This is a genomic window from Leptolyngbya sp. PCC 6406 (genome assembly GCF_000332095.2).
Classification (GTDB): Bacteria; Cyanobacteriota; Cyanobacteriia; order Phormidesmidales; family Phormidesmidaceae; genus PCC-6406.
This window is the reverse complement of sequence record NZ_KI913949.1, coordinates 1636511-2011655: the sequence shown is the minus strand read 5'-3', so window position 1 is coordinate 2011655 and position 375145 is coordinate 1636511. Positions and strand designations below refer to the sequence as shown.

The window sequence follows — 375145 nt, the reverse complement described above, 5'->3', positions numbered from 1 at the left end:
ACCCCCCTACTCCCCCACCCCCTCAGCCCACGCCTTAGCCCAGGCCAAATGCTTATGCACCTCTTCTATTGTGGCGGCTTCACTGTAGAGGCGCAGGACCGGTTCAGTGCCGCTGAAGCGGATCAGCAGCCAGCTTTCGTCCTCTAGGGAAAACTTGTAACCGTCGATGGTGAGGCAGTGGGTCACAGCTTTGCCTGCGATCGCAGTGGGGCAGTCATTTTCCAACGCGGCTACGAGGCGATCGCGCACCGCCATTGTGGGCAGGGGCAGGTCAATGCGGTCGTACTCCGAGTAATAGCCTGTGGTGGCCTGGAGTTTGCGGTAGCGATCGCTGAGATCTAGCCCTGATTTCACCACCGACTCCAGAACGTATAGAGCCGACAGCAGGGCGTCCCGCTCGGGGATATGGTGACCGTAGCCCACACCGCCGGACTCTTCGCCACCGATTAGGGCATGGGATGTCATCATGCGGTCGGCGATGTACTTGTAGCCGATGGCGGTTTCATGGAGGGGCAGGTTGTGGAGGGCGGCGATCTTAGGAATCAGGTTAGAGCCGCTAATGGTTTTGATCACCTCCCCAGACAGGCCGTGAACCTGGGTCAGGTGGTCGATCAGGATGGGAATCAACACCTGGGAACTGAGGAAGGTGCCTTGACTATCCACCGCCGCAATGCGATCGCTGTCGCCGTCAAAGACGAGACCCGTTACCAGCCCTCCCGGCACCGCAGGTTGGTAAGCCGCCACCGCCGTCAACATTCGCTTCAGGTATTGGGGCAGGGGCTCCGGGGCTCCCCCCTCAAACAGAGGGTCGGCCTCGGTGTTGAACTCATGGATGGCGGTGCCCAGCAGCCGTTCTAGCCCGGTGGCAGCGGCTCCATGCATGACATCGGCAAATACGGTGAGTTGACCACTTGCGATCGCGGTTTGAATCGACCCTAAATCTACCTTGCTCTGGAGTTCGGCACAGTAGCTGGGCCAGGGATCAAAGGATGCGATGCTCCCTGGTTGGGTCGCTGGAGCAAAGACCGTCTCCAACTGGGCCTCGACCTGCTGGGTCACCTCAGGGGGCACCGACCCCCCAAAGGCACTTTTGATCTTGAGGCCGTTGTAGGCGGCGGGGTTGTGGCTAGCGGTGATCACCACTGCCCCCAGGGCTCCCTGGGATTTTGCTGCCCAGCTAAAGGCGGGGGTGGGCGCAAAGCCCTTGCTGAGTTGGACATCAAATCCGGCGGCGGCGATCGCTTCGGCGGCGGTGCGGGCAAATTCCGGGGACAGAAAGCGGCGATCGTAGCCCACGATCACGGTGTTGCTGCCGGTGGTGGCCCCATAGGTCTGTTGCAAGACCTGGGCGGCGACAGTGGCCACCTGCTGCACCCGCGCAAAGGTAAAGTCAGCAGCCATCATGCCGCGCCAGCCATCGGTGCCAAACTTAATCGGCTTATCAATAAATGTGGAGGGAGAGGGTGCGATCGCCATAGCAGCAGTCCAGGGGTCCAGGATATAAATCGTTGCACCCCCCGAGTTTACCCACCTTCATCCCCCATTTACCCGTCTGAGGAACCCGGATCCTCATCAGTCCAACATTGTCCGGTCCCCTCTCCCCTTGGAAGAGGGCTAGGGAGAGGGGCCGAGGTGTGCCACGATAAAACGGTCAATGTATTCCGCCGCCCAGTACTAGGGCGTGGCCTTGGCCAACTCCGCCTGCACCGATCGCAACAGCGTTTGGGCGTCGTCGTAGGGTGTGGTTCCCGGTTCCACCCGCTTCAGCTCATTTACTGTAAGCTGAAGCTCCGCTGCATAGGCTTCGGAACTCAACCGCCGAGAACTTTCCCAGAGACGGATTTGGCGTTCCTCTGCCCGTAACCAGTAGTCCTGAGCCTCTTGTTCCTGCGCTAGTCGAATCCGAATAGTTGCCAAGTTACGCCCATATTCCGCTAACTTAGCCTGGGCTTCGCTATAGCCCGGATCCTCAATGGGAACCTCTTCTAGGCGACTAATCGCGGTTTCCCAAAGGCCGATAATTTCCACCCAGATCTCCGCCCTATGGGGTGCGTTCTGGGCTGTATTGGCCGCTTGCATCGCGAACTGTTTGGCCGCATTAATCAGGGTAATGGAGCGATTGTCCCCTGCCAAGAGACCAGAGACCTGCTCAAAGTCGCGCCGGTAGGCCGCCAGCCTGGTTTGGGCCTGTCGCCCCGCCAGGGTTTCCGGTGGAATTTCGTTGAGCTTATCCATGCCCCCCTGCCAAGCCATCACCGCCGTGGTTTTGGCCTCGGTAGTAGGAGCGGCCTGGTATTGGACCTTGGCGGCATCTACCTCCGTGGTGCCCTGATCTAGCAGGGTGAAAGCGTTCTCCTCTTGGAAAATCTTGGCCTCCATGCGCCCGATCGCTTCCCGAGCTACCGCAAACTCGTCGTAGGTGAAGCGCCAAGTGCAGCTAAACAGGGTGCAGTAGGCCCGAGGATAGTAGCCCAGAAACCATACGGGCAGACGATCCAGGTGCTTTTGGGCGTCGGTCACCTTTTCTGCTCCCAGTTGAATATCCTGGGTACTGGTGGCCTGGTTCACCAGTTGGTCCGACTGGGCCACCAGGGAAACCGTCTGGCGGTAGCTATGATCCATGCTGATGTAGCTGGGTAGCAGCAGGATGGGGGCCACCCGAGACACGGGCCAGCGGATCATGGGATAGGGCAGGTTCAGCACCCACAGTCCCCCAGCGGCGATGGAGACGGTGACGGCGGTGCCCAGGGTCACCGCACCGATACGCCCGAGCCCAATGCCCCGCCGACCCCGGTTGATCCGGGCGGCTCTCCTCAAGATACGGTCATTGAATTCTGGAAAAATGTCTTCGACGGCGGACCTCAGTTCTTCATAGGTGAGGGGCTCGCCCTCTTGGAGGCGAAAGCGATTCAATCGCCGCAGGACGAGATCGCGACGGACTTCCTCTAAAGCGCCCTGGGTCAGGCGGGTCACCTCAGCCGACAGTAGTTCGAAGGCACGGTTATTTAAGCGACGCATGGGTGGGGGTGGCCAGCCCTAGGGCTGGATAGATCTCAACAAGGCATCTTTCAGTATGCCCAAGGAAAGATACAGGGGCGACGCCCGCGATCGCAGGTCAGATAAAGTGCGATTACACCTGGAAATCCCCCCAATCCCTGACGGTTTCCCCCCTAGAGAGCCCTTCACAGAACAGGCAAGAGGAGTCAGGGAAGGGACAACCTTAAGAAATCTCATGCCCTGACACCACCTGGGGCTTCCTGAAAACCCCAGGTTTGGCACCCCCCCCAATCCCTGAACAATAGGCGGTAGCAGGACTGTTCTCTGGGCCTAAAATGAGGACAGCAGTCGTCAATAGACCATGGCAAATCCGGTCACCCTTGAGGATATTTATGCCCTATTCCGCGCTTCCCAGGCAGAGGCGGATCGTCGCTGGGCAGAATTAACCGCCGCTGCCGATCAGCGCTCTGCGGAGGCAGATCGCCGCTGGGCAGAATCAACCGCTGCGGCTAAGCAGCTTTCTGCGGAGGCGGATCGTCGTTCTGCGGAGGCAGATCGTCGCCTGGAGCGATTAGAAAAAATCACCGCCCACACCAGTCGAGAGGTGGCGGGGCTCACCAGTCGCTGGGGGCTATTTGTCGAAAACTTTGTAGAACCCGGTGTGGTGCAACTGTTTCGGGCACGCGGCATTGATGTGCAAGAGACGGCTCGCCGGATGAAGTCCCAGCGTCCGGGGGCTGAGATGGAAATCGACATCTTCGCGGTGAATGGAGCGGTGGCAGTGGCAATTGAGGTGAAGTCTCGGCTCTCTCAGCGGGATGTGGAGTACTTCTTGGAGAAAATGGGTCGCTTTCGACTGGCCTTTCCCCACTACAGCGACTATCAGATATACGGTGCTGTAGCTGGCATTGAGATTGATCCAGGGGTGGATCGCTATGCCTATCAGCGGGGTCTGTTTGTGATCAAGCAGAGTGGAGAGACGGTAGCTATCGCCAACGACACCACCTTTAGACCAGCGGTGTGGTGAGGGCAAGGGAGGGGAATGGTGGGTGGATGCCCGCGATCGCAGGTGAGATGCGATCGCAGGTCAGATAAAGTGCGATGGTCAGGGACCGGCCCAAAGGGGCCATTGCACCTGGAAATCCCCCCAATCCCCGACGGTTTCCCCATGGGGAGCCCCCGCCGCTCTGAAGGAAGGAGCCCAAGATGGGGTGCTCAAAGACTGGGTGAATACTGTCTGGCCATCATCACAATTTCTTGGGCAAAGCGATCGCGGACTTCCTCTGGCCCAATCACAATGCAATCTGCGCCATAGCGGCGGATCTCGCGGAAAAACCAAAACGTACTGTGGATGCGCCGCACCACTCGGCGACGTTCCTGCTCCGGCACCCATTCATTCACCACGTCGGCCTCAGTTTTAGAGCGATAGGCAAAGGCTAGGCGGTTGAGCAGATGGAACTCGACGGTGATATGCCCCAGTTCTAGCTGCCAATAGCCCTCGGCGGGGGCTATGACGGCTTCGTCGGGGATGCGGTCTAGGCGCAGGGTCCAGTTGTGCTGAAGGGCGGTCACGTCCTGGTTGCCTTCGGTCTGATCACACCAGCAGGTGAGGTACTGGCGATCTTCTAGGGGCTCAATGCGGGCATGGCGCACGGTGAAGCTCCAGATGCGATCGGCGGCATCTTGATAGGCCAGTCGAAAGGGGCGTTGGCGCAAAATACAGCGGTCTAACTCAACGCGCCAGGGGGCATTGGGGCGATCAACCCAGGTTTGAATGGCTTGGCGCAGCGGTTGGTTCAGTTCGCTGCGTTCTAGTAAGACCTGGGCCAGGGTCAGGGCTTCATGGAGTCGCCCTGCATCTTTGAGGTGATTCAGGGCACGGTTGAGGGTGTCGATGCGATCGCGGTTCCAGTCGTGGTTAATGGCGAGACGCAGGTGGCCTTTGGCGATCGCTTTGCAAAGTTTTGAAACGTTGGGCTTTTTGCCCCAGGTCTGGTCAAACTCCAGGGCAAGCTGCTCTAGCTGGGCCTTTTCGTGTTCTTCGATAGACAGGGTAATGGATCGCTGTTTACGGGTCATAGGGAATCACGTTCAAGTATACGGACACTTCGTCCGTATATCTATTGATCAATCCTATTGTCGCTGCCAAGATAGGGTTATGCAACAAGGCACGGATACTTTCCCTGAAGCACCATGTATTCCATTCAGCTAAAGCCTGTTTACGCTTGCCCCGCCGATGCCCCCGCAGGAATCAAGCTGCCTAACGGATGGAAACTCGCTTGGCATCAGGTTGAAACCTTAAAGGCATTGCGCAACCCAGAGATAGATGTGGTGTTCAACACGGCGATGACCGGGGATGGCAAGAGTCTTGCCGCTTATTTGGAGGTATTGCAGGGAAACTGTTTTGCGATGGCACTTTACCCCACCAATGCCCTCGCCAGCGATCAGGAAACCCAGGTGCGGGATTACATCCAGCAGTTTCAGCCGGCCAATGCCCCACGGGTCAATCGGTTGAGCGGGCCTGAGCTGGAGGTCTATGCAGAGAATGAAGGCTTGCGCAAGGGAAGTGCGATCGCATCCCGTTCGGGCCAATCTGAAATCCTGATCACCAACCCCGACATCTTCCATTACCTGCACCGAGGCGCTTACTTAACGGGCAAAGATACCCCCGATAAGCTCTGGAACCGCATCGACAAAGACTTTGACCTGTTCATCTTCGACGAATTTCACGTCTTTGCAGCCCCCCAGGTTGCCAGCGTTCTGAACACGATGCTGTTAATTCAGGCCACCAATCGACGCAAAAAATTCCTGTTTCTCTCAGCTACCCCTAGCGACACGCTACTGAAAAGACTTGATCAAGCGGGTTTCCGGTGCCAAGTCATTAACCCGATTGAGGCAGGCAAGTACCAGTTTCCAGACACCCAAGCCGCCGCCCATACCCTCAGTAACCAGCATTGGCGACAGGTCGCCCGCGCCATCAACCTGACCTTTATGCCCATGGAGCCCACATCCAAAGCATCGGAAACCTGGCTGAAGGACAATCAAGACCTCATCCTCAGCCAATTTCTGGAGCACCCCGGCAGCAAGGGAGCCATCATTCTCAACTCCATTGCAGCGGTGAAGCGACTAACCCCAGTATTTAGAGCGCTTTTTGCCCACCATGGCCTGACGGTGCGAGAAAACACCGGGCTATCGGGTGGACAAGAGAAGGCCGAATCCCTAGCGGCTGACCTGGTGATCGGCACCAGCACCATTGATGTCGGCGTCGATTTCAAAATCAACTTCCTGATTTTTGAATCATCCGATGCAGGTAACTTCATCCAGCGGTTAGGGCGCTTAGGTCGCCACGATGGCCATCGGAAAGACGACCAGGATATTCCATTTGATGGCTTTAGCGCCTATGCTCTGGTCCCCAACTTCTTTGTGGAGCGGCTATTTGCGGGAGATGAGGCGGTTCTGTCCGATGGGCAGGTGTGCGACAGAATCACCTTCCAAAACCTTATTCGTGAGAAATACCGCCAGATCAACAACTTTGAGGGCTACTACAAACGCTGGGGAGCCGTTCAATCTGTGTATCTAGCTCAACAGCTCAAGAACCCGAACCTTAAACAGCAGTATTCCGATGCCCTGAGACAGTTTCATGATGCCTGCGAGAAGGTGTTTGCCACCAACCTTCGGCAAGTAGGCGGACGCATTGGCGGCTGGGCCAAGGAATGGCAGCACCTATCCGGCAAAAAAGGTAACCCCATTGCCGACGACGCCACCAGCTTTCGCGGCTCTAGCCCGTTGCAGTGTGGACTCTACGATTTGACAGAGCCGAGGGAGTGCGATCGCTTCAAAACCTACGACCTTCCCGGCATCCTCAGCAACCTGGACATCGAAATGTGGAGCAAAGCCGCCTTCTTAGACACCCTCCAGGAAACCGTCGCCCGCACCGGGCAACCCATCCCCAAGGGCCGCTTTGAATACTGCCTGGGCTTTATAAAGCTACGGGGCTACCGAGAAGAACGGCTGAACTGGACCTTTACCTCCCCTGGCGATCTCCAACCCATCGCCGATGCCTGGAAGGTACAGGTGTTGGTGGGTCTACAAATCTGGCAACCCGATAACCCCTGGGCCGGATCCATCAACCGCCGCTTACAGCAGCAGGCCATAGTCTGCTACGTCCTGCGGAAGCCCGTGCGGGAAGTGCGGCTGCGGCTCCAACTCCCTATGCACTTTCAGATCTACCCCATCAGCGACCTGAACAGCGTCCATGATGCCAACGCGCCCTACTCAGTGGCGTTTGGCGAGTCAGCCCTGCTGCTCGACACCCTCGCCCACCGTTTCCGGCACGATGGAGGTGAAATATGGGTGGCCTAATCCCCGGTAGGGGCGGGGGTTCCCCGCCCAATGCAACATTTCACAACCCAATGGTAGGGGCGGGATTTTCCCGCCCAATGCAACATTTCACAACCCCACACCGGGTTTCCCTGGACAGCGCAACATTTTGCCTATTGTCCACATTTTGCACTGGGCGCGGAGACCACGCCCCTACCCTATTGTTTATATGCTGCACCGGGCGCGGAGGCCGCGCCCCTACGGCACCGATTCCGGCACGATGGAGGTGAAATATGGGTGGACTAATCCCCGGTAGGGGCGGGGTTTCCCCGCCCAATGCAACATTTCACAACCCAATGGTAGGGGCGGGGTTTCCCCGCCCAATGCAACATTTCACAACCCCACACCGGGTTTCCCTGGAAAGCGCAACATTTTGCACTGGGCGCGGAGACCGCGCCCCTACCCTATTGTTTATATGCTGCACCGGGCGCGGAGGCCGCGCCCCTACGAAGATGAAATACAATCCCGCGATTCATCATCGACGTTCCATTCGATTAAGAGACTATGACTATAGCCAATCTGGGACATATTTCATTACCCTCTGTGTCCAGGGCAGAGAATGTTTATTGGGTAAGATTAATGACAAATCCCTTCATCTCAATCAGCATGGTTTGATCGTTGAAAAAATTTGGCAAGAAATACCCAACCACTTTCCATGCATCTCTTTAGATGCGGCGATAGTCATGCCCAATCATTTCCATGGAATTTTAACCATCTTAGATAATTCGATTTCCGAGAGGAGCAATCATTTGTCAAAAACAAAAAACATAAGAGAAAAACGGCCAAGGCTAGGGCAAGTCGTCGCATACTTTAAATATCAGTCCACGAAAATTATCAATATAAATAGAGATATGATCGGTGTGAAATTGTGGCAACGGAGTTACTATGAGCATATTATTCGTAGTGAAGCTTCTCTAAATCGATTGCGTCAGTATATTTTGAGTAATCCTGAAAAATGGCAACTGGATCAGCTTCATCCCGAGAATCCATCAAAATGGTAAAAAATCCATCTATTAATACAACATCAAAAAACCTCTCATAACAGTCCAAATCTTGCGAAAAAAATTCACGGTGGGGCAGTACCACCAGATGATCGAGAGAGGTATCCTGACCGATTGCATTGAACTACTTCAGGGAGAAACCTTGTTTAGAGTTACACACCATGAATGAAGCAGAACTCCTAAGCCGCATTACGACCAGTCGCAAAATCTTCGGTGGCAAACCCATTGTTCGAGGCTATCGTCTCGCCGTCGAGCATGTCTTGGGCATGTTAGCCGCAGGGGATACTATGGACACCCTAAAAGAGGAATATCCCTTTCTAGAACCAGAGGATATTCAAGCTTGCTTGCTTTACGCCCAAAACCTAGTGCAAAACGTTCGGCCAGGGCTCAAAGTTGAAGAACTAGCCGACTCAATTCCTGAAATCCTTGAAAAAGCACCTTACCTCACACTATTAGTTCTGTTCGGCTCTCGCGCCAGAGGCGATGCCGACTCAGGTAGTGATTGGGATTTCGCCTTCTTGTGTGATGAAGAGCAGCGCAAGCAATACGAGAAAGGCGGCTGGGATTCATTTCGAATGTGGGGGATTTTGCAGAATGCGTATGATCTCCTAGATGATCAGATTGATGTCATTGAGATGAAAGAATGCTCAGAACTCATGGCTCACTATCTTGCAGAAGACGGCAAGGTTATCTATGAGCGGGATCCTGGTTCTTTTGAAGATTTTAGGCGTAGTCATTTCAAGTCTCCACAAGAAATGAAAATATTTGAGAAGGCTTTGAGTGAGGAAACCGAGCGTAAACTAGAGAGGCTAAGACAGTCATGAGCCTTAAAGTCGGCTCGATCAAAGCCAAATTAAAGTTAATTGCTGATTATTTGGAGGAGTTGAGGCCATTAGCCTTGCTCAGCAGAAATCAGATAATCAGTGATGTTTATAAGTATAGAACTGCTGAAAGGCTTCAAGAACTTATTATCCAAGCTTCACTAGACATTGGCCGACATTTTCTCAAGGAGCTTTATTCTCTGGATCCAAAAGAAAATGCCAGTGTGTTTTTGGAGCTAACAAGGATGGGTATTCTCCCACAAGCTTTAGGAGAAATTTTGGCAGAAGCTGCCAGTTTCAGAAATGTATTGGTTCATCTCTACGACAAAATAAATCCCAACAAAGTAGTTGACAATATTCAGCTAGTCCTGAGAGATTTTCCTGCCTTTTCGGATTGTATTCAGGCTTTTTTGGGTTCTTTAGAGGCAAATAAGAATAATGCAGAGTCCTCATAATGATGATTATGGCTTTCTAGATGAAGACTATGGATTTGACGAAGCAAGCGACAGAACAGTAGCTCCCGCGCAGCGGGAGCTACTGACCCTCAAACTCTTGCGGGAAGCCATTCAGGCTCAGAATCCTGATGATGTCGTAATGCAGGATTTTGCCGCGATCGCACTCCCCCATCTACTGAAATACACCGTTGGGGTAACCGCCAAGGGGGGCAAATTCTTTGCCGAGTATCTAGATCGGGTCGTGAATCCCCAACGCATCGCTGCCGGTAAGGAGCCGATTCGTCGCGACAATGCGGCGGATCAGTCCCTCAATACTCACTTGCTCAATGGGTTATTCCCAGCCAACCTGATTGAGCGACGGTTACAGCGACTTGATACCACGGTTAAGCGTCTGGTCAAAGAGCAAGAACGCCGTCTCCTGGTATCGGGCTTTATTCTGCACGACTTCGAGAAGTTCGACTATGACCTCATTCCTGAAATGCCGGAAGCCTTCAGGGAAATCCGGCGGGATCCAGAGCAGGACATTCGGAAACGCACGATCCCAGAGCATCGCGAAATCATCACGACACTGGTGAAGGCGTTGGGGCTAGATTCCTTCATCTGCCCTGACCAACCAGACGATTGGACACAATACCTGGATGACCTGCTGTTTCTGGCCTATAACGCCCAGCGACGGAATGATACCAACCTCAACTTATCTGAGGATGGACTGAATCCTGTGTTGCGCGATCGCACCCTGCGCTGCCTATCCGACCTCACCTGCCTCGCCGATCGCCTCGCGTCTATCATCAAGCACCCCCAAGACGCTGAGAATTCCGCCTTGAATGAGATCATTCACGGGGTCAGCGATGGCCAGTTGCGCTTTACCTACCACGCCATTGCCGAAAACCGAGGGGTGCTGACCAATGTGGTCAACAACGCCCTGATGGATGCCCACAGCAGCCTTAATACGCCAGAGCAAGAGCACTACACCCCACTGCTGTATCTGCCCACAGGTGTCATCTATCTGGCCCAACGGGAAGCCCCAGCGATTAGCCCCAATACCTTGCCCGATCGCGTTGTCGCCAGCATTAAGGCACTTTGTGCAAACCAGCTTTCCTCACGCAAGGTTGGATTCAGCCGTGGAAACGTCGGCATGAAGTATGCCGACTACTATGAGCTATTTTTCAATATTCAGGAACTTATGAAGTTTTCCGTCGATGGTGTCATTAGCAAAATCAAGACAAGTAAAGCAGCCGATAAAGCTCAAAAGCTAGTTCAATTCAAGGAGAAAGGGGAATTACCTGAGAGTCTTGATATCAATTTTCCGGAAGATATCCGAGTAGATCATCTCGCTGAATTAGGAGCCCTCATCGTCGGAAAATTCTGGCAGAAATACACAGATCAAGTTATTTCACTTTTGAAGAAACATAAAAAGTCTCAAGATATTACTGTCATCGAAAATCTTGACCTAACTAGATCTGCTGTAGAGTTTCTTGATTTAGTGGATTGTTTACCTGAAGTTCTCAATCTTAAAAATCTTAAGAATACAGGCGGAGTCTCGTATGAGTGGTACTATATCGCAAAACAGTATTTGGAAAGAAATCCAGGTTATGAAGATGTAAGGCCAATTTGTCAAGGGCTAGTAAATCATTGGCTAACACTTACAAAACCCATTGTGGACAAATACGAAATTCCCGATGCCTGGATGGATTTACGAGATTGGGTTGGTAAAGTTGCCATGCTGCCGGGAAAAACTCTACAACCATCAGTCGAAAAACAGGCTGAAATCTTCCTGAAAGAACTAAATCATTACAACGCCGCCAAAAAGTCAAAAAGAGGTGCAAAAAAAATATGCTCTATCTCCCATTCCCCCTACTCCGTTAGCGAACAGATGGAATCGGCGGTGCTGTTCACGCCCCAGGTCTACACCAACAAACAACACCTGGGCGGCTCCAACGCCAAACGCAATATCTCCAGCATTGCAGGCATTGAAATGATGCTGCGGCAGATTTTGATGAACCAGACCCAGGCCGTGGGCAAGCGCTTTGAGGATGGCAAATACCGCTACCTCTACTTCTATCCCACCTACTACTTCACCCCGGAAACCAACTCGTTTCTACATCGGGCCTATAACAACATCGCCCAAACCCGCTTTGACACCAGCATTCGTAACCACTTCATCAACAAGCAGCTAGAAGCTGACTTTGGCAGAGAAAAGTATCAAACTGTCGATGCCTTTTTGATGGCAGACGACCTGGCTCAGCGCAAGCAGTTGTCCGACGACGACCCGAATTTCAAGCGAGACAGAACCTTCAAACTGGCCTACCCCGACAACAAACCCCTCACCTTCTACTTCATGGCCCTGCCCCCAGGGCGCGACAGCACCGACACCGAATCTTGGGTGATGCCGACTTGGCTGGCCCTGGCCTTTCCCATGATTCTGGATGTCAAAACCGTGGTGTCGGAGTCGCCCATTCCGCCCTTTACCGATGGGGCTGAGTTTGAAGAAAGCGTCTTCCTCGACAGTGCTCCCCACGCTTTCCGTACCCTGGTCGGCCACGATCGCTTTCGACTCGATTTCATCCTCGAAGGCTGGACGGACGAGAGCGGACTCAAGCACCCCGCCCCCCTGAATACCCTGACTGCCGCCTACGCCATCCACATGGATGTCAACGCCAAGCAGGGCAAAGGCGGCTACGACGCTAATTGGGGCCGCTTTACAGAACTAGCCAAAGACATCGAAACCAGCCCTCTGTATGTCTTTTCCTACCTAGCGAAGTGGAGTCGAGGGCAGAAAGCCGATGCCCCGAGTCCTCAGAAAATCAGGCTCTACGCCCACCACTTTTACCCCTGCTTTGACCCCTATGCCACCTACACCTTTGATCAGGAGAACTGGAACGTGACCCCAGCATCAGCATTGAATCATCCCAAGAAATTAACGGAACTTTATCGCGAATTCTATCGGGCCAACAAGCGCTACAACGCTAAGGCCAACGCAGTTCTCAAGCCTATCGACATCGCCGCCGATACCATCCTCAAAGCTGAAACCAGCATGTTCCACGACGAAGCTCTGGTCACCGTGGTAGCCGCAGAGGTCTTTAAGCTCATGGATCGCGTCCACAACTCAACCGCTGAGGGGCGCTGGGTGATCCGCGATCGCGAAAAGGAACGCCAACTTGTCCTCGACTTTGCCCGTTACTTTGTGGTCGATGTATTTGAGCAAGCCTTTGCTGGCGATCGCGCCCGCCTAGCCGGTCGCCAACTGAATCTGATTCGCGACACCTGCGAATTTCTCTACCGTCTAGAGCAAGACAAAGAAAATCAGGTGATAAATGCTGAAAAGCAGCTCAAAGAGAACTCCCAAGAAAAACCCAAGGAGGAGGAAGAATGAAGGTCTTAGAGCCTGGAGGCTCCTACACATTCAGTAGAATTTTTGAACTCAAGTTAATCGCCGCAGAACTCGCTGAAGAATTTGGCTATACCTTCAGCCGTAAGCGATTAAATCTACCTCAATATTCAGGAGATCTCGATCGCATTACCGAATTAAAGGATCGTATTGAAGAGACATTACCCTACGTCAATCTATCCACGGAAACAGCTCGTCGAGAAATACTCGTCTCTCCAGTCATTCTAGACCTGATCCACTACACCCAAGCAGAGCTTCGGATTGAATATCCCATCAAGGTTACGGAACAGCTTCAAGGGTATTTAGACTATTTTCTACAACGGCAGAGCCAATTGCTCATTATTGAGGCCAAAAAAGGAGACTTGGATTTTGGCTTCACTCAATTAGTGGCTCAGCTCATTGCCCTAGATCAGTGGGAAATAGATAATCCCGCTGACCGTATTTTAGGTGCAGTGACAACTGGAAAAATCTGGGAGTTTGGCTTGCTCCACCGCAAGCGTAAACACATCGATCAAGGCTTTGACAGTTATCGTGTTCCCGACGACGTAGAACCCCTGATGCGAATTTTAGTTCAGGCGCTAACGGGTTAAATCTATGCCTGCATTCTGCATTTTATAGAGGCGAGATCCTCTCTTTCAACGCAGAACTTATCAGAGACCGTGCCCCCACAGAAAATCAATTCATTACCTTCGGAGAAAAACTATGGCCCTGCTCAAAACCGTCGATCCTAAATTCTTTCACACCGCGATTCCCTACAAACCCATGGGCAAATACGTCCATTTCCTGACCGTGCGGGTCACCGAGTCCTATCCGCTCTTTCAAACCGATGGCGAACTCAACAAAGCCCGCGTTCGAGCTGGTGTCGAAGATAGAACTACGATCAGCCGTCTCTCCATGTTCAAGCGCAAGCAGTCCACCCCAGAGCGCTTGGTGGGTCGCGAACTCCTCCGCACCTACGGCTTCGTCAAGCCAGAGGACTGTGAGTACAACGTCGCCTTTGGTATGGATAATCCCGACTGCATCATCTACGGCTTTGCCATCGGCGACTCCGGCTCAGAAAAATCCAAAGTTGTCGTGGATACCGCCTTCTCCATTACCGCCTTTGATGAATCCCACGAAACCTTCACCCTGAATGCCCCCTATGAAAGTGGCACGATGGCCTCCAAGGGGGAAGCGGGCTCCAAGCCAGGGGAAGTTACCAGCCGCATTAATCAACAAGATCACATCCGGCCCCAGGTCTTTTTCCCCAGCATTGTCACCCTCAAAGATCCTACAGAAGCCAGCTTTCTCTACGTCTTCAATAACATCCTCAGAACTCGCCACTACGGAGCCCAAACCACCCGCACCGGGCGCGTCCGCAATGAGCTCATCGGTGTCGTCTTTGCCGATGGCGAAATCGTCAGCAACCTGCGCTGGACCCAGGCCATCTATGACCAGATGCAGGCTAATAGCACCCTGAAAACTCCCGATCCCCTTGATGAGAATGATGTCGCTCAAGCCGCTCAGGCCGCTATTCAATCGCTCATGGGAGAGGAGTTCATTGTGCATACTGATTTCATTGGCGCAGATTTCCAGGCTTTGCTCACCGAAGTCAAATCCCTAACCGCCAGCGAAGACGGAATCCGCTCCATTCTCAACCAGGCTGATCAAGAAGCCAAAGCCTACGCTGACAAGCACATTGGTAGCAAGAAAAAGGCTGCTAAAGCTGGAGCCTAGAACCATGCCCCATATCTATCGCGGCACCCTAGAACTGCACGACAACCTCTACTACGCCACGCGGGAAATTGGGCGGCTCTACGAGACAGAGCCCGTACTGCATAACTACGCCCTCTGCTACGCCCTAGGGCTAGTCGATAGCGCCAAGTATGCCACCACCGTTGTGGACGAAAATAGCTATCGATACTTCTGTGCCGAACAAGTGCCCCTGTATGAGGCCCATCTCACGCCCCTGAATCAACAGGGCATCTACGTCACCCCCGCTAGAGCAATTCGCCACGCGGCGGTGCTCAATACCTGGAAATACGCCGACAACCGCTACCACGTTGAAATGCAGAAAACCCAGAAGAATATCCCCAGCTTTGGTCGCGCCAAAGAAATTGCCCCCGAAAGTCAGTTTGAGTTCTTCGTCATTGCCCAAAAACCCCTAACCTTTCCCCGCTGGATTCGACTGGGGAAATGGATGAGTAAGGCAGAGGTAAACGTGAAGGCGCTACCCACTCCTAAACACAACTCCGCCAAAGAGTTCACCTTTCCCCATCCACTCAACCCACTGGATGTCATGTTCACCAACCAAGTACTGAGTTACGACACCCTCAACATGCCCCCCGTCAGCCTCATCCGTAACGTGCGAATGATCGGCGAGTTCTACACCTTTGAAGGACTCAGCGAGGCGCTCAAGCTCCCAATTCACATGCAGTATCGATTCAGCAATTAGTCATAACAGCCCAAGAACCCATCTAGGGAAAAGTCATGAAAAACCCTATTCTTGACCAAGTCAAACAAATCATTCACCAGATAGAGCCCGAAGCCGAAATCATTCTTTATGGTTCCCGTGCTCGCGGTGATGCTACCCCAGAGTCTGACTGGGATTTCCTTGTTTTACTGGATGGCCCAGTAGATGCTAAACGAACAGATCACCTCCGCCATGCCCTTTACGAACTGGAGTGGGATATCGGTGAAGTCCTCACTTCGATTATACGTAATCGCATGGAATGGCAAACACCACGTTATCAAGCGAGCGCCTTTTACCAGTTCGTACAAAAAGACGGAATTATGCTGTGAGTCACGGTTCTAACGAATTAGCAACTTATCGCATTCAGCGTGCTCAGGCCACGTTAGTTGATGCCCAGGTATTAGCCCAAGCCGAGCGATGGAATGCCTGTATGAATCGGCTTTAATACAGTTGCTTCTATGCGGTATCCGCCTTGATTGCCAAAGACAACCTGTCAGCTTCCAAACATTCTGGTGTTCGAGGCATTTTCAACCGTGAATATGTCAGGCCGGGTCTGGTTTCTAAAGACTTGGCCCGCTTATACAACGACTTGTTTGAGCGTCGTCAGGAAGCTGACTATCTAGACTTCCTAGAGTTTGAGCGGGAGCAAGTTGAGCCTTTACTCCCAGCCGTCGAAGCCTTTATTTGTCACATTGCTGAGTTATTAGGCGATCGCCATGCCCCATAGCCTCGTCCTCAACCTCCTCCCCACCTCCCCCATCCCTCCCGGCTTCACCACCGGCAAACACCTTCACGCCCTCTTCCTCAGCCTCGTCACCACCGTCGATGCCGACATGGGCAACCAGCTCCACGCTAACCAGGGGAATAAGGCGTTTACGCTGAGTCCCCTTCAAATAGTTGATAGTTTTGAGTTCTCAGTTTTGAATTCAGCTCGCAGCCGTTCAATTCAAACTTCAAAACTAAACATTCAAAACTCAAAACTTCTCCAATGGACCTACCACAAGCCTATCCCCCCCCAAACCCCCTGCTGGTGGCGCATCTCCCTGCTCGACGATCGCCTCTTTGGTCACCTCTCCCAGCTCTGGCTCAACCTCAACCCCACTCAGCCCTGGCACCTCGGCCCCGCCGATCTGCACATCACCAGCATCCTCGGCACCCCCCAGAGCACCCAGCCCTGGGCCAACTTCTGCAATTACCCACAGCTCTACGACCAAGCCTCCGACACCGAGCGCAAACTCACCCTCCAGTTCTGCACCCCCACCGCCTTTCGCCAGGGCAAATACGACTCCCCCCTACCCACCCCCGATTGCGTCTTCGGTAGCCTGCTCCGCCGCTGGAACCACTACAGCGATCTGGAATTTCCCAGGGAAATTCTGGACGTTCTACAACCCAGCTACTTCAACATCCGCACCGAAGTCGTCACCGATCCTCGCCAGCAATTCCAACACACCGGAGCCAAAACTAGCCCCATCAACCAGTTCATGGGCTGCATCGGCACAGTCACCTATCAAATTCTCGGCTCCCTGGACACCGACACCATCAAGCAACTCAACGCACTAGCTGACTTTGCCCTCTACGCCGGAGTTGGACGTAAGACGCCGATGGGGATGGGGATGGTGAGGAGGGGATAGTTTTGAGTTTTGAATGTTTAGTTTTGAGTTTTGGACTACGAAGTGGTTTTGGTAGTTTTGACGATTGCAGTCAATATCCGAATAAGTTCATCTACTTGGGATATTTCTGACTGGAAATCGATAGATGCCAGATCTGATTCTTGCAGTAATCTCAACCAATATTTAGTTTCTCTGGCTTCCTTAGAAGCAACTGACATTTTGGACAAGAAATCCCTACGACTCTGGGCAGCAGTCGCTTCCTCGACATTTGCCCCAATGCTAGTTCCACTTCTTAATAGTTGCTTAGAAAGCACAAATTCTTTTTGAGATTGCAATTTTTTATAAAGACAAATAATTCTCAATGCAAACTCAAAACTCTTTTTCTGAATAACACTCTCAGCCATTCCAACCTATTCCCCCCACTGCAACCGCTCACAATTCAAAACCAAGAACTCAAAACTAAGCATTCCCATCCCCCAACTCAAAACTAAGAACTCAAAACTCAAAACTCAAAACTCAAAACTCAAAAACCCTCCCCCTGAACAAGTATGTCCAAAGATTACATCTCCATCGCCGCTCTCAACCAATACGCCTACTGCCCCCACCGCTGTTGGCGTATGTTCTGTGCGGGCGAGTTTAGTGATAACCAGTACACCCTTGAAGGCACGGGTCTGCACGATCGCGTTCACACTTTGGGCAGCAATCACCGGGATGATACTTGGCAGGTGCGGGCGATCTGGCTCCACAGCGATCGCTATGGTCTGATCGGCAAATCTGACCTGATCGAAGAAAGCGATGGCCAGCTCTACCCCGTCGAGTACAAGCGCGGTCACCGGGGGGAGTTCGACAATGATGAGCTGCAAGTTTGCGCCCAAGCCCTCTGCCTGGAGGACATGACGGGACGTACCGTGACCCAAGGCTTTATCTACTACGCCCAGTCCCACCAGCGTCAACCTGTGGAAATCACTCCTGAGCTGAGGGAAAGCGCGATCGCAACTCTTACCGCCGTCCGCACCCTGCTCCACACCGGACACATGCCCCCACCCATCTACACCCAACGCTGCCGAGGCTGTAGCCTCTACTCGCAATGCCTACCCCAGGCGGCGAAGAAGGTTGGACAGTATCGAGAAAGCGGGTGATGGGGTGATGGGGTGTTGGGGTGTTGGGGTGTTGGAGGAACTCCCCCCCTCCCCTACTCCATCACTCCCCTACTCCATCACTCCCCTACTCCATCACTCCCCCCCTCCCCTACTCCATCACTCCCCCCCTCCATCACTCCCCTACTCCCCCCCTCCATCACTCCCCTACTCCTCCCCTCCCTATCACCTAACAACCACCATGGGAACAATTTACATTTCAACCGACGATGCCTTCATCGGCAAAACCGACGAACGCCTCCGCGTGCGCGCCCAAAAAGAAACGCTGCTCGATGTCCCTTTGATCAAGGTCGATGGGGTGGTGGTACTCGGTCGGGCTACTGTCTCTCCCGCCGCCTTGATTGAACTGCTAGAGCGCAAAATTCCCCTCAGCTTTATGACTGGTACCGGGCGATTTTTAGGGCGGCTAGAGCCGGAGTTGAACAAAAATATTTTTGTGCGATCGGCCCAGTGGCAGGCCGCTGGGGAAACCGAGCGTTCTATCCACGCTGTACAGGGTTTCATTCGCGGCAAGCTGAAGAACTACCGCACCCTACTGATGCGATCGCAACGAGAGGGCATCACCGACCTAGAACCCGGCATTACCCGTCTAGAGCAGGCCATCCAACCCATCAATCAAACCGCCATCATCGATGCCCTACGCGGACTTGAAGGGGCAGGCAGCGCCGCCTACTTCGGTCACTTTGGTCGCCTGATCCGCAACGACGACTTTAGTTTCACCACCCGCTGCCGTCGTCCCCCCACCGACCCCGTCAATGCTCTGCTCAGTTTTGGCTATGCCCTGCTGCGCCACGATGTTCAGGGAGCCCTCAACATCGTCGGCTTTGATCCCTATCTGGGCTATCTCCACACCCAGCGCTATGGTCGCCCTTCCCTCGCCCTCGACTTGATGGAAGAATTCCGTCCCTTGGTGGTTGATGCCATGGTGCTAGCCGCCCTCAACCGCAAAGCGTTGAGTTTAGAAGATTTCACCCCAGAACCCATCAGCCACGCGGTATCCCTCACCGACGAAGGCCGTCGTAAGTTTCTCCGGCTCTATGAACAGAAAAAGCAATCCAAATTCAAGCATCCCGTCATGGGTCGCCAATGCACCTACCAGGAAGCCTTTGAAATCCAAACCCGACTCCTCGCCAAATACCTCATGGCCGAAACCGATCAATACCCCCCCCTCATCTTGAAGTGATGAATTTTAAGTTTTGAGTTTTTAATTCCTGTTTTCTGCTATCAGTTCAAAATCCAAAATCATCAATTCAAGATTTTCCAATTATCAATTCAAAACTCAAAATTAAGCATTCAAAACTTTCCACTCATGCATGCCGTCATCACCTACGACATCTCCGAAGACAAACGCCGCACCAAAATCCACACCATTCTTTCCTCCTATGGACAATGGATGCAGTACAGCGTTTTTGAGTGCAGTCTTTCTGCTGCTGAATACACTAAGTTACGCAATCGCCTTAACAAGCTGATTCAGCCGGAAACGGACAGTATCCGCTTCTATTTTCTCTGTGCCTGTTGCCAGGGCAAAATTGAGCGTATCGGTGGGGAGGCGGTTCGGGATGAGACGGTTTTCTTTGCCTAGCGCTGGCGCGGTAGGGGGGGTGTCAGGCTGGAGGCCCTGGGAAAATGCCCCAACCCCCTGTCCTCAAAGGATTTTGGGTGTTTGCCAGATTGGATTGTCCGCGCAAGGGTCAGATGGCTTGGGATGCTTGGCTTTCAGCCTTTTTCGGCCCATGTTCTATCTGGTGTCTGACAGGGTAGAATGGCACAAATGGCGCTATCCGCGCATTTGTACCTTGAAAACCAAATACACCAACCTTTTCCCAGGCCCGCCGCTCCAACCCCCCCCAAACCCTCTCAGGGATTGAAACAATCCGAGTGCTACCGACAAAGGCACCGCGCCCTTGGCTCCAACCCCCCCCAAACCCTCTCAGGGATTGAAACTGGTAAATTTGGTTATCGGTCATCCGTCCTCGTCAGCTCCAACCCCCCCCAAACCCTCTCAGGGATTGAAACAACAGTTGCGGACAGCATGGTGAAATACCCAGAAAGCTCCAACCCCCCCCAAACCCTCTCAGGGATTGAAACTTCACCGCTATGAGCCAGCGGATCATGGCGGTGACGCTCCAACCCCCCCCAAACCCTCTCAGGGATTGAAACAGCAAGGTTAGCTCCGGCACCTTCGACAAGGTAGGCTCCAACCCCCCCCAAACCCTCTCAGGGATTGAAACAAATCCATCGACGAAGCGGCCAACGGACTCAATAGGCTCCAACCCCCCCCAAACCCTCTCAGGGATTGAAACGAACGCTCCCCCCTAGTACGGGTAGACGGCTACTGCTCCAACCCCCCCCAAACCCTCTCAGGGATTGAAACTCTTCAAGTCCGTCTGGGGGTTTGTTGCTATCCTCGCTCCAACCCCCCCCAAACCCTCTCAGGGATTGAAACGATCAGTACGCCCAGCAGATCGGGAAGCTGGCACCGCTCCAACCCCCCCCAAACCCTCTCAGGGATTGAAACCTGCTGTGATTACTGCCACGGCGGCAAGTGCTGCTGCTCCAACCCCCCCCAAACCCTCTCAGGGATTGAAACTGGCAACATTGACTTTATCGATAGGTCGAGCGATGCTCCAACCCCCCCCAAACCCTCTCAGGGATTGAAACCTTGGGAAGGAACTTGGCTAACTCGGTGTAGCAAGCGGCTCCAACCCCCCCCAAACCCTCTCAGGGATTGAAACAGCCAAATAGCAAGAGCGGGAAAAATAGAGCCAAGCTCCAACCCCCCCCAAACCCTCTCAGGGATTGAAACTTCGCCATGCGGCTGGCGAAATCCCGCCAGCGCTCGGCTCCAACCCCCCCCAAACCCTCTCAGGGATTGAAACGGTATCGGCATAGAGCACCGTCACGCTGGCCGGAGCTCCAACCCCCCCCAAACCCTCTCAGGGATTGAAACTAACTCACTAGTTAAACTACCAGGAGAGACTATGCTCCAACCCCCCCCAAACCCTCTCAGGGATTGAAACGAACACTCCCCCCTAGTACGGGTAGACGGCTACTCGCTCCAACCCCCCCCAAACCCTCTCAGGGATTGAAACTTAAAGCTGCTAACCATCGCGGGTGTAGTTGCCTCGCTCCAACCCCCCCCAAACCCTCTCAGGGATTGAAACTCCGGTTTCGCGCTCGGTCTGCACCGGATTGACCCGCTCCAACCCCCCCCAAACCCTCTCAGGGATTGAAACAAGACCTCGGGGGTGTCGGCTCCCTTGGCATTGAGGCTCCAACCCCCCCCAAACCCTCTCAGGGATTGAAACGATCAGGCTATCCACTGCCGATTGCGCCGCCTCGGCTCCAACCCCCCCCAAACCCTCTCAGGGATTGAAACGCGCACCGCCGCTGCCAACGCCCAAGGGATCATGGCTCCAACCCCCCCCAAACCCTCTCAGGGATTGAAACGGCGGGATGGGAGCTTATTTGACCCCAATCTAGGCGCTCCAACCCCCCCCAAACCCTCTCAGGGATTGAAACGGATCGAGGCAGAAGAAATATGCTCACGCCTAATGGCTCCAACCCCCCCCAAACCCTCTCAGGGATTGAAACGGATCATACCCAGGGGGAGTCGGTTCAGTAATAGGCGCTCCAACCCCCCCCAAACCCTCTCAGGGATTGAAACAACACCCATGAATTATCTGTCTGATTCTGAGTGGTACGCTCCAACCCCCCCCAAACCCTCTCAGGGATTGAAATGGTGGGCCGCCCCGCTGATACCCGCCGATTTTTGGCTCCAACCCCCCCCAAACCCTCTCAGGGATTGAAACTAGCAGGCTTTGGAGGCTTTGGCGGGGATTGGGTACCGCTCCAACCCCCCCCAAACCCTCTCAGGGATTGAAACGAGAAGTATTACTTTCCCGCCGGTGACCCCTTCGGCTCCAACCCCCCCCAAACCCTCTCAGGGATTGAAACAGCTAGGAACCAAGGTTGCCAAGTTTTTTGAACGGCTCCAACCCCCCCCAAACCCTCTCAGGGATTGAAACCTCCCCCCTGGACCCCCCTCTTTCCCCTGTCCGGAGCTCCAACCCCCCCCAAACCCTCTCAGGGATTGAAACTGCGTAGGGGCGGGCAGCGATCAGGCGATCCGCTGGCTCCACCCCCCCCCAAACCCTCTCAGGGATTGAAACGGCATCTGCAAAGCAAAGCCACTGGCCAGCCGGAATAGGCTCCAACCCCCCCCAAACCCTCTCAGGGATTGAAACTTCGGAGCTGGAAGCATGAGCCCTGGACAGCTTGCCGCTCCAACCCCCCCCAAACCCTCTCAGGGATTGAAACAATCTGCATACAGGGCCTCTAGGTCGGTGAACAACTCAGCAAGCTCCAACCCCCCCAAAACCCTCTCAGGGATTGAAACAGTTTCCAGAGGCCCATTTCGTCGCCTGCATCACCAGCTCCAACCCCCCCAAAAACCTCTCAGGGATTGAAACTCAAACAGCACCAAAAGCAAATCGGGAGAAGCGTCTGCTCCAACCCCCCCAAAACCCTCTCAGGGATTGAAACATGACGGCACGGGGGGAAGTTCCAATAGAGAATGGCTCCAACCCCCCCAAAACCCTCTCAGGGATTGAAACAGCTTATTGAATTTCAGCAAGGAACCGGATATCGGCTCCAACCCCCCCAAAACCCTCTCAGGGATTGAAACAGCGAAAATGAATCGGTATCGCCCCAAAGGTTCTAAGGCTCCAACCCCCCCAAAACCCTCTCAGGGATTGAAACTGTAAATTCTTGGGCTCTGTCACTACTAGCCTGAAGCTCCAACCCCCCCAAAACCCTCTCAGGGATTGAAACCTATTGAGTATTTTGAGGACTTTGTAGATGCTGAGCTCCAACCCCCCCAAAACCCTCTCAGGGATTGAAACAATTGCTATGATGGCAGGGTACTAATTCCGTTGTGGGCTCCAACCCCCCCAAAACCCTCTCAGGGATTGAAACTACATTGTCCCTACAACTATGGGATTCTGGCGGTGCGCTCCAACCCCCCCAAAACCCTCTCAGGGATTGAAACCGGCGGGATTAGATGCTTGCTTTACGATGCTCTGGGCTCCAACCCCCCCAAAACCCTCTCAGGGATTGAAACACATCATGGTCGCTTTCACATAGAGCTGTAGCTGGCTCCAACCCCCCCAAAACCCTCTCAGGGATTGAAACGGGGAATTCTGCTTTGAAGTGTTGGGGTTTCCCTGGCTCCAACCCCCCCAAAACCCTCTCAGGGATTGAAACGCTGGCTCAGGCGGATCTGGATGCCCAGGGGCTGTCGGCTCCAACCCCCCCAAAACCCTCTCAGGGATTGAAACAATACGGGTGGCAGCAGCGCCGATAAGGTGCGGATGGCTCCAACCCCCCCAAAACCCTCTCAGGGATTGAAACACCTCGTTTAATGGCCGCAGCGGCGTGGTATCCCCGCTCCAACCCCCCCAAAACCCTCTCAGGGATTGAAACCGGCTCCAGATGTCTGCGCGGAACAAGGACACGGGGGGCTCCAACCCCCCCAAAACCCTCTCAGGGATTGAAACGCCTGACACCTGTGGGGACCAAGAGCCTATCTACGCTCCAACCCCCCCAAAACCCTCTCAGGGATTGAAACTCTCTTCCTGCCGATATTGAGCCCAGGCCGCAAGAGCTCCAACCCCCCCAAAACCCTCTCAGGGATTGAAACCAGCAGGGCACGGGCTTGGGATGCGGTGAGGGCGGCTCCAACCCCCCCAAAACCCTCTCAGGGATTGAAACGAGATCTCACGCCCTGACCCGTGGAATTTCTCCCCCGCTCCAACCCCCCCAAAACCCTCTCAGGGATTGAAACTCCACGACCAAGCGCCCCGACATGAAGGAGGTACAGGCTCCAACCCCCCCAAAACCCTCTCAGGGATTGAAACCGGGATCGGCGCGGGCGTGGCCACGGGCTATATCTGGCTCCAACCCCCCCAAAACCCTCTCAGGGATTGAAACCCGCCAAAGTCAGGGATTAGAGAATAATACTCAGTTGGCTCCAACCCCCCCAAAACCCTCTCAGGGATTGAAACGTATATGCCAGTTGGCACCATTTCAAAATGCAGCTGCTCCAACCCCCCCAAAACCCTCTCAGGGATTGAAACTACTCATCTAGCGGTTGGTCTGTTGTCTTTTTTAGGCTCCAACCCCCCCAAAACCCTCTCAGGGATTGAAACCTGGGGGGGGATTATTTGCGATCGCGCCCCAAATCGCTCCAACCCCCCCCAAACCCTCTCAGGGATTGAAACGTTCTGTACAAAACCCATCAAACCAATGCCAACCAAGCTCCAACCCCCCCCAAACCCTCTCAGGGATTGAAACGGCATCAGAGGGTAAATCCCTTGGGTCTACCGCGCTGCTCCAACCCCCCCCAAACCCTCTCAGGGATTGAAACCCCTCAAGGGCACCCTAGAGGCCCAAGGCTTCAAAGGCTCCAACCCCCCCCAAACCCTCTCAGGGATTGAAACCTGGGTCGATTGCAAAGCCGCCCGGTGCAAGTCCTGCTCCAACCCCCCCCAAACCCTCTCAGGGATTGAAACACAGGGCAGATTTCGTTTCGGCTGATGGACCATACGCTCCAACCCCCCCCAAACCCTCTCAGGGATTGAAACCGGTCTTTGTCCCGGCTCCGCTGCCATGGGGGCCGCTCCAACCCCCCCCAAACCCTCTCAGGGATTGAAACTTTGCGGTCGCCGTCGCTGCTGTAAGTCTGGGGGCGCTCCAACCCCCCCCCAACCCTCTCAGGGATTGAAACTAAAGGGTGGCCTAGGGACACTCCTAAAAACGATGGCTCCAACCCCCCCCAAACCCTCTCAGGGATTGAAACAGCGACCGGGCTATCTCATACACGTCTTTGCCCTCGCTCCAACCCCCCCCAAACCCTCTCAGGGATTGAAACAGGCTACCAGCCCAGAGGGCGCGGCGATCGTGATAGGCTCCAACCCCCCCCCAAACCCTCTCAGGGATTGAAACGGCAACTTCTCCGGCCCTCGCTCCTATCGCCTGGGCTCCAACCCCCCCCAAACCCTCTCAGGGATTGAAACAGAGAAGATACCGCCTGGATGCGGGCTGCAAGATGCTCCAACCCCCCCCAAACCCTCTCAGGGATTGAAACTTTACAGCTTGGTGGATCAGCTCCCAGCCGCTGGGCTCCAACCCCCCCCAAACCCTCTCAGGGATTGAAACCAGCGGCTCAGACCCAGTTTTTCGGCGGCGGCGGTTGGCTCCAACCCCCCCCAAACCCTCTCAGGGATTGAAACCGCGCTGGCACTCGCACCATGCGCGAGCTAGGCGAAGGCTCCAACCCCCCCCAAACCCTCTCAGGGATTGAAACCTGTTCCACAACGCGACTCGGAGCGTGACGGTGGCCGCTCCAACCCCCCCCAAACCCTCTCAGGGATTGAAATGCTTTGGGACTGGTATAAGTTGGAGGACGTAGGGCGATCGCGCCCCCTGGCCCAACCTCTACCCAGTCATGCAGACAACTCCCGCAACATCCCTAGAAAGCGTTTATCGCACCCTACAACCCGCCCCCTTAGAGACTGCTGAGGAGCTTCAGGCGTTTTATCAACCCGCCATCAACGAAACCCGAGGCGGTGACAAAATGCAGCGCCTGCGGCTGCGCCTAAACCGGGCCGCAGGAGATGGCATTCCCTTCAAAGCCTGCGTCATGGGTCATCGGGGGGTGGGCAAGTCTACAGAACTCTCTCGCCTCATGGGCCAAGTCAAAGACCAGTTCACCCCCATTCGGTTTAGTGCCACCACAGCACTCGATCCGGGCAACTTTCGGCCCTTAGATGTGGTGCTGTTGATGATGGCAGAAGTCGCCGAACACACCGCTAAACCCATCGCAGCAGGGGGCGCGGGCCACCCCCCCTCAGAGGCACGGCTGCGAGATATTTGGAACTGGTTTGCCTCAGAGGAAGTGACCCGTAAACAGGCCGAGGAGATGACCGCTACCCTAGAAGCTGGCGTCGGGGCAGAACGAGAATCCTTGTGGGCGCAAGTGATCGGCCTATTCGCCGCGTTAAGGGGGGAAATCAAGTACGCCTCTACCCGCGAAACATTAGTGGTGGAATATCGCATTACCCGCTTGACCTCGTTAATTGCGGTGGCCAATAAGCTGCTGGATGAGTGTAATCAGTTACTCCTAGCGGCCTGTGGGCGACAGTGGTTGTTTGTGGGGGAAGATTTTGACAAGGCGGGCATCACCACCGATCGCATCGAAGAGCTATTTATTACCTATGCCAATATCTTTCAAGACCTCCGCGCCCACCTGATTTTCAACTTACCCATTGGCCTCTATTACTCAGACAAAGCGGCTCGGCTTCCGTTTCCTAGCGATTGCAGCTTTGTGATTCCAGATACCCCCGTTTACCAGCAAGACCACAGGGCTAACGAACTGGGGCGAGAGGCGCTGACCAAAGTGCTGGGGGCTCGCATGACCTTAGATCTCTTTGAGCCAGAGCAAATGATCCGGCTGATTGTGGCATCGGGGGGCAACCTGCGAGATCTGTTCGCCCTGGTGAACTACGCCGCAGATACGGCCCTACTGCGAGAGGGAAGCCAGATCAACGCAGAAGACGCCAGCGCCGCCATTTTTAACCTCCGCAGCGACTACGAGCGGCGACTGGGCCAAAGTCCCTTTGACCAGGCAGATATCACCTACGACAATAAGGCCGAGCGCCTGGTAGAGGTCTATAACGGAGATACAGAGGCCAAAATTCCTGATGCGGTGATGTATGCCCTGCTCAATGCCAGGGTGGTGCAGGAATTTAACGGCAAGCGCTGGTTTGGCGTGCATCCCCTCGTGGTCGATATTTTGGCCGACCAAGACCGACTGCACCGCAATGGGGCTGGGGAGGTGGTCGGTGGCACCGTCTGAGGGGAGTCTACAACCGGGCACCATCGCAGATATCAGTCGCCGTCTGGCTCTGTGGGCACAGCGCGACTCGTCGGGCTTGGTGCGGGTGGAATATAGCTCTGAGTTTGCCCGTCAGCAGGTGATGCAGCGCTTACAAGCCCTGCTGACACCCCAAGGTATTCCGCTAAAAGAAATTGGGCTGCCCCCGTTTCAGGAGGCCGAAACGGTGGTGCAAACCCTGGTTACTCGCTTAGAGGAAATTGCTACCCAGCCCTCTACTGTCGTTTCTGTGACTGGGTTTGCCACGGCCTTTAGCCGCCAGTCTCCGGAAGCAGATGCCCTGCGGGTACTGAACTTTAACCGCGATCGCTATGTGACCCTGCCCCTGCGACAAATTTGGTGGATGACCCCCGCTTTTATGCAAAAGGCTATCCATGCCATGCCTGACCTCAACAGTTTTTTTCTGCAACGATTGCAGCTCACAGAGGTCATTCTGCCCGAGGCGACGACCCCACAACTCAGGGAGACCGATGGCTCGACGACCCATATTGATGATGCACGTCAGCGCGCCCATGGGCTGATTCGTCAGTTTGAAATTGCTAAAACCAGTAACGCCTCCCCAGCGGACTTGCTCAGTACGTACATTTTGCCTGCTCTAGAAGCGCTGGCTGAAGTTGGAGCCCAAAAGGAACTCCGAGACCTAACCCAGCAGTTTGAAGGTATCCTCAGCCAGATCAAAGTCGCAGATTCCGTCCAGTTGGCCAGTAGCCTCGCACGCTTAGCCAACCTCTACAATGCTCAGGGGCGCTACGGCGAGGCCGAACCTCTGTATCAAAAAGCCCTTACTTTATGCCAACGGCTGTTGGGGTCAGACCATCCCGACACCGCCAGCAGTCTGAACAATTTGGCCGGGTTGTACGAGTCCCAAGGGCGCTATGGGGAGGCGGAACCCCTCTACCTGCAAGCCTTGGAAATTCGGCGATCGCAGTTGGGGTCAGACCATCCCAACACCGCCACGAGTCTGAACAATTTGGCCGAGTTGTATCGTGCCCAAGGACGCTACGGGGAGGTGAAACCCCTCTTGCAAAAAGCCTTGGAAATTCGGCGATCGCAGTTGGGGACAGACCATCCCGATACCGCCCAAAGTCTAAACAATTTGGCCGGGTTGTACGAGTCCCAAGGTCACTACGGGGAGGCGGAACCCCTTTTCCAGCAAGCCTTGGAAATCACGCGATCGCAGTCCGGGTCAGACCATCCCAACACCGCCACCAGTCTAAATAATTTGGCCGGGTTGTACTACACCCAAGGGCGCTACGGGGAGGCAGAACCCCTCTACCTGCAAGCCTTGGAAATTCGGCGATCGCAGTTGGGGTCAGAGCATCCCGACACCGCCAGCAGTCTGAACAACTTGGCCGAGCTGTATCGTGCCCAAGAGCGCTACGGGGAGGCGGAACCCCTCTACCTGCAAGCCTGGGAAATTTTCATGCAAACCTTGGGGAAAAATCACCCCAATACCCAAATCGTTTTGAAGAACTTTGTTGTCTATCTCCGTCAGATCATGGCCGCAGGGCAAGTCGAGATGCTTTCTGATCATCCCATCACCCGAGAACTGTTAAAGCAACTTTCGTAGGCCAGGAGCCAGAAAAGCAGATATGCCGGGGCTCAACGGCTAACTGTGCCAGCATGGCCTCGGCTGCTCTCAAATCTTCTGCCGCATAGCACAACCATCGGGCAGCCTCAAGATCATGCTCAGACTTGCTCATAGAGCACAGTCCCTTCTGTAAGCGCCTGATGTAACACGGTGCCAACCACGTAGCCTCTACAGGCAATTTCCTCAGGGGTAGTCACAACAATATCTTTGCCGATGGGTAGATCGGCCAAACTGGGCCGCATTGCGATCGCGGATTCCCAAGGTGGTAAGATTCTCATCGTGAGACTGGCTATGATGAAGCTAAATTGAGCTTCCCACACCACTAAGGCATTGGGATTTCCTCGGGTATGGGGTTACCGCTACAGGGTAAAACAATCTTGGTCACTCGGGCGGCGGGGCAGTCGAGTCCATTTCGGTCCCTACTGCTGGCCCAGGGAGCCCAGGTTGTGGAGATGCCCGCCCTAGAAATTCAGCCCCCCTCTAGTTGGGAACCCCTGGATCGGGCGATCGCTGAATTGTCCACCTACGACTGGCTGATTTTGACCTCCGCCAATGCCGTTACCTATTTTCTGGATCGCTTGGCAGCGGTGGGCCATGCCAACGCAGTCACGGGCATCAAACTGGCGGTGGTGGGCAAAAAGACGGCCCAGGTTTTGGCCCAGCGGGGGCTAGAAGCCGACTACATTCCCCCGGACTTTGTGGCGGATGCCCTGGTGGCCCATTTCCCAGAATCTGTGGCCGGACAGCGGTTGCTCTTTCCTCGGGTGGAAAGTGGGGGACGGGCGGTGCTGGTGGAGGAAATGACCGCTGCGGGAGCCCAGGTGATGGAGGTGCCCGCCTACGAGTCGGGCTGTCCCCCGGTCCCGGATGCGGTTGCGATCGCGGCTTTAGCCGACCAGCACATTCATCTGATCACCTTCGCCAGTTCTAAAACGGTGTACCATACCTGCCACCTGCTGGCCCAGGGGCTAGGCGCAGATTGGCAGCGGCAGATTCAAGCCGTGGCCATCGCCTCCATTGGCCCCCAAACCTCCGATGCCTGCCGCACTTGCTTGGGCCGAGTGGACATTGAGGCCGAAACCTACACCCTAGAGGGACTGACGGAGGCCATCACCCAATGGGCCAGCGCATCATTGGCTTAACCGGGGGCATTGCTACGGGCAAGAGCACTGTTTCCCACTATTTGGAAACCCACCAGGGTCTGCCGATTTTGGATGCGGATCTGTACGCACGGGAGGCGGTAGCGGTGGGGGCTCCCATTCTGGCAGCAATTGCCCAGCGCTACGGTCCTGGGCTGCTCCACGCCGATGGCAGTCTGAATCGGCCCCAGTTGGGCCAGATCATTTTCAACGACCAAGGGGAGAAGGGTTGGGTGGAGCAGCAGATCCACCCCTTTGTCCGGCAGCGATTTGCCCAGGAAATGGCGACCTTAGGGGCAATGCCGACGGTGGTGCAGGCGATTCCCCTCCTATTTGAGGCCAATCTCACGGATCAGGTGACGGAGATCTGGGTGGTAACCTGCCCGGAGGCGGTGCAGATCCAGCGGTTGATGGTGCGGGATGGGCTGGATCGGGAATCTGCGATCGCGCGCATCCGCAATCAATGGCCCTTGGCGGAAAAGGCCGCTCGTGCCCATTACGTGATTGCCAATGACACCACCCTAGAGGCGCTGTATCCCCAGGTAGAGCGGGGGCTGTTGTAAAAGGTGCATCGCAACGACGATGCACCCTAGGGTGAACAGGTAGATTTATTCGGGATAGGCCACCCTACACTGTTTGAAATGCGCCGCCGAGGCCCGCACTCACTTCTTGAGGGGTAACTTTGCCATCGTGGTCCGCATCCAGGGCATCAAATACCGCATCGGTACCCAGCCACTCCTCGCGGGTGATGAAGCCATCGCCATCCAAGTCGTAGGCGTGGAACAGATCCGCCGCCGCATGGGTGACAAAATCCTTGCCCTCCAGACGCTTGCACAGGCGCTCCGCCAAGAGCTTTTCCAGGGTTTCCAGAGCCTTGCTAAAGCCCTTGATGCCCTCATCCAGCTTGGCCGAGGCCATGGCATCCTCCCCATGCATCCGCTCAAAGGTGGCCTGATCCATGGGGATGGGCTCAATATCCAGATTGACGGCCTTAGCGGCATCCAACTTGCGGGGCAGGGGTTCTTCGACGGATTCCAGTTGGGCCAGAAGCTTAGGGGAAATCGTCAGCAGATCACAGCCCGCCAACTCCCGAATTTCGCCAATGTTGCGGAAGCTGGCCCCCATCACCTCAGTGGCGTAGCCAAATTTCTTGTAGTAGTTGTAAATCTCCGTCACCGACAGCACCCCCGGATCCTCGGTGGGGGCATAGTCCCGTCCGGTTTCCTGCTTATACCAGTCGAGGATGCGGCCCACAAAGGGGGAAATGAGGGTCACCCCAGCTTCAGCACAGGCAATGGCCTGGTGCAGGCCAAACAGCAGAGTGAGGTTACAGTGGATGCCTTCCTTTTCCAACACTTCCGCAGCGCGGATACCTTCCCAGGTGGAGGCGATCTTGATCAAAACGCGATCGCGCCCCACCCCCGCCGCCTCATACTGGGCAATAATGTCACGGGCCGTCGCAATCGTCGCCTCTGTGTCGTAGGACAACCGCGCATCCACCTCCGTAGACACCCGCCCCGGCACAATCTTGAGAATCTTGAGCCCAAAGGCCACCGCCAGCCGGGTAAAGGCAATATTGGCCACATCCTTATCCGATACCCCAGACCCCGCATCCTGACGGGCTTTGATCAGGGTTTCATCCACAATGTCTTGGTACTGGGGCATCTGAGCCGCAGCGGTAATCAGGGACGGGTTCGTCGTCGCATCTTGGGGAGTGAAGGTTTCGATCGCCTGCAAATCCCCCGTATCGGCCACAACGACGGTCATCGTCCGGAGTTGGGTGAGTAAATTTTCTGCCATAGTGAGACCCTCCATGCAACTGCAACTGCTTCTGGGGTCATTGTAATAAGTCCTGTCAAAGACCTCCGAGGTTTTCAGGCCCAACATATGAAAAGACCTCCGAGGTTTTTTAAACCTCGGAGGTCTGGTCTAGTGGCCTGTCAAACCTAATTTTGTAGGTTGGGTGCAGCGCTAGCGGAACCCAACAGCGGTCGGCCATGTTGGGTTCCACTTCGTTTCACCCAACCTACGCAGACTCACAAAGGTAAAGTTGACAGACCACTAGGTCCGGTCTTCGTCTAAGCGGGTCTAGTAGTCGAAGTCGCCGCCGCCCATGCCGCCAGCGCCAGCGCCAGCGCCTTCCTTAGACTCAGGCTTGTCCACCACGATGCACTCAGTCGTGAGCACCATGCCCGCGATGGAGGAGGCGTTTTGCAGAGCAGAGCGGGTCACCTTAGCGGGATCCACGATACCAGCAGCAAACATATCGACGAATTCACCGTTGGCGGCGTTGTAGCCCACGTTGAACTCTTTCTCCTTCACCCGCTCAGCGATGACGGCTCCGTTTTGGCCTGCATTTTCAGCGATGCGCTTCAGGGGAGAGGTCAGGGCACGGCCCACGATTTGTGCGCCGATCAGCTCTTCACCGCTCAGGGTGCTGTTAGCCCAAGTTTCCAAGCCGGGAGCGAGGTGAGCCAGGGTGGTACCACCACCAGGGACGATACCCTCTTCCACCGCCGCCTTGGTGGCGTTGATGGCATCTTCCAGGCGCAGCTTACGGTCCTTCATTTCGGTTTCCGTCGCAGCACCGACCTTGATCACGGCCACACCGCCGGAGAGCTTAGCCAGACGCTCTTGGAGCTTCTCTTTGTCATAGGAGGACTCAGTTTCCTCGATTTGACGACGGATTTGCTCACAACGGGCCTTGACATCCTTCTCATTACCTTCCGCCACTAGAGTGGTGGAATCCTTGGTGATGGTGATGCGGCGGGCCTTGCCCAGCATTTCCAGCTTGGTGCTTTCCAGCTTGAGGCCGGTGTCTTCGCTGATCACTTGACCACCAGTCAGCACAGCCATGTCTTCTAGCATGGCCTTGCGGCGATCGCCAAAGCCGGGAGCTTTGACAGCAGCCACATTCAGCACACCCCGTAGGCGGTTCACCACCAGGGTAGCTAGGGCTTCCTTCTCGATGTCCTCAGCGATGATCACCAGGGGACGACCAGCGCGGGCTACTTGCTCCAGCACGGGAACGAGGTCTTGTACCAGGGTGATTTTCTTGTCGGTGAGCAGAATGAAGGGCTCATCCAACACCGCTTCCATACGCTCGGTGTCGGTGGCGAAGTAAGGGGAGGTATAGCCCTTATCGAAGCGCATCCCCTCGGTGATCTCCAGTTCGGTAGTCATGGACTTCCCTTCTTCCAGGGAGATGACACCTTCACGGCCCACCTTATCCATAGCTTCAGCAATCATCCGGCCCACTTCTTCGTCGTTTCCGGCGGAGATGGTACCCACCTGGGCGATGGCGCTGGAGTCTTCTACGGGGCGAGCCAGCTTAGCGATCTCTTCCACCAAGTATCCGGTGGCGCGGTCGATGCCGCGCTTCAGGGAGATGGCGTTAGCTCCGGCGGCGACATTGCGCAGCCCTTCTTTGACAATGGCGTGGGCCAGCACCGTAGCGGTGGTGGTGCCATCCCCAGCGGCGTCGTTGGTTTTGGAAGCGGCCTGACGAATCAGAGCAACGCCAGTGTTCTCGATGTTGTCTTCGAGTTCGATTTCTTTGGCGATGGTGACGCCATCATTGACGATTTGGGGTGCGCCGAATTTCTTCTCTAGCACCACGTTGCGGCCCTTAGGACCGAGGGTGACGCCGACGGCTTCCGCCAGCATGTCCATGCCGCGCTCTAGGGCGCGACGAGCATCTTCGTTGTAAACAATACGTTTAGCCATGGGTTAAATCGTCTCCAGATAGGTTGAAACTAGAAAAAGTAGCGATGTCGCGATAGGGCCGGGTTGTGAATGCTGGGGTGTCGAGGGTTGAGGGCCGATATGTTGCGGCCAGCCCTCAGATCAAAACTCGCTCTTCACAACTCCAAACGTCCCTAGTGTTCCGTCAGGAAAATTTTGACGGGTCGAAGACCCTCAAAATTCAACCCCAACTAAACTCCAGGATTTCGGTCACCCGTCAATCATTAATTGACTGAGCACTAGGCCAGGGCAGCTAGGATGTCTTTCTCCGACAGGAGCACGTACTCGTCGGTACCTAGCTTGATTTCGGTGCCCGCATACTTGGAATACAGCACCTTGTCGCCCACTTTGATTTCGGGGGCCTGACGGGTACCGTCATCGTTGCGCTTGCCAGGGCCAACAGCGGTGATTTCGCCCACTTGAGGCTTCTCACGGGCGGTATCGGGTAGCAAAATGCCCCCAGCGGTGGTCTCTTCTGATGCACTGACCTTGATCAATACGCGATCGCCCAGGGGAGTGACACCGGACGCGCTCAGGGTTACAGCAGCCATACTAAACAACTCTCCAAAAATTCCTTACACTGAGATCGTGATGTCAACGGCGAGCCGGAACCAGGCTTTTAGGAACTGTTCCGAACTTGCGTTAGCACTCTCACGTCCTGAGTGCTAATCTATGCGCTTAGTCCGGCGATAGCAACTCGCTGAACTGTACGGGTTCCCGAACTGATGCCCGACCTGATGTTGTCTGGATGCGGTTTCTAGCGGTTTCTAACCGCCGCTCCCCCAAGAATAGAAATCCGCCGAAATGCGTCTCCTTCAAGTCAGCCACAACAGGATTTGATCCCGCAGTCGAGTCATATCTCGGTTGAATTCTTGCTGCACAAACTGACCTAGGGCATCCAAGGCGGTGAAGCTACTGCCGGGTTGCCAAGGCACCGCTTGGGCTAGGGGTGTGGTGTGGGTACCAGGGAGGCGCTCAATCGTCGTCAACTGGGGAAATTTGTCCATCAACACCGTCCCCAGGACACGAGTTTCGTCAATGTCGTCACGGCTGAATTTAATCAGTAGGTTGCGGCGAACAGAATAGCGATCGCGCACCAGCGCCAAGGTCTCCGCCGGAGAAGGGGTAAACTCCATCTCTCTGAACTGGGGCGAGAAAGACGTGAACTGCTCTAGCAACGGAATCGAGCGGCGGGCAGAATAGTTGTTAAAGGCCATCAGCACGTTACCGGCTCGCTCTAGCCTCCCTAAACTGCTCAGGAGTAGATGAATCTTCCCCCCCATACTATGACCGAGTCCGTAGATGGGTAGCGATCGCGGCGAAAAGCCCCGATTCTGCAAATAATACAGCGCTTGCTCGAAGGTAATCGCCACCTCGTGCGCGATCGCACGATGGTCAAAGGTATTCACAAAGGGCGTCGCCACAATCAGATATCCCTGCCGACCCAGCGCCTCCAACAGCAGGCGATAGGTCAAGTGGGGAGCCGATGCCACAAATGCCCCCCCCAAGAAATGGACAATTGCCTTCGGCTGGGGCGGTACCCACAGCCAGTTTCCCGTTACCTCTCGCCAGTCCATCATCCCTCTGTATTAACACTCCTCCATCCTAAAGGAATTACAATAGCAGAACCATCTCTCGGCTAATTGAACGATGACGATTTCCGTCCAGACTCTCTTCAAAAAATATCGATATTTCTTAACTGCAAATGTCTTACTACTAATAATATTTTCAGGGATAGCGGCTTATATTCTATTCTCTAGAATTGTAGGAACTTCTGCCCATATCGCTGGGGCTAACTACATATTAAGAGCTTTCGAGCAGCCTTTCAGTGCTCGAAGTCCTCAGATTGGCATCTTCCCCGGCTTATCCATTCTGCTTTGGTCCGCCGCCTCATTTATATGCCTTTTTAGCTTCACCTTAATCAAGGTAAAAACGATCCATAAAAGATTAAGTGAGCGTTATTTTCTCCTCTATCCCGGTGTCTTGCTGGGTGCAGTACTACTAGATGAAGCGTTTAGATTTAAGCTCATGCTATCCATTTATCTGGGCATCCCCAAAATTTTAGTATACTCCACCTATGCCATCCTAGCCTTCCTATTCATTTATTACTTTCGTCGAGAGATCAAGCGAACACCCTATGCCATTCTATGTATCTCAGGTGTATTCTTTCTGATTTCAGGGCTAGCTGACTCCTATCCTATGACTGGTAGAGGACTACCCATTATGCTGGAAGATGCAACAAAAATTTTCGGATCATCTAACCTCGCCCTATATTTTTGTCACGTCTGTTACTACGAAGTTCAACAATATATTACTACCTCCAGCACTCCTTCGTGAAGCATTAAGATCCATGGACCAGGTATCTTGATTGGATGGATTTTGGATAGATCAAAATTCCTGTCCTATCTTCAAAAATCAAGAATAGAAATTGGTGCCTTCAGTTCCAAATACCAAATTCATCTCTAATAGAATGTGTCAGAAATCTGTAATTTACTAGCACCCTTTTAATGAGCCTTAATGGATTATTGACGGCCAGTTTTTTCTTGCTTGCTGAGCTGACATTGATGCCATTATCAATAGAATAAATTGCCCCTGGAAACGGGAGGGGTTCCATTGACATACCTTTTTCCATGAGTAACTTAGGGGCGGTACTATGGTGGAGGCAATAGGTATTAGCCATAACTTCTTCAGAAAAATAATTGAATTCAGTACTCTCAGGGATATCAAAGATTCCAAATCTAAAAATATTACAGGTTCCACACCATTTATAAAAATCTTTTCTTTTCAAGAAGACCTTATTTTCTCCCTCAACGTATAAATAACCTTTGTCGAAAAATAACCCTTGACCCTTAAAATTTTTCTTTGTATACTCTACTAATCTATTGCTCACTAAGTCATCCGCATCAACACTCATGACAAAACTTGGATTGAGATACTGAGCATAGAAAATGCCAATACGAGTCTTAATCTTGGAATCCTTGCATTTTTCCTGAAAGCTGTTTGGAATAGGAAGAGTAGATCTAATAAAGTCTATTTTAGGATTTTTTATTACTCCATCAGGAATCTCACTGCAAACCACTAAAACCTTAAAGTCCTGATCTGTTTGATTGCAGATTGAAGTCAATGTACGCTGTAGAAAAGCACAAGCTTGAGACCAGTTGTCAGTTGTATATTGACTTCTAAAAGGAATAATAAAAACAAACATAGATGGCCTCTATCTCCGAGTAGTACAGAAAACTCAAGCGCGTCTATAATGAGACGATGTGATATGCAGAAGCGAACGCTGAAATGCCCTGGATTCGCTGATTCAGTACCCATATATGGACACATCTCAGAAATCGTTGTTTCATAAAATCTCTTATATATCAAAGCTTTCAGGATTTTCCTGCATTACTAAGCCTCTATACTTGAGGTGTAAAACAAGTTCTAAAAACCTTTATTTCAGGGAATAGACTGCACCTCACCCAGAAAGGAAGTACCCTACAACTAAATTTCAATCTTTATGTCTCCTATTCGAGTTTTTAGTAAAGCTGGAAAAACACAAAACTTGGTGCAATGACATCATTCTTTAATTAATCAAATAACTCTGTCGCATCCAAATTTAGACAGGAGTTGATCTTCTCCGCCAATAATTTCACCTGTGGTTCGCGAATCATGCCAATATGAGTGCCCTCAAACTCGTGTATTTCCAGTCCTTTTTTCGCCACTTTATCCCAACCCAAGCTTAAACTTGGGAAAGCTGACACAGGTTTATCATGGGGAAAGAAAGCTCGCCAATTCTTAGGAGAACATGTTGCTGCATAGCTATTTAATAAAGGTAGGAAGTAGGCTATTTTACCATCATAGGGCTTAGGCTTGTAAATCGATAGCGCCTGATTCAAATCCTCAAAAAAACGATGCTTTATAAGGGCGTGTTTTCGATCTGAACTATGGCGAGGGAAGAGGGAAGAACCAGAAATTGTATTGATCTCTGAATCGGAGTTCGTCTGTACTGTAGACCCTAGTGATGGAACTGTTGCCTCGCTATCTCCCATAGCCAAATTGTTTTGCACGGGAAAGGGATGGGGATCTCTCTTTTTATTGAGAAGTGGTAAGTGCATTTTCTTGATTAAAACTTTAACAAAACGCTGACCATAACTATATAGATATTCTCGCTTTTCTTTCAAGCTCCTCCTTTGAAACTGTCGTATATGGTAAGCCACCTTCCAACGCAGGTTAAAGCAGGTGAAGACATAGTATAAGGCTTGACTAGGTTGATAAAGTAGAGGCCGATTACTTTGATAAAAGCGGAGGCGCTCAGCAAAGTAATTTGTCAATGGAGGATAAGGGGTATCTAAGAGGGCTAAAAATTCAACGTGATCTCCTCCTTGTTGAAGCTGTTGAGCCATCTCATAGGCGATAGTACCCCCTGAGCACTGGCCTCCCAGAAAATAAGGGCCTTGAGGCTGTACCAATTTAATCTCGTCAATGAAGCAGCTAGCTATTGCTTCAATAGATGGGGGCAAGTTCTGAATGCCATCTAGCCCAATACCCTGTAAAGCGTAGAAAGAATAATTAGTATCCAAATGCTTTTCCAAGGTAACTAGCCCAAGTACATCACCAAAACCGCCGTGAACCATGAAAAGAGAGGGGCCAGTACCATTCGATCTTAGTTTAATGAGAGATGGCCAGGATGTTTGGATAGTCTCTGTTTCCAGGATCTTTCTACCAAGTTTCTCTATGGTAGGAGATTCTAATAACACCGTCATGGGAAGCTTTTTTTGAAAAGCATCCTCGATCTCCACAAATAAACTGACAGCCAGCAATGAATCTCCTCCAATATCAAAGTAATCTTCATGAATGCCAACTTGCTCAAGACCAAGAACCTTTCCCCATATTTCCACTAGTGCGCTCTCAACCTGATTACGAGGTGGATCTTTTTGTTGGCGAGATTGTAGGCATAACCCTTTGCGATACTTCTCAACCGCAGCATGGATGGCTTCTAGTTGGGATAGACAATTAGCCACTCTATCGATAGCGCTAATCTTATCAATATGAGAGGATGGTGAGATTTTATCCATAGGATTAGATTCACTATCCTCTGCTTTTAGCGTGACAGAGGATTCTGATTGCGACTCTTTACTCGTCTTTATAATAGGTTGATCATCATCAGAAGTTAATTTTATCGATCTGGCATAGTCTGCGGGAAAGCTAAAAATTATTCCCTGGGATGTCGACAGAGAAAATTCCCCACCAATTTTGTTTAGAAAATCTATTAGAGGTTGATTTTTGGCAGAATAAATATAGGGTATATTAACTCTATCAAGGTTTTGTTCAAGGGCAATTCTTCCCAGTTCAGCTAGCATTCGATATTCAACACTTCGCCCAAGGACACGACAACTTAGCAGAAAGGTATCAACTTCCAAACTGCTATTCTGAATTCCATAAATCACAGTACCAACTAAGCCATAATCTCCAAAGCGATCTTTAACATCCACTGTCAAGAATTGATACCCTCCTTGGGCACAAAGCTGTTGAATTGTGGATTCGGAGCGTCGAATAGTTGTAGCGTTGAACTGGTTAGTGCGTTGCGTTAACTGAGCCACTCTAACAAGTTGATTAGGTTTCATTGGCAAGATCGAAACCTGGAGATCCAAACCATTTAGAAATTCTTCAAAATCCAAAGCTTGGCTACGAACACGCTCACGTTCTAGATTTTGTTTGTACATTAAGGTTCGCTGCAAATCAGCTCCTGTAGCCACCTTGGAATGATCAAAAGCCCAGACATGCTCTAAGAAATTGGGGATTTCATCAATTTTCTGAGGTAACTGTAGGGTTAATACTTCAGGACAGTTAGCCATTACCTCCGAGCATTCCACTGGATTATCATCGATAAAAATAAAACTATCGAGTCCTAAATTCAGTTCTTGCGCTAGAGATCTGATATTTTCTGATTTAGGTTGCCAGTTAATTCGCCAGGCTACGATATGCTCTCTTTGCAAAGGCATATCTGAGCGAACATCATAAACTCGAATAACATCTTCCTCTACATTTTTACTGCATAGGCTGATCAACATTCCTTGTTCTGTCTGTTTGACCATGAATTCTTGGAGAAATTGACGCGCTGGATCGATGACAATACCTTGAGGCCCATCTTCTCCACAAACTCCTTTCCATAGAGTTTGATCGCAGTCAAGCACAATTACCTTGTAGGGACTACAGGTTAGAGATTGATATTTGCGAATAATTGTGGTGCCTAAGGCAGAGAAATACTCTGGGGTAAAGGGGATGTGTCCTAATTCGTCTGTGCGGCGATTATAATAATTGACACATGGATACCAGTGATGAATGTTGGTGGCTGTGATGACATAGATACCATCAATAGACTTAATCCTTTCAATTGCCAAAAAGGATATATTATTTAGCAAATTTATACTTTCAGAATTTCTGGCTTCTCCAAAGGGAGTATGAGGGCAAAATATGACAATATGTGGAGCCTGACACCGGCTAGAAGACGAAACCAAGGCTGCTGACAAATCATCAATGTTGCGTTTAAGATCTTCCTCTATGATGTCAATGTCAGAATTCGAATGATCTCTGAGCCAATCTTCCAGACGAATTAAAATAACGTTGCAACCATGAGCATTTTTAGAGAATAAACTATTCGGATCGATTAGCTCCTGAAAAATCTGGTTGTACCCACTAAAACTGATCTTTAGAGATAGAGATAATTCCTCGATCCAAAAATTGAGAGAATTCCTGATCGGTTCAATAGTGAAAGTACTAGCGATTGCTAGTGCAGGTGTCGATTGGCTAGGCTTTGTAGTTTTAGTAAGTTGATCGGATTTCAAGCTTTGTTGATGAACCATTGTAAATTTGTCTGTGGGTAATAGTTGTTGTTTTTGAAGAGATCAACGACTTGGATACTGATTTCTTAGCTTAATCCGTTGGAAACTATGATTCTTCTGAGTAGAACGTATTAGAAGGTAAATCTTGACTATGCCATATTGCTTTTCGTTGTCTTTCAGAAAGAGGGTGGGTAAAATAGGGTAAGCCCTTCCGGAAAGATGAAGACTGACAGAGTTCAGGCCGTTTAGGTCGATGGGAGGTATAGCCGTAGAAAATAGCTGTCCTCGCAGCTTCAGGAATCTTTCCATGATGAAAAACCTGGCCGGTATCAACCAAAATCACTGTGCCCACTCTACCTATACATTGTCGCCATTGAGAAGCGGGAATAACTCTCTCCATATCCTCATTGGTGATAGTGTAATTTATATTCTTAAAGGTTTTGTAGGAGGGAGTAAGGGATTTAGGTATATATTCAAATGGCCCACAGTGATGATCCACATCACTCAAGTAAATAATAATCTTGACAACATTTCGATCCTCTCCATCCATATGCCAGTAACGAGTTCCGATTTGTTTTCCATCAACAATATCTCGGCGTATATTAACGCCATGGCAAACGCTAGGAACGCCGATATAATAATCTAGAATATCGAGAATTCGTTCTTCCAATCCCCAAAGAAAGATTTCCGGGTGTTCTTGGGAAATCTTTATGGGATCAATTGGCAAGGAGTGGCTAAAAGCTTCTTTTTTATTTTGTGAAGGTGGAGTAGTAACTCCGTTATTCTCTAGATCTTCCACTAGATAACTAGCAGCTTTTTTGAGCTGAGGTGTCAGAGGAATTGCCAAATCTTCCAAAGAGGTCATCACTACCCCTTCCTTCTTAAGTTGATCAACTATATTGAGATCAGCCTTGGAAAGCAGAGGTAGATTCTTACTATTTATGGCTAAATCGAAACGATACAAAATGTCATTAGACAATCCATACAACTTTTGCTTAATTTTGGCTAGCATCTTGACGCTTCTCCTGTTCAGTGATAATGGCTATAGCTATCCTGCATGAGTCTTCAGTAAGCCTCTTTCTCTGTGGGTTACGCTTCACTTCTCCCACGCTACGAAGGTCTTCGGAAATCAAATGGGATTGTTATGTCAGCGTTAATGGTGGCAGTATTTAACAAGGTTTTGTCTCGGATTTTAGTAGGGATTTTCCATCTACTGTGGAGCTAATTTTAGCCTTGAGGAGATGTTGAATAGTTAGGCCAATATCAATAATTTGAGCATTAGCGAACCTATGCCCTGCTTTGACCTTTGTCCCCTTAATCATCAAAAAGCCATCGGGACGATGGCCACCAGTCCGGTAATAAGTCAGTGGCCCAATACGTCCAAATTCCGGGCTATCTACGACATCACTGGGTTGATCTCTCCACAGCACCACTAAGTCGGCATCGGGTAGGGTACTGTCATTACTCAGACAATTTTCGTAACTTCGAGTTCTAACGACTTTCTGGACAATGGGTTGACCTGTGCGGCCATCTTTAAGCTGGTGCAGGTGATCTGTGATTTCCTTGCATAGAGCTTCATAGTCTTGGGGCTGAACGATTCCTTGGCTATCCCGATTTTTCAAGTTAATGCGAATATGTCCAGCGGCAAACGCTGGCAAGGCAAATGCCTTCATTTTGGGCCAAAGGTTCTTGTACCACAAGGCTGGCATCCAATTTAGAGCAATTCCCTGTTGGCGTAGAATATAGGGCGACGTTAGCTCAGGAGTCGTGTCTGACTTTAGGTAGTGATCAAACTTACTGGGGATCCAGGGCATCAGCCAACGTTTTAGGGGATTAGAGTCATATCGTTTTTGCCAGACTTCTCCTGACCAACTTTTACGGTGGGGTTTGAAGTTGATCGCTGGGGGTTGGCGATTGACATTGCCACGAGCAAGACCGTAACTACCAGGAAAGTTGTATCGGTACAAAAACTCGGGCAAGAAAGTCATACTGAACATATCTGTGACATTGTTACCCATGCCATGGACAGCAAATACAAGCAAGTGAGCAGATTCGGGAATAAGCGCTTCTAACTCACCAATGCCCTGATCGATTTGCTGAAAGGTGGCTAAAAGGGGATCTGCCTGCCCTTCTTGTCTTTGATGTAGAGGGTGGTCGGGTTGACTGAGATGCCAGAAGTCATGGCCAGCAGTATGGGTTTCTCCAAAGACAGCTATAAACAAATCCCAAGCTTCTTTCTGTAGCAGTTCTTTGCAGATTGCAATACGCTTAGTAATACTTTCCTGGAGAGCTTTTTGAGTGCGATCGCGATAGGACTGATCCCACCAGTTGCCATAATCTTGGTGCAGCAGTGGATTTTTACCGTAGCGTTGAATGATGTCTGGCAATAAATCTGCTGGTAATGAATGACTGGGCGTATGGGGAGCATGGCCCCCCCATCCTAAAATTTGAAGACCATTAAGGTTATCGGAAAGAGCAGATACTGGAATGTCAAAGGTGGCAACCCTATAGTCTTGACCTAGAGCATAGAAGGGGGAGAATTCCTTGAAGTTGTAAGCTCCGTGGATGGTGTCATGTTCGACACTATAATCCTGAGGAGAGTACTTTACTGGACTCCAATATCCTGTCTTATTGGGCAAGCAACCAGTACTAAACATGACCCATAAACGCTCGGTAGATGACGTTTCTGTGGGAATGTTATTATAATTTACTGTGTTACCAAGGCGACCATAGCTCCCTTGTTGTCTGATTCTATTGAGATTAGGCAAATGTCCAGCGTCCATCCACTCTTCTAAGAGTTGGGGATCGGCAGCATCTAGGCCAATCGCTAAAACCGGTTCACCCATGATTTAATACACCTATGTGCTAAGAAGTTTTAAAAAGCCAACTAGTATGATTTTTTGGTGGCTGATAATTGATGTTGCTTTGGCATGATTTTATTCCAAACAAAATAGAATGAACTTAAGAAGCTACTTGTGAAAAAGGCTCGCTCACAGGCGAGAACTAAGTCGAATTTAGTTTGTTTGCGATACTGTATCCAATGCCGGCAAAGACGCTTAAGGGATCCCATAGTAATCTTCGCAAAAACAATGGGTTTTTGCCAAAGGGAGGTATTCATCATCCGTAGGCTACAAATACAGAGACCACAGCCACGACTTAGAGCCATAAGATAATCTCGCTCTAGTCGCCAACTCGGGATGTGATGATGAACATGCATAGTGGGGTTGTACCAAATTTCCCAACCAGCTTGATGTAGATACAACAAAGGCTCATAGTCATCCCCTTGTACCATGGAGCCTTTGACTCTGCCGCTGAGGGTAGGGCAGGGAGGGACAGCGGCCAACCATGCTTGACGATGTACAACCCAGGCGGCTGAGGGGGGCAGGATAAGCTGAACGGGATCGTATTGATGGGGGCTATTGCCACGTTCACGAATAGCCAGAAAGGACTGAATCCGGCCAAAATTTTCTGGGGGTGACACTTCAAAGTCGCCGTGAATTTGTCCCCCAAATACGGCAATGTTTGTCGCTTGTTGGGCAAATTCGATGGCCTTTGCGACCCAGTGGGGGGCGGGAAGGACGTCGTCATCTAGGAATCCTACCCAGTTACTGGAGGCAACCTGGATCGCTTTTTGTCTTGCGAAGGCTGCGCCTTGCTGCTTTTCGATGATGTGGATAAGGTCGTAGGGGAGAGGGTGTTGGCTGTTATAGGTTTCCAGAACCTCAGCAATGTTGTCGGTGCTGTTGTTGTCTACCACAATGACTGTCCACTGTAGAGACTCGATATCTTGCTGCGATCGCAATCGATCCAGCACTTGAATAATGCGGCTAGCTCCATTGAAGGTGGGAATCGCTACTGTGAATTCCGTCATACTTACACCTGACCTTCGAGGTGGAGTGGTTGCGGCTTGGCCAAAGTATAGCCTTGAGCGTAGGGAATACCTATCTGTTGCACTTGATGCAGCATGGATAGGGTCTCTACTCCCTTAATGATTGGTTGAATGCTACGGGCCACCCCCCATTGGGTCATCCCTGTTAGCGTCTGGCTAACACCATGGGAAGGTTGAGCTTTCCTAGATTGGAGCAGTTGACCACTAAGTTTGTAGTAGTCGATGGGGAGCGTTGTTGGCAGTTGTCTCAAGTGGGCAGGCTGAAGACAATCGTCAATGACGATCTGGCACCCCAATTCTTTCAACTCATGGATACGTCGAATAGCCGCATGAGAATGGGTTACAAGCGCTGCTGCTGGAATTTCAAAACAAAGGGTCTTGGGCTGTAGACCTGAACGGGTCAGTTGGTCCGCAATAAAGGGGGCAAAGCGGGAATCACTGAGGCTGGCAGGCGTTAGGTTTAGGGAGTAAACCCTACTAGGATTGGCTAGGTTGTCTTCAGCCTTCCAGAGGCTAGCCGTAGATGCCCCTGCCTGGGTTGAAAAAAACTTCCGAATCACCCAATAATCCAGGGTGCGAGTTAAGCCCAACTCAGTCGCTGCCACCATGAAATACCTGGGTAGCAGCAGTTGAGACTCACCAGTATCAGTCGTGGCGACTACCCGCAGCAGGATCTCAGCCTGGGCTTGGGCGGGAGTTTCTCTGCCATCCACCGTCATGACTGATTGACTATAAAGCTGGAATTGATCCTGCTCAAACGCCTGGGTCAAGCGCGTCAACCAGAGATCTCGATTTGCCGATGGTGTAGCCGTAAAATGTTGCCAAGCATCCTGGGAGGCTTTCTTCAATAAAAAGAGGGGACTAGCCAAAGTGCTTGTCAAATACTGCTGTTTACAAGCCGCTACCAAAGGAGCGTCAGGGTGAGATCGCTGCTTGAGCCAATGTAGGGCGAGCCGCCGCAGATCATTGGCAATATAGGCGGGTACCAATAAGGGCTGTTGCCAATCTTTGACCCCCAGCATGCGGATATAAAAGCGACTGAGGCCAACACAGCGAAATAGTTTGACCAGATAGTCTTGCTTGAGACGCCCATTGGGAATTTGATGATGGACCACCATGGTAGGGTTGTACCAGATTCCCCATCCTGCTTTTTGGATATGGAGAATAGCCTCTAGGTCTTCACTGGCTAGTCCTGCATCCTTCCCTTTGTGATTGAGAAATAGACGCTTAGGTACATTATCCAGCCAAGCTTGCCGACGTACCACCAAGCCGGCTCCAGGGGGAAGGACTTTGGACTTGGGATCATAGTAGTGGGGCTCATTTCCCCGTTCCGTAATCGCCAGGAAGCATGAAAGTTCTCCAAACTCAGAGGGAACCTCGCCTTCAAACTCACCATGGATCTGGCTACCAAAGGCTCCTACCTCTGGGCGACCTTGGGCAAATTCGTAGGCTTGTTTTACCCAATCCAGATCGGGAATATTGTCATCATCTAGAAAGGCTACCAGCTCACCACGGGCCAATTCAACGGCTCGTTGGCGGGCAAAGGAGGCTCCCTGCTCAGATGCGAAGCAGTAGCGGAGGCTGGAGTGGGCAGGCCAATCCTGTTGGTAGGTGCGAACAACTGTGGCCGTTTCGTCTGTGCTGTTGTTATCGGCAACGATTACTTCCCAGATAATGTTGTCAAGGTCTATCTGCGATCGCAACTGGTCTAGGACTCTGGGTAATCGCTGGGCTCCATTATAGGTGGGGATAGCTACGGTAATGGCATGGGTCTGAGCTACATCCAGACTCGAAATAGCTGGATGAGTAAATAACAAATTTTCTGAGCTATTTTCATATTCCAGAATCACTGGTTCTGTGGCACTTAAAAAAGAGGATGAAGGCCCAGAATCTGTTGATTCACCAAGACGAGTATAAATACTCGATTCAATATCCAGCATGGTTTTTAACCGGTTATGGTGATAGATGCAAAGGCTTAAAGCCTATACGAAAATTGTCCCAACCCCTTGGTGTGCTGTAGCCAAGGAATTGGGATGAATGCTAAGGAGGGTGATCGAGAAAATTCAAGGAACGTGGTGGAGTTAGCTTGACTGTCTAAGACAGGCGAGATAACTGTCATCACGGTTCATCTATGTTCGGCTCCGAATTGATATCACTTTGGAAGTGAAAAAATTATGCAGTACGGTCAAATACCGTAATACTTGACCAGTAATCAGGACTAATTCTCTCCTTCAAAGGCGATACGATCTTCGACCATCTAATATGGCCTGAAATCTCTACAGCTGAAATACGGATGAAATTTGGGCTATTTGGAGTGGGAATGTAGAGAAATATTCCAGCACCTATGTAATTTCACCACAACTTTCCTATGGGCTTCAAGCTTATAGGTCACGCTTCATGGAATCTTCAGGGAATGTGAGGGCAGCTTCATGGCCCACACACAAAAGTTGTTTTGGTGGCTATTGCTACATTGACTGGTCACTTTCTGGATCATTCAGTACTTTCCCATTGGGTGCCGTTACGGCGCGACGGCGCGATCGCGCCGTAAAACTTCCCCCTGCCAAGTGCGATCGCGCTGGCGTTTCATGTCCTGAATGCCGTTGATTCCCTGGATTTTCGCCGCTTCAGCAACTGGATGCAGCCATTGCCAGATCTCCCCATCCCCCAGAGGCTGCACCAGCACCTCAAAAGGCACCCGCGACGGGCTAGTTTGACGAGACGAATAGCGCACAAAAAAGCGGTAGGTTCCTGTCACCGCATAGGCAGGCCCCCCCGCCAGAGTCAGCCGCCGCGTCCGATTGGGTTTAACCCGGTCTACCACCAGGGTCGGAGCTTCAAACCCGCCGCCAATCCCCTGCCACAGGGTTTGCTGATTGAACTGAGCTTGCCGCTCCACCGCAGCGACCACAATATCCTGGGGCGGGCCATTCCCCACTCCGCAGCCCGAGAGTCCCAGAAAAATCACCCCGAGGAGTATCCCCCGCAATAGCCAAGGCCATGCCGATTTTGTCCCCCAACGCTTCCTGAGCCCAAAGGTCTGTCTCTGGGCAGAAAACCGCCCTGCTGAGACATCAGCACTGGTGTTCCAGGTGTCCCAAACGGAAGCCTTCTGGACGCGCCAGGGTCTAATCATAGGACCGCAAACTCCGGGGATCCAAAGCATCCCGCAGCCCATCCCCCAGCAGATTAAAGGACAGAACTGTTAAGACAATCAGCAGCGCCGGGGGCCAAATCAGCCAGGGATGGAGCACCAAAATAGAGGCATCGGTGGCCAGAGATAGCATATTTCCCCAGGAGGGATCGGGTTGCTGAATCCCCAATCCGATCAGACTCAGAACCGCCTCCGCCAGAATAAATCCGGGTATGGCCAGGGTGGCGGAGATAATCACATAGCTGGCGGTCTGGGGCAAAATGTGGCGCAGGATAATGTAAAAGGCTTTGCCCCCCATGGCTTGAGATGCCTGCACATAGGTTTGGGACTTGAGGGACAATACCTGTCCCCGAATCACACGGGCTAGCCCAGTCCAGCGCACAAAGGAGGTGATCAAAATAATCAGCAGAAACCGCTGGGCACTGCTGAGGGTTGGGGGAAGCACCGCCGCTAGGGCCACTAACAGGTAAATGTCTGGGATCGTCATAATCACCTCCACTAACCGCATCAGGACGGCATCCACTACGCCCCCGAAATAGCCCGCCAATCCCCCCACTACCAGCCCCAGGGGAAAGGACAGCACGATGCCCACCAGACCAATGGAAAGGCTAATGCGCCCGCCATAGATCAAGCGACTAAATTGATCCCGAGCCTGCCCATCGGTGCCCAGAAGGTTAATGCGCCCTGGACCAAGGGTGCCAAACAGGTGACGGTTCCCAGCAAAGCCCGGAAACAGTTCTATTTCTTCAAAACCGGGCTGCTGGAGAGACAAGCGGGTGGGCAAGGGCAACTGGATCTGCAACCAGCGATACTCCGATCCCTTGACCCCCAGACGTAGTGGGGAGGGCTGGTCAAATTCTACGGTCACCTGCCTCGCTCCGGTTTCTAAGGAAACGGGGCCTTGGGTGGTGGGATAAACGTGGGGACCAATCCAGTTTCCCGTCACCTGGTTGCGCCAATAGATTTGGGTTGGTGGCAGCAGCGACGCATTTATATTGGAGGTGTAGGGATCATAGGGAGCGATCATCTCTGCGGCAATAACCGCCCCATAGAACACCAGTAGGATGATTGCTCCTAAGCGGGCCAGCGGGTTTTTCTGAAGCTTTTGCCACCAAATCATGCCAGGGTCTACGGTGAATTAGGGTATGAATTAGGTTGCCACAATGGTGTTTTCGTTTTCCACCATAAACACATTGGAATAGAGGTTGGCGATGATCTGCTTGCCCTCTTGGGTTAGGGAAAGATACCGCAACCCATCCTGGATGTAGGGATGAACCACATTCCAGTAGAACTTAGGGTAGTTGCGGCGGAGATCGTCGGGGTGCTGGTAGTTCAGGTACTTGTTCTGCCCTGTTTCTTCAAACTCGTAGAACAGCGCCCCAATCTTTTTCAGGTAGCGGGGATCGCTTAACTGCCCAATCAGATCCGCAGCCCGCACCAGTCCGGGGAAACGGCGGGTATCCTGGTGATCCTCTTCCTTAGGGACGGGGAAGCGGGTTAATTCCACATTGCGCTTGATGCATTCGGCGTCAATGATGCGGTTGCCCCCAAAGCGTTCTTCGATAAAGCGCTTACCCCGATCAACATGGTAAGGGGTGAGGGAGGCATCGGAGGAGCCGGGGCGTAGTTCTACCATCTCTTCCCCCTTGCCGGTGGCGTAGAGATGTTCACGATCGCGATCGTCGCGGCAGACCCCTTTCACGTAGCCAATGTCGTGGCAGACCAAGGCGATGATGAAGTGCAGCCAATCATCACAACTGACGCCCCCCTCTCGGATGTGTTTGCCGCGCAGCATTTCCTGCCCCACTAGGGCAACCAAGATGGTGTGCTCAACATTGTGATAAAGGGCATCGCTATTGGCAATATTCTCTAATGCCATGCTGCCTGCCCAGGCAATGATGTCTTCATAGTCGGGCTTCATGCCACCGTAGGTACGGTGGTAGCCTGCCCGTAGCTTATCTACAAAGTCGGCAATTAGAATCTCGGTCGCATTAAACATGCTCGATGCTCACCTAAACGCAGGGTCGAAGAACACTTCAGCGTCTTTCAGGAACCTTGACCGCTCTTGACTGCTACTGAGTATAGCGACAGTTCTCACCGTTGTTACGGCGGGTTCGAGAAGTCTATGGGCGGGAGGATGACTGGGAGAGCAGGGGTAAAATCGGGATTTCCCCCCATCCCTGGCTTTAGAATGCCCAAGTGATTGTCGCGATCGCTGTTGGGGCAGGTTTGGCTTTTCGGGATGAATGGCATCCACTCGCGCGCTCCCGTTCCTAAACCCGCAACTGCCGATGGCAATCCCACAACATCCTCTGTAAATATTCTAAATTGACTATTCTAGTTCTGGGCCAAGGGGCTTGGATTGTACAGCAGGAATGATGAAGCAGGAATGATGAAATTGTGACCCACCTACCGGAAATGGAGATTGCCCCAGATGCAGACCCCATGGAGACTACCCATGGGGTGCAGATTGGGCGTTGGGCCAGATCGCGAAATTTATGGGTGGGGCTGGGACTGGGATTTGCGATCGCACTGATCGGCACCCGCTTAGTCGGCACCGATTCGGCCTCCCCGGAGGCGTCACCAGCGGCTCCGGCCCAGGGTACGACCCAAGCGGTAACGGTTGCGGCGGTAACCGTCGGGCCAATTGCGGAAACCTTAACCGTGACGGGCTCCGTCCAGCCTGCGGATCTGCTCACGGTGACACCCCAAATTGGCGGCTTGCAAATTCGCCAAGTCTTGGTCGCAGTGGGGGATCAGGTAGGGGCAGGGCAACCCCTAGTGATCTTGGACGATTCAGATCTGGTTACCCAAATCCAGCAGGCCGAAGCCCAAATCGACGTGGCCCGCGCCCAGGTGCAGCAGCAACGCGCTAGCCTAGCCCAAGCCGAGGCCAGCCGCACAGAAGCGAATACCAACTTGCAGCGATACCAGTCTCTCCAAGCCCAGGGAGCCATCAGTGCGGAGGAACTGGATAGCCGCGCCACCCAAGCAGTGACGGCCCAGGAATCAGTGCGGGTAGCCCAGGCATCGGTGGTCAGTGCCGAGGCCACGGTTCGCAGCCGTGAGGCCGATGTGACACGACTGCGAACTCAACTGGACTACACCGTAGTCCGCGCCCCGACAGCGGGCGTCGTCGCGGAGCCGCCAGCAACGGTGGGGGATGTGTCCTCCACCGGAAGCGCAGTGGTGTCCTTGATTCGAGATAATCAGCTCGAATTGGCAGCAGAGGTGCCCCAAGCCCAACTTGATCGGGTGGCGGTGGGGGCTCCAGCAATAGTCACCTCCAGCACCGATCTCCAGGTACGAGCCACAGGGGCAGTTCAGGAAATCCGGCCCCTAGTCGATGCCACCACCCGCACCGCCCAGGTAATCATCCGCTTTCCCGCCAGTAATCGCCTCCGATCGGGCATGTTCCTCACCGCCGAGATTCAGGTGGGTAGCCGCACTGGACTCACGGTGCCCGCCGCCGCCCTCCTACCCCAGGCCGACGGTAGTCTACGGGTCTTTGTCGTGGGATCTGAGAATCAGACTATCGCCCGCACCGTTGAAACCGGAACTCGCCTCTCCAGCCCTGACGGTGAAGCAGCCCCCGTAGAAATCCGCAGTGGCCTCCAGGCCGGGGAACGGGTGGTAGTAGCCGGAGCCGGGTATATCCAGGAGGGCGATCGGGTTAACATTGCCGAGGATTTTTAAGAGGATCCGACTTCCTTCATGAATCCGACTTCCCTCATGGATTGTGACAATCGACCTAGAGAACGACGGGCGCAATGGGAGACTAGTACTGGGCGGCGGAAATACTCTGGCCGTTCCATCGTGGCACACTCGGCCCCTCACCCTAGCCCTCTCCCCTTGGGAGAGGGGACCGGAAAATGTTGGGCTGGTGCGACAATAGTGGGCTGATTTACGCCCTGCGGTACTAGGGAAATTATTGGGGGTGGCAAAGACGGGGATGGGGCAGTATTTTGCGACGGTGGCGCGGGGACTAGAGGCGATCGCGGCTCAGGAATTGGCAGAACTAGGGGCCGGATCGGTACAGCCCGGTTTTTGCGGGGTGGCTTTTGCGGGCGATCGAGCGCTGTTGTACCGAGTGAATTTGTGGGCGCGACTCCCCTTCCGCATCCTCATGACGGTGGCGGAGTTCCCCTGTCGAGATGCAGAAGACTTGTACGAGGGAGTGCAGGGGGTGGATTGGGGTGAGATGGTCCCGCCGGATCGCACCCTAGCGGTGACGGCGACGGGGAAAACGCAGGATCTCAACCACACCCACTTCACCGCTCTCCAGGTGAAGAATGCCATTGTGGATCAGCAGCGGCAACGCCAGGGGGAGCGGTCCAGCGTGGAGCTGGACAATCCAGATGTGCGGGTCAATCTCCACCTGCATCAGGACCATGCCACCCTCAGTTTGGACAGTTCCGGCAGTAGCCTCCATCGCCGGGGCTATCGGCCAGCGGTGGGATTGGCTCCCCTGAAGGAATCTTTGGCGGCAGCTCTGATTCGGCTGACGGGTTGGACGCCGGAGCAGGCGTTTTTTGATCCCCTCTGCGGTTCGGGAACGCTGCCGTTGGAGGCCAGTTTAATGGCGTTGAACCGGGCTCCAGGGCTGCATCGCGATCGCATGGGGTTTGAAACCTGGCCTGATTTTGACCCAGCCCTATGGCAGCGGCTCAGGCAGGAGGCAGAGGCAATGCAACTCACCACCCTAGCCACACCCATTGGGGGTTGCGATCGCGATCGCGACATTATCATCCAGGCTCGTAGTAATGCCCTTCGTTCTGGTGTCGCCGATCAGGTTCAGTTTCAGCAGCAGGATCTGTCCCAGGTCGAGGCTCCAGCGGCAACGGGTATTTTGATGTGCAATCCCCCCTATGGTGAGCGGTTGGGAAAAGGCAGTGATCTGGCGGCCTTCTATGCCTTGTTGGGAGATGTGCTCAAGCAGCGGTTCAAAGGCTGGACCGCCTTTGTCCTCAGTGGCAATAAGCAACTCGCTCAGGCTATTGGCCTGAAATCCTCCCAGCGCTGGCCTGTTTACAATGGCACCCTCCCCTGTCAGTTGATGAAATATGATTTGTATTGATCCCCCCTTTTGTATCCTCATTTTTGCCTGTGTTCCCTCTGCTCCAGGCTTCGCCCTTTCACCCTCGGGCTAACGAAACCCTCTTCTGCGACATCTTGGTGGTAGGGGATACCCTGGCGGCCTACACGGCGACCTTGGCCATTTTGCAACTGGGGGGGCGGGTCTGTTGGGTCAAGCCTAGTGCTGGAGCCCAGATCGAGTCTGAGAGCAGGCTGATGGGTCCAGAGACGATGGTTGCTGATGGACTGCCTTGGGACTGTGCCGTTTCTCGCAGTCAGCTCCAGTTTTGGCAGCAGCAGGCCCAGCGGCAGTCCCCTGGGCAGGGTAGTCACTCCCTTCGTCATAGGGAAAATAGCTCCGAAGGACTGGTGGTTGCCCATCCCAGTGGGGAACTGGCGGCAATGGATTCTAGGGGAGATGCGATGGCCAGAGGCCGGTCAAAGACCATCGCATCTCCCCTAGACCTGCAAGGGCTGATGTTCATTTCCCCGGCTGTGCCAGTGCGCGTGCTCTACAGTCAGACCGCTGGAAAACGACGGGTCTATCAAGTGGTCTTTCGGGAGCAGCGGCGGGGGATCCCTTTTCGAGTTCACAGTGGCGTTACCCTCGACGGAACGGCAGGGGCGGCGCTTTCAACGATTCTGACTACCGATGCCTCGATTCCAGAATCGACCCATGTAAACCTAACGCCAGACCACCGCCATCCCCATCGTCCCCGAGGGGCTCGGGGGACTTGTTTTGCTGACAGCGTGGGCATCTTGCGTGGAGAGGGACGCAGATCCCTCGCGGGGGCGGGCCTCACGCCGTTGCAGCGGCGACGCCAACAACCCTACCGACCGATGACCCTACCGCTGACGGCGATGATTCCGATCGGGGTGGAGGGTTGGCTACGGATGAGTCAGCCCGCTACCGATCCCCGGTGGGAAACGTTCTGGCAGCAGCCTACTGTCCAGTGGGGGCTAGGGGAATCGGCGGGTCATGCCGCAGTGGTGGCGACTCGGACGGGACAGGGATTCCACACCCTGAGTCAGGATCCTCGCCAGCGGGGTCAGATGCAGGTTCAATTGGCCCGAGCGGGCGTGCCCCTTTTTCCCTTTGACGATGTGGGCCATGATGACCCAGATTTTGAGGCGATTCAAGTTTTAGCGACGGTGGGCATTGTCTGCACCATGAGCGATCGCGATTTGCACTTTCGTCCCCGTACTCCAGTGACCTGCGCCGTTGTGGCCACGGCCCTAGGGCGGCTGTTCAATTGGAAAACGCCCCAGGATACTTCTCTAGCCGCCAAGGTTCTCGGGCAAGTTGCCCGGAGCCACTGGGCTTGGGGCTATTTAGCTGCCGCGATGGTCAGAGACCGACCCAAAGGGGCCATCGCAGCGGGTAGTCTTAAGCCTATGAATGCTGCCCCATTCCGGCCCAACCAAGTCCTTTCGCGGCGAGAACTGGCGACATGGGTGCGATCGCACCTGCCAGAGGGCGTACCCCTGCCCCCTATTGTGGAGGATGACGCCCCAGCGCGACGACGGCATTTGTCCCGCTTGCTTTACGGGCTTTGGCGATCCCACTGGGACATCCGATAAGGGACAGGCCATTGAATCACCCCCCGCCTCGGGAAACGGCCTATGATAAAGATATGTAAAGTATTGTTTCCCTAGTTTCCCTGTCCTATGACCGCCCAACTCTTTCCTGCCATCTCCCTAGACCAGCTTGAAAAACACCCCTGGCAATGGCGCGGCCATACCGTCTACTACACCACCCAAGGCAGCGGCCAACCCCTCGTCCTCATCCATGGATTTGGAGCCTCCATCGGTCACTGGCGCAAAAATATTCCAGTGCTCGCGGCAGCCGGATACCAAGTCCATGCCCTAGATTTACTGGGTTTTGGGGCATCAGATAAACCCCCGATAGCCTACTCCCTGGAACTCTGGACCGACCTTCTCCAAGACTATTGGCGCGCCCACATCGGTCAGCCCGCAGTCTTTATCGGCAACTCCATCGGCGGACTGCTGGCCCTGATGATGATGGCCCAAGCTCCCGAAATGGCCCAGGCTGGAGTCGTACTGAACTGCGCTGGGGGCCTCAACCATCGCCCCGACGAACTAGCGCCACCCCTACGGCTGGTGATGGGCACCTTTACCCGTTTGGTCAGTTCCCCACTCTTTGGCCCCTTCATTTTCAATCAGGTCCGCCAGAAGTTTCGCATTCGGGGCTCTCTGCGCCAGGTCTATCGCAACCGCACTGCCATCACCGACGAGCTGGTGGACATGCTCCACGGCCCCGCCTGTGACCCCGGTGCCCAGAAAGTGTTTGCCGCCATTGTCACCGCTCCCCCCGGCCCCCGCCCCCAGGATCTGCTGCCCCAGATCCACCAACCCCTCTTAGTTCTCTGGGGAGAAGATGACCCCTGGACCCCCATTCAAGGGGCCGAGATCTACCGCAGCCTCAGCCAAGATCCCCAAGCCCAGTCCGCCGTCACCTTTCAATCCATCCCCGACACAGGCCATTGTCCCCACGACGAGCGCCCCGAAGTGGTGAATACGGCGGTGTTGGAATGGCTTCAGAACGGGATGGTGGGAGTTAGGGGTTAGGGAGTGGGGGAATTTCACCCTATTCCTGGTCACCGCCTGCATTGGGCGCGGTTTCCGCGTCCCTGCCCCATCACGGGTCACCCGGCAATAAGGGCAACCACAAGGGATTGCCCCTGCGGGATCCATCTGTCTGTCAACCTCTGCATTGGGCGCGGAAAACGCGCCCCTACGGGAAATTTAATTCAAAACTCAAAACTTTCCGTCACCTGTCACCGCCTGCATTGGGCGCGGAAACCGCGCCCCTACCCTCACACCCCATCACCCTCACACCCCATCACCCTCACACCCCATCACTCCTCCCCTCCCCCTTTGCCCTGCGCTGATTACGCAAATCCTTAGCCTTCTGGCTCAGTTCCTGGAAATAGGAGGTTTCAGTAATCTCTGCCACCTGACGCTCCTTGCGAGACTGGTCGATTTCGATGGTCAGTTCCGCAACTTGGCGCTTGAGGCGCTGCTCCCGCTTATAAACCTGCTCAACCATGCCCTGGAAAACCCGCGCCAGTTGCCCCAATTCATCCAGGCGGGTTTTGACGGTATCGAGGGCGGCGACATCGTAGGAGCCCTCTTCAATGCGAGCGGCGGTGTCGGTAATGATCAGCACAGGGCGCACGATATATCGGGCTAGCACATAAACCAGCACCAGTAAGATACTGGCGGAGCCCAGTCCAATTAGAAAAATATCTCGGGCTAGGAGAACAGCGGGTTGGAAGGCTTCTTCCTGAGATAGTTCGGCAAAGAGACCGACATTATTCTGCGCAACCCACTTATAGACCCCAATGACCGGCACTTCGGCATAGTTGTCGTAGAGATCCATGCCGTTAATGCCCTGCATGGCTTGATCAATCCCAAAACTGGTCACTGTGGTGCTGTTTTCACGTTCTAGAGGCTGACCGGAGACAAAGATATTGCCCCGATTTAGGGGTTGAACGAGGTAGGTTTCACCCGTTTTCCCCAGTCCGGTGCGTTCCCGGATGAGTTGATTGATGGCGTCTAGATTTAGGGTGATGGCCAGAACCGCTTGCCGCTCTCCGGCCTCATTCAGAATTGGCGTGGCCAAGGTGATGGTGGGTTCTCCGGTAATCGGAGACAGATAGATGGTGGGCACAACCTCTGCTTGGTCGGGCTCGAAATAAGTTGTGTTGTTGCCTAGACCTTTGTAAACCCCTGTTTGATCGGCATCTGTGGAAAATACAACGATGCCCCCATTGGTGAGGATATCGATGCTCTGAATCGTGGGTTTGATGTCTAGAACGTTGGTGAAATATTGAGAAAGCGCCTGATTGGGGGTGGGCGGCTCTGCTTCTACCGCTGCCTCCCCTTCCCCCAGGGCTGTTGGTGTTTCTGGAACACCCTCTGGAGCGCCTTCGGCAGGTGAGGTGAGGAGGGGACCTTGGGGGGGGAGCAGTGGCGTCAGATTATCAATGACTACGGGGGATCGCGCTAGCACACTGACTTCTTGCCGCTGGTTAATGAACCATTGATTCAGCTCAAATTCCTTGAGGGCAACGGCAACATTAAGGCGATCAAAGACCGCATTTTGGAGAGACTCCCTAGCCCGTCCGTAGGCGCTATAGGACACCAGGCTAATGGTGATGAGGGACAGCAGGGAGAAGGAACTCACCAACTGGGTTAAGAGACTTTTGCGCAGAAGTTTCATTCAGGAGAACTCTGGGGCGGATCGCCGAGGGTTGGAGGCTGTGGGACTGTCGAGACTGCGGTTTTGCCGGGAAGCGGTCCAGAGGAGCCAAACCCACGCAAAAGCAGCGAGAGCAATACCGTCAAACCCAGTCCAATTGTAAAAACCCGTCGGGCAATCTGTTGGGCCGGTTGAAACACATCGGCCTGATCAATTTCGACTAACAATGCCAGATTGTGGCGGCTAGCCCAACGATAGACGCCTATGACGGGCACTTTATCATAATCTAAGTAAAGGTCGGCCCCACTACCGCCCGCGATCGCGGCTTCAATACCATAGCTGTCCACACCGTCGGGATAGGTGGCCTGAAAATCGAGATCGCCAGAGATGATTTGATTTTGTACCAGGGACGCCCGCCCTACAAGGTAGCTAGTCTGGGAAGGCCGTTCTGTGATGGCAACCCGACTAGCCTCAGCGGTGTCCTGAATCTGTTGATGGAGACTGGTGAGATCCAAATCTACTGCTAATACTCCCAGCCGCCGTCCCTCATCATCGATAACCGGGGTGGCGAAGGTGATTTGCAGGGTGTTCGTCAGAGGCGATACGTACAGGTTGGGCACCTGATTAGCCTGCTCTCGGGTGAAGTAGGTGGTGGTATTTTGCAGGGGCTGATACTGACCTTCTCGCGTTTGGTCCGTGGCAAAGACAACAATGCCCCCACTGGTTAAGAGAGAGACTGCCAGGGTCGAACTGCCAAAGCCTTCCAGGGCGTCTAAATAGGTGGACAAGGCCCCGTAGGCGGCCTGGGTTTCAGGGTCTTGACGGTTGGGCTGTCTTACCAACTGCTCAATCTGGGGGAGGATGTCGGGGGCTGTCGCTGCGTCCAGCACGCCCTGTCGCTGCTGCTCAAACCAGGCATCTAGGGCGAGGGCCTGTTCATCGGCAAGCGCTTCTAGCTCCTGCTGCACCGGCGGCACGAGGCGGCTACGCACCGCTATATAGCTGCCAAAGGCAGTGGTGCTAGCCACGGTTAACCCTAGCAGGGGAAAGTAGCGAATAATTTTTGCCGGGGTTCGGGGGGGTGGAGCATCGCGGGGCATGGCAGCGGTTGTGCCTAGCAGACGGCGTTTCCAGTAGGTTAAGGCTCCGCCAATTAAAGGAATGGCGGGCATTATCAGCAGCCATAGAGGAGAGGGAGCGGGGCCAGATTGAGCCGTGGTCTCAGCGGCGGTCAGAAACTGCATACTGGGGAGGGTTTCGGTGGCGATATCTTGCCAAGGGCTGGCCCACAAACCCCCCCAAGTTTGCCAGGTGGCAACCCCCGTAGGGGATTGGCGATAACGCTGCTGCACGACTCTAATCGCCGTTTCAGTCTCGGCTCCATAGACCCCATCATCGATGAGATCGCCATAGCCTAGCGCCGTCAGTAACCGTTGCAAACTGGCCACGGCAGATCCGCGATCGCCGCTTGCCAGGGGTGCAACAGAATCCTGATTAACCCCAAGTTCAGAGCGCTCAGCACTATCCAACTCGGGGGCTTGGGCCAGACTGATATCAGTCCCGGTTCCAGCAGCCAAGACCGCTAGCCCTAGGGCTACGATGGAATGCCGCCAGAAATAAGCCATAACCGCTGCCTCGGGATTGACTGCCTCGGGATCTACTAGCAGGATTTACCAGTCTGCAAAGATTTGCTCGATAGCCGCGATCGCAGTATCTGTCGCATCCTCAGGGGAAACGTTCTGGACCACCACACTACGCACCGCTTGACCCCAGATATTCTGAGCCTGTACCTCGCTATAGGCCGGATTGTACACGGTGGGCAAGGGGCGCGTCTGGGTAAACTGCTGCGCCGCCACTGAAGTATGGGGGTCGGTAGTGTCGGTCCAGAAGCTGCCCTGGAGCAATTCTGGCATGACTGGGAAAAATCGTCCCTGGGCTCCTTCAATATACTGGGCCAGGATCTCCGGCTGGATTAGGTAGGCCACAAAGGACTTAGCTGCCTCCATCTCGGGAGAATCAGCAAAAATAGCTACCTGTTTAGTAGAGGCGATGTACTGTAAGGGCTCTCCACTGGGGGTATTGGGCCAGGGAATCGTCATCATCTGCTCGTTGTAAGTTACCGGATCCTGGCGTTGGGAGCCCGGAATCGACATGGTTGGATTCGGCGTCATCAGCGTCAACCGACTCAGGAAGGTCACATTATTATCCGGATCCCCCCATTCCGTCGCATTGGGGGGCACATCCCCAGAAAAATAGTACTGAGTGTAGTCCGTCAGAGCTGCAACGATGCCAGCGCGTACTTCGGGCACCTCCAAAAGAAGATTTCCCTGGGGGTCAATCAAGACCACACCATAGGCTTCTAGAAACTGCTCAAAGGTATAGGTGGTATCCGTTGCCGCCACCGACATGGGCAACCCCAGCCCATGGAGCCCCTCATTTCCGGTTTTGGCACGCAGATCACCCTGGGCTGTGGCCCAAAACTGCCAAAAACTATCCCAGTCCTGGGGAATATCCGCCGCAGTTAACCCCACCTCTGCCAGTAGCGACTGCCAATAGTGAATATGAATCGTCTGCTGGGAAATGGGTACAGCGTAGTAGCTCCGCTCCCCTGCCTCATTGTTTTGATAAAAGACGCTCTCCAGAGCCTCCGGACTGTAGAGTGTCTTAACGGGCTCCAGCACATCTGTCACGTCCGCCAGCTTCCCCTGCCAAGCCAATTGGGGCAGCACGGAAAAATCTAGACTGTAGCCATAAATAATGTCAGGGGGGGTGCCCGCCGCGATCGCACGCTCACTCTGCTGGATCAGATCCTTTTCGCTATAGAACTGTAATTCTACTGGGGTACCAGTTTCTTCAGACCAGTCATTGACCGCTTGACGAATGGCCTCTGTTTCTTCAGGGTAATAGCCCTCGCTCCACCAAATTTCCAGCCCTTCGGAGCCGCCACCACCGCCAAGTTGAGGTCCACTCTCTCCACAGGCTGTCAGGATCCCGAGAGCTAAGACCCCTAATCCCAGGATCTTACCGCTACGGGAAAAAGATCCCCCTCTCCAGCCAGTTGCAACCCAAGTCATAGCCGAATTAATCCGTTTCCAAAAAGAACATTGCCGAAGAAGATACTGCAACCCGCCTGCATCATACCGTTATTAGTGTAAGCACTGGCTTTGCTCCGTGATCATTATCACTGCAAGATCGCCAACAACCAAGTTCCCCAAAACGGTGTTAAAGAATCCCGCTTCTAAGCTCAAAGGGGCAGGATAGGCCCAGGGGTTGTGCCCCTACCAAGTGCAGAAGCCCCACAGCCACAGGGGTAGGGTCAATAACAGTACAACAGAACTGATGCCCACACAGGTCACCGCCAACTCTCGATCCAGGTTGTAGGTTTCCGAAAGCACTAGGGTAGCAAAGGCAGAGGGCATACCCGCCTGAAGTACCATGACCAGCCGGGATGGCCCCGCCATCCCTAGGACCGTCAGCGCCACGCCGACAACCAGGGGAACCAGCACCATGCGAATGCCCACAGCACCTGATGCAGGTTTGAGATTGCCCCAAGACCGCAACTGTTGCAGGCGCATCCCCATTAGCACCAAGGACAGCATCACCATGGACCAAGCAAACCCATTCAGCGTAATGTCTAGCAGCTCGGGAAAGACCACCGGACGCAGGGCTAACCCCAGGATAAAGGCCAGGATAGTCGGGTTTTTGAACAGTTCCTTCAGGGTCGCTCGCCAACTTCTCGACGTTCCTCCTGGCTGCTCTCCAAACTGAGCCGCCAGGATCACCCCCACAATGTAGGCCCCGAGCAGCGTCCCCAATACATCGTAAAACAAGGCCCAGCCAAAGTAGTCGGGGCCTAATTGGGGCAGCAGCAGTACCACGGGGAAGCCGATATAGCCCGTGTTACCTAGCATCGCCGCCAGGGAGAAGGTTCCCTGGGCGGGGCGAGCCCAGTTTCCCAGTTGGGGCCTGAGCCAAAATCGACTGCACAGGAGAGCCAAGGCCATAGCGCCCCAAGCTACTAGGGGCGCTAAGAATACTCCGCCAGATAGGTTTGCCCGGTGGAGAAAGTTGACGATGCTGATGGGGACGCCAATTAAAAACAGGAACTTACCTAGCCAAGCGGGTAGATCCTGATGCAAAGCGCGTTTGCTAAGACGATGAATCCAAGGCTGGCTAAGGCCAAAACTCATCAAGGCTCCCACCAAAACCGCTGCACAGATGGGGACATACAGGCGAACTAAAAACCACATGGGTAGACCGGTCCTAAAGTGGCAGACGCACGACAGTCAATATTCCCAAGCTATCTCCGGTAATTACGGTTACCGATTTGACTGTCTAAGTTAGCAATGCTGGCAATATGGCAATCCCAGGGCTTGCCTCCTCGGCAGACAAGCTCTGCCATACCTCAATAGTCTTCTTGGGGTATGGTCGAGATTCAGAACAGTTCTGAGGGTTTTTCTGGAGAAATTTACCCTCGGATCCTAATACCCTGCGGTATAAATTCTGACCCTGGTTGACTGACAAACGTTAAGGCGCGGTTGGTTAAAGCCGCATAGTAAGGGACTCGCAGGAAAATAACGTACCCGCTCCGCCGATCGGGCTTGCTCCCTGGGGGAGCCATTCCATGTTGGCGCAGCCTGTCTGAAAGACATACGACTTTGCTCAGCCCTCGATCACTGAAGGTTGAGCGAAGTTGTTTGCGTAGCGTCTCCCGAAGGGAGAAAACCTGGCCACTGGGTACACTATATAACTCGCAGCTCCCTAAGCTTCGCTGCCCATCCGCCAGGGAATAAATTGCCCTGGCTCATCGCAGAAGTCCGTTAAAACGGACTCGCCCCCCTATCCCCAGCCCAGCTCCCAGTCCATTTTCAATGGACTTAACCTTGTAAGCCGGGAATTTTGAATTCCCGGCGGGCTGACAGCGCTGATACCGACTTGACATTTTGTAGCCCTCTACTCCTTGTCGCACTCAGGTTGATTTTCAGGGTTTCGTAGGGTGCATTCGCGGCACCAACATCCTCTGTAAATGCGGGATCACCTTGCTTAGCCGAAATGCACCGCTATTAAAACCCAGATGGTGCTAGAGGATGGAGAAACCGTTCATAACGCTTTTTGCGATCGCAACTTCTATCGCCGTCAACTCCGGGGAAAAGTCCCGTTCCTTGACCCAAGCTACGGGAACTACGGCCCCTCTTTCACAGGGCGAGGGGGTTCTGAACAGTCTGGCTTCCCTGCTCCCATTTTGTAGGTTATGGAAAGCTCTGGAATCCTTTAGAAAGCGTCTAGATCTAGGGCTTTGGAGCCGCCCCGCTCAATCTGCACCAGGATTACCCCGAGTTGCCGCCACACTAACAACGCCATGAAGGCTGTTAAGACTAGGGCTAAACCATAGGCAATATTGGCGGGGAAGCCGAAGAATTGAATTCCGGAGGCGAGAAACACACAAACCCCAGCGCAGATGGTGAAGTAGGGCAGTTTCAACGACAGGCTACGAATGGCTAGGAGGGATTGGCCATCCCGCCGGTCGGCCCAGTTGCGCGTGGACTGCTGTAGGGTGGCCCCAAAAGCAGAACCCGCCGCGATCGCAGCTAGGAAACCAGCCACCATGAGGACGTAGGGGGGTTGAGGGTACATAGGTGAAGAATTGTGAAATTGCCCCAATTATAGGGGCTGGCGGGGTGCGCTTCCCGAAGAGACGGGCTGGAAATTGGCTGCGATAGCAGCAACGGGAGGCACCCAGGCCGCAGCTTGGGCTAGGGACGAGGCCCACAGGGCTTCCCAGGCGGCTCCCAAGACCCGTGTGGGGGTTAGGTCTTCCTTCACCAACTCCCAGAGCTTTTGCACCTCTTCGGTTTGGAATTGATTGTCTTCGGTGAGGGCGAGGAGGAGCTTTTGACGCAGATATTTTCCCTCATCCGACACGAGATAGCTGAGCCCCAGTCCCGCCGTAGGTAGCAGGTCAAAGCTGTCATCACTGCGGGCGATCATGAGCAGGTTTTCCAGCCGCTGCCACTGGAACTTGCCGTCCTTGAAAAGTACCTCTAGTAGTCGTCGCCGCAGGGATGGCGTTTCCCCCATCAGCAGACGGCGGGCCACGTAGGGATAGGCGATGTCCACAATTTTGAAGTTGGGATTGAGGCTAAGGGCTAGTCCCTCCTGGGTGACCAGGGAGCGGATAATCAGGGCAAACTTGGCGGGCACCCGGAAGGGGTACTCGTACATCAGCTCCGAGAAGCGATCGGTGATGGTTTTGAAGTTAAAATCGCTGACCTTGGCTCCGAGGGCATCCCCCAGCACTGATTCCAGAGCGGGGATGATGGGAGTAATGTCAGTGTCAGGGGTGAGAAACCCCAGCTTGACAAAGTCTGCTGCTAGTTTGACGTAGTCCTGGTTGATTAGATGGACAACGGAATCCACCAGGGTTTCCTTTGTCTCCTGATCTAGCTTGTCCATCATGCCGAAGTCGATGTAGGCCATGCGCCCATCGGGTAGGGCGAAGAGATTACCGGGATGGGGGTCGGCATGGAAGAAGCCAAACTCTAGGAGCTGCCTTAGCCCCGCCGTGACTCCAATTTCAATCAGAGTGTCGGTGCTGAGTTCAGCCTGCTGTACACGCTCGGTATCAGTGAGTTTGAAGCCGTTGATCCACTCTAGGGTAAGCACTTTACCGCTGCTGTAGCGCCAGTAGATGCAGGGCACCTTGACTTTAGGATCGTCTTGAAAGTTGACGGCAAAGGCTTCGGCGTTGCGGCCTTCATTCAAGTAGTCAATTTCCTCAAACAGCTTAGTGCCAAACTCGTCCACAATCAGGGTCAAGTCATGACCAAGATTTAGGGGCAAAAAGTGCCGCAGCCAGCCAGCGGCCCAGCGCATCAGGTGCAGATCGCAGGTGAGCGTCGGTAAGAGGTTGGGGCGCTGTACCTTGACTGCCACTTCTTCGCCAGTGAAGAGGCGGGCGCGATAAACCTGCCCCAGGCTGGCGGCGGCGATGGGGTCAGGCGTGATATAGCTAAACAAGTCTTCAGGGGCGGCCCCCAGTTCTCGCTCGATGATGGCCCAGGCCGTGGCGTTATCGCAGGGGGGCAGTTGATCCTGAAGTTTGGCGAGTTCGTCGAGGAAATCGGGGCGAATTAGGTCAGGTCGGGTGGAGAGGGCCTGACCCACTTTAATAAAGGTGGGGCCGAGGCGGGTTAGTAATTGCCGGAGTTGGGTAGCCCGCTGGGGCTGGTTTCGGGCTTCTTGATGAAACCAGCGATCGCACAACAGCCCAAACACAAAACTGCCCAGCATCAGAATGACTTGGAGGGCACGGAGGAACACCCGCCAGGGGCGCTTGCGATAATAGCGGGCAATCGCTTGGGGATCGTAGCGCTTCATTTGCGAGAACTGAGACTGAACCACGGACGCCTCATCTCCTATGGGAGTGAACACACTGAAACCGCTGGGGAGCTTTCTAAGGTTCCCCCTGGGAAGCCTGAAACTAGTACTCTGCGGCGTCAATATCCTCACCGTTCTATCGTGGGAAACCTCGGCCCCCCAGCCCTCTTCCGAGGGGAGAGGGGACTAGAAATTGTTGGGCTGACGCGACAATAGTGGGCTGATTTACGCCCTGCGGTACTAGGGCTAAAAGAATCGTTTTAGGGGTGATGTCACAGCTTGTTTATTAGGCTGAAAGAGAAAAATCTGCTTCCCTAAATCTTTTGCAGTAGCTACACAATAGTATAGAAAAATACAGATGCCACCGTTGCTTTGTTAAGCAGTGTTGCACGAAATCCGCTCTCCGCAGCCATTGACGAGAGTCAATGGTTTTTTCGTGTTGCTGTCCCTGCATTGGGCGCGGAAACCGCCCCTACGGGATTAACTTCAATCTTGGATTACCCGGCACTGGGTAGGGCGGGTTTTGAGCCTCCCATTTGGGATTTCCCCGTAGACACGAGCCAAACCCGCCCCTACGGGATTTATCCCATCACCCCAATACCCCAATACCCCAATACCCCATCACCCCAATACCCCATCACCCCAATACCCCATCACCCCAATACCTCATCACCCCAATACCTCATCACCCCAATACCTCATCACCCCAATACCCCATCACCCCAATACCCCATCACCCCATCACCCTCCCCTTAGGTCTAAAAGACTGCCATGATAGGCGCATATTTTCTTGCATGGTTCTATGGCTCCCCCTGTTGACCCTCTGCCTAACCTTCGGGTGTCCTTGCCAAGCAACCACCCCAATTTGCTTCAGGGGCTGGAAGCATGGATGCAATTGGGGCTGATATCAGAGGCTCAACTGCGATCCCTCTGTGAGGAGCACTTGATCTGTGCGGTGCCTTTTCCAAGGATTAATGTTCCGGAACTCGGTGGTCTAGCACACCCTCCAGCGGGGCTGCGGCTGGATCCGACTGGGTACGATAGCGCTGTGATGTCTCCCTTTGCATCTGTGCCCAGGGTGGAGGAAGGGGAGTCCAGTTCCCAACCTGAGGTGCAGCCTTCTCCCCCGGTCCCCCCGGTCCCCCCGGTCCCCCCGGTCCCCCCAGTCCCCCCGGTTCCTCGCGTGGTCCGGGCCTTTATGGACGAGCTAACGGTCATCTGGCTGTTGTTACTGGGGGTTTTTCTTGTCGTCGTGTCGTCGGTGGTGCTGGCGGCAACCCAGTGGCAGCAGGTCTCGCCGGTGGGTCAGTACACCATTTTGCTGGTCTATACCCTGGCTTTTTGGCAAATGGGGCAGTGGACAGCTCGTCAGGATAACTTGCAGGCGACGAGCCGCATGTTACAGGTCACAACGTTGCTAATTATCCCGATTAACTTCTGGACCATTGCGGCCTTTGGCCTGGGGCAGCGGGGGGTGAGTGGTTTGGGGGTGGCCGCGATCGCGGCTCTGGTTCTGTCTGCCATGACTCGACAATTGCTGGGGTCGCGGCCTCGGTGGGTGTGGCTCAATGCCTTGGGGCTGAGTTGGTTGCATTGGGGTTGGGCTTTTCCAGGGGTGCCCTTGGTGGCCATTTATGGCGGTGTTCTGGGGACGGCGGTGATGAGCTGGCGCTTCACTGCGCCCCGTTCTCGTCGGGGACTGATTCTGCTGGTTTTTGCCAATCTGTTGCTGATGGGGCGGGGGTGGTTGACGGCGGGGGTACCGGGGACTGCCCTGGGTCTGGCGGTGGCTCTCTTGGGCTGGAGTTTGTGGGTACAGGCTCCGAAGGTGGCCCATTCTGAGGCTCAGCGGCGGGGTATTCAAGGGTTGGGGGCGACGGGATTGCTCTTGGGTTGGTTAGTAACGGTGGGAGCCCATCCCCTCCAGTCCATTGCTGTCGGTGGGTTAATCCTCGGGGTGTTGCTGGTCCAGGTGCGGCGCACGAGAAATTTGGGCCTCTGGGGACTGGCTTTAGCGATGGGGTTGCAGATCTATATCCAGCTTTGGCGCTGGGTGCCGGAGACAGTGCGATCGCAGTTTGTCTCCAGCTTGGAAACTCTGCTCCGGACATCGCTGTCGGGGGAACAACTGCTGGGACTGGCGCTGTTTCCCTATGTCATCGGGTTGGTGGTGGTGGCGGGAGGGCTGCGGCGGCGGGAGCACCTTCCCCTGGCCTATCTGACGGAGGTCGTGGCTCTGGGATTGGGGGGATTGGCGCTAGTCCCCGGTGTGGGCAATGTTGCAGTGCGATCGCTGTCGCTGATCCTGGGGGCAATTACGCTGATCAGCGGCTACCGCCTAGGCCGTCAACGTCCGGCTTGGCTGGCCTATCTGGCCCATGGGGTGACGGTGTTAGCTCTGCTTTCCATCGTGGATTGGGCCTTCCCCACCGCCTCGTTGGGCTTTTGGGGCCTGGTGTTCCTGGGGCTGACGGGGGTGGAGTGGGGGCTGGCCTGGGGGCTGCGGGCGGTGGGTGCGGGACTCTTGGGGTCGGGATCTCTATGGAAAACCATGGGCTGGCACTGGGGCTTGGTTCTCGCCAGCATTAGCTATGTCCTGTTTCAAGGTCACTTGTTTCAGCTTTCTCTAGGGGAGGGATGGGAGGCTTGGAATCAGGCGCTTCCCCCCACCCAGAGCTATTGGGCTTTGCCATGGCTGGCGGTGCCTGTTCTCCTCACGTTCCTCAACTATCAACATCCCCTGCCGGATCAACGTCCTCTGGCGGGGGGACTGGGGGCTGGAGCCAGTTGGCTGGGGGTAGGTCTGGGGATGATCTCTGCACCGACAGCCTTGGTGAGTCTGGGCACAGCGGCCCTCTGTACAGGGGTGATCAGCGGTCGGCTGCCCCAGCGGATATTAGCAATCATGGCGGTGGGCTGGGGGGTGATGGCGGGCCTCGTGGTGGTGGTGCATTACCAACCCTGGGGTCTATTGGATTCGACTGGGTCAGCCCTGATCCTGTGGGGACTGTGGGGACTGCGGGCAGTGGTGAGTCGCGGTGCTGGTCCCCTAGCCCAGCGCTATGTTGACGCTTTGAATGGTTGGGCGATCGCGGTAGCTTGGGTGATCTTGCTAGGGGCAACCCTGGTTCTACCTCAACATTTAGGGTCCTGGGGGGGGGTGGAACCGATGCTGCCGGAACAGGTGTTGCCTGCGCTGGGCTTGACGGTGGCGGCTATCGCTTTTCGTCTCTGGCAGCAACCGACAAACCTGGGTTATCTGGCCCTGGCTTGGGGCGCAGAACTCTTGTTGTTGTATGGCTTTGTCCTGCGGGGACAGTCCCTAATGGTTTTAGCGACCTGGCATACTGCCCTAGCCCTGGGCACCCAACTGGCGGGGGATGGGGCCTTGGCCCTGGCCCGTCGTCGCCGGCAACGGCCTCGGGTCCGACTCAGTTGGGCGGTGGTTCCCCTGGCTTTTGGGGCACTGGCTTTCGGGCTGGCCCATCTGGAATTCGCCGCTAGTACGGGGCTGTACACCCTGGCTACGGGGGTGGTGGGGATTGGCGTGGGGCGACGCCAGCGGGCCTGGGGTCTATTCACCGTTGGCGGTATTGGGCTGCTGAGTCTGGGAGCCTATGAGCTACTGGGTTACCAGATCCTCCAGGGCAGTGGGGGGGAATTGGGGGATGCTTTTGTTCTCTGTGGTCTGTTGGCTGCCGCGATCGCGGTAGGCGTTGGGTTAGGTCTAGGGGGACTGCGGCGCTGGTGGCGGTGGCCCCAGGAACGGGTGGCCTGGGTAGGCCATCTGCACTGGGGCTTGGCGGTGATTCAGACCATCGCGGCGGCGACAGCCGGTATGAGTCCGACCTTCCATGCCTGGGGGCTGGCCCTAGCCCTAGGGTTGGCAGGGTACGCTCTCTGGCAGGGGCGGCGGCAGCGAGGCTGGGTTTATTGGGGCGTAGCCGCTTTGATGGCGACGGTCCTCTATTGGCTACCCTGGGGAATTGTGGAGCCTTGGGCAGCGGCGATCGTGGCCGCGATCGCCGTTGTCCTCTATGAGTTGCCCTGGAATCGTTGGGGTTGGCCCCTGCGCCCCTGGCAGCGATCTCAACTCATTTTTCCCGGCGTGATTGCCTACATTAGCTTCTACAATCACCTCATCAGCTTCTACGATACTAGCCCCGCCAGCTATCTCCTCGTGGGGGGATTCTACGGTTGGATGGCGCTACGAGAACAGCAGGTCCGTCTCAGCTATGTGGGCATTGTCCTAGCAGATATTGCCCTTTTCCAGCTCAGCGACACCTGGTTTGCAGACTGGGTACTGCTGCCGATCACGCTCCTGAGTGTATCCCTGCTGTACATCGCCCAGGTCGATCCGGCATTGCAAGCCGGCGATCGCCGTCAACAACGGCACTGGATGCGATCGCTGGCGGTGGGGCTGGTCTGTCTCACCGCCCTAATCCAGGCGGGAAATCAGCTTGGCCCCGCCCTACTAGTAGCCCTCTTGGGGCTGGGCCTAGGGGCACTGGGGTTGGGGTTGCGAGTGCGGGCCTATCTCTATGCCGGCACGATCACCTTTGCCCTAGAGGTGATGAATCTGCTGTGGACCTTTATCAGCAATCAGGCATTATTGCTGTGGGGACTGGGAATTCTAGTGGGGTTGGCCTTAATCTGGCTAGCGGCCACCTTTGAATCTCGCCGCAGTCAAGCGATAGCCCTGATGGATGAGTGGCTAGGCCAGTTAGAAAGGTGGAACTAGGGGAGCACCACCCTGGACTCTTAGAGTGTTTCATAGGCGATACCCCTAATCTTGGCTAGACTTGGGGCAGGTTTTTGCCTCAATACCCCTGACGCCTCCGTGCTGGTGCCTCCATGACCCACTTCCGCTCTCCCTCTGCTCTTGGCTCCCTGGGTGGTGCGATGGCCCTAATGGGCCAGTCTGTGACCATCGCGACCACAGCCCTCACCTTTCTCTGGCCCGCTTACCCTGTTGCGGCCCAAACCGAGGCCACCTTTGAAGAAGGGCCAAAGGCGGTATTGGATGAGGCTTGGCAACTGGTTAATCGGGAATACGTAGATCCCACCTTTAATCAGGTGGACTGGGACGCGGCCCGACAGCGCTTGCTAGGAGGGGAATACAGCTCTCGGGATGCAGCCTATGCTGCCCTGCGCCAGGAGTTGAACCGCCTCAACGATCCCTATACTCGCTTTCTCGATCCTCAGGAATATTCGGACCTGACGGATCAAACCTCTGGGGAAGCCTCGGGGGTCGGGCTACAACTGCGCCGCGATAGCGAAAGCCAGACCGTTCTGGTGATGGAAATTCTGCCCGGATCTCCCGCTGAGCAAGCTGGGTTACAAGTCGGCGATCGCATCGTTCTCGTGGATAGTCAGGCCACTGATCGCCTCACCGCCGCCGGGGTTGCTCGACTGCTGCGGGGAGCTGAAAACAGCCAAGTCACCCTCACCTTTTCCCGCAATGGTGGCCAAAACCGCACGGTAATTCTGACACGGGTGCGCTTAGAACTGCCCACGGTCCACTACGCCCTACGACAAGTGGGAGATTACCGGATTGGGTACATCCGCCTTGATGAATTCAACGCCCACGCCGCCGAGCAAATGACCACCGCCATCAATACCCTCACCGATCTGGGAATTGATGGCTTTGTTCTAGACCTGAGGGGTAATCCAGGGGGACTGCTCTCCGCCAGTATTGAAATCAGCCGTATGTGGCTCCAGCGAGGACCAATTGTATTGACCCAGGGCCGTAGCGGCGCATCGGAACAGATTAGCGCTAACCGTACCGCCCTGACTCAGGCTCCCCTAGCCGTACTCGTGAATGCTCGTTCCGCCAGTTCCAGTGAGATTGTGACGGGAGCCCTCAAGGACAACGATCGGGCGGTGGTGGTGGGTACCACCACCTACGGCAAGGCTCTGGTGCAGTCTCTCTATGGTCTGGCGGATGGTTCTGGTCTGACGGTTACCGTAGCTCACTACTACACCCCCAACGGCACCGATATTAGTACCAGGGGGATCACCCCAGACATTGAGGTGGCCATGAGTGGTCGAGATCAACAGGTGCTCTTTGGAGATCCCCGACTCCTGGGCACGGAAGCCGATCCCCAATTTTGGCAAGCCGTTACCGCCCTAGAAACCACCATCATCGCCCAACGCCAGGGGGGCCAATCACCTCGCCAATTGGGTCGATCTTCGCCGGAAGATAGCGCCGAATAGGCTACCAGCCCCAGGTACCCATACTGCCTTTGAATGGTCCCACAATGTCGGAGGTAATCCAGCCGCCGTAGAAGTCTCCGGGTTGGGGCTGGACCTGCTCCTCATCTACGTAGCAGGCATCCATACGGCTGGGATAAACCGCCAGGTAATGGGCGATCTGGGAAAATTGTTCCGTGGGCGTGGGATAGGACCAAAACACATCCTCGGCAGTGCGATCGCCCACCGTCAGCGTGTAGTACTGAGCCATCCCCTTCCATTCGCAAAAAGTGGATCGCTGGGTCAGGGTCAAATACTGCGACGGCACCGCTTCTGGTGGCAGGTAATAGACCGGAGGATGGCTGGTTTCCAGCACCCGGTAAGTTTGGGTCGTGTCCGCAATCGTGACCCCATTAAACACCACCCGAATGCGGCGGGAAGAGGGCTCTAGTCGAGGGGGACGGGGGTAGTCCCAGACTGACTCCTGTCCGGGACCAGGAATGATAGGTTGAACCATGATGACGCCTACTGAATCATGCCTATACCGCAGCCGGTACAGAGGCAAAACGGATTTTGAGGTAATCGTCCTCCATCTTGGCACCGGAGGGACTGAGGGCAGCTAGGGCTTGGGGTAGCACTAGGTTGCGGCGATGGTTGCCGATGCGGATATTCAGTTCATCCGCCGTCTTGCTCAACTCCACCTTGTCCTTGGGAATACCGGGGAGGTAGATTTCTAGACTGTAGGCTCCCTCAACTTGCACCACCCGCAAGGTCGTCTCCTTGTAATAGACCTGGGTGGGATCTTCGTCGGCATAGAGCACCTCCTTCAGGCGCTCTAGGGCGGCAAGACCACACATCTCTTCGGAATACAGGGGCACCTCCTTGACGGGCAAGGGGCTGAAATTGTCGTGGATTTCCTGGCGATACTTTTGCTGCTGTTCCTTCCAGCGCAGAAAGAAGGGATCCTGCACTGAGTCAGGAATGATGCGGTTGGCAATCACCAGATCCGTCCCCACGTTGTAGAGGCTCAGGTAGGCATGGGCGCGCAGAGACTCCTTAATCACCATCTTTTCGGGGTTGGTCACCAACCGTACCGAGGTGATGCTAGGGTCGCTGAGTACTTTTTCCAGGGCCTCTAGCTGCTCGTAGAACTCGTAGGGCGCATCCATAACCTCAGTGGTGGGCAGGGAAAAGCCCGCAATGGGGCGAAACAGCGGTTCTACCAGGGGCCGCAGGGCGGCGGACACTGCTTGAAAGGGCTTGTAGAGACGGCGCATATACCAACCCGCCACCTCCGGCAGACTCAGCAGGCGCAGGGCCGTGCCCGTCGGGGCCGAGTCGATGATCAGTACGTCGAACTCTCCTTCGTCGTAGTGGCGCTTCATCCGCACCAGGCTGAAGATCTCATCCATACCAGGGAGGATCGCCAGTTCCTCTGCTTCAATGCCGTCTAAACCTCGGGCTTGGAGCACATCGGTGATGTAGCGCTTGACAGCTCCCCAATTTCCCTCCAGTTCCATCAGAGCATCTAGCTCTGCCCCCCAGAGGTTGGGGCGCACCAGACGGGGTTCGTGTTCTAGTTCTTGGTCAAAGCTGTCGGCCAGAGAATGGGCCGGATCGGTGCTGAGCACCAGAGTCTTGTAGCCGAGTTCGGCACAGCGCAAACCGGTGGCGGCGGCTACGGAGGTCTTGCCAACCCCCCCTTTCCCGGTCATCAAAATCACGCGCATGAAAACCTTTGCCTTTACTGAGTTGAAGAAACGTAACGTTGCTCCCACTGTATAAGGTTTACTGGGACTTCTGCACGGGAAGGGGCGTTCCGGCTTTGTTCTAGAGGCGGTTAGGGCGTGTGGAGAATTAACGAGGAAACCCTTGCAGGGTAGACATGACTACGCCCGCCCTACTGAATCAAGCTAGGGGCTGTCAACTTTACCTTTGGGAGTCTGCGTAGGTTGGGTGAAACGAAGTGGAACCCAACATGGCCCACCGCTGTTGGGTTCCACTTCGTTTCACCCAATCTACAAAATTAGGTTTGACAGGCCACTAGTAAATGACTCCACCTTCGACGGAGCGGACTTCTGCGCCATCAAAGGCGGCGGAGCGGCCAATCCAATCAAAGGCGCTGATGCGAAAGCCGACGAATCCCGTAGCTCGCTCGGGATTGATTTGCAGAATGAAGCCATAGGTGCGACGGCTATATTCCAAAAGATAATCGGTGCTGATGATGGCCCCTGTATCAAGGTTGATGGCGGTTTGAAACCCCACCCGCACCGGGCCATAGAGTTGTTGAATAATGCCGAAGGACAGGGTGTTTTGGTCAACGTTACGGTCGAAGACGAAGGGAGAAGTGCTGTCCCCCACAAAGGATTTGGAGTAGGTGATGTTCCACTGGGTGTAGTCAAAGAAATCTTCGGCAAAGTGGCCGAATTGACCCTGAAGACCGACGCTGGCACTGACGTTTTCTTGGCTATCGGCGTTGGTGTAGTAGGTGAAGGTGCCTCGGGTGCCCAGATTTAAATTGATGTAGGGGGTCAGGGGGCGGGGGCTGAACCGGAGTCCTTGATCGGCGGTGGCGGGGAGGGCTGTGCCCTGCCACAGGTTGATGGATCGGCTGAGGGCAAGGCTGCCCTGAAATCGGCCCAGACTGGCAAAGTTGTTGAGGGGGTTGAGGGCCAGGAGTTCGGGGCGATCGGTTATGGCGGTAATGTACTGAGCGCCCACCTGATAGCTGAGGTTAATGCCGGTATCGCCGAGGACGAAGTTGGGGGACCGGAGGACAAGGCCAACGCTGCTCTGAACGTCCTGAAAGCCGAGGGATCCATTGAAGAGGCGATCGCGGTAGCTGGCTTCAAAGTCGAGGGTATGGGAGGAGATCTGTTGCGCCACTCGAACACTGGCACGTAGGCGATTGTCAAAGTTCTCTAGATCTAGACCTGCGAGGTTGGCGGTGGCGGTGACGGCGGTTCTGGGGCCAAATTGTCCGGTCAGATCTGCGATCGCGCCAAAGTTAGCCAAGCTGCCCAGATCCGAATTGCTCAGAAACCGCCCGATCAAAAACTGGGGTGTAATCGTCAATTTCCAAGGGTCGGCGGTGGCAATGGAAAAGGACCGCTCCACAAACAGCCCATCTCGGTCCCTGCCATCAATGCCGATGCCCGTGGGCAGGGGATTCAGGTCTTCTTCATCCACTCCGCCGCGACTAAAGCGGATTCGAGAACGGAGGAGGGGCACCGTAAAGGCTTGGTCAAAGACGAGACGAGCATTTTCAATTTGCAACTCGTCTTCATTCTCATTGATCCGCACCAGGCGAGCAGAGTTGCCGCGAAATTCTAGCTCCGGGGGTGAAAAGGGATCGCTGGTGAGGCGAATTTCGTCTGCGGTCCAACCCGTAGCATCCAAGTCAATCCGATCTGCTTCAAATCGAAAGCGTTGAATATCTCCCTCTTCTTGAAGGGGGCCAGTAATTAAGGTACCCGTGGCCAAGCTGCTGCCCCCCAGGGAAGTGACATTGCGGACGGGGCCGGTATCGCGGAGACGTTGGGTAATGGGGCGATTTGCGGCCACCGAGGCATCCCCCGGCAGAATGTTGGCGAAATCCTCGCCCGCCGTGGGCAAGAAGATTTCCCCCCGAGCCTGGTAGAGACTCCCATCTCCCTGCAATAGGTTGTACTCCAGGCGTTCCCCTTCGATGCGCTGGTCTCCTCGCAGCAGAACCACATTGCCCTCCGCCAGAACAAAGCGATTGATCAGGTTGACCCACAGGCGATCGGCATAGAGAAGGCCATTGCCAACCCTGAGACGTACATTGCCCCGTGCGATGACCACCTCGCGTTCGGGGTCAAAGATTTGGGAGTCGGCAATTAAATCGAGGGGAATGGCGGGGCTACTGGTAGGAAGGGTAGGGGGGAGTAACTGACCTTCTCCAGTGACAGCGCCGTTGCTCCAATTGGGTTCTGGCGTTGCCCCTCGGGGGACACGGGGAATTGCGTACTCCGGTGATTGGCGTTCTGGGGCGGCTGGGGGTGAACTCTGGCTAAGGGCTTGAGAGGGGATTGCCTGGGCCTGACCGCTAGGGGCAAGGGGGAAGGGGGCTCGCCGGGGAGCTGGGGGAACACCCCGGCCAACCTGGAGGGATGTTCCTAGAGATTGGGCTGAATCTTCGGCCCGTTCGGGAAACAGGCGATCGCGTCCTGATTGGGACGACAGATCGATCACCTCCGGCTCGGGACTCGGGGGCGCAGTTCTGGCTACGCTGGGTGCAGTGGTCTGCCCAAACTCAGGGGACGGGGCGGGCAGCGGTTGCAGGGAGGTGTTGGGGGCAATTGCGGTTCTGCCTGGAACGAGATGCCCTGGAAAAGAGAGGAGAAAGTCTTCTTCCCTGAGGTCGGGGGCGATCTCAATAATGGGAGGAGGCTCTGGAGGAGGCAGAGGATAGGGCATGGGCAAAACCGCCACGACTCAAAATTAAAGCCCGACAAGCGGGCTTAAAACAGCGTTCTCAATGCAATAGCATTGGGACAGCTATGGAGATTGATAGGACCCTTCCTAACAATTACTCAAGATCTTGACGACCGGGATTCCGGGCGGGATCACCACTCAAAAACCCGAAGATGAACAGCCCAACGAAGAAGGCAACGACGAGATAAACGACAATCTTCAGCGTTAACATTGAAGACTCCCTAAATATACAGACGGCAATCAGTATTGCCTATGATATCGCCAAATGAACCGATGCTCGATGCTGTTATCTATTCCTTTGGAGTGACGGTGTTGGGGGCTGGGGGTTCCAGAGTGATGCTCGATAAGATCCGAGGGTATCCCGGCGGTCCTTTTTCTGAATGAGGGGAGATGATGGGAAAACCTGTGATGGTTCTTCCCCTATGGCTCTGCTCTTTTCCCAAACTGCCCCTCGGACTCAGGTTTTGGACTGGATTGAGGTGATTGAGTCTGCGATCGCGAAATTGCGATCGCAAACCGAACAATCGGTGCAAGCCACCTGGCACCAGTGTCTGGACCTCCAGGACTTGTCCTCCCAGCAGGTGATTGAGGTGGGGGACACTTGGGAGATTGCCAACCTTAACGAGCGCCACCATATTCCCTGGCCCCGAGGTCAGCGCCAGCTCTGGCTATACCAGCGGATTCAAGTGCCGCCATCTGTGCAGCACTATCCCATCCAGGGGCACTGGCTGCGATTGGGGCTGACGTGGTGGGCGGATTTGGCCGAGATATTTGTCAACGGGGAGCGGGTGCAAACCGGGGATTTATTTGAATGCTTCACCCGAATCCTGCTCAGTGATGATGTCCAGCCGGGGGATAGCTTTGATCTGGCGCTGCACCTGATCAGTCCCGGCCATGATGACGGAGCCCTAGTGCGATCGCAATTAGTCTACGAAGCCCCGGAATCCTTGGGGGTCGAGCCGGGATTTGTCGCCGATGAACTTGCAGTGCTGACCCGGTACTTAGAGAAATTGGCCCCCGAGCTTTTAGAGACAGTAGTCGCTGCGATGGTCGGGGACCGGTCCAAAGGGACCATCGCGCCTCTGGACTGGTCCCATCTGGGGAATCAGCCCGTCTTTCTAGCGGAACTGCAAGCCCTGCGCCAACGACTGCTGCCCCTGAGCGATTGGATCAAACAGCGGGAGTTGGTCTGTGTCGGCCACGCCCACCTGGATTTGGCTTGGCTCTGGCCCCTAGAGGAGACCTGGGATGCGGCCCAGCGCACCTTTACATCGGTGCTGGAATTACAGCAGTCCTTTCCGGAATTGACCTATACCCATTCCAGTCCAGCCCTGTTCCAGTGGTTAGAGGACAACGAGCCCGCCCTGTTCCAGGCGGCACAATCGGCGGTGCGGCAGGGATGGTGGGCCATTGACGCCGGGTTGTGGGTGGAGCCAGAGTTGAACACCCTGGGGGGAGAATCCCTGGCGCGGCAGATTCTCTACGGTCAGCGCTACTGCCAAACTCGGTTCGGGTCGGTAAGTTCGGTGGCTTGGCTACCGGATAGCTTCGGATTTTCTGGGCAGTTGCCCCAACTTTTCCGACAGGGAGAAATTCGCTACTTTGCCACCCAAAAGCTGCGGTGGAATGACACCACTATTTTTCCCCACCACCTGTTCTGGTGGCGGGGGTTAGATGGAACCGACATTCTCAGCCTGACGCTGCCCCCCATTGGCAGTGATATAGACCCGGTGGCCATGGCGGAACAGGGGGCGCTGTGGGAGCAGCATACCGGCTTGTCCCAGGCGCTGTGGCTGCCGGGAATGGGGGATCACGGTGGGGGGCCGACCCGCGACATGCTGGAAAAGGCCCGCCGCTGGAGCCGATCACCGTTTTTCCCCCGGCTCACCTTTGGCCAGGTGGCAACGTTTTTGCAGGGGATGGAACCGGGGCCAGAAGCGTCCTTAGCGTCCTTGGGCATGGGCTCCCCTAATTCCATGGGGACTGATCCGGGGGCTGGTAAGCCTGGGGAATCGCCAGCATTGGAGACCCCGGAGGCAACCTTGGAGACCCCAGAGGCAACCTTGGAGACTCCCGATACGAATAGGCTCCCGGTCTGGCGGGACGAACTCTATTTGGAACTACACCGGGGCTGCTATACCACCCATGCCGATCAGAAGTGGTACAACCGCCGCTGCGAAATTACGCTGGGGCAGGCGGAACTGTGGGCCGCGATCGCAACGTTAGTCGCCCACCATCCCTATCCCCAGGCAGAGCTGGAAACTGCTTGGAAGCAAGCCCTCTTTAACCAATTCCACGACATTCTGCCGGGAACCGCGATCGCGCCGGTTTTCGCCACCGCAAACCAAGGTTGGCAGCAGTCGCTAGAGATAGGGGAACAGGTCTGGCGAGGTGCGATCGCGGCACTGCTGTCCCATCTGACCCACCCCCCCGCCCCTCACCCCGAGGCGATTCCCATTGCCGTATTCAACAGCCTCAACTGGAACCGGAGTGAGGTGGTGGAACTGGGGCTGCCAGGAGACTGGGCCACAGGCCATTGGCAGGTGATGGATGGGGCGGGACAGATCCTACCCAGCCAACGCAGTCAGCGTCGCCACGTACTCCCGCCGGGATGTTTGGGAAATTGCGATCGCGTTGATGAAATCCTGTTGTTCCCCGCCACGAACCTTCCCTCCGTGGGTTATGGCTGGTATTGGCTGGTACCCCAGGATGGGCCTGTGACCGTTCCCCCCACCCCCGCCTCCTGGCAACTGGAGAACGAATTTCTGATTGCCGTCATAGATCCCCAGAGCGGGGATCTGGTCAAGCTGTGGGATCGGCGGGAGGCGCGAAATGCGATCGCGGCCTCCGCTAACCAGATCCAGGGATTTCAAGACGCTGGCCAGTATTGGGACGCCTGGAATATTGATCCCAACTACAAAGACCATCCCCTACCCCCCACCCTCCTCAAGGACATCGCCTGGATTGAATCTGGCCCCCTGCGGCAACGGCTGCGGGTGGTGCGCCAATTGGGCCAATCCACCTTTCAGCAAGACTATGTTCTAGATCAGGGCAGTCCCCTCCTCAAGGTAGAGACCGTGGCGGACTGGCGGGAAACCCAGGTGGTGGTGAAAGCGGCTTTTCCCCTGACGGTGACCGCCACCGAGGCCACCTACGAGATTCCCTTTGGGGCCATTGCCCGCCCCATCCAATCTCCCGATCCTCACCAGGGGGCAAAGTGGGAGGTGTCCGCCCTGCGCTGGGCCGACCTGAGCGATGGGGATTACGGCGTAGCAGTCCTGACGGATTACAAGCATGGGTTCGATGCCACCCCCCAGCAACTTCGCCTGACCCTGCTCAAAGCGCCCCTCTGGCCCGATCCAGAAACGGATCGGGGTTGCCATGGGTTTAGCTATGCCCTGTTTCCCCACCCAGGGGACTGGCGGCAGGGGCGGACGCCGCACCAGGCCATCGCCTTTAGCCAACCCCTCCAGGCGATACTGGTGCCGGAGCACGATTCATTCCCGGTGGGGCCATCCCAGAGCCAACCGTCCCCAGCCCCTCTGACCCAGAGTCACCCGTTCCCCGAATGCGAGTCCCGGATTGCGCCCCACCGCCACAGCTTTCTCTCCCTGGGCACCGAGGCGGTGGCCCTAGCGGCCTTGAAACAGGCGGAGGATGGAGAGGGCTGGATTCTGCGCTGCTGGGATCTCTACGGTCAGGGGGGCGAGTTACAGCCCGAGACGGCCTGGGGTATTGACCACTGGACCCGCACCAATCTGCTGGAAATTTCCCAAGACATGGCCCATCCCCACACCCTAGCCCCCTGGACCATTGCCACCTATCGATTGGGTTAATTGCCCATCGCGCTTTCATCAGGGTGATAGGGATACGGAATCATCCGGCACAGAACATCCGGCTTTTTTCCGTTCACCCTGGTTTATCGTCAATTAGCCCAGCCCCATTGAGGATTGGTTATGGTGGTGTTTGGTCGGTTCGTTATTCCTGGAGCCATCCTATGAGCGTCGTTCTACAGTGCGCCCTGAGTGATCCCTATCTGGATAGCCATCAGGCCACCAGCCAGCGGCAACTGGCCATTTCCATGCAAGCGATCGCGGCTCCGGCCCAGGGCCATGCCCCCCTAAATTTGGGGCTAATTTTGGACCATAGCGGCTCCATGAATGGCCCTCCGTTGACTACGGTAAAAGAGGCTGCCGGACGCATTGTGGACCAGTTGACCCCAGCGGATTCCTTATCGGTAGTGGTCTTTGACCACAAGGCTAAGGTGCTGGTACCGCTGCAAGGGGTGAGCGATCGCGACCAGATCAAGCGCCAAATCTCCACACTGCGGCCCAGTGGCGGCACCGCCATTGATGAGGGGATGAAGCTGGGGATTGAACAGGCTGCCCAGGGCCGTCAGGGCAAGGTCTCCCAACTGTTTCTGCTCACCGATGGGGAAAATGAGCACGGCAGCAACGAGCGCTGTCTGAAGCTGGCCCAGGTTGCCGCCGACTATACCCTGACCCTCAATACCCTGGGCTTTGGGGATCATTGGAACCAGGATGTGCTGGAGCAAATCGCCGATGCGGGTGGGGGCACCCTCTCCTATATCCCCTCCCCGGAGACGGCGGTGGCGGAATTCAACCGTCTTCTCACTCGCGCCCAGGCGGTGTCCCTGACCAATGCCTATCTATACCTCACCCTGATGCCGGGGGTGCGGCTGGCGGAACTCAAGCCCATGGCCCAGGTGGCTCCGGAGACGGTGGAATTGTCCCCCCAGTTGGAGGGAGATACCATCGTTGTACGCCTGGGGGATTTGATGGTGGATGCGCCTCGGGTCGTATTGACCAATCTCTACATCGGAGCCCAGGGGGAGGGGAATTTTCCCATCGCCCAAGTCCAGATCCGCTACGATTCTCCCGGTACTGGCGAGGTAGAGGTGGCTTCGGAGGCGGTGACGGTGAGCGCGATCGCGCAGACCGCTTACCAACCCCAGCTTGATCAGCGGGTGCAGCGCCATGTCCTGACCCTGGCCAAGTATCGCCAAACCCAGATCGCGGAGCAGAAGCTTCAGGCCGGGGATCGGGTTGGAGCCGCTACCCTACTACAATCGGCAGCAAAAACGGCACTGCAAATGGGGGACACAGGAGCGGCAACGGTGTTACAGGAAAACGCCACGCGCCTACAGGCGGGAGAGGATCTGTCAGAACGCGATCGCAAACGCACCCGCATTGTCTCCAAAACCACGCTGCAATAACCCCCCTCAAGCGATCGGGCAAGGCTGAATCCTGGAGGAATTAGTGGCTTAGAAATCGGAGCATTTTCATATTCATTCCCGTTGAGCCCGCCTTTTTAGGCGGCCCAACTCAAAAAAAGCAATCTATGCTACAGTTAGCGAACATAAGTGTTGAAAGAAAACCCAATTAAGGCTTGAGAGCTTCACTGAAAAGCCTGCATGACTTAGACGATTTAAGATTTATTAGACCCAATAGTTTTTTGCTGCATAGCTTTTGAGTTAATGCATAAAAACACTACCCTCCCGCCAAGCTATGCTCTGTGCGGTTTTCGTGGGCAAACAAATCCTGAAATTTCAGGATTTGTTTGCCCATGCTCAACAATCTTCTGAGATTTCAGGAATAATTTAAAACAACTACTTAATGAACATTGAAAAAGAAACGGCTCTAGTCTACTGCGAAAACCAGTTTGGTTTGGTAGACGGCAAAACTGCTGCGGCATTAGTCCGACATTCTCAAATTTATACCATTGTTGGGGTGATCGATAGTTCATTGGCCGGCAGAGATGCCGGAGAAGAATTAGGGGAAGGAAAGAGTAATATTCCCATATTCTCTGACTTGCATCATGCTCTAGAGCACCTGCCTGAGGTGCCAAACTGTTACATCTACGGCAAAGCCCCCTTAGATGCCTGTCTAGCCAATGCAGAAAGATTGCTGATCGTAGAAGCAATGAACTGTGGCATGGATATCATTAATGGCCTCCATCAATTCTTCTCCGACGATCAAGAATTTGTCAGTGTTGCTGCTAAGAATAATGTTCATATTAAAGATATTCGAAAGCCTCCCCAACTAAAGGATTTACATGTCTTTACTGGGCAAATATCTGATGTCAATGTCCCAGTCGTCGCCATATTAGGGACTGACTGTGCATGCGGAAAAATGACTACGGCAGTAGAGCTCAACAAAGCTCTCAATCATGTAGGCATCAAGTCTGTATTAGTCGCAACGGGTCAGACTAGTTTGCTCCAGGGAGCCCAGTATGGGGTCTCAATCGATGCTCTAATTTCCCAGTTCGTGATTGGTGAACTAGAGCACTCAGTAGTTAAAGCCTTTGAGCATGAAAGCCCTGACATCATTTTGGTTGAGGGACAAAGCGCGGTGAGTCATCCTGCCTTTATGAGTTCTCTCGGCATCTTGAAAGGGAGCATGCCTGATGGCATCATCCTGCAACATCCCCCTGGCAGAAGGTTTCGGTGTGACTTTCCACGCTTAGTTATGCCCACCGTTGAAAGCGAAATTAAACTGATCGAGACCATTTCTCAGGCGAGGGTAATGGCGATCACACTCAGCCATGAAAACTTAGCCGAGACAGAAATCCTGTCCCTTATAGCGGCATATGAGCAGCAGTTTCAGTTGCCGACCACTGATGTCTTGAGCTATGGATGCCAAAAACTCGTTCAAGCTTTAGGCAATCAATTCCCCAAGCTAAAGCAAAAAATCCAGCAGGCGAGCTTAGAACAAGTTCCTGTCTTGGCAATGAGGTAGACATTACTGTCTAACACGAAACCATGACATTGTTCATGCCAAGAATAGAAATTTCTCTGGCAAAAATACAGGACAATGCCCGAATACTGTCTGAACTCTATGGACAACAGGGTATTTCCTTGATGGGCGTTTCTAAGGCAGTGTTAGGAGAGCCCGCCATCGCTGCTGCGATGATTCAAGGCGGAGTTGAGTTTATTGCTGACTCTCGGCTTGAAAATATCCAAAGGATGAAAGCTGCGGGGGTGACAACTCAGTTTGTGCTGTTGCGCACGCCGTTAAGTCAGGCAGAAGCCATTGTTAAGGTGGTAGATATCAGTCTTAACTCTGAGATCGAAACCCTCAAAAATCTCTCCTACTATGCGCAAATCCACAACAAAAGTCATCAGATCATTGTCATGGTAGAGATGGGCGATCTGCGGGAAGGAATCCTTCTCGCAGATCTCTCTAGTTTTATCCATAAAGCTCTGTCTCTTCCTCATCTGAAGATTGCTGGCATTGGCTGCAATCTCGCTTGCTATGGCGGGGTCAGACCCGATGACAGAAATATGCGAGAACTCTCTGAGCGCGTTGATAAACTTGAGAAAGAATTTCGGATTAATTTGGGCGTGATTTCGGGCGGAAACTCAGCCAACTATGAGTGGTATAAAACCGCCCAAGGCGTTGGTAGAATCAACAATCTTCGCCTGGGTGAATCTATCCTTCTAGGCCGCGAAACTATAGGCCGCAAGATTATCCCAGGCTTGCATACTCGGGCTTTTCAACTTTTTGCTGAAGTCATTGAGGCCAAAATTAAGCCATCTTTGCCCTGGGGAGAGATTTGTCAAGATGCGTTTGGCCATGTTCCTGTCTTCCAGGACCGAGGTCTTCACCAGAGAGCAATTCTTGCCTTGGGACGACAGGATGTGTTGGTCTCTGGCTTGAAATCTGACAACACCTTAGAAATACTAGGTTCTAGTAGTGATCACACCATTGTCACCAGCAAAAATCATGGCCTAAAAGTTGGTGATGAAGTAAATTTTAATCTGGATTACGGTAGCCTACTGACGGCGATGACATCGCCGTTTATTAAAAAGGTAATTCAAACAGAGGTCATAGATTTTTATGGCGATATCGCAGCATAAGCACAAATAAATGGAATGACAGGCTCTCCTTTGTCATGTTGTTCGCGAAGCGACTCCGCAGGAGTAATGGAGCGAAGCGGAGTCGTAGACGCGAAGCGGATTCTCTGGGAGTAGCATCTCGGTGTAGCCAGACCAGGATCCCTCCCTGCGATCGCAATGACAGGCTTTCCTCTGTTTCTTCCGGGCATTACCCAACCTTTTGGGTTGGGTCGGTTGCTCCTCCTGAGCAACGAAGCTATAGGGTGGTTGCCCGGTGGGCGGGTGCCCGATATTGGGGGGATGGGGTGAGTAGAATGGGGGCAAGCGTGGATGGCAGTGGGGAACGTTATGGTTAGCACAGCCTCAGTATCGCAACCCATTGTCACGGATGAGTGGGTGCGGGCGACTTGGGCGGAGTATGGGGCGCTTTTGGAATCTGGGGTGCCGCAGGATGCCCGCTGCTATTTTGATGACGGTTGGATGAGGGTGGAGATGTCGCCCCTGGGTGCCTTACACGGACGGGAAAACTCGATTGTTTCGACGTTGGTGGTGCTGTATGCCACGCTGAAGGGTCTACGCATGGTGGAGCTGACTAACACCACGTTTCGCAAAACGGGTCTGCAAGATGCCCAGCCCGATATTGCTTTTTATGTGGGACAGGGATTTGGCCTGCCGCCGCGCGACAATCGACCAATTGATGTGTTGCAATATGGTCCGCCGCAACTGGTGATTGAAATTGCCTCGACGACGCTGAATGACGATTTGGGCAAAAAGAGATTGCTGTATGAGCGGCTGGGCAGTACCGAATACTGGGTGGTGGATGTGCAGGCGGCTCAGGTGATTGCCTTTGAGATTGCCGATCGCCGCAGTGGTCAAATTACTGAGTCTCAGGTGCTGCCGGGGTTGGCAATGGCGACCCTAGAGACGGCGCTGGAGCGCTCCCAGGGTGAGGATGATACCGCCATTACCCGTTGGCTGCTTGAGCTGTTTAGCCAAGACAGGCAGGGAGGCTAGATGGTCGCTACTCTGACCACGGTGAAGTGGAGCATTGACGATTATCATCCCATGGTTGATATGGGGACTTTGGGCGATCGCAAGGCGGAGATTTTGCGCGGAGAAATTTATGATCAACCCTAATTTGGAATGGCTGATATCAGAATTAAGGTGGCGAAGGATAAGGCAAAGCTGGTGAAGGCGCTGCGGGCGGGGGATGGATCGACTTTATGAACATTAGGTTATGAACTGCGAACCCTGCTCCAGTGCCTTGTCTATACTCGAAGGCAACCTGCTGTTGAGCGTTGCACCTTGAGCCTGAAAGCGCTACAGATTCGGGATGAGTATCGCAGCGATCGCGATCGCCTGATTCAAGATTTCTACATCCCTTGTCTGGAGCAGGCTACGACCTATGACCGGGCGGTGGGTTTCTTCTCCAGCTCATCCATGGCGGCGGTGGCCCAGGGGTTGACGGCCTTTATCCGCTCTGGGGGACGGATGCGGTTAATCACTTCGCCGCAATTGTCTGCATCGGATGTGCAAGCGATTGAGCAGGGGCTGAGCCAGCGGGAAGCGGTGATTGAAGCGGCGCTGTTGCGAGAGTTAGCGGTGGAGCTGCCCCAGGTGCTACAGGATCGGCTAGGGGCCTTGGCGTGGTTGCTGAGTCGGGGCTTACTAGAAATCAAGCTGGCGATTCCCAAAACGCTGGGCCAACAGGGGATCTATCACGAAAAGCTAGGGATTTTTGAGGATGGCGAGGGGCAGGTGGTGGCCTTTACTGGCTCTGCCAATGAAAGCGCCAGTGCCTTGGTGGATAACTTTGAGTGTTTGGATGTCTATTGCTCGTGGGATCAGCGGGTGAGTCAGCGGGCTTTACAAAAGGCCCAGCACTTTCAGACGTTGTGGCATGACCAGACCCCCCAGGTGGAGGTGATCACCTTTCCGGAAGCGGTGGCGCGATCGCTGATCCAGCGCTATGGCCCCGCGACTCCCCCCCACCGGGAACCCACGGCTGCCAGTCCCCCAGGGCATTATGAGGTGACCCAGCCCAATTTCCCTTCCGTCTCGAACGGGGTTCCCGTGCTGCCTGGGGAGATCAGCCTGCGCCCCTATCAGCAACAGGCGATCGCGAACTGGTTCAAGAACAAGGGACGGGGCACACTGAAGATGGCGACGGGCAGCGGCAAGACGATTACGGCGCTGGCGATCGCGGCAGAACTCTACCAAAAGTGCCAAGCCCAAAACAAATCCCTGCAAGCCCTGCTCATTGTCTGTCCCTATCGTCACTTGGTCACCCAGTGGGCCGCAGAAAGCCGCAAGTTTGGCCTACAGCCGATTTTGGCCTTTGACCGGGTGCAAACCTGGCAGCGTGACCTGCAATCTCAGTTATTAGCCCTGATGGGGGGGCGACAACCCTTTGTTACCGTCATTACGACCAACGCCACCCTGCGGCAAGACTCGCTTCAGTCTCAACTGTCGTTCCTGCCCCAGTTGGTGATGATCATTGGCGATGAAGCCCACAACCTGGGGGCCGAGAACCTAGCCAATTGCTTACCGGAAAGGATTAAACTGCGGCTGGCCCTATCGGCGACCCCAGAGCGCCATTTTGATCAGGCCGGTAGCGATCGCATTTTTGATTATTTTGGCCCCGTGCTAGAGCCCGAATTCACCTTAAAGGATGCCATCCAGGCGGGGGCGCTGGTGCAGTACACCTACACCCCAATCCTGATCGATCTGACCCCAGAGGAGGTGGAGCGCTACGCCGAACTCACCGCCGCCATTGGCCGCGCCCTGGGCATCGGTGGCAGGCAAGACAACACCGCCTTAGAGCGACTGTTGTTTGAGCGGGCTAGGCTCATTTGCACTGCCGAGAACAAGCTCACCCAGCTTAGGGCGTTAATGGCAAACCGACTCCACACCGACCACACCCTGTTCTATTGCGGCGATGGCTCCGTAGAAGATGACACCACCGCCGAAAGTCGCCGCCAGCTAGAGGCGGTGACGGAACTGCTCAACTACCGTCTGGGCTACAAGGTCGAACCCTATATCGCCGAGACCTCCCTGGGGGAACGGGATGATCTGCGCTATGCCTTTGAGAAAGGCCATCTCAAGGGACTGGTCGCGATTCGCTGCCTAGATGAAGGGGTCGATATCCCCGCCATCCGAACCGCTGTGATCCTGGCCAGCAGTAGCAACCCACGCCAATTTATTCAGCGGCGGGGGCGGATTCTGCGGCGATCGCCGGGTAAACACCAGGCGGAACTGTTTGACATGGTGGTGGTGCCCCCGGATTTGGGCGAGGACTATTGGCAGATAGAGCGCCGGGTCTTGCGGGGGGAGCTGACCCGATTTGTGGAATTTGCCGATCTGGCGCTGAATGCCGGGGCAGCGCGTAAAATTCTATATCCCCTGCAAGAACGGTATGACTTGTTAGATTTGTGATCAATCCCATGGCTTCTCCCTCCAACCCCAGCCAAGACGACATCGAAGCGCCCATCACCACGGCTCCCCCAGCGGTGGAGCGGATCATTCGGGAGGTGATTCGGCTAGAGAAAGCCAATTTGTCCAGCGATCGCCCCCGGATTCGAGCCGACGTGCTCAAAATTGTGAAGGATAGTGTCAAATGAAGCTGTTGTCGCTGAAGCTGTTTAACTTTCGGCAGTTTTGGGGCGAGGTTGCCCTAGAGCTGGCCCATCAAAATGGCCGCAGCGTCACAATTATCCATGGCAACAACGGGGCGGGCAAAACCACCCTGCTTAACGGGTTTACCTGGGTGCTCTATGACCAGCGCAGCCCCGCCTTTGCCCCTGGCCCCTTGATCAACAACCGCGCCGTGGCCGAAACCGCCCCCGGTAGCCAAGTGGAATGCTGGGCCGAGGTGCTGTTTGAGCACAACGGCAAAGAATACCAGGCGCGGCGGTCTTGTCTGGGCACCAAAACCGCCGAGGGTGAGTCATCGGAGAGCGCTAGCACCCTACAGCTCAAAATTAACGGCAAGCTCATTCCAGACAAGGACGAGGTGGAAGATGCCATTGGCAGTGTGCTGCCCATTAGCCTGCACCGCTACTTCTTCTTTGACGGGGAGCGCATTGAGCAAATTGTCAAAACCGAAAACCGGGCCGATATGGCCACCGCCATTAAAACCCTGTTGAGTGTGGAAATGCTGGAGCGGGGCATTAATCACCTCGACTATGCCCGCAAACAACTGGAAAAAGAACTCCGGGACATTGGCGACACCGAAACCAAGCGGCTGATGACGGAAAAAGCCAGCCTAGAAGCCGAAAAAGCGCAGAAAGAAACCCGCCGTGCAGCGATCGTCCAGGATTTGCTCGACCAGGAAGACCTGAAGCAACGGTACAACGCCCAGCTCATGGATCTAGCTAGCGTTAAGGAGATTCAGGAGCGGCGCAAGGCGCTGCAAGATGAAATGGAAAACCTAGAGCAGCAGCTTGGGCGCAGCGAAGATCGCTTGCGGCGCACGATTTCTTCGCGGGGCTATATGGTGTTTTTGGACGACACCATTACCCAGTTCAAGGAGCTGGCTGCGGATCTGCGGCGTAAGGGGGAGCTACCTGCGGGCATTAAGCGCCAGTTTGTGCAAGATTTGCTCGATCAAGAAACTTGTATTTGCGGTGCCCACCTCACGGCAGGCACGACCCACCGCCGGGAAGTTGAGACCTGGCTGGGGAAGGGGGGCTTGCAGGATGTGGAAGAAGCCGTGATCAAGATGAGTGGTGAGGTGGAAAGCTTGGAGCGGCAGATCCCGGAATTTTGGGCCGAAATTGACCAAGAGCAGGCCAGTATTGAGCGTCTGCGTCAGCGCATTGTCCGTCTGCAAAACCAAGTCAGTGATATTCGCGACCAGCTCAAGGGCAGCGAAGATGTGAATGTGCAGGGCATTGAGCAGCGGCTGGAGGCAACGGAGCAAGCCATCACCGACCGTCACCGGGAGGATGCGGTGCTGAAGGATGAAATTCAGCGGTTGGATGATGCGATCGCGGAGGTGGATAAGCAAATCAAAGCCCACAAGGCGAAGGATAAGGAACAGGCCCGTGTGAAGCGGCAAATCGAAGCGGCCCAGGATGCGGTGGCCCGACTGAATGAGGTCAAGCACCGGGTGGATCTCAAGTTTCGGGCGGTGCTGGAACTGAAGGTGCGGGAAATTTTTCGCCGAATTTCCTTTACGCCCTACCTGCCGAAGCTGACGGAGAACTATGAGCTGCGGCTGATCGACCCTAGCTTGGAGGGGGAGGCAACGGTGGCGACCTCCACGGGGCAAAACCAGATTCTGAGTCTGGCCTTTATTGGCAGCGTGATTGAGCGGGTGCGCTACTGGAGTAAGAAGCACTCGGCCATTGGGCTCGATGGGGGTGGCTTCCCGATTGTGATGGATTCGCCCTTTGGCAGTTTGGACTCGGTGAACCGCAGCAACATTGCTGAGGCGATTACCACCCTGGCGGATCAATTGGTGGTGCTGGTGAGCAAGACTCAATGGCTGAATGAGGTGGAGCGGGAGATGGAGCCATCGGTGGGGGCGGAGTATGTGCTGGTGTACTACACCGCTAAGGAGGATGCTGAGTTGGAAGCGATGGAGCGGCACGGGCGTAGCTATCCGCTGGTGAAGCGCAGCCCGAATAAATTTACTTGGACGGAGGTGGTGAAGGTGGAGATGTGATGGGGTATTGGGGTGAGTAGAATGGGGGCAAGCGTGGATGGCAGTTAAGCGTTAATTAGACGATGGTTGCGACAAAACTCTCGCTGGTGGATTATCTAAGCTTTGAGGATGGCCCGGAAGCTCTCTGCGAATTTGTGGACGGGGAAATTATTGAAATGCCGCCGGAGAGTGAAGGGAATGTGCTGGTTGCTGGATATTTAATGGCCCAGTTTTTGAAGGTGTTGCCCTTTAACCGAGTGCGGCGAAATGAGACCGAGATGATTGTGGCGGGTCGGGCACGGTTACCGGATTTAATGATTATTGGTGAAGACCTAGTAACAGCCCTGGCAGGTCGTCGTCGCAGCACGATTACAGAAGAGATGCCTGCGCCGCTGTTGGTAGTGGAGGTGGTGTCACCGGGCAAGGAGAACGAAGACCGCGATTATCGCTACAAACGCTCTGAGTATGCGGCGCGGGGGATTCCTGAATACTGGATTGTTGACCCGGCAAAGGCGGTGGTGACGGTGCTAAAGCTGGTGGATGGGTGGTATGAGGCTGAGGAGCTGGGGGTGGATGGGGTGTTGCAGTCGCCTCAGTTTGCAGGGGTAACGCTGTCGGTGGCTCAGGTTTTGTCGCCAAAGCGCTAAGGATAGGAATAAATGGCGTATTTGAAACCGAGTGCCTATGACTATGGATGGACGGAAGTTGTGGCGGTAGAGCAATACGTCTTACCCTTGGACTAAAGGCAATCAGGATGGTAAAGGTTATGGCCAAAACAGCTACATTGACGGCGGAACTCCTGCAAGACATGACGAATACGATTGTCGGAGAAGTCGATCCTGACACAGTGATTTTGTTTGGTTCTCAGGCGAGGGGAGAGGCCAATCAACAGTCTGATGTTGACCTACTCATTGTGGAGAACAAACCATTTGGCGTTAACCGGAGTCGTCGTAAGGAAGCCGCTAAGGTTTGGCGAGCCTTGGCTAGATTCAAATTGCCCATTGACATTCTGCTGTATAGCGCTGACGAGGTGGCTGAATGGAGCCAAACTAAAAATCATGTTATCGCTAGGGCCATCAGAGAGGGACAAGTGATTTATGAGAAATCTGGAAGCCGCTAGGATTTTGCTGGAAGCAGCTTTACGAGATCTGAGGGCGTTGTATGGAATGCTAGATCGAGACACCTTTGCCGATGAAATTTTCGGGTTCCATGTACAGCAGACAGCAGAAAAGGCTTTGAAGGCTTGGCTTAGCTATTTTGCAGTGGACTTTCCTTACACTCATGATTTGAGTCTACTATTACAAGAGTTGGAAGATTTAGAGTGTGATGTTTCCGAATTTTGGGAATTAGTGGAGTTTAATTTGTTTGCTGTGCAGTTGCGCTATGATGCTTTAGTGGCAGTAGATGAGCCGATAAATCGACAAGTGGCTATAGCCCAGGTACAATCTCTCTACACCACTGTCGAAAACGCCCTTACCCAATAACCTCACGTCCACTACTCTCCTCAAGCACAATGGCTGATATCAGAATTAAGGTGGCGAAGGATAAGGCGAAGCTGGTGAATGCGAAAGTTCAATCAAATTTTGAGGGGGAGTTACTATGACACCAAGAGATTTGATTTTGCAAGAATTGGAGCACTTGCCTAATTATCTTCTAGACCAGGTGCTAGTTTTTTTGAGATTTTTAAGGCTGGAGTATGGACAAGAAAGCTTAGAAACTGCTTTACTAAGCGAATCAACTTTGCAGAAAGATTGGTTGTTGCCGGAGGAGGATGAGGCTTGGCAAGATTTGTAAAGGGTGATGTGGTGGTAGTACCGTTTCCGTTTTCAGATTTGTCTCAGTCGAAGCGACGTCCGGCTTTGGTGATTGCAAATCTGCGAGGCGATGATGTGATTCTTTGTCAAATTACAAGCCAGGGTGTAAGGGATGAATATGCTGTTCTACTGACTGAGGCTGATTTTTTGACTGGAAGCTTGCAACGCGATAGCAATGTCCGCCCTAACAGAATTTTTACGGCTGACAAAAAGATTTTGCTTTACAAGGCAGGAAGCATTACATCTGACAAGGTAGGAGAAATAATTACTAAGCTTGTTGAAATATTGAATACCTAGCTTTTGCTTCTGCTCTTTACTGTACAGAAAAATGGCTGATATCAGAATTAAGGTGGCGAAGGATAAGGCGAAGCTGGTGAAGGCGCTGCGGGCGGGGGAGGGATCGACCGGGCCATTTCAGACTTATGTAGATTTGATGATATTCGCTGCATGCTTAGGGGTTAAGCGCGATAAGTATATTCCTATTGAAGAAGCATCTCGTAAAGATCCTGATCCGATACCTTGGGATCACTTCGCGTCTAGAAACAAAAGCCAGATATTAAACTTATTAGCCGTCAGTACGACTCAAAACCCTAAAGTCCTCGGGAATAGCGAAAGAAGTGAACTCGACTGTGTGGAAATATTTGAAGGCTATGCAAATGGTGGTTTATCTATTATTCAAGAAGCTATGCTAGGTTCCAGCAATTATACTAGCCAGCTACAGCTGTTATTACTCTCAGAGAGACAAAAGAGTGAATTCGTGAGCGACTTGTTTGACATTAGCCTGCTTGAGGACTAGTCCTCAAGGGCGGATCTCTGTCGCCTATTGTCGCGCAAGCGCGATGGTGGACAAATTTCTTCCTCAGAGTACTAGACATTTTCCGTGATATGTGTGCTATGTTAAATCTGTTAATCCGTCCTGCCCTGGCCAGTGGCCAGCGGCGCTTAGAGGGCGATACAACAGGAGAAAAGTTAATATGGCGCGCAAACCGGCTGATACGAACGGTCAATTTCAGCTAGAGTACCATTCTTGCAGGAATATAACTTGTCCTGAGGATGAGGTAAACGGACGAAGAGTGCTGTGCGGGCGAGTCCCAGCTACGTCTCTGCTAGAGTTGCCAACGGATGAAAACGTTAGAGATTATCTTCTGGGTGTTGAAGGTAAGAAGCGAAAACGCCCTACTGACGTTCACCGAAGAATTAAGGATACGTTAGAGAACTATCCTTATAATTTCCCAGTTCTCAACGGCGGAGTAGTCATAGTCGCACGCGGCTATGACGTTGATGAGAAAACTAAGAGACTTTCCTTAAAGGGGCCAAGCATCATCAATGGAGCCCAGACACAGGGAGTCTTGCGAGATTTTTACCGAGATCTGCAAGCTAACGAAGATGATCTGCCAGTCATCTATGTGACTTATGAGTTGATTGTCACTAACGACGAAGATCTCATCTCCGAAACATCTATCGCTCGCAACTCCCAAAATAGTGTTGAAGCCATCTCAATAGTAGGTAGTCTAGGCCAATTAGAAGAGCTAGAGAAGAAGATAACTGATGCTTTTCCTGGCCTGAAGCTTAAAAAATCGGAGACAGACGTTTCTGATGACTATTTACCAACAGAACGGTTGCTTCAAGTAATTACAGCCCTCGTTCCTGATTCTCTGTACTTACGCCAAGGAAAGGAATCAAGTAGTGCAAGCAAAGCATATGCTTTTAGCCAGAAGGCTAGGTGCTTAAAAGAATTTCGCGAAATTTATGAGATCGCGAACTCAAAAAAAGAGCTTGGCAGCAATAGCAAGTTAACGATTGATGATTACAAGGAGCTTTATCAATTTTATTTAGATATTGCTCCAGAAGCATACGATCTATATCTGCGCTGGAAATCTCATCAAGGATTCAAAGGTACTAGACTTAAAGGCAGAAAAGGAAAAGACAAAGACGCTTTTAAGCGTGACGAGAACGGCAATATCTTGGAGATTCCAGATGGTGTTGTTTTTCCAATTTTAGCTTCCTTTTCGGCGTTTGTTGCTAAGTCTGAAGAAGGATGGAAGATTGATTTTCCACCTTCTTTTCAAGAAAAGATCCTTATTGAGGCTGCTAAAAGAGCTTTCATGGAGATGGCTAGCTCAGATCCTCCAACTATGGGAAAAAGCAAGGCCTGCTATCTTTCCCTCCATGAGATCACCTCTCTATACAAGAGCTTAACTTCGTAGGCTCTTCATTGGCCAAAAAGAGTTCTGGGGGCTTTACTTTGAGCATATTTCCTCCAAGTGGCCAAAAAATGTAATCTGAACCCATTGCTCTCTTACTAACCCTTGGCACCTTTACTCTTGCACGAGTAGGGGTGCCTTTGCTTCGATATACCTACTGTATACCAATTGGATTATTTTTGCAAGCATTATTCTCTGTTCTATGAAGCACCAAGGAAAAGGTCATCATGTATCAAGCCATATATTCCCCTAAATAGAGTGTTACAAATTCTCGACAGGCTTCAGGGTCAAGCACTCTCAACGCTTCTGCTATGGCTTCTACCTTTTCTGCCGTTGGGTCTCTTTCTTCTCTAACCCAACGCGAAATATTATTGCGCTCAATGCCCATAACCTCAGCCAATCTATATTGGCTGATTCCATGCTTCTCTAGCGTTTGCCTTAGCGCTTGCCCTGCTTTTCCCATGTCTCTGATCGTCTCAGAGCTTTCCCACGAGGGAAACGGTGTCTTTTGGTTGACGGTCAACCATTTAGGCTCTAAATTGAGTTGTCAACCAAAAGACACCTATTGAGATGGAGGTCAAAGCGTCATGCAAACGCACAGCTTCATTGGGCAAAGCCCATCCTTGTCAATTTCTGTAACCCTTGACCCTGGGCTAATTCAGGGGCCAAGGCACGAGCTAATCAAGATTTACCTGGTCGGTTCTTTAGAAGGAATCAAGGCCGTTACGCACTCGCTACATCGCAAAAACTTTGCTGAGGTCAACGAATGGAGTAAGCCCCAGCCAACAAGCAACCCTGGGGAGTACATTAGTGTTCTTTTTCGGCATATTTTGCTCGATTAGCTTAAGAGTTCGTTGCAACACAACGAATTTCGCTGGCGTCGTTGAACAATGGTCTATTACAGCCAGCCCTGGTGAAGTGTGAGGATGATCAATGGTCATGATAGACGAGGCCCAAAAGCCTCAAGGTCAGCGTACCGTTCCTGAACTAATTGAAGACATCAAGACACTGAAGGCTGAGATTCAGGAGCTTTACTGCTTAGACTCAATTCCTTGGGTGGTTGGTTATTCAGGGGGCAAAGATAGTACCTGTGTTCTACAACTCATTTGGAATGCTGTAGCTGAGTTGCCAGAAGACAAGCGAACTAAGCCAATCCACGTTCTAACAACCGATACTTTGGTCGAAAACCCAATCGTGGCGGCCTGGATGCGCCAGTCTCTTGACCGAATGGGTTTAGTTGCCAAAGAGCAAAATCTGCCCTTTGTTCCGCGTCTTTTGCAGCCAGAGGTCAAAGACACCTTTTGGGTAAACCTGATTGGTAAAGGTTATCCAGCCCCAAGGCACATGTTCCGCTGGTGTACTGAACGACTCAAGATTTGGCCTTCTAATCGCTACATCCAAAACGTAGTTCGGGTCAAAGGCGAAGTAATTGTAGTTCTAGGCACCCGTAAAGCCGAGAGCGCCCGTCGAGCTGGTGTCATGAATGATCATGAGGTTGGCACAGTTAGCGATCGACTAAATAGATCTGAAAATCTCAAAAGTTCTCTTTTATACAGGGGACAGTTACCTAACTCCTTGGTTTATAGCCCATTAGCAAACTGGCGGGATGATGAGGTCTGGCTTTACCTAATGCAATTCCCTAATCCTTGGGGACATAGCAATAAGGACTTATTCACTCTGTATCGGGGAGCAACGGAAGATAACGAATGTCCATTTGTGATTGATACCTCTACCCCTAGTTGTGGGGATTCGCGCTTTGGCTGTTGGGTCTGTACCCTGGTCAGCGAAGATAAGTCGATGTCTGCAATGATCCAGAATGATGATGAGAAAGCCTGGATGCAGCCATTACTTGATCTGCGTAATGAACTGGATGTCTATGATGACCATGATCGACGTGATTTCCGACGTATGACGGGTAAAGTTCAGCTTTTTGAGCGCCGCAAAGACAATGAGACTCAAATTGTTCCAATTCCTGGCCCTTATACTCGCTATTGGCGTGAAGAATGGCTAAGACGGCTACTCCAAGCTCAGATAAATGCGAAAGAAAATGCTCCCGAAGAAATGCGAGATATTGAGCTAATTAGTCTCCAAGAACTTAGCGAAATTCGCCGTATTTGGCGCGAAGAGAAACATGAATTCGATGATTCTCTCCCCTCTATCTACCACGAAGTCACTAACCAAAAATTCCAAGACCCCCGCCCCCCCGCCGATACCACCATCCTCGGCCCCGACGAATGGGCCATCTTGTCCACCCTCTGCGACGAAGACCCCATGTATCTCGAACTCGTCACCAAACTCCTCGACACCGAGCGCAAATACTACACCATGAGCCGCCGCATGGGTGTCTACAAAGCCCTCGAATCCTGCTTCGAGACCAGCGCCCTACCCAAAACCGTCGCCATCCAACAAGCGGAAGCCATCCGCGACATGAAACAAGCCCAAGGGGTTGCCCCCAACCCCAAAAGCCAGCCAGCCGAAACGCAAAAACCCAAAAAAAACAAAGCCGACGAGCAAAACAACGGCAGCATCGATGTTGCCGCCTTTCAAACTGCCTGGAGCCGCCTCAAATTCGGCCAATCCCCGGCTGAAACTGAGTAAGATTAAACTGGGCAGCCCAACTCAATCGAGTATTGATGTTCTTGTCGCTCAACTCATCTTTCCCGCCGCCGCAAGGAGATGTATGGCGACCTTGGCCGATAATTATTCTGAGCTATCAATGGGATTGAATTAACGATGATGTCTCCCCGCGATCGCACCATTCTCAACGAGTTTTCAGATCAAGTGCGTCAAAAATTTCCAGACGCTCAAATCTGGGCCTTTGGTTCACGAGCCAGAGGCGATGCCAAACCTGACTCCGATTTCGATATTTGCGTTGTTGTAGAAACGCTAAATGATGCAACCTGGAATGTCATTAGTCATATCGCTTGGTCTGTCGGCTTTGAACACGAGGTTCTGATTACGACGATCAAATATTCCCGCCAGAAGTTTGAGCAGAGTCCTTGTTCTGCGAGTCCCCTTGTTCGAAATATCTTGAGAGAAGGAATTGCCGCATGAGCCAACCAGAGGATATTCAAATTCTGGTTGCAGACCGACTACAACAGTCACAGGATGCTGTGTCTGAGGGACGTTTACTTATGCAATCAAAATTCTACAAAGGTGCCATCAATCGATTTTATTACGCAATGTTTTATGCCGTTCTGGCGCTTTTGGTGGCGCGACAACTAGAAACATCGAAACACAAGGGTGTCATATCTTTATTTGACCGTGACTTTGTTAAACCCGGCATTTTCAACAAAGAAATGTCTGTCTGGCTACACAGTAGTTTCGAGCTACGGCTAACCGCAGACTATGCTGAACTGACCGATATTTCAGCGGCGCAAGCTGAAGAATGCTACAGCCAAGCAAGCGAATTCCTTCAGCGAGTGAGAGATTTTTTAACCAACTCAGAGCGATCGTGATTCTCCAAGAACTCATCCTACAAAATTTCGGCCCCTACCACGGAAGTCACCGCCTCGATCTGCGCCCCACCCCGGAACAGCCCATCATCCTCATTGGGGGCCTCAACGGTGGCGGCAAAACCACCCTGATGGATGCCCTCCGCCTGGTGCTGTATGGTCAGCGTGCCCCCATCGATCGCCGCCGTAATCTGGCCTACGCCGACTTCCTCGCCCAATGCGTCAACACCCAAGCCTCCCCCGAAGCCGAAGCCGCGATCGCCCTTGAATTCGAGCGGGTACTCCACATCAGCGGTATCGAAAAACTCGGCAAAATCCGCATCATCCGCACCTGGCGACGGGGCACCAAAGACACCCTCACCGTTGACCTCGACGGCTGGCCCAACGAAATCCTGACCCAAACCTGGGATGAACAGGTTGAAGACTGGCTCCCCGTCGGTTTATCGAACCTGTTTCTCTTTGATGGCGAACAAGTCAAAGCCCTCGCCGAACAAGAAACCCCACCCCCCAATGTCATCAGCGCCATTCGCGCCGTATTGGGGCTAGAACTGGTGGATCGCCTCGCCCATGACCTCACCATTCTCGTCAGTCGCAAAAAAGCCGAACTCGGCGACGAAGCTACTCAACAAGCCTTCCAAGCCCTCAGCCGCCAAATCGAACAAGTCGAAACCGAATTGCCAGCAGCAGCAGCCACCCTAGCAGACCGTGAAGCGGCATTCGCTGTCGCCGCAACCGAACTGCAAGTCGCCGAAGATAACTTCTTCGCCAGCGGGGGCCACATCACCGAACAGGCCGCATCGCTCAAGGCGCAGTTAAAGACCCAGCAAACCGAAATCAAAGTCCAAACCCAGGTGCTTCAAGACCTGGCTGCTTCGACCCTGCCCCTGGCCCTCGTCCAAGATCTGCTGACCCAGGCCGCTGAGCAGGGACAGCACGAACAGGCCCAGCAAAAAGCCGTCATTGCCCGCGATGCCCTCACCGAGCGGGATCAGCGCCTGCTCGCAGTCCTGAACCAGCTCCAGCTCAAACCCACCCAGAAGCAGACGATTCAAGCCTTTCTTGCCCAAGAGACGGCAGCCCTCAGCGCCAACGCCAGCGGCGAGGCATGGCTGCAAGCGTCTGATGATGCGTTAACCCAGCTCCATCACCTCCTGCACCACCAACTCGCCGCCGAACAGCAACTGGCTCAATCCCATCTCACCCAGATTCAAACGCTCACCACTGTCGTTGATGCCCTGGAGACCAAACTCGCCAAAGCCGCTTCCCCCGAAGACTACGATCGCCTCAAGTCCGACCGCGATCGCGCTTGCCTGCATCGCGACGAGTGCCAATTTACCTTAGAACTCCATCGCCGCCATTATGCTGAGTTGGAACGCGATCGCCAGACCCTCAGAAAAAAACTTGCGGACTATGGTTCCCAAGCGATCGATGCCAGTAAAGACAATGCCCTGCTAGCCACCGCTCCCCGCGTCCAGCAAACCCTCATCCATTTCCGCCAACGCCTGACTGAAAAGAAGTTGGGCCAATTGGAGCAAGCCATCACCCAGTACTTTTTACTGCTGCTCCACAAATCTGGCTTGGTGCATCGGGTCATGGTCGATGCTGTAACCTTCCGCCTTGACCTGTATGACACCGACGGCGATCCCCTGCCCATCCAACGCCTCTCTGCGGGCGAAAAACAGCTACTCGCGATCGCTTTCCTCTGGGGGCTGGCCAGGGTTTCGGGCCGACAACTGCCTGTGGCGATCGATACCCCCCTCGGTCGCCTCGACTCCGCCCACCGCCGCCACCTGGTCGATCGCTACTTTCCCCAGGCCAGCCACCAAGTTATTCTGCTCTCCACCGATACCGAAATTCGCGCCGAAGAGGTGGAGCGGTTGAGGGAGCAAGGGGCGATCGCCCGTGAATACTTGTTGGAATACGATCCTGCTCATAGACAAACCACCGTGAAAGAGGGCTATTTCTGTTGAAGCATCCCCTTCCCATTAACCTGCCCCAATCAACTCTGGCTGACTTTTGCCAGCGCCATCATATCCGCAGATTATCCCTCTTTCCCAAAGCTTTATGCAATGCAGGAGCCAGGATGATCTAGACCCAGGCTCAATAACCCTTAAATCCCACTACCACCCATGCAGTCCCCAGTCGATCGCATCAAATTCTCCCAAGCCGCCAAAGACCAGCTCATCAAGCTCAAGCGCGTCACCAAAATTCCCACCTGGAACGTGTTGTGCCGCTGGGCACTCTGCCGCTCCTTGGCCGAGCCCTCCATCCCCTCACCAGTGCCCATCCCCGCCGATAGCAATCTAGAAATGACTTGGCAAGTGTTTGGGGGGGCGATCGCTGATCAGTTGCTCATTGCCCTTAAGCAGCGCTGCCATCAAGACAATCTAGGCACAGACACAGAAACCCTTGCTACCCAGCTACGGTTGCACCTGCACCGGGGTATCGGATATCTAGCAGGCGATCTAAACCTAAAATCCATTGAAGATTTTTGCAAACTCGCATTGTCTAAGGACTAAAGAGTAACGGCTGTACGCTACCATCTGCCAAAATCTCTGGCAGCCACTCATCGCCCCGGTGTTCGGTGCCGTCCCACTTGTCCGGCCAAGTCTCAGCGGCAATCAGCTCCCGAATCCGGGTCAGTTCTTCGCCGTCGATCAGGCAAATCTCCGGCTGTCCAGCTAAAACAGCCCCGGTATTGACCTCCGATTCAATGCGCAGAATTTCCCCCAGCATCCACCGCCGCGTGTCTAAGGTCAGCGGTCCCAGGCGACCCTGCTTTGCAGCTAAAGATCCATCCTTTTTGACTTCTCCATGTTTTCGCAGCCGGTATTGGGGCTTCTTCACCTCGCGATACAGGGGGCGCAACTGGCGCAATGGCGCTAAATACGCCCATTTCGGATTTGCCAAGACCCGCTCCAGAGCCGCATCTTCCTGCACCAGCGGGCACCCAATACAGCCTGTCCGCGCATTCATCGGCTCCGTTTCCCCCAGGTCATCCTGCGGGTCATGGCCATAGACCTCGGCAACCTCAAAGGTGGGGAAACCCAGCTCAATATCCGCCTGCACCAGCCAGTCCCACACATGGCACACCCGCCAGTGCAGCAATGGGGCCAGGGTATCGGCCACGGCTGTCGAGGTAGTCTGCTGAAACCAGCCCTGGCCACACTCGCCCCCATCCTTTGTACAGCTCAGGGCAATGCGTTGGTCACGGGCGGCGCTTTCGCCAATGCGCACCCCCGTCAGCATCAAAAACTTTTCCCCCCGCTCTTGGCGCAGGGTTTCCAGTTCCCGTTCCATGCTCATTACTTTCAACTTGGGGGTACACCAGCGGAAGGTGTTGGATGGTGGCGGTACCCCCCGCCCCAGCATATAGACGAAGTAGCGATGGTCAAGCTTGGGCAGGACGACACGGGTGTCAAAGCCGCGCTCCTTGAGGTTGTCCAACAGTGCCATGGCGGCATTGTGCAGCGGCGGCAACTCCTGGCGGGTGTCGGCATAAAGTACAGTGACGCTCTCGGGTCGAGGTACCAGCCCCCGCTCGATCAAATCGGCAACTAATGTAACAGTGGCGGTCGAATCTTTGCCGCCCGAGAACGCGATCGCCCAATGCTTATACAAAGAACCATAGTGGCGCAACGACTCAGCCGATAGCTCAATGCTGCGGTCGAGGGAGAGGCGGTCATTCTCAAATAGGCTGAGCGTTCTCATTCAAGCCAAGCATCACAGCGGCAAACTCTGGGTAGCGCCATTCTAACGGCAAAGGAGTAGCCAAACGCTAGATATAGGACTTTCTTTAGATAACGACCTCCGTCCTTATCTGCTACTGGTGGGATTAGCCACTGAGGCCCAAGGGTGTTGGCGCGTCGGTGTCCCCTGTTCGGTAAATGTCCAGATAGCGCGCTTGTGCTGAGGGCCATAGCTGATGTGGATGGGGCGATCTACCCCATAAAAATAGAGCGAGTCGAAGGGCAAGCCCTGGGCTAAAATCCAGGCCACCAGTTCATCGCTGGGCAGATCGAGGATTCTGAAATCGCAGGCAGCCCCCAATCGATCGCAGTAGTACCGCCCATTCCGATTCACCTCATGGGCCATGTGTTGATCCAGGCTGGGGCTAGCGATACCATGCTTTTTTCCCGTCACCGGGTCTTTCTTCGCCAGCCACCGCTTCAGATCGGTGGAGCAAAAGCCGTAGGTGAGCTGAACGAGATCGCGCCCAAACTCATCAATTACTGGGTCAATGATGTGCCGACACAGCGCCTCAAGCGCTGGCAACGTCTCATCCAAGTTTTTGGGAAACGGGTCAATCTGGTCAGCAAACCGCTGGTAGGTCTGCGTACAAGTGCAGAACTCTGTCAGCGTCAAATACTTCCCCAGCCGTTGCACAGGCACTAGCAATGTCTCCTGGAGCGTGCCGCTACGGGGGGGTATCGTAGTCATCTTGCTACCAATTTCCTACCACTCAGACGGCTAACAGCGTCCAAAAGTAGCCAACCCAAGCCCCTTATTGACAATATATTAGGGTGATCAAAAGGTTGATGCGTCGGCTACAAGGCGCTTCCGCATTAGGCTTTAGAAGAATCGGGATGGCGGGATTCGAACCCACGGCCCCTTCGTCCCGAACGAAGTGCGCTACCAAGCTGCGCTACATCCCGTAGCTTGTCTAGTCTAATCTATCACAGCAGACCCCCATACCCCAATATCAGCCATCTGCCCACCGGGACCGCAATCTCTGTCGCTCAACCACAGCTAGAGTTGCTGGTGCACCCACTCACGGAAGTCGGATTCTGCGGCTACTTCATCCACCCATGCTATTTCCAAGAAGCGGTACAAATCAGCTTTTTCAAGGAAGGGAAAGGTGGGAGTGCGATCGCATTCCCTATAACCCTCCTCCGCCTGACACAGAATCTGCCACTCCCGCCCATTGAACCGCCATAATTCCGGCACCCCCATACAGGCATAAAGTGCATTTTTATTAATGTCTGTAGGGGTGAGATCCACCCAGGAAAGGGATTCACCATGAGGCTGCTCAATAGGTGGACATTCATATAGCGGTTCTCACTCGGGTTAAGTGCAGGCAAGGGGCTTAAGCCCCTTGTTCGCCAAAGTGTCATTAAGTTGAGGTGTACCTCATACATTAGGAAACCGCTATAAGCGACACGCTGGTTTTCTTAATCCCGCGTTTCTCGTAAAGCTGCGTCAATATAATCACGAAGCTCCATATCTGGATTTGTCCCGCCATGGGGAAACAAGCTATCGCCAAAGCGTCCGGAGTCAGTAAAGTCAATTCCCTGAGACGTAGATACCGTATCGACCCATCCTTCAAAGCGACATTGGCTAGGCAGGACACCCTGCCATTCTTCTGCTATTTGAGCGCTATTACAGGCTGCCAATATAAAATAACTTAAATTAGGGGCAACTTGTCTTCCTGCCGCTACTCCTGAACGAATACTTTCAGGGGCAATTAGCCGATCATCAGATGTCCAAATATAGCCTCTTCCATTTCCATGTCCACTCCAGTAAATTCCATAGGCTTGTGGATCAAATATTGCATTACCCAAGTCCTGTGCTGTTCCTTCCAAGTCATAAATGACAGTGAATCCTTGTTCAGCGGCATAAATAACATCGTCCTCAATGAATGGAGCTTCCTCTTCTCTCATTTCTTGATCACTGGTGCTACCGGGAGGGAAGCCAAAGAAAAAGTATAATGTCCTTCCGTTAGGTCTCGATGGCACCAGAGTGTATCTTGTGCCATCTATGACTAAGATATGGTTTCTGCCACTGACGTATTCGCTTCGATCTGGAATTCCGCCAGACTCACCAGACTCATTTGTTGTCGTCTCTCCGCCAAGTCGTTTTGGCATAACGTGGCTAGGTGGAGTAGAGGAGTGACTCTGGGGAAAAATGCTGATGTGGGCAGTACTGAAGTTGGCGGCGTGGGATGTGCGCTGTAGCGTTCTGCCCCCTGCCATACCTGGGACGCTAGCGTCAGGGATCATCGGGCGCTCGCCCCAGGGACGATGGGCGTCGGTGGGGAAGCCAGGGACTAGGGGGCGCGATAGGGATTGCCCATCACGGGGTTGGCAGTGCTCTGCCTGGAGAGCGCTGAGGGGTCGCGATAGGGTTGGGCTAGCCGGAGTTGAGTCTCGTGGGGCGGGGGAATAGCTAGACATAGCAGAGAATTACCCGAGCGACGGTTCGCACCCGTGGGTTAATGATGGCACCCCGTCCAGGGACCGTCCTGGGTAGAGCTGACCTCGCCTCAGTATTTTTTGGGGCTAAAAACTTAGGTAATACCAAATCTGGATAGGCTATCCCCTTTCTCAGTCAATTTGCCAGATCAACCGGGATAATAGGGCTGCACCCTTAATCAGTTCAGGATTCCCGTGGATTTTGCTTTCATCATTGACCCCATTGATCGTCTTGACCCCGGCCATGACACCAGCGTTGCGCTGATGGAGGCCGCCCAAGCCTTGGGCCATAGGGTTTGGATTACCCAGGCTGAAACCTTGGGGGTGGAGGAGGGCAAGGCCATGGGTTGGCTGCAACCGCTGGCACTGGAGCCCGTGACTCTGGGGGAAAATCGCTGGGTGGCGGTGGCGGAGTGGTATCGCTTGGGAGAGGCGGTGTATCAGCCCCTGGAGACGATGGACGCGATTTTCATGCGCACCGACCCCCCGGTGACGGTGCCCTACCTCTATACCACCTATGTGCTGGACTACGTGGATGCGGCTAAAACCTTGGTGGTGAACTCGCCCCAGGGTCTACGGACGGCCAATGAAAAAATGTATGCTCTCCAGTTTGCTGATGCCATTCCTGAAACCATTGTCAGCCGGGATAAGGGGGTGATTCGCTCGGTGGTGGAGCGGTGGGGGCAGGCGGTGTTGAAACCGCTGGGGGGCAAGGCGGGGGAGGGGATTCTGTTTCTCTCGGCGGGTGATCGCAATCTCAATTCCATGGTGGAGATCAGTACAGGCCGAGGCCGCGAACCGGTGATGATCCAAACTTACCTGCCGGAGGCTAAGGCGGGGGACAAGCGGGTGATTGTCTTGCATGGGGAACCTATTGGCGCGGTGAATCGAATCCCCACGGGTAATGAGTTTCGCGGCAATATGGCGGTGGGGGGCCGGGTAGAGGCGGCGGTCGTGACGGAGCGCGATCGCACTATTTGTAGCCAACTGGCCCCGGCCCTGCGACGAGATGGCCTGATCTTTGTGGGCATCGATATTATTGGCGGCTACTTAACGGAGGTGAACGTCACTAGTCCTACAGGCATTCGGGAAATTGACCGCCTAGACGGCGTTACCTTGGGCTTGCAAGTCATGCAATGGGTCTGTGATCATGCACCAAAAGGTTCTGGCTAAGAAATTACCCTGAGCTGCGACCCTCTAACCGCAGGGCGTAAATCAGCTCACTATTGTCGCACCAGCCCAACATTTTCCGGTCCCCTCGCCCCCTGGGAGAGGGCTAGGGCTTCGGCGTGAGCTCAATCGAACGGTGAGGGGCCGAGTGTGCCACGATAGAACGGCCAGGGTATTTCCGCCGCCCATTCCTAATCTGGCCTTGAGCCCATTTACAAGCCCTCCCGTTGTGAGTGAAATCACAGATTTTCTTGGCTTCAGTTACAGGGCAACCTCCGTACAATCACGCTGGCATCCCCTCAGTCATCACCGCAAGTCCTTTCCCCAAGGGGGATACTACAAGCATCGAGTTCCTGCCTTGCCCCATGGTTGCCCCCCTTTGCCTCATCCCCACCGCCGTTTCTGAACTCTTTGCCCGTATTAGTGCAACGGGACAGATCACCCTTGCCGATCGCTTTGGTCTGATGGCCGCCGCCTTTGACGAATCCCTTTCGGTAGAAGAACGGGAAGCGATCGATCGTATCCTGCAAGGGATTCGCCGCCGCCGCTACCAGGTCGTATCAGATATCTCTGCCCTGAGCTAAGCCTGCCTTGATATACGTTTACGGTTTTTGCCCAACCCCGGTCAGCCCCTGGGAACTCCCAGAGGGCATTGCCAACCCCACGACCCTGATAACGGTGGGGGCAGTGGCCGCGATCGCAGAATTGGATCTGGATGTTTCTGGCTTGAAAACCAACGATCAGCAGTTGATGACGGCGGTGCTCAGCCACGATCGTGTTCTTCAGGACCTCTTTGCCCAGACCGACGTGCTGCCACTGCGGTTTGGCACCCAATTTTCTGACCCAACGGCCCTGCGGTCCTATCTAGAGCAGAACGGAGCCCGCCACGGGATGCAACTGGCCCAACTACGGGGCAAAGCTGAATACCGAGTGGAGTTGACCCCCAAGTCTCTAAACCTGCCGCCCCTAGCGACCGAGCTTAAGGGACGGGAGTATTTTGCAGAAAAGAAGCGTCGTCTCCAGGTCCAAGGAGATTACCAGCGGCAGCAGGACCAGGAACTCGCTGCCCTGATTGACTACCTCCAGCGCCACGGCCAGGGCCTGCACCTTGGCACCGCCCAGGATGGCCTAGAGCGCCTGTACTTGCTGGGATCGCGCCAGAGCGAGGCCGTGGATGCAGACTTGGCTGAGGCCGGGATGCTGGCCCCCGGTTGGACTATTCACCGCAGCGTTCCCTTACCCCCCTACCATTTCATTCCCTAGGGTTCCTCGAACAAGAGATGGGCGGCCTCTTCTACCTGCTGCCGGGGGTGGGGGGTTTCTGGTAGGGTGGGCAGTCGCACAATGGTCTGATGGGGAAAGCTGTCTGGGGGCAATTCATAACCAGTGCTATAGCGGTTGTGGACAATGTAGCGCTGGACAACCCCCATCGTCTGTAACGTGGTGCTAAGGCGGGTGGCCTCCGCCAGAATGGCAGATTGAGGCTGCACCACGCCGATAAACTCGGTGTATTGGCCATCGGTGAGACGCTGTTGGGCTTGGAGCACCTGCTTGCGGAGTCCCCGCAGTCGCCCCATCAGCTCTACCCGGCCCACCACGTCCTGATATTTAATCCACAGTTTGAAAATCCAGCCTAGCCAGTCCCCTAGGGCGGTGGGCATGGCGAGAAATCCGAGGAGATGTCCTGTGGGGGCGGTATCCAGAACGATCAGGGTTTCTTTGTCCTGCTCTAGTAATTCCATTACTGTAATCAGGGCCAGCATTTCATCAATGCCCGGTAACGCCTGGGAGACAATCTGCCGCCAGCCCTCAGGACCATAGGCCACTTGCAAACCCCCCAGATCTTCATCGCCTCCCATCATGCTGGCCAGTTCCCAAAGGTAATCTTGGCGAAATTGCTCTAGCATTGCGATCGCATCTACCTCCTGGGCACTGAGGTTTGCCGTCAGGGCCAAGGGGGTATGGCCTAAGTTTTGCTCAAAGGCGTCTCCCAGGGAATGGGCCGGGTCGATGGAGATCACGCGCACGGTAGCTTCAGGGTGGCGGTGGGCCATGGCAGTTGCGATCGCGGCAGCCACCGTGGTTTTTCCCACCCCCCCCTTGCCCCCCACAATTACCAACCGTCTTCCCTCGGTGATAAAGTCACTGCAACCAGGGGGGATAGGGTGAAGGTGGGGGAGCGTAACGGCTATCGGGGCCAAGCTGTGCCAAGTGGCGGCTGGGGCGATCGCTCCCCACAGCTCCCGTAGAGCCTCGACGCCAATGGGTTCCTGCTGCCGCAGAGGCAACCCCAGGACCGGAGTCTGGGGGGCAATGCGGTCAAAGGCCGTCAGGTGATCCAATTGGGTGGGGCTACCCGTGAGACGGTTGATAAGGATGCCCCCCAGGGGAATAGCGAGATTTGCTAGGGCGGCGACAAAGCGCTCCGTTTCGCGCAGACTCAGGGATTCCGCCAATGCCACCACCCAGCAGGCGGTGCGGACAGGATCCTGAAGTTGAGATCGCCCCGAGGCCAAATCCGCCGTCATTTGGGTCAGAAAGCGATCCTCCTCATCTTTGCTGTAGCGGCCCGAGAGCGCCTGCACCATGTAGCGGTGCTTGTCCTGAAATAGAGTCAATGCCTGGAGAAAGGTATCCAAAAAATCCATCAGGCCAAACAGATTGAGGGTATGACCACTGGGAGCCATATCCACCACCACCCGATCCGCCTCCTTGGCCCGGAGAATACGCTGAATTTCCAGCAGGCTCATCAACTCATTCAACCCCGGCCAGTCCATGTCCCACACTGGAGACAGATCATCCCCCTCCACAAAGCTGCCCCGCTCTACCAGGGTTTCCAACACCGCCCCATAGTCGGCCTTAAACATCGCCAAGAGACGGTCCGCATCCAGAGCCCGGAGTTTCAAATTGGCCAAGCTGGGATGCGATCGCGCCTCGTCATCCACCGCCACCCCCAAGACATCCCCCAGGGAATGGGCGGGGTCCGTAGAGAGCAACAGTACCGTCTCCTGGGGATACTCAGCGGCTCGGGTTAGCGCGATCGCACAGGCACTCGTGGTTTTTCCTACCCCCCCCTTACCGCTAATCAAGGTCAGTTGGGTCAGATCGAATACAGCCATAGGCCCCCAGCGAACAACTAATAATGTAGTCAGCGCCCCCAGAGTACCCATTCTCCACAGTTCCAACGGGGGTGCTGAAGCTCCAGATCTCTGATATTCACCAGAGAACTATCCACCCCCCACCTCTGCTCTCCGCCCTATACTCTGAGATGACAGGACAAACTTAGCAACCATGGGGGAGGAATGCAGCGGATTACGATCATCGTCCACGGCATCGTCCAGGGTGTGGGCTATCGCTATCACACCCGCGTTAAAGCCATTCAATTGGGGTTAACGGGGTACGTGCTCAACTGCTGCCCCGAGGGCACCGTGAAAATCGTTGCCGAAGGTCATCCCGAAGCCCTCACCCAACTGCTGAACTGGGCTAAAGAAGGGCCAACCGCTGCCAAAGTCAGCCACACCGACGTGACCTACAGTGACGCCCAAGGAGAATTTCCCTCCTTCAACATTGAGCGTTAATGATTTGGCCTTGATTGATAGTCAGGAATAGAGATTAAATAACGTGGGATAGCCGTCCCGGCTGTCCATGGTCAGGCAAGATGCCTGACCCACAAGAATTGCATGTTAAAGGATCCGGGTTCCTAAGCATTCCCTGGCTCTATCGTTAGGACAATGCTCTAACTCAGAACTGCTGGGTCAACGCCTGCACTTGAGATTCCAAGCGTTGAAATGCGGTCAAAGCACGAAGAAGCTTGAAGTCTACCATCGAGTTTGCAATCCGAATCATGCGGTCGCTAGCCCGCCGGTTGAATTGTTTCAGTCGTCTCCCAGAAGCACCACTAGCCCGCTGGAGCAGGTCCTGGAGCTTGGCTTTTGGATCGGCCAAATTCTCAACCGTTTTCACCGTCGGCAAATCCAAGGGTACAGTCCCCCGAGGGTTATCTGCTGCCTGCCGAATAGCAGCCTCATCCAGTAGCAACCAAGCCTCAGTCATACGTACTGGAATCACCGGAACCAGTTTGGCTGAGAGCGATTCCCGTATATGCTCATTGACAGCATCCCAGGCAGTATGGATTTCTCCATCCCTTTGTTCCCAGCCCTGATTATCTGTATCTCGATGGACAAAGAGAACATCACAAGGGTAGAGGTGCAAGCTCGTTTTTACTTTGTCAGACAAAGATTTCGGCGGTTTTGGTAAACCTGCCAAGTCAGCCCAAGTTGATTGAATTTCATAATCTTCAAAGTGTTGCCGCAGCAACCAGTTTAGAATTGGTATCAATGCCTGGTCTGATGTTCCTTCTGCCAGGAGTGTATATTTTATTTCCCTCATTGGATCTGCTCAGATAAGCCTGGAATGAGTGGGGTTAAATCCTCTCTATCAATCACCCTTCTCTTAGATCTCTGGGTGAATTCTTGAGGAGGAGATGTCGAGACTGGGTTAAGATAAGCCAGCAGAATTCCTCGGGAGAGAGTATTTAAGCATTCAGGCGCGGAGGTTTTTTTCTCGCGCCAAGTATCTGACAAAAATGCGAAGTTGACTCGCTTAAACCGCTTGCCGTTCCGCAAGGTGTCTTTTAGCTCAGCAACAATCAGATCATCGTCAGGGATTTTCTGTACGACAGATGGAGAGTGAGTATTAATAATGACCTGACGTAAGGGGTTATCAGAGCCAACCTCTTCATCGGGATCGCAGGCAATATCTTGAAGTAACTGAAGAATCTTAGGAATACGTTCTGGATGAATGCCATTTTCTGGCTCTTCCAAACACAGAACCCCCTGATTTCGGGTATCAAGTTCTAGGACTGTTAACGCCAAGAACCGGAGGGTGCCATCGGATAGGGCTCTAGCCGGATAAGCGGTTCCCTCTCGATCGGATAGCATTAAGGTCAAAAGCTCTCGGCGATCATCCCGTTCTACCCAGACTTGACCTACATCTGAAATTAGCTCTGATAACCGATTGGCTACTTGGGCATATACCTGCGCAGCCCTCACTTCAGGAGAAGCATTGTTCCCGTTATGAATAGGGGTTCTAGCCAGGTGATAGAGAGTTGCAGCTAAATGGGAGCCATCTGCACTCAAGCTGGTGGGGGTATTGAAGACCTGATCTGGTTTCCGCAAGGCTGAGGGCTCTAGCTGCAACAGTCGCCATGATCTCATTTCTTGTCTAGCGACCAAGGCGGTTGGACTCTCAGCAGCATTCGTGGCCGAAAGCACCGTTCTGGGCAAGCTCGATGCCAATCGGGAAACGGGCTGTCCGCTGCTGCCCCCATCCTGATGTAGCCTAATAACTCGACCTGAATCCTTATCCTCAGTAGAGATAAAGTAGGGAGATCTCCGTTCTCCAGTGATGGCTGTTTTGCGCCAAGTTTTAACGGTGTGGGGAAACAGAAAATGCTTACTAGCTTCTCCTCGGTTAATGTGAATCAGTTCTTCTTTCTGAATTTCGAGGGCACCAAGAGGATGAGAATCTTCATCGGTGCGATAGGTTAAAATTAACGAATATTGCAAAGATGTGATACTTGCATCAGCCTTTTGCCCCAACTCATCAATGGCATCATGGGGCACAATCATTTCTGCCTCGAAGAAAATCTGAGGATCATGATCCTCACCTACTTGATGGAATAGGCTGCGGATATCGCCAGTTTTGCTCTGTTCGTCCCGTACAGAGAGGGCCGCTTCAATGAGTGGCATTTCTGCTAATGCACTGAGAAAACGAATCGCATCAAAGAGGTTTGACTTGCCCACACCATTGGCCCCGGCAATGCAGGTGAAAGGGCCAAAGCGGATATCAACATCGATTAAGTTTTTGAAGCCGGAGACTTTGAGGCGGGTCAACATGGGAGAAAAGTTTGGTGAAGAGGGCGCTATTGCTCCGTTGGCGGTGTGATTTGATTCACGTCTTCAAGGGGCAGGTTCAGCGTGTCAGCAATCTGGGCTGGAGTCATACCCAGAGCTAATAACTTAGGCACAGCAGCTAGACGAGCCTGTTCCGCCTGCTCTGCCCGTTCCCGCTCCTGCTCTGCCCGTACTCGCTCCTGTTCTGCCCGTTCCCGTTCCTGTTCTGCCCGCTCTTGGGCGCGAGCCGTCCGCTCCCGCTCTTCGTTGCGAGCGGCTACGGATTCAGCATAGGTCACTAGACGCTCCCCTGTACGGGGATCATAGAGGCGCAGCGGGCGGGAAATTTGACCATTGACGACCACGCTCAGGGCCGTTAAGTCCGATGGGGGCAGGCACAGATCTAGCCCCAGGGCAGCACTGGCTATGCGCCAACGACCATCGGGCAGTTCCTCTAGGGGCAAGGGCTGGTAGGTGCCGTTAACTAAGGTAAATCCCTTCAGTTGAGGGATGAGGTAGTCGCCAGTGGGATCGTACTGAAAATACTCCTGTATCCCTAAGTGGGCATAGAGTTGGGGCTTGGTGACCTCATCCTGTTTGCGAGTGGTGCGAGAGGTAATTTCCATGACAAAGGCGGGCACCTTACCCCCTTCTTCCCAGGTTTTGTAGATGCGGCGCTGCCGTTTTGTCACCCCGAAAATGACAAAAACATCGGGGGAGACCACGGCGCGGGGATTGCCTTCTTCGTAGTAGATGAAGAGATTGCCCGAAACATAGACTTGGCTGCGGCCTTGGAAGAAGAGGTTCAGGGCTTCGACGCAGTAGGTCAAGTAGTCACGGGTGGGGTCACTCTCGGTCATGGGCTGGCCATCGGACTCGGGGTAATGGACGAGGGTACCGGGGCGATAGGTCATCTTTCAGGTTCCTGAACCCATTGCGGTGATCTTAACCGTAACACCCGCTGTTAGTCGGGCTTGGCTTTCCAGTTCTGCTCTGGAAAGCCCTGATTAGGCAAGGATGGGGAGTGGTAGGGGCGAGCGGTGCTCGCCCTGCCAGGGAGTGGGGGAGTCAAGAGGTTAACGCTGCTCTTACTAGGCGGTACTGGGGGGCGATCGTGCTTTGCATTGAGGGCGATCGCTTCACTTTCTCAGTGCATAACCATCTTTGACTATCTGCTGTGCCGGAAGCAGGATGAACCAAATCGGAACAGTTATACTAGGTGGCAACTAAGGGCCACTGTCATCGTGTTTCGGCCACCTACGCTCATTCATGGATAGTTTATCTGAACTATTGAACTCTAAAGCCTTGTTCCCCAAGGGTTACGGCTTCCTGGAGACTACGTTTACTTAGTCCGAGTGGCCGAAACGATGATTAACGCCCAACTAAGCCAGTAGAGTAGAGGTCTGGAAATCCTTGTGTTGGCGGTTCAGTCTCACCTCCTGAAATCGTTTTAGCCCTCTAGTCAGTGCATTTTACACCTGTGTCAGGCACAGAATACTATCAAGGACTGAAATATGGCCTCTAATGCTTGGTTTTACGAACGCCCAATAAACGAAGCTCTGAATCTTCCGAGAGGAGCTTACTCCCTCAACAATGAGCAGTATGTTCCAGAAGTCACAGATGTAACTGAAGCCGCTCACGCATTGCAGAAGGCTCAACTGAGTGAGGATTTTCATAGCCAATCGCAAATAATGTATGTGGCACAAAAAGAGGGACTAGCGTTTTGTGACTGGCCTGAAATCAAGGTCTTATATTAAATGATATAGTTTCAACGAACATACATAAAAGCTAAGCTTGGGGCTCTCCTGGGATTGCGGGGATAGCGGAAGGAGCTAAACCTTGAAACCCAGGAAGCACAAGGACTTGAAAAAATAAAATGTATTATCAGATACAGTTTCAGTCGCGATCCCAAGAGAGCCCTCTTCCACTACTGTGCAAGAGGGCAATTGCCATCAAAACCTAATTTTAGGTGACTTTATCTAGTGTTGCGAGGACAGTCGTAGGGTGGTATTGCCCACCGCTCAAACTCGCTCCCCCACCTCCAACCACCTCCCCGAACACTCAACATTCTCACATCCCCAAAAGGCATACCGGCTTTGATGGTAGCCATGGCATAGCGTAAACGTCGTACATTCTCCGGCCCAGGGATGGTAGGCCATGCCCACCCTACAAAGAGCTTGTCCAACAAGGGTTATGGATTACTGAGGAGAAGGCTTGCTCAGTCAGAGTGGCCGAAACGATGATTAACGCCCCCGCCAATCACAAAAATTTATAGATGTTTAGTAGAGCAACGGCACCCGCAATTTTGGATGTAAGCCAAACTGCTTTGGAATCTCAGCTATGAATTACAGAGACCACATCACGATCGAACCCAATAAACGTGGTGGCAAGCCTTGCGTACGTGGCTTGCGAATTACAGTTTATGAAGTGCTTGAGTATTTGGCTTCCGAGATGACCGAAACAGAAATTCTCGACGATTTTCCTGATCTGACGCGGGAAGATTTCAAGGCATGTATCGCTTATGAAGCCGACCGTGAGTGAACGAATTTGCTTGTCTTTACTAATTTTTGACACTGTAAAAAATGTGATGGTTGAGTCGAGTCGGTGGCTCTCAGTCGGGGTTGAGTACGTTATTATAATTTAGCTTGATAGAAATGCTTGAAGGGTTTGTTGAGGGGGAGGGTGGTGTGGCTACGACCCTACTACGTTGGACGATCGCTGACTACCACCGCATGATTGCCGTGGGGTTGTTAGGCGATCGCCGTGTCGAGTTACTGAATGGATTGATCCTAGAAATGGCTCCTGAAGGCCCAGACCATGCTGATCTGTCCACGGATGCCGATGAATTGTTTGCGGCTCAAGCACGTGGCCGTTATCGGGTGCGCGTCGCCAAGCCCATCACCATCGCTGAGACAGGTAGTGAGCCCGAACCTGACATTGCCCTGGTGCGACGGCAAGCCTATCGCCAGGGGCATCCAACCCCCGCTGATGTGTTCTTGCTGATCGAGTTTGCCAACTCATCTTTAGAGAAAGACACCGAAGAGAAGCGGCAAGTCTACGCCGCCGCCGGAATTGCGGAATATTGGGTGGCGAATCTCAAGCAGGGCGAACTGATTGTCTATCGAGAGCCCCAGGGCAACGACTATCGGCTTGAGCAACGGTTGCGAGACGGATTCATTGCGCCGCTGGCGTTTCCCGATATCGAAATTGACGTTCGAGACCTTTTGTAGCCAGAGGTTGCTGAAAAATCTTCGTCGTTCTCAAACTTAATTGAACTGCCGCCGGGAATCATTGCGCTGCAGGCAGGCATGGCCCTATCCCACGCAAAATAGTGTTGTGGAGAATAACGCCGCTGTGGATTGAGATAGCCAAAGCAGCCCTGCGGCGTATCGTTACAAAACAAATCGCGGCAACCCCCACTCGCTAGCAGCAAGTCACCGTAGAATAATGCCAACTGTAGGCGATTATGCAGTGGATTGCGTCGATTTTCCCTACAATTGGCCTGTGAACTGCATTTTTGAGCCGCTGAGGAGTGCCCCATGAGCTATCGGATGGATCGACGTGCCTATGGCGAGACCTATGGCCCCACGGTAGGCGATCGCATCCGCCTTGCAGATACAGAGCTGATCATCGAAGTGGAGCAGGACTTCACCACCTACGGGGACGAGGTCAAGTTTGGCGGCGGCAAGGTGATTCGGGACGGCATGGGTCAGTCCCCCATTTCCAGGGCCGAGGGGGCGGTGGATACGGTAATCACCAATGCCCTGATTTTGGACTGGTGGGGCATCGTCAAGGCGGATGTAGGGATTAGGGATGGCCGTATTGTCAAAATTGGCAAGGCGGGCAACCCCTATATTCAAGACAACGTAGACATCATCATTGGCCCCAGCACCGAAGCGATCGCGGGGGAAGGCATGATCCTCACCGCCGGGGGGATCGATACCCACATTCACTTTATTTGTCCTCAGCAGATCGAAACCGCGATCGCATCTGGCGTTACCACCATGCTGGGGGGCGGCACTGGCCCCGCCACCGGCACCAACGCCACCACCTGCACCCCTGGTGCGTGGCACATTGCCCGCATGTTACAGGGGGCCGATGCCTTTCCGTTGAACTTTGGTTTTCTGGGCAAGGGAAATAGCGCCCTGCAACCGGGGCTGATTGAACAGGTCCAGGCTGGGGTAATGGGGCTGAAACTCCATGAAGACTGGGGCACCACCCCAGCGACGATCGACACCTGTCTCAGCGTCGCTGACGACTACGACATACAGGTAGCCATTCACACAGACACCTTGAACGAAGCCGGTTTTGTGGAAGACACCATTGCTGCCTTCAAGGGGCGGGCTATCCACACCTACCACACCGAAGGGGCCGGGGGCGGCCACGCGCCGGATATTATCAAGGTGTGTGGGTTAGCCAATGTCTTGCCTTCATCTACAAACCCGACTCGCCCCTATACAGTGAATACTCTGGAGGAACACCTAGACATGCTGATGGTGTGCCACCACCTCAGCCGTAGTATTCCTGAAGATGTAGCCTTTGCCGAGTCCCGGATTCGCCGAGAAACCATCGCCGCCGAGGATATCCTCCACGACCTAGGGGCCTTCAGCATGATCGCCTCGGACTCCCAGGCTATGGGTCGGGTGGGGGAGGTGATCCTCCGCACCTGGCAGACTGCCCACAAGATGAAGGTGCAGCGGGGGCCATTGCCACAGGACTCTGACCGTAATGACAACTTCCGGGCTAAGCGCTACGTGGCTAAATACACCATTAACCCAGCCCTGACCCACGGCTTTGCCGATCACATTGGTTCCGTAGAGGCGGGGAAGCTAGCGGATCTGTGTCTATGGAAGCCGGCCTTCTTTGGGGTGAAACCAGAAATTGTGATCAAGGGCGGGGCGATCGCCTGGGCGCAAATGGGCGACCCCAATGCCAGTATTCCTACCCCCCAACCCATTCACATGCGTCCCATGTTTGGCAGTTTTGGGGGTGCGATCGCGGCCACCAGCCTCACCTTTGTCTCCCAGGCCGCCGTGGACGCCGGTATTGCTGAGCAGATTGGTCTGCAAAAACCCGTGGCAGCAGTGAAAAACTGTCGCACCATCCGCAAGGCGGATATGAAGCTGAACGATTACCAGCCCCACATGGAGGTTAATCCCGAAACCTACGAGGTGCGCGCCGATGGTGACTTGCTCACCTGTGAGCCCGCCGATGTACTGCCCATGGCCCAGCGCTATTTTCTGTTTTGATATAGCGATCCTGCATGACCTTTGAGTAAGCATCTTGTTCCGTGGGTTAAGCTTCGCTTCACCCACGCTACGAAGGGGTATCAACGTAAGCCGAGACAATATTGCTTCCGAGGAATTTAGGAGTCAGGAGTCAGTACTCTCCTAGATTCTGGCTCCTAACTCCTAACTCCTCCCCACGAGATTTGTCCCGCTTTGAGTTGATACCCCTTAAGTCCATTAAAAATGGACTGGGAGCTGGGCTGGGGATAGGGGGGCGAGTCCGTTTTAACGGACTTCTGCTATGAGCCAGGGCAATTTATTCCCTGGCGGATGGGCAGCGAAGCTTAAGTCGAACTCAGGTTAATACTGGCTGGCAGAAATGGGTATTTCCCCCTGTTCCGCCCGCCCCTGTTCCGCCCGCTTTATGGCCTGCTTGTAGACCTCACAGATGTCCGTCACTTTGGCGGCAAACTCACAGTCGGGGGGCCAGTAGCGGCTCTAGTACCGCAGGGCGTAAATCAGCCCACTATGGTCGCACCAGCCCAACATTTTCCGGTCCCCTCTCCCCGTGGGCTACTGTGTATACATAAGTCTTCGGTTGAGTCTTGTTTAGGGTTTGATCCCCCCAACCCCCCTTTTCAAGGGGGGCAGTCCTATCCAGAATTGGAGTAGCCCCCTTGAAAAGGGGGCGGCGATCGCGGGGGATTCGCCAAAATGTGACTGCTCAGAGAGATGTGTGTACACAGTAACCCCGTGGGAGAGGGCTAGGGTGAGGGGCCGAGTGTTCCACGATGGAACGGCCAGGGTATTTACACCGCACAGTCCTAGTGTGGTTTCAGTTCGGCTTCGGCTAACAATCGCCCCACATGACGTGTACTGATCTGCTCAACAATGCCCTGCTTTACCATCTCGTCGGCCAATTCCCGAGGGCTCCAATGACTGATGGGTCGCCCATATTGCTCAGGAAGTGCACAGGCCAGGGCATGGAGTTGCGTAATTTGTTCCAAGCTAAAGGTGGCAGGAGCACCTGGTCGGGGCGCATCCCGTAGCCGCTCTACCACGGGGAGGCCCTGGGGACTGACCTGGAGCCAGCGATTACGCCACAGTCGGCTCATGCCTTTGCAGATGCCCAACTCCCGCGATATCTGGCCGTGGCTTTCGCCTCGGCTGGCTCGTAGAATGATGTTCGCTCGTAGTGCTATCTGCTGAGCGGTGCTCGGTCGTCTAACCAGTGTCTCCAGTTCTGCCAGCTCTGACGCTGTTAAGGTGATGGGGGCTGCGGCCAGTCTTGGCATGGGGGGGTATCCTTAATTACGCCCTACTCTTTAATGGTAGATCCTTTTCTGCCAACCGATACTAGTACTGGGTGGCAGAAATCCTGTGTCCATTTCTCCTAGACGGTGCATTGCACCCTACGAAACCTCTTTCCTGGTTCCCAGGCTCTGCCTGGGAATCCTCACCGAACTCCTTTCCTGGTTCCCAGGCTCTGCCTGGGAATCCTCACCGAGGCTCTGCCTCGTCGTTAGAAAACGGTAAGGCTATTTAATCGGCCCAGTACTCGTACCGCAGGGCATAAATCAGCCCACTATTGTTGCATCGGCCCAACATTTTCTGGTCCCCTCTCCCAGGGGAAGAGGCTAGGGAGAGGGGCCAAGGTGTGCCACGATAGAACGGTTAGATTACTTCCGCCGCCCAGTACTAAGACGTGTGGACAATTAACGAACATCCTTTAGTTATTTGACCGTATATCTGACCGCAGATTCCTTAGGACCGTCCGAGAGCAGGACAAGATACATGGCGCTGGGTGAGGAGCCATAGATACAACAGTCGTTGCTCTAGACCTCTACTCAGTTCCGCTACAAAGACGCCCTCATCTTGGTCGGTGTCTTCCGCAATCCAGAGACCTCGCAGAGTCACTTCAACCCAATCGAGATCGCAGGGCGTCAGACTGATTTCGCTAAAGCGATGCAGGCTTTGCAATCCCGGTAGATTAGCGGGGAGAGGGATGCTGGCTCCGCTGGGCTGCACCACCACAGGACAGCGGCTACGGGCGTAGAGCCCCACTCGATCGGCCAGCAGGGTTTCGAGGGGTTCGTGCAGGCATTCTAGGGAAAGCCCCGTATCGGTAAAGGTAACTTTCAACATGGACGGTACCTGAAAAAGAAAGTGGAATCAGCGCGCTAGAACATGGCAAAACTGGAATGCCCCAGGAACGCCCCAGCGGGACATTAGGGTGGGAGCCGGGGAAATAGGGTACAGATCCGGCCATCAACAACGGCGGGCCGAGTGCTCCTGGCCAATGTCGTGCAACAGGGGGCGCGCAACAGGGGCCGCACAACAGGGGCGAGTAGAAGCAAAACCCGGTGAACAGAGGACTACGGCAAGCCCCCCAATTTGCCAGGATTTCTGAACAACCCAAAGACAAACGCGGAACGATTTCGCCCCGCCGTCGCCGCAATATTGACTGCAAACCCGCAATCCTAGGGGCCAGCCCCAGAAGGGTATGCGTAGGGAAAAATAGGGAAGATTAACCCAGTTGCAACTGCAAATGGGTGAGCTGCCGGTGTCGATACCACCAATCAGGCCGATAGCAATCGCTACCCCTCAGGTGGCCTCCCATAAGCTGGGGTTTGAACCCACCGAGCACGTGCCCTAGGCTGCGATAGCCTAGGCCAGTTGTGAACCCTGCCCCGATCGGTGCCCCTAGGGGAAGATCGCCAGCGATCGCGCCTGTGAAGTGATTTTGGATGCTGGTGAACTGATCGGGCATGGTTTCAGTCTCCTTTGAGCCCCTTCTGAAGTTGGGCAGTGGCTCGGCACTGTTACATTCTCTCGACAGTATTACACTCGTAGTATGGGTCTGTCTAGACTATTGGCGGGCTTTATGATTTCTTGTAATACAAGTCTATTCCCTAATCCTGTTCACTCCTGGAGATGTTGATTCCGATGCCCACCCTGCCTCGTCTATCCACCACTGAAATGGAAGTCACCAGCATTCGCTTGGAGAAAGACCTCAAGGAACGCTTGAAGGCGATCGCGGGTAGTCGAGGGTATCAAGCATTGATTCGGGATGTGCTGTGGACCTATGTGGATCAGCAGGTAGGACAGTGTAGCGCCACTCTCAACCGCAACAACATCCGCGCCACGATTCCCGCAACAGCGGAACGGCTAGAATACTGCGCTCTGACCGGAACTGCGATCGCACCCCAAGCCCCCATGCTTTTGGGCCTAACGCCCCAAGGAGCCCTAGTTCCCCTCTGTTGCGACAGCTTAAAGACGGACTCTAATACCCTTCACGCTGTGGAAGAAGATCGCTGAGGGCGCAAAGGCGCTGTTAATTGTTCCCACGCCCTAGTCTGCGTAGGTTGGGTGAAATGAAATGGAACCCAACAGGAACCCAACAGACAGGTGGGTAGCATCCTGTTGTTGGGTTCCGCTAGCGCTGCACCCAACCTACAAATTGAGGCTTGACAGAGCACTAGCGCATCCGCTGGAGACTGGTGAACACCGCCGACCCGACGGTGCAGAGCAGCAAAATCCACAACACCAAACCGGGTAAAAAGGCGAGGAGGCTGAGTCCCCGGAGTGTCCAAACCAAGACGGTAATTGCTAAAAAGCCCAAAAATACTTGACTTGCAGGGGAAGGCCGTCTCCATGTCATCGTTGCAGTCTCTCCTTGAGAGTAGAGATCAAAAAGAGTTAGAGATCAAAAAGAGTAGAGATCAAATAACGTGGGATAGCCGTCCCGGCTGTCCACGGTCAGGCAAGATGCCTAGGCCACAAGAATTGAATTACTAAGGATCCGGGTGCCTTAGCGCCGCACGCCGCCCAGAATGCCGATGCCAATAGCGGCCAGAACCATGGCCCAGATCACAAAGCCGGGAATTTGGTTAATCCACCCCACCCCTCGAAGCAAGAGCAGGGCGGCGCTCAGCACCAGCATCACCCCCACAATGTTGAGCAGAATGGTCATGGCCAGGTTAGAATTTCCGCGCATGGGTCCAGCAGCACTGTCTAACGGGGGCGTCCCCATTCTGCCATGGAGCGGGATTTTCGCTACTTTTCCCAGATCAAGTCCCCCATAGCGCACGGGTTGCTTCGCCTCTCCCCATTTCTCCCTAAAAACATCATTTCTTTGCATAGATTGATACAGTCAGGCGATATATTCTGCGCCACCTTGGAAATACTAAGGATGGAGTGTCGGCGCGATGGTCAAAACCCCATCCTTGAGGTGGGTCGCGCCTTGCCCCTTCAGTATCTCCCCTCTGGAGGATATCCCCATGGTTAGTCAAGCCTTATCCCAAAGCGCGATCGCAAGTTGGCAGGGCAATAACCAATATCCCTCTACCCGAGATCGCGATGCCCTGAGTCGGGGGAAAATTCTGGTCACGGCCCAACCCCATGGGTTCACCGGAGGCCACGTCAGTGCCACCCTATCCCTCCGTATTTTCCCAGATGCCCTGTGGCCCCACCTCACCGACTACCCCCGCTGGGTAGACTACTTCCCTGAAATGACCCACAGCGAGGCGATTGCCCCCACCGACCAGGGCCAGCCCCGCATCTATCAGGTGGGGCGGAAATCCATCCTAGGGCTAGGGGCCGAGGTAGAGGTATACCTACGAGTCCAAACCCATCCCCCCCACCGCCTGCAATTTGTCATGGAACGGGGCACCCTAGCGGACTTTACCGCCAGTTTTGCCCTGGCTCCTTGGCGGTTGGGTACCCTGCTCACCTTCACTGTCCAAGCCACACCACTGATTCCCCTACCGGGCTTCTTTGTGGAGCAGAGTATGCGGCGAGAACTCCCCACCAGCCTCGCCCAAATGCGCCGAGTGATTGAAGCCATCGCCCATCCAGCGTGATCCCAGGCCGCTGCATAATCCCAGGAAGCACCCAGGACAGAGGCTTCCGTACTATCATGACAGGGGGAAATAAATTTTTGTAAATCTGTAAACGATTTTGGTTTCCGCTGTCAGCCCCCTCAAAGACGCCGCCCGCCCCGCACCCTGGTATCCCTTGGATATCCTCTGGCAGGGAGGTGAAACGGTAGTGCAGCGGGGACTTCCCCACGATCAACTCTCCCCCCCATGGCAGATGCTCCTGCTAGGAGACGGCTCCCCCACGCGGCACTTGCAACTACTGACCCGCGATCGCACCGAAGTAGACGTGATCGACATGTCCCTGATTGGCATGGATCTAGACAGCGCCCCCGATGTGATCCGCGTCGTCCCCGGCCCTCGGCTACGGCGTCAGGTGTGGCTCCGCACCGCCTCCGGCCAACGGCTAGCCTACGCCACCTCTTGGTGGGAAGCTAGCCACGTAGACGAATATCTGCAAAACCGCGCCCTCCCCATCTGGGCCAACCTAGCTCGACTGAGGACGGAACTGTATCGCGATGTTCAGGGCATCTACTACGGCCACTCCCCCGATCTAGAGCGAGCCTTTGGCCAGCGTGGTCCCTTCTGGGGTCGCCATTATCTGTTTTGGCATCACGGCAGCCCCCTGACCCTGATCTACGAAGTCTTTTCCCCCTACCTCACTCGCTACCTCGGCCCCATGGGCATCGCCCAGTAGAGTCACAACTAAGGGACTTACAGGAAAATAAACTACCCGCCGATCGGGCTTCGACTCCGCTCAGCCCTCGATCACTGAAGGTTGAGCGATGTCGTTCGCGTAGCGTCTCCCGAAGGGAGAAAACCTGGCCACTGGGTAAACTATTAACCCGCAGATCCCTAAAGTCACAACCAATCCGTCTCTGGAGACGGGGTTTGGGGCCAAGGGGTATCGGGTCGCTCCAGATAGGCAGAAGGGGGCGGTTGGGATTCCTCCACCCAAATTTGAGTGCGAATGGGGCCGTACTGGTGGCGCAGAGCAGCATCCACCCGTTCCCCCACCAGATGGGCCACCCCGAGAAACTCCGGATGGACGGCAAGGTGTAGCTCCACCCACACCTGACGCCCCACCAGCCCTCGGGAACGAATGCGGATACAACGGGTCACCCCCTCAACCTGGGTGGCAATGTGGGCTATGGCCTCCGGTGCGATCGCCATCGGTCGCAGCAGCATGGGGACATGGCTATTCAGCACCCGCCACAGACTGCGCACCGCCAGCACCGTGAGAATGGCCGCCAGCAGCGGATCAACCCAGGTCTGATCCTGCCAAATGGCCACAAGTCCTGCCAGAGTCACCCCCGATAGCCAGCCATCCGTCAGCAGGTGGCGGGCATTGAGGGCCAAGGACAGGCTCCCCAAACTGCGGCTGCGATAGTGGACATAGAGGGCCAGTCCCAGGGAACAAACCATGAGGCTCCCGATCAAATACAGCACCGGGCGATCCATCGTGACGGGAAAGGCTGGGCTGCGCTGATTGACAGCGGCCATGCCCTGCTGAAGGGCAGCTAAAAGCAGACTGATGCCCGTGAACCCCAGAAAGGCCACCATCAGTAGACTGCCCACCACCTCAGTGCGACCATGGCCCAGCACCTCTCGCCCCAAAGGCCGCTGAGGGGCAGCGACAGCCACTAGGCTGAGGCCAGTGCCAAAGGCATCAATGAGGGTATGCAGCGCTTCGGCAAGTAGAAGTAAAGATTGGCTGGTCCAGGCCGCGATCGCTTCTACCCCCACCACCAATAGTGTTACCCACAGAGTAGTGAGCAATAGACGATAGCTAATCCGACGATGGGGAATTCCCTCGACCATGGGCGGTGGAGATGGGGGAACACCTAATCCGAGCAACGACCACCCGAAACCTGGATTCCCCCTTCTGAAAGGGTGTCTACAGCACAACTAATGGCGTGACTGTAGCACGATCCGCCCAGGGTATCGTCCCTGGCAGTGCGGCATGGAGATTAAAGTCTCATTTGTAGGGGGTGATGGGGTGATGGGGTGTGAGGGTGTGAGGGTGTGAGGGTGATGGGGTGTGAGGGTGATGGGGTGTGAGGGTGTGAGGGTGTGAGGGTGATGGGGTGTGAGGGTAGGGGTGTGAGGGTAGGGGTGTGAGGGTAGGGGCGCGGTTTCCGCGCCCAATGTAGAATGTCGCCGTAGTTTTGAATTGAATTTCTCGTAGGGTGCATAACGCTAAGGCGTGGCTTCAACAACGCGAAGCAATGCACCGCAGAGATGCCGCGCCCAATGCAGGATGTCGCGGTAGGGGCGCGGTTTCCGCGCCCGATGCAGGGGGGTGACGGCGTTATTTAATTGCACCTCCCTAAGCGGCCTCTGCCTCTAAATCAGCGGGGTCGGGGCGTTGGGAGAGGGCTTTGGCAGAATTAGCGGCTTTGCCCGAGAGAATGCGATCGCGCGTTTCCGACACCTTCAGCGTGTCACACCCCGGAGGGGCGGGAAACACACAGGCCAACTTTGCCGCTAGATTAGGAGAGGCTTCAAAGAGCAGACTTGTAAAGTCATCCGTTTCATGGCGGCTGATCATTCGTGCCTGAAGTTCAAACAGTCGCAATGCCACCAAGGGATATACAGGCCGAGGAATGCCTAATAGCGCCCAGCCCTTCTTGTCCTTAGCACGGCGAAAGCGCACGCTCTCCCAGAGGGGAGAAGCAAAGGAAACCTCACCAGAGGGAATAAGGCTAGCCATGGCCATATCTCACCTAGAAATCACCGCAAAAACCAGTTCATCTTTATTGTAGTTTAGACGTACTGCTTCGCCCAGGGTAGAGCCAGATTCGTCCCTGAACCTTCTGCCCTCTTTCACCTGGGGACTGCAAAGATTTACAATGTGTTAAGCACTGGCGCTGTCGCCACGGCCACAGAAAGCTTGAAGTCATGTTCCGCGTGATTGAGATCCAGTCCGCAATGACTACAAGGGTAGGCCAGCCCATCCTGAGCCACCCCCCAAACGTGGTCACAAACGGTTATCCCACTGAAAGAGACACAGTTATGAAAAAAGACATCACGCGCTATCGCAACATTGGCATCTTCGCGCACGTGGACGCAGGCAAGACGACCACTACTGAGCGGATTCTAAAGCTCACGGGCAAAATTCATAAAATTGGTGAAGTCCATGACGGTGCCGCTACCACCGACTTCATGGAGCAGGAGCAAGAGCGCGGTATTACGATTCAGTCCGCTGCGACCTCTTGTTTTTGGAAAGAGCACCAGCTCAACATTATTGACACCCCCGGTCACGTGGACTTCACGATTGAGGTATACCGCTCTCTGAAGGTGCTGGATGGCGGTATTGGTGTGTTCTGCGGTTCCGGCGGTGTGGAGCCCCAGTCAGAAACCAACTGGCGCTATGCCAACGACTCCAAGGTGGCGCGGATCATCTATGTGAACAAGCTGGACCGCACTGGCGCGGATTTCTTCCGTGTGGTGAAGCAGGTGGAGGAAATCCTCGCTGCCCAACCCTTGGTGATGGTGCTCCCCATCGGCACGGAACTGGAGTTCAAGGGCGTGGTGGATCTGCTCACCCGCAAAGCCTGGATCTGGGATGAGTCTGGGGATCCCCTGAACTATGAGATCACCGATGTCCCCGCTAATATGAAGGATCAGGTGGAGGAGTACCGTGAAGCCCTAGTGGAACTAGCGGTGGAGCAGGACGATGAGGCGATGATGAAGTACCTGGATGGGGAAGAGATCTCCATTGAGGAAATTCAGCGCTGCATCCGCAAGGGCACTCGGGATCTGGTCTTCTTCCCCACTTACTGCGGCTCCTCCTTTAAAAACAAGGGGGTGCAGTTGGTGCTGGATGCGGTGGTCGATTATCTCCCCAACCCGACGGAGGTGAATCCCCAGCCAGAGGTGGATCTAGAGGGGAATGAGACGGGCAAGTTCGCCATTGTGGATCCTGAGAAGCCCCTGCGATCGCTGGCCTTCAAGATCATGGACGACCGCTTTGGAGCCCTCACCTTTACCCGTCTCTACTCCGGCACCCTGAATAAGGGGGACACGATATTGAATACCGCCACGGGTAAAACCGAGCGCATTGGCCGCATTGTGGAAATGCATGCCAACTCTCGGGAAGAGGTGGATTCTGCCCAAGCCGGAGACATCGTGGCCCTAGTGGGTCTGAAAAATGTCCAGACTGGGCATACCCTCTGTGATCCCAAGCAACCCGCGACCCTGGAACCCATGGTCTTTCCCGACCCGGTGATTTCCATCGCCGTCTTCCCCAAGAAAAAGGGGGAAAACGAGAAGATGGGGGCGGCTCTCACCAAGATGGTGCAGGAGGATCCTTCTTTCTATGTGGAAACGGACCAGGAGAGCGGCGAAACCATCATGAAGGGGATGGGGGAACTTCATCTAGACATCAAGGTGGATATTCTGCGTCGTACCTACGGTGTGGAAGTGGAAGTGGGCAAACCTCAGGTGGCCTACCGAGAATCCATTACCAAGGTGCTGCAAGACAGCTACACCCACAAGAAGCAGTCCGGGGGCTCAGGCCAATACGCCAAGATCGACTACATCATCGAACCCGGTGAGGTGGGCTCGAGCTTCCAGTTTGAGTCCAAGGTGACGGGGGGGAATGTGCCTCGGGAATTTTGGCCTGCGGTGCAGAAGGGCTTTGCCACCAGTGTAGATAAGGGTCCCTTGGCGAGTTTCCCGGTGGTGGACCTGAAGGTGACCCTCACCGATGGCGGCTATCACCCGGTGGACTCCTCTGCGATCGCGTTTGAGATTGCGGCTAAGGCGGCCTACCGTCAGTCCCTACCCAAGGCTGGCCCCCAACTGCTGGAGCCGATTATGAAGGTGGATGTCTTTACGCCTGAGGACTACATGGGGGATGTCATCGGCGACCTCAACCGTCGTCGCGGCATGATCCTAGGGCAAGAGGCTGGCCCCACGGGGGTCCGCATCAAGTCTGAAGTACCCCTGAGTGAGATGTTTGGCTACATCGGCGATCTGCGCACCATGTCCTCTGGACGGGGCCAGTTCTCCATGTCCTTCTCCCACTACGCTCCCTGTCCCAAGAATGTGGCGGAAGAGGTGATTGCAGAAACCAAAGAACGCTTGGCTGCTGCTGCTTCCTAGGCCACCTTCCCCTTTCGCTAAATAAAGAACAGCCCGATGGAAAAAGTTCCATCGGGCTGTTCTTTGTAGATTCTTTCTTTCCTTAAAGGGCAACAAACCCCTAGAGAGCTTGCTGACTAAGGGATAGGACGTTAAACCTACGCTGAATGCCAAATACCAAACTTTTCAATCTTGAAGAACTGCGATCGCGCCACGTTACTCCCCGGCACCCAGCAAGGATCAGCAAACTTTTCGACATGCTGTCCAGCCTGGTTAGCCACCTTCCATTCACGACCCACTAACGGTTCAATCTCACCCGTTGCTGATACCTCTGCTGCTGAAGTGTGGGCTAACAGTCGCGTTGTCTCGACGAGCGCGTGTTCCTCGTTGTCGATAAAAACCGCCCGTCCACCAAACAAATGATGATCCCCTATCCCTAGTGGGTTCACCTCACCACATTTGACATCACCCCAGCCATAGCCCCGCTCCCCCCCCATTTGTAAACGTTGACAGGCATCTTGCCACTGGAGGTCACAGCCTTCTTTCTCAAACACGTAGCCCACCAGATAAACCTGTTCGCCCTGGTCTAACGTGCGTGGTGAGAGAAACTCTACTTCATGGAGTAACCCTTCATCGACTGCTTGTTGGGGATAGGCCAGGGCAGTGCTGGTGTAGCTGCTGAGAAAACGCCGACGAAACTGACTTTCGTTATCCCAGGGAAAGGGAATTTCATAATCTGGATGATTATTTTGATTCTCTTCTGAGTGACTTTTTTTAGGCTTTGCGATCGCTGGATAGAAATAGGTGAACGCTAAGTGGCTATTTACCTGATCTCCAAAAGTCTTGTACTGCTTAGAATCGGTTGCCGATCCACTGGTTGCATCACGAGTAAGCCGCAGCGTGAGTGCGCCCCAAAATACTCGTCCAGTCACATAGGAGCGGGTGCGCTGCACGTTGCCCACTTTGCCGCAGCCAATGTGCATGGGAGATTTGAGCTTAAACACTACGCGATAAGCTGCCCAAGGCATTACTGTTTTTCCTCCGCTTGCCCATTCTCTGGCTCTGCATCTTTCCGCGCCTTTGCCCCATAGCGGGCATAAATTAGCATCTGCTCTAATGTTTCTTTCGTTAACAAAAGTCGCTCTAGATCTTGAGTTACATAATCGGTAATATGCTTCAGAGCAACATCAGGAGATAAATCGGTTTTGTTATCTTTCGCTGGTTTCTTCCAGCCAAATCCTAATTCTTCAAGCAGATCCAGCATCTGTTCAATAATTTTCTTACCCGATTCCTTTTCTTTTGCTAGCAAGTAAAGAAAGCAGGCATATACGCCATCTTCTTGCAGTACACCCAATGCTTTAGTAACCGTATTTTCTATGTCTTTCGGCTTGCTATCTTCCGTGTTAACAATTACTACTTGGGCATATTTCGCAGCGAGGCGATCGAGGTTTATCGGCGTATCATTCATGGGTTGTCTCCGTTGCTAGCAAACGTTACCTCTGCTGGCTCACCAACGACTGCCATTCGTCCAAACCCGCGTGTGCCCAGACCCCCTACACCTAGCCACTCGATCATACGAAATCCTGATTTCACTACATCCAATGAATCATTCCAGGAATCTTCCCCTGGTAATGTTTTCGTGATCTCAGGAAATGCGTGACGGTAATCATCTAGCACCACCTCTGCGATGAGAAATGTGGCACGAGGAATGGCTTCGTAGGTAAACAGTGCGCCATCTTCGGCTGCTCCAGTTTCAGGGTTGATCGCCACCGATGTCCGCACTTCCAGATTGCTGTTCACGATTTGGCTAAAGAGGGAATCTTGCACAAGAACAATTCTCTTGACAGCCTGATAGCGTGGTTCATTTTGCCAATCTGAGGGTGCCGTTATCGTTGCCTGCCCTGCAACACCCAACATCAACCAACCCAAATTAAGCGGATCAGTACGCTGCCAATTCAATACTGCTTGGTTAGTATTCCAAGAATTAGGCAGAGTGCTGACGGTAAAGCCTGCATCCTCTAACCGCTCCACCGTACTCACCCACACTGGCCCCACCATTGAATGCACGGGAAACAGCAACACATAGGCATCAAAGATATTTACTACACCAGAATAAGCAACTTCTTTCTTTTTGGGTTTTGATGGATCGTCACCACTCCCTGAATTCAAATAGCCAAAGGTGTAACAAACTGGATTCGTTTCAGGGTCAGTAATACCTTTTTGATCTTGCCCTGCGGCTTCTGGAGTTCCATACATTTGGGCGGCATAGGATCGTGCGGCTCCATGCAAACTAGTGCCGGGAATTTTGGGAATTTTGGTGCCCGGTTCGCGCACGATGCTGTTGTCTACCCGTCCCAGGCGATAGCCACCAGTGCCAATATGCACGGGGTCGAGGGTCATAAATAGGTAGCGTTGCCGTTTATAGGTTGCCATAGGTGTTTTCCTTACCGCTCTTTTAAAATTTCCATATACAAGTCTGCCAGATCAGCCAGTTCGCCCCGCACTCCAGCTTGAATAAGTTGCTGACGCTCCCCCTCAGAAAAATCTCGCCATTTCTTATTTTTCGGCCATGCGGCATTGGCGAGTGTGTCAGCGACGAATTGCTGAAATACTGGATCCATAAGGAATTCCTGCTCATTTTGCCCATGCCAGGTTTCGCGGATCGCCTCAATGGTGTGAATCACCTGATGGCGTTGGGAGGTTTCCAGAGTTTTTAGAATTCCCCAAAGTTTCTCAAAGCGATCGAGGTCTTCTAGATAAAAAGGACGGGTGTGACGGGAACGGCGACCGTTTTCGTCGTAGTAAATCTCAAAGCGACGGGCAGTGCTATCGAGAAATTCAAAGTCGAAGGTGGAGGGGGTAAAGTAAATCTGATCGCCCTCCTTCAAATCTGCGGCATGAACTAGCCAACAGGGGATTGTTTCGCCCGGTCGCTGACTTTTGATTGCCCTTTGCCGTCCATTGACTTGGTTATCATCACCATTCGTTTCTAGAAAGACATAGGGATACCAATTATCAGGTGTGTTGCCATCTCCCATTTTGGTGGGAACGTGCCAAGTAATAGTGCGATCGGGAAGTGACTCCTTTGGAGTATCGCCCTGAGTCAATGTCAGAGTAATAGTCTCATCGAATTGCTTTGTACCCTTAGCCAGTTCCTTCTTCTCATCGGATAGTTGTTCCTGAGTCTTTGACTGTACCTGCCAGAGTTGCTGATTATCGGGTGATTTGTAGCTCAACATCTGCCGCCCAGCATCCAGAGCCGATCGCAGAGGAGTACGACGCTGAAAATATACAACACCAAGGTGTAAGGGAAGGCGATTGCGAACTTTGCCCATCTCCTGCTCATACTTGGTTTGGATCGCCTTGACCCCTTCCAGCGATTTGTCTGCTGGAACCAATACCATGAAGGTACGTGGTTCAGCCAGGATGGGAATAGCGGTTGAGTAAGCAACATCTTGGTGATCTGTTTTAACAATGCGTCGATCTTTCAGTAAATTTTTATTTCGCTCACCTACTAATGCATCAGAACTACTTAATCTTGGCGATTTACTGGTTTTGACAAACTCTGCCTGCACATAATCTTCGACAAAGATTGCCGCCGTCGCCGGGTTAGTGAATATCTCTTTCTCAGCTTTAAGCTGACGGGCAACGTAGCCGAGATTATCCGTTGAAATCAAGTAGCCACCACTACCGTCATCTTGGATCGGATACCAGGCTACGCTGAGTATTGTCGCTCCTAGCTCCAGTTCATAGACATGAAAAGGAGCAAGATTCGGCACTGGGTCAAGATAGAGAAGCAAACGCTGACGAGAATCAGTTAGAGAGTGTTTGAAATCAGCTTTCACAGCCTGCCAAAATTGGCGGGTCGTTTCCCAAATTCGTCGAATTCGGCTAAAAGATGGATTCTTGACCACACCCCCTGAACCAGAACCAGGAGAATTTAGAACGAGAGATTGAACCAATTGACCACTCAACCAATCATTTAGATCAAACTGACCTGTAATGAGAGCAAGTCTTGCATTTGTATCTGCAACTTCGTCGATCCAGATTGTTTTTTCTGATTGCTGGGTAGCCCATGATTGACATCTACCCAGTCGGGCACTGTCCTGTTAAGGGGTGATCCATTCAAATCCTCTGGATAAGAGGATCTCAGAGATTTTCAGTGGGCGCTGAATGAATCCCATTGCCATTGCTGGTGTTCTGGCTTTGCCTAAACTCCAATGGGGCCGCACCCAGTTGTGAATCAGGCGCTGTACATTTAAAGCCCGCTGCAATCCTTCTAACTGCTTAGCGTAGTGGTTCTGACGTCTTCGATAGGCCGTTGCTCGACGCCTCAAGGCACTGTTAAAGGCTTCAAGGTGATTGGCATGAACCTCTGCTATGGAACTCATCGCTGTCCAGGGATGCTCCACTTGGAGCCACTCCACCCGGGCCTTGCCTTGAGAGCCTTTGATCTTGATGGCCACTTCTAAACCTTCACGCCAGACCTTCTGATAGGGATATGCCTCTGAGGTCAGGTGGCTCGGTAGATAGACGCTGGCCAGTTTCCACAATTCCTTGCCATAGCGCCGCTCGCCATCGGTAAACCATCGAATCCAAGCACTGGACACAGCCCACTGCCAGGCCCGCTCCACCCCCTGCTCAAACAACTGAGCCGCCTTGAGTCCCGCACTGGCTTCTAGCCAGTAACGACTCTCTCGCTCAATGAAGCTGATCGTCCAGCCTTCTGAGGCTTCGGGGGGAAGGTTCTCTCCCACCCGGGTATAGAGTTCATCGCCCTCTATGGTGACTTCTCCGCCCTCAGGTGCAGGGGGAGACCAGGCGGGCAGATGAGATGATAAGCGCTCTTCCCAAGCGCTAATACTGCTCGGGGATGTCCCCACGACCCTAGCGGCGGCTCTGATGCCAAGACCTTCGCCTCTGGCATTCAGGGCCATCTCTACCGTGGCTGCTGGCGTTCGTAGGCGGGCCATCGGGGTACCGCTACGTTCATTGAAGCGACGGCCACACGTCTTACAGAGGTAGCGTTGCACGACTTGATCGCTCTTCAAGGTTTTGCTACCGTTCTTGACGACCTCTTCACTCTGGCAATAAATACAGTGCATTGGGCTTAAGGCTTGCTGCATCTACAGTCTAGCTCTCACCCCCTAAGCTGACAGTGCCCAGTCGCCGTCTTTCACAAATCTCACAAACCTTGCCGAAAGAGAATCTGTCTGTTTTAGCTTGGGGACGCAGCCCACAAACTGTACAAATATCAGCTACGTTATTTTGCCAAAATTGCTTGACATCTTTACTCGATGGTGGTGATGTAATAGATTGTGCAAGGAGCCTGCCAACTGGTGGAATTTCATTGTGAGGTGGATTTCTTGTCTGCCAGTCTGGGTCTTGTCCCCACCACGCAGCCCTGTCTAGTTCAACGATCGGAGTAATCTCCCCTCCAAGAGCTAGGTTGCTGTCATTTCTCAATGTTCCTTGCTTAAACGCCTGTAAGATCAATGCGTGTAGTGTTTTGCCATTGTTGTCTGTAAAACTTAATAGATTTGGCAAATCGGGTACGACAAAAAGACTACCATTCTCGTCCCGATATACTTCATTGGCTAAAGGATACTCTTCCTCTAACAACCGACGTGCTTTATTGAGAGAATCGCCTAAAATGTCTTGCCTACTCAACAAGTCGGGAAGTCGCGTAACGCTGGTGATGTAGTTAAGCCCATTGGCTCGAATGCTCAGCAACCGCCAACGCAGATCGTGAGCAGGTGGAGTTTGCCCCGATAACAATACTCCAGCGATCGCAGCTTTGTAGAGTGCTCCTACCAGCGTTCCCCAATCCCACAAACTAATTTCATTGATAGGGTGCCGTGTATCTGCACCGACTTGGGTGAATAATTTACTAGCTGAGTCAATGAGATTTGTCCGATCGTTGACAGAGTAGTTTATAAGAGTTGTCCACGGTAAATTCCAAAGTTGAGTGGTCAGATTATTGGGAATATTTTTCTCAAACCCGAATGGAGAACTGGCCTGAATATCAGGATAGTTTTGCTTTCCACCAATGGGATCTTGTTTGTCAAAATGAGATGTATTGTGACAGCGGGAGAGAAATTGTAAAAGGGATGAAGCAGATTGATCATTCCATTTGTTCTCCCACTTATTCAACATGTCGTCTAAATTCTCCGTGACACTGAGAATTTGTAACGAGGTAGACAATGGGTTTGGGTTTGCTTGATTAGCAAGTTGTTGAAAGAGTTGATTGCGGGGCAGTGCTTGATCTTGAGGTGTTTTGTTAGCCGCCTGCACCCTAAGTTGCTCATCCGAACATTTGCGGTAGTCATGCAACCAACCAATGGCTTCAGCCAACAAGATTACCTTACGGTGATTAACCAGAACATCAAGCTGACTCACGCCTTTACCTCGCTACGCCACTGCTTCAACTGCTCTGCTGTTCGCTGTGCCCGATCGCTCAACTCACGCCAAGTATCGCTTGATGATCCCAAGAATGATTCACTCATTGCTCCTGCTCTCCTTCAAACTGCCTCAATTCCTGAGTCACCATCTCAAATATCTGCCGTGCCAGTGCTAGAGCTTCCTGAGCATCGCTGGCTTCTGGTAACCCTTCCAGTAGCGAACCGGGTAAGGCATCGGGGTAGCGGGTAGGGATATAAAAACGATCGAGAAGTTGAACGTATAGTGCGATCGCAGCCAGAGGATTTGGATCGAGCAAATTCACTAAATCTCCCAGTCGATGGGTACGTGGTGGAACTTGCCCCTGGATAATCAGCAATGCTTTGGTTGTTTTCTCAGCACATTGTTGAGCATGGAAGCAGACCTGGTTGTATAAACCATCCGCGATCGCCAACTCCGACATCCGCAAATCTTCACGGGCAAACGTCAACCAAGATTCATAAGCTTCGCTCATGTAAAATTCTCCCTTTGCCCACAATTTCGTCCCGCACAAATGCCCGCTCTTGGCACAACTGCTCAAACTCAGCAGGCGTGTAGACCAACACATCCAGTCCTACTTTCGGTTGCAGCAACTGCAAGACTTCTTTAGTGCGCTCCAAAAACCGTTGGTTAGTTTCTTTAACAATCACCAAGTCAATATCAGACCATTCATGAACGGTTCCGGTTGCCATTGAACCAAACACCCGAATCGATCGCGGGTCATAGATTTCTCGCAGCACTGACACATAGCGGTTAAGCTCTGCCTTAAGTAGTTGCTGTCGAGTGGTTACTGCATCTAATTCAGGCATTGTTTACACCTCCTTCAATTTGTTGCCTGTGACAAGACTCTGCTGTTGCCATTAGTGATTCAAATGATATAAACTCCCTTCTTCCAAATAACTTAGGTCTGTCATTTCTAGATTCCCACCATTTTTTAGCCTCTTGGTATAGTTTTTTGTTGTGTGTTCTACCTTGACCTTGCAGAAAAGTTTTGTATTGTTTTTCTTTTTTGAAACCACTGTCATCATTCAAGAATTCCGATTTTAGGCTACCACTATCATCTAAAAATTCTAGTTTTTGATCTGAGATCGAACTTTCCTCTAAACACGCCCAATTCGCCCGAATTCCAAGTTCTATTTTGCTGTTTAACTCTGCAATGCCAAAACCGCTGCTGGTCTTTGCTCCGAAGCCATAGACCGTGAGCATCGCTTGTAAACCTTCGGCAACCAGTTTCAAATCTTCAGCAACTTCACTGTGCTTGACTTCTCCAAACGGAACATACAGCAACACAAATTTTCCTGTAGCATCGATCGGGACGCACTCAATCAAAATCGGGTTTTTGCCAACACCCGTTTTGCGATCGTGCGGGTTAATCACTTCCAGCCGTTTTTTCTCATCAATATTTCTGAAGAAAGTTGGATAAAAATAGAGGCGGCCTGATTGCAACTTTTTATGATCTTCCTCTTCACGCTCATTGCCAAAGAGCCGAATAATTTGCTCATCGTTTTCTTTACGCCCTAATTGCCACAGTGCTGCTCTTAACGCCCCTTTCCAACTGGTAGATGCAACCATTGGGGTTTGAAACACCTTGTCTTTGCGGACAGGGTTATCGAGCACGTGAAAGGTGCGATCGTCTTTGCTCAAGTAGGGTTTTCGCAGCTTGAAGGGAACACTCAGCATGAAGCTGACATATGGCAGGCGATCGAGGTCAGAAAGCTTTGGAGTGAAATCAAAATCTTCAAGTTTTAGATCGCGATCGATTTTCTCATAATAGTTTCGCCACTCCTCGTAATACTGCTTTTTATCCTTGGCAAAAAAGGCTTTTTCAAGCCAATCGTTATGAGCTGCCATTGCCATAAAGTCATACTGCATCAGCCATTCTCCTGCAATTGCAACAAGCTACGCAGAAATGCCTGAACATCAGTTTGATTTGCGGTGACAGTATCTCTCTCCAAGTTCATTTCTCGCCAACCATGCAAGGTATAGTGGGCTTTCAGGTGTTGACAAATAGCATCTACAATCTTTTCTCTGCTCCAGCCATTTTTATAAACCTCTGCTTTTGTAGGAACCCAACCCCAAATGCGCATTAACTTGTCATCGTTATAGGAACGAGAAACTTTAATTTTGGCAGCTTGGCAATTGTCTTTCTCAATACCCATGATGAAGTGCCGTAGTTCTTGTTCTTCTTTCTCTTTGTTGTTACCGCTGTCTTTATCTTTTTTAGTAATGGGTTTATTGCTTTGATTTTGCTGCTGGGGCGTAATTTGCTGTGTTCTGAAAAGTTGCCTGAGGTCATACTTCAAATTGAATGTGTCTTCCTCCTTAAACGAAGAGTTTGGGTCTTTGGGCTGAATCTGTGCCAGGAAGATGTTTTGTGGCGAAGGAAGATCTGGATAAGTGTGACTTCCGACTGTGGTGATGAGCCAGTCATAGAGAGGTTGCGTATCAATGCGGATTCCTTCTACTTGAATCACACCAAAACCCATTTGAGGTCGGGCACCCAATGCGGACCAATCCGCGATGAATTGAATTAATCCACCGATAATATTTGGGTTGAAACCTGGATGGAGACTTTGAATCTTAAGAACAAACGTCCCCGTTTTTGGAGCATTTGGAGACTTGGCATCTGGGAAATACCAAGTTGGTGTTTTTTGGTTGCCCTGCTTATCTGTATAAGTGCGATTTGCCTTCATCGGATGTTGGACTGAAGCATCAGTTACTTGAATGTCCTGTATCTCCAGCCGAAAACGGTGTTTCCAGCCTGTCGCACCAAAAATCTGGGAGACATCGCATAATCCAGCATTGCGCAAATACTTTCGACGCTCAAATTCATCTTGTAACTGGCGATATATCTTGGCATCAAATTCATTGGGATTTAAGCCGCTGCGATGCTCAGATTTCTCAGCGGTTGGATCTTTCACGTGACCGCCAACCCCGCGCACCAGCACTTCCATCCACCAGCGCAGGCTACCGAGGATGCCGGTTTCGTGGATGTGATCGCACTTTCCGGTTTCCACTCCCCCCGTCCAGAGAGGAGTTAGGGTTTTGATTTTTACTTCCATAGCCGTTTCTATTTCCTCTTGTGGAAGTTCTGGAATTATGTTACGGGCGATCTCAATAATTCAAACAGGCCATCGTCAATTTCGTAGCCCAGCATCTGGGTCATGAATTTGAGGCGGGTGAACTGGGGGATGCCCTGGGCCTGGAGCCAAGGCGCGATCGCAAAAATTTTGCCCATGACAAAAATCTCCAATGCCTCCGGGTTGTAGCGGATGCCGTCCTTGGTGCTGAATTGGTGGGGTACTAGCATGGCAGCATAGCGACCTAGTTCCCCTGTCTCCCAGTCCAGCACCAGGGGTAACCAGGGAAAGCGTTGATCCAGACGGAGGAACCAGAGCCGCACCTCGGGGATCTCCGACAGCTCCCGAGGATCCGTCGGATCCCGAGGCAGATCAATGGCAAAGCTCAGCTTCACCTCCGGATCCAAGATTTTCCCTGTTGCCACCAGATCCTCAATCACGGCACTCGCAGCGGCGATATCAAGGCTGGCCAAGAGGGGAGGAGTGACTGCAATACTAGGGGCCATAGGGAAATATTTATCGGTAAAACCATTGCCTTCATTGTGCCAGGGACCGTAGCGTCTCCAGTCCCCATGCCATGATAGAACCGATGCAGGCATAGCCTGTTTTAGTTAGATAGTTTTTGTGCTGGCATAGTTGCTGGCATCGTTTTTGTATTGGATAGTTTATGGCGACGGCACCGATTCGTATTTGTATTACCCTGGGCACGCGACCGGAGGCAATTAAACTGGCCCCGGTGATTCGGGCCTTCCGTCAAGCCCCAGAGTTTGCGACCCAGGTCATCCTCACGGGGCAACACCGAGAAATGGTGGCCCAGGTGATGGATCTGTTTGAGTTGCAGGCCGATGAAGACCTGGATATCATGCAGCCCCAGCAAACCCTGACGGATATCACCTGCCGCAGCCTCCAGGGTTTGGAAACCTGTTTTCAACGGCACCAGCCCCAATTGGTAATCGTGCAGGGGGATACGACTACTGCCTTTGCTGCTGCCCTGGCTGCCTTCTATCAGCAAATTCCCGTGGGCCATGTGGAGGCGGGTTTACGCACCGATGATTTGCTCAACCCCTTCCCGGAAGAGGCCAACCGCCGCTTGATTTCCCAGATTGCACGTCTTCACTTTGCCCCCACGGAAACGGCGGTGGGGCATTTGGCGCGATCGGCGGTGGTGGGGGCGATCCACCATACGGGGAATACGGTCATTGATGCCCTACTGGCGGTGGCAGCACGACACCCCGATTGCCCTATCCGGGGGCTGGACTGGGGCCAATATCGGGTGCTGCTGGCGACGGTCCACCGCCGAGAGAACTGGGGTGAGCCGTTGCAGGATATTGCGGCTGGGTTTCTCACCGTGCTGGACAAGTTTCCCGACACAGCCCTGCTGCTGCCTCTCCACCGCAATCCCACCGTGCGGGAGCCGTTGACGGCGATGCTGGGGAACCATCCCCGTGTGTTTCTGACGGAACCGCTGGACTACGGGCAATTAGTGGGGGCGATGCAGCGCTGTACGCTGTTGCTGACAGACTCCGGTGGGTTGCAGGAGGAAGCCCCTGGTTTGGGCAAACCTGTCCTGGTCTTGCGGGAGACGACGGAGCGTCCGGAGGCGATCGCGGCGGGTACGGCGAAATTGGTGGGGACAGATGGGACTGCGATCGCAACTGCTGCCACCACCCTGCTCAGCAATCCCGCCGCCTACGCCACCATGGCCCAGGCGGTGAATCCCTTTGGCGATGGGCGAGCCTCGGAGCGCATTGTCGCCATCGTCCGCGATTATTTTGAGTAGGGCCATTGGGTGAGGGTAGCCTGGGTCGTGACGGTAAGACCCTGATTACCTATCTGGGGATCGGAGCCGCCGCAGGCTCCAGAGGCAGAGGACGCCACCGATACTAATGCCTAGGGTCATCCCGGTTTCCGGCACCGTAGGCACATTCAACGGATTACCGGGAGTCGTGAGGGTATCTTCCCCGGTTTCCACGGTGCGGTCAAAGCGATCGCCGCCCGCCTCCGCTTGCCGCAGCGCCTCCCGTTGGCGATCGTCCACCAAGACCAGCATGGAGGAATAGGGGGTCACGACTTCAGCCCGTTTTGCGATCGCATGGAGACCATCCAGCACCGACACCTGGGTCACATCCTGACTGCGGCTGAGCCAGCGAATTCCCTGACGGGCTGCCATAGCCATCGGCCCAGGGGCTGGGACTGAAGCCCCAATCCCTGAATCAGCCAACAATACCCCCTCAGGACCAGCCAGTTCCCCCAGAGCACCCTGAGCCACCGTGGACAGAATCTGCCAGCGATAGCCCTCCATTACCGTGCTATCGCCGCCCTGCTCTGCACTATAGCGGGCCAGTGCCTCCGGGAGATCCGCCGCCACACCACCCCCAGTCCCATTCAGAGTTTGGAGCAGCCCATCCTCATAGGCAGGGGGAAACGCCCCATCGAGATGCACCAGGTAGAGGGCTCCGGGGAGATCCGGCAGGGTCGGCGCATCCGGCTCCAATTCGTAATTTCCTGCATCCGTCAGCACAAAGACCCCGTCATAGGCTTGCCCCGCCCGCAGGCGATCCCACTGCTCCAGCATTGTTGCCAGGGACAGATTTCCGTAGAAGGTGAGTGCCTGGGCCTGGGGGAGCGAAGTCAGCCGTTTCGGCGGCAGTGCCGCCGCCGTCCCATAGAAATCCACCTGATTCTGGGGAACTAATGCCTGGGCTTGCTCCAAGGCAGCGGACAGAGCCGCACTGCGATCGCCCATGCTGCGGGAGGTGTCGATCACCACCGCTAGCCGCTGGCCTTGAACCGAGGCAACCTCAGTCCCTGGGGAATCTACCCTTGGCGTCGCCGTCACTCGATAGCCCTCTGGCAAGGTGACCTGATGCGCCGCCGGGGGGGCTGGGGTGTGGGCAGGTAGCGCCGCCTCGTACCAGATATCCGCCTTGGGACGGAATGGTTCTTCCCAGCGCTGACGCTGGGTTTTCCCGGTCCAGTAGAGATTGCGCCGTTCCCGCAGTTGGGGCAAGGGCCACCCCCCCTCCTGTTGCATGACCTGGTAGGTGAGCCAGAGGTGGGTGATGCCCGGTTGATTACGATCCTGGCGGGGGGGAATGGGAAACACCCGCAGTCGATATTGACGCGGTCCCACCTGCTCCAGCAGGGCTGGATCCACTGCGGCTTGGGTTTGGCTGCGCTCAATTTCGGCCTTGTATACTTTTTGGGCCGCGCCTCGGGGGGAGACCACGAACCGATAGCGCTGGTCCATGCCCTCTTCCCCCAGCCAGATCCCGCTCAGGGTGGCGCTTTCTGGTAAGGAGAACTGGTACACGATCTCCTGATCATCACGGGTGAAGTTTTCGTAGCGCTCGTAGATCTCCACCGTGGCCCAGTCGCCCTGCTCCTGGGCCGTTACCTCTTGGGCAGCGAGGTGGATGACCCGCTGGTTGATATTCAGCAGGCTGGCCTCTACTGAATCGCGGTTGACCGTGGAGGTTAGGGCGTACTGAATAGTCTCTTTTTCCGCCTTTTGTATCGGGGTATCGAAGAATTCGGCATAGAGCGCCGCCGCCCGCTCACTATCGCCACGGTTACCCTGATAGAGAAAGGGGGACAGGAGCCGGTTATGAAAATTCTGGATCTGCTGGGCTGGGTCGGCAGGTAGCTGGAACAAGGACTGATACCATGCCCGAATGCGGTTGGATTCTGTGGCCGGACTCAGATAGCGATAGGGAAACAGGTAGGCATTCAGTAACCCTTGGCGGATTTGGGGCGACTGGGCCAGAAGGGTTTCGAGGCTGGCCTCTGTTGGGGGACTGTCCAGCAGGGCAAAAGCTTGGATCTGGGGTTGGGGCAAGACGATGCCCACGATAATACCCAAGGCCAGAGTGACGCCCCCGGTAATCAGCCATCCCTGCCGCCAGCTATATTGCCGCCCAAAGGCTTGCAGAATTCGCCCCCAAGACCGGGTGAACATGTTTACCAAGGCGTAGGGCATGGCAATGAACAGGGCAGCGGTGAGGCTGAACAGTGCTAAAGCTCCCAACATAATTGTCATGCCCAGCAGTTCCGCTAGGAACAGTTGGACAGACTGCCACAGGTTGCCAGACCAGGTTGGGGTCAGGGCGGTGCGTAGATTCCACGCTAGATCCGCCAGCCAATGGAACTGGAAAAAGTTGTAGAGCAGTTGGCAGAGCAGCGGCACGGTGTAGATCAGCAGGATTGACCCGATGTAGAGGCCACTGAGCAATACCAGGGTATGGCTGACCATCTGGAAGTAGGCCAAGCCCTTTTTGTAGGCGGCGTAGCCAAAGGCTAGTTCTAGGGTCACGGTTGCGATCGCGATTACCCCCACCGTCAGGACCACGGTGCTGGCCGGGGTCAGCTCCCGCAGGAGAAACAGCCGCAACAGCGCCAGGGTTAGCAAGGGCGCTTCCACCCCATAGAACAGCCGCATCAGCAGCACTGGGTGGGGCCGCAGTTTAACCAAGCCAAATAGGGTGCAGGCAACTGGGACCGTTAAAAGCGTGCCTAGGGGTAGCAAAAAGGGCCAGGGAATCTCTCCGGCCCAAATAGCTGCCATCAAAGGAAGGCCCACTATGGGCATGATGCCCAGATACACCACCATCAGAAATAGGGCATTCCAGCCCCAGAACAAAAGGTGGCAACAGGCATGAATCAGGTTTTTCATCGGCGATCCCAGGCGATTTAGGGCGTGTGGACAATTAACGAGGAAACCCTGGCGGAGTAGGCATGACCACGACCGCCCTACGGAAACAAGCTAGTACACCCAGGCCGAAATAAGCTTGCTATTCTGTCGCGCCAGCCCAACATTGTCCGGTCCCCTCGCCCCCTGGGAGAGGGCTAGGGAGAGGGACCGAGGTGTGCCACGATAGAACGGCTAGGGTATTTACGCCGCCCAGCACTAGGGGCTGTAACCGCTCCATAGCAAGGAATCTGGCTTTGATTGTCCACAGCCCCTAGCAGCGGACCAAGAACCGCCTCCATCTTGGCCTTGCTCTACTCCAAATGCCCACAAAGATCTTCCCACTCGAATGGGCATCAACGTAAGTCGAGACAATATGGGCTCCGAGGAATTCAGGAGTCAGGCGTCAGTACTCTCCTAGATTCTGGCTCCTAACTCCTCCCCACGAGATTTGTCCCGCTTTGAGTTGATACCTACCCGAATCCCTATGGCCTACCCCTATGTGCTTCTAAGAGAAACAAAATACAGTGGAAGGGTACTTGCAGCGTAGGAAGCCCCATGAAAGTTGCCATCACGGGAGCCACAGGATTCATCGGTAGTCACTTGGTCGCAGGGCTGCATCAATCCGGCCATGACATTGTGGTCCTCAGTCGCGATCGCGATCGCGCCCGCCGGGTTTTTCCCGAAGTCGCCTTTCCCCGCGTAGAAACCATCCCCTATACCCCACTGCAACTGGGGGATTGGCAAAGGGCGATCGCGTCCTGCGATGGCGTCGTGAATTTGGCCGGGGCTCCCATTGCCGAGCGCTGGACCCCCGCCCACAAGCAGGCTATTCAAGACAGCCGCATTAAGGCCACGGCGGTCTTGGTGGATGCGATCGCCCAGGCAGACCCGAAACCCACAGTCCTCGTCAGTGCCTCCGCCATCGGCTACTACGGCACCAGCGAAACCGCCGTCTTTGACGAAACCAGCACCCCAATCCAAACAGACTTTCTCTCCCAGTTATGTCAAGACTGGGAAGCCACAGCCCGCCAAGCTGAAGCCGCTGGGGTCCGGGTCGTCATTCCCCGCTTTGGGATTGTTCTCGGCCAAGGCGGAGCCTTAGCTCGGATGTTGACCCCCTTTCGCCTCTTTGCCGGGGGTCCCATCGGCAGCGGTCGCCAGTGGTTTTCTTGGATTCACATTGACGATCTCGTCAGCTTGATCACAAAAGCCCTGACAGACTCGACCATGCAAGGGGTCTACAACGGCACTGCTCCCGCCCCCGTGACCATGGCCACCGCCTGCGATGCCCTCGGCCAAGCCCTCCACCGTCCCTCCTGGCTACCCGTACCGGACTTTGTAATCCAAGCCCTACTCGGAGATGCCGCAATCGTGGTGCTACAAGGCCAGCAGGTGTTGCCCAAACGCACTCAAGCAGCAGGCTTCACCTACCAATACCCCACGGTGGCAGCGGCCATGAAAGCAGTGGTCACCTAATCTCTAGAGGCCGCAACCCAGCGCCCTTTTCCCCAAGTCAGAACCGGCCCTCTAGGGGCTGGGTATACTGAGTAAGATTTGCACCCAATACTAAGCCGGTGCCGTCGCAACCCACCTACGCCACCCTGCGGCGGTTTTTGCGGGTACGGAACGAAGCAGAAAATGAACACTCTCGATGGAACCCTCGTAAACTGAGGGGAATTGATGGTAGCCGTATCCATTAGCACCCGTGCCCGACACCGATTCTTCATCCCTATCTAGTGCTGAAGCTAGTGCTGAAGCTACTCGCCAGCGGCGGGCCAGACGGCAGCAGCGCACCCAGACCATTTTGCGAATTTTAGGATTGCCGGGGGGCCTGGGACTGGCCTTCGCTATTCACCAACTGAGATCGGGTCAACTGGGGCTGGCCCTCTTGACCGGACTCGCCTCCTTCGGGGTGACGATCATCGCCCTATTTGCCAAATTTTTCTCGGAACTGGGCAACAAAATCCTCGATCGCATCGAAGAACGCCTGGAGGAAACCACCGACTCCCTTGCAGAGTGGGTGGTTGTCCAATTAGAAAGCGCCCTGGTACGCCTGTGGTGGCAAATCACCCCTCAGTTTCGCGGCGCTTACTACGAGAGCCTGAACTATGGCTACAGTGCCTACAAAACCCAGGGCTTAAAAACCCCGGACCAAGTCACCCCCGACCTGGCAAAAGTATTTGTCCCCCTACGCATCGCCGCCAAGGGGCTCGACCAAATCTCCCCCGCCCTGATTCAGCGCCAAGAAACCAAGGGCAGCTTAGAGGTGTGGGACTTTCTAGAGCAAAGCCAATCGGAACCGACCTATCGGCGCATGGTGATCATCGGTGCTCCCGGCTCTGGCAAAAGCACCCTACTGCAACACATCACCCTGACCTACGCCCACAACACCCACCGCCGCCGCAGTCGTCGCATCCCCACCCTGGTGCCGGTCTTACTGCCCCTCCACGCCATTCGCGACCAGATTACCGCCCCCGAACCTCCGCCCTTGCCCAGGGTGATCGTGGCCCAGATCAAAACCCTCCCCAAGGGCAAGGGGTTACAGGTATCCCCCCAGTGGTTTGAGGCCAAGCTGAACCAGGGACAATGTCTGGTCATGTTAGACGGCCTGGATGAGGTGCCGGACGAAGCCCAGCGCCGCCAGGTGAGTAATTGGGTCGATCAGCAAATGCGGGCCTATCCCGAAGCCCGGTGGATCTTGACCTCCCGGCCCTATGGTTATCGCCAAGCTCCCCTAGAGGAAGCCCGCATCACCCTGGGGGTGCAGCCCTTTAGCCTGGGGCAAATGGAGCAATTTTTGCAGCGGTGGTATCTGGATACGGCGGTCAAGGGGCGGGGCCGTGACCCTGGGGTAGAGGCCGAGGCCACCGTCCAGGCCCAGGACTTGATTCACCGCATCAAAAACTACCCGCCCCTAGCGGCCATGGCCCTGAATCCCCTGCTGTTGACCATGATCGCTACCGTGCATAAAAACCGGGGGGCGCTCCCCGGCAACCGGGTAGATCTCTACGATGAGATCTTTGATGTGCTGTTGGTGCGACGACAGTCGGCCAAAAAGTTGACAGAGCCCTTTCCTTTGCGGGCAGAGCAAAAGAAGCTGGTGCTGCAAGTGCTGGCTCTGGCCTTGATGGAGGAAGAACGGCGGGAGTTCACCCAAGGGCAGGGGGTGGTCATCATTGCCGATGCCCTGGCCTCTGTGGCCGGAGATCGGGTCAGTCCCCAGGACTTTTTGACCCATATTGAAACTGTGAGTGGCCTATTGCTAGAGCGGGAATCGGGAGTGTATCAGTTTGCCCACCTGAGTTTCCAAGAATTTTTGGCCGCTGCCCAGATCAAGGAGCTGGGCCAAGCAGAACGACTGGTAACCCAGGTCCACCAAACCTGGTGGCACGAAACCATCCGTCTCTATGCCGCCCGCAGCGACACCACCGCCCTAGTCACCGCTGCCCTAGAGACCCCCACCCTGGCCACCCTCACCATTGCCTTTGACTGCCTAGAGGAGGGTAAAAGCCTCGCGGTGGCGGTGCGCCAGCGCCTAGAGGCCATGGGGCTAGATTCCCCCGACCCGGCGATCGCCAAGCTGGCGGCAGAGGTAAAACTGGCCCGCCGCCTCACCCGGCTGCTGCGTATCGATGAGGCGGTACAAATCGACCAAAGCCCCCTGACTTGGGCCGAATTCAACTTGTTCGGGCGAGGACATCAGCCCCAGCCACCGGGGCTCACCCCCCCATCGCTGGCCCAGCCCGCGATCCTATCCTTTGAGCAAGCCCTGGGGTTTTGCCAGGGCTTGGCCGATTGGGCCAGCCACAACCAAGTGGCCCAACTGGAGGGGGATCTCCTCGCGGCGGCAGGCCAGTCCACCCTCTATCGCCTGCCCACGGCAACAGAATTGGCACGGGTGCCCGCCGCCGAAGGTCAGATGTCCTGTTGGACCCTGGACAGCCTCCCCTTTGGCCATGGACTGCGGCTGGTAAAAGAAACGCTGCCGATGGAATATGGCCCCTTGTATCGGGCACTGCTGGCCCAAGATTGGCCCCAGGCAGACCAAGCCACCACCGCTTTGTTATGCCCCCAAGCCAGTGCTGCCACCCCAGGGGCGGCAGCGCTGGCGGCAGTGCCGGGACATCGTCTCCACCGCATCGATCGCCTGTGGGCACAGACCACCCAGGGCCATCAAGGCTGGGGGGTGCAGGCCAGTCTGTGGGCGGGGCTAACGGGGCCAGCGGCCCAAAAACCCCAGCAGTTGGCCCAAGCAGTGGGCTGGGCCACAGCCCCTGCGCCGCCCACTCCTCCCCCTGGGTACTACCCTCGCCAGAGCTTTTCGGCGGCCCTGTTGGCCAAGTTTATAGAAGGTGGGGCCGATCTGAACTTCCCCCGGCAGAGCTTTGAGGCGGTGACGGTGGATGGCCAGGGGCAAGAGCGGCAGCGCCAATGGCATCAGGTGCGTTGCTTTGTGGAGCCCTTGGGGCGGGGGGTGAATCTGGAAATGGTGGCTATTCCCCCAGGGGAGTTTTGGATGGGGCAAACCGATGAGGAAAAAGCCGAGCTAATTCGTCAGGTGGGGGAGGAAATATACCAGAGTTGGTATGCCAGAGAACTACCCCGCCATCGGGTCCAGCTTCCCGGCTTCTGGCTAGGGAAATATGCCATTACCCAAGCTCAATGGCGAGCGGTAGCCGGATTGCCCAAAATCAAGACCGAACTCAAGCCCAACCCCGCTAAGTTCAAAGGGGACAATCGCCCGGTAGAGTGCGTGTCTTGGGATGAAGCAGTGGAATTCTGCGATCGCCTCACCCGCCACAGCGGCCACGACTACCGCCTGCCCAGCGAATCCGAGTGGGAATACGCCTGCCGCGCTAGCACCGAAACCCCCTTTCACTTCGGTGAAACCATCACCACCGATTTAGCCAACTATCGGGGGCAAGACTGGGAATACAAAGGCACCACCTATCCCGGCAATTATGGTCAAGGGCCAAAGGGCACCTATCGCAAAAAGACCCTAGACGTGGGCAGCTTTCCCCCCAATGCCTTTGGCCTCTACGATATGCACGGCAATGTCTGGGAATGGTGTCAAGACCACTGGCACGGCAGCTACGAAGGAGCCCCCACAGATGGCAGTGCCTGGTTATCTTCTGACGAGAATAAAGAACGGCTGCTGCGTGGCGGTTCGTGGTACTACAATCCTGGGTTCTGCCGCTCGGCCTTTCGCGGCTGGGACTCGCGCGATGCCCAGGACAACGACATCGGTTTTCGGGTTGTCTGTGTCTCCTCGTGGCCTCTTCCGTAGCCCTCTGCCCTATAGTACTTTTGCACTATTCTCTTTTTTCTTTACCCTTCCCCTTCGCGCAGAGCGCGAAGAAATTTTTTTTGCATTTTGGGCTGTTTATGTTCGACTTCGCTCAAGGCAGTCCTCTTCCGCGCGAAGCGCTCGAATTTTTTTGCCTTGTTTCGGGTATCCCCGTCTCCCCCTCAAGCCCTATCCCTGACCCCGGCCCCACCGCCACAAGACCCCAGTCGGGGCGGGTTTGGCCCCCCTGTATCGCAACTCCCCCGCACCTTCGTATCAAAACCCGCCCCGGCTAGGCTGCCTCTTGCTTCCAGACGGCAGAGCCAGATTAAGGCAGGTCAACTGTCCGGATGAGTTGAACAGGAAACCCGAGACCGACTGCATTGCGATACAGAGGTCCGTCTAATGTCCAGAGCTCGGCATTTAAGGACTCGGCTAAGGCAAGGTAGGCGGCATCGTAAGCATTTTGGCGACCCAACGATAGAGCAATTTCTACCACCCTTGGGGTATGAGCGACAGGATGGTAAACAATCGGCAGGTTTCTGAGGGAGTTTAAGGCTGTGGCTAAATCAGCTTCCGAGAACTGACCCGCTACGATGGCTCTGGTAAGGGCATTGGCCACTTCGTAGGGCAGCAAATGGGGCGCATGGAGAGGGGTGTTTTGCTGCAACCATGCGTTCATTTGAGTAAGTACTCGCTCGCGGCGCGGATCGCCACTGACCAGAACGATCAGCAGGTTAGCATCTAGCACAATGGCCATAGCCCTACATCAGGCTCCGGTGTTCGAGATCATTGCGGCTATGGCGGCTTAATGCCACGGCATCGATGCTGGGTTGCCTGCGGCCAATGTCGCCGAGATGTTGGAGATGGCGCAAGGCATTGGTAACCCCTAGGGGAGCGTTGGGGACAGTGGGGTGCTTGAGCTTGAGGAAACACAGAAAATCTAGTACTTCCTGAATTAAAAAGTCAGGTGTCTGTTCAAGTTCTTGTAAAAGTTGTTCCTTGGCAGTCATGGTTGGGATCAGGAAAGTATGCTGATGGCAGATTCTCGCAAGGGCTTATAACCAAAGGCGCAAGCCCGACGCAATAGTCCATAGCCACTAGGGCAAAGACTTCTAGTTTAGTGTTACTTGCTTTTCGGCTCCCTGTCTTTGATGACCTTGATAATGCGGCCTGCTTCAAGGGGTAGGAGGCAGAGCCTCGGTGGGGGTGCCTGGGCTCTACCTAGACACCAGAGAAAGGGGGCCAGTTCCTATTGGTTCTGTCTTGCGGGCTGATTTCCATCCCGATAGTGATATTGACATTCTTGTTACGTTTGCGCCTGGGCAACGTTTGACCTTAGATCATTGGTTGAAAATCTGGGAGGAAATCGAGACATTATTCGATCGTAAGGTTGATCTTGTCAGTAAAGAATATCTCAAGAATCCCTATCGACGGCACGAAATTCTGAACACCTGTCAAGTCATCTATGCAATATCGCGATATTGCTTCGGTTTGGGATATGGTGCAATCCATTCAACGAATTCAAGGGTCAAGCCCCGCTGGCCCAGCAACACACACCCGCTAGGTCGCCCTCCGGTTGACCCAGCCTACGCCAAGGGATGGGGTAGACCCGCGAAGGGGACGGGTTCCTTGACAGCGGTAGGCGAAGTGGGGGAGATGGCCCCCAAGGAACCCGTCCCCGTTCACCAGCACCACCGGGGCAGGTTTTGAGCGCACCATGCCCCCAAGGCGTTGAGGGCGATCGGCCAAACCTGTCCCTACGAGCAGCCCGGTCCCCTCTCCCCCTGGGAGAGAGCTAGGGTGAGGGGCTGAGTGTGCCACGATGGAACGGTTAGGATATTGACGCCGCAGAGGACTAGTCCCGCAGGGCGTAAATCAGTCCACTATTGTCGCACCAGGCCAACATTTTCCGGTCCCCTCTCCCCCTGGGCCACCGTGTATACAGATAGCAGTGGCCATCCAGGTTAGGACAAGTGGCTTAGAATTGTGGATTTAATAAAACCGAATTCTTGCGTAGGATGTGTGTAGCCTGCGGCATGGCTGCGCTAAAGCGACAGCGTAACGCATCGACTTCAAGGGTTGTGATTCGTTACGGCTACCGCCTAACACATCCTACAAAAGCCCATCTTAATTCCCGGCGGGGTGACGGCGCTAATCCCGAACTGACATTAATTCAGGGCTTCAGCGCCGCCGACAATCTCCAGAATCTCCTGGGTAATCGCCGCCTGACGAGCCTTGTTGTAGTCCAGAGTCAGGGTCTTCACCAGTTCGCTGGCATTGTCACTGGCATTGTTCATTGCCGTCATTCGTGCCGCCAACTCACTCGCCGCCGACTCCTGGAGTGCCCGCAGCACCTGGTTATTCAAGTACAGGGGCAGCAGAGCGTCTAGAATCTGCACCGGATCCTGCTCAAAGATCATGTCTTTGGGCAGGGCTTTGTCTTCAAAGGTCACCTTTTCACGGGCTACATCAATGCGCCCCGCCCGAGTAATGAGCCGGAAGATCTCGTCATCGTGGGCCTCAAAACCCTGGGGATCTAAGGGGAGGAGGGTTTGAACGACGGGACGGGAGCTGACCAAGGAAACGAACTTGGTGTATACCAATTCCACTCGATCCACTGTTCCAGAGAGGAATAGGGAGAGAAGTTGATCGGAAATCCGGGAAGACTCCTCAGCGGTGGGAATCTGCTCCAGCTCTGTAAACTTATTTGCCACAGGCAGATCACGACGCTTGAAATACTGCACCGCCTTACGGCCCACCAGCACATTGGTATGGCCAATGCCCGCTTCAGTCAGTTCCTTTGCCCGCAGCTCAGCCCGCCGAATGACGTTGCCGTTGTAGCCCCCGCAGAGACCGCGATCGCCAGAAATGACCAACAGACCCACGGTTTTAACGTCACGCTTTTGTAGCAGTGGCAGATCCACATCTTCAAAGCGTAGCCGTGCCTGGAGACCGTGGAGTACCTGGGCCAGCCGATCCGCAAAGGGACGAGTGGCCAAGACCTGCTCCTGAGCCCGACGCACCTTGGCGGCGGCCACTAGGCGCATGGCCTCAGTAATCTTGCGCGTGTTCTTAACCGATTTGATGCGATCGCGAATCGCTTTAAGGTTAGCCATGGTAAATTCCTTGCCTAGTCATCGTGGGGCAGAGCGGCTTGGCCTCGCTCCACCCCAGCTTTGGTTTATCCCTACGCCGCCGCCAGGAAAGCCTGCTTGCTTTCCGCAATACCCTGCTTCAGCAGGTCCACCAGTTCATCGGTGAGTTTCTTCTGGGTTCTGACAATCTCACCATAGCGAGGCTTGGTGGTTCGCAGATAGTCCCGCAGTTGCTTGGAATATTCCACAACCTGCTCAATGGGGATGTCATCCATATAGCCGTTGGTGCCTGCATAGATGATGGCCACCTGGTCTTCTACCGGGAGGGGCGAATACTGGGGCTGCTTCAGCAGTTCCCGCAGACGCACCCCCCGAGCCAACTGCTGCTGGGTCGCCTGATCCAAGTCAGAGGCAAACTGGGCAAAGGCTTGCAATTCATCGAACTGAGCCAGTTCCAGCTTCAACTTACCCGCCACCTTCTTCATGGCCCCAATCTGAGCCGCGCCGCCTACACGGGACACTGAGATACCGGCGTTAATCGCAGGTCGCAGGCCAGAGTTAAACAGGTCAGAGGACAGGAAGATCTGGCCGTCGGTAATAGAAATTACGTTGGTGGGAATGTAGGCAGACACGTCCCCAGCCTGGGTTTCAATGATGGGGAGCGCCGTCATGCTGCCCTCACCCATCGCTGGGCTCAACTTCGCTGCCCGCTCCAGCAAGCGGGAGTGGAGATAGAATACGTCGCCAGGGTAGGCTTCCCGACCGGGGGGACGACGCAGCAGCAAGGACATCTGACGATAGGCTTGGGCCTGCTTAGACAAGTCATCGTAGATGACCAGGGTGTGCTTGCCCTTGTACATGAAGTACTCCGCCAGGGCTGCCCCGGTGTAGGGCGCTAGGTACTGCAACGGGGCCGGGTCGTTGGCGCTAGAGGAGACCACGATGGTATAGGAAAGGGCTCCCCGCTCCTCTAATACATTCACAATCTGGGCGACAGAGGAGGCTTTTTGACCAATGGCCACGTAGACGCAAATCACATCCTCGGACTTCTGGTTCAGGATGGTGTCAATTGCGATCGCGGTTTTGCCAGTTTGACGGTCCCCAATGATCAACTCCCGCTGACCCCGACCCACCGGAATCATGGCATCAATAGCCGTAATCCCCGTTTGCATCGGCTCATACACCGACTTCCGCTGAATGATACCGGGAGCCCCCGAATCAATCAGACGGGTTTCCGTCGTCGCCACATCACCCTTACCGTCAATAGGGCGAGCCAAAGCATCTACCACCCGGCCCAGCATTGCATCGCCCACGGGGACAGAGGCAATCTTGCCCGTCGCCGTCACGGGACTGCCCTCCTGAACCTGGCGGCCATCCCCCAGCAACACTGCGCCGACATTATCTTCTTCCAGGTTCAGCGCAATGCCGACCGTGCCATCTTCAAACTCCAGCAATTCCCCCGCCATAACCTTCTCTAGGCCATAGATACGGGCGATACCATCACCGATCTGGAGCACTGTGCCCACGTTGGACACCTGAACCGACTGGTCATACTGCTCAATCTGCTGGCGAATGATGCTGCTAATTTCGTCAGGTCTGATGCTTACCATGGGACTTGCTTTACTGAACCTATAGTGAACGACAAAAAAAAGAAATCAAAAAAATCGACAGGCTAGAACACGACGAACCCATAGACCAATTCTGGGGTGATGGAAATATTCCCCCAATTGCCCTAGGATGCCGCGCTCAACTGAATGCCCAAACGCCGGAGCTGACCCCGTAAGCTGGCATCCACAATCTGAGATCCCACCTTAATGACCACACCCCCCAACAGATCAGGATCAATAGTAATGCTCAGATCCACCTGTCGAGCCCCCGTCATCGAAAGCACCCGTTCCCGAAGCGCCGACTGCTGTTCATCAGTCAGGTCAACCGCCGCTATCACTTCAGCCAAAACCGTCTGATTTAGCTCCCGCAATAGCGTCTGGTACTGGCTCAAGACCCCCTCGACAAAGACCACCCGCCCCTTATCCACCAGCAGTTTCAAAAAGCTGACAAATAGAGGATGAAAGCGATCCGCCCCCACCTGGGTCAAAACCCCTTTCTTGGTGTCATTAGCCATGAGGGGACTGAGCAGGAATTGCCGAAGATCCTCAGAAGTACTCAAGATCTCCGTCAAAGCAGAAGCATCTTCCCCAAATCGATCGGCTAGCCCTTGATCCTTTGCCAGCCCCATAAGTGCTTGGGCATAGGGACTCGCGACCTCCGCAGTGATGGCGGCTGAACTCACAACTAACCTCCCAACATGGCAATACTCTGGTCAATTAAACGGTGCTGAATATCTTGGTTAAGACGACCAGGCAATTGCTCCTTAGCCCGAGCAATTGCCATTTCAGTCACCTGCTGCCGCAGCTCTCGCAACACCCGTTCCTGTTGGGATGACAAGTCCTGGGCCGCCGAAGCCTGCAAACGCTCCACATCTACCTTGGCTTGCGCCAACAAGGCTTCCCGAGCCTTAGCCGCGTTTTCCTGCGCCTCTGCCAAAATCTGTTCCGCCTTAGCCTTAGCTTGGGCCAGATTTTGCTGCTGTTCCGCTAACGCAGAAGACGCCTTCTTTTTCCGAGCCTCAGCGTCTTGAATGGCTTCTTCAATCCGTACTCGACGGCTGGTCAAGGTACTTCCCAAAAACTTTTTGCCGAAGTAGATCAAAACGCCGATGACAATGACCAGATTGATCAGATTGGTCTCCAAAATGTCAGAGTTGAGACCAAACCCTCCCTCTTCCGTTGCCAACAGCCAAAGCATGGTCATTAGAATCCCTCTTAAAACGTAAACAGGTGCGCTTAGCGTCCAACGACAGGACTAGAAAGATAGAAGCTACTAGACGGAACCCACTAGGCAGCGGTCGCCAGCAGCTTGTCTAGCAGTTGCTGACTCAGACCGTCAACCTGCTGCCCTAGCGTCTGCAAAGCAGACGCCTTTTGGGCATCCAGTTCCTGCTGAGCCTGCTCGCGCTGAACCTGAGCCTCCTGCTGAGCTACCGCCAACTGTTCAGCGGCGATCTTCTGAGCTTCAGCTTGTGCTGCCGCTACAACGGCTTGAGCTTGACGGCGGGTTTCCGCCAGATCTTGCTCGTATTGCTTAGCAACCTTCTCAGCTTGGGCCAATCTTTCCTTGGCATCAGTCAAGTTCGAGCGAACATAATCGTTGCGCCCATCAATCGCATTTCCCAAAGGCTTATATAGAATGGCGTTGAGGACAACGGCCAAGACTATAAATTGAATAGCCATCAGTGGCAGGGTCGCGTCTAGGTCAAAGAGACCTCCCGCTTCCTCGGCCAATATCAAAGTCCAGTTCATCACATTCAAGATCCCTAACAGGTCTGGGGATTTTCAAGTCTTCAAAATGGATTACGCATGAAGTCCATCCCCACTAAGGGCAAAGACCTAATTGCGAATCATGCAACTCAATCGCTTAAGCCCGCCACAAAGCCTCCGTTGGGAGTTAACAACCCAGCAGAGGCTTCGTTAACAATCCCTAGCTGAAGGGGTTAGCAAACAGGAGCACCAAGGCAACCACTAGACCATAGATGGTCAGCGCTTCCATGAATGCAAGGGACAGCAGCAGGGTGCCCCGAATCTTGCCCTCTGCTTCGGGTTGACGAGCAATCCCTTCTACCGCTTGGCCAGCAGCATTACCTTGACCGATGCCGGGACCGATAGCGGCCAGACCCACTGCCAAGGCAGCAGCAAGAACGGAAGCACTAGCAACAATTGGATCCATGGGTTCTTATACCTCAAAAGTAAGATTTGACAACTGCATCTGGGGTTGAGACAACCCGTGGGAGACACCTCCCGCAAAGGCGGGTCGTCTAGACCACCGTTGACCAAGCGGCACAAGGCCCATCAGCCAACAACCTTTCAACTGAATAATGGTCACAGACAACCATTACCCATGCTCTTCTGCTCCATGGCCTTCCATCGCTTCCCCAATATAGGCCGCAGCGAGGGTAGCAAAGATGAGGGCCTGGATGGCGCTCGTAAAGAGTCCCAAAATCATGACCGGGAGAGGGACAAACAACGGCACCAGCAAAACTAAAACAGCGACCACCAACTCATCTGCCAAGATATTGCCGAAAAGACGGAAACTCAGGGAGAGGGGCTTGGTGAAGTCTTCCAATATATTGATAGGCAACAGAATGGGAGTCGGCTCGATGTACTTGAGGAAATACCCCAATCCCCGCTTACTGAAGCCTGCGTAGAAGTAAGCCAGCGAGGTCAACAGGGCCAAGGCCACAGTGGTGTTGATATCGTTGGTGGGGGCAGCGAGTTCCCCCGAAGGCAGGTGAAGCAGTTTCCACGGGACCAGTGCTCCGGCCCAGTTGGATACAAAGATGAAGAGAAATAGCGTCCCCACAAAGGGCACCCAGGGACGATACTCCTTCTCGCCAATTTGATTCTTAGCCAAGTCGCGGATGAATTCCAGGGCGTATTCCATCAGGTTTTGCAACCCAGCGGGAATGCGCTCCACTTTGCGCGTCGCCAAGACAGAAATCAGCACGAGGGCTCCAATCACGATCCAGGAGGTCAGGAAAACCTGTCCATGGACCTTGAGGCCGCCCAATTCCCAGTAAAAGTGCTTACCAACTTCTAACTCGGCAAGCAGGGGGACAAATGAGTTCGGAACCAGGTTCAGCATTTCTAGGGAGTCTTAAGGTTTACAGAAGAGCCCGCCAAAAAAACAGTGCTAGACTTTCAGAACCCAACTTAGGATTCGGTTGGGATGACGGTCCAAAGCATATATGCGATAATCGCTGCTTTGTAGGTCAGGAAGCCTAGAAACACGGGGAGCAGCTCTAGCTGATTCCACTGGCTTGCCACTAAAAGAAGCAGAGCAACAAGGGCCAATCGGCCACTTGATAACTCCTTTGATTGCCTCCCCAGTCGGGCCACGCTCCTCGACAACATCCTCAAGTAAATCACACCTGTGCACGCGCCGATTAAATAGTTAAGGGCGATGGACAGGGAGTAAACAAAGTAGACACTGACGAAGATAACAGCGGAAAACGTAAGGGTAATAACCAACAGAGTTTGCTGAAGGCGATAATATTCGCCCATCGCAGAATCTGAGGGTGATGGCAATGCTGAAGTAGCGTCTACTTCCGCCGTTGGTGTATTTGGTGAACTTTCCACGCCTGACCGTTGGCTACGCACTGACAACCCTGAACTAGGCTATGGATGCACCATCGCCTAAGCCATGGCAGATCATATCACGGTAACAAACGGTAATTATTGGGGTGTCTCGCGATTCCCAAAGGATTTCAGCGAGGGGCGAGGCATGGTGGGCACAACGCCTCCAATTCATCCGGACCCTGATGGCCACCATGCCTCCCCCGCTGATCCCTAAGCAGTGGGCGCTGTCAATACAATCAGTTGTCGCTGCTGAAGCGATCGCACTTCCCCTAGATCTAACTCGGTGGCAGCCACGAGTTCTGCCACCGTGGGGGCAGACTCCGCCTGATCGCAGTAGGTGAGCGACTGAAACTCCGCCGCCGTCAGATCCACCATTTGATAGTCGTAGTCAAAGATCGACTGACTGGGCCACCCTTGCATACAAGGATGCCGCTGGACACGAGCCTGTCGAAGCTGACCATCATCGGACCAGTCCAGGCGATCCAGGGGCGGTTTGGCCAGGAAAAATTCGTAGTGGGTAATCTCCGGATCCAGCAGTTCCACCAGTCGGTAGCGCTGGTGTTGGGAGAGGACCGCAGATCGGGCCATCAGGTCCGGTTGGCTGCCAATCAACCGGGATAGATCCCAATAGCGGGGGTTGGAAAATCCCAGAAACATGAGGCCAGAGGCATCAATTAACTCAAACAACGTATTCACGGTGTAGTCAACTTCCTGGGGATGGACATACATATCGGCAAAGTTGGCATCCCGATGGTTCTCCAGGGACCAACGCTCCTCTTCCCGGCGGCGCAGCCGGTTGGTTTCCGGTAGATGGGCGAAGATCTGCCGACCTACCTGTACCCCGTCGGTGTAGTCCCCTCGCCGTTCTCCCTGCAACAGGCCAATGGCCTCCTGCATTAAGCTGATTTCCCAGCGTCCCAGGGCGGCATAGACAAAGATATGCAGCAATCCTCCAGGGGCCAGTTTGGTGGCCAGCGCCTGAATTCCGGCCTGGGGATCGGGCATGTGGTGTAGAACGCCGACACAGTTAATCCAGTCAAAGGTGCCTTCCAGTTGCCCTACGTCGTAGATGCTCAGGGTCTGAAACCGGACGTTCTGGGCACCGGATCGCTGACAGCGATTGCGGGCAGTTTCTAACGCACGATCGCTGAGATCAATTCCCGTAATCTTGGCTTGGGGATTGAGGTGAGCGATATATTCCGTTCCCACCCCCGTGCCACAGCCTGCATCCAGAACTCGAATGGCTTGTCGATCCGGCGATCGTCCGGTGCAAAAGGCATGGGCTGCCGTCCAATGCCAACGCCAGTTATATCCCGGTGGAGGTTCATCCAGCAGCGGTTCCGGCGGAAAAGGATAGGTGTTATAGAGCTGGGCAACAGCAGCGGTAACAGACTGGCGAGACAACGGAGATGAAGAAGAGGAAGCCATAAGCAAGCAGGTCGGCAGCAAGAAATTTAAGTTATGGAAGGTCGCAAAACTAGGGCCTCAAATCCCTAGACCCACAAAGAACCACTAGAGAATACAAATCCACAGAATCATGCCCCCTCAGTCCTTTGTTACAGAAGTTTATGGTCATCTCATATAAACCCCAGAACCCGGTAGGATGGCTCTGGGAATCGGCTAGGGGATGTTACACAGTTTTTAACAAAGCTTCGTCCGTTTCCGAAATCGTTTTAATCTGAGACCTAGGCTATTGAATTCCTAACTCAGGATTCATTAGCCCGTCGCCCGATTGGTACAGGGAGAAGTCCGACGTTGTTTCGTCTGCGTTCTGTCTGCTCAGTGTAAATCCGTCGAAGCGTCTGGTCCGGTGCCACGTTTTGAAAAAGATGATAGGGAGCTGTAGAAAAAGGAATGAGTCTAAAAGCTAGTGGTGGAAGCAGCGCGGTGCGGCCCCAGCTCTATCAAACTTTGCCGGTCGCCACAATTTCCCAAGCCGATCAGCAAGATCGCTATATCGATAGAGGGGAACTGGACGAACTGGCCCGTTTCTTTAGTTCTGGCTCGAAGCGTCTTGCGATCGCAGAGGCGCTCACTCGGTACTCCGAGCTAATCGTGTCCCAAGCGGCCAACCGAATTTTTACCGGGGGCTCCCCCCTGGCGTATCTAGAGCAGCCCGAAACCGACACCAATGTAGTAGAAATGACCCGAGGCGGGGCCATCCTGGACGATCAGGAAGCCAGCAAATTGGGAACTGCCACCTATATTGCCAGTGGAGGTGGCTTCTTTGAAGGGATTCGCTCTATTTTCAGTGCCACGAGTTCCGGCCCAATCCCCTCTGGATTTCGTCCCATTAACGTGGCTCGCTACGGCCCCAGCAATATGCAAAAGTCCCTTCGGGATTTGAGCTGGTTCCTGCGGTATGTCACCTATGCCATCGTTGCGGGTGACCCCAACATCATCGCCGTCAATGTACGGGGTTTGCGGGAAATCATTGAGAACGCCTGCTCAGGAGCCGCAACCATCGTCGCCATCCAGGCCATGGCCCAAGCTGCCCAGCGCTACTTCCAGGATGACAAAGAGGCCCAGGACATTGTCGCCCAGTACTTTGCCGTCCTGCTCTCAGAGTTTAAAGCGGCGACCCCCTCCGACAAACTGCGTCAGCGCCCCTCCGGTGATCTCCAGGGGCTGCAACTACCCCAGATTTACGCCAATGCTTCCGAACGGCGACCCAAGTACGCCATGAAGCCCGGTCTCTCTTCTACGGAGAAGACTGAGGCAGTCAAAGCCGCCTATCGCCAAGTCTTTGAGCGGGATATTATCCGCGCCTACTCCCTGGGCGTCTCGGACCTAGAGTCCAAAGTCAAAAATGGCGAGATCTCCATGAAGGAGTTCATCCGCCGTTTAGCCAAGTCGCCCCTGTATCGGAAAAACTTCTTCGAGCCCTACATCAACAGTCGGGCCTTGGAACTGGCGTTTCGCCATATTCTGGGGCGAGCTCCCAGCTCACGGGAAGAGGTACAGAAATATTTTGCCATCGTTTCCAGTGGCGGTCTCAGCGCTTTGGTTGATGCCCTGGTGGACTCGAAGGAATATGCCGATTACTTTGGGGAAGAAACCGTTCCCTACCTGCGGGGGCTAGGTCAAGAGGCTCAGGAATGTCGCAACTGGGGTCCACAATTTGACCTGTTTAACTACAGCGCCCCCTTCCGCAAGATTCCTCAGTTCATCACCCTGTTCGCCGCCTACGAACAGCCCCTCCCCGATCAGCATCCCTACGGATCCGGCAACGATCCCCTGGAGATTCAGTTCGGGGCCATCTTTCCCAAGGAAACCCGGAATCCCAGCAGTAGCCCTGCCTTCTTTAACAAAGATACCCGCCGGATTTTGATCCGCCGAGGGGCAGGTATCGAGAACCAACTCAGCAACCCTGGGGCTAGGGGTAAAAACCCAGGCTCCCTTGGACCTAAGGTGTTCAAGCTGGATCAAATCCCTGCGACGGGCAATACCCAAGCCAGCATCCGTTACTCCGAAACCTCTACCCAAGTGGTCATCAACGCCGCTTACCGCCAGGTTTTTGGTCGCTCCCTGTATGATGGACAGCGCCTCAAAGTTGCGGAAATCAAGTTAGAAAATGGCGATATTACGGTGCGAGAGTTCATTCGCACCCTCGCCAAGTCCGAAGTCTTCCTCAAGACCTACTGGTCTTCCCTCTATGTGATGAAGGCGGTCGAGTATATCCACCGTCGTCTCCTGGGACGTCCGACCTACGGTCGCCAAGAGACCAACCGGTACTTTGACATTGCGGCTAAGCAAGGCTTCTATGCCCTCATTGATGCCATACTCGGCAGTCCAGAGTACGACGAAGCCTTTGGCGAGGACACTGTTCCCTACGAGCGGTATCTGACCCCCGCAGGTTTGTCCCTGCGGAGTATGCGGGTCGGCACCCTGGCAGAGAAGGGAATGCGGCCTGCCTTGCCAGAAACAACTCCCCGATTTGTGGAACTGGGGACGGTGGCCGATACTCGGGCTGCGGTGGAAGTCCAAGTACGTATCAGCCAGGGCGTGAACCGCCAGCGGGAACAAACCAAGATCTTCAAGCTCACCAGCTTGGCAGACAAGCCCGCCCTAAAACTGGCAGCCCAGGCGGCTTATCGCCAGATCTTTGAGCGGGATGTCGCCCCCTATGTGGTGCGCGATGAGTTTACAGCCCTAGAGAGCAAGCTAGGTAATGGGGAAATTACCCTGAAAGAGTTTATTGAGGCTCTTGGATCCTCCCAGCTCTATCTCAAGGAGTTCTACGCTCCCTACCCGAACACTAAGGTGATCGAGCTAGGGACGAAGCACTTCCTTGGGCGGGCTCCGCTAGACCAGGCGGAAATTCGCAAGTACAACCAAATCCTAGCCACTCAGGGGCTGCGAGGCTTCATTCGGGCCATGGTCAATAGTCCCGAATATACGGAGTACTTTGGAGAGGATACGGTGCCCTATCGTCGCTATCCCACCCTACCTGCGGCTAACTTCCCCAATACGGAACGGCTCTACGACCAGCTCACCAAGCAGAACAAGGACTTGGTGGTGCCTAGCTTTGAGCCGGTGTCGTCTACGGTGGATGGAGCGCAACTACCCCTAATGGCGGGAGCCGTGGCTGACGCCAAGGTCTAATCAGTACGCTATTCGAAAAGCAAGTCCCTGTAGGGGCGCAGCGCGCCCTTACAGGGACTTGCTCGATCAAATGCAAATGATGAGGCTCCGCCAGCACTAAGCAATACACCAATAATTAGGCGGCAACCGACATTCTATTTTCTTGCGAGTCCCTGAGGACGAGACCGTGAGCCAATTTGCTGTGTCACTAAGCATCAGCAAGGTACCTGGTGTTTCAAGCAAATTGACCCAAGCTATTTGACCCAAGCTATAAGGTAGTTCTCTAGGCGGGAGATTCTGAGCCTGGGTTCTTTTGCTGAGAAAAGTGACGTTTTCCTCAGACTTTAGACAGGGAAAAATCTGCCCCTAGCTTGCCAGAGCATTAAAACGACCAACTGGCAAGCCTTAGGAAACCTGAGGATAGTATTACAAAATATTGCATTGCCCCTAAGAAGGTTAGTGCGATGCCGGAAAATGTTCCCGGAAGGTGGATGCGTTTAGGGCCTTTGGGGAGCAGTGCCGTTAGGTTCTGGACCGCTCGATCTGAGGAGCGTCTTTACCCAATTGTGAAGTAGTTTTGGGTTGGTCATCTGACCTGAGGCTAGTCTTTGCAAGCCCAGAGACAACGCTAGTTTTCCTTTCAAGTGGTTACTGGTGAACACTTGTGATCGCTGAATGCCAGTGAATTTGGCATCTGGTTATTTTTTTTGGAGGAATCCATCAATGAGCATTGTCACGAAGTCCATCGTGAATGCCGATGCTGAGGCCCGTTACCTCAGCCCCGGTGAACTAGATCGAATCAAAGGCTTTGTCACCTCTGGTGAGCGCCGTCTGCGCATCGCCCAAGTGCTGACCGAGTCCCGTGAGCGTATCGTCAAGCAGGCCGGTGACCAGCTTTTCCAAAAGCGTCCCGACGTGGTTTCCCCCGGCGGCAATGCCTACGGTGAAGAAATGACCGCTACTTGCCTACGGGACATGGACTACTACCTGCGCCTCGTCACCTACGGTGTTGTGGCCGGTGATGTGACCCCCATCGAAGAGATTGGTCTCGTGGGTGTCAAGGAAATGTACAACTCCCTGGGAACTCCCCTGGCGGCTGTAGCTGAAGGTGTGCGCGCTATGAAAAGCGTTGCCTCTGGACTGCTCTCCGGCGAAGATGCGGCTGAAGCCTCCGCCTACTTCGACTATGTCGTGGGTGGGTTGCAGTAAGCCTGCCTCCCCATTACGTTGTCAACCCAAGTAAGGTCATTTAAGGAAATTCATCATGCAAGACGCAATTACTGCTGTCATCAACTCCTCCGATGTGCAGGGCAAGTACCTGGATGCATCATCCCTGGCAAAGCTGAAGGCTTACTTCCAGACCGGTGAGCTGCGGGTTCGTGCCGCTAGCACCATCAGTGCTAACGCCGCTGATATCGTCAAGGAAGCTGTGGCTAAGTCCTTGTTGTACTCCGACATCACCCGTCCCGGTGGCAACATGTACACCACCCGTCGCTATGCTGCCTGCATTCGTGACCTCGACTACTACCTGCGCTATGCCACCTACGCCATGCTGGCTGGGGATCCCTCCATCCTGGATGAGCGGGTGCTGAATGGTCTGAAGGAAACCTACAATTCCCTCGGCGTGCCCATCGGTGCCACCGTAAGCGCTATTCAAGCAATCAAGGAAGTCACCGCTAGCCTAGTTGGCGCTGAAGCTGGCAAGGAAGCTGGTGTCTACTTTGACTACATTTCTTCTGGCTTGAGCTAATTGCGATTAGCGGCTTTAGCCGGAATGTGCTCCCGCAACAACCACGTCTGGGGCGAGTGTTGAGATCAGGACTTTCCTCCTTGGCATTGGTTTGGGACATGGATAGGTTGCGGGAGACATTTTAAGAAAAGGAATCTCCCTAGCCACTTCAGGGCTGGAGGACATTCGGTTTGCCAGTCCCCCGTTCTAGGCTTGAGAACGTCTATTAAATGCTGGTTGAGTCAAATACTGCGTCAGGAGAAGCCAAGACCTATGCGGATGTTTAAAATTACGGCTTGTGTGCCTAGCCAAACCCGTATCCGGACCCAACGGGAGCTACAGAACACCTTTTTTACTAAGCTGGTGCCCTATGACAACTGGTTTAGTGAGCAACAGCGTATCCAGAAAATGGGCGGCAAGATTGTAAAGGTGCAGTTAGCCACGGGTCGTCCCGGAGCCAATGCCGGACTTCAGTAACTATTCCTCCCAAGTTTTTACCCATTAGGGTTGGAATTCGGCTAGGTCACAGGATTCTGTGGCCTATTTTTATGCCTTTGAGATGCTGAGTAACATATAGCGGTTCCCTAATGGATGAGGTACAGCTCAACTTGATGGCAATTCGGGGAACAAGGGGCTTAAGCCCCTTGCCTGTACTTAACCCGAGTGAGAAGCGCTATAAGTACATGGACAGAATTATTTGACTTAGGGTTTGGGGAGAACCCCCCCCACAAGGGGCAGCGGCTCCTTGTGCTCCAACTACATGCTGAATTTAACTGTGTCCACTTATTTAGCAAATTGATTCGCTGTCTTGTCCGAACCGGGCTGGTGACCGCTATACTGACCGGGTGTTGCTGCATCTGGGCGATTTAGTGTGATGCATACCCCTGTCAGCGGACCCGTTCTGAAGTATTTTTTTCCCTTGATTGACCCGGCGACGGCGACTTGGTCGGGGGAAGCACGTCTGTTGCGGTGGCTAACCTTGCTGTGGTTGGGGATTGGTTTGGTGGCGTTGTTTTCCGCCTCCTATCCCACAGCTCTGTCGGAGGGGGTTCAGGGTTGGCGTTACTTGGCGGTGCAGGGATTGTGGATTTTTTTGGGCCTCACGGTTTTTAACTGGATTGTGCAGCAGCCTTTGGAAAGACTAGTCCGTCTCTCGGGGCTGGGTTTCCTGGGGATGTTGGGGGTACTGCTGCTTACCCTCTTACCTGCGGTGGGGATTACGGTCAATGGGGCTACCCGCTGGCTGGCGGTGGGTCCGTTTTTACTCCAGCCCTCAGAGTTACTGAAGCCATTTTTGATTTTGCAGGCAGCGCGAGTTTTTGGCTTGTGGCCCCGACTGTCCTGGGCCAATCGGGGCCTGTGGTTGGGTCTGTTTGCCTTTTCGGTAGGGGTGGTTTTGCTCCAGCCCAACCTGAGTACGGCCACGATCTGTGGGTTGACTCTGTGGTTGATTGCCTGGGCCGCTGGGCTACCTCTGCGGATGTTAGGATCTACGGCCCTGGGGGGAATGGTGGTGGTGGGTCTGAGTCTGAGCGCTAATGCCTATCAGCGAGAACGGATTTCAGCCTTTCTCAATCCCTGGGCCGACCCGATGGGGAGTGGCTATCAGCTTATTCAGAGTTTGCTTGCGATCGCATCGGGTGGTCTCTGGGGATCGGGGTTTGGCTTTTCCCAGCAGAAGCTGTTTTACCTACCGATTCAGTACACGGACTTTATTTTTGCGGTGTATGCCGAGGAATTTGGGTTTGTAGGCTGCTGCCTACTGCTCCTCTTTCTGTGCAGCTATGCCACCGTGGGCATGGTGGTGGCCCAGCGGGCACGATCGCCCCTTCAGCGACTAACGGCTATTGGCACCGTGGTGCTACTGGTGGGGCAAGCTCTGTTCAATATTGCTGTGACGGTGGGGCTGGTACCCACGACAGGACTGCCCTTTCCCCTCTTTAGCTACGGTGGCAGTTCCATGGTGGCTAACCTGATGATGGCGGCGTTGCTGGTGAGGGTGGCTCGGGAGGTGAATGAGGCGGGGGTGGTGACCCTGCCGATCCCTAGGAATGGGGCGTCGCCGACCCTTCTTTCCTAGGCTGGTGTTCCGCTAGGAAAATTTTGATGGGCCGAAGACCCTCAACAGTTAACCCCAACTAAACTCCAGGATTTCGGTCACCCATCAATCATTAATTGACTGAGCACTAGGGCGCGAATAGCGGGACGCACTGGATACAATAGGGAGACTATATGGGGGACGGCCTGAATTTTCCTCTGCATGGCATTTCCCTTTCCCCTATTTCCCCTGTTTCCCATGTTTGAGGCTCTACAAATTCACTTGTACGCTGTCAGCCAATACGCCAATCAATTGGTGGCGTCGCAGCTTACAAGCCTGTCGCTCTTGAGTGTCGTAATCGTGGGGGTGGCGGGGTTGCTGACTAGTTTGACTCCCTGCATGTTGTCCATGCTGCCGATCATGGTGGGGTATATGGGGGGCTACGAGGCAGAGGATCGGGGGCAAGCGATAGCCCAATCTACCTGGTTTGCCCTGGGACTGGCTACGACTCTGGCGGCTTTGGGTCTATTGGCGGGGGCGGTTGGTCGGGTATATGGCCAGGTGGGGATGGGGTTGCCAATTCTGGTCAGTATTCTGGCAATTCTGATGGGGCTGAATCTGCTGGAGGCGCTACCTTTGGCTTTGCCCAGTGGGGGAAACTTGGATTTTTTGAACCGGGGTTTACCCCAGGCGGTAAAAAGCTATCTTTTGGGGTTGACCTTCGGGGTGGTGGCTTCGCCCTGTAGTACGCCGGTTTTGGCTACCCTGCTGGCCTGGATCTCCACGACGGGAGATCCGGTGTTGGGGGCGGGGCTGCTCTTGGCCTATACCGTGGGTTATGTTGCACCCCTGGTGCTGGCGGGAAGCTTTACTGCCACGATTAAGCGTTTGTTAGCCCTGCGCCGCTGGTCGGGGTGGATTACTCCCGCTAGTGGCATTTTGCTGGTGGGGTTTGGGGTATTCTCGCTGCTGGTGCGAGTACTTCCTGGCTCCCTGGTCTAGATTCTGGTGATTCTTGTAACAACCCTGCGTATTGGGATTCAACCTAAGCTATGCCTCTGCCTTCACTGCTTTTAGAACCAGCCTTGGGCTGGCGCTGGCTCCAGCGCTATTTCAAACGAGAACTACTGCCGGTGTTGGCGGACCTCCGTCTTGCGATCGCACTTTTACTTGCGATCGCACTTTTCAGCATCCTCGGTACGGTGATTGAGCAGGGGGAGTCCATCAACTTTTACCAAACCAACTACCCCGAAGATCCGGCCCTATTCGGATTTCTAAGTTGGCGCATTATTTTCCTGGCAGGGCTGAACGAGGTATATCGCAGTTGGTGGTTCCTAGCCCTGTTGATCCTCTTTGGCGCTAGCCTCACCGCCTGTACCTTTACCCGGCAGATCACCGCCCTGCGCTGGTTTTCCCGGCCCTGGAACTTCTACACCCAGCCCCGACAGTTCACCAAACTTGCCCTCAGTACCGAGGTGGATCAGGGCACCCTGGCCCAGATGGAGCCTGCGCTAAAGCAAAAGGGCTATCGCATCTTCACCCGCGATCAAGCCCTCTATGCCCAGAAGGGCGTGGCGGGACGGATTGGCCCCATCGTCGTCCATGCCAGTATGTTGCTGATCTTAGCGGGGGCCATTTGGGGCTCCTTAACCGGATTTTTTGCCCAGGAAATGGTCCCCAGCGGACAGGTGTTCCAGATCCGCAATATTTTTGACATCGGCCCCCTGGCGGAGGCCCAAATCCCCAAGGATTGGGCGGTACGGGTCAACCGCTTCTGGATTGACTACACACCGGAGGGCGTCATCGATCAGTTCTACTCCGACCTATCGGTTATTGACCCCACCGGACAGGAACTGAAGCGCAAAACTATCCATGTCAATGAACCCCTACGCTATCGGGGCGTCACCCTCTATCAAGCCGACTGGGGCATCGCCGGAGTGCGGGTGCGATTCAACAACAGCCCGGTGTTAGAGGTGTCCATGGGGCCACTGGAGATGGCAGGGAAGAGCCGCCTGTGGGGAACTTGGCTACCGACAAACCCAGACATGACCGATGGTGTATCCCTAGTAGCAGCGGATCTTCAGGGCACGCTGTTGGTCTATGACAATGGAGGCCAACTTGTCTCTACAGTGCGGGCGGGACGATCCACCGAGGTGAATGGCATCACCCTCTCCGTGGTAGAGGTGGTGGGTAGTACCGGACTACAAATCAAGGCCGATCCCGGCATTCCCCTGGTCTATCTGGGGTTTGGACTGCTAATGGTGGGGGTGGTAATGAGCTATATTTCCCATTCCCAAGTCTGGGCTTTGGAGATAGAAGGGCGTCTCCTAGTGGGCGGTCGTACCAATCGCGCCCAGGTAACCTTTGAGCGGGAATTATTGGCGGTTGTGGAATCCATATAGTTCCATTGCAGTTTGTTGCCTTAAATTCACAAATCAGAATTCCGGCCAATGGATTGAGATATGTGGTTTAAGATACCAACAAGTAGACTCTGGCTTCAACGATCCGGCCTAGGGCGTGTGGATAATTAACAAGGTTTTGCCACCTTGTTTTGCCACCTTGGGTCTGTGCTTAAGGAACTTCGGTGAAGCCTCTAACGATCAGGGTTATACAGCTTTATCAATAGGGTTTGATGGTGGAGGGGTCATAGACGCTTCCCAATTGGCAACTCTCAAGGAAATAAGACACCGGTTGATACCGACTCATTGATGCATTGCTTTTCGTTTCGCAAGGGACATAAAAGGCAGAGCATCGCTTTCATGAATTCACTCGTGCCAGAACTGCTATGAACCGTGATGCTCAAGCCAGTCCGATCCTGGAGACCCTGCCACGAGAGGAGAACAGGACAGCACGGATAGATCACCTGTTAAACCGCATTACGCGGCGAATTTTGCGATCGCCAGACCTCGACCACACCCTCAGCATCACCGCGACGGAGGTACGGACTTTTTTGCGAGTGGACCGGGTCAAGATCTACCAATTTTATGACAATGGCGATGGCCAGGTGGTTGCGGAATCGATTCAGGATAATCGCCTACCTTCCTTGCTGGGGTTGAACTTTCCCGCTGATGACATTCCTCCCCATGCCCGTGAATTGTTCATGACGGCGCGGATGCGCTCCATCGTCAACGTCCATGAGAGTCAAATCGGTCAAGGCTTTCTAGTCCATCCTGAAACTGGAGAATCCGTGAGTGAAGAAATTCGCTTTCGGCCCGTGGATCCCTGCCACCAGGAATACCTCACTGCCATGGGGGTACAATCTTCCGTCGTGGTGCCCATTTTGCACGGTGTGGAACTCTGGGGTTTGCTGGTGGCCCACCATTCCCAACCCTGGGAAATATCGACTCCTATGCTCCAGGGTCTTCAGATGGTGGTGGATCAGTTAGCCGTAGCCATTGCCCAAGCTGCCCTATGGCAACAGGCCCATGTCAAGGCTCAGCGAGAAGCTGCCATTAATCATATTTCCCAGCAGCTCTATCCCCTGGACACCATGGATATCCCCGCTGCTCTGGAGAAAACCGTGGCTGAGTTGCAGGGATGTGGGGGGCGGTTGTACGTAGACCGATGGACCCTAGTCCATCTGCTCCAAGGGGGAAGATTACCGCATTCCGGCTCAGGGGAAAGGTCGGATGGAGAGATCTTTACCCAAGGGATCCAGCCCCAACCCCTACCGGGGGTGGAGCCGATTGAGGCGTTCCATACCTGGATCCGCTACTTTCAGACGGCTGCCCAGGAAGCAGACTTGTTAGCACATGCAGCTATCTCAGACCTGTACAAGGTACCGGAACTGCGCAATATTCAGGCGGCTTTTCGCACTACCCCCGTGCGGGGGCTGTTGGTGGTCCCGTTGACCTATGGCTCCCATATTTTTGGATATTTGAGTATTTTTCGGCGGGCAATTGACACCGAGACCCTATGGGCGGGGCAGGTCGATGCTGATCGGCGGCAAAGTCAGCCCCGACTCTCTTTTGACGTGTGGAAGGAATCTAAGCAGGGGCAGGCTCACCCTTGGAGTGAGCATGATCGCCTCTTGGCTCAAGCGCTAGGGCAGCATTTTGCGATCGCAGTACAGCAAAATGCCCTCTATCACCAAGTCCAGGATTTGAATGTGAACCTGGAGCAGCAGGTCCGCGATCGCACCGCCACACTGCATCGCACCTTGAAGGAACTGCAAGAGACCCAGACTCAACTGGTGCAGGCCGAAAAAATGTCCAGCCTGGGGCAACTCGTTGCTTCCGTAGCCCATGAAGTCAACAATCCGATTAACTTCATCGGCGGCAACCTAAACCATGCCCGTCAGTATTTTTCCGATGTGATGGGTTTGTTGGAGCGATATCAACAAACCATAGATCCTGAGACTGCCCTCCATCTAGGGGCAAATCAGGATGTAGATCTTGAGTTCATTCGAGAGGACTTTCCCCGCCTATTTGCTTCCATGGTCACTGGAACCGAGCGCATTCAAGAGGTAGTGCGATCGCTATTGAACTTCTCCCGCCATGGTCAGGCACAGGTCAAAACAGTAGATCTGCACGAGGGCATCGACAGTACCCTACTAATCCTGCACTATCGCATGAAGGCACGGGCAGATACCCCTGGCATTACAGTGGTAAAACAGTACGGGGAGGTGCCACCCCTAACTTGTTATGCTAGTCAGATCAACCAGGTGTTCATGAACCTCCTCAGTAATGCGGTGCAGGCTATTGAACGTCGCTGGTTAACAGAACCCCAGCCCCAGCTTGGACAAATTGAGGTACGAACGGCCTTAGTACAAGGGTCCGAACCGGATCAAGCCAGGGTAGAAATCCACATTTCGGATAATGGGGGCGGCATGGCCCCAGGAGTTAGGGAGCATATCTTCGAACCCTTTTTCACGACTAAAACCGTGGGCCAAGGGACAGGTCTCGGCCTCTCAATTTGCCGTCAGATCGTGGTAGACCACCATGGGGGTCTCCTTGATTGCGAGTCTACAGTGGGTCAAGGCACCGACTTCCGCATTCAACTCCCGCTCCAGGTGACAACGAAGATACCGGAGAGTGCCGATACCTGCTTGATTGATTGAGTACTAGCTGCTGCGGAGAGCAACAATAGGGTCGAGTTGAGCGGCTTGGCGGGCGGGGAAAACGCCAAAGAAAAGACCAATGCCACCAGATACCCCCACTGCCAAAGTAATCGCTGAGACCGAAACCCCCGCCTCAAAGGGAGAAATGGCACTGATTAGCAACAGTCCACCAATACCGAGTCCACTGCCCACAATGCCCCCGACGACGGACAGAATCAAGGACTCGATTAGAAACTGCACCAGAATGTCCTGCTGGGAGGCCCCAATGGCTTTTCTTAGGCCGATCTCCTGGGTGCGTTCCCGGACGGATACCAACATGATGTTCATGATACCGATGCCCCCCACCAGTAGAGAAATACCTGCGATCGCAGCTAACAGTACTGTCAAGGCTCCAGTAACCGTATCCGCCAAATTCAGCAACGTGTCCTGACTGTTGATAAAGAAATCGTCGCTGTCGGTAATGTTATGGCGCAGGCGTAACAGGTTAGTAATTTGAAATTCTGCCTGCCCCATGCGATCTCGATCCTGGGCCGACACAGCAATATAGGACACCTCAATCCCGTAGGGTGACCGACGCTGCCCCACCAAGCGACTGGCTTGGGTCGTGATGGGCACCAAAACCGCATCGTCATAATTCAAGCCCAGGTTCGCTCCCTTAGCCGCAAGCACCCCGGTAATTTCAAAGCGGATCCCTTTCACCTGAACAGACTGCCCCACGGGACTCTGCTGATCAAACAACCGTTCCGCCAGGGATGCCCCTAGCACCGCCACCTGGGCATTGCGGTCTAAGTCTAGCTTGGCAATAAACCGCCCCTGGGCCATCTCAAAACTGCGGACCTGCAAAAACTGTTCGCTGGTGCCCACGATACTGACATTGGCACTGCGATTGCGATACACAACGCGCCCTTGGTCGTTAAATTCAGGGGCAACGCCCACTACAGAAGGGACCTGAGCCGAAATCGCATCCGCATCCGCCACCACCAGGGTACGAGGTACCTCCAAGCTGCCCTGTTGCCGTGTTTCCCGGCTTCCCGGCAGCACAAAGAGCACATTTGGCCCCAGGGTCTGGAGCTGCCCATTGATGTAGGTTTGTGCCCCTTCGCCCAGACCCACCATAGCAATCACCGAGGCATTGCCGATGATAATGCCCAACATCGTGAGGCTACTGCGGAGCTTGTTAGCGACCAGAGTCTTAGTCGCCATACGAAAACTTTCAGCTAGATCCACGGAGGTTCTCCTAGGGCTACGATCTCGGCCCTGATTTTCCCCATGCTAACGGTCCAAGCCTAGTCCTGCCTGACGGAAATATTCCCAACAACTTTCGCGCAAGTGTCCCCCTTGCGGCTGCCGCCTAGACTTCGACCAGCTCAGCCAAAGTAGCCATTCCCATCCCCTCCGACCTTCGAAGGAGGGATCAGGGGTTGTAGCGGTTTAGCTGGGGGAGTGAAGTATTAGCAGCCGAACGCAGCTCGTACTGCGAAATAGGGGCAAAATTTACAGAGTTTCTTGTCAATTCGCTTCCGTACATTTCCCTAGGAACTGAATCCAGATCCAAAGATCTCCTTCATTATGCAAGGAATAATGATGAATGCAGCTCCATCTCAGAATACTTCCAGAACAGAATATTCATTTGAATTACGGATTGAAATGCTCTTCCGGCCTGAATTCCTTAATCCAGCATCGTTCTAAATACTGAATCTGGTATCCTCGCCAAAAAGACCAAGGATTTAATCGCGTTTTGTGAAGACGGCTAAAAACAGGTTGATTTAAATACTGCCACAGAGGAAATCGCATGGTGTGAGAGGAAGAAGCGGCCATGGGTACTGACCCCAATACGCGACGACAAGTTCACATCCCGACACATTGACCGACTGCATCGGGGCTTCTTTACTAAGTATAGACAGACGAAAATCTCGAAGCTCCATAGCGGAACGTCGAGCAGAGAAATATTCAAAAAAGAACAATAAAGTTCATAAAAATGGAGCTGACGGGAGTCGAACCCGTGTCCGCTTCGAGTATTAACACACCATTCATTCACAGGCTTAGCCTCTCTGACCCTTGAGGCGGGGACCGCTGATTATCCCTAGCGATGGGATGCTCTGATGATTTCTTTGTCCCATAGCTCACCAGAGAAGACTATAGGACGCATCCGTTGGGGTTTGTTCATAGCCCTTAACGGAGTCGGACTATGAACGCTCGCTAATTGAGTTTAGTTAAGCGGCAACAGGTGCAGCTTTACGAGCAAAAGGAACGATGTTGTTCGCAGTTACGTTTGTTTTGAGCCTGGATTAACGAGGGTGGACTCCCCCTCGGCCTGTATCACAGAGTGACTTTCGTCAAAGCGTCGAAACCGTTACAGCCCCTCGCTTGCAACCTAGTGTAGCGCATCCCTCTAAATTATTGACAAGAGCGACAGGGATAGGGGTGGGGATAGGGCAAAAAACTGCCATCTCTCAAGCTAAACTGACCCGTGCGCTCTTAAGCATGGGTGAATTGGGCTGGGAATTGCCGGACGGCTACTCCTGTTGCCCTGGGGCAGGATCCTACCCTGGGTTTTAGGGCGGGCATACGTAACACTGGGATTATCACACTGATAATCTTTTGCAAAGTAAATGAGTGAATCTTTTTCCTATAATGTTTCCTTAAGTATTGCCCGTTGTTAAGGTTCGCTTTGAAAGAATGGGGTTAGCACCGCCTAACCGATTGATCCCCAGACTACCCGCAAGATTTTGTTTAGTAGTGGCGATCTGGGATGATAGAGAAGCGCAGACGGGCGCAGTTTGAATCGCTAAGCCGAGAAGAGGTTAATTCATGACCAGCACTAATGAGGCCGCTAACGGCCAAGCCGAAGCCAAGGCAGCGGAGGCTAGCGCCGAGACGCCTCGCAAGACTACGACGCGCCGCCAACCCAAGAACAGCATCGTTAAGTCCAAGGACACTGAGGGAGAGTCTGGGGTGATTTTGCTAGAGGACCACACTCGCTTGGTGGTGACGGATTCCCTGCCTAACCATCGACCGATTGCCCTGAGCGATTTGGAAGTGGTGGGCAGCTTGAATTCTTCAGGGAGTCGTCCGATCATGGCAAATACTATGGAGGTGTTTTCGACGGATCTCTTACCGGGTCATCGTCCGGTTATGGTGGGGACTTTGCACTTATCTGAACTGAATTTCTTGATGGGGAATCGCCCCATAGCCCCTAATGACACAGTGGACCCGCTACCAGCGGCTCTGATGGGGTACCTCGATTAGACTTTAGATGCTTAGGAACTCCAGATCTTTAGTAATGTGCAATTCTTGTGGGTCAGGCCCTGTCTGACATCCGCTCAACATGACAATCCACCTGTCATTCCGAGCGCAGTGAAACGGAGAGAGGAATCTCGATCCCTCAGCGTAGTCCAAGATCCTTCACGACGCTCCGTTACTCCTTCGGAGCAACCGACCCAACCCACGATGTTGGGTAATGCCCGGAAGAAACAGAGGGAAGCCTGTCATTCCGAGCGCAGGGAGGGATCCTGGTCTGGCTGTTAGACCGAGATGTTTCGACTCCGCTCCATTACTCCTGCGGAGTCGCTTCGCGAACAACATGACAAACGAGAGCCTGTCATTCCAAACGAAGGGAGGAATCTCGGTCTTGCTCACAGAGGGAAGTTTCTTAGAAGTCGCTTCGCGAACAGCATGACATTGAATACTTCTCAAACAGCCTCTTAGGACGGATTGAGCTAGGGCCCCGAACAACTCTTGTGTGACCGAAGTCACAGATTGATGCTAGTAAAGTCACCCAGAGAACTCGTGATTGTCACACGGACAGTCCCTAACCTCGGGCATAGTCATAGAGCACAAGGAACCCTGTCGGGTCATTGCCTGTGGTAGAGATTTGTCCTCTTAAATTTGCGCTCTCGGAGCTGTTTGCCCAAGCCAGCGATCGCGGCCAGCTCACATTGGCCGATCGGTATGGTCTTCTCGCCAATCTCTTGAACGAACATAGCCTGACTGACGATGAACGCCACGCCATCGATCGGATTCTGCGGGCAGCGGCGCGAGGTCGCGTCATTATGGCCGATGAGCTTTCTGCCCTAGTGGATCAGATCGACTCCTAGCCCCGATTTTTGATTGTCATTACCTGGACGATTTGCAGGGCGGTATCACCAGGAATTTCTAGGATTCGATACAGGTCATCCAGAAAGGCTTGCTCCTGAGAGGTGACGGTGCCGTCGGAGAGAACGAGGTCAGTCGCGATCGCAAAGGCCGTTGGTCTCAGCTCTGGAGGGAGACAGGCTTTAGCCAAATTCACCAGTTCGCCAGGCCCCTCTCGCTTGAGCATAGCCAGGAGCTTGTCAAACATGCGGTGCATCAGATCATTGGAGTAGGTGCGAAAGAGCTGCATCCGAGACAGCATCATGCTCATGTCGCGGCTCTCTTGGTCTGAGAGGTAGCCATCTGCCGCGATCGCGACTAAAGCCACGGCAGCAAAGGACTCCGCAGCAGTGAGCTGCGTTTCAGTCATGCCTTTCTCAGCGTTGAAGACGCTATCAAACAGCCCCATTCCTACCTCCTAAAACTGTGGGTGTCCCCATAATGAACTAGAAGCCGAAGATGGGGGAAGTTTTGGGGACTTGTGACGGGCTTGGCGGCCCTAGCCATTGCTGAGCGTTGCTAAGTGTTGCAATTCTTAAAGCTTGAACCCCTTTCCAGCCCCACTCCCATTGATAGACTAAGACTCAGTAGGTCAAGCTCTGCCACCGCTGAAATCCGGTTCCGAAGGCGGCTTCAGGGGATCCATTTAGGCTTAGAGCCGATGGCAGCAGGTGCTTACCCATCCGAAGCTAACGGTACTGCCCCCTACGGCACCTCAAGCGTGTACTCAAGGACTCATGGTTGACTCCCTAAGAAAGCCCGAATTTACAGAAATCCGCCCCGGCGTGAAGGCTCCCGCCCAGGACACCATCCTGACGCCCCGGTTTTACACCACTGATTTTGATGAGATGGCCAAAATGGACATCTCTGTCAACGAAGACGAGCTACAGGCCATCCTGGAAGAGTTCCGCGCTGACTACAATCGCCACCACTTTGTGCGGGATGCGGAATTTGATCAGTCTTGGGAGCATATTGACGGCGACACCCGCAGGCTCTTCGTGGAGTTCCTAGAGCGCTCCTGTACCGCTGAGTTTTCCGGGTTCCTGCTCTACAAGGAATTGGGACGGCGCATCAAGGATTCCAGCCCTGTCTTGGCGGAGTGCTTTAATCTTATGTCTCGCGATGAGGCGCGTCATGCTGGCTTTTTGAACAAGGCCATGTCTGACTTCAACCTCCAGCTTGACCTGGGTTTCTTGACCAAAAGCAAGAAGTACACCTTCTTCAAGCCCAAGTTCATCTTCTACGCCACCTATCTCTCTGAGAAAATTGGCTACTGGCGCTATATCAAGATCTACCGCCATCTGGAATCCCACCCCGAGAACCGTATTTACCCCATCTTCCGATTCTTTGAAAACTGGTGTCAGGATGAGAACCGCCATGGCGACTTCTTCTCTGCACTGATGAAGTCCCAGCCCCAAATCCTCAATGATTGGCGAGCGCGGCTCTGGTGTCGGTTTTTCCTGCTGTCGGTGTTTGCCACTATGTATCTGAATGACCTTCAGCGTCATGATTTCTATGCCGCCATTGGTCTAGATGCGCGCACCTACGACATTGAGGTAATTCGGGAAACGAATGCTACGGCGGCGCGGGTCTTCCCTGTTCTGCTGAATGTGGATCATCCCGAGTTCTTCAAGGCACTGGATACCAGTGCGGCGGCTAATGACAAAATTGCTGCTATCGGGCGCTCTGACCAGCCTGCTCCGGTGAAGCTACTACGGAAACTGCCCTACATTGCCACCATTGGTTGGCAAATGGTGCGGCTGTATTTCATGAAACCGCTGGATGCCACGGTTCTACAGGCGGCGGTGCGCTAGGGCAAGCAGCTAGGACGGTTGCTAATTTGTTTATGCCATGGGTGTCTCTGGGGTTTTCCGGGGACACCTTTTTATGGGGGTAGGATGTCATGGATCCTGGTGTGCGGGTAAGCCTCGTTTGAGGGTTTTTATTCCCCCCAAACAACTCTCCTTTATCGGTCAATTCAAAAGGTCAATTCAAAATTGACAGACCACTAGGGAGGTGCTGGAATAGGGCGATGGTGAGGAGGGATGACGTGACCATAGTGCGGGATCAATGGCGGGGAAGAGGGGCAGTCGGGGGCGGAATTGGTCTGGCTTTGGCTAGCATGGTGGTCTGCGATGGTCCCTTTGGACTGGTCCCTGAGCATCGCGCCCTTGCCCTGCCCCTTTCAGCAATTTCGGATCTCTGCCCACTTCCCCAAGACGGGCCTACCACTGAATTGTCCTCAGAACCGAATGGGGTAAAGTGCGATGGCCAAAGGCCGGTCGGAGACCATCGCACTGCCGCGATGGTCCCTTTGGACCGGTCTCTGGCCATCGCGCCTCCCCAAGCTCCCCAGTTCAAGGGAACTCCCTACTTTTCCACCAAGGGCCGTTTGTCCCAGGGCACTGTTCGGGCTCCGTTGCCTGCCGAGGAATGGGTGGAGATAGACACCCCCCTAGAGGCTGCCCCCCTAGAAGCGAGCGCTCCTGAAGAGCGTGCAGCAGGAGCCGAAAGCTTTGCCACCAGGGAAATTTGGGTGCAAACGGTACAAAATTTGCAGAGCACCGCCTCCCCCGCCTTAGAAGAGACGTGGGATGGGGAGGCAATCGCCACTAATTCCTCCGCCATTGATATCGACCCCGCCATCATCGAAAGCAGCCCCGTGCTGCGACGATGGCTCCAATCCATCCCCGACGTAGCGGCAGATATTCGCCATGACCCAGCCTTTCGCCCCCGGCTACGGGTGGGCTATGCCCAGTTTCCCTCCAACAATCAAACTAGTGGATTTTACCTAGGGGTGCAGGACTTCTTTGTGGGCCGCACGCCGCTTACTCTCAGCGCCGACTATAGCCAGAATGCAAACCGCGATGGAGACCATCGTGCCAGCTATGGTATTGACGCCCAGTATTATTTACTGCCCTTGGGCTGGTACGGCAATGTCGCCCCCGTGCTGGGCTACCGTCACCTAGACACCCCTACCTACACCGTTGAGGGATTGAATGTGGGCTTTCGCATTGTCTTAATTCCTTCACGCACTGGGGCTGCCGATCTCGCTTTGACCCAAACCTGGGTAGCACCGGGAACTCAGAATGTGGTCGGGCTCACTACCTTCTCCGTTGGCTATGCCGTCACCTCCCAACTGCGAATCTCAACGGATATTCAGACCCAAAACGCCCCCGGTCGTCAGGACAGCCGCGTCGGCGTTTTCCTGGAATGGATGCTTTAGGTCACTTTTGCGGTATGGTATTTGTAGAGTGCGCGGCGGGGACTGTGTACCCAAACTCCGTGTATCTTTTCAGCCTTGAAAGGTAGCCATTGGCTGATCTTGAAGGGTTTCTCCATAGCAGTATTTACGTTTTTTACTTGTCGAGTCCAAACGATCGGTATGACCCAGGTCCTTGTTGGTGAAAACGAAGGCATTGAATCGGCATTGCGACGCTTTAAGCGTCAGGTTTCTAAGGCAGGGGTGTTTTCGGAGGTAAAGCGCCGACGGCACTTTGAAACACCCCAGGAAAAGCGCAAGCGCAAAGAAGTGGCCCGCCGTAAGAAGCGGTTTCACTAAATCCCCTAGCCCCTCTTTGGTCAAGTTCTTCCATTCCCCAATTTTGATAGGCGTCTGCAATGTGTAAATTGCAGACGCTTTTTTATTGCCTACATTGATCTAGTTCCCATCTTCAGGGATTAAACGGAGGTGATTATGCCTGAGGTATGCAACTCTACAGAGGTCGAACTTCATGCTTACTTCATAATTTGGAGGCTCTGTAGATGGTTGGATTACCTCCCCCCACCATTGAACCTATACCGTTGCAAACCCATGACTATCGGCAATTCTCTGGGCAGTACTCAGAGTTGAAGCTTGAGGGCAGCTATTTTTTGGCCTTCAACGCGGTAGCTGAGTGGTTCGAGCGTCACAACAGTAGGGGGAAGCTGCTCGATTTTGGCTGTGGCACGGGGCGATCGACTCGTTTTTTGAGGAGCCTAGGCTTTGATACCGTTGGTGTTGATATTAATCCGTCAATGCTCACAAAAGCACGGCAGGCGGCAGAGGGTGAATATTATCTGTTGGATTCCGAACAGTTACCTTTCTCTAATCACCACTTTGACGCAATCTTTCAAAGTTTTGTGCTGCTCGAATATAGTTCGATTACCCAAATGATGAATACATTCGGGGAGCTTAACCGCGTCTTAACTGATGAGGGCATTGTCATTATCGTCACTGGGTCAGAAGAGTACTATCGTCATCACTGGTCGTCATTTGAGATCGGCCCGATTGATGAGACCTGTCTAGCATCAGGCTGCAAAGTTAGGGTGGGCATTCGAGATACCGACATCGTGCTGTTCGACTATTACTGGACAGATAATGATTATCGTCAAGTATTTCAACAAAGCGGCTTTCAGGTGATTGAAGCTATGCAGCCCTTAGCCCAGGGCCATGAACCATTTGCGTGGGTCAACGAATGCGATTTTCCCTGCTGGACAATTTATGTCCTCAAGAAACAGTAATTGGTCAAGATCAGATCATCCAGGAAAACATGGTCGTCTCCTAACCTGTTGACTCATCAGTCACATAGACAGGGTTTACGATGTTGTTCTGGTAGGGGTTAGATCAGTCAGTGCAGTTTGTTCATGATGGATTTTCGCTAATACGAGGATTTAACCGATGGGTGCTGAATTGAAAAGTCCTAAGATAAGCCAGGAGCCGATCCAGGTATACGAGGGTGATAACGTTGTACAGCTTATGCTCGAAGAGGTGGTACAAACCTTTGGCAATGCTGGTGGGACGGTTTATCTGAGTGGAATTGATGCCGGAAAATTTCTGGCAGATAACCCGACACACATTTTAACGCAGCTACAAACGTTAACGGATCAAGGTATTAGTCTTCAAATCTTGACCCATCCAGAAAATATGGCACTGCTCCAAGAGCATCAGAAACACTGTCGCTGGATGCCAGAGCATGTTTTCAGCGCTATTCCTATCTGTATCTATGGTAATAAGGTCGCCACAATCATTTGGGGATCAACAGATAAAATCGTGGTGGTTGATGATTTCTCCGTTGCTGATACCCACCGAAAGCAGTTTTTGTGGATGTGGTCGGCGGCGAAAAATCCCTCCACTCAAACTAGCACGCTAGAGGATAAACACCGTTTGGCAGAAGGTATTGTCAAACGCTACGGTGGGCGGGTTTCTTACATCACATCTAAAGATCGAAACCTGTTCCATAGTTTTCGGGAAGCGGATCCAAATCCGGGCTATGGCAATAGCTTTTACTATCTTTGTCAAGCCGTCAATGGGTTGGGGCCTGATGGGTTGGGGATGAAATACTTTGATGGGCGGATGTTGGTCGCTATTGGTTTGGGCGATCGCTTTACCCTAGGGGGAAGCTGGCACTATCACGTAGTTAATCCCATGGGTGAATTTGATCCTGACAGTTTGCGCACCTTATCAAAACATTTGCTGGAGCTGAGTGGGGTGCCGGTGTTTGTGAAAAAGCTGACTCTTGAGGAGCGAGATCAATTACTTCAAACTGGATTTTCTCCGATTGAAGACTATCCCTGGCATGATCAAGCTATGGAAGAAGACGATACGTTCCCCGAGCAGATCGTGGATGTAGATCAAGTGCTTCAGCGACTCGAAAAGTATGAAGCCACTAGCAGTCTAAAACGCAACTACCGCAGGTACTGTGCGAAATTTGAGGCTGAAACAACCTGGGAACCTCTGGGCAAGGATCACAGTGAGGACAACTCTGCGGAAGCCGATACCATTGTTCAAGAGTTTTTTGATTATCTTGATGTGAGACAGTTACATATCTCTCGGCCTAGTGACTATGACAATATCGTTCACTATCCCCCGGTGGGCAAGAACGGGAAATCCTATTTTGCTCAGATGGTTCGTGTTGCCGGAGAAGCAGCGGGATTCTTTGCCATGGAAGCAGTGAGTGAAGATATGGCCGGATTGTATGCCAGTATTACTCTTCACCAAAAGTTTCCGTATCTGTCGGAGTATTTGATCGTTGAATGCTGCAAAGTGCTGAAACAGGCAGGATATCGCTACTTAAATCTAGGGGGTTCAGAAACTTCGGGGCTGTTTGGGTTTAAGGAAAAATTCTTCCCAGTAGCTCAAAATAGGATGTATTGGGTTGTTTACAAAATGTAAGCTGTCTGGCTCTCCTGGAATTTTGGTGCTGGCTGCACTTATAAACCTTGAAATCCAGACCCCGCAAGGGGTCTGGAAAGCAGAATGGATTACTGATTATGGTTTTCATTCTGATCCCAGGAGGGCGACAGCATTTCCCTTCTGGGTGAGGTATAGCCTATCTCTTACTATCAGGGGTTCCATAGCTTTCTCCCAACGATACTCCCAGGGTATGGGGTAAGGGAGGTACAGCCGATCTCCTGTTATCAAGGGTTTCATGGTTAACCTTGGCACCTCACAAGATTCCAAAATACTGGATCTTGATTGCCGGGGCTTTGGGCATTATGCCGAGGCTTTGGGCATTATACATATATGGGCACCTTGAGGTGCCCATATTCCATTTGATGACTGTGTGTGGATTCCTTGTATGACTCGGACTAATTCTCCAGCGTTCAGTAAAGCCCATGACTCTGGAGTGGGCGTCAAAATAGATGATTTTTTCACGGGGAAAATACTGCTGTTTAATGGGTTGATGGTTGTAACCCTTCATGCAGTGGGTATGATGGCATTTCAATTCGCTACGATCGGTGATGTCACTCCCATTTGGCCGCTTTCAGGTATTTCCCTGGCAGCATTGTTGATCAGTAGATTTAGGGTTTGGCCAGGTATCCTTCTGGGTTACTGGGTGCTTGATGTTTCCTTCTATGAAAGCTTGCCCATTGGTTTGACGATGGGGATAGGTGAATTTGCGGAGGCTGTGATCGCAGCACTACTGATTTTACGGTGGACCAACAATCAGGCGTTTCTAAGCACCGTAAGATATACCTTAATATTTGCGATCGCAACCAGTCTGTCTCCTGTCTTTAATGCCACATTGGGAACAACAGTACTGTATTTGAACGGGGTGGTACCCTCGGCAGACTACGCTACCGTATGGCGAACTTGGTGGACAGCAGATACCGTAGGATTTTTAGTCTTTGCGCCCTTCATATTGACTTGGCGGGAGAGGATCGAAAACTGGAATGTTACGCCTCAAAAAATAGGTGAACTAGCACTATTAATTGGGCTTACGGTTTTCATCTCGTGGCAAACTTTTGGTATAGGTAACCCTTTAGAATATATGTTTTTGTTGCCTATGGTCTGGGCAGCGTTTCGCTTTGGTGAGCGTGGAGGGACTCTTTTAGTTGTTGCTCTATCTCTGATTTCTATTGCCGCAACAGCCCAAGGAAATGGCATTTTTGCACTAATTTCATCCGAAAATTCTCTGGTTCTACTACAGTCCTTTATTGGTGTCGCTGCTTTAACTCTGTTGATTTTATCCTCTACAATCAATCAACAAAAGCTTGCAGAAGATGGATTGAAGGAAGCCAATATTCTTTTGGAGAGGCGAGTGGCAGAACGAACTGATGAACTGTCACAAACCCTAGTGAACCTGCAAAAAACCCAAACCCAGTTAGTGCAAACGGAAAAGATGTCTAGTCTGGGACATCTGGTAGCTGGGGTTGCTCACGAGATCAATAATCCCGTTAATTTCATCTATGGCAACCTAGTTCATACCAAAGAATATGCTGATAACCTACTAGACTTATTAGCTCTCTATCGACAAAGCTACCCCATGCCATCAGCAGATATCCAGTTAGCCCTTGAAGAAAGCGAAGTAGACTTTCTCAAGGATGACTTTCCTAAACTACTGGAGTCAATGAAGTTGGGAGTCGATCGTATTCGCGAAATAGTTAAGTCTTTACGCAACTTTTCTCGCTTGGATGAAGCGGAATTTAAGACCGTTGATCTGCATGAAGGCATTGACAGTACGTTGATGATTTTGCAAAATCGATTTAAGAGAAATAATGATTATCCTGAAATTCAGCTAGTCAAGACATATGACACACTGCCCTTGGTGGAGTGTTATCCAGGACAGCTCAATCAGGTATTTATGAATATAATCTCTAACGCCCTTGATGCTCTAGACGAGTACGATAAAAAACGCAGCGTCGATGCTGTGAAGGCAAATCCAAGCAGGATCACAATCTCTACGGCAACTAGTGGATCTAACCAGGTAGCCATTCGCATTGCTAACAATGGTCCAGGAATCGATGAGGCTACGCAGGCTAAGATTTTCGATCCGTTCTTTACAACAAAAGCTATTGGTAAAGGGACCGGACTTGGACTGTCTATTAGCCATCAAATCGTAACCGAAAAACACGGTGGAAATCTACGGTGCTATTCCACCCTAGATCAGGGAACGGAGTTTGTGATTGAAGTTCCTGTTCATCAAGATTTCTCAGTGCGCTCATCTAATCAGAAAGGCTAAGCTTGTTGACTGGCAAAAATCCTACATTGGACATAGAAACCGCTTCCCTAAAGAATTTGGGTGAAATTTAGGGGGCGTAACTGTTCACATCCCCCTTCCTTCAAACAAGGGATCAAGGGTTGTAGCGGTTTAGCCGGGGGTGAGTGAATCATTACTAGGGGATAGTTTTCTGACCCAACCCAGAATGTCGGTTCCAGATCGTGTTGTCAGTCAATGAGCACGCTAAGGGAGGTGCGGGTTAATAGTAGAGTTGTTGTGAATTAAACTCGAAAAACCTCAAAACGCCTTCTAGGCAAGGCTTTCAGCCTTTCTTGTCCAAAAACCCCGAAAGTGCTTTGTAGCAAGGCTTTCAGCGATTTTGAACAGTATTTCACAACAGGTCTAGTGTACCTAGTGGCCAGGTTTTCTCCCGAAGGGAGACGCTACGCGAACGACTTCGCTCAACCTTCAGTGATCGAGGGCTGAGCGAAGTCGTATGTCTTTCAGACAGGCTGCGCCAACATGTAATGGCTCCCAGAGGGAGCAAGCCCGATCAGCGGGTACGTTATTTTCCTGCGAGTCCCTAAGGGGTCTACGCTGCAATTAAACCATAGCGATCCCTTTCGTCGCGATGGTTGACATAGCCGCTACCAAGGGTGAAGAGGGTGCGTGACCCGACAAATGTAGAGACCAGTATGGGTACTGTCTCCTTAGGGGTGTGGCGCTATCTATGGCAAGGGAGGGTGTTTTTTTCGGGCACCCCACCTTTCTGCTTGATGCTTTGCTTCTCTACGGGGTGATTCTCTGCTGTGGGAGCAGAATTCTTGTCCTGATCCGTCTCTCAGAGATCAGAAAGTTATAGCGGGGTCAGTGCTCATCTGCCTTCTGGTTTTGCCCGAGTCCCCAACTCGATGGTCCCAGATCAGTCTAGGGGGCCACTCCCCGTTAAGCCCTCTTTACTTCGTGTGCATCCCGTGAATATTCGACGTTGGCCTCGTTTCAGAGAGTCCGCCCTGATGCTCACTGCGGGGGCAGGGACTGTAGCATCCCTTGCCAGTCAAAACGCAGCGCTGGTCTCCATTCCCGTTACGGCCTTGGTGGCCATGGGACTCATCGATCGCCGTCGCTTAGAGCAGCAAATTAACGGTGTCAAGCACCGCAGCCTCAACCTAGAGGGACGGATGAATAAGGATCTGAACCAGTTACAGGCTCAGGTTAGTGCCCTCCCGAGCCCGGAAACTTTGACGGGGCTCCAGCGGGCGGCCATGGCCCACAGTGATCGCGCCGTCGTGCGCTTTTCTCAGGCCCTAGAACGGACTCAACAGGATGTAGAGCGGCGGATTCAAGGGATTGAGCGCCCCAACCTCAGCCATCTATATCAAGACATGGCGGAGTTACAAGATCAGTACACCTATGCCTGCTCCACCTTGAGCAACCTGGACAAACAGGTGCAGCGGCTCTCTAGCCTGCCCCGAGTTGAAGCGACTGAAGCTGATGTGTCTCATTTAAAAACCGAGCTAATGCAGGTTCGGGTGAGTTTGGAAACCCTCAACAGCGAGAGTAAAGCTGCCCAATCTACCCTTCAGGATGCGGTGCGTCACCTGGATCGGCGTTTGCGCCAAGCAGCTCCCGGTAGTGACCCCCATCTCCTCAAGGGAGAGGTACGAGAACTGATCAAGGCTGTGGCGGATTTAGTGCCCCGTCGGGAATTCAATGCCTTGACTGAGAAGCTGCGGACCGTAGAAAGTATCCAAGATACCCTTCGGCGGCATATGGACAGTATGAAGACTGCTGGTTCCGCTGCCCTCAATGGTAGCCGTCCCGAGTCCTCGCCCCAATTGCGCGACCTCACCACTGAGGTAGATCGTCTCGCTGGGCTGCTGCGCCAGGTGGAAGAGCGGATTGATGGGATTGCCGTCCCCTTTGACATCACAGCAGAAATCCGGGGTACCACAGCAACCTACCTCAGCGGAATGCAGTGGCAGTTGGCCACCCTAGAACAGGCCACCCAGGATTTGATGCAGTACCACAAGAGCCTCCCTGCTCCTGGGGAACAGGGCTTTCTCCAGCGGTTTTCAACACCTGCACCGAGTTCTTCTGAGGCCGCAGCCCCGACGCAATGGTTGATGGCTTTCCAAAGTCCTGACGCCACTGAAAGCTGGTCTTCGACTGTTGATCAGGCGCTGTTTGCGGCGCTAGATCAGGTTCAACAACGGCTAGTTTTGGTATGGCCTTGGTCACCCTCTGCCCGCCTTGACCCAGAACTTATCACCCGCTTCAAAGAGGTGTTGGAGCGCCGCTGTCGGTTGGAGGTGGGCTGGTGTCACTCCGGAGATCGCCGGGATGGTCTCCTGTTAAGGAGTATTGACCAACAGTGGCCTGTGGCCAGCACCCAGCGCCAGATGCTGAAAACCGCCCTGAGGCAACTGTTGCCCCTCAAGCAGACCTATCCCGACCACTTCACCTTCAAAATTTTGGGGACTGACGAGCAGTTTTTGGTGTGCGATCGCGCCTATGCCATTGTCGGCCTGCGAGAATTACCCGCCGCCAGCAGTGTTTTTCCTAGTCTGGATTTGCGGCTCCGCACCACCGATGTCACCGTGGTGGAGCGACTGCTGCGTCGCTTTGATGATCCCAATCTCTGTCCTGAGGATGCGGTGGCCTACTTCAATCGGGCCGTCACCCGCTACGATCTACGGGATCCTGACGGAGCCATTGCTGACTATTCCCAGGTACTGCAAATCACGCCGGAGGATGCCCTTGCCCTCAACAATCGCGGTGTCGTCTGGGGCGATCGTAAACAACCCAAGCAGGCATTGGCTGACTTTGATCGGGCATTGGCATTGCACTCCGACCAGTTTGCCGCCCGTTGTAACCGGGGCTACTTGCACCTGAGTCTGGGCAACTATACCCAAGCTCTGGAAGATTTAGAGGTGGCGGCCACCTTGGCTCCCACCTCCAGTCTGGTCCATTTTTACAACGGACAGGCTCGACAGAAATTGGGCGATCGACCCGGTGCGATCGCGGCCTACAGCGCTGCCATTCAACATCAAGGTCAGGCTGCTCTGCCTTACTGCTACCGAGGCTCTGTCTATCAACAGCAGGGCGATACCCAACGTGCGATCGCAGATCTAGAAACCGCCGCCTCCCTACTCCATGCCCAACGGGATCACCGCACCCTAGGCCAAATTACCCAAGCCCTGGGGATTCTCAAACAAACCCCTATCACGCAACCTCTCCGCATCCGCACGCCCTAGAGAAGGAACACCTTCACCTTAGTAGCGATCGTAATCGGCGTACTCATCATCCCGGCCAGGGTCATTTCGATCCGGTTGCCGTCGAGGTCTTCCGGAAACCCCAGCAGAAGTTACGTCTCCGCTAGTCGTGGAAGGAAACGGAATCTCTCCACCAGTAGGAGAAGTCGGGCGATCCGATCGCCAGTCGTCAGCACTACTATCAGCAGGTGTTCCGTAGCGACCGTTGGCACTATACCCATCGCCACCGCCATTACTGCTGTAGCCTGAGTTCGCACCATAACCAGCATTGGCACTGTATCCAGCATTGGCACTGTATCCAGCATTGGCACTATAACCAGCATTGGCACTATAACCAGCATTGGCACTGTATCCAGCATTGGCACTATAGCCACCCGCTCCACCGACTCCAGGGTCTACCTCTCCCCTAAGTTGGAGAGGTCGCCGCCGCCGAATACGCTCATCGGGACGCCCACCGCTACCGTCATAGCCATAGTCTTCAGCACGAGGATCACCTCCCCCCTGCTCCTCCGGGTAGGGATAGGAGGCGGGATAGCCCCGATCTGAATAGGACGACCGTCCTCGGACACTCTCCTCACGGCCCCCCAAAATTCGGCGATTAGATCCAAACCGTCCGGGGGGGTCGTTGTCCAACTCCGCCCGCACATTGGTCCGATCCCCAGCGCGATAATCCGCCCGACTGGGACGATAGGTCTCTCGTCGAGGGGGCATCTCTGGCCCATCTTGCTGAGCATAGCGATCGCCACTACTAGCACTACGGGATTGCACATTCTCAATGAGTAGGGCAATCAACATCCCTGTCATCAACATTTGCTGAAATGACGGAATCAGCTCCATCGTCAAGTGCCCCAGCAGGAAAATCCCTGAAATAAGCAGCAGGATGGCATAAACCTTGTCGGCATCCCGCCCATAACCGGGCTTCAGCTTATCAAGGAAGAAAAGAGCAACAGCGCTGACAATGAGAACAATACCAATCAGCAGGGGAACAGGCGTACCAAAGTTCACGGTGGATTCCTCTCAGGGGTGCGACTCAACGGAGACGCTGTCAGTTGCCAAAATTAGGGATTGGCTAGAGTGACCTGACGGACTCCGAGCCGGGTGCATCTCACTTTTGCGGCCCTCACCCTAAATCCCTCTCCCAAAGGGCGAGGGACTTTGAATCCGGTCCCCCTTCTCCCAAAAGGGGAGAAGGGGCTGGGGGATGTAGAGCTTGCTCTTCCCGTAGGGTGGGGCAGAGTTGCAAAATTGAAATGCACCCCTCCGAACCGCAGTCAAAAAGCTAAAAATTTAGGACTGTCTGTGGTCGCTTAATGACCCTATAGACCTTCCTATCCTAGCGGGTACAGGAGCATTCTGCCCCATTCCAAGGCTGGATACTAGGGGCTGTGGACAATCAAAGCTAGATTCCTAGTACTCTGGGGTGGAAATCCTGTGACTATTTCCCCTAGGCGTTGCCTTTCTGCGGTGCATTGCTTCGCGTGGGCGAAGCCGCGCCTTAGCGCTATGCACCCTACGAAACCCTGAAAATCAAACCTGATGATGCACCAGCCCAAAATTTTCCGGTCCCCTCGCCCCCTGGGAGAGGGCTAGGGCTTCGGCGTGAGCTCAGCCGAACGGTGAGGGGCTGAGGTGTGCCACGATAGAACGGTTAGAGTATTTACGCCACCCAGTACTAGTTATGGGGCGGTTACAGCCCCTTGCTTGATTCAGTAGGGCGGGCGTAGTCATGCCTATCCCTTAATTACAAAGGGGACGCAGGTTATGCGTCCCCTTTGGCATGGAAGGGCTTTACCCACATATAACCATCAATTTTGAATTGACAAAACACTAGGATCGACGTAGCTTGTCTCGCTGGCTGATAAAAATCAGGGAGACCGTGACGGGGATCACAACGATCGCAGCACCAGCCAGGAGGCTCAAAAGGAAGTTAGTCAAAGATGGTGTCATAGCAGCAGGGAGAACCAACAGTTACTAAAGGTACCCCTGATTTTATCGCGTTGTCTTCCCCCTGAGAAGGCTACCCCTGACTTGGATTGGGGCAAAGTACCCTGGTTCGATATGATAGGACAGACTGTAACGATATATTTCAACCGCCATGGCCGATCCCTTAACCCTAGCCCAATGGACTCTTGGCCCCCTGCTGGGCCTCTATACCCTGCTCTTTATCGTGCGTATCGTGCTGACCTGGTATCCCCAGGCCGATCACAATCGCTTACCCTTCAACCTAGCGGTGTGGCCCACGGAGTTTTTGCTCATACCCGTGCGAAAGGTTGTGGCTCCCATCGGCGGTGTGGATATTGCCCCAATTATCTGGGTGGGGATCATCACCCTCTTGCGGGAGGTGCTGCTGGGCCAGCAGGGACTTCTGCGAATGATGGGATGATTTTCTGAGCTAGTACTCTGCGGCGTAAATACCCTGGCCGTTCCATCGTGGCACACTCGGCCCCTCACCGTTCGGCTGAGCTCATGCCGAAGCCCTCGCCCCCTGGGAGAGGGGACTTGAAAATGTTGGGCTGGTGCGACGATAGTAGACTGATTTACGCCCTGCGGTACTAGTGCCAATGCAGTGTCACAAATCCAGCATCTGAGCCACAAAATTGGTGTAAACCTCCCCTTTCAAAAACTGGGGATGCTCCAAGACTTTTTGGTGAAAGGGTATGGTGGTAGACAGACCCGTAATGGCAAATTCCCGTAGGGCTCGCTTCATGCGTAGAATCGCCGTGGCCCGGTCCGGTCCCCACACAATTAGTTTGCCGACGAGAGAATCGTAGTAGGGTGGGATTTCGTAATCGGTATAAACATGGGAATCCATCCTCACTCCCATGCCACCAGGGGGCAGGTAGCCACTGATTCGTCCTGGTGCGGGCCGGAAATTGTGGCTGGGGTCTTCAGCATTAATGCGGCATTCGATGGCGTGCCCCCGCAATTCCACCTGAGATTGGTCAAAGCCTAGGGCTTCCCCTTGGGCAATACGAATCTGCTCGGCGATCAGGTCTAGTCCTGTGATCATTTCGGTAACGGGATGTTCGACCTGAATGCGGGTATTCATCTCCATAAAATAAAAATCGTTGTGACTATCCAATAAAAACTCCACGGTTCCCGCCCCCACATAGTCAATGGACTGGGCAGCACGGACAGCGGCATCCCCCATTTTTTGCCGGAGTTCTGGGGTGAGCCCTATGCTGGGGGCTTCTTCCAGGAGTTTTTGGTGTCGGCGCTGAATCGAGCAGTCCCGCTCCCCGAGGTGAACCACGTTGCCGTAACTATCGGCCAGAATCTGGAACTCAATGTGACGGGGTCGTTCAACGAACTTTTCCAGATATAGACCTGGATTGCCGAAGGCCGCCTCTGCCTCTCCTTGGGCTGCCATGAAGAGCTTGCTTAGCTCTCCTTCGTTCTGGACCAAGCGCATTCCCCGTCCACCCCCGCCCGCTGTCGCTTTGATGATGACGGGGTAGCCAATATCTTTGGCGACTCGGTGGGCTTCAGTGTCATCTGTGAGTAATCCTTCACTGCCGGGAATGGTGGGTACGCCGACACGCTGCATGGTGGCTTTGGCGGTGGACTTGTCCCCCATAGACATCATGGCTTCTGGGGTTGGGCCAATGAAGGTCAGATTGTGATCGGCGCAGATTTCGGCAAAGCGCGCATTTTCCGCCAGGAATCCGTAGCCGGGGTGAATGGCGGTGGCTCCCCGAGTGAGGGCGGCAGAAATGATGTTGGGAATGTTGAGATAGCTTTTGCTGCTGGGGGCCTCACCGATGCATACGGCTTCATCTGCGAGTTGCACGTGGAGGGCATGGCGATCCACTGTGGAATGCACGGCAACAGTGGCGATCCCCATTTCTTCACAGGTGCGTATGATGCGGAGGGCGATTTCTCCACGGTTTGCAATCAGAATTTTGGAAAAGTGCATCGGGGCCGGAGAGGGTTTGGCGAAACTTTTCAACGGGATAGACTAGTACTCGACGGCGTCAATATCCTAACTGTTCTATCGTGGTGCACCTCGGTCCCTCACCCTAGCCCTCTCCCAAGGGGAGAGGGGACCGGAAAATGTTGGGCTGGTGCGATGGAATAGGAAGCCTATTTCAGCCTAGGTGTACTAGTGCTGGGCGGCTCAAATACTCTAATCGTTCTATCGTGGTGCACCTCGGTCCCTCACCGTTCGGCTGAGCTCACGCCGAAGCCCTAGCCCTCTCCCAAGGGGAGAGGGGACCGGAAAATGTTGGGCTGGTGCGATGGAAGGCTTGCGCCCTTGTCTAAGCACTGTTTGAACCGTTCTAATTGTCCTTCAATGACGGTAGTTAATCCTACCATGCGCCCAAGGGCTGACTGGCTTCTGGTGCAGATGGGGGCAAGGGTCTTGGGGGTTGGAGAGCAAAAAAAGCAAGTGGTGTCCGAAGACGGCAATTCTAAGCTATATTTATTGAGCGATTTAGGCGATTTCGGTAACCCTGTACGCGCTTTCTTGGCGTTGGCTAGGTTTGCTTAAATGTCAAGATCCAAGCGGATGTGGTGGAATTGGTAGACACGCACGCTTGAGGGGCGTGTGGCTTTGCTGTGCGAGTTCGAGTCTCGCCATCCGCATACATAATGTTTTCATGATTACTCTCCTATGCTTTTGCCTGCTCTATTGCTAGGTGGGCCAGACTTCCGTTGGTAGGATTGATGGGGCAAGGGTAGCTAGGACAGCATGGCAATTGTACATGCCTACGATTTAGGTCTCCTCGGCCTAGGAATGACGGTGGGTGGGGGGTTGGGCTGGTGGCTCCGCTCTCGATTTCAGGCACGGCTGTACCGGGCTGCGCCTCGCCCCAATCTGGTGGCGAGGAACGTGTCCACCGATGCGGAGCAGATGGAGTTAGAACTGCGATCGCTATTGCACCAAGCCCCCATTGGTTACCTCCAGGTGGACGAAGAGAATCAGTTGATGTGGTGCAACGGGGCTGCTCGTCGCCTACTCGGGATCACCTATGGCAACCAAGAGCCCACGAATACCCCCCGGCTGCTGTTGGAATGGGTCCGTTCCTATGAACTGGATCAACTGATTGAGCAGAGTCGCCTGACCCAGACCCCCCACGAGCAGGACTGGGTTCTAAATCTCGTTTCCCCCGACCCCCTGCATCCCAATGAAGGGGTAGCGTACCCGCTGCGGGGCTACAGCATTCCCCTAGGGAATGGGCAGGTGGGGGTGTTTTTGGAAAATCGCCAAGAGGCGGTGACCCTAATGCAGCAGCGAGATCGGTGGACTTCTGATGTGGCCCACGAACTCAAAACTCCTCTAACCTCGATCCGATTGGTGGCCGAGACCCTCCGCAATCGGGTTGATAGTTCTCTCCAGTCCTGGTTCGACCGTCTCCTTAACGAAATTCTGCGCCTCAGTAACTTGGTGGAAGATCTGCTCAACCTCAGCCGTCTAGAGAGCAGTGGGGGGCTCGGTCTTGCCCCGAAATCCACCGATTTGCCCCAGCTCATTTTTTCGGCATGGCGTAGCCTAGAGCCTTTAGCTCAGATTAAGCAGCTCGACATCGAGTACGATGGCCCACCGGAATTGCTGGTGACTTTGGATGAGGGGCTCATCCATCGGGTGCTGATTAATCTCCTGGACAATGCCATTAAATACAGTCCCCAAGGTGGCATGATTTTGGTCCGTACTGTTCTCCCTGAAGCCACCGCTGATATGCGGACGAGTGGTAGTGCCACTGTGCAAATTGATGTGATCGATCAGGGTGAGGGGTTCAAGGAAACCGATTTGCCCTATATCTTTAGTCGTTTTTATCGGGCGGATCCAGCCCGTGCACGGTTTCCGGCGACGGTTTTGGGGGCGGGACTGGCTGGTACCTCCACGGGTGGATCGAGTTCCTCTGGGGATGGAACTGGTAGAGGCGGCAACAACAGTGGTACGGGCTTGGGGCTGGCCATCGTGCAGCAAATTGTCGATGCTCACTCGGGCTATGTCACCGCCCGTAACCACCCGGAGACAGGAGGCGGCTGGTTGACTCTGAATCTTCCTGTTACTGCCACGTTACCCCTGATTCCCCACCTGTGAGCTGATTACCTCTTTGTGATCTGCTTCTGCTGATGCAGGGGCGGCCAAAATCTGAGGGAAGTATTAGCGTAGTAGCAATACTGTGATCGCTGTGAAAGGCTTCCAGCTAAAGAATCATCCCCTGACGTTTTGGGCTCTGCTCAGGTCTGGACAAGGGATTTAGCTGGAATACTCTCAGGCAGATTCATGTTTTGGTCTTTGCTCAGATCTGGGACAGGACTTTAGCTGATAACTGGTGAGTCCATTTCGCTTCAAAATCCAATGCCTTTTGCCCTCATGCCCCATGGCTATTGCTTTCTATGGAATCGACCCTTGACGTTGATCCATGTGCTGGGGGATAGCGCGATCGCGATTGCCTATTTCTCTATTCCCACCATGATGTACCTCAACCGCGATCGCGCTACTGAGGCCATCCGCCCCATCATCATTCTTTTTACCCTATTCATTTTGAGCTGTGGTATCGGGCATGTTTTCTCCGCCTGGAACATTTGGTATGGGAACTACTGGTTAGAGGGGTTTTGGAAACTAATCATCGCCAGTATTAGTCTTTGGACCGCTTGGGTTTTGGTCAAGACCTTGCCCAAATTTATGGGGTTACATAAGCACCTCCAAGAAACGGAACTTCTTGCCCTCACCGATACCCTAACCGGGCTTAAGAACCGTCGTGGCATCGAGTGGGCCTTTGAGCAGATTCAGGCTACCTTTGCTGACAACAGTAGCCTGGGCCACGTATTGATGCTGGTGGACCTGGATGGGTTTAAGGGGGTCAATGATACCTACGGCCATGCCACTGGCGATCTGGTACTCAAGACCGTTGCCCATATTCTCTGTTGCCGCACCCGCGCCGTGGATACCGTAGGACGGTTCGGAGGGGATGAATTTGCGGTGATTTTGGTGGGGTGCAGCTTGGTGCGTAGCTACCAGATTGCAGAGGATATCCGCACTGCGATCGCGGCTATTACCCTTCCCGCGAATTCATCCTCGGCCCCTGAATCCTGTCCGCAACCACCAACGCCAAAAGCTTCTCTGGTCACTGCCAGTATTGGGCTTCTGTCCCTAAGCGCCAACCCCAAGTTCGACGAGGCTTATAATTCCGCCGATATGGCCCTCTATCGCAGCAAGCAAGAAGGCCGCGATCGCACCACTTTCATTACCAAACCAGATCCTTCCGAATCAGTTCTTCCGGCTCCTTAGCGTATGTCAATTTCGGTGATGGAAACGGCTAGTCGTGGCAGCACGACTAATCTGTACTAGTTATCTAACGGTGGGCAAATCGCCGTTACCAGGGCTTCGCGACTGGCGACAAATTCAGCGGTGGGTTCAGAGACGCTAAATAGCGCTTGAAAGGCGTCGGCGGGTAAGCCACTGTAAAAGAGGTAGGTGACTTGGGCTCCGAATCCGAAGTAGCCGGCATCGGCATCGGCTCCCTCGGCAGTGCCCTGGGTCTGGAAGGTGGCGAGGTCGGTGGCGATGCGATCGCGCTCTTCCCCGGTTTCCATAATCCGAAAGGGCACGGTCAAGACATCTTTCAAACTGCGATCGCGCTGTCGCTGATATAACACCCACTCATAGTCTGCGCCGGGCGTGAGGGGCACACCGTCATACTGCACCGCCACTGTTTGAATTGGGGCCAAGGGAAACCGGGCTGTCCATAGGGCAGTTGGTTCTCCGGCAGGGCGAAGGGCAATTTCGGCCACGCTTCCCCGCAGGACAAACATAGGCTGCTGACTCCAGAAGGTTTCGCCCGCACCGGGATTCACCACACACACCGGTCCATTAGGGCCACGCGAACCGCCATTGTTGCCACGGCCAGGATCGTCTTTATTAAACAGAAAATCCACCAGCCTTGACCATCGCCCTAATTTGGGCAGGTTTGGAGACTGGGCTACGGCTATCGGCGCAACCCCAAGGAGGAGCAACAGGGCTATCCCACTCCCCAATGTCCTGATTCCCACCCTGATTCCCTTAATGCTGTTCACGATTGTTCTCCTTGAAAATAGGCCAGCAGACGAGCCAAACCGTCAATGACGGTAATAGCCAAGGCAATAACACCGCCCCAGAAATATAAAGCTGCAAACTCAAAACACCATAGAGGGCCGTTCCTGCCGCCAGCCCCGCAATGATGTGCCATCGCTGGCCTGAGCGCGGGGTGCAATAAATAACCCAGCCCTTCCCCACTAGGGCTGCCACCAGCACAAGGACTAGGTCAGGGATGGGCAATACCAAACGCTGAGTGAGGAGATGGTGAATCATGTAGGCATGGGCCTCACCGCCGGTAAAGCCCACGCGATCAATGTTTAAGCGGTTACGCCAATAGCCCATCCCTGGTGGCAGGGGTAAATTATCTTCCCCATCCCGAGAAAGGCCCGCTTCATAGTAGCCCCCAGCCGCTATTACCACCACCTTATCCGCCAAGGAGATCGTCCCCTGACCTAGGGCCGCTGCTGGATCGGCCAAAAATTCCCACGCCAGCACCGGCGTGTAAACCTGATCTGGCGGAATGGAGAAGTCTAGTAGGGGTTGAAGCCAGCGCTGGTGGAGCTTGTAAGACAGTCGTGTCACCCAATGGAGATCGGCACGGGGAGGCAATAGGGGCTCGTTTTCCCGTAAATAGCCCTGTACTTGACTGTCTAGGGGTTGCCCGGTCACACGGGGTCGGGGCAAATCCAGATCGCCGCTACGGGCCTGTTGCTGGAGGTGATGGGCTAGGGCCAATTGATAGCTAAAGGGTATAGGTTGCCCTGCCCTTGAGGATCGGGGTCGTAGGTACCAGTGGGGAACGCGGGCATCTCCCTGCAAAATCCATTCCGGGGGGGTGACGGCTCCATAGGGTTGAATCCATCGACCGTCGGGATTACGGGCAGTGATGAACACGGTCCATATTTGGTTTTGCTCAATTCCCTGGCGGATGACTTGGTTGAGGGTCTGATCATGCTCTTCCTGGGCCAGATCAAGGATGTAGTCAATCCCAATGACCTGCGCTCCCTGTTGGTTGAGACCCGCGAGAATATCCGCCAGCAACCCTCGATTGATGGGTTTGTAGTCGCGGAGGCCCTGGCGCGCAAAGGTTTCTTGGTCAATTTGTAGCAGCACGACGGGGGGGGCTACGGGGGGCGGCACTTGAGCGGTTAAGCCGCGATAGCGGGCTTGGACTTCAATCCGCTGATCCATCAATAGGTTGTGCAGGGGGGGGACCAGGCTTAACAATGCCAGGGTGGCGACGGTGAGGACTTCTCGTTTTTGGGGTCGCCAGCGCCCTAGGCGCGATCGCCAGCCCACGGGCTGTACCTGGTAGGGCACGGAATCGGGATGGCGAAACAGGGACGGCACCAGATAGGCGGAGGGATAGGTGAGGTGCTGCTCTAGCTTCAAAAACTGACAGGTGCCCAGCAGGGCTGCTTGCACATCCTCTTTTTGACCCAGCCGCTGCAAAAGCTGGGTCAAAAAGGTTTGGGCCACTTCGTTGTGGATCGGCTCTCGCATGATCGCCACTTGGCTCAGACCCAGGTTGATCAGCCCATTGGCAATATCAAGGCCACTGCACGAGTTGAATAGGGCAAACTGCAACCCCTGGCGCTGGGCCTGTTGCAGATAGGGGCTGAGTTCTTTGATGGAAATGGCGGTTTGAGGTGCGATCGCAACTTGACCATCCACCCAGGCCGCCTCATTACTGTGGCCAGCAAAAAACAAGACATCCCAGCCCAAGGGGTCGGCAATGGTCTGACAAATTCGCTGTTTTAGGGCTGCTGCCTCTTCTCCCGGTTGCCAGCCCACATAGTGCAGATCCAGCAGTCTCTTCTGGGCATTGAGAGCTGTACGTTCTCCGGCAAAATTCAGCCCTGTCTCATCCCCTAAAATTGCCAGCACCCGAGCCTTACCCCGGCGAAAGGGCTGACGACTGACCGTTGCTGCCCGAATTGTCGCGGGCGCTCGCACAATCTGCACCTGTTGACCAAATTCCCAAGTCTCCCAGGGCAATCGGGCAATTTCCAGCGGTGTACAGGTCAGAAACAGCTCCATCTTGGCTGATCCACTATGGGAAGCCGTCATCAACTCCCCCCGCAGGTCAAACAGGTCTCCATGCTTGAGCCACTTGTGGAACTCCGACAGCAACCGGGCTTCGGCCTGCACTACCTGACTATGCCAATCTACGGCCACCGCCGCCACCTGACCCGCCGCCGCCACCCGGCCCCGCAGCCCCTGTTTGTAATAGCCCAGATAGGCCCGTCGCCAAGCCTCATACAGCCCCAAAAGCTGAGCCGGAAAGGCCAGACTCGCCGTTATTCGCTGCCCCTGCCCCCAGGTCAACTCAAATAGACAGCTCTGGTCAATTTTATGAATGTTGAGGCGATACATTATCTGACTCATTCTCAGTCCCCAATTTCCAGGTTCCAGTCGCCAGATGCCAATCTCCAGATGCCAGTCTCCCGATCCCGGTTCTAAACACTGGGACGAAACACAAAGGGCGGCCAAGAAAAAGTCACCCCATCCGGTAGCGTCACCGTGACGGTAAATTGCTCCTCCCAACTGCCAATCACCTGGGTATAGAGATAGTTGGAATCATCTCCGTGGCCTACGGTTTGTTCCGCTAAGACCATGGTTTCATCCTGTATCACCAGATGGGTGCCTAGGGGAATTTCTGCCCCCGGAATTGGCCCTAAAAAGAGCAGCAGCGACCACTCCGATACTGAGACTGTCCACAGGGGCCAGGTCAGGGCATACAGCCGCAGGGGGGAGCCCAAGGGCTGCAAGTCGGTGTAGGCTCCCTTGGCGGTGGGGGGAATCGTCACCCCCCGCAGCTCTATCTCCTTCAGCATTTCTTCGAGCTGTTCGGCGGGGGTGCTGGTGGACATGAGGGCATGGGCCGTGGCCAGGGGGGGCAACAGAGTCCAGGCGAGGGTATCGGCAACGGCGTCGAGCTGATCCCGCAGCCAGCGCCCAACGTTGATGTGGCTGCCCTGTTGCACGGGGGATAAGCCGGGGCTGGGGGTTGGGGCTGGAGTGGCGGCGACAGGTAGCAGTTGGGCTGGGTTGAGGCAGCCCAAATACAGCAGCACATCCTCCGGCGGTGTGTCAAAGCAGGTCACGGGAAGGCGGTAACTGCCATTGGCCTGGGGTGTTAAAGCGCCTTGCTGCTGGTAGGCCAAGATGCGATCGCACCTCAACCCGCCCAGAATTATCACCTGATCCATTTCCTCCTGAACCTCGGCGAGGAGGTAGAGATGGGGACTGGTCTCATCCTGGGTCAGGGCGCTAGGGGGCAGAAACGCCACCTCATCACTGAGACTGCCCTGGGTGAGTAGGCTCAGGCGAAAGCCGTTCACTTGGCAAGTCACCCCATGGGGGGCAAGCTGGACCGTCGCCATATCCAGGACAAAGTTCTGGGCTCCTGCCGCGAGCCACTGGCGCAACCCCTGAAGGGCCATAGCGCTGATAAAAGTTTGCCACTGCTGAGTAGCGGCCACGGTTTGACAGGTGTCTACAGCCCAAGCAACGGCAGCCGGGGTGAGGGAAACGGTCGTTGATGACAGGGCATCAAACTCAAAATCCGGAAATTGGTTGAGGTAGGACATGGACGGTTGACTCCTGAGGGAGTGGGAGGAGAAAAGGAGAGTCATGATGAAATATCGGGCATGAATGGGTGGATGGTTTGGCAAAGCTGATGGCTAAACAGGCTCTGGTCAAGGCGACCTTTGGGGGCTTGGGCTTCGGCAGCGGCATCCGCAATCATCCGATCGACTTCCTGGGTAAGGAGATCTTCTAGTCGGTGGTCAATGGCCTTCAGCCGGTCTGCCGAGACGTAGGGTAATGCTTGATGCCGCACGGTTTCGTACAGTGGGGGAATCAGGCGGTGGCGCACATCCGATCGCAGTCGCTTGAGGTTGAGCAGGCGGGTCACCTGTACCTGGCTACTCAGACCAATCTGGGGGGCCAGTTTACCCATGGGTAGGCCCAGACATTGCCGCAGGTATAGCCCCTGGATGTAGGCTCTATCTTGGGGCGGGGTGCGGCTGCGCAAGCGGGTGATGTTGGCTTGCAGCACTTGGGCGATCGCATCGGCTAAACACTGGTCTAGAGCCTGACGATAGACCTGCAAGAACTGATCTTGATCATCCTCTTCTGGGTTGGTAGAGGTGTCGTTGGGGGCTTGTTCTTGCTGTTCCCAGTCGGGGTCTTCCGGCTGGTAGATCTGGGGACTGCCCCCCCGCACATGGATGCGGTACTGCCGCAGGTATGTCGCTAGTTGTTGCAGGTGTTGCAGTACCACTTTGGCGGATAGATCCGGGTTGATGGCTGCGAGTTGGGTCGGCGTGGGCGGGAGGCAGCGCCCGGTTTTGCCGCTCTGGCGCTGGACGATGCGATCGCGTCGATAGACCTGTTGATAGCGATTCAGCAAATCTGTCGCCTGATCGACTTCTGGCTGGCTGCACAGGTGATATTGCCCCAAAATGCGCTGGATCTGCTCGGGGCGCGTGTCATTGAGAATAGCCCAGTCACTAACCCGATACAGTCCTTTTTCTAACAGGGCTTGATTCAGCCCCCGGTGGTTATTAGTGAGCCGACTGCTCCAGGTGGTGAGGGCGGACTGACTAGGGTCGTAGGTGTCTAGAATATCGAGGGTCAAGGGCCGGTGTTGGGGCATCGGCTGGCCATCGTCATCTAGTACCAGGTAAAACAGGTCAGTGGCCCTAAAGCCATAGCCTTCCCCAAATTTCTGGGCTAAGCGCAGGCACACTCCGCGAATCTGATGGGTGACAAAACACCGTAGGCTGAGCTGGGCTAAGTCGCCATCGGACTGACCCGTGCGCCAGCGGTGCAGCAGCACCTGTTGCAGTTTTTCTTCGAGGGCATCCGCAGTCAGCTCTGGTATCAGGGTGGTTTTTAGCCAGGTCTCGACGGGGGCAATGACCTGCCGCTGACATTTGCCAGCCCCCGTCAGCCGCACTAATTGCCAATATCGAAACAGGTTGTCCATGGGTAGGGGTGCTGGGTTATCGCCAGCGGATAGGGAGCAACAGTTACGGGGCTAAGTGGGACAGGGACGGCCCTACTCTTCCACAATTTCAATGACGGTGGAGAAGGCTGCGATCGCACTAGAGTCCACCGCCGTATCTTGAGTACCGATTTGATAAACTCCAATGTTTCTCCCCGATCGCGAGACCTGATCTACATCCCCCAACAAATTGGTCAATAGGTTCAGGGGATCACCTTCTCCAAAGCCCACCGCACCACTGCGGTCGCCCCGATTGCGGGCTAGGGTTTGCAGACTGCGCAACAGGCCCCGCAGCGGCACTCGGCTCATAATGGTCAACAACTCCACAAACCCCGCGCCGGTGACCCGAAACTCTACCCCATCTTCGACCCGAGGGATGGTCACAGATTCCCCCGCGTCAATGCGGGCGGCTTCGTCGGGGGAGTCCCAGTTGGCCGGGTGCAGCACAACGATATTGCCGTTGCCGTCAATGACTAAAAAGCTGAGGTACACCGCCTCTGACTCTTGGTTGGTGACGTTGATCGTGAGGCGATCGTTAACCCGGTAGGGAAGTAGCGACACCTCGGTAGAGAATTGGCGTTCGTTCGCCCGACTGCTACTGCGGCCTGAAATCGGAATCACCGGGCCATCGGCTCGACTGCTGGCGATTTGCCCCTGCACCTGCAAGTCGGAGTTCGTGCTGGCCAAATCTTGCAACACCCGATTCACCAGCAGGTTTACCAACCGGGGCCGCAGGCGGATCACCGCTGCCGGGGCGGTCTCGTTGACGGCCCCGATGGAATTCGGCACCAAGCGACTCAGGTCGGCGGTAAATAGACCCACAGTCCCCAAGGGGGGCACCATGCCGCCCGGTGACAGATTGGTCCGCAGATCTTCGCTAACGCGGGCCAGCACATACTCCACATCAGACCGTTGATCCACGGGCAAGACCTGAACGCGATTGCTGCCGCCCTGACTGAGCACCGTGCCCAGGGCAGTTTCTGTGGCCTGTCGCTCTGACTCCAGGGAGGAGTCTACGCCAATGCGCAATATTGGATCTGCGATCGCAGCCACTTTTTCCCGCAGCAGCATCCCCGGAGTCACCACCACCGATGAACCATCCCCCAGTTCGCCGTAGGCCAGCAGCCCATTGCGAGACCTTAACACCACCTCCCCCAAAGCCTGGGTCGTCGCTGGATCTAGCACGGTATATACCGTGCCCTCTCGTGCCAGCTTCAGGGTTTGGTAAGACAACCCCCCCAGCCAAAACTCAATTTGGCTACCCGTCACACTTTTGACCACCGCCTCGGCAAAAGGCGCTATGGCAGGGGGGGCCTGGTTGAAATACAACGGGCGGCTGAGGTTGTTGCTGCTAGGCTTTTCTTCAAAGGTCGGTACCTGGCTACCTCGACCCTGGACAGCAATGCGGGTACTCCGCACCAAGTTGGTCTGAATCGCACGAGCAGTTTCCACCGTTGGCATTTGCCACAAATAGCTGGTGAGCAGATAGGTAAAGGCTCCGGCCACCTGACTCCCTTCGTCATAGGGCAGTTCGTAGGCTTCTTGATTGCAGCTCGCTGATCCCATCGCTACCCCCTTAGCAATCCCTCGGGAGCGCCGCCGACTAAACTCCGCTTCATCCCATTCCAGCTCCGCCAACCAACGTCTCTGCTGTTCCAATTCTTCTTCGCTGGGCACCAGGCTAAAGCCCGTCTGGCGAGAGAGGCGATCTCCCGTAGCCGCGCGCACCTTAGCATTGCCCCGAGTACTGGCCCCCGCAAAACAACTATCCAGTACCAGCGTGATGTTTTCGGTCTGAAGCCGCTCCGTCAAGAGGAATAGGCTACGCCCCATAATGTCCGTCACCGCCAGTTCTGAACCCTTCTCCGCCACCACCCTGGCATCCCTAGGCACCAAGGTGCCGTTCAGCCCTGTCAAGGCGCTTTCCTCTGGACACTGGGTTCCCGCCGTCGGGGTCGGGTCAGTCACCCGCGACCCGTGGCCCGAGTAATGCACCACCACCACGTCCCCGTCTTGTGCCTGCTGAATCAGATGCTCTTCAAAGGCTTGCAAAATGTTGGCTCGGGTGGGCAACATGTCCGGTGTTGCGTCCGTTAACTGCAACACATCGCTGGGGTTAAAGCCAAAGCGATTGACCAAAAGCTGATAATGCATTTCCACATCGGTCAGACAGCCATTCAGGTTAGACACCAATGGATCGGTGTATTGGTTAACACCAATCAACAGCGCCAACTTGCGCGGCGTCCCCTGGGCTAGGGCCTTGCCATAGCGATGGGCCTGACTCAAAAAACGAGTCTGACTTAATCCTGTTGCAGCCAAGGCCGAACCCGCAAATTGAAGAAAATGACGACGTTTCATAGGGCACACCCAGAAAAGTAGAAATTACGACAACACACAATCAGTCAAACAATCAGTCAAAAACCGCTAAGAGCAATTATCCTTGCTTCCTCATTGGTAGTGATTTTATGATCTGCAAGGGGGAAAATACTGAAGACAGTCAAAAAAGGGGTATCTCGCTTTTGCCGCCCCTCAACCGACCGATTGGATTTTTCTATGGAATGATTTTTGAGATGAAATCCTCTAACGCCTCATCCCCCCATATTCCTGACAAGCCAAGACTTATTCACAATCGCCTCAGATAGCCTCAGATATTCGACCTCCGGCCCCACCTAATGGCGATTTCCGCTGAATCCATGCAACCGAATCCATGCAAATGTACGCTCCATTTGCGGGAGATGCGCCGACTGTAGAGACACAGATGTATGCTCCATGCAGATGGGTATCGATACGGCCCGCCCGTCACTAGCCGCAGCGACAGCAGAGGCTTCTACCATGGCAGCAGACCCTGATCAAGGAGGGTACGGGATGAGACTCGGTTACCGCTGGAAACGTCTGCTGGTGAGCTTGCGGCACTTACAAAACCGCAACCAAGGGGACTGGTTGTGGCTACGGAGTAAATCGGCTCCTGTGGCCAGTTTGAACCGGGAGTTGTGGCGCTGGGCAGAACCGGCGGCTGACTATTACATCATGCTGGGATTGTCGGCGGTGATCTCTACCCTGGGGTTGTTGGCTAATAGCAGCGCCACCATTATTGGGGCCATGATTATTGCCCCCCTGATTGGGCCGATCACTGCGGTTGCCTTTGCCATTGCTATGGGTAATCGTCGCCTGTTCAAACGGGCCTTGATCACCCTGTTAACGGGGCTGCTCATGGCGGTGGCGCTCAGCTATGGCATCACCTTGGCGGTGGGACTCAATCGTCTCACCCCTGAAATCAGTGCACGGGTGGAACCCACTCTTTTGGATCTGGGTATTGCCCTCGCAGCGGGGGCGGCAGGAGCCTTTGCCAAGTCTCGGCGACGAATTGGGGATGCGTTACCAGGGGTCGCGATCGCGGTGGCTCTAGTACCCCCCTTAAGTGTGGTGAGCATTGGCCTCGCCATGCCCTCAGCGGAGGTGTCCTTGGGGGCAACCCTGCTGCTGGTCACCAATCTGGCCAGCATGATTCTCTGTGGAGCCCTAGTGTTTTTGAGCCAGGGCTACGGTTCCCTACGGCGGGCGCAACAGGGTATCACCCTCTCGGCGGGGGTGTTATTGCTCTTAGTGGTGCCCCTGGGGATATCCTTTCGGGATTTGCTCATCCGCGAAGCCACCCATAGCCGACTCCTGGAATTGATTAGAGAACGAACGGATACTTTGGGGCAGGTCGAAATCAATACTTTGGGGGTGAATCGTCGCCGTCAAGGGCTGACGGTGGAACTGGAACTGGCGGCCCCCCCGTCCCTAATTACCCCGGAGGAGGTGGTCGATCTGCATCAGGCCATTGAGTCCACGTTGGGGGAAGCTGTGGATCTGGATCTCACCGTGACTCCCATGGAACGGTTCTACCATCCTTCCCCCTAGAACTTAAGTCGGTGGGCATAATTAAAGGCTGTCATGCCTACCAAAGGAAGAATCTCGGACTCCGCCAACGACCGAAATTCCTCGATTTCGCTTCGCTCCATTCCTCCGTTGGAGTCGCTCCACAGCATGACCTACTTATGCAAACTGGGCCAGACCCTTTCCTCGCACCCAGCCGGAGGCTGGGCGCGTCCTCTGGTGGCTCCGCCGCCATTCCCCGCCCCTAGAGGCAGAGCCTCAAGATTGCGTGTCGAGGCTCTGCCTCGACATGAGGGAAAACGTGGGATGCACCCGCGCCCTCCTGCCTGGGGTCGTGAAGAAATATTGAACCCAGGGGTCAGTAATCTCCCTGATCGAGTGTTTTGGGCACATTTTAAAGTAAAGCTGTTTCCAAGGTCAGTTTGCTTTTCAACACCTGGAAAAGGGGTTGGCGGCAATCTGAGAGACAGGGTTCGGATAGGCAGCGAGGCATGGACAAAAAGCAACTCTCCGAACGCGATATCTGCACCAAGTACATCACCCCCGCCCTAGAGCGGGCCGGGTGGGATATTGCTACCCAAATTCGAGAAGAGTTTTCCCTCACCAAGGGGCGCATCATCGTGCGCGGCAAGCTGCATACCCGCGCTCAGCACAAGCGGGCCGACTACGTGTTGTTCTACAAGCCCAATATTCCCATTGCGGTGATTGAGGCCAAAGACAACAGCCATTCTCTGGGGGATGGTATGCAGCAGGGCTTGGGCTACGCCGAGATGTTGCAAGTGCCCTTTGTGTTTAGCTCTAACGGCGACGGCTTCTTGTTCCATAACAAAATCACCACCGACGGCACCATTGAGCGAGAGCTGGGGCTAGATGAATTTCCTTCGCCAGCGACCCTATGGCAGTGGTGGGTGACCCACCAGGGGCTCAACGACGCCCAGCAAACCTTAGTCACCCAGGACTACTACAGCGACGGCAGCAACAAAACCCCTCGCTACTACCAGCTTCTGGCTATTAACAAGACCATTGAAGCGATCGCCCAGGGGCAAAACCGCATTCTGCTGGTAATGGCGACGGGCACCGGCAAAACCTACACCGCTTTTCAAATTATCTGGCGGCTCTGGCGGTCTAAGGTCAAGCAGCGCATTCTGTTTTTGGCTGATCGCAACATTCTGGTCGATCAGACCATGACCAACGACTTCAAGCCTTTTGGCTCGGCCATGACCAAGATCCAAAAGCGACAGGCCAACAAATCCTACGAAATTTACCTTTCTCTGTACCAGGCGGTGACCGGTGCCGAAGAAGCCAGCAATATCTACAAGCAATTCAGCCCCGGCTTCTTTGACCTGATCGTGATTGACGAATGCCACCGGGGCAGTGCGGCGGCAGATTCTGCCTGGCGGGAGATTTTGGAGTACTTTTCAGCGGCCACCCAGATTGGCCTTACCGCTACCCCTAAAGAAACCAAAGAGGTCTCTAACATCGACTACTTTGGTGAGCCGATCTACACCTACTCCCTCAGGCAGGGTATAGAGGATGGCTTTTTGGCCCCCTATAAAGTGGTACGCATCGACCTAGATAAGGATTTGTCGGGCTGGCGACCCAGCAAGGGCATGGTGGATAAGTACGGCAATGCGATCGCAGATCGCATCTACAACCAACGTGATTTTGACAAAAACCTGGTGCTAGAAAGGCGCACCCAGCTTGTGGCCCAAAAGATTACAGAGTTTCTCAAGCAGACCAACCGCTTCGACAAGGCGATCATCTTCTGCGAAAACATTGACCACGCCGAACGTATGCGCCAAGCGCTCAACAACGAAAACAGCGACCTAGTGGCCCAGAACTCAAAGTACGTCATGCGCATTACCGGCGACAATGCCGAAGGCAAAGCCGAGTTAGATAACTTCATTTTTCCAGAGAGTGTCTACCCGGTGATTGCTACCACCTCCAAACTGATGAGCACCGGGGTTGATGCCCAAACCTGCAAGCTGATCGTGATTGACCAGCGGATTCTGTCGATGACGGAGTTTAAGCAGATCATCGGGCGCGGCACCCGCATCAACGAAGACTACGGCAAGTTTTACTTCACCATCATCGACTTTAAGAAGGCCACCGAGCTATTTGCCGACCCCGACTTTGACGGCGACCCGGTGCAGATCTATGAGCCCAAAGATTTAGACGACTCGCCGGTACCGCCCGATGAGCCGGTGGAGGATTCTACTGATGACCTCACCGACGGGGACTTTATTTACCCCATAGATGATGACTTCGGTAGTTTTACCACCAGGGAAAATGAGACTGAGGATGGGAGTCCGGTACGGCGCTATGTGGTGGCCAATGTCGAGGTCAAGGTGGCGGCGGAACGGGTGCAATATTTTGATGCCGATGGCAAGCTGATTACCGAATCTCTGAAGGACTACACCCGCAAGACCTTGGCCAAGGAGTTTGCCTCGCTCAACGACTTTTTGCGCCGCTGGAGCGATGCCGACAAGAAGCAGGCGATTATTGACGAGTTGGCTAACCAGGGCGTATTTTTTGAGGCCCTGGCGGAAGAGATTGGCCGCGATCTCGACCCCTTTGACCTGATTTGCCATGTGGCTTGGGATCGGCCCCCCCTGACCCGGCGCGAGCGGGCCGAGGTGGTGAAGCAGCGTAACTACTTTGCCCAATATGGCGACCAGGCTCGCCGCGTGCTGAATGCCCTGCTGGAGAAATACGCCGATGAGGGGGTGGAACCGATTGAAGAACCCCAGATTCTCAGCATCGCGCCCTTTAGCCAGTTGGGCACCCCGATGGAGCTGATTCGCGCCTTTGGCGGACTGAGCCAGTATCAGCAAGCCCTACGCGAGTTACAGCAGGCTTTGTATAGCGCCTAGACTGGATTCCCGCCTTCGCGGGAATGACGGAGGATTGACGGAAGCATCTACTTTCCAGATTCACTATGAAACAGCCCTGTGTCTACATCCTGGCCAGCAGACAAAATGGCACTTTGTACACTGGCGTGACCAGCGACTTGGTGAAGCGAGTCTGGGAGCATAAGAATAACGTTGTGGAAGGCTTCACGAAAAAATATAGTGTCCATCGCTTGGTCTACTTTGAAGTTCATGAGGATATGGTTTCGGCCATTACGCGAGAAAAACAGATTAAGAAATGGAACCGGGCATGGAAGCTACGGTTGATTGAGGAAAAGAATCCAACCTGGAAGGATTTGTATGAGGGCTTGTAGATTCCCGCCCCACGCCTTCGCGGGGGCAGGCTCTGCGCGGGAAAGACGGAAGATGGTCATTCCCGTGAAAACGGGAATCCAGGGTCGAGGTTCGGTTGCCTAGACTGGGTTCCCGCCTTCGCGGGAATGACGGTAGTAGTCAGCGGGAAAGACGGAAGACGGTCATTCCCGTGAAAACGGGAATCCAGGGTCGAGGTTAGGTTGCCTAGCCTGGATTCCCGCCTACGCGGGAATGACGGTAGTATTCAGCGGGAATGACAGCAGTAGTCAGTTGAGATTGAGAACGACAACCCCATGGCGATCGGAACCCTGATCAAAAGCATTCAAGACATCATGCGCAAGGATGTCGGTGTCGATGGTGATGCCCAGCGCATTAGCCAGTTGGTGTGGCTGATCTTTCTCAAAATTTTTGACGACAAAGAGCAGGAGTGGGAGCTGACCATTCCTAACTACGCCTCGCCGCTGCCCAGCCGCTTGCGGTGGTCAAGCTGGGCCAAAGACCCAGAGGGGATGACCGGGGAAGCACTGATTGAGTTTGTCAACAACGACCTGTTTCCCACGCTGAAGGGGTTGGCCACCAAGGCGGGGGTGACCCCACGGGGCAAGGTGATGGGCTCGGTGTTTGAGGATGCCTACAACTACATGAAGTCGGGCACCCTGCTGCGCCAGGTGATCAACACCATTGAGGCCGATGTCGATTTCAACTCGTCGTCCGATCGCCACCTGTTTAACGACATCTACGAAAAGATTTTGGCCGACCTCCAGGCGGCGGGCAATGCGGGCGAGTACTATACCCCCCGCGCCGTGACCCAGTTCATGGTGGATATGCTTGACCCCCAACTGGGGGAAGCCCTGCTCGACCCGGCCTGCGGTACGGGGGGCTTTTTGACCTGTGCGATCGAACATTTGAAACCCCAGGTGAAAACCCCCGACGACAACAACACGCTGCACGTCACCCTGCACGGAGTGGAAAAAAAGCCCCTGCCCCACATGCTGGCCATGACCAACATGATGCTGCACGGCATCGATGTGCCCAGCAACATTCGCCACGACAACACCCTCAGCCGCCCCTTGAAGGACTACGGCCCCAGGGAACGGGTCGATATCATTGTCACTAACCCGCCTTTTGGTGGCATGGAAGAAGACGGCATTGAGAACAACTTCCCCAAAAAGTACCAGACCCGCGAAACCGCCGACTTGTTTATGGCGCTGATTATGCACCTGCTCAAGTACGACACCGGACGCGCCGCCGTGGTGCTGCCCGATGGCTTTTTGTTTGGGGAGGGGGTGAAAACGAACCTGAAGCGTGAACTGCTGGAAGCCTTTAACCTGCATACGATTGTGCGGTTGCCCAAGGGGGTGTTTAGCCCCTACACCAGCATCAACACCAACCTGCTGTTTTTTGAAAAAGGTGGCCCCACGGAAGCCATTTGGTTTTTTGAGCACCCCTACCCAGCGGGTTATAAGTCGTACTCGCGATCGAAGCCGTTGACCATCGGTGAGTTTGACTGCGAAAAAGCCTGGTGGGGTGGCCCCACTCGCCAGGGTCGCCAGGTCAATGACTATGCCTGGGCGGTATCGGCCCAGGAGATTGCGGCCCGCAACTACAACCTCGACTGCAAAAACCCCCACCAAGATGAGGTAAACCACGGCGACCCCGCCGATCTGATGGCCGAGTACGAGGCCACGGTGCGCCAGATGGCAGCGGCCCAAATAGCCCTGAAACAGGCGCTGATGGAGGCGTTGGGGGGTGAATTAAAACCATGATTAGTTATGATCGAGCGGTACTAAACCTTTGGGGAGACTAAGTATGAAGGCAGAGCTGACAGCCATTATTGAAGCGGCTGAGGAAGGCGGATATTGGGCGATCTGTCCTGAAGTGCCTGGGGCCAATGGCCAAGGGGAAACCATTGAAGAAGCCAAGGAAAGCCTCAAAGGCGCGATTCAATTCATTTTGGAAGATCGATTAGACGATATTCGCAGAGGGCTACCTCAAGACGCTATTGAGGAAATCATCTCGATTCCATGAAACGAAAGGACTTAGAAAAGAAGTTGCGTAAGGCCGGATGCTATTTAAAACGAGAAGGTGCTTCTCATTCGCTTTGGATCAACCCTCAAACCGGTGTTGTTGAAGCTGTACCAAGGCATGCAGAAGTTAAGGAGATGCTTGCCAAGAAGATCCTAAAAAGTTTGAATGCAGAATAATTAAGACCCCATGCCCGACGACACTGCTCTGCTGCTAGAACGCCACTTTGAAACCGCTTTTGCTGCCCCAGAGGGGGTGAAAAAACTACGCGAACTAATTTTGACTCTGGCGATGCAGGGCAAGCTGGTGCCCCAAGACCCCACCGACCCACCCGCTAGCGAACTGCTGAAGGAGATAGAGGCGGAAAAGCAGCGGTTGGTGAAGGAAAAGAAGATTAACTCATCTAAGTCATTGCCAAAAGTTCAGCATGAAGAAGTCCCTCATAAATTGCCTCAATCGTGGGCATGGGTGCGACTAAATGACTTTGGAACTTGGAAATCTGGATCAACTCCTAGCCGTACAAACAGCTCTTATTACGGCGGTGAAATTCCCTGGGTAAAATCAGGAGAGGTAAAACAAGGAAGAATCTTTAAGGCAGATGAAACGATTACAAAAGAGGCTCTTGAAAACTGTTCTTTAGATTTAAACCCGCTAGGCTCTATCTTGATTGCAATGTATGGTGCCAATATTGGCGATACTGGTATTTTAGAAATTGAAGCGACAACAAACCAAGCCGTTTGTGCATGTCAGCCTTATTCAGGAATAGATAATATTTTCCTGAGTTATCTGCTACTTTCACTCAAGCAGAATTTTATTTCGCAAGGCGCAGGAGCTGCCCAGCCAAATATCTCAAGGCAAAAGATTATCCATACAGTTGTTCCTCTTCCCCCGCTCCCGGAGCAGCGGCGGATTGTGGCTAAAATTGACGAGCTGATGGCGCGTTGTGATGAGTTAGAAAAACTGCGTGACCAGCGCGACCAGCAGCGAATTATGGTTCATAGGGCGGCCATAAATCGTCTACTAGACACCGCTACCGCTGACTTTGGCGAAGCATGGCAGTTCATCACCCACCACTTTGGCGATCTCTACACCACCAAAGAAAACGTCGCCGAGTTACGTAAGGCGATTTTGCAACTGGCGGTGATGGGCAAGCTGGTGCCCCAAGACCCCAATGACCCACCCGCTAGTGAATTGCTGAATGCGATCAAAGCCGAAAAGCAGCGATTAGTGAAAGAAGGGAAGATTAAAAAGCAAAAGTCCATGCCGGAGATTAATCTTGAAGAAGTACCTTATGACATCCCCAAAGGTTGGAAGTGGGTAAGACTAGGTGAGGTTGGTGCTTTTGAGCGGGGGCGTTCAAAGCATCGTCCACGAAATGATAAGCAGCTATTTTTTAATGGGATCTATCCCTTCGTGCAAACGGGAGATGTTTCAAAAGCAAAAACCACAGATAATATAATAAAAACTTGCAATAGCTACTACAACGAGTTTGGCTTAAAACAAAGTAGGTTATGGCCCAAGCAAACGCTATGTATAACTATTGCAGCTAACATTGCGGAGACTGGATTTTTAGGCATGGAAGCCTGCATACCAGATAGCATAGTTGTTTTTCTGGCTTTAGATGAGGCTCTTCCTAGATTTGTCAAGTTCTTTATCGACATCGCAAAAGAAGATTTAGAGAATTATGCACCTTCGACAGCTCAGAAGAACATCAATCTAGGGATTATAAACGAATTGGTTTTTCCTCTCCCCCCCCTCCCCGAACAGCACCGCATCGTCGCCAAAATCGATCAACTCATGGCTCTCTGCGATCGCCTTGAGGCCACCATCGACACCGCCACCCACCAGCAAACCAAACTCCTCCACGCCCTCATGGCCGGGGTGTGAACAGCCCAGGCCATGCCCATCCTACCGCTGCCCACTTTGCGAGTCCTTAGGACAGCTTTCCTCGCACCTAGCCTCCGGCTGGGCGCGTCCTCCGGTGGCTCCGCCGCCATTCCCAGAACTAGGAGGCAGAGCCTCCCGATCCGCCTCCCAGTCTCCGGCTGGGAGGCAGGGGTGCTCGACAGGACAGAACTACGGCCCCTCACCCTAGCCCTCTCGCAGGGGGAGAGGGGACCGGAAAAGGTTGGGCTGGTGCGACGATAGGGGACTGATTTACGCCTTGCGGTACTAGTCCGTGTAGGTTGGGTGGAACGAAGTGAAACCCAACAGTAGCGGGCCATGTTGGGTTCCGCTGGCGCTGCACCCAACCTACAAATTTAGAATTGACAGAGCACTAGTACTGGGCGGCGGAAATACCCTGGCTGTTCTATCGTGGCACACTCGGCCCCTCACCCTAGCCCTCTCCCAGGGGGAGAGGGGACCGGAAAAGGTTGGGCTGGTGCGACGATAGTAGGCTGATTTACGTCTTGCGGTACTAGTCCGTGTAGGTTGGGTGGAACGAAGTGAAACCCAACAGTAGCGGACCATGTTGGGTTCCGCTAGCGCTGCACCCAACCTACAAATTTAGAATTGACAGAGCACTAGTACTGGGCGGCGGAAATACCCTGGCTGTTCTATCGTGGCACACTCGGCCCCTCACCCTAGCCCTCTCCCAGGGGGAGAGGGGACCGGAAAAGGTTGGGCTGGTGCGACGATAGGGGACTGATTTACGCCCTGCGGTACTAGTCCGTGTAGGTTGGGTGGAACGAAGTGAAACCCAACAGTAGCGGGCCATGTTGGGTTCCGCTAGCGCTGTACCCAACCTACAAATTTAGAATTGACAGAGCACTAGTACTGGGCGGCGGAAATACCTTGGCTGTTCTATCGTGGCACACTCGGCCCCTCACCCTAGCCCTCTCCCAGGGGGAGAGGGGACCGGAAAAGGTTGGGCTGGTGCGACGATAGTGGACTGATTTACGCCCTGCGGTACTAGGCTAGAAACCTTGTGTGATTAGGGGGGCATTGGGGTGAAAAAGTGGCTGGGGTGGGGATTAGTGCTGGTGTTGGGATTGGGGTTGCTGCTGAGCGATGGTCAGAGACCGGCCCAAATGGGAGATCGCGGTGCGATCGCGCGTGAGTCCTTCACCCTGACCCTGGAACCCGGTCAAACCTTGGTGGGGGAGGTGTATCACGCCACGACCCAATCGGCTCCTTGGCCAGCGCTGTTGCTCTGCCATGGCATCAGTTCCAGCAAACGCACCTTGACCCCCTTAGCGCGAGAGTTGGCCCGCCGGGGTATCGCCGCTGTGGTCTTTGATTTTCGGGGCTATGGCCAATCCTCTGGTCAGCGCAGTGATTTTGTCGGTAACCGTCGGGATGCCACTGCCGTTTGGGAATGGATGGCGCAGCAGCCCCAATTTGATTCCCAACGGCTGGGCATCGGCGGCCATTCCATGGGGGGCACCACCGCCCTAGAGGTGGCTTTGGATCACGCCAATGTGCGAACTACGGTGATTCTGGGGATTTCTGGCTATGCCACCCCTACGGCTCCTAACAATCTGCTGTTTGTCAGTGGCATCTATGAACAGCTCAACCCCGTCGGGGAAATGAAAGCCTTTTTTGCGGATGCGATCGCAACACCAACGCCCCCCTTTACGACCGTGGGGGACTTTACCCAGGGGACGGCTCGCCAACTGGTGTTTTCCCCCTCGGCGGATCACATCACGGCTCCCTTTGACCCAGCGGTGCAGCGGGCGGTGGTGCAGTGGGTAGAGCAATCCTTTGACCTGCCCCTTACGACCCTCCCCCTAGGCAGTCAACAATTTCAGTTGGGATCGGTGCTGGTGGGGTTAGGGCTCTTGGGGTTTGGAGATCTGATGTATGGAACCTTGAGCCGCCGCTGGCCTGGGATGCGTCTGGGCTGGGGGCTAGCGGTGCTCACCGCCGTGTTCCTGGGGCGCGGTGGGCTGGGGTTTGCCCTGGGGGTGGCGGGGGTTTGGGTGTTGGTGGCAGGGGGAACGGACAATCGCGCCCCGACTGACCGCCGTGCCGTCAGTCGGGGCGCGATCCTCTATGGCTGTCTGATCTTGGGGTTGAGCTTGGGGGCGATCGCCACCCATGCTTTGGTGACGGGTTCCCTAATCGCCTACCCCAACGCCCTCTGGAGTCTGCCGTCCCTGGCCCAGAACCTCACCTTTCCTTTGCTCTACGATCGCGTCCATGGTCTGCTCTATGTCCTCAACTCTCCTGGAGGGTTAGGTGCGATCGCGGCGATCGTCGTGGGGGAACTGGTCCAGCCGGGAGGGTTGCGGCGTACCGCTGGCCACGGGCTAGCCTGGGGCTTAGCCCGCTACCGCCAGCCCTTCCACTTCAAAGTCGGTCGCCCCACTTGGCGCAGTGGCCTCTTGGTGGTGACCCTAGGGGGAATTTTCGGCGTCTTGGTCATTTGGCAAGGGCAAATGGTGGGGTTGAGCTGGGCGGTGCTGAGATTTATCGGACGGCTAGTGGGGATTTTTGTCCTCTGGCCCAGCCTAGTGGGCTGGGCCATTGTCCGTTCCCCGGCGTTTCACAAGCTGGAAAACCGCTGGCTGGGGCAACGACTGATTGACTGACGCCACCTTACGGCGATTATCACTCTGGCCAAGTGGCGTCAGATGCAGCGGTGGCGAAATGTCCCAGGCAGACTTACAGGGGTAAGGGGCGATGATCAAGGGGCGATGGGTTTTGACTGGCCTCTGGCCATCGCCCATTTCCATTACAAACCGCAATGCTTGATTAAAACTCCGCAATGGGACGACACGTCTTGTTATCCAAATGTACTTTTGCTTTCCCAAGAATTAAAGAGCGCAACAATTTCAGCCCATGCGATCGCACCTTCGCTAAGTTGGGAACAACGGTAGCCCTAGAGACAGGTTCTTGTCTTGCGCCTACCACGCCCTTATCTCCCTAAATAATTTGGACGGAATCATGCTCTCTCCTACCCTGGGGACTTCCCCCGCTCCGACCCGTTGGCTGCCTTGGGTGCTCGCAGTAGCCCTCTTTTGGCTCAGCGGCAGTCTGCTTCTAGATCTGTTGGTCATGCCCGTGATGTACACCTCCGGCATGATGGCGGGGAGCAATTTCGCCACCGCTGGCTACAGCTTGTTTGAAGCCTTCAACCATGTGGAACTGCTCTGTGCAGCCCTAATTTTGACTGGGCTCCTGACCCTACGCCGCTCCACCGCCCAAGCCTTTGGAGCCGTGGTCAGTGGTAGCCGCTGCCGCTGGGCCGTGGGCATTGCCACCCTGTTGCTGACCCTGGCCCTGGTCTACACCTACGGCCTGACTCCAGAAATGGGAGCCCTGGGCCTATCCCTAGATGCCTTCGCCACCCAGGTCGAACCCCCCGCTGCCATGGCCTGGATGCACGGAGCCTACTGGGGACTAGAGCTGGTGAAGCTGGCGGGGCTGGGCTTTCTGCTCTCTCTCTGTGCCCAGGATCTGAGCACTAGCACCCAGTAATCTTCAACGTAGACTGTTTCCCGCCCCAAAAAAGTTGCTGGTGTAGGCGCATAGCTATGCGCCTACACCAGATTACCGTTCGCTCAGGTGGCATTGTTTTTGGGAAAGCCACGGGCGCATTTCATGCCTCCCATGACTTGTTGAACGTTAGACAGAGCTAGGACTTCAACGGAGAGATAGATATTGCACTTGTCCTTCCCATTCGCCCTCAAAACTTCCTTCCGTGATCAAGATGATCTCTTCGATCGCTAGCCTAACTGGGACGCTGCGACTAATCTCAAAGACTCCTGGCATTTCTAATCCTGCCTGCGCGCGCTCGTAAGCGTATCGAGTCATGGTTTCTACATCATGGGTTAATAGAATTCGACCCTGTTGTGCCGCCCATTCCAGAATGACTCGATCATCAGTTTCGGACAGACCTACATCTTGGACTCTGACAATATCAATCTCGGATCTTCGTCGAAGAATACCCCGAACAAGTTGATTGTTAAAGTTCTCGTCCGCTAAAAGGCGTAGCATTTCAACCCTGTCTTTGATGGTCAAGTCTTGCCATCAGCCGATCGCGGATTCCATTTGGATTGAAACGATGCTCATTTTCTTGGCGAACTTGCGCGGCACGCTCTTGTCGATTTTTTAGATAAGCATCGACTTCAGTTTTTTGCTGAAGGTAGTAAGCAATCACCGAGTACACATCTGCAAGTTGAAGTGATGGATATTGCTCGACAATCTCTTCTGCGGCAGCACCCTCCAAGAAGGCAGAAACCACAGTATCCAAGGTGACGCGAGTGTTCCCGACAAGAACCACACCATCCGCATTCAGTTTTAGAGGAGTTGGCTCAGCCACAATCGCGAGTGTCATACTAATGGTGAGCAACTTCACTCAGTGCTGTCTGAATCACTTCATCATTTACACCATGACGCTTTAAGCTGGCAACCAACGCAGATACCGTATCTCCTTCTAAACGCTCCAAGTCAGCTCTCAGCCCTTGCCCAAGGTAAGCACGCACTAGGGGTTGATATCCAGAAAAACCGAGCAACGGTGCAACTCGCTTCAAATCTTCAATCACATCTTCGGGAATACGAATCGTGATCGATGTCATCGGACGATTCTTGTCTAGCCGCTTCTTTAACGCCTCAACTTTCATAATGTTCTCGTTCCTTACGTGTCGCTTTACGAGCCGAAATAATCCGGATGATGTCGTTTTCACGCTCAATGTAGAGGATGTTTTAAAAGTCACATTTGTCATTCCGAGAGTAGCGAAGCGGAACGAGGAATCTAGGCTTTGGGCCGCTACACCGAGATGCTTCACTACGCTATCGCTCCATTCAGCATGACATTGGATACTTCTCAAACATCCTCTCAACAGCCAGTAGCACCTCATAGGCCCATTTTGCGGTTTCGCCCTCGTAGCACTCATCATCCGCGACTGCCTCGATCAGATCAGCGAGGGCTTCATCCTCCAGTCAATCCATCAGGGTGGCAAGGGTGGTGTTGAGCAAACTCGCCAGCGTAAACACCGAGACCTTGGAGCGACAGAAAAATCATTACTAACCTACACCAGCAATGATTTTTCCGATGTCTTGAGGAGTTGCACCTGTTGCCAAAATTGCTCGGATTAGCAATTCAAGAGAAACTGACGGATCGCCATTTTCAGCTTTGGCAATCCGAGGTTGGCTAGAGCCAATTTTAGTGGCAAGTTCACTTTGGGTCATTATCTTCTGTCGCTGATCTTTCAAATTCTTGCTAAGAGCCAGCTTGATCTCAACAAGAATTATCTCCTCAAATGTTAATTCTAAGAATTCTGAAACAGTTCCAATTTTCCAGCCTTTTGATTCCAAAATCTCTTTTTTAGTCTGTTCCATACGTTCTATTCCTACTGATCAGCATCGTATTTATTCAAACGTTTCTTGCAAATTTCAATCACACTTTTTGGCGTTGTTTTTGTTGTCTTATTAAAGACCTCAATAATCAAGATTGCATCTGCATCAATTCGATAAATAATCCTCTATCTGTTTGTCCAGGGAGGCGACTTGGCTCCCTCCCTACACTTGGTCCGGGTCAATGCCCAATTCTTGCAACTTGGCCCGCAGGCGCTGATTGTGCTGGCGCTCTGCTTCTACGGTTTCCTCCGGGCTGGACACCAAATCGCCGTCAGCGGTGAAAAAGCGCAGTTGGTTCTGATGCACCCCCAGAAATAGGCCCAGTTGTTCGCTCCACAGCCAACCTGACTCCGTCGGTTCGAGGGGTTGATAGGTGCCATCCACTAGGTGAAAGCCCTCGAACTCCAGGGTGTAGGGGTCGAACCAGAAATAATCCGGGGTGCGGAAGGTGTCTTGGTAGATTTGCTTCTTCAAGCCGCGATCGGTCTTGGCGGTGGAGTCCGATAGGAACTCAATAATCACGTTGGGATACTTGCCCTCCTCCTGCCACACCACCCAACTCTTGCGGGGGCGGCGCTCGGTGCCCAGCACCACAAAGAAGTCTGGTCCTCGGAAATACTCAGACTTCAGTTGCTTGGGGCTGTAGTAAATCGTCAGGTTGCCGGACACATAGAAGTCCTGACGATCTTGCCAGAGGAACCGCAGCAGGTGAATCAGCAGATCGATTTGGTCACGGTGCAGGTCGCTTTCCAAGGGCGGTTCGTCGCTGTAGAGGTCACCGGGGGGAAACACCACCGTCTCCCCGGTCTGGGACGCAAGCCCCTGAGACCACTCCTCAGGGGCGATAGTCTTCGACCGGCCTTTGGCCATCGCAGCGGTACCGGGTTCCTTGGCCAGGGTCATGGCAATACGAGGGTGGGGATAGGTTTAGTGTAGCCAGGTCTGCCGCCATACTGGCCAACGCTCAGCACGGAGCTTAACCCATCACTGAAGGGGGGCATTTTCCTGAAACTGCTGGAAGCACGCTTCTAGCTCCTCTAGTGCCTGTAAACTGCCCACCGTCCAGCTTCGGCTAACCGCTTGCTTTATCCATGGAACAATGGGCAACCCTGGGAAGAGGGGACTGGCTTCTGACTGGACATAGTCTCCGGCTTGCAGGGTATGGATAATCAAATTTCCATCGGCATAGATCCAAACCTCGGGGACTGCGATCGCGCGATAAGCCGTAATGGTCGTCAGCGAAGTGACATCGGTTTCAATGGCCAAATCAGGCGGCGGATCATCTGGCTGAAGTTTGCGTCGCCCAATCATGCGTTCATAGCTACCGGGGGTAAGGCGAAGTTGACTAATGGGTTTGCTGACAGGGATGAGGGTTGTCATGACTCTAGGAGTCCACTGGTCCGTAGGCATCCATGGGGAGGCAGGCGCATTGGAGATTGCGATCGCCGTAGGCTTGGTCAATGCGATTCACTGCTGGCCAGAACTTGGCATTTTGGGTCCAGGCGGTGGGAAATACCGCCTGTCGCCGTTCATAGGGACGATCCCAGGCGGATACCAGATCCTCCGCCGTGTGGGGAGCCCGCTTCAGCAGATTATTGTCCCGATCGGCCCGACCCGCTTCAATGGCGCGGATCTCCTCACGAATGGCGATCATGGCCTCACAGAAGCGATCCAGCTCTGCTTTCGCCTCGCTCTCCGTTGGCTCTACCATGATTGTCCCTGCCACAGGCCAGGACATGGTGGGGGGATGGAAACCGTAGTCGATTAGCCGTTTGGCCACGTCCTCCACCCCGACTTGAGCCGATTGCTTAAAGGGGCGCAGATCCAGAATGCACTCGTGGGCCACCAGGCCATTTTTCCCCGTATAGAGAATGTCGTAATGGCCCTCTAGGCGTTTAGCAATGTAATTGGCATTCAGGATCGCCACCGCCGTCGCCTGCTTCAGTCCCGCCGCCCCCATCATGGCCACGTACATCCAAGAAATGGGTAGGATACTGGCGCTACCCCAGGGGGCAGAGGTCACCGAGCCGATCGCCTGCGCGCCCCCCACCTGTGCCACCAGGCTATGGCCGGGGAGAAAGGGTTGCAAGTGGCTCTGAACGCCGATGGGGCCAACACCGGGACCACCGCCGCCGTGGGGAATGCAGAAGGTCTTGTGCAGATTTAGGTGGCACACATCGGCCCCAAAGTCAGCGGGGCGACAGAGACCCACCTGGGCATTCATATTGGCCCCATCCATATAGACTTGGCCGCCGTGGGTGTGGATCAGGTCGCAGATGTCCCGAATGCCCTCTTCAAAGACGCCGTGGGTGGAGGGGTAGGTGACCATCAGGGCGGCCAGAGTATCGGCGTGTTTTTCCGCCTTGGTTCGCAGGTCCGCTACGTCAATGTTGCCATCGCGATCGCACTTCACCGCCACCACCGTCATCCCCGCCATGACAGCGCTAGCGGGGTTGGTTCCGTGGGCCGACTCAGGAATGAGACAGATAGTGCGGTGGTGATCGCCGCGCTGACGATGGTATTCCCGAATCACCAGCAGACCCGCATATTCCCCCTGAGCTCCGGCATTAGGCTGGAGGGAAATGCCCGCAAACCCGGTAATCTCCGCCAGCCAGGTTTCCAAATCCTGAAACAGCCGCTGGTAGCCCTGGGTTTGGGCTAGGGGAGCGAAGGGATGAATTTGGCCAAACTCCGGCCAGGTGATGGGCACCATCTCCGCCGTGGCATTGAGCTTCATGGTGCAGGATCCCAGGGGAATCATCGCCGCCGTCAGGGAGAGATCCTTGGCCTGGAGTCGATGCAGATACCGTAGCATCTCCGTTTCGGAGTGGTAGCGGTGGAATACGGGATGGGTGAGGTAGGGGGAGGAGGGAGGACGGAGGAGGGAGGTGGGGTATTGGGGTATTGGGGTATTGGGGTATTGGAGAGATTTCGTAGGGGCAATCCCTTGTGGTTGCCCTTGTTGCCGGGTGACCGGTGGGGGGGTGGATGGGTGGCCGGTGAAAACGGTGATCAGGTCTTGGACATCGACTTCGGTGACGGTTTCGTCGAGGGCTACCACCAGGGTTTCGGGATCTAGAACCCGTAGGTTGATGCGGTGGGCGGCGGCGCGGTCAAGGATGGCAGCTTGGCGATCGCCGACGGTGACCCGCAGGGTGTCAAAGATCGGATCTGGCCCTAGGGAAAAGCCCGCTTCGGTGAGGGCGGCAGCCAGGGTGAGGGCGTGGTGGTGAATGCGGGTGGCGATGTGCCGCAGACCCTCGGGGCCGTGGTAGACCGCGTACATGCTGGCGATCACCGCCAGGAGTACCTGGGCGGTACAGATATTACTGGTGGCGGCGTCGCGGCGGATATGCTGCTCGCGGGTTTGCAGGGCAAGGCGCAGGGCGGGCTTGCCGTAGGTGTCTTTGGAAATTCCCACCAAGCGACCGGGCAGCTTGCGGGCAAAGGTGTTCTGGGTGGCAAAGTAGGCGGCGTGGGGACCCCCGTAGCCTAGGGGGACGCCGAAGCGCTGGGTGCTGCCCACGGCGATATCTGCACCGAATTCTCCGGGCGGCTTCAGCAGGGTCAGGCTGAGGAGGTCAGCGGCGACGGTGACGAGGGCTTTAGCGGCGTGGGCCTGGGTGACGAACTCGCTGTAGTCGTATACTGCGCCGTCGGTGGCGGGGTATTGGAGCAGGGTTCCGAAGATGGGGGTTTGGAAGTCAAATTCCCGGTGGTCCCCCACGATTACCTCAATGCCCAGGGGCAGGGCTCGGGTTTTCACCACCTCTAGGGTTTGGGGATGGCAGGCGGCGGAGACCCAGAAGGTTTTCACCCCCTTTTGCTTGCGGGCGTTGAAGCTGAGGGTCATGGCCTCAGCGGCGGCGGTGCCTTCATCCAAGAGGGAGGCGTTGGCAATCTCCAAGCCCGTCAGGTCCGTTACCAGGGTTTGGAAATTCAGCAGGGCTTCTAGGCGACCCTGGGCAATCTCTGGCTGGTAGGGGGTGTATTGGGTGTACCAACCGGGATTTTCCAGGACATTGCGCTGGATCACCGGGGGGGTGATGGTGTTGTGGTAGCCCAGCCCCAAATAGGACCGCCAGACCTGGTTTTGATCTGCGATCGCACCTAGGGATTTCAGCGCCGCCTGCTCCCCCAGTCCCTCAGCTAATGCCAAAGACCGACCCAGGCGAATCCCTGCCGGGATGATGGCATCCATCAGCGCCCCCAGGGAGTCGTAGCCCAGGGTCGCCACCATGGCTTGAATGTCCTCTGGACTAGGGCCAATGTGGCGGTCCGCGAAGGCATCCTCGGGGAATGTCGTCTGGGGGAATGGGGAGGTTACCGGATCTGCTGGGGGTGTCGGCTGTTCATTTTTAGGGGTATGGGAGGCCATTGCGGGGGGCTCTCCTCTTGGGATATCCGACGTGTGATCGCGCAGCAGATCCGCCATGGGCCTCTCTATTGATGAGTTGAATTGAATCTAGATGGGTGAATTGAATCTAGGTCAGTCAGTCAGGTCTACATATTGTGTAACACAACCGAGGCCACTGTTATTTGCTCTGGGGAGGCTCACCCTGCGGAGAATCATTCTGGCCCTAGATTGACCTTTGGGACCGGCAATCCAATAACACCCCACCACCCGCCCAATATCACCCACCCCATCACCAGGCAATCCTACATTGGGCGCGGAAACCGCGCCCCTACAGCGACATCCTGCATTGGGCGCGGAAACCGCGCCCCTACTCCTAAGCCCTATGCCAAAGGCAGGCTCCTCGCCAACGGGCAGGCTTCGCCAACACCGGGGCACCCGGCAACAAGGGCAACCACCCTACGACTAGGTTGCTCCTGCGGAGCCGCTACGCGAACAGGGCAAGCAATTGAATTCAAAATTCAAAACTCAAAACTCAAAATTCCTATCACCATCACCCCTAAGCCCTTCGGGCAGGCTTCGCCAACACCCCATCACCCCATCACCCCATCACTCCCCCACTCCCCCACTCCCTCACCCCTCAACCTGGTCCTTATACTCTTCAGCGGACATGGCATCGTCAAGGTCATCTAGGTTCTCAACCTTCACCTTGATCAGCCAAGCATCCCCATAGGGGTCGTCTGCGATCTGTTCAGGCACAGTCAACAAGGGATCGTTGCGCTCTAGCACTTCCCCTGTAACCGGAGACTTGAGATCTTCCACCGCCTTCACAGACTCCACCGTGCCAAAGGTTTCGCCCTTTTCCACGCTGTCCCCCACATCAGGGAGTTCTAGAAACACGATGTCCCCGAGTTGGTCAATGGCAAAGGCGGAAATCCCGATGGTGACAATGTCTTCGTCTTCGTCTAAACGCACGTACTCGTGGGTGTCCAGGTATTTCAGATTGTCGGGATACTCAAGCGCCATTACCGTCTCCTCGATGGACCACAGGGTGTTATTTGCAAGTTTCGCACGGGAAACCCCCGGTTTCATCGGGATTTTCCGCCTCCGGAATCAATATTGCCCCAGATAGTACAGGAAGGATACAGGTCGTCCTAGACTAAACCTCGGAGGTCTAACGCGATAGGTCCATCAAAATCTCTAGGGCGACCTGTTCCCCAGTTTCACAGGCTCCCTCCATATAGCCCTGGTAGCGACGGGAGCAATGTTCCCCCGCAAACCAAACATTGCCCGCCCGTTGTCCCTCCCAGCCGTAGAAGGCGGTCCACTGACCCACCCGATAGCAGGAATAGGCCCCTTGACTGTAGGGATCGGTGAGCCAGGGGCTGCGGAGGCTACCGACGGGGAGATGGTGACCCATGAGTTCTGGAAAAATTTCCCCTAGGTCTTGGAGCACCGCAGCAGTTGCCCCCTCTAGGCTGTTGTCTGACGCCGCCTGTCCAGTTTTACCCCCTAGATAGGCGACGAGTAAACCGCCGCCTGGGGTCAGGAGGCTGTCGCTGGCCTCCCAACAGTGGCGTAGGGGCAGATCGGTATAGGCTACGCCCTGGCTGGCCCGATGTTGCCAGGGTTTGGCATCGTAGGCGGTAATGACTTTGGTGGGGGTGTTGTAGCCCAATTCCGCGATCGCGCGGCGCTGTTGGGGCGGCAGGTCTAGGTCTAGGGGAATGGAGCGGAGGACGGAGAAGGGGATGGTCAGCACGACGCGATCGCACTTGACCCGGTGGATGGTTGTCCCCTGTTCCAGCGGGGGCTCCAGCGGGGCTTGCAATGTGGCCCAATAGCCCCCCTCGGGAGCTGTTTCCAAAGCTGTCAGGGCAGTGTTCAACACCAGGGCGTCGGCCACCTGCGCCGCTAGGGCGCTGGGCAATTGGCCATTGCCCCCCCGCAGATAGAAGCGTTCATCACTGCCGCCAAATAATTCCTCACAGTCCGCTGAACTGCGGAAAAAGGAGAGCAGATTCAGGCTGGACTGCTCAGCCGCTTCCATGCCGTATTTGATCGTATAGGCTACGGAGACCCAGCGCTGGAGGGGTGCCGATAGCCCCATGTGGTCCAGATAGGCGGGAATGGACAGGGCATCTAGAGCTGCTATCACCGCCGTCCTCACCCCGTCGGCCATAAACTGCTGCACCGCCTCCCAGTCAGCCGCGTGGGCCTGCATCCCGGCGGTGAATTCCGCCATCAGAGCCGTGCGATCCCAAGATTGGCCATCAAACCAGCAAAGGCCGCCGTCACTGGGGGGAGCCGTGGCCCAGAGATCGGTCATGGGCAAGCCGAGTTCCTGGGCTAGGGTAAGGCTGGCAATGTGGCCAGAGTCAAAGGCTTCTCCCCCTAGCTCCGCTGCGATCGCAGTGCCCAGGGCTTGGGGCACCGTTAGTACCCGCCCTCCAGCGCGATCGCGGGCCTCCACCACCGTCACCGCTTGCCCCGCCTGCCGCAGTCGATAGGCCACCACCAACCCCGCCAACCCCGCCCCCACCACCAGGGTGGCGATGGGGGCCTCCGACAGTAGACTCTCTGCCGCCGATGAGGATGGGAGCGCAGGGGCAGAAACCGACTGGGGGGGAAGGGTCATGGGGAAGGGCGATGGAATACGGGGGATGGAAATAGCCTTATTTCATTGTGAGCTGCCAAGAGCCATCCCAATCCTCTCGGGGAGGATGTTGCAGCAGATCATGGCACCGTTGGATCTGGAGGGAGGCGGCTTGATCCTGGGGGGAAATAGCGAGGACGGCGTTAAAAGATGCGATCGCAGTTTCAAAATCCCGATCCAGATAGTATTTTCGCCCTTGCCTGTACAGATCCATCACCTGATACTGCTGATCCGAGAGGAAATCCGATGCCAAGCCCACGAGTTCGTAGATGTGGACCGGCAGGTGCTTGCCCTTAACACAGATGTAATCCAGCTCTCGGACCACGAGGTTGCTACACCGTTGGTACGTATTTTCACTAATGATGATGTCACAACCATACTGCTTGGTGGCACTTTCTAGGCGGGCACTGAGGTTGACCCCATCGCCGATGGCGGTGAACTCCATGCGTTTACTAGAGCCAATATTGCCCGTGATCACATAATCGGAGTTGATGCCGATACCGATTTTGATGAGGGATTCTTGCGCCACTTGACGCTGGTGATTGAGATGCCGCAGCCGTTGCCGCATTTCCAAAGCTGTCTCGACTGCCCGTTGAGGATGGTCGGTTTGGGCAATGGGAGACCCAAACACCGCCATAATGGCATCGCCAATAAACTTGTCCAGGGTGCCCTTGTGGGCAAAAATCCCATCCACCATGCTCTCAAAATAGGTATTGAGAAAGGCCACCACCGCCTCGGGTTCCAAGGTCTCCGTCAGGGTGGTGTAGTCGCGAATGTCGGAAAATAGGATGGAGACAAACTGGCGCTCGCCCCCCAGATTGGTATGGCCACTCTGGAGCAACTGCTCCGCCAGATCCTGGGTCATGTAGCGATACAGGGTGGTTCTGAGTTTTTCGCTTTCCCGCTGAACAGCCTCGGCCTGTTTGCGATCGCTAATATCCTGCACGGTGCCCGTCATCCCAGCGGGGTGAATTTCCACCTGCTCATTCACGGTGCGTTCGGTGCCATCCGGCAGCAGTAGGCGATAGTCCAAGCTGTAGGGGGTGAGATTGTCCAGGGCTGTGCGAAAGGCATTCTCCGCCAGGGTCCGATCCTGAGGATGCACCCGCTGGAGAAACAACTCCCGATTCGCCGCCGTGGTGTCTTTGTCGTAACCCAAAATGCGGTACAGCACCTCCGACCACTGCATCCCGACATCAGCGGGGGTACCCGGAGCCAGCGCCAAATCCCAGTTGCCAATGCGGGCAATCCGCTGGGCATTGGCCAGACTGGCCTCACTCTGCATCAGCAAGCGTTCGCTCTCCTGCCGTTCCGCCACGGTGGCCGCCAGCACCAGAGCCGTCACCCCCACTACGGAAATATAGGCTTGCATCAGCAGAATAGCCTGCTCTAGATTGCCATCGGCCTTGGTGATAAAGGGGCCACCGCTCAGCACCGCCCCAATCACCGCCACAATGGACACCAGCAGGCTACACAGCACCGTGCCCCGAATCCCCAGACGCAACGCCGCCCACACCACAAAGGGAAAGGGGAGATACTCTAGGGGATAATTTGCGATCGCGCTGCCGGTAGTAGAGCCAAACACGATCCAGCTAATGCTCAGCAGCATCCCCAGCCACAGGGAAACCTCCAGTTTCCACGCCGGGGGCTGTGGGGGCAGGGACAACCCACCACGGGTTTCTCGGCGCTGAGGCAGAAACCCATGGTGGCCCTTGAGGGTCGTTCTAGTTCCTAGGGGATAACTGCGCCCACCATTGCTCCCCAGCCACACCAATAGCACTGGGGTCACCACCAAAATCCCCATGCCGTCCCCCAACCAGAGCAACACCCAGTTATTCACCACCTCCCCCGCCACCACCGTACCCACCCAGTAGCCATGGAACGTGCCATAGGTAGCATTCACCATCGGCGTCAATAGAATCGCCAAGAGCAAAAACTTCAGCACCTCCTGCACCCGTCGCAGGGAAGGATCAAAACCGTAGCGCCGCAGCAACCAGTCCCCAGCAATCACCTGCAAGGCATTACCGGGGACCGCCAGCACCGCACTCCACCAAGGCACCCCAAAGGACAGTGCCACCCCCAGGGCTCCCAAAGCCACCCCGACCCAAAGCTGCCGTCCCCCCAGCAACACAGCGGCCAAGGCAATGCCCGCCGGAGGCCACAGGGGAGACGCCCTAGCCTCAATACCCAGGGCAATGATGGACAACCGAGCCATTAAAAAATAGGTGATGGAAACCAGCGCCACCAAAGCCAGGTAGCGCCACCCCCGCACCGGAGAGGGAGAAAAAGCCATAGCCTACAATCAATTAAGCTTGCCCAAGCACACCCTGCTGGCGTTCCTAGTTTAACCAGTCCCCTAGACCCTATCCGGAAGCCACCTCAATCCCTTGATTTTTGACCAATTGGCTTAGAAGACTCCGGCCACAACCACCAGGGGGTGAACTCCCTGACTCATAGCAAAAGTCTGCCGTCGAGTACTAGTTAGCCTAGTACTCGACGGCATAAGTTTAGCTATCATCGTCGCACCAGCCCAACATTTTCTGGTCCCCTCTCCCAGGGGGAGAGGGCTAGGATGAGGGGCCGAGGTGTGCCACGATAGAACGATTAGAGTATTTAAGCCGTCCAGCACTATACCAAGTCCAGAAGTGGAGTTTCCCCAACGAGGAAACTCCACTTCTGGACTTGGGCAAGGTTTAGTACTCGACGGCAGAAATATTCTTGTCTTCTAATGACGAGGCAGAGCCTCGGTGAAGATTCCCAGGCAGAGCCTGGGAACTAGGAAAAGAAGTTTCGTGGAGTGCATAATGCTAAGGCGTGGCTTTGCCTTTTATGTCGCTTGCGAAACGCGAGGCAATGCACCGCAGAAAGGCCACACCTAGGGGAAATGGGCACAGGAAAATTTTGAGGATCTCCAACCCATCAAAGTTTTCCTGATTGAGAAACGCTATAGCGATCGATTGAAAAAGCGTTTCATATAACTATAGCGGTTCTCCCTCGGGTTAAGGATAGACAAGGGGCTTAAACCCCTTGTTCGCCGAAGTGTCATTAAGTTGAGGTATCCCTCATACATTAGGGAATTGCTATAAATATTTATTTTAGTGTTTCTCATAAAGTTCTCAGGGAAGATTAAGTTAGGCCCATAGATAGTGGTTTATGGTTAGTAATACAGTTTTAGAGGCTGAGGCATCATTCTTCTCTATGACTGTTGATGTTCTGGATAGGGTAAGAAAATATTGTTTACAATGCCTCTTGGAGTTGTGATCTCCAAAAAATAATAATATATCTTCCGTAAGCTACTACCAGATCGGGATTTCATCGATGCGATCGCCCCTTCAACATCAGGACTTGATCGATTATTTATCTGATGATTTAGGTATTCCCTACGAGTCTTTGCAGGTGGGGATTAGGGGCTCTTCCGGTCTGGCTATGGACAAAGGGCTACTGAGCAGGGGAAATGGAGAGAGAAATAAACGCTAGAAAGGCGTGAAGTGTTTGATATACAAGGGATTGGCTAGAATTAAAGGGTGAGAGAAAGTCGCCATATATGGGTGAGCGCCATGATCACAGAATCTGACGCGAGGCAATTGACAGAGCTACTGGGTCTTCCTGAGACAAAAGTAGAGGATATGACAATGATAGATGGGGTGGGGCTATTTTTTGTAATTAGCCCCACCCGCCGAGATGCAGAGTGTCCCCGGTGTGGGAAGCGAAGTCGTCATTTGCATGAGAATCATCGGTATAACATTGAGGATTTGCCGTGGAATCAACAGCCCGTAGTGTTGCGAGTCAATCGCCGCCAGTTTTGGTGCCAGGAATGTGGACAAGTGTTTAGCGAAGAACTGGCCTTTGTTAAGAAAAGGCGGTTGTATACGCAGCGGCTAGCGAAGCAGATTGTCGGCCAAGTGTTAGGGAGTAGCATTCACAGTGTGGCGGCTCGGACAGGGCTGAGTGACGAGCAGATTGAGACGATGATAAAGGATGCCGGAAAGGCGTATTTACCCGAGAGCCCAGAACCGATTAGATATCTCGGGATAGACGAGATAGCGGTCGTCAAAGGTCAGGGTAACTATTATGGGGTGCTAGTGAACCTAGAGACGCACCAGCCGATCACCCTTCTACCCTCACGAACACAAGAGGGATTGCGCCAAGTCCTTAGCCAATGGGGACCAGAGGTGCTTGAGGGGATTGAAGGGGTGAGCATAGACCTGTGGAAGCCCTACCAAAGTTTGGTAAAAGAGATGATGCCGAATGCGACCATTGTCGCGGATAGATTCCATGTCACCAAACTCGTCAATGAGGAGTTAGATAACGAACGGAAAGCGGAGAAGAGAGCGGCCAAGAAGATCGCAAAAAAGGCTGAGAGGGAGCGCGTCATAGAGGGTCTTAATGGCAGTAAGTATGCGTTACTAAAGAACGAAGGGAATTTGAATGAGAAACAGAAGAAGAAGCTCATAGAAGTGAGCGAAGTATCCCCTAAATTAGCAACGATGCATCGATTGAAAGAAGAGTTCAGAGAAATCTTTGAATCCTTCGAGAATTGGGCAGAAGGGACGTTAAAGTTACTGGACTGGATGGCGGATTCATCGACATTTTTCAATCAGAGTTGTGGCACGATTAAACGATGGTTTGATGAGGTGACATCATACTTTGAACTGAGAATAACTAATGGGGTTGTGGAGGGAATAAATAACAAGCTTAAGTTGATCAAGAGATTAGGTTATGGCTTTGGCAATTTTGACAATTTCAAGTTAAGAGCTTTGTTGCCGTGGGTATTTCCTTTTGAAACACCATAGCCAGACCGGAAGAGCCGGATTAGGCATTGCCATGGCATCTTTGACCAGTTGCCTATGGTGCTTTGGCAGTATGGCTTGGTTTCTTTGGCCCAACTAGAAGACATCTTTGACTGGCTGGAACAGGTGTAGTGTGACTACACCCTGGCAGACTTTTATTTAAGGTTTAATACAACGCTATGGCTCCCCATGCACCTCAGCCCCAAACACCCCAGTGGTGGGTATTGCCGCCCGTGAATATCCCCGGTGAGAAACCTGGATCTGCCTTGGTAAAGCGACCTATGGGCGACTGGTTCCTCGATGGGCTCAACCGCCTAGGGTTAGCCTACTGGGTCGAAATCACTACAACTGCGCCCAACTGCACCTATTTCTTTGGCCCCTTTGTGACCCAACCAGCCGCTCAGTGTCACTGGCCAAGCTTTGTCGATGATTTGATGCACGAGGGGGCCGAGGGAATTAGTGTGGAGATTCGGCGAGTCAGACCTCGGCAACTCACGATTAGCCATGACTAGATGCCGCAGCTCAGGGTACTCTCATCTCACCTCGATATAGTGATTTATGGAACACCGTCGAATTTGGAGTTTTTCTATGGGGTTAACCCAAGACCTAGCCAACCTCGCTGTTGACATAGCAGCTCAAATGCCCGATGACGTTAAGGCTCAAATGACCGCAGCGGCTGAAACCTTAGTCAATTCTAGTATTCTGGCGCAGAGCCTAAATGTCGGTGACAAAATTCCTGACGTGACGCTGCCCAATGCCACAAAACAGTGGGTCAGCTTGCCCACCTTGCTAAAAACTGGACCACTGGTGATTAGCTTTTACCGAGGCAGCTGGTGCCCTTACTGCAATTTAGAACTGCGGGCTTTGCAGCAGGCACTGCCTGAGATTCAGGCCCAGGGAGCAACCCTGGTGGCAATTTCGCCGGAGATGCCTGACAACTCACTATCGACAGCGGAAAAGTACGAGTTGGCTTTTCCGGTGCTGAGCGATGAGAAAAATCGGGTAGCCAAGGCATTTGGTCTGGTGTTTACGATACCCGAAGCGCTGCGACCTATCTATGACTCTTTTGGCATCGACATTCCAACCTACAACGGCGACGACAGCTTTGAGCTACCGCTGCCCGCCACCTATGTGGTCGCCACCGATGGCACCATCGTCCACGCCTTTGTCAACACTGACTATCAGCAGCGGCAAGACCCAGAGGGCATCGTCGCAGCCCTCAAACAGTTGGCGGTAGCGGCCTAGGTTTTCATCGTTCGCTCACGAACACCCTGGAGAGTGATCTCCAGGTCCACACCAAACTGCCCTGGAGATCATAACTCCAGGGCTTTTTTGACTCCTAGCACAGGTTAACGGCCTGAATTTTCCCTGACCCTGGCAACAACACCCTCAAAGAATTCCCGGCATCAACGTAAGCCGAGACAATATGGGCTTCGAGGAATTCAGGAGTTAGGAGCCAGGAGGGTACTAAATTCTAGCTCCTAACTCCTCCCCAGAAGATTTGTCCCGCTTTGAGTTGATACCCTAATTTCTTTCTCAGACAACTCTAAGCGTATCTTACGCTACATTTATCTGCCTCTCAGGGGGGCACCGCATTATAGAAACCATAGACCACAAAGCAAGCAAAGCTCATCCCTTTGCAAAGGAGAACCCGATGAAACGCTATCTACTTTCTGGTTTGGTACTGGTCATGTCTACGCTGGCTATGGCCTCTACCGCCAATGCCAGTCAGACCCACTTCAATGACCCCGCCGCCGACCTCAACGGCGATGGCGAAGTTACCCTAATGGAGCTTCAAGAGTACAACCGTGCTCAGCGCCAAGCTTAATATCAGTTCAGTATTGACCAGTGCACTGGGGACAATGGTGATGGAGCATTGCCGAGGCTAGGATAACGCTCTAGTGTACGGCCTTTGATCACCCCTCACCTCCCCTTAAAACATAAGCACCAAAAGTGGTCCAAGCTCCAGACTTTGGGCCACTTTTGGTGATCTGCTACGGTAGGGAAGCCCACCTTCAATGATGGCTAACCCGATGGCAGAATCGTCCTCTGCACAGGAGCAGCAGCTAGACCGGCTAGAGCAGCAGACGGTAGAGGCCCTGAGTTCTAGTGAGCAGCGATTGCGCAAGATTTTTGAGTATTCTAACGATGCTATTTTTGTAATTGATCCAAAGGGCGATCGTATTCTTGAAGCCAACCCCAAAGCCAGTAAACTCTTGGGCTACAGCCGTGAGGAGTTGTTGAATTCTGTGGCAGTGTCTTCAATTCATCCCCACGAGCTATCTAAGTTCCAGACCTTCGGCCTTACCGTTTTGCAACAGGGCCACGGCTGGACTAACGAACTCTCCTGTATGACGAAATCAGGCGTTACAGTCCCCTCAGAAATTTCGGCGGCAGTCGTCTCACTAGATGGTCAGGATTGCATTATTTCTATGGTGCGCGACATTACCGAGCGCAAGCAGGCCCAGGCCGCCATGGAGCGCTTGGCGGAAATTGGTGAACTAGCGGCCATGATTGTGCACGAGGTGCGCAGCCCGTTGACCACTATCCTGATGGGGCTAGAGTCCTTTCGAGATATGGATTTGAGCGACCGTGCTCAACGGCGGCTTGACCTAGCCTTAGAGGAGGCCGATCGCCTGAAGCAGTTGTTGAGTGAGATTTTGCAGTATGCCCGCGAGCCGGTTCTAGAGGCCAAACCCCTTGACCTAACAGCGTTCTGCCAGGATATCCAACCTCGGCTGACAGAACTGCTGGCGGTGGAGGGGCGATCGCTGGTGTTGGAATCTGACCTGCCCGAAGCATGGATAGACGGCGATGCCGACAAGCTTAAGCAGGTGTTTATCAACCTGGTACGCAACGCCTGCGAAGCTGTTGCCCCTGGTGATACTGTGACTTGGTGCATTACCTCACTCCCCCAGGCCGTGTGCATTAGCGTCCATAACGGTGGTGACCCCATTCCCCCAGAGGTATTGGCCAAGCTGGGGCAGCCCTTTTTTACCACCAAGCTGGGAGGCAATGGTCTGGGGGTAGCGATCGTCAAGCGGATTGTGGCTGCCCACAGCGGGAAGGTTGCTATTGAGTCCACCGCCGAGGCTGGTACAACGGTACGCATCATGCTGCCCTTGCGCGTTAGCGAGCAATAAACACTTCTAAGGTTTCAAACGCCTTCTCCCGTTCAGGGGTCAACTGTTGATAGGTCTCGCTGGCAAAAACCTCACGAATAGCCTGATCGGACGGGAACTCCATCATTACCACCAGAGTAGGATGGCGATCGCCCAACACTGGTTCGATTAGGCGGTAGCGGCCCAAGGGTGTTGCCCCAGCAGCTTTAAAGAGAGCCGTCACCTGGGTTGAATACTGCTCTAGCGCCGCAGCTTCGGCAGGGTTCACCACAGCATTGACAATGAGAATCGATGTTTCAGACATGGGAGGGTCTCCTTGAGAGGTCGAAGTAGGGACAGGAACCAGTGAGGTAGAGAGTTGAGCCCCACCACAAGCTGACAACAGCAGCAACAATCCGGCGCTACTGACGACAGATTTCAACCTTGGATGGAGTCGTTTGGATCGCCAGAGCATCATGGTATTGTTCCTTCTATTACTGGTGGTGTTGACGTAAATCAAGCCTAGCCAACATCCTCACTTAAAACTCCCAGATTCAGGCTTTTTTTTGTTGAATTTAGTTCCCTAGGGCTACCGTTTGGAATCGATGGTTCGAGCCCACCTTCTGTTGCAACTGCTTGGGCGTAATTTGATATTTCTCTTTAAATAGAACGATGAAATGAGACAGGTTGGCAAATCCCGCCTCATAGCAAACCTCAGTCACGGGTTTGCCGGTTCTGCTGAGTAATAAATGGGCACGCTCCAGCCGTTTTTGGGTAATCCATCGCTTGGGAGTGTCGTGAAATAAATCAGCGAAGTCTCGCTTAAAGCTCGTGAGGCTACGCCCGGTGGCGGTGGCAAACTGAGGCAAAGTATAGGGCTCGGTAAAATGCCTTTCCATGAAGGATTTTAGGTCGAGAGGTTGCTGGGCTGAGATCGCGGCTAACAAGCTGAAAACCGCTGGTTTCGCACTGGTCTCCAACAGGCTGAGCAAGACTTCATAGAGTTTTAGCTTGACCAGGTGTTTGCTATATATCGACTGATGGGTAAAGTGAGGCAAAAGAGAGTCTACTCCAGCTTTGAGAAAGGGCGAAACTACGATGGAAAAAACAATAGGATCATTTTGAAAATTACCTAATTTTTCGGACGTAAGCTCTGTTAAAGGGAGGAGATTGCTTTCAGTAATAAAGGTGTTTAGAAACCCGTCATCCAAGAAAAAGAGTAGGGCTTGGTAAGCTTTATTGTCCGCCGCCAGCAATTCTGAGGTGACATAGGCCCCTTTACCCAGAAAGATCGCTGCACCGGGCGCTAGATGATAATCACTATGGGCGGTATGGACGATTTTTTCACCCTGGAGAGTCACCATCAGGGTATGCTTCGTCACCTCAACAACTTTGCGAGTTTGCCGATGGAGCTGAACATACTCTACATAGGTGGCCTCATCCGCCTCTACGGCATATAGCCGCTGCTGAGAAATCAGATACTCGGGAACTTTAATCATGAAATCTAACTAGAATTGGGAGGGTGTTCCTCATCTGGATCAGATCTTGCAGATTGAGGGGAGCACCGCGCCGTAGTAGGGGAAGGCCGACCAGCAACAGCAGCACCACTGCGGTCAAGACCAGTGTCCCAGACGCTTGAGCGGTAAAGTTCTCACCCAAATAGCTCAACAGCAGTGTGGGTGGCGTCATACCTACTAGGGTGGCGATCGCATAAGACCGAGCCGGAACGTTGGCCATGCCCCAGCCGTAGCTCAAAAAGCCAAAGGGCAGAACCGGCAGCAGGCGGCTGACTAGCACCAGCCCAGTTCCAATATCTTCGCCCTCGGCGGCAAGGGTGAGCGATCGCCCGGTGAGCTTCTGCACCGCCGCCTGACCCAGGGTGCGCGCGATCGCATAGGCGATCAGACCACCGGCAAAGCCACCGACCACAGCGTAAACCCCGGCCACTGGCCCCCACATCACCCCGCCCATTACCACCAAGGGCGCACCCGGAATGGGGCTGATGACCACCGACAGGGCGAGAGTCCCAATGTAGAGCATTGGCCCCCAGTGGCCCAGGTGTTCTACTGCCTGCCTCAGCCCAGCGGGGGTAAACAGGGCGGTTTGATCCTTGAGCAGTAGCCAAACCAGCAGGGCCAGGGCGGCAAGGATGACGGCAAGGATGAGCGAGTGGATGGGTAGATGGGTGGGTAGATGGGTGGATGGGTGAAGACCATCGGCAGAATGGGGGTGAGCCATAAATGGGGGTGCCCTGGGCAAAAGAAACAGAGAGCTGGGTCAGACTGCTCTCTGTTTCTAAGATGCCGACCAATGCTGAGAGGCGCTTGAGCCTAAGCTGAGAAAGCCATCTCGGGTTGGGGCTGGGTGGCCGCCCTAGCGGGTTTTATCCCAACTCCCCGAAATAAGACTACAGATGTCACCTAGACCTACTGGGGTGGCAAAGCCAAGAACTATCCGCACAGCGGTCAGACGTGCAGCGTCTCCACTAGGAGAAAAACCACGAAGACACTTGCTTAAAGTTTATTCAGGATCGCTATATCATTTAGAGTCTCTCGACAAATCGGCCTTATTGAGAATATCCTGACTCCACTTGAGAATGGACAAGGAGATTATGAGACTTTTGTGCGACACAATCCTTAAACCCATCTATTATGTTCAAGGTTCCCTGTAGAGATACAGCTAAGAATTGACTGAATGCCTAACTGATTCGCTTACATTATTTGGAGGTGTATAAAATCACAATGAACTCACTTGGCCGTCACATCTTGGTGGAATTCTATGGCTGCTCCTCCGAAGTCTTGAATGATGTCCCTCGCATCGAATCCAGTATGTTATCCGCTGCGAAGGAATCAGGAGCCACCATCATCAGCTCCGTGTTCCACCATTTTTCCCCCTTTGGCGTATCGGGGGTGGTGGTAATTCAAGAAAGTCACCTTGCCATCCACACATGGCCAGAATATCGCTATGCGGCGGTCGATCTTTTCACCTGTGGCTATTCCGTCAATCCCTGGACCTCCTACGAGATTTTGAAAGCCGCCTTTGAAGCAGAGCACGGGTCGGCCATTGAGCTGAATCGCGGTCAACTGGAACTGCTAGAGCGCTCTGAAGTGGACCTAGGGGAATTGCGGGATGACGCCACCCAAAAACTGGTCGCCCCGCGCCATAGCCGCAGTGTGTGGTTCACCGATCGCAACGAAAATATTGCCCTCTCCATTCGCCACAAAGGGGATCGGGTTTTCCGCGAAAAATCTCCCTTTCAAACCGTGGAAATTTTCGACACCTTTGAGTACGGTAAAATGCTCACCGTTGACAACATGGTGATGTGCTCAGAGAAGGACGAGAAGGCGTACCACGAAATGATTATTCATGTCCCCATGATCAGCCGTCCCGATATCAAAGACGTGCTGGTGATCGGCGGTGGCGATGGGGGTAGTGTCCGGGAAATCCTCAAGCATTCTACGGTGGAATCCATCACCATGGTGGAAATCGATGAAGTGGTGGTGCGGGCCTCTCGGCAATATCTCCCTTCCCTCTCTTCGGGGCTGGATGATCCTAAATTGAATCTGATCATTGGGGACGGCATTGATTTTGTAAAACAGTCCCCCGCTGATGCCTATGACCTAATTGTGGTGGATTCCTCCGACCCGGTGGGGCCATCGGAGGGGTTATTTAGCCATAGTTTCTACGCTGATGTCCATCGCTGTCTGCGACCGGGGGGGTTGATGACGGCCCAGAGTGAATCCCCCCGCTTTAACCAGCCTGCCTTTGTGGACCTTAACCACTGTCTCCAAGACATCTTTGGTTCGCCCCAGGTCCATTGCTACTTGGCCTTTATCCCCACCTACCCTACGGGGATGTGGAGTTTTGCCTTTTGCGCCAAGGCGGGTATCCATCCGGTAGAGAATCTGGATCGCGATCGCGCTGCCCAGTTTGCCCAGACCCACAATCTGCAATACTACAACGCTGACATTCACCAAGCAGCCTTTTGCCTGCCCACCTTCATCCGCACCCTGCTGACTCGGTAGGCTTGCCCATGCCCCCCCGTGAAACGATTCTCCAAACCTTTGACCCCAGTGGAGTCGGCCTTGATAATGGCAACCTCTATGGGTTGCCCTTTGACTACGACAGTGCGGGCATCATCATCTTTGGGGTGCCCTGGGAGGTGACGGTGTCTTACCACGAGGGTACCGCTGACGGGCCGGGGGCGGTGCTGAAGGCATCGCCCCAGCTCGATCTCTACGATCTGGATAATCCCGATGGTTGGCAGCAGGGTATTTACATGCCACCGATGCCGGACTGGATTCGCCAGAGGAGTGATGCCGGACGCCGGGAGGCCAGTCGGGTGATTCAGGCGATGGAGCAGGGAGTTGCGATCGCGGGCAATCCAGACTTGGAAGCGGCCCTGGCCCAGGTCAATCGCGCTGGAGAACAGGTCAATACCTGGTTGCGGGGGGAAACCCAGCGTGCCCTGGGGCTGGGAAAACGGGTGGGGGTGATCGGCGGTGACCACAGCGTTCCCCTGGGGGCAATTCAAGCCCTGGCCCAGCAATACCCGGACTTCGGCATTCTCCACATTGACGCCCACGCCGACTTGCGGGATGCCTACCAGGGGTTTCCCTATTCCCACGCTTCCATCATGAGCAATGTGCTGGCGTTGCCCCAGGTGTCGCGATTGGTGCAGGTGGGCATCCGCGATATTGCCCATGGGGAGGTGGCGAAAATTAACGCTTCCCAGGGGCGCATTGTTACCCACTACGACCCGGTGCTGAAGCAGCGGCGCTATCAGGGCACCCCTTGGCAAGCCCTCTGTGAGGAGATTATTGCCCCCCTACCGGCTCTGGTATATCTCAGCTTTGATGTAGATGGGCTGGATCCTAAGCTCTGTCCTGGGACGGGGACGCCGGTGCCCGGTGGGCTGGAGTTGGAGGAGGTTTTTTGCTTAGTGCGATCGCTGATTGCTAGTGGCCGCACCCTCATCGGTTTCGATGTGTCGGAGGTGGGGGCGGGGGACTGGGATGGCAATGTGGCTGCCCGTGCCGTTTACAAGCTCTGCAATCTCATGGGGCTACGGGCCTAAACTCGACTTTATCCAAGGTCCGCATTCGCTGAACGAAGCACCAAGGGTTTTACAGGATGTAGCCCGATCTTTTTCCAGGATTAATGCCTATGGCTGACATCTGAAAATTCAGAAGCCTTGCAGGGAAAGGACTTTGTCTTCGGAGCTGCACCCAAATCCGAATGGATAAAGTCGAGCCAAGTGGGAATCACTATTTTCATTGCTATTTCCAGTGCCGTCTAACTTGTCACTGGTAAATCAAGCACCAAGAAAGACTTCTTCTCGATGAAAACGAAGGAAGTCCGGTTCAGGCTGAAACTTTTCTGGCAAACGTAGTTGATTACCTGCATATTCAACAAAGTTGCGCTCCAATGTTTCTTCAGGCAAAAACTCTTGAAGATAGCGACTTAAAAGCAAATTATAATTTTCATCAAATGTAATTAGCCCTTGATCAAATGCAGCATCATGAGTACGCGCAAGGCATAACCCATTTTGAGGATTGAGACGATGTTCTGATTGTTTATGCCAAGGAATAATATGGCTTGCAATTAACAGTTCTGGGATGGGATTTCCAGTGATACAACAACGATTTCCATATGATGACAAAACCATTTGCCGAAAGAAACTCTGTCCAATTCTAGTTTTGGCTGTAATCTGGGATTCTGTTGCTTCTATAATTCGATTTGGAGGATGTTTTGTTGGAGTTGGCTTGGAAGTTTTAGACTTTTGCCTGACAAGCAATTGATTGAGATCATGGAATTCAAAGCCAACCAATTCTTGGAAGCGCTCTTCACTTTCCGTTCCCAATTGCTCCCAATTTGCCGTGAATTCTTCCCAGATCCTTCGATCGGCTTTACTTGCCCCACTCAAGCCTCGAATACCACGCGCTTGCTGTACTGGATCAAGTGAGGCAAAGTTAACAAGCTTCATCGCTAGACTACTAGGCGTTCTACCCAGCTTTGCAGCAACTTCCATGATGATGGGTCTTCTATGATCAAGCTGACCAAATGGCAACTTGCAATACAAATTCATTGCAATGATGAGTTCATTTCGTGTCCAGAGTTTTCTGAAATTCATGAACTCTCAACCTTGTCATCCTAGAACGTCGGATCAGTGTAGGGATCATGGACACCTATCAAAACAGTGCGCCCGCCTTGTGAAATCCAGTTTTCTTTGGGCTTCGAGAAGTACACACGGATTTCAAAATTTCCATCACATGCATCTGAATGCTCCATCCAAAAGGTTTTCCCTGATTTGCTAATGCGGGTAATGGTGTAAGTACGTCGATCTGTATACCACAACTCTGTAGCACTCATCCCAATGACTGGTGCTGGCGTGCTCTGCATTGTAGACAGCATGGAATTTTGTAACGATCCATACATCTTCTTGTTCCTCTATTGGAAAGCATATACTAGTCCATGTTTTGTCTAAACGGAAGGTTGTTAAATATGCCCTACCTTCCAACACTGACTCTAATCCCACACAGTCGTAATTCCAGAGACTCCTAATCCAACAGATCAATGGTGAGGGCGGGCATGAGGCGCTTGAGATTCTTCAGGGAGCGGGTCTGCCACAGCACCTTGTTGGAGCCCCGGAATACTAGGTTGACATTGCCGCGATCGCGCACCCGCACGACAAACATGGATAGCATACTAATGCCTGAACTGTTCAGAAACTCCAGTTTCGACAGATCCACAATGCAGGATGTAGTCTGATCAATCGCCCCGAGCAACAGGCTCATGATGGGCTGATACTCCTCAATCCCGTTTAGCCGCAAAAAGCCTTGGAGAAAAACGGTCTGGGCATCAGCATCATGATGGGCTATAAAGTCTTCTGTTTGAATTTTTTCCACGGCCTAAATCCTGCCCATTACTAATATCCATCCATTGTCCATGCATTTTGTCAGGGGCACCACCCCTGACAAAATTGCTCACATACCTAGATATACCAAAACCTCTACCATTACCGTATTAGGATCTTCAGCTTTGGGATGGAATCGCCATGCAAAACGGGCACCGTAGTCACTGATCATAGTCAATATACCCATGTGGGATTCTCCACCTCCCAAAGCAGCCTTCTCCAGATGTGCGGTGTACAATGTCTCGATATCCTCCGCCGCTAATAGCGTCTCTATAAAAGTTTTGTAGTTTTCAGCAATATTTGTTCTGGCGTGATTTTTTACGTTGAAGACAATTTTTTCCTCCTCTAAATAGAGGGTGACAATGATGGGTTCAGGGATAGATGCATCGGCATACTTAATGGCATTTTCCAATAACTCATTGGCGATGTAGCTGATCGCGGCCTTGACCGTGTCGCGCTGGTTAATCGAGCTATCGGTGAGTTCTGTTCCAGGGAAAAAGTTGGCGAAATAATCCCCCAGGAAATCAGCGGAAAGGCCATAATTACGCCAGCGCCGTTGGCGGGGGCTAAAGTTGGGTGAAAACTGGATGGTGAGATATTCCGCACTATCCGTAGTGGGAGCTACAAACTCGCCATAGGTTTCAATCTCAGTAGACTGGATCATTTTCATTTAGAAGTTTCTATCTATAACAAAGTTTCTTTGGAGACAGGGTTCTAGGATGGAAAGAAGGAATTCCTTATTTTGTGGCGAATTTTGGTCACTATACCGCTGCCTTTATGCTGCATAGGCAATCTGATTTTTACCCCGTTTCTTTGCTAGGTATAGATACTGGTCGGCCACGGCTAGCAGTTCATGGGTAGGGTTGGAGGGACTGGGAGTGATACTGGCGGCACCGATGCTTAAGGTAACATGGGGGGCTACGATGGAGGCGTCGTGGGATAGATTGAGATCCGCGATCGCACTTTGCATCCGTCGCGCCACGCACAAGGCCCCCTTTAGACCCGTATGGGGCAATAGGATGACAAATTCTTCACCGCCATAGCGGGCCACCAGATCCGTAGACCGTTGGACGCAATGGCTTAGAACCTTAGCAATCTGGCGCAGACAGTCATCCCCAGCCAGATGACCATAGGTATCGTTATAGCCTTTGAAATCGTCAATGTCACACAAAATTAGGGCTAGGGAAGTCCGGTTTTCTATCCCCTCTTGCCAAGCTTGCGCATAGCACTGATCAAACCGCCGTCGATTGGGAATTTGAGTCAGTCCATCCAGATCTGCTAAACGAAGGGCTAGGTTGAATTTTTCATGCCACTGATTGTCCAAAATATCACCGTGCTCCATGATGGTTTGCACAATGATTTCTAGATCTTGCTTTTGGTGGGTAATGATTTGTAGGAGGGCCTGTAAAGTAGCTTGGGCCTTGACTCGCTCCACAATCTCCGTCTTGAGTTTGGTATTGGTTTCGTAAAGCTGCCCCTCAATGATGTCACCGTGTTCGGCGGTAGTCAGTAGGGCCAGTTCCAAATCATGAACCTGGTGACGAAGCGCTATATTCTCTTGGCGCAATCGCTCCAATTCAATCTGCAATACCGCTGTCCACTCCTGGAGGGAGGGCTCATAGGCCATGGTCATTGCCAACTTTAAGCCAACTTGAATACATTCAGTCTGTTGCAACCGATGCCCCTGGAGAAAGAAGACGAAATCCCCCTGGAAGCTGAGACCTGAGCCGCTGCCGTAACCTTGAAAGACCCTTGGTCTCCTGTGCTGATGTCCTTCCCGTCCTACCAGTCGTGATTATCATAGCGAAACTCCTAGGGATGAAAACAGCCCTAATCTCCTCCTTGGGGGGCTTTCCCTAGGATTTTGTTGTGGGTGTTGACGGCTATAGGCGCTAATTTGTTACAGGTACGGGCGGTTTTAGCCATGGAGCCTGCATGGGTGGTGGTGTAATGGGGTTTCCAGGGAGACGCAATGGGTAAGATTCGACTGCTGGTGCTAGATATCGACGGCACCATTTCTGGAGAGGCGAACCAGGTGACGCCGACGGTGTTGACCGCGATCGCGGCAGCCCAGAAGCAGGGGGTTGCGGTTGCGATCGCGACAGGACGGATGTATCGATCAGCCCTACGCTTCCACCAAGCCGTGGGCTCGACCCTGCCCCTGATTTCCTACCAGGGGGCATTGATTAAGGATCCCACCACCCAGACCCTCCACCGCCATACCCCCCTGCCCAGAGCCTTAGCCCTGGCCCTATTACAGGCCCTCAAAGATTCAGAAATCCGTCAGGATCTGTCCATTCACCTCTACATTGACGACCAGCTCCATGTGCGGGCAATCTTACCGGAAACCCAGGGCTACGCCGCCCGATCGGAGGTGACGCCCCAGGCCGTAGGAGACTTGCTGGCCTTTCTCACCCAGGGACCAACGCGAGACACCACCAAACTTCTGGCCCTCAGCCCTGATCCAGAGAAAACGGTGGCGATGCGAGCCCAACTGCGCCGCCAATATCCCCCGGAGGAGCTGTACCTGACCCAATCGGTAGCAACCTTCTTTGAAGCCACCCATCCCTTGGCCCACAAGGGAGCCGCCGTGAAATTTTTGGCGGAGGATCTGATGGGCCTCTCCCCCGATCAGGTGATGACGGTGGGGGACAATTTTAATGACGTGGAAATGCTGCACTATGCAGGTACAGCAGTGGCCATGGGGGATGCCCCGGCAGCGGTACAGGCGGTTGCCGATTGGGTTGCCCCCAGCGTGGAGGTGGATGGGGCCGCTGCTGCCATTGAAAAATTTCTGCTCTCCTAATTCCTATTCCGTTTCCGGGGTCACGGTGACACTCCCGTCGGGGTAGAGGGTGACCCCCAGGGTCGTTGCCCTACCCCTGGGGAGAACTGGGGTACCGACCTCGGGGAGCGGGATCTGATCTTGGTAGTCCGCTGATCGATCATCTACCGGGGTAATTTCCGCCACGGTGCCGTCGGCTGCGATCGCAAGGCGATACCCCAGATTTCCCTTGAGGTCAGTAGGGGGAGACCAATTGCTAGCAATGGTCTGGGCCAAGGTATCGAGGGGGGATGCCGTGAGGGCTTGGGGAGAGGAGTCAGCCCCTGGATCAATCCGCTGGCTGGGACTTGGGGCCGCAAAAGTTGTAGCTTCGGGCGCTGAGTCTGCTGAGTCGCCTGGAGATGCAGATGGAGATTCAGCGGCGGGCGGCGGGACAGGCGACGAAGCATCCGGAGCGACAGGTGCTGGGCGAGGAACCGGGGAACGGGGACGCGGTGGCGTGGTGTCACCACTGGCAGGGGATTGGGGAGCACCTGCTCTTGCCGTATCAGGGCTAGCCTCCGCCGCTGGCGCAGCCCCGACCCGATCACCCTGATTTTCCCCTGTTGCGTCTGCTTCTGAATCCGTGCCTAGGGCAACTTCAGGCAGGGTGTCTACGGGATCCACGGTCGTACTGAGGGACTCTTGGCTAGCAGTGGGCGCAAGGTTGGGAGACTGTTGCAGAGACGGCCACAGAGAAGCCACCCCCACTACTGCGATTAATCCGGCAGCGAGGGATCCCCACCGTTGCCAAGGGTGCGCTAGCCCAAGGCCGGTTCGAGACCATCGAGCTTTGGCCGTCAGGGTCACAGGTAGCAACCGAACCTGTTGATCCAGTTGACCCGAGAGGGATGCCAGATCCGCCAGTTGCAGACTACTAAGAAACAGGACAGATTCCCCATCCGTGGTCTGGAGAGAACCGAGGTGGAGACGATGGCGGGTCAATCCCTGGGGGCTGAGGGAGGGGGTGCGGATCGCCCCAGGGGCAACGGGGGGCGATTCCTCACCCCTTAAGGGATCCCTCAGATGATCCTGGATATAGGTCTCCAGCGCAGTGCAAAGGGCAAGGAACTGGGCGCGATCGCCACGAATTTCCACCCCCTGCGGCACCAACTCAGCACTGGGGAGAAGCTGAAGCCGAAAGCGATGGGGCTGAACTACAGGGCGATCGGACCAACGGGACACGGCTGCTTGTCGTCCCGTCACCTCTAGGGTGGCAGTGGCGGTTTCGTAGCGTAGGGATGTGATCTCTGCCGTTGAGGTCATGGCACTGGGCTGAGGGCGTGGGGCTTAGTGCGTGGGGCTTAGTGCGTGGGGCTTAGTGCGTGGGGCTTAGGACAACGGGGTGGTACGCGCCCGATCGAGGAGGGCTCCCCAGAGACGGCGGTCGCCACCAGGTTGGCTATAGAACAATAGGTCTACAAGAAGTTTGAGCGCTAAGTCAGTGAGGGTATCCATGGCCGAATCCGGATCGGCAGCCATACGGTCTTGGTACAGGTTACTAAAGCGGTCTAGGTAGTCCCCCAGGAGAGCCACCCGGTAGGGCGGTTGTTGCTGGGCAGTGACCGCTTCCAGCCGTTCTACGGCCTGACGGATCAGCACTTTTTGCTGCTGGGCCAAGTGAACACTGACGAGGACCAAGGCACGGGCTTCGTCTACATCCAGTTTTTTGCGGCCCTGGCCCTGGCGCAGGGGACTGGCCTGCCGCAGCCGCCACAGGCTGACGCGATCGCCCATGAGGTCTCCCAGGGCTAGGGCTTTGGCAGCCTCTAGCACTGCTTCGGACCCCAGCCCCGCCAGAGCCTCTAGGGCTAACAGGACCAAGTCCAAATGGGCCTTGATACTACCGAGTTGCTGAGCTGTGAGGGCGGGGCTCTGGGATGAAAGGTTCGGTTGGGAAGGGATAAACGGCTCCACTATCGGGCCACAACTCTACGTTACAGGGTAGCCGCGATGGCACCTTTGCGGTTACAGATCTAGAAACTCCATTGCTGGGTTGCTGGGGCACGACTGGAGTAGTGTCCCAACCCTTGCCAGAACTTTCTCTTCTCTACTGGTCAGGGGGGAAGGTTGGAATGTGACCTGCAAAGCAGAGGCGATCGCGGCACTGAGGGTTGCCGCAATCTGGCCCAACACTGCCTGTCGTTGTTCTGGAGCCACCGCCGCTTGCAGCCAATCTGGTGCAGACCACGGGGGCAGCCCTTGGCCAAAGACCTGGCCAGTCAGGTCCGGGTCGGGCCATAGACGCATAGACCCGTGTTGCAGCAGGGCATGGCCCCGCCGCAGTTGGGCACTGCCGATCAACTTGTAGCCCTCTGGTGTCACCAAGTCAGCCCCCGTAGCAGTCCCAAAACAGTCGGGCCGATGGATATAGCCCCGGCCAGCGGTGCCATAGTCCAGCCTCACCCCCAACGTTCGCCATCCTGCAATGAGACCATCACACAGAAGACGATAACTGTCCTGTCGCCGTTGCCTGCCCAGGGGAAGTGCGATCGCATAAGTCAAATCCCCCTGGTGCAGAACTGCCCGTCCCCCCGAGGGACGACGGACTAATGCTACAGACTGTCCCTGCCACTGCAAGCTATCCCAGTGAGGCGGCCAGTGCCGCTGGTGATAGCCCAGGGAAATCGCCAGCGGCACCCAGGTATAAAATCGCAGCGTTGGTGCCCCAGAATGGGCCACTTGTTGATTGAGCAACTCCCTATCTAGGGCCATCTGAGCCTCCCCACCCAGAGCGAGGGGAGGCAACAATCGCCAGACTTCAGCACCGCTAGGCAGCGCCGTACTCAGCCTGGAGAGCTTCGTCATTGTCATCCGCGATCGTGGCCACAATGGTCATAATGCGCGAAGTTTCCCCCGCCGTCATATCCGCCAGGGGACGGCTGGCCAAAACCACCACCTGATCCCCCAAAATACCGAAGCAGGCTTCAAAGGTTTCGCCGCAGTTCATTTCTAGGATGTGGCGCATGAGTTTGGTCTCATCCTTGGCAGGCAGACTCAGCACTGGCGACCACACCGTTAGCACATCTTCATCATTGGTTCCCGTGAGCTGGACATACACCTCCACACTGCCATAGGTGAATTTCCAGAGGTAGCCCCCCTCTTGGTGGCTAACCATGGCACTTTGGTCCTGATCCAGGCTGGAGATGACCGTCTCGATGATTTCGATATGATTCTCTACTTGGGACTCGCTGGCCTCATTCATGCCAAACATCGGTAGGGTTTCCAGGGCGGGTTGGGCGCTTGTCATAGTTGTAGGTTCCATCCTTCGTGCTCACTATCCCAAACTCTAACCTCTGCTGCCGGAGGTGGCATGACCCTCCCCCTTTTTTTTTGACAATCGCTTTTCCCAGTTCCCGGTAAGCCGTTCCTCTAATCAGTTAGGGGTTAGAGTAGTAGCAGTTTTAGGCTCCAATCGTTTCAATCGCTCTAGTTCCCCCTTTAGTCGCGATTCCTATGGCACCGTCTAACTCCAGCATGTTGGCGACCCTATCCCAGGTGAATCAGCAGGGTAGCTTGTCCCACCGCGTCAAGGATCTACCTGCTCCCCAATTCATTAATCTCCTGGATCAGATTACACGGGAATTTGAGCATTTCCTCCGGGCGATCGACATGATCAACAACGAAGCCCTGGAGACCATGCTGGAGCAGATCCTAGAGGCGTTCACCCTGAAGATTGGTCAGATTCTCTGCGCTGATCGCACCACCATTTTTATGGTGGACTGGGACAAACGGGAACTCTGGTCCAAAATTGCCCAAGGCGACGGAGAAGGGCGTCTGGAAATTCGGGTGCCGGTGGGCAAGGGCATTGCCGGACATGTGGCCGACACGGGTGAATGTCTAAACATTCCCGATGCCTACGCCAGTGATCTATTCAATAAAAAGACAGACCTCCAGACGGGCTATCGCACCACTAGCATCCTCTGTATGCCGGTGCTAAACAAAAACAAGGATGGGGTTGTGGCGGTGGTGCAGTTGCTCAATAAGCGACTGGATGATGACCAAGTGATTCCCTTTGATGCCCAAGACGAGCGCAGTTTCCGGGAATTTGCTTCCTCCATCGGCATTATTTTAGAGAGCTGCAACTCCTTCTACATTGCCGCCCGCAACCAGAAGGGGGTTTCAGCTCTACTGAAAGCTATTTCTTCCCTAGAGCAGAGTCTGGACCTGGAAAAAACGCTCCAGTCCGTCATGACCGAAGCGCGGAACCTGATGAATGCCGATCGCAGCACCCTGTGGCTGATCGACGAAGATAGCAATGAGCTGTGGTCCAAGGTCAAGACCGCCGATGGTAAGACCTTTATCGATCTGCGCATTCCCGCTGATCGCGGTATTGTCGGCTATGTGGCCTCGACGGGGAAAACCCTGAATATCCCCGACGCCTATAAAGATCCCCGCTTTGATCCCGCCTCCGACAAGCGCACGGGGTACGAAACCCGCACCATCCTTTGTATGCCGGTGTTTGACTCCGCCGGTAAGTTGATTGCGGTTACCCAGCTCATCAATAAAAAGCAGGGTATCTTCAACAGCTCCGATGAAGAGTTTATGCGAGCCTTCAACATTCAGTCGGGTATTGCCCTAGAGAATGCCAAGCTGTTTGAAAACGTGCTGGTGGAGAAGCAGTACCAAAAGGATATGCTGCAAAGCCTCTCCGATGCGGTGATTTCCACGGATATGGAGGGGCGTATTGTCACCATCAATGACGCCGCTTTAGAGCTCTTGGGGTGCCCCGAGGGCGGGGAGGGCGATCGCACCCTCCAAGACGCCTGGGAACAACGTCTAGTCCACCGCTTTGTGTGGGACGTGATTCCCATTGAAAAGCTCCAGTTCCGTCTAGAAGATAGCCTCGAAACCGGAGCCAAGCATTACGTCCCGGAGCAGTCCCTCACCCTAGGACTGTGCCAGCAAGATGGAATTGCCGTCGCTCCGAACGGCGCTGAAGTCCTAGCCTACCAGCCCGCCCTAGCCCATCCTCAAGACCCTGAGACCTTCTGGCTTTGGGGCGAAAAGACAGAAACTGCTGCTATCCCAAAGGATCAGGTTCAACTTTTAGAACGTAGCCTCAATCTCACGGTGAATCCCCTGACTAACCCCGAGGGAAGCGTGCGGGGGGGGCTACTGGTTCTAGAGGACATCAGCCAGGAAAAGCGGATGAAAACCACCCTCTATCGCTACATGACGCCCGGTGTAGCGGAGCGAGTGATGGCCCTGGGAGACGATGTGCTAATGCGGGGCGAACGGCGGGATGTCACCGTCCTCTTCTCCGATATTCGCGGCTACACCACCCTAACCGAGAACCTAGAGGCGGACAAAGTGGTGGAAATGCTCAATACCTACTTTGAAACCATGGTGGAGGCGGTCTTCAACTTTGAAGGCACTCTGGATAAGTTCATCGGGGACGCCATTATGGCAGTATATGGAGCTCCTCTACCCCTCAAAAACCATGCCTGGGCCGGGGTGCAGTCGGCTCTGGATATGCGAGAACGTCTGGTGCATTTCAATGCTGAGCGGGCCGCTAATAATCAGCCCATGATTCGCATTGGTATCGGCATTAGCTCTGGAGAGGTGGTCTCTGGCAATATTGGCTCCCAACGTAAGATGGAGTACACCGTGATTGGGGATGGGGTGAATCTCAGTTCTCGATTGGAGGGGGTCACCAAGCAATACGGCTGTGACATTGTGATTAGCGAGTTCACCTATGCCCTATGCCAGGATCAGATCTGGGCGCGGGAGCTGGATAAGACGCGGGTGAAGGGCAAGAACCGCCCTGTGGGCATTTATGAGCTGATTGGCTATCGCGATGTGCCCCTGGATGGTAAGACTCAGGATTTTCTCGGTCTCTACCAGGTGGGTCGAGCGGCCTATACGGCGATGAATTTTGAAGAGGCTCTACGCATTTTCCATCAGGCGGAGGAGTTGCGCCCCGGCGATCGGGCTCTGGATATCCACATCAAGCGGACTAATGCCTATTTGGTCAATCCGCCCCCCGCCAATTGGGATGGGGTCCACACCATGACTACTAAGTAATTCAGCGTAAGTAATTGAGTGGCGGCAATAGGCAGGCAGAATCTAAGGTCCGGGACCAGACAGTCAATATACTGTCTCCCCATTCGGGGCGAGATGGTCTTTGATCGGTAAGATGGGAGGATTGTTCGCGCCCCGTGGGGGAGTCCAAGCCCATGACCGAGGGACAAAAGGTATACGAAGGCAAGGCAAAGATCCTCTACACCACGGAGGATCCGGAGGTGTTGCTGAGCTATTTCAAAGATGACGCCACCGCCTTTAACGCTCAGAAAAAAGGCCAAATCCTAGACAAGGGGCGCTTCAATTGCACCATTGCCACCCATCTATTCCAGGTTCTGGAGGCGGACGGGGTGCCGACCCACTGGTTAGACACCCCTGGCGATCGCGAAATGCGAGTGCGGGCGGTGACGATCATTCCCCTGGAAGTGGTGGTCAGGAACTTTGCGGCGGGTAGTCTCTGTCAACAGACTGGGTTACCCCTGGGGACACCCCTCGATCCACCTCTGGTGGAGTTCTATTACAAAAAGGATGAGCTGGGGGATCCCCTTCTAACCCGCGATCGCATTCGAGCTTTGGCCTTGGCCAGTGACGAACAGATCGCCGCTATTACCCAGGTGGCCCAAGCTGTGAATGTGAGCCTCACGGCGTTTTTTCAACGGTGCCAGATTACGCTGGTGGATTTCAAGCTGGAGTTTGGGCTGGATTCCCAGCAACGCCTGTTACTGGCGGATGAGATTAGTCCAGATACTTGCCGTCTATGGGATCAAAGCCAAACTGATCCCCAGGCCCGCATCCTAGATAAGGATCGGTTTCGGCAGGATTTAGGCCAGGTGGCCGATGCCTATGCCGAAGTGCTCCAGCGCATTCTGGGCCAGGTTTCCCCAATCTGACCCAGGGGATGCGGTAAAATTTGTCCGTTTACCGAGAAACGCTGAGTTTTGTAAACCCCAGGTTGCCCCCGCCGGGACCACTCGGGAACCCATCGGTTTAGCCCCTATGCAGGTATTTTGTATGCGTCAGTCCTCTACCCTTATTGCCCTGTTGACGGTCTCAGCCACTTTAGGACTGGCGGGCCAAGCTCGGAGCGAGTCCTTGGCTACCACTGATGCCACTGCGGCGACGATGCGGGTGGGGAATATTGCAGCATCTACCCCGACGGAACCGAAGCCTGATGCATCCTTTGCACCGGGGCCGACCTCTACTACCCTGACTGTCCCCTTCCCAACACCTCTCCCCGCCCTGGAAACGTTACCAGAAGAGACTGCGACCCAAACCGCCGTCCCCGCCCTGGAAACCGATGGGTTTCTGAGTGCCACGCCTGAATTAGATCGGGAGTCTAGTCCGGCAACGGAAATCGCCCTAGAGGCTACTGTCCCCTCAGCGGCCTCGATCTCCCCCGCTAATGTCCTCGCTCAGGATGCTCCAGCCCCTGATGATACCGGGGCTCCCCCGCCTGAAGTTACAGAGCCGATTCCCCCTCAGGGAACAACACCATCAGCGGCGGAAGAGGAAACTCGGGTGTTGGTGGCGGAGGTGGCAGTGACCGCCCCTGATGGTCAAGAGATCAGTCCGGAGCTCACGAACCGGGTCTATGATGCCATTACTACCGTGCCCGGTCGCACTACGACGCGATCGCAGTTACAGCAGGACATTAACAATATTTTTGCCACCGGGGTTTTTGCCAATGTCCAGGCGAGACCCGAGGATACGCCCCTAGGGGTGCGGATTACCTTTGTGGTGCAGCCCAACCCCGTGCTAACCCGTGTGGATGTCACGGGTAGCGAAGTGCTTCCTGCCGAGGTGATTCAGGAAATCTTCGCGCCTCAGTACGGCGAAATTCTGGACCTCATCGCCTTTCAAGACAGCATCGTTGATCTCAACGAGTGGTACCAAGAGAATGGCTATGTCTTGGCCCAGGTTGTAGCCTCTCCCCAAATTTCCCCCAATGGCGTCGTCACACTGATTGTGGCCGAAGGGGTGATCGAGGATATCCAGGTCCGCTACCTCAATGATGAGGGGGCATTTGAGGATGAGGAGGGCAATCCCGTCCGGGGGCGGACGCGGGAGTTCATCATTACCCGCGAGTTTCGGACCCAGCCAGGAGATGTTTTCCAACAGTCCAGCATCCAATCTGACCTCCAGCGGGTCTTTGGCCTAGGACTATTTGACGATGTGGGCATCACCCTGAACCCAGGGACGACAGATCCCCGCAAGGTCAATCTGATTGTCAATGTCGTAGAGCGCAATACCGGCTCCGTAGGCGCGGGCCTGGGCTTTAACTTCACCGGGGATATTTTTGGCACCCTCAGCTATCGCCAAGACAACTTTGGCGGCAACAACCAACGGTTCTCCGCTGAAACCCAACTCAGCACTCGTGACATTCTCTTTGACATCAGCTTTACTGACCCCTGGATTGGGGGCGATCCTAACCGGACCTCCTATACCTTGAATGGGTTTGCCCGCCGTTCCATTCCCCTATCATTTGACAATGGTCCGATCACGGTGAATTTGGCCAATGGCGATCGGGTGCGACTCACGCGGTTCGGGTTAGGGGCCAATTTCCGCCGTCCCTTAGCGGGGGGCTGGGAAGGATCTGTTGGCGCGTCCTATCAACGGGTGCGGGTAACGGACGCCAATGGCAACACCAATGCCGTAGATGTCCAGGGCAATCCCCTCTCTGCCAGCGGCACGGGGGTCGATGATCTCTTGACTTTGCAGATCGGGATGGTTCGAGATTTGCGCGACGATCCCCTGATCCCGACCCAGGGCAGCGTCCTCCGGTTTGGCTCTGAGCAGTCCGTCCCCGTGGGATCCGGCAGCATCTTCTTTAATCGCCTCCGGGGCAGCTACAGCTACTATGTTCCCGTCAGCTTCCTTCGTTTTGGGGAAGGGCCACAAGCCCTTGCCTTCAATATCCAAGGTGGGACGGTTCTCGGGGACTTGCCCCCCTACGAAGCCTTTCCCCTGGGGGGCACCAACTCGATTCGGGGCTACGAAGAAGGGGCGGTGGGATCGGGTCGCTCCTATCTCCAGGCCACGGCAGAATATCGTTTTCCCCTGTTCTCTTTCCTCGGGGGAGCTTTGTTTGTCGATGTGGGCAGCGATTTGGGTAGCGGCAGTGCGGTGCCGGGGAATCCAGGAAGCGTGCGGGGCAAGCCAGGGAGCGGGTTTGGCTATGGGGCGGGTCTGCGGATACAGACTCCCCTGGGTCCCATTCGCCTAGACTACGGTCTTAGCGATCAGGGGAGTGGGCGGCTACACTTTGGTATTGGTGAGCGATTCTAAGCGTATTGCATCTCACAAATCATCCCGTGGGTCGATTAAGCCTGCTGCCCTAGGGGTGACATCCTCATAGATCTCACATCCCCTAGATCTCACATCCCCTAGATCATTGATGAAAATGCTGGACATGCTGGACAAGTACTTAGCTGGAACATTCTCATGATGACTTCTGGGGTACAGACCACACCAGTGTCGCCAGGGACTGACATCGCCGATCTCCAGGCGACCCTGGTCTCGGGGTTTGAGCAACGGGGGGTAGGACTTCATTCGGGAGTCCCCGTTCAGGTGCGGGTGTTACCTGCGCCGGAACAAACGGGGCGGGTCTTTATCCGCACCGATCTGCCCACCGCCCCCCAAATTCCCGCCACCCTTGATCACCTGGGCAAGACGCTCCTGTCTACGGAACTCACCCAAGGGGAGGCCACTGTCCGCACGGTGGAGCATCTGCTGGCAGCCCTAGTCACCAGTGGGGTGGACAATGCCTACATTGAGGTGGATGGCCCGGAGATTCCCTTGCTGGATGGTTCGGCTCAACCCTGGGCGACCGCGATCGCGGCGGCGGGGTTGGCTCACCAGACGGTAGCCCGCCCCACTCTGGTCGTGTCTAGCCCGATTCAGGTGCAAGAGGGAGACGCCTTTGTGATGGCAATACCTGCGTCCCACCCGAGGTTTACCTACGGCATTGACTTTGAGGTCGCGGCGATCGGGAATCAATGGCATAGCTGGTCTCCGGTGGACGCGGCCTTTGCCGACACCGTCGCTCCGGCCCGCACCTTTGGTCTGGCCTACCAAGTGGAAGCTCTTCGCCGCCAGGGATTAATCCAGGGGGGCAGTTTGGAAAATGCTCTAGTGTGCGATCGCGAGGGCTGGGTAAATCCACCCCTGCGCTTTGACAATGAACCTGCTCGCCATAAACTGCTGGATCTGGTGGGGGATCTAAGCCTCCTGGGTTGTTTGCCCAAGGCCCATGTGATTGCCTACAAAGCCAGCCATGGCCTCCATGGTCGGCTAGCTCAGGCCATTGCTCAAGGGATAGCGACTGGCTAGGAAACCCCTCTAGTGGGACAATTGGGGAGGTTTTGGGCCAATCTAACGCCCAGTTCTCTCAATGGCTGACGTAATTGATGACCACAGTGGTAAATCCGAACTCACCCCAGGATATGGTAGCCATAGCGGCCCCCGACTCCATCACCAATGGTCCCGCCCCGGCGGTTAAAACCACCTTTACCCTAGAGGAAATTCAAGCCCTCTTGCCCCACCGCTATCCCTTTGCGCTGGTGGACCGCATTCTGGACTATGTACCGGGAGAAAAGGCGGTGGGCCTCAAGAATGTCACCTTTAATGAGCCCCACTTTCAAGGCCATTTTCCCGGACGGCCCATTATGCCGGGGGTGCTGATTGTGGAGGCCATGGCTCAGGTGGGGGGCATTGTCCTGACCCAAATTCCTGGCGTCAGCGGCCTATGCCTGTTTGCGGGCATAGATAAGGTCCGGTTCCGTCGCCCCGTGGTGCCAGGAGATCAATTGGTGATCACGGTGGAGTTGCTGACCATCAAGCGTAAACGCTTTGGCAAAATGAAGGCTCGGGCTGAGGTGGAGGGCCAACTGGCCTGTGAAGGAGACTTGATGTTCTCCGTTGTGGATTAGACCTGTTGATTAGAACCGCGATCGCGTCCCCCGTATCTTGCACTCTACCCCTACTCTGGTCTCCGGAGGCATGTCCTTGACTACGCTGATCCATCCAACGGCTGTGATTCATCCTGGAGCAACACTGGATTCCAGTGTCAGGGTTGGTCCCTACTCGGTGATTGGGGAAAAGGTCACTGTGGGACCGGAAACCGAAATCGGTGCCCACGTAGTCCTAGATGGCTACACCGAAATCGGTGCCCGCAACCAAATTTTCCCCGGAGCGGCTATTGGCATTGAACCCCAAGATTTGAAGTACGACGGCTCCGTCAGCCTGGTCAAAATTGGGGACAACAACCGCATCCGAGAATACGTCACCATCAACCGCGCCACCCAAGCGGGGGAAGTCACCCGCATTGGGGACAACAACCTGCTGATGGCCTACGTTCACGTTGCCCACAACTGTATCCTGGGCAACCAGGTCATCATTGCCAATGCCGTTTCCCTGGCGGGCCATGTTGAGGTAGAGTCCAATGCCGTCATTGGCGGTGTCTTAGGAATTCACCAATTTGTCCACATTGGTCGCTTTGCCATGGTGGGGGGTATGAGTCGCATTGATCGCGATGTGCCCCCCTACACCGTGGTCGAGGGCAATCCCTGCCGAGTGCGGGGGCTCAATTTGGTGGGGCTGAAGCGGGCAGGGCTAACCCGAAGCAACGGTGGCCAAGCCTACCGAGAACTAAAGGAAGCCTACCGTCTGCTCTATCGCTCCCACCTGCCCCTAAAGGATGCTTTGAGCGCCCTAGATCGCTGGCCCGATAATGACCATGTGCGCCATCTCCAACGCTTTCTCAAGGCGTCGTCCCAGCAGTCTGGGCGGCGCGGCCCCACGCCGGGGCGGCGGCTGGGGGGAGGCTCTGCTGAGGATGGGGAATAGCGCTTTGACCCTAACGCCTGCGGCCCCGTCCCAACCTCTCAAAATTTTTATCAGCACGGGGGAGGTGTCTGGCGATCTCCAGGGTGCCCTATTGGTTCAGGCGCTCTACCGGCAGGCCCAGATCCTGGGGATTCCCTTGGAAATCACTGCCCTAGGGGGTGATCGCATGGCCGCAGCGGGGGCGACCCTATTGGGCGATACCACCGCCGTTGGCTCTGTGGGCATTTTTGAGGCCCTGCCCTATTTAATTCCCGCCCTCCGGTTTCAGGGGCAGGCCCGTCAGTATCTGGGTCTCAACCCACCGGATTTAGTCGTCTATATCGACTATATGGGACCAAACCTGAGTCTGGGTAAGTTTGTGCGCCGTGCTCTGCCCCATGTGGACACCGCCTACTACATCTCTCCCCATCAGTGGGTCTTGGCTATAAATCGGAAGGATACGGAAGCCTTGGTCGCGATCGCGGATCAAATGCTGGCTATTTTTCCCCAGGAGGCAACCTACTACCGAGAGTTTGGTGCCCAGATCACCTGGGTCGGTCACCCCCTATTGGATCGCTTTTCGCCGCCGCCCGATCCGCTCCAGGCTCGGCAACAGTTGGGTCTGAAGCCAGAAGATAAAGTGGTTGTCTTGGTGCCTGCTTCCCGTGGTCAGGAAATGGTCCGGGTGCTGCCCCCGATTCTGGCTGCCGCTAAGCTCATTCAGGCGACGGATCCCCAGGTGAAGTTTTTGGTTCCCCTGTCTCGCCCTGCCCTAAAGGCGGGTCTTGCCGCCGCGATCGCAGATTCTGGCCTCACTGCGACGCTGGTAGATCAGGATACCCAAGCCGCGATCGCGGCAGCAGATGTCGCCCTGACCAAATCCGGCACCGTCAATCTGGAAATCGCCCTGATGAATGTGCCCCAGGTGGTGACCTATTGCCTCAACCCCATCACCGCCCGCATTGCCTACTACCTGCTCAAGCTCAAAGCGCCCTTTGTCTCCCCTGTTAATTTGGTCCTAGAGGAAGGCATTGTGCCGGAATATATCCAGTGGCAGGCGACCCCCACCGCCCTCGCCGATGCGGTGCTCACTCTCCTGAAGGATCCCACCGCCCGCGCCCAAATGCAGGCGGACTATGGGCGATTGCGTCAAATTCTGGGGGAACCCGGAGCTTGCGATCGCGCCGCCCAATTGCTCCTCGCCCAGGCCCGCTCTCCAGAAGCCATCTCCTAGCTCCATCATTCCCTCGGCCACATCACAGTAGGGAAACGTGTCCTTGTTCTAACGTCAATTCGGTATCAGCGCTGTCACCCCGCCGGGAATTCAAAATTCCCGGCTAACAGGCTTAAGTCCATTAAAAATGGACTAGGAGCTGGGCTGGAGATAGGGGGGCGAGTCCGTTCCACCAGTCTTGCCGCCTGATTTGCCGGAGGCGCTAGTGGTCTGTCAAACGCATATTTGTGGGTGCCGTAGGGTGCATTCGCGAAGCAATGCACCGTAAGGATGTCATGCCAAGAACAGGCATACCCACAAAATTAGGGCTGACAGAGCACTAGTGCCTCTGGTGTCTGAGGCTCTAGCGGACCATGGCTGTATCCAGGGGGATTTTCCCGGAATTTCGTAGGCTGGGTCGAGGAACGAGACCCAGGGTGGTGCATTGCGGCTAAGCGGGTTGGTCCCGAATTCACAAGGAATGTTGGTGCCGCGAATGCACCCTACCAGCCATCGATATTGATTGAACGTAGGGTGCATAGCGCTAAGGCGCGGCTTCGCCCACGCGAAGCAATGCACCGCTGGGTTATGGCGGCGGCATCAGGGCGCGGGCATTGTCGATCATCCTTTGAACAGTGGCGGCACTGGGGGAGCCGATGCGTTGCAGGATGGCCAGGGATTCTTCTAGGTAGGGGATGGCGGTGGTGAAGTCTCCTTTTTGCTTGACCAATAAATTGCCTAATGTCGCCAAGGAGATGGCTTTGCCCTGGGCATTGCCGATGCGCTCTTCAATTTCTAAGGACTGCTGGTAGAGGGCGATCGCCCCTTCTACATCCCCCTGATTCGCTTTGAGGATGGCCATTTGGTGCAGGGAGGCGGCTTTGCCCTGGGCATTGCCGATGCGCTCTTGGATTTCTAAGGACTGCTGGTAGAGTGCGATCGCACCTTCTACATCCCCCTGATTCGCTTTGAGGATGGCCATTTGGTGCAGGGTGGCGGCTTTGCCCTGGGCATCGCCGATGCGCTCTTTGATTTCTAAGGACTGCTGGTAGAGGGCGATCGCCCCTGCCACATCCCCCTGATTCGCTTTGACAACCGCAGTGTTGTGCAAAATCGAAGCTTTAATTTCCTCATCCTCTTCAGGACAGAGATCCAGGGCTTGTTGATAATGCTGCAAACACTTTTCCCGATCCCCTAGATCATCCTCGGCCCAGGCCAATCGCTGATAAACCCGGTAATCCTCGACAAGCCGCAAAGTGTTCTTGCAGAGGTGAACCACTTCCCGAAAGCGGCTGCGACTATTCCACCCTCGCGCCACCACATCCGCAATCTCCGCCGCCACCTCCCCCACCTGTCCCGCCAGGGCCAAGCGATGCACCTCCAACTGCTGGGCCTCTGTGCCCCGCTGCCCCTGCCACCAGATGCCATAGAGCGCCTGGGCCGCTGCCGCCGCCAGTGCCGGTTCCGGGGGGGCGGTCAAGGGCAGCACACGGGGTACCCGTACTAAGAGGGTCGGATCTGTGGGGTCGGGGTGGGGGGGGGTGGTTTCCAGGAGGCCCAGGCGCAAGGCCCGCGCCACCAAGCCCTCAAACCCAGGCATGTCGGTGCAGACCTGGCCCAGCACCGCCAGGGGGACGGGCAGCAGAAACAGCAGCCCCCGGCGCAGCATCTGCCCCAGGGGGGCATCCATCTGATCCAGCAGGGTCGCCGCTAGCACCTGCTGCCGCAGTTCCCCCTGATCCTGCTCCAGCGCCTCCAGCCGCGCCAAAATCTGATCCAGATCCAGTCCCGGTTCCAGGGTGGCCTGCAAGAGCTTATCCAGCCATTCCAACAGGCGGGGGTTGCCATCCGCCAGGGCCAAGGCCCGTTGTCGCCGCTGGGGGGCGGCGGGGTCTTCTTGGGTTTGGGTCATAAAGCCCGGTAGCTGGGCACATTTTTTGGTCAGTTCCGCCCCCTGCATTTGGCCCAGGGGTTGCAACGCCAGCTTGGAGCTGAGGGCAAAGTCGAATTCATAGCGGCAGGTGAGGATCAGGCGGTGGGGGGCATGGGCCTCGGTGATGGCGGTGACCAGGGCTGTCAACACCGCCGCCGCTGCTGGCTTCAGGGTGCGACAATCCGCCTCCAGGTTTTGCTCAAAATCATCCAGCACCAGCAAGAAGGGCGGGGGCGGCTGGGGCAAGTCCAGCAATTGTCGAAAGACCCGCCGCAGGCGATATTTCAGGTCTTCATCATCCGCCAGCAGGGTAGGGCGCAGGGCGGGCTGATCCAGGGCATTGGCCAACTGGCTGACCAAGGTGGGCTCATCCACCCTGCCCACCCACACCAGGCGCTGGAACTCCGGCAGGCGATCCCCCAGCCGTGCCGCCAAACTGCTTTTGCCGTGGCCCCCCAGGCCCCAAATCAACACCCCCAACCGGGGGTCGCTGGGGTCGCGCAGCACCCGCAGGCAGTGCTGCAAGGGTCGCCGCCGCCCGACGAAACTCTCCCGGCTGGCCACCTTGACATTGCCCGCCCCGTCCAGAAATTCCGTGGTCACGGTGGGCTGGGGGGCTCGTTTCCGGCCCCGCGTCCGCAGGGGGGTGACCAAGGCTCCCGGCACGGTGGCCCCGACATAGAGCCGCAGTAAATGCCAGTCCCGCGCCTTCGCCTTCAGCAAGGCCCGCACTGTGCGGCTCTGGGCCTCCAGCAGGCCCAGCCCCTCCGCCAGTCCCCCATAGAGTGCCGCCGCCGCCCACATCGCATCCCGATCCAGCACCGGACGGCCCCAGCCCAGCACCGCCCCCGCCCCTTGGGCAATCAACGCCTCCGCCAGGGAGGGCACCGCCCCCTGGGCCATGCGCTCCCCGGTGCGACAACCGGACAAAAACAACAGGGACGGCCAGCGAAATTGCAACGCCTCACCGATATCCGCCGCCGTCGCCTCCCACAGATCCCCCGTTTCCGTCTCCGTCAGAAAAATCGGCCCCCGCGCCCCGTGGCCCGCATGACCAGAGAAATGGATCACATCGGGGAACCCCTCCGGCGGATAGCTGGCCAGGAGATAGCGCAGTTCCGTTAAACAGCCGCTCTCCTCCACCTGGAGAGCGATCTGCTGCCGCGCCGTGGCCTGGAGAATCTGGGCCTCCTCCTGTTCATAGCTCAGCTCGCTCACCCCCGGCGCGGTGGGGGCCGTGGCCATAAATAGGGCCGTCAGAGCCCGGTTTTGGGGCCTGTCCGTCAGGGTCAGGGGCCGGGGCATGGGGGCGCTGCCGCCACACCAGCGCAGCGGCACCACCGGGCGCACCTTCGTGGCCAAAAAGTCCTCTCCATCGTGGAGCAGTTCCCAGGGCACATGGGCCAGCGCGCCAGCGGTGGCGATCGCCAGTCCAATGGCCCGGTTCCCCTGGGGCGGGGCAGTGGCTAGGGTTTGGGTCAGCCAGCGATCGGCCCCATCCAGCCAGCGGTAAAGCTGCTGCCCCGCGCTAACCAGATCCCCCAGCGTGAGTTGATTGTAGGCGGTGTAGTAGGTAGCCTCGCTGGCGGCGACCAGATCCGCGATCGCCCCCAGGGGCAGCGTGCGGCGCTGGAACTGGTTCAGGTTTTCCCAGCCATAGCGCAGCACCGCCGTAGATTCATCCGGCCCCTGGTGCAGATCAATATGCAGAATCACCATGGCAATGGGTTAAGTACCGCGTTGAAAAATACCGCATCAAAAAATACTGCTCTGCACCCCCAGGGCACAATCACCGCCATTATGGCGGATCCCCCCCCTTTTTTGGGACTGGGGAGCGTTTGAGGGCACCTTCCCCGCCAGTAGGTGACGGCAGGTAGATTTCGCCAACAGCCCACTACCCAGATTGGTAAGCGATGCCTGGATAGGTGGGCAAAGCCCACCCTACGGTTCTGTCACCCGTCACGTCCTGCATTGGGCGCGGAAACCGCGCCCCTACGGGCAATTCAAAACTCAAAATTCCTATCACCTGTCACCTATCATCCGGCTACAAGGGCAACCATCCTTCGACTCCGCTCAGAACAAGCCCTATTCCCTCCGGGAAGGCTCCGCTCAGGGCAAGCAAGGGATTGCCCCTACGAAAACAGGGGAGGCAGAGCCTCCGACGGATGTACCCAGGCAGAGCCAGGGCACCAGAAAACACCCCATCACCCCATCACCCCTAAGCCCTCCGGGCAGGCTAACTCCCAGGGAGTGGCTTCGCCAACGCCTTTCTTGAATGCCGTTAGGCTATACACCCCATCACCCCATCACCCCTATCGGCGAACAAAACCTCTAGCCACAGGATTCCAACTCAGCCAAGGCGACCACAATGGTGTCGATGATCTGTCGGGCCGTTGAGCCGGGTTGGTCAATGTTGTTGATGATCACGGCGAAAGCGAGGGGCTCGTGGTTGGGGGGATCTAGATAGCCCGCTAGGGCAAAGTTGCGGCTGAGGGCTCCGGATTTACCCCAGAGTCGCCCCGCTGCGGGGGTATCCCGCAGGCGATTGCCCAGGGTGCCGTTGACCCCCGCCACCGCTAGGGAGTCGCGGTAGACAGCAGCATAGGGTGATCGCGCCATGGCTTGGAGGACGGTGACCAAGGCGGCTGGGGTAACCAGATTTTTGCGGGCAAGGCCGGAGCCATCCACCATGACGATGGTTTCAGGGTCTACCCCCAGATCCGCCAGTAGGTGCTGGGCTATCTCCAAGCTGACCTCGGTAACATCCTCAGTTTCCTCACCCCAGTCCGCCTGAGGATGGGGCGGCGATACTTGGTCTCGGCCCAACTGCTTCAGCAATGCTTCGGCGTAGAGATTGTTGCTGCTGCGGTTGGTCGGTATGAGCAGGGCTGAGAGGGGCGGCGACACTACCGCCGCCAGTTCTGGGGGTAGGGAGGGGGTCGGAATTGGGGTGACTACCGTTGTGCCGACCTGAAGTCCTTGATCCTGAAGCGTTTGGCGAAATTCCCTCAAAAAGGCTTCTCCAGGATTGGGAATCGCGATCGCGGTTCTCGCGGGACGAGAGCCCACCACCAACTGGCCCCCTACCCGTAGCAGGGGGCGATCCAAGGCTCGACCCAGGGTGACCGACTCCGACTGCCCCGCTGCCACTGTCCGGGAACGATTTTCCACCTGCCAAATTGCCCCCAGGGCGGGGTTGTCCCACACCACCTGCAAGGGCTGCCCCACGGCTTGGGGCACGAGGGCCAGCCCCAGGGCATTGCCATTGAGAATCAGGGCATTAGCGGCGGCTCCATAGCCCGCCTGCACATCCTCCCATTCCCAGTTGGGGTTGATGGCGCTGCCGGGGAAGGCGCTCTCATCGCCAATGAGCTGGGGAATCATGCCCAGATTCTGCCCCCGGAGTTGCTGGGCCAGATCCCCTAAGTCCTCGCTGGTAAAGCTGGGATCTCCCCGCCCCACCACCCGCAGCGGCGTTAGCCCGGTCCCATTCACGACTCCGTGAACAGAGGTCCGAATCTGGTAGTCCGGCCCCAGGTGAGTCAGCACCGCCGCTGTGGTCAGCAACTTCAGGGTCGAGGCGGGCACAAAGAAGCGGTCGCTCTCCCGCTCGTACACCACTGACCCATCCAGGGTCGCGACCTGGAGGCCCAACCGCGATCGCGCCATTTCGGGCCGCGCCGTCACCGCCTCAACGGCGGCGGGGAGATCGGCAGGGCACAGGGCCAGGGCGGGCGTTGCTATCCCCCCACTGCATATCAGCCCCCCCAAGAGCCCCCGGAAAAATCGCTGAGCTTTCCCTGGCCTCTGGTTCGCCGACCCTTGAGCCAACCCGCCTGCGACAGAACCCTTGTCCCCTGTCATTCCTTTTCCTGCCTTACGCCCATGCCATGAGCATATAGCGGTATTTATCTCAATCCAGTACGGCCACGGTAGGGGCGCACAGTTCTCCCTACACTAGTACCAACTTATAGCGCTTCTCACTCGGGTTAAGTACAGGCAAGGGGCTTAAGCCCCTTGTGCCCCGAATTACCATCAAGTTGAGCTGTACCTCATCCATTAGGGAACCGCTATAAACGCAAAGCAGCGTTTTCCTTATCGCGCCATGCCTTAGGCATCCCCTACATTCACCAACCGCTGAGCTAAATGGCGGTGGCGTTCGATCAAGTTGGGAAGATCCAGGGTGGTGAGGTGGCCCTGATCGACGACCCGTTGCCCATTGATGAAGCTGTAGTCCACCTGAGGCACAGTGCAAAACAGCAAAGCAGCAACGGGATCATGCCAAGCCCCGGCAAAGGCCACCTGATCCAAATTCACCGCAATAAAATCAGCGGCCATACCGGGGGCCAGGACTCCAATATCATCCCGTCCCAGCACCCGTGCCCCACCTCGGGTAGCGATGTGCAGCGCTTCCCGAGCCGTCAGGGCCGCCGCATCCTCATCCCGCACACGGGCTAGGAGCAGGGCCATGCGGGCTTCCTGGAGCAGATGGCTAGCGTCATTAGAAGCGGAGCCGTCTACCCCTAGACCCACGGGAACCCCCTGGTTAAGCATGGTGCGGAGGGGGGCGACACCGCTGCCAAGGCGCATGTTGCTACAGGGACAGTGGGCGACCCCGGTGCCAGTTTGGCCAAATTGGTGGATGCAGCGATCCGAGAGTTTGACGCAGTGGGCATGCCACACGTCTTCCCCCAGCCAACCTACGGACTCGGCATAGTCACCGGGGGTGAGGCCAAATTTCTCCAGGCTGTAGTTCACGTCGTTGTTGTTTTCCGCCAAGTGGGTGTGGAGACGCACTTTGGGATAGGCGCGGGCCAGGGCTGCTGACTCCCGCATGAGATCCTGGGTGACAGAAAAGGGGGAGGTGGGGGCCACCACGAGGCGGGTCATGGCGTAGCGATCGCGATCGTGGTACTGCTCAATGAGTCGCTGGGTGTCCTTGAGGATAGCCTTCTCAGTTTCAATCACATTATCCGGGGGGAGGCCACCCTGACTGACCCCAACGCTGAGGCTGCCCCGGCAGGCGTGGAACCTTAGCCCTGTGGCCTGAACGGCTTCGATCTCCGCATCCAGGGTGCAGTCATTGGGAAAAAGGTAATGGTGGTCGCTGGCGGTGGTACAACCGGAGAGGATTAGCTCTGCTGCCGCTACCTGTGCCGCTACTGCTAGCATCTCAGCGGTGAGATTGGCCCAAAGGGGATACAACGTGGTGAGCCAGCCAAAGAGTTCCTGATTTTGCGCTCCCGGTACGACTCGGGTCAGCGTTTGAAAAAAGTGATGATGGGTGTTGACGAGGCCAGGAAGGACTATGTGGCGATCGCGCAAATCCAGAACTTCATCGGCGCTGTCTGGTAGCTCGTCTGGTGTCCCCACCTGCTCGATCACGTTGTCCCGCACCCACAACGCCCCTCGCCGAACTTCCCGTTGACCATCATCCATGGTGACCAGGGTGTGGATGTTTGTGACCAGCAAGGTAGACATGGGGTGCACCCGATAGATGAATCTGTTTATTTTCCTCCAGAGAAGTCTAGTTCGTCTGTTTATGCTAGGCAGACAATCGAAGAAAAAGGTCATGGGTGGTTTTCCATCCCCATGACCTCTGTGGTACCGCTATTGGGGGAATATATCTAGGGATGGTGGCCCCGGATGGCCTAAGAGATCCTAGAATTTCGCCCTTAAATTGGTCTGGTGTTCCGCCAGGAAAATCTTGACGGGTCGAAGACCCTCAAAAGTTAACCCCAACTAAACTCCAGGATGTCGGTCACCCGTCAATCATTAATGGTCTGAGCACTAGTATCCGGCGTTGGCGGAGCAGGTGCCGACGGGGGTGCCCTGCACGACGCAGTACTCCCATTCGATCCGAGTCGCTAGTTCATTGGGGAGCTGATCGGCATATTCCAGGGCTTGGGCGAAATACTCCTGGCTGTCGCTATAACGTTGGAGTCCCGCCAGAATTTGTGCTTTCAGGTACAGCAGTTCCGGATTCGTGTTGTCCTCACCGGGGACGGCGTTATTCACGGCGGTGAGGGCGCGGTCTACCGCCCGCAAAGCTCGGTCATGTTGCCCTAAATCTCGATAGCCAATGGCAATTCCCCGCTGGGCAACATAGTCTGGTGCGCCATAGTTGTCTAACCGCGCGATCGCAGTTTCAGGGTTGGCAAAGGGGAGGTTCACCGCCAGCAGCAGATCCATAAAGCCCTTGAGCAAACTCAGCTCTGGATCATTGGCATTAATCTCCTCGGCTTTATCCAAGTGGTCAAAAACCTGTTGCAACATAGATAGGGCGCGGGGGGTGCCTCGGGCCACACCGACGGTGCGGAGGTGATGGGCTCCTTCTAGGAAAATGCCTACGGCAGCATAGAGATGCCCCCGCAGCGGGTCAGCCCCGTTAATGAGGGCGTTTGCCGCCTGCTGGGTGGATTGGGCGCGACTGAGCAAGGTTGTCCAATCCTGGTCTAGATAGGCCATGGAGGCCATCATGGCGTGGTAGAGGGGGTCACTGTCTTCCCCTCGGGCTGCCATCAGGATGGCCCGAGCCTCAACGTAGTCCCCATCTCGAAACATTTTGTAGAAGGCGGCTTCGGTGCCATCGCCAATGGTGGGGCTGGGATTCTGGGGGCGGAAGGGATCTCCGGCCCAGGCGGGCAGGTTGCCGAACTGGAGCACCACGGTGCTGGCCCCCACCAAGAGCAGGCCCACCCGTTGCCAGAAGCGCCGCCCAGGGCGCTGGGGAGAACGCAATGAAGAGATGGAATGTGTCATAGCTAATGTGTGGTGCTAATGTGCGGTCTGGATTGAATTAAAGGTCAACAGAATTAAAGGTCAACATTAGATCTCTAAACCAGTAGATCTCTAGACCAGTAGATCTCTAGGCCAGGAATCTAGGCTGGGTTGGCCAGCGGCTTCCCAGTGCCCGTATCACGCTATACCTGATGGGACGAGGTTGATCAGGGAGGGTTCCCGACCCCCCCTCGTAGCCCCTGATAGGGTGAGCCCACCCATCGACGATGAATTCCAGGTAGGTTTAATACAGGTTCCGATCTGAAATCGGGATTTCAAATTCCCAGTTCCCAAAACCAGTTCCCAAAACCAGTTCCCAGAAACTGACTGTCCTTAGCGAATGCTCTATCTGAACGATCTGGTCTACCATCCTGCCGCCAGTCCCGACCCCATTCTCAAAAGCATCAACCTAGAGCTAGCCCCCCAGGAAATGGGGCTGGTGGTGGGGCCGAGCGGTTCCGGGAAAACCACCCTACTGGAGATCCTGTCGGGCTTGGCCTATCCCACCTCGGGTACGGTGTGCTGGCGGCAACAGGTGCTTACACCTGAAGCCCTGCAACAGTTGGCGGGGCTGGTGTTTCAGTTTCCCGAGCGCCACTTTTGTGGCCACAACATTCTGGAAGAACTGCGCCTGGGTCATCCCGAACTCACCCTAGATCGCATTCATGCCGCCCTAGGGTCCGTGGGCCTTGACCACCTCTCCCTGAAGTCAGAACCCTACGCCCTCAGTGGGGGACAACAGCGCCGCCTTGCCCTAGCGGTGCAACTCATTCGCCAGCCCTACCTGCTGCTGTTGGATGAACCCACGGCGGGACTGGACTGGTCAATGCGCCAGCAGTTGATCACCCTGTTGCGCCAACTCAAAAAAGAGTGGAGCCTACTGGTGGTCTCCCACGACACGAGCGAACTGATGGGTTTGGCGGATCGGGTCTGGCAACTGCACCAGGGGGAACTGATTCCCCTCGAAAAAACGGCCCCGGTGGAGGTGGCTTAACAAAAATGACATTACAAATGGCGATAACTGGACTGGCGCGACGGGATGAGATCTGGCAGAGCACCCTAGGCTGGCAACCTGGAGATGCCCAATGGGCACAATTCCAGGCCCTCTATCAAGGGATTTTGGCGGGTAATGAGCAGATCAACCTCACCCGCCTGACGGAGCCAGATGACTTTTGGGAAAAGCATCTGTGGGATTCTCTCAGTGGACTCTGGCCTTGGCTAGGGAAGGGCGATGGGTCAGACCAGAGGCCAGATTGGGCGCAGTCTGTGACCATCGCCCAGGTGATCGATATTGGCACTGGGGCGGGGTTTCCGGGGTTGCCTGCCGCGATCGCATATCCCGATTGGACCATTACCCTGCTAGATGCCACCCAGAAGAAAATCCGGTTTCTGGAGGAACTGGCTCTGGAGATGGGGCTGACCCAGGTGCGGGCGATCGCAGATCGGGCAGAATCCCTCGGTCATCGTCCTCACCACCGGGGGAAGTACGACCTAGCCCTACTGCGGGCGGTGGGGCCAGTGAGCCCCTGTGTGGAGTATGGCCTACCCCTAGTGCGGGTGGGGGGCATGGCGGTGCTCTACCGAGGCCAATGGACCCCAGAGGAGGAGGCTACGGTGGAGCGCGTCGCCGCCCAGTTGGGGGGCGAGCTGACGGCGGTGCAATCCTGGCAGACTCCCCTGACGGAGGGGATGCGCCATTGCGTCTACCTGCGTAAGGTCCGTCCCAGCCCTGGCAAATTCCCCCGGCAACCTGGTCTGCCCGCTAAAAAGCCGCTCTAGTGTCGTGGTCCGCATCCCCGGAAGCGGGAGGGCTGGTGTATATTTTGGGCATATTCTTATCCCCTGTCTGAGGAGCCTCTCGGCTATGCAGTCCTCCAATTCCTTGGTGATGCTCTCGCCTGTATCCATCCGGCCAGCCGATCAGGTCGGAGGGGGTTTCGGTGCTCAGGCAACACCCCTATCCCAAACTCAGGCTGTGGTCCTAGCCCAGCAATTTGACCAAGACATCCTAGGAGATCTGGGCACGATGGCCAAAAACTTCGTGGATTCGGGTCAACTCTGGGCCTTGATTATCGGTGTTGTTCTGGGCTACATGTTCCGCAGCATGACCACCTATAAGTAGGAGCCCTTGAAGTTTGGTCCCGTCCTCCGCCCCCAAAGCCTGGAGCCAGAGATTTGAATCGGCGCTCCATCCCGCGATCGCAGTTTTCAACGCCAGCATTGGTTTTGACATTGCCCTAGTGGAATACGACCTCACCGGGTCCGTCGCCCATGCCCGCATGTTGGCCAAAACCGGCATCCTCACCCCCGAGGAGGGAGAAATCCTGGTGCAGGGGTTAGAGAAAATTCGTGCGGAATATCGTCAGGGCCAGTTTACCCCCGACATCGAAGACGAAGATGTTCACTTTGCGGTGGAGCACCGTTTAGTGGAATTGGTGGGGGATGTGGGCAAAAAGCTGCACACGGCGCGATCGCGCAATGACCAAGTGGGTACCGATATCCGCCTTTACCTGCGGGACCAGATCGACCAGATTCGCATTGCCCTGCGCCAGTTCCAATCCGCCCTCATCACCCAGGCAGAGCAGCACGTCGAAACCCTGATTCCCGGCTATACCCATCTGCAACGGGCGCAACCCGTGAGTCTGGCCCATCACCTACTGGCCTATTTCGAGATGACCCAGCGCGACTGGGATCGTCTGGGGGATGTGGCCAAACGGGTGAATATTTCCCCCCTGGGCTGTGGGGCGTTGGCGGGCACCACCTTTCCCATCGACCGGGCCTACGCGGCGGAACTGCTGGGGTTTGGGGATCTGTACCGCAACAGTTTGGATGGCGTTAGCGATCGCGACTTTGCCATTGAATTCACCTGTGCCGCCAGCTTAATTCTCGTCCATCTCTCCCGCCTGTCAGAGGAGATCATCCTCTGGGCCTCAGAGGAGTTTGGCTTCATCTCCCTCACCGATAGCTGCGCTACCGGATCCAGCATCATGCCCCAAAAGAAAAACCCCGATGTCCCGGAACTGGTACGGGGCAAAACCGGGCGCGTCTTTGGTCATTTGCAGGGGTTACTGGTGATGATGAAGGGGTTGCCCCTGGCCTACAACAAGGATTTGCAAGAGGACAAGGAACCCCTGTTTGATACGGTGGCGACGGTAAAAGCCTGCCTAGAGGCGATGACCATCTTAGTCGCCGAGGGCATTACCTTTCGGCCCCAACGGCTGGCGGCAGCGGTGGCCTCGGATTTCTCCAATGCGACGGACGTGGCGGACTATCTGGCGGCGAAGGGGGTGCCCTTCCGGGAAGCCTATGGTCTGGTGGGCCAAGTGGTGCGGACTTCCCTAGCGGCGGGGAAGTTGCTCAAGGATCTATCTCTAACGGAATGGCAGGCGCTACACCCGGCCTTTGAGGCAGATATCTACGCCGCGATCGCGCCCCAACAGGTGGTGGCAGCCCGCAACAGTTTCGGTGGTACGGGCTTTGATCAGGTCAGGGCAGCAATTGCGATCGCGCACGCAACCCTCTCCCCCCCCTAAGCTACGAAGAGCCAGGGGTTTCTGTAAAGCCTCTGGTTTTCCCATTGCGGGTCAGTATTCTCGGTAGGATAGAATGCAATGCCCTTCATGAATGAGCGCTGAGCCCATGGATCTCGTATCGCTTCAGGGTTGGTTAGACAACCTATCCTTTGCCGTTCTATTTTTGACCGTGCTGGTCTATTGGATCGGGGCGGCGTTTCCCCAGTGGTCGTTTCTGCCGGGATTGGGGACCGCTGGGATGGCGATCGCAAATCTGACCATTGCGGCGCTTTTAGTGGCGCGGTGGATTGAGGGCGGCTATTTCCCCATGAGTAATCTCTACGAGTCACTCTTTTTCGTGGCCTGGGGCATTACAGCAGTACATTTGATGGCGGAGCGCATGAGTCAAAGCCGTCTGGTGGGAACCGTGACGGCTCCGGTGGTCATGGCGATGACGGCCTTTGCCGCCATTTCCCTGCCGGATACCATGCAGCATTCTGAGCCCCTGGTGCCTGCCCTTAAGTCCAATTGGCTGATGATGCATGTCAGTGTCATGCTGCTCAGCTATGCGGCGCTGATGGTGGGGGCGCTACTTGCGATCGCGTTTTTAGTCGTCACCCGAGGGCAGGCGGTGGAGTTGCGGGGCAGTTCCGTCGGCACAGGTGGGTTTCGTCATAATCGCCCCTCCGTTCCGGCGACTCTAGCAGTTGGGGATTTAGCCCCCATCAGTTCCGTGAGTCCTGCAAATGGTGGCAGTCCGGCCCATAATCTAGTCAGTGACAGCGACGGTGGCACCTCTACCGCTGTCCTAGAGAAGGTCGCTGTCACGGCTGATCCCGCTCCGACCCTTAAGCTTTCTCCCCAGCGCTTGACCCTGGCCGACACCCTAGACAACATCAGCTACCGCATCATTGGCCTCGGCTTTCCCCTCTTGACCATCGGCATTATTTCCGGTGGGGTCTGGGCTAACGAAGCTTGGGGATCCTACTGGAGCTGGGATCCGAAGGAAACCTGGGCACTGATTACCTGGCTGGTCTTTGCTGCCTATCTCCACTCTCGGATTACGAAGGGATGGCAGGGCCGCCGTCCTGCCATCTTGGCGGCCTCTGGATTTGCCGTGGTGTGGGTGTGCTATCTGGGGGTCAACCTCCTCGGCAAGGGACTCCACAGCTACGGCTGGTTCTTTTAGGCTTCACCTAAAGTTTCACCATCACCCGTACCGACTGTGTTGAGGAACCGCAGCAGAATGGCTTGGTGGGGTGGGCCAATGGGCTTTACGCCCTGTGCCTTGGCGGAGTAGCGTTCTCCCCGTTGAATGTCCTCTACGGTCCACAGGCCCAAGTCCCACCCTTCCCCCAAGATGAGGTCTTCCACAGGAACCGTCAGGGGGCCATAGAAAACATTGCGGACAATCGCACCGTTTTCATGACGTTCAAACCGCTTGAGCCAGGGGGGCTGATAGCCAATTTCCTCTTGCAATTCTCGCCATACCCCTGTCTCTGGCGATTCTCCCGGCTCTACATGACCCCCAAAAAAGGTCCAGTAGCCGGGATAGACAATGGTGGGAATGTCGTCCCGCAGTTGCATTAAAAAGCGATTGCCCTGAAATAAAATCGCGATCGCAACTTCCGCCGAATTTGTCGCCAAATCTGTCGCCGAATGGATCGCCAAATCTGTTTCCTCTCTGCACGCCTCAGTCATCTGTGCCTGTGCCCCGTACAATAACGCCAGCCCCACAATCCAGCCCCACAATAACGCCACGCCACCCTAGAGGAGTCGCAGATGCCCTCCCCCCTGCCCGGAATGGATCCCTACCTGGAACATCCCCGCTCTTGGCCCAATTTTCACCATCGTCTGATTACCGCGATTGCCATCAGCCTAGGCTCCCAACTGCGGCCCAAATATCGCGTCGTCGTAGAAGAGGCCATCTATCAAACCGCGACCCAAGATTCTGTGCTATTAGGCATTCCCGATGTTGCGGTGCAAACCTCAGCACGGGCTAACCAGGGGATAGCCTCCGTGATGGATCGTGGCGTTGCCATCGCCCAGCCCATTGACGTGGAACTGCCCATGCCAGCGGTCATCCGCCAAGGTTATCTAGAGATCCGCGAGGTCGCCACCAGTGAAGTGGTGACCATATTAGAGGTATTGTCTCCCACCAATAAGCGTCCTGGGGAAGGCCGCCTCACCTATGCCGCTAAGTGCCAGACGATTTTAGCCAGCGCCACCAATTTTGTGGAAATTGACCTGCTCCGGCAGTGGTCGCCTCTGGTGAAAGCCCCAGAAGCATTGGCAGCCCACTATCGAATTTTGGTCAGCGCTAGTGCCCTACGTCCCCGTGCCAGTTTGTACGCCTTTAATTTACAAGACCCAATCCCTACATTTCCCCTGCCCTTGGCAATGGGCGACCCAGAGCCGATCGTGAACCTCAAAGCCTTGTTAGACGAAATTTACGATCAGTCGGGCTACGACCTCGTGATTGATTACAGTGCAGAACCCGTTCCCCCCCTCACAGGGGAAGATGCTGATTGGCTGGCCCGCTGTTGCGATCGCGATCGGATGCCCTAGCATGGCCTTTCTGCACTGCATTGCATTGCCCTATCCTTTGACCTTGGCCTGGGTGACATTCAAGGGGGTAAGGCTAAAGGCTCGGAAATACTGGGCCTGCTGCTCAATACGAGTGGCAATGCGATCGCACACCAGGGTACAGAGTTCAAAGGTCAGGTCATCGGACACGCTGTAGTAGGCAGAGGTGCCCTCAGCTCGACGGGAGAGCACCCCCGCCTGCATCATTACCTTTAGATGCTTCGAGACATTGGCTTGGCTCGTGGCGGTAACCTCCACCAAATCCTGCACGCATTTTTCACCATCTCGCAATACATTCAGAATTTTGAGCCGCATCGGCTCACTCAAGATACTGAAGTAGGCCGCGACCTGCTGAAGCACCTCTGGGGGCACGGGCTCCATAGATTTAGCTCCAAAAGGTGTGCGATAGAGATGATCCCTGCCATTTTAACAGTCGTATCAGAATTGAGGAATTCATGGAAATTGTAGGCCCCGAGGGAAAACAACCCGGCGATAACAGCAATCATTCCGCGAACATCAGGTGATAAGTAAAGAGTGATTCCAGGCACTTAGGGATCAGCAGGTACGTTATTTTCCTGCGAGTCCCTTACGACTGCGTCATCGCTAGGATTTGTTCCGCTATCGGAGTCGCAATGGGCATCACCGACAGGCGATTGCCCCGTTTCACCACCAGCAGCTCTTCGGGGGAGAAGGTGGCCTTAAGCTGATCCAGGGTTAGGGTATGGGCAAAGGTTTCTCCATAGCCCACCTTGACCGTGCGCCAGCGGGGATTGTCAGCAGGGGATTTGGGGTCATAGTACTTGTGGCTGGGGTCAAACTGGGAGGGGTCCACAATATCCGTCTCCAGAATGGTCATCAGCCCCACAATCCCCGGCGGCTTGGTATTGGAATGGTAGAAAAAAGCGCGATCGCCGATCTGCATCTCCCGCAAAAAATTACGAGCCTGATAGTTGCGCACCCCATCCCAGATTTCCTCGGGCTGTCGCGCCAGATCCTCAATGCTGTAGACATTCGGCTCAGACTTCATCAACCAATAGCGCATCGGGGGTTAGGGTCTCCAACAGGGTAGCTTGGGTCACGTCGGCAGGGGCCAGAACCACGTGGCGGCCTCCATCCCTATGAGTCAGGGCAACGCGCAACGGAGCTGGAGGCAGATGGCGAAGCCGCTCCGCCCATTCAATGGCCACGATGCCCGGAGGAAATTCTAGCCCGTCCCAGTAGGTCTCTAGATACAAATTGTCCACCGCTTTCCCCTCTAAGCGATAGAGATCCACATGGTAGAACGGCAAGCGTCCGCCCAGGTATTCGCTAATCAGGGTAAAGGTGGGGCTGTCGATATCTTCGGTAATGCCCAATCCCTGCCCCAGTCCCTTTGCCAAGGTAGTTTTGCCACTGCCCAAATCCCCCTGGAGTAGCAGCACCGTACCCGCTGTCAACCGTTCTCCCAGCCACCGGCCCAGGGCCAGGGTGCTTTCGGTTTGGTGTAAGGAGAGGGATTGGGGGGCAAAGGTCACCATGGCAGGTGTGTGAGGGTGGATGGGTTTGAGGGTGGATGGGTTTGAGGGTGGTGGAGTGGGGGGGTGACAGGTGACAGGTGACAAAACCGTAGGGTGGGCATTGCCCACCAATCCAGTGACATCGGGACAGGAATTTTGAGTTTTGAATTTCCCGTAGGGGCGCGGTTTCCGCTTCATCTGGCTACGCACGGGTATAGCCCTATATCCTTCATTCTTTCTGGACTAGGCTAGAGGCATCTGGCCCCAGAGCAATCGTCCCCCCACGAAGAGTAGGAATAGGGCAAACAGACGTTTGAGACGCTGGGCGGGGACAACGTGACACAGGCGAGTGCCTAGGGGAGCCCCCAGCATTGTAAAGGGAGCGACGAGGGCGACAGCAGGCCAGTAGACGGTACCCAGGGTTCCTGGTATTGCCTGCCCTGGTATCGTTAGCGTGACACACAGCAGCGTTCCGATCAGGGCAATGGGCAGGGTAAAGGCGGAGGAGGTGCCGCTGGCCTGCCCCATAGAAAATCCTGAATAGAGCAGAAAGGGAACGCTGATGGCTCCGCCCCCAATCCCCAGTACCCCAGATTTGAACCCTACGGCTATGCCCACTAGGGCCGTCAGCCCGAATCTCGGTGGCGAGGGCTCCTCAGGAGTGGGCAGCCAATTCAGCAGCATTTTGAGGGATACGAACAATAGAAAGAGGCCAAAGCAAATTTCTAGGGCTGCCGCACTCAGGTTGTGGGCCAACCCCTTGCCCGTTAAAACGCCTACTGCGATCGCGGGCAGAATTTGGCCCACAATGCCCCATTGCACATCACCCCGACGATGATGCGACCAGGTCGAGGCTATGGCGGTAAAGATCATAATGCCCATCGAGGATCCTACTGCCAAGTGCATGGCCGATGCCTCCGATAGCGCCATTACTTGAAACAGGTAAAACAAACCGGGCACAATCACCATGCCGCCGCCAATGCCAAACAGTCCCGCTAGGGTGCCTGCCAATAAACCTAACCCTGCAAAGAGGGACACATCTAAGATACTCAGCATTGCTGTTGTGTCTATCCCTTAGGCTGCAATAGCACAGGACTGCTCTGCCCGTTCCCACAGCATCACCAGCCAGTATGCCGCACAACACCGAAGGAATTTGTCCAGATGAAGCGAGTTAAGGGTTGCCATGGTCTAGATACATTACATCCCAAGCAATGTCTCTGAATCCTGCTGCGCTGGGGCAGACTCTATCCGTACTTCCCAATTACCTTAGAATGAGGTGAACAACTGTAAACAAAGGCGATCCCTGCCTGGGATATTGGCAGTCCGCCGTCACGACACCCTTGCCACCCATGCACACCTTGGCTCCACTCCGGCTTCTGTCTCCTGCAATCAAATGGTGTTTAGTTGCACTCCTTGCCCTAAGCTGCTGGACCCTAGGCACTCCTGCTGCCCATGCCTATGACAATCCAGATTTGCTCCCCGATGCTCCCACCCGCATCATCGATCTGGCCCGCTCCCTCAGCAGCGCTCAGGAAGAATCTCTGGATCAACACCTCGCGGATTTTGAAGCCGAGACGGGCTGGAAGCTGCGGGTTCTGACCCAGTACGATCAGACACCGGGGCGGGCAGTGAAGGCATTTTGGGGTCTAGACAAACACAGTGTGATGCTGGTGGCCGATCCTCGGGGGGGGAATTTGCTCAACTTTAGCGTCGGGGACGACCTCTACGATTTTCTCCCCCGCACCTTCTGGATTGAGCTGCAAACCCGCTTTGGTAATCAGTTCTTCGTGCGGGAGAATGGCGAAGACAACGCCATTTTGGAGGCCCTGGGTGCCATCGAGGTCTGTCTTCGCCAGGGGGGGTGCGCTGTCGTACCGGGACTGCCCCAGGAACAGTGGATTTTAACCCTGATTACTTCCGTTGTGGGTGGCGTTATTTGTGGGTTTGCTGCCCATCCCCGTCAAAAGGGTCAGGTGGTGGCTTGGCAGTGGATTCTCATTTTTTCGCCGCTATGGGGTATCCTGTTTATCGCTTTTGGCATTGGCCCCGTCGTCAGCCGTACCAGCGACTGGTTGCCCTTGGTTCGTAATATTTCTGGGTTTGCCATCGGTGCCCTCGTGGCCTACCTGACCCCCGCTTTCAACGCCCCCCCCTCTTCTGAGAATTAATCTGAGAATTAAGCAGGGTGGTTGGCTAAGACACTGCGATCGCAGTTCCATCGCTGCGGCGATCGCAACCCCCTTCCCTTAGTCCCGTGGTGGGATCAATGCGAATCAGATGGGCATGGCCCATGGTGGCAGTCCAATCAGGGGCAGATTGAACCGGGTGCCCCCGTTGGCCCAGAGCCGTTTGCACCGCTGCTGGGATTCGCCCCTCCAGCGTTAGTCCCGTGGTGGTGTCGCCCCAGGTGCGGCCCCAGAGCCAGCGGGGGGCATCGATAGCGGCCTGGGGGGCCATGGCAAAGTCTAGGACTCGGGTCAATAGAGCCAGGAGGGTTTGGGGTTGGCCCTCGCCTCCCATGGTACCCAGCACCAGATGGGGGCGATTCCCCTGTAATACCAAGCTGGGCATGAGGGTATGGAACGTGCGCTTGGCGGGGGCAAGGCAATTGGCAGTGGCGGGGTTGAGGTCAAAGAAACAGCCCCGATTTTGCAGAACAAACCCGGTTCCTGGCACCACCACAGCGGAGCCAAAGTCGAAGTAGACACTCTGGATCACGGAGACCGCATTGCCCCGGCTATCCACGACAGCGGTGTAGACGGTGTCGCCACCGATGGCGCTGGCCTCGTAGGTGCCCGCTCGCTGCCAATTCAGTCGCTGGCGCTGGCGATCGCCGTAGTCCCGAGAGATCAGGTCAGCTAAAGGAATCTCTCCAAAGGCGGGATCGGTGAGCCAGCGATCGCGATCGGCAAAGGCCAATTTGGTCGCCTCTACCATCAAGTGGTAGTAGTCAGCGGTGCCATGGCCCAGGGCGGCCACATCTACCCCCGCGACAATGTTGAGGGCTTGCAGCAGGGCGAACCCCTGGCTATTGGGCGGCACGGTGTAGACATCGTAGCCCCGATAGGAGGTGGAGATGGGGGCCACCCAATCGCTGCAATGCTGGGCCAGATCGGCGGCGGTGATCAGCCCTCCCACCTCTCCCAAGTGGCTAACGATGCGGGCCGCGAGGGATCCCTGGTAGAAGTCGGCAGCTCCGTCCCTGGCGAGGGTTTGCAGTGTCTGGGCCAAGTCGGGATTGGTCAGGGTCTGACCGGGGACGGGCACCTTGCCCTGGGGCAAAAAGGGACAGTCGCTGGGGCTGTGAGCCAGAAAATGGTGGTGGTCGCGGCGGGTCCAATGAACCTGGGACGCTGTGGCGGGATAGCCCGTCGTCGCCAGCGCGATCGCACCCTGGAATAATTCCTCCCAGGGCAAAATTCCATAGCGCTGATGGGCCTGGTGCCAGGAGTCTACCGCACCGGGAACCGTGAGAGCCGCGAGGGGACCGCGCTGGGGAATGGTGTCAAAACCGCGATCGCGGTATGCCTGAATCGTTGCTGCCTGGGCCGATCGCCCCGACCCGTTCAGTCCCTGGACCTGCTGTTGCTGGCTATCGTAGAACAGCCAAAAGGCATCTCCCCCCAGCCCAGTCATGGGGGGATAGACCACCGAGAGAGCAGCTTGAATTGCAATCGCCGCATCCGTCGCCGCGCCCCCTCGGCGCAAAACATCTGCCCCCACCTGCGAGGCCAGGGCATGGGGACAGACCACCATCCCCAACGACGGGGGTGCCATGACGGCCTTAGCCTAGACGATAGCCAAAGCCCCGCACGGTTTTCAGGTATTCTGGCTTACTGGGGTCCGCCTCCAGCTTTTCGCGAATCCAGCGGATGTGGACATCCACCGTCTTGTTATCCCCCATAAAGTCATGGCCCCACACCTTATCGATAATCTGATCGCGGGACCAGACCCGGCGGGGCTGACTCATGAACAATTCCAAGATACGGAACTCCTTAGGCGACAGATTCACCTCTGTATCCCGCATGAATACTCGACATTCTTTCGGATTTAGCAGAATTTCCTGGAACCTCAGGACGGGATCTGCCTCCGACTGGGTCAGCCCCTGATGGCGGCGTAGTAGGGCGCGACAGCGGGCCACCAGTTCCCGCATTCCAAAGGGCTTGGGCAAGTAGTCATCCGCGCCGATCTCTAGCCCCACCACCCGGTCCGTTTCCGTGCCCTTAGCACTGAGGATCAAAATGGGCACATCCATACCCTGGTGGCGTACCAATCGGCACAGATCCAGACCATTCATGCCTGGTAGCATCAGATCCAAAATCACCAAACTAATGTCAGGGGAGGGCTTACGGGCGGCAGCGGCGGTGGCCCCCAACAGGTCTAAAGCCGTCATCCCATCCTCCGCGATCAGAACTTCAAACCCTTCCTCCGCCAGGGCAAGGCCAATCGTGTCTCGGATTAGAGCCTCATCTTCTACGATGAGGACTTTGCCTAATCCCACCCGAACGCCAGAGGATTGGGCGGCAGAGAATGCTAGGGAAGCCATGGGTTCAGCTCTTAAGCCTATTACGCCCAGATCTTATCAGTTCTCAGCCCAGTTCTCAGCCTCAATCCCTAAGCCCCTGCCAACTCGGGGGCTGGAAGAACGCGGACGCGGGCAAATTTAAGGCCCGTCACACCTTGGAGCGGCTCCACAGTTCCCTGCTCAATCCCCTCATCCACCCAGCCTTCTCGCTGCAAATAGCGCAGATATTGCTGATATTCTTGCCATTCCTCCCCGGTGGAATACACCAATGTGAGGCAACCGGGTTGGGTAATACGAGCCTGGGTCTGGCTGTCTAGCGCCTTATCAATACGTTTTTTGACAATTTCGTAACGGGTGTCGCGGGTGCCCCGGACATCAAATAGGCGCTCGGTATTTTCGTCGTGGGTGATGTCTACGGTGGAATCCTGCACTAGCACCAGATGGGTGATGTCCATTTTGGTACTGTGCTCGGCCTTGAGGCGAAAGGCAGTGCGGGCACAGTCACATACGGCCCGGAGTTGTTCATAACGCAAACTACGGAGATGAAAGGGGGTGAAGGACGGGTCGATGGACTGCCCCGCATAGACCATGTGATCGATACCGTCCGTGGCCTCAATGTCACAATAGTGACGAGCAATGGTTTGCATGGTGCGCTGCCACTGTTGCCAGGTGGCCCGCAGCGCCTGATTAATGTCATGGATGGTGCGGTCGTATACCGCCCGCGCTGCGTAGACGCAGCCCTGTTCTGAATCCTGTGCCGCTTTGTAGGCCGCGATCGCAGCTACCGCCCCATCGCCACATTGGCTGAAATAGTCAAAATGGCTTTCCACATTCTCCTGGAGGTAGCGCAGCAGCGTCACCTCCGCATCCACCGTCACCCCCTGTTGCAGGGTGGCAACCTGCTCCTCTAGGTCTAGGCGAAACTGATGAATATAGGCATTGTCAGCCTCAGTACTCACCGCTGTCACCACCGCCGCCGCCAGGGTGAACTGGGTCATCAAGTCCGTTTGGATAGCCCGGTTACGCTCATCGGAGGAACCGCGAATGTCGGAAATACCGTAGAGGGGATAGACATTTTGAAACACGATGGGCTCTGGGGTCATCCCCAGGCTGCGGCGCTCCGCCTCTTCTTCAAACCGCCAGCGCACCGATTCGTGGATATTGGTAAAGCGATCCTGCACCGTGTGACGCATGGCCACCGTCAGGGCGGAGACCAGGGCAGCGGCGTGGGATTCGTCTAGGGTATCGAATCCGTCGATTTGATCCGACCCCAGGGCCACCAACCCCACCAGTTGAGCCGTTCCCTGGAGCCGGGGTGATCGAATCGCTAGGGGCAACATCAGCAAGGAGCGCGTCCCGCGATCGCGCAGTAACTGCTCACAGGGCGTCAGGGGTTCCGCCGACAGATCCGACACCTTCAGCACCTCCCCCCGGCAAGCGGCCTGAAATAGCCGGGACTCCTGGAGTGCGTCCACAGGATAGGACAGCACTGTCCACTCCGGCTGATCCAGATCCAGAAAAATCTTGGCCGAAGCTTCCTCCGCCGTCAAAATCAGGGTGTCCTGTGCCCGAAATAATCGCTGCATGAGCGCGTTGGCCTGACTAAAGCGCTGGGGTTGCAGAATCGACTCCCGCTGGAGCAGCAGGTGACCCAGGCGCTGAGCCACCTCCCGATCGGTCACATCCATCCCCTCCAGCAGCACGGTCCCGCTGGCTCGGTAGGTTTGGGGATTGATCCGCTGGAGCACCTGCTGGAGGGGGGAGTCGGGTTGGTGGATCTGGGTCATCACCGCCCCCAGATCTGGCGTAGTAGACCAGCAGTCAGTCAGGGCCGACCGGACCTCGGGGTCCAGGTGGGTAATGACAATGCGATCGCTACTGACGGTGAACTCCACATAGCGGGGGTGCGCCTGGGTGGCTTGCCCTACCGTCACAATCAACGGTTCATAGAGCCACCGATCCGCCACCAGCCTCTGTTGCTGGTACTGCTCCGTCAAAATAGCTTTCAAAACATGGCGGCGGATGCGTTCCCGCACCCATTCCTGCTCCGCAGGAGAAAGATGGGTCAGCACCGCATCTCCCGCCACTGGGGGCCGATCCAGCAGGCCCACCAAGGCTCGAAAGCGATCGCTACTCCATTCAATTTGATGGTTTTGTAGATTCACCACCGCCACCAGCAACTGGCTATGGCGCTGAATCACCGGCCACCAATTGGGCAAGGTGGAAGATGGCGGCGGTTCTGGAGCAGCCTGGGACATATCCTGGGACTTCCCCAGAGACGGGACGGGGACAGACTGCTGAGGTGGATGAGGTCGCTGATCCACGTGCTGATCTAAGGCCAAGTCGTCCCCCTGCGCCTGCCAGCGTTGGATCCACTGAGTCCACCGCTGCCACCAGGGGCGACGGATCGAGGGGACACTGGGACCATCCCCCCATGTCCCGTCTCCCTTCAGTTGTCCCTTCAGACCTTGGGCCATCATGACTCCCGCCACTAGAGGCAAACTACATCACCACCTTGCACCCTCAACCCGAGTAGGCATGGGCTCAGATTGCCCAGATTCCATTGAGAAACCATCCACCCCTTAGAATAGAGATCTTGGGTTTTGGGCCTGACCGCCCTCACCCTTGGTTTTAGCCCATTCGGTATCCTGTTTTCCCTATTGTGACGTCATCATAATTACGATGGCATGGGGATGCCATTGGCTCTAGTCTCCAGTTCCAGTCCCTAAACGATTACCCCATCTCGAACGTTCCCATGTTTGAAGCCCTCTCTGAACGCCTAGAAGGTGCCTGGAAAAAACTCCGTGGCCAGGACAAAATTAGTGCCACCAATATTGAGGACGCACTGCGGGAGGTCCGCCGTGCCCTGCTAGAGGCAGATGTAAACCTCCAGGTGGTCAAAACCTTCATTGCTGAAGTTCAGAACCAGGCCCTGGGGGCTGAGGTCATTACCGGGATAAATCCTGGTCAGCAGTTCATCAAAATTGTCAACGATGAGCTGGTGAAACTCATGGGGGAAAGCAATAGCCCCCTAGCCCAAGCGGACTCTGGGCCTACGGTGGTGCTAATGGCGGGCCTCCAGGGAACGGGGAAAACTACCGCCGCCGCCAAACTGGCCCTCCATCTCCGCAAGGAAAAGCGCACCACGCTACTGGTGGCGACGGATGTGTATCGGCCCGCCGCCGTGGACCAGCTCATCACCCTGGGGAAACAAATTGATGTCCCCGTCTTTGACCTAGGCACGGACGCCAACCCGGTGGATATTGCCCGCCAAGGTCTAGAGAAGGCGCGGGAATTAGACGTAGACACGGTAATTGTGGACACTGCTGGGCGCTTGCAGATCGACCCCGCCATGATGGCGGAGTTGGCCCAGATCAAAGCAGTCATCCAGCCCCATGAAGTGCTGCTGGTGGTGGATGCGATGACGGGCCAAGAGGCGGCTAACCTCACCCGCACCTTCCATGAGGAAATCGGTATCACCGGGGCCATTCTCACCAAGATGGATGGGGATGCCCGAGGCGGTGCGGCCCTCTCGGTGCGCCAAATCTCCGGCCAACCCATCAAGTTCATCGGGGTGGGGGAAAAGGTGGAAGCCCTCCAGCCCTTTTACCCCGACCGCATGGCCTCCCGCATTTTGGGGATGGGGGATGTGCTGACCCTGGTAGAGAAAGCCCAGGAGGCGGTGGATATTGCTGATGTCGAAAAGCTGCAAAAGAAAATCATTGAGGCCAAGTTTGATTTCAATGACTTCATCAAGCAGATGCGCTTGATGAAGACGATGGGCTCCTTTGGGGGGATCTTGAAGCTGATTCCTGGCATGGCGGGCAAGATTTCCGACGAGCAGTTGCAGCAGGGGGAGGTGCAACTGAAGCGGGTGGAGGCGATGATCGGCTCTATGACCAAGTCAGAACGTCAGCAACCCGAACTTCTCTCTAGTTCCCCTAGTCGCCGCCGCCGCATTGCCCAGGGCTCTGGCTATCAGGAAAAGGATGTCAGCAAGCTGGTCAGCGATTTTCAAAAGATGCGATCGATGATGCAGCAGATGGGCACGGGGCAGATGGGAATGCCCGGTATGGACGGCGGATTTCCCGGTATGGGGGGCGGTTTCCCTGGCATGGGGGGTGGCTTTCCTGGCATGGGGGGCGGTGCCCAGCCCGGTTTTCGGGGCTATCCCGGCATGGGCAGCGGCGGCAAGAAGAAGAAAAAGGACAAGAAGAAGAAAGGCTTTGGCCAGCTATAGCGGTTCTCACTCGGGCTCAGTACAGGCAAGGGGCTTAAGCCCCTTGTTCGCCAAAGTGTCATTAAGTCATTAAATAAGTCATTAAATAGCCAGGAATTACTATGGCTTTCGGTCTTTCCTCATCCGTTTAGAAACTCAGCGCTGACTTCTGTGGTGCCCCATCTTCCCGGACTGGAAGGCTGATCCTCCAGGCCATCATCAGGAAATGCTGACATCAGAATCGCGATCGCACGGTAACGTGATCCTGCAAAACAGGGACTCATCTAGTGCGATCGCTGCTTTGGGCTGCTCTAGACCCTTCGGGGCAGCTAAGCCAATGATCATCGCGCTGGATGTGGGCACCCTTGGACATGATTTCCCGGTGGGGAGGAAGTGAGCATTGTTATGGGAATAGAAGTTAAGAACCAGTACGACCTGTTTGCTAGCCGGGTAAATCCTCTACTGTCCAGAGTTTATGCCGCCGATATCGTCAATGAGCTGACCGAAAAGCTTTTTGGCTTGCTGCTACCGTCTCTACAACAGGGCAGCCGCGAAGATCTGCGCAAGTGGGACCATGACAATATTCTGCTGATCACCTACGGCGATAGCATTCAGAGCCAGGATGGTCGCCCGCCCCTAGCGGTGCTAGCAGAATTTTTAGAAACCCATCTTCAGGACACCGTGACAGGCGTACATATCCTGCCCTTTTTTCCCTACAGCTCCGACGACGGGTTTGCCATCATCGACTATACCCAGGTCAACCCCACTCTGGGGGACTGGTCCGACATCAAGCGTATTGCCCAGAGCTTCAACCTGATGGTGGATTTGGTGATCAACCACATCTCCAGCCAGCATGTGTGGGTCAAACAGTTCCAAGCGGGGGAGAAACCGGGCCGTGACTATTTGATCGAAACCGATCCTGAGCAAGACCTGACCCAAGTGGTGCGGCCCCGCAGTTCCCCCCTACTGACTCAGTTGCAAACCGCCCAGGGGCCAAAATACGTCTGGAGCACCTTTAGCGCCGACCAGATCGACGTTAACTTTGCCAACCCAGATGTGCTGCTGGAATTCGTCAAAATCATCCTGCTCTATGTTGAAGCCGGAGCCCGCTACCTGCGTCTCGATGCGGTGGGCTATCTGTGGAAAAAACTAGACACCTCCTGCATTCACTTAGCGGAAACCCACGCCATTGTGCGACTGCTGCGGGAGATTTTGCAGATGCTGGACCCCAGTGTCGCCATCATCACTGAGACCAATGTGCCCAACCGGGAAAACCTCAGCTACTTTGGCAACCGCAACGAAGCCCACATGATCTACAACTTCAGCCTGCCGCCGTTGTTGTTAAATGCCCTGATGCAGGGGAAGGCGGAGCACCTGAAGACCTGGATGATGAGTATGCCCCCGGCCCCCATCGGCTGCGCCTACTTTAATTTCACCGCCTCCCACGATGGCATTGGTATGCGTCCAGCGGAGGGGTTGCTCACCCCCACGGAATACACTGCCCTGGTGGACACTATGCGCCGGTTTGGCGGTCATGTCAGTATGCGGAGTCGCCCCGATGGCAGCGAGTCTCCCTACGAGATCAACATTTCCCTGTTCGACGCCATGGCGGGCACGGTGGCGGGGGAAGATGAATGGCAAATTCAGCGGTTCCTCTGCTCCCAAACCATCATGATGTCTCTGGAGGGGATTCCTGCTTTTTATATCCATAGTTTGTTGGCCACCCGGAATTACCAGGCTGGGGTGGAGGCAACGGGGCATAACCGTACCATCAATCGTTACAAGTGGGACATTGATGTCTTAGAGGCGGCCTTGGCGGATGACACCTCCCCCCACGCCATTGTGCTAAAGGAACTGGGGCGGCTGATTCGCATTCGCCGCCGTCAGCGCGCCTTTCACCCCAATGCCACCCAGTACACGCTCCATCCCCTAAACCCGGCCCTGTTTGCCTTTTGGCGGCAGAGTATGGCGCGGGATCAGAGTATTTTCTGCATCCATAACCTCAGCAAGTATCCCCAGGAGCTACAACTATCGGATTTGAACCTGGTGAATACGGATGATTGGGTGGATCTGATTAGTCGCGATCGCGTCGAGTACATCGACAATGCCTACACGATCCTCCAGCCCTACCAATCCCTCTGGATCACCAATAAGGTAGACTCCGCCCGCGATCGCACCACCCCCGACCCCCTCATCGGCAATTATTAGCCCATGGTCCCAATAGGGGCTCGCAGAAAAATAAGGTGCCCGCTGATCGGGCTTGCTCCCTGGGGGAGCCATTACCTGTTGGCGCGGCCTGTCTGAAAGACAATCGTTAGGATGTTTCAAAGCCTGGAACGAACAAGGGGCTTAAGCCCCTTGTTCTAATCTGGATGGCCACTGCTATACCCCCAGACCTAAACGGCGATCCGCTGATTACTATGCTCCAACGCAAAGGTCCGCACATGCTTGGGCTTGATAAACACAGTGCTGCCCACCTGAAGCTGAAGTGCCTTAAGCTGAGCCAAATTAATGTGGGCATTCACCGTCTGACCGCTCTCCAAAGTCAGCTCTACCCGAATATTCCAGCCCAGATGGCCAATGCGACTCACCTTGGCAAATAGGCTACCCTCCGTTTCTTCAAAGAGGATGTCAATATCATGGGGGCGTAGGAACACCTCACCCTCTAGGGGCAGATCTGCCTTCACCTGCCGCCAGGTGGAATCGGGGGACACAATATTGACCGAGCCAATGAAATTCATCACAAAGGGCGACGCTGGATTTTCATAGATCTCCGAAGGGGAACCCACCTGCTCGATGCGCCCCTGACTCATCACCACAATTTCGTCAGAGACCTCCATCGCCTCCTCTTGGTCATGGGTGACCAGCACCGTAGTCACATGCACTTCATCATGAAGATGGCGGAGCCAGTTCCTCAAGTCTTGACGCACCTTAGCATCGAGAGCACCAAAAGGCTCATCCAATAGCAACACCTCTGGTTCCACAGCCAACGCCCGAGCTAAAGCTACCCGCTGGCGCTGCCCCCCAGACAGTTGGGAAGGATAGCGATCGCCAAGGCCACTGAGCTGGATCAGATCTAGCAGGGTCTCCACCCGATGCTTGATCCGCTCCTTCGGCCACTTCTGAATTTCCATGGCAAAGGCAATATTGTTCCGCACCGTCAGGTGACGAAATAGGGCGTAGTGCTGGAATACAAACCCCACCTTGCGCTCCTGCACCTTCTCGTAGGTGGCATCCCGTGCCGACAGGTAAATGCTGCCAGTATCGGGCTGCTCTAGCCCCGCAATCACCCGCAGCAGGGTGGACTTACCAGAACCCGACGGGCCTAAAAGGGTCACCAAGGAGCCCGTCTTGACCTCAAGGTTGACGGGCTCTAGGGCTTGGAAGTCGCCAAATCGCTTGGACACATTCTCAACTTTGATACCCACGGGATATAAGCTCCGATATCTTGCACACGTAATTGGATTTAAGCACAAATCAAGCAAATCTCGGATCAAAAATATTTCAGTTTGTATTTCAAAACATCTTGAATTCAGATTCGACTGAATCGTGCTACATTGCTCTGCAAGCAAATGCTGTCAGTCCCTCACCCATCAGGGCTGGAAACAACCTGGAGCGCAATTGGAGCACGATTCATGACAACACCGGACTACATTCCCCAGGGTTCTCAATCGCAAGACCCCCAAACCCCATCAATTTCGACCTCGATTCACTCCCCGTTGAAGCGCTGGGGACGATGGATTGGAGGACGGTCTATTCCTCGACGATCGGCAATGCTGTTTCTGCTGGGATTGGGAATGGCAGGTGCGATCGCAGCCTCCTGCGGCGGCGGCACCACCACCACCACCGCAGACAGCGGCACTGAAGGCGCAGCAGAGACCGCAACCGAGCGCCCTGACACCGTAGAAGTCACCCTGGTGTCCTACGCAGTGACCCGCGCTGCCTACGAAAACATCATTCCGCTGTTCGTCGAGAAGTGGAAAGCAGAAACGGGGCAAACCGTTATCTTTGACCAAAGCTATGCTGGCTCCGGCAGCCAAACCCGCGCCGTCATTGATGGCCTAGAGGCCGATATTGTTGCCCTAGCCATTCCCGCCGACACCATCCAAATTCAAGAAGCCGGCCTAATCGATCCGGGCTGGGAACAGAAAACCCCCAATGGGGACGGCATTGTCCACCGCTCTGTCGGCGTTATTGTCACCCGTGAAGGCAACCCCAAAAACATCCAAGACTGGGACGACCTCACCCGTGACGATGTCACCTTTGTCACCGCCAACCCCAAAACCTCCGGCGGTGCCCGCTGGAACTACCTGGCTCTGTGGGGCTTCATCACCGAAAATGGCGGTACTGAAGAGGATGCCCAAGCCTTCGTCACCGACGCCTATGCCAACGTGCCGGTTCTCCCTGCTGACGCCCGAGAAGCCACCGACACCTTCTTTACCCAAAACCAAGGGGATGCCCTGATCAACTACGAAAACGAGGTGATCCTGGCCAAACAGCAGGGACAAGATTTGCCCTACGTCATCCCCCAGAGCAACATCTCCATTGACAACCCCATTGCCGTGGTGGATGGCTATGTGGATGACCGGGGTACCCGTGAAGTGGCAGAAGCCTTCGTGGCCTTCCTCTTTACCCCCGAAGCCCAGCGGGAATTTGCCAAAGTGGGTTTCCGTCCTGTGCTGCCGGAAGTGGTGGAAGAGTTCAAGACTGAGTATCCCGAAGTGGCAAACCTATTCACCGCTGACGACTTCGGCGGCTGGCCAGAGATCCGTAAGAATTTCTTCGCCGATGGAGCCATCTTCGACGAAATTCAAGCTGAGATTGCTAAGCGCTAAAATAACCTCTTCTCCCCAGCCATGACCACTTCTACTGCACTCTCTACTCTTGCTAGGGCGTCCAGCTTCCTAGTGCGATATGTATCTGTCCCCTGGACGATTACCATCGCCCATCTGTCGATCATTCTGCTGCTGCCCATTGCGGCTTTGGCCCTGCGGGCTACGAGTCTGAGCCCAGCGGAATTTTGGCAACTGGCTACCACCCCCATTGCCCTATCCACCTACAGCATCACCTTTGGCACAGCCATTGTTGCTGCTGTTATTAACGGTTTTGGCGGTACTTTGACCGCCTGGGTACTGGTTCGTTACGAGTTTCCCTTCAAGCGCGTTCTAGATGCGGTCATTGACCTGCCCTTTGCCCTACCGACAGCGGTTGCTGGTCTGACCCTAGCCACGATTTATAGTCAAACGGGTTGGATTGGGCGCTACTTTGCTCCCTTTGGCATCCAGGTTTCCTTTAGCCGCATTGGCGTCGCGGTGGCAATGGTCTTTATCTCCGTTCCCTTTGTGGTTCGGACTGTGCAGCCCGTCCTACAGGAGTTGGAACACACCCTGGAGGAGGCCGCTTGGTCCCTAGGAGCCTCCCAATGGCAAACCTTTTGGCGGGTGTTGTTGCCCCCCATTGTCCCCGCCATCCTGACGGGGGTGACCCAAGCCTTTGCCCGAGCCGTAGGGGAATACGGTTCCGTAGTGATCATTGCCTCCAACGTCCCTTTTAAGGACATGATTGCGCCGGTACTGGTGTTTCAGCGCCTAGAGCAAGCCGATATCCCAGGGGCAACGGTTATTGGTGTCGTGTTGCTGCTCATCTCTCTGGTGCTGTTGTTGATCATTAATCTCTTGCAAGCTTGGGGACGACGCTATGACGGTTGAACTGGGTTCAAACCAACTGCCTGCCTATAATTCCAAGCCCGTAGAAGGCATCAAGTGGGGCAAAGTTGGCTTAATTGCGGGCGCTTGGCTCTATGTCGGCCTCATTTTGCTCCTGCCCACGGTGTACGTGTTTGTAGGAGCCTTTAGCGAAGGCATTGGAGCGTTTTTTGCCTCTCTGGGGAGTCGTAACTTTATCAACGCTCTCCGCCTTACCCTGATGGCGGTGGCGGTGGCAGTACCGCTGAATGTGGTGTTTGGCCTCTGCGCTGCTTGGGTGATTGCCCGCCGTAAGTTTCGGGGGCGCACCCTGTTGCTCAGCATCATTGACCTGCCTTTTTCGATCTCCCCGATTGTGGCGGGCTTGATGCTGGTCTCTCTCTATGGTCGCCAGGGGGTGCTCCATCCGGTGTTGCAATGGCTCGACATCAAAATCATCTTTTCCTTCCCCGGTATTGCCCTCGCGACCATTTTGGGGGGAATGCCCTTTGTGGCGCGGGAGGTGATTCCGGTCCTCGAAGAAATTGGTACGGAAGAGGAGGAAGCCGCGAAGACCCTTGGGGCTAACGGTTGGCAGACCTTCTGGCGGGTGACCCTACCCTCGATCCGCTGGGGGTTGACCTACGGCATAATTTTGACCGTGGCCCGAGCCATGGGGGAATTTGGCTCCATTGCCGTGGTGTCCAGCAACCTAATTGGCCGTACCCAAACTCTGACGCTCTATGTGGATGGTGCCTACCGAAACTACGATTCCCAAGGAGCCTTTTCAGCAGCGGTGGTGTTGGCCAGTTTGGCTGTAGTCACCCTAGTGGTGAAGCAGGTGGTTGAAACTCGCTTTAGTACCCATCAAAAGGGTGATTGATATTACGCTCCTCAAGGAGGGCTGTTGACGATGGGTTCCATCTCCCTCGTCTCCGGTCTAGGGAAACGGAGGCGGGTTTTTAGAGGGTACTGTGGGCTAGGACACGGTAAACCCCTATGGGGGCATGGCGACCCTTGAGGGTCAGCGCCCCCCAACTTTCGACCTGAAATTGGTTCTGGAGATAGGCCAAGGTGTCCTCGCCGATAAGGATGCGGCAGGGGGTGGGCTGGCGAGTTTTGTCAAAGCTTTCCAGACGGGAAGCAATATTGACGCTGTCGCCGATGATGCCGTATTCCATGCGGGTTTGGCCCCCCAAACTGCCGACAACGACGGCCCCGGTGAAAATGCCCACTCGCATCTGGAGCAGGGGCTGGTTGCGGGTCTGGCGGTGCTGGTTGAGGCGATCCATACAGGCCGCCATGGTCAGGGCGCAGTGGACGGCATTTTGGGCATCCTGGGCGATCGCTTCTGGGGTATTGCGGGTAATGGGCACTCCGAAAACCGCCAGAAGGCCATCTCCGGTGAACTTATTGACAATGCCGTGATGGGTCTGGATGGCGTCTGTCATGGCGCTGAGGTATTCGTTCAGCCAGTCCAGCAATTGCTCGGGGGGAGTGACCTCCGCCAGGGTACTAAAGCCGCGAATGTCGGTGAATAGCATGGTAGCGGTGGTCTTTTGGCCAGGGAGTTTGCCAGATTTCAGTAAGCGATCGCGGTTTTCCCAGAGAGCGTCAGCAATTTCCGGCGAGGTATTTTGCCCCAATAGCATCAGCATCATTTGCCGTTGGCGGGCCGATTGTTGGGCTTGGTAGGCCAAAACGATGCCACTGGTACCGACAATGCCCACAGTCGGGGCAACGATGGGTACCCAGGCCCGTTGTAAAAATAGGCTAAATCCAACGGCGGCCAAGGCCATCAATAGGCCATTTTGGCTGAGGGCGAAGGCCACCGGATGGCGCAGTCGCCAAGCTACGGTTCCCGCCAGTAGTGCCCAGCCCAGACACCAGAGCGCCTCTTGCCAGGGGACACTAAGCCAAATTAGCGATCGCGCCCCCGTCGCTGCATCCAAATACTGGCTCACCATCTGGGCATGGATAAACACACCGGGCATCTGGTGGGTGGCAGCGATGCCCGCTCGGGTAAAGGGGGTATAGAACAGATCCTTGCCGCTGGGGGCAGTCATGCCGATGAGGATAATTTTGCCCCGCACCCAATCTGGATCCACTTGATTTTGCAGCACTTCCATCAGGGTGACTTGACGGGCCGGGGCAAGGGAATGACGATAGTCCAGCAGCACCTGGTAGCCCCCGGCGTCGGTGCGGGCATAGCCCCCAGATCCGGGCTGTAAGGGAACAAAGGTGCTTGGCCCCAACTGCATATAGTGGGGGTTGACCACACTGGATTGGGGGGTGATGTTCTGGAGAGCTAGGTAGCGCAGGGCCAATCGCAAAGAGAGGGAGAAGATGACCTGCGGCCCCTCGGGCGTGACCTGTTCCCCCATAATCAGGCTGCGCCGAATCGTACCATCGGCATCCACCACCACATCATTGAACCCAATGCGGTCAGGGTCTACTCCCTCCGGGGCAGGGATGCCAGTACCAGAGACATCCGGCAGTTTGGTAATCACTACCACATTTTCAGCCCGGATCTGTTCCCCCAGTTCCCCCTGTCCCGGTGGCTGGGGAATTGCCCGATAGATATCCAGACCAATGGCGGCGGGTTGGTGGGTTTGCAGGTGGGCCAGAACTGTAGCGATAGTTTGGTCGGTGAGGGGTAATGCCTGAATTTCCTGAAGATCCTCTTCTGTGATGGTCACCAGCAACAGGCGATCATCTAGAGGGGGCTCACCTAGCAGGTGCCGCAACCGCACCATTTGATCATAGGCTAGCCATTCTGCGCTCTCTAGGATGCCTAACTGATTTACGCCCAGCACCGTCAACGAAACACCAACGCTAACCAGAGTGACCACAAGAATGCCCTGGTCAGCGGCCCATTGACGGGCGGATTTCCGACACCACTGCCTTGCACGCTGAAGCGGAGACCGCCAAGGCGCAGTAAAACCTTTGAGACTCACCACGGAGTTGGAGGATTAGGGATTGAAGCGAGATGCACCTTGGTGGCATTGAGACCCCTGCTGAGAGTCAAAGCAAATTGGCTCGCAGTCTTGTCCTAATCGGATTGACGACTGCTATGTGCCGTGATTGCCATGGGGTATTCGGATGGGCTCTTGGCGGAACTGGAAGGCCGTGCCTTAAGTAGTGTGCCCAGAATGCGCCTAGTCTGGTAGGGGATGCCCCTATTTAATACCGGGCGAACTGACACAATCCGTGAGATCACCACAAGATAATATTTTCTTGCAATTAGGGTAGGTAGCGTTCCCTTGCCAAGGGGGGCAGCGCAGCCGGATTAAGGAATATGCGGTCAAATGATCAACCCGGTTTCGACGATAAGGGCGGGGTGTTGGGGTATTGGGGTAAATCCCGTAGGGGCGGGTTTAGCTCGTGTCTACTGGGAAATCCCAAATGGGAGGCTCAAAACCCGCCCTACCCAGTGCCGGGTAATCCAGGATTGAAGTTAATTCCGTAGGGGCAATCCCTTGGGCAGTCCCAAATGGGAGGCTCAAAAACCGCCTTGTCCAGTACTGTAGGAGGGGTTTAGGTCGGATCTGTCGGGGAATTCAGAATGGGAGGCTCAAAACCCGTGCTACCCAGTGGGAGACTCCACTTCTTTTGTCCGTCGAAAGAAGACTGTCTTACCCTATGCAGCCTTCCGGAAGAAGCAGTGGTAAAATCGCTGAAAATTTCCTACAGTGACCGATATGAGGAGATCTAATTTCCTCCGGCGGTGTTGGATTCATGTCCATTGGTGAGTGAGGAGTAGTGATAGATATGGCTTCCATGCAGCGAATTTCTTTAATGGCTGGTAGTGCCGCGATCGCAGCGGCCCTTGTCGGTGTTCTCCCAGCCCAAGCTGAGGGCATGCCCGCCGCTATGCTCAGTTCCATCAATTCCAGCGAAACAGACATGGAGGCCGTAGTCCATGGTGCTGACGCTGAGGCCACCCTGGCTCTAGAGATGCCGGAAGTGGCTGAAACCGCTGAAGTGGCTCCCATTGAAGCTATTTCCACGGAGATTGAACCCGTGGAAGTTGTGGCAACGGAGGCTGAACCCATCGAAGCGGCAGCGGCGGATGAAGAGACGGCAACTGCGATCGCGGCCCTAGAAATCTCAGAGCCCCTGGTAATCGATGAGACCGTGTCCACCAGCGCCGGTTCTCTGCTCCTAGCAGACCAACAGGTCGCCCAGGTAACCCGCCCCCTCTACGAAGGTGTAACCCCTTTCTATTTGGGTGTGGGCGGCAATATCGGTATTGTTGAATCCGGTCAAAGTGCCGTAGGCGACTTCGGCTTCAGCATCATCAGCAAAGTTTCCTTTGGCCCCCGCTTTGCGATCCGACCTTCCTTTACCATCAGCGAAAAGCGCACCTCCCTAGCGGTGCCCATCACCTATAACTTCAGCCCTTTGCAGGTTCGGGGAATCAATGTTTATCCTTTCCTCGGGGCAGGTGTGGATGTGGGCTTTAACGGTGGTACAGGTTTCCTGGTCAACGGCGGCGTGGATATCCCCATTTCCCAACAGTTCACCCTCAACGCCCAAACCAACTGGCGTGTTTCCAGTGACTTTGGCCTGGGTATCATCCTCGGGGTGGGCTACAACTTCCCCTTCTTCTTTGAATAGGAATTAGGACTAGGCGTTAAGATGCGTAACCCCCAGTGAGCTGTTACCAGCTCACTGGGGGTTACTTTTTTTTGGCTTTTGCCCCTGGCATTTTTGTCCATGGCATTCTAGGAATGGGTGTTTTCTGAGCGTTACCGTGGCATCTACAACTGGGATGTCTTGGCCCCAGGTCCAGGACGCCTTTCAGCGTATTTGGGGCTATCGCGACTTTCGTCCCCCTCAAGACACGATTATTCAGTCCCTTCTAGAACAGCGAGATACGTTGGTGGTGATGCCGACGGGGGGCGGCAAATCCCTGTGTTTTCAGCTCCCGGCGCTGCTGCAACGGGGGGTGACCCTGGTGATCTCGCCTCTGGTGGCGTTAATGGAGGACCAGGTGCAGGATCTCCGCCAACGGGGACTGGCGGCGGCGGCGTTGCATAGTGAATTGGCCCCCCGCGATCGCCGCCAGGTCTTGCACGATCTTGAGCAGCAGCGGCTCCGGCTCCTGTACCTATCTCCAGAAGGCTTACTGAGTGCTCCGGTGTGGGAGCGCCTCAGTAGCCCTAGTCTCGAAATCAACGGCTTGATCTTGGACGAAGCCCATTGTTTGGTGCAGTGGGGCGAAACCTTTCGCCCCGCCTATCGCCGTCTAGGGGCCGTCCGCCCAGCCCTCCTAGCCGGGAAGGCAACGGGGGTGAGCTTCCCCATTGCCGCCTTTACGGCTACCGCCGATCCCGCTGCCCAGGGCACTATCGGCACAGTGTTGGGACTCCAGAATCCCAAGCGGTTACGCCTCAGCCCCTATCGACCTCAGTTAACGCTGGGGGTGCAGACGGTGTGGACACCCCAACAACGCCGGCAAAAGCTAGGGCGGTTTATCCAAGCCCATGGCCAGCAGGCGGGACTGGTGTATGTCCGCACCCGTCGGGATAGTGAGGCGTTGGCCCAGGAACTGCGGCAGCAGGGCTATCGGGTTGCCCCCTACCATGCGGGCTTGACCGCCCGCGATCGCCGTCAACGGGAGGCGGATTGGCTAGGAGATCGCCTCCAATTCGTGGTTTGTACGAATGCCTTTGGCATGGGGGTAAACAAGCCCAACGTTCGCTGGGTGGCCCATTTCCATGCCCCCTGTCTGCTGACGGAATATGTGCAGGAGGTGGGGCGGGCGGGGCGAGACGGGCAACCGGCGACGGCATTGACCCTGGTGAGTGAGCCTACGGGGCTTTTGGATCCTTCAGATCGTCAGCGATCGCAGTTTTTTGCCCGTCAGGCCCAAGCCTTGCAACAACAGGCGGAAGCCTTGGCCCGAGCCATTCCCTCCACAGGGACGGTGGCGGCGGTACAAAAACAGTTCCGCGATGGGGCCATTGCCCTCTCCTATCTCCACAGTCAGGGGCGCTTGGTATGGCTAGATCCCTTTCAGTATCGTCTCCAGGCTGCCCCCGCCACGGGAGCCACGGGGGGCGCGGGGGATGCTGCCATGCATCGCTATCTCCATGGTCGAGACTGTCGTTGGCGGCAGATTTTAGCCCAATTTGGCTTTCGCCACCAGGGGGGGCAGCAGTGGCACTGTGGCCACTGCGATCGCTGTCGAGCCAAAGGTTGAGGCAATTCCCATGAAAATTGGCGGATCGTAGGGATCCCCCAGAGGTGAGTCACTGCGATCGCTGTTGGCCTAAAGGCTGAGGAGGTTACCTCTCTGGATAGAGCCCTATCTCGCCTGACTCTCCATCGTCAGTTCAGGATTCTGGCTCGTCCCTTGACGCTGCTTTTCTGGCCCCGCTAAGGTGCAAACAGATGTCGAGAGGCCGTGTTGGCAGATTTTGAGTCTAGTTCTGAGGCCAGACCATGCTCTTGAACATGTCCTTTCCAGACATCTCTGTTGAACAATGTGAGGTGGATATGCAAACTATCCCAACACCTAAAGACTTAAACCAACCTGGGATTAGCGACGGGAGTGAATTGATCCCGGCTGAGGTGGGCGCAGCGGCGGAGCGAGAAGGCCAACCAGCCGCCAACCCCTCTGCACCTCCCACGTCGTCCCTGTCGGCCACCGCCGAGTCACCGACAACCGCAGGCTACACCGTGGATCAGGAAGGGCTGGTGAATAATTATCCCGTCACCCCTGATATGTATGTCCAAAAGCAGGCTCGCTTTGGCTGGACCCACTATGCTGAGACTTTGAATGGCCGCCTTGCCATGATTGGCTTTGGGCTACTGCTGTTGACGGAGGTTATCTCCGGTGAAAGCTTTGTATCCCTATGGTCTCGCATCGGATAGAGGCGATATTAGCCGACCTAGGGCCATTGCCCCAAGTTCAGTTTCTCCCAGCGTAGCGTCAGTGCTGTTTACAGCACTGACGCTACGCTTTTTATATCAGTGGCTTCGCGCCCAGTTTATCCTGGGCAAGTGTCTTGCCTTTCGCCCTTGCCCTCCCCTGTGCCCTATCTATGACTCATCCTGGCTGCCTGTATGTCGTCGGTACCCCCATTGGCAATCTAGGGGATATGACCTTCCGGGCCGTCGAGACCTTGAAAACTGTGGACCTAATTGCGGCGGAGGATACCCGCCACACGGGGCGGCTGCTTCATCATTTCGCCATTGGGACTCCCCAGATCAGCTATCACGCCCACAACTGGCCCCAGCGGCTGCCGGAACTGCTGGAAAAATTAGGTCAGGGGCAACGGATCGCTCTGGTCAGTGATGCGGGAATGCCGGGGATTTCCGATCCCGGTTTTGAGCTGGTGGAAGCCTGTGTGGATGCTGAGATTCCGGTCGTGCCGATTCCGGGGGCGACGGCGGCGGTCACGGCCCTGTGTGTTTCGGGACTCTTGCCCCAGCCCTTTGTCTTTGAGGGCTTTTTGCCCCCGAAGGGACGGGATCGTCGTGCCCAAGTCCAGCGACTGGCCCAGGAACCGCGCACGGTGGTTCTGTACGAAGCGCCCCATCGGTTGCTGAGTACCCTGCGGGATTTGCAGATGGAGATGACGTCTGAGCGGCAGGTTGCGATCGCGCGGGAACTCACGAAGCAATATGAGGAAATCTGGCGAGGCCCCCTGGGGGCAGCCATTGACCATTATCAAGACCGGGCTCCCCGAGGTGAGTTTACCCTGGTGATTGCCGGGGCTCCCGCCGCCGCCCCCGTGGAGCTGTCGGCAGCCTTGGTACAAGCCCGCCTGCAAGCCTTGATGGCTGCTGGTCTCTCCCGCTCCCAGGCCAGCCGTACTCTAGCCCACGAAACCCAACTCCCTCGCCGCGATCTCTACCAAGTGGCCTTGGCTTTACCGGATCCTGAGGGGAGTGCATCTCCAGGGGATGGGGTGTGTGAGGGTGGGGGGGTGTGAGGGTATTGGGGTAATTGGAGAATTCGAGATCAACAGGTACGGGCTATCTCGATACAGGTTGCCATGGTGGCATCGGTCTTCACCGCCTGGGAGTCGAGGTGGGTAGGACAGGCCCGGTAACCGCGATCTCGTAGGGCCAGAATCAAGCGATCGCGGCGGGGAATATCCATCTGGCCCAACCGCCCGATGTCTCCCAGGCAATAGTAATAGGGTGGCATTTCCGCTTCGGCCCGCATGATTTGCAATAGCTTGACCCGCTTTTGCCAGCCCCAACTTGCGGCCAAGTCCATCATCTGGGTCAGCATTGCCCCGTCATGGAGGGGACCGAGCCAGAGGGGACCACTCACGACCAGGGGATCCGCCTTGTCGGGGCTGGTGGGGTTGGGGCAGGTGGCTTGGCCCAACTGCCGCCAGGAAAGGGTTTGAAAATGGCCACAACTGTGGCAATAGCCCAGGAAACCGTAGCGCTCTGGCTGCCAAGCATCCCCCATACTGAGGCGCACCATGACCCGATGTACATGTCCATTAAATAGGGAAAAGATAGGCTGAACATGCATTCCCCGCGTTGCTGCCTGTTGCAGGGCGCTACCGATGAGGAGCCGCAATCCCTGCTCATGGACTGCGGGGTGAGATCGTGCCACCGCTCCATACATTTGGATGCTGTGGTCAAGGTTATGGCCCCCGGTGGTACGGGTATCGGTGCTGGTCAGGTAGAGGAGGCCCCCCATGCGAGTCGCCCATAACCCGGTGGAGAGGTAAGGGGCACCGCTGCCAAAGCAATCAATATCCACCAGATCGTAAAAGTCTCGCTCTTGGTAGCAGGCAAAAAAAAGGTGGTTGGCATCCTGGTGAGTGATGCGATAGGACCGCGATCGCATTCCCATAGATAGATTTTTGGTCAGTACCTCCCGCAGTTCGGGGTTACCCTCATTGGCCCAAACCCAGTCCGCTTCTGCCTCTAGCTGATAGCGTAGGGGCCGTACACCACAGCCAGTCATGGCATCCAAGACCCGCAGTTGCCCCCGTTGTTGGCGATACACCGCCGCCGCCAATACCGCCAAGTCTCGGCCCACCTGACTGTGGGGCCGATAAAAAGCGGCCTCGACATAAAATCTGGCCTTGCCCTCCTGGTACCAGCCCGGTTCTAGGGTCATAAACGACGAGTGGCCTGGATCGCAGTGACAATGGCTGCCTCTAGACCGGGCTGATCCAACTCTGTTAGCACAAACACCTCTTGGGCCGACTTACCCCGACGGGCAATGAGCTTATAGCCCCCTCGAATCGGCACCGAGACCTTGAGGCGAAACTGGGGGATATGACTGCGCACCGAGGCGATCACCCCCGGTGTAACTGTTTGGATGCGATGCTCCTGGGCCAACAGGGTTTCCAAGAGCGGAATAAGTCCCGGAATGTGGGTGGAATGGTTCCACACCAGCCGCCCCTTCTCTGATTTACCGTCTGATTTACCCAAAACCACCCTCCTGGGCTAAACCTAGCTGCCGTTTCTGATGGTGTCGGAGAGGGAAAGCGCCCTAATCCAACGCGGGGGCGAATACCGCTAGAACCCAGGCCCAGGCCATTGTCACGCCTGCTCTAGGGGGGCCATGGTCAGCCCTGCACGACTCAGTTGACTGTGGTACAGTTCTGCCTGTTCTTGAGGCCCCACCCACACCGTGGCCTGTCCTTCATTGTGGACTTGATGGGTCAGTTCCCAAGCGCGATCGCTGCTCATATTGGGGATATATTTCATCAAACAGGCGGCGACATGCTGAAAGGTGTTGAAATCGTCGTTCAACACAATCACCTTGTAGTTGGGGTAGGGCTTGCGGACAACCTGGGTGGATTTTTCCGGGGCCAGGGTGGGGGAAGCAGAAGCCAATCGGGGGATTCCAGGAGAAAACACTGACATCGCCACAGGAGGGGGAAAGCTATAGGAGGAAAAAATCTGGAAAAACCGCGTTAGAGTGTTCCAGCTCAATACTTATGTTGCCTAGTCTATCGAATCCTATGACCTCCTCCCAGGGCGATACCTCCCCTCGCTTCGGTCACCCACCCACCGGGCAACCATCCTATGCCCGGAGGGCATAGGGCAGTCAAGGGATTGCCCCTACGGATTCTGACCAATATCGGTCACCCGGCCACAGGCAGGGCGGGTTTTGAGCCTCCCATCCTGAATTGTCCGTTACATACGGGCTAAACCCGCCCCTACAGACACATTCTGTACTGGGCGCGGAAACCGCGCCCCTACCCGATCAACTCAAAACTCCTGTCACCCCCCTCTCCCCACCCTTCACCCCCCACCCTTCACCCCCTCACCCCATGCTGCGCCTCACTCAAATTCTGGGTCAAAAGCGCATTGCGATCGCAGAAGCCTGCCTGATTGGTCTCGTCTCGGGGCTGGCGGCGGTGGCGTTAAAACAGAGCGTAGAAGGACTCACCCTCTGGCGGCTCCACAATCCCATCCCGGTGTGGCTGTTGCTGCCCGGATTGGGGCTGGTGGGGGGAGCTTTTGCGGGCTGGCTGGGGGAACAATGCCCGGAAACCGCCGGCAGTGGCATTCCCCAGGTGAAGGCGGCCCTCGGCTATGTCCATAGCCCCCTGAACCTGCGGGTGGCCTTGATGAAGCTGGCCAGCACTGCCGTAGCGCTGGGGTCGGGCCTCTCCCTGGGTCGCCAAGGGCCAACGGTGCAGATTGGGGCGGCCCTGGCGGCTCAGCTCAGCGACTGGGTGCCCACGTCACCGGAATACCGCCGTCAACTGATTTCGGCAGGGGCGGCGGCGGGGCTGGCGGCGGGGTTCAATGCTCCCATCTCTGGGGTGCTGTTTGTGGTGGAGGAACTGCTCCAGGACTTTTCTGGCCTGACCCTGGGCACGGCAATCCTGGCTTCCTTTGTGGGGGCGGTGGTATCGCGGCTGTTGGGGGGCCAAGGGCTGAACCTGAGCGGCATGGGCCTGACCCAGACTGGCCTTTCGGTGCAAGATTTACCTTTTTTGGCGCTCCTGGGGGTGTTGGCGGGGGTGCTGGGGAGCCTTTTTAGCCGGGGAATTTTTACCAGCCTGCGGCTGTTTCGTCGGTGGCAGCGGTTGCGGCTGGCGTTTCGGGTGGGGTTGGCGGGGGGCATTACGGGGCTGGTGGGGGTGGGGCTGTCGGTGGCCGCCCAGGACAATACGGGGCTACGGGAGTTTTTGGTGACGGGGGATGCGACGTGGCAGGTAATTGCGATCGCATTTATCTCGAAATTCTTCCTCACCCTCCTGGCCTACGGCTCCGGGGCTTCGGGGGGAATCTTTGCCCCCGCCCTGGTGCTGGGTTCCGCCCTAGGCTGCTTGGTCAGTTTTTTGGCCCAGGCTACCCACGGCTGGCTGGGCTTCCCCACCGATACCCTGGCTAGCGGCAACACCACCACCTATGCCCTCACCGGGATGGGAGCCTTTTTCAGCGCCACGACCCGAGTGCCCATTACCGCCATCGTCATTGTCTTTGAAATGACCACCAACTTTAACCTGGTGCTGCCGTTGATGATTGGCTCAGGACTGGCCTGCCTCGTAGCGGATCGAGTGACCACAGGTTCCCTTTACAACGGGTTACTAGCCTTCAAGGGCATTCACCTCAACCCGGCCCCCTCGGAGAACAACCCCTGGGCACACCTCACCGCCGCCGACCTCATGCAGCGACGGGTGGAAACCCTCACCGCCACCATGAGCATCCCCGAAGCCTTGGACGCTTTTGCGCGATCGCACCATCGCGGCTTCCCCGTCCTAACCCAGGGCAAGTTAGTTGGCATCGTCACCCAGACAGACCTAGCAGAGGTACCCCAAACCCGCACCGCCGCCTACACCGTGGCGGATTTCATGACCCCCCGGCCCGTCACCGTCGCCCCAGAAGCACCCCTGCCCCAAGTGCTCTACCTTCTGAATCGCCTCAAGGTCAGCCGCCTCCCCGTCACCGACGGCAGCAAGTTGGTGGGCATCATTACCCGAGGCGATATTATCCGAGCAGAATCAGAGAAAATTAGTGGTCAATCCAGTGGCAGAATGGCCACCTCAACCCCTTCCTACGGGATCTACCGAACCCGCAGCCCCGCCCTAGGCCAAGGGCGATTGCTGGTGCCCTTGGCAGACCCAGACACCGCGCCCCTCCTGCTCTCCATGGCGGCAGCCATTGCCCACCAAAACCAGTACGAACTGGAATGCGTCCATATCGTCCGCATTCCCCCAGACCTACAACCCAGCGAAGCCACCGTAGACCTGAAACTGGGCAAACGGTTGTTAATCCAAGCAGAAGCCCTCGCAGAAGAGCAAGGACTGTGCCTTCACACCCAGATCCGCGTCGGCCATGATGTGGCCCGTGCCCTGCTAGAAGTAGTCAATACTCGCCACATTGACCTCGTGCTCATGGGGTGGCGTCGCCACCCCATTACCCCCGGTCGCATCCTCGGCAGTGTGGTCGATACCCTCCTGCGACAGGCCCCCTGCCCAGTCATGGTGGTGCGTCCAGGGGAGACAGATCGGTACGAGCGCTGGCTAGTGCCCATGGCCGGTGGTCCCAATGCCCCCATGGCCCTATCCCTCCTCCCCGCCCTGGTCAAACTAGCCCATCAGCCCATGGTGTGTCTCTGCTCCGTGGTTCTGGATCCAGCACAAGTTGAGACGATGCAACCCCAATTGCAATCCGCCGCCACCGCCCTCGAAGCCCGCCTCGGCTTCCCCGTCAAGACCCGCATCCTCAGAACCACCCCAGTCGCGGAGGCCATTGTGCACCTGAGCCGTCAAGATCACAGCGACGTGGTATTTCTGGGGGCCAGTCGAGAAGGACTGTTTAGTCAGATGCTCCACGGCAACGTGCCCCTAGAGGTCTCTCACGACAGCCCCGCCATGGTGATTTTGTTGCGGCAAAATATCCTTGCAGAGCCCTCTGGTGACTAGGGCTGTGCCATGACCCCTATTGCAAAGGCCGCCAATTCCCTGCCAGCACAAACGCCGCCCAATAGTAGGGATGGCTATACTCGCCCCCCCGATTGATCATCTCCAACTGCACCGCCCGCAGCGCCTCACTGCGACCCATCCCCGCCATCAGCTTTTCGTAATACCGGGCCATCAGGCTCTGGGTGCCAAAATCATCCACCTGCCACAGATCCCCTCTGGCCCCACCAAGATTAGGTAACTATCAAAATCTGCACTCACCAGATCGATGATGATGATGTCTCCCGCGATGCCCTCAAAGGTATGAATGTTGAAATAGCTACCGTCGTCTAGGGTGGCGCTGTTTTCGTCCAGTTGCCCGGTGACGGTATGGGGAGTGACTTGGGCAAGGCGTTCAGGGTTGGGGGGATTGGCCCAGGTGGAGGGTTGACCTAGGAGCACAAGTGCCAGTGCGATCGCGGTGACGTCGTGTCGCTATGACCCACTAGTACTGGGCAGCGTAAATTCTCTGACCGTTCTATCGTGGTACACCTCGGCCCCTCACCCTAGCCCTCTCCCACGGGGAGAGGGGATCGGAAAATATTAGGCTAGTGCGGCAGAATCGTAAGCTTATTTCCGCCAGCCAGTACTAGTCGCTTAGGATAAGGGTCTCAATATCATGGCTGCATTGAGGCGGGGCGAAGAGATAACCCTGGCCAAACTCGCATCCCAGGGATTGAAGCCACTGAAGCTGCTCATGGGTTTCAATGCCCTCGGCAATAACTGCCAATTCGAGCTGGTGACCCAGGGTGAGAATGGTTTCGACGACTTGATAGCTCCGGCTCATAACCTGTTTCTGACTGACAAAAGATTGATCAATCTTCAAAATATCAATAGGGAAACGGTGTAGGTAGCCTAGGGAGGAATAGCCTGTGCCAAAATCATCCACACTGATTTGAATTTGGCGTGATCTCAGATCTTCCATCAAGATGATTGCCTCTTCAGCATTTTCCATCAGGGCGCTTTCAGTAATTTCTAGCTTGAGATAAGCCGGATTCACCCCTGTAGCCGCCAACACCGAGTCAATGTCGGCTAGCAGAGTGGGGCTAGCAAACTGCCGTACCGAGAGATTGATGCTCATGGTTAAGTCAGGCCAGCCCTGTTGATGCCAAGTCTGAAGCTGTTCACAGGCTTGCTGTAACACTACCAACCCTACCCGGACCACTAATCCCGTTTCCTCCATACAGGGGATGAATTCTCCCGGCGACACCAGACCTCGCTCAGGGTGTTGCCAGCGGACCAGCGCTTCAAAACCAACGACCTGCTGCGTCGCTAGCCTGACAATCGGTTGGTAGTAGGTGACAAATTCTTGGTGTTCCAACGCCCGTTGCAGATCTGTTTCGAGGGTGAGGCGACGGCGGGTAGCCACCGTCAGTTGCCGGTCAAACATTTGGTAGCAATTCTTGCCCCGGAGCTTGGCTCTATACATAGCCATATCTGCCGCTTGTAAGAGGGCCTCCGACCCAGCGTTCACTTCACTGTCCAAAGCAATACCCATACAGATAGACATGAAGATCTCAAGGTTTGCCACTAAAAAGGGAGGTTTAAATGCGGACATGACCGCTTCAATCCAACAATTTAGTTGGTCTAGGTTAGCAATATCAGACAGCAAAAAGCAAAACTCATCTTCTCCAATTCGAGCTAATATATCTCCAGGGCGCAAGTATTTTTTTAGCCGATGGGCAATAGCTTGTAATAACTGGTTACCCACTCCATAGCCAAAAGCGCCATTGACTAATTTAAACTCATCGCAGTCGATATAGGCAATTACAGGGTTTTTCGGCCTGTCCACATGACCTAAGTGTTGCAATAACCGTGACCGACTCGGCAACTTAGTCAAGGCATCTTGATCGAGGAGCGTTTTGAGTTGGGTCGTACGTTCATGGACAATCAGTTCCAACTGGGAATTAAAATTGGCTAATCGTTGATACTGTTGATGGATTCTCAACATGGAGCGAGTCCGAGAGATCAGTTCTAGCCGATCAATTGGCTTGGCGATGAAATCATCGGCTCCTGCGGCCAAACATTGAGATAAGTTTTCTTTGGAAGATAAAGCTGTGACCATGACAATAGGTACTCCAACCCATTCAGGCATAGCTTTAATGCGCTGACAAACCTCAAGTCCGTCAATTTCAGGCATCATCAAATCGAGCAAAATGACATCTGGTTGTACTCTTTGCAAACAGTCCAGTGCCGCTTTGCCACTAGCAACATAGTGTAATATGTAACCTTGCGAATCGAGGAACGCTTCAACCACATCAAAATTGTCAGCTTCGTCATCGACGACTAAGATAGATGGCTGAGTCATGGTTGTCGTTCCTAGGGGGCAAGCAAGTGTTGGATGCTCTGGACCAGTTGTTTGAGTCTGATCGGCTTGCTCAAGTATTCGTTAGCACCAGCGGCAATGCAGCGATCCCGATCACCTTGTCTCGCTAAGGATGCCAATGCAATGATGGGGGTTTTGGCTAAGTTGCGATCGCAACGGATATGTCGCATCGTCTCTAGAGCATCCATCTTTGACATTTGAACATCTATCAAGATCAGGGTGGGGGATATTGATTGGGCTAGTGCAATGATCTCTTGACCATCTTGGGCGATCTGGATGCGATAGCCCTTGGCACTGAGATAGCTGTCAATGTTGCTGGTAGTGGCTGCGTCATCTCCTGCCAGCAGAATGAGGGCAGGGGCAGGGAGGGGGTCGTCGGGGGCGGCCAGGTCAGGGGGAGATTCTGGCTGGCTGGGGCTGGCGAGAGAAATCCCAGACTGATAGGGCAGATCAATCGTGAAACAACTGCCCCTGTCTACTTGGCTAGTGAGGCCAACTTGACCCCCGTGGAGTTCAACAATTTGTTTCACCAGAGTCAATCCCAACCCCGTTCCTTGGTACTGACGGTTGAGGGCACCGTCGATTTGTATGAAGGGTTGAAAAAGTTTTTGGATATTCTCGGGAGCGATACCTATGCCGGTGTCGATGACGGCAAGCCGAAGGTAGGGATATTCCCCGTCCCTGTCAGTCTGGGAGAGGGTGGTTGCCTCTAGGGTAATGTGGCCTCCTTCTGGGGTGAATTTGGCGGCATTGTTGAGCAGGTTGATCAACACTTGGCGGATGCGCCGCTCGTCGAGGACAATATCTGGCAAATCGGGAGATACGTGAACGACGATCTGAATGCGCTTTCTGAGGGCTTGTTGTTTGATGAAGGCCAGACTAGACGTACACAGGGGGGCGATCGCCGTGGGTAGGCAGTTTAGTTGCATCTGACCGGACTCAATCTTCGCCACGTCTAGAATGTCGTTAATCACTTCTAGCAAGTGCAAACCACTGCGCTCAATGGTTTTCAAAGCTTTTAATTGGGTCGTGGTAATGCCGCCAAAGGCTTCTGCTTGAAACCCTTCAGTCATCCCGAGAATGACATTCAGGGGGGTGCGGAGTTCGTGACTCATTTTGGCCAGAAACTCATCCTTGAGACGAGTTGCACGCAGGAGTTCTTCGTTGGTTTGGTGAAGTCTTTCCTCCGCTTGACAACGCTGGTGATCAAGGCGATACCTTTCGATTAAATTGCTACAGTTAACGAGAAAGGGTTCAAGATACTGAGCCATGTTTTCATCATAACCCCCTGGTCGATTGGCAATACCTACCATCCCCATTAGGGTATTTCCCTGGAAAAAAGGTAGCCCTAGTAAAGCCTCTAGAGGCGGATGGCTGCTGGGAGTTTCTCTGGATCGAAGGTTGCTGTGGAGGGAATTGATGATGACAGGCTTACCTGCCATCATCACTGCGCTGAATAGGGCATTCATGGTCACAAATTCCATGCCCTGTTCGGTGTTATCTATATGGAACTTTTGAATTTCCTCATCCCAGACAGCGTTAGTGATGTTATGGGTTGTTAGGTTGGGAATTCCTCTGATTTTAAGAAAGCTTTCCTCCATAACGGCGATACCATTTTCCTGAAATGAAATTTCGCCAATGAAAGCATATTCACTATTGGTGAGATCTAAAAGATTATTGAGCAGGTCTTCAAAAACAACCAGGCGATTGACTGCTGCAATAAATTGTGCTTGGGCTTGACTAATAGTGGCAAGGAGTGAATTGGTATTTTGCAGAGCAATTTCAGCTTGCTTGCGAGCGCTCACATCTCTAACCATGATTAGGGCTTCATCTGGGCTGATACCCACGACACGCACCTCTTCATATATCAGGCGATCACCTAGGGGAATTTGATGCTCATAGACTTGCAGTGCTCCGGTGGTAATCGCCTGTTTCACTGCCTGCTGTTTCTGAGCAAGGATCTCAGCAAATTCCAGCTTGGCAGGATGGGCAGGAATATAGTGCTGGTCTGCTGCTGCATTTTTCGCCGGCTGGAAATATTTCAGTTGATCGCCGTCTAGTCGGACGCGAAAGAGAATATCGGGAATGGCTTCTACCATGGCCCGGAGCTGTGTCTCACTGTCTTGCAGCGCGGCGGTGCGTTCATCTACCTTTTGTTCTAAAGCCTGGTTGAGGCTATGGAGTTCTTGTTCAACTTGTTTGCGATCGCTAATATCCCGCACCAGTGCCAACACTTCATCATCTCCGTAGGGAACGATCCGGACTTCCTCAATTTTGAGCTGGCCATCCTTGGAGAGATCTTGCTCATAAACCTGCATCTCGTTGGTAGCTAGTACCCGTTGAATTGCTTCTAAACGTTGATGGGCTGCTTTTGGGGGCAGCGATTCATAAATATGGGTACCGACCATGTCTACAATATCGCCAACGACGGTAAAGTTGGGACTTGCTACAAATTCTTGATAAATGCCAGTAGCATTAATGCGCATGATCAGATCGGGCAGGGCGCTAATGAGAGCCCGTTGATGAGCTTCGCTTTTTTGGAGTTTCTGTTCATCTTGAACACGTTGCTGGGCACTAGAAATGGTTTGCCCCATGACCTGCAATAGGCGGATCGTTTCTTCATCCCAAAACGTCACCTGACTGAAGGAGGCAAACCCAATCACCCCCGTCACCCGAGATTTTTGGACTAGGGGCACCATCAATAATGAGGTCAGGTTGATTCCTTGCCAGTGGGCTTGGTCGGTGGCAGCTTCTGGGGGCAACTCTGCCAGGTTGGGGATATGGATGACTTGTCGCTCCATGATCAGAGGACTACTCCAGGGAAATAATGTCCAGCAGGGAATTGCCTGTGCTGCGGCAATTTGGGAAGGACAGTCGGCTCGGCACCACTCATGGGTCATGCTGCTGGTGCCGCTTTCAGCGTCGTATGTAAATAGGTAGCTGGTATCTACCTGGGTGATGCCTCCAATCAGCTGTAGCGTATGTTCGATTTCTGCATCTAGGGTATTCGGGTTGAAATCGACAAATCGACTACTAATTTCAGCAATCAGTTGGTTGAGGTCGCGCTGGGTTTTGAGGGCGGCTTCGCTCTGTTGGCGGGCAGCTAGTTCGGCTTGAAGCTTGGCTGTGCGTTCCGCTACCTGACGCTCTAGTTCCGCTGCCCGAGTTGCTCGCAGAGATATCTGCTCTGCCTCTAGGCGCGTCACTTTTTTCTCTAATGTTTCCGCTAGTTGGTAGATCTCTAGGGAATGCAGGGCTTGCAGCAAACTGGTTTGGGTGACCAGGCCCACTAGACAATCTTGATCATCCACGATCGGCAAATGGCGAATGCGATGCCGTTGCAGCAGGTTAAGCGTGGCGAATAGATCGGTCAGGTTCGACTCTCGTAGGGTGATGACGGGTTGCCTCATCACCTGCTCTAGGGGCAATTGGTCGAGGGGCTGCTGCTGGAGGCTGAGGCGCACCACATCTTGCTCGGTGAAAATACCCACCACTCGATGTTGTGCCACTACGACTACACAACTGGATCGATCGGCCAGATGCTGATCTGCATCTGGCTGGTGGGGCTGCTCAGTATGCCTTTGGGAATGCAGGCTATTCATAGTTGCGATCGCAGCTATAGCCGAAATATCCGTAGTTACAGTTAACGGATCGCGGATGATGGCGACAGTAGGCTCAATTTGCATGGAAGTCACCACAATCTCTATCCCTAAGAATACCCAAGGACTCTATCCCTAAGAATACCCAAGGAACTGGCGTAGGGCTTGCAATTAAGTAACACCCCACCACCAGCCCAAGATGGGCCACCCACAAGTTTGTCGTTCCAAGCGCAGGGAGGAATCTCGGTCTTGGCCACCCACAAGTTTGTCATTCTGAGCGCAGGGAGGAATCTCGGTCTTGGCCACCCACAAGTTTGTCATTCTGAGCGCAGGGAGGAATCTCGGTCTACGAGCAAGACCGAGATGTTACTTCCAGAGAATCCGCTTCGCGTCCTCGATGGCAGAAATAAAGTGACCTGATTGAGGGTGTCAGATCCCAGCGCAGGGCTGATTCATTCCGTTTTATTAATTCACTTCCGATGCCGGATGAGCAACGCCTCCACTAATTGCTGAGCCGTTTTTAGCCGTTGCGGACTCTCCGACTGGGCCACCCAAGCCGCCAGCTCATTCAGCGCCCCATTCACCACATGGGCAAAACCTTCGCCATCGATCACCTGCAATTGGCCCTCATCCACCGCCATCTGAATCGACTCCTGAAGCAATCCAAATCCATACTGGTCAATCTCGACCAGGGTGTCTGCGGCTAGTACTGCTGGTGCTTCGATAAACACCAACCGCCGCAAATCTTCTTGCTGGGCGACCTCCAGAAATGCCTGACAGCCGACCACCAACTGCTCCCAGTTGGTTTCCAACGGCTCAATGCGGGTGCGGATGTGGGCGGTGATTTCGCCATAGGCTTCCTCTACCACCGCTTTAAATACCCCCAGTTTGTCGTTGAACTGGTGGTACAGCGCCCCACGGGTAATCCCCAGTTCGCTGATGATTTCCTCGGTGCCAGTGGCGGCGTAGCCTTTCGTGGCGAATAAGTACCGCGCTCGATCCAATATGGCGCGGCGGGTGCGGCGGGTTTGTTCGGCTTTGGTCAGCTTGGCAGGCATGGCGATCGCAAAAAGACATTCAATCTGTATGTATCTTGACAGGGCAGGGAAGGAACCCTATTTTTAGATACATGCAGATTGTATCTTTTGTAAGGCTTACCTCAAGGGGGTTGTATGTCCGCTTTGCTGACAACTCGGAAAGCTGCGATCGCAGATATTCCATTCCTCACCCAAATTGAATACGAAGCTTCCCTGCCACCCTTCGATCACTGTTTTTGGGAAGACCTGCTGGAGGGTACGGGCACGACGGCTCTACAGTTTATTGAGGCGGAGCTGAGAGCCGATGGCTCTAACTGGGGAGATGTGGGTGATTTTGTGATTCTGGAGGAGCAGGGCAAACCTGTGGCGGCAGCAGCGGGGTATGTTCCCAATGGGGAGGATTACAGTCCGCTGCGGTTGTCCCGGTTAGATGCGATCGCCCAGGAGTTGGGCTGGTCGATCGCTACGACCTCTGCTTTTCGCGATCGCTACTTAGGGTTGTTTGGCGGCGACGTGAAACCCTTTTTCCTCACGCCTCAAGCGCCCTGGATTATCGAGAATGTGGCGGTTTTGCCCGAAGCTCGGGGACGGGGGTTAGGGAAAGTTTTGCTCAAAGCAGTGTTGAAGGAGGGGCGATCCCAGGGGCACTCCCACGCCGGAATCATGGTGATCAATGGTAATGACCGAGCCCGCCATACCTATGAATCAGTGGGGTTCAAGCCTTACCAAACTTTCTATGCCGACTACTTTCTGGATCAGTTCAACATCGAGTTTCCGGGAGTGACCAAGTTCGGGCTTTGTCTCAACTAAAGTCAATTCAATAGGAGAACGCTGATGTCCTTTGGAACCATTCTGGTCGCGGGTGCCAGTCGTGGTATTGGGTTGGCGGTGACTGAGCATTTACGGTCCCAGTGCAATCGCCTGCTGGCCATCTCTCGCACCCCTTCCCCCATTGGTGAGTGGATTCAAGCCGATTTATCTGACTTGGCTGGGATAGCAACGGTGGCCCAAGCTGTGGGGGACGGCAGCCTGGATGCCTTGCTCTACATGGGCGGCACCTGGGAAACCCACGCCTTTACCTCCCAGTACCGCTTTGAAGACTGCTCTGACGACGATATTACCCGTGTGATTGCGGTTAACTTGGTAGCCCCCATACGACTGGTGAAAGCACTGCTGCCTGCTTTGCGGCGATCTCGGAATCCCAAAATCATCGTCATGGGCGCACTCTCGGGCCGGGATAACTTTCCAGGGCGAGAGGTGGCCAACAGCGCCTCTAAGTTTGGCTTGCGGGGGATGGTACATGCCTTGCGAGAGGAGTTGAGAGCTCAGCAAATTGGCATCACGGTGATCAATCCCGGCAATGTGGGTACGCCGGAGGTGCTGGCTGATTTAGCCACAGACAACCTGATGGGCGGAGCAGCGATTCCACTGCCGGATCTGCTCAAAATCATTGACTGTGTGCTCTCGCTATCACGGGCGACCTGCATTAAGGAGATCGATGTGCCCGCCATGCTGGGGGAGGGGGCTTAGCACGGCTCCCAGAACTTGATCGGTGGTGTAATTAGGAGATATTGTGGGGCACACGCACGACAAGATCTGCGATCGCAGTGATTCCTAATCGGTTTGCCCTGGGGGGTGTTTTAGGCTTGGGTCAACTCATTTTCGCTTTGATGCCTGGGCCTGAGCAGCGGGGGCGGATCTATCCACACGGTACAACAGCCAACCGATCGGATCGACTAAAAACCCAACCAACCCCTGCGCCAGAGCGCCGATTTTTAGAGCTGTTGGATCGTCTTTTTTCCTGCTAAGACATTCACCGATCAGGCAAATGAGCCCTAGCCGAGGGCCAAAAAAGACTGCCGCCAGCAAGACCACCAGACCAGGTGGTACTTCTCCCCTCACCCCAAGCACAGTCAGCACTCCCCAGCCTAGATCGATCAGCAAGAGCACCAAACTCAGCCCCAAGGCAATCGTCGAGCTTTGCCAAATACCTCGGGCGAGCAAGCCATAGAGGGAGGACAGCACCAAGGCGATCGCCGCCGCCTGCCCTGGTGAGGTTAAGGCTCCCAAAAAAGTCAGTATTACTGGCACACCGGCCAGCAAAGCCATAATACCGCCTGCGCCAGAGTGAATTCCCCCCGGTACCAGCAGACCAATCACGGCCATGATAGCGGCAATCCAAACCATCAACCAGCCTGCAACAGAGCAGTAAACCTGGCTTGTTGCGCCTGACGATTTGCGTCGCACCCTAGGTCGTTGCACGATCGGTTCTGCACAATTTATCTAGTTACCTAGACCTACCATAACTAATGCCATGGAGCGACGGTAGGTTCAATCTATATTCTGAGGAGAGCAGCCTGCAAAGGCAATATGGTGCCGCCCAGGGAGGCTAGGACAGATGCTCAACCGATTGCAACGGATACTAAACCCGTGGCGCTGGCTAGGCAGTGCTGCCCTGTTTCTAATTGCAGCCCTAGCGGGGTATAGCGCTTTTGCAGTGGCCTTGGAAACCGTAGCCATGGGCTGGTTCGGTCCCGATGACCCAATTCCTGGTGGCTTTGGCCATGGCCTAGTGGCGTTTTTTGCGGCGTCTACCCTGGTGCTTGCTCTGCTGAATCTAACCCTAAAACGCTCGCCTACTCAGCCGCTCATGGTGGCAAGCAGTATGACCATTACGTTTAGCCTGCTGGCTATGGTGTTGCTGGGGTCGATGCAGGGCGTGCTGTGGTCGGGGGGCTCAAGCCATAACGATAATTTACTGAAGGGGACGATTGTGCTGTTTGTCGGGTTCAACCTTCTATTGATTCGCTGGCTACCCACCCGAGCCACCCACGACTGGCTTGGGTTTCCTCCCAGTAATGTGATTAAGCGTCGGGTGGGCGTTGTTCAGGTAGTAGTGTCGGGGCTGCTACTGCTCTATCTGTTGATGCCCTGGTCAACGGGACTACTGCTGCTCAAGAGCGACGCCGAACGAGATCGAGCAGCGGTAGCTACCTTTGGCGCTACTTTTACCGCAGCTAAAAATGCCCTCAAGACCTGTCCAGCCTTTTATCACCACGTTGGTGCTTTAGTCGAGCTGAGGGTTTCACCCATCAGAGGCTCTCTCACCGACCGGCCCAACTATGCGATCGGCTCCTATTGGTTTAACTACAGCGGTCAGGAGAACCGGGGTCAGGTTGGTATTTTAGTCACTCAGAGTAAGGCTTCTGGCCCCAGACTCAATGAGTTGCCCACCCCTGCGGATCCAGCCCCGCGCTTTACCTATGGCCCCATCTCGGTTTTCCGAGAGGGCGATAGCGACTCAATTCAAATTCACTGCGATACCGAGCCCGAGGCCCGTAACGCTACATCTGGTTTCTGATGGTTTCTGATGAATGTCTCTTGGTGTTGATTTGGGTGCTCGCGATCGCAGGGCAAGCCATTAGGGCAGGCAATGCATGTAGTTGTCCGCGTCCCAATCACTGGTTGTCGCCAAAAAGCGAATCCACTCATCCCGTTTGTACTCATCAAATAGACGATACATTTCTCCTGGCAGCGCCGACTGAATCACCTCATCCTCCGCCAGCCGGTCTAGCGCCTCCCCTAGGGACATAGGCAGCTTCTTCACCTGTTTGCCCTCATCCATGGCTTTGTAGATATTGCGCTGCTCCGGCGCACCCGGATCGAGGTTGTCGCTGATGCCATGATCAAACGCCTTCAACATTGCCCCCGCCATCAGGTAAGGGTTCACCATCGAATCCACCGCTCGATATTCAAAGCGGCCCGGTGCTGAGACCCGCAGGCCACAGGTACGGTTTTGATAGCCCCAATCGGAATAGACCGGTGCCCAGAACCCCGCATCCCACAGGCGACGGTAGGAATTCACCGTGGAACAACCGATTGCGGTCAGCGCCCCTAAGTGGGCGATCACTCCGCCAATACAATTGAGGCCAATGGGACCCGGCACCCGAGGGGAGCCGCCTTCAACTGGCATAAAGGTATTCTCGCCACCCTGGCTATAGGTGTAGTTTCCCATCATGCCCGGTAGGGTTTCGAGGTCAAAGGTTTTGACCGTCTCCTCACCGCCGCGCCAGAGGGATAGATTGTGGTGACAGCCCGATGCCGACACCCCCAAAAACGGCTTCGACATGAAGCAGGCAATCAGGTTGAACTCGCGGGCGACCTGGGCGCAGATTTGGCGATAGGTCGTGAGGCGATCGCTGGTGCGCAGCGCATCGTCAAACATAAAGTTCAGCTCTAGCTGCCCTGGCGCATCCTCATGATCCCCCTGGATCATGTCTAGCCCCATGGCGCGGCTATATTCAATCACCCGCAAAAACACCGGACGCAGTTCTTCAAACTGATCGATGTGATAGCAGTTGGGCTTGGTGACCCCGCCTGCGGGCTTGCCATCCGGTCCTTTTTTGAGCCACATCATTTCCGGCTCACAACCGTGGCGCAGTTGCAAACCGTGCTTGGCGTGAAATTCTGCGTGAATGCGTTTGAGGTTACCTCGGCAATCAGCGGTCAGAGCTGCACCTGGTGCCTCTTCTTCCTCACGGTTACGGAAGCAGAAGCAATAGACCCGCGCTACCCGCTTATCCCAGGGCAACTGGCAAAAGGTCTCCGCATCTGGAATCGCCACCAGTTCCGCCGACTCCGGGCCATAGCCCAAATAGTTTTGGGTGCGATCTAACGCCAGGTTGACCGTGGCCCCGTACACCAGTTGAATGCCCTTCTCGGCCATGGTTTCCCAATGGTCGGCGGGGGCTCCTTTGCCGGTGATTCGCCCCGTGACGGAAATGAACTGATAGTAGATGTACTGGATGCCGAGCTCGTCGATTTTGGCGCGCACCTGCTTGACCTGCTCATCCCGCCCCTCACTACGGATATAGGCTTCTAGATCCGTAGCAACCCTCTCGGTTGAGGGCTTAACCGGGTCAATCACTCCAGTCACAATCGCAATCTCCAGCAGCGGCAAAGCAACCTTAGTAAAGCGAACCTGTTATGACAGGTTTGTGTCAACAGCTACGAGAACGGAAATGGCTGCCAAGGAATCCACTGAGCCCAAAGCCCAGCCATGGTGCCGTCGGCCTTGAGTGCCGACAGCGTCTGGTCAAGTTTTTGCAGCAGCGCTGTGCGCGCTGGGGGCAGGCCAATGGCAAAGGGCACTTGGGTGGGCAGGGTAAAAGCCACCTTGAGGCTGGGATCATCCTGGGCCGCCACCACCAGTACGAGTTCATCATCAATCAGGGCATCAATTTCTCCGGCTCGTAGCGCCGCCAGCATCTCTGGCAACACCTGATCGCTGCCGGGATAGGGGACGGCTACGGCCCCTGGGAACCCCTTCACTAGAGCAATATTGGTGCTGTCGGCTAAGCCGCCCACCCGTTGGTCTGCTAGCATTTGTGCCGAGGATACCGGGCTACTGGCCTTCACCAACACCGCCTCATTAAACAAGCCATAGGGCTGGGTAAAGGTCACCACCTGCTGGCGCTCTGGGGTAATGGCTTGGTTAAACCAGATCAGGTCGTATTTCTGCTGACCTTCGCCCCCTGTTGCAAAGCAGCGGTAAAAGTCTTCCATGGGCAGGTTGTGCCATACCGGGGTCAGTCCCAGCCGTTCACAGACGGATCGAGCCAGGTCTGGTTCGTAACCCAAGCGATCGCCCGCTGGGGTCACATAGGTCATGGGGCGGGCATCAAAGTCGCTGGCGACGATGTGCAGATAACCGGGCTCAACGGTGAGCTCAGACCCGGACAATTCTCCGGACGATTCTGTAGATGCTAAGGCTTGAGATTCCATAAAGCGTAACGCAGCGCACTTCTTGAATGGAGCTAAGACTTATCATGACAGGCAAGAAGTCTTGTTATGACAAGTAGAGGGCGTCTGGCGGGCTTTGTCAACTTGTTAGTCGAGTTTTCTTCGATCGTGATTCGGGCTATCCCCATGGCATACCAACCGCTTCAGCTTTCCCAGGACCAGCTTCAACAGTTCCAAGCCGATGGCTTTCTGATTGTCGAGAATTTCCTGTCGTCTGATTTTGTCCAGCAGTTGATCGCCCGTATGGAACCCATGTTCCATGGCGAATTCGAGACGGGCATCTATCCCGATGAATGGCATTGGCGGCCCAATATGAGTCTGCCGGACATTACGCGGGAAATTTGCAATGGCTGGAAGAGCGATCGCACCATCGCCAGCCTTGTACTGTCCTCAGAAATCGGTCGCCTCAGCGCCACCTTGGCGGGGTGGGACGGAGCCCGTATTGGCCAAGACAGCCTCTGGATGAAGCCCCCCCAGGCCAAGGCGATCGCCATGCACCAAGACGGGGCCTATGTTGATTTTCTCTCCATGCCAGAGATGATGACCTGCTGGGTGGCCCTCAATGATGCCTCTACCGCCGACGGTACTCTCGTCTACGCCAAGGGATCCCACAAATGGCCCTTGGTGACTGTTGAGGGCGAGTTCCATGCTCCCCAGAAGGACTACCGTTGGGCCATGTTGGCCGCCGCCGAAAATGCGGGTGTCCCCGAGCCCGAGCTAGTGGTGGTAGAAGTGCCTGCTGGGGGCTGTGCCTTTCACCATGGCCGCACCTGGCATGGCCTCGGCCCCACCACCCGCACCGAGGGCACCTTCCATAGCATTGGTCTGCATACCATTCCGGCCCAGGCCCACTTCCATGCTGTTAACCCACCGGGCTATATCTATGGCCGCTACAAGCGGGTGAACGATTGCCACATGGATGAAAGCTTTTTTCCCATCCTGTGGCAGCGTGACGGTTATCGCAGTCCTCACCTGGCGGACTACTGTGCTGATCCCTTAGCTCGACTTTATTCATCAAGCGGCATGGCAGAGTGGTAGTGCATTAATGTAAAGGATAAAGAAAACCAAGGCATCGCCGTTGCAATCTCAAGGGAGTAGGGCACACGAAGATCGAGATGAGCTGTCCAATATGTGTGAGCCCATGATCAGGTGTCCAAGCTGGATCCACTATCGGCATGGGCTTGGCGTTAAATTGTGGTTGACGGGTGAATTTTCAGCTCTTTAGTCACTGATTAGAGGAGTAGTGAGATCCGGTTAGATGCTCTAGTACTGGGTGGCGGAAATACCTTGGCCGTTCCATCGTGGCACACTCGGCCCCTCACCCTAGCCCTCTCCCACGGGGAGAGGGGACCGGAAAATGTTGAGCTGGCGCGACAATAGTGAGCTGATTTACGCCCTGCGGTACTAGCTAGATCTTCTGATAAAAGGGTTGTGAATAGCCTGAAACTGTGGCCAAGCAGCGATAAGATAGCAGGGCTATGGGCAATTCAACTCACGACATCGTTGCTAAACTCTGGAATCTCTGCAACATCCTTAAGGATGGGGCGATCGTTTATCATCAGTACGTCACCGAGCTGACATATCTTCTATTCTTGAAGATGGCGAAGGAGACAGAGATTGATCACCAGCTTCCCGAAGGATATCGGTGGGATGATCTGGAAGCGCATGAAGGAGCCGAGCAGATTGAGTTTTACAGAGAACTGCTAGAGCATCTGAGCAGCGAAGGATCTGTAATTGTCAAAGAAATTTTTGCCGACGCTAGTACTGAAATCAAAAAGGCAAACACCCTGAATACCCTTGTCACTGAGATCGACAAACTTGATTGGTACAACGCCAAGCAAGAAGGGATGGGAGATATCTATGAGGGTCTGCTAGAGAAAAACGCCAACGAGTCTAAGGCAGGGGCAGGGCAGTATTTTACGCCAAGGGCGTTAATCGATAGCATGGTGCATGTGATGCGCCCAACTTTGAAGGATGTGATTCAAGATCCGGCGGCTGGAACGGGGGGATTTCTGATTTCAGCAAATCGCTACATCCAGAAACATGAAAAGCCTGCAAGTTGGACATCAGCCCAAAAAAAGAAGCATAAAACCAACACGTTTTACGGCATGGAGTTTGTGCCGGATACGTTTCGGATGGGCTGTATGAATTTGATGCTGCACGGTATTGAATCTAATCCTGAACAGGCTGGAATGCGCTGTGGGGATACGCTATCCCCTGAAGGGCAAGCCTTGCCGAAGGCATCGCTGATTCTGACGAATCCGCCTTTTGGTAGTAAGAAGGGGGGCGGCATACCAGAGCGGCCAGATTTTGATTTTCCCACGAGTAACAAACAGTTGTGCTTTTTGCAGCATATCTATCTTGGATTGGAGGTAGGGGGGCGAGCAGCCGCTATTTTTCCCGATAATGTGCTGTTTGAAAGTAATGTGGGACGTCAGATCCGTCAAGACTTGATGGATAAATGTAACCTCCACACGATTTTACGTTTACCGTCGGGTATTTTTTATGCTCAAGGGGTAAAGACCAATGTGTTGTTCTTTACCCGTGGCAAAAAGGCAACAGGTAATACGAAAAAGGTCTGGGTTTATGATTTACGCGCCCATGCTCCCCAGTTTGGCAAGCGAACCTCGCTTAACCGTGATTACTTTGAGGAGTTTGAAAAAGCGTTTGGTGACGATCCGTTGGGGAGTGCTGCCAGTCTTGCGAAGCGGAAAGATGAAGGGGAAAGTGGAAAATTTCGTAGTTTTTCCCGCGAATGGATTGCCGATCGCAGCGATAACCTAGATATCACCTGGCTAAATGGCGATCGCGATGAGACAGAGGAATCGTTACCTGATCCTGCAACCCTGGCTAAAGAGGCTATCACTGAGTTAGAGGCTGCTTTGGCTGAATTGCAGGGCATCTTGAAAGAACTGGGTGAGGAAGTCGATTAGGAGGGACAAGGCCATGATGGAAAGCGTTAAGGTACGCCAACGAATCGGGCAAGATGGCATCCTGCATCTGGATATTTCGGTCGGGTTAGCTGACCGAGATGTCGAGGTGATGGTGATTTATCAGGCGGTTCAATCCGAAATCTCTACCGAGCTATCCTTAGAAGATCTCTATGGCATTTGTGCGGATGATCTGATCCGAATTGATGAGTCGGGCATTGGGGATGCGCTAGACGAAGACCTAGCAGGAGCGTTTGAGTAAGTATGCGTTATTTGCTGGATACAAATGTCTGTGTGGTGTATCTGAATGGTCGTTCGTCATCAGTGCGCGATCGCTTGTTGGACACCCCTGCTGAGGAGATTGCGGTTTGCTCAGTCGTGAAGGCTGAGCTGTTTTATGGTGCTTTTCGGAGCACTAACCCAAAGCGGACCCTGGAGCGACAGCAAACATTTCTATCCCGCTTTGTCTCGTTACCGTTTCAAGATGAGGCAGCTTTGTTGGCAGGTGAGATTAGGGCGAAGCTAGCCAGTATAGGAACTCCGATTGGGTCTTATGATTTGCAGATTGCCGCGATCGCTGTGGCAAACAATCTGACTTTAGTGACTCACAACACGCGAGAATTTGAGCGTGCCAATGGGTTGAAGGTTGAAGATTGGGAGGTGCCAACTTGACAGAAAGTCTAACTATTCCTACATCTTGGCTCAACTGTACGCTTGGTGAAATTGTTGATTATGGAGCCACAACTAAAGTTGAGCCAAATGAAATTCCATCTGATGCTTGGGTGCTTGAACTTGAAGATATTGAAAAAGATACGTCAAAACTTTTGCAACGATTAAGTTTTGAAGACCGTCAATCAAAAAGCACTAAAAATTTATTTTTTCAGGGTGATATACTCTATGGGAAACTCCGTCCCTACCTTAATAAGGTTTATATAGCAGATCGGGATGGGTATTGTTCTACAGAAATTATTCCTCTCAGACCTAATGAAGCTATTGACGGTCGATTTTTATTTTATTGGCTTAAGAATCCTCAATTTCTTGAATATGCAGAGGCATCAAGTCATGGCCTAACGATGCCGCGATTAAGTACGAAAGCGGGCAGAAAAGCGCCTTTTGTATTGGCCCCATTCAATGAGCAACAACGAATTGCTGACAAGCTTGATAGTGTGTTTGTGCGAGTGGATGCGTGTCGCGATCGGCTTGAGCGTGTGTCTACCATTGTTAGGTGCTTCCGAGAAACTGTTTTATTAAAAGCAACTTCAGGAGAGCTGACTAAATCTTGGCGGGTTCAAAATTCAGGCTCAAATCAGAGTAATGAGGCTGAAGAATTTATTTCATTTGATTTATCAGATACAGACTGCTTCAAAGACTTAAAATTTCCTAAAAGCTGGGGTATATCCAGGCTTGGTGAAATATCTGAAGTGGTCGGTGGAATTACAAAAGATTCAAAAAAACAGAACTCGGATGATGAACAACTTCCCTACTTGAGAGTTGCAAATGTGCAACGTGGCTTCTTTGATCTAAGCGAGATAAAAACTATACGAGTACCCTCAAATCGTGTTGATGATCTCCTGCTTGAACCAGGCGATGTCCTTTTCAATGAAGGTGGTGACATAGATAAACTGGGAAGAGGATGGGTCTGGAATGGTGAGATCGAAAGATGTACTTTTCAAAATCATGTTTTTCGAGTTCGCTTATACAACTCATTATTTGCTCCAAAGTTCTTTTCCTGGTATGGGAATTCACGAGGGGCTGCTTACTTTCTGTCTATGGGTAAGCAAACAACAAATCTTGCCTCGATTAATAAGTCTCGCCTTTCTGCTCTTCCAGTGGCAATTCCTCCCGTAGAAGAGCAACACGAAATTGTTCGAAGAGTCGAGACTCTTTTTGCTATCGCTGATTGCTTGGAAGAACGACATCAAGGCTTACTTCAAAAAGTTGAAAAGCTAGTACCTTCAGTATTAAAAAAAGCTTTCAGGGGTGACTTGGTTTCACAAAATCCTCAAGATCAACCAGCCTCAATCCTTCTTGAAGAAATTAAAGCCGAGAGAGTTAAGCTAGAAGTTGAGCATAAAGCACGGCGTACGATTCGGCGTCCAATCAAAAAGATAAATAAAGTCTCTATGGAAACTCCCGCAGATTATCTTGAAGCCCTTTCGTCCACTTTTTCAAAATCAGGAGAAAGGGATGCCCGCAAATTATTTGATCAAGCGGGTTTTAGACCAGAAGAAGTTACAGAGTTCTATGACGCGCTACGAGTTTCCCCTGAAGTTCGCAGCGCCTTTGAGCAAGTGCGACAAGCATTACCATCACAAGAAGAACAACTAGGAATTCAACCGACAGAAGAAGAAGCATCAGAGAACGGTAGATTTCGTCTAGCCTCTCTTTGGTTGGAAGAATTTAAAAATTTAGTTGACTACACAGTCCGTTTTGATGATTCACATAGTATAGATATCGTTTTGGGTTGGAATGGCACGGGTAAATCTAATCTATTTGAATCTTTAGTCGTAATTTTTCGGGATTTACATGATTGGTCAAACGGAAAAACTTGGAATAAGAATTCAATCAAAGGTTTTCATCTGCGCTATGAAATCAGCAATCAGGTAGTGGAAATCACCTGGTATCCTCAAGAGATGCGAAGTCCGCTCTTAAAGGTTGGCACCTTTCAGGAAGGTCTAGAAGAAGCCACGGAATTCAAAAAGATTTCTAAAGGTAAACTACCTCTTCCAAAGTTTGTTTTTGGCTACTATTCAGGCCCAACTAATCGTCTGGCTGGGCACTTCTTGCCTATGAATCAGAGGCATTACAACAGGCTGATAGATGCAACCTCTGATGATCCAAAAACACTCTCTAATTTGCTAGAAGAGAGAACATTCTTCTGTGCTGAGAATCATCACGCCAAATATGTATTGTTAGCGTTTTTCCATAAAGAAGACCCTGCTATCAGCGAGTTCCTCGAAAAACGATTGCGAATTATTGGTTTTGAGTCAGCACTGTTTGTGATTCGCAAACCTCGCTGGGCAAAGGCAAAGTCAGGAGCTAAAGCAGACGACTTTTGGGGTGCTAGAGGTGTGATGCGAAGAGTCATGGAACGACTTCGGCGGTTTTCGATTGCTCCAATGTTGGTTACTCAAAACGTAAAAGAGGGATACAGTTCTCAGAACGAAGAGCATTACTACTTCTTTTTACCTGATCTTGAGAGCTTGCACGCTTTTGCAGCAGAGTATCAAGATGCTAGAACGTTTTTCTTGGCGCTAGAAAGCATAGATTTCTCTGAATTAATTTACGACTTAAAAATTCAGGTTAAGGTACAAGCCACCAAAACAGAACAAGTAGCCATTACATTTCATGAACTAAGTGAGGGCGAGCAACAATTGCTTATGGTTCTGGGACTGATGCGATTCACAAAATCACATCAGTCCCTAATTCTCTTGGACGAACCCGATACCCATCTCAATCCCCATTGGAGCGTGGATTACTTGAAATTGCTGTCCAGCGTCATGAGCGAAGTTCCTGGCGATGAGTCAGAGGAGCAAAAAACGAGCCAAATCCTCATGTCCACTCATGATCCCCTTGTGATTGCGAGTCTCCTAAAAGAGCAAATCCATCTTTTGAAGCGCGATTGGCAAACTGACGCATGCATATGGGAGCAACCCACCGTCAATCCTCGTGGGCTAGGCTTTACAGGCATCTTGACCAGCGAGATGTTTGGCATGCGGAGCGATTTGGATGAAGAAACGCTAGCTGATTTAGACAACAAGGTTCGTTTGGTTGCTCAAGAGGGTTCACTAACTCCGGAAGAGGCTGAGGAACTTGAAGAGATCAGCAAGAGATTAGAAGATGCCGGATTTGAGAAAGCGTTTAGTGATCCATACTATGCTGCCTTCGTTCGGGCTTGGGGGCAAAGGTATAAGGACTTGATGGCTGGTGCTCGCTTCATTGATCCTGAGCAGCAAGACGAAATTGATCGGATATCACGTGAAGTTCTTGAGGAAGTATTAGCTGAGTTACAAGCAGAGGCGACTAACTGATGCGCTGGATTGATATTGAGAGGTTAGCAATAGCAATTCCAGATGGCTGGGAAGCGACAGCAGAGACTGCGCTTAATGAGCTGCGAGGAGAAATTGAGCAAGCTGAACAACAGGCTATAGCTGACGGGAAAGATGTTAAAGCTGCAAGGAAAAATGCAATAACTAAGGGCTTAAGTAAGTCATCACGTTCTAAGATTTGGAGGGATTTGGCTCCTCACTTATCGAATCTCAGTAATAGAAAGTGTTGGTACTCAGAAAGTTTAAACTCAGGCTCAGATAAAGATGTTGATCACTTCCGTCCTAAAAATCGTGTGGACGAAGATCCTGATCATGAAGGCTATTGGTGGTTGGCTTTCAAGTGGAGCAACTATCGCTATTCTTGTCAGTGGAGTAATCAGCGCCGAGTAAATACACCTGGTGGTACGAGAGGAGGAAAGTCGGACCGGTTTCCCGTATCCGGTAGTTTCAGAGCTCGCCAAGAAACAGATGATTGGGAATTAGAGGATGTCGATCTACTCGATCCAACCGATCCTAATGACTGGAAGCTTCTAACATTTCGACCTAATGGCGAACCTGTTCCTGCACTAGATCCAGGAACTAGAGAATATCAAAGAGCAGAAATATCTATTGAGGTTTACCATCTCCATTCTCAGGAACTAGTCCGAGATCGCAAGAATAAAGATTCAGAAGTCAAGAGATTAGTAGAAGAGCTCGATACTTACTTCTCTAAAATCACAGATCCTCAGTTTAGAAGAATCTACAAAAATCGCCAAAAAGATTTGCTTAGATTAATTGACAAAGGCTCTGAGTATTCTGCGGCGGCATTGGCATATGCAAGATTCTATGTCTACAAAACGGAACAAGGACATCAAGTCAAGAGAGAGTGGCTTGAGGCAATGCTAAATTCTAATACTTAAATATTCCCTTTTTAAACGCTGGGTTTGATACCTCCCAAATTCCCAATTTCTTCAACCAGTACGGGGATGCGGTCGTGGAGCAGGTGTTGAGCGAGTATCCCGAAATCAACGAACGGCTAGACAATGCCATCACCGTCAACCCCGATGGCATTGTCAACCTGGAGGACACTACCGAGGGACCCATTGCTAAGGTAACGGGTCAGGGCTGATGCATTGGCGTTTAGACTAAGGCCACATTTCCTGAGCTTTGTCTAAACTGTCATAACATCTTCAACTCAACGCCATGCTGCATATCATTCCACCGTGGCCGCTGCTGGCTGCATTCTGTACCGCAAGCTTGATCTTGGCGGTGACCCCTGGCCCTGGGGTGCTCTACATCCTGACCCGTAGCTTTGCCCAGGGCCGACGACTGGGCTTGGTCTCAGTAGCTGGTGTGGCTTTAGGAAATTGGGGAAATGCGATCGCAGCCGCAATTGGCCTCGGCACGCTCTTAGCCCTCTCCTCCACCGCCTTTCTGGTGATTAAATACGCTGGGGCGCTTTACCTGATTTATCTGGGGATTCAAGCCTTCCGCGCCCCACCCACCCCGGCGACTGCCACCCCGCGCTTAGTCAACCGTTCCGCTCGTCGCCTGTTTTGGGATGGGGCGCTGGTGTCCATGCTCAACCCCAAAACCACCCTGTTCTTTGCCACCTTCCTGCCCCAGTTCATGGCAGTAGATGCCTCTCCGCTGCTGCAAAGCCTGTTTTTAGGCAGTCTCTTTGTTGCGATCGCAGCCTTCACAGACTCCGGTTATGCTCTCTTTGCGGGTAGTGCCACCCCCTTGTTAGCCCAAACCCAGAGATTGCAAACCGGCGGACGCTACCTGGTTGGTAGCCTGTTTATCGGTCAGGGGCTGTTTACTGCGTTTGCCGACACCCGCAGCGAACAATAGCGCCCTTAAGTCAACCTAGAGAGCTGAGTAAGTTTTCAGCTCAATCAAATAGCCTAGACGCTGGCTTCCCGATGGGGATATTCAGGCACCGTGAGTCCTTTTAGGGGCTGCTGCTGAGCTGAGGGGGGCACCCCCTTCTGCTGCACTAGGACGCCAAAATTGCCCAGACCTAGGGGACTGATTAATTGATGGAGGCTGTCTCGCCGTTGTAGCGCCCGGTTGAGGCTGGCTCCATCGGTGCCCTGGGTCTGGGCCACGGCATTAAGGCGGTCGCCTAATCCCAATGCCATGAGAAATATGGCCTGGGGGGTAAAGCCTACGGTAGAGAGGCCACAGCGATCGCCCTGGCGCTGGAGGGCGGTGAAATCCACATGGGCGGTGATGTCCTGCTGCCCCACCCCCACCCAGGGATCACTGTGGTGGGCCTGCTGGCGATAGCATTGCAGCGTTCCTCCAGTGCGGGTGGGACTGTAGTAGCGGTGGGCTTCGTAGCCGTAGTCGATGGTGATGACATAGCCCCGGTGCAGGCATCGGGCCACCGCTGCTAGCCAGTCCAAGGCGGCTAGGTTGATCTCAGTGGTATAGCCCAGGGGATAGGTGGGGGGTGCGATCGCAACTCCCACGAGAGATAAATAGGCTCCCAGATCGGGGGTAGACAGGGGACCGAGCTGTCCGCAAAAGGGCAGATCTGGGTGATTGCTGCAAACAACGTATTGCTCCTGGAGCCCCGCCTCCGTCAACACCACACGATGGACGGGTAGGGCATCCACCAGCTCATTGGAGAGGACACAACCCATCCAAGCCGCCTCGGGCACCTGGTCCAGGGCACACCACTGGAGCGAGATGCCCCGATCTTGCCAGGGCTGGAGCCGCTGCTGCTGGACTTGGCGGAGGGCTGGGGAAGTTTCCACCAGGGTATAGCGCAGCGCCGCCAGACAGGTGGGGTAGGCCCGCGCTAATTGGGCTAGAATATCCGCCGCCATGAGCCCCTGACCGGGGCCAAACTCTACCAAGTCAAAGGGCTGGGGCCGATCCAGGTGATGCCAGATATCCGCCACCTGCTCCGCCAGCAACTCCCCAAAGTCATGGCCCAGATGAACTGAGGTGACAAAATCTCCCCCCGGCCCCAGGTGAGACACGCTCCTGGTGTAGTAGCCATGGTCGGGATGGTACAGAACCAGATCCATATACCGGGCAAAGGAGATGCGCTGCTGGGGCGCGGTGGCAATTTCCGCCACGATCGCCTCACACAGGGGGAGATGATGGGGCAAGGACGGTAAGGTCAAGGGCTGTTGCTGCCCAGGGGAAACCATAACCCCCAGCCCTACAGTTGGGCCAGAATAGCCTGAACCGCAGGCACTCCAAAGAATGCTTCCGCATCCCCCAGCAGTCGTGAGCCCCAGAGGTTCTGTTCTAGAAAGTCTAGGTCGGCGTAGCGGCTATCCCGCTCTAGGGCTTCAATCCCCATTTGGAGTGCCGACTGACCCTGTCCCTGGGCGTACTGGGCCACTGCGATCGCGAGGCGAGGTTCGGGTTCATCGGGTACCAGCACCAGGGTGTCTTCCCAGTAGCGAATCGCGGCCCCAATATCGCCCTGCTCGTACAGCACGAGGCCAATATTGTTCACTGAGGGCCAAAACTCTGGCTCAATATCCACCGCAGCTTGGTAGCGGCTAATGGCTTGCTCATAGCGCCCTAGCTTGAAGTAGGCGTTGCCCAAGTCAAACAGTGCCCCAGGATTTTCCGGTTCTAGCCGCAGCCCCGATTCTAGGTAAGACACCGACTGGGAATATTGAGATAGCCGAAAATGGGTTGTCCCCAGGGCAAAGAGCACCGCCGTATTCGTGGGCTGTAGCTGACGCGCCTGCTCTAGAGCTGCGATCGCAGATTCAAGCTGCCCCACTTGCAGGTAGAGGCTGCCCAACAACCCCAGAACCGCCGGTTCCCCCGGAGCCAACTGAGCCGCTAGTTCCGCCTGTGCCAAAGCCTGCTGGTATTGCTGAAACTGCGCCAGTTGCGCCGCCTGTTGAGCCAGTTGTAATCCCTGCTCCTGTAAGCGCTCATAGTCCAACGGCAACACATAGGGTAACAACGCCTGTCCCCTAGCCGGAGCCGCCACAACACTCCCCAGTCCTGCTGCCGCCACCAGTGAGAGCAACAGTGCCCGATTCAGCCGATTCCCCACAGACCAACCCTCCATGAATAGTCCCCAAATAGTCCCCAAAACGTTAACGCTTTCCGCACCTGTCTTCAAAGGCCGGTGTCAGAAAAGCCTTATTCCCGTCAGCCTAGCCTAATTTATCCGCCTCCATGGAAAACACCATAGCCATAACCCCATTTCTAGAAACTTCCATAAAGAGAAATGTAGAGAGAAATTTCTCAGGGTGTTCTTAGTTTCCTTTGCTAGCCTAAGGCAGTTCCGGCCTTGGCATTACCATGTCTTCTCTCGCTCGCCTCCATATCGAAGTCACCAACGTCTGCAACTTCAAATGCGAGTTTTGCCCTGACGCCATTATGGAGCGGCCTCGGGGGCATATGGCGTGGCCGCTGCTGGAGAAAATTCTAGCGGAGGTAGCCGCAGATCACCTCGCCGACATCATTACCTTTCACCTGATGGGAGAGCCCCTGATCTATCCCCAGGTGTTTGAAGGGATCCAGTTGGCCCTAGCCCACCACCTGCGATTGCACCTGACCACCAATGGCAGCACCTTTCACCTGCGCCCTGATCATATTGATCAACTGGTGACCTCGGGCATTCCCAAGGTCACTATTTCCCTACAAACCCCCGATCCCCACACCTTTACCCTCCGGGGTGCCCCTCCCCGACTAAACCCTGAGGGCTATTTTGAGGGCATCACCGAGTATGTGCAGGCCAATCTACGCCGGTCAGAGACCAGCCCCACCCGCATCCACATCAAGTTCCTTGACACCACCCCCAATCCCTTTCTGGTACCCCACAAGCCCATGCATGTGGTGGAGGGCAAAACCCAGATGCGGGCAGAACTACGCCGCTGGGCCGACCGCCTGCTGAAGGGCATCCCCGATGCGCCGTCAGCGTCGGCGATCGATCAAGCCATTGCCCGCCATCACCCCGGACGCTGGCAATTGATCCCCCTCCATCCCAAGCTGGTCCTAGAAACCTTCCCGTTGGATAGCTGGGGCAACGGGGAAACCGCTACCGTGATTCCGGCCCGGTTTGGCTATTGCAATGGCGCTAGCCAGCAGACGGGCATTCTCTACGACGGCACGGTGGTCCCCTGCTGCAAAGACTATGAAGGCAAAATTCCCCTAGGCAATGTGCAGCACCAGCCCCTGCGGGACATTCTCCAAGCGCCCCCCGCCTGTGGTCTGCGCTCTGCCTTCAATCGATTTCAAGTTGCCCACCCGGTTTGCCAGCAATGCATGGGGGCCGATACCCAGGGTAAGGCCATTGCCCGTCAGGTGGGTTCCGTTGCCTATTTCAAGGCATACCAGCCCTTGATGAAACGACTCCAACCCCATTGGGGTGAGGTGTAGTCTTCTAGCGACATGCTATTGGATTGCGTACATCTCCGAGGGTGCACAACCATCATTCGAGCCAACTTATAGCGGTTCCCTAATGGATGAGGTACAGCTCAACTTGATGGCAATTCGGGGAACAAGGGGCTTAAGCCCCTTGTCTTTACTTAACCCGAGTGAGAACCGCTATAAGATGTAGAGCTTTGCGCTTCCCGAAGGGTGGAGCCAGCCCTGCCCGCAAGGGTTTCAGGACTTATGGATGAGCAGTAGCAGGGAGGGCTCACGAAAGTGGGATACGCCCGTAAGGATCCATTACTTTTCCTCTGGGTGATCGGTTTCGGGGCTGTGGACACCCAACTGATTGATCAGGCGAATCATTTGGTAGAGTCGCCCCAGATCGCGGTAATTGAAATGGAGGATCAGGCGGGGTAAATCCTCTGTCTCGTCCCCCTTTTCCACTGGCAGGGCGGTGCTGGCTCGAATGGTGCCCCGGTGCAGAATGTCACTAAATTCGACATTCAGGGTATCCAACAGGGATGGAGGCAAGGGGCATTTCAATCGCAGCACCAGTTGGTCATCCACATAGCGACTGGAGTGAAACACACGATAGAAGTCGGTGACCGCTGCGCAGGCTTCGGTGACGCTGTCGGTAATGGTGTACAGGCTGACATCATCGGGACTGATGAGGCCATCGGCCATTAGCTGCTTGCGAATGTACTGATCCCAGTTGTGCCAATAGTCACCGCCGGGATAATCAACCAGGACAACGGGCAGCGGTCCTGCCTTGCCAGTTTGAATCAAGGTGAGGGATTCAAAGGCTTCATCCTGAGTGCCAAAGCCACCGGGGAAGAGGGCGAGGGCGTCACTTTCCTTGAGAAAAAACAGTTTTCGTGTGAAGAAATACTTGAAGTCAATCAGTTTGGGATCCCCGGAGATCACTGGGTTTGCTCCCTGTTCAAAGGGAAGCTGAATATTGAGACCAAAGGATTGATCGGTGCCCGCCCCGGCGTTGCCCGCCTCCATGATGCCGCCCCCGGCTCCCGTGATCACCATGAAGCCAAGCTGGGTGATCTCCTGGGCAAAGGTTTGGGCCATTTGATAGGCAGGGTGTTCGGCGGAAAGACGGGCGGAGCCAAAAATGGTGATCTTGCGGGTATGGCGATAGGGATAGAAAATCCGAAAGCCCTTTTCCATGTCTTGCAGGGCGGAGCTGAGGATTTTCCAGTCGAGGCGCTCTGTTTCGCGCCCCATCATTTCTAGGATGGTTTCCAGCACTTGGCGAATCAGTTTGCCGTGTTTCATGCTGGGGAGTTGATCTAGCACCGCTGCCAGTTCGCTTTGGAGGGTATCTGACAACTGGCGCGGCAAGGAATCGACCATGTTGACAAACCTATGAACTGCTCTGTAACGCTTTTCTGTAACATTCTATTGTAGCGATTGAACTGCCCCCGGTGGGTCTTGGGCGGCAGTAGGCGATTTCCCGTTTTCATGCGCCTAGAGAAGACTAATCAAAACCCCCAGGGTGTCGGCACCCTGGGGGTTTTGAGGGAATTACAAAATATGGCTCGCCCTATGACGTTAGGGCGTGTGGGCAATTAATGGGGAAACCCTTGTGGGGTAGGCAGAACCACGCCCACCCTAGGGAATCACGCTAGTACTCTGCGACGTAAATACCCTGGCCGTTCCATCGTGGCACACCTCGGCCCCTCACCGTTCGGCTGAGCTTACGCCGAAGCTCTAGCCCTCTCCCATGGGGCTACGGTGTACACATATAGCGGTTCCCTAATGGATGAGGTACACCTCAACTTAATGACACTTTGGCGAACAAGGGGCTTAAGCCCCTTGCCTGTACTTAACCCGAGTGAGAACCGCTATAAGTCACTGTTTTGATGTGCATCCCGGCCTGACCCCCTCTAACTCCCCCTTGTAAAGGGGGAGGACTAGAGTTTCTCCCCTTTATAAGGGGGGATTAAGGGGGGGTTGCAAGGGGCCTCAGCACCCTTCCAGAAATATGTGTACACAGCAGCCCAAGGGGAGAGGGGACCGGAAAAGGTTGGGCTGGTGCGACAATAGTGGGCTGATTTACGCCCTGCGGTACTGGGGGCTGTAAGCGCCCCATAACCGGCCCAAAGAAGCCATCGCAGATCGAGATCCACGTCCAAATCTACAAAATCAGATGCAGATCTGCGAATCTAGAGGTACTTTTCCAAAGTATTGGCCAGGGTTGTTTTAGGAACAGCCCCCACCACCATGTCTACCCGCTGACCGCCCTTGAAAATCATGAGGGTGGGAATGCTGCGGATGCCGTACTGACTGGCAACACTGGGGTTTTCGTCAGTGTTAACCTTGACCACCTTTACTTGGCCATCGTACTGCTCGGAAATCTCCTCGACTACCGGAGCAACCATCCGGCAGGGGCCACACCAAGGAGCCCAAAAGTCCACTAGAACAGGAAGTTCGCTCTCTAGGACCGTCTGCTTGAATGTAGAGTCTGTTACTTGTTCGGCAGCCATGCCTGTCAGTATCCTTAGCCTTTGTTTACCAAGATCTTACCATAGCTAAGGATGGGGGCCTTTAACGGCGGGTTTTGCATTTAGACACACTGGTTAACGCGATGGTCTTTGACCAGCCTTTGGCTATCGCAGTTTAGCCCCTTCCCCCCTAGCCCATACTGCGCCATAAGGAAGCGCCCAGGTAAAAAACTTTACCTGGGCGTATGTGGTGTGAGGAGTGAACGGAAACTTACGTCTCCGCTAAGTCTCTATTGTAAGCAGTGACAGTTTTAGTTGTGCCACTTTTCTTTGCGTAACCTGTGTTTTTTTGTGTCTACGGTCTATTTGCCCATGCCCAACTGCTGAGCCTTTTGGTAGACCTTACCCTCGGTAAGCAGAGAGGGGGCAATCACCACTTCTACCTGCTGCATTTCCCGCAGATCCTTAGCTCCTAGGGTACCCATGCTGGTTTGGAGGGCTCCCAGCAGATTGTGGGTGCCGTCATCCAGTTGGGCCGGTCCCCGCAAAATTTGCTCTAGGGTCCCCGTAGTGCCGACACGGATGCGGGTGCCTCGGGGCAGGATAGGGCTGGGGGTGGCCATACCCCAGTGATAGCCACGCCCAGGGGCTTCGGCGGCGCGGGCAAAGGGAGAACCAATCATGACGCCATCGGCCCCGGAGGCGATGCATTTGCAAATGTCACCCCCAGTTACGAGGCCCCCATCGGCAATGATCGGCACATACTGTCCGGTTTCCCGATGGTGGTCTTCACGGGCGGCGGCACAGTCGGCAACAGCGGTGGCCTGGGGAACGCCCACCCCCAGTACCCCTCGCGAGGTGCAGGCGGCTCCGGGGCCAATGCCCACCAGCACCGCTGCGGCCCCCGCCTTCATCAGGTTAAGAGCTACGTCGTAGGTGACACAGTTGCCCAGGGCCACGGGCATGGGCATGGATTGGCAAAACTCCGCCAAATTTAGGGGCTCAACGGTATCGGGGGACAGGTGGGCGGTGGAGACAACGGTGGCTTGAACAAATACAATGTCGGCCCCAGCCTCTGCGATCGCAGATCCGTACTTGACGGCTCCGGCGGGGGTAATACTGACCGCCGCAATAGCCCCTTGCGCTTTAATATCTCGAATCCGCTGTTGAATCAGCTCGGGTAGAATCGGCTGGCTGTAAAGCTTTTGCATCAGCCCGACGAATTCATCTTTTCCCACAGAAGCGATTTGATCCAAGATGGGGTTGGGGTCAGCATAGCGGGTCTGGATGCCCTCCAAATTCAAGACGCCCAGGGCTCCCAGGTTAGACAGGGCCACGGCCATGGCCACATCCACCACCCCGTCCATGGCACTGGCGATGATGGGGATCTCTCGTTCGATACCCCCAATCTGCCACCGTGTATCGGCCAATTGCGGGTCTAGGGTACGGGGGCCGGGAACCAAGGCAATCTCATCAATACCGTATGCCCTGCGGGCAGTTTTACCCCGCCCTAGTTGAATTGTCATGTCCATAGCTAACCCCCTCTAACCCCAAAAATCATTCAGCTAGCCTAACATTTCCAAGTTCTGTAACGTGTAGAACAATCAGCGGGGGGAAAAGCCGAAGACTAATTTTTCTGCGGCTTTCTGGGGCTCTAGGCTCAATAATTTTGTAAACTCAAGAACACCTGAATCCCGATCTTTGTCGATTGGGGTCGCCCCATGGGATTCGGCCTCAACCCTGGAAGGAGATTCCGTTTGAACCTTTCATCGCTCGGTTTTTTTCGCAATCTGCGTCCGACCAACCGCCAGTTCGCTGTGATCGGCTTAGGTCGCTTTGGGCGGGCAGTCTGCGCCACGCTGAACGGTCTTGGCTATGAGGTTCTGGGCATTGATACCGATGGACGGCGGGTAACCCAGGCCCTCACCGATGAGATTGCGTCCCATGCCATCCAACTCGACTCCACCCAACCAGTGGCCCTAAAGGAGGCGGGAATTCCCGATTTTGACACAGTGATTGTGGCCATCGGTAACTACGTAGAAGAGAGCGTCATCACCACGCTGAACGTGAAGGAGTTAGGGGTGACCTATGTGGTGGCCAAGGCATCCTCTGAAATCCACGGCAAGCTACTCAATCGGGTGGGGGCAGACCATGTCGTGTTTCCCGAACATGAAATGGGCTGTACCCTGGCGCGATCGCTAACGCGCCCCGGCATTTTAGATCGCTTTGAGCTAGACCCAGACAACAGCATTGTCGAGCTACGGGTACCCCAAGCCTTTGATCAAAAAACCATTGTTGAGTTGGACCTGCGGAACACCTACGGGGTGACACTGTTGGCCCTGAGCCAGTCGGACAGCATGGAAAAGTTTGAGATTAATCCCAGTCCGGTGACGCGCCTCCGCTACGGCTCCATTATGGTGGTCATTGGCAATAATAAGGGGTTAGACCGTCTGCCCCTCTACAATCAAAAGCCGGAGTGACGCGCCATATTTCCAGGTGTTCCCTAGGCAGTCAGGCCACTAGCGGGGGGAATGGCGGGGGTCATGTAGGTGCTGGGGGCACGGTGTTGCAGTTCTGTAACCAGATCCTCAGCGGTAATGTCTCCCAGGGAGCAGTGATGCTTTTCCGTAAGCTTTAGTAGCAATTCCCGAGCCACCAAGGCAGCTTCTGCAAGAAACATATCATTCATCGTCAGTCCCGCGTTGTGAACGATGTTGAGTTCGTCCGTTAGGGTCCGGGGGCGAGTAGAAATAGTCATGGCTCAATCTCCGAGCAGAGAAGTGAGGAAGGGACGCGCCGATGTAGCTGGGCGCGTCCTTAGCGTTTGTGGTAGAGCGTTTGTGGGTAACCCTGCAATGGGGGTGAAGCTAAAGTCAGCTCTCACAACCCTCTTTATATCTTTATAGCACCGACGTTAGGAACCTAGAGGGGAGGAATTACGGCCTTTTTCAGCGAGATTGTCAAACCCATCCGTATATTTCCCAGGTGAACAGGCTAGTACTCTGCGGCGTAAATATGCTAATCGTTCTATCGTGGCACACCTCGGTCCCTCACCCTAGCCCTCTCCCAGGGGGCGAGGGGACCGGAAAATGTTGGGCGACGCGACAATAGTGGGCTGATTTACGCCCTGCGGTACTAGTGCTGGGCGGCGTAAATACGCTAATCGTTCTATCGTGGTACACCTCGGCCCCTCACCCTAGCCCTCTCCCAGGGGGCGAGGGGACCGGAAAATGTTGGGCGACGCGACAATAGTGGACTGATTTACGCCCAGCACTAGTGTTCCGTCAGGAAAATTTTGATGGGTCGAAGACCCTCAAAATTTAACTCCAACTAAACTCCAGGATTTCGGTCACCCGTCAATCATTAATTGACTGAGCACTAGAGGGGCTTAGTCATCCACAGCGCAGAGGTCTGGTAACCCTGGTGTTGATATAGCCCTAGGGCGGCGGTGTTGTCGGGGTAAACCTGGAGGCCAATCTGGTGATCGCCCCGCTGCCGTGCCCAGGCTTCTCCCAGGGCCAAGAGGGTGGTGGCAATGCCCCGGCGGCGGTGGTCGGGGTCTACATAGAGCAGCAGAACATAGGCATGGCGATCGCCGCTACGCTGATCCATAGCATTGCCCAGCCAGAGGCAGGCAATGGGCTGGGATCCAGTTTGGTTCCCAGGCAGTCCCCCAGGCTGGAGCGCATTTACCCACCACACTGGGGTCTCTGTAGACAGGTGGGTGTCGATGGTGTGGGCGATCTGCGCCGCCCCTAAATCTGACCCTAGTTCGGCTAGGGTACGGCCCATGATGGCCAAAAGTAGGGCGCGTTGATTAAAGACTGGCCCGGCAGGGCTATCGCGTTGGTTGCCCTGCCGGAACTCATATCCCGGTGGTTGATAGTTCTCCATTGCTACAGATAGGGATGTTGGGGTGGGCGGTAGGGGCGCGGTTTCCGTGCCCAATGTGGCAGGTGGCAGAAAGTTTTGAATTTTGAATTGCCCGTAGGGGCGCGGTTTCCGCGCCCAATGCAGGACGTGACAGGTGTATCCCGGAGGGGCGGGTTTGGCTCGTGTTGGCCGGGAAATTCAGGATAGGACCCTCAAAACCCGCCCTACCCAGTGCCGGGAAATTCAGGGTTGATGTTAATTCCGTAGGAGTTTCCTGGGAGTGGCTTCGCCAAAGTCTTTCTTGAATGCCGTTAGGCTATATATACCTTCATACCCTCCCACATAAGGGGCGATCACTATAGGGCCAGCACCCCCAGAACTAGCGGCAGCAGGGATTTGACGGCGGTGGCTAGCTTGGAGGTATCGCTGAGGGTATCGGTAATGCCCTTGAGGGCGGCGGTGGCCCGCTGGGCAATGCCTTTGGTTTTAGGGTCAGGATTGGGATTAGCCCCGACGGTGGCGAGGCGACCCACAGCGGTGAGGGCTTCTGCCTTCAGGTCGTCGTCCAGTTCCCCATCATTGTCAATGGCGGCTTTAAGTTGGCTCAGCAGATCTTTGAGGCTGGGCTGGTCGCCGCCGTCACCGTCTGGCAGTTGGCCAATCTGGTTGGTCACCTCCCCGCTGATTTCCCCCAGGTTGAGGGTGACGTTGCTGTGGGTGGCGTTGAAATCACCCCCAATTTTGACATTCCGGCTGTGGTCATTACCTTGCATTGATTTGCTCTCCGCGATCGCAGTTACATCCACCGTCACAGGCCGACTGGCCAATAGCTTCATCACTTCCTGCATATTGGCACTTTGCTGCCGGTATTCAGAAATTTGGTCATCCTTGGCCTCCAGTTGGGCCTTATAGCGGGCCTCTGCCTCCTTCAAGGCCACCTGATAGATCTCAGAAAACTCCTGGTGAATCGCCGCCCGATCGACCTCCGGCCCCGCGTTCAACTTCACCACCATCGCCCCTGCCCCCTTGGCCTCAATACTTTGCACCGACAGCCCCGTCTCCTGATGCTGCTCCTGCACCTGCTGGAAGGTGCGGGTAAAGGCTTTCCAGTCAATGCCGTTCTGGAAAATTAGGTCAATGGTTTCAAGTACTTCTTGAAAAAGCTGGGTAAACTCCCCCGGCTGAAACGTGCCACTGTTGGGCCGCCGCTCTTGGTAATCTCGCAGCAGATAGATATAGTCGCACTGCACCGCCTGGAGACAGGTGCTGCTATCGGTATTCCAAGCTTCGATGCAGGCTCCGGTCAGGTCTGCCTGGGTCAAGTCTGTGCCTAAACACTGGGCCTCCCAAAGCTGCGCCCCTTGCAGTTCTGCCCCCTGCAACGTGGCTCGGTTGAGATTGGCTCCGGTCAAGTTAGCCCGATGCAGTTGAGCCCCCGCCAGGTTAGCCCCCCGTAGGTCAGCATGGGAGAAGTCTTGGTCGCTGCCCTGGAGGGTGGTGAGCAGGGTGCGGATGGAGAGATTTTGCAGGTTACTGGTGCCCAGGCGGGCGCGAGCGAGCTTGGTGGCTCCGTGCCAACGGACGCGGGTAAAAGTGGTGGGGCGCTGCCGAGAGTCGGCAAAGTTGGTGCTCTTGAGGCCAGCCTGGGCGAAGGTGGCCTCGGTGAGATCAGCCCCGCTGAAGGCGGTACCGCCGAGGGCTGCGAAGGCAAGGCCAATAATGCGAAGGTTCTCGAACCTTGGGTCGGCCCTATGGATGCAGCGATTGATATAGAGAGAGAAGACAAAGCTAGCAACAGCAACAGTGACAGCGGTAGTGACAGCAACATTGTCAACACCAGCTTCAGTGCTAGCAATCGCAACAGCGACAATGGCAGAGGCAATGGCAGCAAGAGTGCCATTGACAGCGACAGCGACAGCGATAAAGATCACGCCAGCGACAGCAACAGCAAAGGCGAAAGCGATAACTATAGTAAAAGCAAAACCGATAACGACAGTTAAAGGTACAGCAAAAGCAAAAGCAAAAGCGGCGCTCCCCATTGCCTTCAGCGTAAAGCCCTGGCGGGCAAGGATAAAGAAGACCAGAACTGTCACAATGAGCGCCGCGATGCCAGCCGATTGGGTAGTGGGTTCAGAACCAATCAAAGCACGGCCAATGATCCCTCCGCCCAAGGCTTGCAGAAACCCAGACAAGGCGGCAATCAGTCCCACAATCCCCAGTTGCCCGATCCACCAGTGGCGCTGGAGTCCGGCCCTGGCATGGCTAAAGTTGACCCCGTGCAGGGTGGCGTTGACGAACCGGGCGCTGCGAATATCCGCCCCGGTGAAGTCAGCTCCCGACAGGTTCGCGTTGCGAAAATTGCCGCCGCGCAAAATCGTGCCGCGAAAGTCCCGCTCTCCGGCGGCGTAGAGTCGCAGCACCTCCTTGGCCCTGAGGGGCTGTCTGTGGTATCGGCCCTGCTCCATTCCTGCCCCCTCAGCGCGCCCCTAGACCCCCGGTTTCTGGGGGGAGTTTGCCCCCTTGGCCCAACCTGGGCACAGAAACCGGAGTTCTGTGCCGGGTCAGCAAGTTTTCCTTATTTAAGCCCACTTCAAGGACTCGCAGGAGAATAACGTATCCGCTGATCAGGTGGACACACTTCGCTTTGCCCATCCTGCGGGCTATCCCCATGGTGTTGGCCTGGGGATTCGCTAGCATGGAAAACAACCGTCACCAAGGTTCTCTATGGCTGAATCCACAGTGGAAATTACTGTCACCACTGAGGAAACCGTCGAAATCCCAGTCCCAGATATCAGCCATCTGGTGATTGAGGACGATACCCCAGTGGATAACTTCCAGAGCGAAAAGCAGCAGCGACTCCTGGTGGAGCCCCTCTACAGCGGCACCGTTCTACCCAAACCCTTCATCGCCGCCGCGAATGTGGGCCTTTTCCACACTGCCCGCCAGGAACAGATCGTGCCCGGTGTGTTCCTCAGCTTGGGGGTACAGATGCCCGCCGACTGGAGCCAGAAGCGCAACCGCACCTATTTTGTCTGGGAAATGGGCAAAGTCCCGGACGTGGCCATCGAGATTGTCTCGAATCGGGTGGGAAAGGAACTAGAGGAGAAAAAGGACCGCTACGCCCGCCTGAGGGTGAGCTACTACGTAGTCTTTGATCCCATCGAGCAGATCCAGGAAGCGGCCCGCATGGATGGTCAGCGGTTGCGGGTTTTCACCCTTAATGGTGGTCAATACATTCCCCTAGAGCCCCCGTATTTTCTGGAACATGTGGCCCTAGGGCTAGTGCTTTGGGAAGGCATGTTTGAAGATCAGCCCGGTACCTGGCTGCGCTGGTGCGATTCCGAAGGCCGTCTGCTACCCACTGGCGCAGAGCGGGCTAATCAGGAACGCCAGCGAGCTGAAGCTCTGGCTGCTCGCCTGCGGGAGCTAGGCATCGATCCCGATACGGTTTCCCCCTGAACTCCAGCCCATTGCCTAGGGTGAGCAATGCCCACCATAATTGCTGGGTCGCTGGATGTCCCGTGACTGGGCGGAGGGCAGCTTTTGAACCCCCTGTTCCTGGGCGCTCAAGGCCGCCAGCGAAGACGAGCCCGGTGACTGAGCGGGGGCAGCTTTTGAGCCCCCTGTTCTGGATTTCCCAGGAGCCCAACCCCGGATTCCCCGGCACTAGGCAGGGCGGATTTTGAAGGATTATCTTGGGATTTGCCAGCATCTCTGCGGTGCATTGCTTCGCGAATGCACCCTACGGGATATTAAATTCAAAATTCCTGTCACCATCACCCCCCCACCCCATCACCCCATCACCCCATCACCCCCCCATGCCCTACCCCCATCCCCCCCAAAGCCATCACATTGACACCTACCACGGCGTTGAGGTGCCAGATCCCTACCGCTGCCTGGAGGATGCCCACAGTGCCGAAACCCAAGCCTGGATCGAGGCCCAGAATCAGATCACCTTTGACTACTTGGGGAAATTGACGGGGCGGGAGCGGATTCGGTCGCGGCTGACGGCGCTATGGAACTACGAACGCTACGGTATTCCCTTTAAGCGGGGCGATCGCTATTTTTTCTACAAAAATGATGGTCTGCAAAACCAGAGTGTCCTCTACACGCTGCCAACCCTGGAGGCGGAACCCCAGATTTTGCTCGATCCCAATACCCTGTCGGAGGATGGCACCGTTGCCCTCAGTGCCATCGCCATCAGTGAGAACGGAGCCTATCTGGCCTATGGTCTCTCTGTGTCCGGTTCCGACTGGATGGAGTGGAAGGTACGGGAGATTGACAGTGGGGTTGATCTAGCGGATCACCTGAAATGGGTAAAATTCTCGGGGGTCTCCTGGACCCATGACCACCAGGGCTTTTTCTATAGCCGCTACGATGAGCCCGACGCCAGCACCCAACTGGAGGCGGTGAACTATTACCAGAAGCTCTATTTCCATCGCTTGGGCACGTCTCAAGCTGAAGATGTGCTGGTGTATGAGCGTCCCGATCAGAAGGAGTGGGGCTTTAGCGGCAATGTCACCGAGGATGGTCGCTATCTGGTGATCTCTGTGTGGCGGGGAACAGAGCCCCGAAATCTGGTGTTTTACAAGGATCTGAGCCAGCCCGACAGTGCGGTGGTGGAGCTGATCTCAGTGTTTGAAGCGGAATACAGCTACGTGGACAATGAGGGTTCTTGCTTTTGGTTCCGCACGGACTTGAACGCCGATAAGGGTCGTTTGGTCGCCATTGACCTAACCCAGCCCCAGCGGGACCAGTGGCAGGAGGTGATTCCCGAGGCGGCGGATACCCTCCAGGACATTAGTGTTCTCAATGATCAGTTCGTGGCGAATTATTTGCAGGATGCGCGATCGCAGATCCAGATCTTCGACCGCCAGGGTCAACTCGTGCGAGCGGTGGACTTGCCGGGAATCGGCTCCGCTGGCGGCTTTGATGGCAAGCGGGGAGACCGGGAAACCTTCTATAGCTTCACCAGCTTCACCACCCCCAACACCATTTACCGCTATGACATGGTGACGGGGGAGAGCACCCTCTACCGCCAGCCCCAGGTGGCGTTTAACCCCGCCGACTACGAAACCCGCCAGGTGTTTTACCCCAGCCGTGACGGCACTCCGGTGCCCATGTTCATCACCGCCAAGCGCGGGATTGAGTTGGATGGCCAGAACCCTACCCTGCTCTATGGCTACGGCGGCTTCGGCGTTTCCCTCACCCCCAGTTTTTCCGTCAGCAATCTAGTGTGGCTAGAGATGGGGGGCATCTACGCAGTCCCCAACCTGCGGGGGGGCGGTGAATATGGGGAGGACTGGCACCGGGCGGGCACCAAGTTGCAGAAGCAAACGGTGTTCGATGACTTTATTGCCGCCGCTGAGTGGCTAATAGCCCAGAAGTATACGAGTTGCGATCGCATTGCCATTATGGGGGGTAGCAATGGTGGCCTACTGGTGGGAGCCTGCATGACCCAGCGCCCCGACCTATTTGCAGCGGCCCTTCCCGCCGTTGGGGTCATGGACATGCTGCGGTTCAACCAGTTCACCATCGGTTGGGCCTGGGAGTCGGAATATGGTTCCCCCCAAGATGAGGCGGAATTCAAGGCGCTCTATGCCTACTCCCCCCTCCACGCCCTCACTCCCGGCACCGCCTACCCAGCCACCCTGATCACCACCGCCGACCACGACGATCGGGTCGTCCCCGCCCACAGTTTCAAATTCGCCGCCGCCCTCCAAGCCGCCCATGGGGGAGAAGCTCCAGTGCTGATTCGCATTGAAACAAAGGCAGGCCACGGCGCAGGCAAACCCATTACCAAAGTGATTGAAGAGGTAGCTGATAAGTGGGCTTTCTTAGCCGAAAACCTAGGTCTCTGGTCAGCATCCTAGTACTTGCATCCAAGGATGCTCGAATCAGCTTTTGGGTTAAGCCTTTAAGGTAATCGCTCGCACCCCTGGCTGCGGAGCCGGTCGTCAGAAAAATAATCGCCTCAAATAATAAGGGGAAGATATGCTCGGTATACGATTTATCAGAGTTGGACCCACGGATTTCGTTCTCCAGTTCAAACGAGGCCAGGTTGTGCGCGAAGGAGCAGGGCTATCCTTTTTCTATTTTGCGCCGACCACATCGCTCGTTCGTATCCCCATTGGCAGCGTGGATGTGCCATTCATTTTCGAAGAAGTCACAGCGGATTTCCAAGCGGTTACGGTTCAGGGGCAATTGACTTACCGGGTCGCGGAGGCCAAAAAATTATCCCAGCTCATGAATTTCACGCTTGCTTCACACGGAAGGGACTATGCGTCCGAGGATCCAAAGAAGCTGCCGCTACGGCTTATCAATCACACGCAGGTTCTCACTCGCACATGCCTGAAGTCGCTTCGACTCAGGGATGCATTGGGGCAATCGGATACTCTGGTTTCAACACTGCGTGACGGACTTCAGTCGGCGGAAGTCATTGCTTCGCTTGGTATTGAAATCCTTGGGCTTTCGATCCTAGCGATCAAGCCGACACCGGAAACTTCGCGGGCGCTGGAAGCAGAGGCACGTGAGCAGATTCTCCGCGAGGCCGATGAAGCTATCTACGCTCGACGGAACGCCGCCGTGGAACAAGAGCGGAGCATTAAAGAGAATGAGCTGAATACCGAGATTGCTGTGGAGAATAAGAAGCGGCAGATCAAAGAGGCTCAGATGGAGGCAGAGAAATCTGTCCAGCAGAAGAAGCGAGAGATTAGAGAGGCTGAAATGGCAGCCAAGATTGCGTTAGAGGAGAAGAATAGAGAGTTTGTTGCGCTATCTACGGCCAATGCCCGTGCGGAAGCGGATGCCAAGGCTTATGCTATTGCAGCCGTGATGAGGGCTCTGGCTGGGACTGATCCCAAAATGCTTCAGGCTCTGACCAGTGTTGGCATGGAACCTGGACAACTTGTTGCACTGGCCTTCAAGGAGCTTGCGGAAAGCTCGGACAAAATCGGCCAGCTCAACATTTCACCAGAACTGTTGCGTGAGCTACTCCACCGAGACCATGCCAAGTGATGGATCGACAGACAGAGAATAAGGTTGTGTTAGTTGTCCGCCGCACTCGCTTGGATGAACTAATTGCTCGATTCAATACTGAGGACCAGGCGCGATTCTACATTGAGCATTTGGGCGCAGACTTTTCTGACTACCAAGCTGAGGATCGCATCTACAAGCGGGTTGTTATGGAGACCGAGAACTTGCTTTCTCGTCATGGTCTTGTTCAAGTTGTAGACCGTACATTTTTGCCGAACTTCATCTTCGGGCCAAGGGACACAGTAGTTGCTATTGGGCAAGATGGCTTGGTGGCAAATGTTCTCAAGTATCTTGAGGATCAACCGCTTGTTGGCGTTAACCCGGATACGCAAAGGTGGGAAGGCGTTCTGTTGCCGTTTACGGTGGGAGACCTTGATCTCGTTATACCGGAGGTTTTCGCGCAAAAGCGACCAGTGGCCGACGTGACGATCGCAGAAGCAAAACTTAACAATGGTGAAAGTATTTCGGCGGTGAACGATTTGTTCATTGGTCCGCGATCGCACACGTCAGCCCGCTACAGGCTCCGGCTTGGTGAGAAGACAGAGTATCATTCATCAAGTGGAATCATCGTCTCAACAGGTCTTGGATCTACGGGCTGGCTGCGAAGCGTCTTGGCTGGGGCGATAGGCGTTACTTCAGCCCTATCGGAGCATGAGCCGAAGATCGACGGGCCAAAGTCAGTTGCGTGGGATGCTGACTACCTTTATTTCTCGGTACGTGAACCGTGGCCGAGTAAGACTTCCGGGGCGGCGATCACCTTTGGCAAGGTGACCCGAGATCAGCCGCTCATTATTGCTTCTCAGATGCCGGAAAACGGTGTTATTTTCAGCGATGGGATAGAGTCGGACTTTCTGCGCTTCAACTCAGGCACAGAAGCGACTATCTCTATCGCCCCCAGAAAAGGGCATCTAGTGATATGAAGGCATACGGTTACCAGGATATACAGATCGAGGATCTGCTGAAGGCTGCTGGCATGGCGCTATACCGGGCTAAAGATGCAGGCCGCGATCGCATTGTTGGCGCACCTGCCCTAGAACCCCATTCCCGTTAACGCTACCCTTGAATTGATACCCTTGGGTCCGCTTATGTCTAGATTGCTGGTGACACAGTACCAGGCAGAGGTCGAAAAAATCATCCGCTATGGGGGCTCCAAAAAGGAAACCAGCATTCGCAATGCCTTTGAGCGATTGTTGAATGACTACTGCAAACCCCACAACTATCTGCTGATCCCAGAACTGGACTTTAAGACCAAGTTCAATACGACGGTTTTTCCCGATGGCACGGTGAAGGATGCCATCCGCCTGGAGCATGGCTGGTGGGAGAGCAAAGACCAGTACGACAAACTTGACGACGAGATTGAGAAGAAACTGGAGAAGGGCTACCCCGACGAAAATATTCTCTTTGAAGACTCCCAAACTGCCGTCCTGATTCAGCACAGTCGAGAGCAGTTGCGCGTTTCCATGGGGGATGCGGAGGCGCTAGATGGGCTAATCAACACGTTTGTAGACTATGAACGCCCTGAAGTGCGGGATTTTCGGGCAGCGATCGTCAAATTCAAAGAAGATGTCCCGTATATTTTGGAAGCTCTGCGGAGCATTATTGCTCAGCAGGAGGAGAACAATACCCAATTTAGAGAACGTCGCAATACCTTCCTGGAGGTTTGTCGCCAGTCAATCAACCCTGAAATTGAGATCTTCGACATCCATGAGATGTTGATTCAGCACATTCTCACGGAGGATATTTTTACCAATATTTTCCATGAATCGCAGTTTCACCGCGAAAACAATATTGCGCGGGAACTATCGGAAATTATCAACACTTTCTTTACCGGAAACACCCGTCGCAATACGCTCAAGAGCATCGAACACTACTATGCGGTGATTCGTCGCCATTCGGAAAACATTGCCAACCACCACGAAAAGCAGAAGTTTCTTAAAGCGATCTACGAAAACTTTTACAAAGCCTACAACCCCAAGGCAGCGGATCGGCTCGGGATTGTCTATACACCCAATGAAATTGTCCGCTTCATGATTGAGAGTGCGGATTACTTGACCCATAAACACTTTGGCAAGTTGTTGAGCGATCCAGGGGTGGAAATTCTGGATCCCTGTACGGGGACAGGCACCTATGTGACAGAACTGATCGAATATTTGCCAGCGGATAAGCTGGAGCATAAATATAAACATGAAATTCACTGTAATGAAATGGCGATTTTGCCCTATTACATTGCCAATTTGAATATTGAATTTACCTATCAGCAAAAGATGGGAAAGTACGAAGAATTCAAAAATATTTGTTTAGTGGATACGCTGGATCACTGTGGCTTTGAAGGAAAGCAGTTTGATCTGTTTGCGATGAGTGTGCAAAACACGGCACGTATTCAGAGCAGAACGATCGCACCATCTCCGTCATTATCGGCAATCCGCCCTACAACGCCCATCAAGAAAACTTTAACCAACGCAATGCCAATCGTCTCTACAAAGGCATTGATAAAGCGATTAAGGAAACCTATATAGCGGATTTCACAAAGATGTGGTACGAATAGCGGGTAGAAAAAGCGCGAGGAGCCGATGAAGGCCTACAGCACCGATTTGCGACAGAAGATTATTGAGACCTATGAGAACGAGCGCATTTCGCAGCGCCAGTTAGCCCAGCGATTTCGAGTGACTCTAAGTTTTATCGTGAAACTGCTGAAGCAGTATCGGGAAACGGGTGAGCTTGCCCCCAAGACCAGTCCTGGGCGACCGAGGGAACTGGATGAGGCGCAGATGCAGAGGGTTCAAGCCTTCGTTGAAGCGAACCCTGATCTGACCTTAGATGAGCTTCGCGCCGAAGTGGCTCAACAGTATGGGGTGACGGTGAGTCGATCCACGATGTGTCGGGTGATGAAGCGGCTTCAGTTCACCCGTAAAAAAAAAGCCCTTCACCCCAGTGACAAGGTGAGTGATCGGGTACAGCGGTTGCGAGGGGAGTACTGGGATGAGATTCGAGACATCCGAGTTGAAGACTTGGTGTTTATCGATGAGTCGGGGATTAATCTGGGGTTGATTCGGTTGTTTGCCTGGGCGCTGCAAGGCCGACGAGCCTATGGAGAACAGCCCAAGCGGGGGAAGAATGTGTCCCTGGTGGCAGGGTTAAGCTTGGCTGGGGTAGTGGCTTCGGCGGTGATTTTAGGAGCCTTTGACGGCTTGAGTTTTGAGGCATTTGTGGCCACTCGCCTGGTGCCCAACCTTTGGCCAGGGGCCTGTGTCGTGATGGACAACTGTTCCATTCATAAGGACGACATGATTCGGGAGTTGATTGAGGCCGCAGGGGCACGTCTGGTATATCTGCCGCCCTATTCGCCGGACTTCTCGCCGATTGAGAACTTTTGGTCAAAGCTAAAGTCAATTCTCAGGGCACTGGGGGCACGGACTTATCAAGCGCTATCAGAAGCCCTTGAAATAGCCTTTGAGGACATCTCTGAAGCGGACATTAAAAGCTGGTTCACCCATTGCTGCTATTGTGCCGCATAATTATGAAATCCGCTATATCAAAGAGGGAACCGCTCAAAATCAGATTGTTGTCTACGATATGTATACCCGATTCTTTCGCTGGGCATCGGATAGGCTGGGTCAAAACGGCATCATTGCCTTCATTGCCAATCGATCGTTTATCGACTCCAAAACCTTTGATGGCTTCCGTAAGTGCGTCGATCGCGAGTTTGATTATGTCTATATTGTCGATACCCAATCGGATGTAAGAAATAATCCTAAAATATCTGGTACTAAAAATAATGTGTTTGGCATTCAAACTGGAATTGCAGTGATGTTTCTGGTGAGAACACGAAAAGAGAGCGGGAAAGCGGCATGAAATCCCTTTCAGAGATTCAACAGCAATTTAAAGCAGGTAGCTTTGAATTTACACGTCATGCTTTTAAGAGAGCGATCGAACGAAATATTAGCGATCAAGAAATTCGAGAGATTGCTGAGAATGTAGAGGTGATTGAAGATTATCCAGATGATAAATATTCTCCCAGTTGTCTTTTGTTAGGCTTTGCAAAAAGCGATCGCGCTCTACATATTCAAGTTTCAAGAATGGAGTCAGACCTTACGAAAATCATTACGGTTTATGAACCGGATGAGCAAGAGTGGATTGATTATAGAAATAGGAGAAAATGATGTTTAAGTGCCATGTTTGCAATTCAGAAGACTGCCATCAAGAGTTGATCAATGAGATTTTTCAGATTGATGGAAAGTTCTATTTAGTTGAGAAAATTCCAGTAACGGCATGTTCTCATTGTGGCGAAGAGATCTTTAGTCGAGAAACGACTGAACGGATTCGCGTGATGCTGCATGGCGAGACACAACCGCTTAAATCTATTTCTGTGGATGTGTTTGCCTATCAACCTGAATCGAAGGCTTCTTGAGTATGAGAGCAAAAATCTTCTACTTTACCTTGCAGGATGAGCAGACGAAGGACGGAAAGCTCGACTGGTTCGATCGTGCCCGATTTGAAGCGATTCCATTTGACCACATTACGCCTGACCAAAAAGCAAATTGGATTAATTTAACCGATAACGATTTTGATAGCTTTTTGCCGTTGATTGATAAAAAGGTGAAGGCTGAAAAATTGCAAAAGGCAGTTTTTCAGCTTTTTTCGGCAGGGGTCAAAACTCAGCGAGATGAGTGGGTTTATGACTTCTCAAAAGAAGCTCTGATTGAGCGAATGAAGTATTTTGTGGAGGTGTATGACGATCTACTGGAGAATGGAGTAAGGCGAGAGTTAGATATCAAGTGGGATGCGGATCTTGAAAAGTATTTAGAACGAAAAACAAAAAAGACTTTTGAAGAAGGAAAAATCATCAAGAGTTGCTGCCGTCCTTATGCCAAGCAATATCTTTATTTTGATAAGAACTTTAATGGCAGGACGTATCAATTACCAAATATTTTTCCGTCGGCAAAAAAGGCTAATCAAGCTATCTGGATAAAGTCAGGAATAGACGCGCCATACTTTCGTTTGGCTGTAGAACACATTCCAGATGTGCTCCCAAATGGCGGGTCTCAATGTCTTCCCCTCTACCGCTACGACGAAAACGGGAACCGCATCGACAACATCACCGACTGGGGCTTAACCCAATTCCAGATCCACTACAGCGATCCCACCATCACCAAAGAAGCTATCTTCCACTACACCTACGCCGTTCTCCACCATCCCGCCTACCGCACCAAATACGAACTCAACCTCAAACGCGAATTTCCCCGCCTGCCCTTCTATGCCGACTTTCACCAATGGGCAACCTGGGGCAAAGCCCTGATGGACTTGCACCTGAACTACGAAACCATCGAACCCTATGGGCTAAACCGTCAAGATATCGCCAGCAAAGAAAAGCCCAAAGCCAAACTCAAAGCCGACAAACCCCAAGGCATCATCACCCTAGACGAAAACACCCAACTCACCGGAGTACCTGCCCTTGCCTGGGACTACAAACTGGGCAATCGCTCCGCCCTAGAATGGATCCTTGACCAATACAAAGAAAAGAAACCCAAAGACCCGACAATCGCCAAACTGTTCAATACCTACAAATTTGCCGACTACAAAGAACACGTCATCGATTTGCTACAACGGGTTTGCACCGTCAGCGTCAAAACAATGAAAATCATTCAACAAATGCCCGCTACGGTTGAACATCAGGGGTGATATGAAAGGGAGCATCCCACTTTTGAAAATTTACGCCCCACCCTGCGGGAAGAGCAAGCTCTACATCCCCCTTTCTTGAATGCCGTCAGGCTATACCCCTGCTCTCAGAAAGGGGGAAGGGGAGCCGGATTCAAAGTCCCTCTCCCATCTTGGGCTGCTGTGTACACATATTTCTGGAAGGGTGCTGATGCCCCTTGCAAACCCCCCTTAATCCCCCCTTGTAAAGGGGGGAAACTCTAGTCCTCCCCCTTTACAAGGGGGAGTTAGAGGGGGTCAGGCCGGGATGCCCATCAAACAGTGACTTATGTGTACACCGTAGCCCATCTTGGGAGAGGGATTTAGGGTGAGGGCTCACGAAAGTGGGATGCTCCCGACAAGCTCTTTGTAGGGTGGGCATGGCCCACCATCCCTGGGCCGGAGAATGTAGGACGTTTACGCTATGCCGGGGCTACCATCAAAGCCAATATGCCTTTTGGGGATGTGAGAATGTTGAGTGTTCGGGGAGGTGGTTGGAGGTGGGGAAGCGAGTTTGAGCGGTGGGCAATGCTGAAAACCGGCCCTGCCTAGTTTCCGGGTGACTTGCCCGTGAGTTTGTTACAGGATGTGCATTTCGCCAACAGCGCCCAGTTCGTTCCACCCAACCCATAACTTAAATTTAGGCTTGACAGAGTGCTGGACTTGGACAAGGTTTAGATCAAAACACATAGGGCATTGGGGTTTCCCGGACAGATCTGGCGCTCCACCGGGTTGTTGTAGAGATAGACCCGCTCCAAGTTCGGGAGTTGTCGCAGCGGGGTAGCGTCAAAAACTTGGTTGCGATTCAGGTTCAGTTCCTGGAGATTCATCAGAGAGGCCAGGGGCGTCACATCGACGACCTCATTGGTACTCATATCCAGCACCTCTAGGGCGGTAAGGGTACTCAAGGGGGCAATATTGGTGATTTGGTTGTGGCTGAGATCCAGTGTCTGGAGGGTATCTAGGGCCGCAAGGGGAGCAATATCAGTGATTTGATTGCGGTTCAGACCCAGACGCAGCAAGTTCTCTAGATTCTGGAGAGGAGAGAGGTCAGAGACTTGATTATTTTCCAGCGTCAACACCTCTAGAGAATCTAGCCCCTGCAAGGGCGACAGATCCGTAACCTGATTGTGACTGAGGGTGAGGCGGCGCAGATTAGGAACGGCAGATAGGGGCGACAAATCGCTGATTTGGTTACTGCTCAGGTCTAGTTCTCGTAGCAGGGGAAAGGTGGACAGGGGGGCAATAGATTTAAGATTACGACCTCGCAGGTTCAAGAGAGTGAGAGTAGAGGCCCGCCGACTGGCTTCGGCACAGTTCTCAGTGCCCAACACCTCTAGGAGCACAGCAACGGTGTACTGGTGTTCTGGGGCTATGTCGGTCTGGAATAGACACCAGTCTTCAAAGAAATACAGGGGCTGCCCTAGGGAAGATCGGGCTGGACTAGGCGGGGGGGATTCTAGGGGAGTCTCCGAGAGGGCCAGGGCTGAGGGGGAACCTATGGTTCCTAGGACAATCGCCCCCAAGAAGGTCGATAGAACGGCAGGTTGTAAACATGCGATGGTCAGGAATCGGCCCAAAGGGGCCATGGTCAGGGACCGGCCCAAAGGGGCCATGGTCAGGGACCGGCCCAAAGGGGCCATCGCGAAATTCCAGCGCATTGGCGTCCGTCGCATCAGGGTCGGTCGCATTAAGGTCCAGTGCATCATAGGACTATCCAGAACGATTCAAAACGGGGCAAATCAAAACGGGGCAAATCAGGGTCAACGTGTAGGGGAACTTTAGGGGATTCAGGCCCAGGCATCTGTCTCTGTTCTACCCTGAGAGAAGAGTTTTGGGAGCATCCGGACCTATTTGGCCCAGGGGCGAAGGTGTAGAGATATCCCCAAGCCCTCATGATCACAAGAATAGACTGAAGCTTGCAGGGTAAAGCCTACAGGGTATGCCCAGACATAAAGGGACTTTGGGGTTTGGGGGTGTGATCTCAAATCGAACCATTGTCCCATTTTCCCGCCGACGGGGGCAGTCGTCTTGGCCCTCCACGCCAAGACTCCCAAACTATTACAGGGTTTGGGTACGCTAGATGTCCAGGGACTCTGAACTTCTCACCCCGTTACTGTCTTCACTGCCGCCGCGATCGCTGCCATGCCCATGTCGTCTTCTGCCGCTACACCCTTTGGCAATGGCCTGATCCAGGTAGTCGGTCTGCCGACCCTACTCGTGCAAATGCTGGATGGGGTCACTACCCCGGTCTACGTCAAAAATACCCAGCACCAGTGGGTGTTTGCCAATGCTGCCTGCTGTGCCCTGCTGGGGCGATCGCGACAGCACCTCCTGAGTCAACCCGAGACAGATTTTTGGCCCCCATCCCACATAGCAGAGTTGCGGGCTCAGGAAGAAGCCGCCTTGGCGGGGGCAGCAGCCACCCTCCTGCCCCTAGAGATTGTGGATGCAGCGGGGCAGCAACGCTGTTTTCAGCGGCGACTAGAAACCGTCGAAAACAACTCCCTGCTCATCAGCTTTCTGGATCCCCTACCAGAGGGGGTCGCTGTGGCCGATGCTGAGCCCGCCACCGCCCCCCAACCCCTGTGGAATACCCCCCAGTTTTCGGCGCTGTTGGCCAATGTGCCCGCCATGATCTACCAGTTTCGCCTCCACCCCGATGGCTCCCCTAGCTTTGCCTTTGTCAGCCCTGGAGCCTATGAGGTCTATGGCCTCCCCGCTGCCACGATTCAGGCTAATCCCCAGGTGGTACTAGACCGCATTCATCCCCTCGACCGGGCGGGATTCGATGCTTCCATGGCAGCCTCTGCCCGCGCCCTCACCCCCTGGCGTTGGGAAGGACGCTACTACAAACCCAACCAAGAACTGCGCTGGCTCCAAACCGCTGCCCGTCCCCAGGCCCAAGCCGATGGCACCATTTTGTGGGATGGGCTACTGATGGACATTACCAACCGCAAGCAGGCAGAAGCGGCCACCCTAGAGCGGGCGGTGATGGAGCAGGCTCTGGCGGATAACGAAACCCGGTTTCGCACCATTGCCGCAACGATTCCGGGGGCGCTGTTCCAACTGCGGGTCCAGGGAGACAAGTGGCAGGTGGACTATGTTAGCGATCGCATTCAGAACATCGCCGGTATTCCCGCCGCAGACATTATCCACAACATCCATATCTTTACAGAACGGGTTCACCCCAGCGATCGCACCGAACTGCGGGCCTCTGTAGAAGCTTCGGTGGCCCAGATGATGCCCTGGAACTACGAGGGACGGCTGATTACACCCGACGGTGAGACCCGCTGGTGGCGAGGGGATGCGGTCCCGGTGCCAGAAGCCCAAGGGACGGTTGTCTTCTGTGGTGTGATGTTGGACATCACCGCCCGCAAGCAGATTGAGGAAGCCTATCGAGAAAGCGAACGCCGCCTACGGATGGCCCTAGATGTGTCAGGCATGAGCGTTTGGAGTTGGGATGCCGCCAGCGATCGCATGGTCTGGAGCAATGAAATCCAGAGTATCTTTGGCTCCGGCATTGAGGGATTCTGCCAAACCTTCTCTGACTATTTGGAACGCATCCACCCCGAAGATCGCCGTCGGCTCCAGGATGTGGTCAACCTCACCCTGAATCAAGGGGGCGACTACCACGTGGAATATCGAGTCCTCTGCGCCGATGAGCGCATCTGCTGGGTAGGAGAACGGGGCGGTCTCTGGCGAGATGTGGAGGGACTGGTGTTGGGATTGGCGGGCACTATCGTAGACATTACCGAACGGAAGGCGGCTGAAGCCGCCCTTCAGGAGAGTGAAACCCGCTATCGCACCCTCTTGAGCAACATCCCCGGAGCAGTATACCGCCGCTGTGTGGATGAGAGCTGGACGCCCCTTTTCCACAGTGAGGCCATCGCTGATTTGACTGGCTATGGCCCCGACCACCCCATCCACCAAAACGGGTTCACTCTCATTTACGGGGATGATCGCGACCCAGTAGAAGCGGCCATCCAACGGGCCATAGCCCAACAGCAGCCCTATGACTTGGAATACCGTCTCTGCCACGCCAGCGGTAATGTCCGTTGGGTCCAGGACAAGGGACAGCCCATCTTTGACGCCGATGGCACCGCCATTCTCATGGATGGTGTCCTGACGGACATCACCCGTCGCAAGGAGTCGGAGAGCCGCTACCGCAACATTGCCCGCCGGGAAGCCCTGATCAACCGCATTTCCGCCCAGATTCGCGAATCTCTGAAGCTAGAGGCGATTTTGCAAACCACGGTGCAGGCTATCCGCAGTCAGCTCAAAACTGACCGGGTCGTGGTTTATCGCTTCAAAGCAGACTGGCACGGGCAGGTGGTGGTGGAGGACGTGATCGCCCCTTGGCGCTCTACCTTGGGCGAAATGGGGGCAGACACCTGCTTTCCCAATGGCTATGCGGAATACTACCAATCGGGGCGGGTGCGGGCGATTGACAATGTTCAGACGGCGGATCTGGACGAATGCCACCGCGACTACCTGCAATCGCTCCAAGTGCAGGCCAATCTGATTGTGCCGATCCTGATTCAAAATCGCCTGTGGGGACTGTTGATTGCCCATGAATGCGGTGGCCCCCGCCATTGGAATGGCGGTGAAATTGAGCTGCTTCTGTCCCTAGCGGGGCAGGTCGGGGTGGCTATTAGTCAGTCCGACCTCTACTACCAGGCGACGGAAAATGCCACCCGTGCCCAGCGTCAGACCCAGGAGCTAGAGACTACCCTGGCGGAGCTGCGGCGCACTCAGGCCCAGTTGGTGCAAACGGAGAAAATGTCTAGCCTGGGGCAATTGGTGGCGGGGGTCGCCCATGAGATCAACAACCCTGTCAGTTTTATTGATGGCAACCTCAGCCATGCCTGGGAATACGCCCAGGATTTGTTGGAACTGGTGACGCTGTATCAGACGACTTACCCCGAACCAACCGCCGCGATCGCAGCTTCTGAGAAAGCCATTGATCTCACTTTTCTGATGGCGGACTTTCCCAAACTGCTGGAGTCTATGCGGGTTGGGGCCGACCGCATCAAGAACATCGTCGCCTCCCTCCGCAACTTTTCCCGTATGGATGAGGCGGAAATTAAGCCTGTGGATATCCATGATGGTCTCAATAGTACGCTGATGATCTTGCAGCATCGCCTCAAGGCCAATGGCGATCGCGCCGAAATTGCGATTCAGAAGGAGTACGGCGAGTTACCCCTAGTGGAATGCTACGCAGGCCAACTCAACCAGGTCTTTATGAACCTGATTAGCAATGCCATCGATGCCCTAGAGGGGGCGATAGAAACAGGCTCCCCCTGTGATCCAATGATCACCATCCGCACCGCCGTTGTAGATGCCGACTGCATTCGCATCACCATCGCCGACAATGGTCCCGGCATTCCCGCCGATCGGCAGAAACGCATTTTTGAACCCTTCTACACCACCAAACCCGTGGGCAAGGGTACGGGCATCGGCCTCTCCATCAGCTACCAAATCATCCGCGATCGCCATCATGGAACTCTGGAATGCCAATCCAGCCCCGGCCACGGTACCCAGTTCATCATGACGATTCCCCAACAGCAGGGGACGACTTAGTGAGGGTGAAGGGTGAAGGCACCCTCACACCCTCCTACCCCAACACCAGCTCCGCTAACCCCAAGTACCGAATACCCGTGGGCTGCACGTCAAAACGACAGGGCAACACTCGTACCCCTGCCGCGATCGCACTTCGTAGCAGTTGACCATATTCCGGATCCGCTTCGTCGCCGGGGGCAAAGCGATCGCAATCGCCGCGATTGATGAAATACAACATCACCGCCGCCGCTGTGCCCTGCAACTCCGTCAGTTCCCGCAGGTGCTTTTGTCCCCGCGTGGTCACCGTATCGGGAAATAGGACCAGGGTGCCCTGAGCCCAGGTGGTGTTTTTCACCTCGACGTAAGTGTCGGGAATATCGGGCTGCTCCGCCGTCGATAGCAAAAAGTCAATGCGGCTTTTGCGATCGCGGCCATAGGGCACCTCCGTCCTGAGGTCGGTATAGGGGCCAACCTCAGGGATCACCCGATCCTTGAGCGCCGCCTTGATCACCCGATTGGGCAGAGCCGTATTGGCCCCCACCCAAGTCGGTACCGTGTCCTGGACCGCCGCCAGCTCCCAAGTATAGGCCAGCTTACGTTTCGGACTGGGGTTGTGGGACACCATCACTCGCCCCCCCAAGTGACACACCCCCGTCATCGGCCCCGTGTTGGGACAATGGGCCGTGATTATCTCCCCCGAGTCCAGCTCAATATCGGCAAAAAAGCGCTTGTACCGCTTCAACAACGTTCCCCCCTGCAAGGGAGGAAAAGGATAGATCCAGTCCGTCAATAGAGTGCCCAAAATCGTGAAAATCCGTAGGGTAGGCGTCCCACCTGCACGGGCAAGATGCCCGTCCTACCTTGACAAAACAATTCGGATTGCTAGGGATGGGCGCACATCTGTGCGCCCATCCCGCTAAAACAGACTGTTGGTTTGATCCAGCCAGCGGGCCACATCCTTGGCATGGTAGGTGAGAATCAAATCCGCCCCCGCCCGCTTGAAGCCCAACATCGTTTCCAGCACAATGCGCTGCTCATCTACCCAGCCATTCATCGCCGCCGCCTTCACCATCGAATATTCCCCAGAGACGTTATAGGCCGCCACCGGCAGATTCGTCGCCTCCTTCACCCGCCAAATCACATCCATATAGGCCAGAGCAGGCTTCACCATCAGCATGTCCGCCCCCTCCGCCATGTCCAAGGCAATTTCCTTCAGGGCCTCAGTGCCATTAGACGGGTCCATCTGGTAGGTCCGGCGATCGCCAAACTGGGGAGCCGAATCCGCCGCATCCCGAAAGGGACCGTAATAGGACGAGGCATACTTAGCCGCATAGGAGAGGATGGGAATATCCTGAAAATCCGCTGCATCCAGCCCTGCCCGAATCGCCTGGACAAAGCCATCCATCATCCCCGAAGGTGCAATGATATCCGCCCCTGCCTGAGCCTGGGACACCGCCGTTTTCTTCAGCAGCTCCAACGTCGGATCATTCAGCACCCGCCCCGTCAAATCCCCGGTTTCCAGATAGCCGCAGTGGCCATGGGAGGTGTACTCACACAGACAGGTATCCACAATCACCACCAGATCCGGCACCGCCGCCTTCACCGCCGCCGTAGCCTTTTGCACAATGCCGCAGTCGTGCCATGCCCCCGTGGCCTCGGTGTCCTTATCCGTCGGGATGCCAAACAAAATGATCGCCGGGATGCCTAGGTCGTAGACCTCCTTGGCCTCCTCCACAATCTTGTCCACCGAGAGCTGATACACCCCCGGCATGGAGGTGACCTCCTTGGCAATGCCGTCACCGGGCACGGCAAACAAGGGGTAGATCAGATCATTGGTGGTCACCACATTTTCCCGCACCATGCGGCGGAGCTGGGAGTGGTTGCGTAGACGACGGGGCCGATGGGTAGGAAACATAGCGCTGAGGAACGGCGTAGGTTCTGGGTCGAGAAGGGACGCAGAGGCAAGAATAAAAACTGAGAATGTAAAGAGTTTAAGGCTTTGGCGAGGCCGATACGGTGGAGTGGGATTACGTTCTGTAAAGGGGTGGGATGGGGAGCCTTTGATAGGGGAGACGTGGCGTTTGATTTCAGCACTTTCCAGAAGGATTGGGCCGGGGGTGGGGCTCGCTGGGATGCAGAAATCTTGACTTAGACATAGGGGACACAAGTCCATATCTGGGGCCAGATTGGCGATAGGATCGCAAAATTCCCTAGATGTAGGGCAATAAGATCGGCTAACCTATGGGCATCCCATCGCAAATCCGATCCCCCACAGATCCCATGCTCAGCCCCGGAGATCGGGCCGATGCTGGCGGCTGGGGGATACCTTTGCATCTTTAGTACCAACGGACCCGATAGAACCTATGACCTTTGTGGGCCTGCACATTCACAGTGACTACAGCTTGCTCGATGGGGCTAGTCAACTCCCGCAGTTGGTCGCTCGGGCTAAGGAACTGGAGATGCCCGCGATCGCACTTACCGACCACGGCGTCATGTACGGTGCCATCGAACTGATCAAAGTGTGCAAAGGGGCTGGGATCAAGCCCATTATCGGCAACGAGATGTACGTCGTTAATGGCGACATTGAACAACAGCTCAACAGCTATGGCAAGAAGGTCAAGCTGCCCCGCTACCACCAAGTCGTCCTCGCCAAAAACACCCAGGGCTACAAAAACCTGGTCAAGCTCACCACCATCTCCCATCTGCAAGGGATGCAGGGTTCCGGTATTTTCACCCGTCCCTGCATCAATAAAGACCTACTGGAGCAGTACCACGAGGGGCTAATCGTCACCAGCGCTTGCCTGGGGGGAGAAGTGCCCCAGGCCATTTTGCAAAAGCGCCCCGAAATCGCTCGCCGCGTTGCCCAGTGGTACAAAGACTTGTTCGGTGACGATTACTACCTAGAAATTCAAGACCACGGCTCCCCCGAAGACCGCATCGTCAATGTGGAGATCGTTAAGATTGCGCGGGAGCTGGATATCCAAATTCTCTGCACCAACGATTCTCACTTTATCTCCTGCAACGATGTCGAAGCCCACGACGCGCTGCTCTGCATCCAAACCGGCAAACTCCTAACCGAGGACAAGCGCCTGCGCTACAGCGGCACGGAATATCTGAAATCCGCCGATGAAATGCGCCAACTGTTCCGCGATCACCTGCCGGATGAGGTGATTGAGGAATCCATCGCCACCACAATGGCGGTGGCGGACAAGGTGGAGGAATACACCGGCATCCTAGGCCAGCCCCGCATTCCCGACTTCCCTATCCCCGAGGGCTTTGAGGGGGCCGAAGCCTACATGGCCCACGTTGCCCGCGAAGGTCTGGTGCAGCGGGTCAAAGCTGCCAACTATGAAGCGATTGAAGAAAAATACCGGGATCGCCTCGAATACGAAATCGAGATGATGATCCAAATGGGATTCCCCACCTACTTCCTCGTGGTGTGGGACTACATCCGCTTCGCCAGGGAAAACAACATTCCCGTTGGCCCCGGTCGCGGTTCCGCCGCTGGCTCCCTCGTCGCCTATGCTATGGGCATTACCAACATCGACCCCGTCCACCATGGGCTGCTGTTCGAGCGCTTCCTCAATCCCGAACGCAAGTCCATGCCCGATATTGACACGGACTTCTGCATCCAGCGCCGGGACGAAGTCATTGACTACGTTACAGAGAAATATGGGAAAGAACGGGTCGCCCAGATCATCACCTTCAACCGCATGACCTCCAAGGCGGTCCTCAAGGATGTGGCGCGGGTGCTGAATATCCCCTATGCCGAATCCGATCGCATGGCTAAGCTGATCCCCGTCTCCCGAGGCAAGCCCACCAAGCTCAAGGTGATGGTGGGATCAGACAGCCCCGCCCCAGAATTTCGCGAGAAATACGAGAGCGATCCCCAGACCCGCCGCTGGCTAGACATGGCCATGCGGATCGAAGGGATGAACAAAACCTTTGGTGTCCACGCTGCTGGGGTGGTCATCTCCAAGGATCCCCTAGACGAAATTGTGCCTCTCCAGCGGAATAATGACGGCCAAGTCATTACCCAGTACTACATGGAGGACGTGGAAGCCCTGGGGCTGCTAAAAATGGACTTTTTGGGCCTCAAAAACCTAACCATGATCCAAAAGGCAGTGGAGCTAGTACAGGTGGGTCAGGGAAAAACCATTGACCTGGATAACCTGCCCATGGACGACCCCGCCACCTTTAAGCTGCTAGAGAAGGGGGATCTCGGTGGCATCTTCCAGTTAGAATCCTCCGGGATGCGCCAGATTGTCCGGGAGCTGAAGCCCTCTGGCTTGGAAGACATTTCCTCCGTCCTTGCCCTCTATCGCCCTGGACCCCTAGATGCCAAGCTGATTCCCAAGTTTATCGATCGCAAACATGGGCGCGAAAAGATCGACTTTGCCCATGCCATCCTAGAGCCGATCCTGAAGGAAACCTACGGCATCATGGTCTACCAAGAGCAGATCATGAAAATTGCCCAAGATATGGCAGGGTACTCCCTAGGCCAAGCAGACCTGCTGCGGCGGGCCATGGGGAAAAAGAAAGTTTCGGAAATGGAGAAGCACAAGGGCCAGTTCGTCGAAGGCTCCATGGCTAAGACTGTTCCCAAAAAGGTGGCGGAAGACCTGTGGGAACAGATGGTGAAATTTGCTGAATATTGCCTCAGCGCCGACACCCAACTTCTCACGGTGGAATATGGACCCCTGGAAATTGGCCGTATCGTTGAGGAGCAAATTGCTTGTCATGTCTATAGTGTCGATGCCAATGGCTTTGTCTACACCCAGCCCATTGCCCAGTGGCACTCTCGGGGAGAGCAAGAAATCTTTGAGTATCAGCTTGAGGATGGCCGCACCCTCCGCGCCACCGCTGATCACAAGTTCATGACCACTACGGGAGAGATGGGGCGCATCAACGACATTTTTGAGCAGGGGCTAGATCTCAAGCAGATAGACCTACCCCAGGCCCATCGGTTCCGCCCTACATCACCCCCCTTAGTTCCTCCTTTCCCAGGGGAGAGACCAGAATTGCTCTTGTCCTCCCCCTTGCCAAGGGGGAGCTAGAGGAGGGCAGACCCGTTGGCACCACAAGCTAGGAATTGTGGTGCTACATCAACCATGAAGGATGTTGATAGTTGTCATTCATGGCATTTCTGTATCCCCTGCCAGGGACAGGCTAAGGTCAGGGCTGGCGCTATTGCAGGAAGCCATGACGTTATCCGCTGCTCTCAAATCCCGATTTCAGTCCCCCCTTGGGTTCCTGCTTCTGGCGATCCTATCTGTTCAGTTGGGGTCGGCTCTGGCAAAGGGCTTGTTTGTATATGTGAGTCCGGTGGGGGTGGCGTTTTTGCGGCTGGCGTTGGCATCGGCTGTGTTGCTGATGGTGACCCGACCCCGCTGGCGAGAGTATTCCTGGTCTGACTATCGCCTGCTAGGGCTGTTTGGGCTGTCTATGGGGGCGATGAATTCGCTGCTCTATAGTGCGATCGCATATATTCCCTTGGGGGTAGCGGTCACCCTGGAATTCCTGGGGCCGCTGGCGGTAGCGCTAGCCCATTCTCGCCGCGCCCTAGATGGGCTGTGGGTGGCCTTGGCGGCAGGGGGCATTCTGTTGCTGACCCCGTTGCCAGGGTCGGATCTCGATCCCCTGGGGGTAGTGCTGGCCCTGGGGGCAGGGGGGTGTTGGGCCGCCTATATTTTGCTGTCTGCTCGGGTGGGCAAGACCTTTCAAGGGAGCGAAGGGCTGGCAATGGCCTTGGGGGCGGGGGCGCTAGTGGTGTTGCCCCTGGCTCTAGCCCAATCAGGGCTGCAACTCTTTTCCCCACCATTGCTGGGGTTGGGGCTGGGGGTCGCCATGCTGGCCTCGGCATTGCCCTATTCCCTAGAGATGGCGGCATTGCGACGGCTGCCGATCAAGGTGTTTGGGGTTCTGATGAGTTTGGAACCGGCGATGGCCTCATTCTTGGGCCTGATACTGCTGGGGGAACAACTCAGCCCACAAATGATAGCCGCGATCGCACTGGTATCGATAGCGGCGGCGGGGTCTGCGGCGAAGCCCTAGTACTCTGCGGCGTAAATACTCTGACCGTTTCATCGTGGCACACCTCGGCCCCTCACCCTAGCCCTCTCCCAAGGGGAGAGGGGACCGGAGAATGTTGAGCTGGTGCGGCAATAGTGGACTGATTTACGCCCTGCGGTACTAGTACTGCTTGGCGGAAGTGGCCAAGGCATTTATGCGACCAAGGGCTTACCCGTGTAGTTCCACTTGAAGGGCTTAGCCATGGTGCGATTGAAGTAATCGACAAACGCTAAAATCTTCGCCTTGAGTTGGGCTTGACTGGTAAAACTCGAACGTCGGAGTAGCTTACGTACCAGGATGGAGAACCAAAGCTCAATTTGATTGAGCCAGGAGCAATGCTTGGGGGTGAAGTGAACGACCAGTCGATGGCTGGGGTCGCTCAAGAACGCCGCTCGGGTCGCCATAGACAGGAGAATGCCCGTCTTCCCTTTCTGGCCCAGATGAATCGGTTTTTCCTCGCGTTCCGCCACCAGTCGGACGAGAGATTCCGATTGATGAGTGTTGAGGCAATCCATGACCAGATGAATCTTGGAGGCATCTGGAACTTGGGCCAGTAAGGCTCTGAGGTGACTCTCGAGGTCTTGCTCGGTGCGGGTGTCTCCCACGGTGGCCTGATCCACCTGTCCGGTAGCGACATTGAATGAGGCAATCAGGGTTTGAGTGCCATGGCGAATATACTCAAACTCAATGCGGGTACAGCGTCCCGGCTTCATGGCGATGTCAGGCATCGTCCGTTCCAGAGCCTGGATTCCCGTCATCTCATCCAGGCTGAAGGTCAGCTCGCCGTGTTCGGCACGAGTGGCAGCCTGTTCGTAGACCTGGCAAATGTCTTTGACTTTGTCCTCGAAGTTAGGGTCGGGGGGGGGGAGAGCCAGTAACGGCTCTGGTGGGGTTTGAGGTCAGCCTCGGCCAACAGTCGGCCCACATGACGGGGACTGATACTCTCGACAATTCCCTGCTTGCTCAGTTCATCGGCCAGTTCTCCAGGGGTCCAATGACTGATGGGGCGGCCATACTGCTCGGGCGGTGCACAAGCTAGGGCATAGAGTTGCGTGATTTGTTCGAGGCTAAAGGTAGCCGGAGCCCCGGGACGAGGGACATCCTGTAGGCGCTCTTCCACAGCGACCTGTTGTTGACTCAACTCCAGCCAACGCCCCCGCCAGCGGCGACTCATCTCTTTGCTGACCCCCAAGTCTCGGGCGATTTCGCCATGGCCTTTGCCCTCATCAGCTGTGAGGATAATCTTGGCGCGCAAAGCGAGCTGCTGTGACGTCCGCTGACGTCGAATCAATTGCTCTAAGTCGCTCCGCTCCGTTTCGCTCAAAGTGAGCCTGGCGGCAGTCAGTCTAGCCATTGTAGAAAAGTCCTCTTTACCCTACCTCTCAATGGTAAGGTCATTTCAGCCACCCAGTACTAGTACTGTGCGGCGTAAATACTCTAACCGTTCTATCGTGGTACACCTCGACCCCTCACCGTTCGGCTGAGCGTTCGACTGAGCTCACGCCGAAGTCTTACGCCGAAGCCCTAGCCCTCTCCCAGAGAGGGGACCGGAAAATGTTGGGCTGGTGCGACAGAGTAGCAAGCCTATTTCAGCCTAGTTGTACTAGGGGGTCTTCTCCTCACCCTACCCTACGTAGTAGACGAAGATCTTTCTTTTTTGAGCAGCAAGCAAGCTACGACAATGCCAATCATCGCCAGAAATGCCATAGGGTAAAACACATAGGTATAGGTTCCAAATAAATCGCGAACGCCACCCATCACCAACGTTCCAATCAAAGCGCCAACCCCATAGGCTGTAAAAATAATGCCGTAGTTTTGAGCATACTGGTCAGGATTAAAGAATTTCAGCGTTATGGTTGGAGCCATGGCCAACCAGCCCCCAAGACAGAACCAAAAAAGACAGAAGGCAATGAGGTAGCTACCGATTTGTCCAGTCTCAATATTCAACATTAAGACACAGGCTATCAAAATAAGTACATAGGATAAAATGGCAATATAGTGGGGCTTAAACCGATCGGCTAACCAACCGAATAATGGACGACTCATCCCGTTAAACAGAGCAAATAAGGAAACACTACGGGCAGCCATAGTTGGATTGATATTAACAATTTCCTGCCCTACTGCACTGGAAATGCCGATCGCGCTCAACCCGACTAGAGTGCCAATCATATAGCAAATCCACAGTCCATAAAACGATCGACTCCTCAGCAATTTCTTAGGGTAAGACGAGGCCAAGATCGATGCCGAAGCTACAACATGGTGTTGAGGATGCCAACCCTTAGGCGGCAACTTCATCGTCAGGGAAATAGCTAAAATAATGCATGTAAAGGCGATGCCGAGAAGGCGCAAGGTGGGGCGAACGGTGTAGAGACTGATGAGTTGGTTCGCCAGGGGAGCAGTGATGAAGGGCGAAAGTCCAAATCCGACGATCGTCAACCCTACGGTCAACCCTTTCTTATCAGGAAACCAGCGAGATACTACAACTATGGGAACCCCATAGGCAATACCGACTCCGGTTCCAGCAATCACCCCATAGGTGAAGACTAGCATTCCAACATGGGTGGCAAAGCTCGAAAGGATATAACCTGAACCGACAATAATTCCTCCGATGGCCGTCATGACACGGGTGCCAATATGAGGAATGTAAAAACCTGCAATCGGCATTAGTGCAGCATAGAAAACCAATACAAATGTGAATGGCAACAGGCTTGAAGTCGCACTAATTCCCAGTTCATTTTCTAGGGGAGTTCTAAAAATGCTCCAGGAATACACACTTCCCAAGCAAAGCAGAATAATCATTCCCAAAGGGATCAAAAGCCATCTGCCCTGATCGGCAGGTCTTCCCAGAATCGTGATTGTTGTCTCATGATTAGTCGTGATGCCCATAAGTTTTCACTTCTCCAAAAACAAACATTTAGTCGAGTATGCAAGGGAAGTAAGCTAACCCAATAACACTTTCTGGAACGGCCTCAATAAGCTGAACACCACGCGCATCCCAGTTTAAGCACTTGATTTTATCAGCAAGAATGACCTCTTGAATTTGTGGTGTAGAAGGCAGGAGAACTTCAAAGGGATATCCTTTTTGAAGTTCTTCAGAAATCAAATGGGATTGCTATATCAGCCTCGCCAAAGGTAGTTGGTGAGCTGTTTGCCGACTCGCCGTTCTTCATCGGGATCGTCGGGGCGTTGCCAGTTCAGCCCTTGGTAAAGCAACTGACGATGGAGATCAAAGGTAGCTTCGATCAGGCTGGCATAAACGGTGGCGGCTTCGATGGCCCAACTGTAGACAACGCAGGCTGTGATCAAGCCTACGGGGATGGCCCACCAAGCCCAAATGCTCCAGATTAGAAAGAGCAGGCTCCAGAACACCAGCCGCACGGCATTATTCAACTCGGTTTGGGCGGCTTGGAGGTCTTTTTTGACGGCTTCGGGGAGCAGTAGCCAGAGGCGGGGCCAGCAGACGATCGCATCCAAGCCATAGCGAGAGTAGGGGCGGCGTTCGGCGGCGCGGAGGATGTTGCCTAGGCGGGTGGGGAGCAGGTCGTCGTCTTGCTCTGGCCACTGGTGCAGGGCGCGATCGCACCGGACAAATTCTGCTCGCTCGGCGGCGGTGGCGGTGTTGTTAGACAGCTTGGGATTGAGCTGTTTGAGGGTTTTGAGAATGCGGCGGCGACGTAGTTTTTGCCAATGCAACAGGGGGAGGGAAAGGCGGCGTAGACCGGGATACCAGTAGCCTTCTAGCCCCCGCAGAACGGCGGTGTCAAACCGTTGGGCGACGAAGGCGGAGGCGGCGACGGTGCAGAGTGCGATCGCGATTAGGCCCAGTTGCATGGGGTCAGAGAACTGCTGGAACCAGGTTTCAATCGGGTCGAAGCCATGGCGATCGCCGTAGGCGAGTAAGCCCCCGGCCCAGAAGACGAAGGCGGGGGTGAGGAGGGTGGCGACCCATTGGTCGGCGAGTTTGCTACTGACGCCTTCGAGCAGTTTGGTCGGCATGGGTGGTGGGCATAGCGGCAGGGGCCAGGGTTAAAGGCGCTGGAGCACGGCGGCGGGATGGTCGGGGCAGGGGTCGGGATCCATGCCGAGGAGGAAGATAACATCGCGATAGTCGCAGTGGGGGCAGGCGTAGATCAGGCTGCTGGGTTGGGCGACCATGTCCCCGGCAAGTTGGGAGCCGGAGCCTTTTACTTTCACCTGATTGAGGTATTTTGATCGCCAGCGTTGGGTTTGGGGCGATCGCTCCAGGGTTGCCCAGAGTTGATCGATGTCTTGGGCTGCCAGATGGATATTCAATTGTGCTTGCAACTGGGTGGCCGTGGGTTCATCCAGCAGTTTTGGCAGGGCCGGAAGGATGGCCTTGGCGGCATCGAGGATTTCTTCGGAAGTGTACATGTTAAAGGGGGGGAAGAGGCGAATGCTGGGATCGCGTTCTAGGTTTAATTCACTGTGGCATAGCGGTGAGGTGAAGAAGAAATCTCCTAAGCGTTGCTGGGAGGTGGTGAGTTTTTTGTATTATATGGTATAGGAAACCTGCCAATTGGTTTTAAGAAATTGTCGATTTTCTGATTTGGCATTATCAATCTCAGTCTATTTTGCCTTTATTTGGAAATTGGAGATTCAGAAAGAGTAAAGCGTATCGAGGAAAACAGTTCCTCCACATCCAATCAAAATATTACTGTGTAATCAACCTCGTAAAACCATGACCTCAACTCAATATCAACTTTCCCTCAGCTTTGAACAAATTTTGAGTCTAGTTAAACAACTGCCGGAGGTTGAGAAGTTAAAACTTAGTCAAGCGTTATCCAAAGAATTAGTAGACAGAAAACTGACTCATCTGCTCGAAGCTTTTCAGACGGATGAAGTCTCCTTAGAAGAAATCACCCAAGAAGTTGAAGCCGTGAGAGCAGAAATTTATGACCAGCAACTCACCAATTAGGGTTGTCATTGATACCAACCTTTGGATCAGTTTCTTGATTGGCCAGGAGTTGGCTAATCTAAAAACCTTGATGGTGAGTGAAGCCGTCCAGATTATATTGTGCGACCAGCTTCAAGAAGAAATTAGGCGAGTGACCCAAAGACCCAAGCTGAGAAAATACTTCTCAACCCAGAAGGTCTCCGAACTATTGGAGCTTCTATCCGTTATTGGCTTGTTCGTGGAAATCAAATCTGAGGTTTTGGTTTGTCGCGATGCAAAAGATAATTTTCTATTAGCCCTAGCCCGAGATAGTCAAGCAGCCTTTCTGGTTACAGGAGATGCCGATTTATTAATTCTGAACGAATTTGAAAGCACCAAAATTGTCACCTATCAGGATTTCTTGAGGCAGATAAATTTCTGACTATGGGCTAGACCCCGGTGTAGCTAAAGGCGGCCCAGTGGAAGGGATGGGCGTAGGGGCGATCGCTGGGGGTGGGGGTAAAGAAGCCACCGTAGGCGGCAATTTCTTGGCCGGTGCTGTCCCGCAGCCAGCGTTGGGCTTGGCGCAGGGCTTGGTCAGGGGGCAGGCCATCTTTGCGCCAGAGGTCGTAGAACTTGCTGAGCAGCAGCATGGTGCTGCGATCGCTGACAGACCAGAGGGAGGCGATGACGGCGGCGACTCCGGCTTGGAGCAATCCGGTGGGGAGGCTGATGGCTTCGTCGGCGTTTTCGAGGCCGATCATGCCGGTTTCACAGGCGGAGAGGATGGCGAGGCGGAGGCCAGGGTTGCCTTTCTCCAAGTCAGCCAGGTTGAGGTCAAAGATGTCTTTGAGGGTGAGGAGGCCGTCCCCCATGAGCAGGCCACTGTTGAGGGGATCGGTGAGGTTGGCGGTGCCGTGGCAGGAGAAGTGGGCAAGGGTGGCGTTGGGCAGTTGAGCCCGCACTTGGTCTACGGTGGCTTGGTGATGGCGCAGCACCGTGGGGTGGGGGAAGGTGGAGACTGCCGCCTGGACTTCTCGCTCGGAATTGGGCAGGTCTTGGCTGGGGTTGTCGATCGCCAAGATGGAGTCTGCCTGGACGCGATCGCAGATTGACCGAGCAGCGGTGAGGGACTGGGCGTTAGGGGCGTAGGTGAAGTGAATCTCATCAAGGGCGTAGCGGCGGCCTGTGGGTTGGGTGTCGTCTGGGGTCCAGGCGGCGTGGAGAGGGAGGAGGCTGAGGTAGCCGGTGGGGATGAGGGTGACGGGAGGCGTGGGGGAGTGGGGGGGTGAGGGGGTGGAGGGGTGAAGGTGGTCAATGAGGGGCTGCATCAGGGGTGCCCAGAGTTGGCGGGTGGTGGTATCGATTGCCTCTAGCCAGCCCTGATAGTTAGTTCGTGATTGGTTATAGGCTGCAAACCAGGTTTGGTTGAGGAGATCAATCAGCTTTGTTTCTGTTAAATCATTCAGCAATAGAACGTTGATCCCATCGACGGTGACGATCAGGGCGATGCTGCCGTTGGGGGTGGGGATGAGGTAGACCAGGGGGTGATCGGGCTGCACCGCCTGGGCCACGTCCTGGAAGGCGGGCAGGGCGAGGAAGGTTTCATAGCCGGAGATTTGGCGGATTTCGCTGAGGCAGTCTTGCAGGGCTTGGCGGGTTTGGGTGGCTTGCTGACTGAGGGCGGCGGCGAAGTCATTGGGGGTGTCTTGGGTGGTTTGGCGTTCGGTGGATTCCAGTTGGCGAATGGTGGCAGCGGCGGTGTGGTAGCGATCGACCAGGTCGGGGTTGATTTGGCGCACCGCCTCCAGGTCGGCTCTGTCGCGCTGAAGGGTTTCGCTGAGGCTACGGGCGCGGCCTTGTTCTATGGTGGCAACGGCGGTTTCAAGGTCGCCGACTTTGGCGTAGGCGTAGGCGGCGCGGCGGTAGAGGTCGTCGGTTGCTTTGAGTTCGGCGGCTTGGTTACCCTTGGAGAGGGCGGCTTGGTAGAGGCGTTCGGCGGCTTGGAGGGCGGTGCGGTAGGCGGTTTGGGCCTCTGCCCAGTGGCCTTCGGCGGCGTGGAGGTTGGCGAGGAGGCGGGCAGTGCGGCGGCAGTCGTTGGGGTGATCCTCTGGGGTGAATATGGTAAGGGCATGGCGATATGCAGAGATCGCCTGCCCAACATTCTCAGTCGGGTCACCGACAATGCGACGCTTGTAAGCATTAGCCAGGTTATTTTTTGCCAACGCCCAGTCAAAAGGAAAAGTCATGCGTGTGTAGACCGTCAAGACTTGCTCGTAAGCGACAATTGCACGCTCAATATTCTCAGCTAGGTTTCCATACACCCGCTCCAAGTAAGCATTACCCAGATTTTGTTGAGTCATAGACCAATCCTGAGGTGTATGTGTTCGAGTACGAACTTGCAAAGCAGATTCCAAGGCAACTATAGCTTGCTCAATGTTTTCTGCTCTATCACCTTGGATTCTATCCGTGTAAACAACGCCAAGATTATTTTGAACCATGGCCCAGTCTTGAGGATGCATTGCTTGACTTAAAATCGTCAAAGCTTCTTTATAGAAACTAATCGATTTTTCTAAATTCTCAGCTCGATAACCACGAATTCTTCTACTATAAGCATTGCCTAGATTATTATTGGTTATGGCCCACAAGCATGGAAAATCATATCGATTTCGAATCAGCAATGCATTCTGACAAGCAAGGATTGCCTGTTCAATGTTTTCAGCTCGATCTCCATAGAGGCGATTTACATAGACATTAGCCAAGTTGCTCTGAGTTCTAGCCCACTCTTCTGGAAACCTTTCACGAGTATATACTTGAAGTGCTTGATTTAAACTGAAAAGTGCTGCTTCAATATTTTTAGAACGATTGCCTCGAGGAAGAGCCATGTATACGTTTGACAAGTTAATCTGAATCCTAGCCCAATCCTGAGGATAAAGTTTCTGGCTTTTTATTTCCAGAGCACGCTGGTAAAAGACTTTCGCCGCATCAATATTTTCTCTTGGCTTGCCGTAATTATAAGTTTTCTCCATATAAGCATCAGCTAATTTTTCATTGATAGATGCCCATTCTTGAGGGAAATCATGACGTGTAAATACTTCTAGGGCGCAGTAAGCCGCAAAAATTGCTTGTTCTATATTGTCAGGCCGATTGCCTTTTTGACGTTTATAGTAAAGACTAATTAAATTATATTGAATCATCGCCCATTCCTTAGGAGATTTAACCTTGGTTCTGATCTCCAGTGCATTTTTATATGCTTTGAGTGCCTGTTCAATATTGTCGGATTTATCACCATATACTCGATCTTGATAAGCTACGCCTAAATTGTGATTGGCTAGACCCCAGTCATCTGGAAATATTTCACGATTAAAAACTTGAAGCGCATTTTTATGGGCTTCAATTGCCTGCTCAATTTTTTCGACATGATCACCTGATTGACTGTTGTACAGACACCAGCCCATCTCATCCTGTAAAATAGCCCAGAGATGCTCATTTCCTTTTTTAGACATTAATCTAAGTGCTTGGGCACAAAGATATACTCGGCGATCGATTGGAGGAGACTCTGATAGCTCTTGTAAAATTCCATTCAGTTTATCGGGTGATTTGTCTTGCGATTTTAGTGTCATTTCTTGCTATTCCCTGGACAATCATTAACCTCAAATACCACGGGAGCATCCCCTCCTGCCCCCCCTAGACAGGCAAACAGCTTCTGAATCAGTTCCACATATGCCTGCACCCGCTGCTCATCCATGGTTTCAATCCCGCCCTTGCATCAACCCCTCCTACAGTTCCCCCCCCACCCCCCTCCACAAATCCCCAGCCCCCCGGTTTCTTCAAGAAACCGGGGTTCTCTCCCTGGCCCCAGGACTCTACCCAGCACGGCTGCCCCGACCCCAGTGCTAACTTGAGAGCAAGCGACGAAGCGGTAATGAGCACGTTGCCCATGGGACAAATCCAGGCATAATGCCTAACCCTGGCCGACGCAGCTAACCCTACTACCCCTTACACATCCGCCCAACGACTACCATAGGGACACACATCCAGATCGACCTGCCATGGACGTAACCCTGCCGCCTGAACTGACCCAATTGGTAGAACGGCAAATTGCTAGAGGGGCTTATCAGACTCCCGTCGAGGTTTTGCTAGCAGGCGTGCGTCTCTTGGACGACACCAGCCTAAATCGCATTGACTCCGATTTAGCCTTCGGTGAACTGGACGAAAATCTGAATTTTCTGCCCCGTACTGAAGCTGAAATGGTGCAACAAAGCCTAGAGGTGCTTGCTAATTACCAACAAGACGCTATTCCCCACAATCAGGTTGAAGCTTGGGTTGACAGTTTAGGGACTGATACCGAACGCCCATGCCCACAGTAGTTTGGTCACGGGCCGCGATCGCAGATCTTGATCGCCAGCATCAATTTCTAAAAGCCCGCAATCCCGAAGCCGCTACCCTTGCCCTGAAAAAAATCGTTCAAGCTGCTAAAAGCCTGGGTCAAATACCCCAGCGCGGTACCCCGATCTCATCTGCACCCGGTTTAAGGAAGCTACCGATTCCGTTTGGCAAGTCCGGTTACGTTCTTCACTACACCCTTTTGGAGAATGAGGTGCTGATCCTCAAGGTTTATCACGGGCGGCAAAATCGCCCCTCGTAGCGCCTTTAGGGGCAGTATCGCCGTCAACGCCAACTCAAAATCTGGAAACGCCAGCGGCGTTACCATGCTGGGTTTCGCCAAAATCAGATGGTAACCGTCCCACATATCACGCTGGCTGAGCGGAGTCGAAGCCAGATTTCCCGCAAAAGTCCCCCTCGACTCCGCTCAGGGGACGGTTACATCAGATGATGGGCATAGCCCGCCGCCGAGGGCTTTAGACGGGTGAAGTTTAGAGAACTTGATTTTCCAAAATGCCGCCATGGCGCACTTTTTGTTACTCTCTACAATGCCCAAAGTTGCGATTCTGTACACAGCACCCATTTATACCCAGCAATTATAAATGCAGAATTTGACAGTTTTGCATCCCCCCCCGAGGATAGAGTCACCCCGATAGACGTGATGGGATGGAAGAGCAACGGCTGAGTTTTAGACAGAATACTTTTCCACCACCACGATTAACTGTCCCCAGTGCTCCCAGCGCACCCATAAGAGCGGCCAAGTCAGCTATCACCACAGTGTGATTTTGCCCGTCATCGTCGCACCAAGGCAAGAGCAAGTCATTTCCCTGATGCCCGAATTCCTTCAGCCTCAAGATGGCGCAGAGAAGCAGCTTCTTTGGCCTGCTCTGCCCGTTCCGTACCAGTCCAGAGCCAATTGCCCTCGTCGTCGCACCAGCGCAGCCAATGGCTGGGAATACCTTCAAAGCTGCCAGACCAGATGCCTAGCCCTACCTTTAAGTCCGGGAGCCAAATCTGAGGAGCGGTCTCGGCTAGGGGACGCTCTTGGTACTGCCCTGCTAAAAGTTGAAAGTACCGCAGTTGTTGGGTTTTGCGATCGTAGGTGATGTAGTGGGGAACCCGTAACTGCTGCTCATAAACGGCGAATTTACCAGGGGGCTGCTCGGCTGGCTCTAGGTTAGGTGGTTCGTCAGAGGGGAGCGCCTCATTGCTGCGATAAAAACGCCCTAGGTCTTCTTTTTCAGTGCCGGGGGAGAGGAATTCCACCACCACATGGGGATTTTGCCCTTCTTGCCAGGTGACGTAGCTGTGACGCAGTTCCCGCCGTTCGTACAGCCTGGGGACACCCACCGCCAGAAACCAGTCGGGGCGTTTGTGCCAAAGGGGATGATGAACATCGTAATAAAGGTTGAGGTCGGAGGCGGCAAACCAGTTCTCGCGGCTATAGTCCGCCAGGTTGAGGGTACGGCTCAGCAGTTGGGGCTGTAAATCGTGAAATACGTCTCGCGACGGGCTAGCGCCAACGTCCGGCAAACCGGGTTCTTCTGGCCACTCGCTGGGCAGATCATAATTCCCATTTTATCGAGGGTGGATCAGATGGGCGAACGCTCAGCCGAACGGTGAGGGGCCGAGGTGTACCACGATGGAACGGTGCATTAGACACCACTACCCGCATAAAGAGAGGCTGAATCCTTCACTAGGGTTTGATAGATGTTCTCAATCTGAGCCAGGTTAGAGGTGAGGGTATAGCGCTCCAGCACCCGTCGGCGCGCCTTTTGCCCTAGGAGGCGGGTCATCTCGGGATGGTCTCGGAGGATAGGCAGAATGATTTGGAGTTGCTGGGTGACGCGCTGAGTGTCCACGACAATGCCAGCGCCCTCCTCCAGCACCTCGCCATCGGCCCCGGCATCAGTGGCGATACAGGCGGTGCCGCAGGCCATGGCCTCTAGCAGGGACAAGGAGAGCCCCTCCACCAAGGAGGGCAGGATGAAGGCATCTGCCCCCCGCAGAATATCGATACGGCGTTGCTCATCCTCAATGAAGCCCAGCCATTGGATGGTGTCGTCGCCGTTGTAAAACATTCGCAGCGACTGCTCTAGGGGACCACTGCCCACGATCACTAATTTTCGATCTGGCCCCATCTCCGCCAGTCGCCAAGCTTTGAGCAGAGATTCGACATTTTTCTCCAGGGATAGGCGTCCCTGGTAGACAAAGAGCTGCCGCGCTCCGAGGGTGGATTTGATGGTAGAGGGGCCAGGGGTGTATCGGGTTACGTCCACACCGTTGGGGATAACGGCTACGGTTTCCTCTGCAACCCCTAACCGAACGAGTAAGTCTCGCTGCAAGTTAGAGAACACAATGACGCGATCGCAGCGGGCCAGCGTCGGTGCATACATTTGATAGGTAAAGTGCTGGGTTCCAGAACTGAGGGTCCGCAGCTTACGGTCAAAGGCGGGATGGAAGGTGACCACTAGGGGCAGCTTCAGATCTTGGCAGATCTCTGGCAGGCGAAAATCCAACGGTGACAGGGTTAGGGAAGCATGGACCAAATTGGGCCGCAGATGCTCCAGCGCCTCTACCAACAGGCGACGGGAACGGGGAGAGGGAATCGTCAAGACTTGGGATTTGAACAGAAAAGGTAGGGAGACCTCCCGCTCTTGACCGGGGCAAGGATGGAAAGGCGCGAGTTCTTGGCCACTGGACTCTTGGTCAAAATGCAAAAAAGAGACCTGATAGCCTCGACCTAACAGCGCCTGAGTGATTTCTCGGCTGTAAGTGACGTTGCCACAGAAGGGGGATTTCTTACCGAGCCATGCAATATGCATTTATTAAGAAGGAAATCTTCATATCCCCAAGGATCAAGGGGCAAGCTGGAAGCCTTGGGCAAAAGTAGGCGCAATCATCAGATTATTGAGACGAAGACGCTGAGGGCATCTTGTCAGCCCCTCTATCGGAAGCATACCAGCTTGCCAAACCTCCTGCAGCGACCAGGGCTCCCAGAAAGATGAAAACCCAGGGCAACCCTAGAAGCGTTTCCGCCACACTGGCCAGCACTAGGGGTAGACTCAGGGCAATATTGATGACGTTATTTTGCAGGCCAAACACCTTGCCTCGCATCTCCGCTGGCGTCTGCTCCTGGATCATGGTCTGCATGGGAATACCAATGCCAGCGGCAAAAAATCCCAGTAGCACTAGCAGTGCCAGAGCAGGCCAGAATTGGGTTGTCACTGTCGCTAGGGCAACCAGCACTAAGCCCATGCCTAGGGATCCGAACAAGCTCAGAATTTGGCGAGAAAACCGTTGGCCAAACTGACCTACCGCCGCCGCCCCTAGAGCCATGCCTACCCCGCCCCCTGCCAGTAGAAACCCAAACTGGGAAGATTTAATGGCGGGCATCACCTCCGCTAAGCTTACCGCCAGCACCGCCAACGCCGCACACACCGAGAATAGTAAGACCAATTGCAGCAGGGCACCCCGGACTTGGGAGTTGTCACCCAGGTATCGCAGCCCTTCGCGAATATCCTGCCAGGGGTGGGGAGAGAGGGCCGGAGGCGGTTGATCCTTCCGGATCCGTAGCGCCAGCAGCAAGAGCCCTGCCACCCCGTAGCCCACCCCCACCATGATCGCCTTGCCCCAGCCCGCCCCACCATCTAGGGGCATTAGGATGCGATCTGCGATCGCAAGAAAAGGCTCCCCCACGGCAAAGCCAATAATCACCGACGCCATCATCGTGGTGGTGTAGAGGGAATTAGCCGACAGTAGATTTGGTCCCTCCACAATCATGGGAATTGCCGCCTGCTCCGCTGGGGCAAAAAACTGAGTCAGGGTAGACACCAAAAAGGTCACAACCAGCAGCAACCCAAACCCGGTCGGCAGTTGGGCGATGGTGCCCCAATCCTGAGCCAGCCACAGCAGCGCAGGAAGGGCAACCACCAATCCCCCCCGCAGGAGGTTGGTCAAGACCAGAGTCCCTTTCTTGCTCCAGCGATCCACATAGACCCCCGCCAAGGAACCAAACAGCACCGCCGGAATGGTGAAAGCAATCATAACTGCCGACACCCAGAGGCTGATCCGCTGTCCTGGCCTGTCAAATTGGGTACTGATGATGGCGATCATCAGTACTAGGTAAATCTTGTCCGCCAGTTGGGAAAAAACCTGCCCACTCCAGAGGATTAAAAAGTTACGATTTTTGAAAATTGGCCACGCCCTTGAGACCGCTTCCGGCTCCGACTCTGGGGGCACATCAGAACCCGCGACGGAACCCGCGACAGACTGTTCCGCCAAGGGCGGGAGAGCATCATGTCCAGTATTGGGGGCAGCATCGGGCTCGGACTCGCGAAGCATCATTCGGGGGCAACCGTAACGGGAAAGCACGCCTCTAGGAGGGCAGCGGAGCGGATGGGGCGATCGAAATGGTACTGGGCATACTGACGTAGCAGATGTTCAATCCGGGACCATAGCGGCTGAGACAATAGGGAGCCAGGAAAATCCCCGACTCCCGGTGTTTCCTGCACCATCAGGAGTTCGGGCTGTCCTAACCGCTGGAGTAGAGCTAACTCCGCCGCTGTAATCGGGGTAGGACCGGGCACTGTCTGGGGGATCCCGCCCCGCCGTTGGGGACGATGGGAAGTATTTAACCCATTATCAGAGCTATTAAAAGAGTAGCGCCCTTGGGCAGTTCTCAGACGGTGGCGCGGAGAATGGCTCTCGGCAACGGTATTGGGTAGGTGCTGTCCCTGGATAATGCCGCCCGCGATCGCGCTAAACCCCACGTGCCAATCCGTCGCCATCAGATCCGGCACAATAGGTGTCTGGCTAACGCAACAGCGTTGCACCTCCGGCGCTACCCCCGCCAAGGCCAATAGGTGAAAGATTCCCTGGCAGAGACTCGCCATCACCCCCCCCATCGCCGCCTGATCCAACCGCTCTAGATGCTCCACAAAAAGGGCAAATAGCGCCTCCTGAGGCTGTCCCCCGAGGGCCTGACACAGCACCAACTCCGCCAAATACTGACTAGCGGTCAGTTTAGCCAGATGGGTCGCCAACCCTGGAAAAGAGCGCACCGTCTCGGCCTGCACCACCTTGTCCAACTGGCGACCCTGAATCACCAGCAGTTCATTAATGACAAACTGGCCACTACGGCCCCCTAGCCGTGACTTATGCTTGCGGGCACCCGGCGCGATCGCACGAATTATCCCCTGTTCCACCGTCAAAATCGTCAACAGACGATCCGTTTCCCCCATTGGGATCGCCTTTAGATTGATACCAGTAGCCTTGTATGACCGACTCATAGGCTCCAAACTTAAATAAAACTTATTGGTAGAGCTTATTGGTAGAGCCCCAAAACTTGGCCGCCAGGTAAGCAATAAATCTCCCACAGACCGACGTGAAGCGGCCCAGTATTCCTATCCTTTCTCTGTCACCCAGGGCGGGTGGACTGTCAACCTAGATGCCCCCATAAGACAAGGAATTCCTTGCCATCCTTCTTGCTTCTGTCTTTCTGTACTAGACCAAGAGGTCGCATCCAATTCCCACAGAATCAACCCCCCAAACCCTGTATTAACGCAGTAGCAGCCTCTGGGAGCAAGGGAGGCGAGAAAAAATACCCCTGCGCCGCCTCACAGCCCAATCGCTTCAAATGCTCAAGTTGTTGGGCAGAATCCACCCCCTCAGCAATGGCATCCATCCCTAGATTATGAGCCAGATCGATCACCGCTTGGACAATACCCTGCTGATTCGCCTGCATTTGCGTCACAAAAGACCGATCTATTTTTAACGTATTAACAGAAAACTGACTCAGATATCTGAGGGAAGAATATCCCGTACCAAAATCATCAATACTGAGTTGAATCCCCCGTTTTTTCAGTTCCGCCAGAATCTGGATAATACTCTCGGACTGTTCCAGCAAAATCCGCTCCGTAATTTCCAATTTCAAATGCTTAGCATGAATCCCTGTATGACTGAGCGCCTGGTCAATGGTTTGAATAAACTTAGGATCGCGAAACTGTTGACCGGAGACATTGATACTAATCCGAAAGTCTGGGCTGAGATCGAAGCTATTTTCCCAGAGCCTTACCATTGAACAGACCTGTTGTAAAATTTGCTCACCAATGGGTTTAATTAGTCCCGTATCCTCTGCAAGGTCGATAAAATCATCCGGCATGATCAATCCCTTTTGGGGATGCTGCCATCGGGCGAGAGCCTCGAACCCAATGAGTTTATCAGTTTGCAGAGAAAAAATCGGTTGATAATAGGTGACAAACCCTTGTTCCCGGATAGCAAGGCGTAGATCATTCTCTAGATTCAGAAGATCAATGGCTTCCTGATACATTTCCCAACCGAAGATTTCATAGCGATTTCGCCCTGCCCCCTTAGCTCGATATAGAGCAATATCTACATCTCTAAAAACATCATTGCTATTCTGATAGGTACTATCCCCCATTAAAATACCAATGCTAGCAGAGGTGAAAATCAATTTCTCTTCAATTTCCAGGGGATCACTGAGGCTATCTCTAATCCGTTCCGCGATTTGAATAGCTTCCTTGATATCGCTGATTCTATCCAGAAAGACGACGAACTCATCCCCCCCCCACCGAGCCACCATATCTACATCCCGAACACAGGTTTTCAAGACATTGCCAACTGCAATGAGTAGCTTGTCACCAATGAGATGGCCCAAACTATCATTGATGGCTTTAAACCGATCTAAATCAATCATTAACAGGCCGAATTTGAAGCCGTCATAGCGCTGACATTGCGATAACTCCAACTCCAATCGCCGAGCCAACCAGTCCCGATTGGGCAGCCCCGTGAGAGCATCATGGAGAGAGTCATGGCGCAGTTGCCTTTCAATTTTGACCCGTCGTGTCACATCCCGAGAACTGGTCACGACACCTTTCATCTCCCCCGCTTCACCAATTAAGGGTTTGGCAATAGTTTCTAGCCAAATGTATTGGCCCGATTGTCGCTTTACTCGGTAGCAACTGCAAAGGGAATCGTCCGCTTTAATGGGCTTCTGGAAATCGAGTTGAATACAGATACTATCCTCAGGATGGCAAAGCTCCTGAAAATTCTGACCGATTAATGCTTCTGGGGCATAGCCTAGCAACGCCTGGGAGGACGGGCTGACGTATAGCAATTGACCGTCCATGCCATGGAGACAGACTAAATCCCCCATATGGTTAGCAATGAGCCGATAACGTTCTTCACTTGTGCGTAAATGATCCTCTATCTTTTGACGGTTGTGGATCTCTGCCTGTAGAGACTGATTCGTTACCTCTAGCTCATGGGTTCGTTGTTTGACCCGTTGTTCCAAATCTTGGGTAAATTGCTGGAGTCTGAGTTGGGTTTGGCGCAGATTAATTTGAGTTTCAATCCTGGCAATAACTTCAACAATATTGAAGGGTTTACTGACATAATCTACCCCACCGACTGCAAAAGCCCTGACCTTGTCTAGGGCTCCATCTAGGGCACTTAAGAAAATGACGGGAATATCCTGGGTTTGGGGATTATTCTTTAGGGTTTGGCAGACGGTATAGCCATCCAAACCTGGTAGCATGACATCGAGTAGAATCAGATCAATGGTGGTTGAATGGGTAACTAATAAGGCCATTTCACCAGTGAGAACTCCACGCACCTCATAGCCCTGGATGGTCAACTCCCGAGTCAGTAGATGCAGGTTTTCAGGAATATCATCAACCACTAAAATGGTTGATTTAGGGTTGCGCTCTTGGATCATATTCGCCACGGGTGAGACTCATGATCTTGTCAAAGCGGAAGTTGGAAATCAAATTCTGTAGGACCTGGCTAAGATGGACATAGTCTTCTGGAATCTCCGTTAGGAGTTGCAGCAAAACTTTTTGGTTGGCTTGGGTTGCCGCCTGATAAAACTGGTCCAGCCAATTTTGGGGCATAAAGTCTAAGGCGTTGGCAGGTAGATCGGTGGATACTATCGTGGCGGCAGGGGGAAGTGCGATCGCAGTTGGCTCTGCATAGCGGAACTTAACCCCCAAATGTTGGATTAACTTATCGACAATCACCTCTGGTTGAAAGGGCTTGCGGACAAAGTCATCACAGCCCACTGAGAGTACGAGAGACTTTTCCTCATCAAAGACACTAGCAGTCAGGGCAATAATAGCGGTGGCCTGTCCCTGCATCTGCATCTTAATTTGTCGCGTGGCCTCATAGCCGTCAACTACGGGCATTCTCATATCCATCCAAATCAAGTGGGGCTGCCAAACCTGCCAAAGCTCAATCGCTTCTTGGCCATTACAGGCTTCGCGAACTTCAAAGCCCAAATCCGTCAGGAGCTTGACCAAAAAGCGGCGGTTACTGACCTGATCGTCCACCACCAACAAGCGGTAATGGGGCTGATCAGGGAGGAGTCCAATGGCGGGCAAAGGTTTAGGCTTAAATTCCAGCAGCGTTGGATCCCCAATTTTCACCGGAATCTGAAACCAGAAACGAGATCCAACCTCCACTTGACTCCAAACCTCAATCCGTCCCCCCATCAGCTTGATGAACTGATTGCTGATGCGTAGCCCAAGACCCGTACCCTCTTGGCTGACTCGACCCGCCTGGGTTTGGGCAAAAGCTTGGAAAAGCAGTCCTAGCTCCTCAGACGCAATACCGGGACCTGTATCTTCTACCTCAAACTGGAGCCAGCACCCAGATTCCGCATCCAGCTCAGCCCTAACTAGGGATATCCGCAGGCAAACCTGCCCCATTGCCGTAAATTTGATCGCATTGTTCATCAGGTTCATCAGCACTTGCCGTAGTTTGCGCTGATCGGCCTGGATCACCTGAGGAAGATTGCTATCAAGCTCTACCACTAGGTCTAGTAGCTTATCCCTGGCACGCAACTGAAAGATCTCCTCCAGACTCCTGATGAATTCAATTAAATCAAAGTGAATTTCATGGAGGCTGACTCGACCCGATTCGATTTTGGCCATGTCTAAGACATCATTAATCAAGTCGAGAAGATGTTCTCCACTCTGCTGAATCAGGGCCAATTCAACTTGATGACTTTTCAGACTGGCATGGCGACGCAACAACGTCGTAAAGCCCAGAATGGCGTTGAGGGGGGTTCTCAGTTCATGGCTCATATTGGCCAGAAATTCACTTTTGGCCTCACTGGCAACCTCTGCCTTTCGTCTGGCAGCTTGCAGCTCCTGGAATTTTTGCGTAAGGGTACCAGCCATCTGTTGAAAGTTGTATACGAGGGATCGCAGTTCTAATACAGGGCTAACGGGCCACTGAATAACTTTCTTTTCAAGTATTTGGTCGGGTAGATCAGTCGTGACCTGAGCAAGCTGAAATAGGGGATTAACAAGGTGCCGACTCAGCCAAGTAGCTAAAGCGAGGGCTAATCCCGATATCACCATGAGGATAGAAAGATTTTGAATATGCTTTTTTTGCAAAACTTGGACATAGGGACGGGCGGGAGATTCAACGACTAATATCCAATTCCTTAAGTCATGGAGGATGGTTTCCCGGACAAAAAATGACTGGGTCCAGCGCACCATAAATAGACGGCTTCCCGCCGTCGGTAGCCATTGATAAGCTTGTTCACTCAAGGGAATCCGCTCACCGGTCTGGTAGCGGTCAAAGGGCGTCCCCCAGTCTCGCTCCGAGGATGTGCTACTAATGACGCGCTGACCTTCATCTACTAGGGTGATCTGAACATCCAGGGTTTCGACCGTCGCCATCAAAATATTTTGCAGGGTACTTAGGTCTATTTCTGCCCAGACCCGCCCCTGAAGTTCTCCCTGGCGAAGAATGGCCTGACTCAATACAAGAATGGACTGTTCAGAACTTTCAGCTCCCCATTGGGGAGCCGAAAGTGTTGATACTAGGAGATCAGAGTTAATACTTAAGTCAGTATTTAGGGGCACTACCAGTTGGTGTTGATCTCCGTGATCGTCAGGGGCAATGGTGAGGATTTCATCAGCGGCGTTGGCCACTACCAAATGGTACAGATCGGGGGCTAAGGTTTGAATACTGGTGGTCTGTTGCTGTAGGGAGGCTAAAATTTGGGGTGTGAGGGGAGGTGTGAGGGTTAGATTGGCAGCAAACTGGGCTAATGCGGTAGTGGCGCGGAATTGCTGCTGATACCAGGTATTGATCTGGGCTGTAAGGTGTTGGGAAATAATTTGGAGATGCTGTTTTTGGCCTAAGGTAATATCTTCCACCACTCGATGGCTATCAATGGCCATTAGGGATAGGGTGGGGAAGAAGGCAAAGGCAACAAGCAGATTAAAGAGACTTTGTTGGAGGGAGAGCGTGCTATTGGCTTGGGGCCGAGCAATCCAGAGGTGGAGCGCAGTATAACTCAGAATAAGGCTGGCGATCAAGGCATTAAAGATGCCGTTTACGGCCTGTTTCAGCATAATAATCTGAACCTGGACGGGATCAACATCTAAGGCTTGGCTATAGAAAAACCAAACGAGGGGAATCCCGATGCAAATCCAGTAGAGGCCATCTAGAAGGACGAGGTTTTGGCGGTGTCGCTGGTGGAAAAAACCCACCAACAAAAATTCACAGGTAAAAATAATAATGGCATAGGGATGGTTCCAGAGAAAATAGGTACAAATTGCAGCGCTAAGGGCCGCGATCGCACCCCATCTGGGACCATATAAACTGAGGATTAGCCAGACAGAAATCGTGCCAAATAGAAAGTCAATATTGAAGAAAAAAGACCACCGGAAATAATTCCCCAAAGGCCCTAGAAACAGGAGCACAGCCAACCCCAGAAGCTCTCGCTGCTTGAGCAGTAGAGTTTTAAGAAAGGCTAATCTTTCCGGGGATCTATCCATGGACAAAAGGGTAAGTTAATAAACGAACCTCACGCGATCGCAGAAGGACTAAAAATCCTAGTGTTCCAACAGTTTTCTCAGTGTGATGTTGAATTTTTAAGGTACTATTCTAACCTTGGATACTCGCCATCCTAGCGATTATTTCGGACCCCCACTGCTTTTTTCTCAATACTTCAAGAAGGTGGCTGGGGTGCAGATCTAACTGGGATCCTGCCAGGTTTCTTGCTGGCGCACCAAGTCTGGGCCTTGGGAGGTGCCCAGACGGGTGGCCCCGGCTTGGATTAAAGCCATTGCTTGCTCCAGGGTCCGAATACCACCGGAGGCTTTAATGCCCACTTGGCCTCGGGTTAGGGTGCGGAGTTGCTGTACGGCTTCAACGGTGGCTCCTCCATGCCAGCCGGTGCTGGTTTTCAAAAAGGCGGCTCCCGAGTCCATGGCAACTTCCGCCGCCATCTGGAGTTCCGGTGGGGTCAACAGGGCGGTTTCCAAAATCACCTTGACCACCTGCCCAGTCTCAGAGCAAATTTCGGCAATTTCTTGATGAATGCGATCGCTCTGTCCTGTTTTGACCCAGCCTAGATTGATCACCACATCCAACTCTGTAGCCCCATTCTCTGCTGCTTCCTGAGCTTCGTAAAGCTTGGTGGCTGAGGTGGTGGCTCCAGAGGGAAAGCCGATCACGGTGCAAACCTGGGCGGGACGCCCCTGCAACTGTTCCCGAGCTAGGCGCACATAACAGGGACTGACGCAGACGGCAGCGAACCCGTAGCGATCCGCCTCGCTACACCAGTGGATCACCTGTTCCTCTGTGGCGGTGGGGGACAGGAGGGAATGGTCGATCAGTGGTGCGATTTCGACCTGAGAGAAGGAGTCACGACCAGCCATTTTGAGTAAGGTATCCCTAAGATGATTGCGGGCGATAGATGATGGGATCTGCTGAGAACTGATTGCTCTGTAGGACAATAATCTCATCGTAGCTTCACGGATGTTAACGCAAACTTGATGGGGATTCGGGAATGCTACAGGGGAGTTCCCTAGCCATAAACTCTACTGGCGGCACCATCCTGCACTAGGCGCGGAAACCACGCCCCTACGATTAGCAACATGCTGCACTGGGCGCGGAAACCGCGCCCCTACGATTAGCAACATGCTGCACTGGGCGCGGAAACCGCGCCCCTACGATTGGCAACATGCTGCACTGGGCGCGGAAACCGCGCCCCTACGGTGGCACCCCATCACCCCATCACTCCCCCACTCCATCACTCCCCCACCCATGCCCTTGCCCAAAATCTCCGCGATTATCTGCACCCACAACCGCGATGCCTACCTGGGGGCGGCGATTGACACGCTGCTGGATCAGGATTTCGAGGATTACGAAGTGATTGTGGTGGACAACGGCTCGACGGATACGACCCGAGCGGTGGTCGAGGCCCGCCTGCCCCACCCGCGTCTGCGCTACTTGTACGAGCCTACCCTGGGGCTATCGGTGGCCCGCAATACCGGAGCTGAGGCGGCCCAGGGGGAAATTGTGGCCTATTTAGATGATGATGCGGAGGCTAGTCGGGGTTGGCTTAGTGCCCTCCACAAGGTCTATGCCCGCCATGAAAAACTTGCGATCGCGGGGGGCAAGGTTACCCTCCTTTGGCCTCCCGGTAGGTCTTGTCCCCCTTGGCTTTCGACGGATATGTCCGGTAGTCTCGGAGCCTATGACCTAGGGGATGAGTTGGTATCCATCACCCAGCCCGGATTAACCCCACGGGGGTTGAATTACTCTCTGCGCAAAGCGTTTCTAGAGGAGGTGGGGGGATTCGATCTGAAGCTGGGGCGGGTAGGCAAGAACCTTCTGTCGAATGAGGAGCTGTTTATGACTCAACAGGCGCTCCAGGGAGGATGGCAGGTGTTCTATGTCCCGGAGGCACTCGTCGCCCACAATGTAGCCCCGGAACGCATGGTCCCGAGTTGGTTTCTGCGGCGGAGTTGGTGGCAGGGCATCAGTGAATGCTATCGAGAACAGGTGACTGGGCAAGCTGGAATACAACAGTTGAGCTGGGGGGGAGAACGATTTGTCCGTGGCCTCTATAAAAGTCTTAAATACCTGGCGGATCCGGCTCAGCGGTTTGAGAACTTTCTCTACGCCTATGGTCAACTGGGCTATCTGCTCAGTGCCCTGCGGGGGCTGGTACGGCCTGTGTCCTCTTCTTCCTAAGGAGTCCGGGTCTACTAGACTAGCTACTGGGGAGATCGCGGGGGAAGGCTGGTGGCGATTCACACTGTTAGCGTAAACCTTTACCCCTATGATGACCTTCTAGAGGTGTTGAGGATCCCAAAATTTTTCCAGCCTAAAAACCCCAGACCCGAAGACCCCAGACCCGAAGACCCCAGTCCCGAAAACCCCAAGCTAAAGGGTTCGAGCGATCGTCTTGTTGACCCATTGTGTCTAACGCTGTTTTATCCCTAGGAGCCCATGACTACCGTGTCGTCAAAAGTGCCCGTTTCTGTGCTGATTCCCGCCAAAAACGAGGAGGAAAACCTACCCGCTTGCCTAGAAAGCGTGGCACGGGCTGATGAAATCTTTGTCGTCGATTCCCAGAGTGAAGACCGCTCTATTGAAATCTGCGATCGCTATGGCGCTCAGGTAGTCCAGTTCCACTTCAATGGCCGTTGGCCCAAGAAGAAAAACTGGTCCCTGGACAATCTTCCCTTCCGTAACGACTGGGTGCTGATCGTAGACTGCGACGAACGTATCCCTCCAGCCCTCTGGGATGAGATCGAGCAGGCCATTCAAAATCCAGCCTATGGCGGCTACTACCTCAACCGTCGCGTCTTTTTTCTAGGGAAATGGATTCGCTACGGCGGTAAATATCCAGACTGGAATCTGCGCCTCTTTCGTCATGCCCAAGGCCGCTATGAAAACCTCAAGACCGAGGGCATTCGCAATACTGGCGACAACGAGGTCCACGAGCATGTGGTGATTGAGGAAGGGGCCGTCGGCTACCTCAAAAACGACATGCTCCACGAGGATTTCCGCGACCTATTCCATTGGCTAGAACGCCACAATCGTTATTCCAACTGGGAAGCGCGGGTGTATTACAACCTGCTCACGGGGATGGCAGATAGTGGCACCATTGGCGCTAATCTCTTTGGGGACTCGGTACAACGGAAGCGCTTTTTGAAAAAAATCTGGGTGCGGCTTCCCTTTAAGCCAACCCTGCGCTTCGTTCTGTTCTACTTTTTGCGCTTGGGCTTTTTGGATGGACGGGCGGGCTACACCTACGGACGGCTGCTGAGCCAGTATGAGTACCAGATTGGGGTGAAGCTCTATGAATTGCGGCAGTTTGGGGGTCGATTGAATGTAGGTACACCCGCCGCCCCGGTTGCCTCACCGGAAGATTCCCAAGGACAGGCAGATATGGAGCCCGCTACCCCTGCCAAAATTAAGGGCTAGGCGGCGCGATCGCAATGGCTGACCCGCCCAATGTTCCCTCCCCCTTCTCTGTCCCTTCCGAGACAAAGGCTGTGGTGCCCGATTCACCCCCGTCGCTGGTAGATCTGCGCCGTTATGACCAATCCTGGTACGACCCCGGACGGTCTAAAGTGGTGGTTCTGCTGTGGTGGTTGGTTCAGGCTGTGGCCTTTCCCCTCACCCTCCACGCCCACCATGCCCCCCGGCGATGCTTGCTGCGCTTGTTCGGAGCCCGCATTGGCCGAGGGGTCGTGATTCGCCCCACGGCTCGGTTCCACTATCCCTGGAAGGTTGCCATTGATGACTACAGTTGGATCGGCGGAGAGGTGGTGCTCTACAGCCTAGATACCATCCATATTGGAGCCCACTGCGTTGTCTCCCAACGGAGCTACCTCTGTACCGGTAGCCATGATGCTGAGGATCCAGCCTTTGGGCTGAAGACCGCACCCATTGTGATCGAAAACGGAGCTTGGGTGGCAACGGATTGTTTTGTAGGGCCAGGGGTCCGTATTGGGGCCAATGCGGTGGTGGGAGCCCGCAGCAGCGTTTTTAGTGATATGCCTGCCCAAACCCTCTGCTGGGGCACCCCCTGCCGTTCCCATCGCCGCCGCACCTTCTCCACGGGCGAGGCCGGAGGATGATCTCAAGTCCGCTTCAATGACCGTGCTGACTACCCCACCCTACTTCCAGTAGGGTGGGGCTAGCGCTAGATGAGGGGCCACGGATGGGTCCCCTCTCAGCCACGATGGGGGGATGGGCAGAACTGGATATTGATGCGCCTAATTGCGATCGCACCAATTCCAAATTCCCAATTAGCTACAGGGGATTGGACTTGACCGGGGCAGTGGGACGGGTGCGGGGCTTGCCCTTGGGGGCTTCAACAGAGCTGTTGCGACGTGCCCCAGCGGGAAAACTACGCTTTCCCTTGCCAGCAGGCAGGCGCTTTTTCGGTGGCACAATGCCGATTAGATTGCCTTGCCGCATCACCAGAGCCTTGCCCTGCCGCTCCACATCAAACTCCCAGAAGTAACCTACGGTCCTCGGGTTCGAGAGCTGACCAGACACATTCAGCCGGAATGTCTTGCTACCCTTACCCTCCTGTTTGCTCCCCTGCAAAATCTTGACGACAACTTCTCCATCATCTTCTTCATACTTGATGATTTCTCCCCGAATGGAAAAATAGTTTTCCTGGGGATCGGGAACAGCGACAGTGGCAGTCGAGGGAGCTCTAGTCGGAACCTCCTCCTTTGGAGCATCCAGATCTACGGTGTCAGAGGCCGAGCCCTCGACATCGGGAGTCTCTCCAGGAAGACCGAGGGTTTCAGGTTCCCAGACCCCCACAATCTGCAAATGTAAATCTACTTCCCGTGTCTCTTCGTTCTGACGAGTACGGGGATAAACCACCCACAGGTGGGGCTTCTCTAAATTGATGTGATTTTTTACCAGGCTAGTAACCCGCCCTAGCAACACCGAGTCGATTTCTAGTCCTTCATCGGTGACCAGATTACCCCGGTTGAACTGATCCTCTACGGGTTGGTAGGTTCCTCGCACCAGGCCAATAGCCCGATACTGGCGGGGCTCACTGGGGGGGGAAATGGGCTGAGGCAGGGTAATTGCCGGTTCCGGGGTCGCGGCTTTAGACTCAGGCTCCACCGCCGCCGGAGCACTGGCAACCGGAGCACTGGCAACTGGACGCACGGGGGGACGCACCAAATTGGGCCGCTTGGGGGATAACGCTTGCGGCTTGGTCTCTTTTCCCGCTGGACGATTCTCCATAAAACTCATACCTACTCGACCCTCCTCAACAGGACTTCAGCACCCCTACAGTGAGTTTGCCCAGGGTTTCACTAGCGTAACACCCAGATCAGAAGGCGATGGAGATAGGTAAAACGCCTATTTACAAAGAACCTCACGGCAATACACCCAGGGATGGATTAACTCTGTTCCTTATTTCGCCCATCCCCCCGCCAAATCCGCAATTTCTCGCAAAATTTGCCGGACTGGTCATCCATAGACCAAAGCTAAGACGTTTCCCCCAGGCTCTGGATACACCTACGTAAATCTCCTCTTCCTTGTCCCCTATTTCCTATAGCGATTCTGCATGAGCTTTGAGTAAGCCTCTTCGTGGGTGAAGCGAAGCGTAACCCACGCTACGAAGGTCTTCAGCAATCAAATGGAATTACTATCTCTTCTGTCTCCTGATCACCCGTCTCCTATCTCCTAATGATGTCTACAACCCCCACTCTGCGGTCTCTGTGGCATTGGCGGCAATGATGGTTTGACGCAGGGCGGACCAGTCCACTATGGGGGCGGGCCAATCACCCATCAACTGCCCTTGGTTCAGGTACCAGACGCGATCGCAGAATTCTTCTACCAGTTCGAGCTGATGATTGCTCATGAGCACCGTCAGCCCCCGCTGGCGGATCTCCCCTTGCAGCATGGCCAACAGGTGGGTGGCCGCGCCGACATCCTGGGCAGCGGTGGGCTCGTCCAGCAGCAGCACCGAGGGTTGGGCCACGAGGGCACGGGCGATGGCCACCCGCTGTCGTTGGCCCCCGGACAGTTCCACCTCTGAGCGGGATAGCCATTGGGGAGAAATCTGACAGGGTTCCAACCAAGCCTGCACCCGCTCTTGGCGATCCACTGCCGTCACCCCCTGCAACTGCAACGGGTATTGCAATGCCTGGGCAACGGTCATCCCTAATAGGTGGGACTCCTGGGCTACCAACATGATCTGCTGCCGCAGGGAGATGACGGGAAAGCGATTCAGGGGCTGACCCTGGAAGAAAATCTGCCCAGCGGTGGGATCCTGGAGGCGATTCAGGAGGCGAAATAGGGTGGTTTTGCCCGCACCGGAGGGGCCGATGATGCCAATGAATTCACCAGGTGCGATCGCGCCGGAAATCTCTCGCAGCAGGAAGGTGCTGCCCATCGTAGCCCGCACCGCCACCTGATCCAGCCGTAATAGGTCGACCACTGGGCTACCCTACCCCTGGTGCGAATTGGAGCGCGGTCACCACCGTCCAACCATCCACCAGCAATAGGAAGAGACTCAATCCCAGCAGTAGAACGTACATCCAGGGCTGGGCTAGGGGCTTCACGTCCTGGGTATCGAGGTTGGTATGGGCCTCCACGTACTGCACCAAGGCTGCAAAGCCCGCCACCCGCATAGGCAGTAGATAGGCCCGATCACCTTCGACACTGACGAAGTAATAGACCAAGCCTCCCTGCCCAGTGGAGCGGGGCTTGAGGGCGGTGATTTGGCTCCAGGATAGTCGCCAGCCCCGGCGCAGCACCCCACGAATCCAGGCCGGATATCGCACCTGAATGCCTTCGGCATCCACCACTACCTGTTCACTCAGCCCTCCGTAGAGGGCCACCGCTCCCAGACCGATTCCCCCCCATAGCCAGGAACTGGGAACTGGGGCAGCGGTGACCTCTGCTAAGAAGGGCAGTGGCAGGGTTAAGGCTCCATAGAGGGTGAGTAGGGTGAGGCGAATCAGGGGGGAAATGGGAAAGACCCGCTGATCACTGGGGACAGCAGCATCATCATCTGTGTTGGTTATCGATTTTGGCCCTGGGGACTGGGGATCAGACATGGAGTGGCGGTGGGGGAGCTGTTGTTTAGTGTAGGGGATGGGGGGTAGG

The 375145-nt window shown here is 54.5% G+C and carries 310 protein-coding genes, 2 tRNA genes, 1 other RNA gene and 1 pseudogene; 159 read left to right on the top strand and 155 right to left on the bottom strand.

Features of this window, described 5'->3' with window-relative positions; all coding sequences use genetic code 11:
• Positions 1–6: 6 nt before the first annotated feature.
• Together LEP6406_RS0209095 and LEP6406_RS0209090 are read right to left on the bottom strand one after the other, a co-directional pair.
• Positions 7–1476 carry a phosphoglucomutase/phosphomannomutase family protein gene (locus LEP6406_RS0209095; protein WP_008316997.1) on the bottom strand — a complete coding sequence of 490 codons (1470 nt, stop codon included), beginning with the start codon at positions 1474–1476 and terminating at the stop codon, positions 7–9.
• A gap of 198 nt (positions 1477–1674) precedes the next feature.
• The gene (locus tag LEP6406_RS0209090) at positions 1675–3018 is read right to left on the bottom strand and encodes a hypothetical protein (RefSeq protein WP_008316996.1); all 1344 of its coding nucleotides are present in this window, start codon (positions 3016–3018) and stop codon (positions 1675–1677) included.
• A gap of 340 nt (positions 3019–3358) precedes the next feature.
• Here LEP6406_RS0209090 and LEP6406_RS0209085 point away from each other — a divergent pair, with 340 nt between their 5' ends.
• Positions 3359–4024, top strand: a complete 666-nt coding sequence (locus tag LEP6406_RS0209085) for a hypothetical protein (RefSeq protein WP_008316994.1) — start codon at positions 3359–3361, stop codon at positions 4022–4024.
• Here the strand turns inward: LEP6406_RS0209085 and LEP6406_RS34725 are convergent.
• Together LEP6406_RS34725 and LEP6406_RS0209080 are read right to left on the bottom strand one after the other, a co-directional pair.
• A complete protein-coding gene (locus LEP6406_RS34725; protein ID WP_263971155.1) occupies positions 4005–4127 on the bottom strand; it encodes a hypothetical protein in 123 nt (40 codons plus the stop codon). The two genes, LEP6406_RS0209085 and LEP6406_RS34725, sit on opposite strands and share 20 nt — an antisense overlap.
• 85 nt (positions 4128–4212) lie before the next feature.
• Positions 4213–5076, bottom strand: coding sequence for a helix-turn-helix transcriptional regulator (locus tag LEP6406_RS0209080; protein WP_008316993.1), 864 nt, complete (start codon positions 5074–5076; stop codon positions 4213–4215).
• Between the two features lie 114 nt (positions 5077–5190).
• Here LEP6406_RS0209080 and cas3 point away from each other — a divergent pair, with 114 nt between their 5' ends.
• From cas3 to cas6, 11 genes and pseudogenes are all read left to right on the top strand, one after another.
• Positions 5191–7359, top strand: coding sequence for a type I-D CRISPR-associated helicase Cas3' (gene cas3 / locus LEP6406_RS0209075; RefSeq protein WP_008316992.1), 2169 nt, complete (start codon positions 5191–5193; stop codon positions 7357–7359).
• Between the two features lie 584 nt (positions 7360–7943).
• Entirely contained in the window at positions 7944–8378 is a 435-nt protein-coding gene (locus tag LEP6406_RS31070; RefSeq protein WP_263971154.1) for a transposase, read from the top strand.
• Positions 8379–8539: 161 nt separating this feature from the next.
• Positions 8540–9202 (top strand): type VII toxin-antitoxin system MntA family adenylyltransferase antitoxin, encoded by a 663-nt coding sequence (gene mntA, locus LEP6406_RS30140; protein WP_008312264.1) that lies wholly within the window; start codon positions 8540–8542, stop codon positions 9200–9202.
• Positions 9199–9654, top strand: coding sequence for a type VII toxin-antitoxin system HepT family RNase toxin (gene hepT / locus LEP6406_RS27240; RefSeq protein ID WP_008312262.1), 456 nt, complete (start codon positions 9199–9201; stop codon positions 9652–9654). Before mntA ends, hepT begins: the two co-directional genes overlap by 4 nt.
• Positions 9638–13027 (top strand): type I-D CRISPR-associated protein Cas10d/Csc3, encoded by a 3390-nt coding sequence (gene cas10d, locus LEP6406_RS0209055; protein WP_008312261.1) that lies wholly within the window; start codon positions 9638–9640, stop codon positions 13025–13027. The genes hepT and cas10d overlap by 17 nt, the downstream gene beginning before the upstream one ends.
• On the top strand, positions 13024–13632 hold the full coding sequence (locus LEP6406_RS0209050; RefSeq protein ID WP_008312259.1) for a hypothetical protein: 609 nt from the start codon (positions 13024–13026) through the stop codon (positions 13630–13632). Before cas10d ends, LEP6406_RS0209050 begins: the two co-directional genes overlap by 4 nt.
• Positions 13633–13744: 112 nt before the next feature.
• Positions 13745–14758, top strand: coding sequence for a type I-D CRISPR-associated protein Cas7/Csc2 (gene cas7d, locus LEP6406_RS0209045; protein ID WP_008312257.1), 1014 nt, complete (start codon positions 13745–13747; stop codon positions 14756–14758).
• Between the two features lie 4 nt (positions 14759–14762).
• On the top strand, positions 14763–15476 hold the full coding sequence (gene cas5d, locus LEP6406_RS0209040) for a type I-D CRISPR-associated protein Cas5/Csc1 (RefSeq protein ID WP_008312255.1): 714 nt from the start codon (positions 14763–14765) through the stop codon (positions 15474–15476).
• A 35-nt stretch (positions 15477–15511) separates the two neighbouring features.
• A complete protein-coding gene (locus tag LEP6406_RS0209035; protein WP_008312254.1) occupies positions 15512–15823 on the top strand; it encodes a nucleotidyltransferase domain-containing protein in 312 nt (103 codons plus the stop codon).
• Between the two features lie 128 nt (positions 15824–15951).
• Positions 15952–16221 (top strand): annotated as a pseudogene (locus LEP6406_RS33795) (HEPN domain-containing protein); the annotation flags it as partial.
• Positions 16211–17125 carry a CRISPR-associated endoribonuclease Cas6 gene (gene cas6, locus LEP6406_RS0209025; protein WP_008312250.1) on the top strand — a complete coding sequence of 305 codons (915 nt, stop codon included), beginning with the start codon at positions 16211–16213 and terminating at the stop codon, positions 17123–17125. The pseudogene LEP6406_RS33795 and the gene cas6, both read left to right, overlap by 11 nt.
• A 35-nt stretch (positions 17126–17160) precedes the next feature.
• Here cas6 and LEP6406_RS0209020 read toward each other — a convergent pair whose 3' ends face one another.
• Positions 17161–17508 carry a four helix bundle protein gene (locus LEP6406_RS0209020; RefSeq protein WP_008312248.1) on the bottom strand — a complete coding sequence of 116 codons (348 nt, stop codon included), beginning with the start codon at positions 17506–17508 and terminating at the stop codon, positions 17161–17163.
• Between the two features lie 144 nt (positions 17509–17652).
• Here LEP6406_RS0209020 and cas4 point away from each other — a divergent pair, with 144 nt between their 5' ends.
• The 5 genes from cas4 to LEP6406_RS34720 all read left to right on the top strand — a co-directional run bounded on the left by cas4 (position 17653) and on the right by LEP6406_RS34720 (position 28787).
• A complete protein-coding gene (gene cas4, locus LEP6406_RS0209015; protein WP_008312246.1) occupies positions 17653–18243 on the top strand; it encodes a CRISPR-associated protein Cas4 in 591 nt (196 codons plus the stop codon).
• 199 nt (positions 18244–18442) lie between these two features.
• Positions 18443–19444: a type I-D CRISPR-associated endonuclease Cas1d gene (gene cas1d, locus LEP6406_RS0209010; RefSeq protein WP_008312244.1), complete on the top strand. Its 1002-nt coding sequence runs from the start codon at positions 18443–18445 to the stop codon at positions 19442–19444.
• A gap of 126 nt (positions 19445–19570) precedes the next feature.
• The gene (gene cas2, locus LEP6406_RS0209005; RefSeq protein ID WP_008312242.1) at positions 19571–19843 is read left to right on the top strand and encodes a CRISPR-associated endonuclease Cas2; all 273 of its coding nucleotides are present in this window, start codon (positions 19571–19573) and stop codon (positions 19841–19843) included.
• Positions 19844–25768: 5925 nt separating this feature from the next.
• On the top strand, positions 25769–27178 hold the full coding sequence (locus tag LEP6406_RS34190; protein WP_008312282.1) for a hypothetical protein: 1410 nt from the start codon (positions 25769–25771) through the stop codon (positions 27176–27178).
• On the top strand, positions 27165–28787 hold the full coding sequence (locus LEP6406_RS34720) for a tetratricopeptide repeat protein (RefSeq protein ID WP_051463646.1): 1623 nt from the start codon (positions 27165–27167) through the stop codon (positions 28785–28787). Before LEP6406_RS34190 ends, LEP6406_RS34720 begins: the two co-directional genes overlap by 14 nt.
• A gap of 119 nt (positions 28788–28906) precedes the next feature.
• Here the strand turns inward: LEP6406_RS34720 and LEP6406_RS27225 are convergent, their stop codons facing one another.
• A complete protein-coding gene (locus LEP6406_RS27225; RefSeq protein WP_193364921.1) occupies positions 28907–29086 on the bottom strand; it encodes a hypothetical protein in 180 nt (59 codons plus the stop codon).
• 69 nt (positions 29087–29155) lie between these two features.
• Between LEP6406_RS27225 and LEP6406_RS0208985 the strand changes: the two genes are divergently transcribed.
• Positions 29156–29950: a uroporphyrinogen-III synthase gene (locus tag LEP6406_RS0208985; protein ID WP_008312278.1), complete on the top strand. Its 795-nt coding sequence runs from the start codon at positions 29156–29158 to the stop codon at positions 29948–29950.
• A complete protein-coding gene (gene coaE / locus LEP6406_RS0208980) occupies positions 29926–30510 on the top strand; it encodes a dephospho-CoA kinase (RefSeq protein ID WP_008312277.1) in 585 nt (194 codons plus the stop codon). Before LEP6406_RS0208985 ends, coaE begins: the two co-directional genes overlap by 25 nt.
• Positions 30511–30574: 64 nt before the next feature.
• On the opposite strand, the gene LEP6406_RS0208975 is transcribed toward coaE, so the two are convergent.
• The 13 genes from LEP6406_RS0208975 to LEP6406_RS0208910 all read right to left on the bottom strand — a co-directional run bounded on the left by LEP6406_RS0208975 (position 30575) and on the right by LEP6406_RS0208910 (position 49557).
• A complete protein-coding gene (locus tag LEP6406_RS0208975; protein ID WP_027268983.1) occupies positions 30575–31747 on the bottom strand; it encodes a transaldolase in 1173 nt (390 codons plus the stop codon).
• A gap of 288 nt (positions 31748–32035) precedes the next feature.
• Positions 32036–33673 carry a chaperonin GroEL gene (gene groL, locus LEP6406_RS0208970; RefSeq protein ID WP_008312275.1) on the bottom strand — a complete coding sequence of 546 codons (1638 nt, stop codon included), beginning with the start codon at positions 33671–33673 and terminating at the stop codon, positions 32036–32038.
• A 257-nt stretch (positions 33674–33930) separates the two neighbouring features.
• On the bottom strand, positions 33931–34242 hold the full coding sequence (groES, locus tag LEP6406_RS0208965; protein ID WP_008312546.1) for a co-chaperone GroES: 312 nt from the start codon (positions 34240–34242) through the stop codon (positions 33931–33933).
• Positions 34243–34506: 264 nt separating this feature from the next.
• Entirely contained in the window at positions 34507–35271 is a 765-nt protein-coding gene (locus LEP6406_RS0208960) for a DUF1350 family protein (protein ID WP_263971153.1), read from the bottom strand.
• An 857-nt stretch (positions 35272–36128) separates the two neighbouring features.
• On the bottom strand, positions 36129–36896 hold the full coding sequence (locus LEP6406_RS0208950) for a glycosyltransferase family A protein (protein ID WP_008312552.1): 768 nt from the start codon (positions 36894–36896) through the stop codon (positions 36129–36131).
• A gap of 367 nt (positions 36897–37263) precedes the next feature.
• The gene (locus LEP6406_RS30135) at positions 37264–40539 is read right to left on the bottom strand and encodes an HAD-IIIC family phosphatase (protein ID WP_008312554.1); all 3276 of its coding nucleotides are present in this window, start codon (positions 40537–40539) and stop codon (positions 37264–37266) included.
• Between the two features lie 85 nt (positions 40540–40624).
• A complete protein-coding gene (locus LEP6406_RS27215; protein WP_008312556.1) occupies positions 40625–41530 on the bottom strand; it encodes a phytanoyl-CoA dioxygenase family protein in 906 nt (301 codons plus the stop codon).
• Positions 41531–41687: 157 nt separating this feature from the next.
• A complete protein-coding gene (locus LEP6406_RS0208935) occupies positions 41688–43364 on the bottom strand; it encodes an alkaline phosphatase family protein (RefSeq protein WP_008312557.1) in 1677 nt (558 codons plus the stop codon).
• Between the two features lie 41 nt (positions 43365–43405).
• On the bottom strand, positions 43406–44389 hold the full coding sequence (hpsE, locus tag LEP6406_RS0208930; RefSeq protein WP_008312559.1) for a hormogonium polysaccharide biosynthesis glycosyltransferase HpsE: 984 nt from the start codon (positions 44387–44389) through the stop codon (positions 43406–43408).
• A 2-nt stretch (positions 44390–44391) separates the two neighbouring features.
• The gene (gene hpsE / locus LEP6406_RS34715; RefSeq protein ID WP_263971152.1) at positions 44392–46224 is read right to left on the bottom strand and encodes a hormogonium polysaccharide biosynthesis glycosyltransferase HpsE; all 1833 of its coding nucleotides are present in this window, start codon (positions 46222–46224) and stop codon (positions 44392–44394) included.
• A gap of 701 nt (positions 46225–46925) precedes the next feature.
• Positions 46926–47540 (bottom strand): hypothetical protein, encoded by a 615-nt coding sequence (locus LEP6406_RS0208920; RefSeq protein WP_008312562.1) that lies wholly within the window; start codon positions 47538–47540, stop codon positions 46926–46928.
• Complete coding sequence (locus LEP6406_RS0208915) at positions 47533–48678, bottom strand: ABC transporter permease (RefSeq protein WP_008312565.1); 1146 nt, start codon at positions 48676–48678, stop codon at positions 47533–47535. The genes LEP6406_RS0208920 and LEP6406_RS0208915 overlap by 8 nt, the downstream gene beginning before the upstream one ends.
• 30 nt (positions 48679–48708) lie before the next feature.
• Positions 48709–49557, bottom strand: a complete 849-nt coding sequence (locus LEP6406_RS0208910) for an Npun_R2479 family HD domain-containing metalloprotein (RefSeq protein ID WP_008312567.1) — start codon at positions 49555–49557, stop codon at positions 48709–48711.
• Between the two features lie 401 nt (positions 49558–49958).
• Between LEP6406_RS0208910 and LEP6406_RS0208905 the strand changes: the two genes are divergently transcribed.
• From LEP6406_RS0208905 to LEP6406_RS0208890, 4 genes are all read left to right on the top strand, one after another.
• Positions 49959–51254 (top strand): efflux RND transporter periplasmic adaptor subunit, encoded by a 1296-nt coding sequence (locus LEP6406_RS0208905; protein ID WP_008312569.1) that lies wholly within the window; start codon positions 49959–49961, stop codon positions 51252–51254.
• A gap of 256 nt (positions 51255–51510) precedes the next feature.
• Positions 51511–52635, top strand: coding sequence for a THUMP domain-containing class I SAM-dependent RNA methyltransferase (locus LEP6406_RS0208900; RefSeq protein ID WP_027268981.1), 1125 nt, complete (start codon positions 51511–51513; stop codon positions 52633–52635).
• Positions 52636–52658: 23 nt separating this feature from the next.
• Positions 52659–54215, top strand: coding sequence for an S-layer homology domain-containing protein (locus LEP6406_RS0208895; RefSeq protein WP_155834665.1), 1557 nt, complete (start codon positions 52659–52661; stop codon positions 54213–54215).
• 87 nt (positions 54216–54302) lie between these two features.
• Positions 54303–55223 carry an alpha/beta fold hydrolase gene (locus LEP6406_RS0208890; protein ID WP_008312575.1) on the top strand — a complete coding sequence of 307 codons (921 nt, stop codon included), beginning with the start codon at positions 54303–54305 and terminating at the stop codon, positions 55221–55223.
• A 280-nt stretch (positions 55224–55503) separates the two neighbouring features.
• Here LEP6406_RS0208890 and LEP6406_RS0208885 read toward each other — a convergent pair whose 3' ends face one another.
• The 6 genes from LEP6406_RS0208885 to LEP6406_RS0208860 all read right to left on the bottom strand — a co-directional run bounded on the left by LEP6406_RS0208885 (position 55504) and on the right by LEP6406_RS0208860 (position 64260).
• Positions 55504–56880, bottom strand: coding sequence for a cache domain-containing protein (locus LEP6406_RS0208885; RefSeq protein WP_008312577.1), 1377 nt, complete (start codon positions 56878–56880; stop codon positions 55504–55506).
• Positions 56877–58484 carry a peptidoglycan-binding protein gene (locus LEP6406_RS0208880; protein WP_008312579.1) on the bottom strand — a complete coding sequence of 536 codons (1608 nt, stop codon included), beginning with the start codon at positions 58482–58484 and terminating at the stop codon, positions 56877–56879. Before LEP6406_RS0208880 ends, LEP6406_RS0208885 begins: the two co-directional genes overlap by 4 nt.
• Positions 58485–58529: 45 nt before the next feature.
• The gene (locus tag LEP6406_RS0208875) at positions 58530–59933 is read right to left on the bottom strand and encodes an ABC transporter substrate-binding protein (RefSeq protein WP_008312582.1); all 1404 of its coding nucleotides are present in this window, start codon (positions 59931–59933) and stop codon (positions 58530–58532) included.
• A gap of 204 nt (positions 59934–60137) precedes the next feature.
• The gene (locus LEP6406_RS0208870; RefSeq protein WP_008312584.1) at positions 60138–61109 is read right to left on the bottom strand and encodes an AEC family transporter; all 972 of its coding nucleotides are present in this window, start codon (positions 61107–61109) and stop codon (positions 60138–60140) included.
• Positions 61110–62130: 1021 nt separating this feature from the next.
• Positions 62131–62493 (bottom strand): hypothetical protein, encoded by a 363-nt coding sequence (locus LEP6406_RS0208865; RefSeq protein ID WP_008315968.1) that lies wholly within the window; start codon positions 62491–62493, stop codon positions 62131–62133.
• Positions 62494–62520: 27 nt separating this feature from the next.
• Complete coding sequence (locus LEP6406_RS0208860) at positions 62521–64260, bottom strand: ABC1 kinase family protein (protein ID WP_008315966.1); 1740 nt, start codon at positions 64258–64260, stop codon at positions 62521–62523.
• 778 nt (positions 64261–65038) lie between these two features.
• Between LEP6406_RS0208860 and LEP6406_RS0208855 the strand changes: the two genes are divergently transcribed.
• Positions 65039–68977 (top strand): hypothetical protein, encoded by a 3939-nt coding sequence (locus LEP6406_RS0208855; protein WP_162160828.1) that lies wholly within the window; start codon positions 65039–65041, stop codon positions 68975–68977.
• Between the two features lie 113 nt (positions 68978–69090).
• Entirely contained in the window at positions 69091–70452 is a 1362-nt protein-coding gene (locus tag LEP6406_RS0208850; protein ID WP_008318128.1) for a S41 family peptidase, read from the top strand.
• Between the two features lies 1 nt (position 70453).
• Here the strand turns inward: LEP6406_RS0208850 and LEP6406_RS0208845 are convergent, their stop codons facing one another.
• The 4 genes from LEP6406_RS0208845 to LEP6406_RS0208830 form a co-directional block, all read right to left on the bottom strand.
• On the bottom strand, positions 70454–70945 hold the full coding sequence (locus tag LEP6406_RS0208845; protein WP_008318127.1) for a DUF427 domain-containing protein: 492 nt from the start codon (positions 70943–70945) through the stop codon (positions 70454–70456).
• A gap of 22 nt (positions 70946–70967) precedes the next feature.
• Positions 70968–72158, bottom strand: a complete 1191-nt coding sequence (locus LEP6406_RS0208840; protein WP_008318126.1) for a TRC40/GET3/ArsA family transport-energizing ATPase — start codon at positions 72156–72158, stop codon at positions 70968–70970.
• Positions 72159–72471: 313 nt separating this feature from the next.
• Positions 72472–74868: a DUF3769 domain-containing protein gene (locus LEP6406_RS0208835; RefSeq protein WP_008318122.1), complete on the bottom strand. Its 2397-nt coding sequence runs from the start codon at positions 74866–74868 to the stop codon at positions 72472–72474.
• 112 nt (positions 74869–74980) lie between these two features.
• A complete protein-coding gene (locus LEP6406_RS0208830) occupies positions 74981–75097 on the bottom strand; it encodes a photosystem II reaction center protein I (protein ID WP_008318120.1) in 117 nt (38 codons plus the stop codon).
• A 211-nt stretch (positions 75098–75308) separates the two neighbouring features.
• Here LEP6406_RS0208830 and LEP6406_RS0208825 point away from each other — a divergent pair, with 211 nt between their 5' ends.
• From LEP6406_RS0208825 to LEP6406_RS31055, 16 genes are all read left to right on the top strand, one after another.
• Positions 75309–78722 carry an alpha-mannosidase gene (locus LEP6406_RS0208825; RefSeq protein ID WP_008318118.1) on the top strand — a complete coding sequence of 1138 codons (3414 nt, stop codon included), beginning with the start codon at positions 75309–75311 and terminating at the stop codon, positions 78720–78722.
• A 161-nt stretch (positions 78723–78883) separates the two neighbouring features.
• A complete protein-coding gene (locus LEP6406_RS0208820; protein ID WP_008318116.1) occupies positions 78884–80122 on the top strand; it encodes a vWA domain-containing protein in 1239 nt (412 codons plus the stop codon).
• 400 nt (positions 80123–80522) lie between these two features.
• Entirely contained in the window at positions 80523–81644 is a 1122-nt protein-coding gene (locus LEP6406_RS0208815) for an N-acetyltransferase DgcN family protein (protein WP_008318115.1), read from the top strand.
• Between the two features lie 23 nt (positions 81645–81667).
• Positions 81668–82765 (top strand): alanine/ornithine racemase family PLP-dependent enzyme, encoded by a 1098-nt coding sequence (locus LEP6406_RS0208810; protein ID WP_008318113.1) that lies wholly within the window; start codon positions 81668–81670, stop codon positions 82763–82765.
• Positions 82766–83092: 327 nt separating this feature from the next.
• Positions 83093–83758, top strand: coding sequence for a Uma2 family endonuclease (locus LEP6406_RS0208800; RefSeq protein ID WP_008318111.1), 666 nt, complete (start codon positions 83093–83095; stop codon positions 83756–83758).
• Complete coding sequence (locus LEP6406_RS34710) at positions 83759–83881, top strand: hypothetical protein (protein ID WP_008318109.1); 123 nt, start codon at positions 83759–83761, stop codon at positions 83879–83881.
• 168 nt (positions 83882–84049) lie between these two features.
• The gene (locus LEP6406_RS27205) at positions 84050–86179 is read left to right on the top strand and encodes a DEAD/DEAH box helicase family protein (protein WP_008318108.1); all 2130 of its coding nucleotides are present in this window, start codon (positions 84050–84052) and stop codon (positions 86177–86179) included.
• Between the two features lie 8 nt (positions 86180–86187).
• Positions 86188–86364: a hypothetical protein gene (locus LEP6406_RS33560; protein WP_008318106.1), complete on the top strand. Its 177-nt coding sequence runs from the start codon at positions 86188–86190 to the stop codon at positions 86362–86364.
• Complete coding sequence (locus LEP6406_RS0208780) at positions 86361–88412, top strand: AAA family ATPase (RefSeq protein ID WP_008318103.1); 2052 nt, start codon at positions 86361–86363, stop codon at positions 88410–88412. Before LEP6406_RS33560 ends, LEP6406_RS0208780 begins: the two co-directional genes overlap by 4 nt.
• Before the next feature lie 62 nt (positions 88413–88474).
• Complete coding sequence (locus LEP6406_RS0208775; RefSeq protein WP_008318101.1) at positions 88475–89038, top strand: Uma2 family endonuclease; 564 nt, start codon at positions 88475–88477, stop codon at positions 89036–89038.
• Between the two features lie 119 nt (positions 89039–89157).
• The gene (locus LEP6406_RS0208770) at positions 89158–89511 is read left to right on the top strand and encodes a nucleotidyltransferase domain-containing protein (RefSeq protein ID WP_008318099.1); all 354 of its coding nucleotides are present in this window, start codon (positions 89158–89160) and stop codon (positions 89509–89511) included.
• Complete coding sequence (locus tag LEP6406_RS0208765; protein ID WP_008318097.1) at positions 89489–89875, top strand: HEPN domain-containing protein; 387 nt, start codon at positions 89489–89491, stop codon at positions 89873–89875. Before LEP6406_RS0208770 ends, LEP6406_RS0208765 begins: the two co-directional genes overlap by 23 nt.
• Positions 89876–89990: 115 nt before the next feature.
• Complete coding sequence (locus LEP6406_RS0208760; RefSeq protein ID WP_008318096.1) at positions 89991–90185, top strand: hypothetical protein; 195 nt, start codon at positions 89991–89993, stop codon at positions 90183–90185.
• Entirely contained in the window at positions 90170–90502 is a 333-nt protein-coding gene (locus tag LEP6406_RS0208755) for a type II toxin-antitoxin system PemK/MazF family toxin (RefSeq protein WP_008318094.1), read from the top strand. The genes LEP6406_RS0208760 and LEP6406_RS0208755 overlap by 16 nt, the downstream gene beginning before the upstream one ends.
• A 31-nt stretch (positions 90503–90533) precedes the next feature.
• Positions 90534–91001, top strand: a complete 468-nt coding sequence (locus LEP6406_RS0208750; RefSeq protein ID WP_008318092.1) for a DNA phosphorothioation-associated protein 4 — start codon at positions 90534–90536, stop codon at positions 90999–91001.
• A 178-nt stretch (positions 91002–91179) separates the two neighbouring features.
• Entirely contained in the window at positions 91180–92412 is a 1233-nt protein-coding gene (locus LEP6406_RS31055; protein ID WP_008318091.1) for an AIPR family protein, read from the top strand.
• A 229-nt stretch (positions 92413–92641) separates the two neighbouring features.
• Here LEP6406_RS31055 and LEP6406_RS0208740 read toward each other — a convergent pair whose 3' ends face one another.
• Positions 92642–92932: a helix-turn-helix domain-containing protein gene (locus LEP6406_RS0208740; protein ID WP_315874571.1), complete on the bottom strand. Its 291-nt coding sequence runs from the start codon at positions 92930–92932 to the stop codon at positions 92642–92644.
• Between the two features lie 410 nt (positions 92933–93342).
• Between LEP6406_RS0208740 and dndC the strand changes: the two genes are divergently transcribed.
• The 5 genes from dndC (at position 93343) to dndE (ending at position 98383) form a co-directional block, all read left to right on the top strand.
• A complete protein-coding gene (gene dndC / locus LEP6406_RS0208730) occupies positions 93343–95007 on the top strand; it encodes a DNA phosphorothioation system sulfurtransferase DndC (protein WP_008318086.1) in 1665 nt (554 codons plus the stop codon).
• A gap of 135 nt (positions 95008–95142) precedes the next feature.
• Positions 95143–95463: a nucleotidyltransferase domain-containing protein gene (locus LEP6406_RS0208725; protein ID WP_008318084.1), complete on the top strand. Its 321-nt coding sequence runs from the start codon at positions 95143–95145 to the stop codon at positions 95461–95463.
• Positions 95460–95867, top strand: coding sequence for a HEPN domain-containing protein (locus LEP6406_RS27190; RefSeq protein WP_008318083.1), 408 nt, complete (start codon positions 95460–95462; stop codon positions 95865–95867). The genes LEP6406_RS0208725 and LEP6406_RS27190 overlap by 4 nt, the downstream gene beginning before the upstream one ends.
• A complete protein-coding gene (gene dndD / locus LEP6406_RS0208715; protein WP_008318081.1) occupies positions 95864–97834 on the top strand; it encodes a DNA sulfur modification protein DndD in 1971 nt (656 codons plus the stop codon). Before LEP6406_RS27190 ends, dndD begins: the two co-directional genes overlap by 4 nt.
• A gap of 159 nt (positions 97835–97993) precedes the next feature.
• Positions 97994–98383: a DNA sulfur modification protein DndE gene (gene dndE / locus LEP6406_RS0208710; protein WP_008318080.1), complete on the top strand. Its 390-nt coding sequence runs from the start codon at positions 97994–97996 to the stop codon at positions 98381–98383.
• Here the strand turns inward: dndE and LEP6406_RS0208705 are convergent.
• The 5 genes from LEP6406_RS0208705 to LEP6406_RS32775 all read right to left on the bottom strand — a co-directional run bounded on the left by LEP6406_RS0208705 (position 98373) and on the right by LEP6406_RS32775 (position 101728).
• Positions 98373–99575: a phosphoadenosine phosphosulfate reductase domain-containing protein gene (locus tag LEP6406_RS0208705; RefSeq protein WP_008318077.1), complete on the bottom strand. Its 1203-nt coding sequence runs from the start codon at positions 99573–99575 to the stop codon at positions 98373–98375. The genes dndE and LEP6406_RS0208705 overlap by 11 nt on opposite strands.
• A gap of 105 nt (positions 99576–99680) precedes the next feature.
• Positions 99681–100304 (bottom strand): hypothetical protein, encoded by a 624-nt coding sequence (locus LEP6406_RS0208700; protein ID WP_008318075.1) that lies wholly within the window; start codon positions 100302–100304, stop codon positions 99681–99683.
• A 141-nt stretch (positions 100305–100445) separates the two neighbouring features.
• A tRNA-Pro gene (locus LEP6406_RS0208695) sits at positions 100446–100519 on the bottom strand.
• A gap of 94 nt (positions 100520–100613) precedes the next feature.
• Positions 100614–100865, bottom strand: coding sequence for a hypothetical protein (locus LEP6406_RS32780; protein ID WP_155834662.1), 252 nt, complete (start codon positions 100863–100865; stop codon positions 100614–100616).
• A 170-nt stretch (positions 100866–101035) separates the two neighbouring features.
• A complete protein-coding gene (locus LEP6406_RS32775; protein ID WP_155834661.1) occupies positions 101036–101728 on the bottom strand; it encodes a hypothetical protein in 693 nt (230 codons plus the stop codon).
• A gap of 522 nt (positions 101729–102250) precedes the next feature.
• Between LEP6406_RS32775 and gshB the strand changes: the two genes are divergently transcribed.
• From gshB to LEP6406_RS27180, 3 genes are all read left to right on the top strand, one after another.
• A complete protein-coding gene (gene gshB, locus LEP6406_RS0208675; RefSeq protein WP_008318068.1) occupies positions 102251–103228 on the top strand; it encodes a glutathione synthase in 978 nt (325 codons plus the stop codon).
• Positions 103229–103590: 362 nt separating this feature from the next.
• A complete protein-coding gene (locus tag LEP6406_RS0208670; RefSeq protein WP_008318065.1) occupies positions 103591–103809 on the top strand; it encodes a hypothetical protein in 219 nt (72 codons plus the stop codon).
• 7 nt (positions 103810–103816) lie between these two features.
• Positions 103817–104488 (top strand): GvpL/GvpF family gas vesicle protein, encoded by a 672-nt coding sequence (locus LEP6406_RS27180; RefSeq protein ID WP_008318063.1) that lies wholly within the window; start codon positions 103817–103819, stop codon positions 104486–104488.
• Here LEP6406_RS27180 and LEP6406_RS0208660 read toward each other — a convergent pair.
• Positions 104485–106344 (bottom strand): ArsA family ATPase, encoded by a 1860-nt coding sequence (locus LEP6406_RS0208660; RefSeq protein ID WP_027268975.1) that lies wholly within the window; start codon positions 106342–106344, stop codon positions 104485–104487. The genes LEP6406_RS27180 and LEP6406_RS0208660 overlap by 4 nt on opposite strands.
• Before the next feature lie 183 nt (positions 106345–106527).
• Here LEP6406_RS0208660 and LEP6406_RS0208655 point away from each other — a divergent pair, with 183 nt between their 5' ends.
• Complete coding sequence (locus LEP6406_RS0208655; RefSeq protein ID WP_008318057.1) at positions 106528–106803, top strand: acylphosphatase; 276 nt, start codon at positions 106528–106530, stop codon at positions 106801–106803.
• Between the two features lie 163 nt (positions 106804–106966).
• On the opposite strand, the gene LEP6406_RS0208650 is transcribed toward LEP6406_RS0208655, so the two are convergent.
• From LEP6406_RS0208650 to LEP6406_RS0208640, 3 genes are read right to left on the bottom strand one after another with little or no spacing between them, the layout of a single operon-like run.
• Positions 106967–107614 carry a DUF4276 family protein gene (locus tag LEP6406_RS0208650; protein WP_008318055.1) on the bottom strand — a complete coding sequence of 216 codons (648 nt, stop codon included), beginning with the start codon at positions 107612–107614 and terminating at the stop codon, positions 106967–106969.
• Complete coding sequence (locus LEP6406_RS0208645) at positions 107611–109122, bottom strand: AAA family ATPase (RefSeq protein WP_008318053.1); 1512 nt, start codon at positions 109120–109122, stop codon at positions 107611–107613. Before LEP6406_RS0208645 ends, LEP6406_RS0208650 begins: the two co-directional genes overlap by 4 nt.
• 26 nt (positions 109123–109148) lie before the next feature.
• Positions 109149–110033 carry a Uma2 family endonuclease gene (locus tag LEP6406_RS0208640; RefSeq protein WP_008318050.1) on the bottom strand — a complete coding sequence of 295 codons (885 nt, stop codon included), beginning with the start codon at positions 110031–110033 and terminating at the stop codon, positions 109149–109151.
• 600 nt (positions 110034–110633) lie between these two features.
• Between LEP6406_RS0208640 and LEP6406_RS0208635 the strand changes: the two genes are divergently transcribed.
• From LEP6406_RS0208635 to ureC, 4 genes are all read left to right on the top strand, one after another.
• The gene (locus LEP6406_RS0208635) at positions 110634–110876 is read left to right on the top strand and encodes a hypothetical protein (RefSeq protein ID WP_008318048.1); all 243 of its coding nucleotides are present in this window, start codon (positions 110634–110636) and stop codon (positions 110874–110876) included.
• 583 nt (positions 110877–111459) lie between these two features.
• Positions 111460–111660, top strand: coding sequence for a DUF433 domain-containing protein (locus LEP6406_RS0208630; protein WP_008318046.1), 201 nt, complete (start codon positions 111460–111462; stop codon positions 111658–111660).
• A 146-nt stretch (positions 111661–111806) separates the two neighbouring features.
• The gene (locus LEP6406_RS0208625) at positions 111807–112349 is read left to right on the top strand and encodes a Uma2 family endonuclease (RefSeq protein WP_027268974.1); all 543 of its coding nucleotides are present in this window, start codon (positions 111807–111809) and stop codon (positions 112347–112349) included.
• Between the two features lie 309 nt (positions 112350–112658).
• On the top strand, positions 112659–114368 hold the full coding sequence (gene ureC, locus LEP6406_RS0208620; protein ID WP_008318039.1) for an urease subunit alpha: 1710 nt from the start codon (positions 112659–112661) through the stop codon (positions 114366–114368).
• Between the two features lie 803 nt (positions 114369–115171).
• Here ureC and LEP6406_RS27175 read toward each other — a convergent pair.
• From LEP6406_RS27175 to LEP6406_RS0208605, 3 genes are all read right to left on the bottom strand, one after another.
• Positions 115172–115642 carry a helix-turn-helix domain-containing protein gene (locus LEP6406_RS27175; protein ID WP_036029807.1) on the bottom strand — a complete coding sequence of 157 codons (471 nt, stop codon included), beginning with the start codon at positions 115640–115642 and terminating at the stop codon, positions 115172–115174.
• A 469-nt stretch (positions 115643–116111) separates the two neighbouring features.
• On the bottom strand, positions 116112–116492 hold the full coding sequence (locus tag LEP6406_RS0208610) for an alr0857 family protein (RefSeq protein WP_008309168.1): 381 nt from the start codon (positions 116490–116492) through the stop codon (positions 116112–116114).
• Between the two features lie 382 nt (positions 116493–116874).
• Complete coding sequence (locus tag LEP6406_RS0208605; protein WP_008309170.1) at positions 116875–117117, bottom strand: hypothetical protein; 243 nt, start codon at positions 117115–117117, stop codon at positions 116875–116877.
• Positions 117118–117293: 176 nt separating this feature from the next.
• Between LEP6406_RS0208605 and LEP6406_RS0208600 the strand changes: the two genes are divergently transcribed.
• Entirely contained in the window at positions 117294–117665 is a 372-nt protein-coding gene (locus LEP6406_RS0208600) for a CopG family ribbon-helix-helix protein (RefSeq protein WP_008309171.1), read from the top strand.
• A 160-nt stretch (positions 117666–117825) separates the two neighbouring features.
• Here LEP6406_RS0208600 and LEP6406_RS0208595 read toward each other — a convergent pair whose 3' ends face one another.
• Together LEP6406_RS0208595 and LEP6406_RS0208590 are read right to left on the bottom strand one after the other, a co-directional pair.
• Entirely contained in the window at positions 117826–118008 is a 183-nt protein-coding gene (locus LEP6406_RS0208595; protein WP_008309173.1) for a hypothetical protein, read from the bottom strand.
• Between the two features lie 150 nt (positions 118009–118158).
• Positions 118159–118344, bottom strand: coding sequence for a hypothetical protein (locus LEP6406_RS0208590; RefSeq protein ID WP_027268973.1), 186 nt, complete (start codon positions 118342–118344; stop codon positions 118159–118161).
• 283 nt (positions 118345–118627) lie between these two features.
• On the opposite strand from LEP6406_RS0208590, the gene LEP6406_RS0208585 reads away from it, so the two are divergent.
• A complete protein-coding gene (locus tag LEP6406_RS0208585) occupies positions 118628–119209 on the top strand; it encodes an SRPBCC family protein (RefSeq protein WP_008309176.1) in 582 nt (193 codons plus the stop codon).
• 97 nt (positions 119210–119306) lie between these two features.
• Positions 119307–119921, top strand: a complete 615-nt coding sequence (locus LEP6406_RS0208580) for a chorismate lyase (protein ID WP_008309178.1) — start codon at positions 119307–119309, stop codon at positions 119919–119921.
• A gap of 164 nt (positions 119922–120085) precedes the next feature.
• Here LEP6406_RS0208580 and LEP6406_RS0208575 read toward each other — a convergent pair whose 3' ends face one another.
• Together LEP6406_RS0208575 and LEP6406_RS0208570 are read right to left on the bottom strand one after the other, a co-directional pair.
• A complete protein-coding gene (locus LEP6406_RS0208575) occupies positions 120086–121045 on the bottom strand; it encodes a cation diffusion facilitator family transporter (RefSeq protein WP_008309180.1) in 960 nt (319 codons plus the stop codon).
• Between the two features lie 508 nt (positions 121046–121553).
• Positions 121554–121937, bottom strand: coding sequence for a hypothetical protein (locus tag LEP6406_RS0208570; RefSeq protein WP_008309182.1), 384 nt, complete (start codon positions 121935–121937; stop codon positions 121554–121556).
• Positions 121938–122239: 302 nt separating this feature from the next.
• On the opposite strand from LEP6406_RS0208570, the gene fusA reads away from it, so the two are divergent.
• Positions 122240–124333 carry an elongation factor G gene (gene fusA / locus LEP6406_RS0208565; protein ID WP_027268970.1) on the top strand — a complete coding sequence of 698 codons (2094 nt, stop codon included), beginning with the start codon at positions 122240–122242 and terminating at the stop codon, positions 124331–124333.
• Positions 124334–124470: 137 nt separating this feature from the next.
• Here the strand turns inward: fusA and LEP6406_RS0208560 are convergent, their stop codons facing one another.
• From LEP6406_RS0208560 to LEP6406_RS0208505, 11 genes are all read right to left on the bottom strand, one after another.
• Complete coding sequence (locus LEP6406_RS0208560) at positions 124471–125340, bottom strand: RAMP superfamily CRISPR-associated protein (protein WP_008309187.1); 870 nt, start codon at positions 125338–125340, stop codon at positions 124471–124473.
• Entirely contained in the window at positions 125340–125780 is a 441-nt protein-coding gene (locus LEP6406_RS0208555; protein ID WP_008309188.1) for a hypothetical protein, read from the bottom strand. Before LEP6406_RS0208555 ends, LEP6406_RS0208560 begins: the two co-directional genes overlap by 1 nt.
• On the bottom strand, positions 125777–126745 hold the full coding sequence (cmr4, locus tag LEP6406_RS0208550) for a type III-B CRISPR module RAMP protein Cmr4 (RefSeq protein ID WP_008309190.1): 969 nt from the start codon (positions 126743–126745) through the stop codon (positions 125777–125779). The genes LEP6406_RS0208555 and cmr4 overlap by 4 nt, the downstream gene beginning before the upstream one ends.
• Before the next feature lie 11 nt (positions 126746–126756).
• Complete coding sequence (locus tag LEP6406_RS27170; protein ID WP_225886465.1) at positions 126757–128274, bottom strand: hypothetical protein; 1518 nt, start codon at positions 128272–128274, stop codon at positions 126757–126759.
• Between the two features lie 147 nt (positions 128275–128421).
• On the bottom strand, positions 128422–129417 hold the full coding sequence (locus LEP6406_RS32015) for an IS1/IS1595 family N-terminal zinc-binding domain-containing protein (RefSeq protein ID WP_081748042.1): 996 nt from the start codon (positions 129415–129417) through the stop codon (positions 128422–128424).
• 28 nt (positions 129418–129445) lie between these two features.
• Positions 129446–130711, bottom strand: coding sequence for a hypothetical protein (locus LEP6406_RS0208530; RefSeq protein WP_008310117.1), 1266 nt, complete (start codon positions 130709–130711; stop codon positions 129446–129448).
• A 103-nt stretch (positions 130712–130814) separates the two neighbouring features.
• Positions 130815–131225, bottom strand: coding sequence for a HEPN domain-containing protein (locus tag LEP6406_RS0208525; RefSeq protein ID WP_008310120.1), 411 nt, complete (start codon positions 131223–131225; stop codon positions 130815–130817).
• Positions 131209–131559, bottom strand: a complete 351-nt coding sequence (locus LEP6406_RS0208520; protein WP_008310122.1) for a nucleotidyltransferase domain-containing protein — start codon at positions 131557–131559, stop codon at positions 131209–131211. The genes LEP6406_RS0208525 and LEP6406_RS0208520 overlap by 17 nt, the downstream gene beginning before the upstream one ends.
• Complete coding sequence (locus LEP6406_RS27160) at positions 131552–132622, bottom strand: RAMP superfamily CRISPR-associated protein (protein ID WP_008310126.1); 1071 nt, start codon at positions 132620–132622, stop codon at positions 131552–131554. The genes LEP6406_RS0208520 and LEP6406_RS27160 overlap by 8 nt, the downstream gene beginning before the upstream one ends.
• Positions 132622–133812: a type III-B CRISPR module RAMP protein Cmr1 gene (cmr1, locus tag LEP6406_RS0208510; RefSeq protein WP_008310129.1), complete on the bottom strand. Its 1191-nt coding sequence runs from the start codon at positions 133810–133812 to the stop codon at positions 132622–132624. The genes LEP6406_RS27160 and cmr1 overlap by 1 nt, the downstream gene beginning before the upstream one ends.
• Positions 133813–133847: 35 nt before the next feature.
• Positions 133848–134336, bottom strand: coding sequence for a CRR6 family NdhI maturation factor (locus LEP6406_RS0208505; protein ID WP_027268969.1), 489 nt, complete (start codon positions 134334–134336; stop codon positions 133848–133850).
• Between the two features lie 161 nt (positions 134337–134497).
• On the opposite strand from LEP6406_RS0208505, the gene wecB reads away from it, so the two are divergent.
• Positions 134498–135610 carry a non-hydrolyzing UDP-N-acetylglucosamine 2-epimerase gene (gene wecB, locus LEP6406_RS0208500; protein WP_008310132.1) on the top strand — a complete coding sequence of 371 codons (1113 nt, stop codon included), beginning with the start codon at positions 134498–134500 and terminating at the stop codon, positions 135608–135610.
• A 45-nt stretch (positions 135611–135655) separates the two neighbouring features.
• Here wecB and LEP6406_RS27155 read toward each other — a convergent pair whose 3' ends face one another.
• Positions 135656–138502 carry a TIGR02921 family PEP-CTERM protein gene (locus LEP6406_RS27155; protein WP_008310134.1) on the bottom strand — a complete coding sequence of 949 codons (2847 nt, stop codon included), beginning with the start codon at positions 138500–138502 and terminating at the stop codon, positions 135656–135658.
• Between the two features lie 573 nt (positions 138503–139075).
• On the opposite strand from LEP6406_RS27155, the gene LEP6406_RS0208490 reads away from it, so the two are divergent.
• On the top strand, positions 139076–139996 hold the full coding sequence (locus LEP6406_RS0208490; RefSeq protein WP_008310136.1) for a thylakoid membrane protein ThyD: 921 nt from the start codon (positions 139076–139078) through the stop codon (positions 139994–139996).
• A gap of 229 nt (positions 139997–140225) precedes the next feature.
• Positions 140226–143807 (top strand): SUMF1/EgtB/PvdO family nonheme iron enzyme, encoded by a 3582-nt coding sequence (locus tag LEP6406_RS33790; RefSeq protein ID WP_008310137.1) that lies wholly within the window; start codon positions 140226–140228, stop codon positions 143805–143807.
• 328 nt (positions 143808–144135) lie between these two features.
• Here LEP6406_RS33790 and LEP6406_RS0208475 read toward each other — a convergent pair whose 3' ends face one another.
• Both LEP6406_RS0208475 and LEP6406_RS33555 read right to left on the bottom strand, forming a co-directional pair.
• Positions 144136–144567, bottom strand: coding sequence for a type II toxin-antitoxin system VapC family toxin (locus LEP6406_RS0208475; RefSeq protein ID WP_008310140.1), 432 nt, complete (start codon positions 144565–144567; stop codon positions 144136–144138).
• A gap of 4 nt (positions 144568–144571) precedes the next feature.
• Positions 144572–144820 carry a hypothetical protein gene (locus LEP6406_RS33555; protein WP_008310142.1) on the bottom strand — a complete coding sequence of 83 codons (249 nt, stop codon included), beginning with the start codon at positions 144818–144820 and terminating at the stop codon, positions 144572–144574.
• Between the two features lie 190 nt (positions 144821–145010).
• Between LEP6406_RS33555 and LEP6406_RS32005 the strand changes: the two genes are divergently transcribed.
• Entirely contained in the window at positions 145011–145520 is a 510-nt protein-coding gene (locus LEP6406_RS32005) for a nucleotidyltransferase family protein (protein ID WP_008310144.1), read from the top strand.
• A gap of 458 nt (positions 145521–145978) precedes the next feature.
• Here the strand turns inward: LEP6406_RS32005 and LEP6406_RS0208460 are convergent, their stop codons facing one another.
• From LEP6406_RS0208460 to LEP6406_RS0208420, 9 genes are all read right to left on the bottom strand, one after another.
• A complete protein-coding gene (locus LEP6406_RS0208460; RefSeq protein ID WP_008309369.1) occupies positions 145979–146926 on the bottom strand; it encodes a F0F1 ATP synthase subunit gamma in 948 nt (315 codons plus the stop codon).
• Between the two features lie 71 nt (positions 146927–146997).
• A complete protein-coding gene (gene atpA, locus LEP6406_RS0208455) occupies positions 146998–148515 on the bottom strand; it encodes a F0F1 ATP synthase subunit alpha (RefSeq protein WP_008309367.1) in 1518 nt (505 codons plus the stop codon).
• Between the two features lie 122 nt (positions 148516–148637).
• The gene (atpH, locus tag LEP6406_RS0208450; protein ID WP_008309364.1) at positions 148638–149195 is read right to left on the bottom strand and encodes an ATP synthase F1 subunit delta; all 558 of its coding nucleotides are present in this window, start codon (positions 149193–149195) and stop codon (positions 148638–148640) included.
• Between the two features lie 2 nt (positions 149196–149197).
• Positions 149198–149716, bottom strand: a complete 519-nt coding sequence (locus tag LEP6406_RS0208445) for a F0F1 ATP synthase subunit B (protein ID WP_008309363.1) — start codon at positions 149714–149716, stop codon at positions 149198–149200.
• Positions 149717–149799: 83 nt separating this feature from the next.
• Positions 149800–150264 carry a F0F1 ATP synthase subunit B' gene (locus LEP6406_RS0208440; protein WP_008309361.1) on the bottom strand — a complete coding sequence of 155 codons (465 nt, stop codon included), beginning with the start codon at positions 150262–150264 and terminating at the stop codon, positions 149800–149802.
• Between the two features lie 178 nt (positions 150265–150442).
• A complete protein-coding gene (atpE, locus tag LEP6406_RS0208435; protein WP_008309358.1) occupies positions 150443–150688 on the bottom strand; it encodes an ATP synthase F0 subunit C in 246 nt (81 codons plus the stop codon).
• Positions 150689–150853: 165 nt separating this feature from the next.
• Positions 150854–151603, bottom strand: coding sequence for a F0F1 ATP synthase subunit A (gene atpB, locus LEP6406_RS0208430; RefSeq protein ID WP_008309356.1), 750 nt, complete (start codon positions 151601–151603; stop codon positions 150854–150856).
• A gap of 68 nt (positions 151604–151671) precedes the next feature.
• The gene (locus LEP6406_RS35200; protein ID WP_008309353.1) at positions 151672–152022 is read right to left on the bottom strand and encodes an ATP synthase subunit I; all 351 of its coding nucleotides are present in this window, start codon (positions 152020–152022) and stop codon (positions 151672–151674) included.
• A 285-nt stretch (positions 152023–152307) separates the two neighbouring features.
• On the bottom strand, positions 152308–153525 hold the full coding sequence (locus LEP6406_RS0208420) for a class I SAM-dependent methyltransferase (RefSeq protein ID WP_008309351.1): 1218 nt from the start codon (positions 153523–153525) through the stop codon (positions 152308–152310).
• A 426-nt stretch (positions 153526–153951) separates the two neighbouring features.
• Here LEP6406_RS0208420 and LEP6406_RS27135 point away from each other — a divergent pair, with 426 nt between their 5' ends.
• The 8 genes from LEP6406_RS27135 (at position 153952) to LEP6406_RS27130 (ending at position 165507) form a co-directional block, all read left to right on the top strand.
• Positions 153952–156702: a phycobilisome rod-core linker polypeptide gene (locus tag LEP6406_RS27135; RefSeq protein ID WP_008309349.1), complete on the top strand. Its 2751-nt coding sequence runs from the start codon at positions 153952–153954 to the stop codon at positions 156700–156702.
• 702 nt (positions 156703–157404) lie between these two features.
• Positions 157405–157890, top strand: a complete 486-nt coding sequence (gene apcA / locus LEP6406_RS0208410; protein ID WP_008309347.1) for an allophycocyanin subunit alpha — start codon at positions 157405–157407, stop codon at positions 157888–157890.
• A gap of 55 nt (positions 157891–157945) precedes the next feature.
• The gene (apcB, locus tag LEP6406_RS0208405; RefSeq protein WP_008309345.1) at positions 157946–158431 is read left to right on the top strand and encodes an allophycocyanin subunit beta; all 486 of its coding nucleotides are present in this window, start codon (positions 157946–157948) and stop codon (positions 158429–158431) included.
• Positions 158432–158683: 252 nt separating this feature from the next.
• A complete protein-coding gene (locus tag LEP6406_RS0208400; protein ID WP_008309343.1) occupies positions 158684–158887 on the top strand; it encodes a phycobilisome linker polypeptide in 204 nt (67 codons plus the stop codon).
• Positions 158888–159284: 397 nt separating this feature from the next.
• The gene (locus tag LEP6406_RS0208395; protein ID WP_008311875.1) at positions 159285–160490 is read left to right on the top strand and encodes an FtsW/RodA/SpoVE family cell cycle protein; all 1206 of its coding nucleotides are present in this window, start codon (positions 159285–159287) and stop codon (positions 160488–160490) included.
• Between the two features lie 180 nt (positions 160491–160670).
• Positions 160671–161450 (top strand): cytochrome c biogenesis protein CcdA, encoded by a 780-nt coding sequence (locus LEP6406_RS0208390; RefSeq protein ID WP_317133828.1) that lies wholly within the window; start codon positions 160671–160673, stop codon positions 161448–161450.
• 50 nt (positions 161451–161500) lie between these two features.
• A complete protein-coding gene (locus LEP6406_RS0208385) occupies positions 161501–162850 on the top strand; it encodes a cytochrome c biogenesis protein (RefSeq protein WP_008311870.1) in 1350 nt (449 codons plus the stop codon).
• Positions 162851–163233: 383 nt separating this feature from the next.
• Complete coding sequence (locus LEP6406_RS27130) at positions 163234–165507, top strand: GAF domain-containing sensor histidine kinase (RefSeq protein WP_008311868.1); 2274 nt, start codon at positions 163234–163236, stop codon at positions 165505–165507.
• 3 nt (positions 165508–165510) lie between these two features.
• Here the strand turns inward: LEP6406_RS27130 and LEP6406_RS0208375 are convergent, their stop codons facing one another.
• Together LEP6406_RS0208375 and ssrA are read right to left on the bottom strand one after the other, a co-directional pair.
• Entirely contained in the window at positions 165511–166710 is a 1200-nt protein-coding gene (locus LEP6406_RS0208375; protein WP_317133827.1) for an ABC transporter permease, read from the bottom strand.
• Between the two features lie 773 nt (positions 166711–167483).
• Positions 167484–167870, bottom strand: a transfer-messenger RNA (tmRNA) gene (gene ssrA / locus LEP6406_RS31035).
• Positions 167871–168318: 448 nt separating this feature from the next.
• On the opposite strand from ssrA, the gene LEP6406_RS0208370 reads away from it, so the two are divergent.
• Positions 168319–168756, top strand: a complete 438-nt coding sequence (locus LEP6406_RS0208370) for a hypothetical protein (protein WP_008311864.1) — start codon at positions 168319–168321, stop codon at positions 168754–168756.
• A gap of 614 nt (positions 168757–169370) precedes the next feature.
• The gene (locus LEP6406_RS0208365; RefSeq protein ID WP_008311862.1) at positions 169371–169604 is read left to right on the top strand and encodes a hypothetical protein; all 234 of its coding nucleotides are present in this window, start codon (positions 169371–169373) and stop codon (positions 169602–169604) included.
• On the opposite strand, the gene LEP6406_RS0208360 is transcribed toward LEP6406_RS0208365, so the two are convergent.
• A complete protein-coding gene (locus LEP6406_RS0208360) occupies positions 169601–170050 on the bottom strand; it encodes a tellurite resistance TerB family protein (RefSeq protein ID WP_008311860.1) in 450 nt (149 codons plus the stop codon). The two genes, LEP6406_RS0208365 and LEP6406_RS0208360, sit on opposite strands and share 4 nt — an antisense overlap.
• 328 nt (positions 170051–170378) lie before the next feature.
• Here LEP6406_RS0208360 and acsF point away from each other — a divergent pair, with 328 nt between their 5' ends.
• The 7 genes from acsF to LEP6406_RS30120 all read left to right on the top strand — a co-directional run bounded on the left by acsF (position 170379) and on the right by LEP6406_RS30120 (position 181321).
• Positions 170379–171455, top strand: coding sequence for a magnesium-protoporphyrin IX monomethyl ester (oxidative) cyclase (gene acsF / locus LEP6406_RS0208355; protein ID WP_008311858.1), 1077 nt, complete (start codon positions 170379–170381; stop codon positions 171453–171455).
• 236 nt (positions 171456–171691) lie between these two features.
• Complete coding sequence (locus LEP6406_RS34160; protein WP_155834660.1) at positions 171692–172867, top strand: hypothetical protein; 1176 nt, start codon at positions 171692–171694, stop codon at positions 172865–172867.
• A gap of 159 nt (positions 172868–173026) precedes the next feature.
• Positions 173027–173203 (top strand): 30S ribosomal protein S21, encoded by a 177-nt coding sequence (rpsU, locus tag LEP6406_RS0208345; RefSeq protein ID WP_008311852.1) that lies wholly within the window; start codon positions 173027–173029, stop codon positions 173201–173203.
• A gap of 203 nt (positions 173204–173406) precedes the next feature.
• Entirely contained in the window at positions 173407–174144 is a 738-nt protein-coding gene (locus LEP6406_RS0208340; protein WP_008311850.1) for a class I SAM-dependent methyltransferase, read from the top strand.
• Positions 174145–174301: 157 nt separating this feature from the next.
• Positions 174302–175795: a hypothetical protein gene (locus LEP6406_RS0208335; RefSeq protein WP_008311847.1), complete on the top strand. Its 1494-nt coding sequence runs from the start codon at positions 174302–174304 to the stop codon at positions 175793–175795.
• Positions 175796–176201: 406 nt separating this feature from the next.
• Complete coding sequence (locus LEP6406_RS30125) at positions 176202–178085, top strand: MASE1 domain-containing protein (protein WP_008311842.1); 1884 nt, start codon at positions 176202–176204, stop codon at positions 178083–178085.
• A 953-nt stretch (positions 178086–179038) separates the two neighbouring features.
• Positions 179039–181321, top strand: a complete 2283-nt coding sequence (locus LEP6406_RS30120; protein ID WP_162160855.1) for a tetratricopeptide repeat protein — start codon at positions 179039–179041, stop codon at positions 181319–181321.
• 18 nt (positions 181322–181339) lie between these two features.
• On the opposite strand, the gene LEP6406_RS30115 is transcribed toward LEP6406_RS30120, so the two are convergent.
• Positions 181340–182344, bottom strand: coding sequence for a Ycf66 family protein (locus LEP6406_RS30115; protein ID WP_008311838.1), 1005 nt, complete (start codon positions 182342–182344; stop codon positions 181340–181342).
• Between the two features lie 822 nt (positions 182345–183166).
• A complete protein-coding gene (gene psbX, locus LEP6406_RS31030) occupies positions 183167–183286 on the bottom strand; it encodes a photosystem II reaction center X protein (RefSeq protein WP_071992213.1) in 120 nt (39 codons plus the stop codon).
• A 148-nt stretch (positions 183287–183434) separates the two neighbouring features.
• Between psbX and LEP6406_RS0208315 the strand changes: the two genes are divergently transcribed.
• Positions 183435–183722 carry a YggT family protein gene (locus LEP6406_RS0208315; RefSeq protein ID WP_008310744.1) on the top strand — a complete coding sequence of 96 codons (288 nt, stop codon included), beginning with the start codon at positions 183435–183437 and terminating at the stop codon, positions 183720–183722.
• A 186-nt stretch (positions 183723–183908) separates the two neighbouring features.
• Here LEP6406_RS0208315 and accC read toward each other — a convergent pair whose 3' ends face one another.
• Positions 183909–185255 carry an acetyl-CoA carboxylase biotin carboxylase subunit gene (accC, locus tag LEP6406_RS0208310; protein WP_008310746.1) on the bottom strand — a complete coding sequence of 449 codons (1347 nt, stop codon included), beginning with the start codon at positions 185253–185255 and terminating at the stop codon, positions 183909–183911.
• A gap of 590 nt (positions 185256–185845) precedes the next feature.
• On the opposite strand from accC, the gene LEP6406_RS0208300 reads away from it, so the two are divergent.
• The 3 genes from LEP6406_RS0208300 to LEP6406_RS0208290 all read left to right on the top strand — a co-directional run bounded on the left by LEP6406_RS0208300 (position 185846) and on the right by LEP6406_RS0208290 (position 188582).
• A tRNA-Leu gene (locus LEP6406_RS0208300) sits at positions 185846–185926 on the top strand.
• Positions 185927–186032: 106 nt separating this feature from the next.
• Positions 186033–187388, top strand: coding sequence for a sensor histidine kinase (locus tag LEP6406_RS0208295; protein WP_008310752.1), 1356 nt, complete (start codon positions 186033–186035; stop codon positions 187386–187388).
• Between the two features lie 261 nt (positions 187389–187649).
• The gene (locus LEP6406_RS0208290) at positions 187650–188582 is read left to right on the top strand and encodes a GGDEF domain-containing protein (RefSeq protein WP_008310754.1); all 933 of its coding nucleotides are present in this window, start codon (positions 187650–187652) and stop codon (positions 188580–188582) included.
• Positions 188583–188638: 56 nt separating this feature from the next.
• On the opposite strand, the gene LEP6406_RS0208285 is transcribed toward LEP6406_RS0208290, so the two are convergent.
• The 5 genes from LEP6406_RS0208285 to LEP6406_RS0208265 form a co-directional block, all read right to left on the bottom strand.
• Complete coding sequence (locus tag LEP6406_RS0208285; protein WP_155834659.1) at positions 188639–189151, bottom strand: hypothetical protein; 513 nt, start codon at positions 189149–189151, stop codon at positions 188639–188641.
• A 202-nt stretch (positions 189152–189353) separates the two neighbouring features.
• Positions 189354–191756: a CHASE2 domain-containing protein gene (locus LEP6406_RS27105; protein WP_036028263.1), complete on the bottom strand. Its 2403-nt coding sequence runs from the start codon at positions 191754–191756 to the stop codon at positions 189354–189356.
• A gap of 71 nt (positions 191757–191827) precedes the next feature.
• Positions 191828–192961 (bottom strand): DUF1822 family protein, encoded by a 1134-nt coding sequence (locus LEP6406_RS0208275; RefSeq protein WP_008310761.1) that lies wholly within the window; start codon positions 192959–192961, stop codon positions 191828–191830.
• Between the two features lie 41 nt (positions 192962–193002).
• Positions 193003–194364, bottom strand: coding sequence for a hypothetical protein (locus tag LEP6406_RS0208270; RefSeq protein ID WP_008310763.1), 1362 nt, complete (start codon positions 194362–194364; stop codon positions 193003–193005).
• 72 nt (positions 194365–194436) lie between these two features.
• Positions 194437–196740: a caspase family protein gene (locus LEP6406_RS0208265; RefSeq protein WP_008310764.1), complete on the bottom strand. Its 2304-nt coding sequence runs from the start codon at positions 196738–196740 to the stop codon at positions 194437–194439.
• A 507-nt stretch (positions 196741–197247) separates the two neighbouring features.
• Here LEP6406_RS0208265 and LEP6406_RS0208260 point away from each other — a divergent pair.
• The 9 genes from LEP6406_RS0208260 to LEP6406_RS0208215 all read left to right on the top strand — a co-directional run bounded on the left by LEP6406_RS0208260 (position 197248) and on the right by LEP6406_RS0208215 (position 208934).
• Positions 197248–198285, top strand: a complete 1038-nt coding sequence (locus LEP6406_RS0208260) for a DUF389 domain-containing protein (RefSeq protein ID WP_008310765.1) — start codon at positions 197248–197250, stop codon at positions 198283–198285.
• A 467-nt stretch (positions 198286–198752) separates the two neighbouring features.
• Complete coding sequence (gene hsdR, locus LEP6406_RS0208250; RefSeq protein WP_008310767.1) at positions 198753–201134, top strand: EcoAI/FtnUII family type I restriction enzme subunit R; 2382 nt, start codon at positions 198753–198755, stop codon at positions 201132–201134.
• A gap of 65 nt (positions 201135–201199) precedes the next feature.
• Positions 201200–201484, top strand: a complete 285-nt coding sequence (locus LEP6406_RS0208245) for a GIY-YIG nuclease family protein (RefSeq protein ID WP_008310768.1) — start codon at positions 201200–201202, stop codon at positions 201482–201484.
• Positions 201485–201778: 294 nt separating this feature from the next.
• The gene (locus LEP6406_RS0208240) at positions 201779–203251 is read left to right on the top strand and encodes a type I restriction-modification system subunit M (protein ID WP_008316131.1); all 1473 of its coding nucleotides are present in this window, start codon (positions 201779–201781) and stop codon (positions 203249–203251) included.
• A gap of 43 nt (positions 203252–203294) precedes the next feature.
• Entirely contained in the window at positions 203295–203513 is a 219-nt protein-coding gene (locus LEP6406_RS0208235) for a type II toxin-antitoxin system HicB family antitoxin (RefSeq protein WP_008316133.1), read from the top strand.
• Entirely contained in the window at positions 203510–203689 is a 180-nt protein-coding gene (locus LEP6406_RS0208230; protein ID WP_008316134.1) for a type II toxin-antitoxin system HicA family toxin, read from the top strand. The genes LEP6406_RS0208235 and LEP6406_RS0208230 overlap by 4 nt, the downstream gene beginning before the upstream one ends.
• A 10-nt stretch (positions 203690–203699) precedes the next feature.
• The gene (locus LEP6406_RS0208225) at positions 203700–205397 is read left to right on the top strand and encodes a restriction endonuclease subunit S (RefSeq protein WP_008316135.1); all 1698 of its coding nucleotides are present in this window, start codon (positions 203700–203702) and stop codon (positions 205395–205397) included.
• A 1064-nt stretch (positions 205398–206461) separates the two neighbouring features.
• Entirely contained in the window at positions 206462–208045 is a 1584-nt protein-coding gene (locus tag LEP6406_RS30110) for an alpha/beta hydrolase (protein ID WP_008316060.1), read from the top strand.
• A 355-nt stretch (positions 208046–208400) separates the two neighbouring features.
• On the top strand, positions 208401–208934 hold the full coding sequence (locus tag LEP6406_RS0208215) for a hypothetical protein (RefSeq protein ID WP_008316062.1): 534 nt from the start codon (positions 208401–208403) through the stop codon (positions 208932–208934).
• Between the two features lie 165 nt (positions 208935–209099).
• On the opposite strand, the gene LEP6406_RS0208210 is transcribed toward LEP6406_RS0208215, so the two are convergent.
• The 10 genes from LEP6406_RS0208210 to LEP6406_RS0208165 all read right to left on the bottom strand — a co-directional run bounded on the left by LEP6406_RS0208210 (position 209100) and on the right by LEP6406_RS0208165 (position 220118).
• A complete protein-coding gene (locus LEP6406_RS0208210) occupies positions 209100–209477 on the bottom strand; it encodes a DUF5615 family PIN-like protein (protein ID WP_304607856.1) in 378 nt (125 codons plus the stop codon).
• The gene (locus tag LEP6406_RS0208205) at positions 209455–209793 is read right to left on the bottom strand and encodes a DUF433 domain-containing protein (RefSeq protein WP_008316068.1); all 339 of its coding nucleotides are present in this window, start codon (positions 209791–209793) and stop codon (positions 209455–209457) included. The genes LEP6406_RS0208210 and LEP6406_RS0208205 overlap by 23 nt, the downstream gene beginning before the upstream one ends.
• Before the next feature lies 1 nt (position 209794).
• The gene (locus tag LEP6406_RS0208200) at positions 209795–210079 is read right to left on the bottom strand and encodes a hypothetical protein (RefSeq protein ID WP_008316071.1); all 285 of its coding nucleotides are present in this window, start codon (positions 210077–210079) and stop codon (positions 209795–209797) included.
• Positions 210080–210482: 403 nt separating this feature from the next.
• On the bottom strand, positions 210483–210797 hold the full coding sequence (locus LEP6406_RS0208195) for a helix-turn-helix domain-containing protein (protein WP_008315293.1): 315 nt from the start codon (positions 210795–210797) through the stop codon (positions 210483–210485).
• 180 nt (positions 210798–210977) lie between these two features.
• The gene (locus LEP6406_RS0208190; protein ID WP_193364919.1) at positions 210978–211718 is read right to left on the bottom strand and encodes a Uma2 family endonuclease; all 741 of its coding nucleotides are present in this window, start codon (positions 211716–211718) and stop codon (positions 210978–210980) included.
• Positions 211719–211799: 81 nt separating this feature from the next.
• Positions 211800–212195, bottom strand: a complete 396-nt coding sequence (locus LEP6406_RS27095; RefSeq protein ID WP_008308134.1) for a PDDEXK family nuclease — start codon at positions 212193–212195, stop codon at positions 211800–211802.
• 4 nt (positions 212196–212199) lie between these two features.
• The gene (gcvP, locus tag LEP6406_RS0208180) at positions 212200–215193 is read right to left on the bottom strand and encodes an aminomethyl-transferring glycine dehydrogenase (RefSeq protein ID WP_051463644.1); all 2994 of its coding nucleotides are present in this window, start codon (positions 215191–215193) and stop codon (positions 212200–212202) included.
• Positions 215194–215802: 609 nt separating this feature from the next.
• Positions 215803–216195 carry a glycine cleavage system protein GcvH gene (gene gcvH / locus LEP6406_RS0208175; RefSeq protein WP_027268961.1) on the bottom strand — a complete coding sequence of 131 codons (393 nt, stop codon included), beginning with the start codon at positions 216193–216195 and terminating at the stop codon, positions 215803–215805.
• Between the two features lie 148 nt (positions 216196–216343).
• Complete coding sequence (locus tag LEP6406_RS27090) at positions 216344–217807, bottom strand: flavin monoamine oxidase family protein (protein ID WP_008308139.1); 1464 nt, start codon at positions 217805–217807, stop codon at positions 216344–216346.
• Positions 217808–217844: 37 nt separating this feature from the next.
• A complete protein-coding gene (locus LEP6406_RS0208165) occupies positions 217845–220118 on the bottom strand; it encodes an MASE1 domain-containing protein (protein ID WP_008308141.1) in 2274 nt (757 codons plus the stop codon).
• 1264 nt (positions 220119–221382) lie between these two features.
• On the opposite strand from LEP6406_RS0208165, the gene LEP6406_RS0208160 reads away from it, so the two are divergent.
• The 6 genes from LEP6406_RS0208160 to LEP6406_RS27085 all read left to right on the top strand — a co-directional run bounded on the left by LEP6406_RS0208160 (position 221383) and on the right by LEP6406_RS27085 (position 225758).
• Positions 221383–222618, top strand: a complete 1236-nt coding sequence (locus tag LEP6406_RS0208160; RefSeq protein ID WP_027268755.1) for an ISL3 family transposase — start codon at positions 221383–221385, stop codon at positions 222616–222618.
• Between the two features lie 18 nt (positions 222619–222636).
• Positions 222637–222747 carry a DUF2949 domain-containing protein gene (locus LEP6406_RS31015; RefSeq protein ID WP_155834800.1) on the top strand — a complete coding sequence of 37 codons (111 nt, stop codon included), beginning with the start codon at positions 222637–222639 and terminating at the stop codon, positions 222745–222747.
• A gap of 47 nt (positions 222748–222794) precedes the next feature.
• Positions 222795–223127 (top strand): DUF1816 domain-containing protein, encoded by a 333-nt coding sequence (locus LEP6406_RS0208155; protein WP_155834656.1) that lies wholly within the window; start codon positions 222795–222797, stop codon positions 223125–223127.
• Between the two features lie 76 nt (positions 223128–223203).
• Positions 223204–223860, top strand: a complete 657-nt coding sequence (locus tag LEP6406_RS0208150) for a peroxiredoxin-like family protein (protein WP_008312380.1) — start codon at positions 223204–223206, stop codon at positions 223858–223860.
• Between the two features lie 409 nt (positions 223861–224269).
• Complete coding sequence (locus tag LEP6406_RS33550; protein ID WP_008312378.1) at positions 224270–224443, top strand: hypothetical protein; 174 nt, start codon at positions 224270–224272, stop codon at positions 224441–224443.
• Positions 224444–224648: 205 nt separating this feature from the next.
• A complete protein-coding gene (locus LEP6406_RS27085; protein ID WP_051463643.1) occupies positions 224649–225758 on the top strand; it encodes a two-component system sensor histidine kinase NtrB in 1110 nt (369 codons plus the stop codon).
• Here LEP6406_RS27085 and LEP6406_RS27080 read toward each other — a convergent pair.
• From LEP6406_RS27080 to LEP6406_RS27070, 3 genes are all read right to left on the bottom strand, one after another.
• Entirely contained in the window at positions 225745–226041 is a 297-nt protein-coding gene (locus LEP6406_RS27080; protein WP_008312376.1) for a DUF1330 domain-containing protein, read from the bottom strand. The genes LEP6406_RS27085 and LEP6406_RS27080 overlap by 14 nt on opposite strands.
• A gap of 250 nt (positions 226042–226291) precedes the next feature.
• Positions 226292–227215, bottom strand: coding sequence for a helix-turn-helix transcriptional regulator (locus LEP6406_RS30105; RefSeq protein ID WP_008312374.1), 924 nt, complete (start codon positions 227213–227215; stop codon positions 226292–226294).
• Positions 227208–227954, bottom strand: coding sequence for a TVP38/TMEM64 family protein (locus LEP6406_RS27070; protein WP_008312372.1), 747 nt, complete (start codon positions 227952–227954; stop codon positions 227208–227210). Before LEP6406_RS27070 ends, LEP6406_RS30105 begins: the two co-directional genes overlap by 8 nt.
• Positions 227955–228457: 503 nt before the next feature.
• Between LEP6406_RS27070 and speE the strand changes: the two genes are divergently transcribed.
• The gene (speE, locus tag LEP6406_RS0208120; protein WP_008312370.1) at positions 228458–229741 is read left to right on the top strand and encodes a polyamine aminopropyltransferase; all 1284 of its coding nucleotides are present in this window, start codon (positions 228458–228460) and stop codon (positions 229739–229741) included.
• 8 nt (positions 229742–229749) lie between these two features.
• Positions 229750–230793: an agmatinase family protein gene (locus LEP6406_RS0208115; RefSeq protein WP_008312368.1), complete on the top strand. Its 1044-nt coding sequence runs from the start codon at positions 229750–229752 to the stop codon at positions 230791–230793.
• Between the two features lie 237 nt (positions 230794–231030).
• On the opposite strand, the gene LEP6406_RS0208110 is transcribed toward LEP6406_RS0208115, so the two are convergent.
• The 4 genes from LEP6406_RS0208110 to LEP6406_RS0208095 form a co-directional block, all read right to left on the bottom strand.
• Positions 231031–231747: an HNH endonuclease gene (locus LEP6406_RS0208110; RefSeq protein WP_263971151.1), complete on the bottom strand. Its 717-nt coding sequence runs from the start codon at positions 231745–231747 to the stop codon at positions 231031–231033.
• 529 nt (positions 231748–232276) lie between these two features.
• Complete coding sequence (locus LEP6406_RS0208105; protein ID WP_008312363.1) at positions 232277–232624, bottom strand: slr1659 superfamily regulator; 348 nt, start codon at positions 232622–232624, stop codon at positions 232277–232279.
• Positions 232625–232702: 78 nt separating this feature from the next.
• Positions 232703–233302: a slr1658 family protein gene (locus LEP6406_RS0208100; protein WP_008312361.1), complete on the bottom strand. Its 600-nt coding sequence runs from the start codon at positions 233300–233302 to the stop codon at positions 232703–232705.
• Positions 233303–233407: 105 nt separating this feature from the next.
• Positions 233408–234307, bottom strand: coding sequence for a diguanylate cyclase (locus LEP6406_RS0208095; RefSeq protein ID WP_225886457.1), 900 nt, complete (start codon positions 234305–234307; stop codon positions 233408–233410).
• Positions 234308–234604: 297 nt separating this feature from the next.
• Here LEP6406_RS0208095 and LEP6406_RS0208090 point away from each other — a divergent pair, with 297 nt between their 5' ends.
• A complete protein-coding gene (locus LEP6406_RS0208090) occupies positions 234605–235438 on the top strand; it encodes a Cof-type HAD-IIB family hydrolase (protein ID WP_008312357.1) in 834 nt (277 codons plus the stop codon).
• Between the two features lie 3 nt (positions 235439–235441).
• Here the strand turns inward: LEP6406_RS0208090 and LEP6406_RS0208085 are convergent, their stop codons facing one another.
• The 4 genes from LEP6406_RS0208085 to LEP6406_RS0208070 form a co-directional block, all read right to left on the bottom strand.
• Positions 235442–236722 (bottom strand): DUF4335 domain-containing protein, encoded by a 1281-nt coding sequence (locus LEP6406_RS0208085; protein WP_008312355.1) that lies wholly within the window; start codon positions 236720–236722, stop codon positions 235442–235444.
• Positions 236723–236788: 66 nt separating this feature from the next.
• Positions 236789–237373: a DUF3038 domain-containing protein gene (locus LEP6406_RS0208080; protein ID WP_008312353.1), complete on the bottom strand. Its 585-nt coding sequence runs from the start codon at positions 237371–237373 to the stop codon at positions 236789–236791.
• A gap of 51 nt (positions 237374–237424) precedes the next feature.
• Complete coding sequence (locus LEP6406_RS27065) at positions 237425–238270, bottom strand: lipoyl protein ligase domain-containing protein (protein ID WP_225886455.1); 846 nt, start codon at positions 238268–238270, stop codon at positions 237425–237427.
• The gene (locus tag LEP6406_RS0208070; protein WP_008312349.1) at positions 238227–238706 is read right to left on the bottom strand and encodes a YbjN domain-containing protein; all 480 of its coding nucleotides are present in this window, start codon (positions 238704–238706) and stop codon (positions 238227–238229) included. The genes LEP6406_RS27065 and LEP6406_RS0208070 overlap by 44 nt, the downstream gene beginning before the upstream one ends.
• Before the next feature lie 206 nt (positions 238707–238912).
• Here LEP6406_RS0208070 and LEP6406_RS0208065 point away from each other — a divergent pair, with 206 nt between their 5' ends.
• From LEP6406_RS0208065 to lpxB, 7 genes are all read left to right on the top strand, one after another.
• Positions 238913–241483: a GAF domain-containing protein gene (locus LEP6406_RS0208065; protein ID WP_008312347.1), complete on the top strand. Its 2571-nt coding sequence runs from the start codon at positions 238913–238915 to the stop codon at positions 241481–241483.
• A gap of 152 nt (positions 241484–241635) precedes the next feature.
• Positions 241636–242370 carry a phosphoribosylaminoimidazolesuccinocarboxamide synthase gene (purC, locus tag LEP6406_RS0208060; protein ID WP_008312345.1) on the top strand — a complete coding sequence of 245 codons (735 nt, stop codon included), beginning with the start codon at positions 241636–241638 and terminating at the stop codon, positions 242368–242370.
• Between the two features lie 121 nt (positions 242371–242491).
• On the top strand, positions 242492–244765 hold the full coding sequence (locus tag LEP6406_RS0208055) for a BamA/TamA family outer membrane protein (protein WP_027268959.1): 2274 nt from the start codon (positions 242492–242494) through the stop codon (positions 244763–244765).
• Positions 244766–244921: 156 nt separating this feature from the next.
• Positions 244922–245809: a UDP-3-O-acyl-N-acetylglucosamine deacetylase gene (gene lpxC / locus LEP6406_RS0208050; protein ID WP_008312342.1), complete on the top strand. Its 888-nt coding sequence runs from the start codon at positions 244922–244924 to the stop codon at positions 245807–245809.
• Positions 245810–245886: 77 nt separating this feature from the next.
• Positions 245887–246408, top strand: a complete 522-nt coding sequence (gene fabZ / locus LEP6406_RS0208045) for a 3-hydroxyacyl-ACP dehydratase FabZ (protein WP_008312340.1) — start codon at positions 245887–245889, stop codon at positions 246406–246408.
• A gap of 70 nt (positions 246409–246478) precedes the next feature.
• Positions 246479–247324, top strand: coding sequence for an acyl-ACP--UDP-N-acetylglucosamine O-acyltransferase (gene lpxA, locus LEP6406_RS0208040; RefSeq protein WP_008312339.1), 846 nt, complete (start codon positions 246479–246481; stop codon positions 247322–247324).
• Positions 247325–247328: 4 nt separating this feature from the next.
• Entirely contained in the window at positions 247329–248537 is a 1209-nt protein-coding gene (gene lpxB / locus LEP6406_RS0208035) for a lipid-A-disaccharide synthase (protein WP_027268957.1), read from the top strand.
• Between the two features lie 565 nt (positions 248538–249102).
• On the opposite strand, the gene LEP6406_RS0208030 is transcribed toward lpxB, so the two are convergent.
• From LEP6406_RS0208030 to LEP6406_RS27060, 4 genes are all read right to left on the bottom strand, one after another.
• Positions 249103–252168, bottom strand: coding sequence for a tetratricopeptide repeat protein (locus LEP6406_RS0208030; protein WP_027268956.1), 3066 nt, complete (start codon positions 252166–252168; stop codon positions 249103–249105).
• A 612-nt stretch (positions 252169–252780) separates the two neighbouring features.
• Positions 252781–254313 (bottom strand): D-alanyl-D-alanine carboxypeptidase/D-alanyl-D-alanine endopeptidase, encoded by a 1533-nt coding sequence (gene dacB / locus LEP6406_RS0208025; protein WP_008313535.1) that lies wholly within the window; start codon positions 254311–254313, stop codon positions 252781–252783.
• A gap of 246 nt (positions 254314–254559) precedes the next feature.
• Complete coding sequence (locus tag LEP6406_RS0208020) at positions 254560–255930, bottom strand: 8-oxoguanine deaminase (RefSeq protein ID WP_008313540.1); 1371 nt, start codon at positions 255928–255930, stop codon at positions 254560–254562.
• 309 nt (positions 255931–256239) lie between these two features.
• Positions 256240–257211, bottom strand: coding sequence for a Sll0314/Alr1548 family TPR repeat-containing protein (locus LEP6406_RS27060; RefSeq protein WP_008313541.1), 972 nt, complete (start codon positions 257209–257211; stop codon positions 256240–256242).
• 358 nt (positions 257212–257569) lie between these two features.
• Here LEP6406_RS27060 and LEP6406_RS0208010 point away from each other — a divergent pair, with 358 nt between their 5' ends.
• The 5 genes from LEP6406_RS0208010 to ccsB all read left to right on the top strand — a co-directional run bounded on the left by LEP6406_RS0208010 (position 257570) and on the right by ccsB (position 261930).
• A complete protein-coding gene (locus LEP6406_RS0208010; RefSeq protein ID WP_008313542.1) occupies positions 257570–258223 on the top strand; it encodes an ABC transporter ATP-binding protein in 654 nt (217 codons plus the stop codon).
• A gap of 17 nt (positions 258224–258240) precedes the next feature.
• On the top strand, positions 258241–259008 hold the full coding sequence (gene rsmG, locus LEP6406_RS0208005) for a 16S rRNA (guanine(527)-N(7))-methyltransferase RsmG (protein ID WP_027268955.1): 768 nt from the start codon (positions 258241–258243) through the stop codon (positions 259006–259008).
• An 85-nt stretch (positions 259009–259093) separates the two neighbouring features.
• A complete protein-coding gene (locus tag LEP6406_RS27055) occupies positions 259094–259351 on the top strand; it encodes a hypothetical protein (protein ID WP_008313544.1) in 258 nt (85 codons plus the stop codon).
• A gap of 13 nt (positions 259352–259364) precedes the next feature.
• Positions 259365–260762 (top strand): argininosuccinate lyase, encoded by a 1398-nt coding sequence (argH, locus tag LEP6406_RS0207995; RefSeq protein ID WP_008313545.1) that lies wholly within the window; start codon positions 259365–259367, stop codon positions 260760–260762.
• A 106-nt stretch (positions 260763–260868) separates the two neighbouring features.
• Positions 260869–261930, top strand: coding sequence for a c-type cytochrome biogenesis protein CcsB (gene ccsB / locus LEP6406_RS0207990; RefSeq protein ID WP_008313546.1), 1062 nt, complete (start codon positions 260869–260871; stop codon positions 261928–261930).
• Here the strand turns inward: ccsB and LEP6406_RS27050 are convergent.
• A complete protein-coding gene (locus LEP6406_RS27050) occupies positions 261927–262412 on the bottom strand; it encodes an NUDIX hydrolase (protein WP_225886453.1) in 486 nt (161 codons plus the stop codon). The genes ccsB and LEP6406_RS27050 overlap by 4 nt on opposite strands.
• 111 nt (positions 262413–262523) lie before the next feature.
• On the opposite strand from LEP6406_RS27050, the gene LEP6406_RS0207980 reads away from it, so the two are divergent.
• Positions 262524–263309: a DUF4058 family protein gene (locus LEP6406_RS0207980; protein ID WP_008313550.1), complete on the top strand. Its 786-nt coding sequence runs from the start codon at positions 262524–262526 to the stop codon at positions 263307–263309.
• Positions 263310–263339: 30 nt separating this feature from the next.
• On the opposite strand, the gene LEP6406_RS27045 is transcribed toward LEP6406_RS0207980, so the two are convergent.
• From LEP6406_RS27045 to LEP6406_RS0207960, 4 genes are all read right to left on the bottom strand, one after another.
• A complete protein-coding gene (locus tag LEP6406_RS27045) occupies positions 263340–263708 on the bottom strand; it encodes an ArsR/SmtB family transcription factor (RefSeq protein ID WP_008313552.1) in 369 nt (122 codons plus the stop codon).
• A gap of 205 nt (positions 263709–263913) precedes the next feature.
• Positions 263914–264354 (bottom strand): EVE domain-containing protein, encoded by a 441-nt coding sequence (locus tag LEP6406_RS0207970; RefSeq protein ID WP_263971150.1) that lies wholly within the window; start codon positions 264352–264354, stop codon positions 263914–263916.
• Positions 264344–265021: a tRNA (adenosine(37)-N6)-threonylcarbamoyltransferase complex ATPase subunit type 1 TsaE gene (tsaE, locus tag LEP6406_RS0207965; protein WP_263971149.1), complete on the bottom strand. Its 678-nt coding sequence runs from the start codon at positions 265019–265021 to the stop codon at positions 264344–264346. Before tsaE ends, LEP6406_RS0207970 begins: the two co-directional genes overlap by 11 nt.
• A 45-nt stretch (positions 265022–265066) precedes the next feature.
• On the bottom strand, positions 265067–265879 hold the full coding sequence (locus tag LEP6406_RS0207960; protein ID WP_008313558.1) for a sulfite exporter TauE/SafE family protein: 813 nt from the start codon (positions 265877–265879) through the stop codon (positions 265067–265069).
• Positions 265880–266172: 293 nt separating this feature from the next.
• On the opposite strand from LEP6406_RS0207960, the gene LEP6406_RS0207955 reads away from it, so the two are divergent.
• Positions 266173–266991, top strand: coding sequence for a TPM domain-containing protein (locus tag LEP6406_RS0207955; protein WP_008313560.1), 819 nt, complete (start codon positions 266173–266175; stop codon positions 266989–266991).
• 25 nt (positions 266992–267016) lie between these two features.
• On the opposite strand, the gene ggt is transcribed toward LEP6406_RS0207955, so the two are convergent.
• The 3 genes from ggt to LEP6406_RS0207940 all read right to left on the bottom strand — a co-directional run bounded on the left by ggt (position 267017) and on the right by LEP6406_RS0207940 (position 271828).
• Positions 267017–268600 (bottom strand): gamma-glutamyltransferase, encoded by a 1584-nt coding sequence (gene ggt, locus LEP6406_RS0207950; RefSeq protein ID WP_008313562.1) that lies wholly within the window; start codon positions 268598–268600, stop codon positions 267017–267019.
• A 7-nt stretch (positions 268601–268607) separates the two neighbouring features.
• Complete coding sequence (locus tag LEP6406_RS0207945) at positions 268608–269369, bottom strand: response regulator transcription factor (protein ID WP_008313564.1); 762 nt, start codon at positions 269367–269369, stop codon at positions 268608–268610.
• Positions 269370–269437: 68 nt separating this feature from the next.
• A complete protein-coding gene (locus tag LEP6406_RS0207940) occupies positions 269438–271828 on the bottom strand; it encodes a hypothetical protein (RefSeq protein ID WP_051463640.1) in 2391 nt (796 codons plus the stop codon).
• Between the two features lie 275 nt (positions 271829–272103).
• Here LEP6406_RS0207940 and ffh point away from each other — a divergent pair, with 275 nt between their 5' ends.
• On the top strand, positions 272104–273588 hold the full coding sequence (gene ffh, locus LEP6406_RS0207935) for a signal recognition particle protein (protein ID WP_008313569.1): 1485 nt from the start codon (positions 272104–272106) through the stop codon (positions 273586–273588).
• Positions 273589–273786: 198 nt separating this feature from the next.
• Here ffh and LEP6406_RS32750 read toward each other — a convergent pair whose 3' ends face one another.
• Entirely contained in the window at positions 273787–273930 is a 144-nt protein-coding gene (locus tag LEP6406_RS32750; protein WP_155834655.1) for a hypothetical protein, read from the bottom strand.
• 42 nt (positions 273931–273972) lie between these two features.
• Between LEP6406_RS32750 and LEP6406_RS0207930 the strand changes: the two genes are divergently transcribed.
• A complete protein-coding gene (locus LEP6406_RS0207930) occupies positions 273973–275775 on the top strand; it encodes a sugar phosphorylase (RefSeq protein WP_008313571.1) in 1803 nt (600 codons plus the stop codon).
• A gap of 188 nt (positions 275776–275963) precedes the next feature.
• Here the strand turns inward: LEP6406_RS0207930 and LEP6406_RS0207925 are convergent, their stop codons facing one another.
• Positions 275964–276995, bottom strand: coding sequence for a sulfate/molybdate ABC transporter ATP-binding protein (locus LEP6406_RS0207925; RefSeq protein WP_008313573.1), 1032 nt, complete (start codon positions 276993–276995; stop codon positions 275964–275966).
• Between the two features lie 207 nt (positions 276996–277202).
• Here LEP6406_RS0207925 and LEP6406_RS0207920 point away from each other — a divergent pair, with 207 nt between their 5' ends.
• The 3 genes from LEP6406_RS0207920 to cysW all read left to right on the top strand — a co-directional run bounded on the left by LEP6406_RS0207920 (position 277203) and on the right by cysW (position 280134).
• Positions 277203–278402 carry a sulfate ABC transporter substrate-binding protein gene (locus LEP6406_RS0207920; protein WP_008313576.1) on the top strand — a complete coding sequence of 400 codons (1200 nt, stop codon included), beginning with the start codon at positions 277203–277205 and terminating at the stop codon, positions 278400–278402.
• A gap of 72 nt (positions 278403–278474) precedes the next feature.
• Positions 278475–279275 carry a sulfate ABC transporter permease subunit CysT gene (cysT, locus tag LEP6406_RS0207915; protein ID WP_263971148.1) on the top strand — a complete coding sequence of 267 codons (801 nt, stop codon included), beginning with the start codon at positions 278475–278477 and terminating at the stop codon, positions 279273–279275.
• Positions 279265–280134 carry a sulfate ABC transporter permease subunit CysW gene (gene cysW / locus LEP6406_RS0207910; RefSeq protein WP_008313581.1) on the top strand — a complete coding sequence of 290 codons (870 nt, stop codon included), beginning with the start codon at positions 279265–279267 and terminating at the stop codon, positions 280132–280134. The genes cysT and cysW overlap by 11 nt, the downstream gene beginning before the upstream one ends.
• Before the next feature lie 79 nt (positions 280135–280213).
• On the opposite strand, the gene LEP6406_RS0207905 is transcribed toward cysW, so the two are convergent.
• Complete coding sequence (locus LEP6406_RS0207905; RefSeq protein ID WP_036028245.1) at positions 280214–282103, bottom strand: CHASE2 domain-containing protein; 1890 nt, start codon at positions 282101–282103, stop codon at positions 280214–280216.
• Positions 282104–283022: 919 nt separating this feature from the next.
• Between LEP6406_RS0207905 and LEP6406_RS30100 the strand changes: the two genes are divergently transcribed.
• From LEP6406_RS30100 to rsmI, 4 genes are all read left to right on the top strand, one after another.
• Positions 283023–283871 carry a hypothetical protein gene (locus LEP6406_RS30100; protein ID WP_008318318.1) on the top strand — a complete coding sequence of 283 codons (849 nt, stop codon included), beginning with the start codon at positions 283023–283025 and terminating at the stop codon, positions 283869–283871.
• 136 nt (positions 283872–284007) lie between these two features.
• On the top strand, positions 284008–285459 hold the full coding sequence (locus LEP6406_RS0207895; RefSeq protein ID WP_027268952.1) for a RecQ family ATP-dependent DNA helicase: 1452 nt from the start codon (positions 284008–284010) through the stop codon (positions 285457–285459).
• Positions 285460–285701: 242 nt separating this feature from the next.
• The gene (locus LEP6406_RS34705) at positions 285702–286133 is read left to right on the top strand and encodes a chlorophyll a/b-binding protein (RefSeq protein ID WP_008318314.1); all 432 of its coding nucleotides are present in this window, start codon (positions 285702–285704) and stop codon (positions 286131–286133) included.
• 170 nt (positions 286134–286303) lie between these two features.
• Positions 286304–287197 carry a 16S rRNA (cytidine(1402)-2'-O)-methyltransferase gene (rsmI, locus tag LEP6406_RS0207885; protein ID WP_008318312.1) on the top strand — a complete coding sequence of 298 codons (894 nt, stop codon included), beginning with the start codon at positions 286304–286306 and terminating at the stop codon, positions 287195–287197.
• Positions 287198–287226: 29 nt separating this feature from the next.
• Here rsmI and LEP6406_RS0207880 read toward each other — a convergent pair whose 3' ends face one another.
• The 3 genes from LEP6406_RS0207880 to clpS form a co-directional block, all read right to left on the bottom strand.
• Positions 287227–288351 carry a N2,N2-dimethylguanosine tRNA methyltransferase gene (locus LEP6406_RS0207880; protein ID WP_008318310.1) on the bottom strand — a complete coding sequence of 375 codons (1125 nt, stop codon included), beginning with the start codon at positions 288349–288351 and terminating at the stop codon, positions 287227–287229.
• Positions 288348–288674: a DUF2103 domain-containing protein gene (locus tag LEP6406_RS0207875; RefSeq protein WP_409978141.1), complete on the bottom strand. Its 327-nt coding sequence runs from the start codon at positions 288672–288674 to the stop codon at positions 288348–288350. Before LEP6406_RS0207875 ends, LEP6406_RS0207880 begins: the two co-directional genes overlap by 4 nt.
• A gap of 105 nt (positions 288675–288779) precedes the next feature.
• Positions 288780–289076 (bottom strand): ATP-dependent Clp protease adapter ClpS, encoded by a 297-nt coding sequence (gene clpS, locus LEP6406_RS0207870; RefSeq protein ID WP_317133826.1) that lies wholly within the window; start codon positions 289074–289076, stop codon positions 288780–288782.
• 440 nt (positions 289077–289516) lie between these two features.
• Here clpS and LEP6406_RS0207865 point away from each other — a divergent pair, with 440 nt between their 5' ends.
• Entirely contained in the window at positions 289517–292123 is a 2607-nt protein-coding gene (locus LEP6406_RS0207865; protein WP_008318303.1) for a chloride channel protein, read from the top strand.
• Positions 292124–292139: 16 nt separating this feature from the next.
• Here the strand turns inward: LEP6406_RS0207865 and LEP6406_RS31010 are convergent, their stop codons facing one another.
• The 5 genes from LEP6406_RS31010 to LEP6406_RS0207840 all read right to left on the bottom strand — a co-directional run bounded on the left by LEP6406_RS31010 (position 292140) and on the right by LEP6406_RS0207840 (position 299142).
• A complete protein-coding gene (locus tag LEP6406_RS31010; protein WP_071992212.1) occupies positions 292140–292322 on the bottom strand; it encodes a CHAT domain-containing protein in 183 nt (60 codons plus the stop codon).
• The gene (locus tag LEP6406_RS0207855) at positions 292295–292561 is read right to left on the bottom strand and encodes a hypothetical protein (protein WP_008318299.1); all 267 of its coding nucleotides are present in this window, start codon (positions 292559–292561) and stop codon (positions 292295–292297) included. Before LEP6406_RS0207855 ends, LEP6406_RS31010 begins: the two co-directional genes overlap by 28 nt.
• Before the next feature lie 187 nt (positions 292562–292748).
• A complete protein-coding gene (locus tag LEP6406_RS0207850) occupies positions 292749–294467 on the bottom strand; it encodes a two-component system response regulator (protein WP_008318297.1) in 1719 nt (572 codons plus the stop codon).
• 11 nt (positions 294468–294478) lie between these two features.
• A complete protein-coding gene (locus LEP6406_RS30095) occupies positions 294479–298183 on the bottom strand; it encodes an ATP-binding protein (protein ID WP_155834654.1) in 3705 nt (1234 codons plus the stop codon).
• Positions 298184–298554: 371 nt separating this feature from the next.
• On the bottom strand, positions 298555–299142 hold the full coding sequence (locus tag LEP6406_RS0207840; RefSeq protein WP_008318293.1) for a TetR/AcrR family transcriptional regulator: 588 nt from the start codon (positions 299140–299142) through the stop codon (positions 298555–298557).
• A 114-nt stretch (positions 299143–299256) separates the two neighbouring features.
• On the opposite strand from LEP6406_RS0207840, the gene LEP6406_RS0207835 reads away from it, so the two are divergent.
• Positions 299257–299931 carry a GNAT family N-acetyltransferase gene (locus LEP6406_RS0207835; RefSeq protein WP_008318291.1) on the top strand — a complete coding sequence of 225 codons (675 nt, stop codon included), beginning with the start codon at positions 299257–299259 and terminating at the stop codon, positions 299929–299931.
• Positions 299932–299955: 24 nt separating this feature from the next.
• Positions 299956–300651, top strand: a complete 696-nt coding sequence (locus LEP6406_RS0207830) for an SDR family NAD(P)-dependent oxidoreductase (RefSeq protein ID WP_008318289.1) — start codon at positions 299956–299958, stop codon at positions 300649–300651.
• A 126-nt stretch (positions 300652–300777) separates the two neighbouring features.
• Here LEP6406_RS0207830 and LEP6406_RS0207825 read toward each other — a convergent pair whose 3' ends face one another.
• Positions 300778–301308, bottom strand: coding sequence for a hypothetical protein (locus LEP6406_RS0207825; RefSeq protein WP_008318287.1), 531 nt, complete (start codon positions 301306–301308; stop codon positions 300778–300780).
• Between the two features lie 211 nt (positions 301309–301519).
• Between LEP6406_RS0207825 and LEP6406_RS0207820 the strand changes: the two genes are divergently transcribed.
• Positions 301520–302482, top strand: coding sequence for a hypothetical protein (locus tag LEP6406_RS0207820; RefSeq protein WP_008318285.1), 963 nt, complete (start codon positions 301520–301522; stop codon positions 302480–302482).
• A 60-nt stretch (positions 302483–302542) separates the two neighbouring features.
• Here LEP6406_RS0207820 and LEP6406_RS0207815 read toward each other — a convergent pair whose 3' ends face one another.
• Together LEP6406_RS0207815 and LEP6406_RS0207810 are read right to left on the bottom strand one after the other, a co-directional pair.
• Complete coding sequence (locus tag LEP6406_RS0207815; RefSeq protein ID WP_081748147.1) at positions 302543–304057, bottom strand: glutamine synthetase family protein; 1515 nt, start codon at positions 304055–304057, stop codon at positions 302543–302545.
• A gap of 71 nt (positions 304058–304128) precedes the next feature.
• The gene (locus LEP6406_RS0207810) at positions 304129–304863 is read right to left on the bottom strand and encodes a substrate-binding periplasmic protein (protein WP_036029697.1); all 735 of its coding nucleotides are present in this window, start codon (positions 304861–304863) and stop codon (positions 304129–304131) included.
• Between the two features lie 108 nt (positions 304864–304971).
• On the opposite strand from LEP6406_RS0207810, the gene LEP6406_RS0207805 reads away from it, so the two are divergent.
• The 8 genes from LEP6406_RS0207805 to LEP6406_RS0207760 all read left to right on the top strand — a co-directional run bounded on the left by LEP6406_RS0207805 (position 304972) and on the right by LEP6406_RS0207760 (position 313735).
• A complete protein-coding gene (locus LEP6406_RS0207805; RefSeq protein ID WP_008318280.1) occupies positions 304972–305961 on the top strand; it encodes a phytanoyl-CoA dioxygenase family protein in 990 nt (329 codons plus the stop codon).
• A gap of 440 nt (positions 305962–306401) precedes the next feature.
• Positions 306402–307856: a class I SAM-dependent DNA methyltransferase gene (locus tag LEP6406_RS0207800; protein ID WP_008318278.1), complete on the top strand. Its 1455-nt coding sequence runs from the start codon at positions 306402–306404 to the stop codon at positions 307854–307856.
• Positions 307857–307869: 13 nt separating this feature from the next.
• Complete coding sequence (locus tag LEP6406_RS0207795) at positions 307870–308115, top strand: hypothetical protein (protein WP_008318276.1); 246 nt, start codon at positions 307870–307872, stop codon at positions 308113–308115.
• A gap of 2 nt (positions 308116–308117) precedes the next feature.
• Complete coding sequence (locus tag LEP6406_RS0207790) at positions 308118–308525, top strand: type II toxin-antitoxin system tRNA(fMet)-specific endonuclease VapC (RefSeq protein ID WP_008318274.1); 408 nt, start codon at positions 308118–308120, stop codon at positions 308523–308525.
• Entirely contained in the window at positions 308522–311884 is a 3363-nt protein-coding gene (locus tag LEP6406_RS0207775; RefSeq protein WP_008318272.1) for a restriction endonuclease subunit S, read from the top strand. The genes LEP6406_RS0207790 and LEP6406_RS0207775 overlap by 4 nt, the downstream gene beginning before the upstream one ends.
• The gene (locus LEP6406_RS30090) at positions 311884–312801 is read left to right on the top strand and encodes an HNH endonuclease family protein (RefSeq protein WP_008318270.1); all 918 of its coding nucleotides are present in this window, start codon (positions 311884–311886) and stop codon (positions 312799–312801) included. Before LEP6406_RS0207775 ends, LEP6406_RS30090 begins: the two co-directional genes overlap by 1 nt.
• A 74-nt stretch (positions 312802–312875) precedes the next feature.
• Positions 312876–313010 carry a hypothetical protein gene (locus LEP6406_RS34700; protein ID WP_008318268.1) on the top strand — a complete coding sequence of 45 codons (135 nt, stop codon included), beginning with the start codon at positions 312876–312878 and terminating at the stop codon, positions 313008–313010.
• 74 nt (positions 313011–313084) lie between these two features.
• Entirely contained in the window at positions 313085–313735 is a 651-nt protein-coding gene (locus LEP6406_RS0207760; protein WP_008318265.1) for a LysE family translocator, read from the top strand.
• Positions 313736–313788: 53 nt separating this feature from the next.
• Here LEP6406_RS0207760 and LEP6406_RS0207755 read toward each other — a convergent pair whose 3' ends face one another.
• The gene (locus LEP6406_RS0207755; RefSeq protein WP_008318259.1) at positions 313789–315048 is read right to left on the bottom strand and encodes a class I SAM-dependent methyltransferase; all 1260 of its coding nucleotides are present in this window, start codon (positions 315046–315048) and stop codon (positions 313789–313791) included.
• 11 nt (positions 315049–315059) lie between these two features.
• Entirely contained in the window at positions 315060–315935 is an 876-nt protein-coding gene (locus LEP6406_RS0207750) for a tetratricopeptide repeat protein (protein WP_008318257.1), read from the bottom strand.
• Between the two features lie 236 nt (positions 315936–316171).
• On the opposite strand from LEP6406_RS0207750, the gene LEP6406_RS0207745 reads away from it, so the two are divergent.
• Positions 316172–317251 (top strand): radical SAM/SPASM domain-containing protein, encoded by a 1080-nt coding sequence (locus LEP6406_RS0207745; RefSeq protein WP_008318255.1) that lies wholly within the window; start codon positions 316172–316174, stop codon positions 317249–317251.
• A gap of 294 nt (positions 317252–317545) precedes the next feature.
• Here the strand turns inward: LEP6406_RS0207745 and LEP6406_RS0207740 are convergent, their stop codons facing one another.
• From LEP6406_RS0207740 to LEP6406_RS0207730, 3 genes are all read right to left on the bottom strand, one after another.
• Positions 317546–318613 carry an LOG family protein gene (locus LEP6406_RS0207740; protein ID WP_008318253.1) on the bottom strand — a complete coding sequence of 356 codons (1068 nt, stop codon included), beginning with the start codon at positions 318611–318613 and terminating at the stop codon, positions 317546–317548.
• Positions 318614–319425: 812 nt separating this feature from the next.
• Positions 319426–319746 carry a thioredoxin gene (gene trxA / locus LEP6406_RS0207735; protein WP_008318251.1) on the bottom strand — a complete coding sequence of 107 codons (321 nt, stop codon included), beginning with the start codon at positions 319744–319746 and terminating at the stop codon, positions 319426–319428.
• Between the two features lie 320 nt (positions 319747–320066).
• A complete protein-coding gene (locus LEP6406_RS0207730; RefSeq protein ID WP_027268945.1) occupies positions 320067–321230 on the bottom strand; it encodes a GuaB3 family IMP dehydrogenase-related protein in 1164 nt (387 codons plus the stop codon).
• A gap of 231 nt (positions 321231–321461) precedes the next feature.
• Between LEP6406_RS0207730 and LEP6406_RS0207725 the strand changes: the two genes are divergently transcribed.
• Entirely contained in the window at positions 321462–322184 is a 723-nt protein-coding gene (locus LEP6406_RS0207725; protein WP_027268944.1) for a potassium channel family protein, read from the top strand.
• 23 nt (positions 322185–322207) lie between these two features.
• On the opposite strand, the gene LEP6406_RS0207720 is transcribed toward LEP6406_RS0207725, so the two are convergent.
• From LEP6406_RS0207720 to LEP6406_RS0207710, 3 genes are all read right to left on the bottom strand, one after another.
• Entirely contained in the window at positions 322208–322462 is a 255-nt protein-coding gene (locus LEP6406_RS0207720; protein ID WP_008318245.1) for a hypothetical protein, read from the bottom strand.
• 620 nt (positions 322463–323082) lie between these two features.
• The gene (locus tag LEP6406_RS0207715) at positions 323083–323598 is read right to left on the bottom strand and encodes a GNAT family N-acetyltransferase (RefSeq protein WP_008318243.1); all 516 of its coding nucleotides are present in this window, start codon (positions 323596–323598) and stop codon (positions 323083–323085) included.
• 335 nt (positions 323599–323933) lie between these two features.
• Complete coding sequence (locus tag LEP6406_RS0207710) at positions 323934–326042, bottom strand: pentapeptide repeat-containing protein (RefSeq protein ID WP_008318240.1); 2109 nt, start codon at positions 326040–326042, stop codon at positions 323934–323936.
• Positions 326043–326301: 259 nt separating this feature from the next.
• Between LEP6406_RS0207710 and LEP6406_RS0207700 the strand changes: the two genes are divergently transcribed.
• The 11 genes from LEP6406_RS0207700 (at position 326302) to LEP6406_RS0207650 (ending at position 336291) form a co-directional block, all read left to right on the top strand.
• Complete coding sequence (locus LEP6406_RS0207700) at positions 326302–327036, top strand: Uma2 family endonuclease (protein ID WP_008318237.1); 735 nt, start codon at positions 326302–326304, stop codon at positions 327034–327036.
• Between the two features lie 359 nt (positions 327037–327395).
• Complete coding sequence (locus LEP6406_RS0207695; protein WP_008318234.1) at positions 327396–329450, top strand: prolyl oligopeptidase family serine peptidase; 2055 nt, start codon at positions 327396–327398, stop codon at positions 329448–329450.
• Positions 329451–329571: 121 nt separating this feature from the next.
• Positions 329572–330594, top strand: a complete 1023-nt coding sequence (locus tag LEP6406_RS0207690) for an SPFH domain-containing protein (RefSeq protein ID WP_008318233.1) — start codon at positions 329572–329574, stop codon at positions 330592–330594.
• Entirely contained in the window at positions 330594–331532 is a 939-nt protein-coding gene (locus LEP6406_RS0207685; RefSeq protein ID WP_008318231.1) for a diacylglycerol kinase catalytic domain-containing protein, read from the top strand. The genes LEP6406_RS0207690 and LEP6406_RS0207685 overlap by 1 nt, the downstream gene beginning before the upstream one ends.
• A complete protein-coding gene (locus tag LEP6406_RS34695) occupies positions 331529–331663 on the top strand; it encodes a hypothetical protein (RefSeq protein ID WP_008318227.1) in 135 nt (44 codons plus the stop codon). Before LEP6406_RS0207685 ends, LEP6406_RS34695 begins: the two co-directional genes overlap by 4 nt.
• Positions 331664–331697: 34 nt before the next feature.
• Complete coding sequence (locus LEP6406_RS0207675) at positions 331698–333128, top strand: N-6 DNA methylase (RefSeq protein WP_008318225.1); 1431 nt, start codon at positions 331698–331700, stop codon at positions 333126–333128.
• A gap of 54 nt (positions 333129–333182) precedes the next feature.
• Positions 333183–334127, top strand: a complete 945-nt coding sequence (locus tag LEP6406_RS31005) for an IS630 family transposase (protein WP_027268942.1) — start codon at positions 333183–333185, stop codon at positions 334125–334127.
• Entirely contained in the window at positions 334117–334464 is a 348-nt protein-coding gene (locus tag LEP6406_RS0207665) for a hypothetical protein (protein WP_008315591.1), read from the top strand. The genes LEP6406_RS31005 and LEP6406_RS0207665 overlap by 11 nt, the downstream gene beginning before the upstream one ends.
• A complete protein-coding gene (locus LEP6406_RS0207660) occupies positions 334461–334772 on the top strand; it encodes a DUF4258 domain-containing protein (RefSeq protein ID WP_008315588.1) in 312 nt (103 codons plus the stop codon). The genes LEP6406_RS0207665 and LEP6406_RS0207660 overlap by 4 nt, the downstream gene beginning before the upstream one ends.
• Complete coding sequence (locus LEP6406_RS0207655) at positions 334769–335020, top strand: YgiT-type zinc finger protein (protein ID WP_263971147.1); 252 nt, start codon at positions 334769–334771, stop codon at positions 335018–335020. Before LEP6406_RS0207660 ends, LEP6406_RS0207655 begins: the two co-directional genes overlap by 4 nt.
• 2 nt (positions 335021–335022) lie before the next feature.
• A complete protein-coding gene (locus LEP6406_RS0207650) occupies positions 335023–336291 on the top strand; it encodes a type ISP restriction/modification enzyme (RefSeq protein ID WP_008315584.1) in 1269 nt (422 codons plus the stop codon).
• A 689-nt stretch (positions 336292–336980) separates the two neighbouring features.
• Here LEP6406_RS0207650 and LEP6406_RS0207645 read toward each other — a convergent pair.
• A complete protein-coding gene (locus LEP6406_RS0207645) occupies positions 336981–338015 on the bottom strand; it encodes a leucine-rich repeat domain-containing protein (protein WP_008308810.1) in 1035 nt (344 codons plus the stop codon).
• A gap of 436 nt (positions 338016–338451) precedes the next feature.
• On the opposite strand from LEP6406_RS0207645, the gene LEP6406_RS30085 reads away from it, so the two are divergent.
• Entirely contained in the window at positions 338452–341889 is a 3438-nt protein-coding gene (locus LEP6406_RS30085; protein WP_008308808.1) for a PAS domain-containing protein, read from the top strand.
• A gap of 34 nt (positions 341890–341923) precedes the next feature.
• On the opposite strand, the gene sfsA is transcribed toward LEP6406_RS30085, so the two are convergent.
• Positions 341924–342658, bottom strand: a complete 735-nt coding sequence (sfsA, locus tag LEP6406_RS0207635; protein ID WP_027268940.1) for a DNA/RNA nuclease SfsA — start codon at positions 342656–342658, stop codon at positions 341924–341926.
• Between the two features lie 126 nt (positions 342659–342784).
• On the bottom strand, positions 342785–343783 hold the full coding sequence (gene hemB, locus LEP6406_RS0207630; protein ID WP_008308804.1) for a porphobilinogen synthase: 999 nt from the start codon (positions 343781–343783) through the stop codon (positions 342785–342787).
• A gap of 448 nt (positions 343784–344231) precedes the next feature.
• On the opposite strand from hemB, the gene LEP6406_RS0207625 reads away from it, so the two are divergent.
• Positions 344232–346925, top strand: coding sequence for a DNA polymerase III subunit alpha (locus LEP6406_RS0207625; RefSeq protein WP_008308802.1), 2694 nt, complete (start codon positions 344232–344234; stop codon positions 346923–346925).
• 145 nt (positions 346926–347070) lie between these two features.
• Entirely contained in the window at positions 347071–347922 is an 852-nt protein-coding gene (locus LEP6406_RS0207620; RefSeq protein WP_036028240.1) for an EamA family transporter, read from the top strand.
• A 170-nt stretch (positions 347923–348092) separates the two neighbouring features.
• Here LEP6406_RS0207620 and LEP6406_RS0207615 read toward each other — a convergent pair whose 3' ends face one another.
• From LEP6406_RS0207615 to LEP6406_RS0207595, 6 genes are all read right to left on the bottom strand, one after another.
• Positions 348093–348698, bottom strand: coding sequence for a transposase (locus LEP6406_RS0207615; protein WP_027268735.1), 606 nt, complete (start codon positions 348696–348698; stop codon positions 348093–348095).
• Between the two features lie 17 nt (positions 348699–348715).
• A complete protein-coding gene (locus LEP6406_RS0207610; protein ID WP_027268720.1) occupies positions 348716–349294 on the bottom strand; it encodes a helix-turn-helix domain-containing protein in 579 nt (192 codons plus the stop codon).
• Positions 349295–349569: 275 nt separating this feature from the next.
• Positions 349570–350826, bottom strand: a complete 1257-nt coding sequence (locus tag LEP6406_RS0207605) for an L-lactate MFS transporter (protein WP_008307990.1) — start codon at positions 350824–350826, stop codon at positions 349570–349572.
• 28 nt (positions 350827–350854) lie between these two features.
• Positions 350855–351043 (bottom strand): hypothetical protein, encoded by a 189-nt coding sequence (locus tag LEP6406_RS31000; RefSeq protein WP_071992210.1) that lies wholly within the window; start codon positions 351041–351043, stop codon positions 350855–350857.
• A gap of 14 nt (positions 351044–351057) precedes the next feature.
• On the bottom strand, positions 351058–351936 hold the full coding sequence (locus LEP6406_RS0207600) for a hypothetical protein (RefSeq protein WP_008307989.1): 879 nt from the start codon (positions 351934–351936) through the stop codon (positions 351058–351060).
• A 30-nt stretch (positions 351937–351966) separates the two neighbouring features.
• Positions 351967–352332 carry a hypothetical protein gene (locus LEP6406_RS0207595; RefSeq protein ID WP_008307986.1) on the bottom strand — a complete coding sequence of 122 codons (366 nt, stop codon included), beginning with the start codon at positions 352330–352332 and terminating at the stop codon, positions 351967–351969.
• 307 nt (positions 352333–352639) lie between these two features.
• Here LEP6406_RS0207595 and vap15 point away from each other — a divergent pair, with 307 nt between their 5' ends.
• Both vap15 and LEP6406_RS0207585 read left to right on the top strand, forming a co-directional pair.
• A complete protein-coding gene (gene vap15 / locus LEP6406_RS0207590; RefSeq protein WP_008307984.1) occupies positions 352640–352876 on the top strand; it encodes a type II toxin-antitoxin system VapB15 family antitoxin in 237 nt (78 codons plus the stop codon).
• Positions 352854–353276: a putative toxin-antitoxin system toxin component, PIN family gene (locus LEP6406_RS0207585; RefSeq protein WP_008307982.1), complete on the top strand. Its 423-nt coding sequence runs from the start codon at positions 352854–352856 to the stop codon at positions 353274–353276. Before vap15 ends, LEP6406_RS0207585 begins: the two co-directional genes overlap by 23 nt.
• 7 nt (positions 353277–353283) lie before the next feature.
• Here LEP6406_RS0207585 and LEP6406_RS0207580 read toward each other — a convergent pair whose 3' ends face one another.
• Positions 353284–355197, bottom strand: a complete 1914-nt coding sequence (locus LEP6406_RS0207580; protein ID WP_225886667.1) for a CHAT domain-containing tetratricopeptide repeat protein — start codon at positions 355195–355197, stop codon at positions 353284–353286.
• A gap of 1689 nt (positions 355198–356886) precedes the next feature.
• On the opposite strand from LEP6406_RS0207580, the gene LEP6406_RS0207570 reads away from it, so the two are divergent.
• Positions 356887–357204: a ribbon-helix-helix domain-containing protein gene (locus LEP6406_RS0207570; RefSeq protein ID WP_008307976.1), complete on the top strand. Its 318-nt coding sequence runs from the start codon at positions 356887–356889 to the stop codon at positions 357202–357204.
• Positions 357192–357482, top strand: a complete 291-nt coding sequence (locus tag LEP6406_RS30995; protein WP_008307975.1) for a type II toxin-antitoxin system RelE/ParE family toxin — start codon at positions 357192–357194, stop codon at positions 357480–357482. The genes LEP6406_RS0207570 and LEP6406_RS30995 overlap by 13 nt, the downstream gene beginning before the upstream one ends.
• A gap of 557 nt (positions 357483–358039) precedes the next feature.
• On the opposite strand, the gene LEP6406_RS27000 is transcribed toward LEP6406_RS30995, so the two are convergent.
• From LEP6406_RS27000 to deoC, 7 genes are all read right to left on the bottom strand, one after another.
• Positions 358040–358753, bottom strand: a complete 714-nt coding sequence (locus LEP6406_RS27000) for a Uma2 family endonuclease (protein WP_008308634.1) — start codon at positions 358751–358753, stop codon at positions 358040–358042.
• A gap of 122 nt (positions 358754–358875) precedes the next feature.
• Positions 358876–360045, bottom strand: a complete 1170-nt coding sequence (locus LEP6406_RS0207555; RefSeq protein ID WP_008308633.1) for a glycosyltransferase family 4 protein — start codon at positions 360043–360045, stop codon at positions 358876–358878.
• Between the two features lie 82 nt (positions 360046–360127).
• The gene (locus LEP6406_RS0207550) at positions 360128–361567 is read right to left on the bottom strand and encodes an MFS transporter (protein ID WP_008308632.1); all 1440 of its coding nucleotides are present in this window, start codon (positions 361565–361567) and stop codon (positions 360128–360130) included.
• Entirely contained in the window at positions 361564–362511 is a 948-nt protein-coding gene (recO, locus tag LEP6406_RS0207545; protein WP_008308631.1) for a DNA repair protein RecO, read from the bottom strand. Before recO ends, LEP6406_RS0207550 begins: the two co-directional genes overlap by 4 nt.
• A 248-nt stretch (positions 362512–362759) precedes the next feature.
• Positions 362760–364958: a two-component system response regulator gene (locus LEP6406_RS0207540; RefSeq protein WP_008308630.1), complete on the bottom strand. Its 2199-nt coding sequence runs from the start codon at positions 364956–364958 to the stop codon at positions 362760–362762.
• Positions 364936–368034 (bottom strand): hybrid sensor histidine kinase/response regulator, encoded by a 3099-nt coding sequence (locus tag LEP6406_RS0207535; RefSeq protein ID WP_008308629.1) that lies wholly within the window; start codon positions 368032–368034, stop codon positions 364936–364938. The genes LEP6406_RS0207540 and LEP6406_RS0207535 overlap by 23 nt, the downstream gene beginning before the upstream one ends.
• A gap of 198 nt (positions 368035–368232) precedes the next feature.
• Positions 368233–368919 carry a deoxyribose-phosphate aldolase gene (gene deoC / locus LEP6406_RS0207530; RefSeq protein ID WP_027268937.1) on the bottom strand — a complete coding sequence of 229 codons (687 nt, stop codon included), beginning with the start codon at positions 368917–368919 and terminating at the stop codon, positions 368233–368235.
• A gap of 262 nt (positions 368920–369181) precedes the next feature.
• Here deoC and LEP6406_RS0207525 point away from each other — a divergent pair, with 262 nt between their 5' ends.
• The 3 genes from LEP6406_RS0207525 to hpsU all read left to right on the top strand — a co-directional run bounded on the left by LEP6406_RS0207525 (position 369182) and on the right by hpsU (position 372138).
• Complete coding sequence (locus tag LEP6406_RS0207525) at positions 369182–370240, top strand: glycosyltransferase family 2 protein (protein ID WP_263971146.1); 1059 nt, start codon at positions 369182–369184, stop codon at positions 370238–370240.
• A gap of 258 nt (positions 370241–370498) precedes the next feature.
• Positions 370499–371479 carry a glycosyltransferase family 2 protein gene (locus LEP6406_RS0207520; protein ID WP_008316557.1) on the top strand — a complete coding sequence of 327 codons (981 nt, stop codon included), beginning with the start codon at positions 370499–370501 and terminating at the stop codon, positions 371477–371479.
• Positions 371480–371493: 14 nt separating this feature from the next.
• Entirely contained in the window at positions 371494–372138 is a 645-nt protein-coding gene (gene hpsU, locus LEP6406_RS0207515; RefSeq protein ID WP_008316562.1) for a hormogonium polysaccharide biosynthesis acetyltransferase HpsU, read from the top strand.
• A 175-nt stretch (positions 372139–372313) separates the two neighbouring features.
• Here hpsU and LEP6406_RS26995 read toward each other — a convergent pair whose 3' ends face one another.
• The 3 genes from LEP6406_RS26995 to LEP6406_RS0207500 form a co-directional block, all read right to left on the bottom strand.
• The gene (locus LEP6406_RS26995) at positions 372314–373282 is read right to left on the bottom strand and encodes a hypothetical protein (protein WP_008316564.1); all 969 of its coding nucleotides are present in this window, start codon (positions 373280–373282) and stop codon (positions 372314–372316) included.
• Between the two features lie 445 nt (positions 373283–373727).
• Entirely contained in the window at positions 373728–374474 is a 747-nt protein-coding gene (locus tag LEP6406_RS0207505; RefSeq protein WP_008316565.1) for an ABC transporter ATP-binding protein, read from the bottom strand.
• 4 nt (positions 374475–374478) lie between these two features.
• Positions 374479–375145: hypothetical protein (locus tag LEP6406_RS0207500; protein WP_008316567.1), on the bottom strand; the 667-nt coding region annotated here is incomplete at its 5' end.

What these genes read in the sequence shown, in the direction of transcription:
- LEP6406_RS0207570 (WP_008307976.1), top strand. Translation starts at nt 356,887, where the DNA reads ATGGACGTAACCCTGCCGCCTGAACTGACCCAATTGGTAGAACGGCAA.
- LEP6406_RS0207690 (WP_008318233.1), top strand. Translation starts at nt 329,572, where the DNA reads ATGCTCGGTATACGATTTATCAGAGTTGGACCCACGGATTTCGTTCTC.
- rpsU (WP_008311852.1), top strand. Translation starts at nt 173,027, where the DNA reads ATGACCCAGGTCCTTGTTGGTGAAAACGAAGGCATTGAATCGGCATTG.
- LEP6406_RS0207840 (WP_008318293.1), bottom strand. Translation starts at nt 299,142, where the DNA reads ATGCCTGCCAAGCTGACCAAAGCCGAACAAACCCGCCGCACCCGCCGC.
- LEP6406_RS0207745 (WP_008318255.1), top strand. Translation starts at nt 316,172, where the DNA reads ATGTCTTCTCTCGCTCGCCTCCATATCGAAGTCACCAACGTCTGCAAC.
- LEP6406_RS30100 (WP_008318318.1), top strand. Translation starts at nt 283,023, where the DNA reads ATGGCTTCCATGCAGCGAATTTCTTTAATGGCTGGTAGTGCCGCGATC.
- hpsE (WP_008312559.1), bottom strand. Translation starts at nt 44,389, where the DNA reads ATGACGGAATTCACAGTAGCGATTCCCACCTTCAATGGAGCTAGCCGC.
- LEP6406_RS0208885 (WP_008312577.1), bottom strand. Translation starts at nt 56,880, where the DNA reads ATGAAACTTCTGCGCAAAAGTCTCTTAACCCAGTTGGTGAGTTCCTTC.
- LEP6406_RS30995 (WP_008307975.1), top strand. Translation starts at nt 357,192, where the DNA reads ATGCCCACAGTAGTTTGGTCACGGGCCGCGATCGCAGATCTTGATCGC.
- LEP6406_RS0207740 (WP_008318253.1), bottom strand. Translation starts at nt 318,613, where the DNA reads ATGGTCGATTCCTTGCCGCGCCAGTTGTCAGATACCCTCCAAAGCGAA.
- cas7d (WP_008312257.1), top strand. Translation starts at nt 13,745, where the DNA reads ATGGCCCTGCTCAAAACCGTCGATCCTAAATTCTTTCACACCGCGATT.
- LEP6406_RS0209050 (WP_008312259.1), top strand. Translation starts at nt 13,024, where the DNA reads ATGAAGGTCTTAGAGCCTGGAGGCTCCTACACATTCAGTAGAATTTTT.
- apcB (WP_008309345.1), top strand. Translation starts at nt 157,946, where the DNA reads ATGCAAGACGCAATTACTGCTGTCATCAACTCCTCCGATGTGCAGGGC.
- LEP6406_RS0208215 (WP_008316062.1), top strand. Translation starts at nt 208,401, where the DNA reads ATGCTCTCTCCTACCCTGGGGACTTCCCCCGCTCCGACCCGTTGGCTG.
- LEP6406_RS0208340 (WP_008311850.1), top strand. Translation starts at nt 173,407, where the DNA reads ATGGTTGGATTACCTCCCCCCACCATTGAACCTATACCGTTGCAAACC.
- LEP6406_RS27045 (WP_008313552.1), bottom strand. Translation starts at nt 263,708, where the DNA reads ATGGAGCCCGTGCCCCCAGAGGTGCTTCAGCAGGTCGCGGCCTACTTC.
- LEP6406_RS27055 (WP_008313544.1), top strand. Translation starts at nt 259,094, where the DNA reads ATGCAGTCCTCCAATTCCTTGGTGATGCTCTCGCCTGTATCCATCCGG.
- LEP6406_RS0208335 (WP_008311847.1), top strand. Translation starts at nt 174,302, where the DNA reads ATGGGTGCTGAATTGAAAAGTCCTAAGATAAGCCAGGAGCCGATCCAG.
- cas1d (WP_008312244.1), top strand. Translation starts at nt 18,443, where the DNA reads ATGGGAACAATTTACATTTCAACCGACGATGCCTTCATCGGCAAAACC.
- LEP6406_RS0208270 (WP_008310763.1), bottom strand. Translation starts at nt 194,364, where the DNA reads ATGGACAACCTGTTTCGATATTGGCAATTAGTGCGGCTGACGGGGGCT.
- LEP6406_RS27175 (WP_036029807.1), bottom strand. Translation starts at nt 115,642, where the DNA reads ATGCCAAGACTGGCCGCAGCCCCCATCACCTTAACAGCGTCAGAGCTG.
- hemB (WP_008308804.1), bottom strand. Translation starts at nt 343,783, where the DNA reads ATGTTTCCTACCCATCGGCCCCGTCGTCTACGCAACCACTCCCAGCTC.
- LEP6406_RS0208445 (WP_008309363.1), bottom strand. Translation starts at nt 149,716, where the DNA reads ATGACCATGCTTTGGCTGTTGGCAACGGAAGAGGGAGGGTTTGGTCTC.
- LEP6406_RS0207750 (WP_008318257.1), bottom strand. Translation starts at nt 315,935, where the DNA reads ATGGAGGGTTGGTCTGTGGGGAATCGGCTGAATCGGGCACTGTTGCTC.
- LEP6406_RS0208475 (WP_008310140.1), bottom strand. Translation starts at nt 144,567, where the DNA reads ATGGCCATTGTGCTAGATGCTAACCTGCTGATCGTTCTGGTCAGTGGC.
- LEP6406_RS0208950 (WP_008312552.1), bottom strand. Translation starts at nt 36,896, where the DNA reads ATGTTTGTTTTTATTATTCCTTTTAGAAGTCAATATACAACTGACAAC.
- LEP6406_RS0208390 (WP_317133828.1), top strand. Translation starts at nt 160,671, where the DNA reads ATGGCATTTCCCTTTCCCCTATTTCCCCTGTTTCCCATGTTTGAGGCT.
- LEP6406_RS0207605 (WP_008307990.1), bottom strand. Translation starts at nt 350,826, where the DNA reads ATGGGCATCACGACTAATCATGAGACAACAATCACGATTCTGGGAAGA.
- LEP6406_RS33550 (WP_008312378.1), top strand. Translation starts at nt 224,270, where the DNA reads ATGAAACGCTATCTACTTTCTGGTTTGGTACTGGTCATGTCTACGCTG.
- LEP6406_RS0208395 (WP_008311875.1), top strand. Translation starts at nt 159,285, where the DNA reads ATGCATACCCCTGTCAGCGGACCCGTTCTGAAGTATTTTTTTCCCTTG.
- LEP6406_RS0208165 (WP_008308141.1), bottom strand. Translation starts at nt 220,118, where the DNA reads ATGGCTTTTTCTCCCTCTCCGGTGCGGGGGTGGCGCTACCTGGCTTTG.
- LEP6406_RS30085 (WP_008308808.1), top strand. Translation starts at nt 338,452, where the DNA reads ATGCCCATGTCGTCTTCTGCCGCTACACCCTTTGGCAATGGCCTGATC.
- LEP6406_RS0208865 (WP_008315968.1), bottom strand. Translation starts at nt 62,493, where the DNA reads ATGTACCCTCAACCCCCCTACGTCCTCATGGTGGCTGGTTTCCTAGCT.
- LEP6406_RS30135 (WP_008312554.1), bottom strand. Translation starts at nt 40,539, where the DNA reads ATGGTTCATCAACAAAGCTTGAAATCCGATCAACTTACTAAAACTACA.
- LEP6406_RS0208705 (WP_008318077.1), bottom strand. Translation starts at nt 99,575, where the DNA reads ATGAGAACGCTCAGCCTATTTGAGAATGACCGCCTCTCCCTCGACCGC.
- LEP6406_RS0208590 (WP_027268973.1), bottom strand. Translation starts at nt 118,344, where the DNA reads ATGCGCGGAAATTCTAACCTGGCCATGACCATTCTGCTCAACATTGTG.
- LEP6406_RS0207715 (WP_008318243.1), bottom strand. Translation starts at nt 323,598, where the DNA reads ATGGAGAACTATCAACCACCGGGATATGAGTTCCGGCAGGGCAACCAA.
- LEP6406_RS0208890 (WP_008312575.1), top strand. Translation starts at nt 54,303, where the DNA reads ATGACCGCCCAACTCTTTCCTGCCATCTCCCTAGACCAGCTTGAAAAA.
- LEP6406_RS0208505 (WP_027268969.1), bottom strand. Translation starts at nt 134,336, where the DNA reads ATGGCCCCTAGTATTGCAGTCACTCCTCCCCTCTTGGCCAGCCTTGAT.
- LEP6406_RS0208315 (WP_008310744.1), top strand. Translation starts at nt 183,435, where the DNA reads ATGGCCGATCCCTTAACCCTAGCCCAATGGACTCTTGGCCCCCTGCTG.
- LEP6406_RS0207800 (WP_008318278.1), top strand. Translation starts at nt 306,402, where the DNA reads ATGGGCAATTCAACTCACGACATCGTTGCTAAACTCTGGAATCTCTGC.
- atpE (WP_008309358.1), bottom strand. Translation starts at nt 150,688, where the DNA reads ATGGATCCAATTGTTGCTAGTGCTTCCGTTCTTGCTGCTGCCTTGGCA.
- LEP6406_RS0208700 (WP_008318075.1), bottom strand. Translation starts at nt 100,304, where the DNA reads ATGACTACGATACCCCCCCGTAGCGGCACGCTCCAGGAGACATTGCTA.
- LEP6406_RS0207980 (WP_008313550.1), top strand. Translation starts at nt 262,524, where the DNA reads ATGCCCTCCCCCCTGCCCGGAATGGATCCCTACCTGGAACATCCCCGC.
- LEP6406_RS0208030 (WP_027268956.1), bottom strand. Translation starts at nt 252,168, where the DNA reads ATGGTGATTCTGCATATTGATCTGCACCAGGGGCCGGATGAATCTACG.
- LEP6406_RS0208265 (WP_008310764.1), bottom strand. Translation starts at nt 196,740, where the DNA reads ATGAAACGTCGTCATTTTCTTCAATTTGCGGGTTCGGCCTTGGCTGCA.
- LEP6406_RS0207580 (WP_225886667.1), bottom strand. Translation starts at nt 355,197, where the DNA reads ATGACTCAACAAAATCTGGGTAATGCTTACTTGGAGCGGGTGTATGGA.
- LEP6406_RS0207880 (WP_008318310.1), bottom strand. Translation starts at nt 288,351, where the DNA reads ATGACCCTAGAACCGGGCTGGTACCAGGAGGGCAAGGCCAGATTTTAT.
- cmr4 (WP_008309190.1), bottom strand. Translation starts at nt 126,745, where the DNA reads ATGGCAACCTATAAACGGCAACGCTACCTATTTATGACCCTCGACCCC.
- LEP6406_RS27160 (WP_008310126.1), bottom strand. Translation starts at nt 132,622, where the DNA reads ATGCAGTATGACTTTATGGCAATGGCAGCTCATAACGATTGGCTTGAA.
- LEP6406_RS34190 (WP_008312282.1), top strand. Translation starts at nt 25,769, where the DNA reads ATGCAGACAACTCCCGCAACATCCCTAGAAAGCGTTTATCGCACCCTA.
- LEP6406_RS0208295 (WP_008310752.1), top strand. Translation starts at nt 186,033, where the DNA reads ATGGCAATTGTACATGCCTACGATTTAGGTCTCCTCGGCCTAGGAATG.
- cas3 (WP_008316992.1), top strand. Translation starts at nt 5,191, where the DNA reads ATGTATTCCATTCAGCTAAAGCCTGTTTACGCTTGCCCCGCCGATGCC.
- LEP6406_RS0207600 (WP_008307989.1), bottom strand. Translation starts at nt 351,936, where the DNA reads ATGCCGACCAAACTGCTCGAAGGCGTCAGTAGCAAACTCGCCGACCAA.
- LEP6406_RS0207805 (WP_008318280.1), top strand. Translation starts at nt 304,972, where the DNA reads ATGACAAGTAGAGGGCGTCTGGCGGGCTTTGTCAACTTGTTAGTCGAG.
- LEP6406_RS26995 (WP_008316564.1), bottom strand. Translation starts at nt 373,282, where the DNA reads ATGAGTTTTATGGAGAATCGTCCAGCGGGAAAAGAGACCAAGCCGCAA.
- dndE (WP_008318080.1), top strand. Translation starts at nt 97,994, where the DNA reads ATGCAGTCCCCAGTCGATCGCATCAAATTCTCCCAAGCCGCCAAAGAC.
- LEP6406_RS0208840 (WP_008318126.1), bottom strand. Translation starts at nt 72,158, where the DNA reads ATGCGCGTGATTTTGATGACCGGGAAAGGGGGGGTTGGCAAGACCTCC.
- vap15 (WP_008307984.1), top strand. Translation starts at nt 352,640, where the DNA reads ATGACCTCAACTCAATATCAACTTTCCCTCAGCTTTGAACAAATTTTG.
- LEP6406_RS27155 (WP_008310134.1), bottom strand. Translation starts at nt 138,502, where the DNA reads ATGAAAAACCTGATTCATGCCTGTTGCCACCTTTTGTTCTGGGGCTGG.
- LEP6406_RS0208560 (WP_008309187.1), bottom strand. Translation starts at nt 125,340, where the DNA reads ATGCCTTGGGCAGCTTATCGCGTAGTGTTTAAGCTCAAATCTCCCATG.
- cas2 (WP_008312242.1), top strand. Translation starts at nt 19,571, where the DNA reads ATGCATGCCGTCATCACCTACGACATCTCCGAAGACAAACGCCGCACC.
- LEP6406_RS0208225 (WP_008316135.1), top strand. Translation starts at nt 203,700, where the DNA reads ATGCCCGACGACACTGCTCTGCTGCTAGAACGCCACTTTGAAACCGCT.
- LEP6406_RS0208855 (WP_162160828.1), top strand. Translation starts at nt 65,039, where the DNA reads ATGGCTCCCCCTGTTGACCCTCTGCCTAACCTTCGGGTGTCCTTGCCA.
- LEP6406_RS0208760 (WP_008318096.1), top strand. Translation starts at nt 89,991, where the DNA reads ATGACACCAAGAGATTTGATTTTGCAAGAATTGGAGCACTTGCCTAAT.
- LEP6406_RS0207525 (WP_263971146.1), top strand. Translation starts at nt 369,182, where the DNA reads ATGCTGCACTGGGCGCGGAAACCGCGCCCCTACGATTGGCAACATGCT.
- LEP6406_RS0207720 (WP_008318245.1), bottom strand. Translation starts at nt 322,462, where the DNA reads ATGACTATTTCTACTCGCCCCCGGACCCTAACGGACGAACTCAACATC.
- apcA (WP_008309347.1), top strand. Translation starts at nt 157,405, where the DNA reads ATGAGCATTGTCACGAAGTCCATCGTGAATGCCGATGCTGAGGCCCGT.
- gcvP (WP_051463644.1), bottom strand. Translation starts at nt 215,193, where the DNA reads ATGGCCTCCCATACCCCTAAAAATGAACAGCCGACACCCCCAGCAGAT.
- cas10d (WP_008312261.1), top strand. Translation starts at nt 9,638, where the DNA reads ATGCAGAGTCCTCATAATGATGATTATGGCTTTCTAGATGAAGACTAT.
- LEP6406_RS0208290 (WP_008310754.1), top strand. Translation starts at nt 187,650, where the DNA reads ATGCCTTTTGCCCTCATGCCCCATGGCTATTGCTTTCTATGGAATCGA.
- LEP6406_RS31005 (WP_027268942.1), top strand. Translation starts at nt 333,183, where the DNA reads ATGAAGGCCTACAGCACCGATTTGCGACAGAAGATTATTGAGACCTAT.
- LEP6406_RS0208585 (WP_008309176.1), top strand. Translation starts at nt 118,628, where the DNA reads ATGGTTAGTCAAGCCTTATCCCAAAGCGCGATCGCAAGTTGGCAGGGC.
- LEP6406_RS0207675 (WP_008318225.1), top strand. Translation starts at nt 331,698, where the DNA reads ATGTCTAGATTGCTGGTGACACAGTACCAGGCAGAGGTCGAAAAAATC.
- LEP6406_RS0208630 (WP_008318046.1), top strand. Translation starts at nt 111,460, where the DNA reads ATGAATTACAGAGACCACATCACGATCGAACCCAATAAACGTGGTGGC.
- LEP6406_RS0208845 (WP_008318127.1), bottom strand. Translation starts at nt 70,945, where the DNA reads ATGGTTCAACCTATCATTCCTGGTCCCGGACAGGAGTCAGTCTGGGAC.
- deoC (WP_027268937.1), bottom strand. Translation starts at nt 368,919, where the DNA reads ATGGCTGGTCGTGACTCCTTCTCTCAGGTCGAAATCGCACCACTGATC.
- rsmI (WP_008318312.1), top strand. Translation starts at nt 286,304, where the DNA reads ATGACTCATCCTGGCTGCCTGTATGTCGTCGGTACCCCCATTGGCAAT.
- LEP6406_RS0208975 (WP_027268983.1), bottom strand. Translation starts at nt 31,747, where the DNA reads ATGGCAGAAAATTTACTCACCCAACTCCGGACGATGACCGTCGTTGTG.
- LEP6406_RS0208570 (WP_008309182.1), bottom strand. Translation starts at nt 121,937, where the DNA reads ATGGCTAGCCTTATTCCCTCTGGTGAGGTTTCCTTTGCTTCTCCCCTC.
- LEP6406_RS0208370 (WP_008311864.1), top strand. Translation starts at nt 168,319, where the DNA reads ATGACCAGCACTAATGAGGCCGCTAACGGCCAAGCCGAAGCCAAGGCA.
- LEP6406_RS0208420 (WP_008309351.1), bottom strand. Translation starts at nt 153,525, where the DNA reads ATGGCTTCCTCTTCTTCATCTCCGTTGTCTCGCCAGTCTGTTACCGCT.
- speE (WP_008312370.1), top strand. Translation starts at nt 228,458, where the DNA reads ATGAACTCACTTGGCCGTCACATCTTGGTGGAATTCTATGGCTGCTCC.
- LEP6406_RS0207645 (WP_008308810.1), bottom strand. Translation starts at nt 338,015, where the DNA reads ATGATGCACTGGACCTTAATGCGACCGACCCTGATGCGACGGACGCCA.
- LEP6406_RS0208555 (WP_008309188.1), bottom strand. Translation starts at nt 125,780, where the DNA reads ATGAATGATACGCCGATAAACCTCGATCGCCTCGCTGCGAAATATGCC.
- LEP6406_RS0208825 (WP_008318118.1), top strand. Translation starts at nt 75,309, where the DNA reads ATGGCTCTGCTCTTTTCCCAAACTGCCCCTCGGACTCAGGTTTTGGAC.
- LEP6406_RS0207595 (WP_008307986.1), bottom strand. Translation starts at nt 352,332, where the DNA reads ATGTACACTTCCGAAGAAATCCTCGATGCCGCCAAGGCCATCCTTCCG.
- LEP6406_RS27080 (WP_008312376.1), bottom strand. Translation starts at nt 226,041, where the DNA reads ATGTCTGAAACATCGATTCTCATTGTCAATGCTGTGGTGAACCCTGCC.
- LEP6406_RS30125 (WP_008311842.1), top strand. Translation starts at nt 176,202, where the DNA reads ATGACTCGGACTAATTCTCCAGCGTTCAGTAAAGCCCATGACTCTGGA.
- LEP6406_RS0208780 (WP_008318103.1), top strand. Translation starts at nt 86,361, where the DNA reads ATGAAGCTGTTGTCGCTGAAGCTGTTTAACTTTCGGCAGTTTTGGGGC.
- LEP6406_RS0208360 (WP_008311860.1), bottom strand. Translation starts at nt 170,050, where the DNA reads ATGGGGCTGTTTGATAGCGTCTTCAACGCTGAGAAAGGCATGACTGAA.
- LEP6406_RS0208245 (WP_008310768.1), top strand. Translation starts at nt 201,200, where the DNA reads ATGAAACAGCCCTGTGTCTACATCCTGGCCAGCAGACAAAATGGCACT.
- LEP6406_RS34710 (WP_008318109.1), top strand. Translation starts at nt 83,759, where the DNA reads ATGGTCGCTACTCTGACCACGGTGAAGTGGAGCATTGACGATTATCAT.
- LEP6406_RS0207830 (WP_008318289.1), top strand. Translation starts at nt 299,956, where the DNA reads ATGTCCTTTGGAACCATTCTGGTCGCGGGTGCCAGTCGTGGTATTGGG.
- trxA (WP_008318251.1), bottom strand. Translation starts at nt 319,746, where the DNA reads ATGGCTGCCGAACAAGTAACAGACTCTACATTCAAGCAGACGGTCCTA.
- lpxA (WP_008312339.1), top strand. Translation starts at nt 246,479, where the DNA reads ATGTCCTTGACTACGCTGATCCATCCAACGGCTGTGATTCATCCTGGA.
- cas6 (WP_008312250.1), top strand. Translation starts at nt 16,211, where the DNA reads ATGCCCCATAGCCTCGTCCTCAACCTCCTCCCCACCTCCCCCATCCCT.
- LEP6406_RS0208520 (WP_008310122.1), bottom strand. Translation starts at nt 131,559, where the DNA reads ATGCCTGAATTAGATGCAGTAACCACTCGACAGCAACTACTTAAGGCA.
- ccsB (WP_008313546.1), top strand. Translation starts at nt 260,869, where the DNA reads ATGGATCTCGTATCGCTTCAGGGTTGGTTAGACAACCTATCCTTTGCC.
- LEP6406_RS0209035 (WP_008312254.1), top strand. Translation starts at nt 15,512, where the DNA reads ATGAAAAACCCTATTCTTGACCAAGTCAAACAAATCATTCACCAGATA.
- LEP6406_RS0207795 (WP_008318276.1), top strand. Translation starts at nt 307,870, where the DNA reads ATGATGGAAAGCGTTAAGGTACGCCAACGAATCGGGCAAGATGGCATC.
- LEP6406_RS0208655 (WP_008318057.1), top strand. Translation starts at nt 106,528, where the DNA reads ATGCAGCGGATTACGATCATCGTCCACGGCATCGTCCAGGGTGTGGGC.
- ggt (WP_008313562.1), bottom strand. Translation starts at nt 268,600, where the DNA reads ATGGCACCCCCGTCGTTGGGGATGGTGGTCTGTCCCCATGCCCTGGCC.
- LEP6406_RS0208595 (WP_008309173.1), bottom strand. Translation starts at nt 118,008, where the DNA reads ATGACATGGAGACGGCCTTCCCCTGCAAGTCAAGTATTTTTGGGCTTT.
- LEP6406_RS0208650 (WP_008318055.1), bottom strand. Translation starts at nt 107,614, where the DNA reads ATGAGGGAAATAAAATATACACTCCTGGCAGAAGGAACATCAGACCAG.
- LEP6406_RS0208150 (WP_008312380.1), top strand. Translation starts at nt 223,204, where the DNA reads ATGGGGTTAACCCAAGACCTAGCCAACCTCGCTGTTGACATAGCAGCT.
- LEP6406_RS0208525 (WP_008310120.1), bottom strand. Translation starts at nt 131,225, where the DNA reads ATGAGCGAAGCTTATGAATCTTGGTTGACGTTTGCCCGTGAAGATTTG.
- LEP6406_RS31055 (WP_008318091.1), top strand. Translation starts at nt 91,180, where the DNA reads ATGGCGCGCAAACCGGCTGATACGAACGGTCAATTTCAGCTAGAGTAC.
- LEP6406_RS0208915 (WP_008312565.1), bottom strand. Translation starts at nt 48,678, where the DNA reads ATGATTTGGTGGCAAAAGCTTCAGAAAAACCCGCTGGCCCGCTTAGGA.
- LEP6406_RS0208820 (WP_008318116.1), top strand. Translation starts at nt 78,884, where the DNA reads ATGAGCGTCGTTCTACAGTGCGCCCTGAGTGATCCCTATCTGGATAGC.
- LEP6406_RS34725 (WP_263971155.1), bottom strand. Translation starts at nt 4,127, where the DNA reads ATGGCCCCTTTGGGCCGGTCCCTGACCATCGCACTTTATCTGACCTGC.
- cas4 (WP_008312246.1), top strand. Translation starts at nt 17,653, where the DNA reads ATGTCCAAAGATTACATCTCCATCGCCGCTCTCAACCAATACGCCTAC.
- LEP6406_RS0207940 (WP_051463640.1), bottom strand. Translation starts at nt 271,828, where the DNA reads ATGATGGCCCAAGGTCTGAAGGGACAACTGAAGGGAGACGGGACATGG.
- LEP6406_RS0207555 (WP_008308633.1), bottom strand. Translation starts at nt 360,045, where the DNA reads ATGCATATTGCATGGCTCGGTAAGAAATCCCCCTTCTGTGGCAACGTC.
- LEP6406_RS0208160 (WP_027268755.1), top strand. Translation starts at nt 221,383, where the DNA reads ATGATCACAGAATCTGACGCGAGGCAATTGACAGAGCTACTGGGTCTT.
- LEP6406_RS0208070 (WP_008312349.1), bottom strand. Translation starts at nt 238,706, where the DNA reads ATGACAAGCGCCCAACCCGCCCTGGAAACCCTACCGATGTTTGGCATG.
- LEP6406_RS27105 (WP_036028263.1), bottom strand. Translation starts at nt 191,756, where the DNA reads ATGAGTCAGATAATGTATCGCCTCAACATTCATAAAATTGACCAGAGC.
- rsmG (WP_027268955.1), top strand. Translation starts at nt 258,241, where the DNA reads ATGGCGATAACTGGACTGGCGCGACGGGATGAGATCTGGCAGAGCACC.
- LEP6406_RS34705 (WP_008318314.1), top strand. Translation starts at nt 285,702, where the DNA reads ATGCTCTTGAACATGTCCTTTCCAGACATCTCTGTTGAACAATGTGAG.
- LEP6406_RS0208460 (WP_008309369.1), bottom strand. Translation starts at nt 146,926, where the DNA reads ATGGCTAACCTTAAAGCGATTCGCGATCGCATCAAATCGGTTAAGAAC.
- groES (WP_008312546.1), bottom strand. Translation starts at nt 34,242, where the DNA reads ATGGCTGCTGTAACCCTGAGCGCGTCCGGTGTCACTCCCCTGGGCGAT.
- cysW (WP_008313581.1), top strand. Translation starts at nt 279,265, where the DNA reads ATGACGGTTGAACTGGGTTCAAACCAACTGCCTGCCTATAATTCCAAG.
- LEP6406_RS0207550 (WP_008308632.1), bottom strand. Translation starts at nt 361,567, where the DNA reads ATGATGCTTCGCGAGTCCGAGCCCGATGCTGCCCCCAATACTGGACAT.
- LEP6406_RS0208200 (WP_008316071.1), bottom strand. Translation starts at nt 210,079, where the DNA reads ATGAAAGTTGAGGCGTTAAAGAAGCGGCTAGACAAGAATCGTCCGATG.
- LEP6406_RS0208600 (WP_008309171.1), top strand. Translation starts at nt 117,294, where the DNA reads ATGCCCACCCTGCCTCGTCTATCCACCACTGAAATGGAAGTCACCAGC.
- LEP6406_RS0208275 (WP_008310761.1), bottom strand. Translation starts at nt 192,961, where the DNA reads ATGTCCTACCTCAACCAATTTCCGGATTTTGAGTTTGATGCCCTGTCA.
- LEP6406_RS0207760 (WP_008318265.1), top strand. Translation starts at nt 313,085, where the DNA reads ATGCTGCATATCATTCCACCGTGGCCGCTGCTGGCTGCATTCTGTACC.
- LEP6406_RS0207660 (WP_008315588.1), top strand. Translation starts at nt 334,461, where the DNA reads ATGAAATCCCTTTCAGAGATTCAACAGCAATTTAAAGCAGGTAGCTTT.
- LEP6406_RS0208490 (WP_008310136.1), top strand. Translation starts at nt 139,076, where the DNA reads ATGAAAGTTGCCATCACGGGAGCCACAGGATTCATCGGTAGTCACTTG.
- LEP6406_RS0208100 (WP_008312361.1), bottom strand. Translation starts at nt 233,302, where the DNA reads ATGAAAATGATCCAGTCTACTGAGATTGAAACCTATGGCGAGTTTGTA.
- LEP6406_RS27190 (WP_008318083.1), top strand. Translation starts at nt 95,460, where the DNA reads ATGAGCCAACCAGAGGATATTCAAATTCTGGTTGCAGACCGACTACAA.
- LEP6406_RS0207825 (WP_008318287.1), bottom strand. Translation starts at nt 301,308, where the DNA reads ATGGTTTGGATTGCCGCTATCATGGCCGTGATTGGTCTGCTGGTACCG.
- LEP6406_RS0208800 (WP_008318111.1), top strand. Translation starts at nt 83,093, where the DNA reads ATGGTTAGCACAGCCTCAGTATCGCAACCCATTGTCACGGATGAGTGG.
- LEP6406_RS0208375 (WP_317133827.1), bottom strand. Translation starts at nt 166,710, where the DNA reads ATGGCGACTAAGACTCTGGTCGCTAACAAGCTCCGCAGTAGCCTCACG.
- LEP6406_RS0208385 (WP_008311870.1), top strand. Translation starts at nt 161,501, where the DNA reads ATGCCTCTGCCTTCACTGCTTTTAGAACCAGCCTTGGGCTGGCGCTGG.
- LEP6406_RS0208850 (WP_008318128.1), top strand. Translation starts at nt 69,091, where the DNA reads ATGACCCACTTCCGCTCTCCCTCTGCTCTTGGCTCCCTGGGTGGTGCG.
- LEP6406_RS0207930 (WP_008313571.1), top strand. Translation starts at nt 273,973, where the DNA reads ATGGGAATAGAAGTTAAGAACCAGTACGACCTGTTTGCTAGCCGGGTA.
- LEP6406_RS0208610 (WP_008309168.1), bottom strand. Translation starts at nt 116,492, where the DNA reads ATGTTGAAAGTTACCTTTACCGATACGGGGCTTTCCCTAGAATGCCTG.
- LEP6406_RS0208440 (WP_008309361.1), bottom strand. Translation starts at nt 150,264, where the DNA reads ATGAACTGGACTTTGATATTGGCCGAGGAAGCGGGAGGTCTCTTTGAC.
- LEP6406_RS0207540 (WP_008308630.1), bottom strand. Translation starts at nt 364,958, where the DNA reads ATGATCCAAGAGCGCAACCCTAAATCAACCATTTTAGTGGTTGATGAT.
- LEP6406_RS0208750 (WP_008318092.1), top strand. Translation starts at nt 90,534, where the DNA reads ATGGCTGATATCAGAATTAAGGTGGCGAAGGATAAGGCGAAGCTGGTG.
- fabZ (WP_008312340.1), top strand. Translation starts at nt 245,887, where the DNA reads ATGACCACAGTGGTAAATCCGAACTCACCCCAGGATATGGTAGCCATA.
- LEP6406_RS27065 (WP_225886455.1), bottom strand. Translation starts at nt 238,270, where the DNA reads ATGACAATGACGAAGCTCTCCAGGCTGAGTACGGCGCTGCCTAGCGGT.
- LEP6406_RS0207650 (WP_008315584.1), top strand. Translation starts at nt 335,023, where the DNA reads ATGAGAGCAAAAATCTTCTACTTTACCTTGCAGGATGAGCAGACGAAG.
- recO (WP_008308631.1), bottom strand. Translation starts at nt 362,511, where the DNA reads ATGAGTCGGTCATACAAGGCTACTGGTATCAATCTAAAGGCGATCCCA.
- LEP6406_RS0207625 (WP_008308802.1), top strand. Translation starts at nt 344,232, where the DNA reads ATGACCTTTGTGGGCCTGCACATTCACAGTGACTACAGCTTGCTCGAT.
- LEP6406_RS0208635 (WP_008318048.1), top strand. Translation starts at nt 110,634, where the DNA reads ATGGCCTCTAATGCTTGGTTTTACGAACGCCCAATAAACGAAGCTCTG.
- LEP6406_RS32015 (WP_081748042.1), bottom strand. Translation starts at nt 129,417, where the DNA reads ATGCACTGTATTTATTGCCAGAGTGAAGAGGTCGTCAAGAACGGTAGC.
- LEP6406_RS0208190 (WP_193364919.1), bottom strand. Translation starts at nt 211,718, where the DNA reads ATGACCCTGGCCAAGGAACCCGGTACCGCTGCGATGGCCAAAGGCCGG.
- LEP6406_RS0208935 (WP_008312557.1), bottom strand. Translation starts at nt 43,364, where the DNA reads ATGGGTGAACCGGTTTTAGCGATTGGCCTAGATGCTGCCGATCCCCAA.
- LEP6406_RS0207850 (WP_008318297.1), bottom strand. Translation starts at nt 294,467, where the DNA reads ATGACTCAGCCATCTATCTTAGTCGTCGATGACGAAGCTGACAATTTT.
- LEP6406_RS0207700 (WP_008318237.1), top strand. Translation starts at nt 326,302, where the DNA reads ATGGCTGAATCCACAGTGGAAATTACTGTCACCACTGAGGAAACCGTC.
- LEP6406_RS35200 (WP_008309353.1), bottom strand. Translation starts at nt 152,022, where the DNA reads ATGGGCGAATATTATCGCCTTCAGCAAACTCTGTTGGTTATTACCCTT.
- LEP6406_RS0209020 (WP_008312248.1), bottom strand. Translation starts at nt 17,508, where the DNA reads ATGGCTGAGAGTGTTATTCAGAAAAAGAGTTTTGAGTTTGCATTGAGA.
- hpsU (WP_008316562.1), top strand. Translation starts at nt 371,494, where the DNA reads ATGGCTGACCCGCCCAATGTTCCCTCCCCCTTCTCTGTCCCTTCCGAG.
- LEP6406_RS0207865 (WP_008318303.1), top strand. Translation starts at nt 289,517, where the DNA reads ATGCTGCGCCTCACTCAAATTCTGGGTCAAAAGCGCATTGCGATCGCA.
- LEP6406_RS0209080 (WP_008316993.1), bottom strand. Translation starts at nt 5,076, where the DNA reads ATGACCCGTAAACAGCGATCCATTACCCTGTCTATCGAAGAACACGAA.
- fusA (WP_027268970.1), top strand. Translation starts at nt 122,240, where the DNA reads ATGAAAAAAGACATCACGCGCTATCGCAACATTGGCATCTTCGCGCAC.
- LEP6406_RS27135 (WP_008309349.1), top strand. Translation starts at nt 153,952, where the DNA reads ATGAGTCTAAAAGCTAGTGGTGGAAGCAGCGCGGTGCGGCCCCAGCTC.
- LEP6406_RS0208110 (WP_263971151.1), bottom strand. Translation starts at nt 231,747, where the DNA reads ATGGAAGTTGCTGCAAAGCTGGGTAGAACGCCTAGTAGTCTAGCGATG.
- LEP6406_RS0208085 (WP_008312355.1), bottom strand. Translation starts at nt 236,722, where the DNA reads ATGACCTCAACGGCAGAGATCACATCCCTACGCTACGAAACCGCCACT.
- LEP6406_RS0207960 (WP_008313558.1), bottom strand. Translation starts at nt 265,879, where the DNA reads ATGCTGAGTATCTTAGATGTGTCCCTCTTTGCAGGGTTAGGTTTATTG.
- LEP6406_RS0208870 (WP_008312584.1), bottom strand. Translation starts at nt 61,109, where the DNA reads ATGTGGTTTTTAGTTCGCCTGTATGTCCCCATCTGTGCAGCGGTTTTG.
- cas5d (WP_008312255.1), top strand. Translation starts at nt 14,763, where the DNA reads ATGCCCCATATCTATCGCGGCACCCTAGAACTGCACGACAACCTCTAC.
- LEP6406_RS0207615 (WP_027268735.1), bottom strand. Translation starts at nt 348,698, where the DNA reads ATGACGGGAATCCAGGCTCTGGAACGGACGATGCCTGACATCGCCATG.
- LEP6406_RS0208910 (WP_008312567.1), bottom strand. Translation starts at nt 49,557, where the DNA reads ATGTTTAATGCGACCGAGATTCTAATTGCCGACTTTGTAGATAAGCTA.
- LEP6406_RS34695 (WP_008318227.1), top strand. Translation starts at nt 331,529, where the DNA reads ATGAAGGCATACGGTTACCAGGATATACAGATCGAGGATCTGCTGAAG.
- LEP6406_RS0207610 (WP_027268720.1), bottom strand. Translation starts at nt 349,294, where the DNA reads ATGGCTAGACTGACTGCCGCCAGGCTCACTTTGAGCGAAACGGAGCGG.
- LEP6406_RS0208835 (WP_008318122.1), bottom strand. Translation starts at nt 74,868, where the DNA reads ATGCCCTATCCTCTGCCTCCTCCAGAGCCTCCTCCCATTATTGAGATC.
- ureC (WP_008318039.1), top strand. Translation starts at nt 112,659, where the DNA reads ATGAGCTATCGGATGGATCGACGTGCCTATGGCGAGACCTATGGCCCC.
- LEP6406_RS0208815 (WP_008318115.1), top strand. Translation starts at nt 80,523, where the DNA reads ATGAACATTGAAAAAGAAACGGCTCTAGTCTACTGCGAAAACCAGTTT.
- accC (WP_008310746.1), bottom strand. Translation starts at nt 185,255, where the DNA reads ATGCACTTTTCCAAAATTCTGATTGCAAACCGTGGAGAAATCGCCCTC.
- purC (WP_008312345.1), top strand. Translation starts at nt 241,636, where the DNA reads ATGACCGAGGGACAAAAGGTATACGAAGGCAAGGCAAAGATCCTCTAC.
- LEP6406_RS0207955 (WP_008313560.1), top strand. Translation starts at nt 266,173, where the DNA reads ATGCACACCTTGGCTCCACTCCGGCTTCTGTCTCCTGCAATCAAATGG.
- hsdR (WP_008310767.1), top strand. Translation starts at nt 198,753, where the DNA reads ATGGACAAAAAGCAACTCTCCGAACGCGATATCTGCACCAAGTACATC.
- LEP6406_RS0208640 (WP_008318050.1), bottom strand. Translation starts at nt 110,033, where the DNA reads ATGACCTATCGCCCCGGTACCCTCGTCCATTACCCCGAGTCCGATGGC.
- LEP6406_RS27060 (WP_008313541.1), bottom strand. Translation starts at nt 257,211, where the DNA reads ATGACACATTCCATCTCTTCATTGCGTTCTCCCCAGCGCCCTGGGCGG.
- LEP6406_RS0208985 (WP_008312278.1), top strand. Translation starts at nt 29,156, where the DNA reads ATGGGGTTACCGCTACAGGGTAAAACAATCTTGGTCACTCGGGCGGCG.
- ffh (WP_008313569.1), top strand. Translation starts at nt 272,104, where the DNA reads ATGTTTGAAGCCCTCTCTGAACGCCTAGAAGGTGCCTGGAAAAAACTC.
- LEP6406_RS0208670 (WP_008318065.1), top strand. Translation starts at nt 103,591, where the DNA reads ATGGTTGCCCCCCTTTGCCTCATCCCCACCGCCGTTTCTGAACTCTTT.
- LEP6406_RS0208880 (WP_008312579.1), bottom strand. Translation starts at nt 58,484, where the DNA reads ATGGCTTATTTCTGGCGGCATTCCATCGTAGCCCTAGGGCTAGCGGTC.
- LEP6406_RS0208115 (WP_008312368.1), top strand. Translation starts at nt 229,750, where the DNA reads ATGCCCCCCCGTGAAACGATTCTCCAAACCTTTGACCCCAGTGGAGTC.
- tsaE (WP_263971149.1), bottom strand. Translation starts at nt 265,021, where the DNA reads ATGAAGCGGAAACCGCGCCCCTACGGGAAATTCAAAACTCAAAATTCC.
- LEP6406_RS0207755 (WP_008318259.1), bottom strand. Translation starts at nt 315,048, where the DNA reads ATGGTTTCCCCTGGGCAGCAACAGCCCTTGACCTTACCGTCCTTGCCC.
- LEP6406_RS27215 (WP_008312556.1), bottom strand. Translation starts at nt 41,530, where the DNA reads ATGCTAGCCAAAATTAAGCAAAAGTTGTATGGATTGTCTAATGACATT.
- LEP6406_RS0207535 (WP_008308629.1), bottom strand. Translation starts at nt 368,034, where the DNA reads ATGGATAGATCCCCGGAAAGATTAGCCTTTCTTAAAACTCTACTGCTC.
- LEP6406_RS0208645 (WP_008318053.1), bottom strand. Translation starts at nt 109,122, where the DNA reads ATGTTGACCCGCCTCAAAGTCTCCGGCTTCAAAAACTTAATCGATGTT.
- LEP6406_RS0207695 (WP_008318234.1), top strand. Translation starts at nt 327,396, where the DNA reads ATGCCCTACCCCCATCCCCCCCAAAGCCATCACATTGACACCTACCAC.
- LEP6406_RS0207790 (WP_008318274.1), top strand. Translation starts at nt 308,118, where the DNA reads ATGCGTTATTTGCTGGATACAAATGTCTGTGTGGTGTATCTGAATGGT.
- LEP6406_RS30105 (WP_008312374.1), bottom strand. Translation starts at nt 227,215, where the DNA reads ATGATTAAAGTTCCCGAGTATCTGATTTCTCAGCAGCGGCTATATGCC.
- hepT (WP_008312262.1), top strand. Translation starts at nt 9,199, where the DNA reads ATGAGCCTTAAAGTCGGCTCGATCAAAGCCAAATTAAAGTTAATTGCT.
- LEP6406_RS0208960 (WP_263971153.1), bottom strand. Translation starts at nt 35,271, where the DNA reads ATGATGGACTGGCGAGAGGTAACGGGAAACTGGCTGTGGGTACCGCCC.
- LEP6406_RS0207685 (WP_008318231.1), top strand. Translation starts at nt 330,594, where the DNA reads ATGGATCGACAGACAGAGAATAAGGTTGTGTTAGTTGTCCGCCGCACT.
- LEP6406_RS0208205 (WP_008316068.1), bottom strand. Translation starts at nt 209,793, where the DNA reads ATGACACTCGCGATTGTGGCTGAGCCAACTCCTCTAAAACTGAATGCG.
- mntA (WP_008312264.1), top strand. Translation starts at nt 8,540, where the DNA reads ATGAATGAAGCAGAACTCCTAAGCCGCATTACGACCAGTCGCAAAATC.
- LEP6406_RS0207970 (WP_263971150.1), bottom strand. Translation starts at nt 264,354, where the DNA reads ATGAAGTCTGAGCCGAATGTCTACAGCATTGAGGATCTGGCGCGACAG.
- gcvH (WP_027268961.1), bottom strand. Translation starts at nt 216,195, where the DNA reads ATGGCGCTTGAGTATCCCGACAATCTGAAATACCTGGACACCCACGAG.
- LEP6406_RS0208090 (WP_008312357.1), top strand. Translation starts at nt 234,605, where the DNA reads ATGGGTAAGATTCGACTGCTGGTGCTAGATATCGACGGCACCATTTCT.
- LEP6406_RS27095 (WP_008308134.1), bottom strand. Translation starts at nt 212,195, where the DNA reads ATGACAACCCTCATCCCTGTCAGCAAACCCATTAGTCAACTTCGCCTT.
- LEP6406_RS0207945 (WP_008313564.1), bottom strand. Translation starts at nt 269,369, where the DNA reads ATGGCTTCCCTAGCATTCTCTGCCGCCCAATCCTCTGGCGTTCGGGTG.
- LEP6406_RS0207730 (WP_027268945.1), bottom strand. Translation starts at nt 321,230, where the DNA reads ATGACAATTCAACTAGGGCGGGGTAAAACTGCCCGCAGGGCATACGGT.
- LEP6406_RS0207920 (WP_008313576.1), top strand. Translation starts at nt 277,203, where the DNA reads ATGACAACACCGGACTACATTCCCCAGGGTTCTCAATCGCAAGACCCC.
- LEP6406_RS0207835 (WP_008318291.1), top strand. Translation starts at nt 299,257, where the DNA reads ATGTCCGCTTTGCTGACAACTCGGAAAGCTGCGATCGCAGATATTCCA.
- LEP6406_RS0207620 (WP_036028240.1), top strand. Translation starts at nt 347,071, where the DNA reads ATGACGTTATCCGCTGCTCTCAAATCCCGATTTCAGTCCCCCCTTGGG.
- wecB (WP_008310132.1), top strand. Translation starts at nt 134,498, where the DNA reads ATGGCGACGGCACCGATTCGTATTTGTATTACCCTGGGCACGCGACCG.
- LEP6406_RS30090 (WP_008318270.1), top strand. Translation starts at nt 311,884, where the DNA reads ATGCGCTGGATTGATATTGAGAGGTTAGCAATAGCAATTCCAGATGGC.
- LEP6406_RS0209090 (WP_008316996.1), bottom strand. Translation starts at nt 3,018, where the DNA reads ATGCGTCGCTTAAATAACCGTGCCTTCGAACTACTGTCGGCTGAGGTG.
- LEP6406_RS0208240 (WP_008316131.1), top strand. Translation starts at nt 201,779, where the DNA reads ATGGCGATCGGAACCCTGATCAAAAGCATTCAAGACATCATGCGCAAG.
- LEP6406_RS0209085 (WP_008316994.1), top strand. Translation starts at nt 3,359, where the DNA reads ATGGCAAATCCGGTCACCCTTGAGGATATTTATGCCCTATTCCGCGCT.
- LEP6406_RS0208230 (WP_008316134.1), top strand. Translation starts at nt 203,510, where the DNA reads ATGAAACGAAAGGACTTAGAAAAGAAGTTGCGTAAGGCCGGATGCTAT.
- LEP6406_RS0208810 (WP_008318113.1), top strand. Translation starts at nt 81,668, where the DNA reads ATGACATTGTTCATGCCAAGAATAGAAATTTCTCTGGCAAAAATACAG.
- LEP6406_RS0208065 (WP_008312347.1), top strand. Translation starts at nt 238,913, where the DNA reads ATGGCACCGTCTAACTCCAGCATGTTGGCGACCCTATCCCAGGTGAAT.
- acsF (WP_008311858.1), top strand. Translation starts at nt 170,379, where the DNA reads ATGGTTGACTCCCTAAGAAAGCCCGAATTTACAGAAATCCGCCCCGGC.
- dacB (WP_008313535.1), bottom strand. Translation starts at nt 254,313, where the DNA reads ATGACAGGGGACAAGGGTTCTGTCGCAGGCGGGTTGGCTCAAGGGTCG.
- LEP6406_RS0207710 (WP_008318240.1), bottom strand. Translation starts at nt 326,042, where the DNA reads ATGGAGCAGGGCCGATACCACAGACAGCCCCTCAGGGCCAAGGAGGTG.
- LEP6406_RS0208875 (WP_008312582.1), bottom strand. Translation starts at nt 59,933, where the DNA reads ATGACTTGGGTTGCAACTGGCTGGAGAGGGGGATCTTTTTCCCGTAGC.
- LEP6406_RS27070 (WP_008312372.1), bottom strand. Translation starts at nt 227,954, where the DNA reads ATGGCTCACCCCCATTCTGCCGATGGTCTTCACCCATCCACCCATCTA.
- atpA (WP_008309367.1), bottom strand. Translation starts at nt 148,515, where the DNA reads ATGGTAAGCATCAGACCTGACGAAATTAGCAGCATCATTCGCCAGCAG.
- LEP6406_RS33560 (WP_008318106.1), top strand. Translation starts at nt 86,188, where the DNA reads ATGGCTTCTCCCTCCAACCCCAGCCAAGACGACATCGAAGCGCCCATC.
- LEP6406_RS27130 (WP_008311868.1), top strand. Translation starts at nt 163,234, where the DNA reads ATGAACCGTGATGCTCAAGCCAGTCCGATCCTGGAGACCCTGCCACGA.
- LEP6406_RS0208920 (WP_008312562.1), bottom strand. Translation starts at nt 47,540, where the DNA reads ATGATTAGACCCTGGCGCGTCCAGAAGGCTTCCGTTTGGGACACCTGG.
- groL (WP_008312275.1), bottom strand. Translation starts at nt 33,673, where the DNA reads ATGGCTAAACGTATTGTTTACAACGAAGATGCTCGTCGCGCCCTAGAG.
- LEP6406_RS0208775 (WP_008318101.1), top strand. Translation starts at nt 88,475, where the DNA reads ATGGTTGCGACAAAACTCTCGCTGGTGGATTATCTAAGCTTTGAGGAT.
- LEP6406_RS0208155 (WP_155834656.1), top strand. Translation starts at nt 222,795, where the DNA reads ATGGCTCCCCATGCACCTCAGCCCCAAACACCCCAGTGGTGGGTATTG.
- LEP6406_RS0207520 (WP_008316557.1), top strand. Translation starts at nt 370,499, where the DNA reads ATGACTACCGTGTCGTCAAAAGTGCCCGTTTCTGTGCTGATTCCCGCC.
- LEP6406_RS27085 (WP_051463643.1), top strand. Translation starts at nt 224,649, where the DNA reads ATGGCAGAATCGTCCTCTGCACAGGAGCAGCAGCTAGACCGGCTAGAG.
- LEP6406_RS0208020 (WP_008313540.1), bottom strand. Translation starts at nt 255,930, where the DNA reads ATGTCTACCTTGCTGGTCACAAACATCCACACCCTGGTCACCATGGAT.
- LEP6406_RS0208055 (WP_027268959.1), top strand. Translation starts at nt 242,492, where the DNA reads ATGCGTCAGTCCTCTACCCTTATTGCCCTGTTGACGGTCTCAGCCACT.
- coaE (WP_008312277.1), top strand. Translation starts at nt 29,926, where the DNA reads ATGGGCCAGCGCATCATTGGCTTAACCGGGGGCATTGCTACGGGCAAG.
- LEP6406_RS0208830 (WP_008318120.1), bottom strand. Translation starts at nt 75,097, where the DNA reads ATGTTAACGCTGAAGATTGTCGTTTATCTCGTCGTTGCCTTCTTCGTT.
- psbX (WP_071992213.1), bottom strand. Translation starts at nt 183,286, where the DNA reads ATGACACCATCTTTGACTAACTTCCTTTTGAGCCTCCTGGCTGGTGCT.
- LEP6406_RS0208400 (WP_008309343.1), top strand. Translation starts at nt 158,684, where the DNA reads ATGCGGATGTTTAAAATTACGGCTTGTGTGCCTAGCCAAACCCGTATC.
- LEP6406_RS0208765 (WP_008318097.1), top strand. Translation starts at nt 89,489, where the DNA reads ATGAGAAATCTGGAAGCCGCTAGGATTTTGCTGGAAGCAGCTTTACGA.
- atpB (WP_008309356.1), bottom strand. Translation starts at nt 151,603, where the DNA reads ATGCTGAACCTGGTTCCGAACTCATTTGTCCCCCTGCTTGCCGAGTTA.
- LEP6406_RS32775 (WP_155834661.1), bottom strand. Translation starts at nt 101,728, where the DNA reads ATGCCAAAACGACTTGGCGGAGAGACGACAACAAATGAGTCTGGTGAG.
- LEP6406_RS27090 (WP_008308139.1), bottom strand. Translation starts at nt 217,807, where the DNA reads ATGACCCTTCCCCCCCAGTCGGTTTCTGCCCCTGCGCTCCCATCCTCA.
- LEP6406_RS0208770 (WP_008318099.1), top strand. Translation starts at nt 89,158, where the DNA reads ATGGCCAAAACAGCTACATTGACGGCGGAACTCCTGCAAGACATGACG.
- LEP6406_RS33555 (WP_008310142.1), bottom strand. Translation starts at nt 144,820, where the DNA reads ATGACTGCCAAGGAACAACTTTTACAAGAACTTGAACAGACACCTGAC.
- lpxC (WP_008312342.1), top strand. Translation starts at nt 244,922, where the DNA reads ATGATGACTTCTGGGGTACAGACCACACCAGTGTCGCCAGGGACTGAC.
- LEP6406_RS0208010 (WP_008313542.1), top strand. Translation starts at nt 257,570, where the DNA reads ATGCTCTATCTGAACGATCTGGTCTACCATCCTGCCGCCAGTCCCGAC.
- LEP6406_RS0208260 (WP_008310765.1), top strand. Translation starts at nt 197,248, where the DNA reads ATGAGACTCGGTTACCGCTGGAAACGTCTGCTGGTGAGCTTGCGGCAC.
- dndC (WP_008318086.1), top strand. Translation starts at nt 93,343, where the DNA reads ATGGTCATGATAGACGAGGCCCAAAAGCCTCAAGGTCAGCGTACCGTT.
- LEP6406_RS27225 (WP_193364921.1), bottom strand. Translation starts at nt 29,086, where the DNA reads ATGAGAATCTTACCACCTTGGGAATCCGCGATCGCAATGCGGCCCAGT.
- LEP6406_RS0207820 (WP_008318285.1), top strand. Translation starts at nt 301,520, where the DNA reads ATGCTCAACCGATTGCAACGGATACTAAACCCGTGGCGCTGGCTAGGC.
- LEP6406_RS0208900 (WP_027268981.1), top strand. Translation starts at nt 51,511, where the DNA reads ATGGGGCAGTATTTTGCGACGGTGGCGCGGGGACTAGAGGCGATCGCG.
- LEP6406_RS0207655 (WP_263971147.1), top strand. Translation starts at nt 334,769, where the DNA reads ATGATGTTTAAGTGCCATGTTTGCAATTCAGAAGACTGCCATCAAGAG.
- LEP6406_RS0208725 (WP_008318084.1), top strand. Translation starts at nt 95,143, where the DNA reads ATGATGTCTCCCCGCGATCGCACCATTCTCAACGAGTTTTCAGATCAA.
- LEP6406_RS0208605 (WP_008309170.1), bottom strand. Translation starts at nt 117,117, where the DNA reads ATGCCCGATCAGTTCACCAGCATCCAAAATCACTTCACAGGCGCGATC.
- LEP6406_RS0209095 (WP_008316997.1), bottom strand. Translation starts at nt 1,476, where the DNA reads ATGGCGATCGCACCCTCTCCCTCCACATTTATTGATAAGCCGATTAAG.
- cmr1 (WP_008310129.1), bottom strand. Translation starts at nt 133,812, where the DNA reads ATGGAAGTAAAAATCAAAACCCTAACTCCTCTCTGGACGGGGGGAGTG.
- LEP6406_RS0207585 (WP_008307982.1), top strand. Translation starts at nt 352,854, where the DNA reads ATGACCAGCAACTCACCAATTAGGGTTGTCATTGATACCAACCTTTGG.
- LEP6406_RS0208660 (WP_027268975.1), bottom strand. Translation starts at nt 106,344, where the DNA reads ATGGCTGTATTCGATCTGACCCAACTGACCTTGATTAGCGGTAAGGGG.
- LEP6406_RS0208195 (WP_008315293.1), bottom strand. Translation starts at nt 210,797, where the DNA reads ATGGAACAGACTAAAAAAGAGATTTTGGAATCAAAAGGCTGGAAAATT.
- LEP6406_RS0208235 (WP_008316133.1), top strand. Translation starts at nt 203,295, where the DNA reads ATGAAGGCAGAGCTGACAGCCATTATTGAAGCGGCTGAGGAAGGCGGA.
- LEP6406_RS0208575 (WP_008309180.1), bottom strand. Translation starts at nt 121,045, where the DNA reads ATGGTCGAGGGAATTCCCCATCGTCGGATTAGCTATCGTCTATTGCTC.